413 protein-coding genes, 7 tRNA genes, 4 pseudogenes and 1 riboswitch (2 of these 425 running past the window's edge) are annotated in these 461373 nt (G+C 68.7%); of the genes and pseudogenes, 226 read left to right on the top strand and 198 right to left on the bottom strand.

The window, feature by feature from the left end; genetic code table 11:
- Nucleotides 1-1055, top strand: the 3' portion of a protein-coding gene (locus ON33_RS19960) for a flavin-containing monooxygenase (RefSeq protein ID WP_040860376.1). 412 nt of this gene lie to the left of the window's left edge; the window shows 1055 of its 1467 coding nt (coding positions 413-1467); the start codon falls outside the window, past its left edge; the stop codon is at nucleotides 1053-1055.
- A gap of 49 nt (nucleotides 1056-1104) precedes the next feature.
- Nucleotides 1105-1914, top strand: a complete 810-nt coding sequence (locus ON33_RS19955) for a MerR family transcriptional regulator (RefSeq protein ID WP_040860375.1) — start codon at nucleotides 1105-1107, stop codon at nucleotides 1912-1914.
- Between the two features lie 6 nt (nucleotides 1915-1920).
- Here the strand turns inward: ON33_RS19955 and rplL are convergent, their stop codons facing one another.
- The 3 genes from rplL to ON33_RS19940 are packed head-to-tail and all read right to left on the bottom strand — an operon-like array spanning nucleotide 1921 to nucleotide 3109.
- Nucleotides 1921-2304: a 50S ribosomal protein L7/L12 gene (gene rplL / locus ON33_RS19950; protein WP_040860374.1), complete on the bottom strand. Its 384-nt coding sequence runs from the start codon at nucleotides 2302-2304 to the stop codon at nucleotides 1921-1923.
- 41 nt (nucleotides 2305-2345) lie between these two features.
- Nucleotides 2346-2768, bottom strand: a complete 423-nt coding sequence (locus ON33_RS19945) for an acyl-CoA thioesterase (protein WP_040860373.1) — start codon at nucleotides 2766-2768, stop codon at nucleotides 2346-2348.
- Nucleotides 2768-3109, bottom strand: coding sequence for an acyl-CoA thioesterase (locus tag ON33_RS19940; protein ID WP_051152487.1), 342 nt, complete (start codon nucleotides 3107-3109; stop codon nucleotides 2768-2770). Before ON33_RS19940 ends, ON33_RS19945 begins: the two co-directional genes overlap by 1 nt.
- 177 nt (nucleotides 3110-3286) lie before the next feature.
- Between ON33_RS19940 and ON33_RS19935 the strand changes: the two genes are divergently transcribed.
- The 5 genes from ON33_RS19935 (at nucleotide 3287) to ON33_RS19915 (ending at nucleotide 8198) form a co-directional block, all read left to right on the top strand.
- Complete coding sequence (locus ON33_RS19935) at nucleotides 3287-4243, top strand: GlxA family transcriptional regulator (protein WP_040860371.1); 957 nt, start codon at nucleotides 3287-3289, stop codon at nucleotides 4241-4243.
- 15 nt (nucleotides 4244-4258) lie between these two features.
- On the top strand, nucleotides 4259-4990 hold the full coding sequence (locus ON33_RS19930; protein ID WP_040860370.1) for a DJ-1/PfpI family protein: 732 nt from the start codon (nucleotides 4259-4261) through the stop codon (nucleotides 4988-4990).
- A gap of 20 nt (nucleotides 4991-5010) precedes the next feature.
- Complete coding sequence (locus ON33_RS19925; protein ID WP_040860369.1) at nucleotides 5011-6204, top strand: cytochrome P450 family protein; 1194 nt, start codon at nucleotides 5011-5013, stop codon at nucleotides 6202-6204.
- Between the two features lie 129 nt (nucleotides 6205-6333).
- The gene (locus tag ON33_RS19920) at nucleotides 6334-7338 is read left to right on the top strand and encodes a saccharopine dehydrogenase NADP-binding domain-containing protein (RefSeq protein ID WP_040860655.1); all 1005 of its coding nucleotides are present in this window, start codon (nucleotides 6334-6336) and stop codon (nucleotides 7336-7338) included.
- Nucleotides 7339-7349: 11 nt separating this feature from the next.
- The gene (locus tag ON33_RS19915; protein WP_051152486.1) at nucleotides 7350-8198 is read left to right on the top strand and encodes an NAD(P)H-binding protein; all 849 of its coding nucleotides are present in this window, start codon (nucleotides 7350-7352) and stop codon (nucleotides 8196-8198) included.
- On the opposite strand, the gene ON33_RS42300 is transcribed toward ON33_RS19915, so the two are convergent.
- Genes ON33_RS42300 through ON33_RS19885 form a run of 6 tightly spaced genes read right to left on the bottom strand, consistent with a single transcriptional unit; the run spans nucleotide 8185 to nucleotide 13304 of the window.
- Complete coding sequence (locus ON33_RS42300) at nucleotides 8185-8445, bottom strand: hypothetical protein (RefSeq protein ID WP_040860368.1); 261 nt, start codon at nucleotides 8443-8445, stop codon at nucleotides 8185-8187. The genes ON33_RS19915 and ON33_RS42300 overlap by 14 nt on opposite strands.
- Nucleotides 8446-8461: 16 nt before the next feature.
- Nucleotides 8462-9319 carry a class II fructose-bisphosphate aldolase gene (locus ON33_RS19905; protein WP_040860367.1) on the bottom strand — a complete coding sequence of 286 codons (858 nt, stop codon included), beginning with the start codon at nucleotides 9317-9319 and terminating at the stop codon, nucleotides 8462-8464.
- On the bottom strand, nucleotides 9316-10257 hold the full coding sequence (locus ON33_RS19900) for a hexose kinase (protein ID WP_245550593.1): 942 nt from the start codon (nucleotides 10255-10257) through the stop codon (nucleotides 9316-9318). The genes ON33_RS19905 and ON33_RS19900 overlap by 4 nt, the downstream gene beginning before the upstream one ends.
- Nucleotides 10254-11411: an N-acetylglucosamine-6-phosphate deacetylase gene (locus ON33_RS19895; protein ID WP_040860366.1), complete on the bottom strand. Its 1158-nt coding sequence runs from the start codon at nucleotides 11409-11411 to the stop codon at nucleotides 10254-10256. Before ON33_RS19895 ends, ON33_RS19900 begins: the two co-directional genes overlap by 4 nt.
- Nucleotides 11408-12346: an ROK family protein gene (locus tag ON33_RS19890; protein WP_040860365.1), complete on the bottom strand. Its 939-nt coding sequence runs from the start codon at nucleotides 12344-12346 to the stop codon at nucleotides 11408-11410. Before ON33_RS19890 ends, ON33_RS19895 begins: the two co-directional genes overlap by 4 nt.
- A gap of 13 nt (nucleotides 12347-12359) precedes the next feature.
- On the bottom strand, nucleotides 12360-13304 hold the full coding sequence (locus ON33_RS19885) for an SIS domain-containing protein (RefSeq protein WP_083869110.1): 945 nt from the start codon (nucleotides 13302-13304) through the stop codon (nucleotides 12360-12362).
- Between the two features lie 124 nt (nucleotides 13305-13428).
- On the opposite strand from ON33_RS19885, the gene ON33_RS19880 reads away from it, so the two are divergent.
- Genes ON33_RS19880 through ON33_RS19865 form a run of 4 tightly spaced genes read left to right on the top strand, consistent with a single transcriptional unit; the run spans nucleotide 13429 to nucleotide 17178 of the window.
- The gene (locus ON33_RS19880; protein ID WP_040860364.1) at nucleotides 13429-14670 is read left to right on the top strand and encodes an extracellular solute-binding protein; all 1242 of its coding nucleotides are present in this window, start codon (nucleotides 13429-13431) and stop codon (nucleotides 14668-14670) included.
- Nucleotides 14667-15566, top strand: coding sequence for a carbohydrate ABC transporter permease (locus ON33_RS19875; RefSeq protein WP_051152485.1), 900 nt, complete (start codon nucleotides 14667-14669; stop codon nucleotides 15564-15566). The genes ON33_RS19880 and ON33_RS19875 overlap by 4 nt, the downstream gene beginning before the upstream one ends.
- On the top strand, nucleotides 15563-16390 hold the full coding sequence (locus ON33_RS19870) for a carbohydrate ABC transporter permease (protein WP_040860363.1): 828 nt from the start codon (nucleotides 15563-15565) through the stop codon (nucleotides 16388-16390). Before ON33_RS19875 ends, ON33_RS19870 begins: the two co-directional genes overlap by 4 nt.
- Complete coding sequence (locus ON33_RS19865; protein ID WP_040860362.1) at nucleotides 16387-17178, top strand: DeoR/GlpR family DNA-binding transcription regulator; 792 nt, start codon at nucleotides 16387-16389, stop codon at nucleotides 17176-17178. The genes ON33_RS19870 and ON33_RS19865 overlap by 4 nt, the downstream gene beginning before the upstream one ends.
- A gap of 12 nt (nucleotides 17179-17190) precedes the next feature.
- Here ON33_RS19865 and ON33_RS19860 read toward each other — a convergent pair whose 3' ends face one another.
- From ON33_RS19860 to ON33_RS19845, 4 genes are all read right to left on the bottom strand, one after another.
- Nucleotides 17191-17997, bottom strand: coding sequence for a DUF1460 domain-containing protein (locus ON33_RS19860; RefSeq protein ID WP_051152484.1), 807 nt, complete (start codon nucleotides 17995-17997; stop codon nucleotides 17191-17193).
- A gap of 136 nt (nucleotides 17998-18133) precedes the next feature.
- Nucleotides 18134-19618, bottom strand: a complete 1485-nt coding sequence (locus ON33_RS19855; protein ID WP_040860361.1) for an AIM24 family protein — start codon at nucleotides 19616-19618, stop codon at nucleotides 18134-18136.
- Between the two features lie 226 nt (nucleotides 19619-19844).
- Nucleotides 19845-20486, bottom strand: a complete 642-nt coding sequence (locus ON33_RS19850; RefSeq protein WP_040860360.1) for a cysteine hydrolase family protein — start codon at nucleotides 20484-20486, stop codon at nucleotides 19845-19847.
- Between the two features lie 6 nt (nucleotides 20487-20492).
- Nucleotides 20493-20819, bottom strand: coding sequence for a hypothetical protein (locus tag ON33_RS19845; RefSeq protein WP_040860359.1), 327 nt, complete (start codon nucleotides 20817-20819; stop codon nucleotides 20493-20495).
- A 69-nt stretch (nucleotides 20820-20888) separates the two neighbouring features.
- Here ON33_RS19845 and ON33_RS19840 point away from each other — a divergent pair, with 69 nt between their 5' ends.
- The gene (locus ON33_RS19840) at nucleotides 20889-21227 is read left to right on the top strand and encodes a winged helix-turn-helix transcriptional regulator (protein WP_040860358.1); all 339 of its coding nucleotides are present in this window, start codon (nucleotides 20889-20891) and stop codon (nucleotides 21225-21227) included.
- A gap of 22 nt (nucleotides 21228-21249) precedes the next feature.
- Here ON33_RS19840 and ON33_RS19835 read toward each other — a convergent pair whose 3' ends face one another.
- From ON33_RS19835 to ON33_RS19825, 3 genes are all read right to left on the bottom strand, one after another.
- The gene (locus tag ON33_RS19835; RefSeq protein WP_157184614.1) at nucleotides 21250-21426 is read right to left on the bottom strand and encodes a hypothetical protein; all 177 of its coding nucleotides are present in this window, start codon (nucleotides 21424-21426) and stop codon (nucleotides 21250-21252) included.
- Between the two features lie 128 nt (nucleotides 21427-21554).
- Nucleotides 21555-22739, bottom strand: a complete 1185-nt coding sequence (locus ON33_RS19830; RefSeq protein WP_245550592.1) for a glycosyltransferase 87 family protein — start codon at nucleotides 22737-22739, stop codon at nucleotides 21555-21557.
- A 230-nt stretch (nucleotides 22740-22969) separates the two neighbouring features.
- Nucleotides 22970-23839, bottom strand: a complete 870-nt coding sequence (locus ON33_RS19825; protein ID WP_040860356.1) for a LysR family transcriptional regulator — start codon at nucleotides 23837-23839, stop codon at nucleotides 22970-22972.
- 82 nt (nucleotides 23840-23921) lie between these two features.
- Between ON33_RS19825 and ON33_RS19820 the strand changes: the two genes are divergently transcribed.
- Nucleotides 23922-24929 carry a bile acid:sodium symporter family protein gene (locus tag ON33_RS19820; protein WP_040860355.1) on the top strand — a complete coding sequence of 336 codons (1008 nt, stop codon included), beginning with the start codon at nucleotides 23922-23924 and terminating at the stop codon, nucleotides 24927-24929.
- A gap of 4 nt (nucleotides 24930-24933) precedes the next feature.
- Here ON33_RS19820 and ON33_RS19815 read toward each other — a convergent pair whose 3' ends face one another.
- On the bottom strand, nucleotides 24934-26325 hold the full coding sequence (locus tag ON33_RS19815; RefSeq protein WP_218001470.1) for a nucleobase:cation symporter-2 family protein: 1392 nt from the start codon (nucleotides 26323-26325) through the stop codon (nucleotides 24934-24936).
- A gap of 396 nt (nucleotides 26326-26721) precedes the next feature.
- Between ON33_RS19815 and ON33_RS19810 the strand changes: the two genes are divergently transcribed.
- From ON33_RS19810 to xdhC, 3 genes are read left to right on the top strand one after another with little or no spacing between them, the layout of a single operon-like run.
- Complete coding sequence (locus tag ON33_RS19810; RefSeq protein WP_040860354.1) at nucleotides 26722-28173, top strand: xanthine dehydrogenase small subunit; 1452 nt, start codon at nucleotides 26722-26724, stop codon at nucleotides 28171-28173.
- Nucleotides 28170-30539: a xanthine dehydrogenase molybdopterin binding subunit gene (gene xdhB, locus ON33_RS19805; RefSeq protein ID WP_040860353.1), complete on the top strand. Its 2370-nt coding sequence runs from the start codon at nucleotides 28170-28172 to the stop codon at nucleotides 30537-30539. The genes ON33_RS19810 and xdhB overlap by 4 nt, the downstream gene beginning before the upstream one ends.
- Before the next feature lies 1 nt (nucleotide 30540).
- Entirely contained in the window at nucleotides 30541-31359 is an 819-nt protein-coding gene (xdhC, locus tag ON33_RS19800; protein ID WP_063711031.1) for a xanthine dehydrogenase accessory protein XdhC, read from the top strand.
- A 23-nt stretch (nucleotides 31360-31382) separates the two neighbouring features.
- On the opposite strand, the gene ON33_RS43470 is transcribed toward xdhC, so the two are convergent.
- A complete protein-coding gene (locus ON33_RS43470) occupies nucleotides 31383-31520 on the bottom strand; it encodes a hypothetical protein (protein WP_245550591.1) in 138 nt (45 codons plus the stop codon).
- Between the two features lie 83 nt (nucleotides 31521-31603).
- Nucleotides 31604-33208 (bottom strand): FAD-binding protein, encoded by a 1605-nt coding sequence (locus ON33_RS19790; RefSeq protein ID WP_051152540.1) that lies wholly within the window; start codon nucleotides 33206-33208, stop codon nucleotides 31604-31606.
- Nucleotides 33209-33331: 123 nt separating this feature from the next.
- Between ON33_RS19790 and ligD the strand changes: the two genes are divergently transcribed.
- A complete protein-coding gene (gene ligD / locus ON33_RS19785; protein ID WP_040860646.1) occupies nucleotides 33332-34297 on the top strand; it encodes a non-homologous end-joining DNA ligase in 966 nt (321 codons plus the stop codon).
- Here ligD and ON33_RS19780 read toward each other — a convergent pair.
- Nucleotides 34294-34941: a response regulator gene (locus ON33_RS19780; protein ID WP_040860350.1), complete on the bottom strand. Its 648-nt coding sequence runs from the start codon at nucleotides 34939-34941 to the stop codon at nucleotides 34294-34296. The genes ligD and ON33_RS19780 overlap by 4 nt on opposite strands.
- Nucleotides 34938-37226, bottom strand: coding sequence for a sensor histidine kinase (locus tag ON33_RS19775; RefSeq protein WP_040860349.1), 2289 nt, complete (start codon nucleotides 37224-37226; stop codon nucleotides 34938-34940). Before ON33_RS19775 ends, ON33_RS19780 begins: the two co-directional genes overlap by 4 nt.
- Nucleotides 37227-37582: 356 nt before the next feature.
- Here ON33_RS19775 and ON33_RS19770 point away from each other — a divergent pair, with 356 nt between their 5' ends.
- Nucleotides 37583-39031 (top strand): lipase maturation factor family protein, encoded by a 1449-nt coding sequence (locus ON33_RS19770; RefSeq protein ID WP_040860348.1) that lies wholly within the window; start codon nucleotides 37583-37585, stop codon nucleotides 39029-39031.
- A gap of 6 nt (nucleotides 39032-39037) precedes the next feature.
- Entirely contained in the window at nucleotides 39038-39790 is a 753-nt protein-coding gene (locus ON33_RS38360; protein ID WP_051152480.1) for a hypothetical protein, read from the top strand.
- Between the two features lie 49 nt (nucleotides 39791-39839).
- Here ON33_RS38360 and ON33_RS19760 read toward each other — a convergent pair whose 3' ends face one another.
- A complete protein-coding gene (locus ON33_RS19760; RefSeq protein WP_083869138.1) occupies nucleotides 39840-42038 on the bottom strand; it encodes a phosphocholine-specific phospholipase C in 2199 nt (732 codons plus the stop codon).
- A gap of 327 nt (nucleotides 42039-42365) precedes the next feature.
- Between ON33_RS19760 and ON33_RS43465 the strand changes: the two are divergent.
- Nucleotides 42366-42836: pseudogene (locus ON33_RS43465) on the top strand (GtrA family protein); the annotation flags it as partial.
- 27 nt (nucleotides 42837-42863) lie between these two features.
- Here ON33_RS43465 and ON33_RS40585 read toward each other — a convergent pair.
- The 3 genes from ON33_RS40585 to ON33_RS19740 are packed head-to-tail and all read right to left on the bottom strand — an operon-like array spanning nucleotide 42864 to nucleotide 45741.
- Complete coding sequence (locus tag ON33_RS40585; RefSeq protein ID WP_040860347.1) at nucleotides 42864-43877, bottom strand: hypothetical protein; 1014 nt, start codon at nucleotides 43875-43877, stop codon at nucleotides 42864-42866.
- Nucleotides 43874-45208 (bottom strand): Dyp-type peroxidase, encoded by a 1335-nt coding sequence (locus ON33_RS19745; protein ID WP_040860346.1) that lies wholly within the window; start codon nucleotides 45206-45208, stop codon nucleotides 43874-43876. Before ON33_RS19745 ends, ON33_RS40585 begins: the two co-directional genes overlap by 4 nt.
- A gap of 11 nt (nucleotides 45209-45219) precedes the next feature.
- On the bottom strand, nucleotides 45220-45741 hold the full coding sequence (locus ON33_RS19740; protein WP_051152478.1) for a hypothetical protein: 522 nt from the start codon (nucleotides 45739-45741) through the stop codon (nucleotides 45220-45222).
- Between the two features lie 282 nt (nucleotides 45742-46023).
- On the opposite strand from ON33_RS19740, the gene efeU reads away from it, so the two are divergent.
- The gene (gene efeU / locus ON33_RS19735; protein ID WP_040860345.1) at nucleotides 46024-48108 is read left to right on the top strand and encodes an iron uptake transporter permease EfeU; all 2085 of its coding nucleotides are present in this window, start codon (nucleotides 46024-46026) and stop codon (nucleotides 48106-48108) included.
- A gap of 28 nt (nucleotides 48109-48136) precedes the next feature.
- Complete coding sequence (efeB, locus tag ON33_RS19730; protein WP_040860344.1) at nucleotides 48137-49366, top strand: iron uptake transporter deferrochelatase/peroxidase subunit; 1230 nt, start codon at nucleotides 48137-48139, stop codon at nucleotides 49364-49366.
- A gap of 39 nt (nucleotides 49367-49405) precedes the next feature.
- On the opposite strand, the gene ON33_RS19725 is transcribed toward efeB, so the two are convergent.
- The 4 genes from ON33_RS19725 to ON33_RS19710 form a co-directional block, all read right to left on the bottom strand.
- Nucleotides 49406-50803, bottom strand: a complete 1398-nt coding sequence (locus ON33_RS19725) for an FAD-binding oxidoreductase (RefSeq protein ID WP_051152477.1) — start codon at nucleotides 50801-50803, stop codon at nucleotides 49406-49408.
- A gap of 528 nt (nucleotides 50804-51331) precedes the next feature.
- Nucleotides 51332-51664 (bottom strand): transglycosylase family protein, encoded by a 333-nt coding sequence (locus ON33_RS19720; RefSeq protein ID WP_083869105.1) that lies wholly within the window; start codon nucleotides 51662-51664, stop codon nucleotides 51332-51334.
- Nucleotides 51665-51844: 180 nt separating this feature from the next.
- Entirely contained in the window at nucleotides 51845-53299 is a 1455-nt protein-coding gene (locus ON33_RS19715) for a flavin-containing monooxygenase (RefSeq protein WP_040860343.1), read from the bottom strand.
- A 449-nt stretch (nucleotides 53300-53748) separates the two neighbouring features.
- Nucleotides 53749-55032 (bottom strand): cytochrome P450, encoded by a 1284-nt coding sequence (locus tag ON33_RS19710; protein ID WP_040860342.1) that lies wholly within the window; start codon nucleotides 55030-55032, stop codon nucleotides 53749-53751.
- A gap of 74 nt (nucleotides 55033-55106) precedes the next feature.
- Between ON33_RS19710 and ON33_RS19705 the strand changes: the two genes are divergently transcribed.
- The 4 genes from ON33_RS19705 (at nucleotide 55107) to ON33_RS19690 (ending at nucleotide 75861) form a co-directional block, all read left to right on the top strand.
- The gene (locus ON33_RS19705; protein WP_306307518.1) at nucleotides 55107-56765 is read left to right on the top strand and encodes a GMC oxidoreductase; all 1659 of its coding nucleotides are present in this window, start codon (nucleotides 55107-55109) and stop codon (nucleotides 56763-56765) included.
- 30 nt (nucleotides 56766-56795) lie between these two features.
- The gene (locus tag ON33_RS19700) at nucleotides 56796-57665 is read left to right on the top strand and encodes an SDR family NAD(P)-dependent oxidoreductase (protein ID WP_245550590.1); all 870 of its coding nucleotides are present in this window, start codon (nucleotides 56796-56798) and stop codon (nucleotides 57663-57665) included.
- Between the two features lie 269 nt (nucleotides 57666-57934).
- Nucleotides 57935-75178 (top strand): non-ribosomal peptide synthetase, encoded by a 17244-nt coding sequence (locus ON33_RS19695; RefSeq protein WP_245550618.1) that lies wholly within the window; start codon nucleotides 57935-57937, stop codon nucleotides 75176-75178.
- A complete protein-coding gene (locus ON33_RS19690; RefSeq protein ID WP_051152475.1) occupies nucleotides 75175-75861 on the top strand; it encodes a DUF6875 domain-containing protein in 687 nt (228 codons plus the stop codon). Before ON33_RS19695 ends, ON33_RS19690 begins: the two co-directional genes overlap by 4 nt.
- Nucleotides 75862-76270: 409 nt before the next feature.
- Here ON33_RS19690 and ON33_RS19685 read toward each other — a convergent pair whose 3' ends face one another.
- Both ON33_RS19685 and ON33_RS19680 read right to left on the bottom strand, forming a co-directional pair.
- The gene (locus ON33_RS19685; protein WP_373281047.1) at nucleotides 76271-77746 is read right to left on the bottom strand and encodes a glycoside hydrolase family 5 protein; all 1476 of its coding nucleotides are present in this window, start codon (nucleotides 77744-77746) and stop codon (nucleotides 76271-76273) included.
- Between the two features lie 327 nt (nucleotides 77747-78073).
- The gene (locus tag ON33_RS19680; protein ID WP_157184612.1) at nucleotides 78074-78886 is read right to left on the bottom strand and encodes an MmyB family transcriptional regulator; all 813 of its coding nucleotides are present in this window, start codon (nucleotides 78884-78886) and stop codon (nucleotides 78074-78076) included.
- 58 nt (nucleotides 78887-78944) lie between these two features.
- Here ON33_RS19680 and ON33_RS41380 point away from each other — a divergent pair, with 58 nt between their 5' ends.
- The 7 genes from ON33_RS41380 to ON33_RS19655 all read left to right on the top strand — a co-directional run bounded on the left by ON33_RS41380 (nucleotide 78945) and on the right by ON33_RS19655 (nucleotide 84378).
- Nucleotides 78945-79121, top strand: a complete 177-nt coding sequence (locus ON33_RS41380) for a hypothetical protein (RefSeq protein WP_157184611.1) — start codon at nucleotides 78945-78947, stop codon at nucleotides 79119-79121.
- 262 nt (nucleotides 79122-79383) lie between these two features.
- Complete coding sequence (locus tag ON33_RS39095) at nucleotides 79384-79701, top strand: helix-turn-helix domain-containing protein (protein WP_083869100.1); 318 nt, start codon at nucleotides 79384-79386, stop codon at nucleotides 79699-79701.
- Entirely contained in the window at nucleotides 79698-80948 is a 1251-nt protein-coding gene (locus ON33_RS19670; protein WP_040860338.1) for a type II toxin-antitoxin system HipA family toxin, read from the top strand. Before ON33_RS39095 ends, ON33_RS19670 begins: the two co-directional genes overlap by 4 nt.
- A gap of 188 nt (nucleotides 80949-81136) precedes the next feature.
- On the top strand, nucleotides 81137-81607 hold the full coding sequence (locus ON33_RS19665; RefSeq protein ID WP_083869099.1) for a MarR family winged helix-turn-helix transcriptional regulator: 471 nt from the start codon (nucleotides 81137-81139) through the stop codon (nucleotides 81605-81607).
- Between the two features lie 109 nt (nucleotides 81608-81716).
- Complete coding sequence (locus tag ON33_RS19660; RefSeq protein WP_051152474.1) at nucleotides 81717-83342, top strand: carboxylesterase/lipase family protein; 1626 nt, start codon at nucleotides 81717-81719, stop codon at nucleotides 83340-83342.
- Nucleotides 83343-83643: 301 nt separating this feature from the next.
- Nucleotides 83644-83790 carry a hypothetical protein gene (locus tag ON33_RS41375; RefSeq protein WP_157184610.1) on the top strand — a complete coding sequence of 49 codons (147 nt, stop codon included), beginning with the start codon at nucleotides 83644-83646 and terminating at the stop codon, nucleotides 83788-83790.
- 399 nt (nucleotides 83791-84189) lie between these two features.
- Entirely contained in the window at nucleotides 84190-84378 is a 189-nt protein-coding gene (locus ON33_RS19655; protein ID WP_040860337.1) for a DUF6307 family protein, read from the top strand.
- Between the two features lie 185 nt (nucleotides 84379-84563).
- On the opposite strand, the gene ON33_RS19650 is transcribed toward ON33_RS19655, so the two are convergent.
- Nucleotides 84564-85088: a DUF5994 family protein gene (locus ON33_RS19650; RefSeq protein WP_051152473.1), complete on the bottom strand. Its 525-nt coding sequence runs from the start codon at nucleotides 85086-85088 to the stop codon at nucleotides 84564-84566.
- Between the two features lie 27 nt (nucleotides 85089-85115).
- A complete protein-coding gene (locus ON33_RS19645; protein WP_040860336.1) occupies nucleotides 85116-85394 on the bottom strand; it encodes a hypothetical protein in 279 nt (92 codons plus the stop codon).
- Between the two features lie 572 nt (nucleotides 85395-85966).
- Here ON33_RS19645 and ON33_RS43460 point away from each other — a divergent pair.
- Nucleotides 85967-86425, top strand: coding sequence for a hypothetical protein (locus ON33_RS43460; protein WP_245550589.1), 459 nt, complete (start codon nucleotides 85967-85969; stop codon nucleotides 86423-86425).
- Nucleotides 86426-86663: 238 nt separating this feature from the next.
- On the opposite strand, the gene ON33_RS19630 is transcribed toward ON33_RS43460, so the two are convergent.
- Both ON33_RS19630 and ON33_RS19625 read right to left on the bottom strand, forming a co-directional pair.
- Nucleotides 86664-87203 (bottom strand): hypothetical protein, encoded by a 540-nt coding sequence (locus ON33_RS19630; protein WP_040860334.1) that lies wholly within the window; start codon nucleotides 87201-87203, stop codon nucleotides 86664-86666.
- A 173-nt stretch (nucleotides 87204-87376) separates the two neighbouring features.
- Nucleotides 87377-87458, bottom strand: a tRNA-Leu gene (locus tag ON33_RS19625).
- 389 nt (nucleotides 87459-87847) lie between these two features.
- Here ON33_RS19625 and ON33_RS19620 point away from each other — a divergent pair.
- A complete protein-coding gene (locus ON33_RS19620) occupies nucleotides 87848-97201 on the top strand; it encodes a type I polyketide synthase (RefSeq protein WP_040860333.1) in 9354 nt (3117 codons plus the stop codon).
- A 233-nt stretch (nucleotides 97202-97434) separates the two neighbouring features.
- Nucleotides 97435-97857 carry a holo-ACP synthase AcpS gene (gene acpS / locus ON33_RS19615; RefSeq protein WP_040860332.1) on the top strand — a complete coding sequence of 141 codons (423 nt, stop codon included), beginning with the start codon at nucleotides 97435-97437 and terminating at the stop codon, nucleotides 97855-97857.
- A gap of 78 nt (nucleotides 97858-97935) precedes the next feature.
- Here the strand turns inward: acpS and ON33_RS19610 are convergent.
- From ON33_RS19610 to ON33_RS19600, 4 genes and pseudogenes are all read right to left on the bottom strand, one after another.
- Nucleotides 97936-98412, bottom strand: a pseudogene (locus tag ON33_RS19610) (L-histidine N(alpha)-methyltransferase); the annotation flags it as partial.
- Nucleotides 98316-98801 carry a beta-ketoacyl [acyl carrier protein] synthase domain-containing protein gene (locus ON33_RS43455; protein ID WP_245550588.1) on the bottom strand — a complete coding sequence of 162 codons (486 nt, stop codon included), beginning with the start codon at nucleotides 98799-98801 and terminating at the stop codon, nucleotides 98316-98318. The gene ON33_RS43455 and the pseudogene ON33_RS19610, both read right to left, overlap by 97 nt.
- Nucleotides 98683-99294, bottom strand: coding sequence for a beta-ketoacyl [acyl carrier protein] synthase domain-containing protein (locus ON33_RS44445; RefSeq protein WP_218001469.1), 612 nt, complete (start codon nucleotides 99292-99294; stop codon nucleotides 98683-98685). The genes ON33_RS43455 and ON33_RS44445 overlap by 119 nt, the downstream gene beginning before the upstream one ends.
- Nucleotides 99295-99448: 154 nt before the next feature.
- Nucleotides 99449-100372: a zinc-binding dehydrogenase gene (locus ON33_RS19600; RefSeq protein WP_040860330.1), complete on the bottom strand. Its 924-nt coding sequence runs from the start codon at nucleotides 100370-100372 to the stop codon at nucleotides 99449-99451.
- Nucleotides 100373-100663: 291 nt separating this feature from the next.
- Between ON33_RS19600 and ON33_RS19595 the strand changes: the two genes are divergently transcribed.
- Entirely contained in the window at nucleotides 100664-101593 is a 930-nt protein-coding gene (locus tag ON33_RS19595; protein WP_051152472.1) for a LysR family transcriptional regulator, read from the top strand.
- Here the strand turns inward: ON33_RS19595 and ON33_RS19590 are convergent.
- Nucleotides 101590-102228 (bottom strand): TetR/AcrR family transcriptional regulator, encoded by a 639-nt coding sequence (locus ON33_RS19590; protein ID WP_051152536.1) that lies wholly within the window; start codon nucleotides 102226-102228, stop codon nucleotides 101590-101592. The two genes, ON33_RS19595 and ON33_RS19590, sit on opposite strands and share 4 nt — an antisense overlap.
- Before the next feature lie 338 nt (nucleotides 102229-102566).
- On the opposite strand from ON33_RS19590, the gene ON33_RS19585 reads away from it, so the two are divergent.
- Nucleotides 102567-103862, top strand: a complete 1296-nt coding sequence (locus tag ON33_RS19585; RefSeq protein WP_040860328.1) for a DUF7159 family protein — start codon at nucleotides 102567-102569, stop codon at nucleotides 103860-103862.
- Nucleotides 103863-104037: 175 nt separating this feature from the next.
- Here ON33_RS19585 and bcp read toward each other — a convergent pair whose 3' ends face one another.
- Nucleotides 104038-104538 carry a thioredoxin-dependent thiol peroxidase gene (gene bcp, locus ON33_RS19580; RefSeq protein WP_051152471.1) on the bottom strand — a complete coding sequence of 167 codons (501 nt, stop codon included), beginning with the start codon at nucleotides 104536-104538 and terminating at the stop codon, nucleotides 104038-104040.
- 142 nt (nucleotides 104539-104680) lie between these two features.
- Here bcp and ON33_RS19575 point away from each other — a divergent pair, with 142 nt between their 5' ends.
- Complete coding sequence (locus ON33_RS19575) at nucleotides 104681-104905, top strand: DUF3618 domain-containing protein (RefSeq protein ID WP_040860327.1); 225 nt, start codon at nucleotides 104681-104683, stop codon at nucleotides 104903-104905.
- 147 nt (nucleotides 104906-105052) lie between these two features.
- Here the strand turns inward: ON33_RS19575 and ON33_RS19570 are convergent, their stop codons facing one another.
- A complete protein-coding gene (locus tag ON33_RS19570; RefSeq protein WP_040860326.1) occupies nucleotides 105053-105358 on the bottom strand; it encodes an excalibur calcium-binding domain-containing protein in 306 nt (101 codons plus the stop codon).
- 389 nt (nucleotides 105359-105747) lie between these two features.
- Here ON33_RS19570 and ON33_RS19565 point away from each other — a divergent pair, with 389 nt between their 5' ends.
- Nucleotides 105748-106212 (top strand): MarR family winged helix-turn-helix transcriptional regulator, encoded by a 465-nt coding sequence (locus tag ON33_RS19565; protein WP_040860629.1) that lies wholly within the window; start codon nucleotides 105748-105750, stop codon nucleotides 106210-106212.
- On the opposite strand, the gene ON33_RS19560 is transcribed toward ON33_RS19565, so the two are convergent.
- Together ON33_RS19560 and ON33_RS19555 are read right to left on the bottom strand one after the other, a co-directional pair.
- Nucleotides 106209-107240, bottom strand: coding sequence for a crotonase/enoyl-CoA hydratase family protein (locus tag ON33_RS19560; protein ID WP_040860325.1), 1032 nt, complete (start codon nucleotides 107238-107240; stop codon nucleotides 106209-106211). The two genes, ON33_RS19565 and ON33_RS19560, sit on opposite strands and share 4 nt — an antisense overlap.
- 50 nt (nucleotides 107241-107290) lie before the next feature.
- Nucleotides 107291-107605 carry a hypothetical protein gene (locus ON33_RS19555; RefSeq protein ID WP_040860628.1) on the bottom strand — a complete coding sequence of 105 codons (315 nt, stop codon included), beginning with the start codon at nucleotides 107603-107605 and terminating at the stop codon, nucleotides 107291-107293.
- Between the two features lie 164 nt (nucleotides 107606-107769).
- On the opposite strand from ON33_RS19555, the gene ON33_RS19550 reads away from it, so the two are divergent.
- Nucleotides 107770-108627 (top strand): GNAT family N-acetyltransferase, encoded by an 858-nt coding sequence (locus ON33_RS19550; protein WP_040860324.1) that lies wholly within the window; start codon nucleotides 107770-107772, stop codon nucleotides 108625-108627.
- Nucleotides 108628-108643: 16 nt separating this feature from the next.
- Here the strand turns inward: ON33_RS19550 and ON33_RS19545 are convergent, their stop codons facing one another.
- Nucleotides 108644-109090, bottom strand: coding sequence for a MarR family winged helix-turn-helix transcriptional regulator (locus ON33_RS19545; protein WP_040860323.1), 447 nt, complete (start codon nucleotides 109088-109090; stop codon nucleotides 108644-108646).
- A gap of 79 nt (nucleotides 109091-109169) precedes the next feature.
- On the opposite strand from ON33_RS19545, the gene ON33_RS19540 reads away from it, so the two are divergent.
- The gene (locus ON33_RS19540) at nucleotides 109170-109544 is read left to right on the top strand and encodes a cupin domain-containing protein (RefSeq protein ID WP_040860322.1); all 375 of its coding nucleotides are present in this window, start codon (nucleotides 109170-109172) and stop codon (nucleotides 109542-109544) included.
- 120 nt (nucleotides 109545-109664) lie between these two features.
- Nucleotides 109665-110486 (top strand): thioesterase family protein, encoded by an 822-nt coding sequence (locus ON33_RS19535; RefSeq protein ID WP_040860321.1) that lies wholly within the window; start codon nucleotides 109665-109667, stop codon nucleotides 110484-110486.
- Nucleotides 110487-110631: 145 nt separating this feature from the next.
- Here the strand turns inward: ON33_RS19535 and ON33_RS19530 are convergent, their stop codons facing one another.
- A complete protein-coding gene (locus tag ON33_RS19530; RefSeq protein WP_040860320.1) occupies nucleotides 110632-111396 on the bottom strand; it encodes an EI24 domain-containing protein in 765 nt (254 codons plus the stop codon).
- Nucleotides 111397-111595: 199 nt separating this feature from the next.
- Between ON33_RS19530 and ON33_RS19525 the strand changes: the two genes are divergently transcribed.
- Together ON33_RS19525 and ON33_RS19520 are read left to right on the top strand one after the other, a co-directional pair.
- Nucleotides 111596-111802 (top strand): hypothetical protein, encoded by a 207-nt coding sequence (locus ON33_RS19525; protein WP_040860319.1) that lies wholly within the window; start codon nucleotides 111596-111598, stop codon nucleotides 111800-111802.
- Nucleotides 111803-111886: 84 nt separating this feature from the next.
- On the top strand, nucleotides 111887-112387 hold the full coding sequence (locus tag ON33_RS19520) for a hypothetical protein (protein ID WP_040860318.1): 501 nt from the start codon (nucleotides 111887-111889) through the stop codon (nucleotides 112385-112387).
- Nucleotides 112388-112635: 248 nt separating this feature from the next.
- On the opposite strand, the gene ON33_RS19515 is transcribed toward ON33_RS19520, so the two are convergent.
- The 5 genes from ON33_RS19515 to ON33_RS19495 form a co-directional block, all read right to left on the bottom strand.
- Nucleotides 112636-112708, bottom strand: a tRNA-Lys gene (locus ON33_RS19515).
- A gap of 176 nt (nucleotides 112709-112884) precedes the next feature.
- On the bottom strand, nucleotides 112885-113658 hold the full coding sequence (locus ON33_RS19510) for an NADH-quinone oxidoreductase subunit B family protein (protein WP_040860317.1): 774 nt from the start codon (nucleotides 113656-113658) through the stop codon (nucleotides 112885-112887).
- Nucleotides 113659-113946: 288 nt separating this feature from the next.
- Complete coding sequence (locus ON33_RS19505) at nucleotides 113947-114225, bottom strand: DUF1918 domain-containing protein (RefSeq protein ID WP_051152470.1); 279 nt, start codon at nucleotides 114223-114225, stop codon at nucleotides 113947-113949.
- Nucleotides 114226-114404: 179 nt separating this feature from the next.
- On the bottom strand, nucleotides 114405-115742 hold the full coding sequence (locus ON33_RS19500) for a phosphoribosyltransferase (RefSeq protein WP_040860316.1): 1338 nt from the start codon (nucleotides 115740-115742) through the stop codon (nucleotides 114405-114407).
- 196 nt (nucleotides 115743-115938) lie between these two features.
- Nucleotides 115939-116014, bottom strand: a tRNA-Lys gene (locus tag ON33_RS19495).
- 268 nt (nucleotides 116015-116282) lie between these two features.
- On the opposite strand from ON33_RS19495, the gene ON33_RS19490 reads away from it, so the two are divergent.
- Nucleotides 116283-117494 carry a L,D-transpeptidase gene (locus ON33_RS19490; protein WP_040860315.1) on the top strand — a complete coding sequence of 404 codons (1212 nt, stop codon included), beginning with the start codon at nucleotides 116283-116285 and terminating at the stop codon, nucleotides 117492-117494.
- Between the two features lie 76 nt (nucleotides 117495-117570).
- On the opposite strand, the gene ON33_RS19485 is transcribed toward ON33_RS19490, so the two are convergent.
- Together ON33_RS19485 and ON33_RS19480 are read right to left on the bottom strand one after the other, a co-directional pair.
- Nucleotides 117571-117948: a hypothetical protein gene (locus tag ON33_RS19485; RefSeq protein ID WP_040860314.1), complete on the bottom strand. Its 378-nt coding sequence runs from the start codon at nucleotides 117946-117948 to the stop codon at nucleotides 117571-117573.
- Nucleotides 117949-118131: 183 nt separating this feature from the next.
- Nucleotides 118132-118779, bottom strand: coding sequence for a cyclase family protein (locus ON33_RS19480; protein ID WP_040860626.1), 648 nt, complete (start codon nucleotides 118777-118779; stop codon nucleotides 118132-118134).
- Nucleotides 118780-118889: 110 nt separating this feature from the next.
- On the opposite strand from ON33_RS19480, the gene ON33_RS38355 reads away from it, so the two are divergent.
- On the top strand, nucleotides 118890-119594 hold the full coding sequence (locus ON33_RS38355; RefSeq protein WP_218001468.1) for a hypothetical protein: 705 nt from the start codon (nucleotides 118890-118892) through the stop codon (nucleotides 119592-119594).
- 6 nt (nucleotides 119595-119600) lie between these two features.
- On the opposite strand, the gene ON33_RS19470 is transcribed toward ON33_RS38355, so the two are convergent.
- Nucleotides 119601-120431, bottom strand: coding sequence for a class I SAM-dependent methyltransferase (locus tag ON33_RS19470; protein ID WP_040860313.1), 831 nt, complete (start codon nucleotides 120429-120431; stop codon nucleotides 119601-119603).
- 85 nt (nucleotides 120432-120516) lie between these two features.
- On the opposite strand from ON33_RS19470, the gene ON33_RS19465 reads away from it, so the two are divergent.
- Complete coding sequence (locus tag ON33_RS19465) at nucleotides 120517-120939, top strand: helix-turn-helix domain-containing protein (RefSeq protein WP_040860312.1); 423 nt, start codon at nucleotides 120517-120519, stop codon at nucleotides 120937-120939.
- Nucleotides 120940-121086: 147 nt separating this feature from the next.
- On the opposite strand, the gene ON33_RS19460 is transcribed toward ON33_RS19465, so the two are convergent.
- From ON33_RS19460 to ON33_RS19450, 3 genes are all read right to left on the bottom strand, one after another.
- Nucleotides 121087-121320: a hypothetical protein gene (locus tag ON33_RS19460; protein WP_157184609.1), complete on the bottom strand. Its 234-nt coding sequence runs from the start codon at nucleotides 121318-121320 to the stop codon at nucleotides 121087-121089.
- A 94-nt stretch (nucleotides 121321-121414) separates the two neighbouring features.
- A complete protein-coding gene (gene bla, locus ON33_RS19455) occupies nucleotides 121415-122344 on the bottom strand; it encodes a class A beta-lactamase (protein WP_051152468.1) in 930 nt (309 codons plus the stop codon).
- Nucleotides 122345-122404: 60 nt separating this feature from the next.
- On the bottom strand, nucleotides 122405-124183 hold the full coding sequence (locus tag ON33_RS19450; RefSeq protein ID WP_040860624.1) for a penicillin-binding transpeptidase domain-containing protein: 1779 nt from the start codon (nucleotides 124181-124183) through the stop codon (nucleotides 122405-122407).
- A 154-nt stretch (nucleotides 124184-124337) separates the two neighbouring features.
- Here ON33_RS19450 and ON33_RS19445 point away from each other — a divergent pair, with 154 nt between their 5' ends.
- Entirely contained in the window at nucleotides 124338-125243 is a 906-nt protein-coding gene (locus ON33_RS19445) for a serine hydrolase (RefSeq protein WP_040860309.1), read from the top strand.
- On the opposite strand, the gene ON33_RS19440 is transcribed toward ON33_RS19445, so the two are convergent.
- From ON33_RS19440 to ON33_RS19400, 9 genes are all read right to left on the bottom strand, one after another.
- Nucleotides 125192-126145, bottom strand: a complete 954-nt coding sequence (locus ON33_RS19440) for a LysR family transcriptional regulator (RefSeq protein WP_040860308.1) — start codon at nucleotides 126143-126145, stop codon at nucleotides 125192-125194. The genes ON33_RS19445 and ON33_RS19440 overlap by 52 nt on opposite strands.
- A gap of 33 nt (nucleotides 126146-126178) precedes the next feature.
- Nucleotides 126179-127000 carry a thioesterase family protein gene (locus ON33_RS19435; RefSeq protein ID WP_040860623.1) on the bottom strand — a complete coding sequence of 274 codons (822 nt, stop codon included), beginning with the start codon at nucleotides 126998-127000 and terminating at the stop codon, nucleotides 126179-126181.
- A 108-nt stretch (nucleotides 127001-127108) separates the two neighbouring features.
- On the bottom strand, nucleotides 127109-127609 hold the full coding sequence (locus tag ON33_RS19430; RefSeq protein ID WP_040860307.1) for an AAA family ATPase: 501 nt from the start codon (nucleotides 127607-127609) through the stop codon (nucleotides 127109-127111).
- Nucleotides 127610-127681: 72 nt separating this feature from the next.
- A complete protein-coding gene (locus ON33_RS19425) occupies nucleotides 127682-128164 on the bottom strand; it encodes an adenosine-specific kinase (RefSeq protein ID WP_040860306.1) in 483 nt (160 codons plus the stop codon).
- Between the two features lie 108 nt (nucleotides 128165-128272).
- Nucleotides 128273-129799: an amino acid permease gene (locus tag ON33_RS19420; RefSeq protein ID WP_040860305.1), complete on the bottom strand. Its 1527-nt coding sequence runs from the start codon at nucleotides 129797-129799 to the stop codon at nucleotides 128273-128275.
- Between the two features lie 34 nt (nucleotides 129800-129833).
- Nucleotides 129834-130904 (bottom strand): Glu/Leu/Phe/Val family dehydrogenase, encoded by a 1071-nt coding sequence (locus tag ON33_RS19415; protein ID WP_051152467.1) that lies wholly within the window; start codon nucleotides 130902-130904, stop codon nucleotides 129834-129836.
- Nucleotides 130905-131072: 168 nt separating this feature from the next.
- Nucleotides 131073-134561 carry an indolepyruvate ferredoxin oxidoreductase family protein gene (locus tag ON33_RS19410; protein WP_040860303.1) on the bottom strand — a complete coding sequence of 1163 codons (3489 nt, stop codon included), beginning with the start codon at nucleotides 134559-134561 and terminating at the stop codon, nucleotides 131073-131075.
- A 222-nt stretch (nucleotides 134562-134783) separates the two neighbouring features.
- A complete protein-coding gene (locus ON33_RS19405; protein WP_040860302.1) occupies nucleotides 134784-135269 on the bottom strand; it encodes an Lrp/AsnC family transcriptional regulator in 486 nt (161 codons plus the stop codon).
- 196 nt (nucleotides 135270-135465) lie between these two features.
- Nucleotides 135466-136839, bottom strand: a complete 1374-nt coding sequence (locus ON33_RS19400; protein WP_040860301.1) for an MFS transporter — start codon at nucleotides 136837-136839, stop codon at nucleotides 135466-135468.
- Between the two features lie 142 nt (nucleotides 136840-136981).
- On the opposite strand from ON33_RS19400, the gene ON33_RS19395 reads away from it, so the two are divergent.
- From ON33_RS19395 to ON33_RS19385, 3 genes are all read left to right on the top strand, one after another.
- Nucleotides 136982-138013: a LacI family DNA-binding transcriptional regulator gene (locus ON33_RS19395; RefSeq protein WP_051152466.1), complete on the top strand. Its 1032-nt coding sequence runs from the start codon at nucleotides 136982-136984 to the stop codon at nucleotides 138011-138013.
- Between the two features lie 309 nt (nucleotides 138014-138322).
- Entirely contained in the window at nucleotides 138323-138877 is a 555-nt protein-coding gene (locus tag ON33_RS19390; protein ID WP_040860300.1) for an LppP/LprE family lipoprotein, read from the top strand.
- 29 nt (nucleotides 138878-138906) lie between these two features.
- The gene (locus ON33_RS19385; RefSeq protein ID WP_040860299.1) at nucleotides 138907-140322 is read left to right on the top strand and encodes a glycoside hydrolase family 27 protein; all 1416 of its coding nucleotides are present in this window, start codon (nucleotides 138907-138909) and stop codon (nucleotides 140320-140322) included.
- Between the two features lie 39 nt (nucleotides 140323-140361).
- Here the strand turns inward: ON33_RS19385 and ON33_RS19380 are convergent, their stop codons facing one another.
- Genes ON33_RS19380 through ON33_RS19370 form a run of 3 tightly spaced genes read right to left on the bottom strand, consistent with a single transcriptional unit; the run spans nucleotide 140362 to nucleotide 144014 of the window.
- Nucleotides 140362-141372 (bottom strand): SGNH/GDSL hydrolase family protein, encoded by a 1011-nt coding sequence (locus ON33_RS19380; RefSeq protein WP_157184608.1) that lies wholly within the window; start codon nucleotides 141370-141372, stop codon nucleotides 140362-140364.
- 31 nt (nucleotides 141373-141403) lie between these two features.
- On the bottom strand, nucleotides 141404-142960 hold the full coding sequence (locus tag ON33_RS19375; protein ID WP_051152465.1) for an ArnT family glycosyltransferase: 1557 nt from the start codon (nucleotides 142958-142960) through the stop codon (nucleotides 141404-141406).
- A 58-nt stretch (nucleotides 142961-143018) separates the two neighbouring features.
- Nucleotides 143019-144014 carry an SGNH/GDSL hydrolase family protein gene (locus ON33_RS19370; RefSeq protein ID WP_083869098.1) on the bottom strand — a complete coding sequence of 332 codons (996 nt, stop codon included), beginning with the start codon at nucleotides 144012-144014 and terminating at the stop codon, nucleotides 143019-143021.
- Between the two features lie 478 nt (nucleotides 144015-144492).
- Here ON33_RS19370 and ON33_RS19365 point away from each other — a divergent pair, with 478 nt between their 5' ends.
- The 3 genes from ON33_RS19365 to ON33_RS19355 all read left to right on the top strand — a co-directional run bounded on the left by ON33_RS19365 (nucleotide 144493) and on the right by ON33_RS19355 (nucleotide 147727).
- Nucleotides 144493-145428 (top strand): undecaprenyl-diphosphate phosphatase, encoded by a 936-nt coding sequence (locus ON33_RS19365; protein WP_040860296.1) that lies wholly within the window; start codon nucleotides 144493-144495, stop codon nucleotides 145426-145428.
- A 487-nt stretch (nucleotides 145429-145915) separates the two neighbouring features.
- Nucleotides 145916-146140, top strand: a complete 225-nt coding sequence (locus tag ON33_RS19360; protein WP_040860295.1) for a hypothetical protein — start codon at nucleotides 145916-145918, stop codon at nucleotides 146138-146140.
- Between the two features lie 465 nt (nucleotides 146141-146605).
- A complete protein-coding gene (locus ON33_RS19355; RefSeq protein WP_245550587.1) occupies nucleotides 146606-147727 on the top strand; it encodes an ATP-binding protein in 1122 nt (373 codons plus the stop codon).
- A gap of 1246 nt (nucleotides 147728-148973) precedes the next feature.
- On the opposite strand, the gene ON33_RS44440 is transcribed toward ON33_RS19355, so the two are convergent.
- The 3 genes from ON33_RS44440 to orn form a co-directional block, all read right to left on the bottom strand.
- The gene (locus ON33_RS44440; protein WP_373281046.1) at nucleotides 148974-149279 is read right to left on the bottom strand and encodes a DUF1152 domain-containing protein; all 306 of its coding nucleotides are present in this window, start codon (nucleotides 149277-149279) and stop codon (nucleotides 148974-148976) included.
- Between the two features lie 177 nt (nucleotides 149280-149456).
- Nucleotides 149457-149529, bottom strand: a tRNA-His gene (locus ON33_RS19345).
- Between the two features lie 66 nt (nucleotides 149530-149595).
- Nucleotides 149596-150219: an oligoribonuclease gene (orn, locus tag ON33_RS19340; protein WP_085996786.1), complete on the bottom strand. Its 624-nt coding sequence runs from the start codon at nucleotides 150217-150219 to the stop codon at nucleotides 149596-149598.
- 194 nt (nucleotides 150220-150413) lie between these two features.
- On the opposite strand from orn, the gene ON33_RS19335 reads away from it, so the two are divergent.
- The gene (locus ON33_RS19335; protein ID WP_040860292.1) at nucleotides 150414-152165 is read left to right on the top strand and encodes a helicase HerA-like domain-containing protein; all 1752 of its coding nucleotides are present in this window, start codon (nucleotides 150414-150416) and stop codon (nucleotides 152163-152165) included.
- Between the two features lie 5 nt (nucleotides 152166-152170).
- On the opposite strand, the gene lysA is transcribed toward ON33_RS19335, so the two are convergent.
- The 6 genes from lysA to ON33_RS19305 form a co-directional block, all read right to left on the bottom strand.
- Nucleotides 152171-153517, bottom strand: a complete 1347-nt coding sequence (gene lysA / locus ON33_RS19330; RefSeq protein ID WP_040860291.1) for a diaminopimelate decarboxylase — start codon at nucleotides 153515-153517, stop codon at nucleotides 152171-152173.
- 133 nt (nucleotides 153518-153650) lie between these two features.
- On the bottom strand, nucleotides 153651-154445 hold the full coding sequence (gene cmrA, locus ON33_RS19325; protein WP_040860290.1) for a mycolate reductase: 795 nt from the start codon (nucleotides 154443-154445) through the stop codon (nucleotides 153651-153653).
- A gap of 80 nt (nucleotides 154446-154525) precedes the next feature.
- Nucleotides 154526-154942 (bottom strand): DUF4189 domain-containing protein, encoded by a 417-nt coding sequence (locus ON33_RS19320; RefSeq protein ID WP_040860289.1) that lies wholly within the window; start codon nucleotides 154940-154942, stop codon nucleotides 154526-154528.
- A 136-nt stretch (nucleotides 154943-155078) separates the two neighbouring features.
- Complete coding sequence (locus tag ON33_RS19315; protein ID WP_040860288.1) at nucleotides 155079-155669, bottom strand: VOC family protein; 591 nt, start codon at nucleotides 155667-155669, stop codon at nucleotides 155079-155081.
- The gene (locus tag ON33_RS19310) at nucleotides 155669-157696 is read right to left on the bottom strand and encodes an NADPH-dependent 2,4-dienoyl-CoA reductase (RefSeq protein WP_040860287.1); all 2028 of its coding nucleotides are present in this window, start codon (nucleotides 157694-157696) and stop codon (nucleotides 155669-155671) included. The genes ON33_RS19315 and ON33_RS19310 overlap by 1 nt, the downstream gene beginning before the upstream one ends.
- Nucleotides 157693-158271, bottom strand: coding sequence for a PadR family transcriptional regulator (locus tag ON33_RS19305; protein ID WP_040860286.1), 579 nt, complete (start codon nucleotides 158269-158271; stop codon nucleotides 157693-157695). Before ON33_RS19305 ends, ON33_RS19310 begins: the two co-directional genes overlap by 4 nt.
- Before the next feature lie 166 nt (nucleotides 158272-158437).
- Between ON33_RS19305 and ON33_RS19300 the strand changes: the two genes are divergently transcribed.
- The gene (locus ON33_RS19300) at nucleotides 158438-159385 is read left to right on the top strand and encodes a hypothetical protein (RefSeq protein WP_157184607.1); all 948 of its coding nucleotides are present in this window, start codon (nucleotides 158438-158440) and stop codon (nucleotides 159383-159385) included.
- Here the strand turns inward: ON33_RS19300 and ON33_RS19295 are convergent.
- Nucleotides 159364-159828, bottom strand: coding sequence for a flavodoxin family protein (locus ON33_RS19295; protein WP_040860284.1), 465 nt, complete (start codon nucleotides 159826-159828; stop codon nucleotides 159364-159366). The two genes, ON33_RS19300 and ON33_RS19295, sit on opposite strands and share 22 nt — an antisense overlap.
- A gap of 90 nt (nucleotides 159829-159918) precedes the next feature.
- The gene (locus ON33_RS41370) at nucleotides 159919-160098 is read right to left on the bottom strand and encodes a hypothetical protein (RefSeq protein WP_157184606.1); all 180 of its coding nucleotides are present in this window, start codon (nucleotides 160096-160098) and stop codon (nucleotides 159919-159921) included.
- 94 nt (nucleotides 160099-160192) lie between these two features.
- On the opposite strand from ON33_RS41370, the gene ON33_RS19290 reads away from it, so the two are divergent.
- A complete protein-coding gene (locus tag ON33_RS19290) occupies nucleotides 160193-161107 on the top strand; it encodes a D-alanyl-D-alanine carboxypeptidase family protein (RefSeq protein WP_040860619.1) in 915 nt (304 codons plus the stop codon).
- 204 nt (nucleotides 161108-161311) lie between these two features.
- Nucleotides 161312-161515, top strand: a complete 204-nt coding sequence (locus ON33_RS19285) for a cold-shock protein (RefSeq protein ID WP_040860283.1) — start codon at nucleotides 161312-161314, stop codon at nucleotides 161513-161515.
- A gap of 57 nt (nucleotides 161516-161572) precedes the next feature.
- Here ON33_RS19285 and ON33_RS19280 read toward each other — a convergent pair whose 3' ends face one another.
- Nucleotides 161573-163003, bottom strand: a complete 1431-nt coding sequence (locus ON33_RS19280) for an MFS transporter (protein WP_083869094.1) — start codon at nucleotides 163001-163003, stop codon at nucleotides 161573-161575.
- A 102-nt stretch (nucleotides 163004-163105) separates the two neighbouring features.
- On the opposite strand from ON33_RS19280, the gene ON33_RS19275 reads away from it, so the two are divergent.
- Both ON33_RS19275 and ON33_RS19270 read left to right on the top strand, forming a co-directional pair.
- Nucleotides 163106-164086, top strand: coding sequence for a helix-turn-helix transcriptional regulator (locus ON33_RS19275; protein WP_083869093.1), 981 nt, complete (start codon nucleotides 163106-163108; stop codon nucleotides 164084-164086).
- Between the two features lie 77 nt (nucleotides 164087-164163).
- Nucleotides 164164-165498, top strand: coding sequence for an MFS transporter (locus ON33_RS19270; RefSeq protein WP_040860282.1), 1335 nt, complete (start codon nucleotides 164164-164166; stop codon nucleotides 165496-165498).
- A 23-nt stretch (nucleotides 165499-165521) separates the two neighbouring features.
- On the opposite strand, the gene ON33_RS19265 is transcribed toward ON33_RS19270, so the two are convergent.
- Entirely contained in the window at nucleotides 165522-166130 is a 609-nt protein-coding gene (locus ON33_RS19265; RefSeq protein ID WP_083869133.1) for a TetR family transcriptional regulator, read from the bottom strand.
- 243 nt (nucleotides 166131-166373) lie between these two features.
- Here ON33_RS19265 and ON33_RS19260 point away from each other — a divergent pair, with 243 nt between their 5' ends.
- Genes ON33_RS19260 through ON33_RS19250 form a run of 3 tightly spaced genes read left to right on the top strand, consistent with a single transcriptional unit; the run spans nucleotide 166374 to nucleotide 168971 of the window.
- Entirely contained in the window at nucleotides 166374-167438 is a 1065-nt protein-coding gene (locus ON33_RS19260; protein WP_040860280.1) for a ferredoxin reductase, read from the top strand.
- A gap of 33 nt (nucleotides 167439-167471) precedes the next feature.
- The gene (locus ON33_RS19255; RefSeq protein ID WP_051152463.1) at nucleotides 167472-168620 is read left to right on the top strand and encodes a fatty acid desaturase family protein; all 1149 of its coding nucleotides are present in this window, start codon (nucleotides 167472-167474) and stop codon (nucleotides 168618-168620) included.
- Complete coding sequence (locus ON33_RS19250) at nucleotides 168621-168971, top strand: hypothetical protein (protein ID WP_040860278.1); 351 nt, start codon at nucleotides 168621-168623, stop codon at nucleotides 168969-168971. It abuts the gene before it with no gap.
- 10 nt (nucleotides 168972-168981) lie between these two features.
- Here ON33_RS19250 and ON33_RS19245 read toward each other — a convergent pair whose 3' ends face one another.
- Nucleotides 168982-169602 (bottom strand): DUF4254 domain-containing protein, encoded by a 621-nt coding sequence (locus ON33_RS19245; protein WP_040860616.1) that lies wholly within the window; start codon nucleotides 169600-169602, stop codon nucleotides 168982-168984.
- Nucleotides 169603-170062: 460 nt separating this feature from the next.
- On the opposite strand from ON33_RS19245, the gene ON33_RS19240 reads away from it, so the two are divergent.
- Nucleotides 170063-170383, top strand: coding sequence for a hypothetical protein (locus tag ON33_RS19240; RefSeq protein ID WP_040860277.1), 321 nt, complete (start codon nucleotides 170063-170065; stop codon nucleotides 170381-170383).
- 349 nt (nucleotides 170384-170732) lie between these two features.
- On the opposite strand, the gene ON33_RS19235 is transcribed toward ON33_RS19240, so the two are convergent.
- From ON33_RS19235 to ON33_RS19220, 4 genes are read right to left on the bottom strand one after another with little or no spacing between them, the layout of a single operon-like run.
- Nucleotides 170733-171293, bottom strand: a complete 561-nt coding sequence (locus ON33_RS19235) for a GTP-binding protein (protein ID WP_040860615.1) — start codon at nucleotides 171291-171293, stop codon at nucleotides 170733-170735.
- A gap of 13 nt (nucleotides 171294-171306) precedes the next feature.
- A complete protein-coding gene (locus tag ON33_RS19230; RefSeq protein WP_040860276.1) occupies nucleotides 171307-171648 on the bottom strand; it encodes a DUF742 domain-containing protein in 342 nt (113 codons plus the stop codon).
- A complete protein-coding gene (locus tag ON33_RS19225; protein WP_040860275.1) occupies nucleotides 171645-172073 on the bottom strand; it encodes a roadblock/LC7 domain-containing protein in 429 nt (142 codons plus the stop codon). Before ON33_RS19225 ends, ON33_RS19230 begins: the two co-directional genes overlap by 4 nt.
- An 11-nt stretch (nucleotides 172074-172084) precedes the next feature.
- The gene (locus ON33_RS19220; RefSeq protein ID WP_245550585.1) at nucleotides 172085-174709 is read right to left on the bottom strand and encodes a sensor histidine kinase; all 2625 of its coding nucleotides are present in this window, start codon (nucleotides 174707-174709) and stop codon (nucleotides 172085-172087) included.
- 170 nt (nucleotides 174710-174879) lie between these two features.
- On the opposite strand from ON33_RS19220, the gene ON33_RS19215 reads away from it, so the two are divergent.
- The gene (locus ON33_RS19215; protein ID WP_040860274.1) at nucleotides 174880-175518 is read left to right on the top strand and encodes a DUF4389 domain-containing protein; all 639 of its coding nucleotides are present in this window, start codon (nucleotides 174880-174882) and stop codon (nucleotides 175516-175518) included.
- On the opposite strand, the gene ON33_RS19210 is transcribed toward ON33_RS19215, so the two are convergent.
- From ON33_RS19210 to ON33_RS19200, 3 genes are read right to left on the bottom strand one after another with little or no spacing between them, the layout of a single operon-like run.
- Entirely contained in the window at nucleotides 175482-176471 is a 990-nt protein-coding gene (locus ON33_RS19210) for an ABC transporter ATP-binding protein (RefSeq protein ID WP_040860273.1), read from the bottom strand. The two genes, ON33_RS19215 and ON33_RS19210, sit on opposite strands and share 37 nt — an antisense overlap.
- On the bottom strand, nucleotides 176468-177283 hold the full coding sequence (locus tag ON33_RS19205; protein WP_040860272.1) for an ABC transporter permease: 816 nt from the start codon (nucleotides 177281-177283) through the stop codon (nucleotides 176468-176470). Before ON33_RS19205 ends, ON33_RS19210 begins: the two co-directional genes overlap by 4 nt.
- Nucleotides 177276-178079 (bottom strand): ABC transporter permease, encoded by an 804-nt coding sequence (locus ON33_RS19200; protein ID WP_040860271.1) that lies wholly within the window; start codon nucleotides 178077-178079, stop codon nucleotides 177276-177278. The genes ON33_RS19205 and ON33_RS19200 overlap by 8 nt, the downstream gene beginning before the upstream one ends.
- Before the next feature lie 220 nt (nucleotides 178080-178299).
- On the opposite strand from ON33_RS19200, the gene ectB reads away from it, so the two are divergent.
- From ectB to ON33_RS19160, 8 genes are all read left to right on the top strand, one after another.
- Entirely contained in the window at nucleotides 178300-179562 is a 1263-nt protein-coding gene (ectB, locus tag ON33_RS19195; protein WP_040860270.1) for a diaminobutyrate--2-oxoglutarate transaminase, read from the top strand.
- Nucleotides 179563-179792: 230 nt separating this feature from the next.
- On the top strand, nucleotides 179793-180059 hold the full coding sequence (locus tag ON33_RS19190) for a hypothetical protein (RefSeq protein ID WP_157184605.1): 267 nt from the start codon (nucleotides 179793-179795) through the stop codon (nucleotides 180057-180059).
- A gap of 221 nt (nucleotides 180060-180280) precedes the next feature.
- Nucleotides 180281-181084: an ABC transporter permease gene (locus ON33_RS19185; RefSeq protein ID WP_305080572.1), complete on the top strand. Its 804-nt coding sequence runs from the start codon at nucleotides 180281-180283 to the stop codon at nucleotides 181082-181084.
- A complete protein-coding gene (locus tag ON33_RS19180; protein WP_051152460.1) occupies nucleotides 181057-181848 on the top strand; it encodes an ABC transporter ATP-binding protein in 792 nt (263 codons plus the stop codon). Before ON33_RS19185 ends, ON33_RS19180 begins: the two co-directional genes overlap by 28 nt.
- Nucleotides 181845-182840 carry an ABC transporter substrate-binding protein gene (locus ON33_RS19175; RefSeq protein WP_040860268.1) on the top strand — a complete coding sequence of 332 codons (996 nt, stop codon included), beginning with the start codon at nucleotides 181845-181847 and terminating at the stop codon, nucleotides 182838-182840. The genes ON33_RS19180 and ON33_RS19175 overlap by 4 nt, the downstream gene beginning before the upstream one ends.
- Before the next feature lie 10 nt (nucleotides 182841-182850).
- On the top strand, nucleotides 182851-183996 hold the full coding sequence (locus ON33_RS19170) for an LLM class flavin-dependent oxidoreductase (RefSeq protein WP_040860267.1): 1146 nt from the start codon (nucleotides 182851-182853) through the stop codon (nucleotides 183994-183996).
- Nucleotides 183997-184026: 30 nt separating this feature from the next.
- On the top strand, nucleotides 184027-184662 hold the full coding sequence (locus tag ON33_RS39090; RefSeq protein ID WP_063711028.1) for a helix-turn-helix transcriptional regulator: 636 nt from the start codon (nucleotides 184027-184029) through the stop codon (nucleotides 184660-184662).
- A 59-nt stretch (nucleotides 184663-184721) separates the two neighbouring features.
- On the top strand, nucleotides 184722-186407 hold the full coding sequence (locus ON33_RS19160; RefSeq protein WP_051152459.1) for a bifunctional metallophosphatase/5'-nucleotidase: 1686 nt from the start codon (nucleotides 184722-184724) through the stop codon (nucleotides 186405-186407).
- Between the two features lie 34 nt (nucleotides 186408-186441).
- Here ON33_RS19160 and ON33_RS19155 read toward each other — a convergent pair whose 3' ends face one another.
- The gene (locus ON33_RS19155; RefSeq protein ID WP_040860609.1) at nucleotides 186442-187209 is read right to left on the bottom strand and encodes a glucose 1-dehydrogenase; all 768 of its coding nucleotides are present in this window, start codon (nucleotides 187207-187209) and stop codon (nucleotides 186442-186444) included.
- Between the two features lie 179 nt (nucleotides 187210-187388).
- Here ON33_RS19155 and ON33_RS19150 point away from each other — a divergent pair, with 179 nt between their 5' ends.
- The 3 genes from ON33_RS19150 to ON33_RS41365 all read left to right on the top strand — a co-directional run bounded on the left by ON33_RS19150 (nucleotide 187389) and on the right by ON33_RS41365 (nucleotide 189351).
- A complete protein-coding gene (locus ON33_RS19150; RefSeq protein WP_245550584.1) occupies nucleotides 187389-187943 on the top strand; it encodes an HD domain-containing protein in 555 nt (184 codons plus the stop codon).
- Nucleotides 187944-187960: 17 nt separating this feature from the next.
- On the top strand, nucleotides 187961-188869 hold the full coding sequence (locus ON33_RS19145; RefSeq protein ID WP_040860266.1) for a LysR family transcriptional regulator: 909 nt from the start codon (nucleotides 187961-187963) through the stop codon (nucleotides 188867-188869).
- A gap of 206 nt (nucleotides 188870-189075) precedes the next feature.
- Complete coding sequence (locus ON33_RS41365; protein WP_157184604.1) at nucleotides 189076-189351, top strand: hypothetical protein; 276 nt, start codon at nucleotides 189076-189078, stop codon at nucleotides 189349-189351.
- 106 nt (nucleotides 189352-189457) lie between these two features.
- Here the strand turns inward: ON33_RS41365 and ON33_RS19140 are convergent, their stop codons facing one another.
- Nucleotides 189458-191227 carry an NRAMP family divalent metal transporter gene (locus tag ON33_RS19140; RefSeq protein WP_040860265.1) on the bottom strand — a complete coding sequence of 590 codons (1770 nt, stop codon included), beginning with the start codon at nucleotides 191225-191227 and terminating at the stop codon, nucleotides 189458-189460.
- Nucleotides 191228-191567: 340 nt separating this feature from the next.
- Nucleotides 191568-191747, bottom strand: a riboswitch (M-box (ykoK) riboswitch).
- 309 nt (nucleotides 191748-192056) lie between these two features.
- Here ON33_RS19140 and ON33_RS19135 point away from each other — a divergent pair.
- Nucleotides 192057-192305, top strand: coding sequence for a hypothetical protein (locus ON33_RS19135; protein ID WP_040860607.1), 249 nt, complete (start codon nucleotides 192057-192059; stop codon nucleotides 192303-192305).
- Nucleotides 192306-192376: 71 nt separating this feature from the next.
- Here the strand turns inward: ON33_RS19135 and ON33_RS19130 are convergent, their stop codons facing one another.
- Complete coding sequence (locus ON33_RS19130; RefSeq protein ID WP_040860264.1) at nucleotides 192377-192730, bottom strand: hypothetical protein; 354 nt, start codon at nucleotides 192728-192730, stop codon at nucleotides 192377-192379.
- Nucleotides 192731-192862: 132 nt separating this feature from the next.
- Entirely contained in the window at nucleotides 192863-194284 is a 1422-nt protein-coding gene (locus ON33_RS19125) for an amidase (RefSeq protein WP_040860263.1), read from the bottom strand.
- An 82-nt stretch (nucleotides 194285-194366) separates the two neighbouring features.
- Between ON33_RS19125 and ON33_RS42295 the strand changes: the two genes are divergently transcribed.
- From ON33_RS42295 to ON33_RS19105, 4 genes are all read left to right on the top strand, one after another.
- Nucleotides 194367-195005 (top strand): TetR/AcrR family transcriptional regulator, encoded by a 639-nt coding sequence (locus ON33_RS42295; protein ID WP_169336818.1) that lies wholly within the window; start codon nucleotides 194367-194369, stop codon nucleotides 195003-195005.
- Nucleotides 195006-195172: 167 nt separating this feature from the next.
- Nucleotides 195173-195592: a YciI family protein gene (locus tag ON33_RS19115; protein WP_040860262.1), complete on the top strand. Its 420-nt coding sequence runs from the start codon at nucleotides 195173-195175 to the stop codon at nucleotides 195590-195592.
- 11 nt (nucleotides 195593-195603) lie between these two features.
- Complete coding sequence (locus tag ON33_RS19110) at nucleotides 195604-196884, top strand: RNA polymerase sigma factor (protein ID WP_040860261.1); 1281 nt, start codon at nucleotides 195604-195606, stop codon at nucleotides 196882-196884.
- A gap of 109 nt (nucleotides 196885-196993) precedes the next feature.
- Nucleotides 196994-198169: a serine hydrolase domain-containing protein gene (locus ON33_RS19105; RefSeq protein ID WP_040860260.1), complete on the top strand. Its 1176-nt coding sequence runs from the start codon at nucleotides 196994-196996 to the stop codon at nucleotides 198167-198169.
- 15 nt (nucleotides 198170-198184) lie between these two features.
- On the opposite strand, the gene ON33_RS19100 is transcribed toward ON33_RS19105, so the two are convergent.
- A complete protein-coding gene (locus tag ON33_RS19100) occupies nucleotides 198185-198823 on the bottom strand; it encodes a maleylpyruvate isomerase family mycothiol-dependent enzyme (protein ID WP_040860259.1) in 639 nt (212 codons plus the stop codon).
- A 198-nt stretch (nucleotides 198824-199021) separates the two neighbouring features.
- Between ON33_RS19100 and ON33_RS38350 the strand changes: the two genes are divergently transcribed.
- Nucleotides 199022-200137 (top strand): glycoside hydrolase family 43 protein, encoded by a 1116-nt coding sequence (locus tag ON33_RS38350; protein ID WP_157184603.1) that lies wholly within the window; start codon nucleotides 199022-199024, stop codon nucleotides 200135-200137.
- A gap of 204 nt (nucleotides 200138-200341) precedes the next feature.
- Here the strand turns inward: ON33_RS38350 and ON33_RS19090 are convergent, their stop codons facing one another.
- The gene (locus tag ON33_RS19090) at nucleotides 200342-201106 is read right to left on the bottom strand and encodes a lysozyme family protein (RefSeq protein ID WP_051152456.1); all 765 of its coding nucleotides are present in this window, start codon (nucleotides 201104-201106) and stop codon (nucleotides 200342-200344) included.
- A gap of 116 nt (nucleotides 201107-201222) precedes the next feature.
- Here ON33_RS19090 and ON33_RS19085 point away from each other — a divergent pair, with 116 nt between their 5' ends.
- Entirely contained in the window at nucleotides 201223-202131 is a 909-nt protein-coding gene (locus ON33_RS19085; RefSeq protein WP_157184602.1) for a hypothetical protein, read from the top strand.
- A gap of 116 nt (nucleotides 202132-202247) precedes the next feature.
- On the opposite strand, the gene ON33_RS19080 is transcribed toward ON33_RS19085, so the two are convergent.
- The 3 genes from ON33_RS19080 to ON33_RS19070 form a co-directional block, all read right to left on the bottom strand.
- Nucleotides 202248-203225, bottom strand: a complete 978-nt coding sequence (locus tag ON33_RS19080; RefSeq protein ID WP_040860256.1) for a TolB family protein — start codon at nucleotides 203223-203225, stop codon at nucleotides 202248-202250.
- Entirely contained in the window at nucleotides 203222-204517 is a 1296-nt protein-coding gene (locus tag ON33_RS19075; protein ID WP_245550583.1) for an MFS transporter, read from the bottom strand. The genes ON33_RS19080 and ON33_RS19075 overlap by 4 nt, the downstream gene beginning before the upstream one ends.
- Nucleotides 204518-204626: 109 nt before the next feature.
- Nucleotides 204627-205478 (bottom strand): alkaline phosphatase family protein, encoded by an 852-nt coding sequence (locus ON33_RS19070; protein WP_040860255.1) that lies wholly within the window; start codon nucleotides 205476-205478, stop codon nucleotides 204627-204629.
- 591 nt (nucleotides 205479-206069) lie between these two features.
- Between ON33_RS19070 and ON33_RS19065 the strand changes: the two genes are divergently transcribed.
- Together ON33_RS19065 and ON33_RS19060 are read left to right on the top strand one after the other, a co-directional pair.
- Complete coding sequence (locus ON33_RS19065; protein ID WP_157184601.1) at nucleotides 206070-206657, top strand: hypothetical protein; 588 nt, start codon at nucleotides 206070-206072, stop codon at nucleotides 206655-206657.
- A 229-nt stretch (nucleotides 206658-206886) separates the two neighbouring features.
- Complete coding sequence (locus tag ON33_RS19060; RefSeq protein ID WP_040860253.1) at nucleotides 206887-208701, top strand: acyl-CoA dehydrogenase family protein; 1815 nt, start codon at nucleotides 206887-206889, stop codon at nucleotides 208699-208701.
- Between the two features lie 61 nt (nucleotides 208702-208762).
- On the opposite strand, the gene ON33_RS19055 is transcribed toward ON33_RS19060, so the two are convergent.
- On the bottom strand, nucleotides 208763-209968 hold the full coding sequence (locus ON33_RS19055; RefSeq protein ID WP_051152455.1) for a cytochrome P450 family protein: 1206 nt from the start codon (nucleotides 209966-209968) through the stop codon (nucleotides 208763-208765).
- 420 nt (nucleotides 209969-210388) lie between these two features.
- On the opposite strand from ON33_RS19055, the gene ON33_RS19050 reads away from it, so the two are divergent.
- Complete coding sequence (locus ON33_RS19050) at nucleotides 210389-210718, top strand: hypothetical protein (protein WP_157184600.1); 330 nt, start codon at nucleotides 210389-210391, stop codon at nucleotides 210716-210718.
- Nucleotides 210719-210751: 33 nt separating this feature from the next.
- A complete protein-coding gene (locus ON33_RS19045; protein WP_040860251.1) occupies nucleotides 210752-211708 on the top strand; it encodes an AraC family transcriptional regulator in 957 nt (318 codons plus the stop codon).
- A 349-nt stretch (nucleotides 211709-212057) separates the two neighbouring features.
- Here ON33_RS19045 and ON33_RS44685 read toward each other — a convergent pair whose 3' ends face one another.
- From ON33_RS44685 to ON33_RS18990, 13 genes are all read right to left on the bottom strand, one after another.
- A complete protein-coding gene (locus ON33_RS44685; protein ID WP_444543762.1) occupies nucleotides 212058-212675 on the bottom strand; it encodes a hypothetical protein in 618 nt (205 codons plus the stop codon).
- Nucleotides 212672-213025 carry a transposase gene (locus ON33_RS44680; protein ID WP_444543760.1) on the bottom strand — a complete coding sequence of 118 codons (354 nt, stop codon included), beginning with the start codon at nucleotides 213023-213025 and terminating at the stop codon, nucleotides 212672-212674. Before ON33_RS44680 ends, ON33_RS44685 begins: the two co-directional genes overlap by 4 nt.
- A 272-nt stretch (nucleotides 213026-213297) precedes the next feature.
- Nucleotides 213298-213672 (bottom strand): hypothetical protein, encoded by a 375-nt coding sequence (locus tag ON33_RS19035; RefSeq protein ID WP_157184599.1) that lies wholly within the window; start codon nucleotides 213670-213672, stop codon nucleotides 213298-213300.
- Nucleotides 213673-213726: 54 nt separating this feature from the next.
- The gene (locus tag ON33_RS39085; protein ID WP_157184598.1) at nucleotides 213727-214257 is read right to left on the bottom strand and encodes an LppA family lipoprotein; all 531 of its coding nucleotides are present in this window, start codon (nucleotides 214255-214257) and stop codon (nucleotides 213727-213729) included.
- A gap of 96 nt (nucleotides 214258-214353) precedes the next feature.
- Nucleotides 214354-215262: an alpha/beta hydrolase gene (locus ON33_RS19025; RefSeq protein WP_051152452.1), complete on the bottom strand. Its 909-nt coding sequence runs from the start codon at nucleotides 215260-215262 to the stop codon at nucleotides 214354-214356.
- A gap of 60 nt (nucleotides 215263-215322) precedes the next feature.
- Nucleotides 215323-215616 (bottom strand): transposase, encoded by a 294-nt coding sequence (locus ON33_RS19020; protein WP_040860250.1) that lies wholly within the window; start codon nucleotides 215614-215616, stop codon nucleotides 215323-215325.
- A gap of 203 nt (nucleotides 215617-215819) precedes the next feature.
- Nucleotides 215820-216839 (bottom strand): SGNH/GDSL hydrolase family protein, encoded by a 1020-nt coding sequence (locus ON33_RS19015; protein WP_157184597.1) that lies wholly within the window; start codon nucleotides 216837-216839, stop codon nucleotides 215820-215822.
- A 456-nt stretch (nucleotides 216840-217295) separates the two neighbouring features.
- Nucleotides 217296-218588, bottom strand: coding sequence for a lipase family protein (locus ON33_RS19010; RefSeq protein ID WP_040860249.1), 1293 nt, complete (start codon nucleotides 218586-218588; stop codon nucleotides 217296-217298).
- A 23-nt stretch (nucleotides 218589-218611) separates the two neighbouring features.
- Nucleotides 218612-218854, bottom strand: coding sequence for an alpha/beta hydrolase (locus ON33_RS44040; protein WP_373281045.1), 243 nt, complete (start codon nucleotides 218852-218854; stop codon nucleotides 218612-218614).
- A 416-nt stretch (nucleotides 218855-219270) separates the two neighbouring features.
- The gene (locus ON33_RS19005; protein ID WP_040860248.1) at nucleotides 219271-220206 is read right to left on the bottom strand and encodes an esterase/lipase family protein; all 936 of its coding nucleotides are present in this window, start codon (nucleotides 220204-220206) and stop codon (nucleotides 219271-219273) included.
- A 212-nt stretch (nucleotides 220207-220418) separates the two neighbouring features.
- Nucleotides 220419-221645 (bottom strand): PucR family transcriptional regulator, encoded by a 1227-nt coding sequence (locus ON33_RS19000; protein ID WP_040860247.1) that lies wholly within the window; start codon nucleotides 221643-221645, stop codon nucleotides 220419-220421.
- A gap of 11 nt (nucleotides 221646-221656) precedes the next feature.
- A complete protein-coding gene (locus tag ON33_RS18995; protein ID WP_083869083.1) occupies nucleotides 221657-222775 on the bottom strand; it encodes an MBL fold metallo-hydrolase in 1119 nt (372 codons plus the stop codon).
- Complete coding sequence (locus ON33_RS18990; RefSeq protein ID WP_040860246.1) at nucleotides 222772-223614, bottom strand: SDR family oxidoreductase; 843 nt, start codon at nucleotides 223612-223614, stop codon at nucleotides 222772-222774. The genes ON33_RS18995 and ON33_RS18990 overlap by 4 nt, the downstream gene beginning before the upstream one ends.
- Before the next feature lie 152 nt (nucleotides 223615-223766).
- On the opposite strand from ON33_RS18990, the gene ON33_RS18985 reads away from it, so the two are divergent.
- On the top strand, nucleotides 223767-224438 hold the full coding sequence (locus tag ON33_RS18985; protein WP_040860245.1) for a TetR/AcrR family transcriptional regulator: 672 nt from the start codon (nucleotides 223767-223769) through the stop codon (nucleotides 224436-224438).
- Nucleotides 224439-224956: 518 nt separating this feature from the next.
- On the opposite strand, the gene ON33_RS18980 is transcribed toward ON33_RS18985, so the two are convergent.
- Nucleotides 224957-225030, bottom strand: a tRNA-Arg gene (locus ON33_RS18980).
- A gap of 203 nt (nucleotides 225031-225233) precedes the next feature.
- Between ON33_RS18980 and ON33_RS18975 the strand changes: the two genes are divergently transcribed.
- The 8 genes from ON33_RS18975 (at nucleotide 225234) to ON33_RS18940 (ending at nucleotide 238089) form a co-directional block, all read left to right on the top strand.
- Nucleotides 225234-227273 (top strand): bifunctional copper resistance protein CopD/cytochrome c oxidase assembly protein, encoded by a 2040-nt coding sequence (locus ON33_RS18975; protein ID WP_040860244.1) that lies wholly within the window; start codon nucleotides 225234-225236, stop codon nucleotides 227271-227273.
- An 11-nt stretch (nucleotides 227274-227284) separates the two neighbouring features.
- Nucleotides 227285-228229, top strand: coding sequence for a threonine/serine dehydratase (locus ON33_RS18970; RefSeq protein WP_040860596.1), 945 nt, complete (start codon nucleotides 227285-227287; stop codon nucleotides 228227-228229).
- A 130-nt stretch (nucleotides 228230-228359) separates the two neighbouring features.
- Nucleotides 228360-228809, top strand: a complete 450-nt coding sequence (locus ON33_RS18965; RefSeq protein ID WP_051152449.1) for a single-stranded DNA-binding protein — start codon at nucleotides 228360-228362, stop codon at nucleotides 228807-228809.
- Between the two features lie 10 nt (nucleotides 228810-228819).
- The gene (gene ettA / locus ON33_RS18960; protein WP_040860243.1) at nucleotides 228820-230496 is read left to right on the top strand and encodes an energy-dependent translational throttle protein EttA; all 1677 of its coding nucleotides are present in this window, start codon (nucleotides 228820-228822) and stop codon (nucleotides 230494-230496) included.
- Between the two features lie 454 nt (nucleotides 230497-230950).
- A complete protein-coding gene (locus ON33_RS18955) occupies nucleotides 230951-235852 on the top strand; it encodes an NAD-glutamate dehydrogenase (protein ID WP_040860242.1) in 4902 nt (1633 codons plus the stop codon).
- A gap of 62 nt (nucleotides 235853-235914) precedes the next feature.
- The gene (locus ON33_RS18950) at nucleotides 235915-236343 is read left to right on the top strand and encodes an acyl-CoA thioesterase (protein WP_040860594.1); all 429 of its coding nucleotides are present in this window, start codon (nucleotides 235915-235917) and stop codon (nucleotides 236341-236343) included.
- A 13-nt stretch (nucleotides 236344-236356) separates the two neighbouring features.
- Nucleotides 236357-237031 carry a DUF8185 domain-containing protein gene (locus tag ON33_RS18945; RefSeq protein ID WP_083869082.1) on the top strand — a complete coding sequence of 225 codons (675 nt, stop codon included), beginning with the start codon at nucleotides 236357-236359 and terminating at the stop codon, nucleotides 237029-237031.
- A 329-nt stretch (nucleotides 237032-237360) separates the two neighbouring features.
- Nucleotides 237361-238089 carry a dienelactone hydrolase family protein gene (locus ON33_RS18940; protein ID WP_040860241.1) on the top strand — a complete coding sequence of 243 codons (729 nt, stop codon included), beginning with the start codon at nucleotides 237361-237363 and terminating at the stop codon, nucleotides 238087-238089.
- A 52-nt stretch (nucleotides 238090-238141) separates the two neighbouring features.
- Here ON33_RS18940 and ON33_RS18935 read toward each other — a convergent pair whose 3' ends face one another.
- Together ON33_RS18935 and ON33_RS18930 are read right to left on the bottom strand one after the other, a co-directional pair.
- Nucleotides 238142-238459, bottom strand: a complete 318-nt coding sequence (locus tag ON33_RS18935; RefSeq protein WP_040860240.1) for an AzlD domain-containing protein — start codon at nucleotides 238457-238459, stop codon at nucleotides 238142-238144.
- A gap of 43 nt (nucleotides 238460-238502) precedes the next feature.
- Nucleotides 238503-239261, bottom strand: coding sequence for an AzlC family ABC transporter permease (locus ON33_RS18930; RefSeq protein ID WP_444543759.1), 759 nt, complete (start codon nucleotides 239259-239261; stop codon nucleotides 238503-238505).
- 105 nt (nucleotides 239262-239366) lie between these two features.
- On the opposite strand from ON33_RS18930, the gene ON33_RS18925 reads away from it, so the two are divergent.
- Nucleotides 239367-239960, top strand: a complete 594-nt coding sequence (locus tag ON33_RS18925; protein WP_040860239.1) for a helix-turn-helix domain-containing protein — start codon at nucleotides 239367-239369, stop codon at nucleotides 239958-239960.
- 30 nt (nucleotides 239961-239990) lie between these two features.
- Here ON33_RS18925 and ON33_RS18920 read toward each other — a convergent pair whose 3' ends face one another.
- Nucleotides 239991-240353 carry a hypothetical protein gene (locus ON33_RS18920; RefSeq protein WP_040860238.1) on the bottom strand — a complete coding sequence of 121 codons (363 nt, stop codon included), beginning with the start codon at nucleotides 240351-240353 and terminating at the stop codon, nucleotides 239991-239993.
- Nucleotides 240354-240414: 61 nt separating this feature from the next.
- Here ON33_RS18920 and ON33_RS18915 point away from each other — a divergent pair, with 61 nt between their 5' ends.
- Entirely contained in the window at nucleotides 240415-240870 is a 456-nt protein-coding gene (locus tag ON33_RS18915; protein WP_040860237.1) for a MarR family winged helix-turn-helix transcriptional regulator, read from the top strand.
- Nucleotides 240871-240874: 4 nt separating this feature from the next.
- On the opposite strand, the gene ON33_RS18910 is transcribed toward ON33_RS18915, so the two are convergent.
- Complete coding sequence (locus ON33_RS18910) at nucleotides 240875-241606, bottom strand: HNH endonuclease (protein ID WP_174391543.1); 732 nt, start codon at nucleotides 241604-241606, stop codon at nucleotides 240875-240877.
- Between the two features lie 267 nt (nucleotides 241607-241873).
- Between ON33_RS18910 and ON33_RS18905 the strand changes: the two genes are divergently transcribed.
- The 5 genes from ON33_RS18905 to ON33_RS18885 all read left to right on the top strand — a co-directional run bounded on the left by ON33_RS18905 (nucleotide 241874) and on the right by ON33_RS18885 (nucleotide 245433).
- Nucleotides 241874-242278: a globin gene (locus tag ON33_RS18905; RefSeq protein ID WP_040860236.1), complete on the top strand. Its 405-nt coding sequence runs from the start codon at nucleotides 241874-241876 to the stop codon at nucleotides 242276-242278.
- A 134-nt stretch (nucleotides 242279-242412) separates the two neighbouring features.
- Complete coding sequence (locus tag ON33_RS18900; protein WP_245550582.1) at nucleotides 242413-244014, top strand: glycoside hydrolase family 13 protein; 1602 nt, start codon at nucleotides 242413-242415, stop codon at nucleotides 244012-244014.
- 78 nt (nucleotides 244015-244092) lie between these two features.
- Entirely contained in the window at nucleotides 244093-244371 is a 279-nt protein-coding gene (gene ctaJ / locus ON33_RS18895; RefSeq protein ID WP_040860235.1) for an aa3-type cytochrome oxidase subunit CtaJ, read from the top strand.
- Nucleotides 244358-244831, top strand: a complete 474-nt coding sequence (locus tag ON33_RS18890) for a DUF5130 domain-containing protein (protein WP_040860234.1) — start codon at nucleotides 244358-244360, stop codon at nucleotides 244829-244831. The genes ctaJ and ON33_RS18890 overlap by 14 nt, the downstream gene beginning before the upstream one ends.
- Before the next feature lie 164 nt (nucleotides 244832-244995).
- A complete protein-coding gene (locus ON33_RS18885) occupies nucleotides 244996-245433 on the top strand; it encodes a helix-turn-helix domain-containing protein (protein WP_083869079.1) in 438 nt (145 codons plus the stop codon).
- 66 nt (nucleotides 245434-245499) lie between these two features.
- Here ON33_RS18885 and ON33_RS18880 read toward each other — a convergent pair whose 3' ends face one another.
- The 4 genes from ON33_RS18880 to pepN all read right to left on the bottom strand — a co-directional run bounded on the left by ON33_RS18880 (nucleotide 245500) and on the right by pepN (nucleotide 249939).
- Nucleotides 245500-246090, bottom strand: coding sequence for a ClpP family protease (locus ON33_RS18880; protein ID WP_040860233.1), 591 nt, complete (start codon nucleotides 246088-246090; stop codon nucleotides 245500-245502).
- Nucleotides 246087-246689, bottom strand: coding sequence for a ClpP family protease (locus tag ON33_RS18875; RefSeq protein WP_040860232.1), 603 nt, complete (start codon nucleotides 246687-246689; stop codon nucleotides 246087-246089). Before ON33_RS18875 ends, ON33_RS18880 begins: the two co-directional genes overlap by 4 nt.
- Nucleotides 246690-246770: 81 nt before the next feature.
- The gene (locus ON33_RS38340; protein ID WP_051152448.1) at nucleotides 246771-247160 is read right to left on the bottom strand and encodes a hemophore-related protein; all 390 of its coding nucleotides are present in this window, start codon (nucleotides 247158-247160) and stop codon (nucleotides 246771-246773) included.
- A gap of 187 nt (nucleotides 247161-247347) precedes the next feature.
- Nucleotides 247348-249939 (bottom strand): aminopeptidase N, encoded by a 2592-nt coding sequence (pepN, locus tag ON33_RS18865; RefSeq protein WP_040860231.1) that lies wholly within the window; start codon nucleotides 249937-249939, stop codon nucleotides 247348-247350.
- A 338-nt stretch (nucleotides 249940-250277) separates the two neighbouring features.
- Here pepN and ON33_RS18860 point away from each other — a divergent pair, with 338 nt between their 5' ends.
- Nucleotides 250278-251108, top strand: a complete 831-nt coding sequence (locus ON33_RS18860) for a phosphoribosylaminoimidazolesuccinocarboxamide synthase (RefSeq protein ID WP_040860230.1) — start codon at nucleotides 250278-250280, stop codon at nucleotides 251106-251108.
- A gap of 204 nt (nucleotides 251109-251312) precedes the next feature.
- Here ON33_RS18860 and ON33_RS18855 read toward each other — a convergent pair whose 3' ends face one another.
- The 3 genes from ON33_RS18855 to ON33_RS18845 all read right to left on the bottom strand — a co-directional run bounded on the left by ON33_RS18855 (nucleotide 251313) and on the right by ON33_RS18845 (nucleotide 254331).
- Nucleotides 251313-252629 (bottom strand): RNA polymerase sigma factor, encoded by a 1317-nt coding sequence (locus ON33_RS18855; RefSeq protein ID WP_040860229.1) that lies wholly within the window; start codon nucleotides 252627-252629, stop codon nucleotides 251313-251315.
- Nucleotides 252629-253030, bottom strand: coding sequence for a YciI family protein (locus tag ON33_RS18850; protein ID WP_040860587.1), 402 nt, complete (start codon nucleotides 253028-253030; stop codon nucleotides 252629-252631). The genes ON33_RS18855 and ON33_RS18850 overlap by 1 nt, the downstream gene beginning before the upstream one ends.
- A 104-nt stretch (nucleotides 253031-253134) precedes the next feature.
- Nucleotides 253135-254331 carry an NAD(P)/FAD-dependent oxidoreductase gene (locus ON33_RS18845; RefSeq protein WP_040860228.1) on the bottom strand — a complete coding sequence of 399 codons (1197 nt, stop codon included), beginning with the start codon at nucleotides 254329-254331 and terminating at the stop codon, nucleotides 253135-253137.
- Nucleotides 254332-254501: 170 nt separating this feature from the next.
- Here ON33_RS18845 and ON33_RS18840 point away from each other — a divergent pair, with 170 nt between their 5' ends.
- On the top strand, nucleotides 254502-255149 hold the full coding sequence (locus ON33_RS18840) for a mycothiol-dependent nitroreductase Rv2466c family protein (RefSeq protein WP_051152447.1): 648 nt from the start codon (nucleotides 254502-254504) through the stop codon (nucleotides 255147-255149).
- Nucleotides 255150-255329: 180 nt separating this feature from the next.
- Here ON33_RS18840 and ON33_RS18835 read toward each other — a convergent pair whose 3' ends face one another.
- Nucleotides 255330-256454: a M48 family metallopeptidase gene (locus ON33_RS18835; RefSeq protein ID WP_051152446.1), complete on the bottom strand. Its 1125-nt coding sequence runs from the start codon at nucleotides 256452-256454 to the stop codon at nucleotides 255330-255332.
- 124 nt (nucleotides 256455-256578) lie between these two features.
- On the opposite strand from ON33_RS18835, the gene ON33_RS18830 reads away from it, so the two are divergent.
- Complete coding sequence (locus ON33_RS18830) at nucleotides 256579-257049, top strand: ribose-5-phosphate isomerase (protein WP_040860227.1); 471 nt, start codon at nucleotides 256579-256581, stop codon at nucleotides 257047-257049.
- A gap of 3 nt (nucleotides 257050-257052) precedes the next feature.
- Nucleotides 257053-257865, top strand: coding sequence for an Fpg/Nei family DNA glycosylase (locus tag ON33_RS18825; RefSeq protein ID WP_040860226.1), 813 nt, complete (start codon nucleotides 257053-257055; stop codon nucleotides 257863-257865).
- A gap of 4 nt (nucleotides 257866-257869) precedes the next feature.
- Here the strand turns inward: ON33_RS18825 and ON33_RS18820 are convergent, their stop codons facing one another.
- Together ON33_RS18820 and ON33_RS18815 are read right to left on the bottom strand one after the other, a co-directional pair.
- Nucleotides 257870-259156: a glycosyltransferase family 87 protein gene (locus tag ON33_RS18820; RefSeq protein ID WP_051152445.1), complete on the bottom strand. Its 1287-nt coding sequence runs from the start codon at nucleotides 259154-259156 to the stop codon at nucleotides 257870-257872.
- A 61-nt stretch (nucleotides 259157-259217) separates the two neighbouring features.
- Nucleotides 259218-260540: a phosphatase PAP2 family protein gene (locus ON33_RS18815; RefSeq protein ID WP_040860583.1), complete on the bottom strand. Its 1323-nt coding sequence runs from the start codon at nucleotides 260538-260540 to the stop codon at nucleotides 259218-259220.
- 281 nt (nucleotides 260541-260821) lie between these two features.
- On the opposite strand from ON33_RS18815, the gene ON33_RS41355 reads away from it, so the two are divergent.
- Nucleotides 260822-260962, top strand: coding sequence for a hypothetical protein (locus ON33_RS41355; RefSeq protein WP_157184596.1), 141 nt, complete (start codon nucleotides 260822-260824; stop codon nucleotides 260960-260962).
- Here ON33_RS41355 and ON33_RS18810 read toward each other — a convergent pair.
- Both ON33_RS18810 and ON33_RS18805 read right to left on the bottom strand, forming a co-directional pair.
- Nucleotides 260941-261017: transfer RNA gene (locus ON33_RS18810), tRNA-Pro, on the bottom strand. The two genes, ON33_RS41355 and ON33_RS18810, sit on opposite strands and share 22 nt — an antisense overlap.
- Before the next feature lie 38 nt (nucleotides 261018-261055).
- Nucleotides 261056-261126: transfer RNA gene (locus ON33_RS18805), tRNA-Gly, on the bottom strand.
- 393 nt (nucleotides 261127-261519) lie between these two features.
- Here ON33_RS18805 and ON33_RS18800 point away from each other — a divergent pair.
- Nucleotides 261520-262533, top strand: coding sequence for a GGDEF domain-containing protein (locus tag ON33_RS18800; protein ID WP_040860225.1), 1014 nt, complete (start codon nucleotides 261520-261522; stop codon nucleotides 262531-262533).
- A gap of 68 nt (nucleotides 262534-262601) precedes the next feature.
- The gene (locus ON33_RS18795; RefSeq protein ID WP_040860224.1) at nucleotides 262602-263420 is read left to right on the top strand and encodes a hypothetical protein; all 819 of its coding nucleotides are present in this window, start codon (nucleotides 262602-262604) and stop codon (nucleotides 263418-263420) included.
- A gap of 27 nt (nucleotides 263421-263447) precedes the next feature.
- Here the strand turns inward: ON33_RS18795 and ON33_RS18790 are convergent, their stop codons facing one another.
- Entirely contained in the window at nucleotides 263448-264350 is a 903-nt protein-coding gene (locus ON33_RS18790; protein ID WP_051152444.1) for an alpha/beta fold hydrolase, read from the bottom strand.
- Nucleotides 264351-264465: 115 nt separating this feature from the next.
- Here ON33_RS18790 and ON33_RS18785 point away from each other — a divergent pair, with 115 nt between their 5' ends.
- The 3 genes from ON33_RS18785 to ON33_RS18770 all read left to right on the top strand — a co-directional run bounded on the left by ON33_RS18785 (nucleotide 264466) and on the right by ON33_RS18770 (nucleotide 266824).
- Nucleotides 264466-265059, top strand: coding sequence for a TetR/AcrR family transcriptional regulator (locus tag ON33_RS18785; protein WP_051152443.1), 594 nt, complete (start codon nucleotides 264466-264468; stop codon nucleotides 265057-265059).
- 222 nt (nucleotides 265060-265281) lie between these two features.
- Nucleotides 265282-265857, top strand: a complete 576-nt coding sequence (locus ON33_RS18775; protein WP_040860221.1) for a flavoprotein — start codon at nucleotides 265282-265284, stop codon at nucleotides 265855-265857.
- A gap of 163 nt (nucleotides 265858-266020) precedes the next feature.
- Nucleotides 266021-266824, top strand: coding sequence for a GAF domain-containing protein (locus ON33_RS18770; protein WP_051152442.1), 804 nt, complete (start codon nucleotides 266021-266023; stop codon nucleotides 266822-266824).
- Between the two features lie 70 nt (nucleotides 266825-266894).
- Here ON33_RS18770 and ON33_RS18765 read toward each other — a convergent pair whose 3' ends face one another.
- Entirely contained in the window at nucleotides 266895-267629 is a 735-nt protein-coding gene (locus tag ON33_RS18765; RefSeq protein ID WP_040860220.1) for a DUF8020 domain-containing protein, read from the bottom strand.
- Between the two features lie 214 nt (nucleotides 267630-267843).
- On the opposite strand from ON33_RS18765, the gene ON33_RS18760 reads away from it, so the two are divergent.
- From ON33_RS18760 to ON33_RS18735, 6 genes are all read left to right on the top strand, one after another.
- Nucleotides 267844-268329, top strand: coding sequence for an NUDIX hydrolase (locus tag ON33_RS18760; protein WP_040860219.1), 486 nt, complete (start codon nucleotides 267844-267846; stop codon nucleotides 268327-268329).
- A gap of 123 nt (nucleotides 268330-268452) precedes the next feature.
- The gene (locus ON33_RS18755; RefSeq protein WP_040860218.1) at nucleotides 268453-269643 is read left to right on the top strand and encodes a cytochrome P450; all 1191 of its coding nucleotides are present in this window, start codon (nucleotides 268453-268455) and stop codon (nucleotides 269641-269643) included.
- 15 nt (nucleotides 269644-269658) lie between these two features.
- Complete coding sequence (locus ON33_RS18750) at nucleotides 269659-269853, top strand: ferredoxin (RefSeq protein ID WP_040860217.1); 195 nt, start codon at nucleotides 269659-269661, stop codon at nucleotides 269851-269853.
- A gap of 23 nt (nucleotides 269854-269876) precedes the next feature.
- Nucleotides 269877-271043 carry an NAD(P)/FAD-dependent oxidoreductase gene (locus tag ON33_RS18745; protein ID WP_218001467.1) on the top strand — a complete coding sequence of 389 codons (1167 nt, stop codon included), beginning with the start codon at nucleotides 269877-269879 and terminating at the stop codon, nucleotides 271041-271043.
- Nucleotides 271044-271062: 19 nt separating this feature from the next.
- Nucleotides 271063-272235 carry a sensor histidine kinase gene (locus ON33_RS18740; RefSeq protein WP_040860215.1) on the top strand — a complete coding sequence of 391 codons (1173 nt, stop codon included), beginning with the start codon at nucleotides 271063-271065 and terminating at the stop codon, nucleotides 272233-272235.
- Nucleotides 272232-272906 (top strand): response regulator transcription factor, encoded by a 675-nt coding sequence (locus ON33_RS18735; RefSeq protein ID WP_040860214.1) that lies wholly within the window; start codon nucleotides 272232-272234, stop codon nucleotides 272904-272906. Before ON33_RS18740 ends, ON33_RS18735 begins: the two co-directional genes overlap by 4 nt.
- A gap of 14 nt (nucleotides 272907-272920) precedes the next feature.
- On the opposite strand, the gene ON33_RS18730 is transcribed toward ON33_RS18735, so the two are convergent.
- Entirely contained in the window at nucleotides 272921-275500 is a 2580-nt protein-coding gene (locus tag ON33_RS18730) for a polynucleotide kinase-phosphatase (protein ID WP_040860213.1), read from the bottom strand.
- A complete protein-coding gene (locus ON33_RS18725) occupies nucleotides 275500-277227 on the bottom strand; it encodes a 3' terminal RNA ribose 2'-O-methyltransferase Hen1 (protein ID WP_040860212.1) in 1728 nt (575 codons plus the stop codon). Before ON33_RS18725 ends, ON33_RS18730 begins: the two co-directional genes overlap by 1 nt.
- A 302-nt stretch (nucleotides 277228-277529) precedes the next feature.
- On the opposite strand from ON33_RS18725, the gene ON33_RS18720 reads away from it, so the two are divergent.
- The 6 genes from ON33_RS18720 (at nucleotide 277530) to clpX (ending at nucleotide 284145) form a co-directional block, all read left to right on the top strand.
- A complete protein-coding gene (locus tag ON33_RS18720; protein WP_040860211.1) occupies nucleotides 277530-278720 on the top strand; it encodes a DUF7373 family lipoprotein in 1191 nt (396 codons plus the stop codon).
- Between the two features lie 137 nt (nucleotides 278721-278857).
- A complete protein-coding gene (locus tag ON33_RS18715) occupies nucleotides 278858-279427 on the top strand; it encodes an FKBP-type peptidyl-prolyl cis-trans isomerase (RefSeq protein ID WP_040860210.1) in 570 nt (189 codons plus the stop codon).
- Nucleotides 279428-279589: 162 nt separating this feature from the next.
- Nucleotides 279590-280999 (top strand): trigger factor, encoded by a 1410-nt coding sequence (gene tig / locus ON33_RS18710; RefSeq protein WP_040860580.1) that lies wholly within the window; start codon nucleotides 279590-279592, stop codon nucleotides 280997-280999.
- A gap of 234 nt (nucleotides 281000-281233) precedes the next feature.
- Nucleotides 281234-281824 carry an ATP-dependent Clp protease proteolytic subunit gene (locus tag ON33_RS18705; protein ID WP_040860209.1) on the top strand — a complete coding sequence of 197 codons (591 nt, stop codon included), beginning with the start codon at nucleotides 281234-281236 and terminating at the stop codon, nucleotides 281822-281824.
- 38 nt (nucleotides 281825-281862) lie between these two features.
- The gene (locus tag ON33_RS18700) at nucleotides 281863-282537 is read left to right on the top strand and encodes an ATP-dependent Clp protease proteolytic subunit (RefSeq protein WP_040860208.1); all 675 of its coding nucleotides are present in this window, start codon (nucleotides 281863-281865) and stop codon (nucleotides 282535-282537) included.
- Nucleotides 282538-282864: 327 nt separating this feature from the next.
- Nucleotides 282865-284145 (top strand): ATP-dependent Clp protease ATP-binding subunit ClpX, encoded by a 1281-nt coding sequence (gene clpX, locus ON33_RS18695; RefSeq protein WP_040860579.1) that lies wholly within the window; start codon nucleotides 282865-282867, stop codon nucleotides 284143-284145.
- Between the two features lie 385 nt (nucleotides 284146-284530).
- On the opposite strand, the gene ON33_RS18690 is transcribed toward clpX, so the two are convergent.
- The 4 genes from ON33_RS18690 to ON33_RS18675 form a co-directional block, all read right to left on the bottom strand.
- Nucleotides 284531-285055: a hypothetical protein gene (locus ON33_RS18690; protein WP_051152441.1), complete on the bottom strand. Its 525-nt coding sequence runs from the start codon at nucleotides 285053-285055 to the stop codon at nucleotides 284531-284533.
- 73 nt (nucleotides 285056-285128) lie between these two features.
- Nucleotides 285129-285500 (bottom strand): nuclear transport factor 2 family protein, encoded by a 372-nt coding sequence (locus tag ON33_RS18685; protein WP_040860207.1) that lies wholly within the window; start codon nucleotides 285498-285500, stop codon nucleotides 285129-285131.
- Nucleotides 285501-285625: 125 nt separating this feature from the next.
- The gene (fdhD, locus tag ON33_RS18680) at nucleotides 285626-286438 is read right to left on the bottom strand and encodes a formate dehydrogenase accessory sulfurtransferase FdhD (protein WP_040860206.1); all 813 of its coding nucleotides are present in this window, start codon (nucleotides 286436-286438) and stop codon (nucleotides 285626-285628) included.
- Nucleotides 286435-288738: an FdhF/YdeP family oxidoreductase gene (locus ON33_RS18675; protein WP_040860205.1), complete on the bottom strand. Its 2304-nt coding sequence runs from the start codon at nucleotides 288736-288738 to the stop codon at nucleotides 286435-286437. The genes fdhD and ON33_RS18675 overlap by 4 nt, the downstream gene beginning before the upstream one ends.
- A gap of 227 nt (nucleotides 288739-288965) precedes the next feature.
- Between ON33_RS18675 and ON33_RS18670 the strand changes: the two genes are divergently transcribed.
- Both ON33_RS18670 and ON33_RS18665 read left to right on the top strand, forming a co-directional pair.
- On the top strand, nucleotides 288966-289505 hold the full coding sequence (locus tag ON33_RS18670) for a hypothetical protein (RefSeq protein ID WP_157184595.1): 540 nt from the start codon (nucleotides 288966-288968) through the stop codon (nucleotides 289503-289505).
- 138 nt (nucleotides 289506-289643) lie between these two features.
- Entirely contained in the window at nucleotides 289644-292739 is a 3096-nt protein-coding gene (locus tag ON33_RS18665; RefSeq protein ID WP_040860203.1) for an FAD-dependent oxidoreductase, read from the top strand.
- A 32-nt stretch (nucleotides 292740-292771) separates the two neighbouring features.
- Here the strand turns inward: ON33_RS18665 and ON33_RS18660 are convergent, their stop codons facing one another.
- A complete protein-coding gene (locus ON33_RS18660; RefSeq protein WP_040860202.1) occupies nucleotides 292772-294031 on the bottom strand; it encodes an FHA domain-containing protein in 1260 nt (419 codons plus the stop codon).
- A gap of 200 nt (nucleotides 294032-294231) precedes the next feature.
- On the opposite strand from ON33_RS18660, the gene ON33_RS18655 reads away from it, so the two are divergent.
- Entirely contained in the window at nucleotides 294232-294642 is a 411-nt protein-coding gene (locus tag ON33_RS18655) for a hypothetical protein (RefSeq protein WP_040860201.1), read from the top strand.
- Between the two features lie 27 nt (nucleotides 294643-294669).
- On the opposite strand, the gene ON33_RS18650 is transcribed toward ON33_RS18655, so the two are convergent.
- Both ON33_RS18650 and ON33_RS18645 read right to left on the bottom strand, forming a co-directional pair.
- Nucleotides 294670-296208 (bottom strand): glycerol-3-phosphate dehydrogenase/oxidase, encoded by a 1539-nt coding sequence (locus tag ON33_RS18650; RefSeq protein ID WP_040860200.1) that lies wholly within the window; start codon nucleotides 296206-296208, stop codon nucleotides 294670-294672.
- Nucleotides 296209-296267: 59 nt separating this feature from the next.
- A complete protein-coding gene (locus ON33_RS18645; protein WP_040860577.1) occupies nucleotides 296268-296855 on the bottom strand; it encodes a TetR/AcrR family transcriptional regulator in 588 nt (195 codons plus the stop codon).
- A gap of 128 nt (nucleotides 296856-296983) precedes the next feature.
- Between ON33_RS18645 and ON33_RS18640 the strand changes: the two genes are divergently transcribed.
- Together ON33_RS18640 and ON33_RS18635 are read left to right on the top strand one after the other, a co-directional pair.
- Complete coding sequence (locus tag ON33_RS18640; protein WP_040860199.1) at nucleotides 296984-298561, top strand: FAD-binding oxidoreductase; 1578 nt, start codon at nucleotides 296984-296986, stop codon at nucleotides 298559-298561.
- A gap of 2 nt (nucleotides 298562-298563) precedes the next feature.
- Nucleotides 298564-299484 (top strand): diacylglycerol/lipid kinase family protein, encoded by a 921-nt coding sequence (locus ON33_RS18635; RefSeq protein ID WP_040860198.1) that lies wholly within the window; start codon nucleotides 298564-298566, stop codon nucleotides 299482-299484.
- 105 nt (nucleotides 299485-299589) lie between these two features.
- On the opposite strand, the gene ON33_RS18630 is transcribed toward ON33_RS18635, so the two are convergent.
- Together ON33_RS18630 and ON33_RS18625 are read right to left on the bottom strand one after the other, a co-directional pair.
- Nucleotides 299590-299955 carry a hypothetical protein gene (locus tag ON33_RS18630; RefSeq protein WP_040860197.1) on the bottom strand — a complete coding sequence of 122 codons (366 nt, stop codon included), beginning with the start codon at nucleotides 299953-299955 and terminating at the stop codon, nucleotides 299590-299592.
- 211 nt (nucleotides 299956-300166) lie between these two features.
- On the bottom strand, nucleotides 300167-300802 hold the full coding sequence (locus ON33_RS18625; protein ID WP_040860196.1) for a class I SAM-dependent methyltransferase: 636 nt from the start codon (nucleotides 300800-300802) through the stop codon (nucleotides 300167-300169).
- A gap of 345 nt (nucleotides 300803-301147) precedes the next feature.
- Between ON33_RS18625 and ON33_RS18620 the strand changes: the two genes are divergently transcribed.
- The 10 genes from ON33_RS18620 (at nucleotide 301148) to ON33_RS18575 (ending at nucleotide 314873) form a co-directional block, all read left to right on the top strand.
- Nucleotides 301148-303841: a valine--tRNA ligase gene (locus tag ON33_RS18620; RefSeq protein WP_040860195.1), complete on the top strand. Its 2694-nt coding sequence runs from the start codon at nucleotides 301148-301150 to the stop codon at nucleotides 303839-303841.
- A gap of 74 nt (nucleotides 303842-303915) precedes the next feature.
- Nucleotides 303916-305286 (top strand): bifunctional tetrahydrofolate synthase/dihydrofolate synthase, encoded by a 1371-nt coding sequence (gene folC, locus ON33_RS18615; protein WP_051152525.1) that lies wholly within the window; start codon nucleotides 303916-303918, stop codon nucleotides 305284-305286.
- On the top strand, nucleotides 305283-305690 hold the full coding sequence (locus tag ON33_RS18610; RefSeq protein WP_040860194.1) for a DUF4233 domain-containing protein: 408 nt from the start codon (nucleotides 305283-305285) through the stop codon (nucleotides 305688-305690). The genes folC and ON33_RS18610 overlap by 4 nt, the downstream gene beginning before the upstream one ends.
- Before the next feature lie 158 nt (nucleotides 305691-305848).
- Nucleotides 305849-306265, top strand: coding sequence for a nucleoside-diphosphate kinase (gene ndk / locus ON33_RS18605; RefSeq protein ID WP_040860193.1), 417 nt, complete (start codon nucleotides 305849-305851; stop codon nucleotides 306263-306265).
- Nucleotides 306266-306826: 561 nt separating this feature from the next.
- A complete protein-coding gene (locus tag ON33_RS18600; protein ID WP_040860192.1) occupies nucleotides 306827-310111 on the top strand; it encodes a translation initiation factor IF-2 N-terminal domain-containing protein in 3285 nt (1094 codons plus the stop codon).
- Between the two features lie 337 nt (nucleotides 310112-310448).
- Nucleotides 310449-310760 (top strand): 50S ribosomal protein L21, encoded by a 312-nt coding sequence (rplU, locus tag ON33_RS18595; RefSeq protein ID WP_030512746.1) that lies wholly within the window; start codon nucleotides 310449-310451, stop codon nucleotides 310758-310760.
- A gap of 41 nt (nucleotides 310761-310801) precedes the next feature.
- On the top strand, nucleotides 310802-311068 hold the full coding sequence (gene rpmA / locus ON33_RS18590) for a 50S ribosomal protein L27 (protein WP_040806195.1): 267 nt from the start codon (nucleotides 310802-310804) through the stop codon (nucleotides 311066-311068).
- A 231-nt stretch (nucleotides 311069-311299) separates the two neighbouring features.
- Nucleotides 311300-312754: a GTPase ObgE gene (obgE, locus tag ON33_RS18585; RefSeq protein ID WP_040860191.1), complete on the top strand. Its 1455-nt coding sequence runs from the start codon at nucleotides 311300-311302 to the stop codon at nucleotides 312752-312754.
- 181 nt (nucleotides 312755-312935) lie between these two features.
- The gene (gene proB, locus ON33_RS18580; protein ID WP_040860575.1) at nucleotides 312936-314015 is read left to right on the top strand and encodes a glutamate 5-kinase; all 1080 of its coding nucleotides are present in this window, start codon (nucleotides 312936-312938) and stop codon (nucleotides 314013-314015) included.
- 360 nt (nucleotides 314016-314375) lie between these two features.
- Nucleotides 314376-314873, top strand: a complete 498-nt coding sequence (locus ON33_RS18575; protein ID WP_245550581.1) for a DUF4254 domain-containing protein — start codon at nucleotides 314376-314378, stop codon at nucleotides 314871-314873.
- Between the two features lie 87 nt (nucleotides 314874-314960).
- Here the strand turns inward: ON33_RS18575 and ON33_RS18570 are convergent, their stop codons facing one another.
- Nucleotides 314961-316061 carry a methyltransferase gene (locus ON33_RS18570; protein ID WP_040860190.1) on the bottom strand — a complete coding sequence of 367 codons (1101 nt, stop codon included), beginning with the start codon at nucleotides 316059-316061 and terminating at the stop codon, nucleotides 314961-314963.
- Nucleotides 316062-316172: 111 nt separating this feature from the next.
- Complete coding sequence (locus ON33_RS18565) at nucleotides 316173-317015, bottom strand: SDR family oxidoreductase (RefSeq protein WP_040860189.1); 843 nt, start codon at nucleotides 317013-317015, stop codon at nucleotides 316173-316175.
- Between the two features lie 112 nt (nucleotides 317016-317127).
- Here ON33_RS18565 and ON33_RS18560 point away from each other — a divergent pair, with 112 nt between their 5' ends.
- A complete protein-coding gene (locus ON33_RS18560) occupies nucleotides 317128-317631 on the top strand; it encodes a MarR family winged helix-turn-helix transcriptional regulator (protein ID WP_040860188.1) in 504 nt (167 codons plus the stop codon).
- A gap of 26 nt (nucleotides 317632-317657) precedes the next feature.
- On the opposite strand, the gene ON33_RS18555 is transcribed toward ON33_RS18560, so the two are convergent.
- The 3 genes from ON33_RS18555 to ON33_RS43430 all read right to left on the bottom strand — a co-directional run bounded on the left by ON33_RS18555 (nucleotide 317658) and on the right by ON33_RS43430 (nucleotide 320476).
- On the bottom strand, nucleotides 317658-319880 hold the full coding sequence (locus tag ON33_RS18555; protein WP_083869128.1) for a RecQ family ATP-dependent DNA helicase: 2223 nt from the start codon (nucleotides 319878-319880) through the stop codon (nucleotides 317658-317660).
- Nucleotides 319881-319994: 114 nt separating this feature from the next.
- Complete coding sequence (locus ON33_RS43435) at nucleotides 319995-320300, bottom strand: TetR-like C-terminal domain-containing protein (protein WP_281033226.1); 306 nt, start codon at nucleotides 320298-320300, stop codon at nucleotides 319995-319997.
- Between the two features lie 50 nt (nucleotides 320301-320350).
- Nucleotides 320351-320476, bottom strand: a complete 126-nt coding sequence (locus ON33_RS43430; protein ID WP_245550611.1) for a TetR family transcriptional regulator — start codon at nucleotides 320474-320476, stop codon at nucleotides 320351-320353.
- Between ON33_RS43430 and ON33_RS18545 the strand changes: the two genes are divergently transcribed.
- Both ON33_RS18545 and ON33_RS18540 read left to right on the top strand, forming a co-directional pair.
- Entirely contained in the window at nucleotides 320423-320962 is a 540-nt protein-coding gene (locus tag ON33_RS18545; protein WP_051152439.1) for an MBL fold metallo-hydrolase, read from the top strand. The two genes, ON33_RS43430 and ON33_RS18545, sit on opposite strands and share 54 nt — an antisense overlap.
- Nucleotides 320963-321080: 118 nt before the next feature.
- Nucleotides 321081-321560: a hypothetical protein gene (locus ON33_RS18540; protein WP_040860186.1), complete on the top strand. Its 480-nt coding sequence runs from the start codon at nucleotides 321081-321083 to the stop codon at nucleotides 321558-321560.
- Between the two features lie 5 nt (nucleotides 321561-321565).
- Here the strand turns inward: ON33_RS18540 and ON33_RS18535 are convergent, their stop codons facing one another.
- The gene (locus ON33_RS18535; protein ID WP_040860185.1) at nucleotides 321566-322789 is read right to left on the bottom strand and encodes an RtcB family protein; all 1224 of its coding nucleotides are present in this window, start codon (nucleotides 322787-322789) and stop codon (nucleotides 321566-321568) included.
- Between the two features lie 402 nt (nucleotides 322790-323191).
- Nucleotides 323192-323749: a TetR/AcrR family transcriptional regulator gene (locus tag ON33_RS18530; RefSeq protein WP_040860184.1), complete on the bottom strand. Its 558-nt coding sequence runs from the start codon at nucleotides 323747-323749 to the stop codon at nucleotides 323192-323194.
- 84 nt (nucleotides 323750-323833) lie between these two features.
- Between ON33_RS18530 and ON33_RS38335 the strand changes: the two genes are divergently transcribed.
- From ON33_RS38335 to ON33_RS18515, 3 genes are all read left to right on the top strand, one after another.
- Nucleotides 323834-324265, top strand: a complete 432-nt coding sequence (locus tag ON33_RS38335) for a nuclear transport factor 2 family protein (RefSeq protein WP_157184594.1) — start codon at nucleotides 323834-323836, stop codon at nucleotides 324263-324265.
- 85 nt (nucleotides 324266-324350) lie between these two features.
- Nucleotides 324351-324848, top strand: a complete 498-nt coding sequence (locus tag ON33_RS18520) for a MarR family winged helix-turn-helix transcriptional regulator (protein ID WP_040860183.1) — start codon at nucleotides 324351-324353, stop codon at nucleotides 324846-324848.
- The gene (locus ON33_RS18515) at nucleotides 324845-325213 is read left to right on the top strand and encodes a DUF5313 family protein (protein ID WP_040860182.1); all 369 of its coding nucleotides are present in this window, start codon (nucleotides 324845-324847) and stop codon (nucleotides 325211-325213) included. The genes ON33_RS18520 and ON33_RS18515 overlap by 4 nt, the downstream gene beginning before the upstream one ends.
- Before the next feature lie 26 nt (nucleotides 325214-325239).
- Here the strand turns inward: ON33_RS18515 and ON33_RS18510 are convergent, their stop codons facing one another.
- From ON33_RS18510 to ON33_RS18495, 4 genes are read right to left on the bottom strand one after another with little or no spacing between them, the layout of a single operon-like run.
- Nucleotides 325240-325689 (bottom strand): DUF4189 domain-containing protein, encoded by a 450-nt coding sequence (locus ON33_RS18510; RefSeq protein WP_051152437.1) that lies wholly within the window; start codon nucleotides 325687-325689, stop codon nucleotides 325240-325242.
- A gap of 40 nt (nucleotides 325690-325729) precedes the next feature.
- Nucleotides 325730-326713, bottom strand: a complete 984-nt coding sequence (gene lipP1, locus ON33_RS18505) for a LipP1 family hormone-sensitive lipase (protein WP_063711025.1) — start codon at nucleotides 326711-326713, stop codon at nucleotides 325730-325732.
- Between the two features lie 26 nt (nucleotides 326714-326739).
- Nucleotides 326740-327495, bottom strand: coding sequence for an SDR family NAD(P)-dependent oxidoreductase (locus ON33_RS18500; protein WP_040860181.1), 756 nt, complete (start codon nucleotides 327493-327495; stop codon nucleotides 326740-326742).
- A 35-nt stretch (nucleotides 327496-327530) separates the two neighbouring features.
- Nucleotides 327531-328658 (bottom strand): LLM class flavin-dependent oxidoreductase, encoded by a 1128-nt coding sequence (locus ON33_RS18495; RefSeq protein WP_040860180.1) that lies wholly within the window; start codon nucleotides 328656-328658, stop codon nucleotides 327531-327533.
- A gap of 176 nt (nucleotides 328659-328834) precedes the next feature.
- Between ON33_RS18495 and ON33_RS18490 the strand changes: the two genes are divergently transcribed.
- The 6 genes from ON33_RS18490 to ON33_RS38330 all read left to right on the top strand — a co-directional run bounded on the left by ON33_RS18490 (nucleotide 328835) and on the right by ON33_RS38330 (nucleotide 333971).
- A complete protein-coding gene (locus ON33_RS18490) occupies nucleotides 328835-329590 on the top strand; it encodes a glucose 1-dehydrogenase (RefSeq protein ID WP_040860179.1) in 756 nt (251 codons plus the stop codon).
- A gap of 12 nt (nucleotides 329591-329602) precedes the next feature.
- Entirely contained in the window at nucleotides 329603-331282 is a 1680-nt protein-coding gene (kstD, locus tag ON33_RS18485; RefSeq protein WP_040860178.1) for a 3-oxosteroid 1-dehydrogenase, read from the top strand.
- Nucleotide 331283: 1 nt separating this feature from the next.
- Nucleotides 331284-332015 (top strand): glucose 1-dehydrogenase, encoded by a 732-nt coding sequence (locus ON33_RS18480; RefSeq protein ID WP_040860177.1) that lies wholly within the window; start codon nucleotides 331284-331286, stop codon nucleotides 332013-332015.
- 90 nt (nucleotides 332016-332105) lie between these two features.
- On the top strand, nucleotides 332106-332921 hold the full coding sequence (locus ON33_RS18475) for an SDR family NAD(P)-dependent oxidoreductase (protein WP_040860176.1): 816 nt from the start codon (nucleotides 332106-332108) through the stop codon (nucleotides 332919-332921).
- Nucleotides 332922-333090: 169 nt separating this feature from the next.
- Nucleotides 333091-333390 (top strand): hypothetical protein, encoded by a 300-nt coding sequence (locus ON33_RS18470; RefSeq protein ID WP_040860175.1) that lies wholly within the window; start codon nucleotides 333091-333093, stop codon nucleotides 333388-333390.
- Nucleotides 333387-333971, top strand: a complete 585-nt coding sequence (locus tag ON33_RS38330; protein WP_051152436.1) for a Dabb family protein — start codon at nucleotides 333387-333389, stop codon at nucleotides 333969-333971. The genes ON33_RS18470 and ON33_RS38330 overlap by 4 nt, the downstream gene beginning before the upstream one ends.
- Nucleotides 333972-333987: 16 nt before the next feature.
- Here the strand turns inward: ON33_RS38330 and ON33_RS18460 are convergent, their stop codons facing one another.
- Nucleotides 333988-335598 (bottom strand): FadD3 family acyl-CoA ligase, encoded by a 1611-nt coding sequence (locus ON33_RS18460; protein WP_051152523.1) that lies wholly within the window; start codon nucleotides 335596-335598, stop codon nucleotides 333988-333990.
- A 380-nt stretch (nucleotides 335599-335978) separates the two neighbouring features.
- Between ON33_RS18460 and ON33_RS42795 the strand changes: the two genes are divergently transcribed.
- On the top strand, nucleotides 335979-338138 hold the full coding sequence (locus ON33_RS42795; RefSeq protein ID WP_051152435.1) for a pyruvate, phosphate dikinase: 2160 nt from the start codon (nucleotides 335979-335981) through the stop codon (nucleotides 338136-338138).
- A complete protein-coding gene (locus tag ON33_RS18450) occupies nucleotides 338128-338892 on the top strand; it encodes a tyrosine-protein phosphatase (RefSeq protein ID WP_083869072.1) in 765 nt (254 codons plus the stop codon). Before ON33_RS42795 ends, ON33_RS18450 begins: the two co-directional genes overlap by 11 nt.
- Here ON33_RS18450 and ON33_RS18445 read toward each other — a convergent pair.
- Nucleotides 338889-339836 (bottom strand): LysR family transcriptional regulator, encoded by a 948-nt coding sequence (locus ON33_RS18445; RefSeq protein ID WP_040860173.1) that lies wholly within the window; start codon nucleotides 339834-339836, stop codon nucleotides 338889-338891. The two genes, ON33_RS18450 and ON33_RS18445, sit on opposite strands and share 4 nt — an antisense overlap.
- A 210-nt stretch (nucleotides 339837-340046) precedes the next feature.
- Here ON33_RS18445 and ON33_RS18440 point away from each other — a divergent pair, with 210 nt between their 5' ends.
- From ON33_RS18440 to ON33_RS18410, 7 genes are all read left to right on the top strand, one after another.
- On the top strand, nucleotides 340047-340736 hold the full coding sequence (locus tag ON33_RS18440) for a succinate dehydrogenase cytochrome b subunit (RefSeq protein ID WP_040860565.1): 690 nt from the start codon (nucleotides 340047-340049) through the stop codon (nucleotides 340734-340736).
- Nucleotides 340737-340738: 2 nt separating this feature from the next.
- Nucleotides 340739-342673 (top strand): fumarate reductase/succinate dehydrogenase flavoprotein subunit, encoded by a 1935-nt coding sequence (locus ON33_RS18435; protein WP_040860172.1) that lies wholly within the window; start codon nucleotides 340739-340741, stop codon nucleotides 342671-342673.
- A gap of 13 nt (nucleotides 342674-342686) precedes the next feature.
- Complete coding sequence (locus ON33_RS18430; protein ID WP_040860171.1) at nucleotides 342687-343430, top strand: succinate dehydrogenase/fumarate reductase iron-sulfur subunit; 744 nt, start codon at nucleotides 342687-342689, stop codon at nucleotides 343428-343430.
- 428 nt (nucleotides 343431-343858) lie between these two features.
- Entirely contained in the window at nucleotides 343859-344755 is an 897-nt protein-coding gene (locus ON33_RS18425) for a glycoside hydrolase family protein (RefSeq protein ID WP_245550580.1), read from the top strand.
- 125 nt (nucleotides 344756-344880) lie between these two features.
- The gene (locus ON33_RS18420) at nucleotides 344881-346284 is read left to right on the top strand and encodes an L-fucose/L-arabinose isomerase family protein (RefSeq protein ID WP_218001464.1); all 1404 of its coding nucleotides are present in this window, start codon (nucleotides 344881-344883) and stop codon (nucleotides 346282-346284) included.
- A gap of 1 nt (nucleotide 346285) precedes the next feature.
- Nucleotides 346286-347761 (top strand): FGGY-family carbohydrate kinase, encoded by a 1476-nt coding sequence (locus ON33_RS18415; RefSeq protein ID WP_040860168.1) that lies wholly within the window; start codon nucleotides 346286-346288, stop codon nucleotides 347759-347761.
- A 34-nt stretch (nucleotides 347762-347795) separates the two neighbouring features.
- Complete coding sequence (locus ON33_RS18410; protein WP_040860167.1) at nucleotides 347796-348455, top strand: TMEM175 family protein; 660 nt, start codon at nucleotides 347796-347798, stop codon at nucleotides 348453-348455.
- Nucleotides 348456-348459: 4 nt separating this feature from the next.
- Here ON33_RS18410 and ON33_RS18405 read toward each other — a convergent pair whose 3' ends face one another.
- Nucleotides 348460-349767 carry a bifunctional o-acetylhomoserine/o-acetylserine sulfhydrylase gene (locus ON33_RS18405; protein ID WP_051152434.1) on the bottom strand — a complete coding sequence of 436 codons (1308 nt, stop codon included), beginning with the start codon at nucleotides 349765-349767 and terminating at the stop codon, nucleotides 348460-348462.
- A gap of 29 nt (nucleotides 349768-349796) precedes the next feature.
- A complete protein-coding gene (locus ON33_RS18400; protein ID WP_040860166.1) occupies nucleotides 349797-350312 on the bottom strand; it encodes an OsmC family protein in 516 nt (171 codons plus the stop codon).
- 168 nt (nucleotides 350313-350480) lie between these two features.
- Between ON33_RS18400 and ON33_RS39775 the strand changes: the two genes are divergently transcribed.
- Nucleotides 350481-350651 carry a ribbon-helix-helix protein, CopG family gene (locus tag ON33_RS39775; protein WP_157184593.1) on the top strand — a complete coding sequence of 57 codons (171 nt, stop codon included), beginning with the start codon at nucleotides 350481-350483 and terminating at the stop codon, nucleotides 350649-350651.
- On the opposite strand, the gene xylB is transcribed toward ON33_RS39775, so the two are convergent.
- From xylB to ON33_RS44035, 5 genes are all read right to left on the bottom strand, one after another.
- Nucleotides 350642-352030 (bottom strand): xylulokinase, encoded by a 1389-nt coding sequence (gene xylB / locus ON33_RS18395; RefSeq protein WP_040860165.1) that lies wholly within the window; start codon nucleotides 352028-352030, stop codon nucleotides 350642-350644. The genes ON33_RS39775 and xylB overlap by 10 nt on opposite strands.
- Nucleotides 352031-352043: 13 nt before the next feature.
- Nucleotides 352044-353051, bottom strand: coding sequence for a zinc-dependent alcohol dehydrogenase family protein (locus ON33_RS18390; RefSeq protein ID WP_040860164.1), 1008 nt, complete (start codon nucleotides 353049-353051; stop codon nucleotides 352044-352046).
- A gap of 105 nt (nucleotides 353052-353156) precedes the next feature.
- Nucleotides 353157-354161 (bottom strand): glycoside hydrolase family 172 protein, encoded by a 1005-nt coding sequence (locus tag ON33_RS18385; protein ID WP_040860563.1) that lies wholly within the window; start codon nucleotides 354159-354161, stop codon nucleotides 353157-353159.
- Between the two features lie 100 nt (nucleotides 354162-354261).
- Entirely contained in the window at nucleotides 354262-355176 is a 915-nt protein-coding gene (locus ON33_RS18380) for a tyrosine-protein phosphatase (protein ID WP_051152432.1), read from the bottom strand.
- A 169-nt stretch (nucleotides 355177-355345) separates the two neighbouring features.
- Nucleotides 355346-357736, bottom strand: a complete 2391-nt coding sequence (locus ON33_RS44035; protein WP_040860163.1) for a PEP-utilizing enzyme — start codon at nucleotides 357734-357736, stop codon at nucleotides 355346-355348.
- A 166-nt stretch (nucleotides 357737-357902) separates the two neighbouring features.
- Here ON33_RS44035 and ON33_RS18370 point away from each other — a divergent pair, with 166 nt between their 5' ends.
- The 6 genes from ON33_RS18370 to ON33_RS18345 all read left to right on the top strand — a co-directional run bounded on the left by ON33_RS18370 (nucleotide 357903) and on the right by ON33_RS18345 (nucleotide 365420).
- Nucleotides 357903-359411: an FAD-dependent oxidoreductase gene (locus ON33_RS18370; protein ID WP_040860162.1), complete on the top strand. Its 1509-nt coding sequence runs from the start codon at nucleotides 357903-357905 to the stop codon at nucleotides 359409-359411.
- A 104-nt stretch (nucleotides 359412-359515) separates the two neighbouring features.
- The gene (locus tag ON33_RS18365; protein WP_040860161.1) at nucleotides 359516-360466 is read left to right on the top strand and encodes a LysR family transcriptional regulator; all 951 of its coding nucleotides are present in this window, start codon (nucleotides 359516-359518) and stop codon (nucleotides 360464-360466) included.
- Nucleotides 360467-360959: 493 nt separating this feature from the next.
- Entirely contained in the window at nucleotides 360960-362663 is a 1704-nt protein-coding gene (locus tag ON33_RS18360) for an alpha/beta hydrolase (protein WP_051152522.1), read from the top strand.
- A gap of 127 nt (nucleotides 362664-362790) precedes the next feature.
- Nucleotides 362791-363951 carry a 3-hydroxy-9,10-secoandrosta-1,3,5(10)-triene-9,17-dione monooxygenase oxygenase subunit gene (gene hsaA / locus ON33_RS18355; protein ID WP_040860160.1) on the top strand — a complete coding sequence of 387 codons (1161 nt, stop codon included), beginning with the start codon at nucleotides 362791-362793 and terminating at the stop codon, nucleotides 363949-363951.
- Nucleotides 363951-364805: an alpha/beta fold hydrolase gene (locus ON33_RS18350; RefSeq protein ID WP_051152431.1), complete on the top strand. Its 855-nt coding sequence runs from the start codon at nucleotides 363951-363953 to the stop codon at nucleotides 364803-364805. The genes hsaA and ON33_RS18350 overlap by 1 nt, the downstream gene beginning before the upstream one ends.
- A gap of 90 nt (nucleotides 364806-364895) precedes the next feature.
- Nucleotides 364896-365420, top strand: coding sequence for a DinB family protein (locus ON33_RS18345; RefSeq protein WP_040860159.1), 525 nt, complete (start codon nucleotides 364896-364898; stop codon nucleotides 365418-365420).
- A gap of 51 nt (nucleotides 365421-365471) precedes the next feature.
- On the opposite strand, the gene ON33_RS18340 is transcribed toward ON33_RS18345, so the two are convergent.
- Nucleotides 365472-367739, bottom strand: coding sequence for a LuxR C-terminal-related transcriptional regulator (locus ON33_RS18340; protein WP_083869126.1), 2268 nt, complete (start codon nucleotides 367737-367739; stop codon nucleotides 365472-365474).
- Between the two features lie 216 nt (nucleotides 367740-367955).
- Between ON33_RS18340 and ON33_RS18335 the strand changes: the two genes are divergently transcribed.
- A complete protein-coding gene (locus ON33_RS18335; protein WP_051152430.1) occupies nucleotides 367956-368336 on the top strand; it encodes an MmcQ/YjbR family DNA-binding protein in 381 nt (126 codons plus the stop codon).
- A 3-nt stretch (nucleotides 368337-368339) separates the two neighbouring features.
- On the opposite strand, the gene ON33_RS18330 is transcribed toward ON33_RS18335, so the two are convergent.
- Complete coding sequence (locus ON33_RS18330; protein ID WP_040860157.1) at nucleotides 368340-369257, bottom strand: alpha/beta hydrolase fold domain-containing protein; 918 nt, start codon at nucleotides 369255-369257, stop codon at nucleotides 368340-368342.
- Nucleotides 369258-369317: 60 nt separating this feature from the next.
- Nucleotides 369318-370166: an alpha/beta fold hydrolase gene (locus ON33_RS18325; RefSeq protein ID WP_040860156.1), complete on the bottom strand. Its 849-nt coding sequence runs from the start codon at nucleotides 370164-370166 to the stop codon at nucleotides 369318-369320.
- A gap of 53 nt (nucleotides 370167-370219) precedes the next feature.
- Here ON33_RS18325 and ON33_RS18320 point away from each other — a divergent pair, with 53 nt between their 5' ends.
- Both ON33_RS18320 and ON33_RS43415 read left to right on the top strand, forming a co-directional pair.
- Entirely contained in the window at nucleotides 370220-370807 is a 588-nt protein-coding gene (locus ON33_RS18320) for a TetR/AcrR family transcriptional regulator (RefSeq protein WP_083869068.1), read from the top strand.
- 106 nt (nucleotides 370808-370913) lie between these two features.
- Nucleotides 370914-371340, top strand: a pseudogene (locus ON33_RS43415) (AMP-binding protein); the annotation flags it as partial.
- 153 nt (nucleotides 371341-371493) lie between these two features.
- Here ON33_RS43415 and ON33_RS18310 read toward each other — a convergent pair.
- Nucleotides 371494-371946 carry a type II toxin-antitoxin system Rv0910 family toxin gene (locus tag ON33_RS18310; RefSeq protein ID WP_040860154.1) on the bottom strand — a complete coding sequence of 151 codons (453 nt, stop codon included), beginning with the start codon at nucleotides 371944-371946 and terminating at the stop codon, nucleotides 371494-371496.
- 1048 nt (nucleotides 371947-372994) lie between these two features.
- Here ON33_RS18310 and ON33_RS18300 point away from each other — a divergent pair.
- Nucleotides 372995-374137: an erythromycin esterase family protein gene (locus ON33_RS18300; protein WP_051152429.1), complete on the top strand. Its 1143-nt coding sequence runs from the start codon at nucleotides 372995-372997 to the stop codon at nucleotides 374135-374137.
- Nucleotides 374138-374189: 52 nt separating this feature from the next.
- Nucleotides 374190-375245: a hypothetical protein gene (locus ON33_RS18295; RefSeq protein WP_157184592.1), complete on the top strand. Its 1056-nt coding sequence runs from the start codon at nucleotides 374190-374192 to the stop codon at nucleotides 375243-375245.
- Between the two features lie 5 nt (nucleotides 375246-375250).
- Here the strand turns inward: ON33_RS18295 and ON33_RS18290 are convergent, their stop codons facing one another.
- The 4 genes from ON33_RS18290 to ON33_RS18270 form a co-directional block, all read right to left on the bottom strand.
- On the bottom strand, nucleotides 375251-376471 hold the full coding sequence (locus ON33_RS18290) for a bifunctional 3,4-dihydroxy-2-butanone-4-phosphate synthase/GTP cyclohydrolase II (RefSeq protein ID WP_040860151.1): 1221 nt from the start codon (nucleotides 376469-376471) through the stop codon (nucleotides 375251-375253).
- A 224-nt stretch (nucleotides 376472-376695) separates the two neighbouring features.
- A complete protein-coding gene (locus tag ON33_RS43410; protein WP_051152428.1) occupies nucleotides 376696-378504 on the bottom strand; it encodes an MFS transporter in 1809 nt (602 codons plus the stop codon).
- A gap of 82 nt (nucleotides 378505-378586) precedes the next feature.
- Nucleotides 378587-379225: a PadR family transcriptional regulator gene (locus ON33_RS18275; protein WP_218001462.1), complete on the bottom strand. Its 639-nt coding sequence runs from the start codon at nucleotides 379223-379225 to the stop codon at nucleotides 378587-378589.
- A gap of 37 nt (nucleotides 379226-379262) precedes the next feature.
- Complete coding sequence (locus ON33_RS18270; RefSeq protein WP_040860149.1) at nucleotides 379263-380096, bottom strand: IclR family transcriptional regulator; 834 nt, start codon at nucleotides 380094-380096, stop codon at nucleotides 379263-379265.
- Nucleotides 380097-380330: 234 nt separating this feature from the next.
- Between ON33_RS18270 and ON33_RS18265 the strand changes: the two genes are divergently transcribed.
- The 6 genes from ON33_RS18265 (at nucleotide 380331) to ON33_RS18240 (ending at nucleotide 385634) form a co-directional block, all read left to right on the top strand.
- Entirely contained in the window at nucleotides 380331-380846 is a 516-nt protein-coding gene (locus ON33_RS18265) for a flavin reductase family protein (protein ID WP_245550578.1), read from the top strand.
- A 161-nt stretch (nucleotides 380847-381007) separates the two neighbouring features.
- Nucleotides 381008-382180, top strand: a complete 1173-nt coding sequence (locus ON33_RS18260; protein ID WP_040860148.1) for a 3-ketosteroid-9-alpha-monooxygenase, oxygenase component — start codon at nucleotides 381008-381010, stop codon at nucleotides 382178-382180.
- A gap of 11 nt (nucleotides 382181-382191) precedes the next feature.
- Nucleotides 382192-382437: a hypothetical protein gene (locus ON33_RS18255; RefSeq protein WP_040860147.1), complete on the top strand. Its 246-nt coding sequence runs from the start codon at nucleotides 382192-382194 to the stop codon at nucleotides 382435-382437.
- Between the two features lie 138 nt (nucleotides 382438-382575).
- Entirely contained in the window at nucleotides 382576-383652 is a 1077-nt protein-coding gene (locus ON33_RS18250) for a 2Fe-2S iron-sulfur cluster-binding protein (RefSeq protein ID WP_444543761.1), read from the top strand.
- Between the two features lie 28 nt (nucleotides 383653-383680).
- Nucleotides 383681-384559 (top strand): VOC family protein, encoded by an 879-nt coding sequence (locus ON33_RS18245; RefSeq protein WP_040860146.1) that lies wholly within the window; start codon nucleotides 383681-383683, stop codon nucleotides 384557-384559.
- A 43-nt stretch (nucleotides 384560-384602) separates the two neighbouring features.
- Nucleotides 384603-385634, top strand: coding sequence for a zinc-binding dehydrogenase (locus ON33_RS18240; RefSeq protein WP_040860145.1), 1032 nt, complete (start codon nucleotides 384603-384605; stop codon nucleotides 385632-385634).
- Here ON33_RS18240 and ON33_RS18235 read toward each other — a convergent pair.
- Both ON33_RS18235 and ON33_RS18230 read right to left on the bottom strand, forming a co-directional pair.
- A complete protein-coding gene (locus ON33_RS18235) occupies nucleotides 385607-386479 on the bottom strand; it encodes a class I SAM-dependent methyltransferase (protein ID WP_218001461.1) in 873 nt (290 codons plus the stop codon). The genes ON33_RS18240 and ON33_RS18235 overlap by 28 nt on opposite strands.
- A 122-nt stretch (nucleotides 386480-386601) precedes the next feature.
- Nucleotides 386602-388347: a nitroreductase family deazaflavin-dependent oxidoreductase gene (locus tag ON33_RS18230; protein WP_040860144.1), complete on the bottom strand. Its 1746-nt coding sequence runs from the start codon at nucleotides 388345-388347 to the stop codon at nucleotides 386602-386604.
- Between the two features lie 117 nt (nucleotides 388348-388464).
- On the opposite strand from ON33_RS18230, the gene ON33_RS18225 reads away from it, so the two are divergent.
- Nucleotides 388465-389043: a TetR/AcrR family transcriptional regulator gene (locus ON33_RS18225; protein WP_040860143.1), complete on the top strand. Its 579-nt coding sequence runs from the start codon at nucleotides 388465-388467 to the stop codon at nucleotides 389041-389043.
- A gap of 3 nt (nucleotides 389044-389046) precedes the next feature.
- On the opposite strand, the gene ON33_RS18220 is transcribed toward ON33_RS18225, so the two are convergent.
- From ON33_RS18220 to ON33_RS18205, 4 genes are all read right to left on the bottom strand, one after another.
- On the bottom strand, nucleotides 389047-389793 hold the full coding sequence (locus ON33_RS18220) for a short-chain dehydrogenase/reductase (RefSeq protein WP_040860142.1): 747 nt from the start codon (nucleotides 389791-389793) through the stop codon (nucleotides 389047-389049).
- Nucleotides 389794-390014: 221 nt separating this feature from the next.
- Nucleotides 390015-390884: a ribokinase gene (locus ON33_RS18215; RefSeq protein ID WP_040860141.1), complete on the bottom strand. Its 870-nt coding sequence runs from the start codon at nucleotides 390882-390884 to the stop codon at nucleotides 390015-390017.
- 66 nt (nucleotides 390885-390950) lie between these two features.
- The gene (locus ON33_RS18210) at nucleotides 390951-391289 is read right to left on the bottom strand and encodes a GNAT family N-acetyltransferase (protein WP_040860140.1); all 339 of its coding nucleotides are present in this window, start codon (nucleotides 391287-391289) and stop codon (nucleotides 390951-390953) included.
- Nucleotides 391286-392803 carry an MFS transporter gene (locus ON33_RS18205; protein WP_040860139.1) on the bottom strand — a complete coding sequence of 506 codons (1518 nt, stop codon included), beginning with the start codon at nucleotides 392801-392803 and terminating at the stop codon, nucleotides 391286-391288. Before ON33_RS18205 ends, ON33_RS18210 begins: the two co-directional genes overlap by 4 nt.
- A gap of 61 nt (nucleotides 392804-392864) precedes the next feature.
- Here ON33_RS18205 and ON33_RS18200 point away from each other — a divergent pair, with 61 nt between their 5' ends.
- The 10 genes from ON33_RS18200 (at nucleotide 392865) to ON33_RS18155 (ending at nucleotide 402860) form a co-directional block, all read left to right on the top strand.
- Complete coding sequence (locus ON33_RS18200) at nucleotides 392865-394133, top strand: glutamate-5-semialdehyde dehydrogenase (protein WP_040860138.1); 1269 nt, start codon at nucleotides 392865-392867, stop codon at nucleotides 394131-394133.
- Between the two features lie 72 nt (nucleotides 394134-394205).
- On the top strand, nucleotides 394206-395090 hold the full coding sequence (locus ON33_RS18195; RefSeq protein ID WP_245550577.1) for an AAA family ATPase: 885 nt from the start codon (nucleotides 394206-394208) through the stop codon (nucleotides 395088-395090).
- A gap of 70 nt (nucleotides 395091-395160) precedes the next feature.
- The gene (locus ON33_RS18190; protein ID WP_083869065.1) at nucleotides 395161-396636 is read left to right on the top strand and encodes a vWA domain-containing protein; all 1476 of its coding nucleotides are present in this window, start codon (nucleotides 395161-395163) and stop codon (nucleotides 396634-396636) included.
- Between the two features lie 72 nt (nucleotides 396637-396708).
- Nucleotides 396709-397341, top strand: coding sequence for a nicotinate-nucleotide adenylyltransferase (gene nadD, locus ON33_RS18185; protein ID WP_085996783.1), 633 nt, complete (start codon nucleotides 396709-396711; stop codon nucleotides 397339-397341).
- Between the two features lie 25 nt (nucleotides 397342-397366).
- Nucleotides 397367-397774 carry a ribosome silencing factor gene (gene rsfS / locus ON33_RS18180; protein WP_040860136.1) on the top strand — a complete coding sequence of 136 codons (408 nt, stop codon included), beginning with the start codon at nucleotides 397367-397369 and terminating at the stop codon, nucleotides 397772-397774.
- A 5-nt stretch (nucleotides 397775-397779) separates the two neighbouring features.
- On the top strand, nucleotides 397780-398430 hold the full coding sequence (locus ON33_RS18175) for a histidine phosphatase family protein (RefSeq protein WP_040860549.1): 651 nt from the start codon (nucleotides 397780-397782) through the stop codon (nucleotides 398428-398430).
- The gene (octT, locus tag ON33_RS18170; protein WP_051152427.1) at nucleotides 398420-399193 is read left to right on the top strand and encodes a diglucosylglycerate octanoyltransferase; all 774 of its coding nucleotides are present in this window, start codon (nucleotides 398420-398422) and stop codon (nucleotides 399191-399193) included. The genes ON33_RS18175 and octT overlap by 11 nt, the downstream gene beginning before the upstream one ends.
- On the top strand, nucleotides 399190-400032 hold the full coding sequence (locus tag ON33_RS18165) for a DegV family protein (protein WP_040860135.1): 843 nt from the start codon (nucleotides 399190-399192) through the stop codon (nucleotides 400030-400032). The genes octT and ON33_RS18165 overlap by 4 nt, the downstream gene beginning before the upstream one ends.
- A 148-nt stretch (nucleotides 400033-400180) precedes the next feature.
- Nucleotides 400181-401164 (top strand): ComEA family DNA-binding protein, encoded by a 984-nt coding sequence (locus tag ON33_RS18160; RefSeq protein WP_218001460.1) that lies wholly within the window; start codon nucleotides 400181-400183, stop codon nucleotides 401162-401164.
- Between the two features lie 124 nt (nucleotides 401165-401288).
- Complete coding sequence (locus ON33_RS18155; protein ID WP_051152426.1) at nucleotides 401289-402860, top strand: ComEC/Rec2 family competence protein; 1572 nt, start codon at nucleotides 401289-401291, stop codon at nucleotides 402858-402860.
- Between the two features lie 16 nt (nucleotides 402861-402876).
- On the opposite strand, the gene ON33_RS18150 is transcribed toward ON33_RS18155, so the two are convergent.
- Nucleotides 402877-403665 (bottom strand): alpha/beta fold hydrolase, encoded by a 789-nt coding sequence (locus ON33_RS18150; RefSeq protein WP_040860134.1) that lies wholly within the window; start codon nucleotides 403663-403665, stop codon nucleotides 402877-402879.
- A 130-nt stretch (nucleotides 403666-403795) separates the two neighbouring features.
- Here ON33_RS18150 and holA point away from each other — a divergent pair, with 130 nt between their 5' ends.
- Complete coding sequence (gene holA / locus ON33_RS18145) at nucleotides 403796-404770, top strand: DNA polymerase III subunit delta (protein ID WP_040860133.1); 975 nt, start codon at nucleotides 403796-403798, stop codon at nucleotides 404768-404770.
- Between the two features lie 15 nt (nucleotides 404771-404785).
- On the opposite strand, the gene ON33_RS18140 is transcribed toward holA, so the two are convergent.
- A complete protein-coding gene (locus ON33_RS18140) occupies nucleotides 404786-405508 on the bottom strand; it encodes an LGFP repeat-containing protein (RefSeq protein WP_040860132.1) in 723 nt (240 codons plus the stop codon).
- 358 nt (nucleotides 405509-405866) lie between these two features.
- Nucleotides 405867-406130, bottom strand: a complete 264-nt coding sequence (gene rpsT, locus ON33_RS18135) for a 30S ribosomal protein S20 (protein ID WP_040860545.1) — start codon at nucleotides 406128-406130, stop codon at nucleotides 405867-405869.
- Nucleotides 406131-406436: 306 nt separating this feature from the next.
- Between rpsT and ON33_RS40575 the strand changes: the two are divergent.
- A pseudogene (locus tag ON33_RS40575) lies at nucleotides 406437-406592 on the top strand (transglutaminase family protein); the annotation flags it as partial.
- A 64-nt stretch (nucleotides 406593-406656) separates the two neighbouring features.
- Entirely contained in the window at nucleotides 406657-407436 is a 780-nt protein-coding gene (locus ON33_RS18130) for an aquaporin (RefSeq protein WP_040860131.1), read from the top strand.
- Nucleotides 407437-407497: 61 nt separating this feature from the next.
- Here ON33_RS18130 and ON33_RS18125 read toward each other — a convergent pair whose 3' ends face one another.
- A complete protein-coding gene (locus tag ON33_RS18125) occupies nucleotides 407498-408079 on the bottom strand; it encodes a type II toxin-antitoxin system PemK/MazF family toxin (RefSeq protein WP_040860130.1) in 582 nt (193 codons plus the stop codon).
- A gap of 156 nt (nucleotides 408080-408235) precedes the next feature.
- Between ON33_RS18125 and lepA the strand changes: the two genes are divergently transcribed.
- The 3 genes from lepA to ON33_RS18110 all read left to right on the top strand — a co-directional run bounded on the left by lepA (nucleotide 408236) and on the right by ON33_RS18110 (nucleotide 414266).
- Entirely contained in the window at nucleotides 408236-410083 is a 1848-nt protein-coding gene (gene lepA / locus ON33_RS18120; protein ID WP_040860129.1) for a translation elongation factor 4, read from the top strand.
- A gap of 212 nt (nucleotides 410084-410295) precedes the next feature.
- A complete protein-coding gene (locus ON33_RS40570) occupies nucleotides 410296-412455 on the top strand; it encodes a hypothetical protein (RefSeq protein ID WP_040860128.1) in 2160 nt (719 codons plus the stop codon).
- Nucleotides 412452-414266, top strand: coding sequence for a P-loop NTPase family protein (locus ON33_RS18110; RefSeq protein WP_245550576.1), 1815 nt, complete (start codon nucleotides 412452-412454; stop codon nucleotides 414264-414266). Before ON33_RS40570 ends, ON33_RS18110 begins: the two co-directional genes overlap by 4 nt.
- Before the next feature lie 62 nt (nucleotides 414267-414328).
- On the opposite strand, the gene ON33_RS18105 is transcribed toward ON33_RS18110, so the two are convergent.
- The gene (locus ON33_RS18105; RefSeq protein ID WP_040860543.1) at nucleotides 414329-416263 is read right to left on the bottom strand and encodes a glycoside hydrolase family 15 protein; all 1935 of its coding nucleotides are present in this window, start codon (nucleotides 416261-416263) and stop codon (nucleotides 414329-414331) included.
- 255 nt (nucleotides 416264-416518) lie between these two features.
- Here ON33_RS18105 and ON33_RS18100 point away from each other — a divergent pair, with 255 nt between their 5' ends.
- Together ON33_RS18100 and ON33_RS18095 are read left to right on the top strand one after the other, a co-directional pair.
- Entirely contained in the window at nucleotides 416519-416755 is a 237-nt protein-coding gene (locus ON33_RS18100) for a hypothetical protein (RefSeq protein WP_063711024.1), read from the top strand.
- Nucleotides 416756-416883: 128 nt separating this feature from the next.
- Complete coding sequence (locus ON33_RS18095) at nucleotides 416884-417132, top strand: hypothetical protein (RefSeq protein WP_040860127.1); 249 nt, start codon at nucleotides 416884-416886, stop codon at nucleotides 417130-417132.
- A 3-nt stretch (nucleotides 417133-417135) separates the two neighbouring features.
- On the opposite strand, the gene ON33_RS18090 is transcribed toward ON33_RS18095, so the two are convergent.
- Nucleotides 417136-418179: a M48 family metallopeptidase gene (locus ON33_RS18090; RefSeq protein WP_040860126.1), complete on the bottom strand. Its 1044-nt coding sequence runs from the start codon at nucleotides 418177-418179 to the stop codon at nucleotides 417136-417138.
- A gap of 144 nt (nucleotides 418180-418323) precedes the next feature.
- On the opposite strand from ON33_RS18090, the gene ON33_RS44425 reads away from it, so the two are divergent.
- The 6 genes from ON33_RS44425 (at nucleotide 418324) to ON33_RS18065 (ending at nucleotide 424092) form a co-directional block, all read left to right on the top strand.
- The gene (locus ON33_RS44425) at nucleotides 418324-418413 is read left to right on the top strand and encodes an Ms4533A family Cys-rich leader peptide (RefSeq protein ID WP_373281042.1); all 90 of its coding nucleotides are present in this window, start codon (nucleotides 418324-418326) and stop codon (nucleotides 418411-418413) included.
- Nucleotides 418414-418604: 191 nt separating this feature from the next.
- The gene (locus tag ON33_RS18085) at nucleotides 418605-419642 is read left to right on the top strand and encodes a sulfate ABC transporter substrate-binding protein (RefSeq protein WP_040860125.1); all 1038 of its coding nucleotides are present in this window, start codon (nucleotides 418605-418607) and stop codon (nucleotides 419640-419642) included.
- 125 nt (nucleotides 419643-419767) lie between these two features.
- Nucleotides 419768-420577, top strand: a complete 810-nt coding sequence (cysT, locus tag ON33_RS18080) for a sulfate ABC transporter permease subunit CysT (RefSeq protein WP_040860541.1) — start codon at nucleotides 419768-419770, stop codon at nucleotides 420575-420577.
- Complete coding sequence (gene cysW / locus ON33_RS18075; RefSeq protein WP_040860124.1) at nucleotides 420578-421387, top strand: sulfate ABC transporter permease subunit CysW; 810 nt, start codon at nucleotides 420578-420580, stop codon at nucleotides 421385-421387.
- A complete protein-coding gene (locus tag ON33_RS18070; protein WP_040860123.1) occupies nucleotides 421384-422379 on the top strand; it encodes a sulfate/molybdate ABC transporter ATP-binding protein in 996 nt (331 codons plus the stop codon). The genes cysW and ON33_RS18070 overlap by 4 nt, the downstream gene beginning before the upstream one ends.
- Before the next feature lie 150 nt (nucleotides 422380-422529).
- Nucleotides 422530-424092 carry a flavin-containing monooxygenase gene (locus tag ON33_RS18065; protein WP_051152424.1) on the top strand — a complete coding sequence of 521 codons (1563 nt, stop codon included), beginning with the start codon at nucleotides 422530-422532 and terminating at the stop codon, nucleotides 424090-424092.
- A gap of 12 nt (nucleotides 424093-424104) precedes the next feature.
- On the opposite strand, the gene ON33_RS18060 is transcribed toward ON33_RS18065, so the two are convergent.
- The 3 genes from ON33_RS18060 to ON33_RS18050 form a co-directional block, all read right to left on the bottom strand.
- Nucleotides 424105-427284: an acetyl-CoA carboxylase family protein gene (locus tag ON33_RS18060; protein WP_040860122.1), complete on the bottom strand. Its 3180-nt coding sequence runs from the start codon at nucleotides 427282-427284 to the stop codon at nucleotides 424105-424107.
- A gap of 123 nt (nucleotides 427285-427407) precedes the next feature.
- Entirely contained in the window at nucleotides 427408-427722 is a 315-nt protein-coding gene (locus ON33_RS18055; protein ID WP_040860121.1) for a hypothetical protein, read from the bottom strand.
- A gap of 229 nt (nucleotides 427723-427951) precedes the next feature.
- Entirely contained in the window at nucleotides 427952-429052 is a 1101-nt protein-coding gene (locus ON33_RS18050; protein ID WP_040860539.1) for a CobW family GTP-binding protein, read from the bottom strand.
- Between the two features lie 116 nt (nucleotides 429053-429168).
- On the opposite strand from ON33_RS18050, the gene ON33_RS18045 reads away from it, so the two are divergent.
- The gene (locus ON33_RS18045; RefSeq protein WP_245550575.1) at nucleotides 429169-430779 is read left to right on the top strand and encodes a helix-turn-helix domain-containing protein; all 1611 of its coding nucleotides are present in this window, start codon (nucleotides 429169-429171) and stop codon (nucleotides 430777-430779) included.
- On the opposite strand, the gene pucL is transcribed toward ON33_RS18045, so the two are convergent.
- The 4 genes from pucL to ON33_RS18025 form a co-directional block, all read right to left on the bottom strand.
- Nucleotides 430761-431684, bottom strand: a complete 924-nt coding sequence (gene pucL, locus ON33_RS18040; RefSeq protein WP_040860537.1) for a factor-independent urate hydroxylase — start codon at nucleotides 431682-431684, stop codon at nucleotides 430761-430763. The two genes, ON33_RS18045 and pucL, sit on opposite strands and share 19 nt — an antisense overlap.
- A gap of 164 nt (nucleotides 431685-431848) precedes the next feature.
- Complete coding sequence (locus ON33_RS18035; RefSeq protein ID WP_040860120.1) at nucleotides 431849-432268, bottom strand: molybdenum cofactor biosynthesis protein MoaE; 420 nt, start codon at nucleotides 432266-432268, stop codon at nucleotides 431849-431851.
- Nucleotides 432261-433304, bottom strand: coding sequence for a bifunctional molybdenum cofactor biosynthesis protein MoaC/MoaB (moaCB, locus tag ON33_RS18030; RefSeq protein ID WP_040860536.1), 1044 nt, complete (start codon nucleotides 433302-433304; stop codon nucleotides 432261-432263). The genes ON33_RS18035 and moaCB overlap by 8 nt, the downstream gene beginning before the upstream one ends.
- 33 nt (nucleotides 433305-433337) lie before the next feature.
- Nucleotides 433338-434543 carry a molybdopterin molybdotransferase MoeA gene (locus ON33_RS18025; RefSeq protein WP_040860119.1) on the bottom strand — a complete coding sequence of 402 codons (1206 nt, stop codon included), beginning with the start codon at nucleotides 434541-434543 and terminating at the stop codon, nucleotides 433338-433340.
- Nucleotides 434544-434639: 96 nt separating this feature from the next.
- Here ON33_RS18025 and moaA point away from each other — a divergent pair, with 96 nt between their 5' ends.
- From moaA to ON33_RS18010, 3 genes are all read left to right on the top strand, one after another.
- Nucleotides 434640-435698, top strand: a complete 1059-nt coding sequence (moaA, locus tag ON33_RS18020; RefSeq protein WP_040860118.1) for a GTP 3',8-cyclase MoaA — start codon at nucleotides 434640-434642, stop codon at nucleotides 435696-435698.
- Nucleotides 435691-435933, top strand: coding sequence for a MoaD/ThiS family protein (locus tag ON33_RS18015; protein WP_040860117.1), 243 nt, complete (start codon nucleotides 435691-435693; stop codon nucleotides 435931-435933). The genes moaA and ON33_RS18015 overlap by 8 nt, the downstream gene beginning before the upstream one ends.
- A gap of 90 nt (nucleotides 435934-436023) precedes the next feature.
- Nucleotides 436024-436422, top strand: coding sequence for a DUF1003 domain-containing protein (locus ON33_RS18010; protein WP_040860116.1), 399 nt, complete (start codon nucleotides 436024-436026; stop codon nucleotides 436420-436422).
- A gap of 34 nt (nucleotides 436423-436456) precedes the next feature.
- Here ON33_RS18010 and nadE read toward each other — a convergent pair whose 3' ends face one another.
- Together nadE and ON33_RS18000 are read right to left on the bottom strand one after the other, a co-directional pair.
- Nucleotides 436457-437293, bottom strand: a complete 837-nt coding sequence (gene nadE / locus ON33_RS18005; protein ID WP_040860115.1) for an NAD(+) synthase — start codon at nucleotides 437291-437293, stop codon at nucleotides 436457-436459.
- 29 nt (nucleotides 437294-437322) lie between these two features.
- Nucleotides 437323-437901, bottom strand: a complete 579-nt coding sequence (locus tag ON33_RS18000; protein ID WP_040860535.1) for a TetR/AcrR family transcriptional regulator — start codon at nucleotides 437899-437901, stop codon at nucleotides 437323-437325.
- Nucleotides 437902-438110: 209 nt separating this feature from the next.
- Between ON33_RS18000 and ON33_RS17995 the strand changes: the two genes are divergently transcribed.
- From ON33_RS17995 to ON33_RS17965, 7 genes are all read left to right on the top strand, one after another.
- Nucleotides 438111-438677: an NAD(P)H-dependent oxidoreductase gene (locus ON33_RS17995; RefSeq protein WP_040860534.1), complete on the top strand. Its 567-nt coding sequence runs from the start codon at nucleotides 438111-438113 to the stop codon at nucleotides 438675-438677.
- Nucleotides 438678-438773: 96 nt separating this feature from the next.
- Nucleotides 438774-439664, top strand: coding sequence for a G1 family glutamic endopeptidase (locus ON33_RS38315; protein WP_083869059.1), 891 nt, complete (start codon nucleotides 438774-438776; stop codon nucleotides 439662-439664).
- 470 nt (nucleotides 439665-440134) lie between these two features.
- Nucleotides 440135-440374 (top strand): redoxin NrdH, encoded by a 240-nt coding sequence (locus ON33_RS17985; RefSeq protein WP_040860114.1) that lies wholly within the window; start codon nucleotides 440135-440137, stop codon nucleotides 440372-440374.
- Nucleotides 440375-440437: 63 nt separating this feature from the next.
- Nucleotides 440438-440908, top strand: coding sequence for a class Ib ribonucleoside-diphosphate reductase assembly flavoprotein NrdI (gene nrdI / locus ON33_RS17980; protein ID WP_051152421.1), 471 nt, complete (start codon nucleotides 440438-440440; stop codon nucleotides 440906-440908).
- A 59-nt stretch (nucleotides 440909-440967) separates the two neighbouring features.
- Entirely contained in the window at nucleotides 440968-443049 is a 2082-nt protein-coding gene (nrdE, locus tag ON33_RS17975; protein ID WP_245550610.1) for a class 1b ribonucleoside-diphosphate reductase subunit alpha, read from the top strand.
- A gap of 75 nt (nucleotides 443050-443124) precedes the next feature.
- Entirely contained in the window at nucleotides 443125-444111 is a 987-nt protein-coding gene (locus ON33_RS17970; protein WP_040860113.1) for a DUF2332 domain-containing protein, read from the top strand.
- A 670-nt stretch (nucleotides 444112-444781) separates the two neighbouring features.
- On the top strand, nucleotides 444782-445789 hold the full coding sequence (locus ON33_RS17965; protein WP_051152419.1) for an alpha/beta hydrolase: 1008 nt from the start codon (nucleotides 444782-444784) through the stop codon (nucleotides 445787-445789).
- A gap of 36 nt (nucleotides 445790-445825) precedes the next feature.
- Here the strand turns inward: ON33_RS17965 and ON33_RS17960 are convergent, their stop codons facing one another.
- Nucleotides 445826-446068 (bottom strand): hypothetical protein, encoded by a 243-nt coding sequence (locus ON33_RS17960; protein ID WP_040860112.1) that lies wholly within the window; start codon nucleotides 446066-446068, stop codon nucleotides 445826-445828.
- Between the two features lie 291 nt (nucleotides 446069-446359).
- Between ON33_RS17960 and ON33_RS17955 the strand changes: the two genes are divergently transcribed.
- Entirely contained in the window at nucleotides 446360-447556 is a 1197-nt protein-coding gene (locus tag ON33_RS17955; protein ID WP_040860111.1) for a lipase family protein, read from the top strand.
- 19 nt (nucleotides 447557-447575) lie between these two features.
- Here the strand turns inward: ON33_RS17955 and ON33_RS17950 are convergent, their stop codons facing one another.
- The 4 genes from ON33_RS17950 to ON33_RS17935 all read right to left on the bottom strand — a co-directional run bounded on the left by ON33_RS17950 (nucleotide 447576) and on the right by ON33_RS17935 (nucleotide 451855).
- A complete protein-coding gene (locus ON33_RS17950; protein WP_040860110.1) occupies nucleotides 447576-448853 on the bottom strand; it encodes a PucR family transcriptional regulator in 1278 nt (425 codons plus the stop codon).
- Nucleotides 448854-449168: 315 nt separating this feature from the next.
- On the bottom strand, nucleotides 449169-449825 hold the full coding sequence (locus ON33_RS17945; RefSeq protein WP_218001459.1) for a histidine phosphatase family protein: 657 nt from the start codon (nucleotides 449823-449825) through the stop codon (nucleotides 449169-449171).
- Nucleotides 449826-449885: 60 nt separating this feature from the next.
- Complete coding sequence (locus ON33_RS17940) at nucleotides 449886-451190, bottom strand: sensor histidine kinase (RefSeq protein WP_051152418.1); 1305 nt, start codon at nucleotides 451188-451190, stop codon at nucleotides 449886-449888.
- Complete coding sequence (locus ON33_RS17935; protein WP_040860109.1) at nucleotides 451187-451855, bottom strand: response regulator transcription factor; 669 nt, start codon at nucleotides 451853-451855, stop codon at nucleotides 451187-451189. Before ON33_RS17935 ends, ON33_RS17940 begins: the two co-directional genes overlap by 4 nt.
- Before the next feature lie 603 nt (nucleotides 451856-452458).
- On the opposite strand from ON33_RS17935, the gene nrdF reads away from it, so the two are divergent.
- Nucleotides 452459-453421 carry a class 1b ribonucleoside-diphosphate reductase subunit beta gene (gene nrdF, locus ON33_RS17930; protein ID WP_040860108.1) on the top strand — a complete coding sequence of 321 codons (963 nt, stop codon included), beginning with the start codon at nucleotides 452459-452461 and terminating at the stop codon, nucleotides 453419-453421.
- A 306-nt stretch (nucleotides 453422-453727) separates the two neighbouring features.
- On the opposite strand, the gene ON33_RS17925 is transcribed toward nrdF, so the two are convergent.
- On the bottom strand, nucleotides 453728-454828 hold the full coding sequence (locus ON33_RS17925; RefSeq protein ID WP_051152417.1) for an ABC transporter substrate-binding protein: 1101 nt from the start codon (nucleotides 454826-454828) through the stop codon (nucleotides 453728-453730).
- Between the two features lie 178 nt (nucleotides 454829-455006).
- Between ON33_RS17925 and ctaD the strand changes: the two genes are divergently transcribed.
- The 8 genes from ctaD to ON33_RS17890 all read left to right on the top strand — a co-directional run.
- The gene (gene ctaD, locus ON33_RS17920; RefSeq protein ID WP_083869058.1) at nucleotides 455007-456743 is read left to right on the top strand and encodes an aa3-type cytochrome oxidase subunit I; all 1737 of its coding nucleotides are present in this window, start codon (nucleotides 455007-455009) and stop codon (nucleotides 456741-456743) included.
- Nucleotides 456744-456989: 246 nt separating this feature from the next.
- A complete protein-coding gene (locus ON33_RS17915) occupies nucleotides 456990-457304 on the top strand; it encodes a hypothetical protein (RefSeq protein ID WP_040860106.1) in 315 nt (104 codons plus the stop codon).
- A 60-nt stretch (nucleotides 457305-457364) separates the two neighbouring features.
- Nucleotides 457365-458330: an NAD(P)H-dependent flavin oxidoreductase gene (locus tag ON33_RS17910; RefSeq protein ID WP_040860526.1), complete on the top strand. Its 966-nt coding sequence runs from the start codon at nucleotides 457365-457367 to the stop codon at nucleotides 458328-458330.
- A gap of 127 nt (nucleotides 458331-458457) precedes the next feature.
- On the top strand, nucleotides 458458-459705 hold the full coding sequence (serB, locus tag ON33_RS17905; RefSeq protein WP_040860105.1) for a phosphoserine phosphatase SerB: 1248 nt from the start codon (nucleotides 458458-458460) through the stop codon (nucleotides 459703-459705).
- Between the two features lie 100 nt (nucleotides 459706-459805).
- The gene (locus ON33_RS17900; protein ID WP_040860104.1) at nucleotides 459806-460213 is read left to right on the top strand and encodes a protease inhibitor I42 family protein; all 408 of its coding nucleotides are present in this window, start codon (nucleotides 459806-459808) and stop codon (nucleotides 460211-460213) included.
- Between the two features lie 24 nt (nucleotides 460214-460237).
- Nucleotides 460238-460981 (top strand): peptidyl-tRNA hydrolase, encoded by a 744-nt coding sequence (locus ON33_RS17895; protein WP_040860103.1) that lies wholly within the window; start codon nucleotides 460238-460240, stop codon nucleotides 460979-460981.
- Between the two features lie 123 nt (nucleotides 460982-461104).
- A complete protein-coding gene (locus ON33_RS41350; RefSeq protein WP_157184591.1) occupies nucleotides 461105-461326 on the top strand; it encodes a hypothetical protein in 222 nt (73 codons plus the stop codon).
- Nucleotides 461327-461351: 25 nt separating this feature from the next.
- A protein-coding gene (locus ON33_RS17890; RefSeq protein WP_040860102.1) for an ABC transporter ATP-binding protein crosses the window boundary here: on the top strand, nucleotides 461352-461373 show its 5' end (the start). 812 nt of this gene lie beyond the right edge of the window; only the first 22 of its 834 coding nucleotides appear in the window; the start codon lies at nucleotides 461352-461354; its stop codon lies off the right edge, out of view.

The following is a 461373-nucleotide window of genomic DNA, read 5'->3' as shown; positions in this document are numbered from 1 at the left end:
CCTCGGGCCCGCTGTCCAATGCCGGGTTCCCCGACATCGCGGGCATCGACGCCTATGAGGGCCACAAGATCCACAGCGCCCGCTGGGATCACGACTACGACTTCACCGGCAAGCAGGTCGCGGTGGTCGGCACCGGAGCCAGTGCCGTGCAGATCATTCCGGAACTGGTGCGGCAGGCCGCCTCGGTGAAGGTCTTCCAGCGCACGCCCGGCTGGGTGCTGCCCCGGGTGAACCGGCGCACCAACGGCCTGACCAAGCAGGTGTACCGGCAGTTGCCGGTCGCCCAGACGCTGGCGCGGGAGGCCTGGTTCTGGGGGCACGAGTCGGTGGCGCTGGGGGTGGTGTGGAATACGCCGCTCACCCGGGTCGTGGAATCGGTCGCGCTCGCGCATCTGCGCGCCCAGGTGCGCGATCCGTGGCTGCGGCGGCAGCTCACCCCGGATTTCCGGGCGGGCTGCAAGCGGCTGCTGATGAGCAGCGACTACTACCCCGCGCTGCAACGCGACAACTGCAAGCTCATCACGTGGCCGATCGCGGAGATCTCGCCGCACGGGATCCGCACGGCCGAGGGCATCGAGCACCGGTTCGACTGCATCGTGTTCGCCACCGGGTTCGAGGTGTCCAAGCAGGGCTCGCCGATTCCGGTGACCGGCCGGGACGGCCGGATGCTGGCCGACGAATGGCGCGGCGGCGCTTACGCGTTCAAGAGTGTCACGGTGGCCGGGTACCCCAATCTGTTCCTCACCTTCGGGCCGAACTCGGGACCGGGCCACAATTCGGCGCTGGTCTACATGGAGGCGCAGATCGACTACCTCACCGACGCCATCAAGATAATGCTCGACCGCGGGCTGCGCACGCTGGAGGCCCGGCAGGATCGGCAGGATCGCTACAACCGCGACCTGCAGCGCCGGCTGACCGCCACCACCTGGAACTCCGGCTGTCGCAGCTGGTATCTCACCGAGGACGGGTTCAACGCCACCATGTACCCGGGCTTCGGCACGCAGTACGCGCGGCAGCTGGCCAGGGTGGATCTGGCGGATTTCCACCTGCGCTAAGGTCGTGACCGGACTCGGGTGGCCGGCGGCAGGGACGGGAGCGATACGGATGGCGGAGTACCGCATCGACGATCTCGCCCAGGCCGCCGGCACCACCACCCGCAATGTGCGGGCGTATCAGGAGAAGGGGCTGCTGCCCACGCCCACCCGCCGCAGCGGGCGGGCGCTCATCTACGACGAGACCCATCTGGCCCGGCTGCGCATCATCGACGCGCTGCTGCAGCGCGGGTTCACCATCGCGCACATCGCCGACTTCATCACCAGCTGGGAGACCGGCAAGGATCTGACCGAGATCCTCGGCCTGCAGAGCGCGGTCACCGCCACCTGGGGCAAATCCGAAGAGCCGATGGAGATTCCGCGGGAACTGGTGGACACCTTCTTCGGCGACGCCGGCGCACAGCAGGTCGACGAGGACCAGCTGGCCCGCCTGGAGCAGCTCGGGCTGGTCCGGTTGCACGGCGACACCGTCGAACTGACCCGGCCCCAGGTGCTCGAGATCTTCGCCGGTCTCAGCGCCTACGGCTTCGGCCTGCCGGGACTCATCGACCTGCATGGCGCGCTGCTCGAACGGCTCGAGGAGATCGCCCGCCTGATGGTGGTGGCCGCCAAGGATCACATCGTCGCGCAGCACGGACCCGGCTGGCTGCCCGAGTCCGACGCCGAGATCGCCGAAACCACCGAGATGCTCAACAACTTCCGCGAACTCGGCACCCGCTCGGTGCACGACGCCCTCGACCAGGCGCTGGACAAGGCCCTGCAGGCCGAACTCGGCGCGTACCTGGAGACCGCCGCCCGCCGGCATGCCCCGGACGGACCGCAGCACCCCGCGGCCGCCCGCGGGGGCTCGGAGACGGCGTGAAGTGCCTCAGCGCAGGGCGGCTCTCGCGCCGGCTGCCTCGAGTTTGATGCGGGCCGCTTCGGCGGAGCCCTTGTCGACCTTCTCCAGGATGGCCTTGGGGGCCGCCTCGACCAGATCCTTGGCCTCCTTGAGGCCGAGGCCGGGAATGATCTCCCGCATGGCCTTGATGACCTGAATCTTCTTGTCCCCGAAGGATTCCAGCACGAGATCGAACTCGTCCTGCTCGTCGGCGGCTTCGGCCGGGGGCGCGTCGGCGACAGCCTGGACGGCCACCGGGGGCGCGGCGGTGACACCGAACTCTTCCTCGAACGCCTTCAGGAACTCCGAAAGTTCCAGCAGCGTCATACCTTTGAAGACGTCGAGCAACTCGACAATGGTCATCTTGGCCATGATGTACCCCTTGCAACGCTGACCAGGCGATACAAGTAATTCTAAGCGCGCGGGACCGCCAAGGTCATCAGATATTCGCGTTCCCCGTGTGTCAGCGGGCGTGGCGCGCCGTCCTCGATGGCGACCAGCGTGGAAGTGGCGGAGAGATACAGGTATTCGGCGTCGCGGACCTCGTGGACGAGGGTGAACGAGGTGGTGCCGATTCGTTCCACGGCCGAGGTGACGGTGACCGGCGCGGCCCGGAACAGCAGCGGCATGCGGTAGGTCAGCCGCTGGCCCGCGACGACCACCCGCCACGGCGTCGCGTCGTCGGTCCGCGGAGATCCGTCGTCGGTCCGCGGAGAGGTGTAGCGGCCCAGCAGATCCGAGCGGGCTTCGTCGAGGTACTGGGCGAACACCACATTGTTGAGGTGCTGCTGTGCGTCGATGTCGGTGCGCCGCAGCTGGATATCGTAGGTGTGCATCAGGCTTCCAGATCCTTCAGCATCCGGCGCTGCTCCTCGGGCAGCGCACGCGACTTCTGGGTGGCCTGATCGAAGGCGACCATGGTGCACACGGCCGCCGAGTACACCACGTCCTCGTCCCGGATCTCCTGCGTCAGCGCGAACGACGAGGTGCCGATCTCGCTCACCCAGGTCTCCACCCGCACCGGCTCCATCCGGTAGCGCAGCGGCGCCAGATAGTCGATGTCCATCTGCGCGACCACATTGGCGCCGCCGAAACCCCGCGTCCAGAACAGGTCGATGCGGGATTCCTCCAGGTAGCGCAGGTGCGCCGCATTGTGCACGTGCCCGTCGGCGTCCATGTCGGACCACCTCAGGGGGCACAGGAAAAGGTGTCGGGCCACCGCGCATTCATATCAAGTGAGCTGGTGTGATCCACGTCCCGCCGGGTGGCGGCAACCGCCCGGCCATTGCTCGATGGCCGAATCTGACAGAGTCGCGTCATTGACGCCATCGCGCGCGCACCGCAGGCTGAACGCATGCGGGTGGTGCTGATCGTGGTCTTCGACGGGTTCCAGCTGACCGATCTGGCCGGGCCCGCCGACGTGTTCACCGGGGCGGCCCTGCTCGGCCCGAACGCGGAGTACCGGGTCGAGCTGGCCGCGGCGCAGGCCGGGCCGGTGCGCTCCTCGTGCGGCATCGAGGTGACCGCGCGCCACGGCCTCGACACCTGGGACGAACCGCTGGACACCCTGCTCGTGGTGGGCGGGGTCAGCTTCTGGGCCGCGGCCGGGGACGACGATCTGGTGACCGGCGTCCGGCGGGTGGCGGCGGGCTCGGAGCGGGTGGGCTCGGTCTGCTCGGGCACCTTCCTGCTGGCCCGGGCCGGACTGCTGGACGGCCGCCGGGCCACCACCCATTGGGCGGGCGGCGAGCTGCTGGCCGCCCAGTTCCCGGCCATCACCACCGAACCCGACCGCATCTATGTGCGCGACGGGCCCATGTGGACCTCGGCGGGGGTGACCGCGGGCATCGATCTGGCGCTGGCCATCGTGGCCGCCGACCACGGTCCGGAGCTGGCCCGGGAGGTGGCCCGCTGGATGGTGGTGTATCTGCACCGGCCCGGCGGGCAGAGCCAGTTCAGCGCGCCGCTGACCGCCAATCCGCCGAAGCGGAATTCGCTGCGGGCCCTGCAGGTCTGGATCGAGGAGAACCCGGAGGCCGATCTGTCGCTGCCCGCGCTGGCCGAGCGGGTCGGCATGAGCATCCGGCACTTCTCCCGGGTCTTCGCCGGCGAGACCGGGACCACGCCTGCCCGCTATGTCGAGCAGGTACGGGTCGCCGCGGCCCGGCGGCTGCTGGAGAACACCGATCAGCCCATGGACCGGGTCGCCGCCGCCGTCGGGCTCGGGAGCCCCGAGACCCTGTACCGAATCTTCCACCGCCAGCTGGGCATACCGCCGGGCGAGTACCGCGCCCGGTTCACCGATTTCTGAAAGGGGGAGTGTCCCATGACATTCCAGATCGCCATCGTGCTCTATCCGGGGATGACCGTGCTGGACGCGGTCGGGCCGTACGAGGTGCTGCGGATGATTCCGGACAGCGAAGTGCGGTTCATCTCCAATGAAGTGGGCCCGATCGTGTCCGACAGCGGGGTGCTGGCGCTGGGCGCGACCCACACCTTCGCCGAGACACCCGCACCGGATCTGGTACTGGTCGGCGGATCGGAGGCCGCGACCACCGCGGCCATGGCTGATAAGGAGCTCATCGACTGGCTGCGAGCCGTGCACCCGAACACTACGTGGACCACGTCGGTCTGTTCCGGCGCGCTGATCCTGGCCGCCGCCGACATCCTGCGCGGCCACCCCGCCACCACGCACTGGGCCGCCCAGCCGGCGCTGGCGGCCTTCGGGGCCGAGTCGCGCCCGCACGACCGCATCGTGCACAGCGGCAAGATCGTCACCGCCGCGGGGGTTTCGGCCGGCATCGATCTGGGGCTGTGGCTGGTCGGCCGGATCGCGGGGGAGCAGATCGCCCAGATGACCCAGCTCTATATCGAATACGACCCGCACCCGCCGTTCGACACCGGCCACCCGGACAAGGCGCCCGCCGAGATCATGCGCATGGCGCGCCTGGAGATGACCAAACGCTCCGCCAAACCACGCATTCCGGTGGACCTGGCCACCACCTTCTGGCGGCTGACCCTCAATCGCATGCGGGAGCGCGCCGCCGCCAAGCGCTGAATTCCCGTACCGCCGAAAGGGTGACCGAGCTGCTCGGCGAGCACTTCTTCGCCAATCCGCATGCGTACTACCGGCTTTGGCGCGAGAACGGCCCGGTCCACCGGGTGCATTTCGGCGACGGCGTGGACCGCTGGATCATCATCGGCTACGAGGAGGCCCGCGCGGCGCTGGCGGATCCGCGGCTGTGCAAGGACATCGACCGGCTGGAAGCGGTCATCGAGCGCAAGTACTCCGGGGAGTGGCGGGGCCCACGCACCCACGATGGCCTGCGGCACATGCTCAATGCCGATCCGCCCACCCACACCCGGCTGCGCAAGGCGGTGTCCCAGGCGTTCACCGCGCGCCGGGTGGCCGCCCTGCGGCCGATCATCGAGCGGACCGCGAACGACCTGCTCGACGCCATGGCCGGGCACGATCAGGTGGATCTACTGCAGGCCTTCGCGGTGCCGCTACCGGTGGCGGTGATCTGCCACCTGCTGGATGTGGACATCGACGATCACGGCACCTTCCGGGAATGGACCAAGGCGCTCGTCGGCACCCTGGAACCGGATGTGGACCGGGCCCGGGCGCACGACGAGATGGTGGCGTTCCTGCGGAAGATGCTGCGGCGCAAGCGGGCCGAGCCCGGCGAGGACGTGCTCTCGGCCCTGGTCGGCGATGACGACGCCGAGCTCGACGAGGGCGAGCTGATCGGCATGGCGCTGCTGCTCCTGGTCGCCGGGCACGAGACCACGGTGAATCTGGTCGGCAACGGCATGCTCGCGCTGCTGCGCGACCGCCCGTGGCTGGAACGCCTGCGCGAGAATCCGGACCTGGTCCCCGCGGCCGTCGAGGAGTTCCTGCGCTTCGACGGGCCGGTCGACATGGCCACTCTGCGCTTCACCAGTGAGCCGATCACCGTGGGCGGCAACGTCATTCCCGAGGGCGAGCTGGTGCTGGTGGCGCTGGCCGCGGCCAATCGCGACCCGCGCACGTTCGCCGACCCGCACCGCCTCGACCCCGCCGCCGAGCGTGCCGCTCACCTCGGCCTCGGCTACGGCGTCCACTACTGCGTCGGAGCGCCGCTGGCCCGCCTCGAGGGCCGGGTGGCCTTCACGGCGCTGCTGCAACGCTTCCCGGACATCGAGCTGGCCGTCGACGACTCCGAGCTGCGCTGGTACCCGAATGCCGTCATCCACGGCCTGAAGCGACTGTCGGTGCGCCTGCGTTCATGATCGAATTCCGGGGCCGCGGAACCGGATTCGAAATTTCCCGGCGACGAGCGATGAGTTTCCGCCGGCGCGGCGGTCTATATACGAGAACAGACGTTCGAATTGCCCGTCGAGTCAAAAGAGTTGATCTTCATGACCGTATTCGCCATCTATGGGGCCACCGGTCACACCGGTCGCCTGGTCGCCGCCGATCTGATCGCACGGGGGAAGGAAGTCGTCGTGTCCGGGCGGGATCCGGATGCTCTCGCCGCCCTGGGCGCTTCGCGGGTGCTGACCGCCGCACTGGACGATCCGGCCGCGCTGCGGGCGCTGGCCGAGGCCGCCGACGTGATCGTCCACTGCGCGGGGCCCTTCGCCACCACGGGGCTGCCGGTCGCCACGGCCGCCGTCGAGGGTGGTTGTCACTATGTCGATCACGCGGTGGAGGTCCATCACGTGAAGCGGCTGTTCGACGACTTCACCGAGCCCGCCCAGCGGGCCGGGATCACCATGCTGCCGAGCGTGAGTTTCTATGGGGGACTGGGCGATCTGCTGGCCGGCGCCGTCGCGCGCGGGATCTCCGACATCGACCGGATCACCGTGGCCTACAACGTCACCAACTGGATGATGACGCACGGCGCGGTGGAGACGGCGCGCCTGCTGTTCGCCGACACCGATCGCATCGGCTACGAAAACGGGGAGCCTCGGTACGGATTCGTGGAACCGCGGCAGGCGATCTTCGCCTTCCCGCCGCCGGTCGGGCCCCGGCCCATGATCGCGCCGGTGCCGTTCCCGGAGGCGGTCACGGTGCCTCGCCACACCCGCGCCAGAGCCGTCGAGGCACAGCTCACCTCGCGCACCTTCGAGGAGGAACAGGCCTTCGCCAGCGAGGATGTCGAGCCGGCGGCCCGGGCCGCCAGCGAGTTCATGATCGCCGCACAGGTTCTCGCGCCCGCCGGCTCCGCGGCCGGGACACTGACCGGCCGGGACCTCTGGTCGGCGGCCGCGCTGGCGTCGGTGGAGGCGGCGGTGCGGCTCGCCGAGGGCGGCGCCAAGAGCGGAGTCGCCAGTCCCGGTGAGGCTTTCGACGCCGTGGACTTCCTGACCACCGTCGCCGCGCGCGGGGTATTCGACCTTCGGTTGCCGGCGACGGCGTGAGGAGCAGAACAATGGAACCGATTCTCGTCACCGGCGCGGCCGGTGGCAGCCAGGGCGGCACCGGCCGGCTGGTCACCGAGACCCTGCTGCGCGCGGGCCTGCCGGTGCGTGCCTTCGTGCACAGCGACGACGGCCGCGCGGCCGAGCTGAAGGATCTCGGCGCCGAGGTCGTCGTCGGCGATCTGCGCGAGATCACCGCCGTGACGCCCGCGCTGGAGGGCGTGTGCCGGGCCTACTTCATCTATCCGGTGACCGCCGGAATGCTGGACGCCACCGCGGTTCTCGCGGCCGTCGGCCGTCGGTCGGGTCTGCGACGCGTGGTCGCCACCTCGCAGCTCGGCTCCGATCCGCAGGCGGGCACTCCGCACATGCGGCGGCACTGGGTGGCCGAACAGGTGCTCGACAACGCGGACGTCGGGGCGGTGCACCTCCGTGCGGCCGTGTTCTACGAGAACCTGCGGGTGGCCATCGGCGACCGCGGCGAGCTGGCGCTGCCGCTCGGTTCCCCGGACACCGTGCTGCCGCTCATCGCGGGCGCGGATGTGGCCGGGGTCGGGGCGGGCGTGCTGCGCACCGAGGGCTCGGTGGATCCGGTGCTGTGGCTGGCGGGCGAGATCATGACCGTCGGCGAGGCCGCCGAATTGTTCGGCGTCCCCTACCGGAACGTGGATCCGGGCGAGTGGTCCGAGTGGGCCATGACGGTCTACCGCGACGCGGTCGCCGTGGAGCACCTGACCCATCTGTGGACCATGTTCGCCGCCATCGGATCCGGTCACGAGCTCTTCCGCGTGACCGAGTCCATCGAGCGGTTCACCGGCCACCCGCCGATCACCCTGCGCGAGTTCGTCACTTCGGCGTGAGGAAGTCCTCCAGGAAGTTGCCCAGGCGCTCGGCCCGTGCGGCGATGCTGCGAGTGGATTGCGCATCGTCGTCGATGCCCTGCTCCTGGGCGTTCTTCAGGCAGCGGCGCGAGGTCCACGCTGAAGGTGAGTTGCGTTCGGGCGCTGGTGGAATCGGCGCCGGCCGTGCACACAGCGGTACCCGTACCGCCTCGTCGCAGGCGCCGCCGCCCTTGCCGCGCAGCCCGTGCGATCCGGCGTAGGACACTTACGCGGGCCGGTCGTCACGCTCGAGCGGGACCCGGCGTTTCCCCTCCGGAGGACAGAACGCGGAGGTAGTGCTCGACCTCGCGCTGGATGGCGGTTCGCCCGGGGCCCAGGTAGCGGCGTGGGTCGGAGAGGTCCGGGTGCGCGGCCAGGGTGGCTCGAACCGATTCGGCCAGGGCGATATTCAAACGGGTCGCGATATTGACCTTCGCCATCCCGTGCCGGACAGCCGCGCGCAGGCCGGTGTCGGAGACACCCGACGATCCGTGCAGCACCAGGGGGACGGGCAGTTTCGCGGCCAGGGCGGCGATGAGCCGGGTGTCCAGCACGGCGTCGCGGGTGCGCATGGCGTGGGCCGAGCCGACGGCCGCGGCCAGCGCGTCCACGCCGGTGGCCGCGACGAACGCGACGGCCTCGTCCGGATCGGTGCGCACGCCCGGGGTGTGCGCACCGTCCTTGCCGCCGATCGCGCCCAGCTCGGCCTCGACATGCACGCCCCGGTCCTGGCACCAGCGGGTGACGGTCGCGGTCGCTTCGACATTGGCGGCGTAGTCGAGGGCGGAGCCGTCGTACATGACCGACGTGATGCCGAGTTCCACTGCCTGCGTGATCAATTCGCGGGAGGTGGCGTGGTCCAGATGGACCGCGAGCGCGGCGCCGCTGTCGGCGGCCAGGTGCAGGCAGGCGTGGGCGAGCGGCTTCAGGCCCCGGTGATAGCGAACGGTGTTCTCCGAAATCTGTAGTACCGCAGGCCGATTCGCGGACTCGGCCGCGGCGGCGATGGCCTGCGCGTGCTCGAGGGTGATGACATTGAACGCGCCCAGCCCGCCTGGACGGGCGGCGGCGAGCAGCTCGGGGAGCGGGACCAGCGTCACGGGCGGGACTCCGGGTCGAGCGCGGTGACGTGGACGGCGGGGGTGAGGCGGTCGCGCAGCGTCAGATCGATCTCGCCCGCCACCGGAATCACCACGGCCGCCGCGGAAGTCGCGACGGCATCGGTGAGCAGGGCCGGCCAGTCCGGTTCACCGGGCGCGGCCAGCGCGCGGATGACGGCGGCCGCGGCGGCATCGCCCGCGCCGGTCGGATTGCCCGGCAATGGTTCCGGCAGGGTCGCGGACCAGGCCCCGGACGCGGTCACCGCGACCATGCCCGCCGCGCCGCGCGTGGCCACCACGGCGCGGACACCGGCCGCCAGCAGTGGACGGGTGGCGGCCGCCACGGCACCCGGGGTCTCGGCGATGATGCCGGTGAGCCGTTCCAGCTCATCCTGATTGGGCATGAGGACGATGCCGGGGACGGTGGCCGCCAGCTTCAGGGCCGGGCCGTCGACATCGCACACCGCCGGCACGCCCGCCGCGACGGCCGCGCGCGCCAGCTCGGCGGGCACCCCGTCGTCCACGCCGCCGGGCAGCGAACCGGACACCACCAGTCCGCGCAGCTCGGGCAGCAGGAACGCGACCCGATCCAGCAGCCGGTCCACGGCATGAGGTTCGTGCACGTAGGCCCCCGGCTCCCACAGGCCCGTGGCGGTGCCGTCGCGGGATTCGCTGACCACCACGGTGCGCCGCACCCATGGCAGGGCGGGCACGAAGTCGGCGGGGAATTCGGCGCCGGCCGCCGCCGCGAACAGGTGATCGGCGAATCCCGTTGCGCGGACGGAACTGCCGAGCTGGCACAGGACGCGGGTGACGTTGATGCCCTTGCCGCCCAGCCGCTGCTCGACCGCCAGCACCCGCTGGGCGCGCCCGCGTTCCAGGCGCTCGAGCCGGTAGGTCAGGTCGTAGGCGGGATTCATGGTGACGGTGAGGATCACGCCAGCCACCGGCCCCGGCGCAGCACTCGCCGCAGGTGCAGGTCGTCGTCGAGGACCACGGCGTCCGCGTACAGGCCCGGCCGCAGGTCGCCGACCTGGTCCAGCCCGGCCGCGTCCGCGGGGGTCGAGGTGACGGCCGCGACCGCGTCGTACAGCGGGATGCCGCACTCCCGCACCGCCCAGCGCAGGCAGCGCAGCAGGGTCGCCGTGCCGCCCGCCAGCGAGCCGCCCGGCACCCGGGCCACGCCGTCGGCCACGGTGACCGGCCGCGGTCCCAGTCGGTACTGCCCATCCGGCATGCCCGCGGCCTGCATGGCGTCGGTGACCAGCACCACGCGGTCCGGCGCCGTGGCGAAGACCAGTGCGCCGAAGCCGGAATCGACGTGCACGCCGTCCCCGATGACCTCCACGAAGGCCTGCCGCTGGGCCGCCGCGATCAGGCCCGCCGCCACCGGCCCGGACGCGCGATGATGCAGCGGCGGCATGCCGTTGGCCAGATGGGTGACCAGGGTGGCGGACCCCTCCGGGCTCAGCGCCGCCCGGAAGCGGGCGAAGGTCGAATCACTGTGGCCCACGGCTACTACCACGCCGCTGTCGACCAATTGCTTGGCTGCGGTGTCGAATCCGGCCCGTTCGGGGGCCAGGGTCATGACCCGCAGCGTGCCGTCGGCGGCCCGGAGCAGGCGATCGATGAGCGCCGGGTCCGGATCGATCAGGTATCCGAGATCATGGGCGCCACAGCGGGTCCGGGACAGGAACGGGCCCTCGACATGAATACCGGCGATGGATCCGTCGGCGGCGAGTGCCCGCAGCACCGCGGCCTGGGCGACCATGGTGTCGGGCGCCGCGGTCACCAGGCTGGCGAGCACGCTGGTCGAGCCGCGCCGGTGATGGAAGGCGGCCGCCGCGCGCGCCTCCGCTGGATCCTCGGTGTCGAAGCGGTGGCCGAAACCGCCGTGAGTGTGGATGTCCACCAGGCCCGGGACGATCGTGCCCGCGTATTCGGGCGGCAGTTCGCGGTGGGTGGTGGCCCATTCCGTGGCGGGTCGCACCGCGGCCACCCGCTCGCCCCGGATCGTGACGACACCGTCCTCCAGCACCCCCGCGCGGGTCACCACCCGGCCGCGTAGTTCGAGTCCGCGCCGCGCGGTCATCGCAGCGCCCCTGTCCGGGCCAGGTGGGCCGCGCCGATCAGTCCGGCGCGAATCCCGAACTCGCCCTGTGCGACCCGAGGGACCGGCACCACCCGCAGCAGGGCGGTGAGCCGGGCGTGCAGACCGTCGGTGAGGACGGCGCCCGCGCGGGCCAGACCCCCGCCGAGCACGATCAGCTCGGGGCAGCCGGCGTGTACGACGCCCAGCAGGGCCTCGGCCAGCGCGTCGATGGCATCGTCCACCACCGCCCGCGCCGCCGGATCGGTGTCGATGGCAGCGAAAACCGTTTCCGCACCGGTGATTTCGCGACCGGTGCGGGCCGCGTAGGCTCGCGCGATGGCGGGTCCCGACGCGACCGTCTCGACGCAGCCGGTATTGCCGCACGGGCAGGGCAGGCCGTCGCGGTGGCGTACCGGGATATGGCCGTATTCTCCAGCCTGCGCCGGACCGGACTGCCCGGCGGGCGCGCGCACCAGCCGGCCGCCCACCGACAGCGTGCCGCTGATACCGGTGCCGAGGATCAGCACACAGACGTCGTCGAGGCCGCGGCCCGCACCGAACCGCCATTCGGCCCAGCCCGCCACGGTCACATCGTGATCGATCAGCACCGGAAGGCCCCAGCCGTCGGCGAAACGATTGCCCACCTTGGCATTCCGCCAGCCGAGATTGCTGCTGAAGACCGCGATGCCGCGTTCCGCGTCGACCAGCCCGGGCAGTACGACGGCCGCCCGGGTCACCCGCCGCCGGTGGTCCGGCGGGAGGGCCGCCAGCAGCTCGCCGCCGAGCCGTTCGATGGTCTCGAAGGCGGCCTCGCCGCGCGGTGTCCCGACGGTCGCCGCGCCCCGGACGGCGCCGCCCGCGTCGGTGATCTCGGCCTTGGTGGTGCCGCCCCCGACGTCCACGGCGAGCACCAGATCCGTTGCTGCGACAGCCATCACGGCACACCCATCAGCCCAGGATGACCGATCGGGTCAGGTTGCGCGGGTGATCGGGATCCAAACCCAGGTCGGCGGCCCGCAGCAGGCACAGCCGGTGCACGCGCACCAGCTCGGCGATGGGGTCGAGGCCGCGATGCTCGACATGCGCTCCGGCGGCGCGGATGTCGTCGGCCAAGCCGGGCGGCTGCGCGCCCAATGCCCACACGGCGCGACCCGGCCCGGCAATGCTGATCGGGCCGTGCCGGTACTCGGTGGACAGATACGACTCGGTCCAGCAGCGGCAGGACTCCCGCAACTTCAGGGCGGCCTCGTCGGCGAGCGCGGCCGCGAAACCCATTCCCACGAAACTGATCTGCTCGGCCCGCCGGACACCGAACAGCGCATCGGCGTCATCCTCGGCCAGCACGGCGCGGGCCTGCGCGATCACCGGGCCCAGATCCTCGCCGAGGTGCCAGCGCAGCAGGGCCAGTGTCGTGGTGGCGAACCGGGTCTGGACCACCGAACGCTCGTCCACCTCGTCGATGAGGATCGAGTCGGCCATGTCCAGGACCGGCGTCGCGGGGCTGGAGGTGATGACCGTGCGCGGAATCTCCTCGGGCAGTGCGGAGATGGCGTCCAGGACCTCGGTGGTGGTGCCGGAGCGGCAGATCACCAGATAGCGGTCGTAGGCGCGGGCGCGCGGTTCCCCGGCCGGCCACGCGTCGGTGAGCCCCTGCCCGGCGGATTCCCGCAGCGTCGCGAAGGCGCGGGCCATGAACAGCGAGGTGCCGCAGCCCAGTACGGCCACCCGCTCACCCGAGACGGGCAGCAGGTGGCGGCCGGCGGCGGCGGTGGCTTCGGCGCGCGCCCAGTCGTCGGGCTGGGTGGCCACTTCGGCGGCCAGATGGCTTGCCGGGATGGAGATTCGATTCGCCTCGGGCAGCACGTACCCAGGATCGGCCCCGTGATCGTTCATGTCAATTTTCCCGGTCAAACGATCACATTCAAGCAGACTTCGCGTTAGATTCGGACATACCGAATCGTTCGCTTCATCATCCGCGATTCGTGTCGCGGGGTGTGCACATTGAGGAGCCCTTGTCGTGAAATGTCCACTGCGCGGCGCACTTTCCTCGGTGGCGCTGCTGACCGGCCTGGTGCTGACGGTGTCCTCCTGCGGTTTCGGCGGGAGCAAATCCGATGACTCGGACCCCAATACGCTCAGCTTCCTCGCACCCACCTACAGCGACGGGACGAAGGCCGAGTGGGACGCCATCATCGCGGATTTCCAGCAGGCCAATCCCGATGTCAAGGTCAAACTCTCGATGGAATCCTGGGATTCGATCAATGACGTGGTGCGCACCAAGCTGCAGTCCAAGGGCACCACACCCGACATCCTGAACATCGACGCCTATTCCACCTACGCCACCGACGGCCAGCTCTATCCGGCCACCGATATCGCCGACGCGGTGGTGATCGCCGATATCCAGCCCGGCTTCGCCCGCAATGCCTCCATCGACGGAACCCAGTGGGCGCTACCGCTTTTCGCCTCCACCCGCACCCTGTTCTACAACACCGAGCTGTTCGCCAAGGCCGGCATCGGCACAGCGCCCCGGACGTGGACCGAGCTCACCGAGGACGCCAGGAAGGTCCAGGCCCTCGGCGGCGTCTCCGGCTACGGGCTGCCGCTGGGCAGCGAGGAGGCCCAGGGCGAGACCTCGATCTGGACCTTCGGCGCGGGCGGCAACTGGTCCGACGGCGGCCGGGTCACCGTCGACACCCCGCAGAACCTCGAGGGTGTGCGGGCCATGAAGGCCATCGCGGATGCCGGTGTGACCGAACCGAATCCGGGCGCCACCAACCGGCTCGACGTCATCAACGCGTTCATCCAGGGCAAGATCGGCATGATCGAGGGGCTGCCGCCGACCATCAGCCAGATCGCCGCCAAGAATCCGAGCCTGCGGTACGCCACCGCGCCCTCGCCGACCAAGACCGGCGACCCGTCCACCCTCGGTGTGGCCGACCATCTGATGGCCTTCAAGAAGGACGGCACCAAGGCGCGGGCCATCAAGAAGTTCCTCAGCTACTTCTACTCCCCGGCCGTCTACGCCAAGTTCGTCCGTGGCGAGCACTTCATCCCCATCACCACCAGCGGCGCGGCCGCGCTCACCGACGATCCCGTCACCAAGGCGTTCGCCACCACCTTGCCGGCCGCCAAGTTCTACCCGAGCAACAACCCGAAATGGGGTGCCGCACAGGGCGCCATCCGGCAGCAGATGGGCACGATCGCGCAGGGCAGCGATCCGGCCTCGGTGCTGCAGAAGATTCAGCAGGCGGCGAATTGAGGGGCGTCGCCTCCCATCGATCCACGGCCACGCTGCGCGCGTTGCCGTGGATCGGCCCTGTGCTGATCCTGATCGCGGCGGTGGTGGCCTACCCCGCCGGGTACATGATCTGGACCTCGACCCGCGACCTGGGCGCCTACGGAACCGACCGCGGCCCCGCCGGATTCGCCAATTTCCGCAAGCTGTTCGCCATCGACGTGCTGCCCGCGATCCTGGCGCACACCGTGGTGTGGGTGGTGGCGGTCGTGGTGATCACGCTCGTGCTCTCGGCGGGGCTGGCGCAATTCTTGAACAAGGACTTCCCGGGGCGGACCGCCGTGCGGCTGGCCATCCTGGTGCCGTGGGCGGCGTCGGTGGTCATGACGACCACCATCTTCGACTACATGCTGGATCCGAATGTGGGGATCGCCAATCGGTTCCTGGTCGATCTCGGCGTGCTGGACCGGGGATTCGGGTTCACCAAGGAGCCGGGGTCCGCGTTCCTGGTGGCCATCGGGGTAGCGGTGTTCGTGTCCGTGCCGTTCACGACATACACGATTCTGGCGGGGCTGCAATCAGTTCCGGCCGATATCGACGAGGCGGGACGGGTGGACGGGGCGAGCTCGTGGCAGCGCTACCTGTATCTGACACTGCCGCAACTGCGTCCGGCCATGGCGGTGGCGACGGTCATCAACATCATCAACTCGTTCAACTCGCTGCCCATCCTGCAGGTGCTGACCGGCAGCATCGCGGGCTTCTCCGCCGATACCACGACCACCTTGACCTTCAAGCTGATTCGGCAGAACCAGCAGGTCGCCACGGCGGCGGCCATGAGCGTGCTGAACTTCGTGCTGATCCTGGTGATCATCGCGATCTACCTGAAACTCATCCGGCCCGCCGGTGAGGAGGCGCGGTGAGAACGCGGCGACGGTGGGGGCTCACGGCCGCCGGCGTCGTGCTGGCGGCGGTGTTCCTGCTGCCGTACCTGGTGATGGTGCTCGGATCGCTGAAGCCGCGCTCCGAGATCCTGCGCATCCCGCCGACCTACCTGCCGCAGCAGTGGCGGCCGGACAACTACGCCACCATGTGGCACACGCCGGAGACGCCGTTGCCGTTCAATCTGGTGAGCACCCTGGTGATCTCGGTGTTCGGGACGGTGCTGGTGCTGGTGGTGGCCATCCCGGCCGCGTATTACACGGCGCGGCGGCGGTTTCCGGGCAAGACGCTGTTCCTGGGCCTGGTGCTGGTCACCCAGATGCTGCAACCGACCGTGCTGGTCACCGGACTGTTGCGCGAATTCTTCACCCTCGGCATCAATGACACCTGGCTCGCCATGATCCTGGTGAACGGCGCGTTCAATCTGTCGTTCGCGGTGTGGATCCTGCACAGCTTCTTCGCCGGCGTGCCGGTCGAGGTGGAGGAGGCCGCGCAGCTGGACGGGTTGAACCGCTGGCGGATCCTGACTCGGGTGAGCCTGCCGCTGGTGTGGCCCGGCATCGTCACCGCCACCGTGTTCGCCTTCGTGTCCTGCTGGAACGAATTCGCCGCCAGCCTGGTCATTCTCACCACGCCGGAGAATCAGCCGCTGTCGGTGGCGCTCACCAAGTTCGTCGGGCAGTACGACGTAGCTTGGCAATATGTGTTCGCCATCTCTACCGTCGGCATCGTGCCCGTCGTGATCCTGTTCGCGCTCATCGAGAAGCGCCTGGTGGCCGGCCTCACCGCCGGCAGTGTGAAATGACCGCTCCCGCCGATCGTTCCCAGCGCTGGAATCGCCTGCTGGAACTGCTCGCCGAGGCCGGGCGTCTCTCGGTCGAGGAGGCCGCCACCCGCCTGGGCGCGTCGCCCGCGACCATCCGGCGCGACTTCACCGCCCTCGCCGACCAGGGTCTGGCCACCCGGACCCACGGCGGGATCGTCGCCACCGCCGTCGCCTACGACCTGCCCGCCCGCTACCGCGGCGCCACCGACGAGCCCAAACAGCGTGTCGCCGAACACACCGCGGCCCTGATCGATCCGGCCGAAGTGGTGGCGCTCAACGGCGGCACCACCACGACGGCGGTGGCCCGGGCCCTGGCCGCCCGTCCCGACCTGCCCACCTCCACCGACCACGAACTCACCATTGTCACGAATGCCCTCAATATCGCCGCCGAACTGGTGCTGCGCCCGCACCTGCGCACCATCTGCCTCGGCGGTCTGGCCCGGCGTGAGTCCTACGAACTGCACGGTCCGCTGGCCGCCCTGGCCCTGGCCGAATTACGGCTGGACACCCTGATTCTCGGCGTCGGCGCGGTGTCCGCCGAGGGCGGGGCCCAGTGCCGTCATCTCGACGAGGCGGGCATCAATGCCGAAATGGTCCGCCGCGCACGCCGGGTCATCGCGGTGGCCACCGCCGACAAGCTGAACCGCACCGCCCTGGCGCGCATCTGCCCGATCGAGTCCATCCACGTCCTGGTCATCGATCGCGATGCCGATCCGAGTGCCCTCGCCCCCATTCGCGAGGCCGGCGTCGAGGTGCACCTGGTCTGAGCGCGGCCGAATTCAGTTCGGGCGCAGCACGACCAGACCCGGGACCGTAGTGAGGTACTGGGTCAGGGGAGTGTCGACGACCTGGTCGTTCGCGGCCAGGGAGGAGGCGTTGCGGAACATCGGGCCGTTCGGGGTGCTGAGGAAGATGCCCACATGGGAGACGTCGAGCCCGGCGTCGGGGGTATAGGCGCCCAGGTAATCGCCGGTGTGGAGACCGGTGATCACCGCGTTGTCGAAGGATCCGCTGGGGATGTAGGCGATATCGCGGTCCACCACCGCGACGCCCGGAAGATAGTTGCCGCCATCGGCTTTCGCATTGAGGTGCTTGGTGACGGTGACGGCGGCCGGGGTGAGGGTGCGCGTGATGTCGGTGGCGGCGACGCGGTTGACGGCCGCCCAGTCGGTGAAGAAGTGCTTGCGGCGGGGGAATTCGACCCGGCCGTCGGCGTAGCGGGTGGCGACCAGGTTCTGGACGAAGTCCGCGCGGTTGGTGGAACGGCTCAGCGCTTCCACATAGTCGAGGTAGGTGAAGCAGTCGACGCGGCGGAAGTCGATGACCAGCTGCTCGGGCTGGGAAGCCGAGCCGATCAGCATGTTCGCGCCGTATGGGGTGCCGAGGAAGCGGCTGGAGAGCTGGGCGATGGCTTCGGTGCGGCTGCCGGTGATCGAGTTGCGCAGCGCGAGCAGCTCGTCCAGTTGCTGCGAGGTGCTGTCGTCGAGGGCCGGATCGGCGGGGGCCGCCATGGCCTGCGAGAGCAGCAGGGCCAGTGCGGAGACGAGCGTGACCAGCATCAGCAGGATCCGGGTGATTGTGCGCAAAACCCCTCCATCGAACGAGACGTGCGGATCGAACCTAACAGCCGATTCCTGTCCCAGACAATCCTTTCACCCCGGCGCGGTTCAATTCGTGGCGGCCGTCGCACGCTGAGCCGCACCCCGATCCGGGAACCGCCGGTCAGCCGAGCAGGCCGCCCAGCATGCCGCCCGACTGACCGGCCTCCTGGCCGCCGCCGGTGCCGCCGATGAGCCCGCCCGGCGGCAGCTCCGAGGGCTGCACGATGACGAAGCCGCGGCCCGAGAACGACAGGGTCAGGCCCTCGCCCGTGCTGCGGCCGATGAGCCGGCTGAAACCGAACGAGTCATTGCGCTTGATGCCGGTCTGCAGGCTGGAGGACCAGGCCACAGCGGCCTGCGGATCGGCATAGGTCGGCTGGTCGACGTTCAGGACCACCGGCGAGCCGTGAGTGGTGATGGCGATGCGGCCGCGACCGGTGAAGACGCAGTTGAAGAAGCCCGCGTTGCTGGCGTAGCCGGCCGCGCCCTGAACCCTCTGGATCTTGTAGGACAGCGAGGAGTCGAAGGCCAGCACATTCGCGCCGTTGATGGTCAGGCCGTCGGAACCGTCCAGGTCCACGATGTGCACATCGGAGGCGGCATTGGCCAGGAACAGATCCCCGCGTCCCTGCACCTGCATGAGCGGCACGCCCTCACCGGTGAGCCGCTGCTGGATCGCGCGCCCGATACCGCCCGACCCGAGCGCCTTGAAATGCAGATCGCCCTGATAGGCAACCATCGATCCGGCCCGGGCCAGGGTCTCCCCGTCCACCGCGACCCGGATCATCTTGCCGCCCTGCTTCTGAATGCCGAACCCACTGACCTCGGCATGATTCGGATGGAACAGCTCGCTCTGCACGGACGGGACTCCTTGTGACGCGGGATGATTCGGGACCGGGGCTGCGGGGGGAGGGGGCGGCGGCGCGAGAGATTGCGGGGCCATGGGGAACTGCTGCGGCGCGGCAGGCTGCTGGAACTGCTGGGCCGGCAGCGTCGGCGGTATCGGCTGCCCGGCGAGGTTGGGCTGAGTCGGCAGGTACTGCGCGGGTTGCGGCGGCATCTGCTGGGCCGGAGCGGCGGGTTGCGGCGCGGGTGCCGGCGGTTCGGGCTCGTCGTCGATGGTGACGCCGAAGGCTTCGGCGAGTCCGGCCAATCCGTTGTCGTAGCCCTGGCCGACCGCGCGCACCTTCCAGGCGTCGCCACGGCGGTAGATCTCGACGCACACCACGGCGGCCTCGCTGGTCAGGCCGTTCATGGGGAAAGTCAGTGTGCCTGCGGGGGATCCGATGGCCGCGGTGAGGGTGCCGGCGGCGGCGAAGGTGGCGGGGCCGCTGCCGTCGAGGCTGGCGGTGATGGCGACCTTGTCCACATCGGCGGGGAGCGCGGAGGTCTGGATGTCCACCATGTCGCCGGCGCCGCGGCCGTGCCGGTAGACCACGCCGGGACCGACCGGCTGGTTGAAGAAGATGAAGTCAGCGTCCGACCGCACCCGCCCGTTCGCGCCCAGGAGCAGCGCGGATACATCGACTGCGGCGGAGCAGGTTACGGTGACCGTCACTCGGTCGGCGGGTGCGGGACGATTCTCTCCGCGGGCGAGCGCCGTCACCGCGGCCCCTCGCCGACCGCGCGGACCTGATCGGGCAATAGACGATTCACAGCATCCAGTGTTCCGAACATCCGATTCGAAGGCCATCCGGGTATCCCCCCAAATGCTGCCGCGCTCACGCGAGAACCGGCACCTGGCCTTCGGTCTCGGCCGGCACTTCTGCCTGGGTGCGCCGCTGGCCCGGCTGAGGGCCGATATCGCCCTCACCCGGTTGAGATCCGGTTCGCTACCGGCCGTTCATGAGAGCGCTGAGGACAGCGGTGTCGGTGGTGCGGGACCCGCCCGCGAAGGCCAGCCCGGCCAGCGACCGGTCCGCCGCCTCGGGATGCCCCGCACCGCACGCGTCGGTCACCACGATGGGCAGGTAGCCGAGGTCGGTGGCGTGCCGCACCGTCGGCTCGATGCCGACCTCCATGGCGATCCCCGCCACCGCGAACGCCCCGATCCCCAAGTCCCGCAGCACGATATCGAGCGGCGTTCCCGCGAACGCCGACATGGTGATCTTGTCGAAGACGACCTCGTCGTCCCCCGGCGACAGCTCGGGCACCAGCTGATACTGCGGAGACCCCTGCGCGAACGCGGCCCGCACCTTCGCCGGATCCTCCACATGCTGCCACTCCATGGCGGTGCGCAACTGTGAAACCCCCGCCGCCGCCGGCGGCATCGACATGTGCCGGGTGTAGAACACGCGAAAACCATTGGCCCGGGCGGTATCCCGCAACTGCACGCACGCCTTCACGATGCTCTCCCCATCGGCCAGTTGCCCCACGATCCCGACCTGCATGTCGTAGATCAGCAGCGCCATCCCCTCCGGATGGCAGACGTCCTCGACGCTCTGCGGAATCCTCAGTCCGTATCCTTGTCGCACGACGCCTCACCGAGTGCGGTCGTAGGGCTCGGCCACATCCACCGAGGCATCCATCAACGCCTCGATCGGCAACGGCGCCGTCACCGGCACATAGGTCCACTCCAGAAACCCCTTCTTGGTCAGCGGAAAATCCTCCACATACCGCCGCGCCTCCGCCACACTCTCCACCTCGAACACGATCACCACCCCAGGCTCATCGGCCCGCGCATAGTTCTCCCGCACAACCCCCGCCTTCCACAACCGCCACACATTGGCCACCTCCTCCGGCAGAAACGGAGTAATCGTCTCCAGCGTGACCCCGGGCTTGAACCGATCGAATGTAATGACCTTCATGGGTTTTCATGAAACCTTCCTGATTACAGTGTTACAAGAACGCACTTTTCGGTAAGTACCGGAGGCGAGATGGTGAGGAAGCGCTACTACTGCCCGGTCGAGGTGACTGTTGATTTGATCGGGGGGAAATGGAAGGCGGTGATTTTGGCGCATCTCAAGGAGGGGGTCCGGCGGTATGGGGAGTTGCGGCGGTTGATGCCTGATACCAGTGAGAAGATGCTGGTGCAGCAGTTGCGGGAGTTGGAGGGGCATGGGCTGGTGCGGCGCACGGTGCTTCCCGCGGTGCCGCCGCAGGTGGAATATGACCTCACCGAGGAAGGGTGCAGTCTGGTGCCGGTGTTGACGGCGCTGTACGAGTGGGGGGAGAAGCGGAGCGCTCGAACGGGTCTCGTCATCGAGGCGCCCTGAAGCGCTCCGCGTCCGCGGGATGTCAGGCGGCGCGGTCGGTGCGCTCCGTGTGGTCCGGGCCCATTCCGTCCGCCTCGCACTGCGCCCGGTGCACGGCGCAGCGGTACTTCGGACCCGGCTTGATGAAGGCGGGGTCGAGGCGTTGGGCGAAGGTGAGGTTGTCACGCCGCCAGCAATCGATGCACACCGGCTCTTTCATGGCGTCCTCCTCGGTCATCGCTCGCGAAAGGTCTGCGCGAGAGGGATTCCCAGCCACGGCCTGATTCGGATATACCCTCGGCGACTCTTCCATAACGGACGCGGCCAGATAGCCGACCGGTCGGTTGTCTATCGCGGCTCGCGGGTACGCCGGACGGAGGCGATCAGACCACCCACAATGACCGCGTAGACGATGACGTAGCAGTTCAGCAGGATCTGCGAGATCGGCCAGGACGGCGGGAACAGGAACCAGCCGACCACGACCCATCGATCGGTCCAGTGGTACGCCCAGGCCCCGGTGGCCAGGTAGAGGAAACCGGCCGCCGACCACCAGCGCGCATCGGACGCGGCCCGATCGACCAGGTATACGAACAGCGGCAGGAACCAGACCCAGTGATGGTTCCAGGAGAACGGGGAGACCACGCACGAGGTCAGGCCCGCGACGGTCACGGTCAGCAGCTTCTCGCCGCGGTTGTACAGCGCCGCCGCGAGCAACAGTCCGCCGACCGCGACCGGGATCGCGATCAGCAGCCAGAGCCACTGCGGCACCTGATGGTCCGTGAGATGGGCGATCACGCCCCGCAGCGACTGGTTGGCCGGCTGGGTGTCGGGCGCAATGCGATCGGACTGGAAGAACGTCTTGGTCCAGTACTGCTTAGAATCCGACGGGAGCACGGCGCCGGCGACCAGGATCGTCAGGACGAACGTGCCGGCCGCCACTATGGCCGCCCACCACTGCCGCAACACCAGGAACTGCGCCACGAAATACAGCGGCACCAGTTTGATGCCCGCCGCCAGCCCGACGCCGACGCCTCGCAGCCGGCTGCGTTCCGGGCGCGAGAAATCCCAGAGGATCAACGCCATCAGGACCAGATTGATCTGGCCGTAGTACAGCGTGGTGCGCACCGGCTCCAGGAACATGCACGTCGCCGCCAGCAGCGCGCTGATCGCGGCCGGCCGCCATGTGAGGCGGTAACCGATAACCTTCCAGCACAACAGGATGCAGACATAGAGCACGCAAATGTTCAGTGCCAGCCAGGAATTCGTGACGTAACCCCACGGCACCATCAGGATCGGCAGGAACATCAGCGTGGAGAACGGCGTATAGGTGTAGGACAGGCCGCGGTGTGTGGTCTCCGTGTAGAGCGGATGGCCGTGGTAGATCTTCCACGCGCCGTCCCGGTAGACGTGGACATCGAAGCCGCCCGCCAGGAAACCCACCTGATCCAGCCACGGATCCACCGTCGCGAAGATCAGTACCAGCGACAGCACCGCGCCGCAGGCCAGCACGGCCCACGTCGTCCTGCTCCACACCGGCGGTGATCCACCGGAATCCGCAACGACAGCACGATCATTCGTCCTTGCACCGATCAACACCAACCCACCTCAGATGTGCGATACACCCTGCCGGGCTCGAGAAACGCTGAACACGAACGCTTCAGCCCGCCCGCCTTGACGCCGCCGGCCACCGGCCGGCCCATCCGCGCTCTGCGTAGCGCGGATTCGGATTCTCAGCACCCTACCGCCCGATGTGGGCGATTCGGTCATCTGCCCGGACGCGTGGTCTGGAGTGATAGGCGGCGCGCATTGGCGACGATGGCGTCGGCCAGCGCCTGTTCCGGGTCGGCGAGCCGGGTGTGGCGGTGCATGAGGACGAAGTCCAGTTCCCCCAATTCGGGCAGCCGGGGATCGGTGAGTGGGACCAGTCCGTCGGGCAGGACGCCCGCCGCGTGCACGATGACCCCGAGCCCGGCCAGGGCCGCGGCCCGCAGGCCGAGCAGGCTGTCGCTCACACAGGTGACCCGGCAGGTCCGCCCGGCGTGTTTGAGTGCCCGCAGCGCCTGCTGCCGGGTCAGGCTCGGCTCCGGATAGGTGACCAAGGGCACAGGGTCGCCGAATTCCGTTGTGGCCGAAAGCCCCGCCCACACCAGCCGGTCCCGCCACAGCAGGGTGCCGTGCCGCTCGCCCGGCAGTCGCTTGCCGAACACGAGGTCGAGTTCGCCCGCGGTCATGCGCGTTTTGAGGTTCTCGCTCAATCCGACGGTGAGCTCGAGATCCACACCCGGATGGGTGCGCTGGAACTCCACCAGGATGTCGGGCAGTTCGCGCGCCATCACATCGTCGGACGCGCCCAGTCGGACCAGGCCGGTGAGGGTGGACCCGGAGAAATAGGCCTCGGCCTGGGCCTGCGCGTCGAGGATGGCGCGGGCGAAGCCGATCATGGCCGCGCCGTCGGCGGTGAGCGCCAGATTGCGCGTGTCGCGGCGGAACAGCTCCCGCCCGGCAGCCTGTTCCAGGCGGGCGATATGACCGCTCACGGTGGATTGCCGCAGGCCCAGCTGACGGCCCGCCGCGGTGAAGCCGCCGGCCCGTTCGACGGCCAGGAAGGTGGTGAGCAGCTCGGGTTCGAACATACGGCAATTATCACGCATCGCGATAGGAGATATCGGATCGAACGACTATCGCGATCGATGGCCGCACTCCTACGGTCGAATTGTGCAGCTACTCGCCAAACTCCGCATCGACTCCTTCATGCTGGGCATTCTCGCCAGCGTGGCGCTGGCCGCCCTGCTGCCCGCGCGCGGCACCGCGGCCGAGGCGCTGGGCTGGGCCACAAAGATCGCCATCGCCGTCCTGTTCCTGCTGTACGGCGCCCGCCTCGAACCCCGCGAGGCGGTGGCCGGACTGCGGCACTGGCGACTCCACTCGTGTGTGCTGGCAGCCACTTTCGTGCTCTTCCCGCTGCTGGGCCTGGCCCTGCGGGTCCTGGTGCCGAGCGTGCTCACCCCGGACCTCTACACCGGCGTCCTGTTCCTGTGCCTGGTGCCCTCGACCGTGCAGTCCTCCATCGCCTTCACCTCGATGGCCCGCGGCAATGTGGCCGGCGCGGTGGTGAGCGCCTCCCTGTCCAACCTGATCGGCGTCTTCGCGACCCCGCTGCTGGTCATGGCTCTCATGAATACCACTGCGGGCGTGCATGTCTCGCCGTCGGCGCTGCTCGCCATCGTGGCCCAGCTGCTGTTGCCGTTCCTGGCCGGGCAGCTGCTGCGCCCGCGCCTGGGCTGGGTGCTGGGCCACCCGGCGGCCACCAAGGCGGTGGACCGCGGCTCGGTCTACCTGGTGGTGTACGCGGCGTTCAGTGCCGGTATGACGGAGGGCATCTGGCACGGTCTGTCCGCCCGCGTGCTCATCTCGACCGTGCTGGTGTGCGCCGCGCTGCTGGCCATCGTGCTGACCGCCACCTCCGTGAGCAGCCGGTTGCTCGGGTTCTCCCGCACGGACGGCATCGTCGTGACGTTCTGCGGCTCGAAGAAGAGCCTCGCCACCGGTCTGCCCATGGCCTCGGTGCTCTTCGCCGGGCATCCGGTCGGCCTGATCGTGTTGCCGCTCATGCTCTTCCACCAGATCCAGTTGTTCACCTGCGCGGCCCTGGCGCAGCGCTACGCCCGCCGGGCGGACCGGGCCGAAGCCGAGTTACCCAGCGGTGCAGCCGAACTGGTCTGAGCGGTCAGTGCTCGCCGCCCACCGGAGCCGGGGATCTTCCCGCGCCCCAGTGATTGAAGACCAGGTTGAGCACGAAGACCACGATCACGGCCGAGGTGATCGGGCTGCCCGCGATCATCTGGAAGTCGGCCGGGAACTTGGTGTAGATGTTCGGGGCCACCGCCGGCAGCAGCGCCACCGACAGCGTGACCGCGATGATCAGCATATTGCTGGTGCCCTCGAACTGAACCTTGTGCAGCACCCGCAGGCCGACCGCGGTGACCATGGCGAACATGACCGTGGCCGCGCCGCCGATCACCGGACCCGGCAGCGCCGCGACCACACTGCCGACCTTGGGCACCAGGCCCAGCGCCACCAGCATGCCGCCGCAGGCCGCCACCACCCAGCGGCTGCGCACCCCGGTCAGCCCGACCAGGCCGACATTCTCGGCGAAGGCGGTGTCGGGGAAGGAGTTCATGAATCCGGCCAGCACCGCGGAGAGTCCGTCGGCGGCCAGGCCGCGTCCCAGATCCGCGGGCTCGAGCGGCTTGTCGACCATCTCGGCGACGGCGACCATGTCGGCGGTGGACTCGGTGAAGGTCACCAGCATGACCACGCACATGGAGATGATCGCGCCGAGATGGAACTCGGGCGCGCCGAATACGAACGGCCGCGAGATCGCGAACCAGCCGGAGGACCCGACCGCCGACATGTCGACCAGATGCATGGGCCACGCCACCAGCGTGCCGACCGCGACGCTGATCAGCACGGCCAGCTGGGCGATCAGCCCGCGTGCGAACCGGTGGATCACCACGATCAGCGCGATCACCAGCCCGGCCAGCGCGACATGCGAAATCTGGCCGTAGTCGGCCGCTTTCGGGTCGTCGCCGGCGATCAGCCCGGCGTCCGCGCCGATCAGCGACAGCCCGATCACACAGATCACGCAGCCCGACACCAGTGGCGGGAAGAACCGCACCACCTTGGCGAAGAAGCGGGCGATGACCAGGCCGAACACGCCCGACACCAGGATCGCGCCGTAGACGGTGGGCAGGCCCGCCTCGCCGCCGCCGAACTGTTGCGCGATCAGGATCATGGGCGAGACCACGGTGAAGGTCGCGCCCGCGACCACCGGCAGCCGGACACCGAGAACCCGGCCGATCCCGACCGACTGGATGACGGTGACGATGCCGGAGACCAGCAGATCCGCATTGACCAGCAGGCCGATGGTGTGGGCCGGGAGTTTCAGCGCTCCGCCCACGAGCAGCGGCACCGCGACCGCGCCCGCGTACATGATCGCCAGGTGCTGCAGGCCCAGTAGCGCCAATCGTGAGGGCGGCGGGATTTCGTCGACCGGGTGCCGGTGCTGGATGACGCCGATATCGGGTTTACGGGAGGGGCGCGAAAAGCGCATTTGCATGATGCCTCCTGGAACACGTGAACAGCGGCCCGAACAGGCCGCGACCACGACCCGAATGATGGCGTAGCAAATACCTGTCCCGCAGCAGATTGTTCGATTGTCCAGCCGGTTCGGCGTGCCTCCCGGCCACCTTCGTATTTTCCTACAGAATCCTCCTTTCGACCGCCCTTCGCGTTGCCGGACAGCGTGCCGCGGCATAGGGTCGGGACCTCGAAACACGTGGTCACAGGCGGGAGGCGATCGAATGGCGGGCAATTCCGACCTGCGTCGTCTCGCTCACCGCACGGTGTGGGTCCCCGGCCGCGTGGCCCACGGCTGCTGAGGGTCGGCTTTCTCGACGAGCGGAATTTATCCGCCGACACTGGATAGTGCACTCGACGTAGAAAGCAGCCTGCAATGGCAATTTTCATGACGGTGAACGGGAAAAACACGCCGATATCTCCCGTCTCGACGCATACCTCCCTGCTGGATTTTCTCCGGGAGCGGGGACTCACCGGGTGCAAGGAGGGTTGTGCGGAAGGCGAATGCGGCGCGTGTTCGGTGCTGGTGGCCCGGCCGGGAGTGGCCGAGCCGACCGAATGGGTGGCGATCAATGCCTGCCTGGTGCCCGCCGTCGCACTGGACGGGCAGGAGATCGTCACCGCCGAGGGCCTGGGCGGCCCCGCGGAACTACATCCGGTGCAGCGTGAGATGGCGGTGCGAGGCGGCTCGCAATGCGGTTACTGCACACCGGGATTCGTGTGCAGTATGGCCGCCGAGTACTACCGCACGGATCGGCGGGCGCTCGACGAGATCGCGCCGGACTGCGCGCACGCCGAGACCGGTCCCAATGGCTTCGATCTGCACGCGCTCAGCGGCAACCTGTGCCGGTGCACCGGCTACCGGCCCATCCGGGACGCCGCGTTCGCGGTCGGCGAACCGGAGGCCGATGACGACCTGGCCCGGCGGTGCGCCTCCGACCCTCCGGAACCGGTGGCGACCGACTTCAGTTCCGACGGGCGGCATTTCGTCCGCCCTGCGACGCTGGCCGACGCGCTGCGGCTGCTGCGCGAGCATCCGGATGCCACGGTGGTCGCGGGCAACACCGACCTGGGTGTCGAGGTGAACATCCGTGGGCGGCGCGCGGAGTACCTGCTGGCCGTCGACCGGCTGCCCGAACTGCGCGGGCTGACCCTCGGCGCGGACCGGATCGAGCTGGGCGCCGCGCTCACCCTCACCGAGATCGAACGCCGTCTCGCCGGCCGGGTGCCGCTGCTGTCGGAGTTGTTCCCGCAGTTCGCGTCCCGGCTCATTCGCAACGGCGCCACCCTGGGCGGCAACCTCGGCACCGCTTCGCCGATCGGCGACGGTCCGCCGGTGCTGCTGGCGCTGGAGGCGTCGGTCGTGCTGGCCGATGCCGACGGCGAACGCGAGGTCGCGCTGGCCGACTACTTCACCGCTTACCGGCGCTCGGTACGGCGGCCGGACGAGCTCATCACGGCCGTCCGGATCCCGTTGCCGCTGGCGCCGGCGACCGCCTTCCACAAGATCGCCAAGCGCCGCTTCGACGACATTTCCAGTGTCGCGGTGGCTTTCGCCCTCGATATCGAGGACGGTGTGGTGCGCACGGCCCGGATCGGGCTCGGCGGTGTGGCCGCCACCCCCGTGCGCGCCTACGACACCGAGGCGGCCCTCGAGGGCCGGCGCTGGACCGAATCGACCGTGGCCGAGGCCGCACAGGTGTTGCGTGGCGAGGGCACGCCGCTCGACGATCACCGCGCCAGCGCGCGATATCGCAGCGCCATGCTGGGGGAGAGCCTGCGCAAACTGTTCGCCGCGACCGCCGAACCCGCGGAGGTGCTGTCATGAGCCACCTGTCGCAACGACCCGAGAACCCCGTGGTGGGTGTGGCGCTGCCGCACGAGAGCGCCGCTCTGCACGTCACCGGATCCGCGCTCTACACCGACGACCTGGTATACCGCACCAAGGATGTGCTGCACGCGTATCCGGTGCAGGTGCCGCACGCGCACGCGCGCATCACCGCTATGGACACCGCCCCCGCGCTGCGGGTGCCCGGCGTGGTGCGGGTGCTCACCGCCGCGGATGTGCCCGGCGTCAATGACGCGGGCGTCAAACACGACGAGCCGCTGTTCCCCGACGAGGTCTGCTTCCACGGCCACGCGGTCTGCTGGGTGCTCGGTGAGACCCTGGAGGCCGCGCGGCTGGGCGCGGCGGCGGTCGAGGTGGAGCTGGAGCCGCTGCCCTCGCTGATCACCATCGAGGAGGCGGTGGCGGCGGGCAGCTTCCAGGGCGCACAGCCCCAGATCCGGTGCGGTGAACCGGAATCCGGGTTCGCGGCCGCCGCGCACGTGTTCACCGGCGAACTCCACTTCTCCGACCAGGAGCACTTCTACCTCGAAACTCATGCCGCCCTGGCGCATGTCGACGAGGGCGGACAGGTGTTCGTGCAGTCCAGCACTCAGCATCCCTCGGAGACCCAGGAGATCGTGGCCCATGTGCTCGGGCTGCGCAATCACGAGGTCACCGTCCAATGCCTGCGCATGGGAGGCGGATTCGGCGGCAAGGAGATGCAGCCGCACGGCTTCGCGGCCATCGCTGCCCTCGGCGCGACCCTGACCGGACGCCCGGTCCGGGTGCGGCTCAACCGAACCCAGGACCTCACCATGTCCGGCAAGCGGCACGGCTTCCACGCGCGGTGGCGGGTGGGGTTCGACGTCGACGGGCGCATCCAGGCCCTGGACACCACCCTGACCGCGGACGGCGGCTGGAGCCTGGACCTGTCGGAGCCGGTGCTGGCCCGCGCGCTCTGCCACATCGACAACCTCTACTTGATTCCCAACGGGCGCTTCAACGGTCGCATCGCCAGGACCAACAAGCCCTCCAATACCGCGTTCCGTGGTTTCGGCGGACCGCAGGGCATGCTCGTCATGGAGGATCTGCTGGGCCGCTGCGCACCGCTGCTCGGCCTGGATCCGGGGGAACTGCGCCGCCGCAACTTCTATCGCGCCGGGCAGTCCACGCCCTACGGGCAGGAGGTGCGTCACCCCGAGCGCATCACCGACACCTGGGACCAGGTCCTCGAGCGGGGTGAGATCGCCGCGCGCACAAGAGAGATCGCGACCTTCAATGCCTCGCACCGGCACGTGAAACGCGGGCTGGCCGTCACCGGCGTCAAGTTCGGTATCTCGTTCAACCTCACGGTCTTCAACCAGGCCGGAGCGCTGGTGCTGATCTACAAGGACGGATCGGTGCTGATCAATCACGGCGGCACCGAGATGGGACAGGGCCTGCACACCAAGATGCTGCAGGTGGCCGCCACCACGCTGGGCATCCCATTGGAGCGGGTGCGGCTCGCGCCGACCCGAACGGACAAGGTGCCCAACACCTCAGCGACCGCCGCGAGCTCCGGGGCCGACCTGAACGGCGCGGCCGTGAAGGACGCCTGTGAGCAACTGCGGGACCGGCTGCTGCGGGTGGCGGCGGCCCGGCTCGGGGTCGGCGCCTCCGACGTTCGCATCGTTGACGGCGTCGCCCGCGCCCTGGGCCCGGGTGCCGAGGTCGTCGAGTGGAGCGACCTGTGCCGGACGGCATACCTGCAGCGAGTTCAATTGTCCGCGGCCGGTTTCTACCGTACCGAGGGCCTGCACTGGGACGCGAAGACCATGCACGGCTCGCCGTTCAAGTACTTCGCCTACGGCGCCGCCGCCAGCGAGGTGGAGGTGGACGGCTTCACCGGCGCGTACCGCGTCCGCCGCGTGGATATCGTCCACGACGTCGGCGACAGCCTGTCCCCGCTCATCGACATCGGCCAGATCGAAGGCGGTTTCGTGCAGGGCGCGGGCTGGCTGACGCTCGAGGACATCCGCTGGGACACCGGGGACGGGCCCGGCCGCGGGCGGCTGCTCACCCAGGCGGCCGGCACGTACAAGCTGCCGAGCTTCTCGGAGATGCCCGAGGAATTCAATGTCACGCTGCTGCGGCACGCGCACGAGGAGGGCGTGGTGTACGGGTCCAAGGCGGTGGGAGAGCCGCCGCTCATGCTGGCGTTCTCGGTGCGCGAGGCACTGCGCCAGGCCGCCGCGGCCTTCGGCCCGGACGGGGTGAGTGTCGACCTGGGCGCGCCCGCCACCCCGGAGGCGGTGTACTGGGCGCTCGACACGGCTCGGCACGCGCGCGAATTCGCCACCGAGGAAAGCGTTTCCGCCGGTGCGTGACATGACCTGGGTGACCGCGGTGGCGCGACTGCGCGACCGCCGGGAACCCGGCGTCCTGGTCACCGTGGCGACCGTGCGTGGCCACGCGCCGCGCCGAGCGGGCGCGAAAATGGTGGTGGGACAGTTCGATACCTGGGGTTCGATCGGCGGCGGCAATGTCGAGGCCGTCGCCGTCGAACGCGCCCGGGAACTGATCACGCGAACGCACGCCGAACCGGAGCTGATGGAATTCGCCCTCAACGACAAGGTGACCAATCGGCACGGCGTCCAGTGCTGCGGCGGCACCGTGACCGTGCTGCTCGAGCCGCTGCCGGTGCGCCCGGCGGTGGCCATCTTCGGTGTCGGCCACGTCGGGCTGGAACTCGCCCGCATCCTGGCCCGCCAGGACCTCGACCTGCACCTGATCGATTCCCGCCCCGAGGTTCTCACCCGCGACCGGCTCGCGCCCCTCGCCGACGCCATCGCCCGGATCCACACCCATCACACGCCGCTGCTGCCGGAACAGGTCCTCGACCAGTTGCCGCCCGGCGCCCACATCCTGATCATGACCCACGACCACGCCGAGGACGCCGCCCTCTGCGACGCCGCCCTGCGCGCCGACGGTCTCGGCACCATCGGCCTGATCGGCTCCCCGGCCAAATGGGCGCGGTTCCGGAAGCGGCTCACCACCGAGGGCGGCCATCCGCGAGAAGCGCTGGGCCGCATCAAGACTCCCATCGGGCTGACCGACATCACCGGGAAGGAACCGGCCGTCATCGCGGTCAGCGTCGCCGCGGATCTGTTGCGCACCTTCGAACTCGGCGCGCGCACCACCGACTGAGGCGGCCAGGTGCGCGCGCCGCGCTACGGGCGTGCCGATCCGAGGTGTGCGGGCCGGGTCAGGCGGGTCGGGCGGGTCCGGCCGCGCAGCGTCACCGATTCGCCCAGCCGCCAATGGATCTGCTCGCGTGTCCCGGCGACGGTGGCGGCGGAGGTCCGCACCCGCAGCTCGCCGGTCTCGGCCGGCTCGCACAGCGGCCCGGCCGCATCGACCGCGCCGCCGAGGGGTCCGCCCGCCGCCGGGCTCAGTGCGTGACGGCCGGCTCCACGGCGTGGGTGCCCGCCCGCCGGCCCGAGAACACGCAGTCGGCCAGGGACAGACCGCTCACGTACGAGTTGGAGCAGATCCCGACCGCCGCCCGGCCGGCCGCGTACAGACCCGGGATGGCCGCGCCGGATTCGGCGCGGACCGCGCCGGTCTCCTCGTCCACGAGCAGACCGCCCAGGGTGAGCATGGGCATCGGGTAGGTCAGCCGCGACTTGAACGAGATGTCCAGCAGCGCAAATGGTCCCGTGTGCAGCGGGCGGCGCAGGTCGTCCGGCTTGCCCATCGGGTCGGGCAGTTGCTGCTCGATGGCCCGATTGTGCGCGTCCACGGTCTTGCGCAGGGCCGCGGGCTCGATACCGGCCCGGACCGCGACCTCCTCCACGGTCCGGCCGGTCACGCTGCCGAGCCGCAGCAGCCGCTCGGCCTGCATGCGCTGGAACCACACCGACTGCTTGCCGATCTGACGGCGCGCCTCCGCGGCCAGCTTGGCATCGACCAGCAGCCACGCCCGATGCCCGGGACTGGTCGCGATGGCCGCGCCCAGCGCCGCGCCGTAGCGGGATTCGTCGATCATGCGCTGCCCGTTGGCATCCACCGCGATCGAGCCGAAGTAGGCGCTGGGCGGTGCGATGAAACGCCAGGTGGACAGCACATCCATGCGATCGGTGGCAGCTCCCGCCGCCTGCGCCATGGCGATGCCGCTGCCGTCGTCGCCGGCGGTGCCCAGCGGCAGGCCCTCGGCCCACGGATAGTCCGGCGCGTGCTCGGCGACCATCGCGCCATTGGCGATGAAACCGCCGGTGGTCAGGATGACGCCCGACCGGGCCCGGATCCGCACCGGCACCCCGTAGCGCCGCTCGATGCGGGCCAGCAGCGCCTGCACCGCCTTGCGCAGACCCTGGTGGTACACGCCGGGTTTCGACGAGATGCGGGCCAGCGCGGCGAACCGGCGCTGCACGGCCGCGGGGGCGCCGCCGATCGTGATCGCCTCGATACCGGTGACCCGGCCGTCCTCGATCACGAGTCGCGTTGCGCGGGTGCCGGTCTGGACGCGCACCCCGTGCTTCGCGGCCGACTCCGCGAGCGGCCCGAACAGCTTCTTGCCCGACACTCCGCGGCCGTGCGCGCGATGTCCGCGCTGCCGCGGCTTCGCCAATTCCCGGAAGCCGCCGGAGTTTTCGCTCCCCGAGTAGTACAGGTAGTGGTCGTCGGTCGGGTATGAGGTCTTGAACGGGCACAGCGAAGGCTGGAACGGAACCCCGTGCCCGGTCAGCCAATCGATCAGCGCGGGAGACTCCTCGCAGAACCGGCGCAGCGTCGCCTCGCTCACGGTGTCGCCGACCTCGGCCCGCAGGTACGCGAGCATGTTCTCCACGTCGTCCTCGACCCCGGCCGCGCGCTGCACCCAGGTGCCGCCGCCGGCGTACACGATGCCCCCGGACAGCGCGGTCGCCCCGCCGCCCAGGTATCGGTCCAGCGCGAGCACGTCGGCCCCCGACTCGCGTGCGGCCAGTGCCGCCGCGACACCCGCGCCGCCGTATCCGACCACCACCACATCGGCCGAAGAGTCCCAGGTCCGCACCGTCGCGACCACCTTCCCGAGCGAAGAAATCCCAGCGAGGTGAACTATAACGTGTTCTAGTTCGGTGCGTGGTTCGCGGCGAGCCGTTCGCGGATGACCGGAACGCCGGTTACCGTCGGACGGGTGGCCAGCAAGTCAGCCGGGCCGGCGATCGAGGTGCCGGTCGGCGAACACACGGTGCGCGTGTCGAATCCGGATCGGGTGTACTTCCCCGAAACCGGGGCGACCAAGCTCGACCTGGTGCAGTACTACCTGAGCGTGGGCGACGGGATCGTCAACGCGCTGCGGGACCGGCCGTGCATGCTGCACCGCTTCCCGAAGGGCCTGTCCGGCGGCAAGGTCCACCAGAAGCGCCTGCCCGGCGGCGCGCCCGACTGGATTCCGACCGTCCAGCTGTACTTTCCGCGCTACGGCCGCACCGCCGACGAACTCTGCGTCGACAAGCTCGCCGATGTGATCTGGGCGGTGCAGATGTCGACGGTCGAGTTCCACCCCTGGAACTCGCGCCGCTTCGCCACGGAGCTGCCCGACGAATGGCGCATCGATCTCGACCCCATGCCGGACTGCCCGTGGTCGCGGGTGCAACAGGTCGCGGGGGTGGTGCACGAGGTGCTCGACGAGCTCGGCGCCGTCGGCTGGCCGAAGACATCCGGCGGCAAGGGATTGCACGTCTACGTGCGCATCGCGCCCCGCTTCGGCTTCCAGGAGGTGCGCCGGGCGGCGCTGGCCTTCGCGCGCGAGGTGGAGCGGCGCGCGCCCGCCGATGTCACCACCGCCTGGTGGCGCAAGGACCGCGATCCGGCGCAGCTGTTCGTGGACTACAACCAGAACGCCCGCGACCACACCATCGCGGCCGCCTACTCGGTGCGCGGCGTGCCCGAGGCGACGGTGTCGACTCCGGTGCGCTGGAACGAGATCCCCGAGATCCACCCCGGCGACTTCACCATGAAGACCGTGCCCGCCCGCTACGCCGAACTCGGCGACCTGCACGCCGGCATCGACGAGGCGGTCTTCGACATCGAACCGCTGCTGGTGTGGGCCGACCGCGACAAGATCGCCGTCGACCTGGACGAGGACGACGGCGACTAGAGCTCGTCGGTGGTGATCAGGCCGTCGCGGATGGCCCGCGCCACCAGCGCCGCCTTGGTCGGGGCCGAACGCCCCACCGCCGCGTACTTGGCGCGGATGCGTTCCAGGTAGGTGTTCACCGTGCCGACCGTGATGTAGAGCTGCTGGGCGACAAGGGCTTTGGACTCGGTCTGGAACCAGGCCAGCAGCACCTCGCGCTCCCGGCTCGACAGTCGCGGCCGGTCGTCGCCGTCCGAGCTCATGGCCCGGGCCATGGTCGGGCTCAGATAGGGCCGCACCTCGGCGGCGGCGTGCAGGGCGGCGATGAGGTGTTCGCGCCCTTCGGTTTTCGACAGATAGGTGACCGCGCCCAGATCCAGGCAGTCCCGGACCAGGTGGGGTTCGGTGTACTGGGAGTAGACCACCACCCGGTGCCCGCGCGCGCAGATGGTGCCCAGCGCGCTCAGATCCGGTGCGCGCTGGTCGAATTGGAGATCCAGCACGAGAGCGTCCAGGTCGCCGCGGTCCGGTCCGACGGCGGCCAGGAAGGACGCCGGGTCCGGATGGTCGGCGGCCACCTCGATGCGCGGCTCGGCCGCGGCGCACCAGCCGCGCACCCCGTCGCGGATCAGCGGATGGTCGTCGACAATGGCGATGCGGATCATCGGGCTCCCTCGACCTGGAAACGGTGATGCAGCCGCGCCCAGAGCAGTTCGCCCGCGGTGACCACCTCGGTGTGCACCGCCCCGGCGGCGTCCAGGGCGGTGCCGGACAGCCTGGAGAGGCGGTCCAGCGTCTCGGCCGGGCAGTCGCCCAGCGCGCTCACCGTACAGCCCGCGGCGTCCGCGGTGACGACCACCCGGGCCCGGGAACGGCTGGCGTCCAGCATGATCCGGGTCGCGGCCACCAGATGGCCCCGGACCGCGTCGGGCAGTTCGCGACCGGCGGGGTCGGCGGCGCGGCGGAAATCGACGTCCGCCTCGACGGTGACCGCCACCCCGCGCCGTTCGGCCGCGTCGATGCCGGTGCGCAGGTCCGACAGCAGCGGGTGGCCGAGACCGTCCTGCTGGGTGAACAGGCGGCGCAGGCGCGCGTACTCGGTGCGGGCGGCGGCCTGGACGGCCGGGTCGCCGGGATCCAGGGTGCTGTCGGCGAGACCCGCCAGCAGCGGGGTGAATTCGGTCAGTAGTTCGCGATAGCGGCGCAGGCACTCCTGCTCGGTCATCCGCCCGACCGCGTCGGCGGTGCGGTGCCGCAGGCGTTCCCGATGCAGGGCGGCGGCCTGCCGCGCGGCCCGGTCGAAAGTGGCGGCGAACCAGGCGGTGAGCATCTGCAGGAAGAAGATGGCCGCGGTGTGATACCCCAGCACCGTGAGGGTGTCCGCGCTCGGCGACCTGGTCAGCACCAGCGCGCACACCAGGACCCACCACGCGCTCAACGCGGACAGCGACAGTCGCGGCGGCAGCCGGAAGCCCAGCGCCACCACCGCCCAGCCGGACGCGCCGATCGACCAATTCGCGCCCGCCAGTACATCATCCGGCGGCAGCAGCGTGGTGAGCAGCAGCGAGGCCGCGACGGCCACACCCATGAGGGCGAGGGTCACCGATTCGCGGCGGCGCGGGATCAGCGCCGCCAGCGCGCAGACCACGTTCACGGCGACGAGCAGCGCGTTCACCGCCGCCGGGGGCGTGGCCACCGCGTCGGTGAGCGTCGATTGCAGCAGGGTGTCGGCGACGGCGATGCCCACCATGCCGTACCCGAAACTGCGCCCGAGCCGGTCGATTCCGGCCGCGGCCGCCGGCGCGCCGAAGGAAGGATCCTCGGGCGCGGACGGTGTCGCGACCGGCCAGCGCAGCCGGACCTCGGTGCCGCGCCCGGGGGTGCCGGTGACCTCGGCGTCGCCGCCCACGGCCCGCAGGCGCTCGATGATCGAATGCCGGACGCCGTAACGGTCCTCGCCGGGCACATCGTCGAATCCGACGCCGTCGTCGCTGATCAGCAGCGTCCCGGGACCGGCGCTGATCACCACGTGCGAGGCGTGCGCGTGCCGGTCGATATTGGTGAGCGCCTCCCGCGCGGCCGCGGTCACCGTCCACGCCAGCGCCCGCCGGATCGGCAGCGGGCCGGGGGTGCGCAGCGTGACCGGGGCCGAGCATTCGGCGCTCAACTCGCGCAACAGTTCCGACAGATCGGCCGGGGTATCGTCGCCCGGCAGCGGGATTCCCGACTCCAGCACGGTGAGGTCCCGGGCGGCCTGCCGGGCGATGCGCTCGCGATCGCCGGCCGCGCCCTGGCCGACCATCAGCAGGGTGGCCGCCGCGGTGTCGTGCATGACCGCCCACTGCTCATGCTCGTAGCGCCGGCGGGCGGCCGCGACCTCGCCGGCGATGCGGGAGTCGGCGGCCGCGGTCACGGTGTGGTCGTGCACGGTGGCCGCGCGCAGCACCACCCGGCGCACCCCCACCGCCAGCAGCCATTCCACCACCAGGTAGGCGACGGCCAGATCGGACAGGAAACGCCACGGCGTGAGACCCGGTGTACTGCGATTGGCCCAGTAGAGCAGCGCGAGGACCAGCACGGTCACCGCCGCCGATATTCGCACTCGCTCAGCGATTCCCACGGAGATCACCGTTGCCGCCACGACCTTCACATCGATGAGGTCTCCGGTGCCGACGCCGGACGCGGCCACACTGACCGTGCCGAGCAGGTAGATCGCCACCACCGCGACATCGGCCGCGGTCCACCACGGCCCCAGACGCCGCCCCCACAGCCGGCCCGCGGACCACATCGCCAGCAGGACGGTGACCGTGCGCCCAGCGCCCGGATCGACGGACCCGCTGACCAGATGCACCACGGTGAGCAGCAGACAGGCGGCGTGCCGGAACCGGATGGCCAGCCACGTCGCCTCCTGCGCGACCGCGGCGTGGGTCGGGTCGGCTTCGCGCAGCACCCGGTCACGGTACCGAACCGGATTCGAACCAGCATGGCATCCCCGCGGCCGCCCCGGTGTCCGTCGAACGTCCGACAGACAGACCCGCCCGACTGGGGAAAAGTGAACGGTGCAGAGGGGTGCGCGGGTCCGGCCCGCGCCGCTGCTGCGCCCGCGGCCGTTGGCGGGCGGGGAGTCAACGGCCGCCGGGTCACCGATCGGCGATCGGTGACCAGCCCGCCCGAATTCGCCCGGGGCTGGTGGCAATTGCCGGTGAGTAGGCAATCTCCCGTGATCAGGCGATCTTCTGTGAGTAGGCTTCGGAGTGAACGGGTAGCGAGCCGAGAGATGACACGGCCCGGCGCAGGAGGCGCGGGATGGAGTGGTTCGTCGCACCGGAATACTGGTTCGCGCGGCAGATGATCGAGCGCGGGATCGCGGCCGTCTATGTCATCGCGTTCGTGTCGGCTGCCCTGCAGTTCCGGGCGCTGATCGGGGAGCACGGCATGCTGCCGGTGCCACGATTCGTGGCGCTGCGGCCGTTCCGGGCGGCGCCGAGCGTCTTCCAATTCCACTACTCCGACCGGTTCTTCGCGGCGGTGGCCTGGTGCGGGGCCGCGGTGTCGGCGGCCCTCGTGGGCGGGGTCGGGGATCTGCTGCCGCTGTGGGCGGCCGCGGGAGTATGGCTGCTGGTGTGGGTGCTCTACCTGTCGATCGTCAACGTGGGGCAGATCTGGTACTCGTTCGGGTGGGAGTCGCTGCTGCTGGAGGCCGGTTTCCTGATCGTGTTCCTCGGCAACGACCAGGTGGCCCCGCCGGTGCTGACGGTGTGGCTGGCGCGGTGGCTGGTGTTCCGGGTGGAGTTCGGAGCGGGTTTGATCAAACTGCGGGGCGATCAGTGCTGGCGCGATCTGACCTGCCTCTACTACCACCACGAGACCCAGCCCATGCCGGGCCCGCTGAGCTGGTTCTTCCACCGGCTGCCGCGGCCGCTGCACCGGATCGAGGCGGGGGCCAATCATGTGGCGCAGCTGGTGGTGCCCTTCGGCCTCTTCGCGCCGCAGCCGGTCGCCAGCGTGGCCGCCGGGATCATCATCGTCACGCAGTTGTGGCTGGTGGTGTCGGGCAATTTCGCCTGGCTCAACTGGCTGGTCATCGTGCTCGCCTGGGCCGCCGTCTCCGATTCGGCCGTGGCAGCGGTGCTCCCGGCTCCCGCGGCACCCGCGCTAGCGGATTCGCCGCTCTGGTTCACACTCGCGGTGTTCGTCTTCGCGGTCGCGACCGTGGCGCTCAGCTATCTGCCGGTCCGCAATATGCTGTCGAGTCATCAGCGAATGAACCAGTCCTACAATCCTTTCCACCTCATCAATACATTCGGCGCGTTCGGTGTGGTCGACCGCGTCCGCTACGAGGTGGTCGTCGAGGGCACGGAGGAAGCCGTGCTCACCGCCCACACCCATTGGCACGAATACGAATTCAAGGGCAAGCCCGGTGACCCGCGCCGGCTGCCGCGCCAGTGGGCCCCGTACCACCTGCGCCTGGACTGGCTGATGTGGTTCGCGGCGCACTCACCCGCCTACGCGCGGCCATGGTTCGCCGGCTTCCTCTACCGCCTGCTGCGCAACGATCCCGCCACCCTGCGCCTGCTGCGCCGCAACCCCTTCCCGGACGCCCCGCCCCGCTATGTCCGCGCCCGCCTCTACGAGTACCGCTTCACCAGCGCCCGGCAGCTGCTCGCCACTCATGCCTGGTGGGAGCGCACCCTGGTCGGCGAGTTCGCGCGGCCGACGGCGTCGCCGCGCATCTCGCGCGTGACACGGACATAATGCGGCATGGGTTTCTTCAGGCCGCGCTGCCCGGTGGGGGAGGTGGAACGGCTCTGGGTCGAGGAGATGCTGTCCTGGTGCGCCACCCAATTCGGCACCAGGACGTTGCGCACACCCGTCATCCTCCCGACCTCCGACTACTTCCCCGATACCTACACGGGGACCGCGCCGCAGGTGCTCTCCGTCGTGGAGCGGGTAGCCCGTTACATGGGCGTGGGCCGGGATCGCATTGTCGTGGAACTGGATTCGGCCGCCGCCGTCCCACCTGACCAGCTCATGCACCTGGAGGGCGCGTCGCGCGGTGAGGCCGGGCACTATCGGCTCGAACACGGCCGCGCGGTGGTGTCGCTCGAACTGGCCCGCCTGCGCTCACCGATCACCCTGGTGGCGACCGTCGCCCACGAACTGGCCCACGAACGCCTGCTCGGCGAGGAACGCATCGCGCCCGAGCGCCACGACGGCGAGCAGCTCACCGACCTGGCCACCGTCTACCTGGGCCTCGGCGTCTTCAATGCCAATGCGGCCTTCCAGTTCTCGCAGAACAGCCGGGGCTGGCGCTCCCAGCGCCTGGGCTACCTCTCCCAGCCCATGTACGGCTACGCCCTGGCCTGCTGGACCGTCATGCGCGGCGATGCCAAGCCCGCCTGGTCGTCCCACCTCGACACCAACCCGCGCGTGTACATGAAGCAGTCCCTCAAGTACCTGCGCGCGACTCCCGACGCCCTGCCCGGCTGGCGCGCCGCCGCCTTCGAATCCTGAAGGCGGCTTGCGGATCCGGAAGCCCCGACCCGCAAGCCGGTCGTCCCGGTCAGACGGTGCTGCTCACGCGGCCGTTCTCCAGATGTCCGGCGAAGTGCCTGCGCCAGTTGGTGTTTCCGGACAGCGTGAGGGTCAGGTCGTACCAGCCCTGGTCGAGTGGAGCCGTGATGTCCCGCTTGGCTCCGGCGTCGATGGTGGTGCTGGCGCCGCCACTCACCTGGATCGTCAGCGCGGAGCTGCCGGAATTGCTCACGGTGACAATGAAAGTGGGCTGATCGGCGCTGCCACCGATAGCGGCCGTGGCGGTGAGGGACGCGGTGTCCCCGGTGCCCGCCGCCTCGACCAGAAAGCCGTTGGGGGCGTGTACCGCGAAGTCGTAGGAGCCGCCGATCTGGAATCGCTCCGTGGCCGTGCCGCCCGGCGCCACCACCGTCTGACGGATCGAATTGTCGTGGTAGGCAAAGGTTTGGAACGGCATGGCGACCGATCCCTGATTGCCGAATCTGACCGTCGCGGCCGACCCGGACACCTCCAGCCAGGCGACCGGCTGATACGGCAGCGGGCGGGCCTTGGCCCGGCCCCCGTCCTGGACGGGCATCTGCTGCCCGGCAGGCGAAGGCGGGGTGGGCTTGGGCAGGTTCTTCTGACCGGCCGCGCGGGCGCGCTCGGCATTGGCGTCGGGCAGGGTGGGAATGCTGGTGTCGCGCTTGCCGAAATCGAAGCAGCTGGTGAGGTCGCCGCAGACGGCGCGGCGCCAGGCCGAGATGTTCGGCTCGGCGACACCGGTCCACTGCTCCAGGAACCGCAGCACCGAGGTGTGGTCGAACACTTGGGAATTGACGTAGCCGCCACGGCTCCAAGGGGAGATGACCAGCATCGGCACCCGCGGTCCCAGGCCGATCGGCGACTGCCCGCCCAGCAGCGCCCCGGCCCGGCTGATCAGGGTGTCCATGCTCGCCGAGCCCGAGGCCAATCCGAGGGTCGCCGAGCCGGAATTCAGGTCGGTGCCGGTGATCTCCAGCGACGGCAGGATCTCGTCGGGGGTGCCGGGCGGCGCGGTCGGCGGCACCACGTGGTCGAAGAAGCCGTCGTTCTCGTCGTAGTTGACGAGCAGGACCGTCGACTCCCACAGTTTCGGGTTGTCCCACAGCGCCTGCAGGACGCGCTGGATGTAGGCGGCGCCGTCGGCAGGCCGGTAGGCGGGGTGCTCGGAGTATCCGGCGGGCGCGACCACCCATGACACCTGCGGCAGCGTGCCCGCGGCACAGTCGGAGATGAACTGCTGCAGTACGAAATCCACATTGGTGCCGTCGGTCCCGGCGGGCGCGGGCGTCATGCCGGTGGTGGTCACCTTGGCGCGGTCGGCGAGCTGGCGGACCGCGGGATCGGCGGAGGCGGCCGCGTCGTGGTAGGCGCGGAACAGCCACAGCGGATTGTCGCCGAAGTCGGCGAGGAAGTCGCCGCCGCTGTGCGAGTCGGCGTACACCTGCCACGAGATCCCGGCCTGCTGCAGGCGTTCCGGATAGGTGGTCCAGTTGTAGGCGGCCCGGTAGTCCGGGGGATTGGACACCGCGGGGCCGCCCGCCCGGCCGGCGGCGTCGATGGTGCCGGTCCAGTGGAACAGGCGATTCGGGGTGGTGGGTCCCTGGATCGAGCAGAAGTAGTGGTCGCAGATGGTGAACGCGGAGGCCAGGGCGCGGTGGAACGGAATGTCGGCCTCGGTGAAGTAGCCCATGGTCATCTTGGACTTGGCCGCGATCCAGGAGTGGTAGGCGCCGTCGGCCCACGCCATGTGCGTGGTGTTCCAGTCGTGCGCCAGATCGCCCATGTCCTGGCCGTCCACCCGGGTGGTGTCGACATGCCAGGGGAGCAGGAATCCGGTGCTGCTGAACGCATCCGGCTGATGGAACGCGTCCCGCGTGTCGCCGCCTGCCGAGCCGCTGCTGCTGCCGCTGCCGGATCCGCTGGCCGAACCGCTCGCCGAGCCGCTGGCGCTGCCGGTGCCCGCCGACCCGCTGCCCAGATCGGTGCCGGGTCCGCCGGCGAGGGCGGTGTCCATGGCCGCCTGGAGAATCGGGTCGTAGCCGCCGGCGGGCAGTCGCACGGCGCGCTTGTCACCGAAACCGCGGACGCCGCTCATGGTTCCGAAGTAGTGATCGAAGGAGCGGTTCTCCTGCATCAGGATCACCACGTGCTGCACCTGATCCAGGGAGCCGGAGCGTCCCGGTTCCGCCAGCGCCTCCGCCATGCCCTCCGGAAGTCCGGTCACTCCGGCCGCGCCCGCGGCCAGCATCGACCCCAGTACCGTCCGCCGATTCGTCCTGGCGAATCCACGCCCCATCAGGAATCTCCGATCCATCCGTCAGATTTGTCGCGACCCGCAGTCCGCCTGTGCGTCATCGCATTCCAGGGCGGCGCGGCAGACGCTACCGGCCGTGCGGTCGAAACGCACCGTTGGATATTGGTGCTCGGAGGGCATCGCGGTGAATCGGTGTGAACCAATTGTGAATCGGCGTGTATCAGTGGTGAATCGGGCCGGGCGACCCGGAATTGGTCCGGTGATCACCTGGGGGCCATGTCGCGGTGCCACGGTGGTCGGGTGCGGACGGAAACACAGACGCCCCCGGCGCGCGCGGTGCGCTGGTTCCACCTGGTGTGCGACGCGGTGGTGGCGCGGCTGCCGTTCGGACTGGGCCGGTTCGTGGCCCCGACCTTCGTCGGCTATCTGCTGGTCAGCGGATTCACCTTCACCGTCGATCTGCTGCTGCTCACCGCCCTGCACGGTCTGGTGGCGCTGCCGATCGCGGTGACCGTCGCCTACTGCACGGCCTTCGGGCTGAGCTATCTGCTCAACCGGATCCTCAACTTCGAATCGCATGCCGCGGTCGGCCCGCAACTCGCCGTCTACGTCGTCGTGGTCGCCGTCAACTACCTGGTGTTCATCCTCGGAGTGACCAGCAGCGTCGCGGCGCTCGGCCTCGACTACCGCCTGGCCCGCATTGTCGGCGGCCTCGGCGAGGGCCTGTTCATGTACACCTCGATGCGGCTGCTCGTCTTCCGGTCCGGGCGCGGGCTACGGCATGCCGGCCAGGTTGCGCCAGAAGTTGGCGAGACTGTCGGTGCCGCCGAACAGAGTCGTGAAGTTGGTGGAGTCGGCCATGACGATGTTCCCGGCGCGAGCGCCGGTCGGTGGTAGCCAGAGCAGCGTGTTGAACTCGGTGTTGCCCGCCTCGGTGAACGGGTGCGGCCGGCTCAATTCGATGGGCTGCCGGGCCAGCAGCCGCACCGCATCGCCGTCCGGCTCGGTGAGTTCGTAGTGCGGCAGGTGCGGGTGGAAGTTGAAGGTCGTGACATTGTCGAGCAGGTGCAGCTCGTCGGCGTCGCGGAAAGCGGTCAGGGGCGCGATCGAGCGGGTGCCCTCCACGACCGCGGGCCGCAGGCCGTAGATGTTGTGCACCGGCACGTTCAGGCCCGCCATCAGCGAACGGGTGTACGCGCTGAAGCGTTGCTGGCGTGGCACCAGCGGATCGCCGTGGTGCTCGAACTCGATCTGACGCTGGGTCAGATCATCGGTGAAGCCGACGTCGTGGTGCGGGGCCAGCAGCAGGCAGGTGCCCTCCCGCCGCAGCCACTCCCGAAGGGCGGCGATCTCCTCGGGGGCCGCTTCCTCCTGCGCCAGCAGATGATCCAGGCCGAAGACCATGAGGGTGTCGGTGCCGTCCAGGATGCGCTCGTCGATGGGCAGCTCGTACCCGGCCTGATCGATGCGCTGGAAGACCGCCACCGGATTGCCGCTGACCTCCTCGGCCACCCGCTGGAATTCGAGGGTGGAGCGGTGGAACAGTTCGAGGGTGCCCGCGACGCCCTGCAGGAAGTGCGCGGCATCGTATTCGGGGGTCTCGTAGGCCGGCCAGGCCACCTTCCGCACCTCGGTCATGGTGGAGAAGCGATTGTCCAGCTCGGCCGGATCCCGTTGCGACTCCCACGGATAGCTCCACGTCCAGTAGATGCTGATCCGCCGGCGGCCGGGCGCCGCGGGGCCGGGGCGAAAGAACTGGTTGTAGGTGCGTGCGGGAATCCGGGTCATGAGGCCGCCTCACTATCGGGGAGAGTGCTCAGGTAGCGCAGCGCGCGCAGCCCGGGCAGGAAGAAGTAGGCGCCACCCCGGACGCGGGTGAACGCCGGAATTCCCTTGATGGTCTTGCGAATCGGGCGCTTCGGGATCTTGTACTCCAGGGTCCCGTCCTGATTGCCGATGATCGGATCGCGCTCGTTGCCCAGTTCGTGGAAGCTCGTGTCGTTGATCCACACGTTCTGCGCGAACTCGAATTGGCGGACCAGGCTCGCGCACAGCACGAACGCCGCGATGCCGCGGTCCGCGCCGTCGTCGGGCGTCCCCTCGGGCAGGTACGGGCCGTAGGTCGCGCCGCGGCGAATCATCCTGCGGCGCTGGATGTTCACGCCGGTGTCGCGCGGGTTCAAGCGGCGGATGTGCGAGCCCAGCGGCACCGCGTAGCCGTGTGGATCCATCTGCTTGTAGTCGAAGTCGTTGTTGCGCGCGGGATCCGCGCCCAGCTCCGGATCGTCCGCGTCCGGGGCCAGGACCAGCGGTGCGCCACTGCGCCACCGGCCCATCAGCTTCGCGGCCAGGAGCTCCTGATCCGCGGCGGTCGCGCCGTGCTCGGCGAGGAAGTCGCGGAACCGGCCCACGTCCTCGCGCAGGCGGCGGTAGGCCATGAACGTTCCGTTGCGGGACAGTGTCTCGGGCTGCGGCAGATCCTGCGGCGGGCCGGATTCGTCGTCGTAACCCAGGATGAATTCCCCGGCCTTGATCGGCGGGCCGCTGCCGGGCGTGGGCTCCTCGCCGGAACCCTCGATCACCGGCTGCGACAGGCGATCCCGGTAGCCGAAATGGTCGTGCGCGTGCTCGAACGGCGGGACGGCTGCCAGGTCCAGCGACGACAGCACGCTCGCGCCGGGGCAGTCGGCCAGCAGTGAATCATGCTGCGCCACTGCCGCTTCCCGCGCCGCCGCATCGCGGGCGAACAGGATGACGATGGCGTGCAGGTCGTCTCCGGCCGTGCCGTCGATCCAGTGGCCGGGGTCGTTGTCCCCGGTGTCGCCCAGGACCTCGGCCCGTGCGGCCATGCCCGCGCGGAACTCGGCCGGGAAGCTCGCCAGCGCGTCCTCCGGAAGACCCAGGGCGCGCAGGCCGTTCCAGGTGAACGCCACTGACACCCAGGGCTTTCCGCAGTCCGTCGATGCCATCAGCTCCGCCGCCGAGGGCACCCGGTCGATCATGGCCGTCAGCCACTTCCGGGCCCCGGCGGCGTCGCCGAACGACAGGAACTCGTAGCGTCCGGTCAGCGCGGGCACCCTGGTCAGCAGGATGTGCTGGATATCCTCGAATTCGAGCATCGAGGCGTCCGCTACTGCATCTGGTCGAGCATGACCGAGAACGCGTCCTTGAGCCGCAACGCCTTCTTGATCTCGTCCGCGGTGACATATGGGTATTCGCCGTATTCGAGGAAGCTCGGGAACTGGTGCGTGCGGAAGAAGTCGATGACGGCGGCCTTGTTGGTGAGCCAATCCTCGGGAAAGCCTTCGAGATTCACGAATGTGGTCTCGACGCCGGTGGACAGGAAGATGTCCAGGGCGTCCTCGAGGTACTTGTCGAAATCGGTATCGAAGATGCCCTGATATTGGAAGTACAGTCCGTCGCCGACGTCGAACAGCAGCCAGCGCAGGTAGTGCAGGCGCAGTGGCGCGAGCACGCTCGGGTCCTCGCGGACCGCGGTCTCGATGATCTTGCCGTGCTCCCGGATCTTCGCCTCGCGGCCGGGTTTGACCTTCGCGATGATCGAGAACCCGAAATTAGCGGGAGTCCGTGGGTAGATCGGTCCGTACCGACCCTGCTGGTATTCGAAGTATCCCGATTCGGGAATCGCCATTGCTGCTGGAATCGACCAATGTGCTTCGCTCGGGGTCACGATCGCGCCCTTCTTCTCGATCACAATGGAATTGCTGGAACATAGCCCACGATATCGTGACGGATCCCGCCGAACTCTTCTCGGCGTGACATGTGATTGTTTCGATGCGACAGCTCACCGGGCGCCGGCCCGACGATCGCGTCGCGCCCGGCCGCGCGGGTCTGGGAGCGCTACCAGCGGTTACCTGTCACCCTGCGTCAACGGGGACTGGACGTCGATGTAGGTATGGCTTACCTTTGGCCGGTGAGTGTTGCCGAGGCTGTGCCGAATCTGCTGATCTGCCTGCGGGAGGGCCTCGAGGCGGGGCTCGTGGTGACCATCCTGCTGGCCGCCGTGCGCCGGCTGTCCACCCCCGAACGCCCGGTCTCGACCGCGCCGGTCTGGCTGGGCGTGCTCGGCGCGGTCTCGGTGGCGGGAAGCTTCGCCGCCGTACTGACCTATTCGACTGCCGCACTCACCAGTTCGGTACGGGCCGCGGTCGCGGGCGTGCTCAGCGTGCTGGCCGTGGCCCTGGTCACCGCGATGATCTTCTGGATGCGCCGGACCGGGGCCTCGCTGTCTGGGCAGCTGCGCGGCGAAGTCGCGCGGGCCGCGGGGCTGGGTGCGGGCGTGCTCGCGGTGACCGCGTTCCTGGCGGTCGGACGCGAGGGCCTGGAGACCACGCTGTTCGTGTGGACGGCCATCAAGGCGGCCGGGTCGACCGCCGCCCCGCTGGTCGGCGCGGCCCTCGGACTGGCCATCGCGATCACGCTGTGCTGGTTGCTGTTCCGGCGGGCGGTGCGGCTGAACCTCGGCGTCTTCTTCAACCGGACCGCCGTGCTGCTCATCGTGATCGCGGCGGGCGTGCTCGCCTACGGCCTCGGTGACCTGCAGGAGGCGGGCTGGCTGCCGGGCGCGCGCTGGATCGCGTTCGACCTGACCGCGCACGTCGACCCCAACTCGTGGTGGCTGTCCATCATCACCGGCATCACCAACCTGTCGCCGAAGATGACGGTGCTGCAGGTGGTGGCGTGGGTCGCGTACCTGGCCACTGTGATTCCGCTGTTCGTCCGCGCGGGCCGCACCGAGCCCGCCGAGACGACGGCCGGCAAGCCCGCCGAGACGACCGCTGCTGCCACGGAAGAGGCGCCCGCGCACGCGGATTGGTGGGAGCGGGTCGCCGGTCCGCGTCCCGTGCTGGTCGGCGCGACGCTGGTGCTGGTCCCGGTGCTGGCGGCCGGGACGGCCATCGCGCTGCTGCCCTCCGGGAACGACGACTCGGCGCGCACGGTCACCGTGACCGCGGACTCCTGTGCGCCGGAATGGACCTCGGCGCGCACCGGCACCCAGACCATCTCGGTGCACAATGCCTCCGGCAAGTCCGGTGAGATCGATCTGGTCGACGCGGACGGCGCGGTTGCCGGTGAGATCGAGAACATCGGCCCCGGCACCACCGCCGCGCTGACCGCCACCCTCAATCCGGGCAGCTACACCATCGTCTGCCTGATGTCGGGCAGGCCGTCGCTGTCCTCGCCGCGTGTGCGGGCCACCGGCCCGCAGACGGACGCGCCGCAGGCCTTCAAACCCGCGCGCGCCAGCGAACTGCACGCGCCGAACGAGGCGTATCAGGCGTACGTGCGTGGGGTGCTGACACGTCTGACCGGTGCGGTCGGGGCGCTCGGCCGGGATCTGCGGGCCCGCAATATCCCCGCCGCTCAGGCCGATTGGCTGCTCGCGCTGCAGGAGTGGGAGCGGGTCGGCGCGTCCTACAACAGCTTCGGCGCTGCGGGCACCGCGGTCGACGGGCTCCCCGGCGGCCTGCCGGGCGGGGTCAACGATCCGGGCTTCACCGGTCTGCACCGCCTGGAGTACGGCCTGTGGCACGGCCAGGGCCCGGATCAGCTGCTGCCCGTGGTGGACAAGCTCACCGTGGATATCGGTGCGATCGGCGACAACCTGACCAGCACCGATATCGCCGGTGATCCGGCCACCCTGCCGGTGCGCGCCCACGAGATCCTGGAAGACGCACTGCGCGATCACCTTTCGGGCCTCGACGATCAGGGCGCGGGCGCGGCCTATCCGGCGACGCTGGCCGATGTCGAGGTCACCCGCACGGTCCTGGATCAGCTCGGGGTCCCGCTGGACGAGCGCGACCCGCAGCTGCGCCCGGATCTCGGGACCAAGCTGGACCGGCTCCGCGCCGCCCTGCTGGCCACCCAGGACAACGGCCGCTGGCGCGCCCCCGCGCAGACGCCGCAGGCGGCCCGCCAGGCGGTGCTCGCCGCGATCGGCGCCGCCCTGGAGTCCCTGGACCGGGTCCCGCGGCTGCTGGAAACCAAAGCGAACTGACTCTCTACGAAGGACCGAGGCCATCACCATGACTGTCAGCCGCCGCCGCTTCCTCTCCGGCGCCGCCGCGGGCGCCGCCGGAACCGCCCTGACCGCGGGCGTTCTCGCCGAGGGCGCCCGGGTGGACGCCGCCGCGGGCGGGCAGGCCACGACCGCGCCGGCCTATCCGTTCCACGGCGAGCACCAGGCGGGCATTCTCACCCCGGCTCCGGCCGATCGCCAGAACGCCTCGTGTTTCGCCGCATTCGACGTGACCGCCGCCAATCGCGCGGAACTCGCCGACCTGATGAAGACGCTCACCGAGCGTGCCCGCGCCCTCACCGCCGGTGGCCCGCCGCAGGATCTGGGCCCGAGCCACCCGCCCGCCGACAGCGCCGTGCTCGGCCCCGATATCCCCGCCGACGGCCTCACCGTCACCACCGGTGTCGGCGCGAGCCTGTTCGACCAGCGTTACGGACTGGCCGCGCAAAAGCCCGCGCACCTGACGCCGATGCGGATCTTCCCCGACGATTCACCCGAAGCGGCCTGGATGCACGGCGATGTGCTGCTCCAGCTGTGCGCCCACAATCCGGACACCATCCACCACGCCATCCGCGATCTGACGCGCCACACCCGTGGTGGGCTCCAATTGCGCTGGAAGATCCAGGGTTACAACTCGCCGCCGCGGCCGTCCGGCACAGGCCGCAATCTGCTCGGTTTCAAGGACGGTACCGCCAATCCGACCGGTTCCGATGCCGCCGCGTTGATCTGGGCCGACAGCCCCGACGAACCGGCCTGGACCCGCGGCGGCACCTACCAGGTGGTCCGTCTCATCCGCATGCTGGTGGAATTCTGGGACCGCGTCTCGATCGCGGAGCAGGAGAACATGTTCGGCCGCCGCCGCGAGTCCGGCGCGCCCCTGGACGGCAGCAAGGAATTCGACATCCCCAATTACGCCGCCGATCCGGACGCCACCGTCACCCCGGCGACCGCCCACATCCGACTGGCCAATCCCCGCACCACCGAGACCGCCAACCAGCAGCTGCTGCGCCGTTCCTACAACTACGACCTCGGCGTCGACCCGAACGGCAATCTCGCCACCGGGCACATCTTCACCTGCTTCCAGCAGGACATCCAGCGTCAGTTCGAGACCATCCAGACCCGTTTGGCCGGAGAGCCTTTGACCGACTACGTCCAGCCCTTCGGCGGCGGTTACTTCTTCGTTCTGCCGGGCGTCACCGACACCAAGGACTGGTACGCTCGCACGCTGCTCAGCTGATCCGCCGCCCGATCCGGGTCGGGCGGTCAGCATGCCCCGTCACGCCGTCAGCACGGTGTGGATTCGGTTGTCGGGGTCGATGGTTCGGCGCAGTGCGGCCAGCCGCGGGTAGTTCTGGCCGTAGTAGCGGCTGACCGGATCACCGGGTTCGAGGTAGTTGGCGTAGGCGCCGGCCGAGACCGGTGCGAAGAGCTGGTGTGCCGCGGTGACCCAGGCCCGCGCGGTGTCGTGCGAGATCGGTTGGTAGGCACCCCATTCGACGAGAGCCGCGTGGTTGCGCCAGGGGAAGGCCGTCCCGGTGGGCGTGGTGTCGCGGATCGCGCCGTCGAGGGTGTTGATCTGCACCCAGCCGGTGCCGCCCGCCTTCGAGAAGGTGGTGAGCGCCTCGATGATGCGGGCGATGGCATCGGGGGTGACCTCGGTGACGACGTCGGAGCCGTTGGTGAAGGACGCGCGCGCCGAGGTCGGGCTGCCGCCCGCCAGATACAGGATGGTGTCCATGTGATCGAGGGTCTGCGTGTCGATGGATGACGGCTGCAGACCGATGGCATCGGTCAGCGCGGCCGCGGCCTGCTCGCCGGTCCCCGCGGCGCAGACCATCTGCATCCAGCAGTCCAGGTTGCCGTTGCCGTCGGCGTCGATGCTGACATCGGCCCACTGGGAGCGGTCCGCGGACTCCAGCCAGCTGGACCAGCCCGCGATCACCTGGTCCGCGCTGTCGCCCGGAAAGGTCAGGCGCACCAGGTCTTTCGAGGTCGCCGGGCAGGTATCGTAGGTGAGCGAGGTGACCACCCCGCACAGTGACCCGCCGCCGCGCAGCGCCCAGAGCAGGTCCGGTCGTGCGGTTTCGGATACCTCGGCGACGGTGCCGTCGGGCAGGACGAGCGTCGCCCCGATGAGCCGGTCGCAGGTGACGCCGTAGGCGCGGGATTCGAAGCCGAGGCCGCCGCCGAGGGTGAGGCCGGTGATGCCGACATCCGGGCACATACCGGTCGGGATGGTCAGATCGGAGCGGTCCAGTTCGCGATAGACCTCGTACAGCGTGTGGCCCGGTCCGACAATCGCCTGTCCCGCATCGATATTCACCCCGGTGAGCTGCCGGACGTCGATGATCATCACGCCGGTCGCCGTCGACACCCCCGCATAGGAGTGCCCGCCGGATCGGGCGGCCACCGCCAGCCGGTGTTGGGCCGCGAAGTTCATGGCGGCGACCACATCGCCGGTATTCGCGACCTGCACCACGGCGGTGGGCGTCTCGTTGTCGAAGCGGGTGTTGAAGACCTGCTTGGCCGCCCCGTAGACGGGGTCGTCCGCCCGGACCACGCGGCCCCGGATCGCCCGCTCCAGTTTGCTCCAATTCGGTTTCACCACACCGTGAGCGGAGGAGCCGGCGACGGGGTCGGCATCGGAGTGGCCGGTGAGGCCCCACCCGGCCACAGCGATTCCCAGTGCGCCACAAAGGAATGTGCCGCGGGAGAACCGGGCCTCCGTCGGCCGTGCGAATCGCGCTCTGCGCATGTGCCCTCCGGGCTTGGTGCTAGCCGGAAAACCATGGCGGGCAACGGATGCACGCCGACCCCGGGACATCGATGATGTGTGGTTTGCCGCAATCTCCTGCGGATGATCAACAGCCGCCAGGTAATTGTGCCGACCACCCGGCCCGCGAGGCGGGACTTTCGCCAGACGCCTAAGACAACTCACAGGCAACCGTGACCGAATCGCCGTGTGTCGCTACAACGCCACCCCGCGGGCTCTCACCTCAGCGGTCGTTGGCGAATCCGGTTGCGACGGGCGCGATGTGCGTGCGGGCCAGCCGGGCGACCGCTTCGGGGTCGGACAGGTCGATCGCCAGGCTGGGCGCGGTGAGGTAGCCGAGCACGGTGTACTGACGCCCACGATGAAGTTGCGGCGTAAGCCGATCGGCGAGCGCTACGCCGATCTGATCGAGGAGATGTATCGAGAGCCTCAGAGATAGGCCCCGCAGGATGGCCAGGCGCCCGGTCCTTGCCGGTCGAGGATGCGCTCCGCGATGCGGATCTGCTCCTCCCGGCTGGCATCCGCGGGGTTTCCCGTGCCGCCGTAGGCCTTCCAGGTGTACGGGCTGAATTGCAGCCCGCCGAAGTACCCGTTTCCGGTGTCGGCGCCCCAATCGCCGCCGGCCTCGCACTGCACCACGGCATCCCAGTCGTGCTGCCGTTCGGCGGTGGCGGTGGCCGTCGCGCCGCAGGTCAGGAGTGCTATGCCCAGGGAGAGGAGGAGGAGCCGCGCGGGTCTTCGGGGCGAATCTTGTCCATGCATGCCGTGTCTCCGTTCGATGAATCGAAGGGGGCCGTACTCGCAGGAAAAGCAATCAGCCGATGATAGCTGAATATTCGCTCGAATGGTGTTTTTGAACTTATTTGCGTGATGAACGCTATAAAGACCGCGTATATTGCGTTGCCACGAGATAGCTATCGTCGGCCGCGCGGTTGGGGTCGACTACCGCAGGTGGAAATCACCGGGATCGGGGTCGGCGAGCATGGATTCCATGGTGGCGCGGGTGAAGGGCAGCAGGTCGATGGAGCCGCCCTCGGTGAAGTACCAGGAATTGCAGCCGGTGTTCCAGACGGTGGGGCCCATGGCCGCGGCCACCTCGGATTCGAAGCGTGCGGTGGCGTCCTCGGTGACCTCGACGGTGTCGAATTCGCCTGTAGTCCAGCGCTGGATCCACTTGGCGATGTAGCGGGCGGTCACCTCGGCGGCGTGGTGCAGCGGAATCGAACCGGTGGGGGAGTGCGGGCCCAGGACCGTGAAGAAGTTGGGGAAGCCGGGGATCGCGGTCATCCGATAGGCGCGCGGGCCCTTGGCCCAGGCGTCGTCGATCGAGATGTCCTCGCGGCCGGTCAGATTCATGGGCCGCATGTAGTCGTGGGCGCGGAAGCCGGTGGCCAGCACGATCATGTCTAGGTCGTGGTGGCGGCCGTCGGCGGTCCGGATGCCGGTGGGCGTCACCTCCTCGATGGCCGTGGTGACGAGCTCGGCATTGCGGGCGCGCAGCGCGCGATAGTAGGTGCCGGACAACACCTGTCGCTTGCACAGCGGCTCGTAGTCGGGCGTGAGTTGTTCCCGCAGACTCGGCTGGAGGATCTGAGCGCGCAGGCTGAGGCGCGCGTACTCCTGGACCGCGCGCCGCCGCCAGCTGGGCCGGGTGACCACATCGGTGAACAGCCGGGCGCCGGTCATTCCCGCCTGGTATAGCGCGCGATTCACCTGCGGCAGCTTGTTCAGCACCGCGCCGACCAGCGCCGGCTGCGGGATCTGCATCGGCGCCCAGATCACCCACTGCGGGCTGCGCACGAAATGTGTGACCCGCTCGGCCTCGGGCTGCAACGCCGAAACCACCTGCACACCGGTCGATCCCGTGCCGATGACCGCGATCCGCCGCCCGCTGGTCCGGACACTGTCGTCCCAGCGTGCGGTGTGCAGCACCTCGCCGGTGAACTCGGACAATCCCGGCAGTTCCGGCACGGCCGGATGATGCAGAACCCCGGTGGCCGCGATGACGAAGTCGGCCTCGTAGCGGTTGCCGTCACCGGTCTCGACCACCCACCCGGCCCCGGTGAACGTCGCCGCCACCACCTCGGAATTCACCCGCAGATGCGCTCGCAGCCCGAACCGCTCCACGACATCAGCCAGATACCGCTGGATCTCCGGCCCGGGCGCGAAGATGTGCGACCAGTCCGGCTTCGGCGCGAACCCGAACTGATACAGCTGGGACGGCACATCACAGGTCAGCCCGGGGTAGTGGTTCCAATGCCACACCCCGCCCACGTCGGACCCCTTCTCCAGGATCACGAAGTCATGGAACCCATTGCGCTGCAACGTGATCGCACTCGCGATGCCGGACACCCCGGCCCCGATGATCACGATGCGAGGCCGCCGCGCCGCACCCATCCCAACCTCCTTGTTGGATACCCATGGAACTCAAATACTGACGGTATTTGTAACCGAAGGTTATGTCAATCGGCGGACAGCGGTCGGCCCGCACCGAGCTCTTGGTGCGGGCCGTAGGGGGCGTGATGTGCCGATCGTCGCTACTTCAACGTGCGGCAGTAGAGGGCGTCCGGAGGAGAATGGTGATGGCCCTCATGGGTCCTTCCAAGGGTTTTCGTTGAAGGAGTTGTGGTTCCGGACTCCATCGCAAGGCCGAATTGCTATTCGCCACAGCCAGATTCGGCCGAATTCGGTGGTGGTGAGGGCCGGGTCGCATGCCTTCGCCACGGTGGCGTGCCACGGGCGACCTCGGTTCTCCTCGACGCCGAGAAACGTCAGTTCGCAATGGAACCGAGGGGAAATCACCATTTCCGGCTGATTGACAAGCTCGCGTTGTCAATCAGCGGTGGCTAGTCGGCGGACACCTTGGCGGGCATGGAGCGGTAGGCGTGCAGGTTGCGCAGGGGGTGCGGGATCGGCGGGCCGTCGAGGCGCAGGTCCGGGTATCGCTCGAACAGGGCTCGCAGCGCGATGGCGCCTTCCAAGCGGGCGAGCCTGGAGCCCAGGCAGCCGTGTATTCCGCTGCCGAACGCCAGATGTTCGGCGGCGTTGTCCCTGGTCACATCGAATTGCTGGGGTTCGGGGAAGACCGTGGGATCGTGGTTGGCGCCGGCCAGGGACAGCAGGACCAGGGCACCCGATTTGATGTGATGGTGATCGAGGTCGACGTCGCAGTTCGCGACGCGGCCGGTCATTCGCACGGGGCCGTCGTAGCGCAGGATTTCCTCGACCGCGTTCGGCCACAGCTCCGGCCGTGCGGCCAGTATCTCCAGCTGGTCCGGATGGCTTGTCAGCAAGGCGATTCCGTTGCCGAGCATGTTCACGGTCGTCAAGAATCCGGCGTCCAGCAGCAGGGCCGCGTTGGTCACCTGCTCGCGGCGGGTGAATTCGTCGGTTCTCACCAGCATGCTGAGCACGTCATCGCGCGGCTCGACGGTCAGCTGGTCGAGATGCTGCTCGAAGTACTGTTTGACTTCGGCCAGGTCTTCGACGGCGTCGCGGTAGGTGGACCAGGCCAGTCCGCGCTCGAGCAGCGGCGCGCCGGAGTCGCCCCATTTCAGCAGGGTCGCATGCATCTCGGGCGGCAGCCCGAGAATCTCGGCGATGATGGTGACGGGCATCTGCGCGGAGAAGTCGCCGATCAGATCGGGGCGGGGCTTCGATTCCAGGCGGTCGATCAGGTCATCGGCCACCTCGGTGATCCGCTTCTCCAGCGCCGCGATCGCCTTCGGCCCGAATGCGTGCCCGACCATGCGCCGATACCGGGTGTGATCCGGTGGATCGGTCACCAGCATGGAGGGCGGTTCCCCGAGATTGGGCAGGCCTGGATCCGTCTTGGCCAGCATCCACCGGATGGGCTTCGGCAGGGCGGGGTGGGTGGGCGAGACCACGCCGAAGCGGCGGTCGCGCAGGATGAGTCGGCACAGTTCGTAATCCGGGGTGATGTGCACCCCCGACATCCTGGGAATCCGGCCCCGCTGCCGGATGTCCTCGATGGTCGGCGAGGAGCCGAGCAGGCTGTCCGGATAGAGGGCGAGGCTGCCCAGCGGCTCACCTCGACGCGCCGACCACCGGAGGTAGGTCCGCAGGAAGCCGTGCATGAGCAACCATCGAGTCCACGTGCGAGTCAACATCGTCACCTCATCACTCCGAAGGCTACCTATGATAGTGATTCGCTATGGGTTGGTGCAGTGACAGGGGTGTGGGAGTGACATTCGGATCGGGCGTGGGGCCAGCCATGGACCGGCGCGGCTTCGTCAAGGGTGTCGGCGCGGCTGCGGCGATGCTGGGCTTGGCGGGCGTGGGCGCGGCCACGCCCGTCGTACGGGCCGACAGCGTAGACCCGAGCCCGAAGACGCCGATTTACCGCAGGCTGGTGCCGGAGATCTTCGCGCCCCTGCCGGATCCCGCCGATCATGTACCCGCGCTGGTCATCGGATCAGGGTTCGGGGCGTCGGTCACCGCGCTGCGCCTGGCGGAGTGCGGGATCGACGTCGCGGTGCTCGAGCGCGGATCGCGCTGGCCGAATGATCCGTGGCGCAGCATCTTCGCCGTCGACACGATTCCGGACGGCCGCGGCTTCTGGTATCGCACCACCTTCACCGGGGCGAACCGGATCCCGGTGGTCGTCGATCCGTTCGGCGGGGTCCTCGATGTGTGCAGCTACCCGGGCATCGATGTGTGGCGCGCGGCGTGCGTGGGCGGTGGCTCGGTCGTGTTCACCGGGGTGATGATCGAGCCGGAACAGCGGTTCTTCGATCAGGTGTTCGGCGGCGTGGTCGACTATCGCGAGATGCATGACGTCTACTACCCCAGGGTGCGAAAGATGTTGCGGCCCAGCGTAATACCGGACGACATCTATAACTCACGCGCGTTTGCGCACGCGCGCGCCTGGGACGAGCAGGTCCGCGCGGCAGGATATGCGCCGCAGCCGATCGATGGTCTGTGGACGTGGGACATCCTCCGCGACGAGCTCGCCGGGCGATCGAGGTCGTCGGCGACGGTGGGCTGTTCGGACCTGGGCAATTCCAACGGCGCGAAGTTCGATCTGAACCAGAACTACCTGCGCTGGGCCGAGGACACCGGCCGTGCCCGGATCTATCCGGGTCATCGCGTGGACGCCATCGCCGCGGAACCTGGAGCGCCGGGTCGCTATTCCGTCGCGGTGACCAAACTCGCGCCGACCGGCGAGGTGCTCCGCACCCGGACGCTGACCTGCGACCAGCTGTTCCTGGCCGCGGGCTCCCTCGGCACCGCCGAACTGCTGGTGCGCGCGCGGGCGACCGGCGCACTGCCGAACCTGAACGAGTACATCGGCGAGGGCTGGGGCAGCAACGGCGATGTCGCCCTGGCCCGGCCGCTCACCACGCTCGAATTCGGCACGCAGGGCGCGCCTTCCGCGAGCCGGATCCTGGACGAGGCGGGCGCGCCCGTGACGCTGGAGAACTGGTTCATCCCCGGCGTGACGCCCTTCGACATCGGCCTGCTCGGATCGCTGGGCATCGTGCTCGACGACACCCGCGGCCGGTTCGTCTGCGACCCGGCCGACGGGCGTGTTGACCTGCTGTGGCCACCGGACGGCGCGGCGGGCTATCTCGCGCGAGCGCGCGAGGTCAATGACGCCGTGATCGGTCCCGGTCAGCCGCTATCGACCCTGGAAGCGGACGCGTCGTTCACCGCCCATCCATTGGGCGGCGCGGTGATCGGAAGCGCGACAGACGAATACGGCCGGGTGTGCGGCTACCGGAACCTCTATGTGATGGACGGGGCGGCGGTGCCCGGTAGCTGCGGAACGGTGAACCCCGCATTGACGATCAGCGCGCTGGCCGAGCGCAATATCGAACAGATCATTCGTTCCGGCGGGTAGTGGATTACCCCGGCGATACAGTCGAGAACTGTGGACGAGACTCCGGTCGCACCTCGTCGGCGCTCGCTCGCCGAGCGGGTGGCGATCCGGGTGCTGTACCCGGCCTTCCGGCCCACCGAGGAGTCCTTGCGGACGGCCGTCGCCGGCAAGGTGGTGCTGGTGACCGGCGCCTCGCACGGTATCGGCAAGGCCAGCGCGCGGAAGCTGGCCGCGGCGGGTGCGGTCGTGCTGCTGGTGGCGCGGTCTCGGCCCGAATTGGAACGGCTGGCCACCGAACTCACGGCCGCCGGCGGCATCGCCCACGCCCACCCGGCCGACCTGACCGACATGGATGGCGTCGACCGGCTCGGCCGGACGCTGCTGGCCGAGTACGGGCACATCGATGTGGTGATCAGCAATGCGGGAAAGTCGATTCGGCGCCCCATCGCCGAGTCCTACGACCGCTTCCACGATTTCACCCGCACCATCGACATCAACTACCTCGGTCCGGTGCGGCTGCTGCTGACCCTGCTGCCCGATATGCGCGCACGCGGGCAGGGGCACATCGTGAACGTCTCCACCTGGGGTGTGCTCATGCCGCCGAGTCCGCGCTGGTCGGCCTACAGCGCCTCGAAAGCGGCTTTCGACGTCTGGCTGCGCAGCGTCGCCGCCGAGATCGCCGGCGACGGCGTCACCGCCACCTCGGTCTACATGCCACTGGTCCACACCAGAATGAGCGCCCCCACCGACTTCGGACGGATGCCCGGCCTGACCGTCGACGAAGCCTCCGACCTCATCGCGCACGCCGTTGCCGCCAAACCCCGCGAGGTCGCGCCGTGGTGGGCGCTGCGGGTGCAAGCCTGGTCGGCCGTCCACCGATACCAGGCACAGCGCTTCCTGGAACGCAGGTTCCAGCGCTGAGGACCGGGGTCGGGAGGGAGCGTCGTCCTCATTACTTTTCGACGGCATTTCTTCAGGCAAATGTGTAGCAATCGCATCGGTCCGGATTGATTTCGAGAGTTGGCCGACGCAAATGCGGGATGGGAAGAGGGGTAGTCGTCGAATCGAAGGTAAGAAGTCGCCGAATCGTTGCAGTACGGCGGTATCGGTGTTTCCCCGTGACGCCTTCGAGGGAATCCACAACGCATTGCTCATCGTATCCAGAAGATGGGCAGAAACCCCTTGTGGATATGGAAACCATCCCAGCGGGCGGCGGTGTACACCAACGTACCGCGCGGCTTATACTTGCCGCGGTCGGGGTTTGCAGGAAATTTTGCGCAAATAATGCGTGGTCAGGGTTAGAGGGAAATATGACTGCACCGCGACCGCAGCCCGACCCCGGACGAGCGTCGAGCGGAAATGCCGAGCCGGGCGCGTCACCTACAGCACCGATACCGCTCTCCGCCGGGCAGCAGGGATTGTGGCTCGCTCAGAAATTGAGTCCGGATGTGCCGATCTCCGAGGCACAGTATGTCGGGTTCCACGGCTACTTCGACCTCGATCTGCTGCGCAAGGCGGCGATTCGGGCCGGCCACGAATTCCAGTCAGGGTATCTGCGACTGGTAGAGACCGACGGTGTGCCGTATCAGCTGTACGAGCCATCGCTCGAGATGGCGGCATCGATGATCGACTTCCGTGGTGCACCGGATCCTGTCGCGGCCGGCCTGGAGTGGATGCGCCGGGAGTACACGACGCCATTGGATATGACCCGGGACCTGTTGGTCGCCACGGCGATCCTGCAGGTCGAGGATCAGCATTATCTGCTGTACTGCAGGAGTCATCACGTCGCGTTGGACGGCTACGGCGCGATGATGATCGTCAACCGGATCGCGGAGCTGTACACCGCGGCGGTGCAGGGTCGTACCGCAGAGCCCAACCGGCCGGCCGACATCCGCGCCCTGTACGAGGCAGACCGCAGCTACCGGGAGTCGAAGCGGTTCATCGACGACCAGGCCTATTGGGCGGACAAACTCGACGGCGTCGGCGAGGAGTCCAGCCTGGCAGCCGGGAGCGCGCCCGCGCGCGCGGACAGTGTCGTCGCGATCACCGAACTGTCCGCGGCGACGATGGGGCGGATCGATCGGTCGGCGAAGGCGATGGGAGCGAGTCCGGCCGCGCTGGTGATCGCCGCCTTCGGCTGCTACCTGGCCCGGAAGACCGGCCGCGACGACGTCCTGGTCAATATTCCGATGTCGGGTCGCACGACCGCCGTGCTGCGGCGATCGGCGGGGGTGTTCGTCAATGTGGCACCGCTTCCGATCGTCCTCGAGCCGCGGGACACCGTCGCGACGCTGGCGCTGCGGGTGCAGTCCGATCTGGTGGGTGCGCTGCGGCATCAGCGCTGCGGCCTCACCGACATTCGTGCCGCCACCGGGAGCCATGGCGCACAACGCCGTTTCGCGGGTCCGGTCGTGAATGTCATGCTTTTCGACCAGAAGCTCCAATTCGGTTCGGTGACCGGGGAATTCCATATCCTCAGCTCCGGCCCGGTCGAGGATGTGCTGGTCGACGTGTATCCGACCGGGGATCCGCCGCGGACGCTCCTCCAGTTCATGGCCAATCCCAATCTCTATACTGAAGTCGAACTGTCGGCGCACTGCGAAGGATTCGCGGAATTCGTCGACGAATTCGCGGCCGCCGCTTCGGACACCGAACTCGGACAGGTTCACCCCGCCAGCGCCGCCGACGGCGCCGAGATCCGCCGCCGCCGTGCGAACTTGGCGTTCTGGCGGGACACCCTCGCGGATCTTCCCGACGAGCTTCGACTGCCGCTCGACCGGCCACGGCCCGTGGTGACCTCGAATCGAGGTGCGACTGCGGGTTTTTCACTGGATGCGGGGCTGGTTCGGGGGTTGAAGGATTGTGCGCGGCGGCATGATTCCTCGTTGTTCACGGTGGTTCACGGCGCATTGGCGGTGTTGCTCGCCCGAATGAGTGGTGGCACCGATATTCCGGTCGGCACACCGGTCGGCAGTGCGATCGGGAAGTTCTCGAATACGTTGGTATTGCGGACCGAGATCGATCCGGGGGAGTCGTTCGCCGATTTGCTCGGCCGGGTGCGGCAGGTCGACCTGGATGCGTTCGACCGTGCCGATGTCCCTTTCCGGCAAGTGGCGGACCAGCTATCCAGGTCGCGGCACTCCCTGTATCAAGTGATGCTGGCATTGGAGAATCCGGAACCTGTCGCACCGGAACTACTCGACGTCGAAACGCCGGCGATCTGCAGCGCCAGTGAAATATCCTGCGCCGACCTGCAATTCGTCCTGTCGGCAGACAACGGTGGCGGCATGACCGTAGTGGTCACCTTCGCCACGGATTTGTTCGATGCCGCGACGATCGACTCTCTTACTCGTCGGTGGGTCCGGATTATGGAGTCGGTGGTTGCGGATCCGACAGTTCCGGTCGGGGCGATCGAGGTGCTCGAGCCCGCTGAGCGGGCCGATCTGCTGGCGCGTCACGGTGCGGCCGCGGCGGCACCGATCACTCTGCCCGAGCTGCTGGCTACCGCGGTCGCGGCGGATCCCGATGCGGTGGCGATCGTGGCCGGCGGGCGGGAGTTGAGCTACCGGGAGGTGGACGAGCGTTCGAACCGGTGGGCTCGGAAGCTGATCGAGCGCGGTATCGGTCCGGAGGATGTGGTCGCGATCGGTATGCCGCGTTCCGTGGATTCGGTGCTGGGGGCGTGGGCGGTGGCCAAGTCGGGGGCTGCTTTCCTGCCGGTCGATCCGAGCAATCCGGTCGAGCGCATCGCCCATATGGTGACAGATTCCAGGGCGGCGGTCGGTTTGACGGTGACGTCCGTTCGTGCGCGGTTGCCCGATGAGATCGAGTGGCTGACAGCGGATTTCCTCGATGAGGGCGACGATCGGCCGGTCACCGATGGTGATCGGGTGCGTCCGTTGCGTATCGACGATATCGCCTATGTCATCTACACCTCCGGTTCGACCGGGCTGCCCAAGGGCGTCGCGGTCACCCATCGGGGACTGAACAACTGCGCCATCACGCACCGGGACGTCCTCAGCATCGGAACCGGTTCCCGCACACTCCATCTGGCGTCACCGAGCTTCGATGTCTCGGTCCTGGAACTGCTGTTGCCGCTCTGCTCGGGTGCGACGATGGTTGTCGCGCCCGCCGACAGCTTCGGCGGTGACGAACTCGCCGAACTGCTGGATCGCGAACACGTCAGCCATGCGGGTATCACGCCCTCGGCGCTGTCGACCATAGACCACACCCGTTGGCCATTACCGGATTTGGGGCATCTGCTCGTTGGTGGCGAAGACCTCGGCGCCGATTTGGTCGAACGGTGGAGTGGCAATCATGAACTGTTCGACACCTACGGGCCCACCGAGGCCACGATCACGGTCACGCTGACCTCTGTGGCCCCGGGGGAGCTGGTCACGATCGGCCATCCGATCCGCGGTGCCTCGGCCTGGATACTCGACCAGCGATTGCAGCCGCTGCCGGCCGGCGTGGCGGGTGAGTTGTATATCGGCGGGGGTCTTTTGGCTCGTGGGTATCACCGCCGGGCAGGTTTGACCGCGGAGCGGTTCGTGGCGTGTCCGTGGTTGCCGGGTGAGCGCATGTATCGGACCGGCGATGTGGTCCGGTGGACGCCCGACGGTGCGATCCAGCATCTCGGCCGGTCCGACTTCCAGGTCAAGATCCGCGGTCTTCGGATCGAGCTCGGCGAGATCGATTCCGTGCTCACGGGTCACGCGAGTGTCGGTTATGCCGCCACGATCGGCCATCGCGCCGAGTCGGGAGCCCAGTCGCTGGTCTCGTATGTCGTTGCCGCGCCCGGATATTCGATCGACACCGCACTACTGGCCGAGCACCTCGCCGATCGGGTGCCGCCCTACATGGTTCCGTCCTCGATCGTGGAACTCGCCCGGATTCCTCTGACGGCGTCGGGCAAGCTCGATCGAAAGGCGTTGCCCGAACCGGTGTTCACCGACAGCAAGCCGTACCGGGCACCCCGGACGCCGATCGAGCATCTCATCGCGGAGACGCTCGCCGATGTGCTGCACATCGACTCCGTCGGTATCGACGACTCCTTCTTCGCGCTCGGCGCGGACAGCTTGGTCGCGACCCGGGTCGCGGCACGCCTCGCGGCCGCGCTGAATGCCGATATTCCGGTGCGGTTGTTGTTCGATACGGCCACCACCGCGGAACTGGCCACCCGGATCGAGCGGGAGGCCGCGCCGGGCCGGCGGCCGCGCCCGCCACTGGTCGCCGGTCCGCGTCCCGACCTCGTGCCATTGGCGCCCGCGCAACAACGTATGTGGTTCTTCAACCAGTACGACACCGGCTCCGGGGCCTACAACATGCCGATCGCCCTGCGGCTGCGTGGCGAACTGAACGTCGATGCTCTGCGGCTGGCCCTGATCGACGTGCTGGCCAGGCACGAATCACTGCGAACGCGGTACCCGGATCACGACGGCACGCTGATCCAGGTGATCGAATCCGTCGACCAGGTGGATCGAGAACCCGGTCTCGCGACGGTCCCCCGGGACCGATTGGTACCGGCGATCACCGAATTCGTCACCGAGGGCTTCGATGTGAGCACCCGGGTGCCGGTGCGCGCCCGGCTGTTCCGCGTGGCCGATGCGGAGGAACCGGAGCACGTGCTGGCCGTCGTGGTGCATCACATCGCCGCGGACGGCTTCTCCCTGGCGCCACTGGCTCGTGACGTGACGATGGCCTATGCCGCCCGGATGCGCGGTGTGGCCCCGTCGTGGAAACCGCTGCCCGTCCAGTACGCGGACTATGCCCTGTGGCAGCGGGCCACCCTCGGCTTGCCGGACGACCCGGAATCGCTGTGCGCCCAGCAGATTCGATATTGGACGGAAACCTTGGACGGAGTTCCCGAGGAGCTTCGTCTGCCGTTCGACAGGCCGCGGCCGGCGGTGATGTCGAATCGGGGTGCGACGGTGAATTTCTCGGTGGATGCGGCGTTGGTTCGCGCGTTGGAAGAGGTGGCGCGGCAGCATGATTCCACGCTGTTCATGGTGATTCACGGTGCGCTGGCGGTGCTGCTCGCAAGGATGAGCGGGTCCGGTGATATCCCGGTCGGTACGCCGGTCGCGGGGCGTGGTGTGGCGGCGCTCGACGAAATGGTCGGGATGTTCGTCAACACGTTGGTGCTGCGGACCGAGATCCATCCCGGAAAGTCGTTCGCCGATCTGCTCGGCCGGGTGCGGCAGGTCGATCTGGATGCGTTCGACCATGCCGATGTTCCGTTCGAGCAAGTGGTCGATCAGCTGGTCACGCACCGATCCCAGGCTCGCCATCCGCTGTTCCAGGTGATGCTGGCCTTCCAGAACCTGGAGCCGGTGAAGCTCGAACTGCCCGATCTCGAACTGTCGATGGTCGAGCTCCCCAACACCGTGTCCCGCTTCGACCTGCAGTACATCCTCGCGCAGGACCACGGCAGCGGCGATATGACCGTGGCGGTCACCTTCGCCACGGATTTGTTCGACGCCGCGACGATCGATTCCCTCAACCGGCGATGGATTCGGATACTCGAATCGGTGGCCGCCGATCCAGCGGTCCAGGTCGGGGCGATCGAGGTCCTCGAGCCCGCCGAGCGGGCCGACCTGCTCGACCGGCACGGTGCATCTCCGGCCGCGCCGGTGACCATGCCCGAATTGTTCTCCGCCGCAGTCGGATTGGATCCCGACGGGACGGCGATCGTGGCCGGGGAGCGGGAGTTGAGCTACCGGGAGGTGGACGAGCTTTCGAACCGGTGGGCTCGGCAGCTTGTTCGGCGCGGCTTGGGTCCGGAGGACATCGTCGCGATCGGTATGCCGCGTTCCGTGGATTCGGTGCTGGCGGTGTGGGCGGTGGCCAAGTCGGGGGCCGCCTTCCTGCCTATCGACCCGAACAATCCGGTCGAACGCATCAGTCACATACTGGCCGATTCGAAGGCGGCGGTCGGCCTGACCGTGGCATCCGCTCGCGCGCGGCTACCCGATGGCATCGAGTGGCTGACAGCGGATTTCCTCGATGAGGGCGATGATCGGCCGGTCACCGATGGTGATCGGGTGCGTCCGTTGCATATCGACGATATCGCCTATGTCATCTACACCTCCGGTTCGACCGGGCTGCCCAAGGGTGTCGCGGTCACTCACCGAGGACTGAACAACTCCACCACCGAACGTCGCGCGTCCTTGAGCATCGAAAATCACAGCCGCATACTGCATCTCGCTTCGCCGAGCTTCGATGTCGCGGTACTGGAGCTGCTGTTGCCGTTGAGTTCGGGCGCGACGATTGTCGTCGCACCCGGCGACGCCGTGGGCGGCGACGAACTCGCCGAACTCCTCGACCGCGAACACGTCAGCCACGCCCTGTTCACCCCCTCCGTCCTGTCCACGATCGACCACATGCGCTGGCCGCTACCGGATCTGGGGCATCTCATCGTCGGTGGCGAGCACTGTGGCGCTGAACTGGTCGAGCGGTGGAGCCGGAATCGTCAGCTGGTGAACGACTACGGGCCCACCGAGACCACTATCGTCGCGCTGGTGAGTTACCGGCTGGTGGCGGGGGAGCCGGTCGCCATCGGTGGTCCGATGCCGGGCGCCCGGGCGTGGGTGCTGGATCAGCGGTTGCAGCCGGTCCCGGTCGGTGTGGCGGGTGAGTTGTACCTCGCCGGTGGACTTTTGGCGCGTGGGTATCTGCGCCGGGCGGGTTTGACGGCGGAGCGTTTCGTAGCGTGCCCATGGTTGCCGGGTGAGCGCATGTATCGGACCGGTGATGTGGTCCGGTGGACGGCCGGTGGGGTGGTCGAGTATCTGGGCCGGTCCGATTTCCAGGTCAAGATCCGGGGCCTTCGTATCGAGCTGGGGGAGATCGATTCGGCGCTGGCGGCGCACGCGAGTGTCGGTCAGGCCGCCACGATCGGCTATCGCGCCGAGTCGGGAGCCCAGTCGCTGGTCTCGTATGTCGTTGCCGCGCCTGGCTGTTCGATCGACACCGCGACGCTGGTCGAGTATCTCGGAGATCGAGTGCCCTCCTATATGGTGCCGTCCTCGATCGTGGTGCTGGACCGCATCCCGTTGACACCGGCCGGCAAGCTCGATCGAAAGGCGTTGCCCCGACCGGTCTTCGCCGACAGCGAGCCCTACCGCGCGCCCCGGACACCGGTCGAGCAGCTGATCGCCGAGACCTTTGCCGGTGTGCTCCATATCGATTCCGTCGGTATCGACGACTCCTTCTTCGCCCTCGGCGGAGACAGCATCATGTCGATCCAGCTGGTGAATCGGGCCAGGGCAGCGGGCGTGGTGTTCTCCCCACGCGACGTGTTCGAACGCAAAACGGTTGCCGGACTCGCCCAGGTCGCCAACTACGAGGGCACTGCGGTGGCGTCAGTTCCGGCGGAGCTGCCCGGCGCGGGCGTGGGCCCGCTACCGCTGACGCCGATCATGCGAGAGTTGCTGGAACGGGCGGGGTCGGCGTGCGACCGTTACGCGCAGGCGATGATGCTGGATCTGCCGGCGGGTATCGGCCGTTCGCAGCCCGCCGACGCCGTGCAGACGTTGCTCGATCGCCACGACATGTTGCGCGCGCGACTGCGCCCGCGCACCGACGGGCAGTGGACGTGGGAGGTGCTGCCGGCCGGGACGATTCACGCCGAGGACGTACTCGTGCGGGTGCCGATGGAGGCGGAGCCGGGGTCCGACGAGTTCCGTGCGTCGGTGGCGGCCGAACTGGATGCCGCCGCGGACCGGCTCGATCCGGGAGCCGGGATCGTGACGCAGGTGGTCTGGTTCGACCCGGTGCGCACGGCACAGCCGGGCACGGTCTTGATAATGGTGCATCGTTCGGCGATCGATCGTGTCTCCTGGCGGGTGTTGCTGCCGGATCTCACGGCCGCGTGGACGCGGACCGCCGCCGGTGAGCCACCCGATCCCGCCCCGACCGGGACGTCCATGCGCAGCTGGGCGCACGGGCTGGTCGAGGCGGCCCAGCGCCCGGAGCGCGCCGCCGAACTCGACCTGTGGCGCGCGATGACCGCGGGGGACGATCCGATGATCGGAGCACGCCCCCTCGACCCCGCGGTCGACGTGGTCGCGACCACCCGCACGGTCCGGGTCGACATGGACCCCGAGGTGACCGAGGCGCTGCTGACCACGGTGCCCGCGGCGTTCCACGGCAGCGTGGAGGACGGGCTGCTGGCCGCCTTGGCGGTAACGGTCGCGAGGTGGTGGCGCACGCACGACGCAGCGGCCGCCGCGGGGCCACCCGCGGACGTGACGATTCGTCTCGAAGGGAACGGCCGTGCGGAAGGCGTTGTCCCGGGCGCGGATCCGGCACGGACGGTCGGCTGGTTCGCCACGAGTTTCCCGATGCGCCTGGATCTGGCGGGCATCGATCTCGACGACGCGTACGCGGGCGGGCCGGCGCTGGGGGCAGCGGTGAAGTCCGTCAAGGAACAACTCCTCGCCGTCCCGGACCACGGGATCGGCTATGGCCTGCTGCGGTATCTCGACGAGCACGCCGGACCGATCCTCGCCACCGCTCCGCCGCAGATCGCGTTCAACTACCGTGGCGCCGAGGCGATTCCGGCGGGTGCGGCAGAGCTCGCCGGCACCCGGCCTCCGGACCTGCCGGCGCCGTCGGCGCTCGACATCGATGCCCTCGTCGTGGACGACGCGAACGGTCCTCGGCTGCAAGCGATCTGGTCGTATCCCACGGGGGTCCTCACCGCCGATACGGTGCGCGAGGTCGCGGAGTCGTGGCGTTCGGTGCTGACCGCGCTCGCGACGCACGTCCGCCGTCCCGGGAGCGGGGGACGGACGCCGTCGGATCTGACGGTGACCGGGCTCGGACAATCCGAGATCGAACGACTCGAAGACCGGTATCCGGCTCTGAGCGACGTCTGGCCCCTGGCCCCGCTGCAGGCGGGATTGCTGTTCCATGCGCTGGTGTCCGAGCAGTCGGTGGACGCCTACATCACGCAGCTGGTTCTCGAGCTGCGCGGCACGGTCGATCCAGGGCGATTGCGCCGGGCCGCGCAGGTGCTCCTCGACCGGCACGCGAATCTGCGCTCCGCGTTCGTCACCGACGCCGACGCCGGACCGATGCAGGTGGTCGACGACGACGCCGAGGCGCCGTGGACGGAGCTGGACCTGTCCGAGCTGGAAGACAGTGCCCGCGAACGCGAGTGGACGCTGCTCATGGCCACCGACCGCGCCACCCGATTCGACCCGGCTCATGCGCCGCTACTCCGCTGGATGCTGGTCACCACCGGGCCCGAGCAGTACCGGCTGGTGCTGACCAATCATCACCTGCTGCTCGACGGCTGGTCGACGCCGCTGCTCCTGCGGGAGCTGCTGGTGCTGTACGCCACCGACTGTGACGCCACGGTACTGCCGCCGGTGCGCCCCTACCGCGACTTCCTGACCTGGGTCGCCCGGCAGGACCCGGCCGCCTCGCTCGACGCCTGGGCCCGTGCGTTCGACGGCGCCGACGAGCCGACCCTGGTGGCGGCGGCCGATCCTCGCCGTCGCTACACCGAATCCCGTACGGCTTCGGGCGAACTCACCGAGGCGCGGACTGCCGCCCTGACCGGCCGCGCACGGTCCCGCGGCATCACGCTCAACACCATGATCCAGGCGGCCTGGGCGATCGTGCTGGGCGCGCTGACATCCCGCGACGATGTGACGTTCGGCGCCGTGGTGTCCGGACGGAACCCGCAGATCGCGGGTATCGAATCGATGGTCGGGCTGTTCATCAACACGGTGCCCGTGCGCGTCCGGCTCGACGCCACCGAGACCCTCGGGCAACTGCTCGACCGGATCCAGGCCGAGCAGGCCGCACTGCTCGATCACCAGTTCATCGGTCTGGCCGACATCGAGCGGGCGGCCGGGCCGGGAGCGGTATTCGACACGATGACGGTGTTCGAGTCCTTCCCGGTCGACCGCCACGGATTGACCGCGGACACCGACATCGCCGGCCTGCGGCTGGTCGACGTGAGCGGTGCCGACGCGGCCCACTATCCGCTGGGCGTGGTCGGCCGGGTCGACTCGCGACTGCACCTCGAGATCAAGTACCTGCCAGAGTTCTTCGACCACGACACCGTCGCCGCGACCCTGCGACGGATCCTGGCCGTACTGGACGACCTCGCGACCGACCCGGATCTGCCGCTGGCCCGGCTGGAGCTGCTCTCGCCGGACGAATACCGCGAGCTTGCGCCGGTATCCGGTGACCCCGCGGTGCCGGAGCGGACGCTGCCGGAGCTGTTCGCGGCGACGGTCGCACGGGATCCGGAAGCGGTGGCGGTGGTGTGCGGGGACCGGCAGTGGACCTACGGCGAGCTGGACGCGGAGTCGAATCGGCTGGCGCGCTTGCTGATCGGTTCGGGCGCCGGGCCGGAGACGAGTGTCGCGATCGGATTGCCGCGCTGCTACGAGTCGGTGCTCGCAGTGTGGGCGGTGGCGAAGTCGGGGGCGGCATTCGTCCCGGTGGATCCGCGTAATCCGGGGGACCGGATCCAGCACATGCTCACCGATTCGGGCGTCACGACCGGAATCACCCTGTCGGAGTGGAGGAATCGACTGCCCGGATCGGTGCGGTGGCTGGTCCTCGACGAGCCCGCGGTCGCGGCGGAGGCGGCGGGATCGCCGGCCGCTCCGGTGACCGATGCCGAGCGCATTCGACCGGTCCGGGTCGATCAGGCGATGTACGTGATCTACACGTCCGGCTCGACAGGTGTGCCGAAGGGCGTGGTGGTCTCGCACCGGGGGCTGGCGAACCTGGTGACCGAGCAGTGCTCCCGGTTCGGCCTCGGGCCGGCCGCGCGGGTGCTGCATGCCGCGTCGCCCAGTTTCGACGCGGCGGTCCTGGAACTGCTCTGGGCGTTCGCGTCGGGCGGGCGTCTGGTGATCGCGCCGCCGGCCGTCCTCGGCGGAATCGAACTGGCGCAGATCATTTCGCGGAACTCGGTGACGCATGCCGCGCTGACTCCCACGGCCTTGGGCACGGTCGACCCGGCCGGTCTGCGGGAGCTCGCCACGGTGGTGATCGGTGGCGAGGCGCCCCCACCACGACTGGTGTCACAGTGGGCGCCGGGCCGGAAACTGTTCAACACCTACGGTCCGGCGGAGGCCACGATCCAGACCGATGCCGGTGCGCCGATGGTGCCGGGCGAACCGGCGACGATCGGCGGACCGATCCGCGGCGTCGGCGAGGTCGTGCTCGACGCGTGGTTGCGTCCGGTGCCGCTCGGAGTCGTCGGCGAGCTGTACCTCACCGGTCCGGGACTGGCTCGCGGCTATCGCAACCGGACGGATCTCACGGCGTCGCGGTTCGTCGCCGATCCCTTCGCGGACCGCGGACGGCGCATGTATCGGACCGGAGACCTGGTGCGGTGGCTGCGCGCACCGGAGGGCGGTCTGACCCTCGACTATGTCGGCCGGACGGACTTCCAGGTCAAGATCCGCGGCTTCCGCATCGAGCTCGGCGAGGTCGAAGCGGGCCTGCTGGCCTGCCCGGGCGTGGCCCGCGCGGTCGCGGCCGTGCACCGCGGCACCGCCGCCGGCGATCGGCTGATCGCGTACGTGGTGCCCGAACCCGGCGCCGACCTCGACCCCGCGACGGTTCTCGCGTTCGCCGGGCAGCGATTGGCTCCGCACATGGTGCCGGTGACTGTGACGGTGCTCGACACGCTTCCGACCACGGAGACGGGCAAGATCGACCGCCTCGCGCTGCCCGAGCCCGACTTCGGCACGGGCCGAGCCGAATTCCGGGCACCGGTCACCGACACGGAGACGACGCTCGCGGGACTGTTCGCCGAGGTACTGGGCGTCGACACGATCGGGCTCGACGACTCGTTCTTCGCCCTGGGCGGCGACAGCATCATGTCGATCCAGTTGGTGACGCGAGCCAAGGTGGCGGGTCTGGTGCTGTCCGTGCGTGACGTGTTCGAGCGCAGAACGGTTGCCGGACTGGCTCAGATCGCGATCCGCGACAGTGCCGCCACGCCCGCCCTTCCGGCGGAACTGCCCGGCGGCGGGGTAGGGCCGATGCCGCTGACGCCGATCATGTGCTGGATGTTCGAGCGCGGCGGATTCGACCGCTTCTGCCAGTGGGTGATGCTCACGCTGCCCACCGGCATCGAGCAGACCGCCCTCGCGGCGACCGTGCAAGCGGTGATCGACCATCACGACATGCTGCGGGCCCGGCTGCACCCGGACCCCGCGCACCCCTCGGGCTGGGCGATGCAGGTGCAGCCGATCGGGGTATCCGCCGCCGGAATGATCCGGCACGTGCCGGTGGATGCGGCACCGGACAGCAGTGCGTTCGCCGCGATCGCCGACGCGGAGGCACACGCGGCCGCCGAGCGGCTCGACCCCGCCGCGGGAGTCATGCTGCAGCTGGTCTGGTTCGACCCCGCCGACGGGCCGGGCCGGCTGCTGGTCGTCGCACACCACCTGGTGGTGGACGGAGTGTCGTGGCGGATCCTCATTCCCGACTTCGCTGTCGCGGGAGCCCAGGTGGGTGCCGGGCAACAGGCTCAGCTCATGCCCGTCGGCACGTCGATGCGACGCTGGGCGCACGCGCTCGCCGCCGCTGCCGCGAACCTCGACGAACTCGACTGGTGGCGTTCCACCCTCGCCACCGCGGACCCGCCGATCGGGATCCGCCCGCTCGACCCGGTCGTGGACCTGCAGGCAACCGTCGACACCGTGCGGGTGACGCTGTCCACCGGGGTGACCCGCGCGGTACTCACCACCCTGCCCCGGGCGTTCCACGGCAATGTGGACGATGCCCTCATCGCCGGGCTCGCCCTGGCGCTGACCCGGTGGCGGCGGCGCCGCGGCGACACCGTCACCGACACGCTGCTCACGCTCGAGAACCACGGGCGCGACGACACGGTCCTCCCCGGCGCCGACCTCACCCGCACCGTCGGATGGTTCACCACCACCTATCCGGTGCGGCTCGACCTGTCCGATATCGACATCGACGACGCGTTCGGCGCCGGCGTCGCCGCGGGGGCGGTCGTCAAATCGGTCAAGGAACAACTCCGGCGGGTCCCCGGCCACGGGATCGGCTACGGGCTGCTGCGCTACCTCGACACCGATGCCTCCCGCATCCTGGGCGCGCTGCCCGACCCACAGGTGAGTTTCAACTATCTCGGGCGCTTCGACACGATTCCCGACGCGTTGCGCGTCACCGGGTGGATGCCCGCCGGCGGCGAGGCCGCGGGCGGCGCCCAGCCGCCCGACGCCTCCGCGGCAGCCCTGCTGGGCATCAACGCGGCCACCGAGAACACGCCGGATGGACCTGTCCTGACCGCGGCCTGGGACTACCCGGCCGGCCTGATCACCGCCGCCGAGGTCACCGACCTCGCGCAAATGTGGCGCGACGCGGTGACGGCGCTCGCCGCCCACGCGTCCCGGCCCCGCTCGGGCGGGCTGACGCCCTCCGATCTCGGACTCGTCGACCTCGACCAGGCCACGATCGACCGGCTCGAGGCCCGGTACCCGGAGCTGGAGGACATCTGGTCGCTCACGCCGCTCCAGGCGGGGCTGTTGTTCCACGCCCAGCTCGCCGACAGCATCCGCGACGACTACATCGTGCAACTTCGGATGGAACTCAGCGGGCGCGTCGACGCGGACCGGTTACGAAGTGCCGCACAGACTCTCGTCGGACGGCACCCCAACCTGCGGACCGCGTTCGTGCAGAACGGTTCCGGCGAGCCGGTCCAGGTCGTGCACCGCCGGGTCGACGTACCGTTCACCCGGATCGACCTCGCGGCGGACGCCGACGCCGCGGCCGCACTCGAGCACCTGATGGATGCCGACCGGCACTTCGACATGACGGTGGCGCCGCTGCTGCGACTGACACTGATCAGGACCTCCCCGCAGCGGTACACGCTGCTGCTGAGCATGCATCACATTCTGATCGACGGCTGGTCCACCCCGCTGCTGATCCGGGAACTGCTGATCCTCTACGCCGGCGACAGCGACCCCGGCGCGCTGGCCCCGGTGCATCCCTATCGCGACTACCTGGTGTGGCTGCGAGCCCAGGATCGGGAGGCGGCCGAAGCGGCGTGGGCACGAGCCCTCGCGGGTGTCACCGAGCCAACTCTGCTCGGGCGTGTGGACCGCGGCCGCCTGCGCACCGCCGCCGCTCGTGAAGTCCGGGTGCGGCTGAGCGAAGACCGCACCGCGGCCCTGGTGGCGGTGGCTCACCAGCAGGAGAGCACCCTCAACACCGTCGTGCAAGCCGCCTGGGCGATCGTGCTCGCGGGCGTGACCGCGCGCGACGACGTGGTCTTCGGCGCCACCGTCTCCGGACGCCCCCCGCAGCTCCCCGGCATCGAATCGATGATCGGCCTGTTCGTCAACACCGTGCCCGTCCGGGTCCGGCTCGACCACGGCGAAAGCCTCGCTCAGCTGCTCCGGCGAATCCAAACCGAGCAAGCCGCGTTGCTGGACCACAACCACCTCGGACTCGCCCGCATCCAGCAGCTGGCCGGGTCCGGCGCGATGTTCGACACCGTGACCGTCTTCGAGTCCTACCCGGTCGACGCGGCCGGTTTGTCGGCGGACACCGACATCGCCGGGATGCATGTCCTCGACGTGCAGGGCCGCGACGCCGCGCACTACCCGCTCGGCCTGATCGTCCACGCCGACACCCGGCTGGAGCTGATCTTCGAATACCTGCCCGAACAGTTCACACAGCAGGAGATCGACGCCTTCGCCGGCCGGGTGCTGCGTGTGCTCGACGCCATCACCGATGACATCGATCGCTTGCTCCAGCAGGTCCAGCTGTTGTCGCCGGACGAGCTGGCCACCCTGGTCCCCGTTCGCGGCGAGCCCAGCGTGCCGACATCGACATTGCCGAAAGTGCTGGCGGCCGCGGCGAAGTCCGATACGGAAGCGCTGATCTGTGACGGCGAAAGTGTGTCCTACCGCGAGCTCGACGAGACCTCGAACCGGTGGGCGCGAGTACTGATCGCCGCCGGAGCAGGCCCGGAATCGTTGGTGGCCTTGGCATTACCGCGCTCCATCGACGCCATGACCGCGGTCTGGGCGGTGGCCAAGACCGGCGCCGCGTTCGTTCAGATCGACCCCACCCAGCCCGAGGACCGGATCAGCGCCATTCTCGCCGATGCCGGCGCCATCGCGGGCTTGACCGCCGAGACCTATCGAGACCGGCTGCCGGCGGCCACCACGTGGCTCACTCTCGACGGCCCCGAGTTCGCCGCGCGGGCGGTATCGGCGCGCGCCACCACGATCGACGACGTCGAGCGCACGGCCCCGCTCATGCCGGAGCATCCCGCCTACCTGATCTACACCTCGGGCTCGACCGGTGTCCCCAAGGGGGTCGTGGTCACCCATACCGGGATCGCGAATCTGGCCGCCGAGGCGCGGGAGCGGTTCGGCCTCACCGTGTCCTCTCGAATGCTGGCCGCGGCCTCGCCGACCTTCGACGTGTCGATCCTCGAATGGCTCAGTGCCACTGCGGCCGGAGCCACCCTGGTGCTCGCACCGGAGCGCGTGGTCGCCGGCGCCGAACTGGCCGAGGTGATCGAGACCGCGCATGTCACCCACGCGGCCTTCACCCCGACCGTGCTCGCATCGCTGCGACCCGACGGACTCGACACCCTCCAGACCCTGCTCCTCGGCGGTGAGACCTGCTCGCCGGAGCTGGCGACCCGATGGGCCCCGGGCCGCACGCTGATCAACGCGTACGGGACCACCGAGACCACCATCCAGAGCTGCCGCGACATCCCCCTGACCGTGACCGCGGACGGTCCGCCGCCGATCGGCGGCCCAGCCCGCGGGTTCTCCGCGGTCGTGCTCGACGACAGGCTGCGCCCGGTCCCGCCCGGGGCGGCCGGCGAACTGTATCTGTCCGGACCGGGCCTCGCCCGCGGCTACCACGGGCAGCCCACGCTCACTGCGGCCCGATTCATCCCAAACCCGTACGGGCCGAATGGAACCCGTATGTATCGCACGGGCGACCTGGTCACCTGGACCGGCGATCGGAGACTGCGATACCAGGGCCGGAGCGATCTGCAGCTCGAGGTCAACGGCCATCGCATCGAACCCGGCGATATCGAGACCGCCCTGTGCGGCCACCCCGATGTCTCCCGGGCCGCTGTCGCCGTTCACACCCGGCCCGACGGTATCGACCAGCTCACCGGCTATGTGGTGCCCACCCCGCACACCACACCGGATGACACGGCGCTGACCAGGCACCTCGCTACCCGACTGCCCACCCACATGATTCCCACGACAATCGTGACGCTCGACCGGATACCCCTCACTGCCACTGGCAAACTCGATCGTCACGCCCTGCCCGTACCCGATCTGCGCGGTCGGTCCCGATTCCGGGCGCCGTCGACCCCGCTCGAGGCCACCGTCTGCGCGGCTTTCGGCCGAACCCTGGACATCGAGCGGATCGGAGTCGACGACGGCTTCTTCGCTCTCGGCGGCGACTCGCTGACCGCCACCCAGCTGGTGGCGCGGCTCGCGGAGTCCACCGGTGTCGCCGTGCCCCTGCAGTGGCTGTTCACCGACCCGACGCCGCAAGCGCTGGCCCGCCGCATCGAGAGCCGCCTCGCCGGGCAGGATGTCGGCGGACGGGATCTCGACGAGGCGCTCGCCGTCATGCTGCCGCTGCGGGCCGCCGGAACCGATACGCCACTGTTCTGTATTCACCCGGCGATCGGATTGGCTTGGGGTTACAGCGGTCTCGTGCAGCACCTCGATCCCGACCGTCCGGTCCGAGGGCTGCAATCTCCCGCGCTGTCCGACCCCGCCGTGCGATTCGACACCCTCGACGAACTCGCCGCCCGCTATGTGCGGGAGATCCGGTCCGTCCAACCGCACGGTCCCTATCATCTGCTCGGCTACTCGCTCGGCGGCACCATCGCGCACGCCATGGCCGTCCAACTCCGCCGTGATGGCGAGTCCGTCGCGACCCTGGCCATGATGGACACCCGCGTCGTCACCGCCGGCAGCGTTCGAGGTCCCGCACCGTCGATAGCGACGATGCTCGCCGAGTTCGGCGGTTTCGCCGTTCCGGACGGCCACCCCGAGCTGACGGTCGAGGCCGCCACCGAATTGCTGCACCGGCAAGGCGGAATCTTCGCCGAGGTGACCTCCGAGCATCTCGTGACCTTGCAGCGCGACTACACGCGGCTGATCGACCTCACCTGGAACCATCGGCCGGAACTGTTCGACGGTGATCTGATCTACTTCAGCGCCGCCGACCCCCACAGCGACGGGTCTTCTCCTGCTCGTGCCTGGAACGACCACATCACCGGGCAGATCGCCGAGCACCGGATTCCCGTTCAGCACGAACGGATGACCGATCAGGATTCACTCCGGGTGATCGGTCTCGTCCTCACCGAGCACTTCCGGTCCATCCGCACCGCCCCCATGGAGTCACAAACCCCAGCAAGGACAAGCCGATCATGAACACCGACCGAATCGTCGGAATACGTTCCGGCGTCGAACCAGCCAATCTGTTCGACCCTGATGTGGCAGCCGGCAACGGCGTACACCCTCGTGTCGCCGAATTGCGCCGGTGGATGGTCGAATACCTGTGTCACTCCCACCCCGACCTGGGCCGGCCCGGCCAGGTGTGCCCCTACACCAGCCACGCCATCGCGCTGCGATCCCTGTGGGCCGCTTTCATTCCGGGCCGCGATATCGACCGCGGGCGCATCAGCGCGACAGTCGCCGACCTGTACGACCTGTTTCCCGCCCTGCCACCGCGGGACGGACCCGATTCCAAACTCAAGGCCGTCATCGCGGTCTTCCCCGACCTCACCGAATACGCGGACATCGATGCCGTTCAGCACGACCAGAAGACCAAGTTCGTCGAACAGGGCCTGATGCTCGGACAGTTCTACCCGGGCTGCACCGTCGCGGGCCTGCACAACCCGTCCTTCCCCGCCCTCGACGCGCCCCTGCCCATGCTCGCCATCCGCTACATGGCCGCCACCGATTTCCCATTCCTCAACGCCCGCCAGGACTGGATGGACTTCTATCTCAAGATCTTCGCCCCCGCCATCCCCAAGTTCATCGCCACCGCCATGTCCGACCGACTCGTCCGGAGACCCGACGCACCGGACGAACCCGGCCCCGACGGTCGGTGACGAGCTGGACTACCAAGGGTTTTCGATACTCCGAGAGGCGGTTCCGGCCGGGGTCGCAGGCTCGGTCCGGTACCCGCCGTTCGATCCGGACCAGTGCTTGGGGGCCGACGAACCCGTCGACAGCAGCTTCTTCAGCTCCGCGGGACGAACGAGCGGACCAGAGCCGATTCATGAGCGGTGCGCCACGCTCCAACGCCGGGCCGCGGAGCGGTTCGGCTGGCCCCGGTTGTCCGCGCCGCCGAATCCGCCCGCCACCGACGCCGCGCTCGCGGCGTGGCGGGCGTCGAGCCCAGGGCCGCGCCGAGCGCGATCATTTCGGCGAGCGCGAGGGCCGCCGTATCGGCCCGGCGGGTCTCGCGTGGAGACGTGGACGACCTACTTACTGTGGGGGAGAGGGTCTTTCGAGTCCTCAGGACTGCTTGATCGAGTAGGAGCCGACGGTGTTCCCGGTCAGCTGCCAGCCGCCCTCCACCTGGGTGAGGGTGAGGTCGGAAACATTGGTGGACTGCACATTCGGCCGCGCTGCGCCGGGGTACCAGGCCTCGACGCGGCCGGTGCCGGTGCCGGTGAATCCGGTCGCGCTGACCGCGGTCAGGGCGCCGGGGGCGGAACGCGGGTAGGCGCGGGCCAATGGCCGGGCGAATCCGGCGGCCTGGCCGAGCGATGCGCCCGAGGGGCAGGAGATGCGGTTCAGATTGCCCTGCGGTTTGTTCGTATTGCCGTCGCGCACCGTGTGCGGGTCGCCGCACGCCTGCGTCCACGACCACCACCCGCCGCCCATGCGGTTGGCATTGAGCTGGTCGACGAACCGATCCACCTTGGCCGCATCGGAATTCGGGTCCCCGAACCAGCCCCACTCGCCGCTCCACACCGGCGCCTTGTACTTGGCGGCGGCATCGAGGGCGAACTTGAAGCCCAGCTCGATCGACGGGAAGGCGTTCACGATATTGATGGACTCGCTGTACAGGTGCGGCGAGAACACCGCCAGCGGATCGGTGATGTAGTGCGCCGGTGGCGTGGCGTCGATGCCGATGGCCGACCAGATCGCGCTGGGCTCGAAGATGGCCAAGTGCGGGAGGCTGCCGCGCTCGGCCTGCCGGATGGCGGCGATGACCCGCTGGTAGTACTTGCCGAGCTGGTCGGCGGCCGAGAATGGGTCGCGCAGACCGGGATTGGGCTCATTGATCAGGTCGTAGCCCGCGATGGCGGGCTCGTCCTTGAACTCGGCGGCCAGCTTCGCCCAGGTGTCGACCAGATGGCCCTGGATGCCCTGGGTGTCGTCGTAGAAGTTCTGGAAGGAGCGGGCCACGGCGGGCGCGGTCTCGCGGACGCCGCCGAAGTTGCAGGTGGTCCAGCCGTCGGTGAGGGTTGCCCAGGCCGGCGCGCCGTCCCAGCCGATGCCGGGCTTCATGAAGGGCGGGCAACCCTGGCCCTTGGGCGTGCCGACGGCCTTGCCCCAGGCGTCCTGGTGCATGTCCAGCACGGTGTAGATGCCGTTGGCCTTGGCGTCGTCGACGGCGGTGTGGATGCGGGCCACGTAGGTCTGATCGAACGCGCCCGGGGTGGGCTCGAGCGCGGACCAGGCCAGATTGAGCCGGACCACATTGAAGCCGAGCGCCGCCATCTGCGCGAAGTCGGTGCGGTCGAGCGGTGCGACGGCCGGCAGCGCGGGATCGTTCTGCGCGTAGTCGTTGAGCTGGTTGACGTTTGTGCCGCGCAGCAGCACCGTGCGCCCGGTGACATCGGCGATGGCGCCGTTCGTGACGGTGAGCTGAGGCAGGGTCCAGCCACTCGATTCCGCGCTCGCCTCCGGCGCATCCTGGGCCGTGATACCGGTGAACAGGAGTGCCGCAGCGGCGGCGGGGGCCAGGACTCGGCCTCGCAATAACATGTCCAACCTCTCGGTGGGCGAAACCGCGGAGATTTCTCCCGGTGGTGCTCGGGTGTGCACGGAAAACCTAGTGGCCCATCGGGTCCGAGGGGAAACAGCAGTTCCGAGCGGATTGACAAGACGGCGTTGTCAATGCACCCCGAAATAGGATTGAAGTTGTCTTCCGTTGTGCTCTAGCGTTTTCCGGAGTGAGCGAATGCTCGAATTCCACACCGGCTCACTTCTGGGTTTTGCCGCCGCCGCGGGCCGGCACCAGCCGGATGTAGGCGCGACGTCATCTCCGAGGCGAATCGGATGGTGCTCGGAAAGCAGAGCATCCAGTCAGGTGTCCAGGGGATGAAGCCGGCCCCGGGACCGCACGATCGGCAGCTGGTGTTGCATCTGCCAGTTCTCCATGGTCAGCGTGTACCGCCCGCCCCGAACCCGCAGGCGCGACTGCATATCCAGAGGCAGCGTGTAGGTCACGGCCCCGGCTTCCCACATCCGCCGGAAGTCGGGGAACCGCTCCAGCCGTTCGTGATATTCCCTGGCCCACACGGTGTGCCCGTAGCGCCCCATGAAACCCCGATGGGTGGCGACGCCGATCCCGGCCTGCTCGGACCAGTTGATCATGATCTCCCGGGCCTCGTCGGTGAACGACCACTCGAGCATGTACATCCCCGGCCGATGGGTGGGGAAGGTGTCGTAGTAGGCCGGGTTCGCCGTGATCAATCGGCGCTGCGGCGCGTAGAAGGACACGAGATCGGTTGCCGCCTCGGCCATTTCGGTATCCATGATCGGCGTCACCGCGGTCTCGAACACCTCGAACGGCGGGATCTCCAGTTCCGGGCCGATCCCGGCGATGGACGGGTAGGGCGAGGCGTAGCCGGCCAGATCGCAGATATAGCGCCACTCGTCATCGCTGGCGTGATAGGTCGTCGCCAGCACCCGCAGGATCCCGACATCGACCTGCCCGACCTCGTCGCGCTCGACCTTGGTCAGATAGCTGGCGGTGATATGCGCTTCGGCCGCCGCCTTCTCCCTGCTGAGCTTCCGCGCCGCGGGCAGCGCGCCGGTCTCGTGCCGATGGTCCTCCTCACGCTTGCGCAGGAACGTAAGCTGCTGTCCCAGCGATGGTTTCGTGGGTTCGTTCACCACTCTCGGAGGATCCTCTCGGGGCACTGCATGCAACGGGAATGTATATACCGGCAGGATGGCGGAACTCTCACCGCGGATCGCCGAACTCGCCGACGCCCTGCGCGCCGACTTGGCTTCCCGCCGTGGCGAAGTCGGGGTTCTGCTCGACCGCTTCGCCGTCCCCCTCATGTCGGTGATCTGCGAACTGCTCGGCGTCCCCGGCGAGGTGCCGGAGCGCTCCGCAGGGCGTTGACGGGAAGGCATGCCAACCGGCCGCTGAATGGAAGTTGCTGGTCGTCGCGGTGGAGGGTGTAGCCGGACGCCCGGGGCCCGGGCGTCTCGCGCTGCTTCGAGTGGACGTTAATCGTTGTGATAGCGATGATTGGAAGGTGTGGCGGCCTGTTGTTTTGCGCGAAGACAGTCTATCGTTGCGATAGCACGCTTAAAGCGTGTGATAGCCAGTCGGTCAGTCCTCGCGACACAACTAACAGTGTTATGGCAACGATAGGGTAGGTATGAAGCGCTCCGGACCTCGGGAACGAGTGAGGCGGACCGATGGACCGCTCACCGCATTCGGAGCCTCCCTCGCTCAGCGCCGCCGAGTGCTCGGACTTACTCAATCGGACCTGGCCGACCTCGCCGACGTCGGTGTGTCGTCCATTCGGACCCTCGAAGCAGGACACACCTCACCCACCCTCGCGATCACACTCCGCATTCTCGACGCGCTCGGCCTGACCCTCGTCAGCCTCACCCCCACCGACGCCCGCGCCCTCACAGGCGGCGGTGACTCTCTTGCTGTCGAACTTCGCGTCGACGAATCCGGGGTCCGATGACCGCCCACGCCGACCTCGGTCAGGTGCGGACAATCGACGAGGCGGACGTGTACAAGGCGGGGCGCCTCGCCGGCCACCTGCGCCGCGATCGCGACGACACCGTTTTCACGTACCTGACTGATTACCTCGCCGACCCGATGAGCCCGCCGATCGCGTTCACGCTGCCCAAGCAGCGCGGGCACTTCCGGACAACCGCAGGGTCTGTACCACCATTCTTCGCCGGCTTGCTGCCTGAGGGGCTTCGCTTGACCGCGGTCACCCGCGCGGCACGAACCAGCGAAGACGATCACTTCAGCATCCTTCTGATGGTCGGTGGCGACACCATCGGTGACGTCCAGGTCCTGCCCGCAGGCAGTGAACGTGTCGACCCGTCACCCCTGTTCGACCAAACCGAAACTGCGACAGCCGACTTCACCTCTCTGTTCGACCGCGCCACCTCCGCCGACGCCGACGAACTCGACCGGAGCGCACTGCCCGGCGTGCAGGTCAAAGTCTCGGCTGAGATGATCTCGACTCCGGTGTCCACGACATCTGGTCCAGCCATCCTCAAACTCAATCCGTCCGAGTATCCGCTGCTGGTCGAGAACGAGAGTTTTTTCCTCGACATGGCTCGAGCCTGCGGGATCCGCGTCCCCGCTCACCACCTCGCCATCGACCGGTACGGCCGTGCGGCGCTGTTCGTCGACCGGTTCGACCGTGTCGTCGAACAGGGCGCAGTCGCTCGGCTCGCCCAAGAAGACGCCTGTCAGGTCCTGGGTCGCTACCCTGCCGCCAAATACCGAATCACCCTGCAGGAAGCCATCACTGTACTCGCCGACGCCGTCGCCGAAGGCAGAGGCTCACGCCCCCTTGCGGTTCTGCAACTGCTCGAAATCGCCGCGTTCAGCTACCTCATCGGCAATGGCGACCTTCATGGCAAGAATCTGTCGATCCGCCGCAACCAGCAAGGCATCTGGGAGCCCACACCCGCTTATGACCTGCTCAGCACCCAACCGTATCTGAGTTGGAACGACCCAATGGCGCTGCAGCTCTACGGCCGCGACACCAAACTGACCTACCGCTGGTGGGCCGAAGCGGCCGCTCGACTCGGCGTCACCAAACGAGCCATCGACCGCAGCCTCATCCGTATCACCACCGCCGCTGAACCCTGGGCTGACCGACTCGCCACCATCGGCTTCGACGACAAGGACACCCGCCGCCTGGCCACGTTGATCACCACCCGCAGCGGCGAACTTCGCCCTGTCTGAACCCTTCTGTGCCACGGTGCACGGCTGGACGGCGTTCCGGTATCCGGAAGGTCATAAGGCAGGCTTGGACGCGGATCGTGGTACAGCGATTGTCGCTGCTGCGAGCACGAAAGCGACTGCTGCGGATTTAGCTTTGCGGCAAAAGTAACCGCGCGGATGGCCGTGCATCGCAGAGGCAGAATGAGTGCGTGGACACCCGCACCGGCCGGCCCGAATCGACGGCGACGACCCCGCTCGAGGCGCAGCTCAGTACCCTCCTCGGTCCGCTGCGGCGGGCGGTCCTGCGGCGGACGCGCACCGCGGAGGGGCTGCCCGACCTGCCGGAAGCCCAGATCGAGCTGCTGCGACTCCTGGTCGCGAAGGGCGGCCTCGCTCCGAGTCGAGCGGCCGCGGAACTCAAAGTGGCACAGTCCACCATCAGTAACCTCATTCGGGCCATGACGGCGGCCGGCCTCATCGAGCGCCGCCCTCTGCCGTCGGACGGGCGCGGGGCGCTACTTGTGGCGTCGACGCGGGCGCGGCAGCTTCTCGATCGATATGACCGGGCCAGCGCCGCCGTGCTGCGCGAAACCCTGAGCGGGCTACCTGGCGCTGATCGGCGCGCGCTGCAGGCCGCGCTCCCCGCGCTGCAACGCTTGCTGGTGGCCTTGAGCGAATAATCAACGCGCAGTGGATGTTCGGCGATCTCGACCGAAAAGCCGCTCTTCTGCGCTATCGGTCGTTTAGAGTACTTTTGTTTCAAAAGTACATTGCACGTGGGAGTTACACATGCGGATCGCGACCGACGCCTCCAGGCACCGCCGGCGCATGGCGTGGTCGTTCTCGATAGTAGCGGTGATCAGCCTCATCATCGCGTCGGCACCGGTAGGCGCAGCACCCGGCGACGCCCCTGCGGACCTGATCGCCACCGTCGCTACGGGCGCCATCCGCGGCATCCATGCCGACGGCATACAGGAATATCTCGGAGTTCCGTTCGCGGCGTCGACAGCGGGCGCCGACCGGTTCGCGCCCCCGCGGCCGACGCCACCATGGACCGGCATTCGCTCGGCGGCCACCCACAGCCCGCAATGCCCGCAATCGCCTCCACTGCCCAACATTCCTGCGCTGCAACCATCGAGCGAAGACTGCCTGACCATCGACCTGTACGTCCCCGAGCACGCCGCCGGCGCCACCCTGCCCGTCATGGTGTGGCTATACGGCGGCGCGTTCGTTCTGGGATCCAATGCCCAATACGACTCTCCCGCTCGACTTGTCCGTGAGGGACAGGTCATCGTCGCCATCCCGAACTATCGCGTGGGACCCTTCGGATTTCTCGCGCTGCCCGAACTGGCTGCCGACAACGGTGCAATCACCGGCACTTACGGCACTCTCGATCAGCAAGCCGCGCTGCGCTGGATCCGAGACAACGCGGCTGCCTTCGGAGGAGATCCGGGTAACGTGACCCTATTCGGCGAATCCGCCGGCGGTATGAGCGTGTGCACACAGCTCGCCTCGCCCTCAGCGCGCGGTCTCTACACCAAAGCCATCATCGAAAGCGGTTCCTGCGCTCGCAGTCCGCTGGCCCCACCCACCAAGGAGATCGCTTATCAGCGATCAGCCGACTACGCCTCCAGCATCGGCTGCGATGACCCAGCGACTCGGCTGCGATGCCTGCGGGAGCTGCCCGTCGATAAGCTACTGGGCTCCCCGACAACGACATTGAACACGATGGACGTCGTATGGAGCCCCGTCAGAGACGGGGTCGTCGTAACAGCCAGTCCAGAAGACGCCCTGACGAACGGCGCGGACGAGGGTGTCCCTCTGATCGTCGGCAGCAACGCCGGAGAAGGCGCGACCTTCATCGCGCTGCTCGACTACGCGCGCGGTGTCACGCCCACCGCCGCCGACTACGCGCCCTGGGCGCAGACCTTGTTCAATGGCGACAGTGCTCGAATCCTCGCCCGGTATCCTCTGTCCGACTTCGTTTCCCCCGCTGCAGCTAAGGCGCAGGTGATCACGGACGGGTTCTTCGCATGCCCGGCGTTGTTCACCACAGAGGCGGCGCGTCGCGGTGGTGCGCGGGTGTGGCAATACCAGTTCAACGAGGCGCCGCTGGGATGGAATCCATTGCTGCCAGGAGCCTTCCACGGTGCGGAGGTCCCGTATGTCTTCTCCGCGCTGATGGGGGTGAACATTCCGCTGCCGCCGGCCGCCGACCTGCTGTCTCGGCGCATCCAGCAGAGCTGGGCACAGTTCGCGCACACCGGCAACCCCGAGATACCCGCCTTCGCGCCCTGGCCATCTGACGCATCGGACGCCACGCTCGAAATGGGCAGTGACCACGTCACACTCGGCGACTCGTTCTCCCGACAACACCGCTGCGACCTATGGTCGGATATCGACCACATTGGATAGCGGAGAGGCCGATCGCACAGTCGTCGTGCACGCCCGCCCCAGCGGCACGGATTGCACAGGTGCCTCTGAGGCACGGCCTGCCTAGAGCTGGCCGAAACGTGATCGATCAGTTAGGCGCCCATTGGGAGTGCTGCATGCTTTCCGGCGTGATGATGCGTTCGCCGGTGCGTGGCGCGGCAGCTTCGGACCGCGCCAGGCTCGGTGAATAGTGGTGAAGCCAGAAGACTTGCGGGACGGGCTACTGCGTTCCGCGTGGCCTCCTCGCATCCGAGCTTGTGGTGAAGCTCTTCCGCACCGGCCGATGGCGACCGCCCGCCCGGTCGCTCTGATCGCCGCCGCTCTGACCCGCCTCGCCTCGACCCCGGGCAGCGGAGTCACCGAGATCGATCGCGAGCGTTACCGCTTCGACTCTTTCTGTGCCACTGTGCATTCCGGCGAACCGGGCTGACAGCGGGATGGGCGGAGCTCCGATCACGGTGCCGGAGCGCTCCGCAGGGCGTTGACGGGAAGGCATGCCAACCGGCCGCTGAATGGAAGTTGCTGGCCGTCGCGGTGAGGGTGTAGCCGGACGCCCGGGGCCCGGGCGTCTCGCGCTGCTTCGAGTGGACGTTAATCGTTGTGATAGCGATGATTGGAAGGTGTGGCGGCCTGTTGTTTTGCGCGAAGACAGTCTATCGTTGCGATAGCACGCTTAAAGCGTGTGATAGCCAGTCGGTCAGTCCTCGCGACACAACTAACAGTGTTATGGCAACGATGCGGCCGCGATAACTCGCAACCGCGACGAGTACGCCCAGCGGCCACCGGCTGAGGTTTCGGCGAACGCATCATCTGAGAAGGAGTCCACGGCATGCCCGCCACCGACAAGACCACACGACACCTCGAAAGCCCGACGACGGTGGAAACACCCTACGACCGCAGAATCCAGCGCGTTCGAGACGCCGTGCGAGCGCACTCCGAACTTGACGACAAAGCCGCATACGAACTCGCTGTACACGTGCTGCACGCCCTGGACACCATCCCCGAAAACATACGCTGACGCCTACGCTGAGCACACCCACCATGTTGTGTGCAGTTGAAGCGGCAGGATGGCGGGGCTCCCGCCTGTACTCATCTGCGGGTCTGTTCGGTTCGCCGGCACCACGGTGGTGAGCAGGCGACCGGGGCGATGGTTGTCGGCATCCAGCCCTTACCCTCACGGCGGTTGCGCGGGCCAGGGTCTGTTCAATTGGTGCCGGCTCCGCCTTCGGAGGCCCAACGTTGTTCCGCGGCTTCTGTTCGGGTTCGTACCTTCCGTTTCCGCACGTCGATCATGAGCAGATCGTCGACGGTGGAGACATTGTTCGGGTGGGCCGCGGCGGTCATCGTCGCGTATGCGCCGTCCGAGCCGGTCATGGGCGGGACTATCAGCAGATCGATGCTGGTGCCGTCGACCCCGAGAACGGCGACGGTGTGGACAGGCTTGTACCGATATCCGTCAAGGCGCACCTGGCTCGCGCCCACCACGATCTTGGCTGGCGCTCGCGCCCATTCGTCGAGGTGATAGATCACTCGCGCAATCGGCCCCAGCCGGGGCATCAGCTCCGCGAGCAGGTCCGGAAGCTCTGCGGTGAGGTCATCGCTGTAGGGCCACCACGCGCCGTCGACGTGACCACGTTCGGACGATTCGGGCTTCAGTCGCAACCGTGGGATGCGCGGTGACGGGAACTGCCGATCCGCTCCGGGTGGGGTCTGTTGCGGTGTCGCCATGGCCGACGCTCCATATCTGCAGGTAGGTCAGGAGTCGTTTCGGTTCTCGAATCGGTCTCGCCAGCTCGGGTGAGTGCGGATATGCCGCGAACCGCCGGCGTGTTCGTTCAGGTCTCGGCTGATCGCGTTCTGCTCGGGATGTGATCGGTGGGCCGGGTGCCATCGACCGGTCAGCAGAATGCTCAGCCCGATCGCGGCGATAGCGCCGACGACGATTCCGTAGAAGAAGGGCAGACCGCTGGCCAGCACGCCTGTGATTCCCATGATGACGGAGGCGATCACGGCGACCACAGCGATGACGGTCATGGCAGCTCCCGATACTGCTCGCGTTCGGAACACCTCGTCCTGAGGAAACGCCTTCCACCGTATTTTCGCGACGGCAGGAGCGGAGGAGGAATTCGTCACCGCCGCAGAGGCTGACAGTCACCTGACATCGCAACCGCCGCCGACGTCGGTTGCGTGCTGCTCCATCGTCGCGGAGCCGACGCTGCACTGCGCAGCGCCTTCGTGCGGTCGTCGCGCCCTGACATAGTGCGCGTCCGCGCAGAGCGGGATCACCAGCATGTCGAGCCGACGGTCGGTTACTCCCATGTACTTCGATCGCGCGAACTGGAGCATACGGGTTTCAGGATGGTGGCCTACCACGACTCCGGACCGCTGGGCCAGGCCGGCGCATCATCAGCGTGTCCTCGGGGTCGGTTGCGGCCGTACACGTTCGGTGCGGAGTCGAGGATGCGAGTCGCGGGTTCACGCGGTCGGCGACTATCAGCCTTGATTGTGGTGACGAATTCCTCCTCTGCCCCTACCGTCGCGAAAGTACGGTGGAAGGCGTTTTCACAGGTCCGTACCCCGGAACGTGAGCAACACCTGGAGTGGCCATGATCGTCATCCTCGGGCTCGTCATCCTGATCGCCGCGGTAATCGTCGGCGTCGCGGGCGTATTCGCCAACGGCGGCAGCAATCACGCGCTGACCGACTTCGCGGTATTCGGCTACCACGTCACCGGATCGACCGGTGTGCTGTTCCTCTACGGCATCGTGGTGGGCGCCATCGGATTGGCCGGGCTGGCCATCCTGCTGGCAGGAACCCGCCGCACCGCCCGCCGCGGAGCAGCCGCACGTCGCGAACTCGAGATCGCCCGCAACAATCCGTCACCGGCCGATCGGGTCGGCGGCGACCGCGCCAGAGTTCAACAACCACCCGCACCGCCGATCGTAACTCCCGAGGACCCGAGCCCCACCGGCGCCGATGGCAGGCAGGAAGTCGGCGACGGGCCCATCCGCCGCCGGCCCGAGTTGGGCCGATTGTTCGGCTACAAATCGTCCGGTCCGCGATAGTTTCGGCCGACACCCCCGCGGCGATCAGCGACGACAACCATCTCGTACCGCCAATCCCGTTCCAACCCATGACATCTCATGCGCGACAATGCAGGCCGGAAACCGTTCGCACAGCGTGGTGTTCGCCAAATGGTTCGTCGTTCGTCCGCTGGTATCCCATCCGCCGGCCGGTGGCGGATGAAGGCCGTCAACGACGAGTTCGACGACCGCTCGACCGCGTCGACGCCATCGCCGCTCGCTACGGCATCCAACGGTTCGTGCTGCCGGCAGGCGCTACGCCAGCTGGATAGTCGAGTTCAACCCAGCCTCGTACGCCGGGATCGCAGGCGCCGAGGTGAACGAGCCGGGCGAGGTGTTGGTCTCGGGCCGCTTGCTCACCGAGATCGCGAAAGCTCTGCCCGCTCTCGATAGCCAGTCGGTTGCGGGATGGGTTGGCGAGCAACAGGACTCGGTCGCCGAGGAGCAGATCCACCCGCCGCCGCCAGCGATACGGCAGCCGGACGAAACCGGCCCGGACGACGACGGAACCGTCGAGTGTTGCAGCGGTCGCGAGCTCGGCGACGAGAACCGCATCGTCCACACGCAGGCTCAGGCGATCGCCCTCGGACCAGGCCGGCGCTGCGAAAACGTGGCGCTCCACAATCCGGCCGCCGTCGCTCACCGTCGACAGTCCGTAGACCAGATCCGAGGGACGAAGGGGGAGAGGAGGCGTCGCGGTCATCGGGCCGTGCAACAGCTCCTGCAGGGGCGCCTGGGGCGGCTCCAGAAGCGGGATCATGCCGCACCGCCACGGGAATCGGCGGCGATCGAGGAGTCGGCGTGTCCAAGAGAATCTGGCCCGCAGGTCGGAAATCGTTGCAGGTCAGGACATATCGTCACTGGTCGTCCTCCGCGTGTGCGAGTGCACTCGAACACGCATTTCTCGGATGTGTCACCGGTGACGGACTTCTGTGCGCGAGGCGGGACTTGAACCCGCACGTCCGAGGACACCAGAACCTAAATCTGGCGCGTATGCCAATTTCGCCACTCGCGCTAACGGTACGACCGTCCAAACTTTACCGGGTCTAACGGGGATCGCGAAGCACTGGGCGGGTGTCGCGTACTGGTCGGTAACCTCACCAGGACTTATAACGATTTGATAAACCTCAATGTGAGGGAGCCTCACATTTCCTACACCGGTGTAACCGAGCTCACCAGCGGCTTCAAACATGAGGGAGGGTCATGTTTCGCGCCATTCTGGTACGTACGTACGAAAAAACTGACGGGTAGGCAACCTGCCGGTGACCAAACATGAGGAGATCCTCATGATTTTGTGCCATCCTCGGCTTCTACCAGGCCCTGCGGGCCGGAGGGATACCTGCGCACCGTGAGCGCGGCCCAGTCCTGTGGAGACTGGCCGCCAGGAGAAGGAAGTCGAACGTCTTGACGATCAACGAGAGCACCGGGACCGGATCGAAGGCCAGGGCGGCGGGGAAGTCACGGGAGAGTGGGGTCAGGTCGTCACTGCTGGACCGGTTGCTGGGGGGCGCGCCGTACGCTCTCGCATTCGGCGGGCAGGGCGCGCAGTGGCTCACCGAGCTCGAGGAGATCGGGCGTGATTCCGCGCTCGAGCCCGAGCTGACGGCGCTGGTCAACGAGGCCGCCGCCGCGCTGGAACCGATAGCGGCCCAGCTGCTCGTGGTCCGGCCGGTCGGTTTCGACCCCATCGCGTGGATGCTGGAAGAAGAGATTGCCGACCCGGAGCAGGGGGAGGTGTCGGGAGCGCCGTCAGCGCAGGTGTTGCGCTCCGCCGCCGTCTCGATGCCCGGGGTGTTCCTGACCCAGATCGCCGCGCTGCGCGCGCTGCGCCTGCAGGGCCTCGACATCGCCGCGCACGCGCCCGTCGCCGTCATCGGCCACTCGCAGGGCCGCATCGCCGCCACCGCCGCCGCGGCGCACGGGCAGCGTGACGCCGAACTCCTGGCCATCGCCCAGCTGATCGGCGCCGCGGCCGGTCTGGTCGCCCGCCGCCGCGGTCTGCTGCCGGTGGGGGAGAAGTCCCCGATGGTCGCCGTCTCCAATGTCGACCCCGAGGCCCTGAAAGCCGTTGTCGCCGAGGCCATGGACGGCGTCGCGCCGGAGAAGGCCGCCGTGCTGTCCATCCGCAACGGCCGTCGCCGCGCGGTGCTGAGCGGCCCGGTCGGCCAGCTCGACCGCGTCCGCCAGCACGCCGCCGAGATCAATGCCGAGCAGGCCGGCGAGCGCGAAGCCAAGAAGCGCGGCGGCGCGGTCTTCGCCCCGGTCTTCGAGGACATCCCGGTCGAGGTGGCCTTCCACCACCCGGCGCTGGCCGAGACCGTCGACCTGGTCGAGGGCTGGGCCCAGCAGTGCGGCCTGGACGCCGAACTGGCCGCGACCCTCGCCCGCGAGGTGCTCGTCGACCCGATCGACTGGATCGGCATCGTCGACGAGACCGTCGCCGCCGGCGCGCAGTGGGTCCTGGACCTCGGCCCCGGCGACCTGCTGACCCGCCTCACCGCCGGCTCGCTCAAGGGCACCGGCGTCGGCGTGCTCGCCGCCTCCACCCGCCCGGGACAGCGCAGCCTGTTCACCCCCGGCGCCGCCCCCGAGGTCGCCGCCGCCTGGAGCGAATTCGCGCCCAAGCCGATCCGCCTGCCCAACGGCCGCATCGTCGTCGAGACCGCGTTCACCCGCCTCACCGGCCGCTCGCCCATCCTGCTGGCGGGCATGACCCCCACCACCGTCGACGCGAAAATCGTTGCGGCCGCGGCCAATGCGGGCCACTGGGCCGAGCTGGCCGGTGGCGGTCAGGTCACCGAGCAGATCTTCGCCGACCGCGTCGAGGAGCTGAAGCGGTTGCTGCAGCCCGGCCGCGCGGTGCAGTTCAACTCGCTGTTCCTGGACCCCTACCTGTGGAAGCTGCAGCTGGGCGGCAAGCGCCTGGTGCAGCGCGCCCGCAGCGCCGGCGCCCCGCTGGACGGCGTCATCGTCACCGCCGGCATCCCGGAACTCGAAGAGGCCGTTGCCCTCATCGAGGAACTGAGCGAGGTCGGCATCGCCCACGTGGCCTTCAAGCCCGGCACCGTGGCCCAGATCCGCGCCGTGCTGCGGATCGCCGACGCGGTGCCGTCGTACCCGGTCATCATGCACATCGAGGGCGGCCGCGCCGGTGGCCACCACTCCTGGGAGGACCTCGACGACCTCCTGCTCGAGACCTACGCCGAACTGCGCAGCCGCGACAATGTGATCGTCTGCGTCGGCGGCGGCATCGGTACCCCCGAGCGCGCCACCGAATACCTCGTCGGCGAATGGTCGCAGCAGCACGGCTACCCGGCCATGCCGCTGGACGGCGTCCTGGTCGGCACCGCCGCCATGGCCACCCTCGAGGCCACCACCGCCCCCGAGGTCAAGCAGCTGCTGGTCGACACCCCCGGCACCCCCGACTGGGTCGGCGCGGGCACCGCTGTCGGCGGGATGGCTTCCGGCCGTAGCCAATTGGGCGCGGACATCCACGAGATCGACAACGCCGCCTCCCGCACCGGCCGCCTGCTGGACGAGGTCGCCGGTGACGCCGAGGCCGTGGCCGCCCGCCGCGCCGAGATCATCGCTGCCCTCGACGCCACCGCCAAGCCGTACTTCGGCGACGTCGCCACCATGACCTACCTGGAGTGGCTGGAGCGCTACGTCGAGCTGGCCGTCGGCCTGGACCGCCGCAAGGACTTCGACTGCGGCGGCGACTTCTCCGACGCCATCGCCGACGCCACCCGCTCGGTGTGGCTGGACATCACCTGGCGCGACCGGTTCGCGGAGATGGTGCGCCGCACCGAATCCCGCCTCAACCCGGCCGACCGCGGCACCATCGCCACCCTGTTCCCCGAGGACTCCGCCTTCGAGACCCCGGTGCAGGCCATCTGCACCCTGAAGGAGCAGTACCCGGCCGCCGCCGACACCGTCCTGCACCCGGCCGACGTCCCGTTCTTCGTCGCCCTCTGCAAGACCCCGGGCAAGCCGGTCAACTTCGTCCCGGTCGTCGACCAGGACGTGCGCCGCTGGTGGCGCTCGGATTCCCTGTGGCAGGCCCACGATCCGCGCTACACCGCCGACCAGGTCTGCATCATCCCCGGCACCGTCGCCGTCGCGGGCATCACCCGCGTCGACGAGCCGGTCGGTGAGCTCCTCGACCGCTTCGAGCAGAACACCGCCTACTCCCTGGTGCGCACCGGCGTCGTCCCGGCCGCCGTGGACGGCCGTCGCCGTGCCGAGGTCGCCAACGGCCTGCTCGACATCGTGCTCGCCGCCCCCGACGTGCAGTGGGCCGGCCGCACCACCGTCAACCCCATTCACCGCCTGGGCGACCTGGACGAGTGGGAGATGAACGGCAAGGGCGCCAAGCATCCGCGCACCGGCGCCACCCTGTCCGCCACCGAGGGCCCCGAATCCGATTCCGCCTACGTGGAATTGGCCGTGCCGCTGTTCGGCAAGTCGGTGTCCGACGCACAAGACGCCGTCAAGATCCGCATCACCGTGCCCGTCTCCGTGTACAACGGTGGCGCGCCGGTCATCACCGAGGCCGACGCCGAGGCCGCCATGTCGGCGCTGCTGGCCGTCGCCGCCGGTCAGTCGCTGCCCGAGGTCAAGGCCATCGACGGCGCCCAGGTGGCGCACGTCAACCTGGCTTGGAGCCCGGACCTCATCGCCGACCACGCCGGCGTCACCGGCGCGGGCCTGCCCGACAGCCTGAGCACCATCGGCCGCACCGCCCCCGACGTGCTCGTCGGCGCCTGCTGGCCCGCCGTTTTCGCGGTCCTGGGCGCCACCCGCACCGCGGATGCGCAGAGCGTTATCGAGGGCATGCTGGACCTGGTCCACCTGGACCACCAGATCGAGCTGCTGGGCGAGCTGCCCGCCGAGCACGCCGTGCTCGCGGTCCGCGCCGAGTCCGCCGAGGTGCTCGACACCGACCTGGGCCGGGTGGTCGAGGTCAAGGTCACCGTCGGTGTCATGCGCGACCACGGACTGGAGACCCCGGCCGTCGCGAAACTGGTGGAGCGCTTCGCCATTCGTGGCCGCACCGGTCAGGCCGAGCTGTCCGACCCGCCGCGCGCCGCCGGTTCGCTCTCGGCCGACGCCACCGACACCCCGCGGCGCCGCCGCCGCGACGTGGCCCTGGTCGCGCCGCGCGCCATGGGCGCCTTCGCGCAGGTGTCGGGCGACTTCAACCCGATCCACACCTCCGACAACGCCGCGAAGCTGGCCGGTCTGGGCAACCCGATCGTGCACGGCATGTGGCTGTCGGCCGCCGCGCAGCACGCCGTTTCGGCCATCGATCTGAGCGACAAGGTGCCGCCGCGCACCATCACCGCCTGGACCACCCGCTTCCTGGGCATGGTCCGGCTCGGCGCCAAGATCGACGTCCGGGTGGAACGCGTTGCGGTGGACCGGGGTTCGGAGATCGTCGAGGTCTCCTGCCGCATCGACGGCAACCTGGTGATGACCGCCACCGGCCGCATCGCGCCGCCGAAGACGGTCTACGCCTTCCCGGGACAGGGCATTCAGGCCAAGGGGATGGGTCTGGAAGCCCGCACGCGGTCCAAGGCCGCCAAGGAGATCTGGGACCGCGCCGACAAGCACACCCGGGAGGCCCTGGGCTTCTCGATCCTGGCCGTCGTGCGCGACAACCCGACCTATCTCAAGGCGCGCGGCGTGGAATACCGCCACCCGCAGGGCGTGCTGCACCTGACCCAGTTCACCCAGGTGGCCATGGCCACCCTCGGCGTGGCCCAGGTCGCGGAGCTGCGCGAGGCCGGCGCCTTCATCGAGGGCGCCATGCTGGCGGGCCACTCGGTCGGTGAGTACAACGCGCTCGCCGCCGCCGCGGGCGTACTGCCGCTGAACGCGGTCCTCGAGGTGGTGTTCCAGCGCGGCTCGGCCATGCACGAGCTGGTGCCCCGGGATGCCCAGGGCCGCAGCGACTATCGCATGGCGGCCATCCGGCCCTCGCAGATCGGCATCGCCGACGACCAGGTCATCGACTGGGTCAAGAACCTCGGCGAGCAGGCCGGGGAGTTCCTCGAGGTCGTCAACCTGAACCTGCGCGGCTCGCAGTACGCCATCGCGGGCACGGTCAAGGGCATGACGGCGCTCGAGGACGAGATCGAGCGGCTGCGCGCCGAGACCGGCGGCAAGCGGGCGTTCGTGCTCATCCCGGGCATCGACGTGCCGTTCCACTCCACCGTGCTGCGCGCCGGCGTGCCGGAGTTCCGCACCAAGCTGCTGGACCTGCTGCCCGCGGACCTGCAGCCGGAGCTGCTGATCGGCCGCTATATTCCGAACCTGGTGCCGAAGCCGTTCAACCTGGAGCGCGAATTCGTCCAGGAGATCGGCGATCTGGTGCCGTCCGAGCCGCTGGCCGAGGTGCTGGCGAACTGGGACGAGTGGGCCGCCAAGCCGGTCGAGCTGTGCCGCGTGGTCCTGGTCGAGCTGCTGGCCTGGCAGTTCGCCAGCCCGGTGCGCTGGATCGAGACCCAGGACCTGCTGTTCACCGATGTCGAGCACGGTGGCGTGGGCGTCGAGCGGTTCGTCGAAATCGGTTTGGCCGCAACGCCGACCGTCGCGAACCTGGCGTCGAACACGCTGAAGCTGCCGCAGTTCGGCAGCGCGGTGGTCGAGGTGCTGAACATCGAGCGTGAGCGCGGCGTCGTCTACTCGACCGACACCGACCCCGCGCCGGTGGAGGAGCCCGAGGACACGCCCGCCGAAACCGCTTCTGCCGCAACGGCCCCCGTCGCTGCCGCCGCCCCGGCCCCCGTGGCCGTGCCGACCGGGGGCCCCACCCCGGACGACATCGCGTTCTCCGCCGCCGACGCCACCCGCGTGCTCATCGCGCTGTGGACGAAGCTGCGCATGGACCAGATCGGCCCGGTGGACACCATCGAGGGCCTGTGCGACGGCGTCTCCTCGCGCCGCAACCAGTTGCTCGTCGACCTCGGCGCGGAGCTCTCGCTCGGCGCGATCGACGGCGCGGCGGACGCCGACATGGGCGCGCTGTCCGGCACGGTCGACCGTTTGGCCCGCACCTACAAGCCGTTCGGCTCGGTGCTGTCCGACTCCATCGGTGATCACCTGCGCAAGGTCTTCGGCCCCTCCGGCAAGCGTCCCGCCGCCATCGGCGAGCGCGTCAAGAAGGTCTGGGGTCTGGGCGACGGCTGGGCCAGCCACGTCACCGCCGAGGTTTCGCTCGGCACCCGCGAGGGCGCTTCGGTGCGCGGTGGCGACCTGGGCGGCCTGGTCCCCGGCGGTCTTTCGGATGCCGCGTCCGTGGACGCCGCCATCGATGCCGCCGTGCAGTCCGTGGCCGCGCGCCGCGGGGTCGCGGTCTCCATGCCGTCGGTCGGTGGCGGCGCCGGTGGTGCGACCGTCGACGCGGCCGCTCTGGGCGAGTTCGCCGAGCAGATCACCGGCCGCGACGGTGTGCTGGCGCAGGCCGCCCGGGTGATCCTGGAGTCCCTCGGCCATGTCGAGCAGGCGTCCGCGCCGGAGGCCACCGAGGACACCCTGGTGGATCTGGTCTCGGCCGAACTGGGTTCGGACTGGCCGCGACTGGTCGCGCCCGCCTTCGACGCCAAGAAGGCCGTGCTCATCGACGACCGGTGGGCCAGCGCCCGTGAGGATCTCGCCCGCCTGTGGTTCGGCAACGACGGCTCGCTGCCTGCCGAACCGGTGGTGGACGGTTACGCAGGCGCCGGCGAAGCCGTTGCCGCACAAGCCGCCTGGTGGCGCAACCGGGCCATGAAGGAGGCCCGCTCGGTGCTGGCCGGTGTCTACGGCGCGATCGCCGAAGCCGCCGTCAACAGCGCGGATCCGGGCGTCTGGTCCTCCGACATCGCCGTGATCACCGGCGCCAGTAAGGGTTCCATCGCGGCGGCGGCCACCGGCCGGCTGCTCGCGGGTGGCGCCACGGTGGTGGTCACCACCTCCAAGCTGGACGACGAGCGCCTCGGCTTCTACAAGCAGCTGTATCGCGAGAACGCCCGCAAGGGCGCCGCCCTGTGGGTGGTCCCGGCGAACATGGCCTCCTACACCGATATCGACGCGCTCATCGAGTGGGTCGGCAACGAGCAGGTCGACAATGCCGGTGGCGCCAAGGTTCTCGTCAAGGAGGCGATGACCCCCACGCTGCTGCTGCCTTTCGCCGCACCCCGCGTGGCCGGTGACATGTCCGATGCCGGCGCTCGCGCCGAAATGGAGATGCGGGTCCTGCTGTGGTCGGTGGAGCGCCTCATCGGCGGTCTGTCCAAGCTGGGCGCAGACCACGACGTGGACGCGAAACTGCATGTGGTGCTGCCGGGTTCGCCCAACCGCGGCATGTTCGGCGGGGATGGCGCCTACGGCGAGTCCAAGGCCGCCCTGGACGCCATCGTCGCCAAGTGGCGGGCGGAGAAGTCCTGGTCGGAGCGGGTCACCCTGGTGCACGCGCTGATCGGCTGGGTGCGCGGCACCGGCCTCATGGGCGGCAACGACCCACTGGTCGAGGCCGTCGAGAAGGCCGGCGTGCACACCTGGTCCACGCTGCAGATGGCCGACGAACTGCTCAAGTGGTGCAGCTCGCGGGCCCGCGTGGTGACCGCCGCCGGACCCCAGCAGATCGACCTGACCGGCGGTCTCGCCGGCGCCAAGCTGGATCTGCCGGAGCTGGCCCGGGAGGCGCGCGAGCAGGCCGAGGCCGCTGCCGCCGAGGAGTCGGAAGGCGTTGACGGCGCGACCATTTCGGCCCTGCCCGCCCCGCCGACCCTGAGCTCCAAGCTCTCCGCCCCCGAATGGGGTTCGGTCACCGCCGATCTCGACGACATGGTCGTCATCGTCGGCGCCGGCGAACTCGGCCCCTACGGCTCGGCGCGCACCCGCTTCGAGATCGAGGTCTCCGACCAGCTCTCCGCCGCGGGCGTGCTGGAGCTGGCCTGGACCACCGGCCTGGTCACCTGGGAGAACGACCCCAAGCCGGGCTGGTACGACACCGAATCCGGTGAGTACGTCGACGAATCCGAGGTCGCCGACCGCTACCACGACGCGGTGGTGGAGCGCTGCGGCGTCCGCCGCTACGGCGACGACGGCGCCATGATCGACAACGCGGCTCCGCTGCTCACCTCGGTGTTCCTGGACCGGGACCTCACCTTCGTGGTCAACAGCGAAGCCGAGGCGCGCGCCTTCTTCTCCGCCAACCCGGAGCAGACGGTCGTCACCCCGGTCGAGGGCACCGGCGACTGGCAGGTGACCCGCAAGGCGGGCACGGAGATTCGCGTCCCGCGCAAGGCGAAGCTGTCGCGCACCGTCGGCGGTCAGATCCCGACCGGCTGGGATCCCACCAAGTGGGGCATCTCCGCCGACATGGCGAGCTCGATCGACCGGGTGGCGCTGTGGAACATCGTCTGCACCGTGGACGCGTTCCTGAGCTCCGGCTTCAGCCCCGCCGAGCTGATGAGCTGGGTGCACCCGGCCATGGTCGCCAACACCCAGGGAACCGGTATGGGCGGCATGTCGTCCATGCGCTCGCTGTACATCGACAACCTGCTCGGTGAGCCGCGGGCCAACGACATCCTGCAGGAGGCGCTGCCCAACGTCGCGCTGGCGCACGTCGTGCAGAGCTATGTCGGCTCCTACGGCGGCATGATCCACCCGGTCGCGGCCTGCGCGACCGCGGCGGTCTCCGTCGAGGAGGGCGTGGACAAGATCAAGCTCGGCAAGGCCGACCTGGTCGTGGCCGGCGGTTACGACGATCTCGGCATCGAGGGCATCGTGGGCTTCGGCGACATGTCCGCCACCGCCGACTCGGCCGCCATGTCCGCCAAGGGCATCAGCGACCGGTACTTCTCCCGCGCCAACGACCGTCGCCGCGGCGGCTTCGTCGAATCGCAGGGTGGCGGCACGGTGCTGCTGGCCCGCGGTTCGGTCGCCCTGGAGATGGGCCTGCCGGTGCTGGGTGTCGTCGCCTACGCGCAGTCCTTCGCCGACGGCGTGCACACCTCGATTCCGGCTCCGGGCCTGGGCGCCCTGGGCGCGGGCCGTGGTGGCCCGGAGTCCAAGCTGGCCAGGGAACTCGGCAAGCTCGGCGTCAGCGCGGACGAGATCGCGGTGATCTCCAAGCACGACACCTCCACCGCCGCAAACGATCCCAATGAGTCCGAGCTGCACGAGCGGCTCGCCGCCTCGCTCGGTCGTTCGGAAGGCGCTCCGCTGTTCGTCATTTCGCAGAAGACCCTCACCGGTCACGCGAAGGGCGGCGCGGCGGCGTTCCAGATGATCGGCCTGTGCCAGGTGCTCGAGCAGGGCGTCATTCCGCCCAACCGCAGCCTGGACTGCGTGGACGAGAAGATGGCCCAGTACCCGCACCTGGTGTGGCTGCGCGAGGCGCTGCAGGTGGGAGATCGCTTCCCGCTCAAGGCGGGTCTGGTCACCTCGCTCGGCTTCGGCCACGTGTCCGGCCTGGTCGCGATCGTGCACCCGCAGGCGTTCGTCGAGGCCATCGCCGACGCCGAGCAGCGAGAGGCGTACCAGCGCAAGGCCGAAGAGCGTCAGCTGGCCGGTCGTCAGCGTTTCGCCGAGGCCATGTGCGGCGGCGCTCCGCTGTACGAGCGGCCCGCCGATCGCCGCCTGGGCGGCGACGGCACCCCGGCCAAGCAGTCCCGGCAGCTGGAAGCCGATGTGCTGCTGTCGCCGGCGGCCCGGCTCAACTCCGACGCCGTCTACGTGGCGGTGCCGAAGGGACCGGCCTGCCAGTAGGCCATCCAGACCGGCCTGTCGGTAAGTAGCCCCCGGCAGGTCTGACACGGCGGGCTCGCCCCGGCGCTCCTCGGAGTGCCCGGGCGAGCCCGCTGTTTCCATGTCGGGGTGCGGACCGGAAGACCGTCCGCGGACCGGGACATGTGTCCGAGGGCGCCTACGGTGGCGTAGGTCCGCTGGTATGTTCGCAGCCAATTCGATTGCACGCACAAGGAATCTAGGAGTCCCGCACTGTGACGATCCTGGGTATCGGCCTGGACTTGGTCACCATCTCCGAGTTCGCCGAACAAATGGAACGCACCGGAACCACCATGCTCCGGGAGAGTTTCACCGCTGGGGAACGGCGCTACTGCCAAAGCAAGGGCACCGATCCGGCCCGGAGTTACGCCATCCGGTGGGCCGCCAAGGAGGCGGTCATCAAGGCGTGGGCGACATCGCGCTTCGCTCGCAGCCCGCAGATCGGGGACAACCCCTACCCGCTCATCGAGGTCGTCAATGACGCCTGGGGACGGCCCAGCATCAAATTGCACGGGCTGGCAGCGGAATTCCTGCCCCGGGTGCGAGTTCACCTGTCGCTCACCCACGATGGCGACACCGCCGCCGCCATGGTGGTGCTGGAGGATCCGGGCGAACTGGCCGATCTGATGCGCGACTGACGCCCGCCGCGAATCATTCACGGACAGGGCGCTGCTCGGTGTCGGGCAGGGTTGTTCGGTGTCGGGCAGGGTCGGGCTTCAGCGGCGTTCGGCCAGGACCAGGGCGTAACGAGCATCCGGATCTATCCAGGTGCGGGCGGTATCGAAACCGGCGGTGGACAATTCGCCGCGCAGGCCGGGCAGCCGTAATTTGGCCGAGATCTCGGTGCGGAGCTGCTCGTTCCGGTCGAAGCGGAGCGTGAGGTCCAGGGCGCGAATGGTGACGACGGTGTCGCAGGCGGCCTGCAGGCGCATCTCGATCCACTCGTTGTCCGGATCCCACAGCGCGACATGGGCGAATTGGCCGGTTTCGAAATCCGCGCCCAGCCGATGGTTCAGGACCCGCAGGATATTCCGGTTGAATTCCGCGGTGACCCCAGCGGCGTCGTCGTAGGCGGGGATCAGGATGTCCGGATCGATCACCAGGCCTGCGCCGAGCAGCAGGTGCTCGCCGGGATCGAGCAGGTCGCGCAGCCCGCGCAGGAATCCGGCGCGTTCGGCGGGCAACAGATTGCCAGCGTCCCGCCGAGGGAGGCGTCGTCCAAAGGTGTGGCCATGGCCGGCAGCGTCACCGGCAGGTCCTCCCAGGGAATCGCTGGATTGGGATTGCGCAGGTGCAGATTTCCCGGCACGGTCCGATGCCGCAGGCACAGCACCGTTTTGATCAGACCGATCAGTCCGGCCGCGGCCTCGCTGTGCCCGATATTGGTCTTGTGCGAGCCGACCAGCAGGCGCCGCTCGCGTCCCGGGCCGTGCACGGTGCTCAAGGCCTCGAGCTCGACCGGGTCACCCGCCTGGGTGCCGGTACCGTGCGCCCCGACGAAAGACGCCGTGGCCGGGTCGATTCCGGCGTCGGCGTAGGCATTGCGCAGCATGGCGACCTGACCGGATACCGCCGGGGCCATGAACAATCCGCTGCCCATGCCGTCGTTGCTCGAGCCGATGCCGAATCACCGCGTGAATCGGATCCCCGTCGGCCAGGGCCGCGCGCAGCGGTTTGAGCACGACGGCCGCGACGCCCTCGCTACGCACGAAGCCGTCGGCGTCGCGGTCCCCGAATCCGACGAAGACGCCGGTGCGGCTGCCGGCGAGCTGGTCGCGGGTCTGTCCCGCGTCCTCGATCGCCTCCCAGGCGCATTCCAGCAGCAGCCGCTGCTGGGGGTCCATCGCCTCGGCCTCGCGGGGTGAAATACCGAAGAAATCCGCGTCGAAGCCGTCGATATTGTCGAGAAAGCCACCCGAGCGGGTGACGATCTTTCCGGCCAGGGGTCCGCCCGGCTGATAGAACTGATCGATTGGAAATCGTGTGATAGGTATTTCGGTAATAGCATCGATTCCATCGAGCAGTCGTTGCCAGAATTCATCTATCCCATGCGCACCCGGTGCGTGGCATGCCATTCCGATAATTGCACCGCGCGCTTGTCCACCCCGGCGGATCCGATGCCGGCGTTATCTATATTTTCCCGATGATTCACGTGAGCGCCCCTCCCAGGCACTTGAGCAGCCAATTCACCGGGCTGGGCGACGCCGGTGACGCCCAGCCCGGCCCACCTCAGTCGACAGCCAGCACGACCTTGCCGCCGGGCAGCTCCCGCTGTCGCATGCTCTGCACGACCTTGCCCAGATCGCCCCAGCCCGCCACGTGGCCCGGCGCGGCGACCAGCCGCCCGGCCGCGGCCAGCGACACCAGGATCGCCAGGTCGGCGTCGTCGGGATCGGTCGCGGCGTAGGAAATGTAGTTCTGCAGGCGGGCGCCCTCGTGGCCGATGAAGTTGTAGACGTCGATGGGGGCCTTCTCGCCCGAGCTGCTGCCCAGCACGACCACGGTGCCGCCCGGGGCCAGCCGAGCCAGCGCGCCGGTCAGGGCCGTGCCGCCGACCGACTCGAGGACCAGGTCGAACGGGCCGGTCGCGCTGTCCACTTCGGGCACCACGGCGGTCGCGCCCAGCGCGGTCAGCTCCGCGGCCACCTGCGCGGCCCGAGTCGTGACCGCCGTGACGTTCGCGCCCGACAGCGCGGCCAGCTGCACCTGGAACCGGCCCACACCGCCGTTCGCGCCGGTGACCAAGACCTTCCGGCCCAGGACGCTGCCCCCGATGCGCAGCGTGCGCAGCGCGGTGAGCCCGGCCATCGGCAGCGTGGCGGCCTGCTCCATCGACAGATCGTCCGGCAGTACGGCGAGCCGGGAGGTCGACACGGCCGCTCGCTCCGACCAGCCGGCCTGCTCGACCATGCCGACCACGCGGGTGCCCGGCTGCGGACCGGAACCGTCCTCGGCGCTTTCGATCACGACGCCGGCCACGTCCTGGCCGGGTCGCCAGCCCTGCGGGCGGATGCCCAGCAGCGCCAACTCGCCACGATTCAGCGAGAATGCGCGGACCGCAATGAGCGCCTCGTTCGGCGCCGGGACCAGCTCCGCCACCTCCTCGAAGGCGACCGGTGAATCGCCCTGCGGATTATTGATTACTGCTCGCATTCGAATACCTTTCTCGTTTCGATGATCTGTTCGAATGGTTGCATTGAATTCGACAGGAGAGAAGGAGCGGTTTTTAATCGGCCGATCATAGAAAATGATCGACTATCGAGGTATGTGACGCACGACACTTTCAGAATTGGAATAATGTGATCAGGTGGGTGAGTACGACTTACGTACTAAGCGTTCGCATTTTAGATACCGGCTGGTTTGTAGTTGATTCGAATATCGCGCCCGAACGAACCCGCGATGGTATCGTCGCCCATAGGTCCAGTGCAACGAGACGGGGTGCGCATGGAACTCAGGCATCTGGCCAGTTTTGTGGTAGTTGCCGAAGAATTGCACTTCGGCCGGGCGGCGCGACGGTTGCATATCGTTCAGCCTGCCGTCAGTCAGCGCATCAAGGCGCTCGAGAACGAATTCGGCCTGCGGCTGTTCGATCGCACCGCCTCCGGGGTCGGCCTCACCGAGGCCGGGCAGCAGCTGCTGCACCAGGCGCGCGCCGTGCTGAGCAGCGCCGACGAATTCGCGGCGCTCGCCGGTGAACTCGCCCAGCGCGTGGGCACGCAGGCGCAGTTGCGCATCGGCACCGCCGAAGGTATGACCACCCGGCTCGAACACATCCTCGCCCTGCTGCACGATCAGGCGCCCACCACCCAGGTCCTACTCGAAAGCCTGCCCGCCTCCGAACGATTGGCGAAGGTGGCCGACGGTAGGCTCGACGCGGCCTTCGTGCGCATGGTGCGGCCGGTCTCGGGCCTGCGCGTGATCCCGCTGTGGAGCGACCGGCTGGTGGCCGCCCTCCCCGCGCAGCATCCGCTGGCCGGAGAATCGACCCTGCCGTTCCAGCGGCTGGCGGCCATGCCGCTGCGACTCTCGAAGCGGGAGTCCAGCCGCACCTTCGTGGACACCGTGCTGGGGGCGTGTGATTCCGCGGGTTTCACGCCGCGCCTGGGCGGGGCGTTCACCACCGTGCAGAACACCTTGGCGCTCTTGGGGTCCGGGCAGCCGTCGTGGACCGTGCTGTACGAGGAGGCGGCCACCGCGCTCCCGACCCGCCGCGTTGCCTTCCGCCGGCTCACCGATCCGGATGTGACGGTGCGGACTTCGCTGGTGGTTCGTGAACTGTCGCCGATCGTGCATCAGCTGGTCGACACCTGCCGCGGGGCCGCACCCGCGGATCGGGAGGCCTTCGACCCGCCGGTGGTCCAGCTGAGCCGCTAGTCCGGGTCGAAGGTGGTGCGCTGCCCGCCGGAGCGCGATTCCTTTTCCGCGATCAGCAGATACGCCACCATGAGGCGCTTGAGCTCGGCGACGGCGTCCTCGTGGCTGAGCCCGTCCTGCACCGAGAAATTCAGCATCGAGTACACGACGTGCACCAGTACCTGCGCCATCATGGAGCGGCGGCCGCGCGGGGTGCGCGGCATGAGCGGGCGCAGCATCTGCGAAACCGCTTCGGCGAACTCCTTTTCGTGGATCGCTCCGGTCGCGCGGGTGGACGGCGTGGACTGCATGGCCAGCCACACCTCGCGCCGCGACGGGTCGGTCATCCACAGATCGGCCAGGTGATCGACCAGCTGCGTCATGTGCCGCAGCCAGTCCATGGACGGGATCTCGCCGTGGAAATCGGCCAGTTCCTGCGAAACCGCCACCAGGTCTTGGCGATTCAGCTCGCAGACGATGACGTACTTGTTGGCGAAGAACTGGTAGAGCGTGCCGATCGGCACTTCCGCGCGGGCCGCGACCTCTTCACAGGTGAACGATTCGAAGCCGACTTCGACGAGTAATTCCCGGGATGCCTGCAGCAGGGCGTCGAATTTGCGTTTTGATCGTTCCTGCGTCGGGCGGCGACGGGGCATCAGCTCCTGTGGATCGTCCTGCAGCTCCAACGCAGGGTCCGGTCGTCGCGTCGACCCGGTTCCCGTGCGTGCTTCCACAGGGAACAGCCTACGGGTAGCGACACGCGCATGACACGCTGCGGTACTTCGTGTGTCATCGCATCCGACCCATCCACGCCGTCGTCGGCTCCGAACACCCATCGCAGCTGCCTCTCAGCTGCGGGTCTCTGTCCGAAAGGGGCCACGCCCCTGCCGAAGCCGGGAACCGACGCGTCTCGACTGTCCGTCCGTGTGTGCATCGCCTGTACGTCGACGTTGGAAGGCTGATTGTGGTTGCTTCTACCCCTGTTCGTTCCGCGGTGACCATCGGTGTCGCCACCGAGCGCGGCACGGTGCGTGCTGTGGCCCTCGCCGAAGACGGCGACAAGGTGACCGAGCGCGTCGTGCTCGAGCGCGTCGAGCCGATCGCCGGAGATACCAAGGCCGACTTGGCGGTCGCGGTGGAAGCGGCACTGGAGGACCTCGCCGACCGGATCGGCACGGATCGCGAGATCCTCGGCGCCGCGGTCGCCTACCGCGATGCCGCCGAGCGCCGCGCCATCGTCACCAAGCTGGCCGCCGGTTCCTGGCACGACGCCTCCCTGGTGTCGGCCAAGGCCGCACATCTCGCGGTGGCGCGCGCCATGACCTGGGTGGACGAATTCGAGGATCTGGCCATCTGCGAGGTGGTGCCCGGTTTCCAGGCCGTCTCGCTCATTTCGCCGGATCGGAGCCGGGTGCTCGCCGCGGTGACACTCAGCGGCGGCGCGGCCACCGAGGACGCCATGCGCAGCGCCGTCACCGCCGCCTGGGACCAGTTCGACGCGGCCGGTGTCAAGCCGGACGCGGTGGTGCTGATCGGTTCGGCCGCAACGGAACCCGAGGTGGTGGCCGCCCTGGAGTCGGGCTTCGGCGCACCGGTCATCCCGTGCGCGGTGGCGGCGGCCGCACCGGCCATCGGCGCGGCCCTGGCCGCCCTGCCGGAGGCGGAGTTCGCGGGGGAGGCCGCCGACCGCATCCGTCGCGCGCGCGGTACCGCGGCCCTGTTCGCGGCGGCCAGCGTGCTGGCGGGCGGTCTGGTGGCGGGCGGGGTCTACGCCTCGGGCGGTGAATCCAAGAAGGTGCCGGCCCCGGTGCTCATCGATTCCCGGGTCGCCGCGGACGGGCATGCCGCCGGCGATCACCCGTCCGGGGATGCGCCCGCGCCCGCGGTCCCGGACGCCGCCGCTCCCGTGGTCGACGGCCTGCCGGGTGACGCGGGCCCATCAACCGACGGGGTCACGCCGGATTCCGGTCAGCCCGGTTCCGAACCGCAGCCCGGCGATGTGGTGACCATCGACCCGGCCACCCTCAATTGGGGCCCACGCGGTGACAATCCCCGCAACGGCGGGAAGCCGCGGCCGCTGATCAAGGCGAAGCCGGAGCCGGAGGCGGCCTCGAATCCGGAGTCGATCATCCCGGCCCCGACGCACGCGGTCGGCGCGCCCACCGAATCCGGGCTGTTCCAGGGCGAACTCGCGCCGCCGCCGTTGGGCACCGCCGAGTTCTCGTCCTGGTGGGACAACCACTGGCGCATGATGCTGCAGTGGGCCGCGCAGGCCCTGCCGAAGGCTTAGGCGCTCGCTTCAAGCGGGCGTCCCGAATGTGTCGCCTGAATCCCGACCCTGAAAAGGGCCGGGATTCCGCGCTTTCGGAATGCCCAGGCTCGTAACGATGGGGGTAACTCCCCGGGTACGTCCACAATCGTTTGGGCACTCAACCGCCGGCAGGGGTGCTGACGGTTAACGGCACTCAGCTGTCCGCTGAAGTCCCGGGGAGGTGGGGGAGCAGGTCGCGGCGCAGCTTGGCGACGTGCCCGGTGGCTTTCACGTTGTACTGCGCGACTTCGATCTTCCCGTTCTCGTCGACCAGGAAGGTGGATCGGATGACGCCGGTGACCTTCTTGCCGTACATCATCTTCTCGCCGAACGCGCCGTAGGCGGACAGCACTTCCTTGTCCGGATCGGACAGCAGCGGGAAGGTGAGCTGCTCGGCGTCGCGGAACTTGGCCAGCTTGGCCGGCTTGTCGGGGGAAATGCCGACGACCTCGAGGCCGGCGTCCCCGAGTTCGGCCAGGTTGTCGCGAAAGTCGCAGGCCTGCTTGGTGCAGCCCGGTGTGCTCGCGGCCGGGTAGAAGTAGACGATCACCTTGCGGCCGCGGTAGTCCGACAGCGAGACGTCCTTGCCGTCGGCGTCGGGCAGGGTGAAGGCGGGCGCGGGGTCGCCGGGACTGAGTCGGTGATTCTCGGTCATGCCGCCACGCTAGTCGACGGGCTCGAGCGGGTGTTGGCGATACACTCCTGAGCGGTCGGCTGGCATGCGCCTGTGTCGCGCGAGCAGCGGCCCCGAGACGACGGCGCCGCCTTTCAGCGCGGCTTCCAGACAGGAGTGTGACGTGGCGAGAGATACCGAGGCGATCGAGCGGGAGATCGAGGCGGCACGCAACCGGCTCGCGAGCACCCTCGATGAACTCGCGGTCCGCGCCGATCCCCAGCGGCTGGCCGACAACGCCAAGCGGTCGGTCATGGCGAAGCTGAACGAGCCCAAGATCAAGTACACCCTGATCGGCACCGGCGCGCTGATCGCGACCCTGGTCGTGGTGAAGATCTTCCGCCGCTGAGCCGTATCGGCTTTCGACTGTGGCCCGGTCCTGTTGGACCGGGCCACATTTGCGTCGCGGTGCCGAGGTGAGAAAACCCGAGGCCCGGTCCTTGGTCGGACCGGGCCTCGGGTTGCTCGGGACGGCGGAGCCGCCGCGCTGCGTGAATCAGACGGTCGGGCAAGCCATTCCGGTGCCGTCGGGGTCCAGGTGCGGGCTGTAGCCGGGCTGGCCGCGGAACAGCGGCGCCACGCCGGCCGCGCGGGCCTGGTCACAGTTCTCGTAGACGGGTCCGCCGGCGGAACCGGTCTGGGACAGGCCCGCCGAGCCGGTGGCGGCGGAGCCGGTGTCGATGGCGGACGAGCCGGTGCCGGAGGATCCGGTGGGGACGTCGGCGAGGGCGACGGCGGACTGGGCTGCGAAGCTCGTCAGTCCCGCGACGCTGGCGGTGACGAGAAGCCGGCGAACGTTCATGTATTCCTCAATGTCGGCGCAACAGGGGTGGCATAGGGCCCGACTCGGCGCGGATGTGCCACCGCCGCCGCGGGCGGTTGCGGCGCGGTGACCGGCCGGGCTCGGCGTCGAGTTTTCTGGCGCAACGTTGCATTGTCAACCGGATGGGCTATTCATCCAGGTGAATTAGGGGATTTGCCCCGAACGCCGGAACCTCTTCTGCCGGTGTGTGTCTCATTCGCCCTGCTCGGAAATGCGCTCGCGCATGGACGATTTCCGCCAGAACTACGCAAATTGGACGGTCAGTACTGTACGACAGGCGGCCGTCCGGGGGCTGCCCCGATTTACCATGAAGTTCCTGTGGATCCGCTTGGTGTCCGTGTCAACTATTGGTCGATACTATGGAAGCCATGACGCGCTGGCTGACCGATGCGGAACAGACGACCTGGCAGTCCTACATTCGCATGCGGCAACGCCTGGACGCCGCCCTCGCCGCCGGGCTGGCCCAGGACGGACTGTCGACCTCCGACTACGAGGTGCTGGTCGCGCTGTCCGCGGCCGGCGGCCAGCTGCGCGCCAAGGAACTCGGCGCCGAGATCTGCTGGGACAAGAGCCGCCTGTCCAAGCATCTGTCGCGGATGGCGACCCGTGGCCTGGTCGATCGCTGCCAGGCCGTCGACGACGCCCGCGGGCGGGAGGTGCGGCTGACCGAGGCCGGCCGCCTGGCGCTCGAGGCCGCCGCCCCCAATCACGTCGAACTGGTGCGGCGGCTGTTCATCGACGAGATGACCGCCGCGGAGGCGGCCGCGGTGCGCTCGCTGGCCGGCCGGGTCGTCGCCGAGGTCGAGCGCACCGACGTGGAGGGGATCGCCTAGTCCTTCGGCGGCTCGAACCGGGCACGCTTCCAATCGCCGAACGGTTCGTCGCGCTCGCGCACGGCCTCGCGGAAACCTGCCGTGGCCGAACGCAATTGGAAGGCGTAGCCCTCGCGGGTATGCCGCGAGATGCCGTCGAACACCGTGCTGATCATGCCGGAGTTGGTGACCCCCTGCGCGAGCAGCGCGCTGTTGAGCGCCAGCTTCGCCATGACCAACTGGTTGATCGGCACCCGCGAAATGCGTTCCAGCAGTTCCTCGGTGCGCGCGTCCAGCTCGTCGGCGGGCGGGGCCTCGATGGCCAGGCCCCACTCCAGCGCCTGCTTGCCGCTGAGGCTGTCGCCGGTGAACAGCAGTCGCTTGGCGCGCTGGTCACCGATCCGGTGCGCCCACATGCCCGCGGCCGGAATGCCCCAGGTCCGGGTGGGCGGGTAGCCGAAGCGCGCGTCCTCGGCGCAGATGATCTGATCGGCGAACAGCGCGATATCGGTGCCGCCGGCGATGGCGAAGCCGTGCACCTTGGCGACGGTCGGCTTGTTGGCGTGCAGCAGGCTGGCGAAGCCGCGGTTGAAGCGCGACATCATGGCGTAGTCGACCATGGGATCCCAAGTGCCCCAGGGATTGTGATTGCGGGCCTGGACGACCGGGTCGAGCACCGTGCCCTCGGTCGGCTGCGCGCCCTCGGCCGGAGCGAAGCTGTTCTCGGCGAAGATCGACAGGTCGTAGCCGCCGCAGAAGCCCTTGCCGCGCCCGCTCACCACGATGACGTGCACGCGCGGATCCAGGTCGGCGCGCTCGACGGCCGCCGCCAGTTCGATCGGGGTGTCGGCGGTGATGGCATTGCCGCGCTCTGGCCGGTTGAAGGTGATGCGGGCGATGCGCCCGGTCACCTCGTAGGTCAGCGTGCGGCCGGTGTACTCGTCGACCGGTTCGGGGCGGCCCGCGAAGAGCGAGTCGTCACCGCCGGTCAGGTCGTCGCGCCAGGCGGCCGGGCGGGTACCGGAGTGGTTCTCGTAGTCGGGGGACACTCAAGCAGTGAACCCCGGTTCATTTCTTGCTGTCAAGCGTCCGGGCCGATCTACTCCCAGGGTTTGACCGGCGGTTTCACCCAGAGGATCTTCTCGTCCAGCCGCTCCCGGCGGGCCGCGGGATGGCCGGGATTGCGCGTGGCCCAGGCGTCCTTCTCGCCGAGCAGCCCGGCCACCACCTGCCAGGTCTCGTCGGTGCTGGGTGGATTGGTGTCAGCGGCGCGGGCCAGCTTGCGCCGTTGGGCGGCGGGCAGTTCCAGCAGTTCGGGACCGCTGATGCCGCGCGTCCAGAGATAGGCGGCCAGCCGCCGGGCCTTCTCCTCGCGGCTGCGGCTGGCGTGATCGGAGTGTGCGTAGTCGGCCATGTCTTCCTCGAACTCCGCGCAACCACGCAGGTCGCGGGGCATGTCGCCTCGACCCTACCGGAGCGCCGGGGCCGGCTCGCCGGGCGCTCCGCCGGTCCGAGGGCGTGCCCGGCGCGTCCTCGAATCCCAGCGAGTCGCAGGGCTTTTGCGGCTACCGTGGTCGCATGCCGGATGCCATGGATCTCGATGATCTGGTCATCGCCCGCGCCACCCCGTCGGAATGGGCCGCCGTGGTGGAGTGGGCCGCCGCCGAGGGCTGGAACCCGGGGCAGCGTGATGTCGGCGCGTTCTTCGTGCAGGATCCGGATGGATTCCTGCTCGGGCGGCTGAGCGGGGAGCCCGCCACCGCGGTCTCGGTGGTCAACTACGGCGCCGACTACGCGTTCCTGGGTTTCTATCTCGTGCGCCCGGATCTGCGCGGGCGCGGGTTCGGCCTGGCCACCTGGAACGCGGGTCTGAAACACGCGGGAGAGCGGGTCGTCGGGCTCGACGGAGTTCCCGCGCAGCAGGACAGCTATCGGCGCAGTGGATTCGAACTCGCCTACAACAGTGCGCGATTCATCGGTGTGCCCCGCCTGCCGCTGCCCGACGACACGGTGACCGCGCTCGCGCCGGCGGATTTCGCGGCGCTGCAACCGTACGACTCGGCCTGCTATCCGGCGGACCGGCCCGAATTCCTCACCGCCTGGCTCGCCGAGCCGGGCCATCGGACCTTCGCCCGGATCGTCGACGGGACCCTCACCGGGTACACGACCCTGCGTCCGGCCCGGGATTCACTGCGGGTCGGCCCGCTGTTCGCCGACACTCCCGCTGACGCGCGGCAGCTGCTGGCCGCGCTGGCCGCCCATGCGGCGGGAATGCCGCTGGCCGTGGATGTCCCGCTGGACAACGAACCCGCGGTGCGGCTGATGGAGTCGGCCGGGCTGACGCCGAGCTTCGAGACCGCGCGCATGTATACCGGGCCCGTCCGGGCGTACCACCGCGAGCGGGTCTACGGCGTGACCTCGCTCGAACTCGGCTGAACGGTCGTGGAATTCGTCACCACGCCGACGGACGCACCCGTCCGGGTGTGACGACCCTGGCGAGCGCATTGCGCAGTTCGACCGTGGCCGCGGGCCCGAGGGCGGCCGCCCATCGCTCGGTGAACCGGGCCGCGGCGGCATCGGCGGCGCGGGTGCACGCCCACCCGCGCTCGGTGAGCGTGACGAGCTTGGCGCGCGCGTCGTGCGGGTGCGGATTGCGTTGCGCGTAGCCCTTTTTGACGAGTTCCTCGACCAGCTGGCTGGCGGCCTGCTTGGTGACGCCCAGGTGTTCGGCGATCTCGCCGACCGTCGCGCCGTTCGGGGCCATGCGCACGAAGGCGAAGCCGTGGGTGGGCCGGATGTCGGTGAAGCCGGCCGCGACGCACCCGTCGTTGATGGCGTCGGTGACCTCCGCGGCGGCCGCGAGCAGTAGCAGCGGCAGGTCCTGTGCGTATCCGGGCATGTCTGGAATCTTGGCACTTGACAAAGAAGTCAACAAGCTTGACTATATAGTCAAGCTGCTTGACTGAAGGAGATGGCAAATGCCCGTAATCCACGCCGCCGACGCCCAGTCCCATGAAATGCACGGCTCCCGCTTCACCCCGCTGGTTCGTCCCAGCACCGGCAGCAGTGAGCTGTGCCTGTGGCGGCTGGAGATCTCGCCCGGCACCCAGGGCGTCCCGCACCGCGTCCACCGCGAGGAGGCGTTCATCCTGCTCGCGGGCTCGATCACGCTGACCATCGAGGGCGAGGCCGCGGAGCTGGCTCCCGGTGACGCGGCGGTGGTCCCGGCCGGATCCGTGATCCGCCTGGACAATCCGGCCGACCGGCCCGCCGAAGTGCTCGTCAACGCGCCCGTCGGCTTCACCGGTGAGCTGCTCGACGGGACCGTCGTCAACCCGCCCTGGGTGAACTGATCACCCGCCGATTCCTCCCCGCAGCGCCCCGGTCTCTCCGCTGACCGGGACCGCGGTCTTCCCCCGGGTTTCTGAAACATGTTCTAATTCTGGGGCTCATCAATCGGTAGGGGAGACTCCATGGTCGCGTTCTTCACCCAGGAGAACGGTCGCTTCACGGCGACCCGGATGGCGGTCAGCGCCTGGTCGCCGGCGCAGCTGGCCGGTACGGCCGTCTGCGGCCTGCTCGCGCACGAACTCGAAACGCACTGCCCCGGGCCCGATTTCATCCCCGCCCGGTTCACCGCCGACCTGTTCAGCCCGGTCCTCAACGAGCCCATCGAGCTGCACAGCTCGATCGTCCGCGACGGCAATCGCATTCGCGTGGCCGACGCGTCCATCATCCAGCACGGCCGGGTGCGCGCCCGCGCCACCGTGCAATTCCTGATCGCCACCGTCGAGCCGCCGGGCGAGATCTGGCAGCCGGCCCAGGAGCTCCCGACCCCCGAGACCCGGCTCGACGGGCCCGAGGGCAGCCCGCCCCTGTTCAAGTCCGGATCCTTCGACTGGACCCACGATTTCGCCTCCGGCGTCAACCCGCACCGCAAGGCAGCGTGGAACAATATCCCGGCCCTCATCGACGGCGTGCCCATTACGCCGTTCGAACGCGCGGCCTTCGTCAGTGACTCCACCAACCTGGTCTGCAACTGGGGCACCGCGGGGGTCGGCTACATCAACACCGATGTCACCATGACGCTCTCCCGGCTGCCGGAGGGCGTGGAATTGGGCGTGCAGGCCCGAGACCATGTCTCTGCCAACGGCATCGCCGTCTCCACGGCGACGCTCTACGACCGCACCGGCGAGCTGGGGCTCTGCACGATCACGGCGCTGTCCAATGCCCGTCGCCAGGTCGATATGGCCGCCTTCGCCGAAGCGCAGTCCCTCCCCGCTTCGACCTGCTGACCCGAGCCCGCTTTCACCGGGCTGTCTCCCGGTGGTCGAGGCAGCTGCGGACGAAGTCCTGCACGACCGGATCCGTGTCCTCCGCCGGTCGCCAACATCGCGGCAATGTACTTCGCGTTCGCGGTCGCATCCTGGGGCTTCGAGCTCACGCGGTAGTGCCGGTTCCTGGTTCGCCCAGTAGTTCGCGGGTCAGGAGCGTGGCTCCGGCGACGGCGCCCGGCATGAGGAATACCGCGACGAACGGCACCAGGAAGGCCACTCCGAGCGGCACGCCGAAGCCCCACGCCAAACCTTTGCGGCCACGCAACAGCGCCAACTGCTCACGTAGGTGAATGGCGCGGCGCTGCAGCGCGACCGCGGTCAGCTCCTGCGCGAGGAAGAACCCGGTGACGAAGATCGCGACCACCGGAATCACCGTTTGCCCGACAGCGGGCACGAATCCCAGCACGAACAACACAACCGCCCACACCATGGCCCGCACCAGAATTCGAACGCTGTCCCGAAGCGACACCCACAACTCCAGCCACCAGGCCAGCCCGGATTCCGGTGCGGTCCCATCAACCGACACCGACCGATCGACCCGCTCCGAGATCACGTCATAGAACGGCGATCCGATCACCAGAGTCACAGCAGTGAACGTGAGCACCGCCGCAAGCACCGCGAGCGCGATCAGAGCAATGTCCAACGCCCCGCGAAACAATCCCGCCCACGGGCTCGGCCAGTGATCGGCGAACGGCGTCACCGTCTCCGCCAGATCCCCGCCCCATGTGATCACCGCGACCAGCGCGGCCACATACAAAAACACCGTCACCAGCGCCGGCAGAATCCCGATCCCGTACTCCCGAGGATGCCGCACCACCCACCGCTGCCCCCGAACGAAATAGGCGAACCCAACCCCGAAATCACGCATCCCCGAACCCTACTGGCGCCCACCCGCCGCCACCCGCCCGAACTGTCCGCAGCGATCGACAACCTGTCGTTGTCGATTGTCGGGAACAAGTGATTTCTCGAGACGCTCCCACGGAACTGGCGTTGCCCGCAGCACCGCGCACAATTCCATTCGGCAGATCGGCTGCACGAGCCGACGTACGGATTCGCGAGGTGGTCCGGTGACAACCATCGGAACAGCGGAAACCACACTCCTGCACCTGCGTGTAGAACTGGGCGCCCTCGTTCTGGACCTCCAGGGCCGCCCCCAGCAAATCGACGAGGTGGCAGCCGAACTGACCGCCGCCGGCGCGGCAGCCATCAGCATCGACAACCACATCACCGCGACCATGCCCTCCCTGCCATGCTCCCAACCCTGGGATCCGTGACAACCGCGAAGCGAATGGGTTGCCGCATCGGTCGATCGACCGTGAAACCCTTTCCGGCGGTGCGCGCCGCGTAGCGTTCACCGCGTGGAGTTGTTGCGACGGTTTACCGATGAGCAGTACCGATACGCGCTGGAATCCTGGAACTGGATCGGCCTGGAGGGCAAGTACCCGATGTTCACGTCACCATTCGGCGACGTCTTCCTGGGTGCCGAGGACGGCGTGTGGTGGCTGGATACGTTCTACGGAAAGTTGTCGTACCTCTGGGGATCCGTCGAAGAGTGTGAGGCCGAGCTGCAGACGCGCGACGGTCAGCAACTGTATCTTCGGGCCGATCTCGCGGTCGCGGCTGCCGCGCACGGGTTGACCCCGAACGAATCCCAGATCTACGACCTGACGCATCCGGCCGTTCTGGGAGGTGACCCGCAGATCGGCAACGTTCAGGTCATGGACTTCGTCACCGCATTGGGCATGGCGGGGCAGATTCACGACCAGGTCCGCTTCATCCCCGAAGGCGCACAGATCAATATCGCCGTACCAGGCCCCGAACCCCGGCGCGGATGGCGGCGCTGGTTCGGTCGCGACTGAGGAGCGCGCGAGGGTGTTCGGCGCCGCTTCGCGAGCAGCTGCACCAAAAGTGCTGCGGCATTGGCGGTCTGGATGACGCTTGTGCGGACGCGGGTGAGGATTGCACGGCCACCGGCGGGGTATCCCGTTGGGCTTCAGCGGCCGCAAGCCCAATAGCTGATCGTCTTCCGCGCTGCGGCCCAGGCTCATTCGCTCGCGAGGTCCGATTCTTGCTCTTCGTAACGGACGTCGCCCCGCGACACGTTCTGTGCGCCATCAGGGACTCGAACCCCGAACCCGCTGATTAAGAGTCAGCTGCTCTGCCAATTGAGCTAATGGCGCGTGCTACTCCGTGGGTGGCTCGGTCTTCACCTGGCGGCTCCGCGGGGCGGGAAGAACATTAGCAGTGCTCGATCGCAGAACTGTAATGGGGGAGGGTATGACCCCGGATCCACTCGTGGCAGGACCGCCCTCGGTGCGGGGAGCCCTCGCCCTCGCACGCGCCGGCCCGCAATTGCCTACTGCGGTGGTTCATCCCGGCTTCTGTCGGCGAAGGCCGGCGCGGCGACCGCAAATGTGCTGAACACTCGGTCGATATCGACGGTGTCCATGCCGTTGATCCGCAGGATCGGCAGCAGCGCACCGATATTGGGCCGCTCCATCGGGCCGAAGCAGCCGTAGCAGCCGCGATGGTAGGACGGGCACAGGGCGCCGCATCCCGCCTGGGTGACCGGACCGAGACAGGGAATGCCGTCGGCGACCATCACACAGGTGTTGCCGCGGCGCTTGCATTCGGTGCAGACGCTGGTGTTGGGCAGGTCGGGTTCGCGCCCGGCCAGCAGCGCGCACAGGGTTTCCAGCAGCTGGCGGCGGTCGATCGGGCATCCGCGCAGCTCGTAGTCCACCGGCACATGCGCTGCGATCGGCGTCGCGGTATCAAGCGTCGAAATGTATTCCGGGCTGGCGTATACCACCGAAGCGAATTCGGTCATGTCGGCGAAGTTGCGCAGCGCTTGGATGCCGCCGTGACTGGCGCAGGCGCCGATTGTCACGAGAATCCGTGACTGCGCGCGGATCTCGAGGATCCGGCTCTGCTCGTCGGGTGTGCTGACCGAACCCTCGACCAGCGATACGTCGTAGGGCCCGGGCTCGACCGCACTGCTCGCCTCGACGAAATGCGTGATGCGGACCCGGCCCGCCAGCGCGAGCAATTCGTCCTCGCAATCCAGCAGGCTGAGCTGGCAGCCGTCGCAGGAGGTGAACTTCCAGACCGCGAGCGTGGGTGTCGTCATCCTGGCTCCTGGAGGAGTGCCGTGGTATGCCCGGATCGACGGGCAGTTTCGCGAGGGGTTCGGTGACGAGGCCGCAACACCACGCCGAGGCGGTCCAGCCCGTCGCGGTCGATCGTCACGGTGTCGCCGATGATCAAGGGAGCCCCTGTTCTCGCGCGTCGTTCGGTTCCAGTCTCGCCGGTGCGGCACGCCGCGACCAGCGCCGAAGGTCGTCGGTGCCGGGCCGGAGTACCTGAGCCGGCGGAGCAGCACGAAATCGTTGCCGGTGTCGCGCCGGGCAGGACCCGGTCAGTCCCGGCTGTCCACAGCGGTGTGGGAGGCGGGTACGTGCTGCATCGACGAGTACCGTGCCATGGCGATCTCCTCCTGGGCGCGGAGTTCGGCCCCGGTCCGCACATACGCGTCGGGGCCCGGAAAGATCAGGGCCCGATGCCCGGTGTCGGTCCAGTGCACGAGATACGGCGGTGCGCCTTCCGCGCCGTGCACCTCTTCGATGAGGCCGCGACGGACCATGCCCCCGACCGCGCGTCCTTCGACGATCAGCCAGTCTCCTGGTTGTGCTCGCATCGAACGACCTCCTCCGACGTCAGCCGGAAATCCGTGTCTCGAATCTCCATCGTGGTGAGTCCATACGTTTTCCGGATAGGGCCGGAAGTCCTGCGCCTGGCCACCCGCACGATCAACCACTCGACCCTGGAATCGGCCGGTAGCGCACCCGCCCGACCGGAGCCCGGCTTCCGGATCGCTCATGCCGATTCCTCCGACTCGGCCGGAGTAGTGGGTAACCAGGTGGTGAACCAGTTCCGCGCGAGCTCCGCGGCTTTGCGCAGAGTGCCCGGTTCCTCGAACAGGTGGGTCGCGCCGGGCACCTCGGCCAGCACGGTCTCACAGGACATCGCCTCGGCTGCCTGGCGATTCAGATCCATGACCAGGTAGTCGTGACCGCCGACGATCAGCAGAGTCGGCGCCCGTACCGCCGATAGCGCGGGACCGGCCAGATCGGGTCGCCCGCCACGAGACACCACCGCTCGCACGTCCACGCGTGGATCGGCGGCGGCGCGCAGGGCCGCGGCGGCACCGGTACTCGCCCCGAAATATCCGATCGGCAGCCCCGCCACGTATTCCTGTCCACTCAACCAGTCGGTGACCGCCACCAGGCGCCGGGCCAGTAGGTCGATATCGAACACATTGGCGCGGTTGGCTTCCTCGGACGTGGTGAGCAGGTCGAACAGCAGCGTGCCGAGCCGGGCCTGCTGCAGTACCTCGGCGACGTATCGGTTGCGCGGGCTGTGGCGGCTACTGCCGCTACCGTGTGCGAACAACACCACACCGATCGGATGCTCTGGAATGGTGAGATGCCCTGACAGCAGGTCTTTCCCGGCCCGCACACACACCTCGTCGTCGCGCAGCGGCGGATCCGCGGCCAGTCCCGCCTGTCGCTGCGCATCCTGGGCGGCCGCGCGAGCCAGCAGCTCGATGACTTCGTCGTCGGTGGTCTGGTCGAAGCGGCGATACCACTGCCCGACCGCGTAGAAGAACGGCGGCTGGTCGAGGCAGACCACCTCGTCGGCTTCTCGCTGCAGCATGAGCACTGCGTCCCGGGCCGCGACCGGCACCGCCAGCACGACTCGGGCGGCGCCCTGAGCCCGGGCGACCTGGCAGGCGGCCCGCGCGGTCGCGCCGGTCGCGACGCCGTCGTCGACGATCATCGCGATGCGGCCTTTCAATGGGATGCGCGGGTGACCGGCCCGGAAATGAGCGACGCGACGGTTCAATTCCGCGCGTTCGTGCTGCTCCACCCGCGCCATCTCCGCACCGGACAGACCTGCTCGCTCCACCAGGTCGTTGTTGATCACCCGCACCCCGTCTTCGCCGAGAGCGCCGAAAGCGAGCTCGGGCTGATGCGGGAGGCCCAGCTTGCGCACCACGATGACATCCAGCGGCGCTTGCAGCCGCCGGGCAACCTCGAACGCGACCGGGACGCCGCCGCGCGGCAGCCCCAGCACGACGACATCCGTATCAGGCTGTGTTGACAGCCGTTCTGCGAGCCGACGGCCCGCTTCGGCACGATCCTGGAAATACATCGAAACCTCCTTCGGGCAGGCACCTTCAGCCTCACAGCCATCGGCCGCCACCGGCAGGTCCGGTTGTCGCCGGTCGGGAGAGTCGTTGGTCCCACGACGGCTTCGGAGCCATCGGGTTGCCGGTACGGGCGCAACATCGCCAACCAAAAAAGGCCCCTCTCCTTCAGCGATTTCGCTGTCGAAGGGGGGCCTGTCGTGGTGCGCCATCAGGGACTCGAACCCCGAACCCGCTGATTAAGAGTCAGCTGCTCTGCCAATTGAGCTAATGGCGCGTGTCACTCCGCGGAGGGCTTGGGCTTTCGCTCGGGCCGCTCTGCGGTGCGGATAGAACATTAACAGGGGAGGGTACGGAAAGTGAAATCGTGTGGCTGAGCTGTGGGTTTGTGAGAGGCCGGGGAGTTGTTAACGCTGCGGGGGTGATCATGGATGTTCCGGGAGACGTCCTGTGGGGCGGGAACGCTTGGCTCGATGCCGTGGTGGTCGAACAGGCGTGGGTCGGAAGGTGCTCGGCTGCGCGCCGAGACGTGAAGTGGGGTTGCGATGCGCGAAGGTCAGGGCCGGCGGCGATACGGTCGGCTGCTGGGAGTCGGGGCGGTGTTGTCCGTGCTGGCGTTGGCACTGGTCGGGTGTTCATCCGGGGATAAGGGTCAATCCTCAACGGTGGCAATCGATTCCAATCCCATCGGCGAGCTCATGAAGCCGAAGCTGATCTCCCCGGTCAAGGACGGTGACAAGGGCGTGTCGCCGGGGGAGCTGACCTTGAAGGTGGAGGACGGGAAGTTCACCGCTGTGTCGCTCACCAGTCCGGACGGCAAGCCGGTATCGGGGGAGCTGGCGCCGGATGGGGGCTCGTGGAGGCTGACCGAGCAGCTGGGGTTCGGGCGCACCTACCGATTGAGCGTGGACGCGATCGGCCTTGGCGGGGCGGCCAATTCGACTATGAGCTTCACCACGATCACGCCCAACAACCGCACGCACCCGTATCTGCTGCCGGCGGAGAACGAAGTGGTCGGCATCGGCCAGCCGGTGGCCGTGCAGTTCGACGAGAACATTCCGGACCGCAAGGCCGCCCAGGATGCGATCAAGATCACCACGACGCCCGCGGTCGAGGGCGCTTTCTACTGGGTCAACAATCGCGAGGTGCGCTGGCGGCCACAGAACTTCTGGGCCCCGGGCACCAGGGTCGACATCGCGGTGAACGCCTATGGCAGGGATCTCGGCAACGGCCTGGTCGGCGACAGCGACATCCACTCCGGCTTCACCATCGGCGACGCCACGATCTTCACCGCCGACGACGACACCAAGATGGTGACCGTCGAACGCAACGGCGAGGTGATCCGGACCATGCCGACCTCGATGGGTAAGAACTCCACCCCCACCGACAATGGCGTCTACATCGTCGGCGACAAGTTCGACAAGATCATCATGGATTCCTCCACCTACGGCGTCCCGGTGAACTCGCCGGGCGGCTACCGCACCCCCATCGACTGGGCGACGCGGATCTCCTACTCCGGCATCTTCTTCCACTCGGCCCCGTGGTCGGTGGGCGCGCAGGGCTCGGTCAACACCAGCCACGGCTGCCTCAATCTGAGCCCGGCCGACGCCAAATGGGTGTACGACAACGTCAAGCGCGGCGACATCACCGTCGTCAAGAACACCGTCGGCGGCACGCTGTCCGGCCTGGACGGGCTGGGCGACTGGAACATTCCGTGGGAGCAGTGGAAGGCCGGCAACGCCGACGACAACCGCTGATCGCGGGCGCGCCGAAGGGGCATCAGCGGGTCGCTGATGCCCCTTCGGACGCGCTCGATCTCGGGGGGAGCGGGTGTCAGCCGATGGTGCCGGGCCCGATGCCGCCGCCGCCAGTGAGGTTGCCGCAGCCCAGTCCGGCGTAACCGGCGAGCGCCGCGGCGCTGCCGGCGACGGTGCAGCCGCCCTTCGAGGAACCCGTGGTCGCCGATCCGGTCGCGCCGCCGAGCTTGATGGCGGAGGATCCGAAGTTCACGTCGGACTCGATCGGGTTGTCGGCGGCGGACGGGTCGGCCGTGGTGGTGCCGGGCGTCGTGGTGGTGGTGCCGGGCGTCGTGGTGGTGCCCGGGGTGGTCGTCGTGGCGCCGGGCGTGGTCGTGGTCTGCGCAGCGTCGGTGAGGACGATCTCCGCGGACGCGACGGGCGCGGCGGCGATGACAGCCGCAACGGCTAGCAAAGTGGTTACGGCACAACGATTCACGTGCAATGTCCTTCGGATCGAGCATGGGTCGGGGGCCCCGACGTCCCCGGTGTCCTGAGCAGTCTACGAAGATCGCGTGACCTGCGCCGCAAAATGCGACACACTGGTGTTTCTGTCACACTCCGAGACACGCTCGGTCATGCCCCGCGACCCGCTAGGTCACCCTTCGATGCGTGCGATGGCCCGCACCGGAGCGCCGTCCGCGCCGGGCAGGTTGAGCGGAAACATCGACACCTCGACCCGCTGTCCGGCCTGTTGCGCCGCCAGCACCTCGGTCAATCCGGTCAGATTCTCGGCGATGACCGTGTGCGCCCCGCAGAGGATCCGATGCACCGGAATGTCCTCGGCCGGCGTCGGGTCGACACTGAGCGCGTCGATCCCGATCGTCCGCACGCCCGCCGCGACCAGATATTCGGCCGCCTCCACCGTCAGATGCGGATGGTTCAGATAGGTGTGGGTGCCCCAGTGTCGCGACCAGTCGGTGGCGATCAGCACGATCTGCCCGGCCTCGACCCGGTCCACGAGGAATTCGCGCCCGATCGCCCCGCCCGCTCCCGCCGACCGCGCGTCGATGACGACGCCGGGACCGGTGAACCGGTCCAGCGGTAGCTCGTCCAACGCCGGCAGCGCGTCGTCGATGTGCCGCGGCGCGTCCACATGCGTGCCCGTCTGTGACCCGAGATCCAGGTGCAGCACATTCACGCCGTCGACGGCCACGGTGAGCGCCGGCCGGATGGTGACCTCCGGATCGCCGGGATACACCGGCATACCGGACAGGATCGGTACCGAAAGATCGATGATGCGCACTTTCCGCCTGCCTCCCTGTGGATTTCGCGCGATGATGGCGGTCAGCAAGATCGAATACAGCCGCCGATGAGGATTCGAGAACCGCTATGTCTGCCATCCATATTGCCGTGTTGAACCGCAGTACCGTACTGACCGACGCCCAGGTGTCGGCGGTGGTCCCGGCGCTGCAGACGCAGGTGCACCGGGATTGGGCCCCGGTGTGGGGGAGTGACGCCGACCTGAGTTTCGTGGCGACCGGCGCGCAGCCGCCGGCCGGCGCCTGGTGGCTGGTGGTCTCCGACGACTCCGACCAGGCCGGCGCGCTCGGCTATCACGATCTGACCGACGAGGGCCTGCCGATGGGAAAGGTGTTCGCGCGCAGCGATATCAACGCCGGCCTGCAGTGGACGGTGACGGCCAGTCACGAACTGCTGGAGATGCTCGGCGACCCCGACATCAACCTGGCCGCCTGCGTGTTCTCCAATGCCACGACGGGGCGCATCTACGCCTACGAGGTCGCCGACGCCTGTGAGGCGGACCAGTACGGGTACGACATCAATGGAATCCTGGTGTCGGACTTCGTGTTTCCCGCGTGGTTCGAGAACTTCCGCAAGGCGGGCAGCACCCAGTTCGACTACGGCAAGCACATCACCGCGCCGTTCCAGCTGCTGCCCGGCGGATACATCGGGGTGTTCGACATCAACAGCGGCAGCGGCTGGCACCAGTTGACGGCGCAGGGCAAGCCCGCGCACTACGCCATGCGCGCCCGGGTCGGCAGCCGCCGCGAGCGCCGCCGCACGCCCCGCGACCAGTGGCTGCTCAGCGACGTGCGCTGACCCGGGTCAGGCCCTGGCGTCGAGCATCCAGCAGGCGGCGGTGAAGCGGGCCTCGCCGCCCTGGATGTACGGGTCGAACGCTGCTCGGACGGTGCGGACGACCTGCTCGCGGGTGGCGTCGTCCACCTCCAGCAGGGCCAGGCCGACCGGGCCCAGGCGCGAGAGGTAACCGATCAGCGCCGATTCGGGCATGACGCAGTCGACGTCGATCGGGCGGACATCGATCTCGGTCCAGCCGCTCGCCGCCAGGATTCCGGCCACGTGATCGCGGTCGGCGAAGGCGAATTGGCCCGGGCCGCCGGGGATCCGGGGCCCGAGATTCGGCAGCAGCGGGGCGGCCGCGCGTTCGGCCTGGGTGAAGAAGGGGTTCTCCTCGGGGGCGCGCCAGACGAGGCAGCCGAGTCGGCCGCCGGGGCTGGTGGCACGGCGCAGGTTGGTGAAGGCGGCGACCGGGTCGGCGAAGAACATCACCCCGAACCGGGACGTGACCAGGTCGTAGGCGCCCGGTTCGAAGGGGTGGGTCTCGGCGTCGGCGCGAATGAAGTCCACCGACAGGCCTTCCCGCTCGGCGTTGGCGCGGGCGGCGGTGATCATCGGTTCGGAGATGTCGACGCCCGTGCAGTGCGCGCCGGTCTCGCGCGCGAGCGCGATCGTGGTGCCGCCGGTGCCGCATCCGACATCCAGGATGCGCGGCGCGCCGGCGTCGCGCGCCAGTTCCACCATCAGGTCCTGGAGTGGCCGCATCACCAGTGCGACGAGGTCCTGGGCGTCGACCCAGGCATTGCCGGAGGCGCCGTTCCAGCGGGCGGATTGGTCGTTGTCGAGCGGTGTCGTCATATCGCTGTCCTTCGTCGGGGGACGGGGCGGAGAGCTAAACTGTCCCAATTCAAGTCGACTTGAGGTCAAGGCTCGAGGTGATTCGATGACCGGCCTGGATATCGCCGAAGTGGTGCGCCGATCCGGCGTTCCGGCCTCGACCCTGCGCTACTACGAGGAACGCGGCCTGATCGCCTCGACCGGCCGGCGCGGGCTCCGCCGCCAATTCGACGAGTCCGTGCTCGAACAGCTGGCCCTGATCGCGCTCGGCCGCACCGCCGGCTTCTCCCTCGACGATATCGTCGTCGCCTTCGGCGCCCAGGGTGACCTGCGCGTCGATCGTGCCGTTCTCATCGACAAGGCCGACGAATTGGACCGCACCATCGCGCAATTGACCGCGGTGCGCGACGGCCTGCGGCACACTGCGGCCTGCCCGGCCCCGAGTCACGCGGAATGCTCGACCTTCCGGCGCCTGCTGCGGGAGGTCATGGCGGGCAGGCTCGCCGCGATCGACGCCTTGACCCCGTGATATCCGCTGTGCCGCACCGCATCTCAGTGAGCGGACCAGCGGCACGGCGTCACTCCGTCTGGTAGCCCGGACATACGCCCGGGGTCAGCCCCCGGTCGGCGGCGATGCGCACCAACAGCCCCGAGAGCTGCTCGTGTTTCTCCGGCGTCAGTGACCGGCACAGTGCGCCTCGGCTTCGCGGGCGACCGCGCCCAGTTCGCCGAGGGTGGTCCGGCCGTTGGCGGTCGGATAGAGCGCGTGCTGCCGCCGATTGTCGGGGTGGCGTTTGCGCTGTCCGTCTCCGCGTTCACCTTTCTGCTGCCGGTGGTCCGCTTCGGCGGACTGCGTGACCATGTCGTTCTGGTCGATGGCCGGCGACGGCACCCACCTGATCTCCGTCATGAACAGCACCGACCCCGAGAACGGCGAGTACTTCGTCGGCAGCGGCGGCTCGACGCGACAGCCCAGACCCGCCCGACTTCGTCCGGCCCGCGGCTCAGCGGACGGCGGCGACGGCTTCCTTGGCGAGGGCGGCGACCAGCGGATTGTCCGCTGCGGCAGCCTGATCCGGTTTCGTGGTCAGCACCAGGATCACCAGTGGCGCGGCGCCGCCCGCGGGCCAGATGACCGCGATGTCGTTGGCGGTGCCGTAGTCGCCACTGCCGGTCTTGTCGGCGGTCTTCCAGTCCGCCGGGAGCGCGGCGCGAATGCGGGCATCGCCGGTGGTGTTGGCGAGCAGCCATGCGGTCAGCTGGGTCCGTTCGGGTTCGGCCAGGGCGTCGCCGAGCACCAGTTTGCGGTAGTCGTCGGCGAGGGCGGCCGGGGTGCTGGTGTCGCGTTCGTCGCCGGGGATGTTGGTATTGAGTTCGGTTTCCCAGCGATCCATGCGGGTGGTCTGATCGCCGATCGAGCGCAGGAAGGCGGTGACGGCCGGCGGCCCGCCGAGCAGTTCGAGGATCTGATTGCCCGCGGTGTTGTCGCTGTGGGTGATCGCGGCCTGGCAGAGTTCGGCCACGGTCATGCCGGTATCGACGCGGGTGCTGGTGATCGGCGAGTTCGCCACCAGCTTGTCGGGGGTGAAATGGATGACCTGGTCGAAGAATCCGCTGCCGAGCGGATGCGCGTGCAGCAGTGCGCCGCAGGCGAGCGGTTTGAAGGTGGAGTCGAAGGCGAACCGTTCGTCCTGCCGATAGCCGACGGTCTTGCCGGTGCCGGTATCGATGGCTACCACGCCCGCCCGGGCTCCGTGCTGCTGTTCGAGCGCGCGCAGCGCCGCGGTGTCGGTGACCGTGTCGGCGGCGGTGGTCGGTTCGCTCACCGCCGCTTGGGTTTTCGAGTCGCTGCCGCAGCCGCCGGTCAGCGGGGCCAGGAGCAGGAGGGAAACCAGTGCGCCGTATTTCAGGGTCGACAAAACAAGCCTCTCAATCGGTTTCGAGTGCTGAAGGAGGTATTCGGCTCGCGCCGTGTGAAATTGGAATCGAGAGAATCAGTGCGGGGCGCGCAGCATACGGCCCGCGGCCTGCACGGCCGGCTCGGAACTGCCCGCGTCGCTGATGAAGACGGCGAACGCCAGATCGCCGTCGATGCCGACGAACCAGCCGTGCGCGTGCTTGTCGTCGATGTATTCGGCGGTGCCGGTCTTGCCGAGCAGGCCGGTGATATCCCGCAGTTCGGTGGCGGTGCCGCCCGTGATCGTCTCACGCATCATGGATTTCACCTGATCTGCGATGCCCGGCGGCAGCGCGGGCGGCTGCCGGTCGGGCCTGCCGGGCTGCCCCTGGACGATGGTCGGCGGCTGGACCGCGCCCTGGGCGAGCGTGGCCGCCAGCAGCGCCATCCCGAACGGTGACGCGGTCACCTTGCCCTGCCCGATGCCCTCCTCCACCCGCAGTGCGGGGGTATCGGCGGTGGGCACCTTGCCGGTGACGGTGGTCAGGCCGGGCGTCACATAGTCGATGCCTAGTCCGAGCTGGGCGGCCGCATTGGTGAGTCCGTCCGGTGCGAGCTGGACCGCCAGCCGGCCCATGGTGGTGTTGCAGGACTTGGCGAAGGCGGTGTGCAGCGGCACCTGGCCGAGGTCGAAGTTGTTGTCATTGGGGATCTCCCGGCCCTCGATGTTCTCCTTGCCGGGGCAGGCGACCATGGTGTCGGGCGTGACCTGACCCGCCTGCAGGGCGGCGGAGACGGTGACGGTCTTGAAGGTCGAGCCCGGCGGGTACAGCCCGGTCAGTCCGATCGGGCCCTGCGCGTCACCGGCCGCGTTCTGGGCCATGGCCAGCACGTTGCCGGTCGACGGCTGCACGGCGACAATGGCCGCCGGCGTGGTGATCGGGTTCAGCGCGGCCTCCGCGGCCCGCTGCAATCCGACATCGAGGGTGGTGCGAATGTCGGTGACCGGCTTGGGATCCGGGCCGCCGACCCGCTGCGTGCCGTCGCTGCCCTGGGCGCGGACCGCCCAGCCCGCGGCCGCGTCGGCCTGCTGCTGCCACAGGTCGGCGAGGCCGGAGAAGGTCGGGGAGGACAGGGCCTTGTCGACCGCCAATAGTCGGGTCTGCTGGGCGGTGGTCACATCGACGAGGTTGGCGAGGGCGGCCTGGACGATGGCGTAGTCGGAGTCGCGCAGGGTGACGGCGGTGATCGGTTTGCCCTGTGCCGCGCCCAGATCCGATTGCAGGCTCGCGGCGGTGACATCCGGGGCGACCGGTCGCAGCGCCGCGGCGACGGCCGCCGTGTCGGCGCCGGGCGCGACGTTCACCAGCGTCACCACCTGCTGGGTGAGCAGCGCACCACCCGCGTTGTCGAGGACCTTGGCGGGGTCGGGATAGACGAGGCTGTAGGACAGCGGGCCGACATTCAGGCCGGGCGCGACGGTCGCGGGATCCCACTGGATCTTCCAGTCGCCGCCGGATTTCGTGGCGCGGCCCGCGGTGGTGTACGCCCACTCGTTCTTGCCGTCCTTGCCCAGCTTCCAGGTGGCGGCCAGCGTGAATGTGCCGCCGTCGTCGGTCTTCTCGACCTTGCTCGCCTCGAAGTGCACCTGTTTGCCAAGGCTGTCGTACAGCGGGGCCAGTGCGGCGGCGGCCTGGGCGGGGTCGCTGGTCGCGCCGGCGGCGGCCTGCACGTCGTCGCGGTTCAGCGCGTCCGTGAAGCGGTCGACCGTCTTGGACAGTCCGGATGTGGCGTCCGATCCGGAGCACGCCGTCGCCGTGACCAGCATGGCCGCGGCGCAGACACCGGTGAGGGCCTTCCTGCTGAACTCTGCCATGACAGCCACCCCAGCACGGATCACCGGGGGCTGTCCAAGACCAACACGGATGAGAACCGATATACCGATCGATATCGTTGCAGCGTGCGGGGTGTCAGGCGGCTGTGTCGCGGCCGGCTGACGGGCCGATCCTGGCACCCGGAATGCTGGGGGAGTGGACGAGATCTTCCGGACGGCCGGTGTCGAGGGCCGGGTGCACGCCCGCTGTTTCGACTGTGGCGGTGAATTCGGCTGGGCCGCCGACGAACCGGTGGTGCTGTCCTCGGTGGTGAAGGTGCCGCTGGTGCTGGAGTTCGCGCGGCAGGTGGCGGCGGGGCAGCTCGATCCATCCGACCGGGTGCGGGCCACGGCGGCGGACCGGCTGGGCGGGGTGGGCACCGCGGGCTGCCACGACGATGTCGAATTCAGCCTGCGCGACGCCGCCTGGTTCGCACTCACCGTGAGCGACAATACGGCCGCTGACCTGCTCTTCGACCGGGTCGGCGTGGACAATGTGCGCTCGCTGGCGCGTGAACTCGGGCTCACCGGCACCCGGATCATGGGGTCGCTGCGCGACATCCTCTACAGCATGGCCGAGGACATCGGGGCGCGTGACCTGCACGAATTCGCCCGTCGCTACCCGGAATCCAGTGCGGCGGAGGTGTTCGGCTCACGGGCGGTGGATCCGCTGCGCACCACGGCCGGGACCGCGCGCGACATGACTCGTCTGCTGTGGCTCATCGGCGAGGATCGCGCGGGGGCACCGGAGGCGTGCCGGTTCGTGCGGGATCTCATGCGGCAGCAGGTGTACGGGCATCGGCTGCCGTCGGCGTTCCCGCCGGACACCGACATCTGGTCCAAGACCGGGACGCTGCCCGGGATCCGCAATGAGATCGGGGTGGTCGGGTATCCGGACGGCAGCCGGTACGCGGTCGCGGTTTTCACCGTGTCGCACAGTCTGGCCGGGCGGCAGCCCGTGGTGGATCGGGCCATCGGCGCGGCGGCGCGGCTGGCCGTCGAGCGTATCGCTCACACTCGGCCCGCGACCACATCCCACGGACGGCGCTGCGACCCATCCTGAATCGGGACCGGGCGGGACGCCCCGTCACCCTGCACCACCGTGACGATGAGGTCGGCGAGTTCCCGGACCAGCGGGTGCGGGGCGGCCGCGGGCCAGGTCAGCGCGAGTCGCCAGTGCAGCGTGCCCTCGGGCAGTGGCCGCCACACCACGCGCGGCTCCTTCTGCGCGACCAGGCCCTGGTCGAAGGCGACGCCGCGGCCGGAAAGCACCATGCCGAGCACGAATTCGGGATTGCGGGCGTGCTGCACCGAGGCGGGGCGGAAGCCTTGCTCCCAGCAGGTCCGCAGGGTGGCGTCGTACAGGCCGGGGGCGGCGGCGCGCGGAAAGATGACCAAGCCGTGCCCGGCGAGGTCGGCGAGCGTGAGCGACGCCCGCGCGGCCAGCGGGGAATCCCTCGGCAGCACCACGCCCAGCGGGGTCTCCACCGCCGGGCCCGATTCCAGACCGACCACGTCCACCGGATATTGCAGTAGCCCCGCGTCGAGTTGCCGATCCGCCAGCAGCCGTACCTGTTCGGCGGTGGTGAGTTCCTGCAGGTCGACCCGTACCTGACGGCTCTCGAACGCGGTGAGGATGGCCGCCAGCACGCGGCCTGCCAGCTCCGGTGGCACGCCCACCCGCAGCGCGTCGATCTCACCCCTGTGGGCCTTGCCCACCAGCGATTTCGCCCGCTCCCAGCGTGCGATCAGATCCCGCGCCTCCACCAGCAGGATCTGTCCCGCCTCGGTGAGCTCCACCCGCCGACTGTCGCGTTCCAGCAGGCGGGCCCCGATATCGCTCTCCAGCTTGCGGATTCGCTGGCTCAGCGCGGGCTGGGCGATCCGCAGTCGTTCGGCCGCCCGGCCGAAGTGCAACTCCTCGGCCACGGCGATGAAGTAGCGCAACTGACGCAGCGGATCCATCCGACCGACGATATCGGTTTCCTTATCGCCGGGTCAGTCCCGTGCCCGCACCTCGAGAATCTGCAGGCACCGCCCGATCGGCCCGCGCTCGTCGTGCAGCACGGTCGAGCACATCCCGACCCCGTCCGGTCCGATCGAGGTCTGCACCGCCAGCCCGATCCACTCACTCTCCGGCAGCCGGAACAGGTCGATGGTCAGATCGGTGTTGAGGAACGTCCACTTCAGCGGATCCAGCTGCGCCCCAACCCCATTGGCTACATCCGCCACCGAGAACACCCGCACCAGCGGCGAGATCTCCTCGCCCTCGACGACCTCGACCAGCGGCTTCACCCACACCCGCCGGGTGACGTCGTCACTGTCCACCGACCGGATGTCCACCGACTTCACGTACCCGACATCCCACCCGTCCGGCACGCCCCAACCGATCTCGGACGGCTCCGGCACCGCCGGCAGCGGCGCGTCAGCGGTATGCACCACCGACGAACTGTCCGACGTGGCGATCCGCCACGCCGAAGCCCTCGCCACTGCCCGCCGACTCCCATCAGCCCGCGTGGCGACCAGTTCCGCCGCCACCAACTCGACCCGCTTCCCAGGCCGCTCCACCCAGGCCCGAACCTCGACATCCCCCACTGGCACCGGCCCCAGGATCTCCATCGTCAACCGGGCAACCCGCATCCCCTCGTGAGCCGAACACCGCTCCATCGCCCGAGCCAGCAACGCAGAGGGCGGCGCCCCATGCTGCATCGACGCCGCCCACACACTCACAGTCGAAGCAGTGGCCGCATACCGCTCGAAGCCCTCGGCCCCCGCTCCGAGGCCGATGTAGTACGCCTTACTCCCGGCCTCGTCTTCCAAGGCCTCTCGCAACAGTGCTGTCGCATCATTGGTCCGGGTCACCCAGCCAACGTATCAGCCCACGTCGCAACCACTAGACGCTGTACGACACCGCCCGATCCACCGGGCTCATCCCCGGTCCAGAATGTCGCGATGAATCCGCTCGACAACCGCCGCACGACTCCAGCCCGCATCGATACGGATCTCCGGTGCGAAACCCAGCGGCTGCCAGCCGTGATACCACTCGGCCATCTGCTCCGGCGAGAACTCCGCCGCCCGGGAGCCGGCCGTATGCCGGGCGACGGTCTCCTCGAGGGTCAGGTCGAAGCAGTAGTGCAGCGCGCGATCCGCCGCGAGGGTGAGGCGCTCGAGCGCCGCGCCGTACCGCCCGGCGTTCAGGATGCCCTCCACGATCACCACCAGCCCACGGGCCAACCCGAAGGCCGCGATGTGTTCCAGCAGTTCGATATTGGCCGCGCCGTCCGCATCCGGCTCTCGCAGCATCTGCCTGCGCACCACATCCTGCGGCACGACGAGGCACGCCCCTCGCGCGAACCGCTGCTGCACCGCGACTGCGGCGGTCGACTTCCCCGATGCCGAATTGCCGCGAATAACGACCAGCACGCTCATGTCACCGGAGGGTACGCGGGCAGGGTGTGAATCTTGTTCGGGCGCAGGCTGTCCGGTGGGATTCGGGGCGGGTCAGAGTTTGTAGCCGATGAGGCGGAGGAGGTGGTGGCGGTCGGTTCGGTCTGTGTCGGTTTCGATTCCGAGCGGTGGGTAGCCGTCGATGACTCCGATGATGCCGCGGCCGAGCGAGGTTTCGGCGATCAGGACCTCGACGGCGTTGGCGGTGGCGCAGAAGATGGTGCAGACCTCGGGGACTCGGCGGATCGCGTTGAGGACGTTGACGGGATAGCCCTCGCGGAGGAAGACGATGAAGGAGTGTCCCGCGCCCAACGCGGCCGCGTTCTTCGTGGCGAGTTCGACCAGGTCGGGGGCGTTTCCGGAGTTGCGGATCAGGCGGGGGCCGGAGGCTTCGCAGAACGCCAGCCCGAACTGTAGTTGCGGACCTGTTCCGACGAGGGCTTCGTGCAGGTCCTCGACCGTCTTGATGAAGTGGGACTGCCCGATGACGACATTGAGCTCATCGGGATTCTCGATGGGCACCGCTGTCAGTTCCATTGATTCATGGTCCTCCGCGCGCGGAGGACGAACAAGATCAGGGAGCTGTCGTGGCGGGGAATCGGGCAGGATCCGCGGTGACAGCTCCCTGGGCTGGGAGAACCGGAGTCAGGGGACCGGGTCGGGTTCCGGGGCGGGGCGGGATTCCGGGGCGGGGATCGTCTCCGCCGCGGGGGCTTCGCGTTTGCCGAGGAGGGAGTGGCGTCGGCTGTAGGCGAAGTAGAGGACGATGCCCAGGGCCATCCAGATGACGAAGCGGAGCCAGGTCTCGATGGAGAGGTTGAGCATCAGCCACAGGCAGGCCAGGGCGGCGAGGATGGGGATCACGGGGACGAAGGGGACTCGGAAGCCGCGCTTCAGGTCGGGGCGGGTGCGGCGCAGGATCGGGACGCCGAGGGAGACGAGGACGAAGGCCACGAGAGTGCCGATATTGACCATCTCCTCGAGTGTCCCGAAGTCGACGAAACCGGCCAGCAGGGCGCACACGGCACCGACGATGACCGTCAGGCGGACGGGGGTGCCGTGTTTGCCGGTGTGGGCGAGGCCGCGGGGGAGCAGGCCGTCGCGCGCCATGGCGAACAGGACGCGGGTCTGGCCCAGGAACATGACCATGACGACCGTGGACAGGCCCGCCAGCGCGCCGATGGAGATGATGTTCTTCACCCAGACCGCGCCGTGCAGGGCGAAAGCGGTTGCCAGGGTGGCGTTTCCGCTCGCGAGCTCGGTGTAGGGGACCATGCCGGTGAGGATCAGCGAGACCGCCACGTAGAGGACGGTCACGATGGCCAGCGAGCCGAAGATGCCGCGCGGGACGTCACGCTGCGGGTTGCGGGTCTCCTCGGCGGTGGTGGCGACCACGTCGAAGCCGACGAAGGCGAAGAACACCAGCGAGGCCGCGGCCAGCAGGCCGTACCAGCCGAAACTCGTCCCGCCGGAACCGGTAAGGAAGGAGAACAGCGACTGGTGTACGCCGCCGGCCTGCTCGGACGGCTGCGACGGCGGGATGTAGGGGCTGAGGTTGGACGCCTTGAAGTAGGTGGCGCCGACCACCAGCACGAGCGCGATCACGGCCAGCTTGATGGCGACCGCGACGGCCGACACCCGCGAGGACAGTTTGGTGCCGGTGGCCAGCAGCACGGCGACGACCGCGATGATCAGTACCGCACCCCAGTCGAACGAGATCGACCCGACGTGCGCGACCGGATTCACCAGGCCGCCCAATACCTCCCCGAGATACTGCGACCACCCCTTGGCGACCACCGAAACGGCAAGGGCGAACTCGAGAATGAGATCCCATCCGATGATCCAGGCGATGATCTCGCCGAAAGTGGCGTACGCGAACGTGTACGCGCTGCCCGCCACCGGCACGGTCGAGGCGAATTCGGCGTAGCACAGCGCCGTCAGCCCGCAGGCGATGGCCGCGAATACGAAGGCCAGCGAGACCGAGGGGCCCGCCACCGTGCCCGCGGTCCGGGCGGTGAGCGTGAAGATGCCCGCCCCGATGACCACCGCGACACCGAAGATCGTCAGATCCCGCGCCGTCAGATCCTTGCGTAGCTTGGAGTCCGGTTCATCGGTATCCCGGATCGACTGCTCGACCGATTTGGTGCGGAACACTCCGCTCGCGAACGCCACTTGTCGTCTCCTCTCTGAAACTACGGTGCGGCGATCAGAGGGCCCGCGGGATGGCGTCGAGACGACGCTCCGCGAACCTGCTGGCCGCCGCTCCGGTGCCGATTCCCTCGGCCTTGGATTCCGCGATGATGTCGCGGCAGCGGTCGAAGATGCCCCTCACTGCGTCTTCGACCTCGGCCGGCGCTGCCTGGCGCAGCTCACCGGCCACCTGAACGAGCCCACCGCCATTGGCCACGAAATCCGGAACCCAGGTGATGCCGCGTTCGTTCAGGGCGTATTCCACTGCGGGCGTGGCCAACTGGTTGTTGGCGGCGCCGCAGACGAGTTTCGCCTCGATGGCCTCGGCGCTGGACGCGGTGAGCGTGCCGCCGAGGGCGCAGGGGGCGTAGACGTCGACCGGAGCGGTGGACACGTTGCTCAACAGTCGAACCGACGGATGGTCCTTGGAAATGCGTTCCAGCGCCGCCTGGTTCACGTCGGTGGCGCAGACCTCCGCACCGTCGGCGAGCAGCAGCTGGATGAGTTCGCGGCCGACCTTGCCGACACCTTCGACGCCGACCGTGCGGCCCGCCAGTGTGGCTGCGCCCCACACGGATTCGGCTCCGGCGCGCATGGCGTTGAACACGCCGAGCGCGGTGAGCCGGGCACTGTCACCGGAACCGCCCGCCGTGGTGCTGCGGCCGGTGACGTGGCGGGTGTAGCGGCCGATGGCATCCAGGTCGTCGGTATTGGTGCCCACATCACCCGCGGTGATGTACCGCCCGCCGAGGGATTCGACGAACCGCGCGTAGGCCGCGAACAGCTCCTCGCTCTTGTCCAGGGCCGGATCGCCGATGATGACGGCCTTGCCGCCGCCCAGATCCAGCCCGGCGGCCGCCGCCTTGTAGGTCATGCCCCACGACAGCCGCAGTACGTCGTCCAGCGCGGCCGCCTCGCAGGCGTACGGGTACATCCGGGTGCCGCCGAGCGCCGGGCCCAGCGTGGTCGAGTGAATCGCGATGATCGCCTTGAGTCCGCTCTTGTCGTCCTCGCAGAACACCACCTGCTCGTGTCGCCGGGCGCTCAACTCGTGCGAGCGGCCGAAAACTCCTGCGTCGGTGTGCATTGCGGTCACAATCGATTCCTTTCGTGGACGCCGCTTGTGGCGGCTGGGTGGTGGCCGCGTGGTGGGCGGCCGGGTGCCGTGCCGGATTCGGGCACAGGTCATCGCGGTACGGCGGCGCGAACGATGCCGCCGTACCGCGTCGGTATGGAATTGCGAAGGGGGAGCTGGTCAGCCGTCGAGGCCGAGTTCGCGGAGGCGGGCGCGATAGAGCTCGACATTGCCGAGCTTCACGTCCTCGTAGCCACGCACCAGGTCGGGCAGGCCCGCCGCCTCGGTGGCGGTGCCGTAGCCGTCGATGGTGAGGCCGGCGGCGAGCCGGTGCACCATGCCGGTGTAGTGGGACAGCAGTTCCCGCTCCACCTTGCGCACGTGCGCGTAGCCGAAGGGATCGAGCTTGGTGCCGCGCAGTGACTTGCCCTTGGCCAGCAGCTTCAGAGTCACATGCGATTTCGGGGCGAGCCCGATCTTCTTCTTGCGGCCGAGCGCCCGCAGCACCGGGGGGTGCAGCATGTAGGTGAGGTTCTCGCCGCCGGGGACCTGGGCCTTCACCTCGTCCAGGAAGGCCGGGTCGACCAGCAGGCGGGCGACCTCGTACTCGTCCTTGTAGGCGGTGAACTTGTACAGTCCGCGCGCCACGGCCTCGCTGAACTCGGTGCGGTCGGTGATCGCGCGCTCGGCGTTCCAGGCGGCCTGGACGGTGTCGATGTAGCGCCGGGCGACCTTGACGTTCTGGTAGTCGACCAGTTCGGCGGCGCGCAGCTCAACCAGTCGCCGGACCTCTCCGTCGAAGCTGGTGCCCGCCAGCAGCTCGGCGGGGGCGATACGCGGAGTGCGCTGTGCCGCAGCCGAATCGGTGGCGGCAGCGAAGGCGGCCGGATCCGCGACGGCCACGCGACCCCAGCGGAATGCCGCGATATTGGCCGCCACCGCGACGCCGTTGATGGTGATCGCCTCTTCGATCGCCGCGGCGGGCAGTCGCAGGCCCCCGGTCTGGAAGGCCGCGCCGACCATCAGGAAGTTGGCGGCGGCGGTATTGCCGAACAGGCGCTGAGCCGCGGCCAGGGCGTCGCAGTCGAACTGCGAATCCGACACCGCCGCAAGCCGATCCAGCAGCGGCCCGGTCTCCGGATAGGCGACCGACTTGTCGTACACCATGTCACCGGTCGGGGTCTGGCTGGTCGAGGCGACCACGACCGTCCCGTCCGGGTTGCCGTACTGCAGGTTCTTGGGGTCGGCGGCGGTCAGCAGGTCGATGGCCATGATGCAGTCCGCGCTGCCCGGGGTCAGCCGGTTGGACGGCTCCAATTCCGTTGTGGAGAACCGCAGGTGGGACAGTACCGGCCCGGCCTTCTGGCTCAGCCCGATCTGATCGAGGCTCTCGACCGCGTACCCCGCCCGCAGTGCGGCGGTGGCCAGCACCTGGTTGACGGTCACGATGCCGGTGCCGCCGATGCCCGCGATCAGCACGTTCTGGGTACCCAGCGGAGCACCGAGCCCCGGATCGGCCACCATGGGCGGCTCGGCCGGCTTCCGTCGCTTACCGGGTTTGGAACCCTTGCGCCCCTTGGCTTCCGGGTTCAGCTCCACCGTCACGAACGACGGGCACTCCCCGTCGAGGCAGCTGTAGTCGGTATTGCAGGAGGTCTGGTCGATGCGCGTCTTGCGCCCGAACTCGGTCTCCACCGGCTGCACCGACAGGCAGTTCGACTTGGTGCCGCAGTCGCCGCAGCCCTCGCACACCGCCTCGTTGATCACCACCCGGGTGTTGCGCACCGGCAGCGTGCCGCGCTTGCGCTGGCGGCGGGCGTCGGCGGCACAGTGCTGATCGTAGATCAGAACGGTGACGCCCTCGATCTCGCGCAGCAACTTCTGCGCCTCGTCGAGCCGATCACGGTGCCACAGCAGCGTGCCCTTGGCGAGCGCTTTCCGGTTGTGCCGCTTGGGATCGTCGGCGCAGATGATGATCTGCTTCACACCCTCGACGGTCAGCTTGTGGGTGAGCTTCGCGACCGTCAGCCCGCCCTCCACGTCCTGCGCGCCGGTCATGGCGACGACCTCGTTGTACAGCAGCTTGTAGGTGATGTTCACCCCCGCCGCCACGCACGCCTGGACGGCCAGCTGCCCGGAGTGGAAGAACGTGCCGTCGCCGATGTTCTGGAACAGATGCGGCACATCGGTGAACGGGGCCTGCCCGATCCACTGGCTGCCCTCGCCGCCCATCTGGGTCAGGCCGGTGACCGCGCTGTCGCTGCGCCCGGACAGGGTGACCAGGGTGTGGCAGCCGATGCCGCCACCGCCGATCGAACCCTCGGGCAGGGCGGTGGAGCGGTTGTGCGGGCAGCCGCTGCAGAAGTACGGGGTGCGCTTGGCGGACAGCACCTCCAGCGAAAGCGCCGGGGGCGGCGCCTTTTTCAGCTCGACGCGGTCGCGCAGCACCCGCCGCAGCGGGGCCAGCAGCCGGCCCGCGGTCAGCTCGCCGTCGAAGGGCATGAGCGGCAGGCCGTTTCCGTCGAGCTTGCCGAGGATTCGCGGGGCATCCACTGTGCCGTACAGGATTTCCCGGATCTGGGTCTCGAGGAACGCGGTCTTGTCCTCGACCACGATCACCTGCTCCAGGCCGCGGGCGAACTCGGCGACCCGCTGCGCTCCGATCGGATAGGGCATGCCGATGCGCAGCAGGCGAATACCCGCGCGGTGCATGTCCGCCTCGTCGACGCCCAGATCGACGAGCGCCTGGCGCACCGCGTCGAAGGTGGTGCCGGTGGCCGCGATACCGATCCGCGCCTGCGCCGGATCCACCTCGATCACATCCAGCTCGTTGGCGGCCCCGAAGGCGCGCACCGTGGCCCAGCGCGGCCCGTACAGGTCGGCCTCGGCCAGCAGGCTGTCCGCGGGTGCCGCCATCGGCCGCTGCCGGTAGGCGAAAGTCTTTCCCTCCCACTGCACCTCGGGCACCGCGATGGGCAGCTCGGCGACCGAGGAGTCCACCGTCCACGCGCCGTCGGCGACATCGGCCACGATCTTCATGGCCACGATGCAGCCCGAGGCCCGCGACAGCGCCACGCCCTGCATGCCCATGGTGATGATCTCGCGGGCATTGCGCGGGAACAGCACCGGCACACCCATGGCCGCCAGCGACCGCTCGCTCACCGCGGGCACGGTCGAGGACTTCGACGCGGGATCGTCACCCACCAGCAGCAGCACGCCGCCGCGCGGATTCACCCCGTACATGTTCGCGTGCCGGATGGCGTCGGTGGCCCGGTCGACGCCGGGGCCTTTGCCATACCAGATGCCGACCACGCCGTCGTGCGTCGCGGTCCCGGCCGGCAGATCCGCCTGGCTGCCCCACACCGCGGTGGCCGCGAGCTCCTCGTTGAAGCCCGGTACGAAGGCGATGTCGTGTTCGGACAGCACATTCGGCATGCCCAGCAGCATCTTGTCGACCCCGCCCAGCGGGCTGCCCTGATACCCGGACACAAAGGTCGCGACCCGGTGGCCGGCGCGCATATCGCGGACATGCTGTTCCACCAGCAGGCGGGCGATGGCCTGCACACCGGTGAGGAGGACCGGACCCGCGCCGGACCGGTAGCGGTCGGCGAGGTCGTAGGGCGTAGCCGTTTCGGCCTGTCGGACAGGCGCGCAGGCAACGTCGGTCATGAACAGTCACCACACTCTCCACAACTCAGATCGTGAGCTGCAAACGAAGGGACCAAAGCGATCGGTGCAGCGAAATCTGCCGTGATGTGTGATTCGTGTCAACAGACGCGCGAAAAGTTGATCAGACTGCTCAAAAGTGATCTGGAACACTATGACGCACGCAGCAGTCTGCTCGAGCGTCCCCGGTCCCGGTGCATCTCCCGGCGTGCCGGTCCCGGTTCGTCATTCTTGTCCGGGTTGGCTCGTCAGATGCTCGACGAGCGGCAGTGACCGGTACTCGACCGGAGTGGCCAGGGCCAGCATGGTTTCGGTGTGCTTCACGCCCGGAATCGCGTGCACGCGCTGGATGATGGACAGCAGATCCGGCTGCGACCGCGCCGCGATCCGCACCAGCAGGTCCCCGCGCCCGGTCGTCGCGTGCACCTCGAGCACGTTCGGGAACTCCCGCAAGGCCTCGACGATGTCGTTCATCTTGTTCTGGTTCAGCTCGATGCCGAGGAACGCGTGCACCGCGAACCCGATGGCCTGCAGATCCACGTCCGGCGGATACCCACGCACGGCCCCGGACGCCTCGAGCCGTTTCATCCGCGCCTGCACGGTGTTGCGCGCGATCCCCAGCCGCTGCGCCAACTCCAGAATCGGCACCCGCGGATCGGCCGCCAACTCCGCGAGCAGCGCGGAATCGAGGCCGTCGATCTTGATGCTCATGCCGCATTGTCGCACAGGGGTCGGCCGGCGTCGGCCGGCCGGAACCGTCGCTCCGGCCGTCGCCGCGGGCTCGGTTCAGGCCCGGGACCACGGCATTGCCGTCGTGATCGCCCGCCGAGATGGTGGCGGTATCGCCGCGGGTGACGGTGCCCCGCAGCGCGGGGGCTACGGGGACGATCAGGTCCACGCCACCGGTTCAGCCCACGGATTCCGGTGCGGCCGAACCGGATTGCGCGCGGGAGCCGGAGAACTCCGCCGAGAGCTCCTCCAGCGTGCGGCCCCTGGTCTCCGGAGCCAGGGTGACCGCGATGGCCAGACCGAGGACGCTCGCCGCCACGAACAGCCACAGCACGTGGTGCAGCCCCCACGACTTGATCAGTGTGGGCAGCCAGAGGGTGCCGATGATCGCGCCGATCCGTGACACGGCGGTACCCAGGCCATTGGCGGTGGCGCGCACGGCCGTCGGGAAGACCTCGCTCGGATAGACCAGGTTGACGATGCCGGGGCCGGAATTGGCGAACAGCACCGCCGCGCCGAGCAGCACCACCAGGCCGGTCAGCCCCGGGTCCTGCCGCAGCGCCAGCACAGTCAGGGCGAGGAACATGCCGATGAAGCCGGTGATCAGCAGCGGGCGGCGGCCCACCCGGTCGACCAGGGCGACGCCGGTGACCGCGCCCGCCACGCCGACCAGGGCGATGATCAGCGAACCCGTACAGGTGCCGGTCGCGCTGGTGGTGACCTGCTCGAGAATGGTGGGCGTGTACAGCGTGATGCCGTAGTACGACATCGTGTACATGAACCAGAACCCGCAGCAGAAGAACGTGTAGCGCAGCAGCGGCATGGTCAGCAGCGTGCGCCACGGCGAATCATGCTGCGGTGCGGCCGGTCCGGGCAGTGCGGTGGCAGCGTCGCCGAGACCGGCGAGCACCGCGCCGGCTTCGTCGCCGCGGCCCCGGGCGGCCAGCCAGCGCGGGGATTCCGGGATGCTGCGCCGCATCCACAGCACGATCAGCGCGAAGACCGCGCCCAGCACCAGCATGACCCGCCACATGGCGTCGCCGAGCGGCAGTAGGGCCAGGGCGAAGGCATAGGTGGTCGCCGCCCCTGCGAACCAGGTCGCGCCGAGGCGGCACATGAGGCTGCCGCGGCGCTGGGCCGGCGCGTACTCCGCGAGCAGCGAGGTCGAGATGGTGTAGTCGGCGCCCAGGGCCAGGCCCAGCAGCAAGCGGCACACCAGCAGCTGCCAGGCGTCCTGCGCCAGCGCGGCGAGCAGCGCGAAGAAGACGAACCCGATGAGGTTCACCAGATACATCTGCTTGCGGCCCAGCCGGTCGGTGAGGCGGCCGAAGACCAACGCGCCCACGAACATTCCGATGACCGCGGCCGCCGACAGCGCTCCGGCCATGAAGGTCGGCAGGTGCCACTGCCTGGTGACCGTCGGCAGCGCGACCGCGATCACCGTGATGTCGAAGCCGTCGAGGAACATGCCGGCCGCCGAGAGCGCCGCCACCTTGCGGTGGAAGGCGGTCAGTTCCGTGGAGTCGAGGACTGAAAAGGCATCGCGGGGCACGATGATCCTTCCTGGGGAGATCGGATTACTCAATCGTTTCAGCAAAGGTAGAGGCGTCGAGTCGAGTAGTTGCTCAGGACGTTGTGCAGAGTTCGGAGCGCTGCCATGAGAGTTCAGCCTCCGTTCGCTAGGGTGTCTCTCCGTGGTACCCGGGAGCGAACCGATCACGCAGCGCGATGTGGCCTCCTCACTCGGAGTCTCGATCTCGGCGGTGAGCCTGGCCCTCGCGGGGCGGCCGGGCGTGAGTGACCAACTGCGAGAACGGATTCTCGAGCGCGCCACCGAACTCGGTTACCGGCCCAACGCCTCCGCGGTCGCCCTGCGCACCCGGCGCACCCGGGTGCTGGGACTGCTCATCCGCAATCTGCGCAACCCGCACTTCCTCGACGTGATCGACGGCTTCGACGAAACCTGTTCCGCCGCAGGCTATGACGTCATGGTCGGCTCCTCGCGCTACGACTCCGGGCGGGAGCGGCAGTTGCTCGACGCCTTCCAGCATCGGGCCGTCGACGGGCTGGCCATCGCGCCCATCGGCACGAGTCCGCATGCGCGGGAATGGCATTCGGTCACCAGGCGGCCCGTGGTGCTGCTCGACACCGCCGACCGCGAGCATCCCGGCCTCACCATGAGCGTCCGCTCGGATCAGGAAACCTCGGTCGACCTCGCGGTCCGGCATCTGCTCGAGCTGGGGCACCGGCGGCTGGCCATGGTGGTGGCGCCACCGGAGAAATCCCCGGATCCCGAACGGCTGGAACGCTTCCGGCGCCTCGGCGTCGACCTCGGCTTCACCGCGACCCCCGTGACCGCCGAGCTCTCCGCCGACGCCGCGCGTACTGCCGTCACCGCCGCCCTGCGAGCCGATCCGCACGAACGTCCCACCGCCTTCATCACCAACAGCGACTACATCGCCCACACCGTGTATCTCGCCGCTGCCGACCGCGGACTCCGTGTGCCCGAGGACGTTTCGGTCATCGGCCACGACGACCTCCCGACCTCCCCCTCCCTGTCCCCGGCCCTGACCACCCTGGCCGTCGACCGCCACGCCATCGGCTGCCGGGCCGCCACCCTCCTGATCGAGGCCCTCCACACCCGCCCCATCGAACAGCCCAACATCGTCATCCCGGTCCACCTCGAAGTCCGATCCTCGACCGCTGCACCACCCCCGACAGCCTAGGACGCGGCGCGGCTCCGCCGGCCCGGCTCGCTCAGGCAGCGTCGTCGGCCGGGTGCGGATCGAGCCGGGCCCGGACGCACCGAGCCGCTCGGTGCTCCCGGCGGTGCGTTCCGGTTCGGCACGGCCGGGTTCGACACGCCCTTCGTGGCCGCCTACGAGAAGTAGGACCGCGGGCGGCCGCGGATCCCTTGTGGCAGAACGTGGTACCCGCCGACGGCAGGCGAGCGGGCTCCACACGGGGACCCGCTCGCTAACGTGACTTCCCGCCTCCTCGATGATCTAGTCGTGAAACCTACGAGGCGGGATGCCATGAAGACCAGGTCAGCGGCCATTCTCGCGCTGGGCGCCGTGCTCGTGACGGTGGCCACCGCCTGTGAGTCCACCACCTCCCCGGCGCCCTCCGCGGCGCCCTCTCCGGGGCCCGCTGCCACCCAGCAGGAGACCGCTCCGGCCGGGAGCGGGCACGGCCTGTGCCTCGACGTCGATTCGGATCTGGCCCGGGCCGCCATCGCGCGGCTGTCCCCGCCACCGGTCGGCGGGTGGAAGACGGGTCAGGCCGCGGACCAGCCGATCTCCGCGGGCTGTGCCGGCGTCCTGTCCTGGATGCTGGTGAACTCCGACACCAACCACCCGTACACCCACGTCCTGTTCTTCACCAACGGCACCTACCTGGGCACCGCCACTCCCGACCCGTACATGTACACGATGGTCACCGGCAGTACCCGCACCTCGCTGTCGCTCACCTATCACTGGCTGACGGGCAACGACCCCATGTGCTGCCCGCAGGGCGGGCCGAGCGTGGTCACCTTTACCCTCGACGGGACCACGGTGAAGGCGGACGGTCAGTTCCCGCCGCACAGTTGACCCTTCCGTCCTCCGAGGAGACGACCGGCGTGCGAGTTGGAATCCTGTCGTTCGCGCTGGTCGTCGCCACCGCCCTGCTGACCGCCGACACCGCCGCCGGGCCCGCCCGCCCGGCCCCGATCGCGGCGGTCGGCGGCCGTCTCACCCCGCCCATGGGCTGGAACTCGTGGAATTCCGGAATCCCGCTGACCGAGCAGAACATCCACGAGGTCATCGACAGCATGGTCGCCTCCGGCATGCGCGACGCCGGATACCGCTACGTGAATCTGGACGCCGGATGGGCTGCGGCGCAACGCGACACGGCCGGGAACCTGCGGGCCGATCCGCGGCGTTTCCCGCACGGCATGGCCGCGCTCGCCGACTACGCGCACGCGCGCGGCCTGTATCTGGGCCTGTACTCGAGCCCCTACAACGAAACCTGCGGTCAGGCACCCGGCACCGCCGGTCGCGGACACGAGATCGCGGACGCGCGGACCTTCGCGGGCTGGGGCGTCGACTTCCTCAAATACGACTGGTGCCGCGCCGACGCCGACCTCACCGAAGAGGTGCCCGCCTTCACCGCCATGCGGGACGCCCTGCGCGCCAGCGGCCGCCGCATCGTCTACGGCATCAACCCGAACAGCTCCGGCAACCTCCACGCCGGCGGCGACTACGACTGGTCCACCATCGCCGACATGGCCCGCAACACCGCGGATCTGATTCCCCTGTGGCACAACGGTTCCCCGGATCAGCAGCTGGCCACCCGCTCGGTCCGCGGCCTGATCGGCGTCACCGACGAACTCGGCGCCGCCGAACCACTGGCCCGCCGCACCCGCCCCGGCTACTGGAACGACCCCGACATGATGGTGGTCGGCCTCCCCCTGACCGCCTTCATCAGCGCCCACCTCGCGGGCTACCCCGCCGACGTCCTGGCCGGACCGCTGACCACCCGCCAGACCGTGGAACTCGAATCCTCCTTCGACCTCCCACCCGACGTCGTCAGCCGCTTGCGCGACCCCCGATTCAGCCTCGCCCCGGAAGAAGAGCGTGCCCACTTCTCCCTCTGGGCCATGCTCGCGGCACCCCTCATCGCAGGAAACGACGTCCGCACGATGACCGGCCGGACTCGCGCCCTCCTGACCAACCCCGATGTCATTGCCGTGGACCAGGATTCGCGAGTAGTGCAAGCGACCCCGCTCCCGAGCGACACCCGTATCCTGACCAAACCCCTCTCCGACGGCGCTGTAGCGGTGGCCGTGTTCAACCCTGCAGACCGCCCGGCGACCATCGAAACCGCCCTGACCGCACTGGGACTGGGCGACACGGACTGCTACTCGGTCCGCAACCTGTGGACCCACGCGGTCGCCACAACCGCCGGGATGCTGAGCGCCGCCGACATCCCCGCACACGGCGTAGCCATGTTCAAGGTCAGCTCCGGTTGCCCGGCGATTCCACCCGGCGAGTAGACAGTCCGAGCATCGGATTCCGATACAGGGGAATCCGGGTCAGTGGGGTTGGGTGATGCGGCTGTGGACCTCGGTGGCTACCGCGGTGTCCCCGCTCGGGGTGGGGTGGAAGGGCAGGCCGACCAGGTTGACCTTGGGATCCAGGACCGAGAGGAGCCAGGGGTCTGGGGAGCAGAGACCGTGGCCGGCGGTGGGGGTCCGGGCGTCGACGAAGTCGATGGACAGGGCTTGGGCGGCATCGCGTTCGGCGTCGTCCAGGCGGTTCCAGAATTCATTGATGGCCGTGGCTCGGGGCTGGACGTAGCGGAAGACGCCCAGTACGTCGAGGCACCAGGCGGTCGAGTTCGCCGGGGCCAGTTCGGGATAGCCGACCAGTTCGATCCTCGCGTTCGGGGCGTAGTACTTGACGTAGTCGACGACCTTGCGAATGCGGTCGGCGTAGGCCGGACCGTTCACCGTATCGAGGTCGGGCCATCGGCCCTGGGACACCGCATCGGCGTCGCAACCCTGAGAGATATTGAACGCGCAGGTCAATTGGGCGGGGGCGTCCGCGGTGGTCGCCGAATCATGCGGCCACTCGTCATTGGCTCCCAGCTGGATCGCCACCACCCGGGTGCGCGGCCCGAAGGCGCCGTTCTTGGCGGCCTTGATCGCCAGCTGCGCCAGGGTGTAGCCGTCGCGGCCCGGAACCTCCTGGCCGGACGAGGTCACGGGGCCGCTGTCGATCGACGCGTTGGTGCACGTGGCGTTCTCGAAGTCCGCGGTGCCGGCGACGCCCATGAGCGCGCTCAGCTGGACGGGCCAGGATGTGTCCCGGTGCAGGCATTCGTGTGCCGCGACGTCACTGTTGCCGTCGCATTTCACCAGGACGCCGTCGCACGGCGGGTTCGCGGCGAACGAATCACCCATGACCACAAGTGTTTTGCCCGCGGCCGGAGTCGGTTCGTCGGCGGCCGCGGTGCCGATCGAGCCTGCTGCGGCGAGAACGGCGACGGTGGCGGCCAGCCTGAGCGGAAGCACGGCCCCGCTACCGGTCCTGAAACTGATCAATGCAAATCCTCGGTGAATTCGGCACTCTCGCTCAAGAGGCCGGTGGGACAACCATATAGGTCAACTTCGGCCAGGCGACGGACATGGGAACCAGGGGCTCGCGGCAGACCCACACGGTCACGTGGTGATTCTGTCCGGGGATGCCGAGCGGATTGTCCATCCGCAGCGCCGGTGTGGTGTGGGCGAAATTGGCCAGGAAGGCCCGCAGTTCCGGTCCGTCGTTGTAGCCGACATACAGGATGGTCGTGGCCGAGTCCGGCGGCGGACCCCATTCGGCGAAGCCGCGATTGGGGCTGTAGACCGGCGGAATCCATTCGGACCGGCCGAAGTGGTCGAGCGCCCCGGCCTCGTTGTATGCCTCGGTGACGACGACGGCACCAGCCTGCTCCTCGACCGGCAGGCCGATCGCCACCTGGTGCACCGCGTCGGCCAGATCCTCCCAGTCGTCGTTGCCGTAGTGCTGCAGAAAACCCCAGTACCCGGTGTCCGGCACGTCGATCCAGCTCTTGGGGTAGGGGAGCAGCGCCAAGCAGGCGGTCAGCACCGCCGAGAGGACAGCGAGGCCGGTGAACAACCGCCGCAGCACCTGGGCGCGGGTACCCGCGGTGTCCAGGAAGCCCGACAGTATCGAGGCGCCCGCGCCGAAGATCGCGGGAACGATCCCGGCGACGTAATAGGACCGGCCGTGCCCGACGACGACCAGGACCACCATCACCAAGGCGGCGATCAGCACGAACCGGTACGGCCGCAGCTTCGGCTCCCGGGCCAGGCCGTACAGGCCCAGCACGCCCAGCCCGCCGCCGAGGAATCCGGTGACGACCATGATCGCCACGATCGTTCCCAGCTGCCCGCCGTTGCTCCCCGCCGTTTCCTGGGCGATGGCACTGTTGGTCGCCAGCTGTGGCCATTGACGGGAGGCCTGCCACAGCGCGGCGGGCGTCATGGCGGCCGCGAAGATCAGCAGCCCCACCCACAGTGCGGGACGACGCAGGATCTCGCGCGGCCCGGCGGCGAGAACGCCGAGCGCGACACAGGCCCCCAGCATCAGCACCAGCCATTTGTCCTGCACGTCGATCGCCGCCGCCACACCCGCGAAGACGAGCAAGCGGTCCCGGCGCGTGCGCACCCAGCGGACCAGCAGCCAGATGATCAACGCCTGGAACGCGACATCGAACGCGACGCTGTCCAGCACGGTGAAGGCGACGACGAACGGTGACACGGCGTAACCCGCCGCGGCGAGCATCTGATAGCGCGGCCGCGCACCGCATTCATAGGCCACCGCGGCCGCGAGGACGGACACCATGATCAGCAGCAGCAACCCCGGGATCCGCAGCGCGAGAACCGATCCGGGGGCGATCATGTCGGCCGCCCGTGCGATCAGCGGTATCACCGGCCCGTTGTCGACGTAGTCGACCGCCAGTCGCCGGCCGCACGCGAGGTAGTACAGCTCGTCGCCCGCGAGCTGGAATCGGGCCGCGGAGACGGACCAGACGAGCGTGATCAACCCGGAGACCAGAACGACGCCCCGCCACGCGAATACGGGCGGCGCGGAGGTCGATTCGGATTCGGGGGTGTAGGTGAGCGTCATTGGTTCTCCGATGGATGCGCCACGGCGGTTCTCGACCGGCTGGCAGGGTGTGGCCGTGTCAGCGCGCGACGTGGCTGTAGATAGTGGCGGCCACGGCGGCGTCCCCGCGCGGTGAGGGGTGGAACGGCAAGCCTGCCAGGTTGATCTGCGGATCCAGGAAGCCGTTGAACCAGGGATCGGCGGAACACAATCCGTGCCCGGCGGTCGCCGGCTTCACGTCGACGAAGTCGATCTGGAGCAGCGCGGCCGCGTCGCGTTCGGCGACCTGCAGCCGGTTCCAGTACTCGACCATGGCCCGAGCTCGCGGCTGGACCCAGTGCACGAGCCCGAGGAAGTCGAAGCACCACTCCGTGGCGCCCTCCGGCGCCACCTCGGGATAGCCGACCAGTTCGATCTTGGCGTTGGGCGCGTAGTACTTCACGTACTCGACGACCTTGCGAATGCGGTCGGCGTACGCCGCGCCGGTGATCGCGTCGAGCGCCGGCCACCGCCCCTCGGCCACCGCGTTCTCGTCACAGCCCTCGAGCATGTTGAACACACAGGTGAACACCCGGGTCGCGTCCGCGGTGATGGCGCCGTCCTTCGGCCAGGCGTCGTTGAAGCCCAGCTGGATCGCCACCACTTGGGTCCGCGGCCCGAACGACCCGTCCCGGGCGGCTTCGAGCGCCTCCTGCGTCAGGGTGTACCCGTCCCGGCCGGGCACCTTCTCCCCGGTCGATGTCACCGGGCCGGTATCGATGGTCGCGCTGGAACACGAGTTGTTCTCGATGTCCTCAGGGGTGATGCTCATCAGCCCGCTCAGCTGGACCGGCCACGAGGTGGGGCCGTGTAAGCAGGCCTGCAAACCGGCGCTGTTCTCGTCCGCGCATTTCACCAGCACCGCATCGCACGGTGGGTTCGCGGTGTACGAGTCGCCGAGTACGACGAGCGCGCGGCCCGGTGCGGGGTCCGCGGCGGTGGCGGTGCTCACCGACCCCGCGGCGGCGAGCACGCCGACAGCGGCGCCGAGCCGAAGCAGGAGGGCGGCCCTGCCTGTTGTCCAGGAACTGGTCAATGCAAATCCTCATCGAGCCACGGCCAGTCCGCATAGGGTGTCGACCATGACGCAGGTCACAGCGTCTGACAGATAAAGAAAAATATCGCCTTTTCACTCTCTCGGCAAGCAAGTGATCGGTGCGAACCGCGGACCGCCGACTGGTTGCTCCGGGCGGGGTGGTGAGGGCTGTCCGATCTCCGCTGGCTTCGGCCGCCCGGGCGCGGTGCCGCACGCTCCGCATCGACGCCGGCCGCGCACGTTCGAGAGGACGGTGCACCCGAAATTCACTCGGCCGACGTCTGATTCGGGTATCGAGCAGCGAATCTAGTGTCCCAGTACTGGGTTTCGTATCGTCGGGGCGCTGAACAGGGCGAATGGGTGCGCGGCGTGCCGTGAATCGAGATCGTAAGTAGTTGGCAGAGAGGCAAATTCAGACAATCTGCGCATCCGTGGACTCTCAGGATTGCGGCGAGATGCCCATGCGAAACTCGAGCCGATGATCACCTACTTGCAAGCCGCTGTCATCGGCGCCGTACAGGGTGTCACCGAACTGTTCCCGATCTCGAGCCTGGGGCACTCGGTCCTGGTCGCGGATTGGGTCGGCGGTAGCTGGAAGCAGGTGACGGTCGGAAGATCCGGCCGGGGCGCGACCTATCTGGCCTTCGTGGTGGCGTTGCACGTGGCCACGGCGATCGCGTTGCTCGGCTACTACTGGCGTGACTGGGTGGCCATCATCGCCGGCTTCCTGGCCACGCTGCGAACCCGGCGCGCGGAAACCGTTCCGCAGCGGCTCGCCTGGCTGATCGTTCTCGCCACCCTTCCCGTCGCGGTCCTCGGTCCTTTCCTGGATCGCCCGCTGCACGCGCTGTTCACCACGCCCGTCGACACCAGCATCTTCCTGACCTTGAACGGAGTCGTGCTCGTCATCGGTGAGGGCTTGCGCCGCCGCAACGAACCGACATTGGCCGAATACGGTCGCCGGTTCGGCCGCCGTGAGGCCCACCGCTCCGTGCACGCCCTCGATCCGAAGCTCCCCCGTCAGGCCGACCGCCCGCTGGCCGCCCTGAGCCCCCTGGACGCCCTCGGCGTCGGCTTCGCCCAGGCCGGAGCGCTACTGACCGGGTTCAGCCGCGCCGGTCTCACCATGGTCGGTGGTCTGTGGCGCGGTCTGGAGAACGAGCACGCCGCCAAATTCGCCTTCCTGCTCGCCACTCCGACGATTCTGGGCGCGGGCCTGGTCGAGTTGCCGGAGCTCGCCGAACCGAGAATCGCCGCCATCCGCGGCCCGGTCCTGCTCGGCGCCTTCGTCTCCGGAACCTGTTCATGGCTGGCGGTGCGCTACCTGGAGCGCTACTTCCGCACCCGCACCCTGCTTCCGTTCGCGGCCTACTGCATCATCGCCGGCGCCCTGTCGATCATCCGATTCATCTGAGGCGGAACCGAATTCGACTCGCCCCGGCGAAGCAGGCCGCGAAACGCAGAGCGGCCCAGGCGAGAGAGGATTCTCTGGCCTGGGCCGGATGGGGTGGCTGACGGGACTCGAACCCGCGACACCCAGGCACAAGATCGCAGGATTTCTGGGGGTCCTCGGATGTCCTTCATTATCCCGAGAAGGAGCGAAATCTACTGGTGTAGAGCAGATTTCAATGGACGCGCGCGTCCCTTGCCGTCCCTGCTCGTCCCATGGTGTCTGCGCTCAGAAGTTGGTAATGAGTTGGAAAGGTTCGAGTCCCTGTCCCAGGTTGTGCCGGTAGTGCCCGACGGTGGGCATCGGCGTGTCGTGGATGCGACTCGCTGGCGATCTTCGGCACTAGGCAAACAATTGGCTACCGCACTGTCTTCCTCGCTCCTGAGGTGGGAAGCGGTGCGTACCGGCTGTTTGTACGGACAATCGATGTGCCTGCCGGGTGGGTGGCGTCATGGATGATGCGGAACGCGACGTACTGATCCGGAAGCACTTCCTCGAGTATGGGCGAATTATCGAAGCTGGTGAGAAGGCGAAGGACGCCCGGCTGCAACTTCTCCTGAGACTCCGGGCCGCGGACCCGGACTACTACACGCAGACTCGGCTGGCCAGGTTGTCTGGCATGTCGCAGCAGAACGTCTCCTACCTGCTGTCGAAGCTGGCCGTGCAGTCCGCTTGATCGTCGTGTGCGACCGGCCCCGTGGTTCTCGCGGGGTCGGCGGGCGTGCGGGCGAATGTCGTGTACTAAGTGGCCTGAGTTACATAGATTGAATCTTACTTAGATCGGATCTATGTAAGACTGGATCTATATTTTACGTTCGGGAGGTGGGCGGTGGAGTTCAAAGGGCGTGCGGTCGATCTGGAGCTGCTGGGTACGCGGTTGAATCTGGTAGTGGACGGCACTGGCGCGACCCGGGGGCGCGCGGTGATCATGACCGGTCGCCGCCGGGTCGGGAAGTCGCGGCTGGTGCAGGAGTTTTGCGATCTGTCCGGGTTGCCCTATGTCGTCTTTCAGGCGACGCGTGGGCGGAATCCGGTGGCCGAACGAGACGATTTCATCGCTACTGTCGCGCATTCGCCCTTGCGCGGCGCGGAGTTGGTCGCAGGTATCTCGGCGTCGGATTGGAATCAGGCGTTGCGGACGTTGGCCATCGCACTGCCCGACGATGCGGTGAGCATCGTGGTGATCGACGAAGTGCCGTGGCTGGTCGAGCAGGACTCGGAGTTCGAAGGCGCCCTGCAGACGGTATGGGATCGGCATCTGTCGGCCAAGCCGGTGTTGCTGATACTGGTCGGCAGTGACATCTCGGTGATGGAGGCGCTGCAAACCCATGGCCGCCCCTTCTTCGGGCGGGCGACCAAGATGGCCGTTCAACCGCTGAATGTGGCCGACGTACAGGCGATGACAGAGCTGTCCTCGGCCGAGGCGTTCGACGCACTGCTGATCACCGGTGGATTCCCCGAGATCGTGCAATCCTGGCGGCCGGGGATGACCCGCACCGATTTCCTGCGTGATGCCATGACCAATCCGCTGTCGCCACTGCTGGTGGCCGGTGAACTGTCGCTGCTGGGCGAGTTTCCGGAGTCTTCGCGTTCGCGAGCGGTGCTCGAGGCGGTCGGCAGCGGTGAACGCACGTTCAGCACCATTGCCGCTGCTGCGGGAAGCACCGGCGCATTGCCCGCAGGGACGCTGACCCCGTTGCTGAATACCTTGCAGGACAAGCGAATCGTGGCCGCGGATGTCCCGCTGTCGACCAAGCCCGACAGTAAGAACAAGCGGTACCGCATCGCCGACTCGTACCTTCGCTTCTGGCTTGCCTTCCTGCAGCGCGCGATCCCGCTCGTCGAACGAGGCAGGGGAGAATTGGCTTTGGAGCGCATCGAACGATCGTGGACAACGTGGCGCGGCCGCGCGATCGAGCCGGTGATCCGAGAATCGTTGCAGCGCTTACTGCCTGATGACCGCTGGCCCGACACCGAATCGGTTGGCGGCTGGTGGAACCGCCAGAACAACCCCGAGATCGACCTGATCGGCACCGACCGCGAGCCTGTCGCCGGCGCGGTTCAATTCGTCGGATCGATCAAGTGGCTCGAGGACCGACCGTTCGACCGGCACGACTACGACGCCCTGGCCCGCGCCGTACTAGCCGTTCCCGGTACCCAACTCGATACCCCACTCGTGGCGGTCTCGAGATCGGGCGTCGAAGGTGACCTGCCGATCGCCGCGCACTGGGGGCCAGAGGATCTGCTCCACGCCTGGCGGTAATGCGACAGACGTACGCGGGACCGCCGCGGTCGACGTCGGCACTCGCGAACATCGACGCGATCGACAGGGAGGCTGCCGAGTTGTTTCGCAGCTACGGGCCTACCAACAAGGTCGCCGCAGTCATGGCAATTCGCCACCGCGCCGACCGAACAGCAATGGCGTGCCCAGCTCGCAGGTCAAACCCGCCTGACCATTTCCGCGCGCGACGCACTCGAAATCGTAAGCGCAGCATGGGGACAGGCGGTTGATTGAGGAAATCCGACCGGTCACTCTAGCTGTGACTAGGTGCTCCAACCGAGCGGCGAGAATGACGAAACGTGCCAATCTTGCTGGTTCGGTGCGTGAACTGGTCGGTGCGTGTCAGTGGCGAAAGTTCCACATCGCCTGGCGTCGTGTTCACAACGGCGGCCTCGACGGTTGGCCTGTTCGTGCGGGAGAGCGCACCTTCCGTGGTCTATGTGGACCATCCGATCGAGCTCTCGTCCTTCGACGAGAGATCGAATCGTGGTTCCGAAACATGTTGTGCGGCAACGTGGCATAGTTGTTCGATGGGGGATGAGACTGAACATCAGGCCACGGTATCCATGCCCGAGGCGCGTAGGATCGATACCGATCCGCCGGTGCGGATTTCCGCCCGTGACATCCCGGCACAGCATCGGCAATGGCCTTCGAAAATGCTGCGGTGTGCGCATCGTGATGCCAGGGTGCAAGCGATCGACTCGGCGCCCAAGGAGCAGTCCCGGGCGCGACGCCCGTATTTTCGCCGCACACCTGAGCCGGGCGGTCGGAATAGGCACGCTACCAACTGCTTCTACAACGTCGACGAACGAATACGGGTGATCCGAGCCGAGAGTGACGACTCGTTGGTCCGCGATCGCAGTGCAAAGGGCGTCCGCGCTACAGGTTGGTGTTGCCCGAGGCGTTCGGTCCCGCAGATCCGATCCGCACCGGTGGTGGCGGAGAACAGGTGGTCGCTGAGCGGCTGACTACTGTTCTCAATACGGCTGCGAAGATCGCTGCGCTACTCGAGGATTACGCCGAGCGAGAGGCAGATATCGATGTCGAGTGGAGCGCCGAATGCCGTGGTGAACGTGTGGATTGGAGGAACTTTCTCTACGTTCCGCCACGGATCTGGGTGCTGCGCCGACGATTGTCGGCTGACAGCTCGCAGTTGACTCATCCTGTCGCAGTGGTCTTTCGGGCTTCGGAGCGTCGCTCGGAGTCATCGGCGGGTTCGGCGTCGAGTTCATGTGCTGCGCGGTATGCCCTGCCGCCCGAGCCCGGTGTGCCGGAGACCGAGCGGTTGTTCGTGGTGGGTGAGCACCAACTGCTCGAAACTCCGGCGTCGAGGTCGGCCAGGTGCGCGGTGAGGATCTGCTCGCGCAGTCTCGTGGCCTTCGGCGATGATGTCGCCACCGACGTCGACGACGACAAGCTCGTCGGTGCCGAATTCCGCTGCCGCACGCCGTATCAACTCGGCCATACCGACTGCGCCATCTTCGGCCTCCAGCAGCAGCAGAGGCACATCGAGGCTCCTCGACAACGGCGGCAGGGTCGAAGAACCCTTGTGGAGAAGCCCCGAGACGTCCCCGACAACCGTGACGTGCTCAACGCCTACGTCGCGTGAGGAGTTGGAAGAAATGGCTTCAGAAGTTGGTGAGAAGTTGGAGAGACGTCAAATAAGCAGTAGGCCCAGGCGGGAGAAATCTCTCCGGCCTGGGCCTTTAGGGGTGGCTGACGGGACTCGAACCCGCGACACCCAGGATCACAACCTGGTGCTCTACCAGCTGAACTACAGCCACCATTGCCGGTAACTTCCGGCGCGGTAGAGCTTAACGTGTCCTCGCTGTGAGTACCTAATCGGCTGTTCAGGAGGGGTTTGCGGGGGGTTCCGCGGGGGCGGACAATTCGGCGGCGACGGCGGCGATCTCGGCGGTGGAGGGGCCGGGCGGGGCGACGAACGCGGTGCGGCGGTAGTACTCGAGCTCGCGGATGGATTCCTTGATGTCGGTGAGGGCGCGGTGGGTGAGGCCCTTCTCCGGCTGGCCGAAGTAGATGCGCGGGTACCAGCGGCGGGCCAGTTCCTTGATGGAGCTGACGTCGATCATGCGGTAGTGCAGGTGGGCATCGAGGGCCGGCATGTCCCGGGCGATGAAGCCGCGGTCGGTGGCGATGGAGTTGCCGGCCAGCGGGACCGTGCGCGCGGTGGGGACGTACTGCTTGATGTAGTCGAGGATCTGCTGCTCGGCCTCGGCGACGGAGACGGTGGAGCGGCGGACCTCCTCGGTGAGCCCGGAGCGGGCATGCATCTCGGTCACCACCGGCGGCATCGCGGCCAGGGCGGCGTCGTCGGCGTGGATCACGATGTCCACGCCCTCGCCGAGGATATTGAGGTCACTGTCGGTCACGAGCGCGGCCACCTCGATGAGCTTGTCGCTGTCGAGCTGTAGGCCGGTCATCTCGCAGTCCATCCACACCACGTACTTGTCCACCCGCCAAACACTAACGCTTCGCCGTTCGGCCACCCGGAGGCCCGGCCGCGTCGAGGCCGCTCCGCCGCCCGACCGGGCAGTATCGTTCACAGCAGGATCCGCGCATAACGAGCGGTCGGCATGTTGGTTGGGCAGTTCCGGGGGCGGTAGTTCGCAGGGCAGTCGCAGTTGGCAGAGCAGACGGAGGAAGCGCGATGACCACCCCGCAGGAGAAGGCAGCGGCGGCACGGAAGGCGGCGGAGGAGGCGGCGCGGATCGCCGCGGAGGCCGCGGCCGCAGCCGAGGCCGCGGAGCAGGAAGCCGCCGATCAGGAGGCCGCGGACCAGGCCGCGAAGTCCGGTGCCGCGGAAACGGATCCGGGGAGCAACGGCAAGGCGGAAAACGCTGCCGCAAGCGCTGATCAGGCCGGCGAGAACGAGGCCGCCGCGCGGGAGATCGCGGCGGGCTACGCCATGGAGGGCCTGGCGCTGGAACTGGGCACCGTCATCGTCGGTGGCGCCGTGCATCCCGACGCGCGGGTGCGGATCCCGATGAAGACCATGAACCGCCACGGCCTCGTCGCGGGCGCCACCGGCACCGGCAAGACCAAGACCGTGCAGGGCATCGCCGAACAGCTCTCCGCGGCGGGCGTGCCGGTGGTGCTGGCCGACATCAAGGGCGACCTGTCGGGCCTGGCGCAGCGGGGGCAGTCGAACGACAAGCTGCTGGCCCGCGCCCAGGAGACCGGCGACCCGGACTGGAAGCCGCAGGGTTTCCCGTGCGAGTTCGTCTCCCTCGGCACCGGCGGGATCGGCGTGCCGATCCGTGCCACCATCACCTCGTTCGGCCCGATCCTGCTCAGTAAGGCGTTGGGGCTCAACGAGACCCAGGAATCCACCCTCGGCCTGATCTTCCACTGGTCGGATCGGAACGGCCTGGCGCTGCTGGATCTGAAGGATCTGCGCGCGGTGATCCAGTACCTCACCAGCCCGGAGGGGAAGGACGATCTCAAGGGCATCGGCGGCGTCTCCGCGCAGACCGCGGGTGTGATCCTGCGCGCGCTGGTGAATCTGGAGGCCGACGGCGGCGACACCTTCTTCGGCGAGCCGGAGCTCGAGCCCGCCGATCTCATGCGCACCGCGGGAGGGCAGGGCGTCATCACCCTGTTCGAGCTGGGCGCACAGGCCGCGCGGCCGCAGATGTTCTCGACCTTCCTGATGTGGGTGCTGGCCGACCTGTTCCAGACGCTGCCCGAGGTCGGCGATATGGACAAGCCGAAGCTGGTGTTCATCTTCGACGAGGCGCACCTGCTGTTCAACGGCGCGTCCAAGGCCTTCCTGAACCAGGTGGAGCAGACGGTGAAGCTGATCCGCTCCAAGGGCGTCGGCGTCTTCTTCTGCACCCAGCTGCCCACCGACATCCCGAATCAGGTGCTGTCCCAGCTGGGTGCGCGCATCCAGCACGCGCTGCGGGCGTTCACGCCGGAAGATCAAGCGGCACTGTCGAAGACGGTGCGCACCTACCCCAAGACCGCCACCTACGATCTCGAGAAGGCGCTCACCTCGCTGGGTATCGGTGAGGCTGTGGTGACGGTGCTGTCGGAGAAGGGCGCGCCGACTCCGGTCGCCTGGGCCCGCATGCAGCCGCCGCGCTCGCTCATGGACACCATCGGCGACGACGAAATCCGTTCCCGTGCACAGCAGTCCACGCTGTACGGCAAGTACGGGGCTACCATCGACGCGGAATCGGCCTACGAGATCCTGACCGCGAAGATTCAGGCGACCGCGCAGCGGCAGGCCGACGAGGCGGCGGCGAAGCCCTCACGCTCGGCGAAGCCCGCGCCGCAGGAGGATTCGATGGCGGAGAAGATCGTCAACAATCCGGCGTTCAAGAACTTCCTGCGGTCGGCGGCGACCGTCGCCGGGCGCGAGATCAGCCGCAGCATCTTCGGCACCCGGAAACGGTAGGGCGCTCACCGTCCGACGTCGCGGCTGAGCAGATCGTCGATGGTTTCGCGGCGGATCAATTCCCGGCACCCGCCGTCGCGGACCGCGACGATCGGCGGGCGGCCGACGCCGTTGTAGGACGAGGCCAGGCTGTGGTGGTAAGCGCCGGTGCAGGGCATGGCCAGCACCTCGCCGGGCCGCAGGTCGGCGGGCAGCCGGACGTCGCGGGCCAGGATGTCGCCCGCCTCGCAGTAGCGGCCGGCGATGGTGGCGGTCATGTGCGGGCCGGTGGGGTGCCGGTTGGCGACCAGGGCGTCGTAGCGCGCGCCGTAGAGGGCAACCCGCGGGTTGTCGCTCATGCCGCCGTCCACGGTCACATAGGTGTGTCCGCGCTCGACGTGTTTGACCGACAACACGCGGTAGAGCGTGACGCCCGCCCGCGCCACGATGCCGCGCCCCGGTTCGAGGGCGATACGCGGCCGCGGATAGCCGTGCCGGGCGCAGGCCGCGTCCAGCGAGTCCTCGATGATGTCGGCCAGTTCGGCCAGGTTCATCTCCGCGTCGCCGCTGCGGTAGGCGACGGCGTGCCCGCCTCCGAGGTCCAGATCGGTGAGGGTGATCCCGAATTCGTCGCGGACGCGGGCCATCTCGCCGACCATCCGCCGCACCGCCTCGCCGTAGGGGAAGGTGTCGCAGATCTGCGAGCCGATATGGCAGTGCAGTCCGGTCAGGATCAGATTCGGTTGCCGCACAATGCGATCCACCGCCTCCAGCACGGTCTGCCCGCCGACCGGGAAGCCGAACTTCTGATCGTTGACGCCGGTGCGGACCGCCGGGTGCCCGGCGATGTCGATATCGGGGGTCACCCGCAGCATGACCCGCTGCGGCCGTTCGGCCAGCGCGGAGAGCAGGGTGATCTCGGTGAGCGAGTCGACCACGATGCGCCCGACGCGGCAGTTCACGGCCGTCTCCAGTTCGGCGAAGGGTTTCCCGTTGCCGTGCAGCACGATCCGCCCCGGATCGGCCCAGCTGGACAGTGCCGTCGCCAGTTCCCCGGCCGAGCACACGTCGAGCGACAACCCCTCGTCGGTGATCCATTCGGCCACCGCGCGGGTCAGCAGCGCCTTGCCCGCGTAGATGATCTCGGCTTCGGGGAAGTGGGTGCGGTAGGCCTGGCAGCGGCCGCGCACCTCACCCTCGTCGAGCACATAGGTCGGCGTGCCGAATTGATCGGCGATGTCGGCCAGCGCCACGCCGCCGACGGTGATGCGCCCGTCGGCGTCGTAGTGCGTTTCGCACGGCCAGACCGCCGGGTCGAGGCGGGGGACCATGCCCCCGTCACGCAGCGACGGGAAGATCTCGAGCAGCGTCAAGACGTCTCCTGGTGAGAGCTCCCCGCTTTCTCTTCTTGCGGGGCCGTCACCAGGACTACGCCCGATCCAGCAATCCGGAACGTCCGGCAACGTCCCCTTTACGAGGCTCTCGCCGATCTTGACGGTTTGCTGATCAGCTGCCCAGCTTCTTGTAGGCGGCGCCGGCCACCACCGAGGTGATCGAGCGCGGGCCGAACTGCCCGGCCAGGCTCATACCCTTGCTGATCAGGCCCGGGACCACACGCATCTTGTTGCGGGCGAGCGCGTCGATGGTGATCTTGGCGGTGTGGGCGGCGGTGACCCAGATGAACTCCGGGATCTTGTTGCCCATCTCCTCCTGGTCCGGGTTGTCGGTGCGGACCGGGCCGGGCGCCAGCAGGGTGACATTGACGCCGGTGCCCTTGAGCTCGCCGCGCAGCGACTCGGAGAAGGTGTTCACGAACGCCTTGCTCGCGGAGTAGGTGGTGTTGTTCGGAATCGGCATGTTGCCGGCCGCGGACCCGGTGACGAGGATGCCGCCCGCGCGGCGCTCCAGCATGCCCGGCAGCACGGCCAGCGTGAGGTCGTGCACGGCGACGGCATTCAGTTCCATGATGTCGCGCTCGTAGTCCAGGTCCAGCTTGGCCAGCGGGCCGAAGGTGGAGACGCCGGCGTTGTTGCACAGGATCGCGATGTCCCGGGCGGCCAGCTCCTTGGCCAGCGGCGCGCGCTGGTCGCGGTCGGACAGGTCCACCGCGCGCACCTCGGCGGTGATGCCGTACCGCGCGGTCAGCCGCTGGGCCAGTTCGGCCAGCAGGTCACCGCGGCGGGCGACGAGGATCAGCGAGTAGCCCCGCGAGGCAAGCTCTTCGGCGAGGGCGGTGCCGATCCCGGAGGAGGCTCCGGTGACGACGGCACGATTGTCGGCGGTGGGTACAGGCAGGCTCACGGGACCCGAGCCTACCGATGTCCGCGCGGATGGGATGCGCGACAGGGCGCATCCCATGGTCGGAACCGTAGCGAGCCGGTCTAGCCGGTGCAGCGGGAGTCGAGCACGGCGGCCTGGCTCGGGTCGGCGCTGCCGAGGCTGACCATCAGGGGGTTCGGATCCGGGCCGCTGGCGGCCAGGGCGTTGCGGGAGGCCTCGGCGAGGGAGTTGCCGACGCCCGTGTACAGGTTGCCGTCGCGGTCGACGAGGGCCGCGCAGCCGTTCACCCAGCGCACGGCGATGGCGCAGTTGGCCTGGCCGCACTGGTCGAGGGCGTGCTGGTCGGCGGTGGCCTGGTCGGGCGCGTTGTAGGCGTAGGCGATGCGCCAGTGGTCGCCGATCACGGTCACCGCGTAGGAGCCGTACAGGTCGACGCCGGCATGGGCGGTCCCCACGGTGCCGGAGAACAGCGCGGCGGCCGCGGCGACGCCGACGGCGGCCTTACGAGACAGGGTCATAGAGAATTTCTCCCCCAGGATCGTTGAAGCAAGTGCTCCGCGATCATGACAGGGCGGTACGACATCCCCGACCATCTGAATCGGTTGGTGTATAGGTCATTTCGTGTCCGGCCGGAAGCGTCGCCCCGCGGCCGGGTCAATTCCGGGGTTTGGGCTCCATGAAGGCGATGCCCCAGTCCAGGTGGCCGTGCCAGACGCTGGCGATCCGACCGCCCTGGACGGCGGGTTTGGGGTCACCGATCGGTCCGCCCGCGGCGCGGACCGCGGCGACGGTGGCGTCCAGGTCGGGGCACAGGAAGGCGACGCCGGTCAGGGAGGCCGCGCGGCCGGAGGACACGGCTTCGATGAAGGGTTCGCCGACCCGGTAGAAGGCCATTTCGGGGCCTTCCGGCCCGCGCGGGAAGAAGCGCCGCCGCGGCGGGATGCCCAGGACGGCGGTCAGCTCGGTGACAGCGTCATCCAGGTCGGGCACCCAGTACACGACGTGATCGACGATGGTCACGCCGTTCGGGTGCTTGACCGTGGAATCCGATTCCGGCGCAGTCGATTCCAGGTACGGGATGCCGAGCGATTCCGGGGCGGCATGGATTTCGTCGAAGCCCCAGGCGGGCGCGCCCAGGGTGCAGGCGATGCGGCCGATCCGGATGCGGCCGCCGTTGACGGTGAAACCCAGTGCCGCCCAGGACTGCTCGTCTCCGGGCAGTCTCAGGCGGGTGAGGTTCGGCATTACAGGGCCGCCGCCAGCCGGGTGCCCTGGTTGATGGCGCGCTTGGCGTCGAGTTCGGAGGCCAGGTCGGCGCCGCCGATGAGGTGCACCTTCACGCCCGCGGTCTGCAGCGGCTGGTGCAGGTCGCGCACGGATTCCTGGCCGGCGCACAGGATCACGTTGTCGCATTCGATGATCCGCGGGCGCTGGCGCTTCTCGCCGAAGCTGATGTGCAGCCCGCGGTCGTCGATGCGCTCGTAGTTGACGCCGCCGATCTGCTCGACGCCCTTGGCCTTGACCGCGGCCCGGTGCACCCAGCCCGTGGTCTTGCCCAGGTCCTTGCCGAAGGAGGACGACTTGCGCTGCAGGAGAACGACTTCGCGGGCAGCCGGGGAGGGCTTGGGAGTGGTGACGAAGCCGGGCACAGTCGGATCCTCGGAGACGCCCCACTCTTCCTTCCACTCGTCGAGCTTGAGGCTGGGATGCCCTTCGACGGTGAGGAATTCGCTGACATCGAAGCCGATGCCGCCCGCGCCGATGACCGCCACCTTCTTGCCCACCGGCTTGCCGTCGCGCACCAGCTCGGCGTAGGTGAGCACCTTCGGGTGGTCGATGCCGGGGATGTCGGGGATGCGCGGCTTCACGCCGGTGGCCAGGACGACCTCGTCGTAGCCGCCCGCGATGAGCTGTTCGGCGGTGGCCCGGGTCTCGAGATGCACACGCACGCCAGTGATTTCGAGCTGCCGGGTGTAGTAGCGCAGGGTCTCGCTGAACTCTTCCTTGCCCGGGATGCGGCGGGCGATGTCGAACTGCCCGCCGATCTTGTCGTCGGACTCGAACAGGTCCACGTGATGCCCGCGCTGCGCCAGGCTGACCGCGGCGGAGAGCCCGGCCGGGCCCGCGCCCACGACGGCGAACTTCCGGGTCCGGCGGGTGGGCAGCAGCTTCAGCTCGGTCTCGTGGCCCGCGCGCGGATTCAGCAGGCAGGACACGGTTTTGGCCTGGAAGGCGTGGTCCAGGCAGGCCTGGTTGCAGGCGATGCAGGTGTTGATCTCGTCCACTCGCGCGTCCTGGGCCTTGCGTGCCCAGTCCGGGTCGGCGAGCAGCGGGCGGGCCAGCGACACCAGGTCGGAGTCGCCGCGGGTGAGGATCTCCTCGGCGGTCTCGGGCATATTGATGCGATTGGACGCGCACACCGGAATGTCCACGATGTCCTTGACCTTCGCGGTCCACTCCACGAACGCGGCGCGCGGCACCGAGGTGACGATGGTGGGCACCCGGGCCTCGTGCCAGCCGATGTCGGTATTGATGATGGTGGTGCCCGCGGCCTCCACATCCTTGGCGACGGCGGCGATCTCGTCCCAGGTCTGGCCCTTCTCGACGAAATCGGCCATGGAGAGCCGGAAGACGATGATGAAGTCCGGTCCGACCGCCTTGCGCACCCGGCGCACGATCTCACCGGCGATGCGGCGGCGGTTCTCCGGCGAGCCACCCCACTTGTCCTTGCGCTTGTTGGTGCGCTCGGCCAGGAACTGGTTGATGAAATAGCCTTCACCGCCCATGATCTCGACGCCGTCGTACCCGGCGAACTTGGCCAGGGCGGCGCAGCGCGCGTAGTCGTCGATGGTCTCCTCGACGCCCTTGGCCGACAGCGCGCGCGGCTTGAACGGGTTGATCGGGGCCTTGATGGCCGACGCCGAGACGCTGGTCGGCATGTAGGAGTAGCGGCCCGCGTGCAGGATCTGCAGCGCGATCTTCCCGCCCTCGGCGTGCACGGCCTTGGTGATGGCGCGGTGCCGGTAGGCCTCGGTCTTGTTGGTCAGCTTGGCGCCGAAGGGCAGCAGCCAGCCGGTGCGGTTGGGGGCGTAGCCGCCCGTGATGATCAGTCCCACACCGCCTTTCGCGCGCTCGGCGAAGTAGGCGGCCAGCCGGTTGGTGTGCCAGGCCCGGTCCTCGAGGCCGGTGTGCATGGAACCCATGACCACGCGGTTGCGCAGCGTGGTGAATCCCAGGTCCAGGGGTTCGAACAGGTGCGGGTACGCGCTCATCGCGGAGAGCCTTTCGGTTCGGACGCCTGCGACCGGGCTGAGTCGCGTTTCAGGGCGTCTAGTACTTCCTCGCACCAGTCGACGATTCCCTCCTCGACGCGGATGCCGCCGCGCAGAACGAGGTACTGGTGCAGCTTGGGGCCGGTGAGCTGATCCGGCGCGGGGTAGTCCTTCTTCTCGAAGGTGCGGTACAGGTCGAGCCGGTGCGCGTGTTGGTCGCGGTGGCGCTGCACCTCGCCGGTGAGCGCGTCGATATTGCCGAGGGAGGCGGCCCGCAGCTTCACGCCGAGTTCGTTGCGCATGGGTTCCAGGTCGGCGGGTTCGGCGATCCAGCGGATCAGTTCGTCGCGGCCGGCGTCGGAGACGGTGTAGACCTTCTTGTCCGGGCGGCCCTCCTGGGGCACGGTCTCGGCGATCACCCAGCCCTGCTCGTCCATGCGTTTGAGCACGCGATAGATCTGCTGATGGGTAGCGTTCCAGAAGAAACCGATGGATTTGTCGAAGCGGCGCGCCAGGTCGTATCCCGAGCTGGCGCGTTCGGTCAGCGATACCAGCAGCGCGTGTTCGAGGGCCATGCCGCCAGGGTAACTGCTACGAGACGTACTATGCAATTCAGTGCATAGACTTTCGGTGTGGTGCCGACCTGCCGGTGTGTCGGTTAACGCGGCTGGTCGCGAACCTGATTTCAGAGCGAATCACTTGCCCGGGGCGTCGGGCGGGGAGAACTTCAGGGGAGAAGCCATGCGTTCGACATTCACGACGGTGGGTGCCGCGGTGCTCATCGCCACCTCCGCGGTGCTGATGACGGCCTGCAACGACAAGGACACCCCCGGCGCCACGCCCACCTCGGTGAGCTCCGTGGCCCTGGGCGCCGGGCAGCCGGGTGACACCGGCAAGCCCGGTGGCGCGAATTCGCAGGTGACCGTGCGCGCCATCGGCAAGACCGCCTGGTACGAGGGTTTCGAGATCACCGTCGACAAGGCGACCGTGACCCCTGACGAATTCGGCGGGGCCAAGGTGCGCGTGGACATCACCTACAAGAACACCACCACGCAGGACCAGACCCTCAGCGTCGTTCCCGGCGTCCAGATCGGCGGCGCGCTCGACGGCGGGGCCGGATTCGACAATCCTGACGTGCCCGGAAAGGGTTCGGCCGCAGGCGATGTCACCACGTCGGTGACAAGGCTGGACAATGCCGAGCACCTGCTCGACACCATCACCATCGTCTACGGCACCTCCGCGGACAACCAGACCCTGATCCCGCTGAAGGCCGACGGGAAGGCCGACAGCGTCGCCCCCAAGCCCCTGAACGTCTCCGGCAAGCTGGTGCAGGACCAGACCACCGTCGAAATCACCGGCGGCACACTGACACCCAGCTACACCAAGGGTGAGCGCAACAAGATGGATCTCGCCCTGCACATCAGGCTGGTCGGCGGCTCCGGCATCGCCGCGGGCGGACTGAACGTCTTCTACGAGTACTTCAGCATCAAGACCCCCGACGGCCGGAATGTGGTCGCCGACATCCGCGGCCCCATCGACGAACTGCTCAACCGCAACCAAACCATCGACAAGGCGGACCTTTTTGCCGTCTTCGTGGTCCCCGCGCCCGCCACCGGCTCCTATGTCGTGAGTTACGACGCCACCAAGGCCGCGAGCACCGCCCCCACCTATTCCTTCGCGGTCAGCTGAAGACCATTGCGCAGCTCGGCGGCGAACCGCCGGGCCGCCTCCAGATCTTCGGCGTCGGGCCGCCCCTTGTTGACACCGCCGATCAGGCGCAGCGGAGCCCAGGTGTCGAACGCCCGCACCGAGAAGGTGCCGACCACCTCGAATCCCGCCCGCCGGACCAGCCGCGCCATCGGCCACAGCTGCGGCGGAAACCCACTGCTGGCGAACACGAATGCCTTTCCGCGCTGCGCGCTCGGCAGCCCCCGCACGAACTCGCGCAGTCGTGGATGAAACCGCTGATTGAAAATCCCCGACCCGAACCCCACCAGGTCGTACTCCCCGAGCGCCCCCACCGCGACCTGCTCGGGCTCCATCACGGTCGCCTCCAACACGTCGCCCATGGCCTCCGCCACCCGCCGCGTATTGCCGTGCGACACCGAAACGCACACGATCAGCGCCTTCATCTCGAACTCCTTCGCTTCCCCTGAGATCCGGACACCCTCGGAGACACCGCCGGCCGGCCCGACCGTGACACCTATTCGCTGTGCTGCCCGTCACACGCGCTTCGCGCGGGGATCCCAGGGCGGCGTCGCGGGACCGGCGAGAAGGGATTTCAGGGCGGGCCGCAGGCCGCGCATCGCGGTGTCGACCAGGTCGGCGAGGGGTGCGTCGGGGTCTGCCCGGCAACCGGCGTTTCGGCCGATGAGTGAGCGGCGACGGGCGGGTAGCGCCAAAAGTTAGCTGATTATACGCCGATTCTCGACAGGTGCGGCAACTCGATGGGCGAAATCCCGCTTATCCGCGGATATGAACGGCAGAATGCCGCATATGCGGACATTTGCACGATTGTTGCAGGCTGTCGTTGCGGCAGCGGTGGTCGTAGCTGTCGGTCAGGCTGCCACGGCTGCCCCGGCCGTGAGCGCCCCGCTTGTTCAGTTGCCGTGGCTGAATTCCGAGCCGGACGGGGTGCAGGCGCCCGGGGCGGCGCTGGCGGACGGGATCACCGGCACCATGCTGTGGTCGCGCGAGCCGGACACCTCGTTCCCGATCGCCAGCATCGCGAAGGTGATGACGGCGCTGGTCGTCCTCAACGCCGGCGACCTGGAACGGGCCATCACCGTGCCGCCGGAGAGCATCGCCTACTGCGTCCGGAACGACGGCAGCACCGCGGGCCTGGCCGCCGGTGAGGTGCTCACCACGCGGCAGCTCTTGTACGCGCTGCTGCTGCCGTCGGGCTGCGACGCCGCCTACACCCTGGCCGAGTCCTACGGACCCGGTCAGGACGGCTTCCTCGCCCGGATGAACGACACCGCGCGTGAAATGGGCTTGGCGGGAACGTTTTTCGCCGATCCCAGCGGCCTGCCCGTCCCCACCGACGGTGCCACCTACTCCACGCCGGCCGACCTGATCTCCCTGGGACTGCGCGCGATGAGCCTGCCGGTGTTCCGTGAGGTCGCCGGTTCGCAGAGTTATCACCAGCCCGCCGGCCCGGGCAATCGCGATCATGTCTGGCAGAGCACGAACCTGCTGATGCGCAGCTATCCCGGCACGATCGGCATCAAGACCGGATCGACCGACGCCGCGGGAGCCTGCCTGCTCTTCGAAACCGTACGGGCGGGAATCCCCCTGATCGGTGTGGTCCTGCACAGCTCGCCCGGCAGCGGTATCGCCGCGAAGAACGACGCCGAGCGCATGCTGAACTGGGCCTACGACCCGATCCTGACCGCGCTGTCGATCGGCTGACGCCGGATCCCGCGGGGCGCGATTGCTCGCGGGTGACTGGCCAGGCGATTTGGAACCACAACATTTCAGATCCGGCGCAATGGTAATCCGGGTCACTGGCCTTCGGGTCGCTTCCGACGGATGCGCGAAAGTGTGCCATGCTATGTGAGGAGCACGGGTTGTTGATGTGATCGCTCGGCTCACAACAGGGAGAAACAAAAAAGTATGTCGCAAGGCAGTGTGAAGTGGTTTAACGGCGAAAAGGGCTTCGGGTTCATTGCGCAGGACGGCGGCGGTCCCGACGTTTTCGTCCATTACTCCGAGATTGCCGGAACCGGCTTCAAGTCCCTCGACGAGGGTCAGCGAGTCGAGTTCGAGATCGGCCAGGGCCAGAAGGGCCCGCAGGCGCAGAACGTCCGCGCCATCTAGGAGCTGACATTGCGAAACCCGCGCTGAACAGCGCGGGTTTTCGTGTTTTCGGGCAGGTCAGCGGGCGGCCCGGGCGGCGAGCGCCCCGGCGGCCACGAGGGTGAGGCCTTCGGCGACGGCGGTGGCGCCCACCGCGTGCGCGGCCGAGAGGGCGGTTGAACCGGTGAGGGTGAGGAACATCGTGCCGAAACCGGATACGCCGATCACGACGCCCAGCTGCACGCAGGTGACGAGGATGCCGCTGGCGTCGGCGGCGAGGGCGAGAGGGATCTTGGCGGTGGCGCGGGCCATGAGGGGGCTGAAGGCGAGGCCGTAGCCGATACCCATCAGGCCGAAGACGGTCAGTTCGAGCGGGCCGATATCGTGGCCGCCGCGCATCAGCAGGCCCATGGCGATGGTGGTCAAGGCGGCGATCCACAGCCCGGCCGGGATCATCGCGCGGTGGAAGCGGGCGGGGATGCGGGTCCAGTTCAGGCTCACCAGGCCGAAGGTCACGCCATTGGGGAGGAACAGCAGACCGGCGTGCAGCGCGCTGTCACCGAGCGTGGACTGCAGATGGATGGTGAGAACGAACACCCAGCCGCCGAAGGTGCACATGACCAGGAACAGGGCGGCCGCGGTGAGCACCAGGCCCGGAGCCCGCAGCACGCGGTCGGCGAAGAGCGGTTCCCCGCCGCGGCGGTGCACCCAGCGCTCCACCACCGCGAAGGCGAGGAACCCGAATACGGACGCGCCCAAGGTGATTCGGGTCCAGAGCGGCCAATCCTGTTCGTGGCCGAGTACCAAGGGCACTACGAGCGCCAGCACGGAGGCGGTCAGGACGGCGAGACCGCCCAGGTCGAGTTTGCGGTCCACGCCGGTGGTGACGGCCGGCAGGATGCGCGGGGCGACGGCGAGCAACGCCAGGCCGATGGGCACGTTCACCAGAAACACGCCGCGCCAGCCGGTTCCGGCGATGTCACCGCTCACGATGATGCCGCCGAGGATCTGGCCGACGACCATGCCGCCGGAGATGACGGTCGCGTAGGCCGACAGCGCCCTCGCCCGCGCGGGCCCGGTGAAAGAGCGTTGCAGGATGGTCATCACCTGCGGCACCATGGCCGCCGATCCGACGCCCTGCAGGAACCGGAAGATGATGAGCGAGCCCGAATTCCAGGCCAGCCCGCAGGTCAGCGAGGCGAGGGTGAACAGCGCCAGCCCCGTCAGGAACATGGTGCGCTGCCCGAACCGGTCGCCCAGCCGCGCGCCGGTGACCAGCAGCACCGCGTACGCGATGACGTACCCGGAGGCGATGAGTTGCAGCCCGGAACCCGTGGCGTGCAAAGACGTTCGGATCGACGGAATGGCGACGTTCACGATGGACGCGTCCAGCACGGCCATGAACTGGCCGAGCAGGATGACGACCAGCACCGCGAGCGGCCGCCGAACGGTGACGGGAGCGGGAGCCGCCACGGTGGAGGGTGGAGATGGGGTGAGGCTCTGTGTCATGCGAATCAGCGTGCGGGGCCGCCGGACCGGGCGACAGGAGTCTGCTTATACGGGTACCGGCACCACCTGGATACCCCTAGCGAATACCGTCACCATGGAGTGATGGTGTCAGCAGCGGGGTACGGCAGTGTCGAGACGGTCACCGATGCGGCCGCGCCCAATGGCAATTCGCGGTCGGTGCGCAAGGCCCGGCGCGAGGAGATGTCGACCTTCCTGAAATCGCGGCGGGCCCGCATCCGCCCGGAGGATGTCGGCCTGCCCACGGGCGCGCGCCGGCGCACCCCGGGACTGCGGCGCGAGGAGGTGGCGCAGCTGGCGGGGGTGGGGATCACCTGGTACACCTGGCTCGAGCAGGGCCGCGACATCAATTGCAGTGTCCAGGTGCTGGATGCGATCGCGCGGGCGCTCTGTTTGGACGGGGCCGAGCACGCACACCTGTACCGGCTCGCGGACGTCCCGACGGCGCCGTCGCCGGTCGTCGAGGAGCCGGTGCCCGAGGAGGTGCAGATCATCCTCGACCACATGCATCCGCTGCCCGCCGCCCTGTTCACCGCCAAATACGATGTGCTGGCCTGCAATACGGCCTATGCCGCCATGTATCCGATGTTCATGAGCGGTTCTCGGAACGTGTTGCGCAAGGTGTTCCTGGCCGACGAGTGCTGCACGCCCTACCCGCCCCACTCGGAACCGGACCACCTGGCTCGCATGGTCGGCTACCTGCGCGCCGCATACGCCCGCAATCTGGGCGACCCCGAATGGGTGGAGTTCATCGACGATATGGTGTCGGCGAGCCCGCATTTCGCGGAACTGTGGGCCCGCAATGACGTAGCGCTGCCGCTGGGCCGCACCCGCGTCGTCCGCAACCTCGCCGTCGGCGAACTCGAGATGTACATGACCAGCATGTCGCTGCCCTCCATCGCGGGCGCGTGGATGCAGGTCTGGACGCCGTCCGACGCCGGGGCCTGGGACAAACTCCGCGCACTGCTGTCCATGACGACCGGCGAGCGGCGTCGCCCGTGGTCGGAACACGTCGAGCAGGCCCACGGCCGCGCGCTCGCCGTCGACGACCGCGCCTGGGCGTGAGCGGTTCTCGACCGCGCTGACGCGCGGCGTGCGCGGATGTCGCACGCGAGGGGAGTGGGTCGCCTACTCTGCGTCGCATGACCGAGGGCTCGGGAGAAGTCACCGTGGGTCGGGCGACCGGGCGGGGGACGGCGCTGGCGTGGGGATTCTGGGACTGGGCGGGCGCGGCGTTCAACGCGGTGATCCTGACCTTCGTGTTCTCGGTGTATCTGACCGACAAGGTGGGCAAGGAGCTGCCGGGCGGGATCTCGCCCAGCGCCTGGCTCGGATGGGCGCTGGGTGCGGCAGGTCTCGTGGTGGCGGTGACCGCGCCCGTGGCCGGACAGTGGTTCGATGCGACCGCGAGACGCAAACTGGCACTGGGCCTGCTGACCTCGCTGACGGTGCTGTTGATGGCGGCCATGTTCTTCGTGCGTGCCGACTTTCACTACCTGTGGCTCGGATTGGCGCTGCTGGGCATCGGTTCGGCCGCGTTCGAGCTTTCGCATGTGCCGTATTTCGCCATGCTGCGACAGGTGTCCACGCCCGCGAATGTGGGGCGGGTGTCGGGGTTCGGCTGGGCCATGGGCTATTTCGGCGGGATCATCCTGCTGCTGATCAGCTATGGCGGCTTCATCGCGGGCAAGGGCGACTATCGCGGTCTGCTCGGCGTGCCGATCGAGGACGGCTTGAACATCCGCCTGGTCGCGGTGCTGGCGGCGGTGTGGTTCGCCGGATTCGCGGTGCCGCTGTTCCTGTTCGTCCCCGAGGTGCCGCGCACCGCCGCCGATCCCGGTGCGGACGTGCCGGTCCGGTCGTTCCTGAGTTCGTACCGGTTGCTTTTCCGGGACATCCGGGTACTGTGGCGCGTCGATCGGCGCACGGTGGCGTTCCTGCTGGCCAGCGCGGTGTTCCGGGACGGCCTGGCCGGGGTGTTCACCTTCGGTGCGATCCTGGCGGTGCGGGTGTACGGCATCGCGGATTCGGACGTACTACTGTTCGGCATCGCCGCGAATGTGGTTGCGGCCCTGGGCGCGTTGGTCGGCGGCCGATTCGACGACCGCACCGGACCGAAGGCGGTGATCGTCACCTCGCTGGCCGGCATGATCGTGTGTGGAGCGTTCCTGCTGGTGCTGTCCGGGCCGATCGTGTTCTGGATCTTCGGATTGGCACTGACCGTATTCGTCGGCCCCGCACAGGCTTCCGCGCGCTCGTTCCTGGTTCGGGTGTCTCCGCCGGGTCGCGAAGGGCAGATGTTCGGGCTCTACGCCACCACGGGTCGCGCCGTATCCTTCCTGGCCCCAACCCTTTTCGGCTTCTTCATCTGGGCGTTCGACGCCGAGCGGGCGGGAATCGTTGGCCTGCTGCTGGTCCTGATCATCGGTCTGATGCTGCTGCTGCCCGTGCGCGGAGACGATCTGCGCGGCCGCTGATCCAGGGGCCGGCGGCGATCAATTCAGGGTCGCCACACACCCATGCCGAGTGCGATGAGCCGCACCTGCAGGACCGCGCGCTCCACGGTCCGCGCGCTATCCCGGGATTCGGCCACCAGGTAGTCGGCGATCCGGTCGGCGACCGTGGACACGATGAGGTCCGCGGCCAGCTCCAGATCGTCGGGCGACCAGTCGTCCAGCGCCTGCACCCGGGACAGGTCGACCACCAATTCCCGTTCGATGAGCTGCATTTCGACCGCGATGGCACCGCGCAGCGCGGCCGAGCCGCCGTGGCGTTCGCGAATCAGGAAGCCCCACAGGTCGCGTTTGCCGTCGACCTGGTCGAAGACGAAGCGCACGGTCTGCGCCAGCGTCGCGTTCGGAGTGCGCCGCATTTCCCGCAGCGCCAAGCGCAATCGACGTACGCCCTCCTCGACCAGGGTGGTGCCGAGTTCGTCGAGTGAGGCGAAGTGCCGGTAGAATGCGGTGGGCACGATGCCGGCCGAGCGTGCGATCTCACGCAGGGACAGGGCCGCGAAGCCGCGGTCCGCGGCCAGGGCGAGGGTGCCGTCGAGTAGCGCCGCGCGGGTGCGCTCCTTGCGCTCGACTCGGGTGGCTGCCTGCTCGCTCATCTCGATCACCATACATGCGTTCACATTCGTTCCATTCGCAAGATGTCGTGTGGGTCACACGAACTGCCGGTTGAACTGGAGTGGCTTCGCCCGGCACACTATTTCAGTGTACAGATGTGCACCGAAAGGATATCAGGGTCCAGCGCGGCCCAGTGTCCGGCCGGCGTGACAACGAGGTCACGCCGGGGGCGCATCGACTGCGAAGAGGCGTCGCTCAGCCCGGCGACGTGACAGGAGGCTCACATGGTCGGACTACTCGACCTGGTGCAGAAGACAATGACCACCCCGCATCCGCTCGATCGCTACCTCGAGCTGGTGCGCCCTACGCTGACCCGGCGCTCGATGCGCGCGGAGATCACCCACGTGCGGCGCAGCGCGGTCGGCTCGGTCACTCTCACCCTCAAGCCCGCCCGGCAGTGGTCCGGGCACGTGGCGGGGCAGTACGTGCAGATCGGCGTCGTGATCGACGGCGTGCGCCACACCCGCTGCTATTCGCCGGTCAACGCCGAGGGGCGCCGCGACCGGCACATCGAACTCACCGTCAAGGCCCACCCGCAGGGGCTGGTCTCGAATCACCTGCACGACAACGCGATTCCCGGCATGGTCGTCGACCTCGAGCCCGCCGCGGGCGTGTTCCACCTGCCCGAGTCGCGGCCCGAGCAGATCGTGCTGATCAGCGGCGGCAGCGGCATCACGCCGGTGCTGTCCATGCTGCGCACCCTCGCCAACGAGGGCTACCGCGGCCGCATCCTGTTCCTGCATTACAACCGTTCTCCGGAATGGGTGCCGCATCGCCAGGAGCTCGAGGCGATCGCCATGCAGCACGGCAATGTCCGCATCGAATTCCGCTACCCGGAGACCCAGCGCGACGCCGGCTTCGGCTACGACGAGCTGGAGTCCCTCGCGCCCTGGTTCGCGTCCGCGCAGACCTACCTGTGCGGCCCGCCCGGCCTGATGGCCGCGGTGCGCAACGTCTACGAGGCCGAACAGCTCGGCGACCGGCTGCACAGTGAGGAGTTCACCCTCGCCACCACGGTGGTGAACCCGGCCGACGCCGAGGGCAAGGTGACCTTCTCCGACTCCGGCGTGGTCGCCGAGAACACCGGCGAAAGCCTGCTCGAGCAGGCCGAATCCGCGGGCCTCAGCCCCGAGTACGGCTGCCGCATGGGCATCTGCTTCTCCTGTACGGCCGTCAAGCGCAGCGGCTGCACCCGCAACCTGCGCACCGGGGAGCTCGACAGCGACCCGGATCAGCCCATCCAGATCTGCATCAACGCCCCCGTCGGGGACGTCGACCTCGCTCTCTGACTCATATCCGCCATCTGAACAGGAGGGATCATCATGGCGATCCTCACCGAAACCACCGAGGGCCCGCTGGTGCTCAGCGTCGACCAGGTCGAGGAGATCGGCCGTGAGCTGGACGCGCTGCGCGCCCGCATCACCGCCGACCTGGGCGACCGGGACCGCGAGTACATCTACAACGTCATCAAGGCCCAGCGCGGCTTCGAGATCGCCGGCCGCGGCCTGCTCTACCTGGGCTTCCTGCCGCCGTTCTGGCTGGCCGGCGTGGCCGCGCTGAGCGTGTCGAAGATTCTCGACAATATGGAGATCGGCCACAACGTCATGCACGGCCAGTGGGACTGGATGCGTGAGCCGACCCTGAATTCCCGTGTCTTCGAATGGGATACGGTCTGCCCGAGTGACCAGTGGCGGCACTCGCACAACTACATGCACCACACCTACACCAACATCCTCGACATGGACCGCGACGTCGGTTACGGCATCCTGCGCGTGGACGAGGCGCAGAGCTGGAACGTGCTGCGGCTGGGCAACCCGCTCTACGCCTTCATCCTGATGGTGGCCTTCGAGTGGGGCGTGATGGGCCACGACCTCGAGGTCGAGAACATCGTGCGGGGTAAGAAGCCCTGGAGCGAGGTCAAGACCCTGCTCCAGGGCCAGTGGCGCAAGGCCGGTCGTCAGGTGCTCAAGGACTACGTGGTGTTCCCGGCGCTGACCGGGCCGCTGTTCCTGTCCACCCTCGCCGCCAACTTCACCGCCAATATCGTGCGCAACCTGTGGACGTTCTCGATCATCTTCTGCGGCCACTTCCCGACGGGCGTACAGACGTTCACCAAGGAGGAGTGCGCCGAGGAGACCCAGGGTGAGTGGTACGTACGCCAGATGCTGGGCTCGGCCAACATCAAGGGCAGCAAGCTCTTCCACATCATGTCCGGCAACCTGTCGCACCAGATCGAGCACCACCTGTTCCCGGACCTGCCGGCCAACCGGTACCCGGAAATCGCCCCCGAGGTGAAGGCGCTGTGCGAAAAGCACGGCCTGCCCTACAACACCGGCCGCTTCTCCCGGCAGATCGGTTCGGTGTGGGCGAAGCTGTTCAAGCTGGCGCTGCCGCCGTTCCTGGTCAAGAATTCAGCACAGGCCGGTGTTATCGTGATGCGCCGGGGGCAGGCGAGCGAAGTGGGCGTATAGATGATTTCCAAGTTCGAGAGCAACAAGGATCTGATCCAGGAATTGACGTCGTCGGGAGCCCGGCACGTCGGCAATATCGCCTCGATCATCACCGGCACCGTCGCCGAGGTGACGCGCGAGATCGGTGACTGGATCACCGACGCCATCGAGATGCGAGAGGCCGCCGCCGCTGCCGCCCAGGACGCGGCTGCCCAGCGGGCCACCGCCGAGAACCTGGCCGACGATCTCGACGAGGACGGCGACACCCCGGAACCCGCACCCGCGCAGGATGATTCGGCAACGAAGCCGGTCCGCAGCGAGCGGGTCACGGGCGACGACGTCATCGACGCCGAGGTGGTCGATCCCCGCTAGCCGGGGTTCCTCACCAGCTGGGCAGTCGCCGGCGGTGCTGGGCGACGTCCGCGATCAGATCCCGATAGCCGTCGGCGAGCTCGGCGAGGCGGTACCACTGCAGGTGGGCCTCCGTGTCCACCCCGCGGCGGGGCCGGTCCTCGCTGATGCGATGCGCCACCGCGCGTCGCCGGGCTCGCCCGTCGGCTGCTTTCGAAGGCCGCATCGGCCCGGCCTCGGCAGTACCCGGCTCGGGCTCGGTATTGCCCAGAGCCCGTTGTGCGGCAACCCATTTCGCGGCCATCCGGTCGATGACCGCGCCCAGGGTCTCGGTATGCAGCGAGGCTCCGGCGCGGTGCGGAATGTTCACCGCCACCCAGTCGTCGATGCGGGCCACCAGTTCGGCCCGGCGCTCGTCGATCCGGTCGACGTAGTGGGTGCTGTCGGCGACATCGTCGGGGGTGGCGTCGGCGGCATGCGCCGTGTCGAGGGCGCGATGCCGGTGTTCGTGGCAGCGCACGAGTTCGTGTGCTGATTCGAGGACATCGCGATCGTGACGGTCGGAGTCGACCGGTTCGCGGAAGGCGCGCAACAGCGTTGACGGTGGCGGGAGCTCGGCCCCGAAACCCGCTCCGGTGTAGTCGGTTGCCATGATTCCCACCCTCGGCCGTCGCATGTGTGGATGCGCCAGGACCGAGGGGGTTTCGGGGAGGGGCTCCCCTCGGCTCCGGCGCAGCCCCGCACCCGGAACGCACAGCCCACCACCAGCGACACGGTGAAGTAACCGGGAAATCCGCGACGATGCGATGAGAAGACTGTCCGATAATGCGGGACATATTCAGGAAAGCGCGATAGTCGGAGGGGCGCAACCATCCGGCGCGTGATCGGCGAAGCTGCCTGAAAATCGTTATACAGCATTACAAGACGGTCACATGGCCGCTGCGGTTGAAGGCTGATCGACACCTGCGCGGGCGGTGTGTGAGACGGGTTCGTGGGTGGGCTCGACCAGGGCGAGCCTGCTACCCGCGGGTACAGTTACCAAGGCTTATGAATAGCTATCAGTGCGGCGCGCCGAGGGCGTGGCGCGCCGTAGTCCGTTAGCCTCGATATTCGTGCCCGCCTATGCTTCTTCGCCCGAGCTGCGGTTCGGTTTCATGTTCGCGCTGGAAGATCCCGAGCGAATTGCCGAAGTCGTCCGCAATCTGATTGTTCGCCGAACGGTGTCGGTGTTCCGGCTCGCGCATCTGTCCGACGACAACGGACCGCCCGATCGGTTTGTCGTGAACTGGGGCGCGCTGCCGCAGGTCGCCGTAACGACCGCCGCGCCGGACCCCGACGAATTGCGTTCCAGCGGAACAATGCTGGTCAACGCGTTTCTGGGAGAGGGCGGCGAAGTGAGCCTGTATTCGCAGGGGTCGTCGCCGCCACAGTAGGAACTGGACGGTCCTGTCCCTGTGATGGGCCACACACGCCGTCTTAGCTACCTCTCAGCTACAGGCAAGGTTCGCCTAAGTCTGCCTCGGCAGTGTGGGTCCGGTCGCCGAACGGAAATCCCGGACGGCGGCATTCACCAGAGAGAGGTTGAAACATGATCCCGGTTATCATCAACACTGGTTCCGCTGCGCTGAACGGCGTGCTGGACACCGGTAGCGCGGCCCTGGGTGGTCTGCTCAACACCCTGTGGACGGGATCCTTCGGCCGTTAATTCGCAATAGAGCGAAGGGTTTTCGGGCGATCGCCCCGAGTGCTTGCGCACTCGGGGCGATTTTTTCGGCCGGATCGTCAGACGGCCAGCGCCGGGGAGCGGCGGGCCTGCAGGATCTGTTCCAGCAGTGCCACGAGGACGGTTTTCACCGAGTCCCGGTCGCGGGCATCGCAATCCATGAGGTGGATGCCGGGAGAGAGGTCGAGGGCCTCGCGGACCTCCTCGAGCTCGAAGCGGGGCCCGTCGTCGAAACGGTTGACCGCCACCACGAACGGCGTGCCGCGCCGTTCGAAGAAGTCCAGCACCGGATAGCATTCCTCCACCCGGCCGGTGTCGACCAGGAGCACACCGCCGAGCGCGCCGTCGAGCAGGTCGTCCCAGAGGAATTCGAAGCGTTCCTGACCGGGGGTGCCGAAAAGATAGAGCACCAGGTTCGAATCGAGGGTGATGCGGCCGAAGTCCAGCGCGACGGTGGTGGTGGTCTTGCCGGTCGCCGGGCCCGGATCATCCAGTCCCACCGACACTTCGGTCATGGCGGCCTCGGTGGCCAGCGGCTCGATCTCGGAGATGGCGCCGATGAAGGTGGTCTTGCCGACGCCGAAGCCGCCGCTGGTCACGATCTTCACCGAGGAGGCCAGGGGCGCGGCGGGGTCAGAGGTTGCGAACAAGGTCCCGGATCCTTTCGAGAGCGGTGGTGGAGAGTTCATCGGTCCGGCCCACCGAGACGTGTCCGGCGGACACCAGATCGCTGACCAGTACCCGGGCGACGCCGATCGGAACCCGAAGCGCCGCACCGATTTCGGCGATGGAGTGCGGGCGCTGGCACAGCCGCACCACCCGTTCGAGTTCGAAGCGCAGCGGCGCGGACAGCGCCGCCGGGGCGGCGCGCACCAGCGTTTCGATGCGCAGGCCGTCGACGACGGGCCTGGTCCGGCCGGAGGTGACCAGGAAGGGTCGCACCACCTGTTCCTCGTGCCGGTGCCAATCGTTCATCGGCTCAGTGACTCTCGCAGTTCGGTGATCAGCGCCGGGGTGAGCAGCGCGCCGGCGCGGTCGGCCAGCACCGCCATCTGATAGCCGACCAGGCTGACATCGGCCTCGTGGTCGGCGATCACGCCGATACAGCTGCCGTTGCTCATGGCGGAGACCAGCAGGAAGCCGCGCCCCATCTCGATCATGATAAGCCGCAGGCCGTCGAAATCATAACTGCGCGAGGCACTTCGGCCGAGGCTGGTGAGCCCGGAGACGATGGCGGCGAGCCGGTCGGCCGCGGTCCGGTCCAGGCCCTGGGACATGGCCATGAGCAGCCCGTCGGAGGACACCGCCACCGCGTCGCGCACCCCGTCGGTAGTGCGCACGAAGTCGGCCAGCAGCCAATTGAAGGTGTGCGGATCGGTGTCGGTGTAGTGGGTCGTCACCCGGTGTCCTCCTATGCTTTCGATCCTGATCGCGGCGGTTCGCCGCTCTGCCCGCGCTGGTGTCCGGAGCGGAATCCGGCGAGCATGCTGCGCACCGTTTCCGGTGTGCGTTCCGCGGTGTCCGGTGTGCGTTCCGTGGCCGGGGCCGCGGGCTGCGGTGCGGGTGCCGGTCGATCGCCATCCGGTGAACCGGGGTTCTCGCGAGTCTTCCTGGTGCGCTTGACGAGACCGTTTCGCGTACGTTGCGCCTCCGGGACGGCTGCCGAAACCTCGGTCGCCGGGGGCGGTGAGCTCGCGAGGCCGGGGTTCGGCTCCGGCGGTCCAGGCTGGATGGCGAACGATCCGGTCGCGGGGCCACCGAAGAGGCGCTCGGCGGGGGTCGCGCGCGGGGGTTCGGTGCGGTCGGGCAGGGGTACCAGCTTGATGCCGTTCGACACCGCCGAAGTGCCGTTGCGTTTTTCGCTCGCGGCGGCGGGCGTCTCGCCGGGTGTGCTGATGAGTTCGGTCGGGCCCGTGGAATCCGCTGTCCCGGTGGGCTTCTCGGTATCGACGCTGGTCGCGGGGGCGGGCGTCGCGCGATCCGCCGCGGCCGTGTTCCGGGAGCTGTGGCGTCCCGGCTTCGGGTCCGGCATGGTGTCGACGACGGTGGGAAGCTGTGCTCCCGCAGCGTGTTTCGAGTCCTCGGGCGGCGCGGGGAGTTCGGCGTCGGGGTCGCCCAGCAGTTCGGCGGGCAGCACCAGCCGCGCCACCACACCGCCGGTGGGGGAGACGGTCAGCTCGACCTCGACCCCGAGCCGCCGCGCGAGCCTGCCGACCACGTAGTGACCGAGGAAGCGGGTGGGCGCCACCAGGAAGTCGGCTTCCCCGCGCAGCCGGGCATTGGCGGTGGCGAGCTGGTCGGGCGGCATGCCGACGCCGTGGTCGACCACCGCGATCATGTAGCGCGTACCCAGCCGCCGGCCGTAGATCTCCACCTCCTGATCGGGCGGTGAGAAGGACAGTCCGTTCTCGATGAGTTCGGCCAGCATGTGCGCGATCTCGGTGACGTGTGCGCCCGCGACCGCGGTCGGGTCCACGCGGCGTAGCACCACCCGGCGGTAGTCGTCGACCTCGGAGAGCCCGGCCCGGATGACATCGGTCAGCGGAATGGGTTTCGACCACCGGCGCGGGCTGGACTCGCCGACCAGCACCAGCAGGCTCTCGGCATTGCGGCGCATGCGGGTGGCCAGGTGGTCGAGCTCGAAGAGGTTCGACAGCGCGCTGGGGTCGAGCTCCTCGCGCTCGAAGTCGCTGATCAGTCCGAGCTGGCGGCGCACCAGATTCTGATTGCGCCGGGCCAGGTTGGCCATGGACTCGGTGGTGTTGCGGCGCAGCCGCGCCTGGGCGGAGGCGAGTTCGTAGGCGGTGCTCTGCACCCGGTCCAGCGCCGCCGCCACCGAGACGATCTCCGCGCCGGCGGCCTCGTCGGCGCGCACCGGTTCCGGCGGATCCGGATCCACGCCCTCGGAGGTCTGCCAGGCCGCGATGAGCTGTGGCAGCCGCTCGCCCGCGACGTGGTCGGCCTCCCGGGCCAGCGCTGCCAGCGGCCGCACGATGGCCCGCACACTGGCTATCATCAGCGTCGCCTCGGTGGCGATGGCGAGCAGTGCGGCCAGCACGTAGAGCGTCAGCCGGACCGCGGCGTCGCGGCGCAGTTCGCCCGCCCGCGCGGTGATCTCGTTGCCCACGCTGCGCTGCACGGATCGCTCGCCGTCGACGACGGAGCTCATCTCCCGCCACCAGTCGGCCGGATTCACCGGTTCGGTGAGCGCCCCGCGCGCCGAGGCGATGGCGATGGCCTCCGCGTCACCGGCGCGCACCGACTCATCGGTGTGCATGGCGGTGGCCAGCCGGGCACGCTGGGCGGCCGTGGCATCGCGTTCGAAGGCGGTGATCGCGGCCTGCTTGGCGGCGCGGATGTCGAGGAACCGCACGTACTCGCCGGACCCGAAGCCGCCGGCGGCGAACACGCCGTTGAGGAAGCCGCGCTCCTGACCGGTGAACTCCTTGACGTCGCCGAGCGCGTAGAGGCTCTGCAGCCCCCGCCACAGCTGCGGGTCCTGCGCGTGGTCGAGGGCGGGCCGCGCCTGGTTCAGCGCGGCGATCGCCGTGGTGTAGAAGGTGAACGAGACGGTCCGGTCGGCGCGTCCGCTGTCCACGTCGGCGCGATTGGTGGTCACCCCGGAGAACTGGTTGAGCGCCGTCCGCACCAGATCCGCGCCCGGCGCCTGTTCGCCCAGCGCCGAATTCAGTTCCTGCAGTGCGCTGTCGGTGGCCAGCCGCTGATTGCCGAGCGCGGGCCGGGAGGCGGTGTCACCGCCGAGCAGGCCGTTGGTGAGACCGCGTTCGCGCTGCACCTCGTGGACCAGGTCCTGGACCGCCAGCGCGAGATGTACCGCCCGGTCGGTGTCCCCGGTGTCCCGATAGTCGTTCACCTCGCGGGCGACGATCACGGTCAGCAGGGCCAGCACCAGGGTCACGGAGACGATGAGAATGCGGCGCAAGCGTGCCCGGATGGTGCGGGGTCGTAGCAATTCCGTTGGCGGCGCGAACTTTACGTTGCCGGTCGGCAACAGCTTCGCCGGACGCACCTTCACTCAGTCTCCCGTAAATCAGCTCTGCGCACAGCATTACAAATCTGGTCACAATGTGTGAGAAGCAGATGTGCTCTTCGCGTCGCGCGGGAAACAATGGGATGAACAACGGCTCACCGCTGTTCATCCGGCGGGCGCGCTGAGACCGCCGGCGCTCGAGAGGAGTGAGGGCCATGCCCAGTTCCGTTTATCCGATGCGCGTGCGGGGAGACCTCGACCCGGGGTTGTCCCGCTGGATGTGGATAGTCAAGTGGATACTTGCTATTCCGCACTATATTGTGCTGATCTTCCTGAGCATCGCGTATCTCGTGGTCAGCATCATCGCTTTCTTCGCGATCCTCTTCACCGGCTCGTATCCACGAGCGCTCTTCGATTTCAATGTCGGCGTGTTGCGCTGGAGCTGGCGGGTGCGCTTCTACGCGCTCTCGCAACTGGGCACCGACCGCTACCCGCCGTTCAGCCTGCAACCCGATCCGGACTACCCGGCCGATCTGGAAGTCGACTATCCCGAGCAACTGAATCGCTGGATGGTCCTGATCAAATGGTGGCTGCTGGCGATTCCGCAGTACCTGATCGTGGCCGCGTTCATGGGCGGTGGCCGCAATCAGCTGTCGCTGCTGCCGATCCTGCTGCTCGTCGCCGCCATCGGGCTGCTCTTCACCGGCGCGTACCCGCGGGGCCTGTACGACTTCTCCATGGGCGTCAACCGCTGGACGCTGCGGGTGCGCGCGTACGCGTCCCTGATGACCGACGACTACCCGCCGTTCCGGCTCGATCAGGGCGCGAGGGAGCCCGACGCCGCGGCCTCGTAGAGGCGCCGCACGACGTCCTCGATATCGGGCTCCTCGATGGAGAGGTCGCGGACCTCGGCGCGGGCCGAGACGGCCGTGAGCAGCTGTGCGGCAGTGGTGCTCTCGGTGTCGAAGGCCAGCCGCTGCCGCATGCCCGCGCCCTGACTGTCGAGCAGTTTGGCGCCGGGCAGGTCGGACAGGTCGGGGGTGGGCTCGGCGAGATCGACGGTGAGCACCCGCTGCGCGCCGACGGTCGCGCCGAGCCCGGTCAGCGAGCCGTCATAGACCAGCCGGCCGTCGTCGACCACCAGCACTCGCTCGCACAGCCGCTCGATATCGCCCATGTCGTGGGTGGTGAGCAGCAGGGTGGTGCCGCGCTGGGTGCGCTCGTGCCGTAGGAATTCGCGTAATCGCTGCTTGGACAGCACATCCAGGCCGATGGTCGGCTCGTCGAGAATGACCAGTTCGGGCGAATGCAGCAGGGCGGCGGCCACTTCCGCGCGCATGCGCTGGCCCAGCGACAGCTGCCGGACCGGGGTGTCGAGGGTGCCGCCCATCTCCAGCTGCTCGATGAGCTCGGCGGTGCGGGTGCGCGCCGCCGCCGGGGGGAGCCGGTGGATGGCGGCCAGGATCGAGAACGATTCGCGCAGCGGCAGATCCCACCACAGCTGCGAGCGCTGCCCGAACACCACGCCGATCCGCCCGGCCAGTTCGCGGCGGTGCCGGACCGGGTCCAGGCCGCAGGTGCGCAGCCGCCCGGCCGAGGGCACCAGGATGCCGGTGATCATCTTGATGGTGGTGGACTTGCCCGCCCCGTTCGCGCCGATATAGCCGACCGCCGCGCCCGGCTCGATCCGGAAGCTCATCGCGTCCACCGCGGTGAGCACCTCGCGCCGGCGCCGCCAGCGGCCCTCCTTCTTGGTGAGCACGAAAGTCCTTGTCAGGTCTTCGATATCGATGATGGCACCGTTCACCCGCCGCCTCCTTGATAGTGCCTGGTCCCGAGCCGCCACAGGAGCAGCGCGGCCGCCCACACCCATGCCGCCGCCACCGGCGCGGCCCAGGCCAGCCAGTTCGGCAGCAGGGCGGGCCCGGGCAGTCCGAGCAGTGCGATAGCGGGCAGGTACGAGGTGAAAGCGACCGGAATCAGAAATCCGAAAACCAGTTTCATCGGTGTGGGGAACACCGAGGTCGGTTGCATGGACGCGTACGACCCGCCGTAGGTGAAGGCATTGGTCAGCTCCGCGCCGTCGATGAGGAAGAACTGCGCACCGGCCGCGCACACGAAAAGCCCGGCGAATATGGTGATTCCGGACATCAGGGTGACGGCAAACAGCATCAGGTGCGCCGGATTCCACTGAATGTCGTTGCGCGCCACGCCGAATGACAGCACGGTGGCGGCCACCCCGATGCGTGCCACCCGGCGCAGCTGGATATCGCTGGTCATCAGTTGCAGCAGCAGCGGTTGCGGGCGCAGGTAGAAGGCGTCCAGCTTGCCCATGCGAATGTAGGTCGGCAGCGTGTCGGCATGCCCGACCACCATGTCGGCAATGGCGAAACAGGTGTTGCTCATTCCGAACAGCAGCAGCATGGCGTTCAGGTCCAGCCCGCCCAGCCGGGGCACGTTGTGGAAGATCACCCACATTTCGGCGAACTCCAGCAGCCCGATCAGGAAGGCGCTCAGCACATCCGCGGCGAAGGACAGCGGATAGGCGCGTTGCGCGCGCACCCGCGAGCCGAGCACGGCACGGTAGGGCGTCAGCCGGGAGGGACGTGCCTCACCCACCCTGCACCTCCAGTTTGCGGCGGCCGGCCCGCAGCAGCAGCTGCCCGGCGCCTGTCAGAATCACCAACCAGAAGCATTGCACGACAAGGATTTCCATCGCAGCCATCCCGGTCGTCCGGCCGGAGAGCACATCGATCGGCCACTGCAGCATGGACGGGAAGGGCGTGGCGTAGGCAATGGCGCGCAGCCAGTCCGGAAACAGGTGCACCGGCGCGAACAGCCCGGCCAGGAAGGTCCCCAGGATCATGTGCAACGCCCGGAGTCCGCGGGTCTCGATGAGCCAGAACCCGGCCAGGCTGACCGCGAACATGGACAGGAACGAGAGCGTCATGGCCAGCAGCAGGCTGAGGGCGCCCAGCGCGTAGGGTGCCGGCGTGGCCGGGAACACGAGCCCGAAGGTGAGGACACCGACGAGAACGCTGGGTATGCCACGCGGTAGCAGGGAGAACGCCGCCCGGCCCAGATATTCGGCCAGTTGTGCGAATTGGATGTCGATGGGCCGCAGGAAGTCGACCGCGACGTCGCCGGTGCGGATGCGCTCCACGATGTCGGGCAGCATCCAGAAGGCGATGGCGCCCAGTAGTCCCTGCGACAGCCAGATGTAGGCGCCGATGGTCCCGCGGTCGTAGCCGCCGAATCCGCTGTTCACGCGGACGGCGGTCATGAGCACGGCGGCCCGCACGAAGCCGAACACGAGATTGGTCAGCAGGCCCGCCAGCATGGCGAGCCGGTAGTGCGATTGCCTGCGAAATCCTGCCTTGACCAGCTGCCAGTAGACCCCCACGTCGCCGCGCACAAGAGGTTCACAGTACGGGGGCGGCCGTTGTCCCGCAATCGAGTTGCGTGGACCGGCTTCGCGGGGCCGAGTTATGCTCGATGCCGGTATGTTGCGGTGTGTGTCACGCGGTGGCGCGGGCGGCGGTGTCCCCGTCCGATTCGCCGGAAAGCGGGTGCATGGCTCGGTTCCTGTGATAGAAACATCAGCGTTTCACTTAGTTGCGACGCTAGGACCGACGATGACCATGGCAGACACGAACGTTTTCGAGGCGCTCGAATCCAATGTGCGTGGTTACTGCCGTTCCTGGCCGACGGTGTTCGACACCGCCAGTGGCGCCTGGCTCACCGACGAGAACGGCAAGGAATACCTCGATTTCTTCGCCGGCGCCGGCGCCCTCAACTACGGCCACAACAACCCGCTGCTCAAGCAGGCGCTGATCGACTATCTGCTCGGCGACGGCATCACCCACGCCCTGGACATGTCGACCGTCGCCAAGCGCCGGCTGCTCGAGGCCATGCGCGATCTGGTGCTCGTCCCGCGCGGCCTGGACTACAAGATCCAGTTCCCCGGCCCGACCGGAGCCAATGCCGTCGAGGCCGCACTCAAGCTGGCGCGCAAGGTCACCGGCCGCAGCACGGTCCTGAACTTCACCAACGCCTTCCACGGCATGACGCTGGGTGCGCTGTCGGTCACCGGCAATGCCGCCAAGCGCGCCGGCGCCGGCGTCCCGCTGGTACACGCCACCCCGATGCCCTATGACGGCTACCTCGAGGAGCCCGAGGACTTCTCGTGGATGCGCCGCGCCCTCGACGACAGCTCGTCCGGCCTGGACAAGCCCGCCGCGGTCATCGTCGAGACAGTGCAGGGCGAGGGCGGGATCAATGTGGCCCGCGCGGAATGGCTGCGTCAGCTCTCCGAATTGTGCTCGGCCCGCGGCATTCTGCTCATCGTCGACGACGTGCAGATGGGCTGCGGCCGCACCGGCCCGTTCTTCTCCTTCGAGGTCGCGGGCATCACCCCCGATATCGTCGCGCTCTCGAAGTCCATCGGCGGCTACGGCCTGCCCATGGCGCTGGTGCTCATGCGCCGGGAGCTCGACCAGTGGGCGCCCGGCGAGCACAACGGCACCTTCCGTGGCAACAACGCGGCCTTCGTCACCGCCGAAGTGGCGCTGCGCCACTACTGGTCCGACGATCGCCTGCAGGTCGCCACCCTGGCCAAGGGCGCGCGGGTGCATGAGCACCTGGTCGCGCTGACCGAATCCTTCACCGGCATCTCGACCCGCGGCCGCGGCCTGGTGCACGGCCTGGTCTTCGAGGACGCCTCGCAGGCCGAGAAGGTCTGCCAGGTCGCGTTCGAGCACGGCCTGCTGGTCGAAACCTCCGGCGCCAACGACGAAGTCGTGAAGCTGCTCCCACCCTTGACCGTCAGCGATGACGAGATCACCCACGGCCTGGGCATTCTGACCCGCGCCGTGGAGATCGTCCGCGACGGCCACTAGACGTCGGACACCGCCCACACCGGTGCCGACTCGGTGCCGGGTTCCCAGCTGCGGAGGGAACCCGGCACCACCTGACGCGTGAAGTACTTCTCGAACCAGCTCCGCAGCGCCGCATCGTCATTGGGGAATCGCCAGGGTAGTCCGGCATCGAGCCCGTGACCACCACGATCAGGTGCAGGTCCTCGTGCACCGCCATCAGGGTGGGGCGCGGAGGCGTGGGATCCGAGGTCTTGCCGACGAAGCAGGTGTCGCGCCCGATGGGACTGGTCTGCCTGCGCCAGACCTCGCCGGCTCCGCTGCCGCCGCCGCAGACATCACCTGAGAACTGGTTCACGGCGGCCTGGGAGATGGTCTCGGCGGCATCTCGGTCGGGGGCTACGAACGAGACGCCGGGGTCGTCGATCCTGGTGCCGCAGTCCAGGATCGCGGTGATCGGGCCGACCGGCGGATTGGTGTGCCGGCAGTCAGCGCGGACGTACGGGGCGTTGAGCGGATGATTCGGGCTGCTCATGATCGTTCTCGGCTCCTCGTCGCGGATTCATCGTGGCAGTCAGGGGATCGGCAAGCCCAGAATCACGCGGATTCCAACCGGTGACCCGGCGCTGCCGGAACGGCATCGTCGAGGCGTGGCGGGCCGCATCCTGCTCCGGCTCGCCGGGCTGGCCCTCGGCCGTCACAGTCCCCGTCCCCGTTCGCCCGAGGTGCAGTCGTGTCCGCAATTGCCTTGCAGGCCAGGCCCGTTACCGGCCTGTCGCGCCTGCCGAACGTATCCGTGCTGGCGCGTTTCGTCGCGCCGGTGTTGCTGGTGGCGGCCTGGCAGCTGGCCGGCGCGACCGGACTGCTGCCGGAGCGGCTGCTCGCCTCCCCGCTGACCGTCGTGCGGACCGCCGTCGACCTGATCGAGGACGGCACGCTCACCAAGGCCGTCACGGTTTCGCTGCAGCGTGCCGCGCTGGGCTTCGTCATCGGCGCGGCGGCCGGGATCGGCCTGGCCCTGGTCGCCGGATTGAGCCGGGCGGGCGAGTACATCGTCGATCCCCTGATGCAGATGCTGCGGACACTGCCCTTCTACGGCCTGATCCCGCTGTTCATTCTGTGGTTCGGCATCGGGGAACTGCCCAAGATCGTGCTGGTCGCTTTCGGTGTGGCGATTCCCCTGTACCTCAACACCTTCGCGGGCATCCGCAGCGTGGACGGCAAGCTGGCCGAGCTGGCCCGGGTGCAGCGGCTGAGCCGCGCGGGCCTGATCCGGCACATCGTGCTGCCGGGCGCGCTGCCGCAGACACTGGTCGGCCTCCGCCAGTCGCTGGGTGTGGCCTGGCTGGCGCTCATCGTCGCCGAACAGGTCAATGCCGACGCGGGCCTGGGCTTCATGATCAACGACGCCCGCGAGTTCCTGCGCACCGACGTGATCGTGGTCGGCCTGCTCGTCTACAGCGTGCTCGGGCTGCTCACCGACGCGCTGGTCCGTTCGATCGAGAGGAGAGCGCTGTCATGGCGACGCGGCTTTCTGACACCCTGACCGATGCGGTCATCGCGGCGACGTCGGCCGAACTGGCGGCGACGACCGCGGACCCGGCCGCCGTGGTGCGAATTCGCGGTCTGGTCAAGGACTTCGGCGAGCGCCGGGTTCTGCACGGCCTGGATCTCGACATCCGCCCCGGCGAATTCGTGGCCCTGCTCGGGCGCAGCGGCTCCGGCAAATCCACCCTGCTGCGGGCGCTGGCGGGCCTGGACGACGAGACCGGCGGCGAGCTCACCGTCTCCGGCGAGGTCGCGGTCGCCTTCCAGGAACCGCGCCTGGTGCCGTGGAAGCGGGTGCGCGACAACGTCACCCTGGGTCTGCGGCACGAAAACTCCAGGGCCGCAGCCGAGGTCGCGCTGGGCGAGGTGGGTCTGGCCGCGCGCGGCGAGGCCTGGCCGCTCACCCTCTCCGGCGGTGAGGCACAGCGCGCCTCCTTGGCCCGCGCCCTGGTCCGCGAGCCCGATCTGCTGCTGCTCGACGAACCCTTCAGCGCCCTGGACGCCCTGACCCGCATCACGATTCACGGCCTGGTGCTGGATCTGTGGGCTCGGCATCGGCCCGGCGTGCTGCTGGTCACCCATGACGTGGACGAGGCGGTGCTGCTGGCCGATCGCGCCCTGGTGCTCGACGGCGGCCGGATCGCCCGCGAGATCCCCATCGACCTGCCGCGCCCGCGCCGGCGCGACCATCCCGAATTCCTGGCCCTGCGTACGGCATTGCTCGCCGAGCTGGGCGTCACCCCGGAAGGAACCACCGAATGAGATTCAAGCGCCTGTTCGCTGCCCTGGCAGTCGCCACGGCCCTCGTCAGCGCGGCGTGCTCGTCCGGCAATGACGACACCAAGGGCGTGAACGCGGACGGATCGGTGGACCTGTCGCAGGTGACCCTGCACATCGGCGATCAGAAGGGCCTTGCGCTGCAAGCCCTGCTGGACGTCTCCGGTGAGGGCAAGGGGGTCCCGTACAAGGTCGAATGGTCCACCTTCACCGCTGGACCGCCGCTGCTCGAGGCCATCAACGCCGGATCCATCGACTTCGGCGGCGTGGGCGACGCCCCGCCGGTCTTCGCGGCGGCGGCCAAGTCCCAGATCAAGATCATCGGGTCATACGATTCGGGGGCGGCCGGGAACGGCCTGGTGGTCCCCGGGGACTCCGCGATCAAGGATCCGAAAGACCTGCGCGGCAAGAAGGTCGCGGTCACCAAGGGCAGTTCGGCGCACTACCACCTGCTGTCGGTGCTGACCAGGGCCGGGCTCACCTTCTCCGATATCGAACCGCAGTACCTGCAGCCCGCCGACGCGCTCGCCGCGCTGTCCACCGGGCGGGTGGACGCCTGGACGGTCTGGGATCCCTATGTGGCCCAGGCCGAACTGAGCGGCAATCGGGTGCTGGTGGACGGCACCGGCTATGTGAAGCCGGACAGCTTCTTCGTGACGGGCTCGAAGACGCTGCAGAACAAGGCGAACGCGGCCGCGGTCCGGGACCTGCTGGTACGGATCCAGCGTGCGCACGTGTGGATCACCGGCCATCGCGAGGACTGGGCCAGACAGTCGGCCGCCATCACCGGGGTGCCCTACGACGTCACGCTCCTGGCCGTGAACCGCGCCAACTACCAGGATCACCCGCTCGATGACGTGACGATCGCCGCGGAACAGCAAGTGGCCGAAGGCTTCTCCGACGCCAAGCTGATTCCCGGCAAGGTCCGGATCGCCGACTTCATCGATACCCGCTTCAACGACCGATTCACCTCCTAGGAGTCCCCGCATGAGCTTGTCGTTCCATTGGTTCCTGCCCACCTCCGGTGACTCCCGCGGCCTGGTGGCCGGCGGGCACGGCACCCCCATGTCGGGTGACCGCCCAGCCTCGCTGCACTACCTGAACCAGATCGCCGCGGCTGCCGAGACCAACGGTTTCGAGGCCGTGCTCACCCCGACCGGCTCCTGGTGCGAGGATGCCTGGCTGACCACCGCCATGCTGGTCGAGACCACCGAGACGCTGAAATTCCTGGTGGCCCTGCGCCCGGGCCTGATGAGCCCCACCCTGGCCGCGCAGATGGCGGGCACCTTCCAGCGGCACTCCGCGGGACGGCTGTTCATCAATGTGGTGACCGGCGGCGAGCCCCTCGAACAGGCGGCCTACGGCGACTTCGCCGACAAGGCGGCCCGGTACGCGCGGACCGGTGAGTTCCTGGATGTGGTGCGGTCGCTGTGGAACTCGCACGAGCCGATCACGTTCCGCGGCGAGCACATTCACGTCGAGAACGCGGTGCTGAGCAATCGGCCCGACCCGGTGCCGCCGATCTACTTCGGCGGCTCCTCCGCCCCGGCCGGACCGGTCGCGGCCCGCTACGCCGACACCTACCTCACCTGGGGCGAACCGGTGCTGGCGGTCAGCCGCAAGCTCGACTGGATTCGCGGGCTGGCCGTCGACCACGGCCGCCGCCTGGACTACGGCCTGCGCATCCACGTCATTACTCGCGACACCTCTGAGGAGGCGTGGGCGGTCGCCGACAAGCTGCTGGCGGGCATCGACCCGGCGGATATCGAACGCGTCCAGAACGCCCTGGCCAAGAGCGAATCCGAGGGTCAGCGCCGCATGTCGGAGCTGCACAACGGCAGCACCGAACGCCTCGAGATCGCTCCCAACCTGTGGGCGGGCGTGGGCCTGGTCCGCGGCGGCGCCGGCACCGCGCTCGTCGGCTCGCACGCGGAGGTGGCCGAGCGCCTGATCGAATATTCGAAGGCCGGCATCGCCCACTTCGTGCTCTCCGGGTACCCGCACCTGGAAGAGGCCTACTGGTTCGGCGAGGGCGTCCTGCCCATCCTGGCGCGAAAGGGCCTGTGGCAGCACCCGACCCGCCGCCCCTCCACACCCCTCGTGACCCCGTTCGCCGGCGCCTCCAGCAGCTAGACCCGAGGCAGCCGAGCCGGACCGCCACTGATGCCCTCGGACTGGGGCATCCCGCCGTTCTTCCGGCTGATCGTCTGGACCGTCGGCGGCTGCATCGCACTGGCGCTGGGTCCCACCGCCGATATCGCGTGGTTCGCCGATCAACTGACGGCGTGCCGCGATCGGCATGTCGTGAGCGGTGCCGGAAACGCGCACTACTTCGGTGCGGTGCCGCTGTGGCTCGGAAAATTCGCCGCGGCACTGGGTGATTCGGATGCCGCCGAACGGGAGCCGCGGGCCGCCCTGGAAATCTGCCGGGACCATGGCGCGCAGGGCTTCGTGGCCGAGGTGAGTTGCGAACTGGCAGAGGTGCTGCTCGGGCGCGGGGCGACCGAGGAAGCGTTGGCGCCGGCGAAAACCGCGCTGCCGGTGAGTGAATCGATCGGCATGCCACCGTGGACGGACCGATTGCCGAGTCTTGTCGCCGAGGCGTCCGCGCGGGCGGTGCTGTCCTCGCGTGAGCGGGAGGTGGCCCAGCTGGTCGCCGCCGGGTTGAGCAATCGGGAGATCACGGCCGCCCTGATGCTCTCCGAGCGCGCCGCGCAGAACCACGTACAGCACATCCTCACCGAACTCGGCTTCAGCAATCGCGCGCAGATCGTGGCGTGGGTGAAAGAGGTTCGATGACGCTGGAATTCACCTGGGCGTCGTACGACCGTCGACAGCATCTGCCACAGTCGAGAACTATGGACGGTCGGCGGCGGGTGGTGGGACTGTGCGCGGCGGTGCTGAGCCTCACGCTGCTGGTGGCGGGGTGCGGCGGCGGAGGCGGTGGCACACCGGCGAACTCGCCCGCGGTGCCGCTGGTGTCGACCGGCGATCTGCCCGCGGCGCAGCCGGGTGAGGTACACCTGCTCGGCATCAACGACCTGCACGGGAATCTGCAGCCGCCGGACGGGACCAACGGCAAGGTGGGCGCGTACACCGCCGGGGGAGCGGCGTACCTGGCCGCGCATCTGGCGCGGCTGAGGGCCGCCTATCCGGACAGCGCCATCGTGTCGGCCGGGGACAATATCGGCGCCGGCCCCCTCGTCTCGTCGCTGTTCCACGACGAGCCGACCATCGACTTCCTGAACTCGGTGGGCGTCGCGGCCTCCGCGGTCGGCAATCACGAATTCGACCACGGCGTAGCCGAATTGCGGCGGCTCCAGCAGGGTGGATGCGCCGCCGACGGCTGTACGCCGGGCGAACCGTTCGCCGGCGCGAAGTTCCCCTACCTGGCCGCCAATGTCACCGACGGCAACGGTCAGCTGCCGCCGGATCTGAAGCCGTGGACCATGCTCGAGCTGGGCGGCCACAAGATCGGTGTCATCGGCGTCGTCACCACCGATACCGAGCACATCGTCCTGCCCGACGGCATTCGCGGGTACCGCTTCGGCGACGAGGCCGACGCCATCGCCAAGTACGTGCCCGAGATGAAGGCCGCGGGCGCGGAAACCGTTGTCGCGCTGATGCACGACGGCGGCGCGCAGCAGACCCGCGGCGGCCCCGTGGACTACAACGGCTGCGCCGGCATCTCACCCGACGTGCGGGCACTGGCCCGCCACACCGACGCCGCGGTGTCGGTGTTGTTCACCGCGCACAGCCATCAGGCCTACAACTGCGAACTGGACGGCAAGGTGGTCACACAGGCCGCTTCCTTCGGCCGCCTCGTCACCGACGTCAGCCTGCGCTTCCACGACGGCAAGGTCGACGCGAAGGCGGTCAACCGGGTCGTCACCCGTGACGTGACGCCCGCGCCCGCCGCCGCCCAGCTGGTGGATTACTTTGCCGGACAGGCGAAACCGCTGGCCGAGCGGGTGATCGGCAACACCACCGCGCCGGTGCTCGCCGAACCCGCTCCGGCGGGGGATTCCCCGCTCGGCGACGTCATCGCCGACGCCATGCTCGACGCCATGACCAAGGTGCAGGCGGTGGCGGCCTTCATGAATCCGGGCGGCGTGCGCGCGGGGCTCACCGGCGGCAACGTCACCTACGAGCAGGCCTACACCGTGCAGCCCTTCGGCAATCAGATCGTGGCCGTCGCGCTGACCGGCCAGCAGATTCTGAATCTGCTGGAACAGCAATGGGACAATGTGAGCAAGCCCGGCGTGCTCTCGGTCGCGGGCATCACCTACACCTACTCCGACACCGCGCCCAAGGGGCACAAGGTGGTCGACGGCAGCGTCCGGGTAGCCGGGCAGCCGCTGAATCCCATAGCGGTCTACCGGGTGTCGACCAACAACTTCCTGGCCGCCGGCGGCGACGGTTTCACCGTCTTCGAGCAGAGCAGCGAAACCCTGGTCGGCCCCATCGATCTCGACGCGCTGGAGACCTACCTGCGCGGCCGCGGGACGGTGACGCCGCCCACGAGCCGCATCGAGAAGAACTGACGCCGGTAGCGTTGATGCCGGCCGCACCGGAGTGTTATTGGCCCAGCACGTATTTCACCGTCGGCCCGGCGGTCCAGCCGCCGTCCACCGCCAGCTCCGCGCCGGTGACGTAGGAGGACGCGTCCGAGAGCAGGAAGACGATGGCCGAGGCGATCTCGTCGGCCTCGCCGACCCGGCCCATCGGGGTATTGGGATAACCGCCCGCGCCCTGCCGGATGCCGACCTGCGCGGTCATCGGGGTGTAGGTCATGCCGGGGTGGACCGAGTTCACGCGGATCCGGTCGGCGCCGTTCTCGATGGCGGCCACCTTCGTCATGCCGCGCACCGCCCACTTGGACGCACCGTAGCTACCGGTCAGTGCCAGGCCCATGAGCCCGGCCGCGGAGGAGATGTTGACGATCGAGCCGCCGCCCGCCTGCTCGAGCGCGGGGATGAAGGTCCGCATGCCCAGGAAGACGCCGACCAGGTTGATGTCGATGACCTTGCGGAAGTGCTCGACCGACTCGGCGGCCAGCGGCTCCCCGGTCGAGATGCCGGCATTGTTCACCAGGCCGTGCACGGCGCCGCCGAAGGCGGCGCAGGCCGCGGCCAGCGCGGTGGTCCAGTCGAGTTCGGAGGTGACGTCGAGGTGCTGATAGACCGCGCGCGTGCCCAATTCGCCCGCGAGCGCCTGGCCCTCGTCGTCGAGCACATCGGCGATCACGACATTCGCGCCGGCCGCGACGGCCTGCCGCGCGGCGGCGGCGCCGATGCCCCGGGCCGCGCCGGTGATGAGAATCGTCCTGCCGCTCAGATCGTGCATGGAAGGCTCCTTCCGGGGGAGCCGGCGCCCGGTGACCCGCTCGCCGGCCACACAGTTGGTTTGCTGAACAGTGTCCGATGCGTTCCGAATCGACTCGGTGGCGCACCCGGACCCCTATTGTTGATATGACAACCACTTTGACCCGGGTGGCATCCCGGGTCTTCCCGTAAGGTGCGGGCGTGAACCCCGCGCCCGTCGGCAGCGTCGACGAACTCATGACCCTGCTGGCCGCCTGCGCGGACGCCTGGGACATGCCCGACCGCAGCGGCGATCCCGTCGACATCCTCGACCACGACCGGCAGTGCGCCGAGCTCCTGCGCCGTGACTTTCCCGCCGACGAGGAACTCCAGGTCGCCGGGCTGGTGCACGACATCGGGCACGTCCTGGTACCCGGCGACGACGCGGGACACGGGGTGCACGGCGGCGCAGCCGTCCGGGCCCTGCTCGGCGATCGGGTCGCGCGGCTGGTCGAACTGCACGTCGAGGCCAAGCGGTACCTGGTGGCCACGGATTCGGTGCACGCCGAAGCGCTTTCACCGTCGAGCCGACGCACCCTGATCGCGCAGGGCGGCCCCATGACACCCGCGGAGATCACGGCCTTCGAACGCGATCCCGACTTCGCCGCGGCCCTGGCGCTGCGGCGCGCCGACGACGCGGGCAAGGTCGTCGGCCTGACCGTCCATCCCCTCGAAACCTGGCGGCCGGTGGTCGAGCGGGTGGCCGTCGCCCGCTGACTGCATAGACTCGCTCTATGCCCTTGTCCCCGCGCGTCCCCGATCTGGCCGCCCTCGATCTGCTGCTGTCGGTCATCGAGCTGGGCAGCCTCGGGCGGGCGGCCAAGGCGCACGGTATCAGCCAGCCCTCCGCCAGCTCGCGCATCCGCTATCTGGAACAGCTGGTCGGCGTGCCGGTGCTGGAGCGGACCACGCTCGGCTCGCGGCCGACGGCGGCGGGCGCGCTCATCGCCGAATGGGCGCGGAATGTGGTGGATGCGGCCGCCCGGCTGGACGCCGGTATCGACAGCCTGCGCGCACAGCGGGATTCGCGGCTGCGGGTGGCGGCCAGCCAGACCGTCGCGGAGTACCTGTTCCCGAAGTGGCTGGTGGGCATGCGGGCCCGGATGCCCGATACCTCCATCGCCCTGGAATCGGGCAATTCGGCCGAAGTTGCCAAGGCGGTGCTCGAGGGCCGGGCCGGGATCGGGTTCGTGGAGAGCCCGCGGCTGCCGACCGAGCTGGAAAGCCATGTGGTGGGCCGGGATCGGCTGGTCGTGGTGGTGGCACCCGGTCACCCCTGGGCCCGCCGGGCCGAGATCGACGCGGCCGAGCTGGCCCGCACCCCGCTCATCTGCCGCGAGCCCGGCTCGGGCACCCGGATTTCCTTCGAGCGGGCCATGACCGCCGGAATGCCGGGCTGGGAGCCGAATGTCGCGCTGGAGCTGTCCTCGACCACGGCCATCAAGACCGCCGTCGCCGATGGCATCGCGCCGGCGGTGCTCAGTTCGCTGGCGGTGGCCTCGGAACTGGCCGAGGGAATCCTGATGTCGCCCATGGTGACCGGTCTGGATTTGGAACGGCAGTTGCGTGCGGTATGGCCGATCGGACAGAAGCCGACCGGTCCGGCGCGTGATTTGTATGCTATTGCGCGCCGCCCACTCTGAGTCGCTTGCGGGAGTTTTGTCCGAAGTGTTGACAGAGTGACGCCCATCACCCTAATGTTCCGGCGCAGGCACACCGGGCTTCCGAAGGGCCGAATCTGCCTGCACATTTCAACCGCCAATACAATGGCTTCGCTGAATTCGCAGATCGAAGACACAAGTGCGCCAACGCCTCCCCGTGGGCGTTATCAGAGGGTTATGGTCACGGCATGGTGAGAACCGCCGCCGCTGCCGCAGACCCGGATGAGCCTGTCATTCCGGCCACTGCTTCGCGGCCGAAGCTAGAGGTTGTTCCCGAATCGCCTGACCCCGAAGTGCCACAGCCCCACTCCTTCGGCGCACACGTCCTGAGCCCGGCCGACATCGAGCGTCTCCCGTCCTCGGCCCGGCATCGCATCGCAGCCTTCATCCACCTGCAGGTGGCGACCCTGGAGGAGTGGCCCGAGCCGGTCCTGCCCCCCATTCCCGACCTCGACGATCTCTGACGGGATCGCTGAGCTCGGTCGAGAACAACCGCAGCGTCGAAAACAACCGCAGCCCATGCGCATAGGTGAGGAATGCGCACGGGCCGCGGCCGGAAATCGCGGGGGATCAGCCGCCGATGGACTGGAAGATCTTGACGCCCACCAGGATCACGGCGAGCACCAGATAGCCGCGCAGCGCGAACATGCCCACCGTGCGTGCCGTGGAGAACACCGGCCGCTCGAGAGTGTCGAGGGCGGGGGTGCGCCAGGTATCGCGATCGGCCTCCAGAATGGCCTTGCGCTCGGCCTTGGTGAGGGGCGTGGAGTCCAGTTCCTCCACCTGATCGGGATCCAGTCCGCCGAGCTCGGCGGCGGTCCGCTCGGCCCGGCGGCGCCGGCCGCGCTGCCAGGCGATGAGCATGCCCGCCCCACCCAGCACACCGACCAGAGCCCCCGCGCCGAAACCGATTTCGAGCGTCGCGGTGCTCAGGTCCGGGAAGAAGGTGGCCGCGGTCAGCGCCAGTGACAGCAGCACCAGCGACCACACGATGACCCCGGCGACGATGTTCTGCTTGACCGTGTTCACCCATGGGCCGAGGACGGCCTTGTCATTGCAGAGCAGCACCAGGAACACCGTCGCCGACGGCAGCAGCACCCCGGCCAGCGCCTGCACACCCTGGGTCAGCAGGCCCAGCACATGATCGGGGCTGAACGACACCGCCGCGGCGATACCCAGCAGCGCCGCGTAACCGACGTAGAACACCGGCGCCTCGGAGATCTTCCAGTGCAGCGAGTGCCGCTGGCCGAGGGTGTCGCCGAGGGCGTAGGTGGTGGCCAGGCCGACGGCGTTCGCGCCGATGAGCGAGGCGTCCAGCAGCAGGATGGCGAACAGCGCGCCCGCGGTGGTGCCCACATGGTCGTGCAGGGCGTGGGCCACGGCCCCGGCATCGGTGAACCGGCCGGCCGCGGCGGTGCCCGCCAGGCCGAAGGTGGTCGCGGCCATGATGGCGATCGCGCCGACCATGACCACCACGATGCCGACCCAGAGGTCGATGCGCTCGTAGCGGATCCAGCGGGGAGTGATGCGCTTGTCGACGATATTGGACTGCTGGAAGAACAGCTGCCACGGCGCAACGGTGGTGCCCACGATGGACACGATGAGCAGCAGCAGCGTCGAGTTCAGCCCGCCCGGGAAGGACGGCAGGAACCCGTGCGCGACCTCGGATGCCTTGGGGTGCACCAGGAATGCCAGCGGGAACATGACGATGTTCAGTGCGATCAGCCCGAACAGGAACCGTTCCCAGCGCCGGAACGAACCGCCGGCCACCATGGCGAACAGCGCGACCGCGGCCAGCGGCACGGCGAGGCCCTTGGGCAGCCCGAAGTAGTTGAGCGCCATGGCGACACCGATGAACTCGGTGACGATGGTCAGCGCGTTCACGATGAACAGATCGCCGACGCTGAACGCGCCCCAGAACTTGCCGAAGCGGTCGAAGATCAAGCGCGCGTGGCCGACTCCGGCGACCGCGCCGAGGCGGACCACCATCTCCTGGTTCACGTAGAGCACCGGGATCAGCAGCACCAGGGTCCAGACCAGGGCCATGCCGTAGTTCTGCCCGGCCTGTGCGTAGGTGGCCACGCCGCCGGCGTCGTTGTCGCCGACCATGACGATCAGGCCGGGGCCGAGGATGGCCAGCAGCATGCGGAATCGCTGCAGGCGGGAACGGCCTTCGAGGGTGTCGTGCAGGCCGATGGAGCCGAGCGCGCCGACGATGTCGCCGACGTGCGCGCTGTCCATGACGGCGCCGGTGGGTTGGGCGTCGGTGCCGGGCCGGCCGGCGGCGGGCACGGCGACGGTGGAGGTGCGGCGGCTGGAGCCGTTCGCGAAGAAGGCCATGGCCTGTCTCGCTTTCGATCATCAGGTGTTCGGGCGTGCGGAATACGCCCGGCCGCCGAGCGAGTTCGGGCACGGATCGACCGACCCGGGGCACGCAGGGGCTACCGACCGGCGGTGGAACGCCGGGAACGCCTGTGCGGGAAACGGGTCAGCCGGTGACCGGAATGCGGCAAGCCGGGGACGTCAGGAACGTGAAATCCGTACTCGGATATGGACTATCGCCGGAACTCATTGTTCGTCCCTCACCTCCTTGCCGCCGGGACGCGCGTGGGCGTCACTACCTCGGGGTGTCGCAACGCGCACGGCAAGAGGGATTCGGGCCCAGCGCGACGGCGTGGACCCCGCACCCCTCTCGTCAGAGCTTCGGCACTGCACGACGTATCCGGGGGCTCGCGGCCCGGGGAAGCCACTTCGGATCACCCCTTAATCCGGGGTGATCTGTCCTAACCCTGGGCGTCTCTCGACGTCGTCGGATCAGTGGCCTGTGTTCGTACAGGAGCCTCGCCTAGCGAGGTGCTGACTGGGCAATAGTGGGCCCGGTCGTTCCGCTTGTCAAATCCGGAACGGTCGGTTCGCCGTAATCCGTTGTGCCACAACCCGGTACGAACCGATCATGATCCAGATCGGAACCCGGGCGCCTGATTCGGGAGCCTGTGAGAGGTGAATCTGTGGCGCGGGCGACCCTGTGGCGAACATTCATGTCCGGTCTGCTCGCCGCCACCGTCGCGGCCTGCGAGTGCCGGGCCCGAAGCTGCCCGGCGGCCGGGCCGGCAACCCTGGGGCCGCAATCACATCCGCGCGCCGGGCCCGGCCGGGGGATGATCTGTGGGTGTCCGAAATCAGCAAACACAATGTCGTCTATTTCGAAAGCGCCACCATGCGAGGGCTGTACGCCGCCCTCGATGAATGGCAGCGCGTCAACAACCACCGGTTCCTGTCGCTCGGTATTCAGCAGGACGGCGGTCTGTTCTGCTGTATCGCCCTGATCAATCCCGCCGAGGTGGTCATCACCAGTGCTGACGGCCATAATCACGCCGCCGTCAACCGATTCGGGCTGCTTTCCGTCACCTCGGACTGAACGCCCGGCTCGTGTTTCGGCACGGGCGTTTCAGCACCTGTATCAGGAGTGAGTCGTGGCCGGGTGACCGGTCACGACTCGATTCCGTGTCGCGCCTGCCACGAACTCACCTGGCGCGGACGCCATTCGCCGCGGACCAGAGGATTGTGCCCGTGCCGTCCGGCACGCTGCTCCGTTTTGAATTCGCGGAAATATTCGAAGCGGATCATCAGCAGACCCGAGACGATCAGCACCACGGTCACGATCCCGCCCAGTATCGCCCAGCCGTGATTACCGGACGCGGCGGCCGTGAGCGTCATGCCGAGGCCCGCGATACCGAGCAGGCACAGCACCAGAGCCACGCCTTCGCCCGGGTCCTCGATGGCGTCGCCGGGATGGGGATGCCAGTGTTCGCCATTCGGTTTGACCGCTGTCACCCTGACCATGTCCCTACCTCCCTCGAACTGAGAAGACTTCTCACCTGAGTCCAGAATGCACCCGTAGTCGAGGCTACGTGTGGGTAATGTTCCGAAAATTCGGCGCGACCGACTGATTTCCGCTTCAACCAATTCCGGGAATCATCCCAGCAATTGACCTTCCGTCGCGGTGTGGATACGCGGGAACGGCTGTTCGGATTCGAGGAGATATGCCAGCTCGATAAGGGTCCGCTCGTCGCCGTGCGCGGCCTGGAGCTGTACGCCGATCGGCAGCCCGGCGGCGGTCTGGCCCATCGGGAGCGATATCGCCGGCGTGCCGGCGACATTGTTCAGAGGTGTATAGCCCACGTAGCTGGTGAGCCGTTCGATCAATTCGGGGAACGGCACGGTCGGCGAGACGAATCCGAGTTCCGGCGTGGTGTGCGAGAGCACCGGGGAGACGACCACTTCGTGCCGCGTGAACATCCGGGCGTAGGCGGCCGGCACCTTGCGAAGCCGCCGCAGCGCACCCGGGGTGCGGTGGAAGTTGCTGCGGTGATGGGCCCGCAGGCCGCGGGTGAGGCCGTCGGCCTTCGTGCCGTCGAAGGAGCGGTCCAGGATGAGTTTCCCGGTGCTCACCGCGAGTTCGGCCAGTAGGGCCCAGTACTGAACGAAGTCGGTGGCGAACTGTGCGGTGACCGGCAGCGTGATCGGCTCCACGACGTGACCGGACTGCTCCAGCAGGGCCGCGGTGCGCTCGACCGCGGCGCGGGTGGGGCCGTCTACCTCCGAGCCGGTCACGCTGTTCATGATCAGCCCGACCCGCATCCGGCGCTGGGCCGGGCCGTGTACCGCGCCGACCGGGGTGAGTCTCGGATTGCGCCAGACGTCCTCGGCGGCGGCCAGGAACGCGGCGGTATCGCGGACGGTGCGGGTGACCACGCCCTCCGAAATCATGTGGATGGGAAGGTGTTTCACCTGTTCGCCGTCGATGTGCCGGCCGCGGCTCGGCTTGAGCCCGACCAGCCCGCCGGCCGCCGCCGGAATGCGGATGGACCCGCCGCCGTCATTGGCGTGCGCGATGGGAACGACGCCGGCGGCGACCAGTGCGGCCGATCCGCCGGACGACGCGCCGATCGAATGGCCGAGGCTCCACGGGTTCCGGGCCGCCGGCTCGGTCATGAACTCGGTCGTCGCGTTGAAGCCGAACTCGGGCATGCGTGACTTGCCGATGAGGGTCAGTCCGGTGCCGAGGAACTGCCGGGTGTAGGCCCCGTCACGTGCGGCCGGCCGGGCCCGGAAGGCCTCGCTGCCATGGTTCGTCGGCAGGCCGGCCACATCGGTGTTGTCCTTGACGAACGTCGGCACGCCGTGCAGCGCGCCGCCGGGCCGGGCGGCGTAGCGCGGGGAGTCGTAGATCGGGACCGCGACCGCGTGCAGGTGGGGGTCGACCTGCTGGGCGCGGTCGATGGCGGCGGCCGCGAGCTCCTGCGGGCTGACCGCGCCGGTGCGGACGAGTTCGGCGAGGGCTACCGCGTCGTGATCGCCGAGGGCATCGTCGCGAAAGGCGTGGAGAGACGTCATGCCGAGAAAGCCTAGAAGAACTTACAGACTTTGCCCAGGCTAAATCTGTAAGAAATTACAGATATCTACTAGGGTGGTCATCGTGACCGAACGCCGCCACCGCCCGAGCGCCCTGGCTCGGCGAGACGCCCTGCTCAAGGCAGCGGTCGAGGTGGCGGCCGAAGTCGGCGTGGCCGGGGTCACCCATCGCGCGGTCACTCAGAAGGCCGGGCTGCCGCTGACCACGGTCGGCTACTTCTTCGACTCGATCGACGCGCTGACCGAGGAAGCGCTGCGCACCTACACCGAGGAGGACGCCGACCTCCAGATCGCGCTCGCCGACTCGCTCGCCGAGGCACACGGTTCGCCCGACGAGATCGCGGCCGCCTTCACCGCCGCCGCCACACCGCGCACACCGGAAACCCTCGCGCTGTTCGAGGCCTATCTGCACGCGGCGCGTCATCCGGAGACCCGGGAGGCGGTCACCCGGGCGCTGACCGCCGCCCGCCGGGCCGCCGCAGCGGGCGCGCGGGCCGCCGGAGCACCGGACCCCGACGCCATCGCGCCGGCCTTCACCGCACTCGCGCACGGGCTCGCGCTGCACGAGATGGCCGCGCCGGGCGCCCTGCCGCCGGACACCGTGCACGCCGCCTTCCGCGCCATGTTCCTCGGGTTCCTGCTCGACAGCGGGCATGTCGAGCTGGCCCTGCAACTCCGGCGGCAGCCTGCGACGCAGGAGTAGTGCCGTGACCGATCGCGCCGTGTGGCCGCCGGACCGCGTGCACGCCCGGCGGGCTGCCGCTGAAACAGCTGTCGATCTTTTTTCGCGGCCGTGTCGATCTGTCGGGGTGGCCGTTCGACCTTGGCATGAGAGGGTCGGACAGCGACCCGCGACAAGGAGGATGACCCGTGAAGTACATGCTGATCTGGCGCGCCAGCGACGAGGGCAATGCGGCCATGGCCGAGGCGGACTTCGAGAAGGTGATGGAATCGGTCGGGCGCTTCAACGACGAGATGATCCGCGCCGGGGTGCTGCTCGCCGCGGAGGGCCTCGCCGAGGCCGAGGACAGCGTGGTGGTGGACTTCTCATCCGAGCCGCCGCTGATCACCGATGGTCCCTACGGCGAGACCAAGGAGCTGTTCGGCGGCTTCTACATCCTCAACGTGGCGTCCCGTGAAGAGGCCGTCGAATGGGCGCGGCGGGCGCCGTCGTTCGGTCCCGGATTCAAGACCGAGATCCGGCGCGTCACCACCATCGACGAATTCCCGCAGGACAACGAGTGGATCCAGAAGGAACGCGCCTGGCGCGAGGCCACCGGGCAGCTGTGAGCCGCTGAGCCATGGCCGACCCCACCGGTCGTGACGCCGTCGCCGCGGTGTGGCGCATCGAATCCGCGCGCATCGTCGGCGCCCTGGCCCGCTATACCGGCGACTTCACCCTGGCCGAGGACCTCGCCCAGGAGGCGCTGGCCGAGGCGCTGGTCACCTGGCCGCGCGACGGCGTGCCCCGCAGTCCGGCGGGCTGGCTGCTCACCGTCGGCCGGCGTCGCGCCATCGACGCCTTCCGGCGGCGCGCCGCCCGCGACGACCGGTACCGCGCCCTCGCCCGCGAACTGGGCGAGGGCGGGGTCGCCGCCGGCGGGACACCCACGGAAACGCCCGGCGCGGAACCACTCTGGGATCCCGATCAGATCGACGACGACGTGCTCGCGCTCATGTTCGTGTCCTGTCATCCGGTGCTGTCCCGCGAGGCCCAGGTGGCGCTGACCCTGCGCGTGGTCGGCGGCCTGACCAGCGACGAGATCGCCAAGGCCTTCCTGGTGCCCACCGCGACCGTGCAGGCCCGCATCACCCGCGCCAAGAAAACCCTGGCGGCGGCACAGGTCCCGTTCGCCGTCCCCCCGGCCGACGAGCGGGCCGCCCGGCTCGGCTCGGTCCTGAACGTCGTCTACGTGATTTTCACCGAGGGCTCCTCGGCCACCTCCGGGGAGCAGCTGATCCGCCTCGACCTCGCCGCCGAAGCTCAGCGCCTCGCCCGAGTCCTGGCCCGCCTCATCCCTGACGAGCCCGAGGTCCATGGTCTGCACGCCCTGCTCGAACTGACCGCGGCCCGTTTCCCCGCCCGCACCGACGCCGCGGGCCGACCGGTTCTGCTCGAGCAGCAGAACCGAATGCGCTGGGACCGTGGGGCGATCCGCCGCGGCCGCGCCGCGCTCGACCAGGCGGCCCGCCTCGGCCGGGGGCTCGGCGCCTACGGCCTCCAGGCCGCGATCGCCGAATGCCACGCCGTCGCCGACTCCGTCCGCAGCACCGACTGGGCGCGGATCGTCCTCCTCTACGAAGCCCTGGCCCGGCTCGCCCCGTCGCCGATCATCGAGCTCAACCGGGCCGTCGCCGTCTCCATGGCCGAGGGACCCGGACCCGCGCTCGCCATTGTCGACGAGCTCGGATCGGCTGCGGCCCTGCCGAATTCCCATCTTCTCCCGAGCGTCCGCGGTGAACTCCTCACCCGCCTGGGCCGGACCGCGGAGGCCCGCGCGGAATTCGACCTCGCCATTGCCCGGTGCGGCAACGAGCAGGAACGCACCCTGCTCGAAGCCAAACTCGCGGAACTGGATTGACCCACGCTGATCGGTATGCGTGGTCGGCGCGGGCTGGGGGATTTCCCCCGGTTCGATTCGGGTGATGTGCCTGATTACGCCGGGGCGGAGGCGAAACTAGCGTTCAGCCATGACTTCGACTCTGCGAGGGCGTCTTTCCATCGCGGCCGGTGTCGCCGTCTTGCTCTCGGCAAGCGCGTCCACCGCCGGCGCCGAGCCCGCTGCTTCCTCTCTCGCGGAGCAGTTGCGTCAGGACACCGAATCGATCCATGCCCTCGGCATCAGCGGTGTGCAGGCCCGCGTCACCACCTCCGACGGTGAGCAATTGGTCGCCATCAGCGGCACCGCCGACCGCAACACCGGACTCCCGGTCCCGCCCGACGGGTACTTCCGCATGGCCAGCACGGTCAAGACCCTGGTCGCCACCGTGGTCCTCCAACTCGAGGCCGAGAACCGGCTCACCCTCGACGACACCATCGACCACTGGCTGCCAGGAGTCGTGCGGGACAACGGGAATGACGGCAGCCGGATCACGATTCGCCAACTGCTCCAGCACACCAGCGGAATTCACGATGACCTGCCGGGTTACACCACGCCGGACGAGTACTACCAGCAGCGATACGACGTCTACCGCCCCGACCAGCTGCTGGCCCGTGCGATGGCTCACGCGCCGGACTTCCCGCCCGGCGAGAGCTGGGCGTACTCCAATACCGGCTACATTCTGCTCGCCATGATCATCCAGCAGGCCACCGGACGACCCGCCCACCAGGAGATCCAAGCCCGCATCCTCGATCCGCTCGGGCTCGGCGGAACCCGCTGGCTCGGCGCCGCACCCACCCTGCCAGATCCGCACGCCCGCGCCTACCAGTACTTCGGACCCGGCGCGGAGGTGGACGTCACCGACCAGATACCCATTGACCCCGAGGACCTTTCGTGGGTCACCACCACCCGGGACGAGAACATCTTCTTCCGCGCGCTGCTCGGCGGGCGGCTGCTCCCGGCGCGACAGCTCGCCGAGATGAAGCACACCGTTCCGGTGAGCGCCGAGCTCCAACAACTCTGGCCCGGCGGCCGATACGGGTTGGGCCTGGTCGAACGTCCCTCCAGCTGCGGCGGAACGTATTGGAGTCACGAGGGCGGGGACGCCGGTTACATCACCCTCAACGGCGTCACGGACGACGGCACCCGCAGCGTCGTGCTCTCCATGTCCGAGGCGTTCGGCGACACCCCGGACCACATCCGAGATCAGGAGACCGCCGGCAGTCTCCTGATCGACCACGCACTCTGCGCGCCGCAGCACGGGTGACCGCAGCGGCGGAATTCAGAGACGGCTGAGCAGGGTGGGCACGCCGGGTCCGGTGAGATCGTCACAGTAGGCGGCCCGGCCCGCCATCGCCATGGTCAAGGCGATCGCCGGGCCGCTGACCAGCGGTCCGGTTCCCACGGCGAAAGGGCCGTCGGTGGCTTCCAATCGCAGACCCGCGATCGACCTGTGGCTGGGAACCGTGAAGTCGCGGCTCGCGTAGAAACGGGCGACCTCGGTCACGGCCTCGAGGGACGGGACGTGCGCCAGACCCAGCGGGCGGCGGATGTCCTGCGCGTGGACGATCACCTCGCCGAGCCAGGCCGCCGTATGCCCGAACGGCGCGGTCGTGCTGGTGATGATCGCCCGGAATCGATCGAGGGTTTCCGCGGGGGTCGCGCCGCGATGTTCGGCCAGCCGCCGGGCATTGTGCTTCTCGAAGTCGAAGCGGGCGCCGAGAACACTGATCAGCCAGCCCAACCGGCCCGTACTGGCGGCCGCCGTGAGGTGCGCGACGACCTCCTCCACCGTCCACTGCCCGCACAGCGACTGCCGGGCCCACTGCTCCTCGTTCAGCCCGGCGAGCTCATCCGCCAACGCCGCACGTTCCACATGAGCCATCGCCCACAGCTCGTCACGAGAAATACCATTCGCCACGCGAGCAAACCTCCCAGATCAGCGGCACGGCCGCGGTTCGTCGTTCGATCTACTGACCGCCGGGCTCGGCCGAACTCATCGGTCCCGCCATGCCGACAGGGCGAATCGCTGTGTAGTGCTGGGTCTTTCCGTTTGTGATTGAACTCGCCCGGAGCGGCGTCGACACTGAATTCTCGACGTTTGCTGGAGGTGGTGCTGGTGGGTTGGCGAAGAACGATCCGGCTGGTCGGCGTGCTGACCGTGGGCATTGGGGCGATGGTCGCGGCAGGCGGGTTTCCGAGGGCTTCGGCGAGCGGGGCGCATAGCGAGGAATTCACCAATCCGGTGCTCGCGGCGGGGGCCGACCCCAGCATGACCTACTTCCAGGGGCGATTTCACCTGGTACAGGGGGATTTCTACAACAACGACAACATCGTGATCCGTAGTTCGGACACGCTCGGGGGACTGGAGGACAGCGAGCCGACGGTGGTGTGGGAGCACCCCGACTGCCCCGCCCCGGCCTGCACCAAGATCTGGGCTCCGGAACTCGTGCACATCGGCGACCGGTGGTGGATCTACTTCGCGGGGCAGGAGGACGATCGCAACGAGACCCATCGCATGTACGCCCTGCGGTCCACCGGTGACGATCCGACCGGTCCCTACGACTATCTCGGGCCCCTGGACCTGCCCGGCGGCTGGGCCATCGACGGCACCTATCAGCAGTACGCGGGCGCCGGCTACTTCTTCTGGTCCTGCCTGCGCGACCCCGATGACACACGTGTACAAGACATTTGCGTGGTCCGCATGTCGGATCCCATGACCCCGACCGGCGACCGGGTCAGCATCGCCACCCCCACCGCGGCCTGGGAAACCGTCCCCAACGACGCGGATCTCCTGATCAACGAGGCGCCGCAACCCCTGATCGGACCCGACGGCCGCCTGTTCGCGACGTTCTCCGCCAATGCCAGTTTCGACGACACATACCGGCTCGGCCTCCTCGAACTCGCGCGCGGCGGCGACCCCATGAACCCCGAAGCCTGGACCAAATCCGGCGGCCCGGTGCTGCCCGGCGGCCCGGGCGCGATCGCGCCCGGCCACAACGGATTCTTCAGCATCGACGGCCGCCCGTGGATCACCTACCACGCCCGCCTCGAACCCGGCACCGGCTGGGCCGGCCGCAGCGTCCGCGTCCAGCCCATGTATTTCGGCAAGGACGGCCGCCCCCAATTCGGCATGGCCTTCGGTCCCGACGCGCCCATCGTGATCGACGGCACGGGCCCGGACACCCACGCACCCGGCCCGGCCCCGGGCGCTCCGGGCCGGGCGGCCCGGTGACGAAGGTCTCCGGCGGGAGGCCTCGACGGCATGCTCGGCTCCGTGATCGTCGCGGCCGTCGGCGGGGTGCTGTTCCACATCGTGGACCGCGCCGCTGCGGGGCAGATCCTGTTGCCGACGAATGCCTGGCGGCCATCGACCTGCTCGTGGCGGGCCTCCCGGTCTGACCAGGGGCGGGTGGCCGGAAAGCCTTGCGTCACTTTGTCACGCCCCGCCCTTCCGGTAGCCGAGCGCCGCGTTCCGCACCTGGTTGACGTACACGCCGGAGTGGTTGTAGGCCAGGATGGCCTGCCGCCAGCCAGCGGCGGTGGCCAGGTCGCCGCCCGCCGCGCACAGATACCGGCCGGCGGCCAGGGCCGCATCGTCGATATTGTCCGGGCTACCCGAAAGATCGCTGGTGGCAGCCTGTTTGCCGGTCGTCAGGGTGCCGGCGAGCGTGTTGTAGTCCGTGCTCGCGCGTACACCCCAGCGTCGCCAGGTGTCGGGGATGAACTGGAACGGACCCATCGCGCGGGCATATACCGCCTGCCCGGTCCGGGACGTCGCGCCGGGGTCGACGATCCGGGCGTTGCCGCCGGTACCGTCCAACGCGATGCCGCGGATCGGTGGGCGCACCGCACCATCGGCGGCTATGGTGGCGCCGCCGAATCGGGCGTGATCGCTTTCCACGCGGGCGATTCCGGCCAGGGTCACCCACCCGAGATGGCATCCGGGCTGCGCCTTCGACATGGCCACCGTCGCGTAACCATAGGCCTGTATGGCGCGCACGGGAATTCCGAACTCCGTGGACCGCGCTCGCGCCCAGTCACGAAGCTGGTCGAGCGGCTGCCCGGCCGCGTCGAGGCGAATCGCCGGGATCTGCTCACCTGCACGGGGCGGCGGATCCAGCGTTCCCTCGGATGCGTCACCGCATCCCGCGAGAATGGCCGCGACCGCGGCCACCAGTAGCGCCGGGCGTGCGGCCGGCACGCGTCGACCGCGCGTGCCGGATGGCTGAGGCTTCGTCATCGGCCCTCGGAATACGTTGTCGCAGTGAGTCTTCCCATCGGGACTATTTGGCCGGGACGGGCACGGGCGTCGTGGGCTTGGGCGCGGCCGCCGGCGCCGGCCGACGGGAAGTCGTGGTCGGGGGGTGCGCGCTCGTCGGCCGGGACGTTGCCGGCTTCCGGTCGGTCGTCTTGGTGGTTGCGGGTGTCGACGGAGTGCGCCGGGGCGATGTCGTCGTCGGCTTGACGGACGGTGTCGTGGTCGGGACGCCGGGTGTTGTCGTGCTCGGCACGGCCGGTGTTGTCGTCGGCACCACCGCCGTTGTCGTGAGGACGACGGTCGTTGTGGTGGGGACGACGGTCGATGGCGTCGTCGTAACGACAGGCGTCGTGGTTATCGGGACGATGGTCGTCGTCGTTATTGTGTCGGTCGGCGTGATGCTCGCCGGGAGAGTCGTGCTGCTGGAGGGAGTGACGGTCACCGGAACGGTGGTTGTCGTGGCCGGGTCCCGGCTGGGGCTCACGACGACCTGCGCGGTCTGGCCTGAATCCGTCGGCGGGTCGATCTGCACCGAAATACCCAGGCTCGCACTCACACTCGCGCTGAAGGACGGGCCGGACGACGCGGTCGTGGTATCGGTCGTCGTCGTGGTCGGATCGCTCGTGGTGGTCACGGTCGACTCGCTGGTGGGCGTGTCGGTGCTCGGGGAGTCCGCGTCGCCCGGGGTGTCCGCCACGCTGGTGTCGTCTGGAACGGTTCCATCGTCCGGGGTGTCCGAGATGCTGGCGACGTCGCTGATCGCCCCGACCTCGGTGGCCGTATCCGACCCGTTCGACGTCTCGGTGACATCCGACGACGCCAGCACGCTGCTCGCCCGGTCGGTTCGCTTCGAATCGGTGGCCAGCACGGACCCTCCGATGACCAGGGCGATCAGTGCGGCGACAGCCCCGGCGCGGGGGAGGTGCCGGGGCAGGTCGCCGACCGTGAGCCGTGGTGATTTCTGGTGAGGGTCGAGGGTCTCGGTCGAATTGTCTCGGCCGGGTTCGTTTTCATCCAAGTGCTGCATCAGGAAGCGTTCTTCTTTTCCGAAACGAGTTCTGCTTGTCGGGATTTCGTATTCCGGTCAGCCGAGGGCCGCCGGGGACTCGGCATGCGGGATGAGCAGCCGTGCACTGCCTGAACCATCCGCTGGGACGGCCCAGATGTCCGAGTCGGCGCCCTGCGCGAGGGCATAACCGATGGTGTTGGCATCCAGCCAGGCCGGCTGGTCGTCCACGCTGCGGGTTTCGGCCAGCGGGGTGCGCACGCCCGAGGCCAGATCCAGCACGGACAGCCGCCAGCCCTTCGCGGGGTCGCCGTCGATCGCCGATTTGAAGGCGATGCGCAGGCCGTCCGGGGACAGCGATGGGCACTCCACGTTCTGCGTGACGGTGCGAATGCTCTTCGCCGCGATGTCACCCTGCACGAGGTACCGGTGTCCGCCGGTGGCCATCGTGGCGTAGAAGGTGTTGTCGTCGGCGGCGAAGGTGATGCCCCAGAAATTGAGGTCGGCCGCGGTGTTGGGATGGCCGTCCAGGGTCACCGGGAGGAATTCCAGCGAGTCGATCATGTCCCCGGTGTCGATGTCGACCAGTCCCGCGCGGGTCGAGAACCGGCCGTTGTTGTACGAGTCGCCCGCCACGAACACCGTCCAGGCCACCAGCCGCCCGTCCCCGGACACCCGAGTGCGGTTCGGCACGCCGACCAGCGGGATCTCCCGCCGCACCTCGAGGTTGCTGTCCAGGATGGCGGCCTGGAAGGTGGCGAGCCCGCCGTCCTGCCGCAGGCAGACGCCGGTGTTGCCCGCCGCGTAGACCCGCAGGCAGCTGAGCGCGGATACCGTGCGCGGACCGCCCGGATCGTCGGTGGCCACCGTCGCCAGGTGGCCGTTGCTGTCGGATGCGGTGCTGCGGAACAGAATTCGCGGCCCGCCCGTGAGACTCAACGTGTCGGTCGCGGAGACAGCCGATGGCGTGCGGGTCACCACGAACACGCAGTAGCCGACCGCGATCGCGGTCAGCATGACGAATCCGAGTACTGCGAGCAGTATTCGCCGGTTCACGCGTGCTCCTCGGCGAACTCGCCGGTGCCGGAAGCGTCGGCGTTCGTGGCCGGGATGCCGCGCAGCAGGAAGCCGAGCGCGAGCACGGCCACCGCGACCAGAATCGCCGCGACCCGGCTCGCGCTCGCCGGACCCCACGCCGCCCAGGCCAGCCCGAACAGCACCGAGGACACCAGATAGGACAGCGCCTGCCCGGTCTGGATCAGCGCGATTCCCGTGGTGCGCGAGGACTCTGGGAGGACCGGCCCGGCCAGGGCCATGAGGACGCCGTCGGTGGCCGCGTAGAACAGGCCGTAGAGGGCGAGCACCACCAGGAGGAGAGCGGTGCCGCCGAACGGCCCGAACAACAGCAGATACACCAGGACGAGCGCGGTGTAGCCCCCGAGCACCACCTTCAACCGGCCGATCCGGTCCGCGAGCAGGCCCAGCGGCGTCGCGAGCAGCAGATAGGACAGGTTCGTGCCGACGGCCAGCAGCGGGAACCAGTTGACGCTGAGGTGTTCCCGGTGTTGCAGCAGGAGATAGACGAAGCCGTCGCCGATGGTCACCATCCCGGCCAGACACGCGGCGGCCACCAGCCGCCGCACCGGCGCCATCGCGATCAGACCGCCCAGCGCCGAGGACGACACCGCGCCCTCGGCCGGCTGTTCGTCGCGGTGATCCCGGACGAACAGCACCAGGACGAGCACGCCGAACGCGGCGATGCAGAAACTGGCCACGAACACCGCGTCGTACGCCTGCGCGGTCGCGGCCAGAATGCCGAGCGCGACCAGTGGCCCGATGAACGCCCCGATCGTGTCCATCGTCCGGTGCACACCGAACGCGCGGCCGTACAGCCGCGGCGGCGTGGACAGGGTGATCAGCGCGTCCCGCGGCGCGGTGCGCAGGCCCTTGCCGGTGCGGTCGATCGCGATCACCGCGCCGATCGCGCCGACGGCGCTGCCCGCGGCCAGCAGCCCGAGTTTGGCCACCGCCGACAACCCGTAGCCCAGTCCGGCGATCAGTTTGCGCCGGCGCGTCGAGTCGGCGACATACCCGCCGACCAGCCGCAGCAGCGCGGTCGCGCCGGTGTATCCGCCATCGACGACGCCGTAGACCGCGGGGCTCAGATGCAGTCCGACGACCAGGTACACCGGCAGCACCGCGGTCATCATCTCCGAGGAGATGTCGGTGACCAGACTGACCGCGCCGAGCGCGAACACATTGGCGCTCAACAGGAAGAACGTGGACCTTCGGAACGGTTTCGGGGCGTCGTCGCCGGCGTGCGGATGGTCGATCGTGGACAGGTACACGGGTGGGCCGCCTTCGTGAGTTGTGCGAACCGCTCGCGGACACGCCGTCGACATGTCCGCGAGCGGGTTGATCCCAGCTACCGATCAGGTGTGGTCGACCGCGAAGAGGTCAGTTCCACACGTTGGTGATCTCGGTGGCGGGGTTCAGATGGGACAACCCGTAGGAGCTTTCGATGGTGCTCAGGACGTTGTAGTGGTTGATCTGGTTCGAGAAGCTGCCGATCTGGGTGTGCGCCCCCACGAACGTGGTGAAGATGTGGTTGGACGAACTGCCGTTGTCCTCGTCGAAGGTGACGATGAGCAGGCTGTTGTGCGTCTTGGCCCACTGGGCGTACGCGTCCATGTTGTTCTTCAGCCAGGTGTCGCCCGTGCTGATCGAGCAGTCGTGCATGTCGTTGCACAGGTCGGGTGCCACATACGAGACAGCGGGCAGGCTCGCGTAATTGGCCGAGCTCGGGAACTGGCTGAACCGCAGGTTGGTGGTCGCCGGCACATTGCTGAAGAACGGCGCGGCATTGTGCTTGCGCGCGTACGTGCCGCTCGTGCAGCCGGTGTAGCCGTCCGAGGGCATCGCCTCCGAGTAGCTCGTGAAGGTCTTGCCACCGGTGATCAGCTGGTTGGCAATGTTGTTGCCGCTGAACGTGTGCGGGCAGCTGTCGTCGGTGATGCCCTGGGTCGAGCCGGAGAACATCGCCAGGTAGTTGGGCTCACTCGGGTGCGTGACACCGAAGGACTGGGTGAACTTCGCACCCTGGCCGGCCAGGCTGTTGAAGTACGGCGCGCTGGAACTGCCGTTGATCTGCGAATAAGCGTGGTTCTCGAACATCACCAACACGATGTGATCGAACGCCGGCACCGTCGCCACCGCCTGCGCGGTGGGCGAGGTGACAACCGCCGCCGATGTCACACCGATGAAAGCTGCGGCCGCGAGAAGTGCGGGCACAATGCGCTTCCTGAACACGAATCCTCCTGAAGGATAACCAAACCTGGCACTGCCAGGTCCGGGAAATCCTGGGGGCAACCCGTGGCGCCGAGCCCAATGCTTCGAAGCCGGTGGATGTTTGGCAAGTGAACAAACAAGGGTGCGGCGGCATTTCTCCGGCGAGTCGTTATTGGTCGATTGATCGAAATAGCCCGGCTGGTCAAGCGATCGAACCCTAGCTGTACGAATGGTTGAATATGCGGTCGAATATTCGATCCGCGTTTCGATGCGAGTTCTGTTGTGGTTCCTCACTGTTTATCGATTTGTGTGTGAGCTGATATTCGGATCTCTTTGTGTCGGAATAGCTTTTGTGAAAGCTATTGTGGCGCAACATGTTCCGCTGCGATGTGCTATCTGTCGCGGCAGGTCGGCCTCACCCCGTACAGGCGGGGGGTGATCGCCGGTTCGACGGGGCAACGCCCTCCCCCGCCGGCGGCCGCGCCGAGATCGGAGTGCGGACATCGAGCGGGCGTACGGTCATGGCCGACCGTATGGCCACGTGGAGTGATTCACGTCTCTGCATTCAGCCAGAACTCGCCGTGAACGCGAGGCTGGTAAGGAACCTCGCACATGAACTCTCATCGCCCGCGCCACCCGAATTCGACTGTGGCGGAAGGGACGGGCGTCCGGGTCTCGACGCGGTCGCCGTTGATCGGAACGTCGATCGTGGACGAGGCGCAGCGGGAGGTTACCGCCTCCATCAGCCGCGAATACGTGAGCCGGTGCTCGTCGGCCTCGGCCCGGCTCGGCAACGGTCTGGGCGAGGCCGCTCAGGGCGCGACCCAGCCGGCCCAGGGGGCAGCTCGCCGACGCTTCGGGACAGTTGTCGACCGGCCTGCGCCAGGCGCCGGGCCGGGCGGTCCGGCCCACCTGGCGGACCACCAGCCGAAGCCGTGCAATCCGCTTGGTGGCGAACAGCTCCGGTTCCTTGTCAAGCAACATCGACCGCTGCTGCCGGCGGATGTGGCCCATCCCGCGGAGCGCGTCGACGTGCAACCGGTGGTCAGCGGCCTGATCGGACTCGGTGCCGAGGGTGAGTCGACCGATGGTCCCGACCTTAGACAACTCGAGTTGAAGAACTTTGTGTCACAATCTGTTTCGTGTCTCGTTCGCCCTACCGCAACACTGTGGCTCCTTCGGGGTCGCAGCATGGGGTGATGGCGCGGACGACTTTCCTCGATGGTCGGTCGACAGGCGATGGCGCCCGAAGGTGGGCGATGGGTTGAACTCTCGGCAGGTCGCTTCATCGGGCCGCTGATTCCCAATGAACTGACAGCTTCCGCTGGTCTCGATAGCCGGACACCCCGGCTTCCTGTCCATGCGTAATGCCAAGTGACGCACGACAAGTCCCTTGGAATCGGTAATGAGTGGAAGAGAAGGCAGAGTCATGGTCTCTCACAGCAATGTGGACAGTTACGCGGACTTGTTGTTCGGCGGCCGGCGCGCCGCTGCGCAGCGGTACAACAGCCTGTTCGGCGAGGAAGGGTTCGACCAGGATTGGTGGGCTGCCACCAAGGACCCCGGCGCCCGCGCCTACGAGCGGTACCTGCGACTGCTGCCGAACCTGTCGGCGGTGGAGACGGTGTCGGATCTGCGCGAGTGCCTGACCCTGCACGAGCAGTCCACGGTCGTCGATCCCCACCTGGGGGCCCTGCTGACCGTGCAGGTGAACCTGGTGCTGGGCACCCTGCTCGAACAGCATTCGCGCACCGGCGAAGTGGACACCGCGCTGACGGAGCTGCTGGCGGGTCGTGCGGTCGGTGCCTATGTGCTCACCGAGGTCGGCCACGGCAGCGACCTGAACAATCTCGAGACGACCGCGGTGTACGACCCCGCCGACGGTGGTGGCTTCGTGCTGAACACGCCGACCGATGCGGCGATCAAGTTCATGCCGACGACCGCCGCGCCGCCGGTCGCGGGCATAGCGCGATTCGGAATCGTGTTCGCGCGGTTGATCGTCGGCGACACTGCGCACGGCGTGTACCCGTTCCTGGTGTGGATGTGCGATGCCGACGGACAGGTGCGACCCGGTCTCACCATCCGCCGCATGCCCGACAAGCCGGGGCTGGGCATGGATAACGCCATGACCCGCTTCGACAATGTCCGGGTGTCGCGCGAATGCCTGTTGTCGCACACCGGAACCCGCATCGACGACAACGGCGAGCTGGTCTCGCCGATCCCGCGCGACAACCAGGTGTGGCGTGCCATCAGCCGGGTGCGCGTGGGTCGCCTGTGCATTTCCGGCATGGCCGCGGCGGTGTCGCGGGCCGCGGTGTCGATCGCCGTACGGCAGTCCGCGCAGCGCGACATCGCGAGCATGGCGGGCGGGCGTATCCCGCTGCTGCAGGTGCCGGCGCACTACGCGCCGCTGCTGGAGGCGGTGGTCGATACCTATCTCGCCACGTCGGCGGTGGAGATCGCGGTCGACGGCTTCGCCGCCGTCATCGACGCCGGAGACGACGAGCAGGGTCCGGCGCTGACAGACCTGGTGTCACTGACCAAGTACTTCGCCACCTCCACCGCGATGCGGGTGTGTGGCGAGGTCCGCGATCGGCTCGGCGCCCAGGGTGTATTCGCCCACAACAAGATCATGGAGTATCGGGCCCTGCGCGATGCCGCGGCCACCGCCGAGGGCGACAGCTACGTGATCGCCCTGCTGGCGGGTTACCGCCGGCTGTTCGGGCCCGACGAGTGGACCCAAGACGGCTGGGACGAGCTAGAGCCCTGCGATCTCGACACCCCCGACAGCTGGGTGAAGTGGATGGGCGCCCGCGCGCTGTTCCTGCAGCACCGCACGCTCGAGGCGTACGCGAACACCACCGGCGATCGGCAAGCCCGCTGGGACAGCGTCTATGACCTGGCGCTGGCCGCCGCCGACGCGCACACCGCGCATCGTGCCGCGGTGCGGCTGGCCGAGCGTGCCGCCGAGCTGCCGTCCGATTCGCGGCGGGTGATGGAGAACCTGATCACTCTCTTCGCGGTACGTCAGTGCCTGGCGCACGGTGCGGACCTGCTTCCCGACGGCCCGTTGCCCAAGACGCGAGAGCCGTTGCGGGACATGCGTATCCAGCTGCACGAGATGCTGGCCCCGCACCTTGGCGAGCTGGTCGCGGCCTTCGAGCTGGAAACCGGGTCCTTGCGCACGGTGTACGACTCGGACAGCTACATCGAGCAGTGCGCGAACGCGTTGCGGCTCGGCTGACGCCGCACACGGCTGAGAGCCGCTCGGGATGCCACGCAGTGCGGCATCCCGAGCGGCTCGGTCAGAATGGGTAGCGGACGGGCGGGAAAACCACCGGCAGGCTCGCCAGCGATCGATGAAAAGGCCCTGGCCGCCAGTCGAGTTCGTCGGCCGGGCAGGCCAGCCGGAGTTCGGGCAGCCGGTCGAAGAGCTGATCGATGGCGTTCTGCGCGACCGAGAACGCGACATCCTGGGCCGGGCACGCATGCGGCCCGGTGCCCCAGGCGAGATGCGCGTTGTTGCCGGTGTAGCGGCCCACGATGTCGGGGTCGTTGTTGCAGGCCGCCATGCTGGTGACCACCGGCTGATTCGCGGGCAGCCACGCCTTGTCGACCATCATTGGCCGGGACGGGTAGGTGATCCCGAAGTTCGCGAGCGGCGGGTCGGTGAACAGCAACTCGTTCAACGCATCCCGCGTGGTCAGCGCCGCCAGTCCGGAGAACCGTTCGTCGGTGAGCATCAGCAGCAGCGTATTGGCGATCAGGTTGGTCAGCGGCTCGATGCCGGCGCCGTAGATCGTCACCAGCTGGTGCACCAGCTCGTCATCGGTCAGATCCGCTGCGTGGACCAGGAGCCGGGTGGTGACGTCATCGCCCGGCTCCTGCCTTTTGAGGCTCACCAGGTCGCCGAGCGCGGTCACGAACAGCGCGTTGCCCTCCTCGGCCGAGTTGCCCTCGAACATCATCGCCATGCCTTGCGCGACCTGCTGACCGATATCGGCCGGGCACCCGACCATGGCATTGAGATAGGCGAAGGTGACCGGGAAGGCGTACTGGCTGATCAGGTCGGCCTGGCCGTCGGCGCAGAACGTATTGATCTGGGGGATCATGATCTCTTCGATCACGCTGTTGATCTGGTACAGGTTGATCGCGTCGATGCTGTCGACGCTGGCCTTGCGATACCGCGCGTGCTCCTGGCCCGCGCTGCGCAACGCGTTGGGCCGGTATTGCAGCATGGGCAGGATCGGGCAGTCGGCGGGAATGTCCTGCTCCCAGATACGTGGATCGGCCGGGAAGCGCTCGGAATCATTGTTGATCATGACCGCGGTGCGGTAGCCGATCACCAGGGTGGCGGCGATGCCGGGCGAAAGTTCCACCGGCACAAGGGAACCGAACTTCTCGCGCATCGCGGCGTAGAAGGTGTGCGGGTCGGCGGCGAACTCGGGTGCGTACAGCGGCACCGGGATTCGGTCGAGGATGTCGGGGCCGGAATCCTCTGTAGGCTGCATGTCGCCAGATCATACCCATGACCGCGGGTGATGGCGCTGCGAGATTCGGTGGCGCGCATGACCGTTCCCACAAGGTCTATTCGGCCGAAGCGAGATGTGGGGTCGCGGGACATTTCGCGGTTGTCGCGGCACCTGGGTGGCGGCCACGCCGTGGGGCCCGGCGAGGTACACAGGCAGTGCGGCGTGGTCACTTGAAGCTGATCATCAACAGTCCTCCATCGCTGCACCCATGCCTTCGCCCCACCTCCGATCCTCCGAGGAGATCATTCGGCACGGCAGTGAGCAAGTATCCTGTGCGTCACCAACATTCGAGCGACTCCGTGGTGCCCGCCGCTGCTGGGCTCGCATCGGTCAGCTGGTCCGCTGCAGATTGGGTGGACTACAACGTTCCGGGCAGTGCTCGAGGGGAGAGCGAAGTACTTGGGACGTGAGAGCCTGTGGTGTGGCGAGCTTCCGGCCGAGCATGCGCGGTATCTGGCGTTCGCCGAGTGCCGGCATTGCGACGACGAGTACCACTTCCCCGTCACGCTGCACCGGTGTGCGGCCGGGCTCGTCGCGGCCCACAGCCGCAGCGCCGCAGTACGCGCCGACCCGGACGATGTCATTGCGGCCTGGGAGCTGGCAGCCGCGGAGATCGTTGAGCTCGAAGCGGAGATCGATCACGCTGTGGCGGTTCGGATTCCTGCTTCTGAAATACTGTCGGCCAAGGCAATGCCGCGGGGTGGAGCGCGCAGCTGCTTGCTACGTTGAAGGCTTTGGGGGTGGGGAATAGGAATAACCTCCGTGAATTCGGACTATGGGTGGGAAGAGGAGTCGCCGGCGGAGTCCGAGACTGTGGTGGAGCGGAGAGAGCACTGGCACGACTACCTGCTGCGTCGGCAGGGGAGTGTCGGCCTGGGCTTCAACGCGCGAGATGACGGCGGCGACTTCGATTGGAAGACGCTTGCCCAGGCCGCCGGCGACCTGCAAATCGTGCGGTTCTCTTCCGGCCCCGTGCATTACCGTCGAACCGCCCGCGATGCCAAGGGCGATGGCGACGACGGTTATCGTCTGATGGTGCCGTTACGTGGGGGCTTCAAGCTCGGGCAGGGTGACCGAGCCGAGATCTTCGGGCCGGGAACGGTCGCGTTCATCCGCTGGGACCTGCCATTGGTCATGCGGCAGGATGAACCACTGGAATCGCTGATCATGAGTGTTCCAAGGCGTTTGGTCAATCGCGACCTGGCCGATACTGCCCCGCTCGCGCTGGATGCCGGCAGCCCTTTGGTCCCGATGCTGGTGAATCAGATCAATCAGCTCCACGCCAACCATAGGGCGTGGAACGCGCAGGACTTCCGGATCGCATATCGCAGCACGCTCTGCCTGCTCGATGGGCTGCTCGACCGCACCCAGGGGCTCCCGGCGGAGAGGTATGCGTCTGTGGCCGCACGAGCCCGGGAAATGATGGAAGGCCGCGCCGACGACCTCAAATTGACGCCGGATGCGGTTGCTCGGATGTGTGGAGTCTCCAGGAGGACGCTGTACACCGCTCTGACGAAAACGGACGGTGTCACGCCCGCTGCGCTGCTGCGAGAGATCCGCCTGAAGCGTGCGTGTCAGCGACTGTCTCACCCTGGGGCCATCGAGATGGGCCGGATTGCCGAGGCGGCGGGCTATTCGTCGGTTCGCCGGTTCAGCTCGGCCTTTCAGCGTCAGTTCGAGGCGACCCCGCAGCAGATGCGCGAACGGCTGCTCGGATAGCCGCACCCGAAGTCGGGAAAATGTGTTGCTGCACAACAGCATTCCCCCGATTTCTGTCCGCGACACAAGCTGATCGCGCGCGCGGATCGACATCATGACCGTCGGCGACTCATAACGATCGCACGCGCCGTTCCCGCCGAGGCAGCGCAACACGACAGCCTCCGCTCGGGCCGAGCGGGACCGGCGTCGAGTGTGCTGCGCGTATCAGAAGGGCTCGTGGCTGGGTTCGACTGATCGATCAGCACGCCAGCAGACCCGCCTTGCCAAAATGCGCCACAAACTTGCCAGAAATGTCCCGGGCTTCGCGGTTAGCGTCTTCCATGCCCCAAGGAGGCGGCACCGACAGGCTCTACCGGCCGATGCGGTCTGTGAGAGGCCCTCGAAGGAACCAGCAGTGGGCGAAAGCACTCGCGACGACAGCGCCGACGTCACGAGTTCGCTCATCGCGCATCCGGTAGGGGTGTCCGACGAGTAGGTGTGCAGCACCAGCTGGAGCAGCACGCCGGCCCGTCGAGATGCGCGCACGACGAAGGGGGTTGTGCGCCCATCTCCACGGTTGCCGGTGGCGCGCGGCCGATGCGGTCTGTGAGAGGCACGCGAAGGAACCAGCATCGAGCGACAGCACAGCCTTCTCGACGGCGGACCGGGAGCAGAGACGCCCCCGCGTCGCCCTCCACACAGGCACCGGGATTCTGGTGGCGGCGCTGTAAGAACTGATCGGCATCAAACGCGGCGGTGACCGGTCCCCGATAACGGGACCACCCGGTCGTTGAGTCCGGGCTGTATTCGATCCACTTTCAGTTGATGTCGCAGGCCACGGGTGGTGGGTGTGGCCGCAGCGGGCTGCGTACTCGGCCGGGGCGGGATACCCCAGCGCCGAATGCCGATGCCGCAGGTTGTGGTCGGCCTTGAAATCACCGATCACAACCCGGGCCTCGAGCAGGCTGGTCCAGTGGTTCCGGTTCAGGCATTCGGTCCGCAGGCGCCGGTTGAACGACTCGACGAAGCCGTTGTTTCAGGGCGTACCCGGCGGGATATAGGAGATCCCTTCGCGATCTCCCGCAGAGCGTCTTTCTCCAGCTCCGTGTCAGCGAGCAGCCGCTTCAATCTCGCGTTCTGCTCACGCAGCTCTTTGAGTTCCTTGGCGGCGTCGGTGTCGACGCCGCCGTACTGGCGGCGCCAGTTGTACAGCGTCGCAGGCGATATCCCGATCTCAGCGGCGATCTCCTCGCCGGTCTTGCCGGCGGCGATCAGCTCGTCTGCCCGCCGTAGTTTCCGCACAATGTCCTCGGCGGCGTGCCGCTTACGCCCTGCCATGTGGATCAGTGTCATTCCTCGGCCCTCACCAGGCCAAACAGGACTCTGAAAAAGGGTGGACTCATTCACCGGGAACGGCCCACCCCCACCCACCCGGCCGACTTGCCGGGTGTCGGAGCGCTGAGGTTCTCAGCCGGCCGTCTGACCGGAGTGCTTGGTGTTGCCCAGCCCCACGAATACCAAATCGAGTGGGAGGGCTTGCGGGCTGGGGTGGAACCCAAGGGATTTCGCGGTGGTGTCGTCGCCTGTCATCGTGTACCGATGATCATCCGCTACCAGTCGGGCGCCTTGATTGAGCCGCGGTCGTAGTCGTCGTCGAACTCTTCGTCCAGCTTGCGCTGTCGTTCGATGCGCTCGGCTTCCAGGAGTGCCGAGTTTGCGTTCGTGTAGGTCGATATCGCTTCGAAAGTCGTATCGGCTCGCAACTCCCGCAGTGCCTCATCGACCTTGGGGCGCTTGTCTTCCATCGCCGCCTGATACGCGGCCATGATGACGGCTTCCTCGCTCACCGTTACCGACAGCAGACGATCCTCGGCATCCACGACCACGCGGATACCGTTGACGACACCCACCCCCCGGATCTGCTCGAGGGCATGCTGGGCGCGCTGCACCTTCAAGCCCAGTGCATCGGAATCATTGTGTTTCACAGACATTCGCCACCCTGTTGATCGGACTCCTGTTGCGCTGACTGGATGTCGATGTCATTTCGGTTGCGCGGTGGTCGGTGCGACAGAGCTAGTGGATGTCTTGTCGGCAGCGGTCAATCGGCAACCGGTTTCGCTGCTGATGCCTCGAGTGCTCAGCCACAGCACTGTGCCATTGTTCCCGTAGAAGCGGGCGTCACGATCGCCAGGTTTCTCGGTGATCGGTAGCGGGTCAGTCTCGGTGGCACCCAAATCGGCCGCGAGCTGGCGGGCCTTCTCACGCACCTGCGGCCACACGGCGTCGGGAATGCCGCCGTGCGTGGTGTCGCCGCCTTGGGTGATGTAGTTCGGCATGTAGAGGTCCCGGCCTGCCGTCTGGTCGTACGGGGCACCGCATGCCGCAGGTTGACGGTCAGTATCAGTCCACTTCCAAGTCATGCCAGGAACCAGTGAGCTCGCGTAGGCGGCGAGGTCTTCCACCGCCTGAGTGAGCCGCGCTCGAGTGTCCTCGAGGGTGGGCCGGGACCGGAGTTCCTGTTCGGCTTGGGCTGTTTCGGCCGATCCAGTCTTCTTGTACTCGGAGTCCAAGGAGTCGCATCCTGTCGTCGTCGCGATAACTGCGGCCGTCAAGGCCGCCGCAATACTCGTCCGAGAGATGTTGGGGGCCCTCACTTCTTCACCGCCTCATTCGGCCACAATCATGGCGGTGTTCCAGCCGGAAGTACGAAGTTGCGGTTTGCCCTGGACGTCGGTGGTACGCGGGTAATCGGCATGCTGGTAGGCCCCATCGCGGCGTACGCCATCGGGTGTGGTGTGGGGTCCGGTTTCCAGATGGGTGAATCCGGGGAGGGTTTTTGGGTTGTCGCCGAATCTGGGGAGGTTGGCGATCTTGTCGTCTCCGCCGGTCATTTCGTATCGATGCCCATCGGGTACGTTGAGATTCGAGACCTGCTGGTCGCCGCTCACGGGCCAGTACCAGTGTTTGTACGGCAGATCCAATCCCGGCGACCCATAGACGACGAGATCGTCGACGGGTTGATGACCGGACTGCTGCAACGCGAGCCCGGTCATCACCGATCCGTAGGAATGCCCGACTGCGGTCAGATGCATAGATGAATCATCGTGGGAGGCCCGCATACCGTCGTAGAACGACGCGAGTTTCGGTGCGCCTGCCCTGGCCATCGTGTCGTTGAAGACGTCCTTGTATCCGGTCGCCGTCGTACCGTCCAGATCCTCGTTAATCTTGTTGATATCGCCTTGTGGCAAGTCCGCCCCGATCCATGCGATGGGCACCACCTTTTGCCCTTGCTTCTGCCCATAGTCCGGATCGCTGGGATCCAGCTTTCTGAGCCTGTCCTCGGCCAGGGTTTTCACGGCTCTGTTCTCGCTGACCATACTTCCGAGCGAGTCGCGCACGTTGCCGTTCAATCCCGGCGCGTGGACCGATACGTTGGCGGCGGTATCGGGGTTGCCGACCGAAACCGCAGCGTGTGCCAACTTTCCGGATTGGGTGTCCATCAACAGCAACATGGCGTCCGGATTGTCCTTCAGCGTTTTCTGGATGGCCTGCAGGTCTGGAAGCTTGTCGGCCACCGCCGGATCGCCGTACGGAATGATTGCCTTCTTCGGACGCGATGAACGCGTATTTGACCGTTACCGGTGCTTCTTCGCGAAGAAGGCCACCGATTTTCCCAGGAAGCGGTTCTCCTCTTCCAGTTCCCGGACCCGACGCTCCAATTCCTTCAACCGGGCGCGTTCCGGCATCGACAAACCGGTGTCCGCTGCCGAGTTCGTGCGCTGGAACTGTTTCACCCAGTTCCGGATCGTCTGATCGGTCACCCCGCAATCGCGCGCGACATCGGCAACCGGCCGAGACTTCTCGACCACCTCACGTGCCGCCGTTTCCCGGAACTCCGGGCTGAACTGACGCGACTTCCTCTGTGCCACAAACAACTCCGTTCAGTTACCCAATTCTACTTTGGGTCGCTGTCCGAGGAAGTTCCGGCACCTCAACCCTGACGCCACCGGCCACCCGGTCGGGCGATTTGCTTGGCGACTTCCGCCTGCATGTTCCGCAAGCCCCAATTGTGGCCGGTCCGGTCACAATTGGGGCGTAGGGTCGCTTTGCTGGTCTCGTCGTGATGGTCTTGTCAGATACCCGCGGTGGAGAAGGCGGATTCGACCAAGCGGCTGTAGGCGGCTTCGCCGGCGGTATTGGGGTGGATGGGGCTGGTGGTCCCCGAACCCGGGTCCACCCAGCGGACGGTCGATGACTGGCAGGCGTCGTGGCCGATGCTCGGGCCGAACGCGTCGACGAAAGTCGCGCCGTTGGCTTGAGCCTGGGTGCGCAGCATGCTGTTGAGGTTCTGCTCGATGCCGTTGACATAGGCGGTGTCACCGGTGGTGAGCGGTATTTGTGGGTAGCAGCTCCCGCTCTGCGGCACGACGTCGAGATAGCCGACGACGAAAACCTTGGCCTTGGGCGACAGCTTGTGGATCTGTTTGATCGCGGCCGCGATGTTGGGGGCGTCCGAGGTGATCGCGTCGGAGAATGTCGACCCGTACATGTCCTTGCACGGCGAGCCGAGATCGATCGGTGCGGCGAAGGTGTCCGCGCTGTAGCAAGCCGCTATCGCGTCGGCGAATACGTTGTGGTCGTTGCCGCCTATGCCGAGTGTCACGACCGACGTGTCGGATGTCAATGCGTTGAATTGTGGTGGCTGATCGAGGTATTGGGCGGTGGTCATGTTCTGGACCGTGGCGCCGCTGCAGCTGACGTCGGTCAGCGTCAGGCCTTTCGCCTGCGCGGTCAGGTGCGGATAATTGGCCGCGGACTGCACGCAATCCAGAGGTGCGCCGGCCGCGGCGGGTTGTACGCCGAAACCTGCGGTATAGGAATCGCCTAATGCGACGTATCCACTGCTCGTTCCGGCTGTAGCCGACCCGGAGGCGAAGGCGAGCGCCGACACGGTCAGGACGCAGGCGGCCGCAAGTGCCGCGCGGCCGCGGTGGTGACGTGGCAGGCGGGTCGGAAGCAAGGAGTAGTGCATCGTGTATCCCATTCGGTTGGTTCTCATCGCGGCACACATCGACAGCCACACAGGGCGATGAATGTGATGTGCGTCACGGCAACTATATTGACGGTCCGGGTTGCCGGGGTCGATTTGCAATTCGCGAAGCGAAAAATTCGATGGTCGCGATTTGTGTATTCGACAAACCCGCGGTTTTGTGAGGCTCTCGCACGAGCGATCGACCCGTCGAAGGTGCGGGCTTGCCGTCAACTGTGGATTGGTGCCGGAAACAAATACGGCGATGAATGATCCGCGAATGGCCGGATCCGCACGGCTCGTCGATGATTGCCGAACAAAAGACCGGTTTACCGGTCCTCGAGGCGAACTGGGCGGATGTGGACCCTGGCCGTCGCTGATTTTCAGTGGACGCGACCACCTTTTCGCTCCGTCGGCTCGGCGTTGATCGGGCCGGCGTGGGGCGGACGCGGTGGCCACGTCGACTCGACTCAGCCGGTGCCCGTAGCGGCTGCCGCTGCGCGATCGCCGCGTCGCGGCCGCCGAGCAACGCGACACCTTGCCTCGGCTCAGGGGCAGCGGACTGCCGAGTGGCCGGACTCAGTCCAGGGGATTTCCGGATGCGATCGATCCGCAGTCCGACGGTGCGGGGTCGCCCGCGAACCGGTGCAGGATCCAGTCGATTCCGGTGGCGACCCAGACCGGCTCGGTCATCGCGTGGCTGAGCAGGTCGTACTGGTGGTACTGAACCGACTCGTTGCCGGTGTCGCAGTACTGGCGGGCCAATTGCCGGACGTCGTCGGTGACCATCACCCCGTCACCGGGACCGGTGCCGGGGCCGCCGGGCGCGGTGCCTTCGAGGAAGCCGCCCGCGCCCTGGGAGATCTGCATCGGCACAGTGGGAGTCGGTGCGTTGCCGAGGTTGACCTTCTGCACCGCGTCCACGTACGGCGCCACGGAGTTCGGGTCCGCGTATTCGGGTTTCACCAGTTGTGCCCAGTTCAAGCCGGGATATTGGAACAAAACGTTCATGATCGACGCGGTCTGCATCCGGGCGACGACGCCGCGCCCATAGGCGTTGAGGTACTGGTCGAAGTCGATGTCGAACGAGCGGGCCACGCCGGTCACGGCCAACGCGGCGACACCGGACCAGCCCAGACTGCCGCCCACGTAACCGAGGTTGTGCGCGGGGTCGACCAGCACACCGCCTTCGGTCGCGCCGACGATGCGGTCGTTGATTTCCGGTGCGTAGGTCGGTGCCAGGGCAGCGGCCCAGTCGGTCGCGATCGCGCCACCGGAGTAGCCCATCATCGCGATTCGAGTGCTGTTGTCGACGCCGGTGCCGTCGACGTGTGCGGCTGCGCGGATGGAATTCAGTGTGTTGTAGGCGTATTCGGGTCCGGCCGCGAAATCCGCGCGCTGGCCTTCGGTGTCGGCGATGATCACCGGGAAACCCAGGGCCAGCAACGGCGCGATGGCGTCGTTCTCGGATGCGTAGGGCAGTCCGCCCAGGGTGACGTCGCCCTGGATCGAGCGTGACGGGCTGTCCTCGGGATTCAGGGAGTCGTAGTAGGACTGGTAGGCGATCGCCTGGCCGGCGCGATGTGGTCCCGGCGGCTCGAGCACGGTCGTGACATTGGCTGCCGGGCGGCCCATCGCATCGGTGGAGCGGTAGCGGATCTGGATCGCGGTGACCGGAAGCGGCACTCCGAGCATGTGATAGGTCAGGGTCCGGGTGTCGAGCACGTCGCCGGGCTGGGCGGCGGCGAGCACGTCGGCGCTGTCGGGACGGTAGAACGCGTCGGCATGGGATACCCCGGCGCCGACCCCGAATTGGAGGGCCGCGGTCGCCACCAGCGACCCCACGGCCGCCACAACGTTTGTGGATTTCATGTCGATCGAACCTTTCTCAGGCGCTACGCGGCGGCGGCTTCCGGGACGATGCTCGCGGCCGCTTGGAAAACATGGACCTGCCGATGCCACACCTGCAGTTCGCACGCCACGCCGTGCGCCCGCAACCGCTCGGCGGTCGGCACGGCATCGGGATACAGCATCTCCGAGTCGCTCACCTGGATCAGCGTCGGTGGCAGACCGGTCAGGTCACAGTGTGCGGGGGACTCCAGCGCCTGCCCGGCGGCGGCGCGTTCGGCAACCGCCAGCAGTCTCGTCGACGCCCGTCGCGGGGATCCACGGAGAGTGCGGAAACAGGCTCCAGAGGAAATTCATCGATTTGACGGTCAGTTGTATGACGGCATCGAGAAGTCTGGATCGGAGACTGCGGCCTGGAAACTCTGTTCGATATGCCAGGACCGAAGATTCCGCATTCGGCCTGTCACCCGTCCGCACCATGATCTCCTCGTCACGGGGCAGGAACCATCCGCCCCGTCGGAAAGTATTGCCGATGGATTCTTCGCTGTCTCTATGGTGTTGCGAAAAAACTGACAGTCGTGATTTGGACTATCGACAAAGGTCGCCCTCGGATCGCCGGTCGACCTGCCGCTCCCGCCGATCGAAACCGGCCGCCGTCCGAGGCGGGCGGGGGATCGGCGCAGCCGACCGGCGTCGAGGTTCGCCGCTACTGCTGGACCGCGCCCGCGAGCGGGTATGCCAGTAGACAGTTGGGTGACTTGGCGGTAGCCGGCGACAGCGCGTTGAGCACCAGCCGGATCGCGGTGTTGTCGTAGCTCAGGCCGGGGTGATCGATGGTGTCGTTCCAGCACGAGTCCTGAATCCACTTGTCGGCGACACCGGGTTCATCGATGAAGGACGAGGACGCCGGGGTGACCACGGTGTCCAAGCGGGTCGCGATCATGGTGTACGAGACGCCGGGTTGCGCGATCGGGCCGGTATCGACCGCCCTCACCGGCGCTGCGGTCGGTAATTGGTCCGCGCAACCCTGGCAACCACCCTCGGACAGTAGCTGGGACGCGCCGGGAAACAACGATGCCAGCGTGCCGAGACCGTCGAGTGTGGTGCCGTGCGTCGATGCGCCGAGACCGACCACGGCGTGTATCTTCGCCGAGTACGCGAGGACCTTGGCGACATACAGTGCGATCAGGCCGCCCTGGGAATGACCGACGAGATCGACTTTCGTATTTCCGCCGTAGCGTGCGATCACACTATCCACGAGTGCCGCGATTTGCGCCGCGGACGCCGGTACGCCTTGGACCGTCTGCAGGAAGTTGGTGCTCGGCGAATTCAATGCCGTGGAATACACGCAGTATCCGTCGTTGGCGAGTATCGGCCCGAGCGCGCCGAAGTCGTCGATCATGTTCCCGAAAGTCCCCGTGACCAGGACTACGGGATGCGGATGAGCGGACGTGAGCCGGCAGGAGGCCGGGTTGACTCCCGGCGGTGCTGCGGCCGGATCGGCTGTCGCCGCGGCGATTCCGGCGACGAGACTCGGTTGGATGGGGTTCGTGGTACCGGCCTGGGCCGGCCCGGTGGACGACAGGCCGACGGTGGCGGCGAACAGTGTGCCGAGCAGCGCACGTCGGATGGTTCGTGCCATGAAGTTTTCCTTCTACCCGCAGCACCGAATCTCCGAGTCCAGTCTCAGCTTCGCTCGACAATATTGATCAGATGCTGGAAGCAATTACGCTATCGAATTTAGCGCGAATTTTACGAGGAACGGGTGGAACTGCGAGTCCTGGAAAGATAATTGTGGCGTGCACAAATCGACGCACCGAGCCTTTGGTTCGGTGACCAACGAACTCCGTCGACTCAGTGACCGTTGGTACGCGGATACAGTTGGTGGATCATCATCGCGGCGCCGAGCAGGCGCGCGCCGTCCGGCGTGGCCGGGTCGGCTCCGGTGAGCTCGGTTATCCGCCGCAGGCGGTAGCTCAGACTGTTCGGGTGGATGTGCAGGTCGTTCGCCGCGGCCTTGCGGTCACCGTCGTGTTTGAAGTGCGCCTCGAGCGCATCCAGCAGATGCGGGTGGTCCACCACCGGCTGGATGCAGGCGGCCAGCGCGTCGCGGGCCCGGCCGGGCCGGGTGAGTTGGTACTCGAACATCAGTTGGTGCATGCCGTAGGTGCCGGTGGGGCGGCCGAGGCAGTGCGCGAGTTCGGCGAGTTCGGTGGCCTCCCGCGCGGCCACCGGAATGCCCGCGAGGGATGCGCCACGCGATTCGATCACCAGGACGTCGGCGCCCAGATCGGCCGAAAGATCCACGGCCAGAGTCGAATAGCAGCCCGCATCGGTACGTGCCGGCAGGAGCGCGATGCCGCTGGTGCCGTCGAAGGTGGTCAATGCCGTCGATCCCGCGAGCCGGTCGAGCGCCTGCTGAACGACGCGAATCCGCCGCCGCCCACCGGCGGTGTCGGCCAGGGGAGCGACCGGATCCGCTGGGGAAGTCAGCAGCGCGAGGACGTCGTAATGTGTTGTAAGAGTCGTGTCGGCGCGCGCCGCGAGGTCTTCGGTCGGGCCACCGTGCAGCAGCGCCGAACACAGGGCCCGGCGCGCTTCCCTTTCGGCGCTGTAGATGGATTGCTCTACGTCACTGTATGTTTCGACGACAGCGATGACGACTTGACCCATCACATCGAGCAACAGATCCACCAGTGCGGCTTGGTCGGGCAGATCCGATTCCGTTGTGCTGGAAGCGATTTCGGACCATACTCGCCGGACGCTGCCGAAGACGCTGGTGATCAACAGGCGCAGCGGGATTCGTTCCTCGGCTTGCTGGCGCGTGATCGGCATGACGATCTCGGCGATCTCGTCGGGACCGAGACGCCGTCGTTCGTCGGTGGCTTCCAGGAGCAACACCGACCCGGCCACGATGGCGGGCAAGACTTCCCGGGTATAGAGGGTGGGTGGCAGGTCGCCGGCGCCCTCGAGCGCCGCCAGGCCGGCGTCGGAGATGTCCGTGGCGATGCTCGCCAGCCGAGGGAGCAGCCTGGTCAGCAGCGGTGAATCCAACGCGAAGCCGTACTGATCGTCGATCATGGGTCGGGAGGCTATCCGCGGGCCGGGGTGATGGTCCCGTAGTCGAGCCCGCCGTGGCTGTGGGTGGGGACGACCGGCCACTGGCGTTTCCACGACGCGCATTCCGAGGACGGGATGATCTGCAGCCAGCGGGGATCGCGGGGCGACGGCGAGGCCATGGTCTTCTCCTTGACCATCGAGTCGTATTGGTCCAGGGAATCCTCGAGGGTGTTGCTGTTGAGGACGACCTCGCGGCCGTAGAAGGCGGCCTGCTGCTTCACGCCCGGAATCGTGGAGAGCTCGGGCTGCCAGCTGTCGGCGGCCATACCGTTCTCGGAGGACACCCACACGCCGTCGGGGGTGTTGAGGACCAGGGAGTGGTTGCCGTCGGTGTGACCGGGCGTCCACAGCAGGCTGACACCGATACCGAGTTCGACGTCGCCGTCGAAGATCTCGAGCCGATCCCGGGGAACGCCGTTCATCCCGCCGTCGACGTACCACGCCCACTGCATCGGGTGCATGGACTCGAAGGTGCCCAATTCCTTCCGGTGGACCAGCAGTTTCGCGTTCGGGAACAGAGGTTCGCGGGCCGTGGACTCGCCGTCGATGATCCCGGTGCTGCCCATGATCATGCGCACGTCCTGGACGTGGAGGTGGTCGAAGCTGAGGTAGTCGACGTCCTCGTTGCGCAATCCCAGGCCGGGCAGCACGGTATCGGGGTCGTTGTAGTACTTGACGAAGAACTTCTCGACGCCGAGCTTGCGCGAAAACCGTTGCAGGGTGCGGTAGAAGGGCGCCTCGGCCGATCCGGCCGCGACGGTGGGCTCCCAGACCAGCGTCTTCAGCTTGCCGTCGAAGCCCTCGAACTGGATTACGAACATACGGTTGATGATCGAGATCATCGGGTTCACGTTCACCGAGTAGCCCTGGAAGGCGAATCGTGCCGGATAGGGCGCGGCGGCGATGTCGATGCTCTTGACGGCGCGGACCTGCCCCTGTGTCAGGAACCGCTCGCGGTACCGGACGGCGGCCTCGCGCACCGCTTCCAGCCGCTTGCCGCGTGGCCAGATCTCGTGTACGCCATCGAATTCGGGGATCGGCCGCACGTGCGCCGATCGATCGGCGCCGGGGATGCGGGTGTCAGTGTTCACTTCTGGGCTCCGGACTTGTCGATGTCGTTCTCGTGGCGTGCCGAACGGTCGCCGTGCAGCGCGGCCACTTGGTCGGGGACCATCCGCCGCAGGAACGCGGTGCGCAGGGTGTCGGGCAGGATTCCGACGGCGCGGACCAGCGGACCCACGAATCGGGGGACAGTGGTCTCGAATCGGGGGCGGGCGATCACCTCGCGGACGGTCGTGGCGACCTCGGCGGGGGTGAGCAGCGCGACTGCGCCCGGTGAGGTTCCCGCGGCGAGTGCGGTGTCGACGACCGTGGGCATGACCACCGACAGCAGTACGCCGGTGCCGCGCAGTTCGGCGCGCACGGCCGTCAGGTACCCGAGCACGCCGTGTTTGGTGGCGGCGTAGGTCGCCTCGCCCGGCGGTGCCAGCTTCGACGCCGCGGAGGCGACGGTGACGATGTGGCCGCGTCCGCGGGCGCGCATGCGCGGCGCGGCCAGCCGCACGCCCCGGATGACGCCGTGCAGGTTGACCTCGAGCTGCTGGCGCGTCGCATGTTCGGGTTCTTCGTCGAACGGTCCGACCCACATGACACCGGCGTTGTTGACCAGGACATCCACTGTGTGCCAACGGGTTTCGACCGCGTCGAGGAAGCGGGTGAAGGATTGCTCGTCGGTGACGTCGAGTGCGAACCCGGCGACCTCGCCGGGCAGTCGCGCGGCGGCCGCCGCGGCGGCGGTGCCGTCGAGATCGCCGATGGCGACGCGGGCACCCGCCGCGGCGAGTTCGGTGGCAATGGCCAAGCCGATGCCCTGGGCCGCGCCGGTCACCGCGACCACCTGTCCGGCGGGCATGCGCTTCGAGGGGCCCATCGATCATCCTCCGAGTCGGTTCGCCTTTGACATGCGAACATGTCAGATGACGTCAGTATTCCACACTGCCCGGCAAAATAGACACGTACGCGTGTCAGTTGTGGGGGATGGCAAACTGTCACAGGCAGCCACGGAAAGGGAAGAACGAGGCGATGACACGCGGCGACGGAACCCGGCGACGCTACTCCGGCATGTCCGCCGACCAGCGGATCAGCGCCCGCCGGGCCGCGATGCTCGCCGCGGCGTTGGAATTGTTCGGGACGGCAGGCTTCGCCGCGACCTCGGTCAAGCAGATCTGTGCCGAGGCCGGGCTGACCGAACGCTACTTCTACGAATCCTTCCGCGACCGGCATGCCGCCCTGGTGAGCCTGTACACCGCGCTGGTCACGGATCTGCGGGCAGCCACCGATACCGCGATCGCCACGGCCGGGGACGATCCGGTCGCGGCCGCGAGCGCGGGGTTGCGCGCTTTCATCACCTACCTGACCGACGATCCGCGCCGGGCGCGGGTGGTGTTGATCGAGGTTGTCGGCGTGTCGCCGGACATCGAAGAACTGCGCCACAGTGTGTTGCGGGCGTTCGCTGACCTGATCGCGGCGGTGTGGACGGCACAACCCGGCGTGGATCCCAACGACGAACAACCGCAGCTGATGGCTGTCGCGCTGTCGGGCGGTGTCAACAACCTGCTGGTCGACTGGATGATGACCGGCATGCGGCAGTCTCCGCAGGTGCTTACCCAGGCGTGCACGACACTGTTCGTCGCCGCACTCGATGCTTTGCGTAACGTGACTCGGTCCTCGGGTCGGCGGCATGGATCCCGCTGACCTCCGCCAGTGAGCGGATCCTAGCGGCGTGGGCTGATGGCAGCGCACCATCGCCGTCACCTGGGGCTGTGTTCGGTCGCAACCACCGGGTGCGACCAAATCGTCGGTGTTCGGGCGCGGGATCGCGCGGCGGGGTGGTCGCCGCCGTCGAGGTGTGGCAGGCGGAAGCCGCGCACCAGCCGGACCGGATTGTGGTCGGCTCGGGGTCCCTGTCGAGCGGGGCGTGGTGGTTGGCGGGTTGACCGTGCCTTACGAGGCCCGGTATGTCGGTGTGCGGAAGGTGAGCGTGTCGCCGCGGCGCAGGCGAAAGCGATTGCCGCCCTGTTGAGGTGGCGGGCGGGCCGCTCCGAGGTTGAGGGGTCCTGAATTTCGGCGGTTTGCCGGGCTGGTTGCCCATGTCTTCTGGATCTTCGGGGGACTCGTACCGGGGCAACGGTTCGACCTGCACATTTCGGGACCCGGAGGCTGGGTACATCTCCGGAATGCCCGCTGAACTGCGCAAACGTGTTGCAGGCTTGTGCCCCCGGCAGGAATCGAACCTGCGACCTAGGGATTAGAAGGCCCTTGCTCTATCCAACTGAGCTACGGAGGCAGTGCGGGCATCGGCGGTGATGCGGGCACCAAACACCTTGACCCAAATCGATCTCGGTGTCCAGCGCGATAAGTATAGCGAGCGTCCAGATCGGCAAAGCTGGGTCGCGTAGCAACCGTTCGGCGCGTCGTGGCGGCCGTGCGGACCGCGGGACCGGAAACCCCAGGGGAGTCCGGACGGGCGCTCCGAACTACGCTGGGCCCATGTCGTCAGTGCAGGACCCGCCCGCAGAATCGGATGTTTCGGCGAATCGGTCGGGTTCGGGGGTAACGTTCGCGGCGATCACGGCACTGGGTGGAGCGGCGACCGCGCTGGTCGCGGCGCTGGTCGTGGCGTTGTCGGCGGCGCAGGCGCTGACATTGCTGGGCATTCCCGATCCGGGGCCGCTGACCACCTACGGTTTGCCCGCGGTGCGGGCGGTGGCGGATTTCTCCGCGGCGCTCACCGTCGGATCGCTGCTGTTCGCGGCGTTCTTGGTGCCGCCGCAGAGCAGCGGACTGCTCGACGTCGGCGGGTATCGCGCCCTGCGTCGGGCCGGAAACGCGGCGCTGACGTGGGCGGTCGCGGCGGCGTTGCTGGTGCCGCTGACCCTGTCGGACACCACCGGGCAACCGCTACAGGATTCGCTGCGGCCGGAGCAGGTGTGGCGGGCCGCGAACCAGGTCGAGGTCGCCGGGTCGTGGCGATTCACCGTGTTCATGGTGCTGGTACTGGCCATCGGCTGCCGGGTGGCGCTGCGCTGGGGCTGGACGCCGGTGCTGCTGTGGCTGTCGGTGCTGTCGTTGCTGCCGGTAGCCCTGACCGGGCACTCCTCCTCGGGCGGCGCCCACGACCTGGCCACCAACAGCCTGATCCTGCACCTGCTTTCGGCCTGCTTCTGGGTGGGCGGTCTGTTCGCGGTGCTGGCGTACGCCCTGCGGGACGGCAAATACACCGCGCTGGCCGTCCGCCGGTTCTCGAAAGTGGCGACCGTCTCGTTCGTGGTCATCGCGGTCAGCGGTGTGATCAACGCCTATGTCCGGGTGCCGTTCTCGGATCTGTTCGGTACTACCTACGGCAAGCTCGTGCTGGCCAAGGCCTGCGCACTGATCCTGCTCGGCGTCGTGGGGTTCCTGCAGCGGCAGCGCGCGATCCCGGATCTGGAGAAGGACCCGCAGGATCGCGGCGCGCTCATCCGCTTCGCGGGCGTCGAGGCGCTGATCTTCGCGGCCACCGTCGGCCTGGCCGTGGGCCTGGGCCGCACTCCGCCGCCGGATCTGCGGACCGTGCCCACACCGACCGAGGTCGAGATCGGCTACAACCTGGCCGGTCCGCCGAATATCGAGCGGCTGCTCTTCGACTGGCGCTTCGACCTCGTCTTCGGGACCCTCGCGCTCGTGCTGGCCGTGGTCTACGTGCTCGGTGTGCTGCGGCTGCGCAAGCGCGGCGACTCCTGGCCGGTGGGCCGGACCATCGCCTGGTTCGCGGGCTGCGCGACCCTGCTGATCGCCACCAGCTCGGGCGTCGGCCGCTACGCACCGGCCATGTTCAGCGTGCACATGGCCCAGCACATGATGCTGTCCATGCTGGCCCCGATCCTGTTCGCGCTGGGTGGCCCGGTGCTGCTGGCGCTGCGGGCGATCCAACCGGTCGGTCGGGATCAGCCGCCGGGGCCGCGCGAATGGATCCTGGCGGCCGTGCACAATCCGGTGTCGCGCTTCATGACCCAGCCCGTGGTGGCCTCGGTGTTCTTCGTGGCCGGGTTCTACGCGCTGTACCTGGGCGGCATCTTCGACAAGTTCGTCGGCACTCACGGCGCGCACCTGGTGATGAACGCGCACTTCCTGCTCAGCGGCTACCTCTTCTACTGGGTGGTGATCGGCATCGATCCGAAGCCGCGTCCGGTGGAGCCGCTCACCAAGCTGGGCATGGTGTTCGGTTCGCTGCCCTTCCACGCCTTCTTCGGTATCGCGCTGATGAGCATGGACACCGTGCTGGGTGGCTGGTTCTACCGCGGTCTGGGCCTGTCCTGGAACCACGATCTGCTCGCCGATCAGCACACCGGCGGTAGCCTCGCCTGGGCCAGTGGTGAAGTACCGCTGGTGGTGGTGATGCTCGCGCTGCTCATTCAGTGGTCGCGCAGCGACAAACGTCTGGCGACCAGGCTCGATCGCAAGGCCGAGCGTGACGACGACGCGGATCTGACCGCGTACAACGCCATGTTCGCCGAGCTCGCCCGGCGTGACGGAGAGGTGCGCAAGTGAACGACGTCGCCATGGCGACCCGGAAAGTCAATCGGCTCTACCGATCCGATGTCCGGCAGGCCCGCCGACTGCTGCGCGGTCACACTCGCAAGACCCCCGTCTTCCACACCGACATCCTGGGTCCGCGCGGCCCGGTCCCGGTGACCCTCAAGATGGAGCATCTCCAGCACGGCGGCACCTTCAAGGTGCGCGGCTGCCTCAACGCGCTGCTGCAGGCGCGCGGCGACAAGACCCAGGTGGTGCTGGCCTCGGCCGGCAATGCCGGGATCGCGGCGGCGCTGGCCAGCGCGTTGCGCGGAATGTCGTGCACCGTGGTGGTTCCCGAGTCGGCCTCGCACACCAAGGTGGCGGCCATGTGGTCGCACGGGGCCGAAGTGCTGTGGCACGGAACGACTTACGCCGAGGCGCACCGCTACGCCCGGCAGCTCGCGGCCGAGCGCGGCGCCATGCAGCTGCACGCCTACGACCTGCCCGAGATCGTGGCGGGCGCGGGTGTGGTCGGACTCGAGATCGAGGAGCAGGTGCGGGGCCGGCCGCCGGTGCTGGTCGCGGTCGGCGGCGGCGGTCTGGTCGCCGGCGTCGCGGCGGCGCTGGGCCTGCGCGGGCGGGTGATCGGGGTCGAGCCGCAGGGCGCGGCGACCCTGCATTCGGCGCTCGCGGCCGGGCATCCGGTGGATGTCGAGGTCTCCAGCGTGGCCTCGGATTCCTTGGGCGCGAACCGGATCGGCGATATCGCGATGGAGGTGGCGCAGCGCTACGCGGTGCGTTCCATCCTGGTCGGCGACGACGCCATCGTGATGGCGCGGGAATATCTGTGGCGCGAGTTCCGCATCGTGGTGGAGCCCGCGGGCGCGACGGCGGTGGCGGCGATCCAGAGCGGCGCGTATGTGCCGGCGCCGGGGGAGCGTCCGGTAATCGTGTTGTGCGGGGCCAATACCGACCTGGCGACGCTGTAGCGTCCCGCGAAGTTGTCCACACCCCGCGAGTTGTCCACACTCGCCGATTCGGTGCTGTCGCACGCCTCGCCCGCACGGGAACCTTGAGGTCGACGGCAGGCAGAGGCTCGAATCGACAAGGGGGAGCGGAATGTACGAGGCGAACACCGCGGTGATCGGCCGGATCGTCACGCATCCGGTGCGGCGCGCACTGCAGAACGGCGAGCAGCTGCTGAGTTTCCGGCTGGCCAGTACCGCCCGCCGCTACGATCAGGGCGCGGGGGACTGGGTGGACGGTGGCACGCTGTACCTCACCGTAAACTGTTGGCGACGGGGGATCATCGAAGGAGTCGAGGCGTCACTGCAGCGAGGTGATCCGATCATCGCGTACGGGCAGCTGCGCTCGAACGAGTACACCACCCGAGATGGCGCGGAGCGCACCGACCTCGAGATGCGGGCCCTGGCCGTGGGTCCCGACCTGGGTCGTTGCACCGCCCCGGTGGTGCGCAAATCCTTCGGTCGAACCGACCGGACCGAACCCGTGGAACGGCCGTCCGTGGATGCGGACACTGCCGGAGAACCCGCTACTACACACAGTTAGGCTTGCCGATATGGCTGAGTTCATTTACCAGATGGTGAAGGTGCGAAAGGCGCATGGCGACAAGGTCGTGCTCGACAATGTGACCTTGAACTTCCTTCCCGGCGCCAAGATCGGTGTCGTCGGCCCGAACGGCGCGGGTAAGTCCAGTGTGCTGAAGATCATGGCGGGACTGGACCAGCCGAACAACGGTGATGCCTGGCTGGCGCCGGGCGCGACGGTCGGCATCCTGCAGCAGGAGCCGCCGCTGAACGAAGAGAAGACCGTGCGCGGCAATGTCGAGGAGGGCCTCGGCGATATCAAGGTCAAGCTGGACCGCTTCAACGAGATCGCCGAGCTCATGGCGACCGACTACTCCGATGAGCTGATGGAGGAGATGGGCAAGCTCCAGGAGGAGCTCGACCACGCCGACGCGTGGGATGTCGACTCTCAGCTCGAGCAGGCCATGGACGCGCTGCGCTGCCCGCCGCCGGACGAGCCGGTCACCAACCTCTCCGGTGGTGAGCGCCGTCGTGTCGCGCTCTGCAAGCTGCTGCTGAGCAAGCCCGATCTGCTGCTGCTCGACGAGCCCACCAACCACCTCGACGCCGAGTCGGTGCTGTGGCTCGAGCAGTTCCTCGCCTCCTACCCGGGCGCGGTGCTGGCCGTCACGCACGACCGGTACTTCCTCGACAATGTGGCGCAGTGGATCCTCGAGCTGGACCGCGGCCGCACCTTCCCCTACGAGGGCAACTACTCCACCTACCTGGAGAAGAAGGCCGAGCGCCTCGAGGTGCAGGGCAAGAAGGACCAGAAGCTGCAGAAGCGACTGAAGGAGGAGCTGGCCTGGGTCCGCTCCGGCGCGAAGGCGCGGCAGGCCAAGAACAAGGCGCGTCTGGGCCGCTACGAGGAAATGGCCGCCGAGGCCGAGAAGATGCGCAAGTTGGACTTCGAGGAGATCCAGATCCCGGCCGGTCCGCGCCTGGGCAATGTGGTCGTCGAGGTCGAGCATCTGGACAAGGGCTTCGGCGACCGCGCCCTGATCAAGGATCTGTCGTTCACTCTGCCGCGCAACGGCATTGTCGGCGTCATCGGCCCGAACGGTGTCGGTAAGTCGACGCTGTTCAAGACCATCGTCGGCCTGGAGAACCCGGACAGCGGCACCGTGCGCGTCGGCGAGACGGTCAAGCTCAGTTACGTCGACCAGGGCCGTTCCGGTATCGACCCGACCAAGACGGTGTGGCAGGTGGTGTCCGACGGGCTGGACTTCATCCAGGTCGGCAACCAGGAAATGCCTTCCCGCGCTTACGTTTCCGCGTTCGGCTTCAAGGGTCCGGACCAGCAGAAGCCGGCCGGCGTGCTCTCCGGTGGTGAGCGCAACCGCCTGAACCTGGCGCTGACCCTCAAGCAGGGCGGCAACCTGATCCTGCTCGATGAGCCCACCAACGACCTCGACGTCGAGACCCTGAGCTCGCTCGAGAACGCGCTGGAGAACTTCGCCGGCTGCTCGGTGGTCATCTCCCACGACCGCTGGTTCCTCGACCGCACCTGTACCCACATCCTGGCGTGGGAGGGTACCGAGGACAACCCGGCCTCCTGGTTCTGGTTCGAGGGCAACTTCGAGGCCTACGAGGCCAACAAGATCGAGCGGCTGGGTCCGGAAGCGGCGCGTCCGCACCGCGTCACCCACCGCAAACTGACCCGCGGATAGTTCGCGGCCCCAACCGAATTCGCCGCTCGCCTCCACCCGCTGACCCGGGTGGGGTAGTCAGACCGCGTCCGTCATCGCCTGGCTACCCCGAGGGCTGGATTCCGTACGGCCTGCCGACGGTCGTTCGACCACCTTTTCGGCGGGCCGGAGACGTTTGCCGGACGGTTCACGGCCCGCTGGGTGGCGGGCTGTGACCGGTCAGATGAACGGTTATCGAACAGCGAACTCAGCGGTTTCGCATTCGCACTTGTGCGTGAAAACTGTTTTGGTGCAAGGTTTGTCATAGACGACCTGGCGATTTCGGATGAACTCAGCGAACACCGAACCGTCCGGTTTGTCCGTATTATGAGACGCGGTGCGGCATTGACAGGAATTCAGCCCAGCAGTTCCTGTGTCCAGCTACTCTCGCATCGGCGTCACTTTGTTACGGAACCGAATCCGAGGAGTTGGCGAAATGACGGTCTCGTCCGAATTGTCCAGCAAGGCCTGGGCTGCGAGTTTGCCCGCGTCATTGCGGGGCAATCTGGTATCCCTCGAGGAGGCGTATTTCCGCCACGTCGACGCCGGCGATGCTGACTGTGCGATTCCCGCTACATCCACCCACATCTTCCGCTGCCATCTGGATCTGGGCATCCAGCGCACCCCTGGCACCGCGAATGTCCGTGTGTACCATGCGGATGACGAAGCCGGCCTCGGCGTCGCCATCCAGTTGGTGACCGATGACATGCCGCTGTTGGTTGAATCCGTGACCTCCTCGCTGAGCCGGATCGGCGTCAGCGTCAGCGAGGTCGTGCACCCCATCTTCGAGGTGACCCGGGACGCCACGGGCCACCTGGAGAAGGCGGCGCCCCACGAAGTCGACAGCAACGGCGCCATCAGCCTGCGCGAGTCCTGGATGCACGTGCAACTGCACCCGGCCACCAGCCGCGCCCAGCTCGAGAATATCGAGACCGCGCTGCCCGACGTGCTCACCGATGTGCGCCGGGTCATCGAGGACACCGAGGCCATGCGCGAGGCCCAGGAGCGCGTCGCCGGCGAGCTCGATATCGCGGCCTCCGCGGGTAGATCCGCTTTCCCCGCAACGGATCTCACCGATTGCGCCAACCTGCTGCGCTGGCTGGCCGACGGTCACTTCACCGTGCTCGGGTACGCCCGCTACGAGCGCAGCACCGTGGACGGTCAGGCCAAGTCCGTCATCGTGCCGGAGACCAGCCTCGGCGTGCTGCGCCCCAACGTGGGCACCGACTTCCGGGTCCCCGACAACAGCGGCGACGAGTCGCTGCTCATGCTGACCCAGGGCCTGGTCCCGGCCACGGTGCACCGTGCGGTCTACCCGTACTTCGTCGGCGTGGCCGAGATGGACGAATCCGGTGCTGTCGTAGGCGAGCACTTGTTCATCGGCGTCTTCACGGTCACCGCCCTGCACGAGAACGTGCTCGACATCCCGGTCATCGAGCGCCGGGTGCGCTCCATCATCGAGGCCAGCGGCTTCGACCTGGACTCCTTCTCCGGCCAGGAGATGCTCGAGGTCATCCAGTCCTTTCCGCGCACCGAGCTGTTCTCCTCGGACGGCGACGCGCTGCGCCGCACCGCCAGCGCGGTGCTGAATGTCGGTATGCGCCGCCAAGTTCGGCTGTTCATGCGCCGGGACAGCTACGGCCGCTTCGTGGCCTGCATGGTGTACCTGCCGCGTGACCGCTACACCACCCGCGTCCGCCTGGAGATGCAGGATATCCTCATGCGCGAGCTCGGTGGTGTGTCCATCGACTACTCCGCGCGGGTATCCGAAAGTGACCTCGCCAGTGTGTATTTCACGGTCCGCCTGCCCGACGAGGGCATCGTGGCCGACACCGGCGAGCCCAACCGGCTGCGCATCCAGCACCTGCTCGCCGAGGCCAGCCGCACCTGGGACGACCACCTGCGCGACGAGGTGGCCGACTCCAGTGTGCTCGACCCGGCCGTGGCGCAGCGCTACGCCGAGTCGCTCCCGGAGAGCTACAAGGAGGATTTCGAGCCCACCCGCGCCGTGGCCGACATCCTGCGGCTGCAGCGGCTGGCCGACGGGGGGATCGATCAGCACCTGTACCGCCGGCCGGCCTCCGCGCCGGGTTCTTGGCGTTTCACGCTCTACGTCGGTGGCGGCGGTATCTCGCTGAGCCAGGTGCTGCCATTGCTGCAGAGCCTCGGCGTAGAGGTGATCGACGAGCGCCCGCACCAGGTCGAGCGCGATCAGGCCCCGGATCAGTGGATCTACGACTTCGGCCTGCTGGCCCGTCCCGAACTGCTGCGCAGCGCCCTGGACCGGAACATGGACGCCGAACTGGTGGAGTCCGTGGGCCGGCTCGATGTCCTCGATGCCCAGGTGCGCGGTTTACGGGAGCGGTTCACCGACGCCTTCGCGGCGCTCTGGTACGACCGCGCCGAGGCCGACGGTCTCAATGAGCTGGTGCTGGGCGCCGGCCTGCACTGGCGCAGCGTCTCCATCCTGCGTGCCTACTCCAAGTACCTGCAGCAGGCCGGATTCCCGTACAGCCAGGCCGCCATCACCCGCGTGCTGCTGGCCAATCCGGAGGCGGCGAGCATGTTCGTCGACCTGTTCACCGCGCTCTTCGATCCGGACTCGGCCAACCCCGACCACGCCACTGAGCTGGAGGCGGCGGTCCGCCACCGCATCGACGAGGTCGTGAGCCTGGACGCCGACCGCATCCTGCGCGCGATCCTCGGCCTGATCAAGGCCACCCTGCGCACCAACTACTACGTCACCGACGCCGAGGGCAAGGCGCGGGATTACCTGTCGTTCAAGGTGGAACCGCAGGAGATCACCGAATTGCCCAAGCCCAGGCCGCAATTCGAGATCTTCGTCTACTCCCCGCGGGTGGAGGGCGTGCACCTGCGCTTCGGCCCGGTCGCGCGCGGCGGCTTGCGGTGGTCGGACCGCCTGGAGGATTTCCGCACCGAGATCCTGGGCCTGGTCAAGGCGCAGGCGGTGAAGAACGCGGTGATCGTGCCGGTCGGCGCCAAGGGTGGATTCGTGGTGAAGCAGCCCCCGGTCGCCACCGCGGATCCGGTCGCCGACCGCCAGGCGCTGCAGGCCGAGGGCATCGCCTGCTACCGCACCTTCATCTCCGGCCTGCTCGATGTCACCGACAATGTCGATCGCGTCACCGGCGCGGTGCGGCCGCCCGCGCGGGTGCTGCGCCGCGACGCCGACGACACCTACCTGGTGGTCGCCGCCGACAAGGGCACCGCCACCTTCTCCGACATCGCCAATGACGTGGCCATGCAATACGGTTTCTGGCTCGGCGACGCCTTCGCCTCGGGCGGGTCGGCGGGCTACGACCACAAGGCCATGGGCATCACCGCCAAGGGCGCGTGGGAGAGCGTGAAGCGGCACTTCGCCGAGATGGACATCGACACCCAGTCGCAGGACTTCACGGTGGTCGGCGTCGGCGACATGTCCGGTGACGTGTTCGGCAACGGCATGCTGCTCTCGCGCCACATCCGGCTGGTCGCGGCCTTCGACCACCGCCACATCTTCCTGGACCCGAATCCCGACGCCGCGACGTCGTACGCCGAGCGTGAGCGCATGTTCGCGCTGCCGCGCTCGTCGTGGGCCGACTACGACCGGTCCCTGATCAGCGCGGGCGGCGGGGTCTACGACCGCACGGTCAAGGCCATCCCGGTCAGCGATCAGGTCCGCGAGGTGCTCGGCCTGGCCGCCGACGTCACCGCGCTGTCGCCGCCGGAGATGATCCGGGCCATCCTGCTGTCCCCGGTGCAGCTGCTGTGGAACGGCGGCATCGGCACCTACATCAAGGCCAGCACCGAGACCAATGCCGAGGTGGGCGACAAGTCCAATGACGCGGTCCGGGTGAACGCGAACGACCTGCGGGTCAAGGTGATCGGCGAGGGCGGCAATCTCGGTGTCACCGCGCTGGGCCGCATCGAGTTCTGCCGCCACGACGGCAAGATGAACACCGACGCGCTCGACAACTCCGCCGGTGTGGACTGCTCCGACCACGAGGTCAATATCAAGGTCCTGCTCGACGGCGTGGTGTCCTCCGGCGAGCTGTCCGAGGCCGAGCGCAATCCGCTGCTGGCCTCCATGACCGACGAGGTCTCCGCACTCGTGCTGCAGGACAACGTCTCCCAGAACTATCTGATGGGCATGTCCCGTGCCGATGCCCCGCGCATGCTCAATGTGCATCACCGCCTCATCCGGGAACTCGAGGAGCGTCGCGGCCTGGACCGCGAGCTCGAGGCGCTGCCCAGCGACCGCCAGCTGAAGCAGCGCATCGAGGCGGGCGCCGGCCTCACCTCGCCGGAGCTGTCGAATCTCATGGCGCACGTGAAGCTTTCGCTCAAGGCCGACCTGCTGACCAGCGATCTGCCCGATACCGCCTACTTCTCCGCGCGAATTTCGCAGTATTTCCCGACCCCGCTGCGCACCCGCTTCGGAGCGGCCATCAAGCGGCATCGCCTGCGCCGCGAGATCACCACCACCATGCTGGTGAACGAGGTGGTCGATCTGGGCGGTATCACCTATGCCTTCCGCCTGGGCGAGGAGATCGGGGCCTCGGCCTCCGACGCGGTGCGCGCCTTCACCGCCGCCACCCAGATCTTCGATCTGCGCGCGGTGTGGGGTCGTATTCGCGCCGCGGACATCTCCACGAGCATCAAGGACGTGCTGGAGCTGGAGACCAAGCGCACCCTGGACCGGGCCTCGCGCTGGCTGCTGAGCAACCGCCCGCAGCCGGTCGCGGTGGGTGCGGAGATCCATCGCTACGCGCAGGGGGTGCGCACCCTCACGCCCAAGGTGCCGGGCTGGCTGCGCGGCCACCACATCGACAATCTCAACGCGCAGTCCCAGGCGATCGTCGAGCAGGGCGCGCCGATGGAGCTGGCCACCGAGGTCTTCGGCCTGCTGAACCAGTTCCCGCTGCTGGATGTGCTCGATATCGCCGACATCACCGATCGCAGCGGTGAGGAGGTGGGCGCGCTGTACTACGCGCTCAACGATCACCTCAAGATCGATTGGCTGTTGCAGGCGGTCAGCCACCTGGAACGCGGTGACCGCTGGCACGCGCTGGCCCGGCTCGCGCTGCGCGACGACATGTACGGTTCGCTGCGCTCGCTCACCCTCGATGTGCTCTCCGCCGGTGACCCGGAGGAGACGGCCGAGGAGAAGATTGCATACTGGGAGTCCAAGAACCAGTCCCGCCTGGGCCGTGCACGCTCGGCCCTCTCGGAACTGTTCGAGTCCGGAACCCACGACCTCGCCACGCTGTCGGTCGCGGCGCGGCAGGTGCGCAGCATGGTGAGTGGGGTGGGTGCGCAATCGGAGGTACCGCGTTGACGAGTGTCGGTTCGCTGAACGGCCATGCGAAGGCGGCTGTGCCGACATCGGGGGAGTCCCCGGTGCCGGCCGAGCCCAAGCGTTTCCACACCACGGTGGAGGTGCGCTGGTCGGATATGGACGCCTTCCAGCACATCAACCATGCCCGCATGGTCACCCTGCTGGAGGAGGCCCGCATCCCGTGGCTGTTCCTGGACGACCGACCGACCGTCGCGCTGCGGTCCGGTTGTGTGTTGGCAGACCTGCGGGTGCAGTACAAGGGCCAGCTTCGCCATGAGGATTCGCCGCTGGATGTGTCCATGTGGATCGACCGGCTGCGCGCGGTGGACTTCACCGTCGGCTACGAGGTGCGCGCCGCCGGCGCGGCCCCGGACTCCCCGCCGGCGGTGATCGCCTCCACCCAGTTGGCCGCCTTCGACATCGATACCCAGCGACTACGCCGTCTCACCGCCGGGGAACGCGACTACCTCGCGCAGTGGCTGGCGGACTGACCGAGAACGACCGTTGTCGGGACAGCTGACCCTGCACGTTCCGGATCCCGCGGAACGCGAGAACCTGGCCACCTTCATCTCGCACGCCACCCGCCTCGACCCGGCGGCCGTCATCCGGCTGCGCCGGCGCGGCGACCGCTACGTGTCCGCTTGGGCCACCACCGGATTCGAGGCGCTGGCGGTGCGGACCGTGGTGGCCGACCTCGGGATGGACGATGTGACCGTCGGCGCGGACGCCGTCCTCGCCGGGCTGCGCGGGCCCGGCGCAGCCACCGCCTTCGGCCTCGGCTACGCCATGGATTCCGCCTGGCGTGCGGCGCTGCCGCCGGAGGCGGGCTTCGTCCACGTGGAGGATGTGCCCGCCCGCATGCTCGTCGAACTGGCCGAGCGGGGAGCCGAATTGGCGCAGGAGCACGGTGGCCGGCACGGTCCGCCGGCGGCCCTGCTGGATCAGACGGTGCTCACCGTGTCGGGCGGCGGTGACCGGGTCGAGGTGCCGATGCGGGTGGTGTTCGCCCTCGCCGCCATGGATTTCATTCCGCACGGTGGCGAGAAGACCGACTCGCGCCGCATCTCGGTGGACGAGATCGTGCGGGTGCGCGCGGCCCGCACCTGGCTGCGCCTGGACGCCCGCTACGGTTCGGTGGCCCGCCGTCGCGGTCCCGCCCTGCCGTTGCTCGCGGGCTGACGCCGTCCGTTCGGCACCAGGGCTCTGCCGCTCGGTCGGCGCCGAACCCGCCCCCAGCGCATGGGGCACCGAATATCCTGGCTCGTAGCGTTTTTCGAGCCCGGATATCTTCGAGTCGGGCCGAACGCGATCACCGGGAGGGGCCATCATCATGACGATCCTGAGGTGCATTCTCGCGGGCGTGGCGCTGGGTATCGCCCTACTGGCTCCGGCCTTCGCGCCCGCCGTCGGTGGCTGAGGCGTCCTCCGGCCGTCGGCCATCGGAATTGCGATGGCCGACATAGCCACAATGATTGGTCGCCCCGCGTCGCCCCGATTACCTTGGCGGCATGAGCGATGCCGCGATCGTGACCGAGTGGATCGACCTGAAGGTCGGTAATGCCGTGATGAGCGCCTATGTGGCCCGTCCGGCGGAACCAGGTGGGTATCCCGGAGTCGTTGTGGGACACGAGATCTACGGCCAGCACGCGACCGCGCGGGCGGCCGTCGACCGGCTGGCGTCCCTGGGCGCCATCGCCGTCCTGCCGGACCTGTTCCATCGCGTCGCCCCGCGCGCCGAGCTGGAACTGCAGGTCGACCGGGAACGCGGCCTGGAGCTGCTGCGCACCGTGACCCGTCCCGGCGTGGTCGACGATGTCTCGGCGTGTCTCGACGAACTGCGCCACCGCGGCGCGGTCTCGCTGAACATGGTCGGCTTCAGCGCGGGCGGCCACGTCGCCTACTACGCCGCCACCCAGCTCCCGCTGGCCGCCACCGCCGCGTTCTACCCGGGCTGGCTCACCAATACCGATATCCCGCTGTCCACGCCGGAACCCACTGTCGAAGCCACCCCCGGTATCACGGGCCGGGTGGTGCTGTTCTTCGGTGGCGAGGATCCGCTGATCGACTCCGAGGCTCGCGACGAGCTGGAGGAGGCATTGACCGCCGGCAACGTCCAGCACGAGATCGTGGTCTACGACGACGCCCCGCACGGCTTCCTCTTCCCGGGCCGCGATTGGTACCGGCCCGAGGCCGCCGAGGATTCCTGGGCCCGACTCGCGGATCTGCTGCACGGCTAGCGAATTCGGTCAGTGCGGGGCGCGCCTCGGTACACCCCGGGAAGCCCGTTCGTCAGTGCACGCCGAACATGCGCAGCCCCGCCGTGACCACCGCCGCGGAGACAATCACCACGAGCAGCGGCGCACGCTTCCACGCCAGCCCCGCGGCGACCAGCACACCCGCGGGCAGCGCCCACCCGAATTGGCCGCTGCCGGTGGGCACCAGCGTGGTGACCGCCAGCGCGGTGAGCAACACGATCGACGCGATCTCCAGCAGCCGGATCGTGCGCTGCGAAATCTTGACCCGGCTCCGCAACAACGGCCCGGCGAATCGGAATGCGAAGGTGCCCATGGCCAACGCCATGGCGCCGAGCAACAGCGTCTTGGTCATCGGCCCGTACCTCGGGAATTCGATCGGCGCAGAGCGGTCCGCATCAGACGGAACCAGCTGTAGCGGTAGTGATTTCGATGCCTGCGGCGTGGCTCACGACGCACTCGGCAGTGTCGCCGATACCCGCGACCGGACCGCCGGTCGCCATGGTCGGGTCGGCATCCGGCTTCCCGGCCCGCCGGACGACCAGCAGGACCGCGGCGAGGGCGAGCAGCACCGGTAGCCCGGCGCCCAGGAACGGCGTGGTCGCCGCCGCGACCACCGCACCCGCCAGAGCGGCTGTGCGGGTAAGGGGTTCGCGCAGAGCGGGCAGCACCAGCGAGAACAGCACGGCCGGGAAAACGGCGTCCAGCCCGAACATATTGGGGTCGGGCACCACCGCGCCGAGGATCGCGCCGACGGCCGCGCCGAGCGGCCAGGCGGCCAGCACCGCGAGCCCGCACACCCAGTAGGCGGCTCGCCGCCGATCCCGGTCCGGCTGGGCCATGGCCATGGCCACCGACTCGTCGTTCATGACATGCGTGCCGAGCAGCCGCCGCCAGCCGGTGCCGACCACATCCGGGACGGACAGCCCGTAGGGCAGGTGCCGGACGTTCACCAGCAGCCCGGCCAGCACGGCCGTGACCAGTCCACCACCGGCGGTGAGGATGCCGATGAAGACGAATTCCGACCCACCGGCCACGACGGCCATGCTCAGGAGCACCGGTAGCCAGCCGGGCAATCCGGAGGTGACGGCGGTGGCGCCGTAGGACACCCCGATCACGGCGACCGCGAGGCAGATAGCCGCGATTCCTGTGTGCACACCCCGATCGAGTGTTCGCCATGCCGAACGCATGTTTTCTATAATGAACACATCGGGTTGGGTTCGTCAAAGGGCGCCCCGATATCCCGGTACTGTGAACCCATCATGACCCCGTCAGACAGCCCCGCGCCCCTTTCTCCGCAGGAGGCATCCGAGTCTCCGCAGGAGACCATCGCCGCCGCGCTGCGCCGGGAACGGGCCCGCTCCGGGCTCTCCCTGACCGAGGTCGCCCGCCGTGCGGGGATCGCCAAATCGACTCTGTCCCAACTGGAATCGGGATCGGGCAACCCCAGCATCGAAACCCTGTGGGCGCTCTGCATCGCCCTGGACATCCAGTTCTCCCGGCTGCTGGACCCGCCGAGTCCGCAGGTTCAGGTCATTCGCGCCGGCGAAGCGCCGGTCCTCGCCTCCGGTCGGTCCGAGTACCGCATCGCGCTGCTGGCCGCCTCCCCGCCCGCGGTCCGCCGTGATATCTACCGCCTGACCGCGGAGCCCGGTCATCCCCGTGAGTCCGATCCCCACACCCGGGGTGTCGTCGAACATGTCGTCCTGTGCGTGGGCCGCGCCAAGGTCGGTCCCGCCGACACTCCGGTCGAACTCGCGCCCGGCGACTACATCTGCTACCCCGGCGATATGCCCCACGTCTTCGAGGCGCTGGAGCCGGGCACCTGGGGAATACTCGTCAGCGAATACAGCTGATTCGCGAATCCGGCTGCGGCGCGGCAGCTCTCACTGCCCGGCGATCCACCGGGCGGACAGCAGGTGCACCGCCGCCAGTCCGACGCAGGTGACCGCCATCGGCCAATTGCGCCGTCCCGCACCGATACCCGCGTCCCCGAGCTGTGCCAGCCCGGCCACCACCAGGATCGGCGCCAGTGCGCCGCGGGCCCCGGCTGCGAGCAGGATCAGCAGCACGATGCTCAGCGGCACCGCCCGTGCCCCGTACGCGTAGGCGAAAAATGTTGTGCCAGCGGTGATCTGGCCACCGTCCGGCACTGCCATGGCGGGCCGCGCCATGCCGACCACGCTGGAGATTCCCGAGATCAGGGCGACCGCCGCGTTCGCGAGGGCGATTCCGGTGTAAGCGTCCATTTACTTCACTCCATAAATCATTCATAGTCTGAATGGTTTTGATGGAAGTATCATCTGACCCGTGAACGATGTCAAGGAGCCGACCGGACTCCCGAGAACCGTCGCTTTCCGGCTCGGCACGGTGGGTTCGGTGGTCGCCGACCGCTTCGCCGCGCGCATCGAAACCCTCGATCTGAAGCCCAAGCACGCCGGGCTGCTGACCGCGCTCAGCCACGGCGAGGCCGCGTCACAGCAGGAATTGGCGGGCCGGCTCGGTGTCGCCCCGAGCCTGGTGGTGGCGCTGGCCGATCATCTGGAACGCCTCGGCGCGATCGAGCGCGTGCGCGATCCCGGTGACCGGCGGCGACAGGTGCTGACGCTCACCGGGCAGGGCAACGCGCTGCTGGCGGCGTGTGAAAAGGCCGCGCGGGAACTCGACGAGGAACTCACCGCCGGGTTGACGGCCAAGGAGCGCACTGCTTTTCTGCACGTGCTCGGCGTACTGGCCGCCGACGCCGGTCTGCCGACCGGGGAGTGACCCGTCAGGCCGCGCCCTCGCCCAGGTACTGCAACCAGGTCGGGTCCAGCTCCGAGCTGGCCGACAGCAAACGCCAGTGCGGGCCCTTGGGGGCGACCATCGGATGGTGCAGCACCCAGCCGAGTTCGCTCAGGAGTTTATCGGCCTTGCGGTGATTGCAGGGTGCGCAGGAGGCGACGCAGTTCTCCCACGAGTGGGCGCCGCCGCGGCTGCGCGGAATGACGTGATCGATGGTTTCCGCCTTGCCGCCGCAGTAGGCGCAGCGGTAGCGGTCTCGATGCATGAGGGCGGCTCGGGTCATGGGTACCCGTGCCCGGTACGGGACGCGCACGTAGTTGCGTAGTCGGATGACCGAAGGGAGCGCCACCGCGGTGCCGGCGGAATGCACGACCGGACCCTCTGGGTTGTCGTGCACGGTGTCGGCCTTGTCGCAGATCAGCAGCACGATGGCGCGACGTGCGGACAGGGCGGTGAGCGGCTCGTACGTGGCGTTCAGCAGCAGCACACGGCGTTTGGCCCAGGCGGGAACGGGTGCTGCGGTGGGCGGATGATGCGAATGCTCGCGGTGGTCGCCCGGATGGGCGGGCTCGGGATGAGCGCCCGGGTGATGCTCGGAATGAGAATATTCGGACAGCAAGTGCAGCGGAGTAGCCCCCGACCCACGATTGTGGACGTCGGCGGGCTGGAGTTGTCGGTGGGTCCGCGCCTCGTGTCGGGCGCCGTGCCGCTGCTTCATGGGCCATACCCCGGTTTCGTATTCGTCCGATTGTGTGGTATCTCGGCAGACTGCCACCCAGTTGACCATGGAATCGCGCCCAATGCCATCTCTTTCGACACATTGTCAGACACATTCGGATGAACACGACGTGACAATCGCCCGGCCTCGGTTCGCGGGTGGTCGGCAACCACAATTTCGGCAGCTCAACCGCGGGTTCGAGACCCCGGGGCCGCGAACCCGCCCGGAGCGAAGCGGAGGGTGGATCGGACACGGCAGAATGGGGGCGTGACTTCCGGCGAGCAGACTGCAATCTCCTTCTACGAGGCCGTGGGCGGTGAGAAGACGTTCCATCGGCTGGTGGCGGCGTTCTACCGCGAGGTGGCGCAGGACGAGGTGTTGCGGCCGCTGTATCCGGAGCAGGATCTGGGTCCGGCGGAGCGCCGGTTGCGGATGTTCCTGGAGCAGTACTGGGGCGGGCCGCGGACCTACTCCGACGAGCGCGGGCATCCGCGCCTGCGGATGCGGCACGTGCCGTTCAAGGTCGGGCCGATCGAGCGGGACGCGTGGCTGCGCGCCATGCACATCGCGGTGGCGGAGATCGAGCCCGAGGTGCTCGACGACGCGCACCGGCGGCAACTGCTCGAGTACTTCGACATGGCCGCCAATTCGCTCATGAACTCGCCTTTTTGAGGTCGATCCGCAGGAATCGCAGTGTCCCGCAGTGCTTCCGCTGGCCCGCAGATGTGCGCTGATTATTTGCTGAAACTGGACAAGTCCGTTCGACGCGCCCGTGAATGTCACCGGGCTTTGGCACCATTGCGGCTGTGACAGACATTTCCGCCGTCGCCGGGGGCGGGGCCGGACCGGCCCCGTGGTGGCGATCGGCCGTGTTCTACCAGGTGTATCCGCGTTCCTTCGCCGATTCCGGCGGTGACGGCGTGGGCGATCTGGGTGGATTGCGTGACCGGCTGGGCTATCTCGAACTGCTCGGGGTGGACGCGCTGTGGATCTGCCCGGTGATGCGCTCGCCCATGGCCGACGGCGGCTACGACGTGTCCGACCCGCGCGACATCGACCCGCTGTTCGGCGGTCTCGAGGCGCTGGACGAGATCATCGCCGAGGCGCACGACCGGCAGATGCGGGTGACGATGGACCTGGTGCCCAATCACACCAGTGATCAGCATCCGTGGTTCCGGGCCGCGCTGGCGGCGGGGCCGGGGAGTGCGGAGCGGGCACGGTATTTCTTCCGGGACGGCCGCGGCCCGGACGGCGCTGTGCCGCCGAACAATTGGCCGAGCATCTTCGGTGGTCCGGCCTGGACCCGGGTGATCGAACCGGACGGTAGACCCGGGCAGTGGTACCTGCACATCTTCGCCGCCGAGCAACCCGACCTGAACTGGGAAAACCCCGATGTAGCAGCCGATTTCGAACAGACCCTGCGGTTCTGGCTGGATCGCGGCGTGGACGGCTTCCGGCTCGACGTGGCGCACGGCATGGCGAAACCGCCGGGCCTGCCCGATATGGCACGCGTCGACACCCGGATGCTCCACCTCGAGGACGACGATCCGCGCTTCAACAACCCCGGTGCGCACGATATCCACCGGCGGATCCGCAAGGTGATGGACGAATATCCGCACGCGGTCGCCATCGGCGAGGTGTGGGTCGACGACAACACCCGCTTCGGCGAATACGTCCGGTCCGACGAACTGCACCTGGCCTTCAACTTCCGGCTCGCCCAGACGCCGTTCCATCCGGATCGGATTCGCGCGGCCGTGGACAATTCGCTGCGCGCGGTGGCCGAGGTCGGCGCGACGCCCACCTGGACGCTGTCCAACCACGACATCGAGCGTGAGGTCACCCGCTATGGCGGCGGCTCGGTCGGACAGGCGCGGGCACGGGCCATGATCCTGCTGGAACTGGCGCTGCCGGGCAGCGTATTCGTCTACAACGGAGCCGAATTGGGGCTGGCCAACGTGGACGACCTGCCCGAGTCGGCGCTGCAGGACCCCACCTGGGAGCGCTCCGGGCACACCGAGCGCGGCCGGGACGGCTGCCGGGTGCCGCTGCCGTGGGAGGGGGAGGCGCCGCCGTTCGGGTTCACGACGGGTGTGCCGTGGCTGCCCATGCCGCCGGAGTGGGCGGCGCTTACCGTGGAGGCGCAGCTGGAGCGTCTGGATTCCATGCTGTCGCTGTATCGGATGGCGATCGAATTGCGAGCCGTCCGTCCGGAATTCGGCGGGTTCGAGCTGGAGTGGTACGCGAGTCCGCCCGGCTGCCTGGCCTTCCGGCGCGGGGGTGGTCTGCTGTGCGTGCTCAATGCCACCGACGCCCCGATCCCGCTGCCTGTGGGAGAGGTGCTGCTGGCGAGCGCGGCGATCGACGCGCGGTGGGAACTACCGGCGAACTCGACGGCCTGGCTGGTCTGAAAGACGGTTTGTTACGACACGGCCGCACTAACCCTTACCGGTCGTAGTAGTCACGGACGCATCGACTACCGTTGGGCCGTGAGCATTCTCCAGACAGTGCTGATCTACGTCGGCATCCCGGTCGCGATCTATCTGGTGATCGCCGGATTGTCGTTCCTCGGCAGCCCGTTGCCCGGCAAGAAGCCGGAACACTACGAACTCGGTGCGAAGTGGACCCAGCCTCCCGTGCTGTGGAGCGCGACCGACGAGGTGACCGGATCCGGACACCACGACACTGCTGATTCGCATGGTGACCATGCGGCTATCGAATCCGCCGACGCGGAGCTGATCGGAGGCCGGGCAAGTGGCAAGTTCTAATTGGCATTGGCCGGCGGTGAACGAGGCCGACCTGCCCCACGGGTACGCGGTCACCACCAGCGGACGCGTCTCCGGTGTGCACGAGGCCGGCGATGTCTTCAAGGAAGCGCCGTTCAGCGATCGTGAGCGGCTGCTCATGGACAATGCGCTCACCGACGCCACCCGCGCCACCAAGGTGCGCTTCAACATCTACATCGGTGACCTGGGCTCCGACTCCGCCGCCGGCGTGGACGCCCTGTTCCCCGCGACCCCCGAGGCCGCCCGTTCGGTGCTCATCGCGGTGGACCCGAACACCAAATCCGTCGAGGTGCGCTCCGGTCGCGATATCGCCGAACGCGCCAACGACCGCGTCTGCCAGCTCGGCGCCACCGCCGCCACCAGCTCCTTCCGTCAGGGCGAGCTGATCGACGGCCTGGTTTCCGCCGTGCGCGTGATGGCTGCCGCCATCGGGCGGGTCTAGCCGAATCCCGGCACTTCTCAGGGGCTTCGTCCCTGAAACCCGAGGGACGTTTGGGGGCTCGGCCCCCAAACCCCCGAGGGAAGAAATCCGCATCCCGAGGGCGGGCATTTCGCCCTGAGCAGATCGAGGCGCGGGGGCGGGGTGGGGGAATTTAGGCTCGGGAGATGTCCGAGCATCCGCGTTTGCAAGCAATTCCCGGTGGTCTCGACGACGGGGCCGCGGCGTCGCGGCGTGCGATCCGGCCGACGCCGGCGCGTGAACCGCTGTGGCGGGAGGCGCTGGGGGAGCGGTTGCGCTCGCTTCGGCTGGAACGGGGCGAGAAGCTGACGGAAACGGCTGGGCGGGCCGGTATTTCGCCGCAGTATCTGTCCGAGATCGAGCGGGGCCGCAAGGAACCGTCCAGCGAGATGATCGCGGCTCTGGCGGGTGCGCTGGGAACCAGTCTGGGTGAGCTCACACGACAGGTGGCCGAGGAACTCCTCCGCTTCCTCCCGGCTCCGGCCCGTCCCGCCATGGCACAGCCCGTCCTGGACCGCCCCGCCCCCGCGCCACACCCGTCGATCCCGCCCCTCGCGATGTCCCCGGTTCTCCTGGTCGCTTGATCCGGGCATGCGTTGGCGCACCGGCATTCTCGGTGTCCGGTGCGCCGGTGCATCGCTCGTCGGAGTTCAGGCGCGCGGGCCGAGGAGCTGATCGGCCAGGCCGTAGTCGATCGCGGTCCGGGCGGTGAACACACGGTCGCGGTCGGTGTCGCGACGCAGGGTTTCGGCGGACTGACCGGTGTGGGTGGCGAGGATGGCCTCGATCTGGGCACGCATGCGGACGATCTCGTCGGCTTGCAGGATGAGGTCGGGGATGGTGCCCTGACCGCGGATCGCGGGCTGGTGCAGCACGATTCGGGAGTGCGGGAGCACATTGCGGCGGCCCTTCGCGCCACCGGCCAGCAGCACGGCTCCCACCGCGATGGCCTGGCCGACGCAGGTGGTCACCACAGGGGATTGAATGTGCTGCATGGTGTCGTAGACCGCCAGCATGGCCGGCAGATCGCCGCCCTCGCAGTTGATGTAGAGGTTGATGTCCTGGCCCGGACTTTCCGCGTCCAGGTGGAGGAGCTGGGCGATCAGGGCGTTGGCGACGCCGGAGTCGATGGGCGTGCCGAGGTAGACGATGCGCTCGGTGAGCAGATGCGAGTAGACGTCCATGATCCGTTCGCCGCGCGGGTCGCGGGCGATCACATTGGGAATCGTGTAGCTGCTCATGCCGAGATCCCCAGCTTCTGGCGCTGCGGGACGACCTGGTGGAAGGAGTCCACGATGCCGTCGATGAACCCGTACTCGCGTGCCTGCGTCGCGGTGAACCAGCGGTCGTGCAGCGAGTCCTCGAAGATCTGGTCGTAGGGCTGCCCGGTGTCGGCGGCGATCAGGCCGAGCACGGTCTGCACGGTGTAGCGCAGGTCGTCGGCCTGCACCTCGACCTCGACGGCGCTGCCGCCGATGCCGGCCGAGCCCTGGTGCATGAGGATGCGGGCGTGCGGGAGGGCGTAGCGGTGCCCGGGCGTTCCGGCTGACAGCAGGAATTGCCCTGCGCTGCAGGCCAATCCGAGCGCGAGGGTGGACACCGGGCCCGGCACCAGTCGCATCACGTCGCGGATGGCGAGCATGGCGGGCACGGACCCGCCGGGGGAGTGGATCCACAGCGAGATCCCGGCCTCGGGGTCCTCGGCCGCCAGCGTGAGCAGCTGGGTCATGAGCAGGGTGCCGTTGTCGTCGTCGAGTGCCCCGTCCAGCACCAGCACGCGGCGGGCGAAGAGCTGTTCCCTGGTGTGCCAGTTGAACATCGGAGTCTTGTTCTCTGCCATGCCTTCACGGTGCCGCAGCGGCCCGTCGGAAGTCCGGCCGTGCTGCTGTGAGCGGATCGGCTCACAGCAGCGCGGGCCGGGCTAGTGGCGGTGGCAGGTGTCGGCGACCCGGTCGAACTTGGCGCGGACGGGTTCGCTGCCGGGGGCGTGGTCGTGGCGGATCTGCTCGATGCGGTCCTCGACGTCGGGGTACTGGGACACGATGCGGAAGAAGGACTCCGGCCGGGCCTCGGGCGGCAGCTGGTACATGATGGCGAGCCCGGACGTGAGTTCCGGGTGGCCGTCGATGAGCCGTGCGAGCACCGGATCCTGATCGTTCAGGGTGGCGTCGATCTGAGCCCAGCTACAGGTGGAACGGGTGAGCGAGTCATCGTCATCGGCAGCGGCCACTCCGGTGCCGGAAAGTACTGCGGCGGAGCAGATTCCGGTGACGGCGAGAGCGGCGGCGGCGTGACGGGTCCAGGATGTCATGGTGGATGGCCTCATTCGATCGGGATGGCTTGCGGCACCGATCATGTCGGACTGCGGGCGCCGCGCGCCCTTCCGTCCGGGCTTCTTCAGCGACTCTTCAGACGGCGGCCGCCGACAGCACGCAGCCCCTCCCGAACGGATTCGGGAGGGGCTGTGACTGCCGAAAGGCGTTGTCGCGCAGGGACCTCTAGCCGCGGTCGAAGGCACGGGCGCGCAGCGAGCGCTCGATCCCGGCCTTGCCCTCCACCACCAGGCGGCGCAGCGCCGGCGGGTGGTCGGCGGCGAGGAACTTGTCGGCCACCGCGACGGCCTCCTCGGTGACGGCCCAGCTCGGGTAGAGGCCGACCACGACGGTCTGCGCGACCTCGCTGGAGCGGCGCTCCCACACCCCGGCGATGTCGGCGAAGTAGCGCTCGACATACGGGGCCAGCAGCCCGGCCTGGCCCGCCGGGGCGAAGCCGTTGACGATGGCGCGTGCGGTGATGTTCGGCACCGTGTCGTCGCCCATGACGGTGTTCCACGCCGATTCCTTGACCGCCGCCTGCGGGCGGGCGGTGGCCGCGGCGGCGGCCTGACGGCGGCCCGCGGCGGTGTCGTCGCGGGCGAGTTCCGCGTCGATGACCGGGGTTTCGATGCCGTCGGCGTCGATGGCCCCGGCCGCGGCCAGCGCCTGGGTGACGCGCCAGCGCAGGTCGGTGTCGACGGCCAGCCCCGGCAGGCCGACGCCCTCCGCGTCCCCGGCGTGCAGCCGGCGCAGCACCTGGATGTGCGCCGGGGAGAGCAGCGCGCCGGTGAGCGCGTTGACGAACGCCAGCTGGTGGTCCGAGCCCGCACCGGCGGCGCGCGCGAGTTCCAGCAACCGGTCGGCGTAGGCGGGCCAGCCCTCGGCGCGCGCCCACTCCGGGTCGGCGTAGGCGCCGAGCGCGGTGCCGGCCTGCATGAGAAGCCGCTGAACGACACCGATCTCGGTTTCCGCGCCGACGCCGCGCTGCACCAGCGCCACGAAGTCGCGGGCCTTCATCTCGGCCTGGCGGGTCATCTCCCAGGCGGCCGACCAGGCCAGGGTGCGGGGCAGCGGCTCGGCGATGTCGGCGATGCGCGCGACCACGGTGTCGAGGGAGTCGGCGTCCAGGCGGACCGAGCAGTAGGTGAGGTCGTCGTCGTTGACCAGCACCAGCTTGCCGCGGCCGACGCCGACCAGCTCCGGCACCTCGGTGCGCTCGGCCGGGTCGATGTCGAGCTCGACGCGCTTGGTGCGCACCAGCTTTCCGTCCTGGTCGTCGTAGACGCCGATGGCCAGGCGGTGCACGCGGTGCTCACCGGCGCCCGGCTCCGCGCCCTCCTGCACGACGGTGAAGGAGGTGAAGTTGCCGTCCGCGTCCACGGTGAAGTCGGGACGCAGGATGTTGAGGCCGGTGGTCTTGAGCCATTGCGCGCCCCAGTCGGACAGGTCGCGTCCGGATGCCTTCTCCAGCGCGCCCACCAGATCGTCGAAAGTGGCGTTGCCGTAGGCGTGTTCGGTGAAGTAGTCGCGCAGACCGGCCAGGAAGGGCTCCTCGCCGACATAGGCCACCAGCTGCTTGAGCACGGAAGCGCCCTTGGCGTAGGTGATTCCGTCGAAGTTCACCTCGACGGCGGCCAGATCGGGGATGTCGGCCGCGATCGGGTGGGTCGAGGGCAGCTGGTCCTGCCGGTACGCCCAGGACTTCTCGACGTTCGCGAACGTGGTCCAGGCATTGGTGTACTCGGTCGCGCCGACCTGGCACAGCACCGAGGCGAAGGTGGCGAAGGACTCGTTCAGCCACAGGTCGTCCCACCACTTCATGGTGACCAGGTCGCCGAACCACATGTGCGCCATCTCGTGCAGCACGGTCTCGCAGCGGCGCTCGTAGGACGCCCGGGTCACCTTGGAGCGGAAGACGTAGTCCTCGAGGAAGGTGACCGCGCCCGCGTTCTCCATGGCGCCCGCGTTGAATTCGGGCACGAACAGCTGGTCGTACTTGCCGAAGGCATAGGGCACACCGAAATTGGTGTGATAGAAGCCGAAGCCCTGCTTGGTCTCGGTGAAAAGCCGTTCGGCGTCCATGAATTCGGCCAGCGAGGCGCGGCAGTAGATGCCGAGCGGGATCTCGCCGTGCGAGTCGCTGTAGGAGTCGGTCCACTTGGCGTACGGGCCGGCGATGAGGGCGACCAGGTAGGTGCTCATGCGCGGGGTGGTGGCGAAGGTGTGGCGGACCACGGCGCCGAGGGTGTGGGTGTCGGTGACCGGGCCGTTGGAGATGACCTCCCAGTCCGCGGGCGCGGTGACGATCACGTCGTAGGTGGCCTTGAGGTCGGGCTGGTCGAAGCAGGCGAACATGCGCTTGCAGTCGGCGGTTTCGAACTGCGAGTACAGGTAGACCTTGTTGTCGGTGGGGTCGACGAAGCGGTGCAGGCCCTCACCGGTGTTCGAGTACTCACCGTCGGCCTCGACGACGAGCTCGTTGCTCGCGGCCAGGTTCGGCAGGGTGAGGCCCTGCTCCGCGTCGTAGCCGCTGACATCCAGGGCCACGCCGTTGAGCACGGCCGAGCGCACACCCGCGCCCACGAAGTCGATGAAGGTCTGCGCGCCCGGGGTCGCGGTGAAGGTCACCGTGGACTTCGAGTGGAAGGTCTCACCGCGCGGCTCTCCGGCACTGGTGGGCTGACCGGTCAGATCCAGTTCGACCCGGTAGTTCTCCACCTGGACCGTCGCGGCGCGTTCGATCGCCTGCTCGCGGGTGAGATTCGGTGCGGACAAGAGGGCTCCTTAGCTCTGAAGAGAACTGCTGCCGTGCAGGTGCACCCGGCTCGCTGAGCGGCGCTGCCCAGTGCTCGGTGCGGGATGCGATGCGCCCGCGTGGGGCATCGAGCGGACCGAACAATTCTCCACTCGTGACCCGGCGCGGACACGACGTTCCCCACAATGCCACGTCCCGCCGACCCGTGGCGCGGGCCCGCGCGGGCCGGTCGATCCCGACCCGTGCGGGCCGGTTGCTCCAGGTCGACTGCGATCGACCGTTCGACCGGGCGTCGAGGCGGACGGTGCCCGTCGGTAAGCTCTGCGACGGCAGCAATCGCCCAGCACGAGGAGGACCGTTGAAGCACATCCACGCCGGTAAGGTGCGCGACCTGTACGAGGACGGCGATTCGCTGATCCTGGTCGCATCCGACCGGGTGTCGGTGTACGACGTGGTGCTGCCGACTCCGATCCCCGACAAGGGCGCGCTGCTCACCCAGCTCTCGAACTGGTGGTTCGGGTTCTTCTCCGATGTGCCCAACCACATTCTGTCCACCACCGACGTGCCCGCCGAGTTCGCGGGCCGCGGGGTGCGGGTCAAGCCGCTGAAGATGCTGAAGGTGGAGTGCATCGCGCGCGGCTACCTGACCGGCGGCGGCCTGGCCGAATACCAGCGCTCCGGCACCGTGTCCGGCATCGCGCTGCCGCCCGGCCTGCGTGACGGCGACAAGCTGCCCGAACCCATCTTCACCCCCACCACCAAGGCCGACGCCGGGCACGACGAGCCCATCAGCTTCGAGGACGTGGTGAACCAGGAGGGCAAGGAGGTCGCCGAGCGGCTGCGCGACCTGACCCTCGAGATCTACGCGCGTGGCGCCGAGCACGCCGCCGCGCGCGGGGTCATCATCGCCGATACGAAGATCGAACTCGGCTGGGACGGTGACATTCTCACCGTCGGCGACGAGGTGCTGACCTCGGACTCCTCTCGCTTCTGGCCGGCCGACGACTACGAGCCGGGCCGTCCGCAGAAGTCGTTCGACAAGCAGTTCGTGCGCGACTGGTCGACCTCCACCGGGTGGAACAAGGAGTACCCGGGCCCGGAGATCCCGGCCGACGTGGTCGAGGTGACCCGGCAGAAGTACGTCCAGGCCTACGAACTCATCACCGGCAATACCTGGAACGGCGTCTAGGCCGGAATCGGTTCGGCGGCAAGGAAGTCCGCCGGCACGAACATCTGCCGCGCTCGCTCGCCGGTCCTGGTGGTCACCGTCGATTTCGAGACCTGTGGCGGGGTAGAGACCGCCGGCCAGAGGCCCGGCGCGTTCCGTGCCACCGCCGCCTGACCACCGCGCGCGGATGTGCTGCGCCGCAGAGTCTTTCGGCCGCCCGGAGGGTCACTGGCGGCGGAGTCGGGCGGCGCGGATGGTGAGGTAGTCGCGTTCGGGGAGGCTGGTGGTGTGGCGGGCGGCGGCGGTATAGGCGTCGATGGCTTCGTCGGTGTCGCCTGCCATTTCAAGGAGGTGGCCGCGGACGGCGTCGAGGCGGTGATTGCCCGCCAGCGACTCGGTGAGGGTGTCGGTGAGATCCAGGCCCGCCTGTGGCCCGTGCACCATGGCGGTGGCGACGGCGCGATTGAGGGTCACCATGGGGTTGGGGGACTGGCGTTCGAGGGCGTTGTACAGCAGCAGGATTCGGGGCCAGTCGGTGTCCTCGGGCCGCAGCGCCTGGGCGTGCAGGGCGGCGATCGCGGCCTGTATCTGATACGGGCCGATCAGGCCGCTGCGCACGGACGCGGTCGCCAATCGCACGCCCTCGATGATCATCTCGCGATCCCAGCAGTCGCGATCCTGTTCGGCCAGCGGGATCAGCTCGCCGCGGGGGCCGGTGCGCGCCGCTCGGCGGGCATCGGTCAACAGCAGCAGCGCGAGCAACCCGGTGACCTCCGGATCGTCCGGCAGGACACGAAACAACGCCCGTGCCAGGCGAATCGCCTCACCGGACAGATCTCCCCGGCGTAGCGCCGCGCCGCCGCTGGTGTGCCCCTCGGTGTAGATCAGATAGAGCACCCGCAGCACACTGTCGAGCCGCTCGTTCCATTCTCCGTGTCGACCATTCGACTCCGCGGGCACCGCGAACGGCCGCTGCTCCTGCGCGAGCCGCTTCTTGGCCCGCGTGATCCGCTGCGCCATGGTCCTTTCCGGCAGCAGGAAGGCCCGCGCGATCTCCTCGGTGGTCAGTCCGCCCACTGCCCGCAGCGTCAACGCGATCGCACTCGCGGGCGACAGCGCGGGGTGACAGCACAGAAAGAACAACGTCAGCGTGTCGTCCTGATCCTCGGCGGCCGGGTCGGCATCGCCCGAGCCCGCCAGAGCCGCCAGGTTCACGTCGGTCAGCGCGGCGACCACGGAGTCCGCTGGGTCGGGTGCGGCCGCGCCGAGGTGCTCCGGATCGCGAATCGCGTTGGCGGTCTCGCGGTTTCGGCGGGCCGAGTCGGCGCGGATGGTGTCGACCAGGCGGCGCGCGCCGACCTGGATGAGCCAGCCGCGCGGATTGCCGGGCAGGCCGTCGGCGGGCCACTGGGTGGCGGCGGCGAGCAGGGCCTCCTGGAGGGCGTCCTCGGCGGCGTCGAAGTCGCCGTAGCGGCGGACGAGAGTGCCGAGGACCTGCGGCGCGAGGTCGCGCAGCAGGTCCTCGATCGCGGTGTCCGGCATCAGAGCTCGGTGGGCGGGGCGCTCATGATCGGGCGGATCTCGATGTACTCGCCGATCGGCTTGCCGCCGGGGCCGGGCGCGGCCGACGCCTTGGCCGCGATCTCGACCGCCCGGTCGGGGGTGTCGACATCGATGATCCAGTACCCGGCCAGGAACTCCTTGGTCTCCGGGAAAGGCCCGTCGGTGACCACCGGTGCGGACCGGCCGTCGGAGGTGACGGTGCGCGCCTGGCCGGGGTCGGCGAGGCCCTGGGCGTCGACGAGTTCACCGGACTTGGCCAGTTCCTCGCCGAGGGCGTGCTGGAAGTCGATGTGGGCCTGGATCTCCTCGGGCGCCCACTCGTTGATCGGGGTGTCGCAGTAGGCGGCGGCGGAGTAGGTCTTGATCAGGATGTACTTCACGGTCGGCTCCTTCGTCGGCGCGCCCCGGCGGGCGCTCTCGTCCACAGGTCGGAACTCCTCACGCCGTCGCGACGTACTCCGGACCCCGGATTATGTGATTGCCGTCACAGTTCCTCGGGGTTCACGGCCTCGCCGCTCAGGATCAGCTCCTTGATCTTGTCCGTCACGTCCCAGACGTTCACGTTCATCCCGGCCAGCACCCGGTTGCCCGAGTCCAGCCAGTACGCCACGAACTCGCGCTCGGCCAGATCGCCGCGCACGACCACGGTCGCCTGCTGGTTGGGCGCGACGTACCCGGTGTACTCCATGCCGAGGTCGTACTGGTCGGTAAAGAAGTAGGGCAGCCGGTCGTACACGGCGGGCTTGCCCAGCATGGTCAGCGCCGCCGTCGCGGGCTGATTGAGCGCATTCGCCCAGTGCTCCACCCGGATTCTCCGCCCCAGCACCGGATGCTGCTGATCGGCGATGTCGCCGACCGCGACGATGTCCGGATCGCTGGTGGCCAGGCTCTCGTCCACCAGCACACCGCCGTCCACGGCCAGCCCGGCGTCGGCGGCCAGCTCGATATTGGGCCGCGCGCCCACCGCGACCAGCACCGCGTCCGCCTCGATATGGGTGCCGTCGTCGAGCCGCACCCCGGTGGCCCGGCCGTCGGCGGTGGTGATCTCGCCGACCTTCACCCCGAGCCGCAGATCCACCCCGTGCGCGCGGTGCAGATCGGCGAACACCTGGCCCATCTCGGCCCCGAGCGCGGCCTGCAACGGCACCGATTCCGCTTCCAGCACAGTCACTTCCACGCCCGCGGCGCGTGCGGCGGCGGTCACCTCCAGCCCGATCCAGCCCGCGCCGATCACGGCCAGCCGCCGGGCGGAGCCGAACATGGCGATCAGGGCGTCGGACTCCTCGATGGTGCGCAGCACGTGGACGCCCTCGGCGTCGGCGCCCGGCAGGGGCAGCGTCCGCGGGCGTGAACCGGTGGCCAGCGCCAGTTTGTCGTAGGGCAGTGTCGTACCGTCCGGCAGCGCAATGGTTTTGGTGCTCCGGTCCAGCGCGGTGACGGTCGTGCCCAGCATGACCTCGACATGATGGTCGCGATACCACTGCGCGGGATCCACGGTGAAGTCGCTGAGCGCCTGCTTGCCCAGCAGATGCTCCTTGGACAGCGGCGGTCGCTCGTAGGGCAGCTGCTCCTCCGCGCTCACGAGCGTCACCATGCCGTCGAAATCGTTGGCGCGCAAGGCTTCCGCGAGCTTGGCCGCGGCCAGTCCACCGCCCGCGATGACGAATCTGGATTGGGTCATGCCGAAACCTCCCTGCTAGTACGGTCGGGACCGCCGTCGATGAGGCCGATGATCCGACCCTAGCCCGGGTGCAGTCGGGCGGCGCGGAAATATCGGCAACAATCCGAGTTGTTGCCCTTGGAGTACGGCCCTGCCCTCGGGCCGTCGATCGACTGCGAAAGGACTTCCCTGTGAGCGACACCAAGAAGGACCGGGTCGACTTCTGGTTCGACCCGCTGTGCCCGTGGTGCTGGATCACCTCCCGCTGGATCCTCGAGGTCGAGCAGGTCCGCGATATCGAGGCGCACTTCCACGTGATGAGCCTGTCGGTGCTGAACGAAGGCCGTGAGGGCCTGCCCCCGCAGTACGAGGAGCTGCTCGCCACCGGTTGGGGCCCGGTGCGGGTCGCCATCGCCGCGGCCCAGGAGCACGGCGACAAGGTGCTGCTCCCGCTCTACACCGCGATGGGCACCCGCCTGCACAACCGCCGCGCCGACTACGAGCGCGAGGACGGCTCCCGCGCGGACCTGCTCGCGCAGATCATCGCCGAGTCGCTGGCCGAGGTGGGCCTGCCCGCCGCGCTCGCCGAGGCCGCCCAGGCCACCGACTTCGACGAGGCGCTGCGCGCCTCGCACCACGCCGGCATGGACAAGGTCGGCCCGGATGTCGGCACGCCGACCATCCACATCAATGGCGTGGCCTTCTTCGGGCCGGTGCTCTCGCGCATCCCGCGCGGCGAGGAGGCCGGCAAGGTGTGGGACGGCGCGGTCGCGCTGGCCTCCTACCCGCACTTCTTCGAGCTCAAGCGGACCCGCACCGAGGATCCCGTCTTCGACTGAGTTCCTCCACCTCCCCGGGCCTTCAGTGCACGGCCGAGAGCCGTGCACCGGCGGGCACGCGGGCCTGCGGTCGAGGGGCAACCCGATTTCGGCCGTGCCCGGGGAGGCGCTCCCGTCTCGCGAAATACGTTGTGCCGACACGTATTCGGAGATTTCGCCCGCGCTCGCTGTCGCGAGACGTCATTGCGGCTGGTACTCGTGATAGGTGGTGGGGTCGCCATATCCGGGCGGCGGACCGCCGTATCCGCCCGGGTACGGCGGCTGATAGCCGCTGTAGGGCGGGGCCGCGATCGAACGCTGTGGCGCGTCGGGCCGCCAGAACAGCTTGCCGTGGCGGCTGCGGTCGCGCAGCGCCCACATGCGCCAGGTCAGCACCGGGTGGCTGGACATGGCGTTCACGATCCAGACGAAGAAGCCCTTCTCCTGGGCCGCGCGGTCGGCCATCTCGTCGAAACCGACCAGATTGTTCAGATACTTGCCGCCCGCCAGCGTCTGCATGGCCGGAGGCGCACCCTGCGGCCGATTGCAGAAGCCGTGATTGTCGGCCGTGTACTCCTGGGAGCGGATCAGCGAGCTGCCCAGGATCGGCAGGAACGGCGCCAGGAACATGCCCAGCTGCCGCCAGTAGGAGACGTGCCCGGCCGCGATGTGCCCGACCTCGTGCCCGATGATGAAGGCCAGCGCCTCGGGATTGCGTGCCGCGCCGCCGATTTCGAACAGATCGCTGTACACCACCACGAAGCGGCGGAAGCCGTGCCCGGAGGCGAAGGCGTTGATCTGACCGTTGCCCAGCACCACGAAGGCGTCGGGCACCTTCGCCATCCCGAACCTGGCCGCGGCCTCCTGCACCATCCGATAGCCCTCGGGGAACTGGGTCGGCGACATCTTCACGCCGTTCACCCGCTGGGTCGCATAGTTCAGGCCACGACCCAGATAGACCAGCAGCGGTGCGAACACCAGGGCCAGCACCAGCTGGCCGGCGTAGCCGGACACCAGCAGCAGCAACGCGAACAGATACGCCAGCGCGGTGGCCACGATCACGATCACCAGCAGCGGGATCTCCCAGCTGTGCCGCGCCGGCATCCCGAACGGGGACAGGCCGCGGGTCTGCTGCACCACCGGCGGCGAGGGCGGCGAATACTCTTGCTGCGGAGCCCATCCCGGCGGACCCAGCCGCGGATCCCAGCTGGTCGTGCCGGTGACGGGATTCCAGGCCGGCGTGCTTCCGGTGGGCGGCGATCCCGATGGGCCGCCAGCGGTTTGCCCCCCGTAGGCGTTCGGCGTGTGTGAACTGTCGGACGTCATGCCTGGATAGTACGTTTCACCGGCGTCGAGGCGGGGTCGTCGCCATGAGGCGGCTCACGTGACGGGTTCGCGGGGTGAGAGCCCCGTGCGGACCTCGGCCGGGTGTGCTGACAGAATCGCTGCCATGCGCGTATACCTGGGTGCCGACCATGCCGGCTTCGAATTGAAGAACCACGTCAAGGCTCACCTGGAGGGCCAGGGCCACGATGTCGTCGATTGCGGCGCGCTGGAATACGACGCCCTCGACGACTACCCGGCCTTCTGCATCGAGGCCGCCCGCCGCGTGGTCGCCGAGCCGGGCTCGCTCGGCTTCGTCTTCGGCGGCTCCGGCAACGGCGAGCAGATCGCCGCCAACAAGGTGCCGGGCGCCCGCTGTGCCCTGGGCTGGAGCGTGGAGACCGCACAGCTCGCCCGCCAGCACAACAACGCTCAGCTGCTCGGCATCGGCGGCCGCATGCACTCCACCGAGGAAGCCCTCGCCATCGTGGACGCCTTCATGACCACCCCGTGGTCGAACGAGGAGCGGCACCAGCGTCGCATCGACATCCTCGCCGAGTACGAGAAGACCGGCGTTCCCCCGGCCCTCCCGAACTGACCTGTGCCCGAAGGCCATACGCTGCACCGCCTGGCGAAGCTGCACCACCAGCGCTTCGCCGGCGGTCAGGTCCGAGTCTCCAGCCCGCAGGGGCGATTCGCCGACGGCGCGGCGCTGATCGACGGCCGGGTGCTGACCCGCGCCGAGGCGTGGGGCAAACACCTGCTCCACCACTATGATTCGGGCGTCACCCTGCACATCCACCTGGGGCTGTACGGCAAGTTCACCGAATCCGCGGTGCCCATGGACGATCCGGTCGGCGAGGTCCGCATGCGCCTGATCGGCGGCGGCCGCAACGGCGAGCTGCACGGCACCGATCTGCGCGGCCCCACCGCCTGCGAGATCCTGCTCGCCCCCGAGGTCGACGCCCTCACCTCACGCCTGGGCCCCGACCCGCTGCGCCGCGACGGCGACCCCGACCGCGCCTGGAGCCGCATCCACCGCTCCCAGCGCCCGATCGGCGCACTCCTCATGGATCAGAAGATCCTCGCCGGCGTCGGCAATGTCTACCGCGCGGAAGTTCTGTTCCGCCAAGGCATCTCACCCGACCGTCCGGGCGCCCGGCTCTCCTATGAGGAATGGCAGGCCATCTGGGCAGACCTCGTCGAGCTGATGAAGGTGGGCGTCCGCCGCGGCAAGATCGTCGTGGTTCGTCCCGAGGACGACCACGGCGCACCGGCTTACGCCAAGGACAAGCCCCGCACCTACGTCTATCGCCGCGCCGGCGACCCGTGCCGCCTGTGCGGCGCCACGGTCCTGCATTCGGTGCTCGACGCCCGAAACCTGTTCTGGTGCCCTGACTGTCAGCCGCGCTGAGCGGTTACCGGGTCCGGTCGAGGGCGGCGCGGGCCCGCAGTCTGAGCAGCTGTCCGAAGCCGACGGCGAGCAGGGCCGCGGTTGCGATGATGTAGATGTCACCCGGGATGTGCTGCCACCACGACCATGCCAGTTCCTGGTGCTTGCCGTTGGGGACGATGCCCGGACCGATGAGGAAGAACAGGGCGAAGGCGCCGGTTGCCGCGAACGGGGCGACGCGTGGATTCGTGGTGACCCAGGAGACCGCCGTGATCAGGGCGGGCGCCGCCCAGACCCAGTGGTGGGTCCAGGACACCGGCGAGATCAGCAGCAGCACCGCGGCATTCACCAGCAGCGCGGTCACCGACAGGATGGTCACCGGGCTCACCGGATCGGCCGCGGCCGCGCCGCGGCGCTCGAGACCGACCAGGTGGCTCATCAGGACGGCGCCTACGCAGACCACCACTACGGCCAGGCCGAGCCACACCGCGGTCGCGGCCGAATTCGACAGGCCGAGGCGGAAGACCATGCCCTTGAGGGACTGGTTGCCGACGTAGTCCGGGGAGCCGATGCGGTTGGTGTCGGCGATGGCGTGCAGCCAGTAGTCGCGCGATTCTCGTGGGAATAGCACGAATCCGGCGCCGATCACGCCGGCCGCGGTGGCGGCGGCCGTGCCCGCGGCCTTCCAATCGCGGCGGATCAGGAAGTACAGGACGAAGGCCGCAGGGGTCAGTTTGGTGACGGCGGCGACGCCGATCAGGACGCCGCGCGGCCAGCGCGGCTTCTCGGTCAGGCAGTCGAGGGCGACGGCGGCCATGAGCACGAGGTTGATCTGACCGAACCACAGTGTGGTGCGGACGGGTTCGACGGCGAGCATGAGCACGACCGCCGCCACGCTCAGCGTGAGTTTCGCGCGCGCGTCCAGATCCCGGCGGACCCGCGAGAGGACCAGCCAGATGGTGACCCCGAGGCAGGCCAGCGAGCTGGCCGTCACCATGAACTCGGCCAGCCACAGCGGCATGATGGCGAGCGGGATCATCAACACCGCCGCGGACGGCGGATAGGTGAAGGGCAGATCGGTGTGACCCGCCACCGGCAGGGTCGGGCCGTACAGGGTGCCGTGCTCCAGCCAGCCCAGGGTGTCGACCCGGTACACCTGCAGATCGAGGAAACCGTGCATGGCGGAAAAGATCGCCGTGATCGCCACCGACACCAGGACTCCGATCATGATCGGAATACGGGGCAGTCCCGGGCGGCCCTCCGACTTGAGATTGCGCAGCAAATTACGTTGCCCCGCCCGCGTAGTGATCATCAGGGAGACAGTAACCCTTTCGGCTGGTGCGCAAAGTGTGCGGATTGCATTGGGGGAGCGGTTAACTGGTGGCAAATCCGTCGGCCGGGGTCCGGCCGCCCCAGTACGCCAACCGGGTACCCGGCCGTGCGAACCAAGTCGCGTAGAAGACGAAGGATACGGTGGCCAGCGCGCCCAGCACGACCACCCCGGTCGGCAGCGGATACTCCGCCATTGTCGCAGCCAGGAACCGATAGGACAGCAACAGTCCGGCGAGAACCGACGTGCCGAGCGACACGATCCGAACCCGGTACAGGTCCCACCCGCGCCCGGGATCACGCAGCGCCGATTCCACGGTCAGGGTCAGCACCGCGCCCGCCACCAGATCGGCGCCGTAGTGGTAGCCGAAGCCCAGTGTCGCGAGCAGCGTGCACACCAGCCAGAAGGCGCCCGCCCAGCGCAGCCAGCGCGGCGCGTTGCGGGAGTGGATGAACAGGGCCGTGGCCCAGGCGGTGTGCATGGACGGCATGCAGTTGCGAGCCGTCGCGGAGTCGAAGAGCATCGGCTGCGGAACGTGGGCCGGCGCCGGCCAGACCTGCGGCCAGTCGCCGATCTCCAGGCCGTGGCCGAGCGGGCCGTAGGCGAAGACCGGGCCGACGACGGGGAAGAGCACATAGCCGAGCGGGCCGATCACGCCCAGCACCAGGAAGGTTCGCACCAGGTGGTGCCGCGGCCACGCGCTCCTCGACACGTGGCGCAGCTGCCACACCGCGACGACCACGGCCGCCACCGGCAGCTGGATGTAGACCACGTGCAGTACATGGGAGGGCACCGGGCCCAGCGCCTCGAGCGCGCGCCCGACCAGCCAGGCCGGTTCGCCCAGTGCCCGGTCGGCCAGCTGGACGTACTGGTCGAGCACTCGCGGCCCGGTGATGATGCTGACCATCAGCCAGGTGTCGGCGAGCTTGGAGGCCATGATCAGCAGCGCGCCGAAGGCGATGGCCTGCAGCGCGGTCCGGCGGCGCTCACCCTCCCAGCGGAGCACGACCACGGTCAAGGCCGTCAATACCAGCGTCGGTCCGGTGCCGATCGAAATGTGCCAGCCGCAGGCCGCTTGCAGGCCCAGGGTCAGCAGGTCCAGCACCGCGGCGGCAACCAGGCTGACGACCCGGACCCGGGCGGGCGCCCCGATGCACGCGAGTCCTAGTCCGGCCCACGATACGGCCGCCGACTGCGGGTTCGCGAAGTAGTCGTCGACCAGGCTGCGTAGCGGGCCCATCACCCCGTGTGCCGACGCCCACACCTGCGCGACCATCAGCAACACCACCGCCAGACCCAGCCCGGCGGCCGGGACGAGCCGAGAACGAGTCCCGCTGCCGGACAGCACCGAGCTGGAAACGTTCATCTTGTGGTCGACCAGCACTCTAAATCGATAACACAGCGCAAACGGAGGCACAACATCCGGTTACCGGAATCGCGTTTTCGGGCGGGTATCGCGTGTCGGATGCGATAGTGTTCGCCCTCCTGTAGCAATACCGCCTGAGCGGCGTGAGGCTGCCGCGGATCCCGGCTCGCCGATCTCGGGCGTGGCTGCCCTCAACGCCCAGCGTCCGATGCGCGCCGCCACGGTTCACTGCCGTTTGCCGGACCGGCCTGGCGGCCGAGGATCGTAATGCGCTGCGCCGCATGACCATTGCCCTCGATGAATCGGGCGTGAACGGTGAGGTGGTTTCTGGTGAGCAGACCGCGATGTCACCCGGCGTGATCCCTGCTCGCCGTTATCCGGGGTGGTGCGATTCGAAAGATGGTCGGGGTGACAGGATTTGAACCTGCGACCCTCCGCTCCCAAAGCGGATGCGCTACCAAGCTGCGCTACACCCCGTTGCGCGTCGGACTCGACGCTCCCGCTGAACGGGAAAGAGCGGGTGACGGGAATCGAACCCGCACCATCAGCTTGGAAGGCTGAGGTTCTACCATTGAACTACACCCGCGCCGACCGCATCGTGGATGCCGTCTGCGTTGAGCACTGTACCGAACCTCACTCCAGGAATGCCAATCAGGTGGCGTTACCGCACGTCACGGCCGGTAGGAGGACTGGTTCGGCGAGTCGCGAAAAACATGCCGAAATTGGGTGTAACACCGGGGCTCCACCAGCGATGACACATCCGATCGCCATTCGCGAGGCAGCGGGAACCTGTTCTGAATCAGGGGTTTTCGATGCCGGGTGGCTTGCTAGGATCCTTTTTGTCCGGACGGGGGTATCTGGAAAGGGGGCGGTGAGCATGCACCACTGGTGTGGCCGACCGCGTAGTAGTGAGTTCGATCCGAAGGGCGTGACCGGCGTGGTGGCCGGTCCTGGCATGACGTATGCAGGGTGAGTGCGCATGCAACTCCGTCTCGACACCCGAACCGCCGCCATTGTGGCGGTGACCATCCGGGAATGGGTGCGGGCAGTGCACCCCGGCGCGAGCAGCGCCGCGCTGGGCCAGTCGCCCGCGGTTCCCTCCGATGAACTCGAACGCATCTTCGGCCGGGTCATCGACGATCTGCTGGAATTGGCCGGGACCGAACCGTTTCCGGTGCGGGCCGCCCGCCGCATCGGCCGCAGTCTGGCCGAATCACCGTTCGACCGCACCCGCATGCTCGCCCCCGCCAGCCGCGCGCTGCTGGGGCTCTCGCCGGGCGTGCGCGGTTCCCTGATCGCCACCCGCTGGTCGTTCATCGCGAGCCAGGCCATCGACGCGTACGCCGAGGCACTTCAGCAGCGCGCCCTCGCCCAGCAGGAACGCAGTCTTTCGGAGGCGGTGTCGGTGCGGGTGCAGGAGATCGCGGCCCTGCAGACCCGGCTGCGGCACGAGGCCACGCATGACGCGCTCACCGATCTGGCCAATCGCTCACTGCTGCAGGAGCGGGTGCGGGTGATGTCCACCGATCCGGCGCGCGGGGTCGGGCTGCTGCTCATCGATCTCGACGACTTCAAGGCGATCAACGACAATTTCGGCCACACGGTCGGCGACGAGGTGCTGGTCACCATTGCCCAGCGGCTGCGCGCGACCTGCCCGGCCGAGACGGTGATCGCGCGCTACGGCGGCGACGAGTTCGTGGTCGCGCTGCCGGCCCGGCGCAATAGCTTGGGCGAGCTGGCCATGCGGGTGCTGTCCGCGCTGTGCGAGCCGGTGCACACGGCCGCGGGCCCGGTTCCGGCGTCGGCGAGTGTCGGCACCGCCTTCTGCCCGCCCGGCCGGGACTTCGACTTCTCGGATCTGCTGCGCAGCGCCGACCGGGCCATGTATTCGGCGAAAACGGCGGGCAAACGTCAGTTCGCGGTGTCGGAGCTAGACGAAGAGGAGGTTGATCCAGGTCGCCGCAACACGCGTTTTGTCGCAGTGGCCGGGTAGGTCGAGCCTTCAGGAAGATCACAGTGCGTAGCAACAGTACGGCGAATGCTGCCGCGTAGGCTGGTCGCGTGGCTACGGTCGTCGTTCTGCTCCTCGTCCTGGTGGTTGTCCTGCTGGCTGTGGTGGCGGTCAACCGCGCACAACTTTCGCGTTCCGGCACCCAGCTCGAGGACGCCAAGGCTGATGCGCGCCGGGTGATCGAGCGGCTCGGCGGGCAGGTCTACAACCTCACCGGCACGGACGACGCGTCGAAGCAGGCCCTCGCCGACGCGGGGGAGCGGTTCAATGCCGCGGGCTCACAGATCGAGCAGGCCACCACGCCCGCGCAGGCCCGGCTGGCGAAAGAGACGGCGCTGGAAGGGCTTTACTACGTGGGGGCCGCGCGCTCGGCCATGGGGATGGACCCGGGCCCGGCCGTACCGGAGCTCGAGGGGCAGCGCAGTGCCGGCCGGGTGACCGAGGATCGCGCGATCGAATACGACGGGCGGCGCATCGAGGCCTCGCCCACGCCGTCCCCCTCCACCCCGAACTATTACCCGGGTGGCCGGGTCGCGGGCCGTCCCGTTCCGGCCGGTTGGTACTCCGAGCCGTGGTGGAAGACCGCCCTGGTCGCCGGCGCCTGGGGCGTCGGCTCGGCGGTGCTGTTCAACGCCCTCTTCGGCGGGATGTCCGGCGTTGGCTACGACTCGGCCGCCTTCGAGAGCGGTTACGGCGACGGCTATCAGGCCGGGCTGGACGCCGCCGACGGCGGTTACGACCAGAACGCCTACGATCCCGGTTCCGACCAGGGCGGCTATGACCAGGGTGGTTACGACCCCGGCGCCGACCTGGGCGGCCAGGACTTCGGTGACTACGGCGATATCGGCGGCTTCGACGGCGACTTCTGACGCCCGGTCAGCGTGCCGTCCGCCCGGTCAGGGCCGGGTCTCGGCGCGGGTCGCGTCCAGGAAGACGCGGATCGCACCGATCAGCTGCGCGGGCTGATCCTCCGGCGAGTAGGTGCGCGAATCGCGGATCCATTCGATGCGGGCATCGGGGAACTCGGCGGCCAGGCGCTCGGCGTAGCGGTCCGGGAAGAAGCGATCGCCGGCCGACCAGGCCAGCAGCACCGGCTTCTTGAAATCCGCGAAAGTCTTTGCGGCGGCGAGGGTGTACTGGTTGTCGAGCCCGCCGATGGTGCGGCGGACGTCCTCGCGAATGGCCTTGGTGCCGACCGGCAGCGCATAGGAGTCGCTGACCGCGCGCTCGATCGGGCCGCGGGCCAGCCAGCCGTAGGCGATGGGCAGGCGGCGAACCGGGCGGATGCGCATGCTCAGCGCCAGGGCGGTGAGCGCGCCCGGGGTGCGGGCCGCCAGGCCGATGTAGTCGAAGAACGGCGGCGGGAAGTTCTCGTAGGCGTCGCAGGAGGTCAGCACCAGGCGGGCGATCAGATCGGGGCGGGCGGCGACGACCAGCTGGCTGAACGCGCCGCCGGAATCATTGCCCACCAGGGTGACCGGGCCCAGACCGAGTTCTTCGATGGCCTGGATGACCAGCTGGGCCAGGCCGGGAGCGCTCAGGTCAGCGCCGGGCATGGCGATGGTGTGCGAGCCGAAGGGCAGATCGATTGCCACACAGTGGAATTCGCCGGAGAGTCCCGGAATGACCTGGCGCCACAGGTTGGCGTTGACCAGTAGTCCGTGCACGAAGACGACGGGATCGCCGCTGCCGCTCTCGAAGACGTTCAGCGTGCCCTGCGGCAGGGCGAGCTCGCGGCGGGCGCCGAGGGCGGGGTCGCGCCAGGCGGCGCGGGATTCGGGGGAGATGGTGTGCGTCATCTGGATGACTCCTCTAGGAGCAGAGACGGTGAAGAATGATTTCAAACTAACAAACAGGCTGCCTGTTTTCAATGGCTTCGCGCTACGATCCACCAACAGAGCCAGAAAGGTGTCGATGATCAGGCAAGCCGAACGATCCGAGTCGACCCGCGCGAATTTGATGGCCGCCGCGCGCGAACTCTTCGCCGAACGCGGCTACGCGTCGGTCAGCACCCCCGAGATCGTGGAGCGCGCCGGCAGCTCCCGCGGCGCGCTTTACCACCAGTTCAAGGACAAGAAAGACCTGTTCCGCGCGGTCTACGAACAGGTGCAGCAGGAGATCCTGCAGCAGGTCGCCGAAACCATGGCCGAGGCCCCGCCGGCCGACCCGCTGGCCGTCCTCGAAGCCGGGCTGCACAACTTCCTGCTCTCCTGCGTCGACCCCGAACGCGTCCGCATCACCCTCATCGACGCGCCGTCGGTGCTGGGCTGGCAGGAGTGGCGCGCGGTCGACGAGAAGTACGGTCTGGGCCTGGTGGTCGCCGGCCTCGAATCCGGGATCGCGGCCGGCGTCCTGCGCGGCGATCTGGACATCCGCCCCCTCGCCCTGATGATCCTCTCGGCCCTCGGCGAAGCGGCCATGTTCATCGCCAATGCCGAGGACCCCGAAACCGCCCGCGCCCAAACCGAACCCGCGGTCCTGGCCCTCATCAACGGTCTACGGGTTTAGGCACCGAACCGGGCGACGCGGCCCGGAATCCAGGTCGGCGGCTCGGGATCGATCGGATGAGGGACATGGCGCTCGCCCCGCGACGCCGTGACGAACTGGTCGCCCTTCTTGGTGACGAGCCGCGGCCGCGCACCGAATTCCCCAGGGTCGCCGACTATCTCGGCACCGCCGCCCGATCCTGGACCCGCCCCTTGATCCTTCCCGCCGGGAGACGATAGACCCATGAACGATCAAGGGAGCCCCGTCCTTTACGCCATCGTGACCGGTTCGCCCGCTGCCGGCGATGTGGGCACACTGGTCGATCTCGCACAGGCGGACGGCTGGGACGTGTGTGTAGTCGCCTCGCCGTACGGGCGGCGGTTCATCGATGTGGACGCGCTCGAGGGGAAGACCGGTCATCCGGTGCGGAACGAGTACAAGGCGCCGGACGAACCGGATGTCCTGCCGCCCGCTGACGCGATGATCGTGGCGCCGCTCACGGGTAATTCGTTGGCGAAGTGGGCCGTCGGCATCTCGGACACGCTTCCGCTCGGGCTGCTGGTGGAAGGGGTGGGCAAGAGGCTGCCCATCGTCGCGGTGCCGTACTCGAACGACGCCCAGCTCGGTTTCCCGCCGCTGCAGAAGGCGATGCGCAGCCTTTCCGGCTGGGGCGTAACCGTTCTCGCGGGTGATGACACCCAGCAGGCGCACGAGCCCGGCGACGGCGCGGACCACCGCCGCCAATTCCCCTGGGGCAGGGCGTGGGCCGCGGTCGCCGAGCATCCGTGGTTGGCCGCGGACCTGCGCCGCGCCCGCTGAGTCCACCGCGCGATCCGGCGCTGCGGAAAACCCGGCAAAACTCCTCGTCTGCGGGCGCCTCGATCTTGAACTCCGCGTGTCGCGGCGTGTCTCGTGATCTCTTCGGCGACACCCGGTCTCGAACGTGAATACCTCGAGGTTGCCGCTGGGTAGCCTGTGCGACATGTCCGATGAGCCATGGGTTGTCATACCGGACGAACTGCGTGAACTGGCTGCCTCGCGAGAACGACTGCACGATCTGGTCGAGGCGGTGTACGCCGTGGTCTCGGACCTGGATGTGGATCTGGTGCTGCGGCGGCTGGTGACCGCGGCGGTCCGGCTGGTCGATGCGCAGTACGGCGCACTGGGTTTGCTGGGACCGGACGACGGGAGTGGGGAACGCCGGCTGGGGCAGTTCTTTCCGGTCGGTATGGACGCGGAGGCGGTGCGCCGGATCGGGCACTGGCCGCACGGCCGGGGCGTGCTCGGCGCGGTGCTGTGCGGGGAGCATCCGGTCCGGCTGGCCGACGTCACCAAGAGTCCGCTCTTCGAGGGCTGGCCCGAGGGGCATCCGCCCATGCGCAGTTTCCTGGGCGTGCCCCTGCGTTACCGGGGCATGCTCCTCGGCGACATGTACCTGACCAACAAACGCGGAGGCGCGTTCAGCGACGAGGATGAGCGGATCATCGAGGCGCTCGCCGTCATCGCGGCCGTGAAGATCGTCAATGTGCGCATGCACGAGCAGGTGCAGCGCGACACCCTGCGCAGCCACCGGGACTCGGCGACGATCGCGGTCATGGCGGACCGCGATCGCATCGCTCACGACCTGCACGACCGGGTGATCGAGCGCGTCCAGGCCTCGGGGCGGGCGCTGCGGGACGCGATAGGGATGAACCCGGCACCCGAGCTCGGGGCGCGACTCGAACGTGTGGCGGCCGATCTGGACGCCGCCGTCCAGGACATTCGTGCCACCCGCTTCCCGCGGTAGCCGGCCACCGGCGGGCACGGCGGATTGCACAGTGGAATCACCTAATTGGCGCCCACCGGCGCCGGTCGCGTCAGTTTGCCGGCTGAGCGGGCTGTGGCGCGGCCGCGGTCTTGTCGGCCCACTTGGTGCTGCCGTCCGGGGCCTGCATGGTGGAGAGCAGGTCGATGCCCGAGGCGATGAGGACCGGGCCGCCGAGGGCGATGGTGCCGATGATGCCGCCCGCGGCGGCGCCGGTGGTCAGGCCCGGGATGCAGCCGGCCACCAGGGTGACGACGCAGCCGATGGTCGCGCCGATGGCGGTGCCGACGAAGGTGCCGACGGCGGTGGCGAGGCTGAACTGGGTGGTGAAGCTGCTCAGTGCGCGGTCGTTCTCCAGTTGCGAGGCAACCGGTTTCACGACCAGCGGCTGCGACAGCGAGACATCGGCCGGCTTCTCGGGGGTGAGGGCCAGCACGGTGCCGTCCTGCTGTACCTCCGGCTTGACCGGAATGTCGATGGGTCCGAGGTGGAAGGCCAGCGGCAGGGTGAGCAGCAGCTTGCCGTCGGCGTCTTTCACGTTCACCACGTCGGCGGGCTTGACCGCCATGTCCGGGGTCGTGGAGTCCGCGGAGGGCTGCGACAGTTCGAAGGTGCCGCCCTTGAGCGTGGTGACGACGGTCTTGTCGACCAGCTTGGTCGAGTACACCAGGACCGGCACGGTGGGCTCGGCGTTCGCCGGGCCCGTTGCCATCGATAGCACGGCGGCCTGGGTCACGAGCGCGCCGATCACCAGGGTGGCAGTCGCGCAGGTGCTGCGGAACTCCATGCGGTTATCCAATCCGTCGTCAAGTGTGTGGCCGATCCGAATTCAGGAGCTTAATGGAAGGCGATGCTGCCGAACAGGTTTCGGGCGCAAGAGGCCACGCGGGGAATATTCGTCCGTTATTGGGAAATAATCCTGAACGTCCGGGTTGCCGCAGTGCCGCCCACAGTAGCGCCCGAAGTGTGCGCCCGCGCGCCGATTCGGCAAACTCGGTGCCATGAGCGTCAGATACAGCGCCGGAGTCCTGCTGTTCCGCCGTACCACCGGCCTCGAAGTGCTGATCGGGCATATGGGCGGACCGCTGTGGGCGAAGAAGGACGCCTCCGCCTGGTCCATCCCCAAGGGCGAGTACGAGCCCGCCGCGGAGCAGGCCCGCGACGCCGCCCGCCGCGAATTCGTCGAAGAACTCGGCCTGCCCGTGCCGGACGGGGAATGGATTCCGCTCGGCGATGTCCAGTACGGCAGCGGCAGCAGTAAGAAGCAGGTCACGGTGTGGGCCGTCGAGGGCGACCTGGATCCGGCGCTGGTGGTGCCGGGCACATTCGAAATGGAATGGCCGCCGCGATCCGGGCGAGTTACCGAATTCCCTGAGATCGACCGGACCGCCTGGTTCGACCTCGACACCGCGCACGAGAAACTCGTCAAGGGCCAGCGCCCCTACCTCGACCGCCTGCGCGAGCACGTCGCCGCGCCCGGCGCGTAGCCGGCATACCGCGCGCGCGGTACTCCGAAAGTCCACGTCCGGACGACGACGGCCACCAGGTCCCGGCGGCAGGGTGGTTGGTACCGCAGCAGCGGATCGCCACTCGTTCGGAAAGGGACGTCGATGACCTCAACACAGCTCGCCGGGAGCCAGCCCGTGGTCCGGACCTGCCCGTTCAGCCCGCCTGGGGAATACCGGGAGCTGCGCGAGCAGGATCCGGTCGCGCACGTCACCCTGCCGGACGGCATCGACGGCCGGCTCGTCACCCGGTACGCCGACGTGCGGGCCGTGCTGTCCGATCCGCGCTTCAGCTCACGCCGCCGCGGCGTCACCGGCAATCACCGTGGCTCGCAAGAGATTCCGCCGGCCCCGCCGGGCTGGTTCATCTTCATGGACGCGCCGGACCACACCCGCCTGCGCAAGATGCTCACCGGTCAGTTCACGGTGCGGCGCATCCGCGCGCTGGCCCCGGCGGTGGAGCGGATCGTCGCCGAGCACCTGGACGCCATGGCGGCGGCCACCGGTCCGATCGACCTCGTGCGGGACTTCGCGCTGCCGATCCCCTCGCTGGTCATCTGCGAACTGCTCGGGGTGCCGTACGCGGATCGTGCCGAGTTCCAGCACAATTCGGCCACCCTGCTGCGGCTCGGCGCGCCGCCCGAGGAGGTGGCGCAGGCCCAGCGGGAGCTGAACCAGCTGATCCACCGGCTGGCCGTCCAGAAACGGACCGAGCCCGCCGAGGACATTCTCAGCGCGCTGGTCCGGGACGGCGACCTCACCGACGAGGAACTCGCGGGCATCGGCGTACTGCTGCTGGTCGCCGGGCACGAGACCACCGCCAACATGATCGCCCTGAGCACCCTGTGCCTGCTGCGCGATCCCGCCCAGCCGGCGCTGCTGTGCGCCGCGCCCGAGCACGCCGACGCCGTGGTGGAGGAGCTGCTGCGCTATCTGAGCGTCATCCAATTCGGTGTTCGCCGAACGGCTTTGGAGGATGTCGAGATAGGCGGCCACGTGATCCCGGCGGGCAGCACCGTGGTCGCGCATCTGCCCGCGGCCAACCGCGACCCGGCGCAGTTCCCCGACGATCCGGAAACCCTGGACCTGCTGCGCCTGCACAGCCCGCACGTGGCGTTCGGCTTCGGCATCCATCAGTGCATCGGCCAGCAGCTGGCCCGGCTGGAGCTGCGGATCGCCCTGACCGCGCTGTTCGAACGCTTCCCGGAGCTGCGGCTCGCGGTACCGCTCGAGGCGGTCCCGATGCGCGACGAGATGGTCGTCTACGGCGTCCACGAACTCCCGGTGACCTGGTAGGAGAGGAGGCATTTCATGAGGATCGACATCGACGAGATCAAGTGCTGTGGCGGTGGTCAGTGTGTGGTGGCCGCGCCGGAGGTGTTCGACCAGCGCGACGAGGATGGCATCGTCGTCCTGCTCGACGCGAACCCGGCCGCCGAACTGCTGCCGAAGGTGCTGGACGCCGCCGCGCGCTGCCCGGCCCTGGCCATCCGGGTGGAGCAGTAGTGCCCGCCCTCGATCATGTTGTCGTGGTGGGGGCTTCGGCCGCCGGCCTCACCGCCGCCGAGACGCTGCGCAACGACGGCTTCACCGGCACGATCACCCTGATCGGCGAGGAGCTCCACGCGCCCTACGATCGGCCGCCGCTGTCGAAACAGGTGCTCACCGGCACTCGGCAGGATGTCGCGTTGCGTCCGGATGAGGCGATCGAACGGCTCGGACTGGAGCTGCGATCAGGTTGCCGCGCAACAGGTCTGGATCTCACCGCGCGCACGGTGGCCCTCGCCGGGGGTGACCGGGTGCGTTACGACGGCCTGATCGTCGCAACCGGCCTGCGACCCCGCCGCCTGCCCTTCGGGCACGAGCCGGCCGGGATGCACGTGCTGCGAACCCTCGACGACGCGCTCGCGCTGCGCGCCGAACTGACGGCGGGTCCACGGGTTGTCGTGCTCGGCGCGGGCTTCCTCGGCAGCGAAATCGCCGCGTCGGCACGGGAACTCGGCTTGGATGTCGCCCTGGTGGACGCCGAGCCCGCCCCGCTGACCCGCCAGTTCGGTGACGAGGTCGCGGACCTGGTGGCGGAGCTGCATCGCGACCACGGGGTGCGAATGTTCATGGGCCGCAAGGCTACCGATATCGAAGTCGGCGACGGCTGGGTCGCCGCGGTGGTGCTGGACGATGGGACGCGCCTGGCGGCCGATGTCGTGGTGGTCGCCGTCGGCTCGACGCCCGCGGTCGACTGGCTCGCCGAATCCGGCCTGCCCATCGGTGACGGGGTGCGGTGCGACGAATACTGCCGGGCCGCGCCGGGCGTGTACGCCGCCGGTGACGTCGCCAACTGGCCGCATCCGGCCGTCGGTGCGCGGGTCCGATTCGAGCAGCGCACCAACGCGAGCGAGCAGGCCATGGCCGCGGCCCGCAACCTGCTCGCCGAACCCGGACAGGAAACACCCTATGCGCCAACCCCTTTCGGTTGGACCGACCACTACGGCAGCAAGATCCAGCTGCACGGCTGGTGTCCCGCCGGTTCGCGTGCCGAGATCGTCGCGGGAGACCCGCGCGAGCGCAAGTTCGTCGCGCTCTACCGCAGCGGAGACCGGATCGTGGGGGCGCTGGGCTGGAACAGCGTCCGCACGCTGCGCGAATACCGCGGCCGCGTCACCGCGCCGGGTCACCCCGCCGCGCACGGCGGGTAGGTACCTTGACGACGTGCGGATGATCGCCCGGCTGCGGTGCTGGCTGCGAGTCCGGCCCTGGGCGGCCGACCTCGCGGTCGCGATCGGATGCTTCCTGGTCGCCACGCCGGTCGCCGCCACCATGGCGTACCTCCGGCACAGCCCGATGGACCGGGCCGTCAGCGGGCTCGCGCTCACCTGCGTACCGCTGCTGGTCCGCAGCCGGTGGCCGATCCCGGTGGTGGCCGCCACCGTGCTGGTGGAAGTGGCGCGCTACCTGGTGATCCCGTACTCCACACCGCCGCCCGCGGCCACCGCCGTCGCACTGTTCACGGTGGCGAATCGGGGCGAGCGGCGCACCGCGTGGCTGGTCGGCGTGTGCGCCGCGGTGCCGCTGGTGGCGGCGATCCTGATCTCCCAGCCGAGTCCCGGGGATCTGCCCCAGGCGCTGTCGCAGATCGCCTGGACCCTGCTCGGCGTGGCCGCCGGCGACGCGGTGCGCAGCCAGCGCGAACTGCTGGCCGCCGCCCTCGAACGCGCCGAGGCCGCCGAACGCGACCGCGAAGCCGAGGCCGGTCGCCGGGTCACCGAGGAACGCCTGCGCATCGCCCGGGAACTACACGACGTGGTGGCCCACCACATCACCCTGGTGAACGCGCAGGCCGGCGTCGCCCACCACCTCATGCGCACCAATCCCGAACACGCCTACGAGGCGCTGGAACGGATCCGCGACACCAGCCGGACCGCGCTCGACGATCTGCGCGCGGCCGTCGGAGTGCTGCGCACGGAAGGGGATTCGGTGGATCCGCGCACGCCCTCGCCCGGTCTCGCGGAACTCCCGGCGCTGGTGGAATCCTTCCGGCACGCCGGTCTGGACGTGACCGTCGAGCGGACGGGCGAACCCGTCGAGCTGTCTTCGCTGGCGGACCTGACCGCATACCGGCTGATTCAGGAGGCCCTGACCAACACCAGCAAGCACGCGGGCGTACCGGCCGCCCGGATCGCCCTCGACTACCGGCCCGACCGGCTGCGCATCACCGTCGAGGACGATGGCCACGCGACTGGCGACACCGGATCCGGCTACGGGATGATCGGAATGCGGGAACGAGTGAAGGCCGTGGGCGGCACGCTCAGCGCCGCGCCGCGGACCGGCGGAGGATTCCGGGTGGCGGCCGAGCTGCCGCACCGGAGCGGGCGAAGGGGCGGGGTATGACCATCCGGGTGCTGCTCGCAGACGATCAGGCGCTGCTGCGCGACACCTTCCGCATGCTCATCGACTCCACCTCGGACATGAAGGTGGTCGCCGAGGCGGCCACCGGGCGCGAGGCCGTCGAACTCGCCCGCACCCACCAGGTCGACGTGGTGCTCATGGACATCCGCATGCCCGAATTGGACGGTCTCGCCGCCACCCGGATGATCAGCGCCGACGAGGACCTGGCCGGGGTGAAGGTGCTGGTGCTCACCACCTTCGAGCATGAGGACCTCGTCGTCGAGGCGTTGCACGCCGGGGCGAGCGGCTTCCTGGGCAAGGGCATGAACGCCGACGAACTGCTCGGCGCCATCCGCACCGTCGTCGCCGGTGACACCCTGCTCTCGCCGGCCGCCACCAAAGCGCTCATCTCCCGCTTCCTTGCCCAGCCGGATCCGGCCCGCTGGGAACCACCGCCCCTGCTGGCCCCGCTCACCCCGCGCGAACGCGAGGTGGTCGCGCTGGTGGCGATGGGCCTGTCCAACGACGAGATAGCCGAACGCCTCTTCGTCACCGCCCTGACCGCCAAGACCCATGTCAACCGGGCCATGGCCAAACTCGGCGCACGCGACCGCGCCCAGCTCGTCGTCATCGCCTACCGCACCGGCCTCGTCCGCCCGGACAGCCCGCTCTGAACGAGATACCAGGTCTAGAGCCGCGGATCGACAGGTTCGGTCTCCAGGGCGAGGATGGCGAACACGGCCTCGTGGACCCGCCACAACGGCTCGCGGGCCACGAAGCGGTCCAGGGCTTCCAGGCCGAGGGCGTATTCGCGCAGCGCCATGGAGCGTTTGCCGCCGAGGCCGCGGGAGCGCAGGCGATCCAGCTGGTCGGGGCGCAGGTACTCCGGGCCGTAGATGATCCGGAGGTATTCGGGCCCACGGCATTTCACGCCCGGTTGCACCGGTCGTCCACTGCGGGTGCCGGTTCCGGTGACCAGCGCGCCCAGCGGCTTCACCACCATGCCCTCGCCGCCGGCCGCGGTGAGTTCGGTCCACCAGGCCGTCGCGGCCGCCTCGGCCTCGGGGGCGGCGAGGTCGACCAGGCGGCGGCCGGTCGCGGTGAAGAACTCCGGGTCGGCGGCGACCAGCCGGTCCATTCGCTCCAGGTGCCAGTTGTGGTCGCGCCCGGCGTAATTCGCGCCGGAGGCCGCCAGCAGCTGGAACGGGGCCAGGCGCACGCCGTCCAGGCCGTCGGTGGGCCAGCAGTAGCGGCCGTAGGCGGCGGTGAAGGCGTCAGCGTCCGCCCGGCGCGCGTCGGTGCGCGCCGCGAGATCGCCCGCGTCCACGCCCCGGTCGACCGCGGCCGCCAGTACCTCGGCGGCCTGGGTCAGCGCGGCCCGGGCCGCCGCGCCGACCGCGGCGTACTGATTGCGCAGCAGCCCCAGTGCCTTGGCAGACCAGGGCAGCAGCTCGGTGTCCAGCAGCATCCAGTCGGTGTCCAGTTCCTCGAACAGCCCGGCGGTTTCGGCCGCCGCGCGCACCCGGGCCAGCAGCGTCTCGGTCCGCGCCGGATCGTCGAAGAACGGGCGGCCGGTGCGGGTGTACACCGCGCCGGTGCTGCCGTCCTCGACGCCGAACCGGTCCCGCGCCGCCTCGGCCGATCGCGAAACCACCACGACCGCACGCGAACCCATGTGCTTCTCCTCGCACACCACCGTGTCCACGCCCTCGGACCGGTAGTACTCGAAGGCCTGGGCCGGGTGCTCGAGGTAGCCGTCCAGGGAGGAGGTGGCGCACGGCGACATGGTCGGCGGCAGGTACAGCAGCCAGCGCGGGTCCACGGCGAAACGGCTCATCACCTCGAGCGCGGCGCTCGCGGCATCCTCCTGGACGGTGACCCGGCCGAGGTGACGGGTCTCCACCACCCGCCGGCCCAGCACGTCGTCCAGGTCCAGCACGCCCGGATCCCGCTGCACCACCGCCGATCCGGTGGCGAAGGTGGCGGCTTCGAGGGGCCGCACCGGCTCGAACCAGACCTGCTCGGCGGGCACCGACACCGGCTCCCGCTCCGGGTAGCGCAGCGCGGTCAGACGGCCGCCGAACACCGCGCCGGTATCCAGGCACAGGGTGTTGTTCACCCACACCAGTTCGGTCATCGGCGTGTGGCCGTAGAGCACCAGCGCTTTGCCGCGATAGTCGTTGGCCCACGGGTAGCGCACCGGAAGCCCGTATTCGTCTGTCTCGCCGGTGGATTCGCCGTACATGGCGAACTCGCGCACCCGGCCCGAGGTACGGCCCTGGTATTCCTCCTTCAGGCCGGCGTGCGCCACCACCAGCTTGCCGCCGTCGAGCACATAGTGGCTGACCAGGCCGCGCATGAATTCCTGTGCGGTCTTGCGGAATTCGGCGTCCTCGGCCTCCAGCTGGGTGAGCGACTCGGCCAGGCCGTGCGCCACCTTCACGCGGCGGCCGTCCAGCGCGCGTACCAGCTTGAACTCGTGGTTTCCGGTGACGCACAGGGCGTTTCCGGCTGCCACCATGCCCATCACCAGCCGCAGCACGCCGGGCGTGTCCGGGCCGCGATCGACCAGATCGCCGACGAACACCGCGGTGCGGCCCTCGGGATGCCGCGCGTCCATTGCGCGACCGTCCGCGTCCCGGGCGAGGACATAGCCGAGTTCGCCCAGCAGGGTCTCCAGTTCGCTGCGGCAGCCGTGCACGTCACCGATCACGTCGAAGGGCCCGGTGAGATCGGTCTTGTCGTTCCACAGGCGCTCGTCGGAGATGGTGGCCGCCTCGATCTCCTCGACGCCCTTCAGCACGTGCACCTTGCGAAAGCCCTCGCGCTCCAGGAACTTCAGCGAACGCCGCAGATCGCGCTGGTGGCGGCCGACCACGTGCGGACCCAGGTCCGCGCGATCCACCCGCAGCGCATTGCGCTCCACGCACACCGCCTCCGGCACGTCCAGCACGATCGCCACCGGCAGCACGTCGTGCGCCCGCGCCAGCTCCACCAGCGCCTGCCGCGCCTTGGGCTGCACATTGGTGGCGTCGATGACGGTGCGCAGCCCACGCCGCAGGCGCACGCCCGCCACGTGGTGCAGCAGCTCGAACGCCTCGGCCGTCACCGACTGATCGGCCTCGTCATCGCTCACCAGCCCCCGATACGCGTCCGACGACAGCACCGCCGTCGACCGGAAGTGCTTGTGCGCGAACGTGGATTTCCCGGAGCCGCTGCTACCGATCAACACGACCAGCGACAGCACCGGAACCGACAGCTCTGCCATCACACGACTCCTTCCTCATCGCCGTTCGTCCCATCCCGTTTGGTGAACACGGCCATCTGTGTCGACGCCCCCACTTCCGCATCCTCGGGCCCGATCGGCTCGACCCGCACGGCATACCCGTACGTCCCGCCGACCCGGTCCGCCCAGTCCGCGAATTCTGCCCGGCTCCACTCGAATCGGTGATCCGAATGCCGGAAAGCGCCCGCGGCGAGCCCGTCGTACCGCACGTTGTACTCACTGTTCGGCGTCGTCACCACTACCGCGCCCGGAACGGCAGCCCCGAACACCGCGTACTCCAGCGCCTTCAACCGCGGCGCGTCCACATGCTCGATCACCTCCATGAGCACCGCCGCGTCATAACCCCGCAGAGCGGCATCGGTATACGTCAGCGCCCCCTGCCGCAGCGTCACCCGCCGCGACTGCCACTCCGGCAGCCGCCGCAGTCGCCGCGCCGCGATCTTCAACTCGCGCATGGACACATCGATCCCGACGATCTCACCGAACGCCCGGTCCGCCACCAGTTCCAGCAGCAACGCGCCCTGCCCGCACCCGAGATCGAGCACCCGGCTCGCCCTCGCCTCCGACAGCGCCCGATGTACTGCGGCCCGCCGCAACACCGCCAGCGACGGCCCGCGTTCTCCGACCTCGGCCGTACCGGAAGCCTCCGGCCCCGGATCGGTCGCCGGGACCGGAGCGCCGGTCCCGGCGGAGGCCGGGACGCGGTCGGTCGCCTGCGCGGATATCACTGCGCCCGCCCCAAGGGGGGCGGCGCCGCTCGCCGGAGCGGGCAGACGCGCGGCATCCGAATTCTCGCCGTCGAGCGAACTCGTGGCCGCGAGCTCCGTTGCGGCCGAACGGACTTCGCCGCCGGGATCGGGCGCGGACGACGTCGTCTCGGTGCCGGTGTGCTCGTCGTCGAAATCGTGCTCGAACGCGCCGAGTTTCTCCGGGTCGGTGTCGTCCAGCTCGGCGAGGCGGGCGAGGGCGGCGCGAACCAGGGTGTGGCGGCGGGTCAGGTAGCGGCGGGTGATCCACTCGCGCTCCGGGTGGGTGGTGAGCCAGCCCTCGCCGAAGCGGAGGAGTTTGTCGATCTCGCCGGTGTCGAGCCAGTAGTGCTTGCTGCCGTCGAGGACGGGCAGCAGGACATACAGATGCGACAGCGCGTCGGACAGGCGCAGCGTTCCGGTGAGTTCGAGCCGCAGGTAATGGGAATCGCCCCAGTCCGGGAATGCCGGGTCCAGGGGGAGGGGAGTGGCCGCGACGGTCCAGCCCAGGGGCGCGAAGACCCGTTCGGCGTACTCGACCCCGCCCTTGCAGGGCACGGCGGGGAGCTCGATGCGCAGCGGCAGCGCGGTCTCGGCCAGCTCGGGACGCTGCCTGCAGTGGCCGTGCAGGGCGCTGCCGAACACCGTCGAAATGGCCACGGACACCAGCGAAGACGCCGCGTACGGCCGATCGTTCACATACTGCCCGAGACTGAATTCGGGCGTGCCCTTGGACTTTCCGCGCACCGCTCCGCCGCCCCGCGCTTGCCGGACGGGATCGATCTCCAGCAGCAGCGCGGCCGTGCAGCGGTCGTCGCCCGCCTCCGGGTAGAGGACGTGCGCGACACCGTAGGACTGCTCGAAAGTCTGTCTGCGCGAGGGATTCTTGTGCAGCAGGTACCCCAGATCGGAGGCCGGCCAGGCGGCGCCCTCGGGCCGCGTACAAGAGATCGTCAACAGCATCCTGAGATGCTCCCGTAGGCCGAGAGCACCCGCAAATACATTTCCGTCTCGACCTGCGCCGATAGTCGCGACGGATGCGACCCCTCAGTGTAGGGGGCTTGCCGTGCAGGGTGATCGCGCTCACACTCGAAAACAGGTGTCCGGGGGAGGTTTTCGTCGGCGATCCGCAGGGGCCGGGACGAAACGTCGGTCGGGCTCACCGTGATCGGAGAGCCGGGACCCGGGCGGGGAGCTGTGCGACAGGCGGTGGCGGCATGCACCGATTCGATTCGACCCGTCGGCGTGTCCACGCCGGATCGCTCATGGCGGTCGCGGCACTGGTCAGTGCCTGCGCGATCGCCGGGGTTCCACGGGCGGCGACCCCGCAGGTGGGGGCGCTGGATCTCGGCGGCTACAGCGGGCGGCCGCTCATCGCGCCGCGCGAAGCCGGGGAAACCTATGGGCGGCTGATGGAATCGGTGCGGATGGCGGATGCCGTCATCGCGCCACGCGCCGTCGATCCGGCCCTGGCGCGGACCTCGGCCGTTCCGGTGCCCACACCCGGGGACGCCGTCGGAATCCTCGCCGACGCCACCCGGGCCACCCTCGCCGCATACGGCATGCTGGCCGGATTCAGCATCGGCGGCACCGACGATCCGACCGGCATCCCGGAGATCGGCACGGCCCGTTCGGTGCGCCTCACCGTCCTGCGCATGCGGGACAATATGGCTGCCATCGACGCGGCCCGCGAGATAGACGCGCGCGACTTCGACGTCAACCACGACAATGTCGCCGTCCCGTTCACCGAATACTTTGCGACACATGGTCATTGGCGCACTTACGTGCCGACGATGGCGGTCACCCTCGCCCACGGCCCGTTCGTGGTGACTCTGTTCCTCACCTATCCGGCCACGGATCGGGCGGCCCTGAAGAGCCTGGCCGAGGCCACCTTCGACGCCGAACTGCCGAAACTGGACGCCTTCACGCCGACACCGGCCGAGGAACTGTCCGCACTCCCACTGGATCCCGGTGGCATGCTGAGCCGCCTGCTGCCCTCCGAACTCGGGAAATGGCCCTATCCCGAACTCTTTCACGACGAGCAGCAACTCATCGCCGGATGGGGCGGACACCGCAGCGCACGCGGCATCGTCTACGGCCCCGTCCTCGCCGAGCTGTGGGTCAACCGGTCCGGTGCGGACGCACGCATCCCGGTCGAGAGCATCGCCGTCACGGATTCGGCTCGGCTGCTGCGCTTCCCCGACGCCGTGGCCGCCCGCCACGCACTGAACAGACTGTCCGAGCCGAGTCCCGGCGGGTCCGTGGCCACCCCGCCGGACGGTGTCCCGGACGCGGTCTGCCTGCGGGATCCCGGCTCGAATCCCGCAGCACCCGAGAGCAGATACACCTGCCTCGTCCTGGACGGCCGCTACCTGGCGCAGGTCTCCGCCCCGACCGAGCAACTCGTCCACCGCAGGGCCGCCGCACAGTTCGCACTGCTGGTCAACGATCGCTGAGTGCGCGAATCCCCGGTCGCCGCCGCGGTCGAGACCCTCTCGGCCGCGCCCTCCCCGGCGAAGACCGATCCCGGCGTGTAGGTTCGGCGCGGCGTCGCAATCCGTGCGGCAATCCGGACTGACGGACAGGAGCGGGAATGCGCTTGGTGGGCAAGGTCGGTGTGATCGGAGCGGTCGTGGCCGCCACGGTGCTGGCCGCGGGATGCGGCAGCAGCAATGACAACAAGGCGGCGTCGACCACCACGGCCAAGGCCACGACCAGTGCGGCCGCCGCCACCACGACCCAGAGCAAGGGCCGCGAGTGCACCGCGGACGACATCAAGGTCGACGGTGGCTTCGGCCAGGCCCCGAAGATCACCATCCCGGACGACTGTGATCCGCCCAAGCAGCTCATCGTCAAGGACCTGGTCGCGGGCAGCGGCCCGGCCGCCAAGGCCGGGGATCAGCTGACCATGAACTACACGCTGGTCACCTGGTCCGACAAGAAGGTCCTGGACTCGTCCTTCACCCGCGGCGAGCCCTTCGACCTGCCGCTGGGCGCGGGCAAGGTCATCAAGGGCTGGGACCAGGGCCTGGTCGGCGTCCAGCAGGGCGCCCGCCGGCTGCTCATCGTCCCGCCGGACCTCGGCTACGGCGCGGGCGGCCGCGGAATGAAACCGTACGAGACGCTGGTCTTCGTCACCGACGCCGTCAAGGTCGGTAGCTAGACGCGAACCCCGGGTACCAGGGCGACCGGTCGGCCGACCGGCGTCACGATGCCCCGTGCAGTGACCGGTTACACGGCCCGTGGGGGCGTCAACTAACCTGGTCGGGATGCGTTCGGGGGGAACCTAGACGTCAACCATGAACTACGAACAAGGAGCATGTCCGTGAAGAGCACCGTCGAGCAGCTGAGCCCGACTCGGGTCCGCATCAATGTCGAGGTGCCCTTCGAGGAGCTGAAGCCGGACTTCGATCGCGCGTACAAGGCTCTCGCGCAGCAGGTCCGGATCCCGGGCTTCCGTCCGGGCAAGGCGCCGGCCAAGCTTCTCGAGGCCCGTATCGGCCGCGGCGCCGTGCTGGAGCAGGTCGTCAACGATGTGCTGCCCAAGCGCTACAGCGAGGCTGTCATCGCCACCGAGGCCAAGGTCATCGGCCAGCCGGAAATCGAGATCACCAAGATCGAGGACGGCGAGGAGCTCGCCTTCACCGCCGAGGTCGACGTCCGCCCGGAGATCACCCTGCCGGAGTTCTCGGCCATCGCCGTCTCGGTCGACCCGATCGAGATCACCGACGAGGACATCGACGAGCAGCTGCAGTCGCTGCGCCAGCGCTTCGGCACCCTCAAGTCGGTCGAGCGCGCCATCGAGAACGGTGACTTCGTCTCCATCGACCTGTCCGCCACCGTCGACGGCGAGGCCGTCGAGGAGGCCTCCACCACCGGCCTGTCCCACGAGGTCGGCTCCGGCCAGCTCATCGAGGGCCTGGACGAGGCCCTGATCGGTTTGAAGGAGAGCGAGTCCAAGGACTTCACCTCCAAGCTGGTCGCCGGCGAGCACGCCGACAAGGAAGCCGTCATCACCGTGACCGTGCAGTCGGTCAAGGAACGCGAGCTGCCCGAGGCCGACGACGAGTTCGCCCAGCTGGCAAGTGAATTCGACACCATCGACGAGCTGAAGGAAGACCTGAAGACCCGCGTCGAGCGCGTCAAGAAGGTCCAGCAGGCCGGCGAGATCCGCGACAAGGTGCTGGAGCAGCTGCTCGAGACCGTCGAGATCCCGCTGCCCGAGGGTGTCGTCAAGGCCGAGGTCGACGCCGTCGAGCACGACGCCGTCCACGGCTTCGACCACGACGAGGCCAAGCTGGCCGAGGCCCTCGAGGCCCAGGGCTCCTCGCTGGAGGAGTTCAAGAAGGACACCAAGGAAGCCGCCGAGAAGTCGGTCAAGACCCAGCTGCTGCTGGACGCGGTCGCCGAGGCGGAGAACACCCAGGTCGGCCAGGACGAGCTGTACGAGCGGATCATCTTCCAGGCGCAGCGCTACGGCATGTCGCCCGATCAGTTCATCCAGCAGATCCAGCAGGCCGGTCAGCTGGGCGCGGTCTTCGCCGACGTGCGCCGCGGCAAGGCTCTCGCCGGTGTCGTGGTCCAGGCCGCCGTCACCGACACCGCCGGCAACGTCGTGGACACCGCCGAGATGTTCGGCAACCCGGCCGCGGAGGCCGAGGAGGTCTCCGCCGAGGAGCTCGCCACCGTCGCCGACGCGACCGAGGCCGCCGAGGCCGAGGCCGAGGCCAAGTAGTAAATCGACACAGCCTGTGTGCAGGGGCATCGGGGCAGGACACCCCGGGAACCCCCGGACGCGGGAACGCGAAGTGTTGACGTAAGTTTGCGCTGTGAGCGAAGCAGGGCGGTACCGGGAGTTCGGTGCCGCCCTGCTTCGTTAGGGTTTGTGTCAGCGAATCAGTAGGGGCTTGTTAACCGAGCCGTTGAGAGAGGGCAGGTATCCGTGACAATTCATCAGGCAGGGGTGCACATGACATCCGCGACTGCTGGTCTGAACCTCAGTGATTCGGTGTACGAGCGCCTGCTGCGCGAGCGCATCATCTTCCTTGGCACTCAGGTCGACGACGACATCGCCAACAAGCTGTGCGCGCAGATCCTGCTGCTGTCGGCCGAGGACCCGACCAAGGACATCTCGCTCTACATCAACTCCCCGGGCGGTTCGGTGACCGCGGGCATGGCCATCTACGACACCATGCAGTTCGCCGACTGCGACATCCGCACGGTTGGCATGGGCCTGGCCGCCTCCATGGGTCAGTTCCTGCTCGCCGCGGGCACCAAGGGCAAGCGATACGCGCTGCCGCACGCCCGGATCATGATGCACCAGCCGTCGGCCGGTCTCGGTGGTTCGGCCGCGGACATCGCGATCCAGGCCGAGCAGTTCGCCTACACCAAGCGGGAACTCAACGAGTTGCAGTCGCGCCACACCGGCAAGTCCGTCGAGCAGGTGACCGCCGACGCCGACCGCGACCGCTGGTTCACCGCCGCCGAGGCGCTCGACTACGGGTTCATCGACCACGTGGTCACCCACGCGAGCCAGGCGAACGGCAGCAGCAGCAAGTAGTTCCGCAGCCCACCACACAGACTTTGGAGAGACGCGTTATGTCCAACATGATCGATCCGCGGGCCGCGGGCATCACCTTCGCCGCCGCCGGCAATCTGCCCCAGTCGCGCTATATCCTGCCGCAGTTCACCGAGCAGACCAGCTTCGGCCAGAAGGTCTCGGACCCGTACAACAAGCTCTTCGAGGAGCGGATCATCTTCCTGGGCAACCAGGTTGACGATGTGTCGGCCAACGACATCATGGCGCAGCTGCTGGTGCTCGAGTCGCAGGACCCGGACCGCGACATCACCATGTACATCAACTCGCCCGGTGGATCCTTCACCGCGCTGATGGCCATCTACGACACCATGCAGTACGTGCGCGCCGACGTCGCCACCGTCTGCCTGGGCCAGGCCGCCTCGGCCGCGGCCGTGCTGCTCGCCGCCGGCGCCCCCGGCAAGCGCGCCGCGCTGCCCAACGCCCGCGTCCTGATCCACCAGCCGTCCACCTCGGGCGGCATCCAGGGCCAGGTCTCCGACCTCGAGATCCAGGCCGCCGAGATCGAGCGCATGCGTCGCCTCATGGAGACCACGCTGGCGCGCCACACCGGCAAGGACGCGGACACCATCCGCAAGGACACCGACCGCGACAAGATCCTCACCGCCGACGAGGCGCAGGAGTACGGGATCGTCGATCAGGTCTTCCAGTACCGCAAGCTCAGCGCCCAGAAGTGAGCTGGGCGGGTGGCGGGGTTCTGTGTGTCCCAGGCGTCCCCGCCACCCCGGCAGGGGTGAGTCCACGCACATGTCCGGCGAGAAACGTGCCCAAGTTGTCGACCTCGGTCAGCCGAAGCGGGTACGGTCACTCTAGGGACCTTTGCTCGTGGTTGTCGGCTCTGCCTCTGCATCCAACACAGGTGCTTGTAATCGGCACCGTGGATACACACAGCCGAATTGCCGGATCCGCAAACTCAGGGGTCACGGCTTACGCTCGAAGAAGGCAGCTCGCCGGCAGCCGGGGACAGACGGTTGCACGCGGACAAGGAAGTAGGGACCCAGGAGATGGCGCGCATCGGTGATGGCGGCGATCTGTTGAAGTGCTCGTTCTGCGGAAAGAGCCAGAAGCAGGTCAAGAAGCTCATTGCGGGACCGGGGGTGTACATCTGCGACGAGTGCATCGACCTCTGCAATGAGATCATCGAGGAAGAGCTCGCCGAATCCAGCGAGGTCAAGCTCGACGAATTGCCCAAACCCGCGGAAATCCGGGATTTCCTGGAGCAGTACGTGATCGGGCAGGACTCCGCGAAGCGAACCCTCGCGGTGGCGGTCTACAACCACTACAAGCGGATTCAGGCGGGCGACAAGGGCCGAGACTCCCGGGGTGAACCGGTCGAGCTGGCCAAGTCCAACATTCTGATGCTCGGCCCGACGGGCTGTGGCAAGACCTATCTCGCACAGACGCTCGCCAAGATGCTGAACGTGCCGTTCGCCATCGCGGACGCCACCGCGCTCACCGAGGCCGGCTACGTCGGTGAGGATGTCGAGAACATCCTGCTGAAGCTGATCCAGGCCGCCGACTACGACGTGAAGCGCGCCGAGACCGGCATCATCTACATCGACGAGGTCGACAAGATCGCCCGCAAGTCGGAGAACCCGTCCATCACCCGTGACGTGTCCGGCGAGGGCGTGCAGCAGGCGCTGCTGAAGATCCTGGAGGGCACGCAGGCGTCGGTGCCGCCGCAGGGCGGCCGCAAGCACCCGCACCAGGAGTTCATCCAGATCGACACCACGAACGTGCTGTTCATCGTGGCGGGCGCGTTCGCGGGCCTGGAGAAGATCGTCCAGGACCGGGTCGGCAAGCGCGGCATCGGTTTCGGCGCGGAGGTCCGGTCCAAGGCCGAGATCGACACCGCCGACCACTTCGCCGACGTCATGCCCGAGGACCTGATCAAGTTCGGCCTGATCCCCGAGTTCATCGGCCGCCTCCCGGTCGTCGCCTCGGTCACCAACCTGGACAAGGAATCGCTGGTCCGGATTCTGGGTGAGCCGAAGAATGCCCTGGTGAAGCAGTATGTGCGTCTGTTCGAAATGGACGGCGTGGATCTGGAGTTCACCCAGGACGCCCTGGAAGCCGTCGCGGATCAGGCGATCCTGCGCGGCACCGGCGCCCGTGGCCTGCGCGCCATCATGGAGGAGGTGCTCCTCCCGGTCATGTACGACATCCCCAGCCGCGACGATGTCGCCAAGGTGGTCGTCAATGCCGACACGGTGAACGACAACGTCCTGCCGACGATCGTCCCGCGCAAGCGCCAGACCCCGGAGCGCCGCGAGAAGTCGGCGTAACCCGCATCGAAGCAGAAATCGGCTCCGCGAGAATGTCTCGCGGAGCCGATTTCTTTGCCCTGGGAAAGGTTTCGGGGAGGCCCCGTTTGTCGCTCAATCCACGCCGACGGTGCCGTAGGCCGGGTCGCCGGCTTGCGGCAGGTCGCGAGCGCCGGGCCATCACGCCGGTGACCTGGAGTTCGATGATGTTCTTCGGTGGGCTCTCCGCGTCCGGAAGGCCATGGAGTCGGTGACGGTCGGTGGAACCGATCGCGCCCGTCGCGAGGATCGCCGTTGATCCCCCGTGGTTCGCCGTTGAACCTTTACTCCGCTACTCCGGAAATCGGTGTGGTCGGGTCACCTGTTACGACGGCCCGGCACCCGGGGACTCATCGGCGGGCCGGAGTCAGCGGCGGGGGAATTTGAAGGTGAAGGGCGCGGGCTCGGGGACCGGGAAGCGTTCGCGTGGGGCGACCAGCAGAATGGCCAGGCCGAGCGCGGGAAGGGCGAGTGCCGCGAGCAGTTCGAGCGTGAAATTGAAACCGCTGAGCGTCTCCGGGCGATGGAAGGCGTGGTAAATGAGGTGCGGCACGCCGAAGACGAGCCAGCCCAGCCCGGCGATGCGGGCGATGACGCTGTCGCGGTAGTAGACGGCGGCGCCGGAGATGGCGCCCAGCGCCAGGAAGAAGGCCCCCACGTCACCGACCAGGTGGTGGTTGTACGGACCGTCGGCGCGCACCCAGTGCAGGCCGAAGCCGGGGAAGCTGGTGAAGAACGATTCGGGGGCGACGATGGCCCACAGTCCGGTGATCACGCCGGTGGCGGTGAGCACTCCGAGCATGATGAGCAGGGCGATCCAGCGCCGCCGGTTGATCTCCAGCCGCATGCTGACCCGCACCCCGTCACCGGTGCCGCGCAACGAGATCCGCACAGGTCCTCCCGCCCTCGCCGAATCACTGTGGTGACACCGTAATTCGGGGAGCGGGAGGGGACAAGCCCGTGGGTCAGATCTGCTCCATCTTCAGGTCGTCCGGACCCCAGTAGGCGCGCATGCTGATGATCTTGCCCTCGTCGTTCAGTTCCATCACGTCGATGGGGGACAGGGTCATGCGGTGGCCGTTGGACACGGTGACGAGGGTGAAGGACGCCGCAACCTTGTTGCCCGCGACCTTCACGGTGTGCAGTTCGGTCTCACGGTCGAGGTTCTCCAGGGCCTGGTAGAGCTCGCCGATGGCCTCGTGGCCGCGGCGCTCCGGCGTCCCGATCGGATCCTCGACCACCGCGTCCTCGGCGTACAGGTCCACGATCGCCGACGTGGGCCCGGTGGCCACCAGCTTCACGTACTGCTCGACCACATCGCGGGGCTGCGCTGCCATGGAAGACTCCCATCAGAATTGAAACGTGTTCTACTGCGGAGCGTAACAGCCGGGGCGCGCAAAGGAACCCCGCTGCCTCACCCTGTGGAACGGGGCGGCGATCACCCCGTGGGAACGGCCGAGGGCTACAGCGCGAGACGGTCCGCGCCGGTGTAGACGTTCATGGTTTCGCCGCGCAGGAAGCCGACCAGCGTGAGGCCCGCGTCAGCGGCCAGATCCACGGCCAGCGAGCTCGGTGCGGACACCGCGCCCATGACCGGAATCCCCGCCATGACGGCCTTCTGCACCAGCTCGAAGGAGGCGCGGCCGCTGACCATGAGGACGAGATCGTGTGCGGGCAGCCGATTCTCGCGGATCGCCCAGCCGATCAGCTTGTCCACGGCATTGTGGCGGCCGATGTCCTCGCGCACCGCCAGCGCCTCGCCCTCGGGGGTGAACAGGCCCGCGCCGTGCAGCCCGCCGGTGGCGTCGAAAACCCGCTGGCGGGAGCGCAGTTCGTCGGGCAGCTTGCCCAGGGTGTGGACGTCGACGCGGGTCGAGTTCGCGGGGATGGTATGCCGGATCCGGGTGCGCACCTCGTCGAGGGCGGTCTTGCCGCACAACCCGCACGCACTGTTGGTCAGGAAGGGCCGGGGCTGCACCGGGACCGGGGTCCGCAGCTGGATGTCGAGCACGTTGTAGGTGTTCTGCCCGTTCTCGTCGGTGCCCGCGCAGTAGCGGGCGCTGACGATGTCCTCGGCGGTGTCGATGATGCCCTCGGCGTAGAGGAAGCCGTGCACGAGGTCGATGTCCGCGCCGGGGGTGCGCATGGTGACGGTCAGCGACTGTCCGCCCGTGCGGATTTCGAGGGGTTCCTCCACCGCCAGGGTGTCGGGCCGGGTGACGGTGCCGGTGGGGGAGATGCGCAGGGTGCGGCGGCGGGCGGTGACTCGGCTCATGCGGTCGCGTGGGTGTGGCGTTCGAGGCGGATGGTGACCGCTTTGGAGACGGGCGTATTGGAGCGCCTGGCAACGTGGTCCAGTGGTATCAGGGGATTGGTCTCGGGATAGTAGGCGGCTGCATTGCCGCGCGGGGTGGGATAGGAGACCAGGCGGAAGCCGCTGACGCTGCGCTCGGTGCCGTCGCCGAACTCCGAGATGATGTCGACCAGGTCGTTCTCGGCGAAACCGAGTGCCGCGATGTCCTCCGGATGGACCAGCACCACCCGCCGACCGTTGTGGATGCCGCGGTAGCGGTCGTCCAGGCCGTAGATGGTGGTGTTGTACTGGTCGTGGCTGCGCAGGGTCTGCAGGATGAGCCTGCTCTCGGGGACCGGCAGCCAGTGCAGGTCGTTGACCGCGAAATTGGCCTTGCCGGTGGCGGTCCGGAATTCGCGGGCGTCGCGCGGCGGGTGCGGGAGCTGGAAGCCGTTGCGGCCGCGCACCTTCCGGTTGTAGTCGGCGCAGCCGGGCACCACCCGGGCGATGGCGTCGCGGATCTTGTCGTAGTCGCGGCGGAATTCGGCCCACGGCACGGCGTGGTCCGGACCGAACACGGCCTGGGCGAGCTCGCACACGATGGCGACCTCGCTGCGCAGCTGATCGCTCACCGGGTCCAGCCGGCCGGTGGACAGGTGCACCATCGACATGGAGTCCTCGACCGAAACCTGCTGGCGCACACCATCCTGCAGGTCCGCGTCGGTGCGGCCCAGGGTGGGCAGGATCAGGGCGGTGCGGCCGTGCACCACGTGACTGCGGTTGAGCTTGGTCGACACCTGCACGGTGAGCGCGCAATTGCGCAGTGCGGCCTCGGTGACCTCGGTGTCGGGGGTGGCGGAGACGAAGTTGCCGCCCATGCCGAAGAACACCTTGCCGTGGCCGTCGCGCATGGCCCGGATGGCATCGACGGTGTCCCAGCCGTGTTCGCGCGGGCTGGTGATGCCGAATTCGCGGTCCAGGGCGTCGAGGAAGGCGTCGGGCATCTTCTCCCAGATGCCCATGGTGCGGTCGCCCTGGACATTGGAGTGGCCGCGCACCGGGCACACGCCCGCGCCCGGCTTGCCGATCATGCCGCGCAGCAGCAGCAGATTGGTGGCCTCCTCGATGGTGGCGACGCCGTGTACCTGCTGGGTGAGGCCCATGGCCCAGCAGACGATGGTGGCCTTCGACCCGGCCAGCAGCTTCGCGGTGCGGTCCAGGTCTTCGCGGCTGAGGCCGGTGGCCCGCTCGACCACGTCGAGATCGACCGCGCGCATGTGCTTTTCGTAGTCGGCGAAGCTCGCGGTGTGCGCGTCGACGAAGGCGCGGTCCACGACCGTGCCGGGGGCCCGGTCCTCGGCCTCGAACAGCAGCTTGGCCAGACCCTGGAACAGGGCCATGTCGCCGCCGAGCCGGATCTGGAGGAAATCGTCGGCGATGGTGATGCCGCCGGTGAAGCCCTTCACGGTCTGCGGGTCCTTGAAGCCGATGAGGCCGGTCTCCGGCAGCGGGTTGACCGCGATCACGGTGGCCCCGTGCGCTTTCGCCTCGCCGAGGGCGGACAGCATGCGCGGATGATTCGTGCCGGGGTTCTGCCCGGCGACGATGATGAGGTCGGCCTTGGTGAAGTCGTCGATGGTGACCGAGCCCTTGCCGATGCCGATCGAGCTGGTGAGCGCGGTGCCCGAGGACTCGTGGCACATGTTGGAGCAGTCGGGCAGGTTGTTGGTGCCGAAGCTGCGGACCAGCAGCTGATAGAGGAACGCCGTCTCGTTGGCGGTGCGGCCGGAGGTGTAGAAGACGGCCTCGTCGGGGGAGTCCAGGTCGTGCAGGGCATCGGCGACCAGGCGGTAGGCCGCGTCCCAGCTGATCGGGGAGTAGTGGGTGTCACCCTCGCGCAACACCATCGGATGCGTGAGGCGGCCCTGCTGGCCGAGCCAGTAGCCGGACTTGCCGGCCAGGTCCTCGATGGAGTGCTCGGCGAAGAAGTCGGGGGTGACGGTGCGCAGGGTCGCCTCCTCGGCGACGGCTTTGGCGCCGTTCTCACAGAACTCCGCCGGCCGGCGGCGGCCGGTCGGTTCTGGCCAGGCGCAGCCCGGACAGTCGAAGCCGTGCCGCTGATTCACCCGGGTCAGCGTGCGCGCGGTCCGCGCCACGCCCATCTCCTCGACCGCGCGTTCCAGCGCGACGGTGACCGCCTTGACGCCCGCGGCTGCGGTCTCGGGCGCGGTGACGGTCAGCGCGGACTCGTCGATATCGCTTTTCGGCGCGGCACGATGCATGGTCGCGATTGTCCTCTCCGGCGTGGTGGGGCGTACCAGTCGGTACCCGCATCGTAGGTCGCGAAACGCGCGAGCTGGCGGACTGGTCGGTCGCAGGTGTGAACGCGCGTGATCGCCACCGCGATAGTCAGGGCGGCGGGGGCGTGGATGGCCTTACCATCGAACAAGCGAGGTCACGCCGAATGAAGAACCGTGCGCATTCTGATCGGCATGCCGGTGGGACCGGCATGCGAAACTGGCCCGCGAAGGACGCGGATCAGGCGACACTGTCGGTGGATGTGCTGGGGGTGCGGGCCGGCGGACAGGGCGGGGCTTTGCGGGGCGGCTCGGGGGAGTTGGCCGCGCCGGTGAACCAGTACGTGCTCGCGGGGCGGCTGACCGGCGAATTAGCGTTGTCCCGCAACGGATCCCAGACAGCCGCCTATCGATTCGGGGTGCGGACGCCACAGCGGGCCACGACCACCGCGACGGCGGTCGGCCTGCTGCTGCTCCTGCTGTCCGCCGCCGCGTACGCCGAATCGAACGCCCGCACCCTGCGACGCGGCGGCGCGCGCGTCGCCGCGACCGTCGGGCTGGCGATCAGTACGGGACTGCTCGGTGTCGCGGCAGCCGGGGCGGCGTGGGTGCTGCTCGGCCGCGAACCCACACTGCTCGGCGTGATCGGCTGCGCCGCAGGCGGAGTCGCCGCCGGACTGGCCGTCGGCTGCCGGCGGGTCGGCAAGCGGTACCGCTATCTGCGGGTGCAGCTGCTGCGGGAGCGTGCCTGACCGGCGCGCCGAGCGCGCGAGCGACACCGCGGCACGCGGGTCCACGGCACAGCGACGGTAATGGCGGGCCGGGTTTCCGGCGATATAGGCATGAGCGCGGCGAGGTCGAAGTCCGCGCCGGGGGAGAGGGGCTGGAGTATGGCGGGGCGGCCGGTCATCGAAATCCGGGAGTGGGGACGGCCCGCACGCCGGCGCATGCTCGACGGGCCCATCGTGTTCGGGCGCGACGGCAGCCACGAGGTGCTGGCCGACGGCGGCGTCTCGCGGCAGCACCTCCGGTTGGTGCCCACCCCGACGGCCCTGTCCGTGGTCGACCTCGGCAGCCGCAACGGCACCACGGTCAACGGAGTGGCACTGACCGGGCGGCGGGAACTCCTGACCGGCGACGTGGTCCGGTTGGGTCGCAGCGAGATCCTGGTGCTGCACACCCCGACCGGCGAACCGGACGAGAACGACCCGTCGGAGACCGTGCTCGGTCCGTCCGGAGCCATCCCGCGCCCGCCCGGCGGCGAGCCCGCCGCGCCCCCGCGCTGGGTGAGCGTCGCCAACCGCGTCCTCGGCCTCGACCCCACCGGCGAGCGAAACCTGTTCCCCGCCTTCACCGAACTGCCCAGCCGGATCCCGCTACCGGTCTGGCAGGCGGCGCGCTTCCTGAGCATCACCGCCTACGTGGCGCTCATCATCACGCTGTTCGCGCGGCCCGCGGGCGGGCTGTTCGTCTTCTTCAAGATCGTCGTCCCGCTGCTGCCCGGACTGTTCCTCATTGCACCGGGCCTGTGGCGCAACACCTGTCCGCTGGCCGCCACCAATCAGCTGCCGCGGCTGTTCCGCTTCACTCGCGCGCTCACGCCGTCGGCGTGGTTGCAGCAGCGCGGCTATCTGATCGCGGTCGCCCTGTTCTTCGGCATCGCCGGATCGCGCCTCGCCGGTCTGGACCGCAGCGGCCTCGCCACCGGCATCGTGCTGTCCGCGGTCCTGCTGGCCGCGTTCTCCGGCGGTGTCGTGTTCAAGGGCAAGAGCGGCTGGTGCAGCAGCATCTGCCCGCTGTTCCCGCTGCAGCGCGCCTACGGGCAGACACCGTTCGTCACCATCGCCAACAATCACTGCCGGCCATGCGTGGGCTGCGCCAAGAACTGCTTCGACTTCAAGCCGCGTGCCGCCTATCAGGCCGATATGGCCGACCCGGACGGCGGCTGGAGCGCGCCGCGCAAACTGTTCGCCGCCGCGCTGCCCGGGTTCGTGCTCGGGTTCATGGTGCTGGCCGGGTATCCGGGAGTGGCTGTGCCGCAACGCTACCTGGCGCTCGGTCTTGCCCTGCTGGTCGCGGTGGGCGTCTACTTCGCCGTCGAGGCGCTGACCGGGGTGAGCCCGGCGATGCTGTCGGCGGTGTACGCGGTGGTGGCCCTCAACGGCTTCTACTGGTTCGCGGGACCGGTGCTGCTCGGCTCGTTCACCACCATCACCGGAGTCGGGGACGTGGCCTGGTTGCGCTGGCCGATCAGCCTCTTCGTGCTGGCGGCGACCCTGCTGTTCCTGGCCCGCACGCGGATCAGCGAACTCCAGTACGCGCTCAGCACCGGGGCTCGCACCGAGCCCGTCCTGCTGCCCTTCCCACGGCCGCGCACCGACGACGACCATGCCACGACCCCGGCGGCCGCGGTGGACTTCGACGGCCGGACCGTGACCGCCGAACTCGGCGTGAGCTTGCTCGACCTCGCCGAGAAGGCGAACCTGCCGCTGGAGTCGGGCTGCCGCATGGGCGTCTGTGGCGCGGACCCCGTCGCCGTCCTCGAAGGTGGCGAGCAGCTCTGCGAACCGACGGGCGATGAGCGGAACACCCTGCGCCGGTTGGGATTCGCCGACAACACCCGCATGGCCTGCTGCGCCCGCGTGAACGGCGGCGGCATCCGGGTATCGCTCACCCCCGACTCCGGGCACGGCACCGGCGACCGCCCGGCCCACTTCGATCGCTCCCTGATGAGCCTGGTCGTCATCGGCACCGGCATCGCGGGCGTCACCGCCGCCGACTTCCTGCGCCGCGGCCACCCGGACTGCGAAATCCACCTGGTCGGCCGCGAATCCCACGACTTCTACAACCGCATGGGCATCTCCCGGCTCATACCCGGCCGGTCCGCCATGCAGGGCCTGCACCTGCTGCCCGAGCAGTGGTACGAGGATCACCGCATCACACCATGGCTCAATACCCTTGCGACACACCTGGATCCGCGAGCCCAGCGCGTCCACCTCGGCACCGGCGACGTGCTTCCCTACGACCGGCTCATCCTCGCGACGGGCGCCTCCGCCGCGCTGCCCGAGATCGCCGGACTGCACCGGCCCGGCAGCTTCGTGCTCCGCGAGGCCGGGGACGCCATGAACATCCGCGCCTACGCCCAGCAGCGGTCCTGCGCCCGCGCCGTCGTCGCGGGCGGCGGCCTGCTCGGACTCGAGGCCGCATACGCCTTGCACCAGTTGGGATTACGCGTCACCGTGCTCGAACGCGGGCAGCGGCTGCTCGGCAAGCAACTCGATCCGCGGGCGTCGGCCATCGTCCTCGACTACCTCACCCGGGCCGGCATCGAGGTCCGGCATCGGGCCGAGACCTCGTCGCTGACAGCCGATTCCAGGGCGGTCGGACCCGGCGGTCCGCGCGGGCCCGGACGGGACTCCGATCCGGTCCGGTCGGTGGTCCTGAAGGACGGCACGGTACTGCCGTGCGAAATGTTCCTCACCGCGACCGGCATCCGCCCCAATACCGACCTGGCCGCTCGCGCCGGAATCCCGGTCCGGCGCGGCATTCTCGTGGACGACCGCATGCGCACCGCCGCCCCGCACGTGTACGCGGCCGGAGACGTGGCCGAACATCGGGAGCGTGTGCTCGGCCTGTGGCCGATCGCCGCCGAACAGGCCCAGACCGCCGCGGTCAACGCGCTCGGCGGCGATCAGGTGCTGACCGCGGAGACGCCCGCCACCATCCTCAAGGGCGTCGGCCTGGAGCTGTTCAGCATCGGGCAGGTGGAGCCGGGACAGCATGACGAGGTGATCGTGGTCGACGACTCACCGCGGCGGTCCTATCGGCGGCTGGTGATCTCCGGTGGGCGTGCGGTCGGCGCGATCGTGCTCGGCCATCACGCCGCCGATGTGGTCGCCGCCCAGCAGGCCGTCCGCGCCCGGAAGGAGATACCGGGCAAGGCTCGGCACGCCCTGCAACGAGGGGACTGGTCCGCACTGCAGTAGCGACCTGCCGGCGCTCGGACCGCCGCGCGTGCCTACGCCGTGCGATAGGTGAGGATCCGCTCGCCGATGCGCAGGCTCCACCCGGCCTTCAACTCCATCGGCCGCTGCCCCACCCGAACCCAGTCCGCCGCACCGGGAGCCGCCACGAACGTGCCGCCCGGAGTGCCCGCGTCCCGCACGTACACCTGGCCGTTCTCGATGAACACCCGCGCGTGCACCCGCGACACGTGGCGATCCCGTGCGATCACGATGGGCGAGGCCACCGCGCGCCGCACCGCCTCGTCGATCATCGGATCGCGCCCGATCACATATGGGCGATCCAGCGGATACACCGCGCCCTCGGTACTGGTGAGCGCCCCGCCCGCCGCGGCCATGGCCGAGGTGGTGGGTGGCTGCGGTCCGGTGGCGGCCCGATTCGCGGGCTCCCCGAGACTGTCGGCCTCGGGACTGTACGCCGCGGTCGGCGGCTGATCCGCGGGATCCGGGCGGTCCTCGCGCCGTGCCCGGGCGCCCGAATCGGCCGCCGGGCCGGGCTTTTTCGCGAGATCCGGGCCGCCGGACCGGGGGCCGTGCGCCCGCTCGGGCGCCCTGCCGCTCTGCGCGGGGATGGCGCGTGTCTCGGGTGCGGCTTCGGCCTGCGCCTCGATCCGCGCCCGCAGATCCGGCGCGGGCGCGTTCGCACCCGTGTCGCTCGCGAGCCGGGAGCCCGGCGCCGGAGTGGTGGCCACATTGCGCGGATTCCCGGGCTCGGGTGCGGGTTCCGGCGGCGATTCGGGCGCGGCCTTCGGCGCGATCTCGGGGGCTCGCGGCGGCGTCACTCGCGAGATCGGGGCGTGCAGGACGAAACCGCCGCCGACCACCACCCCGGACCGCAGATCGGTGTGGGCGATCTCCCCGCCCACGCTGTCGGCGACCACGGTAAGGCGGCGCACCGGGTCCCGCACGATCTCGTCGGCCCAGGTCATGGCCCGCTCCCCGGACAGCAGGCGGGCGCCCTCGGGGCCGTCGACCGCGGCCGTCACCGGACCGCGCAGCAGGATCAGGATCCCGCCTGCCGTCGGCGCGACCACCCCGAAGGCGGGCGGCTGCGCGGAACTGCTGGTGAACACGGTCGCGGCGAGCCGCTGGGCGATCGCCGCCCCTGGATCGGCGGCACTCGCCGCGGTCTCCGCCGCACCGAGTATCCGTTCCGTGGACGGGCTTTCACCGTGCAGGAAGATCACCACATCGCCGAACCGGGCGACCAGTCCAGCCCCGGGTACCAACCCGACCGTCGTCGGAATCCGGCCCATCCGCGCCTCCCTCTCCCGGCGCCCACAACATCGCAGCCAAGCATAGGACCGTTCCACGGCCCGGGCATACGCCCCGGCCGCCGCGACACGCAGTCCACGGGATTGCCGGAATGCCACCCACAGCCGGGACCAGGGCGCGAGGATCGAGGCATCGTGCCGGCGCATCCGGCTCCGGCGTCACCCGATGAGGACCGAACCATATGAGGGGCACGATCATCAGGACCACCACCGCCGTCGCGCTCGGCTGCGCCGCGTTCGCCACCGTCGCCGGACTGGCCGCGCCCGCCGGCGCGACCGCCACCCGGGTCGGCATCGACCCCGGCATCAGCTTCGGCCCGGCCACCAACTACGGCACCGGCTGCAGCTACGACATCGACGGCATCGTCGACGACCCGGTCACCCCGGTCGTCTTCTACGACAACAGCGTTCCCTTCGCCTACGCGCACCCCTCCGGTTCGCTGGCCCAGACCCGCTGGACACCCACCACCCCCGGACCGCACCGCCTGCAGGTCTGGCAGCACCGCCCCGACGGCCAGGACATCTTCCCGTACGTCGACATCCAGGTCGGGACAGGATTGCCGACCGGTTCGGGCTGCGGCGTCACCAACTAGACGCCATCCGGCGTCGCCGACGGGCCGTTAGGCGAAGGCCGCCTTCGCGGCGGGCTCGGCAGCCTGCCGGTCCGATGAGACGAGTCCGATCCGGGTCCGGCGGTCCAGGAGGTCGGCCGGGTCGAGAGCGCCCTCGTGGGCGACGGCGAAGGCGAATTCGGCTGCCGTGACATCCATTCCGGGTGCCACTTCGGCCGCCAGGCTCGGATGCTGCTCCGCCAGCGCGAGCACCTCGGTCGCCTCGCTGCCGTAGCGCTCGACCAGCCGCGGCGGGGCCTGGATGGCATCGCGGGCCGCGCCGGACACCGCGCCCACCAGCGGCAGGGTGCGGGTGCGGCAGGGTGCGGCGGCCAGGTGCGCGTGCGCCACCGCGGCGTCCACCGCGTCTTCGGCCATCTTCCGATAGGTCGTGAGCTTTCCGCCGACCACGGTGATGACGCCGGTGGGGGAGGTGAGGACGGCATGCTCGCGCGAGATGTCGGCGGTGCTGTCGTCGCCGGTGCGCAGCAGCGGCCGCAGGCCCGCGAAACTGCCGCGAATATCGTTGCGGCTCAGCGGCTCCCGCAGCACCGTATTGACGGTGTCGAGCAGGAAGTCGATCTCGCCGTCGGTGGCGTGCGGGATGTCCGGCACCGGGCCGGGCGCCTCCTCGTCGGTGAGCCCCAGGTAGACCCGGTTGTGCGCGGCCGGGAACGCGAAGATGAAACGACTGGTGCTGCCCGGGATCGGCACGGTCAGCGAGGCGGTGAGACCGCCGAACGCGGCCGCGTCGAATACCAGATGGGTGCCGCGCGAGGGCCGCAGTTCGATGCTCGGGTCCACCTGGTCGGCCCACACTCCGGTGGCGTTCACGACGGAACGTGCTGTCACGTCGAGGGTTTCGCCGGTCAGCGTGTCGGTCAGCGTGGCCCGCTCGCCGGTGACATTCGTGGCCTCGACCCGGGTCAATACCGTCGCGCCCTCCCGCGCGGCCGTACGCGCGATGGCGACCACCAGCCGCGCATCGTCCACCAGCTGCCCGTCCCAGGCCAGCAGTCCGCCGCGCAGCCCGGCCCGGCGCACGGTCGGGGCCAGCCGCAGCGCCTCGGCCGCCGCCACCCGCCGCGACCGCGGCAGCACCGAGGCCGGAGTTCCCGCCGCCCGGCGCAGCACGTCGCCGGCCAGGAAGCCGGTGCGCACCAGCATCTTCTGCGCCGCACCGATACTCGGCAGCAACGGCACCACCTGCGGCAGCGCCCGGGTCAGATGCGGCGCGGTGCGGGTGAGCAGGATGTCGCGCTCGACCGCGCTCTCGTGCGCGATCCCGACCCCGCCGCTGGCCAGATATCGCAGCCCGCCGTGCACCAGCTTGGAACTCCACCGGCTGGTGCCGAACGCGAAGTCGTGCTTCTCCACCAGGACCGTCCGCAGGCCGCGCGCGGCGGCGTCCAGCGCGACGCCGACACCGGTGATGCCGCCGCCGATGACCAGCACGTCGATGGCCGTGCCGGCACCGAGTGCCGACAGCTCTCGCCGCCGTCGTGCCGCATTGAGCGACGAGTCGGGCCGGGCCGTATTCGCAGTCATGGGAAGGCCTTTCGATCAGTGGCGCTGTCGGTTGTCGAGAAGGTGGTGCCCGGTGCCGGTCAGGGCGTGCCCGGGGTCAGGTAGCCGTGCAGGGCGTGCGCGAGTTCGGTATCGAGGTGGTCGCCGTCCAGCACCGGGGCGAAGGTGGTCGCCGACTGGACCGCGGACTGGGCCATCAGCAGCAGCATGGCGGCCAGGTGCCCGGGATCGCCGTCGCGAATCGACTTGTCGGCCTGGCCTGCTCGGACGGCCTCGGCGAACAGCTCGATGAGGGCCCGCTGGTTGCGGCCCAGCCGCTCGAACACGTAGGTCAGCATGATGTCGGTGTCGGCGCGGAAGATCTTGGCGAACAGGGGATTCCGGCGCATTACCGCGCCGCCGCCGACGATCGCCCCGACCAGCCGTTCGCGCGCGGTCCCGGTGCTGGGTGCGGTGTCGGCGATGATCTCACGCAGTTCCCGCACCAGCAGGTCCGCCACCAGGGAGCCGGTGTCGGGCCAGCGCCGGTACACGGTCGGGCGGCTGACGCCGGCGCGGCGGGCCACCTCGGTCAGGGTGGTGCGCCGGACGCCGAATTCGGCCACGCAGGCGCGTGCCGCGTCGAGGATGGCCCGATCGACGGCGGAGGATGGTTCGGTCGAACTCATGGTTGCCACCACCGGAGAGTAGTTTTCGTTACTGCTTGACATTCTATGTCAGACTGTAACGCATGGTCGACACACAAGCAGCTGCCGCATCCACGGAAAACCCGGGCGAGCCGCAGGTTCGCGCGAGTATGGTGTGGGACGCCTGGGGCTCCCCGTCCGGACACAAACCGCTGTCCGAGCAGATTCGGGGACTGCTCGCGCAGGTTTTCGGGGTGTCCGGCCAGCCGGTGACCCGTCGCGATGAGGGCGACGTGCCACTGCGCGCCTCGGCGCTCACGCCGGAACAGCACGCCGGGCTCGTCGCGGTGGTCGGCGCCGGGAACCTGACGATCGACCATCGCGACCGCCTGCTGCACGCCGGCGGCAAATCCACCCCCGACCTGCTACGCCGGCGCGCCGAGGGGGAACAGGACGCCCCCGACGCCGTCGTCTTCCCCGCCGATCACGACCAGGTCCTCGCGGTGCTGAAGTACTGCTCCGCCAAGGGAATCGCGGTCGTGCCCTTCGGTGGCGGCACCAGCGTCGTCGGCGGCCTGGATCCCGCGCGCGGCCGCTTCCCGGCCGTCGTCGCCCTCGACCTGCGCCGCCTCGACACCCTCACCGACGTCGACCCGGTCAGCGGCACCGCCACGCTGGGCGCGGGCCTGTCCGGCCCGCAGGCCGAGGAACTGCTTGCCCGCCAAGGGCTTTCGCTCGGCCACTTCCCGCAGAGCTTCGAGTACGCCACCATCGGCGGCTTCGCGGCCACCCGCTCCTCGGGCCAGGCCTCGGCCGGCTACGGCCGCTTCGACGACATGATCCAGCGGCTCCGGATCGCCACGCCCGCAGGCGATCTCGACCTGGGCCGCGCGCCCGCCTCGGCCGCCGGACCCGACCTGCGCGAGCTGTTCTCCGGCTCGGAGGGCACCCTCGGCATCATCACCGCCGTCACCCTGCGTGTGCACCCCGTCCCGGAGACCACCGGCTACCAGGCCTGGTCCTTCCCCGACTTCGCCACCGGCGCCAACGCGCTGCGCACCGTCATCCAGGCCGGGGCCGCCCCCACCGTCATGCGCCTGTCCGACGAGGCCGAGACCGGCCTGAACCTGGCCCGCGCCGGGGACATCGGCGGCGCGCCCGTCGGCGGCTGCCTCGCGGTCACCACCTTCGAGGGCACCGCCGCGCACGTGGCCGCCCGCAGCGCCGAGGCCGCCGCGCTGCTGGCCGCCGCCGGCGGCACCGCGCTCGGCGAAACCCCGGCCCGGGAATGGGAACACGGCCGCTTCGCCGCCCCCTACCTGCGCGACGCGCTGCTCGACGTCGGCGTGCTCTGCGAGACCCTCGAAACCGCCACCAGCTGGGCCGATCTCGCCACCCTCAAGGCGAAGGTGACCGCGGCGCTGACGGATTCGCTCACCGCCCAGGGCACCCCCGCGCTGGTCATGTGCCACATCTCGCACACCTATCCGACCGGCGCCTCGCTGTACTTCACCGTCGTCGGCAAGCAGGCCGCGGACCCGATCGCGCAGTGGGCCGTCGCCAAGCGGGCCGCGGGCGACGCCATCGTCGCCGCGGGCGGCACCATCACCCACCACCACGCCGTCGGCGCCGACCACCGGCCCTGGATGACCGACGAGATCGGCGATCTGGGTGTGCAGGTGCTGCGCGCAGTGAAGAATGCGGTCGACCCCGCCGGAATCCTCAACCCCGGGAAGCTGATTCCGTGACAATGATGCGCTCCATCGCCCTGGTGACCAACCCGCTCTCCGGTCACGGCAAGGGCACGCTGGTCGCCGTGGAGGCGGCCAACCGGTTCACCGACCTCGGCGTCCAGGTCACCGAGATCCGTGGGAAGTCGGCCGCCGAGAGCGAACGGCTGGTCCGCAAGGCCCTCGCCGACCCCGACGACCGCCCCGACGCCGTGGTGGCGGCGGGCGGCGACGGACTGGTCGGCGTGGTCCTGCAGGCTCTGGTCGGCACCGGCGTCCCCCTGGGCCTGGTCCCCGGCGGCACCGGCAATGACCTCGCCCGCGAACTCGGCATCTCCGACGACACCGCGGCGGCGGTGGCCACCGTACTGGCCGGCCGCACCTGCGCCATCGACCTCGGCACCGTCGAAACCGAGGAGTCCGGACGCGCCGTCTGGTTCGCCACCGTCACCGGCACCGGCCTCGACGCGCGAGTCACCCTGCGCGCCAACGCCCTGCGCTGGCCCAACGGACCCATGCGCTACACCGTCGCGGCCCTGCTCGAACTCGCGGGCAAGCTGGCCGTGCCGTATCGCATCGAGCTGACCGGCTCGCCGGACCAGCCCGACGACACCGTCCTGGAATTGGACGCGGTCATGGTGGCGGTGGGCAATACCCGCACCTACGGCGGCGGCATGCTCATCTGCCCCGACGCCCACATCGACGACGGCCTCCTGGACCTGACGGTGGTCGGGGCGATGTCCCGGCGGGAGATGCTGCGCCTGCTCCCGACCCTGTCCTCCGGTAAGCGCATCGACCATCCGGCCGTGGTCCAGTACCAGGCCCGGGAGATCCGACTCACGGCTCCCGGCGCGCCCGTCACCGCCGACGGCGACCCGGCCGGACTGCTCCCGGCGCTCTTCCGTGCCGTCCCGGGCGCCTTGGACGTGTTCGTCCCCTGACCCTCGGCGCCGGATCGGGATTGCGATCCGGGGAAAAGCAGTGCGCCCCATGCCTTTCGGCTTGGGGCGCACTTGTCGTTCGAGCTGTGTCGAGGCCGGGGAGATTCACCAGACCTGGAAGACGGCCAATCCCTTCGGGGCCAGCACCACATCCACCGAGCCGTCGGGGTGCGACGCGGCCTCTCCGATGATCGCGGGCATGTCCGCGAACACGGCGCCGTTTTTCTGGGTGAGCTGCGAATCGGGTTCGAGCCCCACAATCAGGGAATTGCGCGGCACATACCGTTCGACCAGCGCCGGAATCGGACTGTCGGCCAGGGCCTGCGTCTCGCCGTGGTTCAGTTCCACCCCCGCCGCGCCGACCTCTGGAATCACGAATGGGGTTGCGGCGGAGGCGGTTCCGGCCGCCATTGCGGCCAGACCGAGCCCAGCGCAGGCGGCCGCGGTGAAGACGAAGGTTCGAACACGCATGATTACTCGCTTTCCAGCGGCGGGAAGATGTCCTGCGAAGCTGATTCGATACTGCGGTGAACTGTCGCGGCTGGGCCCAGCCGGATAGCCAGAACACATCACCGCAGGTGATCATGCAAGGGTTGTGTGAATTATGCCACTTTCACTTGAAAAAGTGACGCAGGTCACATGCTCTGGCCGGGCAAATGCGATAGCACGGTCGGCGGGCCGACTAGGACGGGCGTGCAATGAGCAAGTGCCCGGGGATCGGCTTCGACGGCAGGGTCTGCTGGTCGACCGTCAGCCCGGCCCGCTCCAGCGCTTCCCTCACCTCGGAGACCGGGCGGAGCGTGAATCCGTAAGGGGTGAAAGGCATTTTCGCCATGACATCCGGGTCGCCGATGCCGATCACCAGGCGGCCCTTGGGTGTGAGGACGCGAGCCAGCTCGGCACAGGCGCGGTCCAGATCCGGCACGAAATAGATGGTGTTGCAGGTGATTACGGCATCCAATGCGGCGTCGGGGAGCGGGAGCTCGGTCAGCGAGCCCTCGACCAGACGCAGACGATCGGACGCGAGGTCGGCCGCGAACTCCGAACGAGCCCGCGCCAGCATGTCGGGGGAGAGCTCGACGCCGGTCACCGTGCCGGCGCCGACCCGGTTCAACAGCAAGGTCAGGCCGATGCCGCCGCCGAATCCGATATCGGCGGCCGCGTCACCGGCGGCGGCCTCGGTCGCGGCCACCGCGGCCTCGATCATCGGCCGATTGCCGCGATTGAGGAACCGCGCCACACCCTTGCCCAGCAGGCCGTGCGGATTTCCCAGCTGCCCGGCGACCGTCGACATCACCCGCGAGACAATCGGATTCATGCCCGACAGGCTACCCGCCGGGGCCCCTCAGCGGCCTCGCAAACCGCTTGTCACGACGCGAAAACAATGCGGCGAACGCAACGCGCATGCAACGAAATCTGGTCTACCCTGGCCCATTTGGGCCAGAACCTGAGAATTGCCTTTGGATCCGGGAACCGGGCCCGAAACGGCGGTAGGCTGACCATCGAGGGCGAGGCTTCCGGTGTCCCTCATCCGTCGGAAGCCTCGCCCTTCGGCTATTCATCCGAGCCCGATCCCCCGGTGATCCGGGCCCCCTCCGGCGGTAAATCGGGCCTAGGAAAAACCCGGTCGTTCGGCGATAATCCCAGCCCTTAGAATCGACCGGTGACCAGCGCAGCCTCTGAGAACCCGCGTAATCGTGCCGATGCCCTCCCCAAGAGCTGGAACCCCAGCGACGTCGAGGCCGACCTGTACGAGCGCTGGGTAGCCGCCGGTTACTTCACCGCCGACCTGGGCAGCGCCAAGCCCGCCTATTCGATCGTGCTGCCCCCGCCGAACGTCACCGGCACCCTGCACATGGGCCACGCCCTCGACCACACCCTCATGGACCTGCTCACCCGCCGCAAGCGCATGCAGGGCTTCGAGGTGCTGTGGCTGCCCGGCATGGACCACGCCGGCATCGCCACCCAGACCGTGGTGGAGAAGCAGCTCGCCGTCGACGGCAAGACCAAGGAAGACTTCGGCCGCGAACTGTTCGTCGACAAGGTCTGGGACTGGAAGCGCGAATCCGGCGGCCAGATCCAGGGCCAGATGCGCCGCCTCGGCGACGGCGTCGACTGGAGCCGCGACCGCTTCACCATGGACGACGGGCTGTCCCGCGCCGTGCAGACCATCTTCAAGCGTCTCTACGACGCGGGCCTCATCTACCGCGCCGAGCGCCTGGTGAACTGGTCGCCGGTGCTCGGGACCGGCATCTCCGACCTCGAGGTCGACCACAAGGAGGTCGAGGGCGAGCTCGTCTCCCTGCGCTACGGCTCGCTGAACGACGATGAGCCGCACGTGATCGTGGCCACCACCCGCGTGGAGACCATGCTCGGTGACACCGCCGTCGCGGTGCACCCCGACGACGAGCGGTACCAGGCCCTCATCGGCACCACCGTCTACCACCCGATCACCGGCCGCCAGATCCCGATCGTCGCCGACGACTATGTCGATCCCGAATTCGGTTCGGGCGCGGTCAAGATCACCCCGGCGCACGACCCCAACGACTTCGAGCTCGGCCTGCGCCACAACCTGCCCATGCCGACGATCATGGACAAGTCCGGCAAGATCGCCGACAGCGGAACCGAATTCGACGGCATGGACCGCTTCGAGGCGCGGCTCAAGATCCGCGAGCGGCTCGAGGCCGAAGGCCGCGTGGTCGGGCGCAAGTACCCCTACATCCACCAGGTCGGTCACTCCGAGCGCTCCGGCGAACCCATCGAACCGCGGCTGTCCATGCAGTGGTGGGTCAAGGTCGAGGGCATCGCCAAGGCCGCCGGCGACGCGGTGCGCAACGGGGACGTCAAGATTCACCCCGCGAGTCAGGAACCGCGCTGGTTCGAGTGGGTCGACAACATGCACGACTGGAACATCTCGCGCCAGCTGTGGTGGGGTCACCGCATCCCGATCTGGTACGGCCCCGAGGGCGAGATCGTCTGCGTCGGACCGGACGAGCAGGCCCCCGAGGGCTACGTCCAGGACCCGGACGTGCTCGACACCTGGTTCTCCTCGGGCCTGTGGCCCTTCTCCACCATGGGCTGGCCGGACGCGACTCCCGAACTGGCCAAGTTCTATCCGACCAGCGTGCTCGTCACCGGTTACGACATCCTCTTCTTCTGGGTCGCCCGGATGATGATGTTCGGCATGTTCGTCTCCGACGACCCGGTGCTCACCGCGGGCAAGAACGCGAAGCAGGTCCCGTTCCAGGACGTGTTCCTGCACGGCCTGATTCGCGACGAACACGGCAAGAAGATGTCCAAGTCGCGCGGCAACGGCATCGACCCGCTGGACTGGATCAACGAGTACGGCGCGGACGCCACCCGATTCACCCTCGCCCGCGGCGCCCAGCCCGGCGGCGACCTCTCGGTCGGCACCGCGCACGTGACCGCCTCGCGCAGCTTCATCACCAAGCTGTTCAACGCCACCAAGTTCGCGCTCATGAACGGCGCGCAGCCGGGTGAACTGCCCGCCCGCGACACCCTCACCGACACCGACCGCTGGATCCTCGACCGCCTCGACGAGGTCATCGCCGAGGTCGACGCGGCCCTGGACCGCTACGAGTTCAGCAAGGCCCTCGAGGGCCTCTACCACTTCGCGTGGGACGAATTCTGCAGCTGGTACCTGGAATTGGCGAAGGTGCAGTTCGCCGAGTCCGAGGAGCGGGCCGCGAGCACGCGCACCGTGCTCGGCACTGTCCTGGACGCCGTGCTGCGCCTGCTGCACCCGGCCGTCCCGTTCGTCACCGAAACGCTGTGGCAGGCCCTCACCGAGGGCACCGAGGGCGAGTCCATCGTCGTCTCGGCCTGGCCCGCCGTCTCCGGCGCCACCCCGGATGCGGTTGCGGAGCGCCGGGTTTCGGACACCCAGAAGCTGATCACCGAGATCCGCCGCTTCCGCTCCGACCAGGGCCTGGCCGACAGTCAGAAGGTGGCCGCCAAGCTCAACGGCATCGACACCGCCGACCTGCTCGCCCAGGAAGCCGGAATCGTCAACCTGGCCAAGCTCACTCCGGCCGGTGACGGGTTCGCCGCCACCGCCTCGCTCGAGGTGCGCCTGAGCACCGCCACGGTGACCGTCGAGATCGACACCTCCGGCACGGTCGACCTCGACGCCGAGCGCCGCCGCCTGGAGAAGGACCTCGCCGCCGCGCAGAAGGAACTGGCCGGCACCACCGGCAAGCTCGGCAACGAGGCGTTCCTGGCCAAGGCTCCCGAGGACGTGGTCGCGAAGATCAAGACGCGCAAGGAGATCGCCGAGGGCGACGTCGAGCGCATCACCGCCCGCCTCGCCGAGATCGCGAAGCTGGCGGCCCAGTGAACGACGAGCCGGAGCGTCAGTACTCGGAGGGCGCCTCGCTGACCAGCGGCACCTCGCCGGTGGACCTGGCCGAAATGGCGCTGGTCGAGGCCGAACTCGACCAGCGCTGGCCGGAAACCAAGATCGAACCGTCGCTCACCCGCATCGCGACCCTGATGGACCTGCTGGGCTCACCCCAGCAGGGCTACCCGGCCATCCACGTCGCGGGCACCAACGGTAAGACCTCGGTCACCCGCATGATCGACTCGCTGCTCACCGCGCTGCACCGGCGCACCGGGCGCATCACCAGCCCGCACCTGCAGCTGGCCACCGAACGCATCGCCATCGACAACGCGCCCATCACCCCCGGGCGCTACGTCGAGGTGTACCGGGAGCTGCTGCCGTTCATCGAGATGATCGACGCGCAGTCCGCGGCGGCGGGCGGCCCGGCCATGTCCAAGTTCGAGGTGCTCACCGGCATGGCGTACGCGGCCTTCGCCGAAGCGCCGGTCGACGTGGCCGTGGTGGAAACCGGCATGGGCGGACGCTGGGACGCCACCAATGTGATCGACGGCCAGGTCGCCGTCATCACCCCGATCGGGTTGGACCACACCGACTATCTCGGCCCCGACCTCACCTCGATCGCGGGGGAGAAGGCCGGAATCATCAAGCGGGCCGTCGAGGACGAACTGTCCCCGCGCGACACCGTCGCCGTCATCGCCCAGCAGGAACCCGAGGTCATGGACGTCCTGCTGCGCCGCGCCGTCGAGGTCGACGCGGCCGTCGCGCGCGAAGGCGCTGAGTTCCAGGTGCTTTCGCGTCGCGTCGCCATCGGCGGGCAGATGCTGGAACTGCAGGGGCTCGGCGGCGTGTACGACGAGATCTTCCTGCCCATGCACGGCGAGCACCAGGCCCGCAACGCGGTGCTGGCGCTGGCCGCGGTCGAGGCGTTCTTCGGTGCGGGCGCGTCCCGGCAGCTCGACATCGACGCTGTCCGAGCCGGATTCGCGAACGCCATCAGCCCCGGCCGCATGGAGCGCATGCGCAGCGCGCCCACCATCTTCATCGACGCCGCCCACAATCCGCACGGCGCCAAGGCCCTCGCGGCCACGCTGACCAGCGAATTCGACTTCCGCAAACTGGTCGGCGTGATCGCGGTGCTGGGTGACAAGGACGCGGCCGGCATCCTCGACGCCCTGGAACCGGTCTTCGATGAGATCGTCGTCACCGAGAACGGCTCCCCGCGCGCCCTGCCGGTCGACGACCTGGCCAACCTCGCGGTCCAGCGCTTCGGTGACGAACGGGTGGCCGTCGCACATGACCTGGCCGACGCCATCGAGACCGCCATCGCCCTCGCCGAAGGCGGGGAGGACGGCGAGCTGGTCTCCGGTGCGGGCATAGTCATCACCGGGTCGGTCGTCACCGCCGGGGCCGCCCGCAGCCTGTTCGGAAAGGATCCCGCATGACCTCCGACGCCCAGCCCGACGTCCCGCCGCCCGCCACCGACCCGTGGAAGGGCCTGCGCGGCGTCATGGCCGGCACCCTGGTCCTGGAAGCCATCACGGTCCTGCTCGCCCTGCCGGTGATCAGCGCTGTCGGCGGCGGCCTGCGCTGGTGGTCGGTGCTCTACGTCGTCGGCCTGGCCGTGATCATGTTCCTGGGCGCGGGCCTGCAGCGCCGCCCCTGGGCCATCCCCTTCAACCTGGCCCTGCAGGTGGCCCTGCTGCTGGGCGGCTTCATCCACATCTCGATCCTGGTGATCGGCGTGGTCTTCGTCGCCGTCTGGATCTTCGTCCTCTTCCTGCGCGCCGATGTGAAGAAGCGCATGGAAGCCGGTACCCTGCCCAGTCAGCGCATGTCCGGGGCCTGAGTTCCCCCGCTGCCCGCATCTTCAGCGCCCGGCTTCGGAGCCGTATCCAGTCCCATTCGCGTGCCGGCCGTCAGGTGCGGGGAGACTTCGGGGCGTAGCCGACGAGTTACCCCGGACCTCGCGAAATCAGTCGTCGCCAAGCCAGTAGGCTGTGCGCCGTGACTGAGCAGACGTTGGTACTCATCAAGCCCGACGGCGTTGCCCGCGGCCTCATCGGGGAGATCATCACCCGGATCGAGCGCAAGGGTCTGAAGATCGCGGCCCTCAAGCTGGTGAACGTCTCCGAGGAGCTGGCCGCCCAGCACTACGCCGAGCACGCCGAGCGTCCGTTCTTCGGCTCCCTTATCGAATTCATCACCTCCGGACCGGTCGTCGCGGCCGTCCTCGAGGGTGAGCGCGCCATCCCCGCCTTCCGCCAGATCGCCGGCGGCACCGACCCGGTCGAGAAGGCCGTCCCCGGCAGCATCCGCGGCGACTTCGCCCTCGAAACCCAGTACAACCTCGTGCACGGCTCCGACGCGCCCGAGTCCGCCAAGCGCGAAATCTCGCTCTGGTTCCCCGAATTCGCGCTCTGAACTGTCGCGGGGGCATCGCCCCCGCACCCCGATGAAAGGGCCGAGGGCCGAGGTCCCGGACCCCGAAGACAGAGGTTGCCGCCCGCCCCTGCGCCCCGGAAGGGCGGCGCGGGGCGGGCGGCCCCCGATCGCACACCGGTCGGCTGCGGCGCGGTCCGCGTGAGACTCGCGAGGCCCGCTCCGGGCCGCGCGGGCACGACGCCCCGGCGTGGTGTGGGATACTGGCTCTGGAAGTGACCGACGCCGGCCGTTTGCGGCCGGAGGCGTTCACCTTCCATTGACACCGCGGAGCGACGGACGATCATCGCTGCCGCCGACGGCTTCCAAGACTCGGCCGCCGGGCAGGCACGCTGGATGAACGCTCGTGACGCGGAGTCGAGCCAAACCAACCAGGCGCCACGTGACCTGTTAGCCCGAACGACGAGATACCGGTGATAACGGGCCACGCGACGCGAAGACTTACGATCTCGCGCCCACGGGCGTGAGGCCAACAAGACAGTGCCCCCGCGTCGGCCGCGTCACTCCTCGGAGGAACGCGCCCGGGGGCCCCGAGGAGATTTCGTGGCCGATCAAGAGCCGCTGGAAGCATCGCAGAGCAACGGTGAAGGGGAGGGCGCTCAGAACACCCCGGCTGCCGAACAATTGCCGGAACGGATCCGAGTGCACGCACTGGCGAAGCTGCTGGGCACCACCAGCAAACGAATTCTGGCCCACCTGACCGAGATGGGCGCGCAGGCGCGAAGCCCGCAATCGAGTCTGGACCGCACCGTAGCCGAAACCGTCCGCGACGCCTTCGGCCCGCGTGACGTCGAGGCCCCCGAACCGGTCGCCGCCCCCGCACCGATCGCCGAGTCGACCGTCGAGGCGGCCCTCGTCGCCGGTGACGACCGGGCCGCCGACGAACTCGCGGCGGAGGAGGTCGAGGCCGCGAAGCAGGCCGGCGAGACCGCCGTGGATTCCGAGGCGGCCCCGCAGACCACCCTGTTCGCCAGCCCGTTCCAGCGCGAGCCGCTGATCGACGAGCCGGTCCAGTACCAGCCGCCCGCCATGATCGCCGCGCCGCTGTTCCAGGCGCCGGATGCCGCGGCCGCCGAGGAGGCCCGCCGGCAGCGCCGCGCCGAGCGCGCCGGCCGCAAGGCCCGCGCCGAGGACCGGCTCCACCCCTCTGCGCCTGCCGCCGAGGAGCAGGAGCTCGAGGCCAAGGCCGCCGCCATCACGGCCGTCGCCGAGGAAGCCGCGTCCGAGGACACCGAGGACGAGGGTGACTGGGACGGCGACCAGGATCGCGATCAGCGCGGTGAGGGCACCTCGCGGCGTCGCCGCCGGGGTCGCCGGGGCCGCGGCCGGGGTCGCGGAGAGCAGCACGGCGACAACGAGACCGATGAGGACGGCGACGAGCAGCCCGAGGGCGAGGCCGACGAGTCGGCCGAATCCGCGGACGCCGACGCCGCCGAGGAGGACGACGAGGGCGCGTTCGTGCCCGAGGGCTCGAGCAGCCGTCGCCGCCGTCGCCGTCGCCGCCGCAAGGGCGGGGACGACAACGAGCCCGAGGCCGCCGAAGACGATCCGCCGAACACCGTCGTGCACGAGCGCGAGCCGCGCAGCAAGCGCCGCGCCGCCGCGCAACTGGACGAAGTGCAGGGCATCAGCGGTTCGACCCGCCTGGAGGCCAAGCGCCAGCGCCGCCGCGATGGTCGCGAGGCCGGTCGCCGGCGTCCGCCCATCCTGACCGAGTCGGAGTTCCTGGCCCGCCGCGAAGCGGTGGACCGGGTGATGGTGGTGCGCGAGAAGCACTTCCCCGAACACCCCGCCTCCACCACTCAGGTCGCGGTTCTCGAGGACAACATCCTGGTCGAGCACTTCGTGACCTCGACGGGTTCCGCGTCGATGGTCGGCAATGTGTACCTGGGCAAGGTGCAGAACGTGCTGCCCTCGATGGAGGCGGCGTTCGTCGACATCGGCCGCGGCCGCAACGGCGTGCTGTACGCGGGTGAGGTGAACTGGGAGGCCGCCGGTCTGGGCGGCAAGGAGCGCAAGATCGAGCAGGCGCTGCGGCCCGGTGACACCGTGCTGGTGCAGGTCTCGAAGGATCCGGTGGGCCACAAGGGCGCCCGCCTGACCACGCAGATCAGCCTGGCCGGTCGCTTCCTGGTGTACGTGCCGGGCGGTACCTCGACCGGCATCTCCCGCAAGCTGCCCGACACCGAGCGCAAGCGTCTCAAGGAGATCCTGCGCGACATCGTGCCGCAGGACGCGGGCGTCATCATCCGCACCGCGTCGGAGGGCGTCGCCGAGGCCGAGCTGGCCCGCGACGTGGAACGGCTGCAGGCGACCTGGCGCACCATCGAGGCGCAGTCCAAGAACGGCTCCGGCGCGCCGAAGACCCTCTACGAAGAGCCGGACCTGCTGGTCAAGGTGGTCCGCGACCTGTTCAACGAGGACTTCTCGAAGCTGGTCATCGAGGGTGAGCGCGCCTGGACCACGGTCGAGAACTATGTCCGCACGGTCGCCCCGGACATGCTGAACCGGGTCGAGCGCTTCGACAACAACGGTGTCGACGTGTTCGGCAGCCTGCGCATCGACGAGCAGCTGGCCAAGGCGCTCGACCGCAAGGTGTGGCTGCCCTCGGGCGGCACCCTGGTGATCGACCGCACCGAGGCCATGACCGTCATCGACGTCAACACCGGCAAGTTCACCGGGTCGGGCGGGTCGAATCTCGAAGAGACCGTGACCCGCAACAACCTGGAGGCGGCCGAGGAGATCGTGCGCCAGATGCGGCTGCGCGATATCGGCGGCATGATCGTCGTCGACTTCATCGACATGGTCCTGGAGTCGAACCGGGACCTGGTGCTGCGCCGCCTGACCGAGGCGCTGGGCCGGGACCGCACCCGTCACCAGGTTTCCGAGGTCACCTCGCTGGGCCTGGTCCAGATGACCCGCAAGAAGCTGGGCACCGGCCTGGTCGAGGCGTTCTCGACCACCTGCGAGACCTGCCACGGCCGCGGCATTCTGGTGCACAACTACCCGGTGGAGGCGTCGGCTCCGGCCGGCGACGGCGGTGACGGCGCGGGTCGTCGTGAGGGTTCGCGCCGGCGTCGCAAGGACCGCAACGCGGCCGCCGCCGAGGCTCCGGCCGTCGAGCCGGTGGCCGAGGAGAAGGTCGACAAGTACGACAAGCACGAGAAGCACGAGGAGCAGGCCGAGAAGGCCGCGGCCAAGCGCGCGCACCCGGTCGCGATGGCCATGGCCGCGCACGCGGCCGAGGAAGCCACGCACGCCGCGGACGTGGATGGCGTCGTGGCCGCCGAGGCCGCGAATGCGGTGCTGGCCGAGGGTGATTCGGCGAGTGTGGCCGATGTCGCGGCCGCCGAGTCCGTCATCGTGCGCGAGGCCGGGAACGCTGCGGCCGAGACGGCCCTGGCCGAGCGTGCGGTGGCCGAGGCCGAGGCCCGGACCGCCGCGCCGGCCGGCCGGACCGAGCCTGCTCCGGTCGGCAATGGCACCGCCGCGAAGGCCGCCGACCAGTCGGCCGCCGTCGACGGCCCGACCGCGGCTGCCGAGGCCGCGGTGCTGGTGGACGAGGCCCAGGCTGCGTCCGGTGTGCAGACCGCTGTCGCCGATGCCGCTCCGTCCGGTCGTCGTCCCGCCCGTCGCCGGGTGGCCCGCACGGCCTCGGCTCCGGCCGCGGACAGTCGGGGTGCGGTGTTCGTGCTCTCGAGCGCGGATCAGTCGGACAAGCCGGGCTTCAACCTGGACGACCTGGCTCCGGCAGCGGTGCCGCCGCGGGCTCGCCCGCGTCGCCGGGCCGCGGGCCGTCCCGCGGGTGCGCCGGAGGGCGAGAACTAGCCCTCGCATCAGCAGGCCGTGGCCCCGCCGAATTCCGGCGGGGCCACGGCCTTTTCGGGGCGTGACGAACGCTCTGCGGTGGTGGGTGGCGGCCCAGTTTGGAGGGGGTCGGCCGTGTCCTGTAGTCTTGGTCAGTCGCTGCCCCCTGCGACGGCACTCTGTTGTGATTAGTGCTGTGAGTGGGTCCGGTTCGGTTCGGTAGAACCAAAGGCCCGAGGCGGCGGTGAAAACCACCAGACCAGTCTGCGGCGGTTTCCGGTGCGAACCGGGCGACCGGCCGTGTGAGCAGAGTGCCGAGCACCTCGCGCACTTGAAGAGAAAGAAGGGCAGCCGACCGATGGCAACGTACGCGATCGTCAAGACCGGCGGAAAGCAGTACAAGGTCGCGGTCGGTGACCTGGTGAAGGTCGAGAAGATCGAGGGTGAGCCGGGCACTGCGGTGTCGCTGTCGCCGGTGCTGGTCGTTGACGGCGCCGAGCTGACCACCGATGCTGACAAGCTGGCGAAGGTTTCCGTGTCCGCCGAGGTCGTCGAACAGACCAAGGGCCCGAAGATCCGCATCCACAAGTTCAAGAACAAGACCGGCTACCACAAGCGTCAGGGCCACCGTCAGAAGCTGACGGTCCTGAAGGTCACCGGCATCAAGTAATCCGACTTGGGGTTCGTCACCCCGGCACGAGGAGTTCTGAAATGGCACATAAGAAGGGTGCATCCAGCTCGCGCAACGGTCGCGATTCGAATGCCCAGCGGCTCGGTGTGAAGCGCTTCGGCGGTCAGACCGTCAAGGCCGGCGAGATCCTGGTTCGCCAGCGCGGCACGCACTTCCACCCCGGCGTCAACGTTGGCCGTGGCGGCGACGACACGCTGTTCGCTCTCGAGGCGGGCGCGGTGCAGTTCGGCACCAAGCGTGGTCGCAAGACCGTCAACATCGTGGTTCCGGAGCCGGTGAACGCCTGACCGGCGCACCGGAGTTCTCTCCACACACTTCCGAAGCGGGTCAGGGTTACGAATACCCTGGCCCGCTTTGCTGTTTGCAACAATGCGGTTGAGCTCGCAGGGTTGGATCAACCGCCCGAAGTTCGCGGCCCGTCTCGTTCTGGACTGACGTAGCGGGGGAGCGGAGGAGGGAAGAACGAGACCAATAGGGCCGCGAACCCGTCGGAGCGAGGCGGAGACAGAAGGTACAGCATGTCCAAATTCATCGACCGTGTTGTTTTGCACGTTCGCGCGGGCAAGGGTGGGCACGGGTGTGCCTCGGTGCGGCGTGAGAAGTTCATGCCCCTGGGTGGCCCGGACGGCGGCAATGGCGGCAATGGCGGGGATGTGATCCTCGAGGTCGACCCGAATGTCCACACCCTGCTGGATTTCCATTTCCATCCGCATGCCAAGGGCGGCAACGGCAAACCCGGTGAGGGTGGTAACCGCAATGGCAAGCAGGGCGAGGGGCTGCTGCTGAAGGTGCCGGACGGCACCGTCGTCATGAGCACCGACGGGGAGATTCTGGCCGACCTGATCGGGGCGGGTTCGACATACGTGGCGGCGCAGGGCGGTCGCGGCGGGCTGGGCAATGCCGCGCTGGTGTCCAAGTCGCGCAAGGCGCCCGGTTTCGCGCTGCTCGGCGAGGACGGTCAGGAGCGCGATCTGGTGCTCGAGCTGAAGTCGGTGGCGGATGTGGGCCTGGTGGGCTTCCCGTCGGCCGGCAAGTCGTCGCTGGTGTCGGTGCTGTCGGCGGCGAAGCCGAAGATCGCGGACTACCCGTTCACCACGCTGGTGCCGAATCTCGGTGTGGTGCAGTCGGGTGACACCACCTTCACCGTGGCCGATGTGCCCGGTCTGATCCCGGGCGCGAGCGATGGCCGCGGCCTGGGCCTGGATTTCCTGCGGCATCTGGAGCGGTGCGCGGTGCTGGCCCATGTGGTGGACTGCGCGACCCTGGAGCCGGGCCGTGACCCGGTGTCGGATGTGGACGCGCTGGAGGCCGAGCTGGCCGCGTACCAGCCAGCGCTGGTGGGTGACGCCGGTCTGGGCGATCTGGCGGATCGCCCGCGCGTGGTCATCCTGAACAAGGCCGATATCCCGGATGCCGACGAGCTGGCCGAGTTCGTGCTGCCGGAGTTCGAGAAGCGTGGCTGGCCGGTGTTCAAGATCTCGGCGGTGAGCCGGGAAGGCTTGCGGCCGTTGACCTTCGCGCTCGCCGAGATGGTCGCCGAGTATCGGCAGGCCCATCCGAAGGCGGAGCCGAAGCGGCAGATCATCCGTCCGGTCGCCAAGGGCGACAGCGGTTTCCGGGTTATCCAGGATCCCGAGGTCGAGGGCGGCTTCATCGTCATCGGCGAGCGGCCCGAGCGGTGGGTGCACCAGACCCAGTTCGACAATGACGAGGCGGTGGGCTACCTGGCCGACCGGCTGGCCCGCCTGGGTGTCGAGGACGAGCTGGTCAAACTGGGCGCCGAGCCGGGCGCGTCGGTCACCATCGCGGATTACTGCTTCGATTGGGAGCCTTCCATTTCCGCGGGCGTGGAGACCTTGATGACCCGCCGCGGTGTGGACCCGCGGCTGGATCAGACCGAACGTATCGGCGCCGCCGAGCGCAAGCACGCCTCGCGCGTGCGCCGCGGCCTGGTGACCGAGGACGACGAGTAATACAGTGCCGCAGGGCCGTTCGCGACGAAGCGGGCGGCCGGTGCGGGTGAACGACGGATTCGGGTGCGACGGCGCTGCGGCGCCGCGGGCGAATTGAGGTGTGGTGCAAGTGGGTTCGTTCGGCACTGAAACGACGGAGCTCCCTGCTGAACCCGGCGAGCTCAGTGCGGCGCGCGAGGCGATCGCGTCGGCGCGCAGTGTCGTGGTGAAGATCGGCTCGTCGGCGCTGACCTCCCTGGAGGGCGGCCTCGACACCGGGCGGCTGGACCGGCTGGCCGATGCGGTCGAGGCCCGCATGCGCGCGGGATCGGATCTGGTGGTGGTGTCCTCGGGCGCCATCGGCGCGGGCATGGCGCCGCTCGGATTGTCCAAGCGCCCAAGGGATCTCGCCACCAAGCAGGCCGCCGCGAGTGTCGGGCAGCTGGCGCTGGCGCACGCCTGGGGCACCTCCTTCGCGCGCTACGATCGGGTCGTCGGCCAGGTGCTGTTGAGCGCGGGTGACTTCGGCCGCCGCGAGCCGCACCGCAATGCCCAGCGCACGCTCGACCGCCTGCGTTCGCTGCACGCCATCGCGGTGGTCAACGAGAACGACACGGTCGCAACGGAAGAGATTCGGTTCGGCGACAATGACCGGCTGGCCGCGCTGGTGGCCCATCTGGTCGGCGCGGATGCCCTGATCCTGTTGTCGGATGTCGACGGCCTCTACGACGGCGATCCCCGCAAGGGTTCGGCGAACTTCATTCCCGAGGTGCGCGGCAGCGCCGATCTGGACGGCGTCATCGCCGGATCCGGTGGGGCGCTGGGCACCGGCGGCATGGCCTCCAAGCTGTCGGCCGCGCGCCTGGCCGCCGATGCGGGTGTGCCGGTGCTGCTGGCAGCGGCGTCGGATGCGGCGGCGGCGCTGTCGGGGGCGACCGTGGGCACCGCGTTCGCCGCGCGCCCGGTGCGGCTTTCGGCCCGCAAGTTCTGGGTTCGGCACGCCGCGGACGCCCGGGGCGCGGTGCATCTGGACGCGGGCGCTGTCGCGGCGGTCTCGGAGCGGCGTCACTCGCTGCTGGCGGCGGGCATCACCGCGGTGTCGGGGCATTTCTACGCCGGTGACGTAATCGATCTGATCGCGCCCGACGGCCGGCTCGTCGCCCGGGGTGTGGCCGCGTACGACAGTGACGAGCTGGAGACCATGAAGGGCCGTTCCACCACCGCGCTGCCCGACAGCATGCAGCGTCCGGTCGTCCACGCCGACGATCTGGTGAAGGTCTAGGCGCGGACCTGAAGGGTCCGATGTCACCGACCTGGTGAAGGTCTGGTTTCGCGCGTGCCACGCGATGGCGAAAAGCCGGTTACGGGCGAATTGCTTTGGGGGAGAGGCGAAGTAACGGCACGAACCGGTCGGTTGGTCGCGCCGGTGAGGGGCAGGGGGAGGGCGGGGGAAGGGCAGTGGGCGGGACGCGCCTTGGGTTCATGCTGGAGGAGCACCCGGTGCCGCATCGAGATGTGCCCTTCGCCGATAGCGGTTGCCCGGATCCGGCGCGGTCCGCCCTTGCCGCGCCGGGCTCGCGGTCCGGTGGCCGCCCGCGGCTCCGGGTGCGCCCGCACCGCCCGTGGAGGTAGGTATATGTATGTGCCGCAACCTGATAGCACACAGCTGTGGCGGGCGAGCGGCCGTGACACGACTTTCGAGGAGAGGTTCGCCGAACGCCCACTGCTGCCCGATTGGCATGAACTGCTGGCCGCGTTCTGCGGCCACATCGGTGATCAGCCCGAGGACCATGCGGTCACCCGCTGGGCCCGGGCGCTGGCCGAACTGCACCTGCAGCGGCGGGAGCGGCCCGGCGACGCGGGCGGGATCGACGAGCTACGCGCTCAACTGGTCTCGTTCATCGACGAGTGGGTGACTGGCCGGGCGCTGCCGAGGGGTGCAGCGCGGGCCGAGTCGCTCGGGGCCGTGGTGGATGCCATGGCGGCTGCCCATGTGCGCGCCGTGCATCTGCTCCGAACGGCCGAGAACGTTTCGGACGAACAAGTACACGCCGCCTGGTTCCTGCTGGCGCAGATGGCGGACGGCTGGACCGATCGGGCCGCAGGGGTTGTCGGCCCGAGAATCCGCCGCTCCGCCTGACCCGCTGGTGCGACAACGGAATCCGGGCGGCGGGAGGCCCGCGCTGGGCGTGTGGATTGTGCCGCACACGCCCCGCGGGCGTCTCACTCACCAGGCGGGGTGCGCCTCGATCACGCAGTCGGGGGCGGCGGTCGCGGTCACCCCGGTGAGTACGAATCCACTGCGGGAGAGCAGGTTTCCGAATTCGGTCTGGGTGCGTTCCCGGCCGCCGGGGGTCTGGATCAGCATCTCCAGGTCGATGATCTTGCCCGGGTGGGGCCGGTGGTGTTGCGGCAGGACCATTTCGATGATGAGCAGGCGCGCCTCGGTGTCCATGGCATCGCGGACGGTGCGCAGGATGCGTTCGGCATCCGCGTCCGACCAGTCGTGCACGATGTGTTTGAGCAGGTAGGCGTCAGCGCCCTTGGGAACCGAGTCGAAGAAGTTGCCCGGCTCGAAGGTCAGCCGTCCGGTCAGGCCCGGCCGGCGGAACTCCTCCTCCAGGCCCTTCTGCACGCGAGGCAGGTCGAAGACGGTGCCGCGCATGGAGGGATGGCGCTGCAGGATATCGATGAGTAGGCTGCCGCGCCCGCCGCCGACATCCACGATCGAGCCGAACCGGCCGAAGTCGAAGGCGGCCTGCAGCGGATCGTTGGACAGACTGCTGACGCTGGTCATGGCGCGGTCGAAGACTTCCCCGGCCTCGGGGTGCTGCTCGGCGAATTCGAAGAACTCCATGCCTTCCAGTTCGGGCCACAGTGATCCGCCGGACCGGACCGAGCCGCTGAGGTGCGTCCAGTGTTTGCGATGCAGATCGGCGCCGAAGAACAAGAGCAGATCCCGCAGCGAGACCGGCGCGTCCGAACGCAGCGCCTGCGAGATGCCGGTCAGCTCGTACGCGCCGTCGCGGCGCTGCGCGAACACGCCCGCACTGATCAGCAGGCGCATGAGCCGCCGTAGCGCGTCCTCGTCGGCGCCGACCGCCGTTGCGAGCTCGGCCGGCAGTCTGGGGCCCTCGGCCAGCGCGTCGGCGATGCCCAGCTCGGCCGCTGCGCAGGTGGCCTGACTGAGATATCCGGCCGTGGCCAGTTCCAGGAGCGCGATGTGCCCGGGAACTATTCGTCGATGCAGGGCGTACAGGCCGTCGCGGAGCCAGGTGATGGCACGCAGGATCGGCAGGGGTGGAGCCTTGGGTGGTGCGGACGCCATGATGAACTCCCCAGGATCGTTCGGCGACTGCGGGATTTGCCTGAGCCTACGCGCTGCGTCCCTGGTGGACAGCGCTTTCCGCGACGACCGGCGCCGTCGGCGTGGCGCGGGTCAGGGCGTGGTGAAGGCGGCCGCGTTCTCGCGCGCCCACTGGGCGAAGGTGCGCGCCGGGACGCCCAGCAGGGTCTCGGTGGTGTCGCGCGGGGTTTCGGGCTGCTCCGTGGTGAGCGCCCAGATCGTCAGCAGGGCGTCGACGATATACGGCGGCATGGTCTGTGTCAGCTGGGTTCGCGCCTCCTCGGGGGTGATGGTGACGATCGGGATCTCGCGGCCGACGGCCTCCGAGAGCGCGGCGATCTGCGCGCGGAAGCTGATCGCCTCGGGACCGGTGAGACCGACTGTGCGGCCGCGCAATTCGGGGCCGGTGAGGGCGGCGACGGCGATGTCGGCGATGTCCCGCGGGTGGATCATGGCCAGGGCCGCGTCGGGGTAGGGGTGCTCGATGGGCTGCCCGGCCGCGACGGCCGCGATCCAGCCGAAGGCATTGCTGTCGAAGCCGCCCGGTCGCAGGACGGTGGCGGCGAGAGTCGAAGCGGTGAGCGCCTTTTCGACGGCCAGATGGCTCGCGCCGATCGGGTTGGAGGCGGCGTCGGGGGAGTCGACCGCCGAGGACGACAGCAGCACGACGTGCTCGACTCCGGCCTGCTCGGCGGCCTTCACGAAGGTGTCCGCGGTGCCGGGGTCGGCGTAGAGGAAGACCTGGCGCACGTCTTTCAGTGCGGCGGTGAGGCTTTCGGGATCGTCGCCGCGCAGTGTGACGGCCTCGATCCCGGCGGGGAGGTCGAGGGCGGACGGGTCCTTGCTGGCCGCGCGGACGGGCAGGCCCCGGGCGTGCAGGGTGGTGAGGACGGCGCGGCCGATCTGGCCGCGGGCGCCGGTGACGAGGACGGTCATGGCGAACTCCGATCGAGTGAGAATCCATGCAGATGGACAAATGCATGCTGTCATGCACACATTTGCGAGTCAACACATATGTTCCGGATTGCATGCAAGATACGATGTGCCCATGACGCAGGACGACCGCACCCCCGACGAGCTGCTCGATGCCATCGGCCCGGCATTCGGCAAGCTCCGGCGCGGTGTCCTGCAGGAGGTCGAAAACCCCATCACCACCAAGGATTCGACCCGCGCCCTGCTGCTGGGCATGGTGCTGGGCTGCCCCGGGGCCCCGCAGGTCCCCGGGCAGGATCCGTCGGAGATGACGGTCGGCGGCATCGCCGCGGGCATGTGCGTCGATCCCTCGGTGGCCAGTCGCATGGTCACCGACAGCATCAAGGCCGGCTACCTGCGGCGTGTTCCCTCCCAGCTGGATGGCCGCCGTGCGGTCCTGGAGCTGAGCGAGCAGGGCATGGAATTCATGCACAACTTCCGCCGCCGGCAGCGGGCCGCCTACGAATACATCACCGCCGCATGGTCCGAACAGGACCGCCTCGAATTCGCTCGCCTCATGCTCCGCTACGTGGATGCCATCGACGACCTCAAGAACCGCCGGCCCGCGCCGGACGCCTGAGTCGCGTTACCGGCCGAACGCGGCGTTCAGGACGGGGTGGCCAGCGCGAAGGGAAGGACGGCCGCGGCGCCCGCGGCGCGCAGGGTGCGGGCGGCCATGGTGAAGGTCCAGCCGGTGTCGGTCAGGGCGTCGACCAGCAGGATGCGCTCCGCCTCCCGGCGCTCGCCGGCGACCGTGCTGAGATCGGGTGTCTCCCAGGCATTGTGGAGGGCCGCGACCCGGTGCGCCGAGTTGACGGCCGAGATCGGCGGGAGGTCGGGGCGTAGGTGCAGGACGCCGAGGTCGCGGAGGCGGCCGATCTCGGCGAGGCGGGCGGCCAGCGAGCGGGTCAGGGTCGGGCGAGGGCCCGAGCCGAGAGCCATCACGGCGGTGGGGCGCTGGGCCCAGTTCCATTCGCGCAGCACGATGGTGCAGGCGCGGAAGACCTCGTCGGGGACCGCGGCGTCGGGGCCGTCGAGGAGGGGGCGCAGGCGCTGGCCCCAGCCGAGATCGCTGAGGCGGCCCAGCACGCGGCCGGTCTCGGGGCCGTCGGAGATCTTGCCGGACAGGGGGATTCCGAGTTTGGCCAGACCCGTGGGCCATTGCTTGCGGGGTGCGAGGTCGATGCCGGGGCGGTCCAGGCGGGTGCGGATCTCGGCCAGGTCGGTGGCGTCGACGGCGGTGTCCGGGCGGGTGCCGGTGCAGTTGTCGCAGCGGCCGCAGCGGGCGTCCGGCGCCAGCCCGGGATCGTCGAGTTGCCTGCGCAGGAACGTCATCCGGCACTCGGCGGTCGACTCGTAGTCGATCATGGCCTGCTGTTCGGTCTCGCGGGCCACGCTGAGCCGCTCGTAGCGTTCGGTGTCGTAGGCCCAGGGCTGACCGGTGCCCAGCCAGCCGCCGCGCACCCGGCGCACCGCACCGTCCACATCGAGGACCTTGAGGACCATCTCGAGGCGGGAGCGGTTGAGTTCCACCAATGGTTCCAGGGCGGCGGTGGACAGCGGCCGTTCGGTGTCGAGGGCGGCGAGCACGGAGCGCACGATGTGCTCGCGCGGGAAGGCCACGGACGCGAAGTAGCTCCAGATCTGGCGGTCCTCGTGGCCGGGCAGCAGCACCACCTCGGCCCGTTCGGTGCCGCGACCGGCGCGGCCCACCTGCTGGTAGTAGGAGATGGGAGAGGAGGGCGCGCCCAGGTGCACCACGAACCCGAGATCCGGTTTGTCGAAACCCATTCCGAGCGCCGAGGTGGCGATGAGCGCCTTCACCTCGTTGTTCAGCAGCGCCGCCTCGAGCGCCTCGCGTTCGGTGGGATCGGTCTGGCCGGTGTAGGCGGCGACGTGGTGCCCGTGTGAGTTCAGGACGTCGGCGAGATCGTGGGCGGCGGCCACGGTGAGCGTGTACACGATGCCGGAGCCGGGCAGTTCGTGCAGCCGCCGGCTGAGCCACGCCGTGCGCTGGACCGCGTCGGGGATGCGCACGACCGACAGGTGCAGTGACTCCCGGTCGAGGCTGCCGCGCAATACCAGTGTGTCCGTACCGATCTGGGTCGCCACATCGGTCACCACCCGGTCATTGGCGGTGGCCGTGGTGGCCAGCACCGGCACCGCGGATCCGAGATCGGCGATGAGCGTCCGGATGCGCCGGTAGTCCGGCCGGAAGTCGTGACCCCAGTCGGATACGCAGTGCGCCTCGTCGATCACCACGAGTCCCGCGTCGGCGGCCAGCTTGGGCAGTACCGAATCGCGGAAGTCCGGATTGTTCAAGCGTTCCGGGCTGACCAGCAGCACGTCGACATCCCCGGCCGCCACTCGTGCGTGGATCTCGTCCCACTCGGTGACATTGCCCGAATTGATCGTCGCCGCAACGACTCCCGCGCGCTCGGCCGCAGCGACCTGGTTGCGCATCAGGGCCAGCAGCGGCGACACGATCACCGTCGGCCCCCGCCCCTGCGCCCGCAGCAGCTTCGCGGAAATGAAGTACACCGCGGACTTGCCCCACCCGGTCCGCTGCACCACCAGCGCTCGCCGCCGCTGCACCACCAGCGCCTCGATCGCGACCCACTGATCCTCCCGCAGCCGCGCCCGCGGCCCGGCCAGCTCCCGCAGCAGTGACTCGGCGTCCTGCCGCAGGCCGCTCGCGCGAGCCGGCTCCGAGGCCGCCGCGTGAACGTCGGTGGTATCGGGTGACGGCCGGGACGTGCCGGTCGCCGCCGGGGCCGAAGGGTCGGTGCCGGGCGAGGTGGCGGGGTCGGTCGAGGTCACGCGCTCCATCGTGCCCCACCGCACCGACACCACCTGCCCGCCGCCCGGATTTCCGGCCGACTTCGCACCCCCTCGCACGCCGCCCGCGCGGGCGACCTGCGTTGTCGCCGGGTCGGGCCCCGATCAGCGCCCGGCGGCCAGGTGGGCGTCGACCAGGGTGTCGACCAGGCGGTCGAGGGGGAGCCAGGGGAAGCTGGGGCGGTCCTGGCGGAGGGTGATGAGGCCGTGCATGCCCGCCCAGAGACATTGAGCGGTCGCCTCGGGGTCCGGGCTCCCGGCGGCGGCCGCGGTGTCGACGAGGAGTTGGGCGGTCGGCAGGCCCGGGAGCTGCCCCGCGGTGGGCTCCCACCCCGGAGTTCCGGCGGTGCCGAAGAGCACACGATAGTGGCCGGGATTGGCGATGCCGTAGTCGACGAAGGCATGACACAGGGCCGAAAGGCGTTCGGCGGCCGCCGTTTCGGGGAGCGGGGCGAGGGCTGTCAGCAGCGCCTCGCGGAGCTCGCCGAAGCGGAGCGGTACACGGCCGTCAGCAGCTCCCGTTTGTCGGCGAATTGCAGGTAGACGCTCTGCGGGGCGACTCCGGCGGCGCGGGCGACGGCGCGCAGGGACAGCGCTTCCTGGCCGTCGAGATCTTCGAGCTCGCGCCCTGGCAGCGCACCCATCTCGGCCCGGTCGAGGTCACGGCCGCCCCGGCAAGCCACGGTATTCCGGAGTTGACGTTCGTGCTGCGCGCCGACGGTCACAGTGTCTTCTTCGGCGCGGACACCCTGCGCATCGCCGAACTGGACGAAATCGCCCGGCGCTTCCCGGAATTGGATCTGGCCCTGCTCCCGGTCAACGGCCTGCGTATCCGCCCGGCCCTGAACAAGCAGGTGGTGATGGACGCGGTCGAGGCCGCCGATCTGACCCGGACCCTGCGCCCGCGCGTGGCCGTCCCGATCCACTACGCCTTCTCCAGCGGCCCCCTGGGTGACCGCGTCATGACCAAGGGGGACCGGGAGGCCGCCGAGCACTTCCGTGCCGCCGCAGCCGATCTCGCCCCGGAGCCAATCGTGCAAATACTCCCAACCGGACACGCTTTCGCCCTGTAAAACACTGCTGAACAGCGCCTTGATTGCGGACCGGTCAAGATCGCGCGGAATCCCGTGCCCGGACGCACAATAGGGTTCCGGGCACGAAGGGCGTCCGGGGGTGCGCAGGGAGACGCAGATGCCGGAGAAGTTTCCGTCGCCCGCGGGGTGGTCTCCGCCGGGAGCAGAGTTTCGCAGTAGTGGCGGTGTTTCGCGGACGGTGTCCGGCGCGCTGATGGGGTTGATCCTGACCCCCGTCGGCATTGCCCTCGCCGCTCGCGGCGCGGCCGGGACCAGGCAGTGGACGATCCTCGGCGACTTCGCCGACCGGGTCGGCTCCACCTTCGAGATTCTCGCGGCGGCGGTAGTGTTCCTGCTGGTGGCGGCCCTGGCCGCCTACTCGCCGGCGGGCACCATCATCGCCGGTCTGGTGTGGGGGGTGCTGCCCGGGATCATCCATTTCATCTTCCCGGACGACACCTTCCGCCTGATCGGCGATCTGCCGGTGTCCGACGACATGCACATCGCGCTGTTCCAGTGGCTGCAAACGGGATTCCCGCTCATCGTGGGCATCCTGCTGGTGGGTGCGGGTGCGGCGGCGACCTTCCGTCGCCGCTGACCGGCTCACCCCTTCACACACAGCACCTGCCGCAGCGTGGCGACGATATCGACCAGGTCCGACTGGGCCGCGATGACCTGGTCGATGTCCTTGTAGGCCGCGGGGATCTCGTCGATCACCCCGGCGTCCTTGCGGGACTCCACGCCCTCGGTCTGCGCGACCAGGTCGGCCACGGTGAACTGCCGCTTGGCCGCATTGCGGCTCATCCGGCGTCCCGCGCCGTGTGACGCGGACTGGAACGAGGCCGGATTTCCCTTGCCCCGCACCACATACGAGCGGGTGCCCATCGATCCCGGGATCAGCGCCAGATCGCCCGCGCCGGCGCGCACCGCGCCCTTGCGGGTGACCAGCATAGGCATCCCGTCGATGACCTCCTCGGCCACGTAGTTGTGGTGGCACGAGATGGGTTCGTCGAATCGCAGGTCCTGACCGTCGAATTCGTCGCGCACGGCCTTGCAGACCAGGGCGAGCATGACGGCCCGGTTGCGCGCCGCGTACTCCTGCGCCCAGGTCAGGTCGCGTCGGTAAGCGTCCATTTCCGGTGTCCCGGAAAGGAATACCGCCAGGTCGCGGTCCGGCAGATCCACATTGTGCGGCAGTGTGCGAGCCACGGCCATGTGCCGCTCGGCGAGTTCCTTGCCGATATTGCGGCTTCCGGAGTGCAGCAGGATCCACACGCGCTGCTCGGTGTCGAGGCAGACCTCTACGAAGTGGTTGCCGCCGCCCAGGGTGCCCATCTGCTTGTGCGCCTTGGACTCCCGCGCGTGCACGCCCGAATCCAGCGCATCGAAGCCCTTCCAGAAGCGCTCCCACCCCGCCCGCAGCGTGGTGCCCGCGGCACGCTGCCCGAAGACCTGCGCGTTCAACCGGTTCACATTGACCGGGTCGTCGTGCGCCGCGAAGCCGACCGGCACCGCCGCCTCGATCCGCGACCGCAGCGAGTGCAGGTTGTCGGGCAGGTCGGCCGCGGTCAGCGAGGTGAGCACGGCCTCCATCCCGCAGCCGATGTCCACGCCGACCGCCGCGGGCGCGACCGCGTCCTTCATGGCGATGACCGAGCCGACCGTCGCCCCCTTGCCCAGATGCACGTCCGGCATGACCCGCACCCCGTACACCCATTCCAGTTGCGCGATATTGCGCAGCTGCTGCAGCGCGGCCGGTTCGACCTCGTGCTCGTGGGCCCACATGAGTGTCTGCGCCCGAGTACCGCGCAGCTCGACGGGAAACATGGGACTTTCCTTCCTGTTGACTGCCGTCCACGGTAGGTCCACTTCCCATCCGGGTGCACCGCATTTATCCGGCGGTCTCCGTGATCGATGTCCTTGAATCGACGTCCGCTCAGGCCTGAAGGCCGGTGATTCCTACCAGCGCCGGCCCGGGCGCTCTTGGCGGGTTCCTGTTTCACTGGGACTCGCTTTCCGCTGGACGGAATGACCTACGGTCCCTGCACGGGCGTTCAGCCACTCCGCCCGTCCGGCGCGGCGTGAATGTTCTCGGCGGCGTTCATATCCCGATCGTGGAATGCGCTTTGCGAAGTTCCGGCCGTACCGCTGGGCCGTGTCCTGCAGCAGGCGGAGGAAGATGGCCCACCCGGCGTCGTGAACCGACTTCGCCAACCGGGTCCCGGCGGGTCAGTGGGTCGCGCGCAATCCGTCGGCGATGACGGCGAAGGTGCGTTCGCGCAGTCCCGGGGTCGCGCCCGTGTCGTGGGCGGCGAGGAAGATGCCCTTGATCATGGTGAGCAGATCGCCGACGCTGATGTCGGGGCGGACCGCGCCCGCCTGCTGGGCGCGGGTGAGCAGCGTCCCGAGCGCCGCTTCGAGGTCGCGTGAGGTCGTGCGCGGGTATTCGCCGCCGTTGGCGCGCAGCGCGTCCGCGAGGTCGCGCTTGACGCCGCCCTGCAGAACGAGTTTCTCCAGGAATTCGAAGAAGGCCGTCCCGGCATCGTCGGCGCTGGTCAGTGCGCGGGCATGGGCGGTGATCTTCTCGACCTGATCCAGGATGGCGGCTTCGAAAAGCGCTTCCTTGGTGGGGAAATGGCGGTACACGGTGCCCGCGCCGACGCCGGCCCGCCGGGCGATCTCGTCGAGGGGTACCGAAAGTCCTTCGGCGGCAAAGGCTTCCTGGGCGGCGGCCAGCACCCGCTCGCGATTGCGGCGCGCGTCGGCGCGCAGGGGTCGATCCGTCACTCCGACAGCCTACCCATCCATTGACAAGCGGGGCGAGCGCCCCGAATATTAACCGGGTCCAACGTTCCGTTTTTGGAGGCAGTCGTGTCCACTTCCGTCGAAACCCCCCGTGACCTTGTCGAACAGCTGTTTCAGAGCCTGCCCTCGCGCGATGCCGAGCGCTTCATCGCGCGGTTCGATCCGGAGGCCGTGTTCGAGATCCCGTTCCCGATCCCCGGCGAGCCCACCCGGATCGAAGGGCGGGAGGCGATCCGGGAGTACTTGGCGTCCCGGTGGTCCGGCATGCCGAGCCTGGAGCTGCACGGCATCCGGCCGGTCGTTCACGAGACCGCCGATCCGGAGCTCTTCATCACCGAGGTTGATATCGACATCACCCGCCCCGGGCAGTCGCGGGCCTGGGTCCGCAGCTCCGTCAATGTGATTCGCGTGCAGAACGGCCTGGTCACGCTCTTTCGCGACTACATGGACACCGGCCGGATCCTGACCATGCGGCAGGCGATGCAGGCCGAGGTGTGACCCCTATTACCCATCCGGTCGTCGACTAACAGTTAGTGCATTAACTATTATTGCGCTAACCAAGACGAGCGAGGAGGGCTGAGCGGTGGAGGTGGAGTTGGAGGTCGACGACCCGCTGCGGCTGGACCGGCAGGTGTGTTTCGCGCTGGCGGTGGCCAATCGGGCGGTGCTGGCGGTGTATCGGCCGCTGCTCGAGCCCATGGGTCTGACTCACCCCCAGTATCTGGTGATGCTGGCGCTGTGGGGTGAGGCGCCGATGTCGGTCAAGGACATCGGTGAGGCCATCCAACTCGACTCGCCCACGCTCTCGCCACTGCTGAAGCGGCTGGAGACCGCGGGGCTCATCACCCGCCGCCGTGACGCCCACGACGAACGCAACCTGGTGGTGGATCTGACCGAGGCCGGGCGGGAACTGCGCAACGAGGCGGAGAACATCCCGCCGGCGGTGGTGGCGCGGCTGGGGGTGAGTCTCGCGGATCTCGAGGAGCTGCGTGATGTCCTCAATCGGGTGAACGCGGCGGCGCGGCGGTCGGTCACGGCAGACGGCGAGCAGGCCGGATCGAAGAAGGGAAACCGGAAATGAAGCGCCCCAACCCTGTTCAGTGGCTCGGTTACTCGTGGGGGCGCGTGCTGCCCGAGGAGCTGCACGAGTGGGTGCGCAACGATCTGACCGGATCGTGGGCGGTGCCGCGGCACATCGTGCGGCAGCTGGTGCCGCTGGTCCCGTTGTTCGCGCTGGCGTTCCTGCTCCCGGGCGAGCTGTGGCTGCGGCTGGCGGTGGTCGCGCTGGGCCTGCTGCTGGCGCTGTTCTACATCGTGGCCTATATGCCGATGAACCGGGCGCACCGGCTGGTGAAGCACGGGTTCCCGGCGGATCTGGAGAGTCCGGCCCGCGCTGCCCGCCGGGCCGCCGAGCGCGCGGCCTACGAGGCTCAGTACCCGCACTGAGCCTCGGCGCGCCTCGAAATCCGTTGCTACTGCGCGCTTTCGGTGCAGACGCTGGTGACGACGTGGGCGGCGCGGGGCTGCGCGCTGCCCAGGTCGGGGAACGGGGGAGCGCTCTGGCCGAGCCCGTTCACGGCGCTCTGTTCGGCCTCGTCGAGGCTCGCTCCCTGGGCCCAGCCCCAGGCGCCGTCCGCGCCCTGGGCGATCGCGGCGCAGCCGCCGGTGAAGCGGAGCACGATCTCGCAGTCGTAGCTGGCGCAGTCGCGGATGGCGGCGGCGTCGGCGGTGACCTTGTTGGCGCCGAGATCGGCGACCGCGGTGTTCTTCAGCCGCGACAGGGCGAGCGTGCCGAAGGATTGGGGTGCGGCGGCGGCGGATCCTGCCAGGGCCGCTGTGAGGGTCATGGCCGCGGTGAGAGCGGCTGTCCCCGTGACGAATCGGGCGGTGTTCGTCGAGGCGTGGAGGCGTGCGACCGGCAAGCGAATTCCTGACGTTTCAAATATGTGAACGCAGGTGATGCTAACCGGTCGGGCCCGGCCTCGGGAACGTTCGGACCACGGGTGTTCTGGCCAGCGCCCGGCGCAGCGCGGTGAACGCGGTCGTATTGGCGCGCTGGGTTTCTCTAAGGTGGAAGGCCATCGACATGAACCCGTGTACGGTGCCGTTCCAGCGGTGGATTTCGGTCTCGACGCCGGCTTCGCGCAACCGCTGTCCGTACGCCTCGCCCTCGTCGCGCAGCGGGTCGAACTCGGCCGTGGCGATGTGCGCGGGCGGGAGCCCGGTCAGGTCGGCGATGGTGGGGTTGGCGTAGGGGTCGTTCTTGTCGGTGTCCGAGAACAGGTACTGCGACCAGTACCACCGGATGTGCGCCGCGGTGGTGAAGTAGCCCTCGGCATTGTCGGTGTGCGACGGGCGATCGCAGGCCGGGTCCAGCATCGGGTACATGAGCAGTTGGAAGGCGACATCGGGTCCGCCGTTGTCGCGGGCGGTGAGGGCGGCGACGGTGGCGAGGTTGCCGCCCGCGCTGTCTCCCGCGACCGCGACGCGATCGGGATCCCCGCCCAGGGATTCGGCATGGTCGGCGACCCAGCGCAGCACGGCGTAGGCATCGTCGGCCGCCGCGGGGAAGCGGGCGTCGGGGGCGCGGCGGTAGTCGACCGAGACCACGATGACCCCGGCCTCATTGGCCATGGTGCGGCAGAAGCGATCGTGAGAGTCCAGGCCGCACAGCACGAATCCGCCGCCGTGGTAGAAGACCACCACGGCCGGAACGGGTTCGGCGTCCAGCGGCCGGTAGAGGCGCACCGGGATCTCCGGCGCGTTCACGGGCCCCGGCACCAGCCATTCCTCCACTCCCGCAACGGGAATCGGTTCGACGGGGGCGGCGGGGCGGGTGGCCAGGAAGGCCCGCGCTTCGGCGGCGTCGAACACCTCGGTGCCCAGCGCCGGGAACACCGCGGTGGCGGCGTCGACGAAGGTCTGCCATTCGGGGGAGAGGGTCATTGCGGGCCTTCCTGGATCGCGCTGTCTTACTGCATGTTCCGCGGGATGAACTTGCCCGCGGCGAGACCGCCGTCGACGGTCACCTCGGCGCCGGTGATGTAGGCGGAGGCGTCGGAGGCCAGGAACGCGACCAGTTCGGCCACCTCCTCGGGCAGGCCGGTGCGTTCCAGCGGCAGGGTCGGGAAGCTGCCCGGGCCGGTGGTCAGGTAGGGCACCATCGGAGTGGCGATCGGGCCGGGATGCACCGAGTTGACCCGGATCTGGGCCGGGCCCAGCTCCAGGGCGGCGATCTTGGACAGGCCGCGCAGGCCCCACTTGGAGGAGCCGTAGGCGCTGTGGTTCATCAGGCCCTCGAGCCCGGCCTGCGAGGAGATGTTCACGATGGAGCCGCCGCCGGCCGCGGTCATGGTGGGCAGCACGGCCTTGATGCCGTGGAAGGCGCCGATCAGGTTGACCTTCAGGATGCGTTCCAGCTCTTCGGCGGTGGTCTCGGTGAGCGGCTTCATGATGTAGATGGCCGCGTTGTTGACCAGCACGTCGAGCTTGCCGAAGGTGTCGACGGCGACCTTGACCGCGGCGTCCCAGCTGTCGGCGTCGGTGACGTCGTGGCGCGCGAAACGCGCGGCGTCGCCGAGGGATTCGGCGAGTTCCTTGCCCTCGGTCTCGAGCACGTCGGTGATGACCACCTTCGCGCCGCGCTCGACGAACAGTCGCGCCTCGGCGGCGCCCTGGCCGCGCGCGGCGCCGGTGATCAGGGCGACTTTGCCTGTCAGATCAGCCATTTCGACTTCTTTCTCTGTCATCTACTTGTGTTCGGCTACTTGTCACGGAAGTGGGGGATGACCTTCTCGCCCCACTGGCCGATGGTTTCCAGGCACGCTTCCTGGGGGACGGTGCCCATCTGGATCAGGCACAGGATCTCGTCGGCCCCGGCCTGCTGGAGGCGCTCGACGTAGGCGATGGCGTCGTCGGCGGTGCCGTAGGCGTGCTCGGTGTTGAAGATGGCGGTGGATCCGGTCTTCACCGGGATCCTGGCCTCGTGCAGATAGGCGACGTGCTCGTCGGCGACCTGCCGCATCTTGGCGATCTCGTCGACGCCCGGGTCGACGGCCTCGTCGGGGACCGGGCCCGCGCCGTAGTAGTACTTGATGGACTGGGCGAAGAACCGCTGGCCGCGCGCGCCGATCTGCTGCGCCTTCTCCCGGTCGTCGAGGACGATGGTCGGGCACAGTGCCGCGAAGTGATCGTTGACGACGGTGGAGACGAACCGCTCGCCGGTGCGGTCCGCGATGGCCCGGTCGTAGATGCCGCGCAGTTCGGCGATCTCCTCGATGCCCGCGAAACCCAGGACCAGCGCGCCGATTCCGTAGTCGGCGGCCAGCTTCAGCGTGTCCTTCCTGGTGCACGCCATGAAAAGCGGCGGATGCGGCCGCTGCACCGGGCGTGGCAGCAGATGGTGGGGGTCGATGTCGAGAAGCTCACCGTGGTACTCGAATTCGCCCTCGGGGTCCTGCCAGGCGGCCGCGATCACGCGCAGCGATTCCTCGACCTCCTGGTAGGTGCGGTCGGGATCGACTCCGCACATGGAGGTTTCGACGGTGGTCGCGCCGCGGCCCGCGCCCAGGTTCAGGCGGCCACCGGAGAGCACGTCGAGCATGGCGGCGCGTTCGGCCGTGCGAACCGGATGATTGAATCCGAACGGCATGCAGACGACGCCGTGCCCGATGCGGACCCGCGAGGTCTGCGCGGCCACCCAGGTCAGGAAGATCTCCGGCGCGCTCATGTGGGCGTACCACTTGAGCCCGTGATGCTCGACCGCCCACACCGCGTCGAAGCCGACCCGGTCGGCCAGCACGGCCTGTTCGACACAGTCGCGCAGCACCTGGGCCTCGTGCGCGGCGGTGGGATCGGTCATCTGCGCCTCGAAGATCATCGAGAACTTCATCCGGAGCTCCTTGCCGCGATGCCTTCCCACCCGTCCGGGCGCTTATGCCTAACCGGAATACAACTGCACCCATAGCCTCAGGTCATGGGTCTGTCTCAGTGGCCGGGACCACATCGTGCCGGGGTTCCGCATCCGGACTTAGCGTCGGTTGACGAGCAGAGGAAGGGACGGATTCGGTGGGACAGCTGGACGGCAGGGTAGCGCTGGTGACCGGGGGCGCCCGGGGCATGGGAGCGGAGCATGTGCGCCGCTTCGTGGCCGAGGGCGCGCGGGTCGTGTTCGGTGACGTGCTGGACGACGAGGGCAAGGCCCTGGCCGCCGAGCTGGGCGACGCCGTCCACTATGTGCACCACGACATCACCAGCGAAAGCGACTGGCAGGCAGTCGTTTCCGAGGCCACCACCACGTTCGGCAAGCTGGATGTGCTGATCAACAATGCCGGCATCCTGCGGTTCCAGCGCATCGTGGACATGAGCCTCGACGAGTTCAACCTGATCATGAACATCAACGTCACGGGCGCTTTCCTCGGCATCAAGACGGCCGCGCCCGTGCTCACCAGCGCCGGCGGCGGGTCCATCGTGAACGTCTCCTCGGTCGAGGGCTTTGTCGGTGCGGCCGGTCTCTCCGCCTACAGCGCGAGCAAATTCGCGCTGCGCGGTCTCACCAAGTCCGCCGCCCGGGAACTGGGGCACTCGGGTATCCGGGTGAACTCGATTCATCCCGGCGGCATCGCCACCCCCATGACCGCGTCCGTGGCGGGCGCGTCCGGGGTGGACGGCAACACCTTCTTCTCCGAATTGCCCATTCCGCGCTGGGGTCAGCCGGTCGAGGTCTCCGAGGTGGCGTTGTTCCTGGCCTCGGATGCCTCGAGCTATTGCACCGGAGGCGAGTTCGTCGTCGACGGCGGCATGCTGACCAGCTGCGGCTACTAAGGAACGAGATTCATGGAATTCGAATTCGACGTCGTCGTGGTGGGTTCGGGTGCGGCGGGCATGACCGCCGCGCTGACCGCCGCCTACCGGGGGCTGTCGGTCACCCTGATCGAGAAGAGCAGCCTGTTCGGCGGGTCCACCGCGCGTTCGGGCGGCGGCATCTGGGTGCCGAACAACCCGGTGCTGCAGGCCGAGGGTGTGCCGGACAGCCCGGAGATGGCCCGCACCTACCTGAAAGCCGTTGTCGGCGACCGGGTTCCGGAAGCCAAGCAGCGCGCCTTCCTGGAGCAGGGCCCGGAGATGTTCCGCTACCTCGGGGCTCGCTCCAAGCACTGGGCGTTCGCCTACGACCGCGGCTACTCCGACTACCACCCGGAGTTCCCGGGCGGTCTGGCGCAGGGCCGCAGCATCGAGCCCAAGCCGATCGACGGACGCCTGCTCGGCGCGGATCTGGACAAGATCAACCGGCCGACCATGTCCGCGCCCAAGGGCATCGCCATCACGGTCAAGGACTTCCACGACCTGAACATGATCGCCCGCACCTGGGCCGGCAAGAAGACCGCCATGAAGGTCGGTGCGCAGACCGCGCTCAATATGATCAAGGGCGCCAAGCCGCTCAGCCTGGGCAAGGCGCTGGCCGCCCGGCTGTGGCTGTCGCTGCGGGACGCGGGCGTGCCGGTGTGGCTGAACACGCCGCTCACCGACCTGGTCATCGAAGGCGGCACGGTGGTCGGCGTCCGCGCCGAGCACGAGGGCCGGCAGGTCACCATCAAGGCCCGGCGCGGCGTGGTGCTGGCCGCGGGCGGCTTCGAGCACAACCTGGAGATGCGCAAGCAGTACATCGACGGGCCGCAGAACACCGGCTGGACCGTGGGCGCGACCGAGAACGTCGGCGAGGGCATCGTGGCGGGCCAGAAGGCCGGTGCCGCAGTGGATCTCATGGACGACGCCTGGTGGGGTCCGTCCGTGCGCAACCCCGACGGCCCGCCGTTCTTCATGCTCGCCGAACGCTCGCAGCCCGGCGCGATCGTGGTCAATGCCAAGGGCGACCGCTTCGTCAACGAGTCCGCGCCGTACGTGAACGTCGTGCACACCATGTACGAGGAGGAGAAGAAGGTGCCGGGCAGCATTCCGGCGCACTTCATCTTCGACCAGAAATTCCGCGACCGGTACCTGTTCCTGGGCAACTTCCCCAAGCGGCCGCTGCCCCAGAAGTACTTCGACGCCGGCATCATCAAGCAGGCCGACACCCTGGCCGAGCTGGCCGACCAGCTGGGCATTCCGGCGAACAAGCTGGCCGCCACCGTGGAGCGCTTCAACGTCTTCGCGCGCAATGGACGCGACGAGGACTTCCAGCGCGGCGACTCGGCCTACGACCGCTACTACGGCGACCCGACCGTCAAGCCCAACCCGACCCTGGCCCCGCTCGAGCGCGGCCCGTTCTACGCGGTCGAGATGGTGCCGGGCGACCTGGGCACCAAGGGCGGCCTGGTCACCGACGAGCACGCCCGCGTGCTGAACGACCAGGGCGAGGTCATCCAGGGCCTGTACGCGGCGGGCAACAACTCCGCCGCCGTCATGGGCAACGACTACGCCGGCGCGGGCGCCACCATCGGACCCGCCATGGTGTTCGGCTACATCGCGGCCAACCACCTGGCCGACGCGGAATCCGCAGCAGCGCAGGAGAACTGACATGGGACGGGTTGATTCGAAGGTCGTCATCGTCACCGGCGGCGCGCGCGGCATGGGGGCGGCCTTCGCCCGCAAGCTCGCGGCGGAGGGCGCGAAGGTCGTGATCGCCGACGTGCTCACCGCGGCCGGGCAGGCTGTCGCCACCGAAATCGGTGACGCCGCAAGGTTTCTCCCGCTCGACGTCACCGACGAGGCGGCCTGGAACGACGTGGTCGCGCAGACCGAGGCGGCCTTCGGGCCGATCTCGGGCCTGGTCAACAATGCCGGCATCGTGCACGTGGACCCGATCGAGCAGCTCTCGGAGGCCGACTACCGCAAGGTGATCGACGTCAACCAGGTCGGCGTGTTCCTGGGCATGAAGGCCGTCATCGGCTCCATGCGCCGGGCCGGGGCCGGTTCCATCGTGAACATCTCCTCGACCGGCGGCCTGATCGGCTACTCGAACATCCTCGGCTACGTGGCCTCCAAGTGGGCCGTGCGCGGCATGAGCAAAACGGCCGCACAGGAATTCGCGGCCGACAATGTCCGCGTCAACTCCGTGCACCCGGGCATCGTCGCCACCGAGATGGTCGCGGCTTCCGAGCGGTCGGCGAATATCGCGGCCAATCAGCCCATCGCGCGCCCGGCCACCCCGGAGGAACTCGCCAACATGGTGCTGTTCCTCATCTCCGACGACTCCTCCTACAGCACCGGCGCGGAATTCATCGCCGACGGCGGCTTCACCACCCAGTAAGGCTCCGGCCACCCAGACTCGTCGGGGTTCTCAGGGGATGCCCCTGAGAAACCCGCGAGAGTAATCGCGAAGCGAGACAAGGAAACACCCATGAAGGACTTCCACGGCAAAGTCGCTGTGATCACCGGTGCGGGAGCGGGCATCGGCCGGGCCCTGGCCCTCGAGCTGGCCCGCAACGGAGCGCAGCTGGCGCTGTCGGGGCGCAATCTCGACAATGTCGCCGAGACTGCGGCGCTGTGCGAGAAGGAGGGCGCCAAGGCCCGCGCCTACCAGCTGGACGTGACCGACCGCGCCGCCGTCTACGCGCACGCCGACGACGTGGTGGCCGATTTCGGCAAGGTCAATATGGTTGTCAATAACGCCGGCGTCTCGCTGACCGCCAATATCGAGGAAGTCTCCTGGGAGGATCTGGAGTGGATCTTCGGCATCAACTACTGGGGCACCCTGCACGGCGTGAAGGCTTTCCTGCCGCACGTGATCGCCTCCGGTGACGGCCATATCGCCAATGTCTCCAGCATGTTCGGCCTGGTGGCCTGCCCCAGCCAGGGCGGCTACAGCTCCTCCAAGTACGCCATGCACGCCATCAGCGACGCATTGCGCCAGGAGATGATCATCGCCGGCTACAACGTGGGCGTCTCCAGCATCCACCCCGGCATGATCAAGACCGAGATCGCCTGGAAGGCACGGGCTGCCGCCACCCGCGACCGCGACGACCTGGCCGCCAACTTCGACCGCCTGGCTCAGACCAGCCCCGAGGACTGCGCCAAGACCATCGTCAACGGCATCCGGAAGAACAAGCCGCTCATCCTGATCGGCAAGGACGCCAAGGCCATGAACCTCATGCGCCGGCTGCTCGGCTCGGGCTACATGAAGCCGCTGACCGCGCAGATGCGCAAGGAGATCTGACCCCACTCTCTGGGCTCCCGTGTCCCGGTGCGTTCCGCACCGGGACACGGACCGAGGAAGAGTGAGTTGGCCGAACACGCCTGCCGCCCGCGCCCCTGACCGCACGATTGCCGAAGCGCCGTCTGCCGCAGCGTGCGAAACTGTGAAACCCGCAACCCCAGTCCGTGTCATGGATCGTGTCGTTCTGCCCGCCGACCGCGCCGAGGGCTGGCTGAGCCGCTGGCGCAGCGAGTATCTGCCCGGCGCCACCGCGCGCGGCCTGCGCTCGCCGCAGGTGCTTTGCGAGCACACCGGCGCGGATTCGGTTGCCGTGCAGATCATCTGGGAACTGCCCGGCATCTACGAGTTCTACGGGATGCGGGGCGCGGACGCCGCCGATCCCGCCGTCTCGGCGTTCTGGTCGGACACCGACGCGATCGCGCTGACGCGGGAGCGCCACGTGCTGGCGGTACAGGAGGAACTCCCATGAGCCGCTGGGTGATTCTCACCGCCCCACCCGCCGGGGACGACGCCGGTGACCGGCTCGCCGCCCAGGCCGCGGCGGCGACCGCGACGCCCGGCGTCACGCACTGCTCGGCCGGCGTCGACCTGCCCGGCAGCACCGGCGGACTCGGCGCGGTCTGGGATCTGGTCGCCGATTCGGCCCCCGCGACGGTCCTGCCGGGACTGCCCGCCTACGCCGACGTGGTGCCGCTGGCCCCGGTCAACACCCGGTCGGCCCGGCTGGATTCGGCACGCCGCATCAAACGCACCCTGCTGGTGACGTTGCGGCACGGCACGGCCCCGGACACGGTGGCGCGTTTTGAAGCCGACCTGATGGCCATGCCCTCGCACATTCCGGCCATCCGGTCCTGGTCGCTGAGCCGGGTGCCCGGCCATAACCGCTGGACGCACGTCTGGGAGCAGGAGTTCGCCGATCCCGACGGTCTCAACGGCGGCTATCTACTGCACCCCTACCACTGGACGCACGTGGATCGCTGGTTCGACGTCGCGGAGCCGGCGATCGCGCACCTGTATCGCTGGGCCGACGGCCCGGTGCTCGGGAACTGAGCGCGCGCCGAACCGATCAGAGCGGGTCGCGCAGCTGCTGTTTGAGCACCTTGCCGCCCGCGTTGCGCGGGAGGTCGTCGGCGAAGACGATCTCCCGCGGCACCTTGTAGCCCGCCAGCCGCGACCGCGACCACTCGATGAGTCCGGCCGGATCGGCCGCCGCCCCGGCGGCGGGCACCACGACAGCGCGGCCGACCTCGCCGAGTCGCTCGTCCGGGACGCCGATCACCGCGACCTCGCGAATATCCGGGTGCTGCAACAGCACTCCCTCGATCTCGGCGGGGTAGGCGTTGAAGCCGCCGACGATGAACATGTCCTTGAGCCGGTCGGTGATGCGCAGGTAGCCGTCCGCGTCGAGGGTGCCGACATCGCCGGTGTGCAGGAACCCGTCCGCGTCGATGGCGGCGGTGGTGGCCTCGGGATCGTCGAGGTAGCCGAGCATGACGTTCGGGCCCTTGACGGTGACCTCCCCGGGTTCGCCCGGTCCCACCGATTTGCCGTCGCGGTCGAGGATCCGGATCTCACTGCCGGACAAGGGCTTTCCGACCGTGCCCGCGACCAGTTCGGTGGGGGCGTCGGGCGGGCAGATGGAGACGACGCCGATGGATTCGGTGAGGCCGTACGCGGTGAACACGAAGGGGACGCGCAGATCGTCGCGAATGCGCCGCACCAGTTCGGTGGGGACGGTCGCCCCGCCCGTGCCGGCCAGCCGCAGCGAGCCGAGCATGTAATTGTCGTGATCGGCAGCCAGCAGATCGGTGAAAAGCGTTGGCGGCCCGGCCAGCACGGTGATCCGCTCGCTCTCGATGAGGTGCAGCGCCCGGGCGGTGTCGAAGCGCTCCATCGGGATCATGGTGGCGGTGCGCAGCAGGCAGGCCAGGATGCCGGCCTTGTACCCGAAAGTGTGCGAGAACGGATTGACCAGCAGATACCGATCGCGTGGGCGCAGCGTCACCGCGTCGGCCCACTGCGCGAACACCTCGAGGGTCTGCCGGTGCGTGGCGAGCACGCCCTTGGGCGCGCCGGTAGTGCCGGAGGTGAACAGGATGTCGGACACCGATTCCGGATCCACCTGCGCGGCGCGCTCGACCGCGGACTGCGGCTCGATCACGGTGCCGGGGGCCAGGAATCCCTCCCACGAGCTGATGTCCCAGCCGGGCGCGTTCTCCCCGCGGGCGTCGTCGAGCAGGATGAGATGTTCCAGATCCGGTAGGGGACGGCCGGATTCGGCCAGCATGGCCGGATAATCCGCACCCAGGAACTCCTGGACCGTGCACACCGCCTTGGCGTGGCTGCGGGACAGGACTTCCGCGGTCTCCGCGCCGCGTAGCCGGGTGCTGATCGGCACCAGAGTCGTACCCGCGCCGAGCATTCCGAGGGCGGTCACGATCCAGCGCACGCTGTTGGGGGCCCACATGCCCACCCGGTCACCGGGTTCGAGGCCGGACGCCATGGCGGCCCGGGTCACCGCGGCGACCTCCTCGGCGAGCTCACCGAACGTCATCCGCCCGGCCGGTCCGGCAATGGCCACTGCGTCGGGATACCGTCGCGCGCGATCCGCCACCAGCGCCGGAATGGTCGTCACGGGCTCGACCGCGGAGCTGACCACCGAGTGCCGCCGATCCATCCGCCCATCCTGCCCCAACCCCCGCGCCCGCCAGCCCATTTTCGAAGTGCCATCCCGCTGACCGGGCGTGCCGTGTCTGATTGCCCTCCGCTTCGCTCCGGGCAGGTTCGCGGCGCTGAAGCTCTCGTTCTTCCCTCCTCGCGCTCCTCCGCTCCACTCGGTCCAGAACGAGCCGCGCCGCGAACCTTTGGACGCTTCCGCTGGACAAGGGTGCCCGGGACGGGTGTTCCGGTGATCGGGATGGGACTTGGGTGTGCGGGGGGTCACCCGGCACGCTCGTTGTAGTGGTCCCGTGGGGGGACGGGATATTGCCCGGCAGGCCGCTCGAGCAGCGGCGGAGCGCTGGAGTGCGAATGAATCCAGGACCTCGAAGGAGTGACATGACGGCCGGAACGGAGCTTGCGCAGCGATTGGATCTTGCGGCGGGCGCGACCGTTGTCGAACTCGACGGCGCGTGCGGACTGTCGCGGGAGAAGATCGGCGGCAAGGCGTGGAGCATCGACCACATGCGGGCCCTCGGCCTGCCGGTGCCGCCCGCCTTCGTGATCACGACCGATGGCTGGGCCGACTACACCCGCCGCGGTGCGATCGCCGACGAGATCTGGGCGCAGGTGCTCGACGGCATCGCCATGATCGAGCGCGGCACCGGCCGTCGCTTCGGATCGGCGCAGCGCCCGCTGCTGGTGTCGGTGCGTTCGGGCGCGGCCATCTCCATGCCCGGCATGATGGACACCGTCCTGAACCTCGGCATGACCGACGCGGTGCAGCAGGCGCTGGCCGCCGAGACCCGCAACCCGGAGTACGCGCAGGACACCCGTCAGCGCTTCGTGCACCAGTACCGCGAGACCGTGCTCGGTGACGCGGACGGCGTGGTCCCGGCCGACCCGTGGGACCAGCTGCGCGGCGCCATCGAGGCCGTGTTCCGGTCCTGGGATTCCGCGCGCGCCAAGACCTATCGCGCCAACCGCGGCGTGCTCGACACCCTGGGCACCGCGGTCACCGTGCAGGCCATGGTGTTCGGCAATCTCGACGAACTGTCTGGCACCGGTGTGCTTTTCAGCCGTAACCCCAATACCGGCGACGGCCCCGTGTACGGCGAGTGGCTGGTCGGCGGGCAGGGCGAGGACGTGGTGTCCGGCCGCCTGACCCCGCGCCCGCTCGACGAGCTGGCCGCCACCCAGCCCGCGGTGCACGAGACCCTGATCGCCGCCGCTCAGTTGCTCGAGCGCGACGGCCGTGATCTGCAGGACATCGAGTTCACCGTCGAGTCCGGCGCCCTGTGGCTGCTGCAGTCGCGTCCGGCCAAGCGTTCGGCGCGGGCCGCGGTGCGCGCCGCGGTCGCCATGGTCGAGGAGGGGCTGATCAGCGCCGACGAGGGCCTGGACCGGGTGACCCCCGATCAGGTGCGCGAGGTGCTGCGCCCGGCCTCCGGTGACACCGGCGGTCAGGAGCCGCTCGCCCGCGGCGAATCCGCCTGTCCCGGACTGGCTTCCGGTGTCGTGGTGACCGATCCCGACGAGGCCGAGGCGCGTGCCGAGGCCGGCGAGGACGTCATCCTGGTGCGCCCCACCACCAGCCCCGACGATTTGCACGGCATGATCGCCGCGCGCGCCATCGTCACCGAACTGGGCGGCACCACCTCGCATGCCGCGCTGGTCAGCCGGGAACTGGGCCGTCCGTGCGTGGTCGGCTGCGGTCCGGGCGTGGTCGCCGCGCTGACCGGCAAGTCGGTCACCGTCGACGGTGGCGCCGGTCTGGTGCTGCCGGGCGAGGTCGTCGCCAAGCCGGTCGAGCAGGCCGTCCTCGACGATGTCCGTCAGCTCGCCCAGTGGGCGGGCGTGGACGGCGAGCAGCTGGCCGAGCGGCTCGAAACCCGTGCTGCCACATCCGAGAACGCCGAGCAGGAAGAGGATTCCGTGAACGCTCCCGTCACCGAGCTGGCCGTGCTGCGGCTCGTCGGCATCAAGGGCCGGGTGAATGCCGACAATCTGGCCGCCAGCCTGTTCGCCGACGTTGCCGAGATCGCCTCCTGCTGTGCGGATTTGGTGACCGCGGGCTACTGCGTCACCACCCCGGCCGGTTTCCGCATCACTCCCGAGGGCCGTCCGCGCCTGGAGCAGCTGCTGGCCGAGGAGCGCGAGACCGTCGACGCTGCCGCCATTACCGCCGCCTACGACGAGTTCTGCGTCTTCAACGCCGACCTCAAGGTCATCATCACCGACTGGCAGATGAAGGACCCGGCCACCGTCAACGACCACGCCGACGCCGAATACGACGCCTCGGTGCTGGGCCGGCTCAGCGACACCCACCAGCGACTGCGCTCGCTCATCGGCCGCCTGGGCGAGCTGGCTCCGCGCCTGGACCGCTACCTGGACCGTCTCGACCGCGCTGTCGAGCGCATCGGCGAGGGCGACCACACCTATGTGGCCCGGCCCATCATGGACAGCTATCACACCGTCTGGTTCGAGCTGCACGAAGACCTGATCGGCCTGTGCGGACTGACCCGCGCGGAAGAGGCGGCGGCCGGCCGTGCCCACTGATTCCGTGCCCGCCCGCTGGATCGACTTCGCCCAGATCGACAATGTGCGCGACCTGGGCGGGCTCCCGGTGGCCGGCGGTGGCACCACCCGTTTCGGCATCGTCCTGCGCTCGTCCACGCTGCAGCAGGCCACCCGCGACGACCTGTCGCTGCTGACCGAGCAGCTGGGCCTGCGCACGGTGATCGACCTGCGCCTGCCCGACGAGGTGGAGCGGGAGGGCTATGGCCTGATCGGCGACGCTCCCGGCGTGCGGATCGCCGGCCTGCCGATCCGCAAGTCGCCCCGATCCTCGCTGGCCGCAAGGGATCTGGTTCCCGACAAGACCCGCGTGGACCTGACCGAGCTCTACGGTCAGCTGCTCGGTGGCAGCGGTGAGCACATCGTGGCGGCGGTGCGCCTCATCATCGATCCGGAACGACAGTCGCTGCTGTTCCATTGCGCCGCGGGCAAAGACCGCACCGGCGTGCTGGCCGCGATCTTGCTCGACGCGGTCGGGGTGCCCGCGGAGGCGATCGCCCACGATTACGCCCTCACCAACGAGCGCATCCAGCAGGTCCGCGACCGGCTCGACGCCCTGCCGTCCTACGAGGGCCTGCCGCAGACCAACACCGGCATTCTCGCCGTCTCCCCGGAGGTCATGCTCGGCTTCCTGGGGAACCTGCACGCCGACCACGGCGGGGCCGCGACATGGCTGCTCGCCCAGGGTCTTTCGGACTCCGAGCTGCAGCGACTGCGGGACACCCTGGTCGGCTAGCCCGGCACCAGCGACTCGACGCCGGCCGGCAGGCTGTCATCGGTCGCCGCCTCGCGGAGGAAACCCTCCAGCGTGGCGCGGAACGCCCCGGCGGCATGCGTCGGGGCGACATCCTTGCGATGAGCGAGCGCGACGGTACGGTGCAGACCGTGCGCCGCGCCGTCGCCCGAGAGCGGAATCCCTTGCAGCCCAGGCCGTCCGGCCAGCACCGTGCTCGGGACCACCGCCACCCCGAGGCCGACCTCCACGAACCGCAGGACGGCGTCCATCTCGCCGCCCTCGACGGCGAACCGCGGTTCGAACCCGGCCTGCCGGCACGCGCCGATCGTCGCCTCGCGCAGGTCATAGCCCTGCCGGAACATCACCAGCGGCCGGTCCCGCAGATCGGTGACGCGCAGCCGCGGGCGATTCGGCAGCGCCGTGTCGCCGATCCGGGCGGCGACCACCAGGTCCTCGCGGAGGATCGGAGTGGTGGCCAGCGGGGTGTCCTCGGCCAGCGGCAGGATCACCACGGCCAGATCCAGTTCGCCCCTGGTCAATTGGCGCACCAGGTCGCGCGAGCCGCTCTCCTCCACCAGCAGCCGGATCCCCGGGTACGCGTCGTGGTAGCGGCGCAGGGCGTCGGCCAGCAGTCCGGAACACAGCGAGGGCGTCGCCCCGAGCCGGACCCGGCCGCGGCGCAGTCCCGCCAGCTCCTGCACCTCGAGCCGTGCGGTGTCCACATCGGCGAGAATCCGATTGGCCAGCGGGAGCAGTGCCTCACCGGCCGCGGTCAGGGTGATATTGCCGCGCGCCCGGCTGAACAGCTCCGCGCCGAGTTCGGTCTCCAGCACCCGGATCTGCTTGGACAGTGAGGGCTGGGCGACGCCGAGCGCGTCGGCGGCCCGGGTGAAGTGCTTTGCCTGCGCCACGGCCAGAAAGTACGACAACTGCTGCAACTGCACAGTCGATAGCCTAGGACTATGAACCGCGGTAATTCGATTCCGAGGCGATAGTCACATCGAGCGCGTCGTCATCGTGTGACATCGTTCACGCCCCGAATTCACTACCCGCAGTAGTAATCCCGGTCGCAGCTCGGTCCATAGACCACGGTCATGGACACCAGATCGGCGCGGACTTGGACCGGCCGCGCGGGCCGGACGTACGTTCCGCTCATGGCTGTCGCAATACCTGAGCTCTACCGCACGACGGTGGGTAAGAAGGCCGTGATGGCGGTGACCGGGGGCATCCTCGTGCTGTTCCTCATCGCCCACATGGCCGGGAACCTCAAAGTCTTTCTGGGTGCGTCCGAGTTCGATCACTATGCCGAGTGGCTGCGCACGGTCGGCGCGCCCGCGATTCCGCATCGGGGACTGCTGACGGCCACGGAGGTCGTGCTCGGCGTGGCCGTGATCCTGCACATGTGGTCGGCGATCTCGCTGGCCCGCACCGCGCGCCGGGCCAGACCGGTCGGGTACGCGGCGAAGAAGAAATCGCACGCGAACGGCTATGCCGTGCACACCATGCGGTGGGGCGGCGTCATCATCGCGCTGTATCTCGTCTGGCATCTGCTGGATCTGACCTTCGGTGCGGTGAATCCGCAGGGCGGCAACGCGACTCCCTACGCCAAGGTGGTCGCCGACTTCGCGCCGTCGCACTGGTACGTCACGCTCTTCTGCGTCGTCGCCGTGATCCTGGTGGGCCTGCACCTGCGGCACGGCATTCGCAGTGCCGCACAGACTCTGGGCTTGACCGGTGGGCGCGGCGCACGCGGGTACGACCTGCTCGCGGCCGCCGTCTCGGCCCTGCTGGTCGCCGGCTTCCTGGCCGTCCCGATCGCCGTCACTCTCGGATGGGTGGAATAGCCATGAACGACAATCTTTTCCGCACCGGTGAACCGATCGCCGACACCCGGGCGCCGGCCGGGCCGATCGCCGACCGCTGGACCACCCGCAAGTTCGAGGCCAAGCTGGTCAATCCCGCGAACAAGCGCAAGAAGACGGTCATCGTCATCGGCACCGGGCTGGCCGGCGGCTCGGCCGGGGCCACGCTGGGGGAGCAGGGCTATCGCGTCATCCAGTTCTGCTTCCAGGACTCCCCGCGCCGGGCGCATTCGATCGCGGCGCAAGGCGGGATCAACGCCGCCAAGAACTACCGCAATGACGGTGACAGCGTGCACCGGCTGTTCTACGACACCGTCAAGGGCGGCGACTACCGGTCCCGCGAGTCGAATGTGCACCGACTGGCGGAGATCTCCACACAGATCATCGATCAGTGTGTGGCACAGGGTGTTCCGTTCGCACGGGAGTACGGCGGGCTGCTCGACAACCGCTCGTTCGGCGGCGCGCAGGTCTCGCGCACGTTCTACGCCCGCGGGCAGACGGGACAGCAGTTGCTGTTGGGCGCGTACCAGGCGCTGCTGCGTCAGGTCGAGGCGGGAACCGTGGAACTGCATGCGCGGCACGAGATGCTGGACCTGATCATGGTCGACGGGGTGGCGCGGGGGGTGGTCGTGCGCGACCTGGTCACGGGGGCGATCAAGTCCTACACGGCCGACGCCGTGGTGCTGGCCTCCGGCGGGTACGGCAATGTCTACTTCCTGTCGACCAATGCCATGGGCTCGAATGTCACCGCCTCCTGGCGGGCGCACAAGCACGGCGCGTACTTCGCCAATCCTTGCTTCACCCAGATTCATCCGACCTGCATCCCGGTGTCCGGCGAGCACCAGTCGAAGCTGACGCTGATGTCGGAGTCGCTGCGCAACGACGGTCGCGTGTGGGTGCCGAAAAACGTCGGCGACCACCGCGATCCCGCCGACATTCCCGAGGACGAGCGGGATTACTACCTCGAGCGCATCTACCCGGCGTTCGGCAACCTGGTCCCGCGCGACATCGCCTCCCGCGCGGCCAAGAACGTCTGCGACGAGGGGCGCGGCGTCGGGCCCGGCGGGCTCGGCGTGTACCTCGACTTCGCGGACGCGATCCGGCGACTCGGCGCGGACGCGGTGGAAGCCAAGTACGGCAATCTCTTCACGATGTACGAGCGGATCACGGGCGAGAATCCGTACGAGCGGCCCATGCGCATCTACCCGGCCGTGCACTACACCATGGGCGGGCTGTGGGTGGATTACGACCTGCAGTCCACGATTCCGGGGCTGTTCGTGATCGGCGAGGCCAATTTCTCCGATCATGGCGCCAACCGGCTCGGGGCCTCGGCGCTCATGCAGGGCCTGGCCGACGGGTACTTCGTCCTGCCCGCCACCCTCGGCGACTATCTGGCCCGCGGGCCGGTCGGGGAGGTTCCGGCCGACGCGATCGCCGCGGCCGAGGCCCGGGTCACCGCCGGGATCGACCGGCTCCTGTCGATCAAGGGCGACCGGACCGTCGACTCCTTCCACCGCGAGCTCGGCCACCTCATGTGGGAGTACTGCGGGATGGAACGGACCGAGGCGGGACTGCGCAAGGCGCTGGCCCTGATTCCCGCACTGCGTGCGGAGTTCTGGGCGCGGGTGAACGTGCCCGGCTCCGGCGACGACCTAAACCAGTCGCTGGAGCGGGCGGGCCGGGTGGCCGACTTCCTCGAACTGGCCGAACTCATGGTGATCGACGCCCTGCACCGCACCGAATCCGCCGGCGGCCACTTCCGCGCCGAGTCGCAGACCGAGGACGGTGAAGCCCGGCGCGACGACGAGCACTTCTCCTATGTCGCCGCGTGGGAATGGAACGACGGCGAGCCACCGACGCTGCACCGGGAAACGCTGAGCTACGAGTACGTCCAGCCCAGCACTCGGTCCTACAAGTGAGAGGGAATCGACAGTGAAACTGACACTGCGCATCTGGCGGCAGCCGAGCAGCCGGGAGAAGGGCGCGATGGCCGACTACGGCGTGGAGGTCTCGCCCGACGCGTCGTTCCTGGAAATGCTCGACGTCCTCAACGAGCGGCTCACCGATATCGGCGAGGAGCCGATCGCCTTCGACCACGACTGCCGCGAAGGCATCTGCGGCGCCTGCTCACTGGTCATCGACGGCACCCCGCACGGCCCGGAGCAGGCCACCACCACCTGTCAGCTGCACATGCGGAAGTTCTCCGACGGCGACACCATCACCGTGGAACCGTGGCGGGCCAAGGCTTTTCCGGTCATCAAGGACCTCGTGGTCGACCGCTCGGCCTTCGACGGCATCATCCGGGCGGGCGGCTACATCACCGCTCCCACCGGCGCCGCCCCCGAGGCACACGCCATCCCCGTGCCGAAACCCGACGCCGATCTGGCCTTCCAGGCCGCCGAATGCATCGGCTGCGGCGCCTGCGTCGCCGCCTGCCCCAACGGCTCCGCCATGCTCTTCACCGCCGCCAAGGTCGCCCACCTCGGCCTGTTGCCCCAGGGACAGCCCGAACGTGACTCTCGCGTCCTCGGCATGCTCGAAGCCCACGACGACGCCGGCTTCGGCGGCTGCACCAACACCGGCGAATGCACCCTCGCCTGCCCCAAGGAAATCCCTCAGGACGTCATCGGCCGCCTGAACAGAGACTTCCTCCGCGCCGCCAGGAAGGCGCGCTGAACAGGCTGATCAGCGTCCTGCAAGGATGATCTTGCCTGCTTCGGTGATGAGCAGGGGCAGGAGGCGGCCGGCTACCGCTCCTACTGCCGCCTCGTCGGCGTCCGAGCGAGGATGCCAGGGGTGCCCGGATCGTGGAGCCGTCCAGGTCCCAGCGGTCGTGGACAAACCCGTCGACCAGGTACACGGGGACGCCACCGGAGGCGATTCCGGCGATGCGGCGTGCATCAGCGGGTGGATGACGCCGAGCGCGTGGACCGGGGCGCGGGGCGCGCGGCCGGGGAGCGTTCGGCCGGCCGCTTGCCGAGGTCGCGCCGGGACATGGTGGCACCGGTCAGCAATTCCGTTCCGGCCGAGGTGAATTCGCAGATGTCGAGGCCCGCGGCGGCGGCGCGGAGGTACGGTTCAGGGTTCGCAGCGAGAGTACCGGCATGACTTCATCGTCGAAGACGGACTGGGACTGTTCAGGTCCTGGATGGGGGACGGGCATGGGCGCGGTGACGGCGGGGGAGTTCCGGCACATCTATGACCCGAGCGAACCGGATCGGCGCTGGTACATCAACGATCACACCCTGATCCAGGACGCGGGCGGGCGCTGGCACCTGTTCGGCATCACCCACCCCGAGCCCGCGGACCCCTTCGACGAGACCGAGTTCGCGCACGCCACCGCCGAGCACCCGCACGGCCCGTGGACCAGACACCCCGCCGCGCTGACCGTGGACCGCGAGCGCGGCGAGACCCACCTGTGGGCTCCGTTCGTGGTGCGCGACGGCCACGCCTACCTCATGTTCTACGACGGCGGCGGAACCGACCGCACCGCAACGGGTATGGGCCTGGCCACCTCCGCCGACCTGTTCCACTGGACCCGGCATCCCGGCGGCCCGGTGTTCCGCGACGGCTACGACGCCCGCGACCCCATGGTGCTGCGCGTCCACGACGAGTGGGTCATGTACTACTGCGCCACCAGTACCCCCGTCGGCGGCAATCACGTCGTCGCCTACCGCACCAGCCCGGATCTGCTGCACTGGAGCGAGCGCCGCATCGCCTACACGGACCCGGCCACCGGCACCGGTGGGGGCAATACCGAATCCCCGTTCGTGCTCCGCCACGCCGGTTCCTGGTATCTGCTGATCGGTCCGCGCCCCGGCTACGTCGGCACCGAGATCTTCCGCGGCGACAATCCCTTCCACTTCGACACGTCCGGCCGCGTGGGCCGCATCCCCGCCCACGCCGCCGAGGTGATCACCTACCAGGACGCCCTCTGGATCACCCACGCCGGCTGGGGTCAGGGCGGAGTAGCGCTGGCCCGCTTGCGCTTCCCGGGCTGAGGCAGCGCGCCGGGAAGGATCCGGAAAATCCGATTTCGGGCGTGGCGTGCGGTCTGAACTGGGATTCTGAACGGAGTCGAGCGTCCACCCAGTACGGGGAGGCAGGCAGTATGGCCCGAATCGGCGTGATCAGTCTTTCTGACGGCCGTGACTATGTGCACGGCGGCATCGTCGGATTCATCCGGACCGCGGAGGACCGGCTCGTCGCCGAGCTGACCGAGGCCGGACACAGCGTGATTCGCGGTGTCCAGCCCGTCGGCGCCAATGACCAGGCGGTCGCGGTAGCCCGGCAGGTGGAGGCGGCCGGGGTGGATCTCACCGTGCTGCACTACGCGGTGTGGGCGTTCCCGCACTTCACCATGCTGGCCGCGGGCGCGCTGCGTGGGCCGCTGCTGTTGCTGTCCAATATCGATCCGGTGCAGCCGGGCATGGTGGGCATGCTGGCGGCGGGCGGCGCGCTCGATCAGATCGGCCGCGCCCACGCCCGGCTGTGGGGCGACCCCGCCGATCCGGAGCTGATCGCGGCCATCGGGGAACGCGCCCGGGCCGCGGCGGCGGTGGCGAGCCTGCGCGGCAGCACCTTCGGGCGCTTCGGCGGGCGGCCGATGGGCATGAACACCGCGGTCGCCAATACCGATCAGTGGCAGCGGATCTTCGGCATCGATGTCGAGGAGATCGACCAGTGGGAGATCGTGCGCCGCGCCGAACTCGCCGACGCCGGCGAGGCGCGAGCGGCCCGGGAATGGCTGGAGCGCACCACCGCCGGCGTCCATTACGACGGCGTCAAGCTGACGCCGGACCTGCTGGAACGGCAGCTGCGCTCCTACCTGGCCGTGCGGGACCTGATCGCGGAATGGCGGCTGGACTTCTCCGGCATCAAGGGACAGCCGGAGCTGACCCAGTACTTCGCCACCATGGACATCACCGAGGCCTTCCTCAACGACCCTTACGACTGGAACGGGCCCAAACAGCCGCACGTGTGCGCCACCGAGGCGGACATGGACGGGGCGCTCACCATGCAACTGCTCAAGCAGATCGCGGGCACCCCGGTGCTTTTCGCCGATGTCCGGCACTATCACGCCGACCGCGACATCTGGGATCTGTGCAATTCCGGCCAGCACGCCACCTGGTACGCGGCGCGCAGCGACGATCCGGCCGAGAACCTGGCCCGCGTACACCTGTATCCGGAGGTGTTCTTCTTCCCGGCCGGCGGCGCGTCGGTGCATCACCTGGCCGCGCCCGGGCAGATGACCCTCGCCCGGCTCACCCGCCGCAACGGCGCCTACCGCATGCAATCGATGCTCGGCGAGTTCGAGACCTACGACCCGGACACCAACGAATCGCTCATGAAGCAGTCCACCCGGGAGTGGCCGCACGCCTTCGCCCGCCTGGACGCCGACGCCGGGGAGTTCCTGTCCCGCTTCGGCGCCAACCACATTCACGCCGTGCCGGGTGACCATCGGGCCACCGTGCGCGCGGCCTGCGAACTGCTGGACGTCACCCTGGACGAATTCAGCCGGGCGAGCTGACATGCTCCTCGGCATCGACATCGGCACCTCCGGATCCAAGGGCGTCCTGGTCGACCACGCGGGCACGGTCGCGCGCAGAGCCGAACGACCGCACCGGGTTTCGACGCCGCGCCCGGGCTGGGTGGAGCACGACGCGGAGACGGTGTGGTGGGCCGACTTCACGGCCCTGGCCCGGGAGCTGGTGGCGGCCGCCGACGGCGCACCGATCGACGCGCTCGCGGTGAGCGGCATCGGGCCCTGCCTGCTGCCCGCCGACGCCGCGGGCTGTCCGCTGCGCCCCGCCATCCTCTACGGCGTCGACACCCGCGCGGGCGACGAAATCGAGGAACTGAACGCGGAATTGGGCGCGCTCACCGTGCTGGAACGGTGCGGCTCCCCGCTCACCAGCCAGGCGGTCGGGCCCAAACTGCGCTGGCTCATCCGCCACGAGCCGCGGGTGTGGCGGGACACCCGCATGCTGTTGATGGCGAGCTCGTTCCTGGTTCATCGCCTCACCGGCCGCTACGTCCTGGACCATCAATCCGCGAGCCAGTGCGTGCCCATGTACGACCTGATGGCCCGCGACTGGGCCACGGACTGGGCCGAATCCGTCGCACCGGGGCTCCGACTACCCGAATTGGCTTGGCCCACAGAGATAGTCGGCCGGGTCACCGCCGAGGCCGCCGCGGTCACCGGTCTGCCCGCCGGGCTACCGGTCACCACCGGCACCATCGACGCCTGGGCCGAGGCCGCCGGGGCCGGGGTCCGAGCCCCCGGCGACTGCATGATCATGTATGGCACCACGATGTTTCTCACCCAGGTGCTGACCGACCCCAACCCGCAGCCCGGCCTGTGGACCACCTGCGGAACCTGGCCCGGCACTTACACTTCCGCCGCGGGCATGGCCACCTCCGGCGCGATCACCGACTGGCTGCGGACCCTCACCGGCGGCGATTTCACCGAACTCGTGGACGAGGCCGTCCATGTCCCGCCCGGCAGCCGCGGCCTGCTGGTACTGCCCTACTTCGCGGGTGAACGCACACCCCTGTTCGATCCGGACGCCCGCGGCCTCATCGCCGGTCTCACCGTCACCCACCAGCGTGCCGATCTGTATCGCGCGGTCCTGGAGGGCATCGGTTACGGGGTACGCCACAACCTGGAGGCCATGTCCGCCGCCGGGGGCCCCGCCACCCGCCTGGTGGCCGTCGGCGGCGGCACCAAGGGTGGCCTGTGGACCCGCATCGTCTCCGATATCACCGGTCTGCCGCAACAACTTCCGGCCGACACCGTCGGCGCGGCCCTGGGTGACGCGCTGCTCGCCGCCGAGGCCCTGGGCCTGGGCACCGCCGCCTGGAATCCGATCATCACCACGGTCGAGCCCGACCCGGTGAGCACCGCCGACTACGGTCCGTACTACCGCCACTACCGATCCCTGTACGACGCAACGAAAGCCACCGCCCACTTCCTCGCCCGGGAGCAGCACCGCGCCGCGCTCTGACATCCGCTAGGGTCCGGCGGGGAAGGGCAGGTGGATGACTCGGTATCACCGCATCGCGGCGCAGGATCTAGGTCGGCTCGGAGCGCTCAGCGACGGAATATTCGCGGTGGCAATGACATTGCTGGTGCTGGACCTGCACGTACCCGCGGGTGAGGCGTGGCACGAGCGTACGCTGTGGAGCACCGGCGCGGTCTCCGACGAGGAGCAGGTCTGGCACGCCCTCACCCATGTGGGCCCGCAATTCCTCATCTGCCTGCTCGGTTTCCTCACCCTCGGCATGTTCTGGATCGGCCAGCAGACCCAGCTCAACCTCATGGCCCGCGCGGACCGATCACTGACGTGGATCCACGTGATGTTCCTGTTCGGAATCTGCCTGGTGCCCTTCGCGACCGCGCTGCTGGCGGCCTTCCCCCAATCGCGCCTGGCCCTGCTGGTGTACTGGATCGACCTGCTGTATCTGGGCCTGGTTCAGCTCGCCGCGCTGCGCTACGCCCGCCGCGCCGGCCTGCTGGCCGAGGACACCGTGCCCGAGGACCTCACGGCCATCCGCCGCCGCATCGGAATCGTCCAAGTCCTCTATGCGGCGGCGGTGGCCCTGTCCCCGATCAGCACCTATCTCAGCATCGGCGTGATCATCGCCCTGCAGGTGAATTCGGCTGTCTCCCCGCGGATTCGCCCGCTCGATCGCTTCTGAGGGCCTACTGCGCGGCGGCGAAGCCAGCGCGGAGGTCCGCGAGAATGTCGTCGATTCCCTCGATGCCGACGGCCAGGCGGACCAGGCCCGAGGTGACACCCGCCGCGAGCTGCTCCTCGGGTGTCAGCTGGGAGTGGGTGGTGGATGCGGGATGGATGACGAGGGAGCGGACATCGCCGATATTGGCGACGTGACTGTGCAGGGTGAGAGCTTCGACGAAGCGCTTGCCCGCATCGACGCCGCCCGCCAGCTCGAAGCCGATGATGGCGCCGACTCCCCTGGGCGCCAGTTGCTTTCCGCGCTCGTACCAGGGCGAGGACGGCAGCCCCGCATAGGAGACGGCCGTGACCTCGGGCCGTTCGGTGAGGAATTCGGCCACCGCCCCCGCATTGGCGACGTGCCGTTCCAGGCGCAGGCTCAGGGTCTCCAGGCCCTGGCTGATGAGGAAGGCGTTGAACGGCGAGATCGCCGAACCCAGATCACGCAGCAGTTGCACCCGCGCCTTGAGCGCGTAGGCGGGCGCGCCGAGATCGGCGTAGACCACTCCGTGGTAGCTCGGGTCGGGCTCGGTGAAGCCGGCGAAACGTCCACTGCGCCAATCGAAGGTGCCGCCGTCGACGATCACGCCCGCGATGGCCGCGCCGTGCCCGCCCAGATACTTCGTCGCCGAGTGCACGACGATGTCCGCGCCGTGCGCGAACGGCTGGATGAGATACGGGGTGGCGACGGTGTTGTCGACGATGAGCGGAATCCCGGAACCGTGCGCGACCTCCGCGATGCCGGGGATGTCGAGGATATGGTTCTGCGGGTTGGACACCGTCTCGCCGTAGAAAGCCTTGGTGTTCGGGCGAATTGCCGCCCGCCACTGGTCGAGGTCGTCCGGATCGTCGACGAAGCTCACCTCGATACCCAGCCGCGGCAGCGTGTACCGGAACAGGTTGTAGGTGCCGCCGTACAGCCGGGGGCTCGACACGATGTGGTCGCCCGCGCCCGCGAGATTCAGGATCGCGAAGGTCTCCGCCGCCTGACCCGAGGCCAGCAGCAGCGCGGCCACCCCGCCCTCCAGCGCGGCGATGCGCTGTTCCACCGCGTCCTGGGTGGGGTTCATGATGCGCGTGTAGATGTTGCCGGGCTCCGCCAGCCCGAACAGCGCCGCGGCGTGCGCGGTGTCGCGGAAGGCGTAGGAGGTGGTCTGGTAGATCGGCAGGGCGCGGGCGCCGGTCGCGCCGTCGGGCGTCTGCCCCGCGTGGACCTGCTTGGTCTCGAAACTCCAGGTGGCGGTCGGGTCTTCGGGCAGAGCGGATTCGGTCATCGGGGGCCTCCGGTGGGTTGGGTTCGCTGCTACTGGGTGATGAGGGTGGTCTCGACCGGGGTCCGGCCGGTGGTGAGATCCAGGACCGGGCAGTGCGCGTCGACCGTCTGCTGCAGTTCGGCATAGCGCTCGGCGGACTCCGGGCCGGTGACGCGCACGGTCACGCGCACCGCCTGGAATCCGGGGCGGACCGTGTCGTCCAGGCCGAAGAAGCCGCGCACGTCGAGATCCCCCTCGGCCTCGATGGCCAGATCCTCGACGGTGATGCCGAGCCGCTGGGCCCAGAACCGGTAGGTCACCACCTGGCAGGCGATCAGTGAGGCCAGGTACACCTCCACCGGATTCGGCGCGGACCCCGCACCGCCCAGCGCCGGCGGCTCGTCCACCCGAACCGTGTACCGGCCCAGCGCGATTGCGCTCCCCACGGTGCCCTCCGGCGTCCCCGCGGCCCGGAACACGACCGTGGCCTGGTCGGGATCCGCCGCCACGGCGCGGCCGGTCGCCTCGACGATATCGTTCAACGGCGTGCTCAGCTCAGTCGTCATACCGCGTGAAGCTACGGCTCAGCCACCCGTGCCGACGATGGTTACGCTCGCCGTGAGCGCAATCCGAGCCGCCGGAAGCGCCCGGGAGCTACCGGCTGGTCATGTGATGGTCGCCAACTGGTCAACCGTTCGGCAGACAGGGTCGCACGGGGGTGGTATGAATTCGCGGTGGCATGGACTTTGCGGCTCAGCGAGGACGAAGAAGCTGCGCTGAGTGCGCAGGCGGCGATGGAAGGGCGATCGAAACACGACATCGCCCGTGACGCCATCCGGAACTACATCACCCGGCACCGGACCTGGGACGACTACCTGTCCGACGGGCCGGTCGTCTATGGGTAGTACGTGTCGCGTATTTCGGTGTAGCGCTGACGGATAGCGGCGCCGATCCCCGCCGCCAGGCCGTGGAACTCGGTACCGGCGGGTGCGGGCCAGCGGGGTGGGCGCGGGCCGCCGCGCAGCGCCCAGGCGGCCTGGCGGGCGGCGCCGATCGCGACATACTCGCTGGGATCGGGCACCGTGACGGTGCGGCCGAAGATGGTGGCGGCGGCGTGCGCGATGAGGCGGGAGCGGGATGCCCCGCCGATCAACAGGATTCGATGCGGCACCGTCGGCAGCCGATCCAGGGCCTCGGCGATATTGCAGAGCATGCCCTCGATGGCGGCGCGGGCCAGATGATGCGGGCGCATGGTGTGCGGGCGCAGGCCGTGCAGGCTGCCGGTGGCGTACGGCAGATTCGGAGTCCGCTCACCCGCGAGATAGGGGAGCAGGGTCAGACCGTCCGCACCCGCGGGCGACTGCGCTGCCAGCACCTCCAGGCCCGACACATCGGTGCCGAGCAGCACCGCGGTCGCGTCCAGCACCCGGGCGGCATTGAGCGTGCACACCAGCGGCAGGAACGCCCCGGTGGCGTCGGCGAACCCGTTGACCGCGCCCGAGGGATCGGCGCTGGGGTGCGCGGCACGGGTGAACACGGTCCCGCTGGTCCCCAGCGAGACCACCACATCCCCGTCCCGGATGCCCAAACCCAGTGCCGCGGCGGCATTGTCGCCGGTGCCCGCCGCCACGAGCCGTCCGCCCGGCGTGTGCCCGGCGATCTCGGCGGGCGCCAGCACCCGCGGCAGTGCGGGTCGGCGGCCGCGGAAGGCCAGCGTGAGCAGATCGGGCCGGTAGGAGCCGGCGGCCGGTGACCAGTACCCGGTGCCGGAGGCGTCGCCGCGATCGGTGGTCGGCTCGGTGGCCGGATCGCCGCCGCGCAGCTGCCAGGTCAGGTAGTCGTGCGGCAGCAGCACCCGGACGGTCCGGTCGGCCAGTTCGGGTTCGTGATCGGCGAACCAGCGCAGCTTGGCCACGGTGTGCGCGGCCAGCGGCACACTCCCGACCGCCTCCGCCCACGCCTGCGGCCCGCCCAGCTCGGCCACCAGCTGGGTCGCCGCCTCCGCGGACCGGGTGTCGTTCCACAGCAGCGCGTCCCGCACCGGATGCCCGGCCGCGTCCAGCGCCACCAGCCCGTGCTGCTGCCCGGCCACCGCGATGGCCTCCACATCGCGCATCATGTGATCGCACGCCGCCCGCAGCGCCTCCCACCACATGAGCGGCGGCACCTCGGTGCCGTCGTAGTGCGGAATCTGGCGGTGCCGCAATACCGTTCCGGTATCGGCGTCGCACACCACGATCTTGCAGGATTGAGTGGAGGAGTCCACTCCGGCAACGACCGTCATCGGTCCCCACCCTCTATCGTGCCGCCCGTCCGGGGTGCAGCTGGATTTTGCGACCGGTGCCCGCGCGGAAGGTCCGCAGGGCGTCGCCGAATTCGTCGAGCGCGAAGTCATGGGTGATCACGGTGTCCGCGTCGATGACGCCCTCGCCCAGCAGGTCCACGGCCCGCCCGAAACTGTGCAGCACGGCCATCGAGCCGACGATGGTGATCTCGTCGTTGTAGACGCGGAACGGCGAGATGCTCGCCCGCGCCGCCGCCGGGGCCACCCCGAACTGCTGATAGGTGCCGCCGCGCCGCACCCGGGACAGCCCGTCCTCGATCGCGGCCACCGTTCCGCTGCAATCGATCACGATCTCCCAGCCCTCGGGCCGGTCCATATCGTCGGCGGACACGGTGGCCGCGTCCGCGCCGAGCGTGCGCGCGATGGCCAGCCGGTCGGCATTGGTGTCCACCATCGACACCGACGCCGCGCCCGCCGCGATGGCCAGCTGCAGCATGAGCAGGCCCATGGTGCCCGCGCCGTAGATCAGATAGTGCGAGCCGAGTCGCCGTGGCAGCACATCGAATCCGTGCACCGCGCACGAGAGTGGTTCCACCAGTGCGCCGTGCGCGGACGGAACATGCCCGGGCAGCCGATAACAGTTGGCGGCGGGCACTTTCACGTACTCGGCCATGGCGCCGTCGACGGTATCGCCGATGGCGCCCCAGTTCTCGCAGAGATTGCCGCGCCCGATCGCGCAGTAGTGGCAGCGCCCGCAGAACAGCGACGGATCCACCGCCACCCGGTCACCGGTCCGCACCCCGGCCGCGTCCGCGCCGAGAGCCACCACCTCCCCGGCGAATTCGTGGCCAGGCACGATCGGATAGGGCGTGGGCGGGAATTCACCCTCCACGATATGGATATCGGTTCCGCATATCCCGACCGCGTCCACCCGGATCACCACCTCACCGGCGCCGGGTGCGGGATCGGGTACGGATTCGACCGAGAACTGTCCGGGCTTCTCGACCACCAAGGCGCGCATAGCAATAACCATGCACCCGCGTGCCACCCGCTCGACGGGTTTTACGCAATAGCAATCGCAATCTTTCTGTTTTCCCGCAATCGTTACGGAGCGCCCCCGGGGGGATCAGGGGAGTACGTGATACCAGAAGGCCGTCGAGGCCACCTGCGCCTGGTCCAGCGGTAGGTAATGGCCATCCTCGCGCCAGCCCAGCGCCTGCACGGTGGCGCGTAGCCCCGACTCGAAACAGATGGGGTCGGGAATGTGCCAGCGGTACATGCCGAATCGCTGGTGCGGTTCGTAGATTCGATGCGGGGGCAGCACCTGCGGCATGCCCAGATAGGGGGTGGAGTAGGGTCGATAAGCGCCGTCGAGGTCGAAATTCCAGGCCCCGCCGAAATAGTCCTCTGTGCCGGTGCCGCACAGAGTCGGGAATTCGGTGTCGTCGTCGAGATAGAACTTCAGCTCGCCCTCGCCCCACCAGCCCGCCGCCCGCGGCTGCACGGCCAGATACGTTCCGGCATACCGCCCGGGGCCGCCGTCGATCTCGACGATCGGATGCTCCGCCGGGGTGCCCAGCGGATCGGAGCAGCGCCACCGGGCGTGCAGATACCCGGTGGCGCCGGGTAACTCCTCTTCCAGATAGGTGATCTGGTAGTACACCGGCGCGGCGCGCTCGGACCCGTTGTGCAGGGTGACGCGGGCGCGGCTGCGGAAGGGCATGGGCCAGTAGCTGTTCAGCCCGCCGGCGGGCGCGACCACCACCATGGCGGAGTTGATGAGCGCCAAGTGATCCCAGCCGTTGCAGAAGAAGTCGCCGAGCGGCACCGCGATGGCCGGTTCGGGCGAATCGTCCCAATGCATCTGGAGGGTGAAGTCGCGCAGCAGGGCACGATCGGTGGTGAGCCAGAGGTGCCGGATCACCCCGGGTCCGGAAAGGTCGGCGAGCGTGGCGGTTTCGCCCGGTGACAGATCGATCGAGGGCGACACCTTCCACCCGCGGCCCAGCCCCGCCGCGGCGAAGGCCCCGGTCCCGGAGATGGCGCGCCCGCCCCCGCCGGCCTCGCCGGTGGGGTTCTCCGCGCTCACCGAGCGGGTGCGCCGCCCGTCCAGCTGCCAGATCTCGTGCACCATGCGAATTTTCGCATGTCGATCGCGAATGTGAAGCGGACATGGGGCGGACATGCGAATGCCGACGCCGTCCCACACGGCGCCGGCATCCCGGAACTGCTTACCTACCGACCAGCTTGGACTTCAGGGTCGCGACGGTCGCGCCGTCGATGCCCAGGCCCTGCGACAGGAAGTTGTCGAAGGAACCGTAGGTCTGCTGGACGGCGTCGAAGGAGGAGTCCAGGTAGTCACGATCCACGCCGAGCACCGGCTCGAACAGCGACGGGTCGGTCACCAGGCCCTTGGCGACCAGGCCGTCCAGGGTGGCCTTGTTGGACGCGGCCAGGTTGTCGTTCGAGGCCAGGTAGTCGTTGTAGATCTGACCCTTCGGCGCGCCCAGGGCGCTCAGCAGGATGGCCGACATCCAGCCGGTGCGGTCCTTACCGGCGGTGCAGTGGTACAGGACCGGGCCGTTGGCGTTCGCGATCTCTTTCAGCGCGGCGCTGAACTGCGAGCGCGAGGTCGCGTCGGTGACCAGCCACTTGTAGTAGTCGACCATGTACTGGTGGCCCTTGCCGTCACCGAGCAGCTCCTGCTGCACGGTCGGGCCGCCCTGCACGGCCTTGGCGAAGAACAGGTAGAAGTCGTTGTTCGGGTCGTAGACCGGCATCGACTTCACCGGGATGGAGGCCGGCAGCTTGTCCGGGTTCTGACCGCGCTCGGTCGGGCTGCGGAAGTCGATGATCTCGGCGATGCCGGCCGACACCAGCTGCTGCTGTTCGGCGTCGCTGAGCTTGTTCAGCGCGTCGGAGCGGAAGACCGAACCGTCCATGACCTTGCCCCCGCCGCCCTGGGTCGGGATGCCGCTCAGATCGCGGGCGTTCGGCGCGGACGGCAGGTTCAGCGAGGCGCCCTTGGGCGTCTGCAGCACCGGGACCGGCGCGGCGACCGCCGGCGTGACGGCGATCGGCGTGATGGCGATGAGCGCGGCGGCTACACCGGTGAGAGTGCCGCGTACGGCGCGCGAGATCGTCACTAGGGGTTTCCTTTCGATCACGGACCAGGGGTGGGGTGTCCCGGTCCGGGCTTGAAGCGCGGCCCCCGGCGCCCAGGCGGTTCCTGGGGCTCGCGGGTCCGGGCATGACCCACCGTGCCTCGGGCGCGAGCGCGGGAGCGCCCGAGGCACGGTGCGGTTGCCGGCCGGGCTATTCCGCGTCGGCCAGCAGCGTGATGGTTCCGGCGGCGCCGTCGACCCGGACGCGCTGGCCGTCCTGGAGCGCCGTGCTGGCGATCTTGGTGTCGACGACACAGGGGACGCCGAACTCGCGGGCCACGATGGCGGCGTGCGAGGCCGCGCCGCCGATATCGGTCACCACCGCGCCCGCGTACGCGAACATGGCGGTGTGGCCGGTGTCGGTCACCGAGGCCACCAGGATGTCTCCCGGCTCGATGTCGTCGTCGAGGGTCAGCACCCGCTTGACGGTGCCCTCCACCACGCCGGGGCTCACCCCCAGGCCGGAGAGGGTGTCGCCGACCGCGATGGCGCCGGAGATCTCCTCCGGCTCCCACGGGCCGTTGACCACGTCGGGCATGCGGATGGCCTGGAAGCGGGTGCGCTCGGCGCGGCGGCGGGCCACCCGATCCTTCAGATCGGCCGGGGCCCAAAGGATTTCGTCGAGGTTCAGGAACGCCGAATCCTCGATCTCGGTGAGCTTGCCCGCGTGCACCAGGCGCGCGGCGCGCTCCTGGGTGGCCAGGCGCAGGCAGTGGGTGACCCGCACGACGGCGTCGCGGGCGCGCTCGCGGTAGACGGTCGCGCCGACGGCCATCCTGGCGGTGCGACTGGTCGGCTCCGGCACCGATTCGCGGTGCGGCGCGGGCATTTCCGCGGCGCGGCCGGCGGCGGTCACCAGCAGTTCGGGACGGTCGCCGAAGGTGGCGTTGACGAGCTCGCACTCGCCCGGCCCGCGATGGCCGATCCGGGCCAGCTCCTGGTCGAGGGCCTGCGAGAACTCCGGCGACTTCTCGCGGGCCGCGCCCACGTCACCGGTCTTGGCCAGCGCCTGCAGTCCGGCGTCTTTGCGGCACAGGGCCGCCAGCCGCTCCACGGCCAGCATGGTCTTGGCCGACTCCAGGCGGTTCAGATCGATCTTGACCTCGCCCTTGTGGGCGGCGGTCGCCGCACCGGTCATCATGACGCCGATGGAGGCCGCCTGCCACGCCTGGTTGAGGCGGTCGCGCCACAGCAGGGCGCGGGCGTGCAGCTGCTCGTCGGTGAGCTCCGAGATCTCGTCGCGGGTCAGCGCTTCCGCGTGTGAGGCGGCATTGATGTGCTCGGCGGTCTTGCTGTATTTCATTGCGGTCGAGGCGACCCGGCCCATGGCCTTGAAGGTGCCCGCGCGAGCGGCCATACCGGTCGGCATGGCCGGGCGGCCCTTGGGGTGCAGCTCGACATCGCCGATGGTTCCGTAGACGTCGCGGCGCACGCTCTCCTCGTCCCAGCCGGGCATGTTCTGCGCGGAGAAGACGCCGATCGAGGCGTTGATGTACACGCTGTGGCCGAGCACGCTGGTCACCCGGGACACCCAGTGCTCCAGCGCGATTCCCTCGATCGCGATCATGTGGCCCATGGCCTCGTTGCCGAGCCGGATGGCGCCGGCCTGCAGGTCGATGGTCAGCGGGGTGAGCGGGCCGGGCAGCGCCTCGGAGGTATTGGTGGCCGTGTAGACCGGGATGCGGTCGTCGACCATATCGTCGAACTCGCCCTGCAGGCCCTCGGGCGCAGCCGATTTCAGCGCGTAGCCGTCGGAGGTCGGGGCGTTCTGGGGCACCACGTGGGTGGGCAGCGGGATCGCGCCGCGGCGATCACGGATGCCGGAGCCGCCGCTCTTGCGGCCGTGCAGGCCGCGCGCGACGTCGGCGATCACCTCGGCGGCGGTCCAGCCGTAGCGGAAGCCCCAGTCCTCGCGGGCCGCGCTCGCGTCCACCGGGGTCTGCGACACCGACGACTTCGGCAGCCACGCACTGTATTTCACGCCCGCGTCGGCGAGAATGCGCTTCACCTCGGCGCTCGACACATTGCCGGGCGCGGCCAGCTCGACCACGCCGCCGCGCTGCGACAGCGCCGCCAGCACCAGGAAGCGCTCCAGGTCGTCGTAGTGCAGCACCTGGATGCTGCCCTTTCCGCCACCGGTCAGGCTCTCCAGCGCGCGCCAGCTGCCCCGGTCGATGCGACGGCCCGCCACCAGCGCGGTGCGCACGATGAGGGCGTCCGCGCCGGAGCCGGTCACGATCTTCTCGACGCGCGAATCACCGCCCGCCGCAACGGGAACCACGAGGCGTACACCGGATTCCTTGGCGGCCTGGGCGATCGCCGCCACCGCCGGACCCGCCAGGTGCACGATCGCGTCGACACCGGCCACGGCCCGCGCGCAGACCTGGGCGTCGGACAGATCGCCGACGACCACCTCGACCCGCGGGTCCACGTAGCGGTGCCGCTGCCGGTCCAGACCGACCACCTCGTGGCCGGCCGCCAGCAGCATGCGCGCCACGGCACGGCCGCTCGGCTCGGTGACCCCGGTGACCAGAATCCGCATTGACTCTCCTCCTCGTGCAGGCATCCCCAACCACAGTGACGCCGTTCACACACCATCCCCAGTGCGGCGGTTGGTGACGGCTCACAGTCCCGGTCAACGGGATCGGTGAATCGCTCAGCAAGATGGGGCGCTAAGTGACGGCCGTCGGAGCGGGCACCGTCGAGGCATGACAGTGCGAAATCCGGTCACGCCGCGGGCGGCCGGCGAGGTGAGCCACTACGACCTCGAGACCGATGTGCTGGTCGTCGGGTACGGCGCGGCCGGCGCCTCGGCGGCCTTCGAGGCCGCCCACGCGGGCGCGCGGGTGCTGGTGGTGGACCGGTCCGGCGGGGCGGGCGGCGCGTCGGCCATGTCGGGCGGCGAGATCTACCTCGGCGGCGGCACCCCGATCCAGGTGGCCTGCGGCTTCGACGACACCCCCGAGGCCATGGCCGCCTTCCTGAAGGCGGCGCTCGGCGCGGGCGCAGACGCGGCCAAGATCGACGAGTACTGCGCGGGCAGCGTCGAGCACTTCCACTGGCTCGTCGACCGCGGCGTGCCGTTCAAGCCGACCATGTGGGACGCCCCCACCTGGGTGCCGCCCACCGACGACGGGCTCATGTGGCTGGGCGAGAACAGCTGGCCCTTCACCGAATTGGCCTTCCCGGCCCCGCGCGGGCACCGGCCCGCCGCCAACGACTTCGGCGGCAAGCTGCTGATGGAGTGCCTGGCCGCCGCGGCCGAATCCGCCGGCGCTACCGCGCTGTTCGACACCCACGTCGGCAGCCTCGTCGTGGACGGCGACGGCGTCGTGGTGGGAGCGGTCGCGCGGCAGTACGGCAAGGAGATCACCATTCGCGCCCGGCGTGGAATCGTGCTCACCACTGGCGGATTCGTCGACAACGACGCCATGCTCGCCGGGCACGCGCCGCAGCTGCTGGGCCACACCAAGGTCAGCGCGGGCACCGACGACGGGTCCGGCATCCGCATGGCCCAGGCCCTGGGCGCGGCCGTGCGGCACATGTCCGCCGGTCAGGTCGGCATGTCGCTGATTCCCGGGCTGGCCGCGCGCGGCCTGGCGGTCAATGCCCTGGGCCGGCGCTTCATCAACGAGGACACCTATCCCGGCCGCATCGGCCAGCACGCGCTCTACCGCCAGAACATGGGCGGCAGCTGGGCGGGCGACGACACCGCGGTCTGGGTCGTCGTCGACGAGGAGGGTTTCGAGGACGTCCCCGCGCCGCAGCGCTGGGGCGTGCGGCCCACCCACGTCGCCGAGACCCCCGCCGAACTCGAAGAGCTGACCGGTCTCCCGGCGGGCTCGCTCACCGCGGCCATCGCCCGCTACAACGAATTCGCCCGGCAGGGAAGCGATCCCGACCACCACAAGTCGCCGCGCTGGCTGCGCGAACTGACTCCGCCGTTCGCCGCCATCGACGTCAAGGCCGGCATGCGCCCGCCGTCGGAAGCGGGTGACCGCCGCGGCACCGGCGCCTCGGTCTTCACCCTGGGCGGCCTGCACACCGACCTCGACGGCCACGTGCTCGACCTCGACGGCCGCCCCATCTCCGGTCTCTACGCCGCCGGCCGCGCCGCCAACGGGCTGCACGGTTTCGGCTACATCTCCGGCACCTCCCTCGGCGACGGCACCTTCTTCGGCCGCCGCGCCGGCACCGCCGCCGCCCGCCGCGCATAGCCGCCCACGCGATCGATCCGGCGGCGGGAGCGCCGCCGGATCCGGCCGGTTGCCGTGGCCGATGGTCGTTTCGACAATGAGAACAGGTTCTAGACTCGCTCGCTATGGAAACTCACACGCGGCAGCTGCGGTACTTCGTGGCGGTGGCGGAGGAGCTGAGCTTCACGCGCGCCGCGCAGCGGTTGCATGTGGCGCAGCAGGGGCTGAGCGCGCAGATCCGGCAGCTGGAGAAGGCGCTCGATCTGGTGCTGTTCACCCGCACCACGCGCAGCGTCGAGCTCACCGCGGCGGGGATGGCGCTGCTGGAAGGGGTCCGAAGCGCCTTGACCACACTGGAAGTGGCGGCCGAGCAGGCGCGGGTGGCGCAGCGGCGGGAATCGGACCGGCTGATCCTCGGGTACCTGGAGGGCGCGGCGCTCACGCTCACCGAGCCGATTCTCGCGGCCTTCCGCGAACGGCACCCCGGGGTGACGGTCGACATGCGGCAGTTCACCTACGAGGAGCCCGCGGCCGGACTGGAGAACGGGACCGTCGACGTGGCCTTCGTGCGACTCCCGTTCCGCGCGGACGGAATCCGCTTCGAGCCGCTGTTCGCCGAACCGCTGGTGGCGGTGGTGCCCGTCACGCACCGGCTGGCCGAACTGCCCGAACTGCGGGTGCGGGACCTGCTCGACGAGCCGCTGCTCGGGGCGGCCACCACCGATCCCGAGTGGAATGCCTTCTGGGAGTTGCACGATCACCGCGACGGCCGGCCCGCCCCCGTGGTGTCCCGGTCGAGTTCGCTGCTCGAGGAGCTGCACAAGGTCGCGGTGGGCGTGGGTGTCGTGCTGACGGTGGCGTCGGCGCGGTGGATGCCCTTTCCCCGGGTCCGGTTGCTGCCGATTGCCGACGCCCCGCGCAACGAGGTGACGGTGGGCTGGCGGGCCGACCGCGAGACCTCGCTGGTGCGCTCGTTCGTGACCATCGCCCGCGAGGTCCGCGACGCCAACCCCGACCTGGTCTCCTGCCTGGAACGACCCGATTTCCAGGACTGCACGCTGCCGCTGCACCTGTGATTGACAACCCGCCCTTGTGAATGGCTGAGGAATAGCTGTTTCACATCGCTTCCCTTGCGCCCTAGTGTTTTTCCGCGTGGACGATCAACGCGGGGATTGCGGCGTCCACGCGTGAACCCGCCCAAGGTTCGTGCGGCCTCATTTACCCGGTGAGGCGATCTCGGATAGCCGGCACCGCCGGACCACCGGCCTGAGCCCCCGGTCGTCCCGGCGGTGCCGGCGCGGGTCCCCGCGCGTGTCGCGGCCGGTCGGGCGCGCCCGGGCGACCAGACTCGGGGGCATGACGGCGGAAGATCAGCGGGGCGGCGAGCACGATGGGACGGTCGGCCGCGCCGGCGTGACCGAGCCCAGCACAGCGATCGAGCCCAGCGCGGCGGAAGCGATCAAGCCCTGCGCGGCAACCGAATCGGGCGACACGACCGAGCCCGGCGAGACGGCCGAGGGTGCGGGCGCCGATCGCGGGAAGTCGCTGCTGTCACGCGTATGGGCGTTCATGGATCGGGCGGAACGGGCCGTCAATCCGAGCTATCCCGGCCTGGTGGTGGCCTGGATCTTCTTCCTCTGGGCGGTATCGCCCTCGTTGCTGCCGCGTACCTGGCTGTTCGAGGGCCTGGTGTGCGGGATCAGCGCGGCCATCGGATACGCCGTGGGCTGCGTGCTCGAATGGGCCTTCAAGAAGTGGGTGCGGCCGCGCCTGCCGGAATCGGCCGAGGGTCTGGCCAAGCTGTGGCATCCGACCGAGACGGCGCGAGCGGTCGGCAAGGCCGTGATCCTGGTCGGGACCATCCTCGGCGCGGCCCTGGTGCTGGCCCGGTCGGCGCGCTGGCAGCGCGACCTGGAGGTGCTGATGGGGATGACGCCCACCACGACCTCCAGTTATCTGCGCGCCGAACTGGTGGCGGCGGTGACCCTGGCGCTGGTGATCGTGGCGTATCGCCTGGTGCGGTGGCAGATCCGGCTGATCGTGCGGCTGCTGAACATCGAATGGCGGGTGCCGCGCGATATCGCCTACCCGAGCGCGGTGATCGTGGTCGCGGTGATCGCGGTGCTGCTGTTTCAAGGTGTGCTGGCGAAAGCCTTCTTCTCCGTGGCGAATTCGGCATTCAGCCTGCGGAACGGCACGACCTCGCCGAGCGCCGTCCAGCCGCAGCTGCCCGAAAGGTCCGGCAGCCCACAGTCATTGGCGCCCTGGGACACGCTGGGATCGGAGGGCCGCTGGTTCGTCTCCACCGCGCCATCCGCCGACCGGATCGCCCAGGTCACGGGAAGGCCCGCGCGCGAACCGATTCGGGTGTACGCGGGCCTGGACTCGGCGAAGACGCAGGACGACATCGCCGATCTGGTGGTGAAGGAGCTGGATCGCACCCGCGCCTTCGAACGCAAGGTGCTGGTCGTGGTCACCACCACGGGCACCGGCTGGGTGGACTCCACCACCGCCGCCGCCATCGAGTACATGTACGGCGGTGACAGCGCCATCGCCGCCTCCCAATACTCGTATCTGCCCAGCGTGCTGTCGTTCCTGTCCGACCGGCAGAAGTCCACCGACTCGGGGAAGGCGGTGATCCACGCCGTCCACGAGCGCTGGGCGCAGTTGCCGCCGGGACAGCGGCCGAAACTGCTGGTGTACGGGGAGAGTCTGGGCTCGCAGGGTTCCGAGGGCGCCTTCACCGGACTCGACGACATCCGCACGCTGGTGGACGGCGTGCTGTGGGTCGGCCCGCCCAACTCCAACCGGATCTGGAGCCAGATCGAGCATCGTCGCGATCCCGGGACGCCGGAGATCCTGCCCATCTACGCCGACGGCCTGATCGTCCGCTTCGCCGCCACCGCACCGGATCTGGCCCGCCCGGACCGGCCCTGGTACGAGCCGCGCGTGGTCTACCTGCAGCACGCCTCCGACCCGATCGTCTGGTGGTCGCCGGATCTGCTGTTCAGCAAACCGGATTGGCTGAAGGAGCCGCGCGGCGCGGACGTCTCCAAATCCATCCGCTGGTGGCCGATCGTCACCTTCTGGCAGATCAGCGCCGACCTGGCCAACGCCCAGGGCGTCCCGTCCGGTCATGGTCACCGCTATGGCGACCTGCCCCTGGACGGCTGGATCGCGGTCGCCCAGCCGCAGGACTGGAACCCGGACCTGGAACGCAATATCCGCAAGGCCCTCGACGAGGACATCACCTGGGAGTACGCGCACAAGTAGCCAGTCCCGGCCCGGGTCCGTATCCAGCGGAACCTGGATTCCGATCATTGGGACTATTTCGGTTCGAAACAGCGTGTTGGCCATAGCTTCGAGGGCAGGAAACTCTGGCACGAGGAGGAACGCCCGCATGACTAACAAGGTGCTCGATCGGGTCCGCGATCTGCTGCCCGCGATCCGGGAACGCGCGGTTCAGGCCGAGGAGCAGCGGCGGGTCCCCGACGCCAGCATTGCCGAGCTCACCGAGGCCGGAGTGTTCCGTATGCTCCAGCCGGCCCGCTTCGGCGGCATGGAGGAGTCCCCGGTCGCCTTCTACGAGGTGATCCGCACCATCGCCACCGTCTGCCCGTCCACCGCCTGGGTGTCCTCGGTGCTGGGCGCGCACCCGTGGCAGCTGGCCCTGTTCGAGGACCAGGCTCAGCAGGACGTGTGGGCCGAGAACGCCGACACCCTGGTGTCGTCCTCCTACGCGCCGACCGGCAAGCTGACCGTGGTCGACGGCGGCTACGAGCTGTCGGGCCGCTGGCAGTTCTCCTCCGGCTGCGATCACGGCCAGTGGGTGTTCCTGGGCGCGCTGGTGCCGACCGCCACCGGCATGGACTACTACACGGTCCTGGTGCCGCGCACCGATTACCGTATCGAGGACACCTGGAACGTGTCGGGCCTGGCGGGCACCGGGTCCAACGACATCGTCATCGAGAAGGCGTTCGTGCCGGGCTACCGCGCCTACTCGGCCGCGGATCAGGCCAACCTGATCGGCCCCGGCCAGCAGGTGAACACCAATCCGCTGTACAAGATCTCGTTCGGCGCGCTGTTCTCCAATACCATCACCGCCCCGATCATCGGCGCGGCCCAGGGCGCGTACGACGCGCACATCGAGCGTCAGCGCGAGCGCGTGCGGCTGTCCTACGGCGGCCAGAAGGTCTCCGAGGATCCCTTCGCCCACGTCCGGATCGCCCGTGCCGCTTCGGAAATCGATGCCGCAGTACTCCAGATGGAGCGCAATATGGGCGAGCAACTGCGCTACGCGCAGGCCGGTGAGGAGATCCCGTTCGAGCTGCGCCTGGCCACCCGCCGCGATCAGGTGCGCGGCACCGAGCGCGCGCTCGAGGCGATCGACCTGCTGTTCAAGAACTCCGGCGGCCACGCCATCCGCCAGCCGAACATCATCGAGCGCAACTGGCGTGACGCGCACGCCGGCAGTGTGCACGTGATCAACGATGTGGAGCGGGCACTGGCCATGTACGGCAAGGGCGCCATGGGCCTCGAGGTCGCGGATCGGATGCTCTGATGACGCTGACAGCGGAGAACACCGCTCGATGGGTGACGGTCGACGGCCACAAGCTCCGCTATCACGAGGCGGGCGAGGGCCCGGCGCTGGTGCTGCTGCACGGCTCCGGCGCGGGCGTGTCCGGCTGGGCCAATTTCGGTGACAACCTGCCGGTGCTGGCGCAGCACTTCCGCTGCCTGATCCTGGATCAGCCGGGCTTCGGCGAGAGCGGCCGCCCCGAGGTGTACGAGCGCAACTACCTGCGTATCGCCGCCGACGCGGTGATCGGTCTGCTCGACGAGCTGGGCATCGAAAAGGCGCACGTACTCGGCAATTCCATGGGCGGCACGGTCGCGACCCTGCTCGCGCTCGAGCACCCGGGTCGCGTCGATCGCGTGGTGCTCATGGCGCCGGGCGGGGTCGGCGTGAACGTGCTCGGACCCGAACCGTCCGAGGGCATCACGCGGCTCATGGAGTTCAACGCCGCCCCCTCCGACGAGAAGGCCATGGGTTTCCTGCGGGCCATGGTCTCCAACCCGGCGACCCTCACCGAGGAACTGGTGGCCAAGCGGCTGAAGGCCGCGGCCGACCCCAAGGGCCAGGCCGCCCTGCGCGACGCCTACGCGACGTTCTACAACCCGAAGCTGGCCGAACCGGTTCCGCTGTGGGCGCGGTTGAAGGGGATCAGGCAGGAAGTGCTGATCCTGTGGGGTCGCGACGACCGGGTCACCCCGGTGGAGGGCTCGCTCTTCGCGGCCCGGCAGCTGCCGAACGCGGACCTGCGCACCTTCGCCCGCTGCGGTCACTGGGTCATGGTGGAGCGCAAGGACGCCTTCGAGCGGTCCGTCATCGACTTCCTGAACAACGGTCTGTAGCAAGCGGTTTCCCGTGATTCGGGGGGTGGGGTTTTTCCCACCCCCCGAATTCGTTTCCCCCGGGTTCCGGCCCGGCGCTACAGTCCGAGCATGACGTGGACCGCGCCGGAAGCACCCCGTTCATCTCAGCTGCTCGTCGGTGACGAGCGCGCCATGCTGCACTCCCTGCTCACCCGCGGCCGCGAGATCCTGCTGTGGAAGTGCCAGGGGCTCACCGGCGCCCAGCTCGCGACCCGCAGCGTGGAGCCGTCAACCCTGTCCCTGCTGGGGCTGCTCCGGCACATGACCGAGGTCGAGCGCATCTGGTTCCGCAAGCGGGCGGCGGGGGAGCGGCTCGGCTATCTCTACTCCACCGGCCCGGGCCAGGACGGCGACTTCGCCGGCACGGTGCCCGAGGACGCCGAGGCCGACCACGCCCGCTTCCTCGCGGAGATCGTCCTGGCCGACAAGGCCATTGCCGACCTTCCCCTCGATCACCTCGCCACCCATCCCCGCTCCGGCACCGAGATCTCGCTGCGCTGGATCTACCTGCACATGATCGAGGAGTACGGCCGCCACAACGGCCACGCGGACCTCCTGCGCGAACGCGTTGACGGCGCCACCGGCTATCAGTGATGCCTCCGTTGCCGGCGATATCGCCGGCAACGGAGGCAGACGGCGTCGTTCCTACAGGTCGTGTTCGTGAGCCCAGGCGGCGAGCTGGGTCCGTGAGGTGAGGCCCAGTTTGGTGAGGATGTGCTCGACGTGGGTCTCGGCCGTGCGGACCGAGATGACCAGGTCGGCGGCGATGCGCTTGTTGCTGTGCCCGGCCGCGACCAGCCGGGCCACGTCCTTCTGGCGGCGGGTCAGCACATTGGTCTCGGACAGCGTGGCGGTGGCCGCACGCGGGGTCCGCTTCAACGCGGGCGGCGGCGCGACCGGTTCCGGCTCGGGCGCGGTGCGGCCGAGGGCGTAGTCGATGGCCTCCTCCAGCGGCAGGCTCGCGCCCGCGCCGAACGCGGCCCGGAAGGCATCCTCGCCCAGCGCGTCCCGGACCTTGAGCCGCTCCTTCTCGCCGACCGCGACCGTGATGGTGTCGGCCAGGCGAATCGTGCTGCGCTGCAGGGATTCCGCCGCGCCGAGCAGGCGGGCGGCGCGCTCGTAGTCGCCGTCCGCGGAGACCGTCCAAGCCAGTCCCTCGAACGCCGAGGACAGCCAGATGCAGCGCTCGAACAGGGCCAGTTGTTCGATGGCGCGGCGGTGGAATTCGGCTGCGGCCTCGAGCTCCCCGCGCCGCCAGTGGTCGATCCCGACCGTCCACAGCGCCAGCCCGCCCAGCAGATGGGAGCCGCTGTCGGTGGTGAGTTCCAGGAAACGCTCGGCCAATTCGGTGCGGCCCGGCGCCTCCAGCACCATGGCCGCCATGAAAGAGAAGGCGTACGAGTCCATCTCGATGGCGGGCTGGTCGGTGGCGGCCGCCAGCTCGATGGCGCTGCGGCCCAGTTCCAGTGAGCGCTCGCGTTCACTGGACGAGAAGGCCAGCAGTGACCGGTCCAGGGCCACCTCGGCCCTGATATCGGTATCGCCCAGGGCAGCAGCCAATTCCATGCACTCGGTCACCAGGTGCGCCGCGGATTCCTGATCGCCGAGCAGCGCGGCCAGCGAGGCCGCTGACGACAGCGCCTTGGCCCGTTCGGGGGTCCGCTCCGGATTGCGGTCCAGTGAATCGGTGAGCCAGCGGTAGCCTTCGGACAGGAAGCGGTTGTGCTCCCAGAACGGCCGCAGCACGGTCACCGTGGCCATGGTGCGGAGCGGTTCGTCCTCGAGTCCGGAGCGCAGGGCAGCACGGAGATTCGCGTGCTCGCGGCTCAGTTCCCGGAACCAGTCCACGTCCTCGTCGGTCCAGTACGCGGTCCGCCCGCGCATGGCCAGCTGCCGGAAGTGCTCGCGGTGCCGGGCCCGAACCTCCTGTGCCGTACCGCGTTCGGCGAGCCGGTCGGCGGCGAACTGGCGGATCGGCTCCAGCATCGAGTACCGGGCGACATCCCCGTCGAAGCGCAGCATCACCACCGACTTGTCGACCAGCCCGGTGAGCGCCTCGATCAGCGACGCGGACCCGAGCTCGCACACCGCCTCCGCGGCGTCGATGTCGAAACCACCGGCGAACACCGAAAGCTGTTCCCACAGTGCCTGTTCCGCCGCCGTGCACAGGTTGTAGCTCCAGCGGATCGCGCCCTCGATGGTCTGCTGGCGCTGCGGCGCGGTGCGCGGCCCGGCGCTGAGCAGCCCGATGGTGTCGTCGAGGCGGTCCAGAATCTGCTCCGGCGTGAACATACGCAGGCGCAGCGCCGCCAGTTCCAGCGCGAGCGGCATGCCCTCGAGGCGGCGGCAGATCTCCGCCAGCACCGGCCGGTTGCCCGGGGTGGCCTGGAAGCCGGGATTGGCGGCGCTGGCACGCTCGATGAACAGCTGCAGTGCGTCGCTGTCCTCCCCGGTGGTCGCCGGGACGGTCAACGGTGGCACCGGCATGACCTGTTCACCGGGAATGCCGAGCACCTCGCGGCTGGTCGCCAGCACCCGCACATCCGGTGTGGTGGCGATGATCCGGCCCACCAGCGCCGCGCACGCCTCGATCAGGTGCTCACAGTTGTCCAGGATCAGCAGCGGCCGCTTGTCGGCCAGGAACTCGGTGAGCCGGGGCAGCGGCGCGGTGGATTCGTCGCGCAGGTTCAACGCTTCGGCGACGCTCAGCGTGACGAGGGCGGGGTCCTGCACATCGGCCAGCTCCACCAGCCACACGCCGTCGGGGAACGCGCGCGCGACCAGGTGCCCGATCTGTCGTGAGAGGCGGGTCTTCCCCATGCCGCCCGGACCCAGCAGGGTGAGTACCCGGGTGGTCGGCAGCAGTCGCTTCGCGGTGGCCAGCTCATCGCGGCGGCCGACGAAGCTAGTCACCTCCTCGGGGAGGTTTCCATTGACACGCCGCGCCATGCCCTTCAACCTATGTGATTTGCCGCATTCTTTTCCAGCAAGCGCACATAAACCCAGCTCGGGCCTCTCCGGCGTGTGTGCGGCGATACAGATACCGGTGTGTGCGGCGATACACTCGACCGGGTGCCGAGCCGAACGCGCCGAGCCCGTCTCACGGGCGTCCACGAACTGGCCATCGGAATGCCGCACGTGACCGTCGAGCACGGGCCCGCGGGCAACCCGGTCTACCAGGTCGGCCGCAAGTCCTTCGTCTACTTCCGGACCCCGCGCCCCGACGCTGCCGACCCCGACACCGGGGAGCGGTACGACGACGTCATCATCTTCTGGGTGCCGTCGGAGGACGACAAGCGGGCCCTGACCCAGGACCCCGATTCACCGTTCTTCACGACACCGCACTTCCAGGGGCATCTCTCGGTTCTGGTGCGCGGCAGCCGAATTCCCGAACTGGGCCTGCAGGAGCTCGCCGAGGTCGTGCAGGACGCCTGGCTTTCGCGTGCGTCGGCGACCCGGGCTCGGAAGTGGCTGGCCGAAAACGCGCCGGGCACAGGCAAATCCGGCTGACCCTCAGGCCGGGGACGTCGCCGGGGTCAGCGCGCCGCGCAGGGCGTCGATGATGAGCTTGCGCGCCTGCTGCCCTTCGGGTGTCGGGGTCAGGGGATAGACGTGGACCAGTTCGGCGGCCTCGTGATAGTCGACCTCGACCCCGGCGGCCCGGGCCTTGCCCACCATGATCCGGGTGTCGGGCACGAGGATGTCGCGGGTGCCGCAGAAGACGGTCAGCGGGCCGAGACCGGCGAAATCGGCGAACAACGGACTGACCCGCGGGTCGGTGATCGGGAGCGGGCCGCGCCAATGGTCGCCGAGGATCAGGGCACCGTCGCGTCCCAGCCACGGATCCTCCGGTTGCACGGTGAGGATCTCCGGATTGCTCAGGCTCAGGTCCAGCGCGGGCGAAATCAGCACTGTCCGAGGCACAGCCGGTTGCTGCTCGTCCCGCAGCAGGACCGCCGTGGACAGCGCGATCTGACCGCCCGCGGAGTCTCCGGCCAGGCAGACGTCACCGTATTCGGCCCGATTGGCGCGCACGAGCGCCGCGAAGGCGGGGATCACCTGGTCGGCGGTGCCGTAGGGGATGAGCGGATAGATCGGCAGCGTGACCGTCGTGCCCGCCTCGGCCGCGATATCGGCGGCCAGCTGCCAATGCTGCCGGGCGACCTCGTTGACCCAGCCGCCGCCGTGGCAGTAGACGACATTGCCCCGGGGCCGGCCGGATCGGGGCGCGAGAGTGTAGATCGGCCAGCCGTTCTCGCGCCGCACCTCGATGCGCACATCCGACCGCAGCAGGCGCGGCGGACCATAGGCCTGAGGCCGGAGGCTGCGCTCCCGAATGTGCTCGCGAGCGCCCTCGGCGCTGATGAAGGGCCGATTGGCTCGGACCACCCGCAGATACGCGGGCACCGCCCGACTGAGCAAGCTGGGCATCAGCGCCTCCCGTGCGGTAGTCCGTCTGCGGCCTCGACCATACCGAACCGGGCGAAGCTGTCAGCCGTGTTCGACGACCGCGCCGGTGAGGAAGGCGGACATGGCGGCGGCGACGGCGTCGGGCTGATCCAGCATCGACAGCACGTAGGCGTCGTCGATCTCCACCAGGCGGGCCTTGGGGATCAACTCGGCGAGGCGGCGGCCGTGCTCGCGCGGCATGACCTTGCCGGCCGACGACCACAGGATCAGGGCCTCACCCGGAAAATTCCGTAGCGCTTCGGTATTCGCGATCAGCTCGGCCTTGGACCGGTGGGATCTGGTGTAGGCGAGCAGGTCGCGCTGAATCCGCTTGTCCCGCAAACCCGGATCGGTCCAGCCGCGCACGAGTTCGTCGCTCAGCGGATAGCGCGCCATCCAGCCGAACAAGAGCGGCAGCGAACGCAACCAGGGGATGCGCAACTGCCTGAGCGCCAGCGTGACTCCGCCGGGCAGTGCCGAGGCCAGGATGGCGGACTTGCCGGGCAGGCCGGGCGGGAAGTTGGCGAAGGCCTCGCAGGGCAGCACGATCAACCGGCCGACCCGCTCGTCGAGGCCGTAGGCGGTGAGGAAGAGACCGCCACCCCAATCGCTGTGGACCAGGGTCACGTCGTGCAGGTCGAGGACGGCGAGGAAGTCCGCGACCAGCTGATTGAGCCCACGCATGGACAGATCCGCGCCTGCGCGCAGCGGCTCCGGATGCGACCCGAGCGGCAGGTCCGGCAATAGATACCGGAAGCCGTCGGGCAGCTTTCCGACCACCTCGTCCCACACCGTGTGGTTCATCAGCAGTCCGTGCAGCAGCACCACCGGTGGCCCCTCGCCGTGCTCGGCGTAGTGGACCCGTCCCGCACTCAGTTCGACAGCCGGCATGATATCTCCCCTCTAGAGCACACGCTCTAGTGCGTTTGCTCTAGTCTGGACGGGTGAGCGAGAAGCTGTCAACCACCACCCGGGATCGCCTGGTCACCGCCGTCGCCGAACTCATGCGCGTGCAGGGCTACAGCGCGATCACCGTCAAACAGATCACCGCCGCCTCGGGTGCGCCGATGGGCTCGCTCTACCACCACTTCCCCGCGGGGAAGTCGGCCATCGCCGCCGAGGCCCTCCGCGTCTCCGGTGCCGCCTACATTCAGCTGCTGCCACTCCTGATGGACGCTCACGACGACCTCCGCGAAGCCGTCCCGGCAGCGTTCACCGCCGCCGCCGAAACCATCGAACAGGCGGGGTGGATGAACATGTGCCCGGTCGGCACCGTGGCGGGGGAGGTGGCCGACAGTGAACCTGGAATTCGTGACGTGGCAGCGGAAGTCATGAATTCCTGGATCGATGAGGGCGCAGCCTATTTCGTTCGCCGCGGGTTGGGTGAGGCCGATGCCCGGGAATTGTTCATTGCGATTCTCGGTGCGCTGGAAGGGGCCTTCATTCTCAGTCGGACCCTGCGGTCGACGGAGCCGCTACTGGCGGCGGGGAGCGCCATGGCGGCTCGGGTGTCGGAGATTGTGAAAAGTTGAGGGACGCACCGTGTCACGTCAAGTGGCAGCCGGCATCGCCGCAACCGCTCATCACCTCGGATCGGCCACTCGCCCACGCCGAGAACATCGCTGGGTGCGGGCTGTGTACACCCGCCGCTACGTATTCGGCCACAAGCCCGGTGTCGGTGTCTACTGGTGCGCCGCCGACATCGGCCGGATCACCGGGCGCACCCACATGGCCACGGGCCCGCTGTCGAACGGAGCGACTCCGGTGCTCTACGAGGGCACTCGAACTTCCCGGATGAGCACCAGCACTGGCAGATCATCGAAAAGTACGGCGTCACTGCCCTTTACACCGCGCCGACGCTGGTCCGCGCCTTCATGAAGTGGGCCGCGAGATCCTCGACGGGCACGACCTGTCGAGCCTTCGCATCCTGGGCTCGGCGGGCGAACCGATCAACCCGGAGGCGTGGCCACCCAGGTGGAGACGCGCCGCTGGTGGCGTCGGTTGCTGCACAATCCTCGCGGTCCGGGCGTGGTACCACGACGTGATCGGTGGCGCCCGGGCCCCGGATCGTGGATACCCGGATCCGAAGGTCCTCGCCGCGATCCGGGGTCGCTGAAGCCGATTCGCGACGACCCCAGCCTGTCGAGGGGTCCGGTTCGTGCAGTCGCCGCCCGGCAATCAGCCTGCGGCCGTGAACCATTGAATCGCACTGCCCGTGTCAGGCGCCGAGCCGACCGGCCGAGCCGGCCAGTGCACCCAGCTGACCCAGCGTGCGACCCAATTGCTGACGACCCTGTCCCTCGACGAGGGTGGCTATGGTGCCCGTGATGGCGGGGCCGGTGAGGACCACGCTGGCGGTGACGGTCGTGCCGTTTTCGGATTGGATCAGCCAATAGGTGAGATCGCACTGCCAGCCGGTTCTCACGTTGCCGTACAACACGATCCGGTTCGGATCGTCGAGCCTCGTCACGGTCCACTCGATCTCTTCGATCATCCCGTGCATCAGGATCTCGGCGACCAGCGTCGACCCCTCGGTCAGCCGGTCGGGCGTGTCGTCCACGAAGTCCCGGTGGCTGGCCATCCAGTGCTCCCATGTGGAGGGCGAGGCGATGGTGGTGAACAGGGCCTCGGGGGTCCCGGGTACTTCCCGGGATACGACAATTGCTCGCACAGCTGCTCCTCGGATTTCGATGCAGCGGTCAACGAGTCGCCGATGACTGTGTCCCGCAACGTGATCGGACCATCGACTGACTCCCCCGAGTCGACTGCGCTGATCTTGACACAGCGGAACGGGGAGTACAACACCCGGCGAATACTGTTCTTGCATTTGAGATCGCACTTCGTCGACGGCAATCGCGGAACGCTATTCCAGTTGCGGCACCGCGGGTTTCCTATCGATTAGCCAGGCCGCAGAGATTGCCCGTGCGAGATATGTGAAAAGGCGAGATATACTGGACATTTCGGTTTCCTAGGCTGTGTTTGCGACGGTAGAATTAGTACATGAATTCGATGGGGGTGACACTGGACACGAGGCCCTGTCGGATTCCGTCCTCCACGCAAACCTCGACGCGTTCGCCGATGGAGATGTGGTGGAGTTGATGCAGCGCCTGGAGACCTGCAAAAGGCAACTGTCGGCGTTGGATTCACGGCTGATCATCGAAGCCTGCAACCGTTCGCTGCCCAAGGGCAGCGCGGCGAAAGACGTCGTACCGTTCCTGCGCCAGACCCTGGGTTTGTCGAGGTACGACGCGTCGGTACGAGTGAAGATCACCCCCCCGGACTCGTCCCAGCACTCCGCACCCGATCGGTGCTCCCTCCACAGCCCGGGCCCATCACGGCCCGCTCCCACGAAATACATACTCCCAGCGCGGTATCCACTGACCACGGCTTCACCCCAAGCGCCTCGCTTGGCCGGCACCCCCTCCCCACGCCAAGCACACCGCGACCACGCCGCTGCCGGTGACCGACCGCCGACCCCTCATGCGGTGAGCCCAGTACCGTGATCCAAGCGAATACCTCCCGCAGCGACATCCACATGCAGGTTCAAAGGCGAGGGGCCGGAAGCCGAAGGCGCGTCCCCAAGCCCAGCCCCTCTTTCCTCCAGGCATCTCTTGTCTTTGATCTCTTGGTTCTTTGGCCTTTCGTTCTTTGGGTCTCGGTTCTTCGACTCTCGCCCTGGACTTGACCTAAACCAAGGTTCAGGGTGAAGAGTAGGGTCCATGCCGATTGAATCCACTCTGGCCGCAGCGCCTTTCGACGCGACAACCACCGACACTCTCGCGCGATCCCTTTCAGCCGCAACCGTCATCGGCATAGGCGAATCGACCCGCTTCGCACACGAAACCTTCACCCTCCGCGACAACCTGTTCCGAAACCTGGTCGAACACCACGGATTCCGCACCCTGGCCATCCAGGACAGCGCCGACGTCGGTGAAACCCTGGACGCCTACGTGCGCGAGGGCAAAGGCACGGCCGAGTCGGCTCTCGACCTCGCCTGGCGCCCATGGCGGACAGCGGAAATGGCTTCAACCCTGTCCTGGATCCGCGAGTTCAACGAAGCCCATCCCAGCGACCAGGTGCAGATCATCGGCGTCAAACCCGCCCAGGCCAAGCCGGAAGACTACGACGTCGTCCTCGACGCCGTCCGGACCCACTCCCCGCACCGGCTGCCCGATCTCGCTGCGCACCTGGAGCCCATCCGTACCGCTCACACACTCGACGAGCACGTTCAGCAGGCCCGGGGCGTCCACCCCGGCCGCCCCTTCCTCGACCATGCCCAGGACGCCTCGGCTCTCCTCTCCTCGATCCCGGAGATCAGCGAACCCGTCCGAGCCCGAATGGCTCTGATCGAGGACTTTCACCGCCACAGCGTCGCGGGCCGCGGCAGCTACGCGGGTGAGGCCGAGCTGTGGGCCTCCTCGATCATCGGCCACCACCAGCGCACCGGACTGCGGACCGTGTACTGGGACGGCATTTCGCACATCTGCGCCGATGACACCACCCTGGGCCTGGCCGGTGACCAGGTCTCCGAGTCCAGCGTGGGCAGTGTGCTGCGTGAACATTTCGGCCGCGGCTACTCCCCGGTCGCCATCGGCTTCCACCACGGCAACGTCGGCGTGGCCGAGATCCCGTCCCCCGCACCGGATTTCCTGGACGCGACGCTCAGCGACTCGGGTATTCCGGAACTCTGGCTGGATATGCGCACCGCACCGATCGCGGCGCCCGCCAAGATGCGCGTGATCAGCGGCGTCTACGATCCGGTGCGAGATGCCGGCGAGCACTTGGCGATTCGCGACCTGTCGAGGGCGTTCGACATCCTCGTCCACATCCGCGAGGTGACTCCGGTGCACTGGTTGCCGTGACCTTCGGGCAACCGAGACGTTGTCGTTGCCATAGTCGCATACGCTGCGGCGCGTGAGTGAAGACGTGGGTGAAGACCTCCCGCATCCGACGGAAGAGCAACGGCGGCAACGCAATGCGGAGGCGAACGAGTGGTGGGCGCGCAACTATGGCCGCCCGATGGACCTGGGCAGCTTCGGCGACGCGCTATCGGTACTACTGGCCTACCAATTCGGCGACTGGTCGCGGACGGAGATCGGCGATGTCTTCGCGAAACTGGCTTGGGAACCCACCGACGCCACCGGTGCATTCATCTCCGCGACCGCCGAAGGTGCACGGCTGGATGCCGTCGAGACGACATATTCCATCACCGCGCCGGGCTTCGGGTACGGGGAGATCAAGCAGCTCAGGCTGGTATATCCGTGCGGGTCCGGCGTCGTCGATCATCTCTTCACCACCGCTCTGGCCGAGTGTGTGCGCGTGCTGGGCGAGCCGGACCTGGTCGGCGGTCCGGGCGCGCTGGCCATCTGGTTTCGCGCCGACGACATCGTGACACTGGGCCGATCGATCCGGCCGATCCAGCTGAGCCTGCGCGTCGAGCCGCGCGGGCCGCGGATGGTCGAGCGCGAATTCGGCTGGGAGTACGACGAGGACCATCGGCCCGCCGAATGCTGGCTGGCCTGGCCGGACGAGTCACGCCGGACGGAGGTCGGCGTCCTCGGCTACAAGGAACCCGACGCCGTGACCCTCGATGAACTCGACGACCACATCGACCGGCTGTTCCTCTCCTTGGCGGTGGATCTCCCGGTCCTACATCCCCTTGTCCCGCACGCCATCTGGGTCCTCACCCTGGCCGACGAGCCGGAATGGGTGGCGCAGGGCTTCTTCGCCTCCAACGCCCAGTCCCGCCTGGAGGTCCGGGACGAGGGCGGGGTGCGCGGCCAGATGTTCAATCACGGCGTCGCCGCAGCACGGCAGATCGCGGACGAGACGAAGGCGGCCATCCGCCGGTCGGGCGCGAAATACCCGTCGGACTTGCGGTTTCAGGCCTGGCTGTCGCCCTCGAAACCCGGGTTGCAGGCGTTCCGGCTCGGGTTGCGGTGGGACGAGCGGGAACCGGAGGAAGGCTGACGCCGCTACCCCACCGCCGGAATATCGGTGAGTTGGTGGCTCATCCGATCACGCTTGGTGGCCAGGTAGCGCACATTGTGCTCGGTCGGCTGGGTCTGCAGGGGAATCCGCGCGTGCACGGCGATGCCGTTGGCCTGCAGCCCGGACCGCTTCGCGGGGTTGTTGCTCAGCAGGCGAACCGAATTCACGCCCAGATCGGCGAGGATGCGGGCAGCGGCGCCGTAGTCGCGGGCGTCGATGGGCAGGCCCAGCCGGACGTTCGCGTCCACGGTGTCCGCGCCGGCGTCCTGCAGTTCGTATGCGCGGAGCTTGTTGAGCAGGCCGATGCCCCGGCCCTCCTGGCCGCGCAGGTAGACGATGACGCCGCGGCTCGCCTCGGCGACGGCTTCCATGGCGGCGTCGAGCTGTTCGCCGCAGTCGCAGCGCAGCGAGCCGAAGGCGTCGCCGGTGAGGCATTCGGAATGCACCCGGGCCAGGGCGTTCTCGCCGGAGGGGTCGCCGAGGACGAGGGCCAGGTGTTCGGCGCCGGTGTGGGCGTCGGAGTAGCCGTAGACGCGGAAGTCGCCGAAGCGGGTGGGCAGGCGGGTTTCGACCTCGCGGGTGACGCCGTGCTCCAACCGCTTCCGGTGCGCGATCAGGTCTTCGATGGACACCAGGGGGATAACCCATTCGCGTGCCATGGCCAGCAGTTCGGGCAGGCGGGCCATGCTGCCGTCGTCATTGACGACCTCGGCGATGACACCGGCCGGCCGCAGTCCGGCCAACCGCATCAGGTCGACGGCGGCCTCGGTGTGGCCCGGACGACCGAGCACGCCAAGGGGATTCGCGCGCAGCGGGAACACGTGCCCGGGGCGGGAGAGCTGGGCGGCGGTGGTGCGCGGATCGGCCAGCAGGCGCATGGTGTGGGCGCGGTCGGCGGCCGAGATCCCGGTGCTGACACCGGAAACGGCGTCCACCGAGACGGTGTAGGCGGTGCCCTTGGGATCCTCGTTGACCGCGGTCATCGGGGGCAACTGGAGGCGGTCGCAGTCCTCGCCCGTCATGGGCACACAGATGACGCCGCTGGTGTGGCGCACCAGGAAGGCGATGTTCTCCGCGGTCGCGTGCTCGGCGGCCAGGATCAGATCGCCCTCGTTCTCGCGGTTCTCGTCGTCCACGACCAGCACCATGCCGCCGCGGGCCACCGCCGCCACCGCGGCGGCGATGGAGTCGAGTCCACCGGTCATCGTCGACCACCTCCTCCGGCCGCACGGGCTGACGGCCTATTTCCAATCGAAATATGACGAGTGCGGAACAACGAGGTGAGGTCCCGCTCACCGGTCAGGAAAGTGCGCTCAGCGCGCCTCGTCGGCCATGGTGGCGACGGAGTTTTCCAGTGCGCCACAACGGCCCGAAGGCAATCGCCTCCGGGCCGTTGTTCATTCAATTGTCAGTGCTTCACACGAGGGGGTCAGTGCGCAGCACCACCGGTGGCCGGGGTCCGGCCGTGCTTCATGAAGAACGCTCCGATCAGCGCCACCGCGGCGGAGATGGCCACGAAGTAGAAGCCCAGCTCGTAGCCCCTGTCGGAGTAGAGCAGCGGAATGTCCTTGGTGACCGGCGGCTGACCCGCCACCGTCACCACAGCCGTGACCGGGTTGGCGACCAGGAACGCCGTCGCGACCGCGAGGCCGATGCCCGCGCCCATGGCCTGCATGACGCCCAGCATGCCGGCACTGATGCCCTGCTGTTGTGCCGGAACGCCTTCCACGATGAGGTTCGGCGTGGACGCGTAGTACAACGCGAAGGCGGCACCGTAAACCGCGCTGATCAGCGCCTGCGTCTGCCAGCCGTGCGAGAGCGCCGCGTAGGCCAGGCCGCTGCCGACGAAGATGACCAGTGCGGTCACCAGCGGCCAGCGTGCACCCGAGCGCCGGATCCACAGGCCGCCGAGGAAGCCGAAGACCATGGCGATCAAGGACTGTGCGAGGGTCACGTGGGTGGCGAACCGGAGCAGCGAGAAGTTGTCACCGTAGCTGTAGCCCGGGTTCAGATCGACCTTGACCATGTCCGGCGGCAAGTGCTGGTACACCTGCTCCGGCGGCACCTGCGCGTTCACGACCTCCGGGGTCACCTGCGCGTTCACCTTGTCCGTCAGCATCTTCACCACGTCCGGCGGCAGGTCCATGCCCGGCGGCAGCGCGGCCTTGGCCTGTGCCTCGGCCTGGGCGAGACCCTGGGCCCGCGCCTGCGTGAGTGCCATGCCCTGCGCCTGGCTCAGCGCCCCGGCCTTCACCTGATCCCATGTGGCGTCCTTGACCTGTTGGACCACCTCGGCGGACGGGGGCGACTGGGTCATGTAGCCGGTCGCGTAGGACTGGTAGCCGATCATGAACGAGGCCAGCAGGCCGATGAACAGCACCACGCTGACTCGCGGGTTGAACAGCAGCTTCATGTCCATGATCGGGTGCTTCGCCCGCATCTCCATGATCGGGAACAGTGCGAGCAGCACCAGGCCGGCGATCAGCCAGACCAGCGTGGAGGGCTTGGTCCAGCCCCAGTCCTGACCCTTGTCCAGGTACAGCAGGGTGAGGGTGGCGCCCGCGCCGAGCAGCACCGCGCCGATGATGTCCAGGCGCTGCGGGGTGCGCAGCTTCGATTCCGGCACAACGATGATCAGGAGCGGAAGCATGACCACGGTGAAGACGAACAGGAACCAGAACAGTCCGCGCCAGGAGTAGTGATCGGTGATATAGCCGCCGATCAGCGGGCCGGCCAGGGCGGACACACCCAAACCCGTGGAGGCGATGCCGAGGCCGATGGGAACCATGCGGCGCGGCATCAGGTCCCGGATCAGGCCGTAGGACACCACGGTGGTCGCGATGGCCGTCGCCTCCAGCGCGCGGCCCACGAGGAAGACCGCCCAGTTGCTGGTCACGGCGCACAAGGCCGTGCCGATCAGGAACAGCACGCTGCAGACCAGGAACATCCGCTTCTTGCCGTAGATGTCGCTGAGCTTGCCGATCAGCGGGGACACGGCGGCGCCGAAGATGCCGAAGATGATGATGGCCCAGTTGATGTTCGCGCCCTGATCGGGGAACGTGGGCGCGATCTGCCGCAATGCGGACGCGACCATCACGTACTGCATCGGGGAGACCTCGGTGAACAGCACGATGATCGCGAGGACCGACCAGATCCTCAGGTTCGATACGCCGTCGAGGCGACCGGAATCGTCAGGCGCAGTTCCGGGCGGCACCGCGGTGTCGACGGAGGTGGACATGTGGCGTCCTCCATGGGTGGGTAGTAACACAATCGTGTGAACCGTGTCACGCCCGGAAGGCGCCGACTATTACCAAGTCCGTTCAGTGGGAATCGCTGGAATTTTGTTTCTTCGCAGGCTTCCGGCGGCTACGCTGTCTCGCCAATTTGTCCAAATCCGCCAGTAGATCCTCGGCGAATTCCTTTTCGGCCTCGTAATGCTTGACGCACCAGCGCAATACCGCGCTGGGATATGCCCAGTCCGGGTTCACATCCGCGCCCTCGGCGTCGGCCTGTGCGCGCCGCCGCATGGTCTCGGTGTATTCGATGTGCTGGGTCAGGATTTCGCGCATGCGTTCCGGCTCGGCCAGATGCCCCAGCCAGGCCCGCAGCATCACGCTGTGTTTGAGCACCGGCGCCTCGACAGGGGAGTGGTTGACCCACTGCGCCGCCGCTTCGCGCCCGGACTCGGTGATGGCGTACATGCGTTTGCCGCGCATACCGTCCTCGGATACGACGGTCCGCGAGATCGCGTAGCCGTGTTTTTCCAGGCGTTTGAGCTCTGCGTAGATCTGGCTGAACGACGGACTCCAATAGAAGAACTGCAGACTCCAGTCGGCCCATTTCTTCAGGTCGTATCCGGACAGTTCTTCGGCGTGCGAGAGCATTCCGAGAACCGCCCACGCCGTTGTGGGTAGATCCGGAATCGCCTGCGCCTCTTCGGCATGCACGCCATCGGTCATCATCGAACTGTATCGCCCCCGCATGCTCCGGCTCCGCTCAGCGCCAGTGGGCGCGACGCGGGAACAGGGCGCGGCCGGCCTCGTGCGCGACCTCGAGGACCACGCGGGCCAGCCGGTCGTAGCTCATGCCGTCGGCGCGGCCGGACAGGGACAGTGCGGCCGGCGCGGTGCCGCGGCCCCGCAAAGGCGCTGCGACGCAGGCGATTCCGGCGACGGCCTCTTCGCGGTCGATGGCCATGCCCTGGCGCATGCGGATCTGCTGCAGCTCGCGCGAGAGCGCCTCGGGCTCGCAGATGGTGCGCGGGGTCAGGCGCGCCAGCCGGGTGCGCAGCGCCGCCTCGGCGATGTTCGGCTCCAGGCAGGCCAGCATGGCCTTGCCCAGCGCGGTCGCGTGCGCGGGCATCCGGCCACCCAGGCGGGTGGGCAGGCTGGCGGCGAAGCGACCGCCGGCCTTGTCCAGGTAGACCACGTCGCGGCCGTCGAGGACCGCCAGGTGCCCGACCATGCCGGTGCGCTGGCTCAGTTCGTGCAGCAGCGGGGACACGGCGTCGCGAATCTCGTTGTGGTCCGCGGTGAGTCCGCCCAGTTCGAGTGCGCGCATGCCCAGTCGGTAGCCGCCCGAGGTGTGGGCCAGCCAGCGCAGCTTGATCATCTGGTCGAGGATCCGGTGCACGGTGGACCGCGGCAGCCCGGTGCGCTCGACCAGACCGAGCAGCGTGAGCGTGGGGGTGGAGGCGTCGAATGCGTCCAGGATCAAGGTCATTCGCTCGATCATCGAGACGGGAACCTCGGCGCTGGCGCGAGAATCCTTGGCGCGCATGGGGTTGTGGGGGTGTCCAGTCTCCGCCGGGGGCAGCATGGTGACGGACATATGTACCTCCGTTGGTTCACATTCAGTCTAGGACTATTCCGATTAGGCATGTACCTAGTTCGGAGCTTGTGCTACCCATCACAGTGCCCTGTGTCACGACCTGCGGAATCGGGAGAACTACGTAAAACCTACGCATACGTGTCCCGATGACCGAACCATGGAGTTGACGCCTCCTGCGCGCGACCTGCTGTCATGACTGCTAGCTATATTTCGGATCGAAATAAGGAGGCGCCGGTGCTCACTGGTGTCAATGTGCCAGGCAGCCGGACTCCGGCCATCGACGCGACGGCGTTCAAGACCGTCCTCGGCAGATTCTGCTCGGGTGTCACGGTGATCACCGCCCTCGACGAGGACGAACCTCTCGGCTTCGCGTGCCAGTCGTTCGCATCGCTGTCCATCGACCCGCCGCTGGTCAGCTTCTTCCCGGCGCGGACCTCGAGCACCTGGCCGAGAATCCGTGAGGTGGGCCGGTTCTGCGTGAACATCCTGGCCGACGATCAGGCCGAGATCTGCCGTCAGCTCGGGCGTCCGGGCGCCGACAAGTTCGCGGGCGTGGAGTGGACCGCCTCGGAGAACGGCTCGCCCTTGCTCGCCGGGGCCATGGCCTCCATCGACTGCGAGCTGTACGACGAAGCCGACGGCGGCGACCACACCATCGTCATCGGCCGCGTGACCTGCTTGAATGAGCATTCCGAGGCGAAGCCGCTGCTGTTCTATCGCGCGGCGTTCGGTCGTCTCGACACGCAGTAGAAGCACGGTCGTCCCGAGCATCAGTGGGCGTAGTCGTCCCGGCCATCGGCCGGCGCGGTCATCTCGTCCATCAGTAGTCACAGCCCGGCCAGTGAGACTGCGCTGTCGTCGCCGTCACATCGGCCGCAACCATCGAAGCAAGGCAAGGGAGAGGAATTCACATGACCACCATGGACGGTGAGGCGCGGGTCATCGACGCGGGCAAGCCCCCGACGCGATTCGCGCGCGGCTGGCACTGCCTGGGCCTGGCCGACTCCTTCCGCGATGGAAAGCCGCACACCGTCAAGGCTTTCGGCACCGAGATCGTGGTGTTCGCGGCCGAGGACGGCACCCTCAACGTGCTCAACGCGTACTGCCCCCACATGGGCGGCAACCTGGCCGACGGCACCGTCAAGGGCGACTCCATCGCCTGCCCGTTCCACGACTGGCGCTGGAACGGCAAGGGCAAGTGCACCGGCATCCCGTACGCGCGCCGCGTGCCCCCGCTGGCCCGCACCAAGGCGTGGCCGACCATGGTCGAGAACAAGATGCTGTTCGTCTGGAACGACCCGGAGGGCAAGCAGCCGCCGGCCGAGCTGGCGATCCCGCGCATCGACGCCGCCTTCGACGACGAGTGGACCGACTGGACCTGGAACTCGATGATCGTCGATGCCAACTGCCGCGAGGTCGTCGACAATGTCGTGGACATGGCGCACTTCTTCTACGTGCACTACGGCTTCCCGACCTTCTTCAAGAACGTCTTCGAGGGCCACACCGCCAGCCAGTACATGACCTCCGTATCGCGTGAGGACATGATGGGCGAGACCGCCAAGGCGTTGGGCGGCAAGAACGTCCTGCAGTCGGAGGCCTCCTACTACGGGCCCTCCTACATGATCGACTACCTGAAGAGCGAGAGCCCGAACGGGCTGGTCGTCGAGGGCTACCTGATCAACTGCCACTACCCGATCAACGAGAACCAGTTCGTGCTCATGTACGGCGCGATCGCCAAGAGGCCGCAGGGCGTGCCCGCCGAGCAGGCGCGGGAGATCGCCGAGAAGTTCGTGGGCGGCCTGGGCAAGGGCTTCGAGCAGGACGCGGCCATCTGGAAGCGCAAGTCGCGCATCAACAATCCGCTGCTGTGCGAGGAGGACGGGCCGGTCTATCAGCTGCGTCGCTGGTACGAGCAGTTCTACGTGGACACCGCCGAGGTCGAGGACGAGATGACCGACCGCTTCGAGTACGAGGTGGACACCACCCGCGCGGTCACCGCCTGGGAGGCGGAGGTCGCCGACAATATCGCCAAGCGCGAAGCCGCCGTTGCGAGCAACGTCTCCGGCGCAGTGGCGCAGAGCTGAGAGACGCTGCCATGGACAAGGTTTCGTGCCGGTCCTGCGGGACGTGCGTGCTGGTGGAGAAGTACAGCGACCAGCACACCAGCGTGCAGTGGAACAAGGACGCGCAGGCCGCGTGCACGGAACTCGCGGACACGGGGCTGCGAGCTCACACGTGCCGGGCGCTACGGGCGAGCATCGAGAAGGCCGTCGCCTCGGGTGCGCTGACCGTCAGCACGCGCGACGTGGACGTGCGCACTCGAGGGCGGACTCTGGCCTGAGTGGGGTCGTCGGCTCCGGCCGGCGACCTCCGGGTGGGCCTCCCGACATCGTCGGCGGTCGGCCCCGAGTATCTGATACCCGCCCCGGACGGGCTCGAAACAGACAGCACAGGAATGGAACTGGTGGAACGGATGACCGTGACAGACTTCGAGGTCGACGAGGCTGTGGCGAACGCCCAAGTGAGCGGGATCACATCGGTGCAGGTCGTGCGCGTGGTGCGCGAGACCGCCGACGCGGTGTCGCTCGAGCTCGCACCGGACGCCGCGCACGCCGACCGGTTCTCGTATCGTCCGGGACAGTTCCTGACCCTGCGCATCCCGAGCGAGCTCACCGGCTCGGTGAGCCGCTGCTACTCGCTGTCGAGCGCGCCGCACGAGGGCGGCCCGCTGAAGGTCACTGTCAAGCGGACCGTCGACGGCTATGGCTCGAACTGGCTGTGCGACAACGCAGCCGAGGGCCTGGCCCTCGACGTGCTACCGCCCGCCGGCATCTTCACCCCGAAGTCGCTGGACACCGATCTGCTGCTGTTCGCCGGCGGCAGCGGCGTCACGCCGGTGCTGTCCATCCTGAAATCCGTGCTGGCGCAGGGCTCCGGTCACTGCACCCTGATTTACGCCAACCAGCACGAGAATTCGGTTATCTTCGCCGCAGAGCTCGCGGAACTGGCTGCAGCGCACCCGGATCGGCTCCTGGTGCTGCACTGGCTGCAGTCCGTTCAGGGCTTGCCGAGCGTGGCCGGCCTGGCCGCGATGGCGCGTCCATGGGCGGGCCGGGAGGTTTTCGTCTGCGGTCCCGGTCCGTTCATGGACGCGGTCGTGGCCGCCATGGCCGAACTCGGCGCGGACCGCATGCGCGTGCACTCCGAGAAGTTCGTCTCCCTGTCCGGCAACCCGTTCGAGATCGACACGGCCGCCACCGAAGTGGTGGCCGACGACGGTGACGCCGCCCTCGCGCGGGTCGAACTCGACGGCGAGAACCACGAGCTGACCTGGCCGCGCCGGCAGACCCTGCTCGACACCATGCTCGCCAAGGGCCTGGACGCCCCCTACTCGTGCAAGGAGGGCGCGTGCAGCGCCTGCGTGTGCCGGGTGGTGTCCGGCGAGGTGAGCATGCGCCGCAACGAGATTCTGGAGGAAGAGGACATCGCCGACGGCTATGTGCTCGCCTGCCAGGCCGTTCCGGTCACCGACGACGTCACCGTCACCTATTCCTGATATCCCTAATCTCCCGAGGAGTATCACCATGGCTGCCTTCGCCTCGCTCGGCTATGTGCGCGCCCAGATCGCCGATGTGGACGCCTGGCGCGCATTCGCCTTCGACACCATCGGTTTCGCGGAGGGCTCCGGCCCGAATCCCGACTCGGTGTACCTGCGCGTCGACGAGCACACCTACCGGCTCGAGCTGGTGCCCGGCGACCGTGACGCGGTCATCGCCGTCGGCTGGCAGGTCGCCGACCGCCGCTCGCTGGACCTGGTGCGCGAGATCCTCGAGAAGGCCGGCGTCGCGGTCACCCCACTGACCCTCGCCGAGGCCGCCAACCGCCACGTCGAGGCGGCCATCGCCTTCGTCGATCCGTCCGGGTTCACCATCGAGGTCTTTCATGGCCCGCTGCTCGACCACAGCCCGGTGGTCGGCAAGTTCGGCAACCGCTTCGTCACCGGTGACCTGGGTCTGGGCCACGTGGTGCTGCCGGTCCACGACATCGAAGAGGCGCGCAAGTTCTACACCGAGGTGCTGGGCTTCGCCTCCCGCGGCTCGTTCCGGGTGGGCCCGCCCGAGCACCCGATCTGGATCCGGTTCATGGGCGTCAATGCCCGCCACCACAGCCTGGCGCTCATCCCGGGCTCGCGGCCGGACGGCCCGGGCATCGTGCACGTGATGGTCGAGGTCGACTCGCTCGACGATGTGGGCCGTGCCCTGGACCGCGTGAACAAGGCGGGCTACCACCTGTCCTCCACGCTGGGCCGCCACACCAACGACAAGATGATCTCCTTCTACGTCCGCACCCCGGGCAACTGGGATCTCGAATTCGGCTGTGAGGGCATGCTCGTCGGCGACGACTACGTCGCCGAGGAGATGACCGCCGACAGCTACTGGGGCCACGAGTGGGCCCGAAGCTGATCCGCGTTCCGTAGCCCGCGTCCCGGTACGGAAGGACAGTGACATGCGCGCGGTAGTCATGCGCGATCGGAAACTCGTGGTCGACCAGGTTCCCGAGCCCGTGCCGGGGCCCGGTCAGGTGCTGGTCGAGACCATCGCCTGCGGGATCTGCGGATCCGACAGGCAGGCGCTCGACTACACCGAGGAGTTCCTCCAGGCCTCCCGTGACAGCGGCGTGCCGACCCTCCTGTTCGATCCGCACCGGGACCTGGTGCTGGGCCACGAGCTGGCCGCCCGGGTCATCGGCGCGGGACCGGACACCCCGTTCGTCGAGGGACAGAACGTGGTCGCGCTGCCCTGGGCGCTGGACACCGCGGGCGGTATCCACGGCATCGGCTACTCCAACGAGTTCCCGGGCGGCTTCGGCGAGCGCATGGTGTTGCAGGCCATGGCGCTGGAACCCATTCCCGACCATGTGCCGCCGCATGTCGCGGCCCTGACCGAGCCGCTGGCCGTCGGGTTCGGCAATGTGGCCCGCGCCGGCATCGGGCCGGACGGGACCGGAATCGTGATCGGTTGCGGGCCGGTCGGTCTGGGCGCGGTGGCCGCGCTGGCGGAGCGCGGCGTCGCACCCATCGTGGCCTCCGATCCGTCGAAACTGCGCCGGGAGGCCGCGCTGCGGCTCGGTGCGCACCGGGCGGTGGATCCGGCCGCCGAGGATCCGGTCGAGGTGTGGCAGGAACTGTCCACACCGGGGCAGAAACTGCACGTGTGGGTGTGCGCCTCGGTGCCGGGGCTGCTCAACGACCTCATGTACAAGGTGCCGCGCGAGACGGCGATCCTGCAGGTCGGCGCGGTCATGACCGACGATGTCATCCGGCCGATCGTGGGCATCTACAAGGACATCTCGTTGCAGATGTGCATGGTGTACCCGCACGAGGAGTACGCGAAGACGTTGCGGCGCATCGCCGATGGCACCGTGGACGCCGCCTCGCTCATCACCGATCAGGTGGGGCTGGACGGGGTCGCGGGCGCCTTCGGGTCACTGCGCAATCCCGACGACCACATTCAGATCCTGGTTCGTCCCGGGTTGTGAGCGCGCACCAGCCGGCAGAAGTCCACGGGGTGCAGGCCGTCCGTGCGCTGCCAGAGGGCGGCGTCGACGGCGGTCTGCTGCGAAACATGGTCGGCCACAGTGAATCCGTGACTGTTCAGCAGTGCCGTCACTGATTCGGGCGAGAAGAAGCTGAGCAGCGGCTCACCCTGCCCCGCGGTGGCGGCGAGCGCGAATTCGGCGAAGACGCGGCCGGATTCGTCACGCAGCTCCGGCAGCAGCGCGTACTCCATCACCAGTTCGGTGCCGGGCGCGAGGCGCGAGAGCGTGTCCAGGGTGGCCGCGATCGCGGATTCGGTCAGATACATGGTCACGCCCAGCCAGCTCACCAGCGTGGGACGATTCGGGTCGAAACCGTGCGCGGTCAATTCCGCCGCCAGATCGTCGCGTTCGAAATCGACGCCGACGAATTCGACCGCGGTGTCACCGATTCCGGCGGCGGCCAGCAATTCCCGCTTCCATGCCTGGGTGGCCGGATGGTCCACCTCGAAGACAGCGACCTGCCCGGCCAGGGGCGAGCGGTAGGCGAAGGTGTCCAGGCCCGCACCCAGGATCACGTACTGCTCGAAATCGCCTGCCGCCAGCCGGGCCTCGGTGTAGTGGCTGCGGGCGCTGACCTGGGATCGAGTGCCGCTGAGCACCGGGTGATCGCCGGATTCGCGGTGGTAGGAGAGGAGTTCGGCGGCTCGTTCGCCCAGCAGCGTCTCCGCCACCGTGTCCTGGAACAGGTGCGGTGCGCGATCCACGATCAGATGTGCGGCGCGACCGGCCGCCGCCATCATCGCGGTCCGGCTCGGGCCCTTGGTCTCCGTCGAACCGTTGTCCATCGAATTCTCCTGTCTTATTCGGATGCGTGGCAGCGCACTATCCACTCGCTACCGCGAGACCCGATGGTAGACAGGAGAATTCGATTTCGCTTTCACCATATCACATGAACATAAATTCCTGATTACGGTGAAATTCCGTCGGACTGTCGATCGGTGAAGGTGATCCGGACCGTCACCGGATCGCTCTCCAGTGCCGCGAAGACGCTGCGGGTGAACGGCGCCAGTGCCGGATGCGGGGCGAAGGTGCGGGCGCGGGCCACCACATCGTCGTCGGGGAGCAATACGGCGGTACCGGTGCGCCAGCGGTCACCCTGGCGGACCCGGACATTCGGATCGGCCGCGAGATTCAGCCCCCAGCCCGACCGCATGCCGTGCTGGCAGATGGCCCACGCGCCCTCGCCGTCGAACAGCAGCGATACCGGCACGCGGCGCGGCAGCCCGGACTTACGCCCGATGGTCTCGATCTCGCTGGCGAAGGCCGTGCGGATGCCGATCCTGTCGAGCGCCCGCACCGTCGGGTTCATGACGTAGCGGCCCATGGCGCGCTCGGTGCGGAACTTGCGGGCCGCGCGGTCGGCGGCGGTGCGCGGGGCGGCGGATCGCTTGCTGCGGAAGGCGTCGAGGCCGTTGCGGCGCAGCATGGTCAGGGCCGTCAGCCAGGGTGAGCGGTCCGGGTCGGGGTCCTTGCCCGCGCCCAGCCGGTGCAGCTGGTCGGTGTGCCACTGCAGATCCAGCGCGCCGTCGAAGGACTTGAGTCCGCCATTGGCGGCCAGGCGCGGCGGCAGGCCCAGCGAGATGTGCGGCGGGCGCAGCGTGTCGGTGCTCTCGGTGAGCAGATCGGCTGCGGCGCTGGGGATCACGGCTGTGGGGCGGCCCAGGCCGACCAGGTCGCAGGCGCCGGCGGCCAGCGCGTCGGACATGGCGGCGCGGGAGCGGAAGCCGCCGGTCACCGCGATCGGCACCGAGCCCGCGGCCCGCCGGGCGGTCTCGGCGTAGTCCAGGAAGTACGCCTCGCGGGCCCGGGTGCTCGCCGACGCGGTGCGCGGGCGGCCCATCATGGCGGGGGATTCGTAACTGCCGCCGCTGATCTCGAACAGGTCCACCCGCTCGGCGGACAGCTCCTCGATGACGGTGCGCGACTCGTCCTCGGTGAAGCCGCCGCGCTGGAAGTCGGCCGAATTGAGCTTGATGCCCAGCCCGAAGCCGGGGCTCACCGCCGCACGGATGCTGCGCGCGACCTCGACGACGAACTGCCGCCGGCGCTCGGCGTCGCCGCCCCAGGCGTCGGTGCGCTGATTGGACAGCGGTGACAGGAACTGTGACACGAGGTAGCCGTGTGCGCCGTGGATCTGCACGCCGTCGAATCCGGCGGCCTCGGCGACCCGGGCTGCACGGCCGAAGCGGGAGATGATGTCGAGGATCTCGTCCTCGGTCAGCTCGCGCGGGGCGGGCACGCCGGGAATGCCCATGGCGATGGGCGAGGGCGCGACCGCGCGGGTGCGGGTGACGATCGGATTGGCCTGCCGTCCAGGATGATTCAGCTGCACCCACACCTTGGCGCCGCCGTCCTTGGCGACCTTCGCCCAGCGGGTGAGGGCCTCCAGGTGCCGGTCGTCCTCCATGGCCACATTGCCGGGTTCACCGCAGTGGCGGCGGTCGACCATGACATTGCCGGTGACGATGAGGCCGTAGCCGCCGCGACTCCAGCGGTCGTACAGTCGTTCCAGGCGCGCGTCGGGGGCATTGTCGCCATTCGCCAGCCCTTCGCTCAGGGCCGATTTCATAATGCGATTGGGTAGCACCTGTCCGCTGGCCAGCGGCAGGGGATCGTGCAGGGTCGACTGTCGCGGTGTGGATGCTGACGCCATGGCGTGGGCCCCGATTCCTCGTCGAAGAGTTGAGCGGCGGACTACACTCGGGTAGACCAATCGGTATATCCGAAAACGGTAGTACACCGATCGGTATACAGCAAGGAGGAACGACCCATGGGCGCCCGCGACCGCCTCATCGACAGCGCCATCGCCCTGATGCGCTGCAATGGCATCGCCGGAACCGGCATCGCGCAGCTGCTCGACCACAGCGGCATCTCCCGCCGGTCCATCTACCTGAACTTCCCGGGCGGCAAATCCGAACTGGTCGCCGAGGCCACCCGCACCGCCGGGCAGGCCACCAGCGCCCTCATGCGAACCGTCACCGCCGGCACCGATCTGGCCGGCGCCGTCGCCGCCTTCCCGGCCCTGTGGCGGGATGTGCTGGTGTCCAGCGATTTCACCGCCGGCTGCCCGATCGTGGCCGCGGCGCTCGGGCGCTCGGAATCGCCGGAAGCGGCCGATGTGGCGGGGGAGACCTTCGGTGAATGGGAGGACATCCTCGCCGATCGGCTCGAGGCCGAGGCGGTGGAACCCGACACCGCCCGATCGCTGGCGACCACCATCATCGCCGCTGTCGAGGGCGCGGTCGTCATTTCGCTGGCGACCCGGTCGACCGCACCCCTGGAACGCGCCGGCAAGCAGATGGCCGACCTGGTCGCCCTGCACACGGGCCGGACGAACCCGGTCGCCTGAACCTCAGGACAGGCTCAGGCCGCCGTCTATGGTGACGATGGTGCCGGTGGTGTAGCCGGATCGGTCCGAGGCGAGAAACGCTGCCATGTCGGCGATTTCGCGGGTGTGGGCCGGGCGGCCGAACGGGAGGTCCGCCGCCATATCGGCGAAGTGGGTATTGGTCTCGATGAGCGTGGTGATGCGGTCGGTCGCCACCGGGCCCGGATTGATGCCGGCCACCCGGATGCCGTCGCGCCAGCTGCGGCTGCCCAGCGCGCGGGTGAACGCCATGAGCGCCGCATTGCCGGTGCTGCCGGCGATGTACTCGGCGTCGGGCCGCTCGCCCGCAGAGCCGATGACGTTCACGATCACGCCACCGCCCCGGTTTTTCATGTCCGCGTAGACGCGGCGGCTCAGGTCGATGTAGCCGAAGACCTTGAGCTCCCACGCGTGTCGCCAGGTGTCGGCGTCGACAGCGGCCAGGGTCCCGGCCGGAATGTCACCGGCATTGTTGACCAGGATGTCCGGGGCGCCGACCGCGTCGGCCAGCCCGGTGAGCTGCGCGGCCGAGCGCAGATCCACCGTGTGTGAGCGCACCCGCACCCCGCAGTCGGCGCTCAACTGCTCGCCGAGTTCGTCCAGCCGCTCCTTGCTGCGGGCGGCCAGGTGCAGATGGCAGCCCTCCGCGGCCAGTACCCGCGCGATCTCCGCGCCGATGCCCGCCGACGCGCCGGTCACGAGCGCGGTTCTGCCGGCCAGTCCCAAATCCATTGGCCCATCTCCTGAATCCTGTGATCGATACCGATGCCGAACGACATGGGCACCGGCACGGTTCATATCTTGGTCGAATGTCCACCTGAGTGGAGTGCCGAAATCCGGCGGTTATTCCCGCGCTACGCCCGCGCGGGAGCGCTGGCATCGATGCCGGACAGGCCGAGTGCGCCCTGGATGACGCGGTCACGCAGCCGGGCCGGGACGCGCCGCACATCCGGCTATCGGACCTCGGTCTCCGCGAGCAGCCGCTCGATCTCCGCCGACTCCGGAATCGACGCGCTGGCCCCCAGTTTCGTGGTGGTCAGCGCACCCGCCGTGCAGGCCCAGGCCAGCGCGGTCGCCGGGCCCTCGTGCCAGTGCGCGGCCAGCGCTCCGGTGAAGGCATCACCCGCACCGGTGGTGTCCACCACCTGCACACGCACGCCGGGATGAGCCAGGGCGAGACCGCCGGGCCCGCGATAGGACGCGCCTGCCGCACCGAGGGTGGTGACGACGTGCGGGACCGCGGTGAGAACACCGGCCAGGCGCGCCGCCTCGCCCTCGTTGACAACCGCTACGTCGACCTCCGCCCAGACCTCGTCCGGAAGTTCCTGCACCGGTGAGGGATTCAGCAACACCACGGTGCCGTTCGCCCGCGCGTGCCGAGCCGCCGCGAGCACCGTGAGAACCGGAATCTCCAACTGGCACATGAGCACATCCGCGCCGGCGATCGCATCCAGATCCGCCGCACTCAATTCCGTCATCCGCCCATTGGCCCCCGCCACCACGATGATCGTGTTCTCCCCGCCCCCATCCACCACGATGGACGCGATCCCACTGGGCCCCTCGACCGCCCGCAGCCCGGAATCCCCAACTCCTGCGTCCCGCAACACTCTCCGCAGGGCCTCGGCGAACACGTCCGCGCCGACCGCCCCCACGAGCTCGACCTCGGCGCCCGCCCGCCGTGCGGCGATCGCCTGGTTCGACCCCTTCCCGCCCGGAACCAGCGCGAACCTGTCCCCGGACACGGTCTCCCCGGCCTCCGGCCGCCGCCCCACGGTCGTCACCAGATCCATATTGATGCTGCCCACCACCACGATCCGCGCCATGCCCCGGACCCTAGACGACGGCCGCGCTATCGCGCCCTACCTCGACAGCACGGCGCCGGGCCGCCCTCAGCCGAGGGCGGATTCGACGGTGGCCATGGCCTCGGGGGTGACCGGGTCGAGGAGGCTGTCGAAGTCGTGGTGTTTTTCGACATAGGACTTCACGAAGGGGCAGATGGGGACGATGCGTTTGCCGGCTTCGCGGGTGGCGGTGAGGGCGATGCCGATGAGTTTGGTGGCGAGGCCCTGGCCGCCGAAGGCGTCATCGATTTCGGTGTGGAAGAAAATGCGCTGGCGGCCGTGATCGATGTAGGCGGTGAGGCCCGCGCGGGTGTCGCCGACCTTGATGGCGAAGAACTGGGGCGCGGTGTCGGTGACCTGGGTGACGGTGGGTTCGGGCGCGGTCATGAGAGCTCGCTTCCGGTCAGGGTGCTGTGGTCGGGTTCGAAAGGCGGGCCCGCGACGGCGGAGAAAGTGCGGCACTCCGGTTTACAGGAGGGCGGGGCGGTGCGCAGAGCATCGTCGCGGACGGTGCAGAACGCCAGGACGGCCGCCGCGAACATGAGGATGGCACAGGCCACGATGGCCAGGTGGAAGCCGTGGGCGAAGTCGGGCGGATTGGTGTATGCCGCGCCGGCGAGCCCGGCCAGCGGCGGGATGGCGGCCACGCCGAGCAGGCCCGCGGCGCGGGCGACCGCGTTGTTGACGCCGCTGGCCACGCCCGCGTGGCGTTCGTCGGCGGTGGCCAGGACGGTCGCGGTCAGCGGGGCCACGGCCAGGGTGAGGCCGAGGCCGAAAATCAGTGCGGCGGGCAGCACATCGGTCAGGTAGGTGGTGTGGACGTCGATGCGGGTCATGAGCAGCATGCCCGCCGCGGCCAGCAGCACACCGATCGTGATCGGCCAGCGGGGTCCGATGCGCTGGGCCAGCGCGCCCGAGCGCGCCGAGAACAACAGCATCAGGACGGTGACCGGGAGCATGGCCGTCCCGGCCGCGATCGGATTGAACCCGGCCGCCACCTGCAGGGTCAGCACCAGCAGGAAGAACACCACGCTCATGGCCCCGTACATGACGAAGGTGACCGCATTGATCGCGGTGAACTGCTTGGAGGCGAACACGTCGACGGGCAGCATCGCCGCCGGATCGTGGCCGCCGCGCGACCGCCGCCGCTCCACCGCCACGAAGCCCGCACCCGCCGCGACACCCGCGATCGCGCTGCCCCACACCAGGATTCGACTCGTATCGTGCTCGGGCGCCATGGTCAGGGCGTAGGTGATCCCGGCCAGGCACAGGGCCGCCAGCACCGCGCCGAGCGCATCGAACCTCCCACGCGCCTCGGCATCCCGGGTCTCGGGCACATGCCGGACCGTCACCGCCACGACCACCGCCGCCAGCGGAACGTTGAGCAGGAACACCCAGCGCCAGCCGGCCGCCTCCACCAGCCAGCCGCCCAGGAACGGACCGATGGCGCCGGCCACGCCACCCAGCCCGGACCAGGCCCCGACCGCCCGCGCCCGCTCGTCGGGCCGGAACGAGGCCTGAATGATGGCCAGCGACCCGGGCGTCAGCAGCGCACCGCCGACCCCCTGCAGGGCCCGTGCCGCGATGAGCATCGAAACATCCTGTGCCGCACCACACAGCGCCGAGGCGACGGCGAACCACACCACCCCGATCAGGAACACCCGCCGCCGCCCGTACCGGTCACCCAGCGACCCGCCCAGCAGGATCAATCCAGCCAGCGTCAGCGTGTACGCGTTGACCGTCCACTGCAGGCCCGCCATGGAGGCGCCGAACTCGTCACCGATCCGCGGCAGCGCCACATTCACGACGGTGGCGTCCAGCATGGCCATCCCCGAACCGAGGACGGTGGCGAGGAGAACCCATCGACCGGTGCCCGAGGACAACCGGATGCTCGCGGTCATTCGCCCACGGTAACAACCTGCCCCCGACCGGCGTTGGATCGTCATCAGTAATCTGTCCTCTATGACTGCTCCCACGACCACCGGCCGGGACGCCGTCCGCGAGGCGGTGCACGACTCGGCGCGCCGGGCTCGGGTGGCGTCGCGGACGCTTGCCCAGCTCACCACCGCGCAGAAGGACGCCGCGCTGCACGCCGCGGCCGACGCGCTGCTCGCGGCCAAGGACGCCGTACTGGCCGCCAATGCCGAGGACATCGAGATCGCCCGGGCGGGCGGCACCGCCGACTCGCTGCTGGATCGGCTGCGGCTGACCGAGGCCCGCGTCGACGGGATCGCTTCGGGCCTGCGCCAGGTCGCCGGGCTGCCGGATCCGGTCGGCGACGTGGTGCGCGGATCGACGCTGCCCAACGGCCTCGAGATCCGCCAGGTGCGGGTGCCGCTCGGCGTGGTGGGCATGGTGTACGAGGCGCGGCCGAATGTCACCGTCGACGCCTTCGGGCTGGCGCTCAAGTCGGGCAACGCCGCGCTGCTGCGCGGGTCGTCCTCGGCGGCGAAATCCAACGCGGCGCTGGTGAAGGTGCTGCGGGAAGCCCTTGAAGCACAGGGCATTCCGGCCGACGCGGTGCAGCTGCTGCCCGCCGAGGACCGCTCCAGCGTGACCCATCTGATCCAGGCCCGCGGCCTGGTGGACGTGGTCATCCCGCGCGGCGGCGCGGGCCTGATCAACGCGGTGGTGCGCGACGCCCTGGTGCCGACCATCGAGACCGGCACCGGCAACTGCCATGTGTTCGTGCACAAGAACGCCGACCTGGACATGGCCGAGTCCATCCTGATCAATGCCAAGACCCGGCGCCCGTCGGTCTGCAACACCGCCGAGACGGTGCTCATCGACCGGGCCATCGCCGAGGTCGCGGTGCCGCGCATGATCAAGGCGCTCGAGGACAACGGCGTCACCATTCACGGCGACCTGCCGGGCCTGGTGCCCGCCACCGACACCGACTGGGCCGACGAATACCTGTCCCTCGACATCGCTTTGAAGGTCGTCGACGACCTGGACGCGGCCGTCGAGCACATCAACGAGTGGGGCACCGGCCACACCGAGGCCATCGTGACCGCGGACCTGAAGGCCGCCCGCGAGTTCAGCGCTCGCGTGGACGCCGCCGCCGTCATGGTCAACGCCTCGACCGCGTTCACCGACGGCGAGCAGTTCGGATTCGGTGCGGAGATCGGCATCTCGACCCAGAAGCTGCACGCCCGCGGCCCGATGGGCCTCCCCGAACTGACCTCCACCAAGTGGATCGTGTGGGGCGACGGGCAAATTCGCCCCGTGTAGTAACCCGGCTTCGCCGGTTGGAATTGGGGTCCGGGGGCTTCCCCCCAGACCCCCGAAAAAGGAGGACCGCCCGTGGCTCCGACCACCGCGCCCATCCAGGAGCCGATCTTCTCGTCGGTCGACGATGTGATCGAGCGGCTGGCCCGCACCGGCTACCTGGCCGACAAGGCCACCGCCACTTCGGTTTTCCTCGCCGACCGGCTCGGCAAGCCCCTGCTCATCGAGGGTCCGGCGGGCGTCGGCAAGACCGAGCTGTCCAAGGCCGTCGCGCAGGTCGCGGGTGCGGAACTGGTGCGGTTGCAGTGCTACGAGGGCGTGGACGAGGCGCGGGCGCTCTACGAGTGGAACCATGCCAAGCAGATCCTGCGCATCCAGGCCTCCTCGGAGAACGACTGGGCCGAGACCAAGGCCGACGTCTTCACCGAGGAGTTCCTGCTGGAACGCCCGCTGCTCACCGCCATCCGGCGCGACGAGCCGACCGTGCTGCTCATCGACGAGACCGACAAGGCCGACGTCGAGATCGAGGGCCTGCTGCTGGAGGTGCTGAGCGACTTCTCGGTCACCGTGCCGGAATTGGGCACCATCAGCGCCACCCGCAGGCCGTTCGTGGTGCTCACCTCCAACGCCACCCGCGAGCTGTCCGAGGCGCTCAAGCGGCGCTGCCTCTACCTGCACATCGACTTCCCGGACGAGGAGCTCGAGCGCCGCATCCTGGCCAGCCGGGTGCCGGAGCTGAAGCCCGCGGTGGCGGCGCAGCTGGTGCGGATCGTGCACGTGCTGCGCGGCATGCAGCTCAAGAAGCTGCCGTCGGTCGCGGAGTCCATCGACTGGGCGCGCACGCTGCTGGCCCTGGGCGCGAACGATCTCGACGACAAGACGGTGCGGGCCACGCTCGGGGTGGTGCTCAAGCACCAGGCCGATCACGTGCGGGCCCAGTCCGAGCTGAAGCTGGCCTGACGTCATGGCGGGCGGGCCGGGGCCTTCCAAAGGCAAAGAGAACACGCCGCGCGGACTGGTTTCGGCTGCCATGCGGGCCCTTTCGGGCGGGACGCCCGCAATCGGCGCGGTGGGTGGGACGCCGGCCAAGGCGGTGACCGTGCCCGGGCCGACGGCCGAGCACGGGCTGCCGGGGCATCTGGTCGGCTTCGTGGAAGCCCTGCGCGGCAGGGGAATTCCGGTGGGGCCGTCCGAAACCGTGGACGCCGGACAGGTTCTCACCGTCCTGGACCTGCTGGACCGGGAGGCGCTGCGCGAGGGCCTGGCCTGCGCGCTGCTGCGCCGCACCACCCAGCGGGCCACTTTCGACGGCATGTTCGACCTGTGGTTCCCGGCCGCGCTCGGGGAGCGCGTCGGCGTCGTCGACGTCGAGCTGCCGGTCAAACCCGACGGTTCGGTCGACATCCTCGAACTGCGGAAGATGCTGGCGGAGTTGCTGATCCAGGACCCCTCCGGCGAGCAGGCCCAGCAGTTGCAGGCGCTGGCCGCGCAGATGGTCGACCAGATGGGCCAGTACCAGGCGGCGGGCGGCCCGTCCTTCTCCGCCTACCAGACCCTCAAGGATCTCCAGCCGGAGCTGCTGGTGAGCAAGATCCTGGCCGGTCTCGCCCAGGGCATGGACAACTCCGACTTCGACGACGAGATCTACCGGCGCGCGGCCCGTCAGCGCATCAAGGACTTCCGCGGCACCGTCGAGGCCGAGACCCGCCGCCGGGTCGCCGAGCGCATCGGCCGCGATCGGGTCGCCACCTACGGCGTCGCCCGGCAGGCCGAGGACGCCGACTTCCTGCGCATCTCCCAGACCGAACTCGACGAACTGCGCCGCGGCAGCCAGCGGCTGGCCCGGGTGCTGGCCTCCCGGCTGGCCGCGCGCCGCCGCCGCGCCCGCCGCGGCGAGATCGATCTGCGCAAGACCATGCGCAAATCCATGTCCACCGGCGGCGTCCCGGTCAACCTGGTCACCCGCAAGCCGCGGCCCGGCCGCCCGGATCTGGTGCTGCTGTGCGACATCTCGGGCTCGGTCGCCGGTTTCTCCAGCTTCACCATGCTGCTGGTGAACGCGCTGCGCGAGCAGTTCTCCCGGGTCCGGATCTTCGCCTTCGTGGACCGCGCGGACGAGGTCACCCAGCTGTTCGACGCGGCCACCCCGCTGGATCAGCTGACCCGGCGCATCTTCACCGAGGCCGAGGTGGTCGGCATCGAGGGGCACTCCGATTACGGCTCGGCCCTGGAGGGTTTCGCCGAGCGGTTCCCCGACGCCGTGACCAGCCGTACCTCCCTGCTCATCCTCGGCGACGCCCGCACCAACTACCGCGACCCGGCGCTGGCCACGCTGCGGCAGCTGGTCGACACCGCCAAGCACGCCTACTGGCTCAATCCGGAGGCCGAGAAGATGTGGGGCACCGGCGATTCCGCCGCCGACCGGTATGCCGACATCATCGAGATGCACGAATGCCGCTCGGCGCGGCAATTGACGGCCCTGGTCGGCCGCCTGCTGCCGGTCTGAATCCGGATAGCCGGTCCGTTGCGCCCCGCCGGTGCGGCGGTAGCGCAATAGCCCCCGGTAAGCTCGCTTTTCGTGCATACGAACGGCCGCCGCAAGCTGGGCGTGATGGGCGGCACCTTCGACCCCATCCACCACGGGCACCTGGTCGCGGCCAGCGAGGTCGCGTATCGGTTCGATCTGGACGAGGTGATCTTCGTCCCGACCGGGCAGCCCTGGCAGAAGGGGGACCGGCCGGTCAGTCCGGCCGAGGACCGGTACCTTATGACGGTCATCGCCACCGCGTCCAACCCCCGCTTCTCGGTCAGCCGGGTCGACGTGGACCGCGGCAAAGAGACCTACACCGTCGACACCCTGCGTGACCTGGCCGAACAGCATCCCGACGCCGATCTGTACTTCATCACCGGAGCGGACGCGCTGGCCAGCATCCTGACGTGGCAGGATTGGTCGGAACTGTTCGAGCTGGCGAAATTCGTGGGCGTGAGCCGGCCGGGGTACGAATTGAATATCGACCATCTCGCCGACCACCTCCGCGATTACCCGGAGGGCACGGTCACGATGATCGAGATTCCGGCCCTCGCCATCTCGTCGAGCGAATGCCGGCGACGGGCGGGGGAGGGCCGGCCGGTGTGGTACCTCGTCCCGGACGGGGTCGTCCAATACATATCGAAACGGCACCTGTATGTGCCGCAAGACAGTGCATTGTGAAAGTGCGCAGGGAAGAGGTAGCAGGGTGACAGCATCGGCAGAAGCGGTCAAGATGGCGACGGTCGCCGCACTGGCGGCCGACGAGAAACTGGCCGCCGACGTGGTCGTGCTGGATGTCTCCGAGCAGCTGGTCATCACCGACTGCTTCGTCATCGCGTCCGCGCCCAACGAGCGCCAGGTCAACGCGATCGTCGACAATATCGAGGACAAGCTGCGCGAAGCCGGATACAAGCCGGTACGCCGCGAGGGCACCCGCGAGGGCCGCTGGGCCCTGCTCGACTACGTCGAGATCGTGGTGCACGTCCAGCACGAGGACGAACGCGACTTCTACGGCCTCGAGCGCCTGTGGAAGGACTGCCCCGTGGTGCCGATCGACGGCATCGGCGATCCGCGCACCACGACCGAGGAAGACAAGGGCGGGGACGACGAGTGAGCAAGATGGCCGGCGTCCGCCGGTTGATTCTGCTGCGGCACGGGCAGACCGAGTGGAACGCCGGCGACCGCATGCAGGGACAGATCGACACCGAACTCAGTGACATCGGCCGACGGCAGGCCAAGGACTGCGCGCCCGACATGGCGACCAGCGACCTGATCGCCATCGTCTCCTCCGATCTCAAGCGCGCCCACGACACCGCCCTCGCCGTCGCCGAACACGCGGCCATGCCGGTCGTCACCGACCCGCGCCTGCGCGAGACCAACCTCGGCGACTGGGAGGGCCTGGACCACCACCAGGTCGACGCCGAATACCCGGGCGCGCGCAAGGCGTGGCGGCTCGACGCCCGCTTCACCCCGCCCGGCGGCGAATCCAAGCTCGAGGTGGGCGCGCGATCGCTGCCCGTGGTGACGGAACTCTTCGCCGCGCGGGAGGACTGGCCCGGCCGTACCATCATGCTGGTTGCGCACGGCGGGCTCATCGCGGCGCTGACCGCGGCCCTGCTCGACCTGCCCGAGGCGAACTGGCCGGCCCTGGGCGGCCTGGCCAACACCAGCTGGGTCCAGCTGACCAGCCACGGTCCCAGCGTCGACAAGCCCGGCTGGCGCCTGGATGTGTGGAACGCGGTCGCGAAGGTAGCCCCTGATGTCCTCTGAGAGTGCGAACGGCCAACCGGCGCAGGACGGTTCGCCGGAGCGCAAGGTGCTGGTGGTGGTCGCGGACTCGCTGTCCTACTTCGGCCCGAAGGGCGGGCTGCCCGCCGACCATCCGCGCATCTGGCCCAATCTCGTTGCCGCTGAACTGGACTGGGACGTCGAACTGGTCGCTCGGATCGGCTGGACCTGCCGGGACGGCTACTGGGCGCTGATCGGCGACCCGCGCATCTGGGCCGCGGTGCCGCGGGCCGGCGCCGTGGTGTTCGCGACCGGTGGCATGGACTCGCTGCCCTCGCCGCTGCCGACCGCGCTGCGCGAGCTGATCCGCTACGTACGGCCGTCCTCGGTGCGCCGCCGGGTCCGCGAGGCCTACAACTGGGTGCAGCCCAAGCTGTCTCCGCTCGGCTGGCCGGTGGCGCTGCCGCCCGCGGTGAGCGTGGACTACCTGGAGCAGTCGCGGAACTCGCTCGCCCAGCTCCGGCCCGAGCTGCCGTTCGTGGCGGTGCTGCCCTCCGTGCACAAGTGCGAGGCCTATGCCGAGGTGCACACCGGGCGCGAGCCCATGGTGCGGGCCGTCACGGCCTGGGCCGACGAGCACGCGGTGCCGCTGGTGGATCTCGGGGAAGCCGTGCGCGACAACGTGTTCAACGGCCCCGCCAACCCCGACGGCATCCACTGGGGCTGGGAGGGCCACAGCGCGGTCGCGCGGGCCATGGTGAAGGTGCTGACCGAGGCGACGGCCGACGAGGTACACACTGCATGACCGTAATGGTGGTGACCGACTCGTCGGCCAGCCTGCCGGCCGGCCTCACAGCTGATCTTGGTGTGCTGGCCGTGCCCCTGCACGTACTGGTCGACGACCGCGAGATGCGGGAGGGCATCGACGCCTGCGATATCGACTACGGCTCCTCCCAGGTCACCACCTCCGCCGCCTCACCGGGCGATCTGCGCGGCGTCTACGAGCGGGCGCTGGAACTGTCCGGCGGTGACGGCGTAGTGGCCGTGCACATCTCGCGGCAGCTGTCCGGCACCTGGGAGGCCGGGCGGCAGGCCGTGCGCGACATGGACGCCGCCGATCGGATCCGGCTGGTCGACTCGCTGAGCGCCGGACTCGGCACCGGGCTGCCGGTGCTGGCGGCGGCGCGGCGGGCCCGGGCGGGCGAGCCGCTCGATGTCGTGTACGACTCGGCGGTGGCGGCGGCCAGCCGGGGGCGCGCGTTCATCGTGGTCAACCGGACCGAGCAGCTGCGCCGCGGCGGGCGGCTGAGCACGGCCGCGGCGTTCTTCGGCACCGAGCTGGTCACCAAGCCGATCATCCAGATCGTGAACGGACGGCTGGAACTGCGGGAGAAGGCCCGCACCCGCTCCAAGGCGTTCACCAAACTCGTTGCGGCGGCGGTGGATGCGGCGGGGGAGGACGGGGCGGCGGTCGCGGTCCAGCATCTCGGGGCCGAGGAGGCCGCCAACACCATCGCCGGTCAACTGCAGGATCTGATTCCCGGTATCCGGGAGGTCATCATCGCCGAATTCGGGCCCACCCTGGGTGTGCATCTGGGTGTGGGAGCGGTCGGCGCGCTGGTGGTTCCCGGCGGCTGCGGCTGACGCGGCGCCTGGGTCGGCCAGTTGCCTTTCCGGACGCGGTGACCAGCGGAAACCCTGGTGTCCACAATCGAATTCGCTGTCCACAGGGCGGCGGAAATCCCAGGTCGTGTGGGCGGAACGGGCAGCCGTCGCTCCTACCGTGAGCCACATGCCACGACTCGACGAACGCACCCCACTGCAGCGCCTCTCCGCCCGCGCCGCCACCGAAACAGACCCGGCCGAATTCGCCTCCGCCCCGGCCGAATCCGGCGGCGGTCGCGGTCCACATCCGTCCCGCTGGGACGAGGAGTCGCTCGACCATCTCGCCGACCCTGATCGGCGGGGCGCCGATCACGCCGCCTCACCGGACTGGTTGTCCGAGCCGTGCGGCAGTGTGTCGCTCTGGCACGAACGCCTGGTGCCCGAACGCTTTCGCGGCACCCGGTGGGATCCGGGCCCGCGCGGTGTCCTCGTCATGGCCGCGATCGGCCTGCTCGCCATCCTCTTCGCCGGTTACGTCACGCTGCGCGAAAAGCCTGTCTCCCAGCCGGTCCCGCCCATCACCGCACTCAGCGAAACCGTCCCCGCCGACCCGGACGCCGCCGCACCCGACCCCGCCGCCACGGTCACCGCCACGCCCGCACCGGGCGTGGCCCAGCCGCCCGCGTCGCGGACCGGCGAACTCGTCGTCAGCGTCGTCGGTCTGGTCGAGCACGGCGGCCTCCGCCGCTTCCCTGCCGGCGCCCGCATCGCCGACGCCCTGCGCGCCGCCACTCCCCGCCCCGAAGCCGACCTCACCGCGCTCAACCTCGCCCAGCCCCTCACCGACGGCGACCAGATCATCGTCGGCCGCACCACACCCCGTCCCACCACCCAGACCGGCACCACCCTCGTGAATTCCGCCCACCCTCCAGCGGATTCACCCCCGTCCTCCGGACCGCCCCGCCCCACCGCCACCCCCGCCAAGATCAATCTCAACACCGCCACCGAATCCGACCTCGACGCTCTCCCCGGCGTAGGTCCGGTCACCGCCAAGGCCATCCTCACCTGGCGCACTCGCCACGGGCGCTTCACCTCCATCGACCAGCTCGGCGAAATCCAGGGCATAGGCCACTCCCGCCTCAACCGGCTCCGCGACCGGGTGACGATATGACCACCGCGAAATCCCCTGCCGCGCTGCGGAGAACACGGGCGCTCGCCGTCCCCGTCTCGGCCGCGCACCCTGATTGCGCGGAACGGCCGGTAGCGGGTCGGCGTGTCGAAATCGGGTGGCGACGATGACGACGGAGCGGGTGGCCGAGGATCGCGCGGATGACCGTGGGCCGGTCGAGGTCGCCGAGGTGCTGGATGCGCGGTTGGTGCCGGCGGCGGTGTGTTGTTGGGGAGCAACGGTTGTGGCGTTGGTCGCGGGGTGGCGGGCCGGGATTGGGGTGGCGGCGGGGTGCGGGCTCGCGGGGATGGGGGTGGGGGCGTTGATGGTGAGGTGGGCGCGGATCGGGCGGGGGAGCGGAGTGGCGTGGGTGGTGTTGGGGGCCTTGGTGATCGGGGCGGGGTTCGGGGTGGCGGGGGCGTGGCACGCACATCGGGTGCAGGCGCATCCGCTGCGGGCGGTGCGAGCCGGGCAGCGGTTGGTGGCGGTGGTGGAGCTGACCGATGATCCGAAACGGGTGTCCGGCAGGCCGTTCGGCGGGCCGAAGGTGATGATGCGGGCCGCGCTGGTGGATTACCGGCTGGGTGGGCGGGTTGTGCATTCCGGCGGGGCGGTGATGGTGATGGCGCCGGCGGCCGGGTGGCGGACCCTGCTGCCCGGGCAGCAGGTGGAATTCCGGGCCCGTGTTGCCCGTCCGTGGCGGCCGGATATGACGATCGCTGTGCTGCGGGCCGAGGCCGCACCCGCTTCGGTGAGCGAGCCACCCTGGTGGCAGCGGGTGGCCGGGCAGGTGCGCGGTGACTTCGCGACCTCCGCCCACCGCGCGCTGTCCGACGATGCCGCGGGCTTGCTGCCGGGCCTGGTCATCGGCGACACCTCGACCCTCACCGACCATGTTCAGGAGAACTTCCGTGAGTCCGATCTGACGCACTTGACCGCTGTCAGCGGGGCGAATGTGACGATTTTGCTGGGGGCCGTCTTGGTTTCGATGCGCACTCTCACGGTGGATCCGCGTATCGGTGCGGTGGCCGCGGGCGCGGCCCTGGTCATGTTCGTGATCCTGGCGCGCCCGTCGCCGAGTGTGCTGCGCGCCGCTGTCATGGGAGCCATTGCGCTGCTTGCTCTCTGCACCGGCCGCCGGAAGCAGGCCCTACCCGCCCTGTGCGCCGCGGTGATCGGATTGCTGGCCTGGTCACCGGGTCTCGCGGTGGACGCGGGTTTCGCTCTGTCGGTGCTGGCCACCGCGGGACTGATCGTGATCGCCCCGGGCTGGTCGGATTGGCTTCGCGCCCATGGGTGGTGGCGTATCCCCGCCGATTCCTTCGCGGTGGCCGCCGCGGCCTTCGTGGTCACCACACCCCTGGTCGTCGCCATGACCGGTCACCTCAGCCTGGTCGCGATCGTGGTGAACATGCTGGTCGAACCGGTGATCGCGCCCATCACCATCCTCGGCGCGATAGGCGCGCTGCTCGCCTGCGTGTGGTCGCCGCTCGGCGCGGTGGTCATGCACTGCACCGCACCGCCACTGTGGTGGCTGCTCACCGTCTCCGATCGCGCTGCGGCTCTGGGAGCTTCGGTCTCGCTACCGACCGGCCTGCGTTCGGGGCTGGTCGCGGCAGTGGTGTGCGCCTTGGTGATCGCGGCGCTGCACCCGTGGCGTGTGCCGGCGGATCCGGAGGCCGACCCGTCGTCCAGCTGAAGGAACCGTCGTCCGGTTAGAGGGAGCTCAGGAACTGGTTGACGGCGGTGGCGAAACCGGCGGGGTCGCCGGCGTAGGCGAAGTGGTCGGTGTCGAGTTCGATCAGGCGGGCGCCCGGGCGGCGGTCGCGCATGGCCTCGGCCATGGCGGCGGGGATGACGCCGTGGGCGGCGCGGATGAGGAGCGCCGGGGAGGTGCCGGCGAGCCAGTCGGACCAGTGGTCGCCGTGGACCAGGTCCTCGGAGGCGACGATGTCGAGGGGGTGGAAGGGCAGGCTCCAGGAGCCGTCGGCGCGCTCGCGGACCAGCGCGCCGAAGTGGGCGGCCATCGGGCCCATGGCCTCGATCAGCTGCTCGCGGGTGGCCGCCTCGTAGGGGAGGCCGGCCACGAAGCCCAGCGGATTGTGGCCGTCGAGGCCGAGGGCGGCGGGTGCGTCGACATCGATGATGGCGTCGACACGCTCCGGGTGGCGGGCGGCGAACTGGTAAGCGTTGATGCCGCCGAGCGAATGACCCAGGAGCACAGCGCGTTCCAGGCCGAGGTGGTCGAGCAGGGCCAGGATGTCGGCGAGGTAGCCGTCGCGGGTGTAGTCGGCCGCCCGATCGGAGTGGCCGTGGCCGCGCTGGTCGAGGGCGATGAGCCGCCACCCCGCCGACAGCCGCCCGGCCAGATCGGCGAAGCTCTCGCCGTCGGACATGTGCCCGTGCAGCGCGATGACGGTTCGGCCGTCACCACCGAACTTCAGGTAGGACAGGCCGCGGCCGTCGATATAGAAGCTGCTGCGGGCGGTGGTGTGCGTGGTCATGGTCCGACTCTAATGGAGAATTGAACAATTGTGCAAGACAAATGAATTAGACGTACGTATCGGTCTCGCTCGACGGCCGGACCGGGTGCGGGATGCCGGGGTTGTCGGGGCGGACTCGTAGGATCGGGGCGTGAACCAGCGACCCGCGCCCCTGCATCTCGTGCTCGGTGAAGAGGAATTGCTGATCGAGCGGGCGGTGGCGGCAATTACCGCACAGGCCCGGGCCGCCTCGGCCGTGGCGGACGCGCTGCCGGTGGATCGGCTGCGGGCGGGGGATGCCAGCAGCGCGGAACTGGCGGAGCTGCTGAGTCCTTCGCTGTTCGCCGAAGATCGGGTGATCGTGCTGGAGTCGGCCGCCGAGGCCGGCAAGGACGCGGTCGCGGTCATCCAGGACGCGGCCACCGCCCCGCCCGAGGGCGTGGTGCTGGTGGTGCTGCACAGCGGCGGCGGGCGCGCCAAGGCGCTGGCCCCGGCCCTGCAGAAGCTGGGTGCGGTGGTGCACGACTGCGCGAAGCTCACCAAGGCGGGCGAGCGAGTCGAGTTCGTGCGCAACGAGTTCCGGGCCGCCAACGTGCGGGTGCCGGCGGACGTGGTGCAGGCCATCATCGAGGCCGTCGGCTCGGATCTGCGTGAACTCGCCGCCGCCAGTTCGCAATTGGCGGCCGATACCGGCGGCAAGGTGGATCTCGCGGCGGTGCGTCGGTACTACTCGGGCAAGGCCGAGGTGACCGGATTCGATGTCGCCGATCTGGCCGTGTCGGGCGATCGGCCCGCCGCCATGGAGGCGCTGCGCTGGGCCATCGATCGCGGCGTCCCGGCGGTACTGCTCGCGGACGCCCTCGCGGACTCGGTGCACACCATCGCCCGCGTCGGTTCGGCCGGCCGCGGCGACCCGTTCAAGATGGCGAGTGACCTGGGCATGCCGCCGTGGAAGGTGAAGAAGGCGCAGGGTCAGGCGCGCGGCTGGACCGGCGCGTCCATCGGCGCCGCGCTGCAGGTGGTGGCCGCGCTCAACGCCGACGTCAAGGGCCAGGCGGCCGATTCGGATTACGCGCTGGAGCACGCACTCTCGCGCATTCTGGACCTGCGCGAGAGCGCCTCGTAACCCGGGCGCCCCGGACTACTGCCCGTCCGGCTTCCAGGTGATCTTGCCGCCCTGGAATTCCTGGGCCTTGCCGCCCTGATAGTCGTATTCGTCGCTGGTCGGGTAGCCGTAGCGGCCGTTCTCCGCACCGTTGCGCACCCACTCGTCGCGGATCGAACCCCACACCACATGGGTTCCGGTCTTCTGGGTGGAGTAGAGGGCCCCGCCCTCGAACAGCTGCTCGTGAGTGGTCGAGCTGTTGGTCTTGTTCTCGTCGGCGATGGGGAAGCCCAGCGGGCTGCTCTCCCAGCCGACCGCGGAGTACTTGTCACGGATCACGCCGCTGATCACATGGGTGCCCGAGCCCAGCGACCAGTAGATCGAGCCGCCCTGGAAGTGCTGGAAGCGGCCGGGTTTCGAGGTCTGCCCCTCGTCCGACACCGGGTACTTCAGCGAGCCCGACTCGCCGCCCGCGCCCCTCCACTTGTCCCGGATGGCGCCGCCGATGGCGTGCGCGTCGGTGGCCGGGGTCCAGTAGATGGAGACGTTGTTGACGAAGTCCTGCTTCTTGCCGCCGCCCGCGGCGTCGCTCTCCGGAGTGGTGGGGTCACCGAAGAAATCCGGTCCGCCCGCCGCGTCGTACTCGACCTCGATGGCCCCGCCCACCTCGAACGGACCGATGGGCCGCGCGGCTGCCACCCCCATTCCGCCGGTCAGCGCGACCGCGGCCACGCTGACGGCCAGCGTGCCCCGGGTCAAGGACGAATGGTGGTCACGACGCAGCGATGCCAAGAGATCTCCCAATGCCGGTTTTCAGTAAACCCCCGACGGTTCGCAGTCATACTGCTTCGTTCGACGCCGGTCGGCAAGTGTGTCGGTCGTAACGGACGCTACAACTGATCTCGTAGCGGCCGAGGTAACTCCCCGGGCGCGGCCGAAATTGTTTCGGCACTGGACCGCCGGCACGCGTGCGCGGCGGTTGGCGGCACCTGAGCCGGGCTTCGTGCGGGGAGGCGGAGCCGCAGTCGCGGGGAGGCGGGTATGTCAAAAGCCGCCGTGGTCTTCGTGGCCACGGCGGCGGTGAGAAGCATGTTGCCGGTAGACGTACCGGGCAGAATCAGCCGAGCTTGTTGAAAGCCAGCGACAGGGCCGACTTCTTGTTGGCGGCCTGGTTGGCGTGAATAACGCCCTTGGAGGCGGCCTTGTCCAGGCCCTTGCTCGCGGACTGCATCAGCTCGAGCGCCTTGTCCTTCTCGCCCGCCGCAGCGGCCTCGCGGAACTTGCGGATCGAGGTGCGCAGCGCGGACTTCACCGACTGGTTGCGCTGGCGCGCAAGCTCGTTGGTGCGGATCCGCTTCATCTGGGACTTGATGTTGGCCACGCCTGTTTCCTCGTGTTCCTTCACTTGGTGGTGTATGCGGGATGCAAAGTCTTCGGGCGCGTACTACGAGAGGGGCAGTTGCAGCGCCGACAGTCGAGGCTACCAGGCGACGCGGCGAGGTATGAAATCGAGCCTGTCCGCCACATGGCCGCAACCAGAAATCCATCGCCGTCCAACTGCGTGTTGCCCCTGCGTGATGGGCTATTTTTGCATGCTCCCCGCCCGCACTCCCCCCGGCCGGGCTGGAACGCTACGGCGAGCAGACCATCCTGCGCGACCTCCCGGACCTGTTCGCCGCACCGCGTGGCGTGGACCGGGCAGTGGTGGGGTTACGACCGGACCGACAACATCCCGGTCGGTGTCGGTCGTGATTACGCGGATGTGCCCCGACTCAAAGGTATCTTCAGCGGGAGCGGCTCGACCGATCTCGAGGTCGTGGTGGAGATAACCCGCCTGGCCTGAGGCGTTTTCTGCTCGCGCCGCCACATCTTGCCGGTGCGTTGTCCATGCAAGCGGAAGGTAGCCGATGTCTCCCACAGCTCAGGAAGTCGCCGAGGATCTCACCGAACTACGTCCGCCCACCTTGGTGCGCAAAATATTCGCCGAGGGTCTGGGCACATTCGTGCTGGTGCTGGGTGGTGTCGGCACCGCGGTGCTGGCGGGGAACCGGGTCGGGGTGCTCGGGGTGGCGCTGGCGTTCGGTCTGTCGCTGCTGTTCCTGGTGTACTCGATCGGGCCGATCTCGGGTTGCCACGTGAACCCGGCTGTCACCGTCGGTCACCTGCTGCTGGGACGCTTGAATGTCGTACAGGCGGTGGCCTACTGGGTCGCGCAGCTCATCGGCGGCCTGGTTGCGGGCGCGGTCATCTACGCCATCGCCAAGAACCTGCCCTCCTACGATCGCGCCAAAGACGGCCTCGCCGCGAACGGCTGGGGCGAGCACAGTCCCTCGAGGCTGGTGCTCGGTGACGTCACCACCAACGGGTACGGCTTGGCGGCGGCCATCGCGGTCGAGGTGATCCTGACCGCGCTGCTGGTCTTCGTGGTGCTGGCCTCCACCGACCAGCTCTCCGACATCCCGCTCGCGGGGCTCTCGATCGGCGTCACGCTGGCCGTGGTCAACCTGATCTCGATCCCGGTCGACAACACCTCGGTGAACCCCGCCCGCAGCCTGGCGGTCGCCTTCTATCAGGACGGCGCGCCCGCCCAGCTCTGGGTGTTCATCGTCTTCCCGCTGGTCGGCGGCTTGCTCGGCGCCCTCGTCTACGGGATGCTGTACGGCCGCTCGCGCAATATGGAAAGCTGACCCCTCGTCGATCCCGAACCCCGCTCCGCCGGAGCGGGGTTCGTTCGTTCCCGGGACCGCGCTAGTGCCAGTGGTATTCGGCGCACAGCCGGTGTGCCACCTTGTCGAACGTCTTGCGGGGGACGATCGCGCCCTCGCGGCGGATGCCCATCTCGGGGACGTCGAGGACGCGATCGAGCCGCACCCAGCTGTCACGTTCGGCGCTGTCCCACGGGCCGGAGCCGATGCCCACCCAGTTGTGGTGGTCGGCGTGTTCGGAGTTCGAGGACAGCATCAGCCCGAGCAGCGTGTCGCCCTCGCGGCCGACGACCAGCACCGGGCGGTCCTTGCCGTTGTCGGGGTCCTCCTCGTAGGGCACCCAGGTCCACACGATCTCGCCCGGATCGGCCCGGCCGTCCAGCTGCGGGCTGTAGATGATGCGGCGCGCGCGTTCATGCGACGGCACGCCCGCCGACGAGGTCGGCCGGACGTTGACCCCCGGCCCCTTGCGCGGCGTGCTCACCGCCTTCAGCGCGCGGTCCAGCATCGTCGACTGCCGCACCCGCCCGATCAACTTCGGAGCCTGCTGCGTGACGAGCTGAGCACCCTGCTCTTTAGCCACGATCCCCAACTGCTTCCCCAGAGCGTTCCACCTGCCGGCCATGCCCGGCAGCCTAACGGCGGACAACGCGATTCTCATCCGTACCGGATCTGCTTGCGCCGATGCACCGTTCGCACGCGGGGAACGCCGGGGCGAGGACATTCGGTCCAACACCGTAGACTTGCCGGTTGACATGCCGCTGTTTCGCCATGCCGAGGAGTGACTCCGATTAGCAGCTTCGCCGACACGACGTTCACCGATCCCACACGGATCAGGAACTTCTGCATCATCGCGCACATCGACCACGGGAAGTCGACCCTGGCCGACCGCATGCTGCAACTCACCGGAGTGGTCGAGGAGCGGGCGATGCGCGCCCAGTACCTGGACCGCATGGATATCGAGCGTGAGCGCGGCATCACCATCAAGGCCCAGAACGTGCGGCTACCGTGGCAGGTCGACGGTGAGGACTACGTCCTGCACCTGATCGACACCCCCGGACACGTCGACTTCACCTACGAGGTCTCGCGTGCGCTGGAGGCCTGTGAGGGCGCGGTGCTGCTGGTCGACGCCGCGCAGGGCATCGAGGCGCAGACCCTGGCCAACCTCTACCTGGCCATGGAGCGCGACCTCACCATCATCCCGGTGCTCAATAAGATCGACCTCCCGGCCGCGGACCCGGACCGCTACGCCGCCGAGATCGCGCACATCGTGGGCTGCGAGCCCGAGGATGTGCTGCGGGTGTCGGGCAAGACCGGCGTCGGCGTGCCCGAGCTGCTGAACAAGGTGATCGCGGAGATCCCGGCGCCGGTCGGCGATGCCGACGCGCCCGCGCGTGCGCTCATCTTCGACTCGGTCTACGACACCTACCGCGGCGTCGTCACCTACGTGCGGGTGGTGGACGGCAAGCTGACCCCGCGTCAGAAGATCAAGATGATGTCCACCGGCGCGACCCACGAACTGCTGGAGATCGGCATCGTCTCGCCCGAGCCCAAGCCCACCCAGGGCCTCGGCGTCGGCGAGGTGGGCTACCTCATCACCGGTGTGAAGGACGTCCGCCAGTCGAAGGTCGGTGACACCGTCACCTCGGCGCGCGACGGCGCGACCGAGGCGCTGGCCGGCTATCAGGAACCGCGGCCGATGGTCTACTCGGGCCTGTACCCGGTCGACGGCTCCGATTACCCGGACCTGCGTGACGCGCTGGACAAGCTGCAGCTCAACGACGCCGCGCTGACCTACGTCCCGGAGACCTCCGTGGCCCTCGGCTTCGGATTCCGTTGCGGCTTCCTGGGTCTGCTGCACATGGAGATCACCCGCGAGCGGCTGCAGCGCGAGTTCGGCCTCGACCTGATCTCCACCGCGCCCAACGTGATCTATCGCGTGGTCATGGAGGACGGCAGCGAGCATGTGGTCACCAACCCGTCGTTCTGGCCGGAGGGCAAGACGCGGGAGATCTACGAGCCGATCACCAAGTGCACCGTCATCGCGCCCAGCGAGTTCGTCGGCACCATCATGGAGCTGTGCCAGGCGCGGCGCGGCGAGCTGCTCGGCATGGACTACCTGTCCGAGACCCGTGTGGAGATGCGGTACACGCTGCCGATGGCGGAGATCATCTTCGACTTCTTCGACTCGCTGAAGTCGCGCACCCGCGGCTACGCCTCGCTCGACTACGAGGAGGCCGGCGAGCAGCAGGCCGATCTGGTCAAGGTGGACATCCTGCTGCAGGGTGAGGCCGTCGACGCGTTCTCGGCGATCGTGCACAAGGACGCGGCGCAGGCCTACGGGCACAAGATGACCACCAAGCTGCGCGAGCTCATTCCCCGGCAGCAGTTCGAGGTGCCGATCCAGGCCGCCATCGGCTCGAAGATCATTGCGCGCGAGAACATCCGGGCGATCCGCAAGGACGTGCTCGCCAAGTGCTACGGCGGTGACATCAGCCGTAAGCGCAAGCTGCTGGAGAAGCAGAAGGAAGGCAAGAAGCGCATGAAGACGATCGGTCGCGTGGACGTGCCGCAGGAAGCCTTCGTGGCCGCGCTGTCCACGGATTCGGCGTCGGACAAGAAGAAGTAGGAACACGCGGTCGGATGCAAGGTTCGGTGTGCAACCGGAAACTGGGTCTTCCGTACTTATATGCCGGGTGACAAGCTATGTGACGCACCGCTGTGCACACCGCCTCCGAACTGGCGGATGTGACAGACCGGTTATCCGGAAATAGGGTGTGAAACGAGTTTGGTTCGGCGGCCCGCACGGCGGGTCGCCGAAGCCCTGAGAGCGGAGCCCAGATGACACGTGATCTGCCCTTCGACGACGCTGCCGGTGCCGATGACAACGGCGGAGACGCCGCCTACCGCATTGCCAACGGAGTCGCGCGCGTGGCCAGGGCAGGTGCGTACGTGACCGGTGGCGCGCTCATCGCCGCCGGTGGCAATCACGGCGGCACCCCGGCCATCAACCACGACAGTAAGAACGTGGGCTGGTCGCAGGTCGAGGACCCGCAGCCGAACGTGCCGAGCCCGACCATCACCTTCCCGGACCTGACCGCGGATTCGGTGCTGCCGCACCACGGTCCGGCGGCCGCGCCGGTGAACGCGCCCTTCGGCCCACTCGGCGACTCCGGCCACGGCGATTTCCAGCACGGCACCGACGCGGGACTGTTCCCGTCGCTCGACGCCATCCCGAGCCCGGACCCGGCGATCTCCGGCTTCCACGGCCTCGGCCTGCCCGACACCGACACCGGTGCGTCCGGCCTGCCGGGCTACGGCCCGCGCCCCGGCTGGGGTCTGCCGCTGGAGAACTCCAATGACCAGCAGGTGGATTCGACTCCGGCGCAGCCGCATCTGCCGACCCTCGATCAGCAGCAGCCGAACTTCCTGCAGGGCCTGCCCGGCTTCGGGCTGCCCGGCGCGACCGGGATGCACCTGCCCGGCATGAACGGCGCGTCCTTCGCGCCCAGTGCCGGCACCGGTCTCGCCGACCACTCCAACGCCTTCGACGGCATCGGCGGCACCGCCGGCCATGGCACGGGTGTGTTCGTCGGCACCGATTGGTCCTTCGACGCCCATGTCGGGCTGGACGGCGCGTGGGTGCACTCGAACCTGCAGGTGAACGTGGGCGTCGGTGCGGTCGGGCACCAGCTCGATGCCTTCGGTCAGCAGCTGGGACAGGGCATTTCGCACATCCCGGAGAACACGACGCTGCCGAACAATGGCGGCGCGCCGAGCCTGCCGGGCGCTTCGACGCCCAACAACCTGGGTACGCCGTTCCCTTCGCAGGGCTCCTCGACGCCCGCCGGGGTGAGTTCCGTTCCGGGCCAGAGCATGTCCGCGATTCCGACGGGCGCCGCGCCCACTTCCGGTGTGCCGGGCGCCAATTCGCCGGCGCCGTCGAGCGGCTCGCCGTTGAACCTGGCCGGGGCCCAGAGCCCGGCGGCACCGTCGGGTCCGCTGTCCCTCGCGACCTCGCCGGTCGCGTCGCCGACGCCGTCCGCGCCGATGACCTTGACGCCGCCGGCCGCGCCCGCGCCCGTGGCGCCCGCCCCTGTCGCCCCGGTGTCGGTTGTGCAGCCGGTCGCGGTGACGCCGTTGCAGACCACCATCCAGCCCGATGCCGCCAACCAGCCGATCGCGAATCTGCTGTCGACGCACGGCGGTCCGTCGCCGCTGACCGCGCCGGCGGCCGTGGTGCCCGCCCTGTTCGATCACGGTCGTCAGCCCGTGCTGGCCAGTGGTGAGCCCACCACGCCCGGCCACCCCGCACCGCTGGTGGACAAGCCGGTCACGCCGGCGACCACGCCGACGCCCGCGGCCCCGCACGTGAGCGTGCCGGCCAAGACCGATCCCATGCCGGTGCTCACCACCGTGCCGCCGATTCCGACCACCAAGATCCCGGGCCTGGACCCCGATCTCACCAAGGGCGGCACCCCGGTCGTCACCCCGCCGGTGACCTCCGGTGGCGACACCGATATCACCACCAAGCCGCAGAAGCCGGCCGACGACTCCGGGACCCACGGCAGCACGCCGACCGTCACGGTGCCGACCGACGAACCGGTACCGACCCACCAGCCGACCGTGACCAACCCGCCGCACCCGACGGCCCCGACCGTGCAGCCGACGGTGCCGACGGTGCCGGATCACGCTGGGCAGCCGAGTGTTTCGGCCGCGCCCGTGCCGACCGTCGCGCCGGCCCCGACCGTGCAGCAGCCGATCACCACGCCGCCGCACATCGACCCGCCGCAGCCCGTGAAACCCATAGCGGACCAGTTCGATTCGGGTAACCACGTGCTGCCGATCGCCGACGACTCCGCGCTGCACCCGCTCTCGGTGCACGACGGTGGTCTGCTGGTGCACGATGCCGGGCTGTTCTCCGGTCTCGGTCCCGATGTCTCGTTCGTCGACGCTCATTACCCGGTGCAGGGTCCGGGCGATCACATGCTGCTGCTGTGAGCGCCCCCGGTCATCAGGTTGCGGTGAAGAATCCCGATGCGCTGGGCCCGCTGGTCGAGCTGCTCGATCGGCTGCTCGAGCTGACCCATGCCGCCGGCCGGCTCGATCTGTCCGGGCGGCTGGGTATCGCGCGTGCGCGCCTGGCCGATCCGCGGGTGCGGCTGGTCGTGGTGGGCGAATCCAAGAGCGGCATGAGCACGCTGGTCAACAGCCTGGTCGGGGCCGCGGTGAGCGCCACCGAGGGCCAGGCCAGCGTGCCGGTGATCGCCGAGTACGGGCCGAAACCCAGTGCGACGCTGGTGAAGGCGGGCTCGGGCGGCATCGCCCAGCGCACCGCCGTGGATCCGCAGGCCGCGCTGGCCGAGCTGGATTCCGGTGATGTCATCAGGGCCGAGTTCACCCAGCCCAGCCCGCTGCTGGCGGAGGGCTTCGTGGTGCTGGACGCGCCCGGCGCGCCCGCCGAGGCGCCGGCCACCTGGTCGCTGATCGCCGCCGCGGACGCGGTGCTGTACGTGGCCGATGCCCGGACGCCGTTCACCCCCACGCAGATCGAGCAGCTGCAGCGGATTGAGCAGGTGTGCCCGACGGTCGTCTGCGTGCTCAACAAGATCGACCAGTATCCGCAGTGGCCGCAGGTGCAGCAGCACGACCGGCAGCTGCTCGACGACGCCGGGCTGGCCTTCGCGGTGGCCCCGGCCTCGGCGCGGCTGCACGAGCACGCCACCGCCGCGGGGGACGCGCAGCTGGATCTGGAATCCGGTGTGCCGCAACTGCTCGACCATCTGCGCTCCTATGTGCTGGGCCGGGCGGACGCCGTCGCGGTGGAGGCCGCGGTGCGCGATATCCGGCTCATCACCGACCATTTGTCGCTGGCACTGCGCAGTGAGGCCGAGACGCTGCGGGATCCGCGCCGGCTCACCGTCATCACCGAGCAGCTGCGCCGCACCCGCGAGGAGGCCGAGCAGCTGCGGCAGCGCTCCGCCAACTGGCAGGTCACCCTGGCCGACGGCGCGGGTGAGCTGATGGCCGACACCGAACACGATCTGCGGCACCGGCTGCGCAGCCTGATCCGCGACGCCGAGGCCGACATCATGAAGGGCGATCCGGTCCGGCGCTGGGCGGATTTCGGCGCGGAGCTGGACGCCAAGATCTGTGAGGCGGTGGAGGAGAACTTCGTCATCGCCCACTACCGGTCGGTGGAGCTGGCCGAGCAGGTGGCGGCCAAGTTCCCCGACAGCGGCATCCCCACCCCCGATCTCAAGCTCGACAATCCGGGCGATGTCGGCGAGGTGCTGGAACCCGTTGCGGCGCTGGACAATCTGGACAGCGCCAAGCACGGCATCACCCAGCAGGTGCTGACCGCCCTGCGCGGCTCCTACGGCGGTCTGCTGATGGTCGGCCTCATCACCAGCCTGCTGCACATGTCGCTGGTGAACTGGTACTCCGGCGGCGCGGCCGTGCTGCTCGGCGTGAACGCGCTGTGGGACGACCGCAAGGCCCGCCGCCAGCGCCGCCAGGCCGAGGCCAAGATGGCGGTGGCCCGGCTCATGGACGACGTGATCTTCCAGGTGAGCAAGGAGTCCCGCTACCGGCTGCGCGCGGTGCAGCGCAGCCTGCGCGATCACTTCACCGAGATCGCCACGGCCACACTGCGTTCGGTGGACGCCTCGCTGCGCGCCGCCGAGGAGGCGGCCACCGTCCACTCGGGCGCGGGCCGCGAGGCCCGGCTCACCGAGATCGAGCGCTCACTGGTCCGGCTGCGCGATATCCGCGAGCATGCCGACATGATCGGCGAGAATCCCGCCTACTGAGTCGAGAACACCTGAGAACCAAGGGAATCGGCCGCGTGCGCGGCCGATTCCCTTGTCCTGGTTCAGCGTCCGGGGTGCGCCGGATGGAACTGTCCGGCGTGATGGGATTCCTCGGCGCGGATCACGTGCATGACCGCGTTGATCAGCGCCAGATGGGTGAACGCCTGCGGGAAGTTGCCCAGGTGCCGTCCGGTCCGCGAGTCGATCTCCTCGGCGTACAGCTTGAGCGGGCTGGCGTAGCCGAGCAGCCGCTCGCACAGCTGCCGGGCGCGTTGCAGCTCACCGATTTCCACCAGCGCCGACACCAGCCAGAACGAGCAGATGGTGAACGAGCCCTCCTCGCCGGGCAGGCCGTCGTCGGTGGTCTCGGTGCGGTAGCGCAGCACCAGGCCGTTCTCGGTGAGGTCGTCGGCGATGGCCAGCACGGTGGCCCGCACCCGGTGATCGGTGGGCGGCAGGAAGCGGGTCAGCACCACCAGCAACAGTGAGGCATCCAGGCTGTCGCTGCCGTAGCTCTGGGTGAACACGCCCTCGGAGTTGACGCCGTTGTCGAGGATGTCGGCCTTGATCTCCTCGCCGATCTCGTGCCACTTCCTGGCGTAGTCGAATTCCCCGTGCAGCTCCGCCAGTTTCGCGCCGCGGTCCAGCGCCACCCAGCACATCACCTTGGAGGAGGTGAAGTGCTGCGGCTCGCCGCGCACCTCCCAGATGCCGCGATCGGGGTGGCGCCAGTTCTCGATCGCCGCCTGCACCTGGCGTTCGAGCATGGGCCACAACGTTTCCGGCACCTGCTGCCGCGACTTCACGTGCAGGTACACGGAATCCAGGATGGTGCCCCAGATGTCGTGCTGGTTCTGGTTGTAGGCGGCGTTGCCGATGCGCACCGGCCGCGCCCCGTCGTAGCCGGACAGGTGGGGGAGTTCGGACTCGGTGATGATGCGCTCCCCGCCGATGCCGTAGAGCACCTGCAGCGACAGCGGGTTGCCGTCGTCGTCGGTGGCGACATCGTGCAGGAAGGCGAAGAAGTCGTCGGCCTCCCGATCCAGGCCGAGGGTGTACAGACCCCACAGGGCGAAGGTGGAGTCGCGCACCCAGGTATAGCGGTAGTCCCAATTGCGTTCGCCGCCAGGGGTTTCCGGCAGCGAGGTGGTGGCCGCGGCCAGCAGCGCGCCGGTGGGCGCGTAGGTCAGGCCCTTGAGGGTCAGAGCGCTGTGCTGCAGGTAGCCGCGCCACGGGTGATCGGGGAAGCGCCCCAGCGTGATCCATTGCCGCCAGCACTCGGTGGTCTGCCACATCTTCTGGGCCGCCTCGGCGAAGGTGCGCGGTGGTGGCAGCTCCGACCAGGACAGGGCCACGAACACCTCGTCGCCCTCCTTCATCCGGGTGCGGGCGCGCGCCTCCCGGCCCTCCAAGCCCAGCCGCAGATCGGTGGTCAGGGTCAGCGGCGGGCAGCCCTCGATATCGCTGGTGGCACTGGCCTGTTCGTACACGTCACCGCTGTAGTGCCAGTTGGCCGGGCCGCGGTGGTAGTCGAAGGCGGGCTCGCAGCTCATCTCCAGCTCGACCACGCCGTTCACACATTTCACCGTGCGCAGCAGCATGTGCTCGGCATCCCAGTCCATGGGGGTGCGCTTGTGACTGCGGCTGCGCGACCGGTTGTTGTGCCAGGGACCCAGCACGAGCGCGTCGCGCACGATGAGCCAGCCGGTCTCGGTCTGCCAGGTGGTCTCCACGATCAGACCGCCGGGCAGATACCGGCGCGCGGCCGGCACCCTGCGACCGTAGGGGCCGATGCGGAAGTGGCCCGCGCTGCGGTCCAGCGTGGCCCCGAAGATGCTCGGGGAGTCCGGCCGCGGGATGCACATCCACTCCACCGAGCCATTGCGGGCGATGAGGCAGTTGGTCTCGCAGTCGGACAGGAAGGCGTAGTCGTCGATGGGGGGAAACACCGACTGGCGCATCGCACCGGCCGCGGTGGGCGGGAAGCTGTCCGCCATCCCGGGGTCCGAGGGGACGATCGGGTCCCGCGGGGCGTCTACCTCGGGTGGATCGTCGTAGTCGGCGGCGGGGTCGAGGCCGATCTCACTACCGAGCGGACGGTCGGCGGATTCCGGTTCGTCGTACGCATCCATACCAATCATGATCGGCCCGCCACGTCTCCCACCGCCACCCTCAACCGAGGCCAGCCGGCCGCTCCCCCTATTCCGCGGCCCGAATCGTCCACCTCCCGCTACTCGGCCTAGGCTGGGGTCGTGCATGCGATCGCAGGATGGTGGGACGGCGTCGAACTCTGGGTGGCCGGCCTGCCCTTCGTTCCCCAGTTCGCGGTGGTGCTGGCCGCCATGGTGCCGGTCTGCCTGGCCATCGCCTATCTGCTCGACCGGGCGCTGCGGGTGGTACTGCGCGTGCTCGGCCGTGATCGGATCGCCGCCCGGGAGGCCACGGTCCCCGTCACGTCGCCGCGTCGCATCCGGAAGGAAGTCGCCTGAGATGCCTCGCTCTCGTGTCCAGCTCGCCTTGATCGCACTTCTTGTTCTCGTAGTCGTCGCCTGGTTGTTCACTCGCTGAGCGAGTTTCGGTACCGCTCGGGCGAATTCTCGGCGTACTGTGCTGACCCATGTCAACCGATGAAGGTCTGGAACTGGTGCTGTCCGAAGAGGACTTCGAGGACGAGCCCCGTCTGATCGCCACCCACTACTGCGGCCCCGACGAGGCCATCGACATGGTGAAGGCCGCCCAGCTGCTGGGTCTGGGCGTGCGCCTCACCAACCGCATCCGCCCTGACGAGGACGATGCCGAGAGCGCCACCGAAGAGTGGATTCTCGACATCCTCGAGACCCCGCCCGTCGTCGAGGGCGACGAGTAACAGTCAGTCGTCCGATCCGCGGATTCGCTTGCCCAGCTTCGACAATGTGTCGCTGACCTCCTGACCCACCGTGCCGACCGCGGCCCCGACATCGCGGCCCAGGTTGCGCACGGTGCGGATCAGGGGGTCCTCGGACTGGTCGAAGGTCTCCCGGTAGGACCGGGCGGCGTGCTTGATCTCCTCGCTGATGCGGGCGTTCTTGTCCTGGTCGCGGCGCGGGTACTGGCCGTCGAGAATCCGGTCGTAGTCGCCGCTCGCGATCCAGCGCCGCAGTTCGGCCGCCCGCAGCACCGAGAACGGATGGGTCTGCAGCTCCAGATTGAGGAGCTTGAGCACGCCGTCGCGCAGATCGCCCGCCCGGTCGTAGTCATCGGCCTGGGCCAGGAAGGCGGCATGGCTCATCTGGTCGACCCGCGAGCCGCCCGCCAGCTTCATGTGCACCCGGACCGAGGCCTCCACGTCCTGTCCGACCAGCAGGCCGGCCCGGTCGCCGGACAGTTCGGACTTGCGGCTCCACTCCAGCAGCGCCGCCACGATGGCCCGTAGAGCCCAGCCGCCCACGGGCATCCAGCCGACATTGGCGGCCATCCGCATCAGGTGCATGAGCATGGTCCGGTAGACGGCGTGCCCGGAGAGCGCGTGCCCGAGCTCGTGGCCGATCGCGAAGCGCAGCTCCTCGTGATCGAGCAGATCCAGCAGGCCGGTGGTCAGCACGATGAAGGGCCGGTCCATGCCGATGGTGAAGGCCGTGGCCTCGGGCTGCTGCAGGACGAACATCTCCGGCGTGCGCTGCGCGTCGAGGATCCGGACCGCGTCCTCGCGCAGTTGATGGATGTTCTTGAACTGGCGCTCGTCCACCCGTACCGCGGTCGCCAGGTACATGAGCCGGTGCTGCCGCTCCTGCAACAACCCGGACAGTGTGCGCAGGAGCATGTCGAAGCCACTCAGCTGCCGCAGCCCGACCAGCGCGGTGCGGTCGGCCGGATGCTCCCAGGCGCGAGTGGAGATGCCGGGGAACTCCCGGCGGAGACGAGCGGGTGTGGTCATGAATTCCCCCGTGTGCGTTCGGCAGGCGACGCGGCGTCGGGCCGCTCGTACAGTCTGCCGCGTCCGTCCAGGGTTGTGCTCGAGTCGATTTCGAACGGCGTCCACAATTCGCGCCCTGACGTGCTGCTCTGCTAAAGTCGCCGGGTGCCGTCGAGTGTTCTGCCCCAGGTCCGCCATGAATTGGCGTTGATCGCTGTGGGCTGCCTCGCGGTCGCGGACATCCACTGTCGCTGATCGCTGATCGGGCACTGCTGCACGTCTGAGTAGACTTGGCGCGCGCATTCTTCGCAGTTCGTGTTCGTCCCCCGGCGGCCCCTCGGGCCGGAGCGCCACCGTCGCCGCGTCCCCGCGTGACGGGTCTACGGCAGTACGTTCATTCCCGCCGGTCGACGTCCATCGGCGGGTCGCCCGAAAGGTCCACGCCGATGTCGCGCAATATCCGTCTCTCTCGCCGATCTACCTTCGCCGTCGCGCTCACCGCGGTCGCGGCCACCGTGCTCACCGCGTGCAGCGGCGGCGCCAGCGACAGCAAGGACAGTGGTCCGGCCAGCGGAGGCGGCGGCAATATCAACCTCTACGCCTACTCGGTGGCGAAGGCCGCCTACGACAAGGTGATTCCGGTCTTCAACAAGACCGACGCCGGCAAGGGCACCCAGTTCCAGGCCTCCTATGGCCCCTCGGGCGATCAGTCCCGGAAGGTGAAGGACGGTGCCGAGGCCGACGTGGTGAGCTTCTCCGTCGAGCCCGACATCACCCGCCTGGTGGACTCCGGTCAGATCGACGCGGGCTGGAACTCTGACGCCAACAAGGGTGTTCCGTTCGGTTCGGTGGTGGCCATCGCGGTCCGCAAGGGCAACCCGAAGGGCATCAAGAACTGGGACGACCTGCTCGCTCCGGGCATCGAGGTCGTCACCCCGAACCCGTTCAGCTCGGGCTCTGCCAAGTGGAACCTACTGGCCCCGTACGCCGCCAAGAGCGAGGGCGGCAAGAATCCGCAGGCCGGACTGGACTACCTGAGCCGGCTGCTCACGCACGTGCACGTGCAGCCGAAGTCGGGCCGCGAGGCCACCGACGCCTTCCTGCAGGGCACCGGCGATGTGCTGATCAGCTACGAGAACGAGGCCATCTTCTCCGAGACCAAGGGCGACCCGATCGAGCACATCGTGCCCGACACCACCTTCCGGATCGACAACCCGGTCGCCGTGCTGAAGAACGCCAAGAACCTGAAGCAGGCCATCGCTTTCCGCGATTTCCTCTACACCAAGGACGCGCAGCAGGCGTTCGCCGAGGCGGGCTTCCGTCCGGTCGATCCGCAGGTGCGGTCGGACCACGCCAAGGACTTCCCGACCCCGCAGAAGCTGTACACCATCGACGACCTGGGTGGCTGGAAGACCGTGGACAAGGAGCTGTTCACGCCGAACACCGGCACGGTGGCCCAGATCTACGACAAGGCCACCAAGTAGCCGGGTGACCTGCGACACAAGTGATACTCGAAACCGTGAGTGACAGCAGTTCGAACGCCGGGATCGATCATGATCCCGGCGTTTCGGTAGACGACACCCCGCGTAAGGCGGCGGGTCCGGGCCGGATCCGTTCCTGGTTCCGGGTCAGCGGGTCGGTGGGCCCGCTCGGCATCGGCACCTCCGTGCTGTGGCTCAGCATCATCGTGCTGCTGCCGCTGGCGGCGCTGACCGTCAAGTCCTTCGAGAACGGCTGGTCCGGGTTCTGGGACGCGGTCACCGCGCCCGGTGCGGTGGACGCCCTGAAGGTGACCGTCCTGGTGTCGGTCGTCGTGACGCTGATCAATGTGGTGATGGGCACGCTCATCGCCTGGGTGCTGGTGCGGGACGAGTTTCCGGGCAAGGGGTTCGTGAACGGGCTCATCGACCTGCCGTTCGCCCTGCCCACCATCGTGGCCAGTATCGTGCTGCTGGCGCTGTACGGTCCGCAGTCGCCGTTCGACATCCACCTCAACGCGACCCAGCCGGGTCTGGTGGTGGCGCTGGCGTTCGTGACGCTGCCGTTCGTGGTGCGGTCGGTGCAGCCGGTGCTGATCGAGGCCGACAAGGATGTGGAGCAGGCGGCCGCGTCACTGGGCGCGGACAACTGGACCACCTTCCGGACCATCATCCTGCCGACGCTGGCCCCGGCCATCGTGAGCGGCTCGGGCCTGGCGTTCGCGCGCGCCATCGGCGAGTACGGCTCGGTGGTGCTGATCGGCGGCGGCATCCCGAAGAAGACGCAGATGGCCTCGCAGTACATCCAGCAGCAGATCGAGGTGGACCGCCCGGTGAACGCCGCCGCGGTCTCGGTGGCGCTGCTGGCCATCTCGCTGATCACCCTGTTCGTCCTGCGGGTCACCTCGGACCGCTTGGCGCGCAAGGAACGGGAGGCGTAGATGAAACTCGGTTTCTGGACCAGGATCTCGCTGCGCACGGTCGCGCTGGCGTATCTGTTCGTGCTGCTGCTGGTGCCGCTGGGCATCATCCTGTGGCGCACCTTCGAGCGCGGTTTCGGCGCGTTCTACGACTCGATCTCCACCCCGGCGGCGATCTCGGCGTTCAATCTGACCCTGACGATCGTCGCGATCGTGGTGCCGGTGAATGTGATCTTCGGTGTGATCATCGCGCTGGCGCTGGTGCGCGGGAAGTTCCCGGGCCGCAATCTGCTGCAGGCCGTGGTGGATCTGCCGATGGCGACTTCGCCGGTGGTGGTGGGTGTTTCGCTGATCCTGCTGTGGGGCGCGAACGGCTGGTTCGGCGGGCTGGACCAGCACGGGCTGAAGATCATCTTCAATCTGCCGGGCATGGTCATCGCCACCATCTTCGTGACGCTGCCGTTCGTGGTGCGCGAGGTGGAGCCGGTGCTGCACGAGATCGGCGACGATCAGGAGCAGGCCGCCGCCACCCTGGGCGCGTCGGGCTGGCAGACGTTCTGGCGCATCACGCTGCCGGCCATCCGCTGGGGCCTGACCTACGGCATCGTGCTGACGGTCGCCCGCGCGCTGGGTGAATTCGGCGCGGTGATCATGGTGTCCACCGGTCTGCCCGGAAAGTCACAGACGCTCACACTGCTGGTGAACGGGCGATACGTGAACGATCACAACACTTTCGGCGCGTACTGCGCGGCGACCCTGCTCATGGGCATCGCCCTCGTTGTTCTTCTGCTCATGACCCTCCTCGAACGCAAGCGGGGCACTGCCAAATGATCACCGTGACCAATGCGAACAAGCGGTACGGCACCTTCGCCGCGCTCGACAATGTCAGCATCGACATTCCCTCGGGTGAGCTGACCGCGCTGCTGGGACCGTCGGGTTCGGGCAAGTCGACGCTGCTGCGCTCGATCGCGGGACTGGAGACGCTCGACGACGGCCTGGTGACCATCGCGGGCCGCGACGTCACCAATGTGTCGCCGCAGAAACGCGATATCGGTTTCGTCTTCCAGCATTACGCCGCGTTCAAGCACATGACGGTGCGCGACAATGTGGCCTTCGGGCTCAAGATCCGCAAGCGGCCCAAGCCGGAGATCAAGAAGAAGGTCGACGACCTGCTCGAGATCGTCGGCCTGGACGGCTTCCAGCACCGGTATCCGGCACAGCTGTCGGGTGGTCAGCGCCAGCGCATGGCCCTGGCCCGGGCGCTCGCGGTGGACCCGCAGGTGCTGCTGCTGGACGAGCCGTTCGGCGCGCTGGACGCGAAAGTCCGTGCGGACCTGCGCACTTGGCTGCGGCGGTTGCACGAGGAGGTACACGTCACCACCGTGCTGGTCACCCACGACCAGGAGGAGGCGCTGGATGTGGCGGACCGCATCGCGGTCATGAACAAGGGCCGCATCGAGCAGGTCGGCAGCCCGGCGGACGTGTACGACAGGCCCGCCAACGAGTTCGTCATGTCGTTCCTGGGCGCGGTGGCCAAGCTGAACGGGCATCTGGTGCGGCCGCACGATATTCGCGTCGGCCGGGATCCGAGCATGGCGCTGGCCGCGCACGAGGGCACCGCGGAATCCGCGGGTGTCACCCGGGCGACGGTGGAGCGGGTGGTGCAGCTCGGGTTCGAGGTGCGGGTGGAGCTGCGCAACGCGGCCACCGGTGATCTGTTCACGGCGCAGGTGACGCGTGGTGACGCCGCAGCGTTGCACCTGGCCGAGGGCGAAACCGTGTACGCGCGGGCCACGCAGATTCCGGAACTCCCGGTCTCGTAAATTCGCCCCATTCAAGCGATTTCGGTGAAAAATCCCGACACGCCCAATTGATTCAAAGATTGGCGAGTCGCCCCGACGCAGGTACGCCGGATCTCGCGCTGCCGTAGCGTGAGCCTCGAAACGTGCAGGTCCAGAGGGGAAACAGCGGACGTGACGAGTGCGGGTGGAAAACGGGCCGGGATCATCGGAGCCGGTATCGCGGGGCTGGTCACCGCGAAAGTGCTGCGAGATGACGGTTTCGAGGTCGTCGTCTTCGACAAGGAGGGCGCGGCGGGTGGGGTGTGGATCGAGGCGCGGACCTATCCGGGCCTGCGCACCAACAACTCCCGCGACACCTACGCCTACTCCGATCACCCGTACCCGGAGTCGGCCGACGTGTTCCCGACCGCCGGGCAGGTGCGTGAGTACCTGACCTCGTATGTGGAGCGCTTCGGACTGTCGCCGCTGCTGCGGCTCTCGACCGAGGTGATCCGGGTGTCCGAGGTGGACGACGGCTTCGAGCTGAAGATCTGCGGTCCGGACGGGGTCGAGGAGCTGCGGTTCGATTTCGTGGTGGTGTGCGCGGGCGTGTTCTCGACGCCGCGGCTGCCCGTCATCGCGGGCGAGGACGAATTCGGCGGTGTGCGGCTGCATTCCAGCCGGGCCACCGACCCCGCGCTGTTCGCCGGCCGGCGGGTGGTGGTCGTCGGGGCCGGGAAGTCGGCGCTGGACTGCGCGGCCTGGGCGGCCGAGCACGGGCGGGAGTGCACGCTGGTATTCCGCCGGCCGCACCCGATGTTGCCGCGGTTCCTGCCGGGCGGGGTGCCGTCGGATCGGATCGTCTTGAACCGCAGCGCCGAAGCCTTCTTCCGGTATCACCGGCAGACCCTGATCGAGCGGTTCCTGCACGGTCCGGGCAAGAAGCTCACCGAGCGGTATTGGCGGGCGATCTCGGCCTACCTTCGGTTGGTGCTGCGATCGCCCAAGATCATGCGCCCCGATGCGCCGCTGCCGGCCGGGATCGAGAATCTGGGTGTCAGCGACGAGTTCTTCCGGATGGCCCGGCGCGGGCGAATCTCCCTGCGGCGCGACACCATCGCCGCGTTTCCCGGGGGTACCGCGATCCAGCTGGCCGGGGGTGGCCGGCTCGACGCCGATGTCGTGGTCTTCGCGACCGGCTGGCGGCAGGAGCTGGAATTCCTGTCGCCGGAGCTGGCGAAGACCGTGCGGGTGGAGGGCCGGTTCCAGCTCTACCGGCACATCCTGCCGCCGACGCTGCCCCGGCTGGGCTTCGTCGGCTACGGCTCCTCCGACGCCTGTCAGCTCAGTGCCGAGGTGTCCGCGCACTGGCTGTCCCAGCATTTCCTGGGTGAGCTCGAGCTACCGGGTGTCGACGCCATGTACCGGGAGATCACGCGCGTCGGCGCCTGGCTGGGCGAGGTCATGCCGGACCGGCCCGAGGGCTATTACGTCGGCCCCTATCTGACCCACCACATCGACGAGTTGATGGGTGACATGGGCCTGCCGGCCCGGCGCACCGACAATTTCGTCACCGAGTATTTCGACACCCTGCTACCCGGCCGGTACGCCGACCTCACCGAGGAACGCCTGCGGGCCCGGCTGTCCGGGACCAAGCGTCGCCGGTATGTGAGCGCCCGACGTTCCCTCGGGGGAGTCGCGGCGCTCACCATGGCCTATGCCTGCTACCGGAAGATCCGGGGCCGGCCGGCGTAGCCGTGCCGGTGCTCAGCGCAGGGTCCGCACCCACCGCCGGGTATCGGCCGGGTCGATGACGTCGTCGAGTTCGAGAACCGTTGCGGCGGTGAGGGCTTTGCCGGCGTCGTAGGCCGCCTGGACCAGCGCGTCGAACGCGGCCTGCCGCTGCACCGGATCCTCGAGGGCGGCCAGCTCCTTGGCGAAGCCGAGCCGGACCGCGCCCTCCAGGCCCATGCCGCCGATTTCGCCGGTGGGCCAGGCGATCACGAAGCGGGGCGCGCGGAAGGAACCGGCCGCCATGGCCTGTGCGCCCAGCCCGTAGCCCTTGCGCAGGATGACGGTGCCGAAGGGCACGTCCAGCGCGGCGGCGTCGATGAACAGGCGGCTGAACTTGGTGACGGTGGCGTGCTCCTCGGCTTCCGGACCGACCATGAAACCCGGTGTGTCGCAGAGCGAGATGATGGGCAGGCCGTGGGCGCCGCAGAGCTGCAGGAAAGCGGACAGTTTGTCGGCCGCCGGCGCGTCGATGGCGCCGCCCAGGTGATGGCAGTCGTTGGCGATGAGACCGAAGGGGCGGCCCTCGACCCGGACCAGGGCGGTGACGATGCCGACGCCCCAGTCCCGCCGCAGTTCCAGCACCGATCCGACATCCACGATGGAGTCGATGGCGGCGCGAATGTCGAAGGCGCGCAACCGGTTCTCGGGCACCACGTGCCGGGCCCGCCGCGGGTCCGGCGCCTCCCACTCGGTCGCCGCCCCCTGGAAGTACGACAGGTAGCGGCGGGCGATATCGACCGCCTCGGCCTCGTCGTCGGCGACGACGTGGACCACGCCGTTGCGGCGTTGCACCTCGATCGGGCCGATGTCCTCGGGCGCGTACACACCCAGCCCGCCGCCCTCGATCATGGCGGGGCCGCCCATACCGATATTGGCATCGGGGGTGGCGATCACGACATCGCACATGCCCAGCAGGGCGGCATTGCCGGCGAAGCAGCGGCCGGAGACGATGCCGATGAGCGGCACCGTGCCCGACAGCGCGCCCATGGCTCGGAAGGTGGTGACGTCCAGTCCGGAGATGCCGCCGTGGTCGGTGTCGCCGGGGCGGCCGCCGCCGCCCTCGGTGAAGAAGACCACCGGAAGCCGTTGCTCACGAGCCAGTTCCAGCATGCGGTCGGTCTTGGCGTGATTGCGCATGCCCTGGGTGCCGGCGAGCACCGTGTAGTCGTAGGACATGACCAGCGCGCGGGTGTGGTCCGGGCCGAAGCGGTCGGCATTGATGGTGGCGACGCCCGCGATCAGGCCGTCGGCGGGGGTGTTGGCGATGAGGTCGTCGAGGCTGCGGCGGCTGCGCTGCGCGGCCACCGCCAGCGCGCCGTATTCGACGAAGCTGTCGGCGTCGACGAGGTCGGTGATGTTCTCGCGGGCGGTGCGGCGGCCCAGCCGATGCCGTTTGGCGACCGCCGTCTCGCGGTGGGCGTCGAGGGTGGTGTCGTGGCGGGCCAGTACCTCGGCGAGGTCGGCGCGCACCGAATCCAGGTCCACCACGGTCGATTCCGCGGCGGGGCCGTCGTGGTCGGCGGCCACCCAGGTGACCAGGATCGTGTGCGGGTCGACGACAGCACCGGGGGCGACCGCGTGGCGCAGTACCCGCAGTGGTTCGGTCGCGCGCAGCACGTGCTGCATCTTCATGGCCTCCAGGACCGCGACCTCGGCGCCGGCGGCGAGGAGGGTGCCGGGCTCGGTGAGCGAGACGACGGTGGCGCCCATCGGGGAGCGCAGCGCCTGCTCGCCGTCCTCCAGGTCCAGGTCGGCCGCGGCGGCGTGCTCGGTCGGTTGCGGCAGCGTCGGATCCTCGAAACTCTCGGCGCGCGAGCGCAACCCGTCGAGCTGCTCTTCGAGCCAATCCGTGGTCACCGGGCCGCTGTCGCTCAGCTCGGCGAGTATCGCGCGCAGCAGGTGCAGGTTGGTGTCGACGCCGCCGATCACGGTCTCGGCCAGCGCGTCCGCGCATCGCCGCAGCGCGGCGCGATGGGTCGGCGCGGACGCGATGATCTTCGCGAGCAGCGAATCGAACTGCACCCCTTGCCGCATTCCCACCTGGGCGGCGGTGTCGACCCGCACGCCCAGTCCGGTCGGGGCGTCGAAGCGGGCGATGACGCCGGTGCTCGGCAGCACCGAGCCGTCGGCGGCGAGCAGTTCGGCATTGACCCGGGCCTGCACCGCGTAGCCGCGGGTCTCGTTCTTGGGCAGGTCGAGTTCGGCCAGGGTGCGGCCCCGCGCCAGCTCCAGTTGCAGCGCGACCAGATCCACGCCGGTGACCGCCTCGGTCACGGTGTGCTCGACCTGCAGGCGCGGATTCACCTCCAGGAACCAGACATTCGTGCCGTCCACCAGGAATTCGACGGTGATGACGCCGCGGCAGCCCACCGCCTCGGCGATCAGGACCGCCTCCCGGTGCACCCGATCCCGCACGGCCGCGGGCAGTTCGGGTGCGGGCGCGATCTCGATGATCTTCTGCCGCCGCCGCTGCACGCTGCAGTCCCGGTCGCCCAGCGCCGCCGCGGCGAACCCGTCGGCGACCACCTGCACCTCGATGTGCCGGGCCCGGGCGACCAGGGCCTCGGCGTAGACGCTGTCGTCGCCGAAGCCGGCCAGGGCCTCGGCCCGGCAGCGTGCCACGATCTCCGGCAGCTGCGCCGGGTCGGTCACGGGCCGCATGCCGCGGCCGCCGCCACCCGCCGCGGCCTTCACCATGACGCCGTCGGGGTGCTCGGCCAGCAGGGCCGCGATCTCGTCCGCCCCGGCGCCGGCCCGGGTCGCGGGCAGGACGGCCGCGCCGGCCCGCTCGGCCGCCTCGCGTGCGGCGACCTTGTCGCCGAAGATCCGCAGCGCCTCCGGTGCGGGCCCCACGAAGGTGAGTCCGGCCGCCGCGCAGGCCGCCGCGAATTCCGCGCTCTCGCTGAGGAATCCGTACCCCGGATGCACCAGCGCGTCCCGTCCGCAGGCCGCCGCGGCCCGCACCACGGACTCGACATCGAGGTATCCGGCCGCGCCGCTGCCCGGCATCATCAATGCCCGGTCGGCCAGCCGTACTGCCAGGCTGCCCGCGTCCTCGGCGGTGTGCAGCACCTCCGTCGGATATCCGAGCTCTCGGGCCGTCCGCACTACCCGGACCGCGACCTCACCTCGATTCGCAACCACAACTCGCACGCCGCCAGGCTAGGGCACGGATCACCGCCGGGTCGATGGCCGTGGCGTCCGTCAGCCGAGTGGGTGGCAAGTCGGGCACGGCGGAGGGACCGGCGGGGGATATGTTCGGGGGATGCATTGGGATCAGATGACGGCCACGCCGGGCGCGCTGCGGACGGCCGCGGCGCGGCTGCGGCGCGGTGTGGGGCAGCTGGAAATCCTGGCGTCGATCATCGAGGCGGCCGACGGACCGTGGCTGGGGGCCATGGATTCCGACGGCCGCGGGACCGCCGAGCTGCGGATGCACCTGGCGGGGAAGTACCGGTTCACGGCGGTGGTGACCAGCGCCGGGAAACTGTCCCTGGCCGAGCTGAATTCGCCGGGCCGGGGCAGGAAGGCCGAGTTGGTGCTGTCCACCAAGGCCGCCCAGCGCAAGGGCTGGGAGACGCCCAAGGACATGCCCAAACCGCAGGAGTGGGTGGACTACGTGGTCGGCTGGGTCCGGGCCGCCAGTGCCGCCGTCGGTCGGCGTGACGTGGTCGAGTGGTTGCTCAGGGGCGCCGATCAGCGGCTGGCCGCCATGAACGACAGCGTCGAGACCATGCGGGCCGCGCTCGCCGAACGCGAGCAGATGCGCGACGAGCTGGCGGCCGAGGTCGCCGAGCTGCGGGCGGAACTGGAGGCCGAATCAGCCCTCGCCGACAAGCGCGTCGTCGTCGGCGACATAGCGCCAGACCGGGAGGAGGGCGTGGTCGTCGAGGGGGTCGCCGGCGAGATGGGCGGTGGCGCGCAGGCGGGCGGTGACGTCGCCGGCGTCGAGGCCGGAGCCGATGAGGACCAGGCTGCTGACCCGGGGCTCGTGGCGGGCCCAGGGGCCGGGCTCGATGGTGATGTGGCGGCCGACCATGTGCAGCACGAACTTTCGCGGGTCGTCGGGGACGGCGAAGGCCAGCACACCCTTGGCGCGGAACAGACCGGCGGGCGGATCCTCCAGTAGCGCGATGAGTTCGCGCGGGTTGAGATCGGTGTCGGAGGTGAAGGAGACGCTGTCGTAGGCGTCGTGCAGGTGGTGGTGGCAGTCCTCGCCGCGGTCGTGGTGCTCGTGGCAGTGGTCGCCGGGCTCCGGGGCCGCGTGCTCGTCGAGCAGTAGTTCGTCGAAGCTGAGCTGTTCGCCGACGCGCGGCCGGTGCGGTTCGCGGGCGGGGACGTCGAACAGCAGGCCCGGGTCGATCCGCCCGTGGCTGGTCGGATACACCGGGACCGGACCGACCAGGCCGGTGATCTCGGACCGCAGCCGCTCCAGCGCGGCCGCGTCGACGCGGTCGGCCTTGTTCAGCACCACCAGGTCGGCCATGCGCAGGTGCGTCGCGAGTTCCGGGTGCAGTTCGCGGCTTTCGGGGAAGTGCTCGGCATCGACCACCTCGACCAGCCCGCCGTACCGGATGCGTGGATTGTCGCTGTTCACCACCATGCGAATGAGATTGCGCGGCTCCGCGAGACCGCTGGCCTCGACCACGATGACGTCGATTTTCTGCTTGGGGTGCGCCAGCCGGTCGAACAGATCGTCCAGCTCACTCACGTCCACCGCGCAGCATACGCATCCGTTGCCCAGCGACACCATGGCATCGACCTGACCGGCCACCAGCATGGCGTCGATATTGACCGCGCCGAAGTCGTTGACCACCACTCCGATTCGCGTGCTCCGGGTCCGCAGCAGCCGGTTGAGCAGCGTCGTCTTCCCGGCGCCGAGGAATCCGGCCACGATCAGGACTGGGATGGGGCGGGTCACGGCGACCACCCTACCGATCGCCGTGAGCCCGCCGCAGCATGGCCGAAACCGGCTGGAAATACCCGCGATCTATCGTGGCGTCCAGTCGGACCGACCACCGGAGGTGCGCTGTGCGGGTGCGCGACATTCTCGATGCGCCGCAGTTGCGCATGCGGCTGCTACACGGTGACGCGAGCGAGCTGGATCGGCCGATCGCCCGGATCTGTGCGACCGATATGCCCGATCCCCGGCCGTTCGTGACCCCGGGCGCGCTGGTCTGCACCGGTCTGGTGTGGCGGCAGGGGGCCGCGGACTCCGACCGCTACGTCGGCCTGCTCGCCGGAGCCGGGGTCGCCGGCGTGGTGGCCGGGCAGGCGCTGCACGGGCAGGTGCCCGAGGACGTGGTCGAGGCCTGCCGGCGGCACGGGCTGCCGCTGCTGTCGTCGCCACAGAGCGTGCCGTTCAGCCGGATCATCGAATACCTGGCCGAACAGGCGGCGGAGGTGCGCTGGCGGCGGGTGCAGTCGCGTGCCGACCGGCAGCGTCGGCTGCTGTCCGCGGTGGCGGCCGGGGCGGCCGTCGAGACCCTGGTCGCGGATTTCGCACGGGAACAGCGTGTTTCGGCCTGGCTGCTGACCTCGATCGGGACCGTCATCGCCGGCACCGAGGACCTGGCGGAGGCGGAGACCGACCGGATTCTCACCACCGCCCTCACCGCGCCCCGCCTGCCCGCCGTCACCGCGGGCGCGATGCGGATCCTCCAGGTGGGCGCGGGCGATCGAATCACCGCCTGGTACCTGGTGATCCGGCCGTCTGCCGCCGAACTGGACCCCTTCGGTGCGGACCTGGCGGCCGTGGCGGAGCTCTACCGCCAGCGCCGCGCCGACCGGCAGCACTTGGATTGGGAACTGGCCGACCGCTTTCCAGCACCGTTCACCGAGCGGCCGAACGGGCCGGAAGCGGCGATCGTCTGCGAACTCCACGCGGCCGCGACGGAGACGGGCGCCGAGCCGGAACCGGACCCGCCGCCGCGCCTGCCGCCCGGCGGCGTCCCGGGCGCGATCGAACGGGCGGGAACGCCGGTCACCGGCGCGGAACCCGTTTCCCCGCAACGGGTTTCGAGCTGGGCGGATTCCGTCGTCGGGTTGATGGCCGTGCGGGGCGCCCTGCACGACGCACTGCCGGGGCTGGTCACCTCGATCGACCGGGAGGGACGCGTCGTGGGTGTGGCCCCGGTCGCCCAGGAGGACATGGCCCGCGCCATCCGGCAGCGCATCGGGCGCATCGCGCCCGCGCTCGGCGAACTTCGGCTGGCCATCGGAGTGAGCGCCCGGCAGCCGGAGGAGACCCTGGCCGGGGCGACCGCGGCGGCGGCGGCCGCCGCCACCGCGGCCGGCGACGACGCGGCTCCGGTGAGCCTGCGCGTCGCCGATATCGATTCGGCCGTCGGCCTGCTCACCGCGGTGCCCGGGAATCTCCAGCGGCGCTTCGCGGAACGCGTGCTCGGTCCGGTGCTGGAGTACGACCGGCGGCACGGGGGCGGACTGCTGGAGACGCTCGAGGTGTATCTCGGGTGTGAAGGCTCGTGGCGGCAGGCGGCGGATCGACTGCATTTGCACCTCAATACCGTTCGCTATCGGATCGGCCGGATCGAGGAGCTCACCGGGCGCGATCTCGGGCGGCTCGACGATCGGCTGGATCTGTACGTGGCGGTGCGCACGCTGGCCGGTCACACCGCGCCGGTGTAGGGATCCCAGGCGGTTCCGGCGTCCGAGGCGCCCTCGCGCAGCACATTCGCCTGGATCAGGCCGTAGGGGCGGTCGTCGGCGTGGAAGACCTCACCCAGGTTCGGCACGCCGAAACGGGCTGTGTCGTAGGCGAAGTGGTGCTTGTTGGGGGCCGACATGCGAATCTCCGCCAGGCACGGATACGCCTCCAGCGCGGCCCGGCCCATCTCGAACAGGGTCTGCTGCAAGGCTTTCGAGTGCAGGGTCGCGAAGGTCTCGACCATGGCGGCGCGGATCCCGTGGTAGGCGGCATCCCAGTTCTCGGGCGGGGTGGCGAAGCGCCAGCGGGCGATCAGGCTGGTGGCCAGGATCCGGTCGTGGGCGGGTTCGAGGACGGTGAACGGGTCTTCGAGGAAACCCGTGAACTCCGAACCCGTGGACTTGAGGATCACCAGGTCCTTGACGCCCCCGATCACCCATTCGCGGCGCTCCGCACCGGTCCCGCTGACGGTGATCGCCGCGATCCGCACCTCCGGCCCCACCCGCGTCCAGGTGTGGTCGTGCCCGCTGCCGCCGACCGGAACCCGTTGCCACGCATACTCTTCGATCTCGAGGCGGGCCGAGTCGACGGGTGCGATGTCGTCGACGAAGTGCCGGGCCAGGGCCAGCCCGTACTCTTCGATGCTGCCGTCGCCGTGGCTCTTGGCGTAGGTGTAGATGGTCTGCTTCTGCGAATCCGTCGGCAGCACCGCGCCCTGGTCGCCGACGGTATGCGCGTCGTCGAACGCGCCGCGAAGGCACGAGGACACGTTCAGGTCCCGGATTCGATGCCGTGCGGTGTCGCGATAGATGCGCACCACCCGGTTCTCGGCCTTGCCGTACTGGTGCGGGCCGAGCACGATCCGGCCGTCGCCTGCTGCACTCATCATCGCCTCCCATGGTCACTGATCACTGTGCCCACTGTCGCGCACCGGACGCGCCGCACCCACTGGTTCGGAAGACAAAACGCCGTGCCAACGACCATGACGTTTGAGCGAATCGGACAAAAACCCGTCGAGCGAGCCCATCGTGACCCCGTGCGAGAGCTGATTCAGCCGCAGGCGTTGACCCACTCGGAGAGGCCGTCGGTGAACATCTGGCGCTTCCAGATGGGGACCTCGTGCTTGATACGGTCGACCAGTTCGGCGCAGGTGGTGAAGGCTTCGGCGCGGTGGGGCGCGGCGACGGCCACCACGATGGCGAGGTCCCCGATGGTCAGCGGGCCGACGCGGTGCACCGCCGCCACCGGCAGCCCGGAGGACGCGGCGACCTCGGCGCACACCTTGCGCAGGAACTGCTCGGCCTGCGGATGCGCCGAGTACTCCAGGGCCGAAACCGATTGCCCGCCATCGTGATCGCGCACCTTGCCGGTGAACACCACGATGCCGCCGTGCTCCGGCCCGCTCACCGCCCGCTCCACCTCGGCCGGATCCAGCGGCCGATCGCTGATCCGGGCCAGCAGTTCACTCATGGCTGCCTCCTCCGGCCACCTGGGCCAGCAGATGTTCGAGAAGCGGTGTCAGCACGGCCATGCCGTCCTTCACCCCGCCCGGCGAACCGGGCAGATTGACGATCACGGTGCGCCCGGCCAGGCCCGCCGCGCCGCGGCTGAGCGCGGCGAGCGGGAACTTGGCGGTGCCGGCCTGGCGGATGGCGTCGGCGACGCCCGGCAGCTCCCGATCGATCAGGGCGAGCGTGGCTTCCGGGGTGGCGTCGGTGGGGGAGGCGCCGGTGCCGCCGGTGCTGATGACCAGATCCGGCTCGGTGGACAGGGCGTCCTCGAGGCCGTACGTGATATCCGAGTCCGCGAAGACCAGTGGTCCGCGCACCGAGAAACCCTGTGCGGCAAGCCATTCGACCAGGACCGGGCCGGTGGTATCGGTGCGGGTGCCGGCGGCGACGCCGGTCGACGCGACCACGACGGTGGCCGTCCGGCCCTGGCCCGCCGGCGGAACCGGAGCCTCGATGGCGGCGGACTTGTCGTGCTTGCCGTGCTTGTGGTGCTTGTGGTGCTGCTCGCCGTGGTGCCCCTCGGCCTCCGGCCGCACCCAATGTCCGTGCTTGCCACCCTCTTTGGTGATCAGGCGCACCCCGTTCAGGGTGGCGGCCGGATCCACCGCCTTCACCATGTCGTGCAGCGTGAGACCCGCGACCGCGACCGCGGTCAGCGCCTCCATCTCGACACCCGTGGGGCCCTTGGTCTTCGCGCTCGCCTCGATGGTGATGGTGGTCTCGGTGAAGCCGAAGCTCACGTTCACCGACGACAGCGCCAGCTGATGGCACAGCGGAATCAGCTCGGAGGTCTTCTTGGCGCCGTTGATGCCGGCGATGCGCGCGGTGCTGAGCACATCGGCCTTGGGCATGTCGTCGGCGCGAACCAGCCGGATGACCTCGGCGGTGGTGTGCAGTTCGCCGGCCGCGACCGCGATGCGCGCGGTATCGGCCTTCGCGCTCACGTCCACCATGCGGGCGCGACCCTCACGGTCGACATGCGACAACTCACTCATGGGCACCACCTTGGCACAGGAATTCCAGCGGGTTCACAGCGGCCGGACCTCGACGATCGTGCCCGCGGGCAGTTCGGTCGCGGCGGCCGGAACATCGACCAGCACATCGGCGTGCGCCATAGCCGCGATCAGATGCGAGCCCTGACCCGACACCAGCGCCACCCCGCCCTCGGTGAGCTTGCCGCGCAGGAACTGCCGCTTCCCGGCGGGGGAGCGGACCGGTTCCAGCAGCGGCAGTTCGGCGATCGGCAGCGCGGGCAGCCCGGCCAGCTCGCGCAGGATGGGCCGGGCGAAGATCTCGAAGGACACCATGGTGCTCACCGGGTTGCCCGGGAAGCTCAGCACCGGCACCCCGTCCACCATGCTCAGTCCCTGCGGGCCGCCGGGTTGCATTGCGACCGAGCCGAATTCGCCGCCCAGCGGGGTCAGCACCTCCTTGACGACCTCGAAGTCGCCCATGGAGACGCCGCCGGAGGTGAAGACCACATCGGCCGCCGCGACCGCCTCGTTCAGGCGGGCCCGGAACTCGTCGTGATCGTCGGTCGCGTGTGCCACCGACACCACCTCGACGCCGTTGTCGGCCAGCGCGGCGGCCAGCGCGATGCCATTGGAGTTGAAGATCTGCCCGGGCAGCAGCGTCGCTCCGGCGGGCCGCAATTCGTCTCCGGTGGTGAGCACGGCCGCGCGGACCGGGCGGAACACCGTCAGCTCGGGCAGCCCGACGCCGGCCAGCGCGGCGATGTGCCGGGGCCGCAGCAGCGTCCCCGCCGCGACCAGCAACTGTCCGGCGCGCACGTCGGTGCCGGGCTCGCGCACGAAATCGCCGGTGGCACGGCTGGTTCGGACCGTCACAGTGACGCCGTCGGACTCGGTGTGCTCCACCGGCACCACGCAGTCCGCGCCGGGCGGCACCGGCGCGCCGGTCATCACCTTCACCGCCGTGCCCGGTTCCAGGGTCACCTGCTCGGTATTGCCCGCCGCCACCACGCCGGCCAGCGGCAGCGTAGCGGGGACGATGGCCACCGACTCGGCCGTGACCGCGTAGCCGTCCATGGCCGAATTCCGGAACACCGGCAGATCCAGGGGGGCATGCACGTCGACGGCGAGCCGGCGGCCCAGCGCCCGCGCCATCGGCACCGGCTCCGCGGAGCGTCCGGCCAGCGGGCGGAGCACATCCTCGAGGCGTCGGCGGTGGTCGTCGACGGGTCGGGCCGGGGCTAGCGCGTGCCGGGAACTCATGCCGGTGAGCCTATACGCGGGTGGATCCTCCAGGCCGTGACCGGCTGCGCCTCGTAGGAATCTACGAAGACTTGCGGCCCCGGCAATAATGGTCCAATGACCGTGGTCGCGATGGGGATGCCCGCTGTGCGAACCGGGCGGCCCGCGCAGGACGGACGCCCGGACACGCCGTTGCTACTGGACCGATTCGGACGGGTCGCGCGGGACCTACGGGTATCCATCACCGAGAAGTGCTCGCTGCGCTGCACGTACTGCATGCCCGAGGAGGGCCTGCCGGCCATCCCCGCCGATGAATTGCTCTCCCCCGACGAGATCGTGCGGCTGGTGACGCTCGCGGTGCGTGAACTGGGCGTGCACGAGGTGCGATTCACCGGCGGCGAACCGCTCATGCGCCGCGATCTGGAACGCATCATCGCCGGTTGCCGTGCGGCGCTGCCGGATACGCCGCTGGCCATGACCACCAATGGCGTCGGGCTCGAGCATCGGGCGCGCGGACTGGCCGAGGCCGGGCTGCGGCGCATCAATGTCTCGCTCGACACCGTGGACCGGGACGGCTTCCACCGGCTCACCCGCCGTGACCGCCTCGATTCGGTGCTGGCCGGGATTCGCGCCGCCATCGCGGCGGGGCTCACCCCGCTCAAGGTGAACGCCGTGCTCATGCGCGAAACCCTCGACGGCGCGGCCGATCTGCTGCAGTGGTGCCTGGACGCGGGCGCGGAACTCCGGTTCATCGAGGAGATGCCGCTCGACGCCGACCACGAGTGGGCGCGCGCGAACATGATCACCGCCGCCGAACTGCTGGAGGTCCTGGGCACGCGCTTCGGCCTCACCGAGACCGGCCGGGAGGATCCTTCCGCGCCCGCCGAGCGCTGGCTGGTGGACGGCGGCCCGGCCACCGTCGGCATCATCGCCTCGGTGACCCGCAAGTTCTGCGGCGACTGCGACCGCACCCGCCTGACCGCCGACGGCCGGATCCGGTCCTGCCTGTTCAGTGATCAGGAGTACGACATTCGCGCCGCGCTGCGGTCCGGCGCGAGCGACGCCGACATCGCCGGACTGTGGCGCGGCGCCATGTGGAACAAATCGGCGGGGCACGGCATCGACACCGCCGGCTTCGTCCCGCCCGAACGAACAATGGGAGCCATCGGTGGTTGAGGTCCGCTATTTCGCCGCGATCGCCGATGCGGTCGGCAAGGACAAGGAGACCCTGGACCTGCCGTCCGGCGCCACCGTCGCCGACCTGCGCACCACCCTCTCGGCGGTCTACGGCCCGAAGCTGGACCCGATGCTGAAGGTCTGCGCCTATCTCATCGGCGACGAACTGACCCGTGACGTGAGCACCCCGCTGTCGCCGCGCGTCGACGTCCTGCCGCCCTTCGCGGGCGGCTAGTCTTCGCGCGGTGCTGCTCCGCCGCGAATTTCACTGCCGGGCGCTAACATTCGCCGGTCCCCGCACACCTTCGCCAGGAGACCGATCCGAATGACGCACCTTCCCAAGCCTCGCCACCCCGCCGTCCTGAAGGTGCAGGAAGAGCGCGCCGCCAGTTTCCAGCTGCGGATCGCCGACTGGATCACCAAGTTCGCGGGCTCGATGAATTTCGTCTACATCCACGCGCTCGGCTTCGCGGTCTGGATGATCTTCGCCGAGAAGAGCCCCTGGCCCACCCTGACCCTGGTGGTCTCGCTGGAAGCGATCTTCCTGTCCACCTTCGTCATGATCGGCCAGAACCGCCAGGCCGATTTTCAGCAGGCCAAGGCGGATCACGACTTTCGTGAGCAGGAACTCGAACTCAAGACCAACACCGAACTCACCCGTGCCATCCACTTGATGACGGCCGAACTCCACCGCCGCCTCATCGAAGACTCCGATCGGGGATGAACCGGCCGCTATCCGATGCACGAGGTGTGGCGGGCTACTTCCACCAGGTGTCGAGCGGGGACACCGGGACGGTCCGCTTGTGGCGGGTGTTCAGGAAGATGGTCTCTACGCGCTCGGAGACCTCGGGTCCGACCGGCTTGCCCTCGAGGTAATCGTCGATCTGGGAGTACGCGAGCCCCAAGGCTTCCTCGTCGGGCAGGGACGGGCGGTCGTCCTCGAGATCGGCGGTCGGGACCTTCTGCCAGACGCTCGGCGGCGCGCCGAGTTCCTGGAGCAGAGCCGCGCCCTGGCGCTTGGTGAGACCGGTCAGCGGGGTGATGTCGACGCCGCCGTCGCCGTACTTGGTGAAGAATCCGGTCACCGCCTCGGCGGCGTGGTCGGTGCCGACGACCAGCAGGTTGAGCTGGCCGGCGATGGCGTACTGCAGCAGCATGCGCTCGCGGGCTTTGATATTGCCGCGCACGAAGTCTCGCAGGCGGGGTTCTTCGTGCAGCTCGAGGATGCCGGTGGCGGCCTCGCCGGCGGCGGCGTCCGCGCTGGGCTTCACATTCACGACGACCGACCGGTCGGGCTGGATGAACCGCAGTGCGATCTGCGCGTCCTCCTCGTCGAACTGGACGCCGTAGGGCAGGCGCACGGCCACGAAGGTGGCGTCGTGGCCCTCCGCGCGCAGTTCCTCGGCGGCGAGCTGGCACAGACGGCCGGTGAGGGTGGAGTCCTGGCCGCCGCTGATGCCGAGCACGAAACCGGTCGCGGGCGTGGAGCGCAGATAATCCTTGAGGAAGTCGATGCGCCGCCGCACTTCGGTTTTCGGTTCGATGGCCGGCAGGACGCCCAATTCGGCGATGATCTGTTCGCGCAGGTTCCCCATGGCCACACTGTACTGAACGGGCGGCGACCCTACCGCGCGGCCGGAGCGGTGACCTGCCGGACCAGGTGCTCCCAGTGGTCGCCCACCTGTTCCGGTGTGTAGCCCAGCTCGCGGATCTGGTGCAGCACCAGCCCGGCGTCGAGGGTGGCGAGCAGGGTATCGGCGGTCAGGGGGATCTCGCCGGGCGCGCCCGCCTGCCGGAGCAGCAGGGCGACATGGGTTTTCGCGATGTTGTAGGGCGGGCCGGAGTACTGCCCGCCGAGGTCGGCGTTCTTGCGCACGTCGCCCTCCACCTCGACCAGGGCCAGGCGGGCGCGCCCGAAGGCGACGAGCCGGTCCACGGGCGGCGCGCCGGGGCCCAGGGGCGGGGGCCCGAACATGTAGGCCCACTGGAGTTTCTGATCGGACTGGTCCAGCAGCGCCAGCATCAGTCCGGCCCGATTGCCGAAGCGCCGGAACACGGTGCCCTTGCCGACGCCGGCCAGCTTGGCGACCGCGTCCATGGTGACCGCGTCCGCGCCGCATTCACGAACCAGCTGTTCGGCGGCGTCGAGCAGCAGCTGCCGGTTGCGGGCGGCGTCGCTGCGCTCGCGGCTGCTGCCGGGCATGAGCAGCGGCGCCGAGTGCGCCGGCGGCCGCTGCGTGCCGACGGGTTCGATCGGCAGCCCGATGCTCGGCAGGGCTGGAACGACCTCATTCGGTGAGGTGTCGCGTGTCACAGGCTCTCTGCTCCTACCCGGGAATGTAAGCGGACTGTGGTCCGGTTAAAGTGTATCGAAGTTCCGCTGCTGAATCAGTAACCCTTGGAGTGATCATCATGTCGCAGACCCGCATTCTCGTTCTGGTCGGCAGCCTCCGTGCCGCGTCCATCAACCGCCGCCTCGCCGAGGCCGCCGCGAAGACCGCGCCGGAGGGCGTGGAGCTCGCGATCTACGAGGGCCTCGGTGAAATTCCTTTCTACAACGAGGACATCGACGGCGAGGGCAAGGTCCCGGCCACCGCGCAGACGCTGCGTGACGCCGTCGCCGCCTCCGACGCCGTGCTGCTGGTGACCCCCGAATACAACGGCACCCTGCCGGCCGTGCTGAAGAACGCCATCGACTGGGCATCCCGCCCGTACGGCGCCGGCGCGCTCAAGGACCGTCCGGCCGCCGTCATCTCCGCGTCCATCAGCCCGAACGCCGCCAAGTGGTCGCACGACGACACCGTCAAGGCGCTGGGTGTGGCCGGTGCGAAGGTCGTCGAGGACGCGTCGCTGAACTTCGGTGTCATCGGCCAGCGCTTCGGTGAGAACCACCCGGCCGACGATGCGGAGGCGCTGACCCAGCTCGCCGCCACCGTGCATCTGCTGGTGGAGGCCGCCGACGCCCGGGCAAACGCCTGACACGTACGGCGATAACCCGCTGAATTCAGCACAAGGCCACGGCTTTCGAGCCGTGGCCTGTCGCTTTTCCCGGACAAATCGGGCTACCGTCAGACCATGAAGCTACCAGCGGGCAACACTGTGTTAGGCCGTTGTTTCATGGCGGTCACCCTGGCCGTCTCCGCCGCCTCGGTGGTGGTCAACGCGGCCGACGCGGCGGCCGAGTCCTATGTCCGCCTCTACCTGGGTAACTGGGCCGGATATGTGGTGCGGGGGAATTTCCGGGAGGTCAGCGCCACCTGGGTACAGCCGCAGGTGGACTGCCGCAATCCGGGCATCCTGCAGCGTGTGGTGCCCTGGGTGGGACTGAACGGCGCCACCGGCCTCGACGGCCAGGTCGCCCTCCCGCTCATGCAGACCGGCGTCGAATCCCTGTGTGCCAGCGACGCGGCCGTGTACGCGGCGCTGCCGGGGCTGCAGATCGAATCGGCCGCGGCGAGCCTGGCGTACGCCGATCCGCACCTGGCCGGGACGGTCATGAACGCCGGCGGCAAACTCTCGGACATGCTGGGCGCGGCCGCGGACGGCCTGTGCTCGCTCGGCCTCCTCGGCGGTTTCTGCACCCCGGACAAGCAGGTCGACGGTTGGTGGGAGAGCTATCCCGAGGCGCCGGTCAGCTATGACGATGTGGTGGTGCGGCCGGGCGACACCATGCATTCGGTGGTCAGCTGGGACGGCGCGCGGTATGTCATGACGCTGGAGAATCGCACCTCGGGTTGGACCAGGACCACGGTCGCCGCGTCCACGGCGCCCGCCCGTACCGCGGAGATCATCGTCGAGGGGCATCTGGGCGCCGCGCTGCCCGGGTTCGATCCGATCACCTTCTCCGACATCACCATCGACGGTCAGCCGCTGGGGGCCTACGACGCCGAGGTCTACGGGATCGGGGCCACCAATCGATTGCTGGCGCCCGGTCCGGTCGACGGCGCGTCCTTCACGATCCGCTGAATCGCCTGCGTTTGCCGCGACACGCCGAGCCGAGCGGGGGCTCTGGAGTCGGGGCACGGCGCGGCCAGGTTTGCAAACCGGGTGGTCGCTCGAGTCTCCTGTGACTCGTGAGATGCGTGTTGATCAGCGGTGATGGTGTGTTTGCTGGAAATGAGCTGATTGCCGAAATTGTGATGTCCGTCGCAGTCGTGTCGAGTTGCGAATCGAGTGTCCTGGTACTTACGGCACCGGAATTTCACCTTTGTGAGTCGCAACATGTCGTGTTGTATGAATCTGTCGGCCACTAGGTGTAGTGTCTTGGGAGCTGGAAGGCCGCTAGGCGAGGACCTCGAACGACGCCGGGTGACCAGGAGCTTCGGTTCCGCTTCCAGGGGTTTGCGCACTTACTACGTGGATCTTGTTTGAGCCGTGTGACTGCAGACGGACGACGGCACTGCAGACGGACCGAAGGCAAGGAGAAGGGGATACCAATGACCATCACCGTTTACACCAAGCCCGCTTGTGTCCAGTGCAACGCCACCTACCGCGCCCTCGACAAGGCCGGTGTCGACTACAGCGTCATCGACATCTCCGAGAACCCCGAAGCCCGCGACTACGTCATGGCCCTGGGCTACCTGCAGGCCCCCGTCGTCGTCGCCGGTGACGATCACTGGTCCGGCTTCCGTCCGGACCGCATCAAGGCTCTGGCCGACATCGTCGCCGTCGCCTGACGTCGCGCCGCCGGTCAGGGCCGGCGGCCTCCTGCAGGTTCGTCCGAATCGAAAGGAGGGGAGATGACCGAGATGTCCAGCGCGACACCGAATCTGGTCTACTTCTCGAGCGCTTCGGAGAACACGCACCGCTTCGTCGAACGGCTGGGCCTGCCCGCCGTTCGCATACCGCTTCACACTGCCGACTCGCTTCGCGTCGACCGTCCCTTCGTGCTGATCGTCCCCACCTACGGGGGAGGTCGGCACGTTTTGGGTGGGCAGCGATCCGACAAGGAATTCGTCCCCCGTCAGGTGGCCAAGTTCCTCAACGACCCGCACAACCGCGCCCTGCTGCGCGGCGTGATCGCGAGCGGCAACACGAACTTCGGCGATACGTACTGCTATGCGGGAGAAGTGATCTCACGCAAGGCAGGGGTTCCGTACCTGTATCGCTTCGAACTCATGGGAACTGCCGAGGACGTCGAGCGCGTCCGAGAGGGATTGGGATTGTTTTGGCAACGACAACAGCACCGGTCGGAAAGACTGCCCGCGTAGAGCGGCCCGTCAGCGGCGACTCCGCGACCGAGGGTCTGGACTATCACGCCCTCAACGCGATGCTGAACCTGTATGGCCCCAACGGCGAGATCCAGTTCGACAAGGACCGGGAGGCCGCGCACCAGTACTTCCTGCAGCACGTCAACCAGAACACGGTCTTCTTCCACAATCTGGAGGAGAAGCTCGACTACCTGGTGCGCGAGAACTACTACGAGACCGAGGTGCTCGACCAGTATTCCCGCGAGTTCGTCAAGCAGCTGTTCAAGCAGGCGTACGCCAAGAAGTTCCGGTTCCCGACCTTCCTCGGCGCGTTCAAGTACTACACCTCGTACACGCTGAAGACGTTCGACGGCAAGCGCTATCTGGAGCGTTTCGAGGACCGCGTGTGCATGGTGGCCCTGACCCTGGCCGCCGGTGACGAGACCCTGGCGAGCGAGCTGGTCGAGGAGATCATGGACGGCCGCTTCCAGCCGGCCACCCCCACGTTCCTGAACTCGGGCAAGCAGCAGCGCGGCGAGCCGGTGTCCTGCTTCCTGCTCCGCATCGAAGACAACATGGAGTCGATCGGCCGCTCGATCAACTCGGCGCTGCAGCTGTCGAAGCGCGGCGGCGGTGTCGCGTTGCTGCTGAGCAATATTCGTGAGGCCGGCGCGCCGATCAAGAAGATCGAGAACCAGTCCTCCGGTGTCATCCCGATCATGAAGCTGCTGGAGGACTCGTTCTCCTACGCGAACCAGCTGGGTGCGCGGCAGGGCGCGGGCGCGGTGTACCTGCACGCGCACCACCCCGACATCTACCGCTTCCTGGACACCAAGCGGGAGAACGCGGACGAGAAGATCCGCATCAAGACGCTGTCGCTGGGTGTGGTGATCCCGGACATCACCTTCGAGCTGGCGAAGAAGAACGAGGACATGTACCTGTTCTCGCCGTACGACGTGGAGCGCATCTACGGCGTGCCGTTCGCGGACATCAACGTGACCGAGAAGTACTACGAGATGGTCGACGACAAGCGGATCCGCAAGTCCAAGATCAAGGCTCGCGAGTTCTTCCAGACCATCGCCGAGTTGCAGTTCGAGTCGGGCTACCCGTACATCATGTACGAGGACACCGTGAACCGGGCCAACCCGATCGCGGGCAAGATCACCCACTCCAACCTGTGCTCGGAGATCCTGCAGGTCTCCACCGCGTCGGAGTTCAACGACGATCTGTCCTACGCCAAGGTGGGCAAGGACATCTCGTGCAACCTGGGTTCGCTGAACATCGCCAAGACCATGGACTCGCCGGACCTCGGCAAGTCGGTCGAGGTCGCGATTCGCGCGCTGACCGCGGTGTCGGACCAGACGCACATCTATTCGGTGCCGTCGATCGAGCAGGGCAACAACGAGTCCCACGCCATCGGCCTGGGCCAGATGAACCTGCACGGCTACCTGGCGCGGGAGCGGGTCCACTACGGCTCCGAAGAGGGTGTGGACTTCACCAACATCTACTTCTACACGATCGCCTACCACGCGATCCGGGCCTCGAATCTGATTGCGATCGAGCGGGGTTCGGCGTTCGGTGGATTCGCCGACTCGAAGTACGCCTCCGGTGAGTTCTTCGAGAAGTACACCGAGCAGGCGTGGGAGCCCAAGACCGACCGTGTCGCCCAGATCTTCGCCGACGCCGGTGTGCACATCCCCACCCAGGAAGACTGGCGTGCGTTGAAGGCCTCGGTCATGGAGCACGGCATCTACAACCAGAACCTGCAGGCGGTGCCGCCGACCGGCTCGATCTCGTACATCAACCACTCCACCAGCTCGATTCACCCGGTGGCGTCGAAGATCGAGATCCGCAAGGAAGGCAAGATCGGCCGCGTCTACTACCCGGCCCCCTACCTGACCAACGACAACCTCGAGTACTTCGAGGACGCGTACGACATCGGCTACGAGAAGATCATCGACACGTACGCCGCGGCGACGCAGCACGTCGACCAGGGTCTGTCGTTGACCCTGTTCTTCAAGGACAGCGCCACGACTCGCGACGTCAACCGGGCCCAGATCTACGCCTGGCGGAAGGGCATCAAGACGCTGTACTACATCCGGATTCGCCAGATGGCTCTCGAGGGCACCGAAGTCGAGGGCTGCGTGAGCTGCATGCTCTGACAGGTGCTATCGATAAGGGCGTCCCGGCTGTCGCCGCGGACGCCCTTTTCGTGGCAGCCGATGTGGGGGAGCAGTATGGAAACCGCCGATCGTTACCGGGCATTCGCCGAGAAGGAAGTGCGGGGCTACTCGCCCTGCTACGAGCACTGGTGCCTCGGAATCGCGAGGGACGCGGAGCTTCTCGCACTGATAGACGCCCTGCCGGTATACAAGCGTCAGCCCAATCTGGTCCTCGGTGCGGCCAGATTCCTGGGCGTGACCGTAGGGTCGTTCGAGGAGTTCAAGGACTTCCTGATCAGCAACTGGCCTGAGGTCAGGGATGTCGCCATGACCCGGAGAACCCAGACCAACGAGGTGGGCCGGACCGCGACCCTGCTACCGCTGCTCGCGAGGCATGGCTCGGATCCGGTGGCGCTCATAGAGTTCGGTGCTTCCGCCGGGCTGTGCCTGTACCCCGATCGGTACAGCTACACCTACGATGACGGCCCCATTCTCGATCCGCTGGATGGGCGATCCACCGTTGTCCTTCCGTGCGCGACGACCGGAAACCCGCCGCTGCCCACCGAATTGCCGAATGTCGTGCACCGCGCGGGGATCGATCTGAACCCGCTGGATGTGCGAGATCCCGACGATGTGCGCTGGCTGGAATCACTCGTCTGGCCGGAACAGCGAAATCGCCTGGACCGCTTGCGAAATGCCGCTGCCATCGCCCGGGAGAATCCGCCGCGGCTGGTGCGGGGTGATCTCAGCAATGCTCTGGCGGACCTGGTCCATGAGGCTCCCGCCGATATACCTGTCATTGTCTTCGGGAGCGCTGTGCTGCTCTATCTTGCGCGCGAGGATCGAGCGGCTTTTCCGGACATGGTGCGTGAGCTTCCGTGTGAGTGGATTACCAATGAGCCTCCGGGAGTAGTGGATTTCGGCGCTGATGATCTCCCTGCCGGACCGGCCGACGTGCATCTCGTACTCGGGTGGAATGGGGCGCCGATGGCATACACCCGCCCGCACGGACAGAGCCTCGACTGGTTCGGGAAGCCTGTTCTCGAGCGGGCAATCCAATAATCCGGTCAGCACACTGGCGATTCCAACCGCCCTCGCCGGGAAATCCTCTCGGCGAGCAAGATTCGACTGAGAACAGTCCCCGGCCACGATGCTGGATTCTCGAACGAGATAGGGGATGGGTGTGGCGTGATGAACAACGCCCACTCCGTCGAACGGTGTCCAGGAGGCTACGCAACAGCCTCTTGTGAGACCCCACAACGCCGATCGACGGCCGGCGCTGACGCCCGGATCCGGCGGGCCCGGCTCGAGAGCGCGATGAGCGCGACGCCGGATGCGGGATAAACCCTGCTGTGGTCCATCCCACGCCCGCGCCGCACATCTTGTGAACTCTCCAGAAGGTGGCTCGCGCCCTGCCGATCGGCCCCAGGGGCTGGTTACGCTCGCCGTGGTTCGGGTATCGAATGAATTGCGCGGTCGATGCCGGAATCGGAAAACGCACCGGGACACGTGTTTTGGAGGTGAGTAAGAGGTCCTCTCCTGCCCCCGCACGCGAGGACCGCTTGTTCGAGACGAGACCGGTGCAGTCGCAACTGCACTCCCATCGGATGAAGACCCATCGAGCGGCCAACCTCGCACCCGCTCGGTGGGTTCTTCGGATATCACGCCCGGCGTGAGGAGTTAGAGTGTCGCACAACAGGATTCACGACAATCCCGAGACGGGAGCCGGGTCGTGAAGCGCCGGGTTGCCGCCGGGGCCGCGGCGCTGGCGATGATCACGTTCCCGTATTTCGGCGTGACCGCCCAGGCCGGGGTGCCGCTCCGTGCCGCGGCGCCGACCAATGTGACCCGGGTGAATCAGCTCGGCCCGCACTGGGAGCGGGTCGACGTGCCCTCCGCTGCCATGGGCCGCACCGTGTCCCTCGATGTGCTGCACGGTGCCGGCGACGGACCCCGCCCCACCCTCTACCTGCTCGACGGCGTGGACGCCGAGGGCGTCTCCGACTGGCTGACCAAGGGGCACGCCGCGGATTTCTTCGCGGACAAGCCCGTCGACGTGGTCTTCCCGGCCGGCGCCACCGGCAGCATGTACTCCGACTGGCAGCATGCGGATGCCGCCCTCGGCTGGAATCGCTGGGAGACCTTCCTGACCTCCGAGCTACCCGGCGCCATCGAGCCATATCTGCATTCCGACGGCCGCCGGGCCATCGCGGGCGTCTCGATGGGCGCGCAGGGCGCGATGATGCTCGCCCACCGTCACCCCGGCTTCTACCGTGCCGTCGCCGGATTGAGCGGCTGCTACTCGACCATCGATGGTCCCGGTAGCGCCATCACCGCGCTCACCGTCGCCTCGCGCGGCGGCAATGTCGTGAACCTGTGGGGTCCGCCCGGCACCGCCGACTGGCTGACCCACGACAGCACCGTGGGCGCGGAAGCGCTGCGCGGCACCGTGATCTATCTGGCCGCCTCCTCGGGTGTGCCCGGCGCTCCCGATATGAACGAGGTGCTCCAATCGCCCAATCCGATGGCGGCCCTGCTGGCCGGTGGTGGCGGTGTGGTGCTGGAGGCCGGGGCCCGCGTGTGCACCGAGCACTTCGCGAAACGGTTGAGCGACCTGGGAATTCCCGCCACCCTGCGCTACGAGCCGACCGGGATTCACGCCTGGGAGGATTTCGCCGCCGAGCTCGGCCCGGCCTGGGACACCCTCGCCACCGCCTTCGCCCAGGACTCCGGGCGGTAGCCAGGACATACGAATTCAGTTAGGGCGCAGCCTATTTCAGTGCCGGAATCCGTAGCGGGGCAATCTTCGCAGCCCCGGCCGGATCCGGTTGTCCACCGTCACGGCCAGTCCGGCGTGCACGGCCGCGACGGTGAAGTCCGAGGCCTCTTTCCAGGTCGCCGCGTATTCCATGGTGAGCTCGGCCCCCTCCTCGGGCCCGCCCAGGTAGACGGTGACGCGGTGGGTGAGCGCCTCGCCGACGCTGTCGAACAGGACCTTGCCTTCGGTGATGCCGGCCATGTGTGCTGCTCCTCGATTGGTGGCGGGGGAGACACGCGCGCCGACCCCTGCGTCGGCCGCGCGTCTCTGTAACCGAAAGTAACTGGATTTGCCTGTACAGGAACGTGTTTCGGTTCGCGCTTGGAAATGTCACAAGCGCCGCGCGAGCGTGGTTGTTACCCGTTGGAACGGAAACATTCGCGTGCCAGATCGGGCGCGCGTTCACAACCGGTCACCGTGCCCATTGTGACTATTCGGAAGGTTCGCTCGCCCCTCTGGCCGCGGCCGCCTCGCCTTTCTACGCTGCCCGGCATGAGGATTCGCGTGTCCATCGCGGTGGCCGCAGCTCTGCTGCTGACCGTCGCCGCGGGACCGGCCGCAGCCCGACCACTTCTCGCCGCGCCGGATCCGGACCCCTTCTACGCCGCCCCCGCCGACATCGCCGACCACCAGCCGGGCGACGTGCTGGCCCTGCGCGCCATGCCCGCCCTGCCCAGCTTCCCCGGCACCGACGTCACGCTGATCAAGTTCCGCTCCACCGACTCCACCGGTCAGCCCATCGCGGCCACCACCACGGTGCTGTCCCCGCGCAACCGCCGCCCGGACGCGCCCGTGCTGTCCTACCAGCAGATCATCAACGGCCTGGGCGCGCAGTGCGCGGTCTCGCGGGTGCTCTACACCAGCGACCCGAACCTCGTGGTCCGCGAGGCCCCCGCCTGGAACATGCTGCTGCGGCGCGGCTGGACGCTGGCCCTGCCCGACCACCTCGGCCCCCGATTCGCCTACGGCGTGGCCAAACTCGGCGGTCAGATCACCCTCGACGGCATTCGCGCCGTGCAGCACGTCCCGGATCTGAAGGTCGAGCACAGTCCGGTCGCCATGGCCGGATACTCGGGCGGCGGCATGGCTACCGCCTGGGCCGCGGCGCTGGCCGCCTCCTACGCCCCCGACCTGCACCTCGCGGGCGCGGCCATGGGCGGCGTGCCCATGAACCTGGTCAGCATGCTGGAAGCCCTGGGCATGAACCGGCATCCGGCCTTCGGGCTGGCGCTGGCGGCCGGGCTGGGTCTCGAACGCGAATACCCGGACCGGTTTCCGCTCACCGACCAGCTCAACGAGCACGGCCTGGCCGTGCGCGACAAGCTGCTCAACAGCTGCACCAATGACATTCTGGCCGCGGGCGCGGGCCAGGGCGCGCTGGACATCGCCAAATCCACGGTCATGACCGACGACCCGCAGGCCCGCTCGGTGGTAGAGGAGAACAGCCTGGAGCTGTACCCCGGCGTCCCGAATATGCCCGTCTTCGAATGGCATTCACCCATCGACGGCCTGATCCCGGTGGACGCCGTGGTGAACACCATCCACCGCTACTGCGCCGCCGGCGCCCAGGTGTGGAGCGTGCAGGTTCCGGTCCCGGACCATCTCACCGCCGCGGTGCTCGGTCTCCCGCCCGCGCTGTCCTGGCTGGATGCCCGCATGCGCGGCGAGCCCGCGCCGGCCAACTGCTGACGCCCGCGGGTTCGCTCTGTCAGCCCGCCGCCTGATACGTGCGGGCCACCAGCGCCGAGCGCAGGTACCACAGTCCCGACGCCTGGGTGGGATCGAAGCCGGTCAGCTGCCCGATCCGTTTGAGCCGGTAGTCCACCGTATTGGTGTGCACGTGCAGCATGCGCGCGGTGCGCTGCCGGTTCAGGTTGTTGCTGATGTGCGATTGCAGCGTCTCCAGCAGCTCGGCGTGCTCGTCGAGCGGATCCAGCAGCGACCCCAGGTGATCGCGGCCCGGACCCGGCCGGGTCAGCTGGTATTCCAGTGCCAGTTCGTCGAATCGGAACAAGCCGCGCACGAGCCGCAGCCGGTGCACGATGTCGAGCAGTTCGTGCGCCTGGTCGGCGGCGTCCGGAATCTGTTGCGGCGCGGCCGAAACCAGCGTCGCGGTGATCGGCACCCGGGCCGCTCGCGACAGCTGCTCGATCAGTTCGTCCAGCTCCTCGTCCACGAGCGCGGTGCTCGGCACCAGCAGGGTGCCGCCGTCCACGCTGAGCAGCGACAACACCCGGTCCGGATACCGGTGTGCCAGTTCGGCCTGCACCCGGCGCAGCTTGCGCCGCGCCACCACCGCACCGTTCACGGTGGGCGAGTGCTCCTCGGGATGTTCGGGAATCGCCAGTGCCAGTACGTGATACGTCTCGGCGATCTCGATGCCGCATTCGCGGGCCATGGTGGAGGTGCTGTGCCCGCCCAGCAGCGCGGATGTGAGCGTGTGCACCGCCGTGTGGTGTTCGCTCACCACCGACCGCAGCTCCCGCACATAGGCCATGGCCACCGCTGAGGTCATCCGGTCCAGCAGTTCCACCACCAGTTTGGCGCCGCCCATGATGTTGTCCATGTCGGCGGCCGAAATGACCAGCGTGACATCGCCATCGTCGTCCTCGCGGCGCACGTGACCGGCCATGGCATTGGCCATCACCAGCTCCGACCCGATCTTGAAACCCTCGTGGATGGCATGGTGGATGGTGTCGATCGGGATGCCCTCCCGCGCCCACTGCGCGGCGGCCTCCTCCAAGCGCTTGGTCTGCTCCGGAATGTCGCGTCCGTCCAGCATGCCCACCGCCAGCTCCAGGCAGGTGCGGGTGATGGTGGTGACATCGCCGTGAATGGCGTCGCCGGGCAGCGTCCCGCACGGCGCCACGGTTTCGACGAAATGACCCACCATGTGCTGCGCGAGCCCGCGCACATCCTTGAGCGGCGACGATATCGGGCTGCCCGACACGGTGAGCCCCGTACGGGCCGGAATTCCCACGGACATCCGTGACTCCCTTCCACCCCCGGGTTGTGCCCCTACCGGGGCCTGAAACGCTAACGCATGCCGTGAACGGCAGCGGCCGGATCGATCTCTGCTGTGAAGCACAGTAATGCGATTTCCGCGCACTTGTGACTTCTCACATGCGCCAGGCAGGCGCCGCATGACAGCCCGGCAATCCCGACACACCGTAGTTTCCGCGCGCACGCGGGCCAAACCCGCGCCTGCCCGAGGCTCGAGAGCGCCATCGTCGTGATCTACGCGACTCCGGCTCGGGACGAAACCTGTTGTCAGCCCGGGTGGACGTACCGGTGGCGGGGCTCAGCCCAGATGGCTCGTGTCGTTGTACGAGGTGAGCCGCATACCGGAATCGTCGCGCTCCCAACGGGTTATGGACGCATTGCGGACCTGCGCGGTGGTCTGGGCGCTGATCTCGGCCTCGTCGAGGTCGCCGAAAATGTAGCGGGTCAGCACGATTGCGATGTCATGGGTGAAAACCAGGACGTGACCGTGCATTTCACGCAGTACCGCCCGCAGCCGCAGCGCGACGTCCGGCCAGGATTCGCCGCCGCGCGGGCGATGGTAGAAGCCGCCCGAACGCTGCATCTCGCGGTACTCGTCCGGGAAGCGCCGCTGGATGCCGAGTCTGGTGAGCCCGAACAGCACCCCCGGCTCCCGGTCCCGGATCCGCTCGTCGAAGTACACGGGCGGCGGTGTCAGGTGTCCGAGCGCGATGCGCGCGGTCTCGCGGGTACGCAGGTATGGCGAGCAGAGCACCAGGTCGAAGCCCGGATCGACCTCGGCCAGTCGCTTCCCGGTGGCCGTCGCCTGCGCCTCGCCCAGCTCGGTCAGCGGCACATCGGCATCCCGGAGTCCGGTGACGAACTCCTCCGCGCCGCTGTACGGCGCCGCGTTCGCGATGCTCTGGCCGTGCCGCACCATGGTCAGTGATTCCAGTCCCGCCCCTGTCACATCCACCCATCCATCGTGCGCGCAACCACGGTCGTCCGTCCGGCGAAACGCCAAGCGCGGGTTTCGCTAACGGTGCGCGGCGACCGGACTGCCCGCCGTGATGTCGGCGGGCGGCAGCCACAGTGTCGCGATAGCGCCGCCACCGACCGCCGGCTCGATGGAGGCATTGCCGCCGTGCGCCTCCGCCACCCACGCGACCAGCGCCAGCCCGATGCCATTGCGCCCGCTGCGCCCCGCCGCCCCCCGATTGAACGGGCTGGCCGACATGACCGGATCGACGCCCGGGCCGTGGTCGCGAATGCTGACCCGCCCCTCCGCCACATGCACCTCGACCGGTGCGGACCGGTTCACCGCGCCGTGAGTCAGGCCGTTCTCCAGCATGTTCCGGATCGCCAGGCTCAGCAGTTGCGGATCGCCCACCACCACGCTGGGATGCGCAGTCACCACGATGCGCTCGTCGGCGGCCTCCTCGGCCACCGCCTCCGCCAGCTGATCCAGCCGCAGCAGGGTGCGCTCGGGTTCGGCGATGCCGGACTGCATGCGGGCGCGGGCCAGCAGCCCGGTCACCAGCCGCGCCATCCGGTCCGCCAGCCGGCGCGCCTCGGCCAGCGTCTGCTGTACTTCCTCCGGCTTGGGCCTCGATTCGGTGAGCAGCTTCAATGTGGTGAGCGGCGTGCGCAATTCGTGCGCGGCATCGCCCAGGAACTGCTCGTGCTCGTCCAGCATGCGCAGCGCCTGCCGTTGACTGCGGCCCGACAGCAGGAAGGTCGCCGCGGCCGACAGCAGCACCAGCACGGCGCCGCCGATCAGCAACTCCCACACCAGGATTCGATGCGCCCCCGCATCGGCCATGGACTCGGTCCCGGCCAGGATGACCACGATGCTGTCCCAGTCGTTCCAGAACACCGGCGCGCCCGCCACCGTCACCGAGCGCCCGGTGATATCGGTGCCCGCGAACCGGCTGCCCTGATAGAGCAGCCCCTCGGCGTGATCTTCGGTTTGCGTTGCGAGCGTGGAGATCTGGGTGTCGTCGGGCATCAGCGAACGCTGATAGGTATGCGCCTGCTTCCACGGCTCGCCCGGTTTGCGCACCGCCACCACCACCGCCGTAGGCCCCTTGCCCAGCTCGTCGTCGATGACGGTGGACAGGTCCAGCACCTTGGCGTCGTCGTGCTGGATGGCCCGGGCCAGCCCGCCTGCCACCTGCTCGGCCTGATCCTGCGCCCGGGTCTCGCGCGCCTGCGCGTCGATGGAGGCGGCCACGAACCCGAACACCAGCACGGCTGTCGCGGTGATCACCGTGACCAGCGCGGACATGATCCAGCGGGCTCGTTTCAGCCGGGCCACGGCGGGGGAGCGGTGCGCGCTCACGAGATCCCGCCGCCGATGAGGAATCCGGTGCCCCGCACGGTCTCGATCACGCTCGGCTCCCCGAGCTTGCGCCGCAACTTGGCCACCACCGCGTCGACCACGTTCGATGCCGGCTCGGCCATCTCGTCCCAGCAGCACTCGATGAGATCGGTACGGGTCACCACGCTGCCGAGCCGGGTGGCCATGAGTTCGAGGACCGCGAACTCCTTCGGGGTGAGCATGAGCATGATGCCGCCGCGGGTGACCCGGCGGCGCATGAGGTCGATATCGATGTCCGCCACCGCGATTCGCGAGGCGGTCGGCTGCTCGCGGCGTCGGCACAGCGCCCGCACCCGCATCACCAGCTCCGGCAGCGCGAAGGGTTTGGTCAGGTAGTCGTCGGCGCCGTGCTCGAAACCGGCCAGCCGGTCGTCGAGTCCGTCGCGGCCTGTGAGCATGAGCGCCGGTACCGTGTGCCCGGCGCGGCGCGCCGCGGCGACCAGGTCCAGGCCGTCGCCGTCGGGCAGGCCGCGATCCACCACCAGGCAGTCGTAGCGGTTGACGGCGAGCTTGAAATCCGCGTCGGCGATGCTCTGCGCGAGGTCCACCGCGAACCCGGCCGAGCGCAACCCCTCGGTCACCTCACGGCAGAGCTGGTGGTCGTCCTCTAGCACCAAAACACGCACAGAGGCAGAGAGTAAGGCATTCCGGACCCGCGCCCAACGGCTGCGGCGACCGGATCTCCGGAAAATGATCGGAAAATGATCCGGCGGCAAACCGGCGCGCTATCAACAGCTTCCGAGCCTCTCACGGAACCGCCCGCCGGGCCGAGATACCCGGGCCACCGCTCCGTACCCTGAATACGGTTTGTTTCTGTCAGCGGCTACCGAGAGGGGGTGAGGTGTATGCGCGGCGAACCTCCCAGTCGAAGGCCGGGGGCATCGCCCCCCGAATTCGTCGGTAGCTTCCCGACGACCGCGCCCGCATGCTGCGTGAGGCTCCGGCCAAGGCGGCCAAGAAGGCCGAAGTGCTGGTGGGCATCTGATCGGCTAACTCGGGACAGGTGTGGACACGCCGACCCCGAGTCGCTGTGACGGATTGCACCGCTGTAATTTTCTGCAGTCGGTGGCGTACTTGCCCATCCCCTTTTCGCATTCTCGCAGGACAGCGCGAGGACACGTGAAGACACAAGTTCTTGTGCTGCACGGGGATGTCACCTACCAGTAGTAGTGTTCAGGGCAGAAGGAATCCGCAGGGTCTCGGGAGCTGAGAAGGGTGTGTGAGCGGGCGTGAAGCTGATCGATCGGGTGACCGCGATCAATTGGAACCGCGTGCAGGACGAGAAGGATGCCGAGGTCTGGGATCGGCTCACCGGCAACTTCTGGTTGCCGGAGAAGGTCCCGGTCTCCAATGACATTCCGTCGTGGAACACGTTGACCGCCAACGAGAAGCAACTCACCATGCGGGTCTTCACCGGCCTGACCCTGCTCGACACCATCCAGGGCACGGTCGGCGCGGTCAGCCTCATCCCCGACGCACTGACCCCGCACGAGGAAGCGGTGCTGACGAACATCGCCTTCATGGAGTCGGTGCACGCCAAGAGCTACAGCTCGATCTTCTCCACGCTGTGCTCCACCCGCGAGATCGACGAGGCCTTCCGCTGGTCCGAGGAGAACCGGAACCTGCAGCGCAAGGCCGAGATCGTTCTCGACTACTACAACGGCGAGGACCCGCTCAAGCGCAAGGTCGCCTCCACCCTGCTGGAGTCGTTCCTCTTCTACTCCGGCTTCTACCTGCCCATGCACTGGTCCTCGCGGGCCAAGCTCACCAACACCGCCGACATGATCCGCCTGATCATCCGCGACGAGGCCGTGCACGGCTACTACATCGGCTACAAGTATCAGAAGGGCCTGGAGCTGGTCTCCGAGGCCGAGCGCGAAGAGCTCAAGGCCTACACCTTCGAGCTGCTCTTCGAGCTCTACGAGAACGAGGTCGAATACACCCAGGACCTCTACGACGAGGTCGGCCTCACCGAGGACGTCAAGAAGTTCCTCCGCTACAACGCCAACAAGGCCCTGATGAACCTCGGCTACGAGGGCCTGTTCCCCAAGGACGAGTGCGACGTCAACCCCGCCATCCTCTCGGCCCTCTCGCCCAACGCCGACGAGAACCACGACTTCTTCTCCGGCTCCGGCTCCAGCTACGTCATCGGCAAGGCCGTCAACACCGAAGACGAAGACTGGGAGTTCTGACAAGTCGCGGCGCTCGACCCGATGACGCGGGGAAGTCGCCACCCGGCCGAGCGCCGACCGCGAAGTTCACCAGCGAGATCGTGAACTTTTCGTGATCACGGGTGTTCCCCGCAGGCAGACATGGCAAACGGCCTCGAGCAAAGATTCGCTCGGGGCCGTTTGCTGACCGCAGCAACTGATTTCGCAGCGTTCGGGGTAACTCGTCGGGTACGGCCAGAATCGGTTTGCTCCCCAACCGCCGGCACCCGTGCCCAACGGTTGACGGCGGTTGGCCGCGCGTTGAAGGTCCCGGGGAGGCGGGGGAGCTCAGTCCGTGACGTATCCGTTGAGGTTGTTGCGGACGTCGTCGAGCAGAGCGCGGGCGGCGGTGATGCCGCTGCCGTGCCAGATGCTGTCGTCGACGGCGAACTCGCGGCGGTCGCTCACGGCGGAAAGCTGTTTCCAGTTGTCGCCCTTCATGATCGACTTGCCGTAGTCCAGGCCGTCCTTGCCGTCGAACATGAGGAAGATGAGGTCGCCCTCGATCCGGTTGCGGTCGTCCTGGGTGCTCAGGCTGGTCACGTCGAAGGAATCCCCACGCTGCGACTGCGGCCGCTGCACGCCCGCGTCACCGAGCACCTGGGCGGCGAAGGTATTGCCGCCCTGCACCTGAATCGCCTTGGGCTCGAAGCGGATCACCGACGCCTGGGTGAGCGCGGCATTGGCGGCGACGCCCGCGTCCTTGGCGGCCGTGCGATAGTCGTCGAGCGCCCGGGTCCCGGCGGTCTTGCGGTCCAAGGCCTCCGCGAAACCGGTGAAGGTGGCCTGCCAGCCGTTCTCCGCGCCGACCAGCACGGTCGGAGCGATGCCCGCGAGCGCGTTGTAGTGCGAGCCGTCGGCAGCCGGACCGATGATCAGATCCGGCTTCAGCTCCGCGATCTTCGCGGGATCGGGGGCGCCCGCCAGGCCGACCGAGGGAATCGCGGCGACGCCGGTACCCAGGTAGGCGGGCTGCGGCGACGGACCGTCCAGTGTGGCCGCGCCGACCACGCGCTCCCACAGTCCCAGCGCGCAGGTGGCGTCCAGCGCGGAGGTGGAGAGCACCACGATGCGCTTGGCGTCGGCCGGCACCTCGGAGGTGCCCGCGGCGTGGGTGACGGTCTTCGTGCCCGAGGCCGAGTCCGGACTCGACGGCGCCGGACACGCCTTGGTGGTGTCGCGCTCGATCCCGACCACGCCCGCACCCGCGATATTCGTGGTGGTCCGCACGATCGAGGCGGAGTTGTCATCGGTCTTGCCGCATCCGGCGACCAGACCCACCGTCAGCAGCGTCGCTGCCGAGACCAACCCCACACTGCGCAAATACCGCAAAGGGGAAAAGGTGGAGGCGAACGTGTTTCGGGTGGAAGCGGACTCGCGCACCGGCATGCCGGGCAGCCTACAGCCGTGCCCCGCGACTCCCAATTACGACACAGAGTAGGACCCGGAGCGAGCGCTGTCGGAACACAGTTTACGATCTGTCACAGCGCAAGCCACCGTCGTTCGTCATGTGCCGAACCGGACGCCGGAAGCAGCGTACGAACGATGGCATACCTGTGGAGGTTTCGTGACTGCCGTAGAACCGCGGCCGGCCAGCCTTGTGGAGGCGGCTCGGCCCTATCCTCAAAGGACGGGTCCGAAGGGATCGTTCATCTACAAGATGGTCACCACGACGGACCCGAAGGTTCTCGGCGTCATGTACCTGGTGACGGCCATGTCCTTCTTCATGGTCGGCGGCATCATGGCGCTGCTCATGCGCGCCGAGCTGGCGCGTCCGGGCATGCAGTTCCTGTCGCCGGAACAGTTCAACCAGCTGTTCACCATGCACGGCACGATCATGCTGCTCTTCTACGCGACCGCGATCGTGTTCGGCTTCGCCAACATCATCCTGCCGCTGCAGATCGGCGCCCCTGACGTCGCCTTCCCGCGTCTGAACGCGTTCAGCTACTGGCTGTACCTGTTCGGCGGCACCATGGCGACCGCCGGCTTCATCACCCCCGGCGGCGCGGCCGACTTCGGCTGGACCGCCTACACGCCGCTGTCGGACATCGTCCACTCCCCGGGCGTCGGCGCCGACCTGTGGATCCTGGGTCTGGCCGTCTCCGGTCTGGGCACGATCCTCGGTGGCGTCAACATGCTCACCACCGTGGTCTGCCTGCGCTGCCCCGGTATGACCATGTTCCGGATGCCGATCTTCACCTGGAACATCGCCGTCACCTCGGTGCTGGTGCTGCTGGCCTTCCCGCTGCTCACCGCGGCCCTGTTCGGTCTGGCCTACGACCGCCACCTGGGCGGCCACATCTACGACCCGGCCAACGGCGGCGTGATGCTCTACCAGCACCTGTTCTGGTACTTCGGCCACCCCGAGGTGTACATCATCGCGCTGCCCTTCTTCGGCATCGTGTCGGAGATCTTCCCGGTCTTCAGCCGGAAGCCGATCTTCGGTTACACGACCCTGGTCTACGCGACCCTGGGTATCGCGGCCCTGTCCATCGCCGTGTGGGCGCACCACATGTACGCGACCGGTGCTGTTCTGCTGCCGTACTTCTCGTTCATGACCTTCCTGATCGCTGTTCCGACCGGTGTGAAGTTCTTCAACTGGATCGGCACCATGTGGCGTGGTCAGCTCACTTTCGAGACCCCGATGCTCTGGTCGGTCGGCTTCGTCGTGACCTTCCTCTTCGGTGGTCTGTCGGGCGTCATCCTGGCCTCGCCGCCGCTGGACTTCCACGTGTCCGACACGTATTTCGTGGTGGCGCACTTCCACTACGTGCTCTTCGGCACCATCGTGTTCGCCACCTTCGCGGGAATCTACTTCTGGTTCCCGAAGATGACCGGCCGCATGATGGACGAGCGTCTGGGCAAGTGGCACTTCTGGGCCACCTTCGTCGGCTTCCACACCACGTTCCTGGTGCAGCACTGGCTGGGCAACATGGGTATGCCGCGTCGGTACGCCGACTACCTGCCGAGCGACGGCTTCACGACCCTGAACACCATCTCCACGATCGGTGCCTTCATCCTGGGTTCGTCGATGCTGCCGTTCATCTGGAACGTCTTCAAGTCCTACCGCTACGGCGAGGTCGTGACCGTGGACGATCCGTGGGGCTACGGCAACTCGCTGGAGTGGGCGACCTCCTGCCCGCCGCCGCGGCACAACTTCTACGAGCTGCCGCGCATCCGCTCGGAGCGTCCCGCGTTCGAGCTGCACTACCCGCACATGGTCGAGCGCATGCGCGCCGAGGCCCATGTCGGCTGGGGCTCCAAGTCCCACACCGTCAAGGAGCTGGAAAAGGTATCCAGCTAGTCGCCTGACAGCCTGAACACACTGCGGCACCCGTCTCACGAGACGGGTGCCGCAGTGTTCTGCGGCGTGCTCCGTCGCACTCGATTCGGATATCTGCCGGTGGCGGGGCGGCCCGACGTTCCCTCAATGAGCGCACTGTGCAACAGTTGTCATGTGCATTATTTAGTGGCTCGGCAGCGGACGGGAACGAGCGCGGCGGCGCAGCGTGATGTCGGGCATCTGGTCGACTTCACCGCGACCCCGTGAGTGCTGTTGATCGCGGCCCTCGCCGTGCCCATCGGAGCGCTCGACGCCTGCGCTGCCTGGGTGCTCTCGCATCTCATCGCGCTGATCACCAATCTGGTCCGGTACCAGCGGTTCAGCGCCGATCCGGTGTATATCGGCGCCGTACACCACCATCCGCTGCTGATCATCGGCGCGCCCGTCCTGGGCGGCATGGTCAGCCTGACCATGCTGCTCGCCGGCCGCGTCCGCGACCACCACGAGGAGCACACCGCCCAGCGCTTCCTGCGCCTGCCGACCATCCGGCCCTCCCGCGTCGAGGTCGGCGCCACCGCCTGACCGCCCGCCGGGACGGCGGGCCGGATGTGTTGCTATTGCCTGATGGAGGATCCGGGAGCGATGGAAACGGGACTGACCACCGAGTGGTCGCGCGTGCTGGGCTTGCGGCTGCCGGTGGCGAACGCGCCGATGGGCGGCGTGGCCGGCGGCAGGCTCGCGGCCGCGGTCGCGGCGGCCGGGGGTCTGGGCATGATCGGGATGGGCAGCGCCGGATCCATCGAGGCTCTCGAACGGGAGCTGCCGCACGTCGCCGACGCGCCGGGTCCGGTCGGGATCGGCCTGGTCGACTGGGTGGCGGCCGCGCGGCCGGGACTCTTCGAGCGTGCTCTCGCAGCCGCGCCCGCCCTGTTGTCGGTGAGCTTCGGCACCGACCTGTCCTGGGCTGAACGGGCCCGCGCGGCCGGAATCCGCACGGCGACACAGGTTTACACGGTCGACGATGCCCGCCGCGCACACGACGCCGGGATCGACGTCCTGGTCGCGCGCGGTCTGGAGGGCGGCGGGCACGGCGCTCCCGAACTGGCGACCCTGCCCCTGCTCGAGGCCGTCCTCGACGCCATCCCGGGCCCGGTGCTGGCCGCGGGCGGGATCGGGTCGGCGCGCGGCGTGGCGGCGATGCTCGCCGCCGGGGCCTCGGGGGTGTGGCTGGGCACCGCCCTGGCCGCCTGCGAGGAGTCCCTGCTGCCGCCCGAAGCCCGCCGTGCCCTGCTCGCGGCGGAGGACACCGACACCATCCTCACGCACTCCTTCGATGTCGGCATGGAATTGCCCTGGCCGCAGCGCTTTCCGGCCCGGGTGCTGCGCAACGACTTCACCGCGCGCTGGCACGACCACCTCGGTGAACTGGCCGGTGACGCCGCCGCGCGCTCCGAGCTGGCCGCCGCCAATGCCGTCGGCGATCCGCGTCTCGCCCCGGTCGACGCGGGCCAGGGCGTCGGCCTGGTCACCGCGGTGCGCCCGGTCGGCGAGGCGATGGCCGAATTGTGTTCCGGCGCTGCCCGTCTGCTCGCTCATCCGGGCCGCTGATCTCGGCGGGCGTGATGCCCGCCACCGTCGGCGGCGGTCGGCGCTGTCCCGTCCGCGCCGACCTGACAGAATGAGCTGCCGCCGCATGCCGGGCGGGACAGGCAGTCGCATGGAACGGAGTTATCGATTGAGTGCAAGCGCGGGGAGGCGGAGCGCTGACACGACGGTTCTGGTCACGGTCACCGGACCTGACAAGCCGGGCGTCACATCGGTACTTCTGGCCGCCCTGGCCAACAGCGCGGTCAGCCTGCTTGATGTGGAACAGGTCGTCATCCGCGGCCGTCTCACCCTGGGTGTGCTGGTGTCGTGTCCCACCGATCCCGAAGCGCTGCAGGATCAGCTCGAGGACGCCATGGCCTCCATCGGCATGAACGTCGATGTGGAGATCGGGGCGAGCGCCGTATCGGGCGCGAAGCTGTCCACCCACGCGGTGGTGGTGCTGGGTTCGCCGGTCACCGCCCGTGCCTTCAGTGCCATCGCGCGCACGCTGGCCGCACAGCGCGTGAACATCGACTCCATTCGCGGCATCGCCGACTACCCGGTCACCGGCCTGGAACTCATGGTCACCGTCCCCTCCGCCGCCGCGGACGCCGAGACCGAGCTGCGCACCGCGCTGGCCACGGTCGCGGCCAAGGAGAGCGTGGACGTGGCCGTCGAGAAGGCGGGCCTGGCGCGACGGGCCAAGCGGCTCATCGTGTTCGACGTGGACTCCACCCTGATCCAGGGCGAGGTCATCGAGATGCTGGCCGCGCACGCCGGCGTCGAGGAGGAGGTCCGCAAGGTCACCGAGGCGGCCATGCGCGGCGAGATCGATTTCTCCGAATCCCTGCGCCAGCGGGTGGCGACCCTGGCCGGGCTGGACGCCTCGGTCATCGACGAGGTCGCCGAGCGGATCGAGCTCACCCCCGGCGCGCGCACCACCATTCGCACCCTGCGCCGCCTGGGTTTCCGCTGCGGCGTGGTGTCCGGTGGTTTCCGCCAGGTCATCGAGCCGCTCGCGCACGAGCTGGAACTGGACTTCGTGCAGGCCAACACCCTCGAGATCCGGGACGGCAAGCTGACCGGCGCGGTGGTCGGCGAGATCGTGGACCGCGAGGCGAAAGCCGTTGCGCTGCGCCGTTTCGCGGCCGAGACCGGGGTGGCGATGGATCAGACCGTCGCGGTCGGCGACGGCGCCAATGACATCGACATGCTCAATGCCGCCGGGCTGGGCATCGCGTTCAATGCCAAGCCCGCGCTGCGCGAGGTCGCCGACGCGGCGCTGTCGCATCCTTTCCTGGACGCGGTGCTGTTCATCCTGGGCGTGACCCGCGACGAGGTCGAGGCCGCCGACGCCCGCGACGGCGGCATCCGCCGGGTACCGCTGCCGAACTGATCCCGCGGGCCGCAACGCGTCCAATTCGGTTGCGCCACTCGTAGCTCCGCTCTCGGTACCGTGGTCCAGGGGGTATCCGACCACGATCGAAGGAGAGTCCGTGCGCGTGCGTCTGCCGCTGGTGGTGGTGTCGGCCGGTCTCGCGCTGGCCGGCTGCGGCACGTCGTCCGGCCACCCGGCGGCGGTCGCGGTCGGCGCGGATTCCGACGGCAAGAACGTGAGCCTCGCGGTCGGCCAGGACCTGATCGTTACCCTCGAGGCCGATCCGACCACCGGATATGCCTGGGCGCTGGGCGATCTCGATCAGAAGATCGTGAAACAGCATGGCGCCCCGGACTACGAACAGGACCCGAATCCGGTTGGTATGGCCGGCGTCGGCGGTAATTCGGTGTCGAATTTCGTGGCGGTCGTGCCGGGTTCGACGACCTTGAATCTGGAATACAAGCGAGCCTGGGAACAGGGCGTGGAGCCCGCGAGACGCTTCACCCTGAACCTGACGGTTCATTAGCCGGAACAGCGTGTAGGAGTGGTTGTGTCGAGCGTCGGATCCACCATCGATGCCGGTTTCGTGGCCAGGCACGCGGAATTGGCGCGGGGATATGGCGGCGGGGGTGATCCGGCGGACCCGGCACTCGTGCAGGCCATGCAGATGGTGTTGCACATTCCGAAGAACGATCCGCCGGCGCGCAGCGCACTGCTGGCAGCGGCCGCGTCCGCGGTGGTGGCCCTGTGCCTCGACGAGCGGGTCGGGCCCGAAGGGGAGTGGGAGGAGCGTTATCTGACCTGGAAGCGCTCGCGGATCCGGAAGGTGTCGCGGCGGGCGCGCGGAGCGCAGTGGCTGGCGGCGCAGGAAGTCGACGGTGTCACAGTCGAATTTGCGGGCGCGCAGGCGCGAGCCCTGGTGCCGGGCCCGGTCGGCGAGGTGGATCCGCGCATCCGGCGCCTCCAGATCAGCGGTACCGAACTGCCGGCCGAGGAGGAGATCGCGATCGATCCGGAAAGTCCGGTGCTATGGGTGAACGCGGAACTGGGTATGACTGTGGGTAAGGCCGCGGCACAGGTGGGGCATGCCAGCATGTTGCTGGCAGGTGCTCTGCCGGTGCAGCGGGCGTATGCGTGGGCCGCACAGGAATTCCGGTGCACCGTCGCGGAGGCCGATCCGGGCCGCTGGGCGGAATTGCAGCGGCGTGTGGCCGAGGGCAGCGCGGTGGCGGTGCGCGATGCCGGTTTCACGGAGGTGGCGCCGGGATCGACGACCGTGATCGCGGTGCCGTAGTGCGAATGTCGCACTAGCGAAACCGGATGGTCGGCGCAATGACCCATATGGGCAGTGCATATCGACTTACCCGGACGGGTCGGTAAGGATCGATTCACGTTTCCTCGAAAGGAAACCACCGAAATGACAACATTGCTGGTTGTTCTCATCGTGTGGGCGGCGCTCTCGGTCCCGGCGGCACTCATTCTGGCGCGCATGTTCCGATCCACGAGCGCGGATGCGCGGGATCGCGGAATGGCGGAGCCGGAGCGCGAACCAATGGAATTCGACGGTGGCGCACACGAAATCGCTTATCGCCACCGCACTTCGGGAGAGGACACGCACCGAGTTTTCCCACCACGTTGACGAGTGTCCAGGGTGGTGGGCCAAGATGGACCCCGTGCCGCAACCGG

This window comes from Nocardia niigatensis NBRC 100131 (assembly GCF_000308655.1).
Lineage (GTDB): Bacteria > Actinomycetota > Actinomycetes > Mycobacteriales > Mycobacteriaceae > Nocardia > Nocardia niigatensis.
Note: the sequence above shows the minus strand (reverse complement) of the source record. Positions and strands in the feature narration are given on the sequence as shown.

Coding starts and splice junctions, on each gene's coding strand:
- ON33_RS19955 (WP_040860375.1), top strand. CDS start 1,105: ATGGCGGAGTACCGCATCGACGATCTCGCCCAGGCCGCCGGCACCACC.
- rplL (WP_040860374.1), bottom strand. CDS start 2,304: ATGGCCAAGATGACCATTGTCGAGTTGCTCGACGTCTTCAAAGGTATG.
- ON33_RS19945 (WP_040860373.1), bottom strand. CDS start 2,768: ATGCACACCTACGATATCCAGCTGCGGCGCACCGACATCGACGCACAG.
- ON33_RS19940 (WP_051152487.1), bottom strand. CDS start 3,109: ATGGACGCCGACGGGCACGTGCACAATGCGGCGCACCTGCGCTACCTG.
- ON33_RS19935 (WP_040860371.1), top strand. CDS start 3,287: ATGCGGGTGGTGCTGATCGTGGTCTTCGACGGGTTCCAGCTGACCGAT.
- ON33_RS19930 (WP_040860370.1), top strand. CDS start 4,259: ATGACATTCCAGATCGCCATCGTGCTCTATCCGGGGATGACCGTGCTG.
- ON33_RS19920 (WP_040860655.1), top strand. CDS start 6,334: ATGACCGTATTCGCCATCTATGGGGCCACCGGTCACACCGGTCGCCTG.
- ON33_RS19915 (WP_051152486.1), top strand. CDS start 7,350: ATGGAACCGATTCTCGTCACCGGCGCGGCCGGTGGCAGCCAGGGCGGC.
- ON33_RS19895 (WP_040860366.1), bottom strand. CDS start 11,411: ATGACCGCGCGGCGCGGACTCGAACTACGCGGCCGGGTGGTGACCCGC.
- ON33_RS19890 (WP_040860365.1), bottom strand. CDS start 12,346: ATGGCTGTCGCAGCAACGGATCTGGTGCTCGCCGTGGACGTCGGGGGC.
- ON33_RS19885 (WP_083869110.1), bottom strand. CDS start 13,304: ATGAACGATCACGGGGCCGATCCTGGGTACGTGCTGCCCGAGGCGAAT.
- ON33_RS19865 (WP_040860362.1), top strand. CDS start 16,387: ATGACCGCTCCCGCCGATCGTTCCCAGCGCTGGAATCGCCTGCTGGAA.
- ON33_RS19845 (WP_040860359.1), bottom strand. CDS start 20,819: ATGAAGGTCATTACATTCGATCGGTTCAAGCCCGGGGTCACGCTGGAG.
- ON33_RS19840 (WP_040860358.1), top strand. CDS start 20,889: ATGGTGAGGAAGCGCTACTACTGCCCGGTCGAGGTGACTGTTGATTTG.
- ON33_RS19835 (WP_157184614.1), bottom strand. CDS start 21,426: ATGAAAGAGCCGGTGTGCATCGATTGCTGGCGGCGTGACAACCTCACC.
- ON33_RS19825 (WP_040860356.1), bottom strand. CDS start 23,839: ATGTTCGAACCCGAGCTGCTCACCACCTTCCTGGCCGTCGAACGGGCC.
- ON33_RS19815 (WP_218001470.1), bottom strand. CDS start 26,325: ATGCAAATGCGCTTTTCGCGCCCCTCCCGTAAACCCGATATCGGCGTC.
- ON33_RS19810 (WP_040860354.1), top strand. CDS start 26,722: ATGGCAATTTTCATGACGGTGAACGGGAAAAACACGCCGATATCTCCC.
- xdhB (WP_040860353.1), top strand. CDS start 28,170: ATGAGCCACCTGTCGCAACGACCCGAGAACCCCGTGGTGGGTGTGGCG.
- xdhC (WP_063711031.1), top strand. CDS start 30,541: ATGACCTGGGTGACCGCGGTGGCGCGACTGCGCGACCGCCGGGAACCC.
- ON33_RS19780 (WP_040860350.1), bottom strand. CDS start 34,941: ATGATCCGCATCGCCATTGTCGACGACCATCCGCTGATCCGCGACGGG.
- ON33_RS19770 (WP_040860348.1), top strand. CDS start 37,583: ATGGAGTGGTTCGTCGCACCGGAATACTGGTTCGCGCGGCAGATGATC.
- ON33_RS38360 (WP_051152480.1), top strand. CDS start 39,038: ATGGGTTTCTTCAGGCCGCGCTGCCCGGTGGGGGAGGTGGAACGGCTC.
- ON33_RS19760 (WP_083869138.1), bottom strand. CDS start 42,038: ATGGCGGAGGCGCTGGCGGAACCGGGACGCTCCGGCTCCCTGGATCAG.
- ON33_RS40585 (WP_040860347.1), bottom strand. CDS start 43,877: ATGACCCGGATTCCCGCACGCACCTACAACCAGTTCTTTCGCCCCGGC.
- ON33_RS19745 (WP_040860346.1), bottom strand. CDS start 45,208: ATGCTCGAATTCGAGGATATCCAGCACATCCTGCTGACCAGGGTGCCC.
- ON33_RS19740 (WP_051152478.1), bottom strand. CDS start 45,741: ATGGCGATTCCCGAATCGGGATACTTCGAATACCAGCAGGGTCGGTAC.
- efeB (WP_040860344.1), top strand. CDS start 48,137: ATGACTGTCAGCCGCCGCCGCTTCCTCTCCGGCGCCGCCGCGGGCGCC.
- ON33_RS19720 (WP_083869105.1), bottom strand. CDS start 51,664: ATGCATGGACAAGATTCGCCCCGAAGACCCGCGCGGCTCCTCCTCCTC.
- ON33_RS19715 (WP_040860343.1), bottom strand. CDS start 53,299: ATGGGTGCGGCGCGGCGGCCTCGCATCGTGATCATCGGGGCCGGGGTG.
- ON33_RS19710 (WP_040860342.1), bottom strand. CDS start 55,032: ATGTTGACTCGCACGTGGACTCGATGGTTGCTCATGCACGGCTTCCTG.
- ON33_RS19695 (WP_245550618.1), top strand. CDS start 57,935: ATGGAAACCATCCCAGCGGGCGGCGGTGTACACCAACGTACCGCGCGG.
- ON33_RS19690 (WP_051152475.1), top strand. CDS start 75,175: ATGAACACCGACCGAATCGTCGGAATACGTTCCGGCGTCGAACCAGCC.
- ON33_RS41380 (WP_157184611.1), top strand. CDS start 78,945: ATGGCGGAACTCTCACCGCGGATCGCCGAACTCGCCGACGCCCTGCGC.
- ON33_RS39095 (WP_083869100.1), top strand. CDS start 79,384: ATGAAGCGCTCCGGACCTCGGGAACGAGTGAGGCGGACCGATGGACCG.
- ON33_RS19670 (WP_040860338.1), top strand. CDS start 79,698: ATGACCGCCCACGCCGACCTCGGTCAGGTGCGGACAATCGACGAGGCG.
- ON33_RS19660 (WP_051152474.1), top strand. CDS start 81,717: ATGCGGATCGCGACCGACGCCTCCAGGCACCGCCGGCGCATGGCGTGG.
- ON33_RS41375 (WP_157184610.1), top strand. CDS start 83,644: ATGGCGACCGCCCGCCCGGTCGCTCTGATCGCCGCCGCTCTGACCCGC.
- ON33_RS19655 (WP_040860337.1), top strand. CDS start 84,190: ATGCCCGCCACCGACAAGACCACACGACACCTCGAAAGCCCGACGACG.
- ON33_RS19650 (WP_051152473.1), bottom strand. CDS start 85,088: ATGGCGACACCGCAACAGACCCCACCCGGAGCGGATCGGCAGTTCCCG.
- ON33_RS19645 (WP_040860336.1), bottom strand. CDS start 85,394: ATGACCGTCATCGCTGTGGTCGCCGTGATCGCCTCCGTCATCATGGGA.
- ON33_RS43460 (WP_245550589.1), top strand. CDS start 85,967: ATGATCGTCATCCTCGGGCTCGTCATCCTGATCGCCGCGGTAATCGTC.
- ON33_RS19630 (WP_040860334.1), bottom strand. CDS start 87,203: ATGATCCCGCTTCTGGAGCCGCCCCAGGCGCCCCTGCAGGAGCTGTTG.
- ON33_RS43455 (WP_245550588.1), bottom strand. CDS start 98,801: ATGGCCCCGGCGGTATCCGGTCAGGTCGCCATGCTGCGCAATGCCTAC.
- ON33_RS44445 (WP_218001469.1), bottom strand. CDS start 99,294: ATGGCATGCCACGCACCGGGTGCGCATGGGATAGATGAATTCTGGCAA.
- ON33_RS19600 (WP_040860330.1), bottom strand. CDS start 100,372: ATGCGAGCAGTAATCAATAATCCGCAGGGCGATTCACCGGTCGCCTTC.
- ON33_RS19595 (WP_051152472.1), top strand. CDS start 100,664: ATGGAACTCAGGCATCTGGCCAGTTTTGTGGTAGTTGCCGAAGAATTG.
- ON33_RS19590 (WP_051152536.1), bottom strand. CDS start 102,228: ATGCCCCGTCGCCGCCCGACGCAGGAACGATCAAAACGCAAATTCGAC.
- bcp (WP_051152471.1), bottom strand. CDS start 104,538: ATGACCGAGAATCACCGACTCAGTCCCGGCGACCCCGCGCCCGCCTTC.
- ON33_RS19570 (WP_040860326.1), bottom strand. CDS start 105,358: ATGAACGTTCGCCGGCTTCTCGTCACCGCCAGCGTCGCGGGACTGACG.
- ON33_RS19565 (WP_040860629.1), top strand. CDS start 105,748: ATGACGCGCTGGCTGACCGATGCGGAACAGACGACCTGGCAGTCCTAC.
- ON33_RS19555 (WP_040860628.1), bottom strand. CDS start 107,605: ATGGCCGACTACGCACACTCCGATCACGCCAGCCGCAGCCGCGAGGAG.
- ON33_RS19550 (WP_040860324.1), top strand. CDS start 107,770: ATGCCGGATGCCATGGATCTCGATGATCTGGTCATCGCCCGCGCCACC.
- ON33_RS19545 (WP_040860323.1), bottom strand. CDS start 109,090: ATGCCCGGATACGCACAGGACCTGCCGCTGCTACTGCTCGCGGCCGCC.
- ON33_RS19540 (WP_040860322.1), top strand. CDS start 109,170: ATGCCCGTAATCCACGCCGCCGACGCCCAGTCCCATGAAATGCACGGC.
- ON33_RS19535 (WP_040860321.1), top strand. CDS start 109,665: ATGGTCGCGTTCTTCACCCAGGAGAACGGTCGCTTCACGGCGACCCGG.
- ON33_RS19530 (WP_040860320.1), bottom strand. CDS start 111,396: ATGCGTGATTTCGGGGTTGGGTTCGCCTATTTCGTTCGGGGGCAGCGG.
- ON33_RS19510 (WP_040860317.1), bottom strand. CDS start 113,658: ATGACGACACCCACGCTCGCGGTCTGGAAGTTCACCTCCTGCGACGGC.
- ON33_RS19505 (WP_051152470.1), bottom strand. CDS start 114,225: ATGCGAGCACAACCAGGAGACTGGCTGATCGTCGAAGGACGCGCGGTC.
- ON33_RS19500 (WP_040860316.1), bottom strand. CDS start 115,742: ATGTATTTCCAGGATCGTGCCGAAGCGGGCCGTCGGCTCGCAGAACGG.
- ON33_RS19490 (WP_040860315.1), top strand. CDS start 116,283: ATGCGCGAAGGTCAGGGCCGGCGGCGATACGGTCGGCTGCTGGGAGTC.
- ON33_RS19470 (WP_040860313.1), bottom strand. CDS start 120,431: ATGACGACACCGCTCGACAACGACCAATCCGCCCGCTGGAACGGCGCC.
- ON33_RS19465 (WP_040860312.1), top strand. CDS start 120,517: ATGACCGGCCTGGATATCGCCGAAGTGGTGCGCCGATCCGGCGTTCCG.
- ON33_RS19460 (WP_157184609.1), bottom strand. CDS start 121,320: ATGACGGAGATCAGGTGGGTGCCGTCGCCGGCCATCGACCAGAACGAC.
- ON33_RS19450 (WP_040860624.1), bottom strand. CDS start 124,183: ATGGCAGAGTTCAGCAGGAAGGCCCTCACCGGTGTCTGCGCCGCGGCC.
- ON33_RS19440 (WP_040860308.1), bottom strand. CDS start 126,145: ATGGATCCGCTGCGTCAGTTGCGCTACTTCATCGCCGTGGCCGAGGAG.
- ON33_RS19430 (WP_040860307.1), bottom strand. CDS start 127,609: ATGAGCGTGCTGGTCGTTATTCGCGGCAATTCGGCATCGGGGAAGTCG.
- ON33_RS19425 (WP_040860306.1), bottom strand. CDS start 128,164: ATGGAACTGACAGCGGTGCCCATCGAGAATCCCGATGAGCTCAATGTC.
- ON33_RS19415 (WP_051152467.1), bottom strand. CDS start 130,904: ATGCACACCGACGCAGGAGTTTTCGGCCGCTCGCACGAGTTGAGCGCC.
- ON33_RS19410 (WP_040860303.1), bottom strand. CDS start 134,561: ATGACCGACGTTGCCTGCGCGCCTGTCCGACAGGCCGAAACGGCTACG.
- ON33_RS19405 (WP_040860302.1), bottom strand. CDS start 135,269: ATGAGCATCAAGATCGACGGCCTCGATTCCGCGCTGCTCGCGGAGTTG.
- ON33_RS19390 (WP_040860300.1), top strand. CDS start 138,323: ATGAAGACCAGGTCAGCGGCCATTCTCGCGCTGGGCGCCGTGCTCGTG.
- ON33_RS19375 (WP_051152465.1), bottom strand. CDS start 142,960: ATGACGCTCACCTACACCCCCGAATCCGAATCGACCTCCGCGCCGCCC.
- ON33_RS19365 (WP_040860296.1), top strand. CDS start 144,493: ATGATCACCTACTTGCAAGCCGCTGTCATCGGCGCCGTACAGGGTGTC.
- ON33_RS19360 (WP_040860295.1), top strand. CDS start 145,916: ATGGATGATGCGGAACGCGACGTACTGATCCGGAAGCACTTCCTCGAG.
- ON33_RS19335 (WP_040860292.1), top strand. CDS start 150,414: ATGACCACCCCGCAGGAGAAGGCAGCGGCGGCACGGAAGGCGGCGGAG.
- ON33_RS19320 (WP_040860289.1), bottom strand. CDS start 154,942: ATGACCCTGTCTCGTAAGGCCGCCGTCGGCGTCGCCGCGGCCGCCGCG.
- ON33_RS19315 (WP_040860288.1), bottom strand. CDS start 155,669: ATGCCGAACCTCACCCGCCTGAGACTGCCCGGAGACGAGCAGTCCTGG.
- ON33_RS19310 (WP_040860287.1), bottom strand. CDS start 157,696: ATGAGCGCGTACCCGCACCTGTTCGAACCCCTGGACCTGGGATTCACC.
- ON33_RS19305 (WP_040860286.1), bottom strand. CDS start 158,271: ATGGCCCTCGAACACGCGCTGCTGGTATCGCTGACCGAACGCGCCAGC.
- ON33_RS19300 (WP_157184607.1), top strand. CDS start 158,438: ATGCGTTCGACATTCACGACGGTGGGTGCCGCGGTGCTCATCGCCACC.
- ON33_RS19295 (WP_040860284.1), bottom strand. CDS start 159,828: ATGAAGGCGCTGATCGTGTGCGTTTCGGTGTCGCACGGCAATACGCGG.
- ON33_RS19290 (WP_040860619.1), top strand. CDS start 160,193: ATGCGGACATTTGCACGATTGTTGCAGGCTGTCGTTGCGGCAGCGGTG.
- ON33_RS19285 (WP_040860283.1), top strand. CDS start 161,312: ATGTCGCAAGGCAGTGTGAAGTGGTTTAACGGCGAAAAGGGCTTCGGG.
- ON33_RS19280 (WP_083869094.1), bottom strand. CDS start 163,003: ATGACACAGAGCCTCACCCCATCTCCACCCTCCACCGTGGCGGCTCCC.
- ON33_RS19275 (WP_083869093.1), top strand. CDS start 163,106: ATGGTGTCAGCAGCGGGGTACGGCAGTGTCGAGACGGTCACCGATGCG.
- ON33_RS19270 (WP_040860282.1), top strand. CDS start 164,164: ATGACCGAGGGCTCGGGAGAAGTCACCGTGGGTCGGGCGACCGGGCGG.
- ON33_RS19265 (WP_083869133.1), bottom strand. CDS start 166,130: ATGAGCGAGCAGGCAGCCACCCGAGTCGAGCGCAAGGAGCGCACCCGC.
- ON33_RS19260 (WP_040860280.1), top strand. CDS start 166,374: ATGGTCGGACTACTCGACCTGGTGCAGAAGACAATGACCACCCCGCAT.
- ON33_RS19255 (WP_051152463.1), top strand. CDS start 167,472: ATGGCGATCCTCACCGAAACCACCGAGGGCCCGCTGGTGCTCAGCGTC.
- ON33_RS19250 (WP_040860278.1), top strand. CDS start 168,621: ATGATTTCCAAGTTCGAGAGCAACAAGGATCTGATCCAGGAATTGACG.
- ON33_RS19245 (WP_040860616.1), bottom strand. CDS start 169,602: ATGGCAACCGACTACACCGGAGCGGGTTTCGGGGCCGAGCTCCCGCCA.
- ON33_RS19230 (WP_040860276.1), bottom strand. CDS start 171,648: ATGAACGATTGGCACCGGCACGAGGAACAGGTGGTGCGACCCTTCCTG.
- ON33_RS19215 (WP_040860274.1), top strand. CDS start 174,880: ATGCCCAGTTCCGTTTATCCGATGCGCGTGCGGGGAGACCTCGACCCG.
- ectB (WP_040860270.1), top strand. CDS start 178,300: ATGACCATGGCAGACACGAACGTTTTCGAGGCGCTCGAATCCAATGTG.
- ON33_RS19180 (WP_051152460.1), top strand. CDS start 181,057: ATGGCGACGCGGCTTTCTGACACCCTGACCGATGCGGTCATCGCGGCG.
- ON33_RS19175 (WP_040860268.1), top strand. CDS start 181,845: ATGAGATTCAAGCGCCTGTTCGCTGCCCTGGCAGTCGCCACGGCCCTC.
- ON33_RS19170 (WP_040860267.1), top strand. CDS start 182,851: ATGAGCTTGTCGTTCCATTGGTTCCTGCCCACCTCCGGTGACTCCCGC.
- ON33_RS39090 (WP_063711028.1), top strand. CDS start 184,027: ATGCCCTCGGACTGGGGCATCCCGCCGTTCTTCCGGCTGATCGTCTGG.
- ON33_RS19160 (WP_051152459.1), top strand. CDS start 184,722: ATGGACGGTCGGCGGCGGGTGGTGGGACTGTGCGCGGCGGTGCTGAGC.
- ON33_RS19155 (WP_040860609.1), bottom strand. CDS start 187,209: ATGCACGATCTGAGCGGCAGGACGATTCTCATCACCGGCGCGGCCCGG.
- ON33_RS19145 (WP_040860266.1), top strand. CDS start 187,961: ATGCCCTTGTCCCCGCGCGTCCCCGATCTGGCCGCCCTCGATCTGCTG.
- ON33_RS41365 (WP_157184604.1), top strand. CDS start 189,076: ATGGTGAGAACCGCCGCCGCTGCCGCAGACCCGGATGAGCCTGTCATT.
- ON33_RS19140 (WP_040860265.1), bottom strand. CDS start 191,227: ATGGCCTTCTTCGCGAACGGCTCCAGCCGCCGCACCTCCACCGTCGCC.
- ON33_RS19130 (WP_040860264.1), bottom strand. CDS start 192,730: ATGGTCAGGGTGACAGCGGTCAAACCGAATGGCGAACACTGGCATCCC.
- ON33_RS19125 (WP_040860263.1), bottom strand. CDS start 194,284: ATGACGTCTCTCCACGCCTTTCGCGACGATGCCCTCGGCGATCACGAC.
- ON33_RS19110 (WP_040860261.1), top strand. CDS start 195,604: ATGGCCGACCCCACCGGTCGTGACGCCGTCGCCGCGGTGTGGCGCATC.
- ON33_RS19105 (WP_040860260.1), top strand. CDS start 196,994: ATGACTTCGACTCTGCGAGGGCGTCTTTCCATCGCGGCCGGTGTCGCC.
- ON33_RS19065 (WP_157184601.1), top strand. CDS start 206,070: ATGAACTCTCATCGCCCGCGCCACCCGAATTCGACTGTGGCGGAAGGG.
- ON33_RS19060 (WP_040860253.1), top strand. CDS start 206,887: ATGGTCTCTCACAGCAATGTGGACAGTTACGCGGACTTGTTGTTCGGC.
- ON33_RS19055 (WP_051152455.1), bottom strand. CDS start 209,968: ATGCAGCCTACAGAGGATTCCGGCCCCGACATCCTCGACCGAATCCCG.
- ON33_RS44680 (WP_444543760.1), bottom strand. CDS start 213,025: ATGGCAGGGCGTAAGCGGCACGCCGCCGAGGACATTGTGCGGAAACTA.
- ON33_RS19010 (WP_040860249.1), bottom strand. CDS start 218,588: ATGAAATCCACAAACGTTGTGGCGGCCGTGGGGTCGCTGGTGGCGACC.
- ON33_RS19005 (WP_040860248.1), bottom strand. CDS start 220,206: ATGGCACGAACCATCCGACGTGCGCTGCTCGGCACACTGTTCGCCGCC.
- ON33_RS19000 (WP_040860247.1), bottom strand. CDS start 221,645: ATGATCGACGATCAGTACGGCTTCGCGTTGGATTCACCGCTGCTGACC.
- ON33_RS18990 (WP_040860246.1), bottom strand. CDS start 223,614: ATGGGCCCCTCGAAGCGCATGCCCGCCGGACAGGTGGTCGCGGTGACC.
- ON33_RS18985 (WP_040860245.1), top strand. CDS start 223,767: ATGACACGCGGCGACGGAACCCGGCGACGCTACTCCGGCATGTCCGCC.
- ON33_RS18975 (WP_040860244.1), top strand. CDS start 225,234: ATGTCGTCAGTGCAGGACCCGCCCGCAGAATCGGATGTTTCGGCGAAT.
- ON33_RS18970 (WP_040860596.1), top strand. CDS start 227,285: ATGGCGACCCGGAAAGTCAATCGGCTCTACCGATCCGATGTCCGGCAG.
- ON33_RS18965 (WP_051152449.1), top strand. CDS start 228,360: ATGTACGAGGCGAACACCGCGGTGATCGGCCGGATCGTCACGCATCCG.
- ettA (WP_040860243.1), top strand. CDS start 228,820: ATGGCTGAGTTCATTTACCAGATGGTGAAGGTGCGAAAGGCGCATGGC.
- ON33_RS18955 (WP_040860242.1), top strand. CDS start 230,951: ATGACGGTCTCGTCCGAATTGTCCAGCAAGGCCTGGGCTGCGAGTTTG.
- ON33_RS18940 (WP_040860241.1), top strand. CDS start 237,361: ATGAGCGATGCCGCGATCGTGACCGAGTGGATCGACCTGAAGGTCGGT.
- ON33_RS18935 (WP_040860240.1), bottom strand. CDS start 238,459: ATGACCAAGACGCTGTTGCTCGGCGCCATGGCGTTGGCCATGGGCACC.
- ON33_RS18925 (WP_040860239.1), top strand. CDS start 239,367: ATGACCCCGTCAGACAGCCCCGCGCCCCTTTCTCCGCAGGAGGCATCC.
- ON33_RS18920 (WP_040860238.1), bottom strand. CDS start 240,353: ATGGACGCTTACACCGGAATCGCCCTCGCGAACGCGGCGGTCGCCCTG.
- ON33_RS18910 (WP_174391543.1), bottom strand. CDS start 241,606: ATGAAGCAGCGGCACGGCGCCCGACACGAGGCGCGGACCCACCGACAA.
- ON33_RS18885 (WP_083869079.1), top strand. CDS start 244,996: ATGTCCGAGCATCCGCGTTTGCAAGCAATTCCCGGTGGTCTCGACGAC.
- ON33_RS18880 (WP_040860233.1), bottom strand. CDS start 246,090: ATGAGCAGCTACACGATTCCCAATGTGATCGCCCGCGACCCGCGCGGC.
- ON33_RS18875 (WP_040860232.1), bottom strand. CDS start 246,689: ATGGCAGAGAACAAGACTCCGATGTTCAACTGGCACACCAGGGAACAG.
- ON33_RS38340 (WP_051152448.1), bottom strand. CDS start 247,160: ATGACATCCTGGACCCGTCACGCCGCCGCCGCTCTCGCCGTCACCGGA.
- ON33_RS18855 (WP_040860229.1), bottom strand. CDS start 252,629: ATGCCGGACACCGCGATCGAGGACCTGCTGCGCGACCTCGCGCCGCAG.
- ON33_RS18845 (WP_040860228.1), bottom strand. CDS start 254,331: ATGACCCAATCCAGATTCGTCATCGCGGGCGGTGGACTGGCCGCGGCC.
- ON33_RS18835 (WP_051152446.1), bottom strand. CDS start 256,454: ATGACGTCCGACAGTTCACACACGCCGAACGCCTACGGGGGGCAAACC.
- ON33_RS18830 (WP_040860227.1), top strand. CDS start 256,579: ATGCGCGTATACCTGGGTGCCGACCATGCCGGCTTCGAATTGAAGAAC.
- ON33_RS18820 (WP_051152445.1), bottom strand. CDS start 259,156: ATGATCACTACGCGGGCGGGGCAACGTAATTTGCTGCGCAATCTCAAG.
- ON33_RS18815 (WP_040860583.1), bottom strand. CDS start 260,540: ATGAACGTTTCCAGCTCGGTGCTGTCCGGCAGCGGGACTCGTTCTCGG.
- ON33_RS41355 (WP_157184596.1), top strand. CDS start 260,822: ATGACCATTGCCCTCGATGAATCGGGCGTGAACGGTGAGGTGGTTTCT.
- ON33_RS18800 (WP_040860225.1), top strand. CDS start 261,520: ATGCAACTCCGTCTCGACACCCGAACCGCCGCCATTGTGGCGGTGACC.
- ON33_RS18790 (WP_051152444.1), bottom strand. CDS start 264,350: ATGACGCACACCATCTCCCCCGAATCCCGCGCCGCCTGGCGCGACCCC.
- ON33_RS18785 (WP_051152443.1), top strand. CDS start 264,466: ATGATCAGGCAAGCCGAACGATCCGAGTCGACCCGCGCGAATTTGATG.
- ON33_RS18775 (WP_040860221.1), top strand. CDS start 265,282: ATGAACGATCAAGGGAGCCCCGTCCTTTACGCCATCGTGACCGGTTCG.
- ON33_RS18770 (WP_051152442.1), top strand. CDS start 266,021: ATGTCCGATGAGCCATGGGTTGTCATACCGGACGAACTGCGTGAACTG.
- ON33_RS18765 (WP_040860220.1), bottom strand. CDS start 267,629: ATGGAGTTCCGCAGCACCTGCGCGACTGCCACCCTGGTGATCGGCGCG.
- ON33_RS18760 (WP_040860219.1), top strand. CDS start 267,844: ATGAGCGTCAGATACAGCGCCGGAGTCCTGCTGTTCCGCCGTACCACC.
- ON33_RS18755 (WP_040860218.1), top strand. CDS start 268,453: ATGACCTCAACACAGCTCGCCGGGAGCCAGCCCGTGGTCCGGACCTGC.
- ON33_RS18750 (WP_040860217.1), top strand. CDS start 269,659: ATGAGGATCGACATCGACGAGATCAAGTGCTGTGGCGGTGGTCAGTGT.
- ON33_RS18740 (WP_040860215.1), top strand. CDS start 271,063: ATGATCGCCCGGCTGCGGTGCTGGCTGCGAGTCCGGCCCTGGGCGGCC.
- ON33_RS18735 (WP_040860214.1), top strand. CDS start 272,232: ATGACCATCCGGGTGCTGCTCGCAGACGATCAGGCGCTGCTGCGCGAC.
- ON33_RS18730 (WP_040860213.1), bottom strand. CDS start 275,500: ATGGCAGAGCTGTCGGTTCCGGTGCTGTCGCTGGTCGTGTTGATCGGT.
- ON33_RS18725 (WP_040860212.1), bottom strand. CDS start 277,227: ATGCTGTTGACGATCTCTTGTACGCGGCCCGAGGGCGCCGCCTGGCCG.
- ON33_RS18720 (WP_040860211.1), top strand. CDS start 277,530: ATGGCGGTCGCGGCACTGGTCAGTGCCTGCGCGATCGCCGGGGTTCCA.
- ON33_RS18715 (WP_040860210.1), top strand. CDS start 278,858: ATGCGCTTGGTGGGCAAGGTCGGTGTGATCGGAGCGGTCGTGGCCGCC.
- ON33_RS18705 (WP_040860209.1), top strand. CDS start 281,234: ATGACATCCGCGACTGCTGGTCTGAACCTCAGTGATTCGGTGTACGAG.
- ON33_RS18700 (WP_040860208.1), top strand. CDS start 281,863: ATGTCCAACATGATCGATCCGCGGGCCGCGGGCATCACCTTCGCCGCC.
- clpX (WP_040860579.1), top strand. CDS start 282,865: ATGGCGCGCATCGGTGATGGCGGCGATCTGTTGAAGTGCTCGTTCTGC.
- ON33_RS18685 (WP_040860207.1), bottom strand. CDS start 285,500: ATGGCAGCGCAGCCCCGCGATGTGGTCGAGCAGTACGTGAAGCTGGTG.
- fdhD (WP_040860206.1), bottom strand. CDS start 286,438: ATGAGCCGAGTCACCGCCCGCCGCCGCACCCTGCGCATCTCCCCCACC.
- ON33_RS18675 (WP_040860205.1), bottom strand. CDS start 288,738: ATGCATCGTGCCGCGCCGAAAAGCGATATCGACGAGTCCGCGCTGACC.
- ON33_RS18670 (WP_157184595.1), top strand. CDS start 288,966: ATGCGAAACTGGCCCGCGAAGGACGCGGATCAGGCGACACTGTCGGTG.
- ON33_RS18665 (WP_040860203.1), top strand. CDS start 289,644: ATGGCGGGGCGGCCGGTCATCGAAATCCGGGAGTGGGGACGGCCCGCA.
- ON33_RS18660 (WP_040860202.1), bottom strand. CDS start 294,031: ATGGGCCGGATTCCGACGACGGTCGGGTTGGTACCCGGGGCTGGACTG.
- ON33_RS18655 (WP_040860201.1), top strand. CDS start 294,232: ATGAGGGGCACGATCATCAGGACCACCACCGCCGTCGCGCTCGGCTGC.
- ON33_RS18650 (WP_040860200.1), bottom strand. CDS start 296,208: ATGACTGCGAATACGGCCCGGCCCGACTCGTCGCTCAATGCGGCACGA.
- ON33_RS18645 (WP_040860577.1), bottom strand. CDS start 296,855: ATGAGTTCGACCGAACCATCCTCCGCCGTCGATCGGGCCATCCTCGAC.
- ON33_RS18640 (WP_040860199.1), top strand. CDS start 296,984: ATGGTGTGGGACGCCTGGGGCTCCCCGTCCGGACACAAACCGCTGTCC.
- ON33_RS18635 (WP_040860198.1), top strand. CDS start 298,564: ATGATGCGCTCCATCGCCCTGGTGACCAACCCGCTCTCCGGTCACGGC.
- ON33_RS18630 (WP_040860197.1), bottom strand. CDS start 299,955: ATGCGTGTTCGAACCTTCGTCTTCACCGCGGCCGCCTGCGCTGGGCTC.
- ON33_RS18625 (WP_040860196.1), bottom strand. CDS start 300,802: ATGAATCCGATTGTCTCGCGGGTGATGTCGACGGTCGCCGGGCAGCTG.
- folC (WP_051152525.1), top strand. CDS start 303,916: ATGGCGCTGGTCGAGGCCGAACTCGACCAGCGCTGGCCGGAAACCAAG.
- ON33_RS18610 (WP_040860194.1), top strand. CDS start 305,283: ATGACCTCCGACGCCCAGCCCGACGTCCCGCCGCCCGCCACCGACCCG.
- rplU (WP_030512746.1), top strand. CDS start 310,449: ATGGCAACGTACGCGATCGTCAAGACCGGCGGAAAGCAGTACAAGGTC.
- rpmA (WP_040806195.1), top strand. CDS start 310,802: ATGGCACATAAGAAGGGTGCATCCAGCTCGCGCAACGGTCGCGATTCG.
- obgE (WP_040860191.1), top strand. CDS start 311,300: ATGTCCAAATTCATCGACCGTGTTGTTTTGCACGTTCGCGCGGGCAAG.
- ON33_RS18570 (WP_040860190.1), bottom strand. CDS start 316,061: ATGGCGTCCGCACCACCCAAGGCTCCACCCCTGCCGATCCTGCGTGCC.
- ON33_RS18565 (WP_040860189.1), bottom strand. CDS start 317,015: ATGACCGTCCTCGTCACCGGCGCCCGCGGCCAGATCGGCCGCGCCGTC.
- ON33_RS18560 (WP_040860188.1), top strand. CDS start 317,128: ATGACGCAGGACGACCGCACCCCCGACGAGCTGCTCGATGCCATCGGC.
- ON33_RS18555 (WP_083869128.1), bottom strand. CDS start 319,880: ATGGAGCGCGTGACCTCGACCGACCCCGCCACCTCGCCCGGCACCGAC.
- ON33_RS18540 (WP_040860186.1), top strand. CDS start 321,081: ATGCCGGAGAAGTTTCCGTCGCCCGCGGGGTGGTCTCCGCCGGGAGCA.
- ON33_RS18535 (WP_040860185.1), bottom strand. CDS start 322,789: ATGTTTCCCGTCGAGCTGCGCGGTACTCGGGCGCAGACACTCATGTGG.
- ON33_RS18515 (WP_040860182.1), top strand. CDS start 324,845: ATGAAGCGCCCCAACCCTGTTCAGTGGCTCGGTTACTCGTGGGGGCGC.
- lipP1 (WP_063711025.1), bottom strand. CDS start 326,713: ATGACCCTCTCCCCCGAATGGCAGACCTTCGTCGACGCCGCCACCGCG.
- ON33_RS18500 (WP_040860181.1), bottom strand. CDS start 327,495: ATGGCTGATCTGACAGGCAAAGTCGCCCTGATCACCGGCGCCGCGCGC.
- ON33_RS18495 (WP_040860180.1), bottom strand. CDS start 328,658: ATGAAGTTCTCGATGATCTTCGAGGCGCAGATGACCGATCCCACCGCC.
- kstD (WP_040860178.1), top strand. CDS start 329,603: ATGGAATTCGAATTCGACGTCGTCGTGGTGGGTTCGGGTGCGGCGGGC.
- ON33_RS18480 (WP_040860177.1), top strand. CDS start 331,284: ATGGGACGGGTTGATTCGAAGGTCGTCATCGTCACCGGCGGCGCGCGC.
- ON33_RS18475 (WP_040860176.1), top strand. CDS start 332,106: ATGAAGGACTTCCACGGCAAAGTCGCTGTGATCACCGGTGCGGGAGCG.
- ON33_RS18470 (WP_040860175.1), top strand. CDS start 333,091: ATGGATCGTGTCGTTCTGCCCGCCGACCGCGCCGAGGGCTGGCTGAGC.
- ON33_RS38330 (WP_051152436.1), top strand. CDS start 333,387: ATGAGCCGCTGGGTGATTCTCACCGCCCCACCCGCCGGGGACGACGCC.
- ON33_RS18460 (WP_051152523.1), bottom strand. CDS start 335,598: ATGGATCGGCGGCACTCGGTGGTCAGCTCCGCGGTCGAGCCCGTGACG.
- ON33_RS42795 (WP_051152435.1), top strand. CDS start 335,979: ATGACGGCCGGAACGGAGCTTGCGCAGCGATTGGATCTTGCGGCGGGC.
- ON33_RS18440 (WP_040860565.1), top strand. CDS start 340,047: ATGGCTGTCGCAATACCTGAGCTCTACCGCACGACGGTGGGTAAGAAG.
- ON33_RS18435 (WP_040860172.1), top strand. CDS start 340,739: ATGAACGACAATCTTTTCCGCACCGGTGAACCGATCGCCGACACCCGG.
- ON33_RS18425 (WP_245550580.1), top strand. CDS start 343,859: ATGACTTCATCGTCGAAGACGGACTGGGACTGTTCAGGTCCTGGATGG.
- ON33_RS18415 (WP_040860168.1), top strand. CDS start 346,286: ATGCTCCTCGGCATCGACATCGGCACCTCCGGATCCAAGGGCGTCCTG.
- ON33_RS18410 (WP_040860167.1), top strand. CDS start 347,796: ATGACTCGGTATCACCGCATCGCGGCGCAGGATCTAGGTCGGCTCGGA.
- ON33_RS18405 (WP_051152434.1), bottom strand. CDS start 349,767: ATGACCGAATCCGCTCTGCCCGAAGACCCGACCGCCACCTGGAGTTTC.
- ON33_RS18400 (WP_040860166.1), bottom strand. CDS start 350,312: ATGACGACTGAGCTGAGCACGCCGTTGAACGATATCGTCGAGGCGACC.
- xylB (WP_040860165.1), bottom strand. CDS start 352,030: ATGACGGTCGTTGCCGGAGTGGACTCCTCCACTCAATCCTGCAAGATC.
- ON33_RS18390 (WP_040860164.1), bottom strand. CDS start 353,051: ATGCGCGCCTTGGTGGTCGAGAAGCCCGGACAGTTCTCGGTCGAATCC.
- ON33_RS44035 (WP_040860163.1), bottom strand. CDS start 357,736: ATGCGGATTCTGGTCACCGGGGTCACCGAGCCGAGCGGCCGTGCCGTG.
- ON33_RS18370 (WP_040860162.1), top strand. CDS start 357,903: ATGACAGTGCGAAATCCGGTCACGCCGCGGGCGGCCGGCGAGGTGAGC.
- ON33_RS18365 (WP_040860161.1), top strand. CDS start 359,516: ATGGAAACTCACACGCGGCAGCTGCGGTACTTCGTGGCGGTGGCGGAG.
- ON33_RS18360 (WP_051152522.1), top strand. CDS start 360,960: ATGGATCGGGCGGAACGGGCCGTCAATCCGAGCTATCCCGGCCTGGTG.
- hsaA (WP_040860160.1), top strand. CDS start 362,791: ATGACTAACAAGGTGCTCGATCGGGTCCGCGATCTGCTGCCCGCGATC.
- ON33_RS18350 (WP_051152431.1), top strand. CDS start 363,951: ATGACGCTGACAGCGGAGAACACCGCTCGATGGGTGACGGTCGACGGC.
- ON33_RS18345 (WP_040860159.1), top strand. CDS start 364,896: ATGACGTGGACCGCGCCGGAAGCACCCCGTTCATCTCAGCTGCTCGTC.
- ON33_RS18335 (WP_051152430.1), top strand. CDS start 367,956: ATGCCGCACGTGACCGTCGAGCACGGGCCCGCGGGCAACCCGGTCTAC.
- ON33_RS18330 (WP_040860157.1), bottom strand. CDS start 369,257: ATGCCCAGCTTGCTCAGTCGGGCGGTGCCCGCGTATCTGCGGGTGGTC.
- ON33_RS18325 (WP_040860156.1), bottom strand. CDS start 370,166: ATGCCGGCTGTCGAACTGAGTGCGGGACGGGTCCACTACGCCGAGCAC.
- ON33_RS18300 (WP_051152429.1), top strand. CDS start 372,995: ATGCCGATTGAATCCACTCTGGCCGCAGCGCCTTTCGACGCGACAACC.
- ON33_RS18290 (WP_040860151.1), bottom strand. CDS start 376,471: ATGACCGGTGGACTCGACTCCATCGCCGCCGCGGTGGCGGCGGTGGCC.
- ON33_RS43410 (WP_051152428.1), bottom strand. CDS start 378,504: ATGTCCACCTCCGTCGACACCGCGGTGCCGCCCGGAACTGCGCCTGAC.
- ON33_RS18275 (WP_218001462.1), bottom strand. CDS start 379,225: ATGACCGATGGCGTGCATGCCGAAGAGGCGCAGGCGATTCCGGATCTA.
- ON33_RS18270 (WP_040860149.1), bottom strand. CDS start 380,096: ATGTCCGTCACCATGCTGCCCCCGGCGGAGACTGGACACCCCCACAAC.
- ON33_RS18260 (WP_040860148.1), top strand. CDS start 381,008: ATGACCACCATGGACGGTGAGGCGCGGGTCATCGACGCGGGCAAGCCC.
- ON33_RS18255 (WP_040860147.1), top strand. CDS start 382,192: ATGGACAAGGTTTCGTGCCGGTCCTGCGGGACGTGCGTGCTGGTGGAG.
- ON33_RS18245 (WP_040860146.1), top strand. CDS start 383,681: ATGGCTGCCTTCGCCTCGCTCGGCTATGTGCGCGCCCAGATCGCCGAT.
- ON33_RS18240 (WP_040860145.1), top strand. CDS start 384,603: ATGCGCGCGGTAGTCATGCGCGATCGGAAACTCGTGGTCGACCAGGTT.
- ON33_RS18235 (WP_218001461.1), bottom strand. CDS start 386,479: ATGGACAACGGTTCGACGGAGACCAAGGGCCCGAGCCGGACCGCGATG.
- ON33_RS18230 (WP_040860144.1), bottom strand. CDS start 388,347: ATGGCGTCAGCATCCACACCGCGACAGTCGACCCTGCACGATCCCCTG.
- ON33_RS18225 (WP_040860143.1), top strand. CDS start 388,465: ATGGGCGCCCGCGACCGCCTCATCGACAGCGCCATCGCCCTGATGCGC.
- ON33_RS18220 (WP_040860142.1), bottom strand. CDS start 389,793: ATGGATTTGGGACTGGCCGGCAGAACCGCGCTCGTGACCGGCGCGTCG.
- ON33_RS18215 (WP_040860141.1), bottom strand. CDS start 390,884: ATGGCGCGGATCGTGGTGGTGGGCAGCATCAATATGGATCTGGTGACG.
- ON33_RS18210 (WP_040860140.1), bottom strand. CDS start 391,289: ATGACCGCGCCCGAACCCACCGTCACCCAGGTCACCGACACCGCGCCC.
- ON33_RS18205 (WP_040860139.1), bottom strand. CDS start 392,803: ATGACCGCGAGCATCCGGTTGTCCTCGGGCACCGGTCGATGGGTTCTC.
- ON33_RS18200 (WP_040860138.1), top strand. CDS start 392,865: ATGACTGCTCCCACGACCACCGGCCGGGACGCCGTCCGCGAGGCGGTG.
- ON33_RS18190 (WP_083869065.1), top strand. CDS start 395,161: ATGCGGGCCCTTTCGGGCGGGACGCCCGCAATCGGCGCGGTGGGTGGG.
- ON33_RS18175 (WP_040860549.1), top strand. CDS start 397,780: ATGGCCGGCGTCCGCCGGTTGATTCTGCTGCGGCACGGGCAGACCGAG.
- octT (WP_051152427.1), top strand. CDS start 398,420: ATGTCCTCTGAGAGTGCGAACGGCCAACCGGCGCAGGACGGTTCGCCG.
- ON33_RS18165 (WP_040860135.1), top strand. CDS start 399,190: ATGACCGTAATGGTGGTGACCGACTCGTCGGCCAGCCTGCCGGCCGGC.
- ON33_RS18160 (WP_218001460.1), top strand. CDS start 400,181: ATGCCACGACTCGACGAACGCACCCCACTGCAGCGCCTCTCCGCCCGC.
- ON33_RS18155 (WP_051152426.1), top strand. CDS start 401,289: ATGACGACGGAGCGGGTGGCCGAGGATCGCGCGGATGACCGTGGGCCG.
- ON33_RS18150 (WP_040860134.1), bottom strand. CDS start 403,665: ATGACCACGCACACCACCGCCCGCAGCAGCTTCTATATCGACGGCCGC.
- ON33_RS18130 (WP_040860131.1), top strand. CDS start 406,657: ATGTCTCCCACAGCTCAGGAAGTCGCCGAGGATCTCACCGAACTACGT.
- ON33_RS18125 (WP_040860130.1), bottom strand. CDS start 408,079: ATGGCCGGCAGGTGGAACGCTCTGGGGAAGCAGTTGGGGATCGTGGCT.
- ON33_RS40570 (WP_040860128.1), top strand. CDS start 410,296: ATGACACGTGATCTGCCCTTCGACGACGCTGCCGGTGCCGATGACAAC.
- ON33_RS18105 (WP_040860543.1), bottom strand. CDS start 416,263: ATGGCGGACAGCTTCCCGCCCACCGCGGCCGGTGCGATGCGCCAGTCG.
- ON33_RS18095 (WP_040860127.1), top strand. CDS start 416,884: ATGTCAACCGATGAAGGTCTGGAACTGGTGCTGTCCGAAGAGGACTTC.
- ON33_RS18090 (WP_040860126.1), bottom strand. CDS start 418,179: ATGACCACACCCGCTCGTCTCCGCCGGGAGTTCCCCGGCATCTCCACT.
- ON33_RS18085 (WP_040860125.1), top strand. CDS start 418,605: ATGTCGCGCAATATCCGTCTCTCTCGCCGATCTACCTTCGCCGTCGCG.
- cysW (WP_040860124.1), top strand. CDS start 420,578: ATGAAACTCGGTTTCTGGACCAGGATCTCGCTGCGCACGGTCGCGCTG.
- ON33_RS18070 (WP_040860123.1), top strand. CDS start 421,384: ATGATCACCGTGACCAATGCGAACAAGCGGTACGGCACCTTCGCCGCG.
- ON33_RS18055 (WP_040860121.1), bottom strand. CDS start 427,722: ATGTCCTTGGGCGTCTCCCAGCCCTTGCGCTGGGCGGCCTTGGTGGAC.
- pucL (WP_040860537.1), bottom strand. CDS start 431,684: ATGAGTGCAGCAGGCGACGGCCGGATCGTGCTCGGCCCGCACCAGTAC.
- ON33_RS18035 (WP_040860120.1), bottom strand. CDS start 432,268: ATGAGTGAACTGCTGGCCCGGATCAGCGATCGGCCGCTGGATCCGGCC.
- moaCB (WP_040860536.1), bottom strand. CDS start 433,304: ATGAGTGAGTTGTCGCATGTCGACCGTGAGGGTCGCGCCCGCATGGTG.
- ON33_RS18025 (WP_040860119.1), bottom strand. CDS start 434,543: ATGAGTTCCCGGCACGCGCTAGCCCCGGCCCGACCCGTCGACGACCAC.
- moaA (WP_040860118.1), top strand. CDS start 434,640: ATGACCGTGGTCGCGATGGGGATGCCCGCTGTGCGAACCGGGCGGCCC.
- ON33_RS18010 (WP_040860116.1), top strand. CDS start 436,024: ATGACGCACCTTCCCAAGCCTCGCCACCCCGCCGTCCTGAAGGTGCAG.
- nadE (WP_040860115.1), bottom strand. CDS start 437,293: ATGGGGAACCTGCGCGAACAGATCATCGCCGAATTGGGCGTCCTGCCG.
- ON33_RS18000 (WP_040860535.1), bottom strand. CDS start 437,901: ATGCCCGGCAGCAGCCGCGAGCGCAGCGACGCCGCCCGCAACCGGCAG.
- ON33_RS17995 (WP_040860534.1), top strand. CDS start 438,111: ATGTCGCAGACCCGCATTCTCGTTCTGGTCGGCAGCCTCCGTGCCGCG.
- ON33_RS38315 (WP_083869059.1), top strand. CDS start 438,774: ATGAAGCTACCAGCGGGCAACACTGTGTTAGGCCGTTGTTTCATGGCG.
- ON33_RS17985 (WP_040860114.1), top strand. CDS start 440,135: ATGACCATCACCGTTTACACCAAGCCCGCTTGTGTCCAGTGCAACGCC.
- nrdI (WP_051152421.1), top strand. CDS start 440,438: ATGACCGAGATGTCCAGCGCGACACCGAATCTGGTCTACTTCTCGAGC.
- nrdE (WP_245550610.1), top strand. CDS start 440,968: ATGCTGAACCTGTATGGCCCCAACGGCGAGATCCAGTTCGACAAGGAC.
- ON33_RS17970 (WP_040860113.1), top strand. CDS start 443,125: ATGGAAACCGCCGATCGTTACCGGGCATTCGCCGAGAAGGAAGTGCGG.
- ON33_RS17960 (WP_040860112.1), bottom strand. CDS start 446,068: ATGGCCGGCATCACCGAAGGCAAGGTCCTGTTCGACAGCGTCGGCGAG.
- ON33_RS17955 (WP_040860111.1), top strand. CDS start 446,360: ATGAGGATTCGCGTGTCCATCGCGGTGGCCGCAGCTCTGCTGCTGACC.
- ON33_RS17950 (WP_040860110.1), bottom strand. CDS start 448,853: ATGTCCGTGGGAATTCCGGCCCGTACGGGGCTCACCGTGTCGGGCAGC.
- ON33_RS17925 (WP_051152417.1), bottom strand. CDS start 454,828: ATGCCGGTGCGCGAGTCCGCTTCCACCCGAAACACGTTCGCCTCCACC.
- ON33_RS17910 (WP_040860526.1), top strand. CDS start 457,365: ATGGAAACGGGACTGACCACCGAGTGGTCGCGCGTGCTGGGCTTGCGG.
- ON33_RS41350 (WP_157184591.1), top strand. CDS start 461,105: ATGACAACATTGCTGGTTGTTCTCATCGTGTGGGCGGCGCTCTCGGTC.